The organism is Flavobacterium sp. KBS0721 (genome assembly GCF_002007065.3).
Classification (GTDB): domain Bacteria; phylum Bacteroidota; class Bacteroidia; order Flavobacteriales; family Flavobacteriaceae; genus Flavobacterium; species Flavobacterium piscis.
Genome location: NZ_CP042170.1, coordinates 2,133,685 through 2,595,057 on the forward strand (window position 1 = coordinate 2,133,685; position 461,373 = coordinate 2,595,057).

Annotated in this window: 380 protein-coding genes, 13 tRNA genes and 3 rRNA genes (2 of these 396 cut by a window edge); 180 read left to right on the plus strand and 216 right to left on the minus strand. The window is 33.9% G+C overall.

The features are described 5' to 3' along the window. The 3 genes from B0M43_RS09425 to miaB form a co-directional block, all read right to left on the minus strand. Positions 1–730: the 5' portion of a sigma-54-dependent Fis family transcriptional regulator gene (locus B0M43_RS09425; RefSeq protein ID WP_078008566.1), read on the minus strand. It extends 527 nt beyond the left edge of the window; the window shows 730 of its 1,257 coding nt (coding positions 1–730); its start codon is at positions 728–730; its stop codon lies beyond the left edge, outside the window. Positions 731–898: 168 nt separating this feature from the next. Continuing rightward, positions 899–1,288 (minus strand): GxxExxY protein, encoded by a 390-nt coding sequence (locus tag B0M43_RS09430; protein WP_078008565.1) that lies wholly within the window; start codon positions 1,286–1,288, stop codon positions 899–901. A 46-nt stretch (positions 1,289–1,334) separates the two neighbouring features. Continuing rightward, positions 1,335–2,780, minus strand: a complete 1,446-nt coding sequence (gene miaB / locus B0M43_RS09435; RefSeq protein WP_065452209.1) for a tRNA (N6-isopentenyl adenosine(37)-C2)-methylthiotransferase MiaB — start codon at positions 2,778–2,780, stop codon at positions 1,335–1,337. 512 nt (positions 2,781–3,292) lie between these two features. Between miaB and topA the strand changes: the two genes are divergently transcribed. From topA to B0M43_RS09475, 8 genes are all read left to right on the plus strand, one after another. After that, positions 3,293–5,809 carry a type I DNA topoisomerase gene (gene topA / locus B0M43_RS09440; RefSeq protein ID WP_078008564.1) on the plus strand — a complete coding sequence of 839 codons (2,517 nt, stop codon included), beginning with the start codon at positions 3,293–3,295 and terminating at the stop codon, positions 5,807–5,809. Between the two features lie 3 nt (positions 5,810–5,812). Next, positions 5,813–6,964: a formimidoylglutamase gene (locus tag B0M43_RS09445; protein ID WP_065452223.1), complete on the plus strand. Its 1,152-nt coding sequence runs from the start codon at positions 5,813–5,815 to the stop codon at positions 6,962–6,964. A gap of 262 nt (positions 6,965–7,226) precedes the next feature. Beyond that, entirely contained in the window at positions 7,227–8,624 is a 1,398-nt protein-coding gene (gene gldK, locus B0M43_RS09450) for a gliding motility lipoprotein GldK (protein ID WP_078008563.1), read from the plus strand. 65 nt (positions 8,625–8,689) lie between these two features. Then, positions 8,690–9,325: a gliding motility protein GldL gene (gene gldL / locus B0M43_RS09455; RefSeq protein WP_078008562.1), complete on the plus strand. Its 636-nt coding sequence runs from the start codon at positions 8,690–8,692 to the stop codon at positions 9,323–9,325. A gap of 52 nt (positions 9,326–9,377) precedes the next feature. Continuing rightward, positions 9,378–10,919 carry a gliding motility protein GldM gene (gldM, locus tag B0M43_RS09460; protein WP_078008561.1) on the plus strand — a complete coding sequence of 514 codons (1,542 nt, stop codon included), beginning with the start codon at positions 9,378–9,380 and terminating at the stop codon, positions 10,917–10,919. A 45-nt stretch (positions 10,920–10,964) separates the two neighbouring features. After that, positions 10,965–11,954, plus strand: a complete 990-nt coding sequence (gene gldN / locus B0M43_RS09465) for a gliding motility protein GldN (protein WP_078008560.1) — start codon at positions 10,965–10,967, stop codon at positions 11,952–11,954. Positions 11,955–12,261: 307 nt separating this feature from the next. Continuing rightward, positions 12,262–13,251: a gliding motility protein GldN gene (gene gldN / locus B0M43_RS09470; protein WP_078008559.1), complete on the plus strand. Its 990-nt coding sequence runs from the start codon at positions 12,262–12,264 to the stop codon at positions 13,249–13,251. A 75-nt stretch (positions 13,252–13,326) separates the two neighbouring features. Then, positions 13,327–14,400, plus strand: a complete 1,074-nt coding sequence (locus B0M43_RS09475) for an FAD-binding oxidoreductase (RefSeq protein WP_078008558.1) — start codon at positions 13,327–13,329, stop codon at positions 14,398–14,400. Here the strand turns inward: B0M43_RS09475 and B0M43_RS09480 are convergent. Continuing rightward, positions 14,381–14,764, minus strand: a complete 384-nt coding sequence (locus tag B0M43_RS09480; protein WP_065449500.1) for a DUF983 domain-containing protein — start codon at positions 14,762–14,764, stop codon at positions 14,381–14,383. The genes B0M43_RS09475 and B0M43_RS09480 overlap by 20 nt on opposite strands. 75 nt (positions 14,765–14,839) lie before the next feature. On the opposite strand from B0M43_RS09480, the gene B0M43_RS09485 reads away from it, so the two are divergent. Beyond that, entirely contained in the window at positions 14,840–16,753 is a 1,914-nt protein-coding gene (locus tag B0M43_RS09485; protein ID WP_078008557.1) for an ABC-F family ATP-binding cassette domain-containing protein, read from the plus strand. Between the two features lie 535 nt (positions 16,754–17,288). On the opposite strand, the gene B0M43_RS09490 is transcribed toward B0M43_RS09485, so the two are convergent. After that, positions 17,289–18,251 (minus strand): App1 family protein, encoded by a 963-nt coding sequence (locus tag B0M43_RS09490; protein WP_078008556.1) that lies wholly within the window; start codon positions 18,249–18,251, stop codon positions 17,289–17,291. A gap of 66 nt (positions 18,252–18,317) precedes the next feature. On the opposite strand from B0M43_RS09490, the gene B0M43_RS09495 reads away from it, so the two are divergent. Next, positions 18,318–19,187, plus strand: a complete 870-nt coding sequence (locus B0M43_RS09495; RefSeq protein ID WP_065449336.1) for a diacylglycerol kinase family protein — start codon at positions 18,318–18,320, stop codon at positions 19,185–19,187. A 246-nt stretch (positions 19,188–19,433) separates the two neighbouring features. Here B0M43_RS09495 and B0M43_RS09500 read toward each other — a convergent pair whose 3' ends face one another. Together B0M43_RS09500 and B0M43_RS09505 are read right to left on the minus strand one after the other, a co-directional pair. Beyond that, on the minus strand, positions 19,434–20,579 hold the full coding sequence (locus tag B0M43_RS09500; RefSeq protein ID WP_078008555.1) for a peptidogalycan biosysnthesis protein: 1,146 nt from the start codon (positions 20,577–20,579) through the stop codon (positions 19,434–19,436). A gap of 118 nt (positions 20,580–20,697) precedes the next feature. Continuing rightward, a complete protein-coding gene (locus B0M43_RS09505) occupies positions 20,698–21,186 on the minus strand; it encodes a DUF1761 domain-containing protein (RefSeq protein WP_078008554.1) in 489 nt (162 codons plus the stop codon). A 344-nt stretch (positions 21,187–21,530) separates the two neighbouring features. On the opposite strand from B0M43_RS09505, the gene B0M43_RS09510 reads away from it, so the two are divergent. Continuing rightward, positions 21,531–21,836, plus strand: a complete 306-nt coding sequence (locus B0M43_RS09510; protein WP_065449339.1) for a hypothetical protein — start codon at positions 21,531–21,533, stop codon at positions 21,834–21,836. Between the two features lie 144 nt (positions 21,837–21,980). Here the strand turns inward: B0M43_RS09510 and B0M43_RS09515 are convergent, their stop codons facing one another. Next, positions 21,981–23,075, minus strand: a complete 1,095-nt coding sequence (locus B0M43_RS09515; RefSeq protein ID WP_078008553.1) for an exopolyphosphatase — start codon at positions 23,073–23,075, stop codon at positions 21,981–21,983. Between the two features lie 767 nt (positions 23,076–23,842). On the opposite strand from B0M43_RS09515, the gene B0M43_RS09520 reads away from it, so the two are divergent. Further along, positions 23,843–25,855: a M13 family metallopeptidase gene (locus B0M43_RS09520; protein ID WP_078008552.1), complete on the plus strand. Its 2,013-nt coding sequence runs from the start codon at positions 23,843–23,845 to the stop codon at positions 25,853–25,855. Positions 25,856–25,959: 104 nt separating this feature from the next. Here B0M43_RS09520 and B0M43_RS09525 read toward each other — a convergent pair whose 3' ends face one another. From B0M43_RS09525 to B0M43_RS09555, 7 genes are all read right to left on the minus strand, one after another. Further along, positions 25,960–26,655, minus strand: a complete 696-nt coding sequence (locus tag B0M43_RS09525) for a pseudouridine synthase (RefSeq protein ID WP_078008551.1) — start codon at positions 26,653–26,655, stop codon at positions 25,960–25,962. Between the two features lie 243 nt (positions 26,656–26,898). Beyond that, a complete protein-coding gene (locus B0M43_RS09530) occupies positions 26,899–27,909 on the minus strand; it encodes an OmpA family protein (protein ID WP_078008550.1) in 1,011 nt (336 codons plus the stop codon). A gap of 510 nt (positions 27,910–28,419) precedes the next feature. After that, a tRNA-Met gene (locus tag B0M43_RS09535) sits at positions 28,420–28,492 on the minus strand. A gap of 127 nt (positions 28,493–28,619) precedes the next feature. Beyond that, positions 28,620–29,144: a DUF4269 domain-containing protein gene (locus tag B0M43_RS09540; protein WP_078008549.1), complete on the minus strand. Its 525-nt coding sequence runs from the start codon at positions 29,142–29,144 to the stop codon at positions 28,620–28,622. A 40-nt stretch (positions 29,145–29,184) separates the two neighbouring features. Then, a complete protein-coding gene (locus tag B0M43_RS09545) occupies positions 29,185–30,714 on the minus strand; it encodes a glycosyltransferase family 39 protein (protein ID WP_078008548.1) in 1,530 nt (509 codons plus the stop codon). Between the two features lie 202 nt (positions 30,715–30,916). Further along, positions 30,917–31,459: a DUF4494 domain-containing protein gene (locus tag B0M43_RS09550; RefSeq protein ID WP_078008547.1), complete on the minus strand. Its 543-nt coding sequence runs from the start codon at positions 31,457–31,459 to the stop codon at positions 30,917–30,919. 135 nt (positions 31,460–31,594) lie between these two features. Continuing rightward, positions 31,595–31,807, minus strand: a complete 213-nt coding sequence (locus B0M43_RS09555) for a helix-turn-helix domain-containing protein (RefSeq protein WP_078008546.1) — start codon at positions 31,805–31,807, stop codon at positions 31,595–31,597. 87 nt (positions 31,808–31,894) lie between these two features. Between B0M43_RS09555 and B0M43_RS09560 the strand changes: the two genes are divergently transcribed. Beyond that, on the plus strand, positions 31,895–32,221 hold the full coding sequence (locus B0M43_RS09560) for a hypothetical protein (RefSeq protein WP_078008545.1): 327 nt from the start codon (positions 31,895–31,897) through the stop codon (positions 32,219–32,221). Between the two features lie 50 nt (positions 32,222–32,271). On the opposite strand, the gene B0M43_RS09565 is transcribed toward B0M43_RS09560, so the two are convergent. From B0M43_RS09565 to B0M43_RS09590, 6 genes are all read right to left on the minus strand, one after another. After that, positions 32,272–34,032: an STN and carboxypeptidase regulatory-like domain-containing protein gene (locus B0M43_RS09565; RefSeq protein WP_078008544.1), complete on the minus strand. Its 1,761-nt coding sequence runs from the start codon at positions 34,030–34,032 to the stop codon at positions 32,272–32,274. 10 nt (positions 34,033–34,042) lie between these two features. Then, positions 34,043–35,005, minus strand: a complete 963-nt coding sequence (locus B0M43_RS09570; protein WP_168199932.1) for a FecR family protein — start codon at positions 35,003–35,005, stop codon at positions 34,043–34,045. Between the two features lie 20 nt (positions 35,006–35,025). Further along, a complete protein-coding gene (locus B0M43_RS09575; protein WP_246860214.1) occupies positions 35,026–35,628 on the minus strand; it encodes an RNA polymerase sigma-70 factor in 603 nt (200 codons plus the stop codon). 259 nt (positions 35,629–35,887) lie between these two features. Further along, on the minus strand, positions 35,888–36,073 hold the full coding sequence (locus tag B0M43_RS09580; protein ID WP_078008542.1) for a hypothetical protein: 186 nt from the start codon (positions 36,071–36,073) through the stop codon (positions 35,888–35,890). Positions 36,074–36,090: 17 nt separating this feature from the next. After that, positions 36,091–37,119 carry a sterol desaturase family protein gene (locus tag B0M43_RS09585; RefSeq protein WP_078008694.1) on the minus strand — a complete coding sequence of 343 codons (1,029 nt, stop codon included), beginning with the start codon at positions 37,117–37,119 and terminating at the stop codon, positions 36,091–36,093. 32 nt (positions 37,120–37,151) lie between these two features. Further along, positions 37,152–37,829: a DUF6134 family protein gene (locus tag B0M43_RS09590; protein ID WP_078008541.1), complete on the minus strand. Its 678-nt coding sequence runs from the start codon at positions 37,827–37,829 to the stop codon at positions 37,152–37,154. 378 nt (positions 37,830–38,207) lie between these two features. On the opposite strand from B0M43_RS09590, the gene B0M43_RS09595 reads away from it, so the two are divergent. Continuing rightward, positions 38,208–39,962, plus strand: coding sequence for a hypothetical protein (locus tag B0M43_RS09595; RefSeq protein ID WP_246860215.1), 1,755 nt, complete (start codon positions 38,208–38,210; stop codon positions 39,960–39,962). A 122-nt stretch (positions 39,963–40,084) separates the two neighbouring features. Here the strand turns inward: B0M43_RS09595 and B0M43_RS09600 are convergent, their stop codons facing one another. From B0M43_RS09600 to B0M43_RS09615, 4 genes are all read right to left on the minus strand, one after another. Then, positions 40,085–40,588 carry a GNAT family N-acetyltransferase gene (locus B0M43_RS09600; protein WP_078008540.1) on the minus strand — a complete coding sequence of 168 codons (504 nt, stop codon included), beginning with the start codon at positions 40,586–40,588 and terminating at the stop codon, positions 40,085–40,087. A gap of 239 nt (positions 40,589–40,827) precedes the next feature. Continuing rightward, positions 40,828–40,899, minus strand: a tRNA-Glu gene (locus tag B0M43_RS09605). Between the two features lie 570 nt (positions 40,900–41,469). Continuing rightward, entirely contained in the window at positions 41,470–42,024 is a 555-nt protein-coding gene (locus B0M43_RS09610; RefSeq protein WP_078008539.1) for a porin family protein, read from the minus strand. Positions 42,025–42,112: 88 nt separating this feature from the next. After that, entirely contained in the window at positions 42,113–42,955 is an 843-nt protein-coding gene (locus B0M43_RS09615; protein WP_246860216.1) for an AraC family transcriptional regulator, read from the minus strand. An 862-nt stretch (positions 42,956–43,817) separates the two neighbouring features. On the opposite strand from B0M43_RS09615, the gene B0M43_RS09620 reads away from it, so the two are divergent. Continuing rightward, positions 43,818–44,297 (plus strand): hypothetical protein, encoded by a 480-nt coding sequence (locus B0M43_RS09620; RefSeq protein WP_078008537.1) that lies wholly within the window; start codon positions 43,818–43,820, stop codon positions 44,295–44,297. Positions 44,298–44,391: 94 nt separating this feature from the next. On the opposite strand, the gene B0M43_RS09625 is transcribed toward B0M43_RS09620, so the two are convergent. Further along, complete coding sequence (locus tag B0M43_RS09625; protein ID WP_078008536.1) at positions 44,392–44,619, minus strand: helix-turn-helix domain-containing protein; 228 nt, start codon at positions 44,617–44,619, stop codon at positions 44,392–44,394. A gap of 149 nt (positions 44,620–44,768) precedes the next feature. Here B0M43_RS09625 and B0M43_RS09630 point away from each other — a divergent pair, with 149 nt between their 5' ends. Continuing rightward, positions 44,769–45,101 carry a hypothetical protein gene (locus tag B0M43_RS09630; RefSeq protein WP_078008535.1) on the plus strand — a complete coding sequence of 111 codons (333 nt, stop codon included), beginning with the start codon at positions 44,769–44,771 and terminating at the stop codon, positions 45,099–45,101. 175 nt (positions 45,102–45,276) lie between these two features. Here B0M43_RS09630 and B0M43_RS09635 read toward each other — a convergent pair whose 3' ends face one another. Then, a complete protein-coding gene (locus B0M43_RS09635; protein WP_078008534.1) occupies positions 45,277–45,480 on the minus strand; it encodes a YodC family protein in 204 nt (67 codons plus the stop codon). Positions 45,481–45,826: 346 nt separating this feature from the next. Here B0M43_RS09635 and B0M43_RS09640 point away from each other — a divergent pair, with 346 nt between their 5' ends. The 3 genes from B0M43_RS09640 to B0M43_RS09650 are packed head-to-tail and all read left to right on the plus strand — an operon-like array spanning position 45,827 to position 48,144. Beyond that, positions 45,827–46,483, plus strand: coding sequence for a hypothetical protein (locus B0M43_RS09640; protein ID WP_078008533.1), 657 nt, complete (start codon positions 45,827–45,829; stop codon positions 46,481–46,483). Next, a complete protein-coding gene (locus tag B0M43_RS09645; RefSeq protein WP_078008532.1) occupies positions 46,462–47,043 on the plus strand; it encodes a hypothetical protein in 582 nt (193 codons plus the stop codon). Before B0M43_RS09640 ends, B0M43_RS09645 begins: the two co-directional genes overlap by 22 nt. Before the next feature lie 3 nt (positions 47,044–47,046). Then, positions 47,047–48,144 (plus strand): MBL fold metallo-hydrolase, encoded by a 1,098-nt coding sequence (locus B0M43_RS09650; protein ID WP_078008531.1) that lies wholly within the window; start codon positions 47,047–47,049, stop codon positions 48,142–48,144. Between the two features lie 133 nt (positions 48,145–48,277). On the opposite strand, the gene B0M43_RS09655 is transcribed toward B0M43_RS09650, so the two are convergent. Beyond that, positions 48,278–48,350 (minus strand) — tRNA-Met (locus B0M43_RS09655). A 116-nt stretch (positions 48,351–48,466) separates the two neighbouring features. Here B0M43_RS09655 and era point away from each other — a divergent pair. From era to B0M43_RS09675, 4 genes are all read left to right on the plus strand, one after another. After that, a complete protein-coding gene (era, locus tag B0M43_RS09660) occupies positions 48,467–49,348 on the plus strand; it encodes a GTPase Era (RefSeq protein WP_078008530.1) in 882 nt (293 codons plus the stop codon). Between the two features lie 27 nt (positions 49,349–49,375). After that, on the plus strand, positions 49,376–50,374 hold the full coding sequence (locus B0M43_RS09665; RefSeq protein ID WP_078008529.1) for a hypothetical protein: 999 nt from the start codon (positions 49,376–49,378) through the stop codon (positions 50,372–50,374). Positions 50,375–50,754: 380 nt separating this feature from the next. Further along, positions 50,755–52,065: a ribosome biogenesis GTPase Der gene (der, locus tag B0M43_RS09670; protein WP_065448301.1), complete on the plus strand. Its 1,311-nt coding sequence runs from the start codon at positions 50,755–50,757 to the stop codon at positions 52,063–52,065. Positions 52,066–52,221: 156 nt separating this feature from the next. Further along, positions 52,222–54,984 carry an outer membrane beta-barrel protein gene (locus tag B0M43_RS09675; RefSeq protein ID WP_078008528.1) on the plus strand — a complete coding sequence of 921 codons (2,763 nt, stop codon included), beginning with the start codon at positions 52,222–52,224 and terminating at the stop codon, positions 54,982–54,984. Between the two features lie 140 nt (positions 54,985–55,124). Here B0M43_RS09675 and B0M43_RS09680 read toward each other — a convergent pair whose 3' ends face one another. The 8 genes from B0M43_RS09680 to B0M43_RS09715 all read right to left on the minus strand — a co-directional run bounded on the left by B0M43_RS09680 (position 55,125) and on the right by B0M43_RS09715 (position 62,639). Then, the gene (locus B0M43_RS09680; RefSeq protein ID WP_078008527.1) at positions 55,125–55,868 is read right to left on the minus strand and encodes a DUF2490 domain-containing protein; all 744 of its coding nucleotides are present in this window, start codon (positions 55,866–55,868) and stop codon (positions 55,125–55,127) included. Between the two features lie 161 nt (positions 55,869–56,029). Continuing rightward, entirely contained in the window at positions 56,030–58,576 is a 2,547-nt protein-coding gene (locus tag B0M43_RS09685) for a TonB-dependent receptor (RefSeq protein WP_078008526.1), read from the minus strand. A 246-nt stretch (positions 58,577–58,822) separates the two neighbouring features. Then, positions 58,823–59,236 (minus strand): Rrf2 family transcriptional regulator, encoded by a 414-nt coding sequence (locus B0M43_RS09690; protein WP_065448305.1) that lies wholly within the window; start codon positions 59,234–59,236, stop codon positions 58,823–58,825. 75 nt (positions 59,237–59,311) lie between these two features. After that, on the minus strand, positions 59,312–60,133 hold the full coding sequence (locus B0M43_RS09695) for a YgcG family protein (RefSeq protein WP_078008525.1): 822 nt from the start codon (positions 60,131–60,133) through the stop codon (positions 59,312–59,314). 3 nt (positions 60,134–60,136) lie between these two features. Next, on the minus strand, positions 60,137–60,574 hold the full coding sequence (locus B0M43_RS09700; protein ID WP_078008524.1) for a TPM domain-containing protein: 438 nt from the start codon (positions 60,572–60,574) through the stop codon (positions 60,137–60,139). An 89-nt stretch (positions 60,575–60,663) separates the two neighbouring features. Then, entirely contained in the window at positions 60,664–61,245 is a 582-nt protein-coding gene (locus B0M43_RS09705; RefSeq protein ID WP_078008523.1) for a LemA family protein, read from the minus strand. 34 nt (positions 61,246–61,279) lie between these two features. Next, positions 61,280–61,612, minus strand: a complete 333-nt coding sequence (locus B0M43_RS09710; RefSeq protein ID WP_055094707.1) for a MerR family transcriptional regulator — start codon at positions 61,610–61,612, stop codon at positions 61,280–61,282. Positions 61,613–61,661: 49 nt separating this feature from the next. Then, positions 61,662–62,639 (minus strand): peptidoglycan DD-metalloendopeptidase family protein, encoded by a 978-nt coding sequence (locus B0M43_RS09715; RefSeq protein ID WP_078008522.1) that lies wholly within the window; start codon positions 62,637–62,639, stop codon positions 61,662–61,664. A gap of 262 nt (positions 62,640–62,901) precedes the next feature. On the opposite strand from B0M43_RS09715, the gene alaS reads away from it, so the two are divergent. Beyond that, positions 62,902–65,538 (plus strand): alanine--tRNA ligase, encoded by a 2,637-nt coding sequence (gene alaS, locus B0M43_RS09720; protein WP_078008521.1) that lies wholly within the window; start codon positions 62,902–62,904, stop codon positions 65,536–65,538. A gap of 310 nt (positions 65,539–65,848) precedes the next feature. Here the strand turns inward: alaS and B0M43_RS09725 are convergent, their stop codons facing one another. Further along, positions 65,849–67,594, minus strand: a complete 1,746-nt coding sequence (locus tag B0M43_RS09725) for an ABC transporter ATP-binding protein (RefSeq protein ID WP_065448311.1) — start codon at positions 67,592–67,594, stop codon at positions 65,849–65,851. Positions 67,595–67,832: 238 nt separating this feature from the next. Next, complete coding sequence (locus tag B0M43_RS09730) at positions 67,833–68,990, minus strand: M12 family metallopeptidase (RefSeq protein ID WP_078008520.1); 1,158 nt, start codon at positions 68,988–68,990, stop codon at positions 67,833–67,835. A gap of 1,017 nt (positions 68,991–70,007) precedes the next feature. Here B0M43_RS09730 and B0M43_RS09735 point away from each other — a divergent pair. From B0M43_RS09735 to B0M43_RS09750, 4 genes are all read left to right on the plus strand, one after another. Continuing rightward, the gene (locus B0M43_RS09735) at positions 70,008–70,967 is read left to right on the plus strand and encodes a GSCFA domain-containing protein (RefSeq protein ID WP_078008519.1); all 960 of its coding nucleotides are present in this window, start codon (positions 70,008–70,010) and stop codon (positions 70,965–70,967) included. Between the two features lie 194 nt (positions 70,968–71,161). After that, a complete protein-coding gene (locus tag B0M43_RS09740; RefSeq protein ID WP_078008518.1) occupies positions 71,162–76,261 on the plus strand; it encodes a translocation/assembly module TamB in 5,100 nt (1,699 codons plus the stop codon). After that, entirely contained in the window at positions 76,245–78,563 is a 2,319-nt protein-coding gene (locus B0M43_RS09745) for a BamA/TamA family outer membrane protein (RefSeq protein ID WP_078008517.1), read from the plus strand. The genes B0M43_RS09740 and B0M43_RS09745 overlap by 17 nt, the downstream gene beginning before the upstream one ends. Positions 78,564–78,785: 222 nt before the next feature. Beyond that, a complete protein-coding gene (locus B0M43_RS09750; protein ID WP_065448316.1) occupies positions 78,786–79,415 on the plus strand; it encodes a DUF4230 domain-containing protein in 630 nt (209 codons plus the stop codon). A 243-nt stretch (positions 79,416–79,658) separates the two neighbouring features. Here the strand turns inward: B0M43_RS09750 and B0M43_RS09755 are convergent, their stop codons facing one another. The 3 genes from B0M43_RS09755 to B0M43_RS09765 all read right to left on the minus strand — a co-directional run bounded on the left by B0M43_RS09755 (position 79,659) and on the right by B0M43_RS09765 (position 82,661). Further along, positions 79,659–81,413, minus strand: coding sequence for an aromatic amino acid hydroxylase (locus B0M43_RS09755; protein ID WP_078008516.1), 1,755 nt, complete (start codon positions 81,411–81,413; stop codon positions 79,659–79,661). Positions 81,414–81,720: 307 nt separating this feature from the next. Beyond that, on the minus strand, positions 81,721–82,167 hold the full coding sequence (locus B0M43_RS09760; RefSeq protein ID WP_065448381.1) for a hypothetical protein: 447 nt from the start codon (positions 82,165–82,167) through the stop codon (positions 81,721–81,723). 83 nt (positions 82,168–82,250) lie between these two features. After that, positions 82,251–82,661: a group III truncated hemoglobin gene (locus B0M43_RS09765; protein WP_065448318.1), complete on the minus strand. Its 411-nt coding sequence runs from the start codon at positions 82,659–82,661 to the stop codon at positions 82,251–82,253. Between the two features lie 385 nt (positions 82,662–83,046). On the opposite strand from B0M43_RS09765, the gene B0M43_RS09770 reads away from it, so the two are divergent. Beyond that, positions 83,047–85,197: an RICIN domain-containing protein gene (locus tag B0M43_RS09770; RefSeq protein WP_078008515.1), complete on the plus strand. Its 2,151-nt coding sequence runs from the start codon at positions 83,047–83,049 to the stop codon at positions 85,195–85,197. A 63-nt stretch (positions 85,198–85,260) separates the two neighbouring features. Here the strand turns inward: B0M43_RS09770 and ilvA are convergent, their stop codons facing one another. The 5 genes from ilvA to B0M43_RS09795 form a co-directional block, all read right to left on the minus strand. After that, complete coding sequence (gene ilvA, locus B0M43_RS09775; protein WP_078008514.1) at positions 85,261–86,505, minus strand: threonine ammonia-lyase IlvA; 1,245 nt, start codon at positions 86,503–86,505, stop codon at positions 85,261–85,263. 418 nt (positions 86,506–86,923) lie between these two features. Continuing rightward, positions 86,924–87,463, minus strand: coding sequence for a DUF4136 domain-containing protein (locus tag B0M43_RS09780; RefSeq protein WP_078008513.1), 540 nt, complete (start codon positions 87,461–87,463; stop codon positions 86,924–86,926). A gap of 65 nt (positions 87,464–87,528) precedes the next feature. After that, positions 87,529–89,505: a urocanate hydratase gene (locus B0M43_RS09785; protein WP_078008512.1), complete on the minus strand. Its 1,977-nt coding sequence runs from the start codon at positions 89,503–89,505 to the stop codon at positions 87,529–87,531. Between the two features lie 569 nt (positions 89,506–90,074). Beyond that, the gene (locus B0M43_RS09790; protein WP_078008692.1) at positions 90,075–91,049 is read right to left on the minus strand and encodes a D-glycerate dehydrogenase; all 975 of its coding nucleotides are present in this window, start codon (positions 91,047–91,049) and stop codon (positions 90,075–90,077) included. Positions 91,050–91,242: 193 nt separating this feature from the next. Continuing rightward, positions 91,243–91,425 carry a DUF5522 domain-containing protein gene (locus B0M43_RS09795; RefSeq protein WP_059115986.1) on the minus strand — a complete coding sequence of 61 codons (183 nt, stop codon included), beginning with the start codon at positions 91,423–91,425 and terminating at the stop codon, positions 91,243–91,245. 110 nt (positions 91,426–91,535) lie between these two features. Here B0M43_RS09795 and B0M43_RS09800 point away from each other — a divergent pair, with 110 nt between their 5' ends. The 5 genes from B0M43_RS09800 (at position 91,536) to B0M43_RS09820 (ending at position 97,725) form a co-directional block, all read left to right on the plus strand. Further along, positions 91,536–91,871 carry a hypothetical protein gene (locus tag B0M43_RS09800; protein ID WP_065448324.1) on the plus strand — a complete coding sequence of 112 codons (336 nt, stop codon included), beginning with the start codon at positions 91,536–91,538 and terminating at the stop codon, positions 91,869–91,871. Positions 91,872–91,879: 8 nt separating this feature from the next. Continuing rightward, positions 91,880–92,776: a 1-aminocyclopropane-1-carboxylate deaminase/D-cysteine desulfhydrase gene (locus B0M43_RS09805; protein WP_123921841.1), complete on the plus strand. Its 897-nt coding sequence runs from the start codon at positions 91,880–91,882 to the stop codon at positions 92,774–92,776. Next, complete coding sequence (locus B0M43_RS09810) at positions 92,769–93,662, plus strand: glucosaminidase domain-containing protein (RefSeq protein WP_078008510.1); 894 nt, start codon at positions 92,769–92,771, stop codon at positions 93,660–93,662. The genes B0M43_RS09805 and B0M43_RS09810 overlap by 8 nt, the downstream gene beginning before the upstream one ends. A 127-nt stretch (positions 93,663–93,789) precedes the next feature. After that, on the plus strand, positions 93,790–95,076 hold the full coding sequence (gene hemL, locus B0M43_RS09815) for a glutamate-1-semialdehyde 2,1-aminomutase (protein WP_078008509.1): 1,287 nt from the start codon (positions 93,790–93,792) through the stop codon (positions 95,074–95,076). A 174-nt stretch (positions 95,077–95,250) separates the two neighbouring features. Beyond that, complete coding sequence (locus B0M43_RS09820; protein WP_078008508.1) at positions 95,251–97,725, plus strand: zinc-dependent metalloprotease; 2,475 nt, start codon at positions 95,251–95,253, stop codon at positions 97,723–97,725. Positions 97,726–97,790: 65 nt separating this feature from the next. Here the strand turns inward: B0M43_RS09820 and B0M43_RS09825 are convergent, their stop codons facing one another. The 4 genes from B0M43_RS09825 to B0M43_RS09840 form a co-directional block, all read right to left on the minus strand. Next, entirely contained in the window at positions 97,791–98,624 is an 834-nt protein-coding gene (locus B0M43_RS09825; RefSeq protein ID WP_078005729.1) for an IS3 family transposase, read from the minus strand. Then, on the minus strand, positions 98,624–99,157 hold the full coding sequence (locus tag B0M43_RS09830) for a helix-turn-helix domain-containing protein (protein WP_078005728.1): 534 nt from the start codon (positions 99,155–99,157) through the stop codon (positions 98,624–98,626). The genes B0M43_RS09825 and B0M43_RS09830 overlap by 1 nt, the downstream gene beginning before the upstream one ends. Positions 99,158–99,226: 69 nt before the next feature. Beyond that, the gene (locus B0M43_RS24730) at positions 99,227–99,967 is read right to left on the minus strand and encodes a hypothetical protein (RefSeq protein WP_243397538.1); all 741 of its coding nucleotides are present in this window, start codon (positions 99,965–99,967) and stop codon (positions 99,227–99,229) included. Positions 99,968–100,132: 165 nt separating this feature from the next. Continuing rightward, entirely contained in the window at positions 100,133–100,564 is a 432-nt protein-coding gene (locus B0M43_RS09840; protein WP_078008507.1) for a hypothetical protein, read from the minus strand. Positions 100,565–100,798: 234 nt separating this feature from the next. On the opposite strand from B0M43_RS09840, the gene B0M43_RS09845 reads away from it, so the two are divergent. The 4 genes from B0M43_RS09845 (at position 100,799) to B0M43_RS09860 (ending at position 103,888) form a co-directional block, all read left to right on the plus strand. After that, positions 100,799–101,722, plus strand: coding sequence for a DUF4274 domain-containing protein (locus B0M43_RS09845; protein WP_078008506.1), 924 nt, complete (start codon positions 100,799–100,801; stop codon positions 101,720–101,722). A gap of 6 nt (positions 101,723–101,728) precedes the next feature. Further along, positions 101,729–102,145 carry a hypothetical protein gene (locus tag B0M43_RS09850; RefSeq protein WP_078008505.1) on the plus strand — a complete coding sequence of 139 codons (417 nt, stop codon included), beginning with the start codon at positions 101,729–101,731 and terminating at the stop codon, positions 102,143–102,145. 85 nt (positions 102,146–102,230) lie between these two features. After that, on the plus strand, positions 102,231–103,256 hold the full coding sequence (locus tag B0M43_RS09855; RefSeq protein ID WP_078008504.1) for a 2-hydroxyacid dehydrogenase: 1,026 nt from the start codon (positions 102,231–102,233) through the stop codon (positions 103,254–103,256). A 29-nt stretch (positions 103,257–103,285) separates the two neighbouring features. Beyond that, positions 103,286–103,888, plus strand: coding sequence for a hypothetical protein (locus B0M43_RS09860; RefSeq protein WP_078008503.1), 603 nt, complete (start codon positions 103,286–103,288; stop codon positions 103,886–103,888). Positions 103,889–104,260: 372 nt separating this feature from the next. On the opposite strand, the gene lysS is transcribed toward B0M43_RS09860, so the two are convergent. Next, positions 104,261–105,964, minus strand: coding sequence for a lysine--tRNA ligase (gene lysS, locus B0M43_RS09865; RefSeq protein ID WP_078008502.1), 1,704 nt, complete (start codon positions 105,962–105,964; stop codon positions 104,261–104,263). Between the two features lie 372 nt (positions 105,965–106,336). Between lysS and B0M43_RS09870 the strand changes: the two genes are divergently transcribed. The 6 genes from B0M43_RS09870 to B0M43_RS09895 all read left to right on the plus strand — a co-directional run bounded on the left by B0M43_RS09870 (position 106,337) and on the right by B0M43_RS09895 (position 111,394). Further along, entirely contained in the window at positions 106,337–107,068 is a 732-nt protein-coding gene (locus tag B0M43_RS09870; RefSeq protein ID WP_078008501.1) for a hypothetical protein, read from the plus strand. Positions 107,069–107,154: 86 nt separating this feature from the next. Beyond that, the gene (locus tag B0M43_RS09875) at positions 107,155–107,898 is read left to right on the plus strand and encodes a hypothetical protein (protein ID WP_078008500.1); all 744 of its coding nucleotides are present in this window, start codon (positions 107,155–107,157) and stop codon (positions 107,896–107,898) included. 5 nt (positions 107,899–107,903) lie between these two features. Beyond that, positions 107,904–108,602 (plus strand): lipoyl(octanoyl) transferase LipB, encoded by a 699-nt coding sequence (lipB, locus tag B0M43_RS09880; protein ID WP_065448338.1) that lies wholly within the window; start codon positions 107,904–107,906, stop codon positions 108,600–108,602. 271 nt (positions 108,603–108,873) lie between these two features. Next, entirely contained in the window at positions 108,874–109,692 is an 819-nt protein-coding gene (locus B0M43_RS09885; protein ID WP_078008499.1) for a DUF6597 domain-containing transcriptional factor, read from the plus strand. 78 nt (positions 109,693–109,770) lie between these two features. Continuing rightward, entirely contained in the window at positions 109,771–110,382 is a 612-nt protein-coding gene (locus tag B0M43_RS09890; protein ID WP_078008498.1) for an NAD(P)H-dependent oxidoreductase, read from the plus strand. Positions 110,383–110,542: 160 nt separating this feature from the next. Continuing rightward, positions 110,543–111,394 (plus strand): nuclear transport factor 2 family protein, encoded by an 852-nt coding sequence (locus B0M43_RS09895; RefSeq protein ID WP_078008497.1) that lies wholly within the window; start codon positions 110,543–110,545, stop codon positions 111,392–111,394. A 63-nt stretch (positions 111,395–111,457) separates the two neighbouring features. Here the strand turns inward: B0M43_RS09895 and B0M43_RS09900 are convergent, their stop codons facing one another. After that, positions 111,458–112,120 (minus strand): ribonuclease HII, encoded by a 663-nt coding sequence (locus B0M43_RS09900; protein WP_065448342.1) that lies wholly within the window; start codon positions 112,118–112,120, stop codon positions 111,458–111,460. 172 nt (positions 112,121–112,292) lie between these two features. Here B0M43_RS09900 and B0M43_RS09905 point away from each other — a divergent pair, with 172 nt between their 5' ends. The 5 genes from B0M43_RS09905 (at position 112,293) to B0M43_RS09925 (ending at position 117,913) form a co-directional block, all read left to right on the plus strand. Further along, positions 112,293–114,260, plus strand: coding sequence for a putative porin (locus B0M43_RS09905; RefSeq protein ID WP_078008496.1), 1,968 nt, complete (start codon positions 112,293–112,295; stop codon positions 114,258–114,260). 46 nt (positions 114,261–114,306) lie between these two features. Further along, positions 114,307–115,668, plus strand: a complete 1,362-nt coding sequence (locus B0M43_RS09910) for a pyridoxal-phosphate dependent enzyme (RefSeq protein WP_065448344.1) — start codon at positions 114,307–114,309, stop codon at positions 115,666–115,668. 80 nt (positions 115,669–115,748) lie between these two features. Next, positions 115,749–116,231, plus strand: coding sequence for a 3'-5' exonuclease (locus B0M43_RS09915; protein WP_078008495.1), 483 nt, complete (start codon positions 115,749–115,751; stop codon positions 116,229–116,231). A 78-nt stretch (positions 116,232–116,309) separates the two neighbouring features. Then, on the plus strand, positions 116,310–117,587 hold the full coding sequence (locus B0M43_RS09920; protein ID WP_078008494.1) for a DUF2851 family protein: 1,278 nt from the start codon (positions 116,310–116,312) through the stop codon (positions 117,585–117,587). Between the two features lie 98 nt (positions 117,588–117,685). Beyond that, a complete protein-coding gene (locus B0M43_RS09925; RefSeq protein WP_007810860.1) occupies positions 117,686–117,913 on the plus strand; it encodes a PspC family transcriptional regulator in 228 nt (75 codons plus the stop codon). A 72-nt stretch (positions 117,914–117,985) separates the two neighbouring features. Here the strand turns inward: B0M43_RS09925 and B0M43_RS09930 are convergent, their stop codons facing one another. Continuing rightward, complete coding sequence (locus B0M43_RS09930; protein ID WP_078008493.1) at positions 117,986–119,437, minus strand: amino acid permease; 1,452 nt, start codon at positions 119,435–119,437, stop codon at positions 117,986–117,988. 274 nt (positions 119,438–119,711) lie between these two features. On the opposite strand from B0M43_RS09930, the gene B0M43_RS09935 reads away from it, so the two are divergent. From B0M43_RS09935 to B0M43_RS10030, 20 genes are all read left to right on the plus strand, one after another. After that, positions 119,712–120,614, plus strand: coding sequence for a helix-hairpin-helix domain-containing protein (locus tag B0M43_RS09935; RefSeq protein WP_078008492.1), 903 nt, complete (start codon positions 119,712–119,714; stop codon positions 120,612–120,614). Positions 120,615–120,630: 16 nt separating this feature from the next. Then, positions 120,631–121,773, plus strand: coding sequence for an acyl-CoA dehydrogenase family protein (locus tag B0M43_RS09940; protein WP_078008491.1), 1,143 nt, complete (start codon positions 120,631–120,633; stop codon positions 121,771–121,773). A gap of 244 nt (positions 121,774–122,017) precedes the next feature. Then, positions 122,018–122,212: a 30S ribosomal protein S21 gene (gene rpsU / locus B0M43_RS09945; RefSeq protein ID WP_026985791.1), complete on the plus strand. Its 195-nt coding sequence runs from the start codon at positions 122,018–122,020 to the stop codon at positions 122,210–122,212. 136 nt (positions 122,213–122,348) lie between these two features. Continuing rightward, complete coding sequence (locus B0M43_RS09950; protein WP_078008490.1) at positions 122,349–123,242, plus strand: tyrosine-type recombinase/integrase; 894 nt, start codon at positions 122,349–122,351, stop codon at positions 123,240–123,242. Between the two features lie 34 nt (positions 123,243–123,276). Continuing rightward, positions 123,277–123,579, plus strand: coding sequence for a ribosome hibernation-promoting factor, HPF/YfiA family (gene hpf, locus B0M43_RS09955; RefSeq protein WP_065448350.1), 303 nt, complete (start codon positions 123,277–123,279; stop codon positions 123,577–123,579). A gap of 91 nt (positions 123,580–123,670) precedes the next feature. Continuing rightward, positions 123,671–123,744 (plus strand) — tRNA-Thr (locus B0M43_RS09960). Between the two features lie 121 nt (positions 123,745–123,865). Further along, positions 123,866–123,946 (plus strand) — tRNA-Tyr (locus B0M43_RS09965). 74 nt (positions 123,947–124,020) lie between these two features. Next, positions 124,021–124,092, plus strand: a tRNA-Thr gene (locus B0M43_RS09970). 55 nt (positions 124,093–124,147) lie between these two features. After that, positions 124,148–125,335 carry an elongation factor Tu gene (gene tuf, locus B0M43_RS09975; protein ID WP_031456758.1) on the plus strand — a complete coding sequence of 396 codons (1,188 nt, stop codon included), beginning with the start codon at positions 124,148–124,150 and terminating at the stop codon, positions 125,333–125,335. A gap of 66 nt (positions 125,336–125,401) precedes the next feature. Then, positions 125,402–125,472 (plus strand) — tRNA-Trp (locus tag B0M43_RS09980). A gap of 18 nt (positions 125,473–125,490) precedes the next feature. Beyond that, the gene (gene secE / locus B0M43_RS09985) at positions 125,491–125,688 is read left to right on the plus strand and encodes a preprotein translocase subunit SecE (protein ID WP_041517377.1); all 198 of its coding nucleotides are present in this window, start codon (positions 125,491–125,493) and stop codon (positions 125,686–125,688) included. A 10-nt stretch (positions 125,689–125,698) separates the two neighbouring features. Beyond that, on the plus strand, positions 125,699–126,250 hold the full coding sequence (nusG, locus tag B0M43_RS09990; protein WP_029273444.1) for a transcription termination/antitermination protein NusG: 552 nt from the start codon (positions 125,699–125,701) through the stop codon (positions 126,248–126,250). Positions 126,251–126,317: 67 nt separating this feature from the next. Further along, on the plus strand, positions 126,318–126,755 hold the full coding sequence (gene rplK / locus B0M43_RS09995; RefSeq protein ID WP_007807442.1) for a 50S ribosomal protein L11: 438 nt from the start codon (positions 126,318–126,320) through the stop codon (positions 126,753–126,755). 13 nt (positions 126,756–126,768) lie between these two features. Further along, positions 126,769–127,458, plus strand: a complete 690-nt coding sequence (gene rplA, locus B0M43_RS10000) for a 50S ribosomal protein L1 (protein ID WP_007807440.1) — start codon at positions 126,769–126,771, stop codon at positions 127,456–127,458. Positions 127,459–127,480: 22 nt separating this feature from the next. Further along, positions 127,481–127,984 (plus strand): 50S ribosomal protein L10, encoded by a 504-nt coding sequence (gene rplJ / locus B0M43_RS10005; protein WP_056195154.1) that lies wholly within the window; start codon positions 127,481–127,483, stop codon positions 127,982–127,984. Between the two features lie 87 nt (positions 127,985–128,071). Next, positions 128,072–128,443, plus strand: a complete 372-nt coding sequence (rplL, locus tag B0M43_RS10010; RefSeq protein ID WP_078008489.1) for a 50S ribosomal protein L7/L12 — start codon at positions 128,072–128,074, stop codon at positions 128,441–128,443. A 260-nt stretch (positions 128,444–128,703) separates the two neighbouring features. Beyond that, complete coding sequence (rpoB, locus tag B0M43_RS10015; RefSeq protein ID WP_065448351.1) at positions 128,704–132,516, plus strand: DNA-directed RNA polymerase subunit beta; 3,813 nt, start codon at positions 128,704–128,706, stop codon at positions 132,514–132,516. Positions 132,517–132,782: 266 nt separating this feature from the next. Continuing rightward, positions 132,783–137,093, plus strand: a complete 4,311-nt coding sequence (gene rpoC, locus B0M43_RS10020; RefSeq protein ID WP_065448352.1) for a DNA-directed RNA polymerase subunit beta' — start codon at positions 132,783–132,785, stop codon at positions 137,091–137,093. 11 nt (positions 137,094–137,104) lie between these two features. Further along, positions 137,105–137,413 (plus strand): DUF3467 domain-containing protein, encoded by a 309-nt coding sequence (locus B0M43_RS10025; protein ID WP_065448353.1) that lies wholly within the window; start codon positions 137,105–137,107, stop codon positions 137,411–137,413. A gap of 375 nt (positions 137,414–137,788) precedes the next feature. Continuing rightward, positions 137,789–138,520 (plus strand): hypothetical protein, encoded by a 732-nt coding sequence (locus B0M43_RS10030; protein ID WP_078008488.1) that lies wholly within the window; start codon positions 137,789–137,791, stop codon positions 138,518–138,520. 80 nt (positions 138,521–138,600) lie between these two features. Here B0M43_RS10030 and B0M43_RS10035 read toward each other — a convergent pair whose 3' ends face one another. Both B0M43_RS10035 and B0M43_RS10040 read right to left on the minus strand, forming a co-directional pair. Beyond that, positions 138,601–140,190, minus strand: a complete 1,590-nt coding sequence (locus B0M43_RS10035; protein WP_065448355.1) for a peptide chain release factor 3 — start codon at positions 140,188–140,190, stop codon at positions 138,601–138,603. A gap of 156 nt (positions 140,191–140,346) precedes the next feature. Further along, the gene (locus tag B0M43_RS10040; protein WP_078008487.1) at positions 140,347–141,786 is read right to left on the minus strand and encodes an alpha-amylase; all 1,440 of its coding nucleotides are present in this window, start codon (positions 141,784–141,786) and stop codon (positions 140,347–140,349) included. Between the two features lie 540 nt (positions 141,787–142,326). Between B0M43_RS10040 and B0M43_RS10045 the strand changes: the two genes are divergently transcribed. Next, complete coding sequence (locus tag B0M43_RS10045) at positions 142,327–143,757, plus strand: peptidylprolyl isomerase (RefSeq protein ID WP_078008486.1); 1,431 nt, start codon at positions 142,327–142,329, stop codon at positions 143,755–143,757. Between the two features lie 78 nt (positions 143,758–143,835). Continuing rightward, complete coding sequence (locus tag B0M43_RS10050) at positions 143,836–144,789, plus strand: MoxR family ATPase (RefSeq protein WP_078008485.1); 954 nt, start codon at positions 143,836–143,838, stop codon at positions 144,787–144,789. Between the two features lie 43 nt (positions 144,790–144,832). Here the strand turns inward: B0M43_RS10050 and xrtN are convergent, their stop codons facing one another. Both xrtN and B0M43_RS10060 read right to left on the minus strand, forming a co-directional pair. Then, positions 144,833–146,068, minus strand: coding sequence for an exosortase N (gene xrtN / locus B0M43_RS10055; protein WP_168199933.1), 1,236 nt, complete (start codon positions 146,066–146,068; stop codon positions 144,833–144,835). Then, positions 146,068–148,674 (minus strand): XrtN system VIT domain-containing protein, encoded by a 2,607-nt coding sequence (locus B0M43_RS10060; RefSeq protein WP_078008483.1) that lies wholly within the window; start codon positions 148,672–148,674, stop codon positions 146,068–146,070. Before B0M43_RS10060 ends, xrtN begins: the two co-directional genes overlap by 1 nt. 444 nt (positions 148,675–149,118) lie before the next feature. Here B0M43_RS10060 and B0M43_RS10065 point away from each other — a divergent pair, with 444 nt between their 5' ends. From B0M43_RS10065 to B0M43_RS10075, 3 genes are all read left to right on the plus strand, one after another. Continuing rightward, complete coding sequence (locus B0M43_RS10065) at positions 149,119–151,890, plus strand: bifunctional aconitate hydratase 2/2-methylisocitrate dehydratase (RefSeq protein ID WP_078008691.1); 2,772 nt, start codon at positions 149,119–149,121, stop codon at positions 151,888–151,890. 128 nt (positions 151,891–152,018) lie between these two features. Then, positions 152,019–154,283 carry an aconitate hydratase gene (locus B0M43_RS10070; protein WP_078008482.1) on the plus strand — a complete coding sequence of 755 codons (2,265 nt, stop codon included), beginning with the start codon at positions 152,019–152,021 and terminating at the stop codon, positions 154,281–154,283. Between the two features lie 495 nt (positions 154,284–154,778). Beyond that, complete coding sequence (locus B0M43_RS10075) at positions 154,779–156,209, plus strand: LysM peptidoglycan-binding domain-containing protein (RefSeq protein ID WP_078008481.1); 1,431 nt, start codon at positions 154,779–154,781, stop codon at positions 156,207–156,209. 131 nt (positions 156,210–156,340) lie between these two features. Here the strand turns inward: B0M43_RS10075 and B0M43_RS10080 are convergent, their stop codons facing one another. Next, positions 156,341–156,751: a DUF5958 family protein gene (locus B0M43_RS10080; protein ID WP_078008480.1), complete on the minus strand. Its 411-nt coding sequence runs from the start codon at positions 156,749–156,751 to the stop codon at positions 156,341–156,343. Between the two features lie 311 nt (positions 156,752–157,062). On the opposite strand from B0M43_RS10080, the gene B0M43_RS10085 reads away from it, so the two are divergent. After that, entirely contained in the window at positions 157,063–158,475 is a 1,413-nt protein-coding gene (locus tag B0M43_RS10085) for an APC family permease (protein ID WP_078008479.1), read from the plus strand. 293 nt (positions 158,476–158,768) lie between these two features. Here the strand turns inward: B0M43_RS10085 and B0M43_RS10090 are convergent, their stop codons facing one another. The 6 genes from B0M43_RS10090 to dinB form a co-directional block, all read right to left on the minus strand. Beyond that, positions 158,769–159,230, minus strand: coding sequence for a DUF1810 domain-containing protein (locus B0M43_RS10090; RefSeq protein ID WP_065448365.1), 462 nt, complete (start codon positions 159,228–159,230; stop codon positions 158,769–158,771). A gap of 155 nt (positions 159,231–159,385) precedes the next feature. After that, complete coding sequence (locus B0M43_RS10095) at positions 159,386–160,012, minus strand: alpha-ketoglutarate-dependent dioxygenase AlkB (RefSeq protein WP_065448366.1); 627 nt, start codon at positions 160,010–160,012, stop codon at positions 159,386–159,388. 7 nt (positions 160,013–160,019) lie between these two features. Beyond that, on the minus strand, positions 160,020–160,796 hold the full coding sequence (gene xth / locus B0M43_RS10100) for an exodeoxyribonuclease III (RefSeq protein WP_078008478.1): 777 nt from the start codon (positions 160,794–160,796) through the stop codon (positions 160,020–160,022). A gap of 72 nt (positions 160,797–160,868) precedes the next feature. Next, the gene (locus tag B0M43_RS10105; RefSeq protein WP_078008477.1) at positions 160,869–162,248 is read right to left on the minus strand and encodes an exonuclease domain-containing protein; all 1,380 of its coding nucleotides are present in this window, start codon (positions 162,246–162,248) and stop codon (positions 160,869–160,871) included. A 49-nt stretch (positions 162,249–162,297) separates the two neighbouring features. After that, positions 162,298–165,360 carry a DNA polymerase III subunit alpha gene (locus tag B0M43_RS10110; RefSeq protein WP_078008476.1) on the minus strand — a complete coding sequence of 1,021 codons (3,063 nt, stop codon included), beginning with the start codon at positions 165,358–165,360 and terminating at the stop codon, positions 162,298–162,300. Between the two features lie 3 nt (positions 165,361–165,363). After that, complete coding sequence (dinB, locus tag B0M43_RS10115; RefSeq protein WP_078008475.1) at positions 165,364–166,545, minus strand: DNA polymerase IV; 1,182 nt, start codon at positions 166,543–166,545, stop codon at positions 165,364–165,366. A gap of 84 nt (positions 166,546–166,629) precedes the next feature. On the opposite strand from dinB, the gene B0M43_RS10120 reads away from it, so the two are divergent. Further along, the gene (locus B0M43_RS10120; protein WP_078008690.1) at positions 166,630–167,403 is read left to right on the plus strand and encodes a LexA family transcriptional regulator; all 774 of its coding nucleotides are present in this window, start codon (positions 166,630–166,632) and stop codon (positions 167,401–167,403) included. 188 nt (positions 167,404–167,591) lie between these two features. On the opposite strand, the gene B0M43_RS10125 is transcribed toward B0M43_RS10120, so the two are convergent. The 9 genes from B0M43_RS10125 to B0M43_RS10165 all read right to left on the minus strand — a co-directional run bounded on the left by B0M43_RS10125 (position 167,592) and on the right by B0M43_RS10165 (position 179,199). Beyond that, positions 167,592–169,310, minus strand: coding sequence for an ATP-binding protein (locus tag B0M43_RS10125; RefSeq protein WP_078008474.1), 1,719 nt, complete (start codon positions 169,308–169,310; stop codon positions 167,592–167,594). Positions 169,311–169,521: 211 nt separating this feature from the next. After that, entirely contained in the window at positions 169,522–170,649 is a 1,128-nt protein-coding gene (locus tag B0M43_RS10130; RefSeq protein WP_078008473.1) for a histidine kinase, read from the minus strand. Positions 170,650–170,852: 203 nt separating this feature from the next. Beyond that, the gene (locus B0M43_RS10135) at positions 170,853–171,929 is read right to left on the minus strand and encodes a porin (RefSeq protein WP_078008472.1); all 1,077 of its coding nucleotides are present in this window, start codon (positions 171,927–171,929) and stop codon (positions 170,853–170,855) included. A gap of 457 nt (positions 171,930–172,386) precedes the next feature. Next, positions 172,387–172,965 (minus strand): K(+)-transporting ATPase subunit C, encoded by a 579-nt coding sequence (locus tag B0M43_RS10140; RefSeq protein ID WP_078008471.1) that lies wholly within the window; start codon positions 172,963–172,965, stop codon positions 172,387–172,389. Between the two features lie 93 nt (positions 172,966–173,058). Continuing rightward, a complete protein-coding gene (gene kdpB, locus B0M43_RS10145; RefSeq protein WP_078008470.1) occupies positions 173,059–175,092 on the minus strand; it encodes a potassium-transporting ATPase subunit KdpB in 2,034 nt (677 codons plus the stop codon). A gap of 7 nt (positions 175,093–175,099) precedes the next feature. Next, complete coding sequence (kdpA, locus tag B0M43_RS10150; RefSeq protein WP_078008469.1) at positions 175,100–176,821, minus strand: potassium-transporting ATPase subunit KdpA; 1,722 nt, start codon at positions 176,819–176,821, stop codon at positions 175,100–175,102. A gap of 130 nt (positions 176,822–176,951) precedes the next feature. After that, positions 176,952–177,029, minus strand: coding sequence for a K(+)-transporting ATPase subunit F (gene kdpF, locus B0M43_RS10155; RefSeq protein WP_072975519.1), 78 nt, complete (start codon positions 177,027–177,029; stop codon positions 176,952–176,954). A 158-nt stretch (positions 177,030–177,187) separates the two neighbouring features. Further along, positions 177,188–177,469, minus strand: a complete 282-nt coding sequence (locus tag B0M43_RS10160; RefSeq protein WP_078008468.1) for a hypothetical protein — start codon at positions 177,467–177,469, stop codon at positions 177,188–177,190. Between the two features lie 386 nt (positions 177,470–177,855). After that, positions 177,856–179,199 (minus strand): sigma-54 dependent transcriptional regulator, encoded by a 1,344-nt coding sequence (locus tag B0M43_RS10165; RefSeq protein WP_078008467.1) that lies wholly within the window; start codon positions 179,197–179,199, stop codon positions 177,856–177,858. Positions 179,200–179,400: 201 nt separating this feature from the next. On the opposite strand from B0M43_RS10165, the gene B0M43_RS10170 reads away from it, so the two are divergent. From B0M43_RS10170 to B0M43_RS10205, 8 genes are all read left to right on the plus strand, one after another. Continuing rightward, positions 179,401–180,408: an LLM class flavin-dependent oxidoreductase gene (locus B0M43_RS10170; protein WP_078008466.1), complete on the plus strand. Its 1,008-nt coding sequence runs from the start codon at positions 179,401–179,403 to the stop codon at positions 180,406–180,408. A 1,050-nt stretch (positions 180,409–181,458) separates the two neighbouring features. Then, a 16S ribosomal RNA gene (locus B0M43_RS10175) occupies positions 181,459–182,972 on the plus strand. Positions 182,973–183,095: 123 nt separating this feature from the next. Then, positions 183,096–183,169, plus strand: a tRNA-Ile gene (locus B0M43_RS10180). 145 nt (positions 183,170–183,314) lie between these two features. After that, positions 183,315–183,388 (plus strand) — tRNA-Ala (locus B0M43_RS10185). A 148-nt stretch (positions 183,389–183,536) separates the two neighbouring features. Further along, positions 183,537–186,420 (plus strand): 23S ribosomal RNA (locus tag B0M43_RS10190). A 129-nt stretch (positions 186,421–186,549) separates the two neighbouring features. After that, positions 186,550–186,659 (plus strand): 5S ribosomal RNA (rrf, locus tag B0M43_RS10195). The 16S, 23S and 5S rRNA genes sit together here with 4 tRNA genes alongside, the layout of an rRNA operon. Before the next feature lie 72 nt (positions 186,660–186,731). Next, positions 186,732–186,804, plus strand: a tRNA-Phe gene (locus B0M43_RS10200). Between the two features lie 7 nt (positions 186,805–186,811). After that, positions 186,812–186,897: transfer RNA gene (locus B0M43_RS10205), tRNA-Leu, on the plus strand. Positions 186,898–186,982: 85 nt separating this feature from the next. Here the strand turns inward: B0M43_RS10205 and B0M43_RS10210 are convergent. Beyond that, complete coding sequence (locus tag B0M43_RS10210) at positions 186,983–187,420, minus strand: PepSY-like domain-containing protein (protein WP_078008440.1); 438 nt, start codon at positions 187,418–187,420, stop codon at positions 186,983–186,985. A gap of 137 nt (positions 187,421–187,557) precedes the next feature. On the opposite strand from B0M43_RS10210, the gene B0M43_RS10215 reads away from it, so the two are divergent. The 11 genes from B0M43_RS10215 to B0M43_RS10265 all read left to right on the plus strand — a co-directional run bounded on the left by B0M43_RS10215 (position 187,558) and on the right by B0M43_RS10265 (position 196,876). Continuing rightward, complete coding sequence (locus B0M43_RS10215; RefSeq protein WP_078008439.1) at positions 187,558–188,094, plus strand: GNAT family N-acetyltransferase; 537 nt, start codon at positions 187,558–187,560, stop codon at positions 188,092–188,094. A gap of 32 nt (positions 188,095–188,126) precedes the next feature. Then, positions 188,127–189,146, plus strand: coding sequence for a proline iminopeptidase-family hydrolase (locus B0M43_RS10220; RefSeq protein WP_078008438.1), 1,020 nt, complete (start codon positions 188,127–188,129; stop codon positions 189,144–189,146). Between the two features lie 224 nt (positions 189,147–189,370). Beyond that, the gene (tpx, locus tag B0M43_RS10225; RefSeq protein WP_078008437.1) at positions 189,371–189,868 is read left to right on the plus strand and encodes a thiol peroxidase; all 498 of its coding nucleotides are present in this window, start codon (positions 189,371–189,373) and stop codon (positions 189,866–189,868) included. A 9-nt stretch (positions 189,869–189,877) separates the two neighbouring features. Beyond that, positions 189,878–190,252, plus strand: coding sequence for a diacylglycerol kinase (locus B0M43_RS10230; RefSeq protein ID WP_065450768.1), 375 nt, complete (start codon positions 189,878–189,880; stop codon positions 190,250–190,252). 18 nt (positions 190,253–190,270) lie between these two features. After that, on the plus strand, positions 190,271–192,718 hold the full coding sequence (locus B0M43_RS10235) for a DNA translocase FtsK (protein ID WP_078008436.1): 2,448 nt from the start codon (positions 190,271–190,273) through the stop codon (positions 192,716–192,718). 7 nt (positions 192,719–192,725) lie between these two features. After that, positions 192,726–193,418, plus strand: coding sequence for an outer membrane lipoprotein carrier protein LolA (locus B0M43_RS10240; RefSeq protein ID WP_078008465.1), 693 nt, complete (start codon positions 192,726–192,728; stop codon positions 193,416–193,418). An 8-nt stretch (positions 193,419–193,426) separates the two neighbouring features. Further along, positions 193,427–194,884, plus strand: a complete 1,458-nt coding sequence (locus B0M43_RS10245) for an LptF/LptG family permease (protein ID WP_065450766.1) — start codon at positions 193,427–193,429, stop codon at positions 194,882–194,884. A gap of 2 nt (positions 194,885–194,886) precedes the next feature. After that, complete coding sequence (ribB, locus tag B0M43_RS10250) at positions 194,887–196,020, plus strand: 3,4-dihydroxy-2-butanone-4-phosphate synthase (protein ID WP_065450765.1); 1,134 nt, start codon at positions 194,887–194,889, stop codon at positions 196,018–196,020. A 1-nt stretch (position 196,021) separates the two neighbouring features. Next, positions 196,022–196,420, plus strand: a complete 399-nt coding sequence (locus B0M43_RS10255; protein ID WP_065450764.1) for an acyl-CoA thioesterase — start codon at positions 196,022–196,024, stop codon at positions 196,418–196,420. A gap of 140 nt (positions 196,421–196,560) precedes the next feature. Next, positions 196,561–196,645, plus strand: a tRNA-Ser gene (locus tag B0M43_RS10260). A gap of 143 nt (positions 196,646–196,788) precedes the next feature. Next, positions 196,789–196,876 (plus strand) — tRNA-Ser (locus tag B0M43_RS10265). Positions 196,877–197,378: 502 nt separating this feature from the next. On the opposite strand, the gene B0M43_RS10270 is transcribed toward B0M43_RS10265, so the two are convergent. The 8 genes from B0M43_RS10270 to B0M43_RS10305 all read right to left on the minus strand — a co-directional run bounded on the left by B0M43_RS10270 (position 197,379) and on the right by B0M43_RS10305 (position 204,504). Then, positions 197,379–197,636, minus strand: coding sequence for a hypothetical protein (locus B0M43_RS10270; protein ID WP_017495510.1), 258 nt, complete (start codon positions 197,634–197,636; stop codon positions 197,379–197,381). 106 nt (positions 197,637–197,742) lie between these two features. Beyond that, positions 197,743–198,051: a co-chaperone YbbN gene (locus tag B0M43_RS10275; RefSeq protein WP_041519142.1), complete on the minus strand. Its 309-nt coding sequence runs from the start codon at positions 198,049–198,051 to the stop codon at positions 197,743–197,745. A gap of 256 nt (positions 198,052–198,307) precedes the next feature. Beyond that, the gene (locus B0M43_RS10280) at positions 198,308–198,946 is read right to left on the minus strand and encodes a peroxiredoxin (RefSeq protein ID WP_065450690.1); all 639 of its coding nucleotides are present in this window, start codon (positions 198,944–198,946) and stop codon (positions 198,308–198,310) included. A 125-nt stretch (positions 198,947–199,071) separates the two neighbouring features. After that, on the minus strand, positions 199,072–200,679 hold the full coding sequence (locus B0M43_RS10285) for a glycoside hydrolase family 3 protein (protein ID WP_371295994.1): 1,608 nt from the start codon (positions 200,677–200,679) through the stop codon (positions 199,072–199,074). A gap of 8 nt (positions 200,680–200,687) precedes the next feature. Next, positions 200,688–201,137, minus strand: a complete 450-nt coding sequence (locus B0M43_RS10290) for a GNAT family N-acetyltransferase (protein ID WP_078008434.1) — start codon at positions 201,135–201,137, stop codon at positions 200,688–200,690. Positions 201,138–201,315: 178 nt separating this feature from the next. Beyond that, positions 201,316–201,657, minus strand: coding sequence for a hypothetical protein (locus B0M43_RS10295; RefSeq protein WP_078008433.1), 342 nt, complete (start codon positions 201,655–201,657; stop codon positions 201,316–201,318). 20 nt (positions 201,658–201,677) lie between these two features. After that, a complete protein-coding gene (locus B0M43_RS10300; RefSeq protein WP_078008432.1) occupies positions 201,678–202,946 on the minus strand; it encodes an MFS transporter in 1,269 nt (422 codons plus the stop codon). Continuing rightward, positions 202,933–204,504: a glycoside hydrolase family 10 protein gene (locus B0M43_RS10305; protein ID WP_078008431.1), complete on the minus strand. Its 1,572-nt coding sequence runs from the start codon at positions 204,502–204,504 to the stop codon at positions 202,933–202,935. Before B0M43_RS10305 ends, B0M43_RS10300 begins: the two co-directional genes overlap by 14 nt. Positions 204,505–204,876: 372 nt before the next feature. Between B0M43_RS10305 and B0M43_RS10310 the strand changes: the two genes are divergently transcribed. From B0M43_RS10310 to B0M43_RS10330, 5 genes are all read left to right on the plus strand, one after another. Then, the gene (locus B0M43_RS10310; protein ID WP_078008430.1) at positions 204,877–205,434 is read left to right on the plus strand and encodes a LemA family protein; all 558 of its coding nucleotides are present in this window, start codon (positions 204,877–204,879) and stop codon (positions 205,432–205,434) included. Further along, positions 205,434–206,390 (plus strand): DUF3137 domain-containing protein, encoded by a 957-nt coding sequence (locus B0M43_RS10315; RefSeq protein WP_078008429.1) that lies wholly within the window; start codon positions 205,434–205,436, stop codon positions 206,388–206,390. The genes B0M43_RS10310 and B0M43_RS10315 overlap by 1 nt, the downstream gene beginning before the upstream one ends. Before the next feature lie 250 nt (positions 206,391–206,640). Next, a complete protein-coding gene (locus B0M43_RS10320) occupies positions 206,641–207,324 on the plus strand; it encodes a hypothetical protein (protein WP_078008428.1) in 684 nt (227 codons plus the stop codon). Between the two features lie 28 nt (positions 207,325–207,352). Next, complete coding sequence (locus B0M43_RS10325) at positions 207,353–208,849, plus strand: SIR2 family protein (protein WP_078008427.1); 1,497 nt, start codon at positions 207,353–207,355, stop codon at positions 208,847–208,849. Positions 208,850–209,064: 215 nt separating this feature from the next. Further along, complete coding sequence (locus B0M43_RS10330) at positions 209,065–209,577, plus strand: hypothetical protein (RefSeq protein WP_078008426.1); 513 nt, start codon at positions 209,065–209,067, stop codon at positions 209,575–209,577. Between the two features lie 505 nt (positions 209,578–210,082). On the opposite strand, the gene B0M43_RS10335 is transcribed toward B0M43_RS10330, so the two are convergent. Then, positions 210,083–210,655, minus strand: a complete 573-nt coding sequence (locus tag B0M43_RS10335) for a mechanosensitive ion channel family protein (protein WP_246860218.1) — start codon at positions 210,653–210,655, stop codon at positions 210,083–210,085. A gap of 69 nt (positions 210,656–210,724) precedes the next feature. Between B0M43_RS10335 and B0M43_RS24800 the strand changes: the two genes are divergently transcribed. Beyond that, a complete protein-coding gene (locus B0M43_RS24800) occupies positions 210,725–210,859 on the plus strand; it encodes a hypothetical protein (protein WP_256370425.1) in 135 nt (44 codons plus the stop codon). 233 nt (positions 210,860–211,092) lie between these two features. Further along, positions 211,093–213,999, plus strand: a complete 2,907-nt coding sequence (locus tag B0M43_RS10340) for an FAD-binding and (Fe-S)-binding domain-containing protein (protein ID WP_078008424.1) — start codon at positions 211,093–211,095, stop codon at positions 213,997–213,999. Positions 214,000–214,153: 154 nt separating this feature from the next. Here the strand turns inward: B0M43_RS10340 and B0M43_RS10345 are convergent, their stop codons facing one another. Continuing rightward, positions 214,154–215,308 (minus strand): Gfo/Idh/MocA family protein, encoded by a 1,155-nt coding sequence (locus tag B0M43_RS10345; protein ID WP_078008423.1) that lies wholly within the window; start codon positions 215,306–215,308, stop codon positions 214,154–214,156. Positions 215,309–215,956: 648 nt separating this feature from the next. Here B0M43_RS10345 and B0M43_RS10350 point away from each other — a divergent pair. Continuing rightward, positions 215,957–217,891 (plus strand): amino acid permease, encoded by a 1,935-nt coding sequence (locus tag B0M43_RS10350; RefSeq protein ID WP_078008422.1) that lies wholly within the window; start codon positions 215,957–215,959, stop codon positions 217,889–217,891. Between the two features lie 245 nt (positions 217,892–218,136). On the opposite strand, the gene B0M43_RS10355 is transcribed toward B0M43_RS10350, so the two are convergent. Then, positions 218,137–219,339 (minus strand): aminotransferase class I/II-fold pyridoxal phosphate-dependent enzyme, encoded by a 1,203-nt coding sequence (locus tag B0M43_RS10355; protein WP_078008421.1) that lies wholly within the window; start codon positions 219,337–219,339, stop codon positions 218,137–218,139. Positions 219,340–219,747: 408 nt separating this feature from the next. On the opposite strand from B0M43_RS10355, the gene B0M43_RS10360 reads away from it, so the two are divergent. The 3 genes from B0M43_RS10360 to B0M43_RS10370 all read left to right on the plus strand — a co-directional run bounded on the left by B0M43_RS10360 (position 219,748) and on the right by B0M43_RS10370 (position 223,182). Next, positions 219,748–220,203: an Lrp/AsnC family transcriptional regulator gene (locus B0M43_RS10360; protein ID WP_078008420.1), complete on the plus strand. Its 456-nt coding sequence runs from the start codon at positions 219,748–219,750 to the stop codon at positions 220,201–220,203. 443 nt (positions 220,204–220,646) lie between these two features. Beyond that, a complete protein-coding gene (lpdA, locus tag B0M43_RS10365) occupies positions 220,647–222,050 on the plus strand; it encodes a dihydrolipoyl dehydrogenase (RefSeq protein ID WP_078008419.1) in 1,404 nt (467 codons plus the stop codon). Positions 222,051–222,639: 589 nt separating this feature from the next. Then, on the plus strand, positions 222,640–223,182 hold the full coding sequence (locus tag B0M43_RS10370; protein WP_078008418.1) for a lipocalin family protein: 543 nt from the start codon (positions 222,640–222,642) through the stop codon (positions 223,180–223,182). An 86-nt stretch (positions 223,183–223,268) separates the two neighbouring features. On the opposite strand, the gene B0M43_RS10375 is transcribed toward B0M43_RS10370, so the two are convergent. Both B0M43_RS10375 and B0M43_RS10380 read right to left on the minus strand, forming a co-directional pair. Next, on the minus strand, positions 223,269–223,643 hold the full coding sequence (locus tag B0M43_RS10375) for a DoxX family membrane protein (RefSeq protein ID WP_078008417.1): 375 nt from the start codon (positions 223,641–223,643) through the stop codon (positions 223,269–223,271). 207 nt (positions 223,644–223,850) lie between these two features. Then, positions 223,851–224,747 carry a DUF4349 domain-containing protein gene (locus tag B0M43_RS10380; protein ID WP_078008416.1) on the minus strand — a complete coding sequence of 299 codons (897 nt, stop codon included), beginning with the start codon at positions 224,745–224,747 and terminating at the stop codon, positions 223,851–223,853. Positions 224,748–224,931: 184 nt separating this feature from the next. Here B0M43_RS10380 and B0M43_RS10385 point away from each other — a divergent pair, with 184 nt between their 5' ends. The 3 genes from B0M43_RS10385 to B0M43_RS10395 all read left to right on the plus strand — a co-directional run bounded on the left by B0M43_RS10385 (position 224,932) and on the right by B0M43_RS10395 (position 229,829). Further along, on the plus strand, positions 224,932–226,218 hold the full coding sequence (locus B0M43_RS10385; RefSeq protein ID WP_078008464.1) for an anthranilate synthase component I family protein: 1,287 nt from the start codon (positions 224,932–224,934) through the stop codon (positions 226,216–226,218). A 208-nt stretch (positions 226,219–226,426) separates the two neighbouring features. Then, entirely contained in the window at positions 226,427–227,746 is a 1,320-nt protein-coding gene (gene tilS / locus B0M43_RS10390; RefSeq protein WP_078008415.1) for a tRNA lysidine(34) synthetase TilS, read from the plus strand. Next, entirely contained in the window at positions 227,736–229,829 is a 2,094-nt protein-coding gene (locus B0M43_RS10395) for a thioredoxin family protein (protein ID WP_078008414.1), read from the plus strand. The genes tilS and B0M43_RS10395 overlap by 11 nt, the downstream gene beginning before the upstream one ends. Positions 229,830–230,250: 421 nt before the next feature. On the opposite strand, the gene B0M43_RS10400 is transcribed toward B0M43_RS10395, so the two are convergent. From B0M43_RS10400 to B0M43_RS10410, 3 genes are all read right to left on the minus strand, one after another. Further along, positions 230,251–231,567 carry an ammonium transporter gene (locus tag B0M43_RS10400; RefSeq protein WP_065448139.1) on the minus strand — a complete coding sequence of 439 codons (1,317 nt, stop codon included), beginning with the start codon at positions 231,565–231,567 and terminating at the stop codon, positions 230,251–230,253. A 340-nt stretch (positions 231,568–231,907) separates the two neighbouring features. Then, on the minus strand, positions 231,908–233,215 hold the full coding sequence (locus B0M43_RS10405) for an amidohydrolase family protein (RefSeq protein ID WP_078008413.1): 1,308 nt from the start codon (positions 233,213–233,215) through the stop codon (positions 231,908–231,910). A gap of 40 nt (positions 233,216–233,255) precedes the next feature. Beyond that, complete coding sequence (locus B0M43_RS10410; protein WP_078008412.1) at positions 233,256–236,246, minus strand: amidohydrolase family protein; 2,991 nt, start codon at positions 236,244–236,246, stop codon at positions 233,256–233,258. Between the two features lie 129 nt (positions 236,247–236,375). On the opposite strand from B0M43_RS10410, the gene B0M43_RS10415 reads away from it, so the two are divergent. Further along, positions 236,376–237,353, plus strand: coding sequence for a Gfo/Idh/MocA family protein (locus tag B0M43_RS10415; RefSeq protein ID WP_078008411.1), 978 nt, complete (start codon positions 236,376–236,378; stop codon positions 237,351–237,353). A gap of 413 nt (positions 237,354–237,766) precedes the next feature. After that, a complete protein-coding gene (locus B0M43_RS10420) occupies positions 237,767–239,302 on the plus strand; it encodes a YifB family Mg chelatase-like AAA ATPase (protein ID WP_078008410.1) in 1,536 nt (511 codons plus the stop codon). Between the two features lie 299 nt (positions 239,303–239,601). Here B0M43_RS10420 and B0M43_RS10425 read toward each other — a convergent pair whose 3' ends face one another. Further along, complete coding sequence (locus B0M43_RS10425) at positions 239,602–239,970, minus strand: nuclear transport factor 2 family protein (RefSeq protein WP_078008409.1); 369 nt, start codon at positions 239,968–239,970, stop codon at positions 239,602–239,604. A gap of 345 nt (positions 239,971–240,315) precedes the next feature. On the opposite strand from B0M43_RS10425, the gene nrfH reads away from it, so the two are divergent. The 4 genes from nrfH to ccsA all read left to right on the plus strand — a co-directional run bounded on the left by nrfH (position 240,316) and on the right by ccsA (position 244,675). Further along, positions 240,316–240,936, plus strand: coding sequence for a cytochrome c nitrite reductase small subunit (gene nrfH / locus B0M43_RS10430; RefSeq protein WP_078008408.1), 621 nt, complete (start codon positions 240,316–240,318; stop codon positions 240,934–240,936). A 55-nt stretch (positions 240,937–240,991) separates the two neighbouring features. Then, entirely contained in the window at positions 240,992–242,458 is a 1,467-nt protein-coding gene (gene nrfA, locus B0M43_RS10435) for an ammonia-forming cytochrome c nitrite reductase (protein WP_210418058.1), read from the plus strand. Between the two features lie 110 nt (positions 242,459–242,568). Next, complete coding sequence (locus B0M43_RS10440) at positions 242,569–243,816, plus strand: cytochrome c biogenesis protein ResB (RefSeq protein ID WP_078008406.1); 1,248 nt, start codon at positions 242,569–242,571, stop codon at positions 243,814–243,816. Positions 243,817–243,871: 55 nt separating this feature from the next. After that, complete coding sequence (gene ccsA, locus B0M43_RS10445) at positions 243,872–244,675, plus strand: cytochrome c biogenesis protein CcsA (RefSeq protein WP_078008405.1); 804 nt, start codon at positions 243,872–243,874, stop codon at positions 244,673–244,675. Positions 244,676–244,735: 60 nt separating this feature from the next. Here the strand turns inward: ccsA and B0M43_RS10450 are convergent, their stop codons facing one another. The 19 genes from B0M43_RS10450 to gltB all read right to left on the minus strand — a co-directional run bounded on the left by B0M43_RS10450 (position 244,736) and on the right by gltB (position 264,922). After that, the gene (locus B0M43_RS10450; protein ID WP_078008404.1) at positions 244,736–245,422 is read right to left on the minus strand and encodes a GNAT family N-acetyltransferase; all 687 of its coding nucleotides are present in this window, start codon (positions 245,420–245,422) and stop codon (positions 244,736–244,738) included. 42 nt (positions 245,423–245,464) lie between these two features. Next, positions 245,465–246,337 carry an alpha/beta hydrolase gene (locus B0M43_RS10455; protein WP_078008463.1) on the minus strand — a complete coding sequence of 291 codons (873 nt, stop codon included), beginning with the start codon at positions 246,335–246,337 and terminating at the stop codon, positions 245,465–245,467. Between the two features lie 102 nt (positions 246,338–246,439). Next, complete coding sequence (locus tag B0M43_RS10460) at positions 246,440–246,997, minus strand: HD domain-containing protein (protein WP_078008403.1); 558 nt, start codon at positions 246,995–246,997, stop codon at positions 246,440–246,442. Between the two features lie 206 nt (positions 246,998–247,203). Further along, positions 247,204–247,704 (minus strand): SRPBCC domain-containing protein, encoded by a 501-nt coding sequence (locus B0M43_RS10465; RefSeq protein ID WP_078008402.1) that lies wholly within the window; start codon positions 247,702–247,704, stop codon positions 247,204–247,206. 50 nt (positions 247,705–247,754) lie between these two features. Next, the gene (locus tag B0M43_RS10470) at positions 247,755–248,255 is read right to left on the minus strand and encodes an SRPBCC domain-containing protein (RefSeq protein WP_078008401.1); all 501 of its coding nucleotides are present in this window, start codon (positions 248,253–248,255) and stop codon (positions 247,755–247,757) included. Next, positions 248,245–248,571 carry a helix-turn-helix transcriptional regulator gene (locus B0M43_RS10475; RefSeq protein ID WP_078008400.1) on the minus strand — a complete coding sequence of 109 codons (327 nt, stop codon included), beginning with the start codon at positions 248,569–248,571 and terminating at the stop codon, positions 248,245–248,247. The genes B0M43_RS10470 and B0M43_RS10475 overlap by 11 nt, the downstream gene beginning before the upstream one ends. Positions 248,572–248,784: 213 nt before the next feature. Further along, a complete protein-coding gene (locus tag B0M43_RS10480) occupies positions 248,785–249,498 on the minus strand; it encodes a M949_RS01915 family surface polysaccharide biosynthesis protein (RefSeq protein ID WP_078008399.1) in 714 nt (237 codons plus the stop codon). 22 nt (positions 249,499–249,520) lie between these two features. Then, positions 249,521–250,066, minus strand: a complete 546-nt coding sequence (locus tag B0M43_RS10485) for a hypothetical protein (RefSeq protein WP_078008398.1) — start codon at positions 250,064–250,066, stop codon at positions 249,521–249,523. Between the two features lie 58 nt (positions 250,067–250,124). Then, positions 250,125–250,892, minus strand: a complete 768-nt coding sequence (locus tag B0M43_RS10490) for an ankyrin repeat domain-containing protein (protein WP_078008397.1) — start codon at positions 250,890–250,892, stop codon at positions 250,125–250,127. Positions 250,893–250,967: 75 nt separating this feature from the next. After that, positions 250,968–252,155 carry a hypothetical protein gene (locus tag B0M43_RS10495; RefSeq protein ID WP_078008396.1) on the minus strand — a complete coding sequence of 396 codons (1,188 nt, stop codon included), beginning with the start codon at positions 252,153–252,155 and terminating at the stop codon, positions 250,968–250,970. 197 nt (positions 252,156–252,352) lie between these two features. Beyond that, complete coding sequence (locus tag B0M43_RS10500) at positions 252,353–252,847, minus strand: DUF3592 domain-containing protein (protein WP_078008395.1); 495 nt, start codon at positions 252,845–252,847, stop codon at positions 252,353–252,355. A 3-nt stretch (positions 252,848–252,850) separates the two neighbouring features. Further along, positions 252,851–253,339, minus strand: coding sequence for a DUF2947 family protein (locus B0M43_RS10505; RefSeq protein WP_078008394.1), 489 nt, complete (start codon positions 253,337–253,339; stop codon positions 252,851–252,853). Continuing rightward, positions 253,320–254,039, minus strand: coding sequence for a hypothetical protein (locus B0M43_RS10510; protein ID WP_123921839.1), 720 nt, complete (start codon positions 254,037–254,039; stop codon positions 253,320–253,322). Before B0M43_RS10510 ends, B0M43_RS10505 begins: the two co-directional genes overlap by 20 nt. A 40-nt stretch (positions 254,040–254,079) precedes the next feature. Further along, positions 254,080–254,469, minus strand: a complete 390-nt coding sequence (locus B0M43_RS10515; protein ID WP_065448288.1) for a VOC family protein — start codon at positions 254,467–254,469, stop codon at positions 254,080–254,082. A gap of 171 nt (positions 254,470–254,640) precedes the next feature. Continuing rightward, positions 254,641–255,003, minus strand: coding sequence for a hypothetical protein (locus tag B0M43_RS10520; RefSeq protein WP_078008392.1), 363 nt, complete (start codon positions 255,001–255,003; stop codon positions 254,641–254,643). Between the two features lie 548 nt (positions 255,004–255,551). Next, complete coding sequence (locus tag B0M43_RS10525; RefSeq protein WP_078008390.1) at positions 255,552–256,001, minus strand: hypothetical protein; 450 nt, start codon at positions 255,999–256,001, stop codon at positions 255,552–255,554. 981 nt (positions 256,002–256,982) lie between these two features. After that, positions 256,983–258,206, minus strand: a complete 1,224-nt coding sequence (gene lysA, locus B0M43_RS10530) for a diaminopimelate decarboxylase (protein WP_065448164.1) — start codon at positions 258,204–258,206, stop codon at positions 256,983–256,985. A gap of 640 nt (positions 258,207–258,846) precedes the next feature. Next, the gene (locus B0M43_RS10535; protein WP_065448165.1) at positions 258,847–260,301 is read right to left on the minus strand and encodes a glutamate synthase subunit beta; all 1,455 of its coding nucleotides are present in this window, start codon (positions 260,299–260,301) and stop codon (positions 258,847–258,849) included. A gap of 106 nt (positions 260,302–260,407) precedes the next feature. After that, the gene (gltB, locus tag B0M43_RS10540; protein WP_065448166.1) at positions 260,408–264,922 is read right to left on the minus strand and encodes a glutamate synthase large subunit; all 4,515 of its coding nucleotides are present in this window, start codon (positions 264,920–264,922) and stop codon (positions 260,408–260,410) included. A gap of 415 nt (positions 264,923–265,337) precedes the next feature. Here gltB and sucC point away from each other — a divergent pair, with 415 nt between their 5' ends. Beyond that, positions 265,338–266,531 (plus strand): ADP-forming succinate--CoA ligase subunit beta, encoded by a 1,194-nt coding sequence (gene sucC, locus B0M43_RS10545; RefSeq protein WP_065448167.1) that lies wholly within the window; start codon positions 265,338–265,340, stop codon positions 266,529–266,531. A gap of 206 nt (positions 266,532–266,737) precedes the next feature. Here the strand turns inward: sucC and B0M43_RS10550 are convergent, their stop codons facing one another. After that, the gene (locus B0M43_RS10550) at positions 266,738–267,541 is read right to left on the minus strand and encodes a DUF5694 domain-containing protein (protein ID WP_078008462.1); all 804 of its coding nucleotides are present in this window, start codon (positions 267,539–267,541) and stop codon (positions 266,738–266,740) included. Positions 267,542–267,977: 436 nt separating this feature from the next. Between B0M43_RS10550 and B0M43_RS10555 the strand changes: the two genes are divergently transcribed. Together B0M43_RS10555 and B0M43_RS10560 are read left to right on the plus strand one after the other, a co-directional pair. After that, complete coding sequence (locus B0M43_RS10555; protein ID WP_246860219.1) at positions 267,978–268,802, plus strand: sensor histidine kinase; 825 nt, start codon at positions 267,978–267,980, stop codon at positions 268,800–268,802. Between the two features lie 4 nt (positions 268,803–268,806). Continuing rightward, positions 268,807–269,511, plus strand: coding sequence for a LytTR family DNA-binding domain-containing protein (locus B0M43_RS10560; protein ID WP_078008388.1), 705 nt, complete (start codon positions 268,807–268,809; stop codon positions 269,509–269,511). 237 nt (positions 269,512–269,748) lie between these two features. Here the strand turns inward: B0M43_RS10560 and B0M43_RS10565 are convergent, their stop codons facing one another. The 4 genes from B0M43_RS10565 to B0M43_RS10580 all read right to left on the minus strand — a co-directional run bounded on the left by B0M43_RS10565 (position 269,749) and on the right by B0M43_RS10580 (position 273,251). Further along, complete coding sequence (locus tag B0M43_RS10565) at positions 269,749–270,213, minus strand: DUF1456 family protein (protein WP_065448172.1); 465 nt, start codon at positions 270,211–270,213, stop codon at positions 269,749–269,751. A gap of 163 nt (positions 270,214–270,376) precedes the next feature. Beyond that, a complete protein-coding gene (locus B0M43_RS10570) occupies positions 270,377–271,411 on the minus strand; it encodes an aminotransferase class I/II-fold pyridoxal phosphate-dependent enzyme (protein ID WP_078008387.1) in 1,035 nt (344 codons plus the stop codon). A gap of 5 nt (positions 271,412–271,416) precedes the next feature. After that, positions 271,417–272,427 carry a dipeptide epimerase gene (locus tag B0M43_RS10575; RefSeq protein WP_078008461.1) on the minus strand — a complete coding sequence of 337 codons (1,011 nt, stop codon included), beginning with the start codon at positions 272,425–272,427 and terminating at the stop codon, positions 271,417–271,419. A gap of 23 nt (positions 272,428–272,450) precedes the next feature. Further along, complete coding sequence (locus B0M43_RS10580; RefSeq protein ID WP_078008386.1) at positions 272,451–273,251, minus strand: alpha/beta hydrolase; 801 nt, start codon at positions 273,249–273,251, stop codon at positions 272,451–272,453. Between the two features lie 55 nt (positions 273,252–273,306). Between B0M43_RS10580 and B0M43_RS10585 the strand changes: the two genes are divergently transcribed. After that, complete coding sequence (locus B0M43_RS10585) at positions 273,307–273,708, plus strand: excinuclease ABC subunit B (RefSeq protein ID WP_078008460.1); 402 nt, start codon at positions 273,307–273,309, stop codon at positions 273,706–273,708. Here B0M43_RS10585 and uvrB read toward each other — a convergent pair. From uvrB to trmD, 13 genes are all read right to left on the minus strand, one after another. Further along, positions 273,705–275,696, minus strand: a complete 1,992-nt coding sequence (gene uvrB, locus B0M43_RS10590) for an excinuclease ABC subunit UvrB (RefSeq protein ID WP_078008385.1) — start codon at positions 275,694–275,696, stop codon at positions 273,705–273,707. The two genes, B0M43_RS10585 and uvrB, sit on opposite strands and share 4 nt — an antisense overlap. 234 nt (positions 275,697–275,930) lie before the next feature. Beyond that, complete coding sequence (locus B0M43_RS10595; protein WP_078008384.1) at positions 275,931–276,869, minus strand: alpha/beta fold hydrolase; 939 nt, start codon at positions 276,867–276,869, stop codon at positions 275,931–275,933. Between the two features lie 91 nt (positions 276,870–276,960). After that, positions 276,961–277,188, minus strand: coding sequence for a uroporphyrinogen decarboxylase (locus B0M43_RS10600; RefSeq protein ID WP_065448178.1), 228 nt, complete (start codon positions 277,186–277,188; stop codon positions 276,961–276,963). Positions 277,189–277,268: 80 nt separating this feature from the next. Further along, positions 277,269–278,216, minus strand: a complete 948-nt coding sequence (rlmF, locus tag B0M43_RS10605; protein WP_078008383.1) for a 23S rRNA (adenine(1618)-N(6))-methyltransferase RlmF — start codon at positions 278,214–278,216, stop codon at positions 277,269–277,271. Positions 278,217–278,510: 294 nt separating this feature from the next. Continuing rightward, positions 278,511–279,173, minus strand: a complete 663-nt coding sequence (locus tag B0M43_RS10610) for a thiamine diphosphokinase (protein ID WP_078008382.1) — start codon at positions 279,171–279,173, stop codon at positions 278,511–278,513. 331 nt (positions 279,174–279,504) lie between these two features. Continuing rightward, positions 279,505–279,960: a RidA family protein gene (locus tag B0M43_RS10615; RefSeq protein ID WP_078008381.1), complete on the minus strand. Its 456-nt coding sequence runs from the start codon at positions 279,958–279,960 to the stop codon at positions 279,505–279,507. A 201-nt stretch (positions 279,961–280,161) separates the two neighbouring features. Further along, positions 280,162–280,602, minus strand: coding sequence for a DinB family protein (locus B0M43_RS10620; RefSeq protein ID WP_078008380.1), 441 nt, complete (start codon positions 280,600–280,602; stop codon positions 280,162–280,164). Continuing rightward, complete coding sequence (locus tag B0M43_RS10625) at positions 280,592–281,089, minus strand: GyrI-like domain-containing protein (protein WP_078008379.1); 498 nt, start codon at positions 281,087–281,089, stop codon at positions 280,592–280,594. The genes B0M43_RS10620 and B0M43_RS10625 overlap by 11 nt, the downstream gene beginning before the upstream one ends. A gap of 8 nt (positions 281,090–281,097) precedes the next feature. Continuing rightward, entirely contained in the window at positions 281,098–281,919 is an 822-nt protein-coding gene (locus B0M43_RS10630; RefSeq protein WP_078008378.1) for a DUF4249 domain-containing protein, read from the minus strand. 37 nt (positions 281,920–281,956) lie between these two features. Continuing rightward, a complete protein-coding gene (locus B0M43_RS10635) occupies positions 281,957–284,338 on the minus strand; it encodes a TonB-dependent receptor (protein ID WP_078008377.1) in 2,382 nt (793 codons plus the stop codon). A 280-nt stretch (positions 284,339–284,618) separates the two neighbouring features. Further along, positions 284,619–286,841 carry an NADP-dependent isocitrate dehydrogenase gene (locus B0M43_RS10640; protein WP_078008376.1) on the minus strand — a complete coding sequence of 741 codons (2,223 nt, stop codon included), beginning with the start codon at positions 286,839–286,841 and terminating at the stop codon, positions 284,619–284,621. A gap of 283 nt (positions 286,842–287,124) precedes the next feature. Beyond that, positions 287,125–287,475: a 50S ribosomal protein L19 gene (gene rplS, locus B0M43_RS10645; protein WP_055098496.1), complete on the minus strand. Its 351-nt coding sequence runs from the start codon at positions 287,473–287,475 to the stop codon at positions 287,125–287,127. Between the two features lie 222 nt (positions 287,476–287,697). Continuing rightward, complete coding sequence (gene trmD, locus B0M43_RS10650; protein ID WP_065448186.1) at positions 287,698–288,375, minus strand: tRNA (guanosine(37)-N1)-methyltransferase TrmD; 678 nt, start codon at positions 288,373–288,375, stop codon at positions 287,698–287,700. 260 nt (positions 288,376–288,635) lie between these two features. On the opposite strand from trmD, the gene B0M43_RS10655 reads away from it, so the two are divergent. The 10 genes from B0M43_RS10655 (at position 288,636) to B0M43_RS10700 (ending at position 295,748) form a co-directional block, all read left to right on the plus strand. Further along, positions 288,636–288,968, plus strand: coding sequence for a hypothetical protein (locus tag B0M43_RS10655; RefSeq protein ID WP_243397498.1), 333 nt, complete (start codon positions 288,636–288,638; stop codon positions 288,966–288,968). Between the two features lie 118 nt (positions 288,969–289,086). Next, positions 289,087–289,539 carry a nuclear transport factor 2 family protein gene (locus tag B0M43_RS10660; RefSeq protein ID WP_078008375.1) on the plus strand — a complete coding sequence of 151 codons (453 nt, stop codon included), beginning with the start codon at positions 289,087–289,089 and terminating at the stop codon, positions 289,537–289,539. 272 nt (positions 289,540–289,811) lie between these two features. Next, the gene (tnpA, locus tag B0M43_RS10665) at positions 289,812–290,273 is read left to right on the plus strand and encodes an IS200/IS605 family transposase (protein ID WP_078008374.1); all 462 of its coding nucleotides are present in this window, start codon (positions 289,812–289,814) and stop codon (positions 290,271–290,273) included. A gap of 35 nt (positions 290,274–290,308) precedes the next feature. Further along, on the plus strand, positions 290,309–291,214 hold the full coding sequence (locus tag B0M43_RS10670; RefSeq protein WP_078008373.1) for a Zn-dependent protease: 906 nt from the start codon (positions 290,309–290,311) through the stop codon (positions 291,212–291,214). A gap of 7 nt (positions 291,215–291,221) precedes the next feature. Beyond that, the gene (locus tag B0M43_RS10675; RefSeq protein WP_078008372.1) at positions 291,222–291,758 is read left to right on the plus strand and encodes an NADPH-dependent FMN reductase; all 537 of its coding nucleotides are present in this window, start codon (positions 291,222–291,224) and stop codon (positions 291,756–291,758) included. A gap of 45 nt (positions 291,759–291,803) precedes the next feature. Next, positions 291,804–292,667 carry a sugar phosphate isomerase/epimerase gene (locus tag B0M43_RS10680; protein ID WP_078008371.1) on the plus strand — a complete coding sequence of 288 codons (864 nt, stop codon included), beginning with the start codon at positions 291,804–291,806 and terminating at the stop codon, positions 292,665–292,667. Between the two features lie 49 nt (positions 292,668–292,716). Beyond that, a complete protein-coding gene (locus tag B0M43_RS10685) occupies positions 292,717–293,067 on the plus strand; it encodes a cupin domain-containing protein (RefSeq protein ID WP_078008370.1) in 351 nt (116 codons plus the stop codon). A 141-nt stretch (positions 293,068–293,208) separates the two neighbouring features. Next, entirely contained in the window at positions 293,209–294,345 is a 1,137-nt protein-coding gene (locus B0M43_RS10690; RefSeq protein WP_246860220.1) for an MFS transporter, read from the plus strand. A 59-nt stretch (positions 294,346–294,404) separates the two neighbouring features. Beyond that, on the plus strand, positions 294,405–295,337 hold the full coding sequence (locus B0M43_RS10695; RefSeq protein ID WP_078008368.1) for a peptidylprolyl isomerase: 933 nt from the start codon (positions 294,405–294,407) through the stop codon (positions 295,335–295,337). 96 nt (positions 295,338–295,433) lie between these two features. Next, complete coding sequence (locus B0M43_RS10700) at positions 295,434–295,748, plus strand: cytochrome C (RefSeq protein ID WP_065448194.1); 315 nt, start codon at positions 295,434–295,436, stop codon at positions 295,746–295,748. 114 nt (positions 295,749–295,862) lie between these two features. Here the strand turns inward: B0M43_RS10700 and B0M43_RS10705 are convergent, their stop codons facing one another. The 3 genes from B0M43_RS10705 to B0M43_RS10715 form a co-directional block, all read right to left on the minus strand. Beyond that, a complete protein-coding gene (locus B0M43_RS10705) occupies positions 295,863–296,258 on the minus strand; it encodes a GreA/GreB family elongation factor (protein ID WP_065448195.1) in 396 nt (131 codons plus the stop codon). Between the two features lie 431 nt (positions 296,259–296,689). Continuing rightward, complete coding sequence (locus B0M43_RS10710) at positions 296,690–297,244, minus strand: thioredoxin family protein (RefSeq protein WP_078008367.1); 555 nt, start codon at positions 297,242–297,244, stop codon at positions 296,690–296,692. Positions 297,245–297,374: 130 nt separating this feature from the next. Next, the gene (locus B0M43_RS10715) at positions 297,375–298,268 is read right to left on the minus strand and encodes an alpha/beta fold hydrolase (protein WP_078008459.1); all 894 of its coding nucleotides are present in this window, start codon (positions 298,266–298,268) and stop codon (positions 297,375–297,377) included. 135 nt (positions 298,269–298,403) lie between these two features. Between B0M43_RS10715 and B0M43_RS10720 the strand changes: the two genes are divergently transcribed. Then, positions 298,404–298,739, plus strand: a complete 336-nt coding sequence (locus B0M43_RS10720) for a tRNA-binding protein (RefSeq protein ID WP_078008366.1) — start codon at positions 298,404–298,406, stop codon at positions 298,737–298,739. A 233-nt stretch (positions 298,740–298,972) separates the two neighbouring features. On the opposite strand, the gene B0M43_RS10725 is transcribed toward B0M43_RS10720, so the two are convergent. The 4 genes from B0M43_RS10725 to B0M43_RS10740 all read right to left on the minus strand — a co-directional run bounded on the left by B0M43_RS10725 (position 298,973) and on the right by B0M43_RS10740 (position 302,729). After that, entirely contained in the window at positions 298,973–299,515 is a 543-nt protein-coding gene (locus B0M43_RS10725) for an alpha/beta hydrolase (protein WP_078008365.1), read from the minus strand. A gap of 21 nt (positions 299,516–299,536) precedes the next feature. Next, a complete protein-coding gene (locus B0M43_RS10730) occupies positions 299,537–300,361 on the minus strand; it encodes an alpha/beta hydrolase (RefSeq protein ID WP_078008364.1) in 825 nt (274 codons plus the stop codon). Between the two features lie 152 nt (positions 300,362–300,513). After that, on the minus strand, positions 300,514–300,882 hold the full coding sequence (locus tag B0M43_RS10735; RefSeq protein WP_017495419.1) for a PUR family DNA/RNA-binding protein: 369 nt from the start codon (positions 300,880–300,882) through the stop codon (positions 300,514–300,516). Positions 300,883–300,950: 68 nt separating this feature from the next. Then, positions 300,951–302,729 carry an ABC transporter ATP-binding protein gene (locus B0M43_RS10740; protein WP_078008363.1) on the minus strand — a complete coding sequence of 593 codons (1,779 nt, stop codon included), beginning with the start codon at positions 302,727–302,729 and terminating at the stop codon, positions 300,951–300,953. 203 nt (positions 302,730–302,932) lie between these two features. Here B0M43_RS10740 and B0M43_RS10745 point away from each other — a divergent pair, with 203 nt between their 5' ends. The 3 genes from B0M43_RS10745 (at position 302,933) to yajC (ending at position 305,607) form a co-directional block, all read left to right on the plus strand. Next, positions 302,933–304,042, plus strand: a complete 1,110-nt coding sequence (locus tag B0M43_RS10745; protein WP_078008362.1) for a Glu/Leu/Phe/Val dehydrogenase — start codon at positions 302,933–302,935, stop codon at positions 304,040–304,042. A gap of 256 nt (positions 304,043–304,298) precedes the next feature. Then, complete coding sequence (nusB, locus tag B0M43_RS10750; RefSeq protein ID WP_065448293.1) at positions 304,299–305,210, plus strand: transcription antitermination factor NusB; 912 nt, start codon at positions 304,299–304,301, stop codon at positions 305,208–305,210. Between the two features lie 124 nt (positions 305,211–305,334). Continuing rightward, on the plus strand, positions 305,335–305,607 hold the full coding sequence (gene yajC, locus B0M43_RS10755) for a preprotein translocase subunit YajC (protein ID WP_065448202.1): 273 nt from the start codon (positions 305,335–305,337) through the stop codon (positions 305,605–305,607). A gap of 343 nt (positions 305,608–305,950) precedes the next feature. Here yajC and pepT read toward each other — a convergent pair whose 3' ends face one another. The 4 genes from pepT to B0M43_RS10775 all read right to left on the minus strand — a co-directional run bounded on the left by pepT (position 305,951) and on the right by B0M43_RS10775 (position 310,905). Then, positions 305,951–307,228: a peptidase T gene (pepT, locus tag B0M43_RS10760; protein ID WP_078008361.1), complete on the minus strand. Its 1,278-nt coding sequence runs from the start codon at positions 307,226–307,228 to the stop codon at positions 305,951–305,953. Between the two features lie 257 nt (positions 307,229–307,485). Continuing rightward, positions 307,486–308,616: a formylglycine-generating enzyme family protein gene (locus tag B0M43_RS10765; RefSeq protein WP_078008360.1), complete on the minus strand. Its 1,131-nt coding sequence runs from the start codon at positions 308,614–308,616 to the stop codon at positions 307,486–307,488. 83 nt (positions 308,617–308,699) lie between these two features. Beyond that, positions 308,700–309,638, minus strand: a complete 939-nt coding sequence (locus tag B0M43_RS10770) for a DUF6515 family protein (protein ID WP_078008359.1) — start codon at positions 309,636–309,638, stop codon at positions 308,700–308,702. An 85-nt stretch (positions 309,639–309,723) separates the two neighbouring features. Beyond that, entirely contained in the window at positions 309,724–310,905 is a 1,182-nt protein-coding gene (locus B0M43_RS10775; RefSeq protein ID WP_371296008.1) for an OprO/OprP family phosphate-selective porin, read from the minus strand. Between the two features lie 813 nt (positions 310,906–311,718). Here B0M43_RS10775 and B0M43_RS10780 point away from each other — a divergent pair. Continuing rightward, entirely contained in the window at positions 311,719–312,753 is a 1,035-nt protein-coding gene (locus B0M43_RS10780) for a quinone-dependent dihydroorotate dehydrogenase (protein WP_078008356.1), read from the plus strand. Here B0M43_RS10780 and B0M43_RS10785 read toward each other — a convergent pair. Both B0M43_RS10785 and B0M43_RS10790 read right to left on the minus strand, forming a co-directional pair. Further along, positions 312,739–313,455 carry a DUF3307 domain-containing protein gene (locus tag B0M43_RS10785; protein ID WP_078008355.1) on the minus strand — a complete coding sequence of 239 codons (717 nt, stop codon included), beginning with the start codon at positions 313,453–313,455 and terminating at the stop codon, positions 312,739–312,741. The genes B0M43_RS10780 and B0M43_RS10785 overlap by 15 nt on opposite strands. Beyond that, positions 313,452–314,066 carry a SatD family protein gene (locus B0M43_RS10790; protein ID WP_078008354.1) on the minus strand — a complete coding sequence of 205 codons (615 nt, stop codon included), beginning with the start codon at positions 314,064–314,066 and terminating at the stop codon, positions 313,452–313,454. The genes B0M43_RS10785 and B0M43_RS10790 overlap by 4 nt, the downstream gene beginning before the upstream one ends. Before the next feature lie 294 nt (positions 314,067–314,360). Here B0M43_RS10790 and B0M43_RS10795 point away from each other — a divergent pair, with 294 nt between their 5' ends. The 4 genes from B0M43_RS10795 (at position 314,361) to guaB (ending at position 319,097) form a co-directional block, all read left to right on the plus strand. Further along, entirely contained in the window at positions 314,361–315,227 is an 867-nt protein-coding gene (locus tag B0M43_RS10795) for a hydroxymethylglutaryl-CoA lyase (RefSeq protein ID WP_078008353.1), read from the plus strand. A 73-nt stretch (positions 315,228–315,300) separates the two neighbouring features. After that, positions 315,301–315,852, plus strand: coding sequence for a hypothetical protein (locus B0M43_RS10800; RefSeq protein ID WP_078008352.1), 552 nt, complete (start codon positions 315,301–315,303; stop codon positions 315,850–315,852). After that, the gene (locus B0M43_RS10805; RefSeq protein WP_078008351.1) at positions 315,849–317,249 is read left to right on the plus strand and encodes a DUF5723 family protein; all 1,401 of its coding nucleotides are present in this window, start codon (positions 315,849–315,851) and stop codon (positions 317,247–317,249) included. The genes B0M43_RS10800 and B0M43_RS10805 overlap by 4 nt, the downstream gene beginning before the upstream one ends. 375 nt (positions 317,250–317,624) lie before the next feature. Continuing rightward, the gene (gene guaB, locus B0M43_RS10810) at positions 317,625–319,097 is read left to right on the plus strand and encodes an IMP dehydrogenase (protein WP_065448215.1); all 1,473 of its coding nucleotides are present in this window, start codon (positions 317,625–317,627) and stop codon (positions 319,095–319,097) included. Positions 319,098–319,216: 119 nt separating this feature from the next. On the opposite strand, the gene B0M43_RS10815 is transcribed toward guaB, so the two are convergent. The 21 genes from B0M43_RS10815 to B0M43_RS10915 form a co-directional block, all read right to left on the minus strand. Beyond that, the gene (locus B0M43_RS10815) at positions 319,217–320,362 is read right to left on the minus strand and encodes an NAD(P)/FAD-dependent oxidoreductase (RefSeq protein ID WP_078008350.1); all 1,146 of its coding nucleotides are present in this window, start codon (positions 320,360–320,362) and stop codon (positions 319,217–319,219) included. 107 nt (positions 320,363–320,469) lie between these two features. Further along, a complete protein-coding gene (locus B0M43_RS10820; RefSeq protein WP_078008349.1) occupies positions 320,470–321,060 on the minus strand; it encodes a TetR/AcrR family transcriptional regulator in 591 nt (196 codons plus the stop codon). A gap of 360 nt (positions 321,061–321,420) precedes the next feature. Continuing rightward, complete coding sequence (locus tag B0M43_RS10825; protein WP_078008348.1) at positions 321,421–322,302, minus strand: L,D-transpeptidase; 882 nt, start codon at positions 322,300–322,302, stop codon at positions 321,421–321,423. Positions 322,303–322,388: 86 nt separating this feature from the next. After that, a complete protein-coding gene (locus tag B0M43_RS10830) occupies positions 322,389–322,940 on the minus strand; it encodes a DUF3137 domain-containing protein (RefSeq protein ID WP_078008347.1) in 552 nt (183 codons plus the stop codon). 1 nt (position 322,941) lies between these two features. After that, complete coding sequence (locus B0M43_RS10835; RefSeq protein ID WP_078008346.1) at positions 322,942–324,435, minus strand: S41 family peptidase; 1,494 nt, start codon at positions 324,433–324,435, stop codon at positions 322,942–322,944. 40 nt (positions 324,436–324,475) lie between these two features. Continuing rightward, the gene (locus tag B0M43_RS10840; RefSeq protein ID WP_199727160.1) at positions 324,476–325,057 is read right to left on the minus strand and encodes an NUDIX domain-containing protein; all 582 of its coding nucleotides are present in this window, start codon (positions 325,055–325,057) and stop codon (positions 324,476–324,478) included. Positions 325,058–325,112: 55 nt separating this feature from the next. Further along, positions 325,113–326,384, minus strand: coding sequence for an adenylosuccinate synthase (locus B0M43_RS10845; RefSeq protein ID WP_078008344.1), 1,272 nt, complete (start codon positions 326,382–326,384; stop codon positions 325,113–325,115). Positions 326,385–326,479: 95 nt separating this feature from the next. Next, positions 326,480–326,938 (minus strand): Fur family transcriptional regulator, encoded by a 459-nt coding sequence (locus B0M43_RS10850; protein WP_026981862.1) that lies wholly within the window; start codon positions 326,936–326,938, stop codon positions 326,480–326,482. A gap of 90 nt (positions 326,939–327,028) precedes the next feature. After that, positions 327,029–329,251: a bifunctional (p)ppGpp synthetase/guanosine-3',5'-bis(diphosphate) 3'-pyrophosphohydrolase gene (locus tag B0M43_RS10855; protein ID WP_065448224.1), complete on the minus strand. Its 2,223-nt coding sequence runs from the start codon at positions 329,249–329,251 to the stop codon at positions 327,029–327,031. A gap of 382 nt (positions 329,252–329,633) precedes the next feature. Then, positions 329,634–331,172 carry a serine hydrolase gene (locus B0M43_RS10860; RefSeq protein WP_078008458.1) on the minus strand — a complete coding sequence of 513 codons (1,539 nt, stop codon included), beginning with the start codon at positions 331,170–331,172 and terminating at the stop codon, positions 329,634–329,636. Positions 331,173–331,188: 16 nt separating this feature from the next. Continuing rightward, the gene (locus tag B0M43_RS10865; protein WP_078008343.1) at positions 331,189–331,980 is read right to left on the minus strand and encodes an RNA methyltransferase; all 792 of its coding nucleotides are present in this window, start codon (positions 331,978–331,980) and stop codon (positions 331,189–331,191) included. Positions 331,981–332,203: 223 nt separating this feature from the next. Beyond that, entirely contained in the window at positions 332,204–333,136 is a 933-nt protein-coding gene (locus tag B0M43_RS10870; protein ID WP_078008342.1) for a DUF2167 domain-containing protein, read from the minus strand. 45 nt (positions 333,137–333,181) lie between these two features. Further along, the gene (locus B0M43_RS10875) at positions 333,182–334,267 is read right to left on the minus strand and encodes a phosphoglyceromutase (RefSeq protein WP_078008341.1); all 1,086 of its coding nucleotides are present in this window, start codon (positions 334,265–334,267) and stop codon (positions 333,182–333,184) included. Positions 334,268–334,348: 81 nt separating this feature from the next. Then, positions 334,349–335,443 (minus strand): hypothetical protein, encoded by a 1,095-nt coding sequence (locus tag B0M43_RS10880; RefSeq protein WP_078008340.1) that lies wholly within the window; start codon positions 335,441–335,443, stop codon positions 334,349–334,351. A gap of 73 nt (positions 335,444–335,516) precedes the next feature. Further along, positions 335,517–336,803, minus strand: coding sequence for a DUF58 domain-containing protein (locus tag B0M43_RS10885; protein ID WP_078008339.1), 1,287 nt, complete (start codon positions 336,801–336,803; stop codon positions 335,517–335,519). A gap of 77 nt (positions 336,804–336,880) precedes the next feature. Next, entirely contained in the window at positions 336,881–337,495 is a 615-nt protein-coding gene (locus tag B0M43_RS10890; protein ID WP_078008338.1) for a hypothetical protein, read from the minus strand. A gap of 62 nt (positions 337,496–337,557) precedes the next feature. After that, entirely contained in the window at positions 337,558–338,571 is a 1,014-nt protein-coding gene (locus B0M43_RS10895; protein WP_078008337.1) for a MoxR family ATPase, read from the minus strand. 221 nt (positions 338,572–338,792) lie between these two features. Continuing rightward, positions 338,793–340,001 (minus strand): DUF4350 domain-containing protein, encoded by a 1,209-nt coding sequence (locus B0M43_RS10900; RefSeq protein WP_078008336.1) that lies wholly within the window; start codon positions 339,999–340,001, stop codon positions 338,793–338,795. Continuing rightward, positions 339,994–340,767, minus strand: coding sequence for a DUF4129 domain-containing protein (locus B0M43_RS10905; RefSeq protein WP_078008335.1), 774 nt, complete (start codon positions 340,765–340,767; stop codon positions 339,994–339,996). Before B0M43_RS10905 ends, B0M43_RS10900 begins: the two co-directional genes overlap by 8 nt. Further along, the gene (locus B0M43_RS10910) at positions 340,760–341,707 is read right to left on the minus strand and encodes a hypothetical protein (RefSeq protein WP_078008334.1); all 948 of its coding nucleotides are present in this window, start codon (positions 341,705–341,707) and stop codon (positions 340,760–340,762) included. The genes B0M43_RS10905 and B0M43_RS10910 overlap by 8 nt, the downstream gene beginning before the upstream one ends. Further along, entirely contained in the window at positions 341,707–342,672 is a 966-nt protein-coding gene (locus tag B0M43_RS10915; RefSeq protein ID WP_065448234.1) for a stage II sporulation protein M, read from the minus strand. The genes B0M43_RS10910 and B0M43_RS10915 overlap by 1 nt, the downstream gene beginning before the upstream one ends. Positions 342,673–342,692: 20 nt before the next feature. On the opposite strand from B0M43_RS10915, the gene B0M43_RS10920 reads away from it, so the two are divergent. From B0M43_RS10920 to B0M43_RS10950, 7 genes are all read left to right on the plus strand, one after another. Beyond that, entirely contained in the window at positions 342,693–343,436 is a 744-nt protein-coding gene (locus B0M43_RS10920; protein ID WP_078008333.1) for an RDD family protein, read from the plus strand. Positions 343,437–343,709: 273 nt separating this feature from the next. Beyond that, positions 343,710–344,555 carry a hypothetical protein gene (locus B0M43_RS10925; RefSeq protein WP_078008332.1) on the plus strand — a complete coding sequence of 282 codons (846 nt, stop codon included), beginning with the start codon at positions 343,710–343,712 and terminating at the stop codon, positions 344,553–344,555. 7 nt (positions 344,556–344,562) lie between these two features. Beyond that, the gene (locus tag B0M43_RS10930) at positions 344,563–344,985 is read left to right on the plus strand and encodes a PH domain-containing protein (protein WP_078008331.1); all 423 of its coding nucleotides are present in this window, start codon (positions 344,563–344,565) and stop codon (positions 344,983–344,985) included. A gap of 71 nt (positions 344,986–345,056) precedes the next feature. Next, positions 345,057–345,659: a trimeric intracellular cation channel family protein gene (locus B0M43_RS10935; RefSeq protein WP_065448238.1), complete on the plus strand. Its 603-nt coding sequence runs from the start codon at positions 345,057–345,059 to the stop codon at positions 345,657–345,659. A gap of 140 nt (positions 345,660–345,799) precedes the next feature. After that, positions 345,800–346,750 (plus strand): GNAT family N-acetyltransferase, encoded by a 951-nt coding sequence (locus B0M43_RS10940; protein WP_078008330.1) that lies wholly within the window; start codon positions 345,800–345,802, stop codon positions 346,748–346,750. Next, a complete protein-coding gene (locus tag B0M43_RS10945; protein WP_078008329.1) occupies positions 346,747–347,898 on the plus strand; it encodes a DegT/DnrJ/EryC1/StrS aminotransferase family protein in 1,152 nt (383 codons plus the stop codon). The genes B0M43_RS10940 and B0M43_RS10945 overlap by 4 nt, the downstream gene beginning before the upstream one ends. Position 347,899: 1 nt before the next feature. After that, positions 347,900–349,174 carry an O-antigen translocase gene (locus tag B0M43_RS10950; protein WP_246860221.1) on the plus strand — a complete coding sequence of 425 codons (1,275 nt, stop codon included), beginning with the start codon at positions 347,900–347,902 and terminating at the stop codon, positions 349,172–349,174. A gap of 17 nt (positions 349,175–349,191) precedes the next feature. Here B0M43_RS10950 and B0M43_RS10955 read toward each other — a convergent pair whose 3' ends face one another. Further along, the gene (locus tag B0M43_RS10955) at positions 349,192–350,073 is read right to left on the minus strand and encodes a glycosyltransferase (protein ID WP_078008456.1); all 882 of its coding nucleotides are present in this window, start codon (positions 350,071–350,073) and stop codon (positions 349,192–349,194) included. Between the two features lie 152 nt (positions 350,074–350,225). Between B0M43_RS10955 and B0M43_RS10960 the strand changes: the two genes are divergently transcribed. Both B0M43_RS10960 and B0M43_RS10965 read left to right on the plus strand, forming a co-directional pair. Then, the gene (locus B0M43_RS10960; RefSeq protein WP_078008328.1) at positions 350,226–351,074 is read left to right on the plus strand and encodes a glycosyltransferase family 2 protein; all 849 of its coding nucleotides are present in this window, start codon (positions 350,226–350,228) and stop codon (positions 351,072–351,074) included. Continuing rightward, positions 351,058–351,480 (plus strand): FdtA/QdtA family cupin domain-containing protein, encoded by a 423-nt coding sequence (locus tag B0M43_RS10965; RefSeq protein WP_078008327.1) that lies wholly within the window; start codon positions 351,058–351,060, stop codon positions 351,478–351,480. Before B0M43_RS10960 ends, B0M43_RS10965 begins: the two co-directional genes overlap by 17 nt. Here B0M43_RS10965 and B0M43_RS10970 read toward each other — a convergent pair. From B0M43_RS10970 to B0M43_RS10980, 3 genes are read right to left on the minus strand one after another with little or no spacing between them, the layout of a single operon-like run. Continuing rightward, positions 351,458–352,393, minus strand: coding sequence for a glycosyltransferase family 2 protein (locus tag B0M43_RS10970; protein ID WP_078008326.1), 936 nt, complete (start codon positions 352,391–352,393; stop codon positions 351,458–351,460). The two genes, B0M43_RS10965 and B0M43_RS10970, sit on opposite strands and share 23 nt — an antisense overlap. Before the next feature lie 6 nt (positions 352,394–352,399). Beyond that, positions 352,400–353,287, minus strand: coding sequence for a glycosyltransferase (locus tag B0M43_RS10975; protein WP_078008325.1), 888 nt, complete (start codon positions 353,285–353,287; stop codon positions 352,400–352,402). Further along, entirely contained in the window at positions 353,287–353,970 is a 684-nt protein-coding gene (locus B0M43_RS10980) for a cell division ATP-binding protein FtsE (RefSeq protein ID WP_065448246.1), read from the minus strand. Before B0M43_RS10980 ends, B0M43_RS10975 begins: the two co-directional genes overlap by 1 nt. 363 nt (positions 353,971–354,333) lie before the next feature. On the opposite strand from B0M43_RS10980, the gene B0M43_RS10985 reads away from it, so the two are divergent. The 11 genes from B0M43_RS10985 (at position 354,334) to B0M43_RS11035 (ending at position 375,368) form a co-directional block, all read left to right on the plus strand. Then, the gene (locus B0M43_RS10985) at positions 354,334–357,348 is read left to right on the plus strand and encodes a tetratricopeptide repeat protein (protein ID WP_078008324.1); all 3,015 of its coding nucleotides are present in this window, start codon (positions 354,334–354,336) and stop codon (positions 357,346–357,348) included. A 150-nt stretch (positions 357,349–357,498) separates the two neighbouring features. Then, positions 357,499–358,362, plus strand: a complete 864-nt coding sequence (locus B0M43_RS10990) for a PhzF family phenazine biosynthesis protein (protein WP_078008323.1) — start codon at positions 357,499–357,501, stop codon at positions 358,360–358,362. A gap of 145 nt (positions 358,363–358,507) precedes the next feature. Then, positions 358,508–360,262 (plus strand): TonB-dependent receptor, encoded by a 1,755-nt coding sequence (locus B0M43_RS10995; protein ID WP_078008322.1) that lies wholly within the window; start codon positions 358,508–358,510, stop codon positions 360,260–360,262. Positions 360,263–360,411: 149 nt separating this feature from the next. After that, on the plus strand, positions 360,412–360,861 hold the full coding sequence (locus B0M43_RS11000) for a hypothetical protein (RefSeq protein ID WP_078008321.1): 450 nt from the start codon (positions 360,412–360,414) through the stop codon (positions 360,859–360,861). A 577-nt stretch (positions 360,862–361,438) separates the two neighbouring features. Then, complete coding sequence (asnB, locus tag B0M43_RS11005) at positions 361,439–363,115, plus strand: asparagine synthase B (protein ID WP_055098428.1); 1,677 nt, start codon at positions 361,439–361,441, stop codon at positions 363,113–363,115. A gap of 323 nt (positions 363,116–363,438) precedes the next feature. Then, positions 363,439–365,055: an asparagine synthase B gene (gene asnB, locus B0M43_RS11010; RefSeq protein WP_078008320.1), complete on the plus strand. Its 1,617-nt coding sequence runs from the start codon at positions 363,439–363,441 to the stop codon at positions 365,053–365,055. 302 nt (positions 365,056–365,357) lie between these two features. Next, positions 365,358–368,096, plus strand: a complete 2,739-nt coding sequence (locus B0M43_RS11015) for a pitrilysin family protein (RefSeq protein ID WP_078008319.1) — start codon at positions 365,358–365,360, stop codon at positions 368,094–368,096. Positions 368,097–368,466: 370 nt separating this feature from the next. After that, positions 368,467–370,407 (plus strand): DNA topoisomerase (ATP-hydrolyzing) subunit B, encoded by a 1,941-nt coding sequence (gene gyrB, locus B0M43_RS11020; protein ID WP_055098425.1) that lies wholly within the window; start codon positions 368,467–368,469, stop codon positions 370,405–370,407. Between the two features lie 109 nt (positions 370,408–370,516). After that, the gene (gene mdh, locus B0M43_RS11025) at positions 370,517–371,452 is read left to right on the plus strand and encodes a malate dehydrogenase (protein WP_065448253.1); all 936 of its coding nucleotides are present in this window, start codon (positions 370,517–370,519) and stop codon (positions 371,450–371,452) included. A gap of 227 nt (positions 371,453–371,679) precedes the next feature. Further along, positions 371,680–374,670, plus strand: coding sequence for a protein translocase subunit SecDF (gene secDF, locus B0M43_RS11030; RefSeq protein ID WP_078008317.1), 2,991 nt, complete (start codon positions 371,680–371,682; stop codon positions 374,668–374,670). A gap of 83 nt (positions 374,671–374,753) precedes the next feature. Next, the gene (locus B0M43_RS11035) at positions 374,754–375,368 is read left to right on the plus strand and encodes an acyloxyacyl hydrolase (protein WP_078008316.1); all 615 of its coding nucleotides are present in this window, start codon (positions 374,754–374,756) and stop codon (positions 375,366–375,368) included. A gap of 55 nt (positions 375,369–375,423) precedes the next feature. Here B0M43_RS11035 and lgt read toward each other — a convergent pair whose 3' ends face one another. The 6 genes from lgt to B0M43_RS11065 form a co-directional block, all read right to left on the minus strand. Then, the gene (gene lgt / locus B0M43_RS11040) at positions 375,424–376,356 is read right to left on the minus strand and encodes a prolipoprotein diacylglyceryl transferase (RefSeq protein ID WP_065448256.1); all 933 of its coding nucleotides are present in this window, start codon (positions 376,354–376,356) and stop codon (positions 375,424–375,426) included. A 63-nt stretch (positions 376,357–376,419) separates the two neighbouring features. After that, on the minus strand, positions 376,420–376,659 hold the full coding sequence (gene yidD / locus B0M43_RS11045) for a membrane protein insertion efficiency factor YidD (protein ID WP_078008315.1): 240 nt from the start codon (positions 376,657–376,659) through the stop codon (positions 376,420–376,422). Between the two features lie 22 nt (positions 376,660–376,681). Then, positions 376,682–378,160 (minus strand): cysteine--tRNA ligase, encoded by a 1,479-nt coding sequence (gene cysS, locus B0M43_RS11050; protein ID WP_078008314.1) that lies wholly within the window; start codon positions 378,158–378,160, stop codon positions 376,682–376,684. A gap of 82 nt (positions 378,161–378,242) precedes the next feature. After that, complete coding sequence (locus tag B0M43_RS11055; RefSeq protein WP_078008313.1) at positions 378,243–378,608, minus strand: four helix bundle protein; 366 nt, start codon at positions 378,606–378,608, stop codon at positions 378,243–378,245. Between the two features lie 96 nt (positions 378,609–378,704). Further along, the gene (gene folE / locus B0M43_RS11060) at positions 378,705–379,376 is read right to left on the minus strand and encodes a GTP cyclohydrolase I FolE (protein ID WP_065448260.1); all 672 of its coding nucleotides are present in this window, start codon (positions 379,374–379,376) and stop codon (positions 378,705–378,707) included. 202 nt (positions 379,377–379,578) lie between these two features. Beyond that, entirely contained in the window at positions 379,579–380,775 is a 1,197-nt protein-coding gene (locus B0M43_RS11065; RefSeq protein WP_078008312.1) for a pyridoxal phosphate-dependent aminotransferase, read from the minus strand. A gap of 122 nt (positions 380,776–380,897) precedes the next feature. On the opposite strand from B0M43_RS11065, the gene B0M43_RS11070 reads away from it, so the two are divergent. From B0M43_RS11070 to B0M43_RS11090, 5 genes are all read left to right on the plus strand, one after another. Continuing rightward, entirely contained in the window at positions 380,898–382,223 is a 1,326-nt protein-coding gene (locus tag B0M43_RS11070) for a PDZ domain-containing protein (protein WP_078008311.1), read from the plus strand. Between the two features lie 158 nt (positions 382,224–382,381). Beyond that, complete coding sequence (locus tag B0M43_RS11075; protein ID WP_078008310.1) at positions 382,382–385,030, plus strand: gliding motility-associated C-terminal domain-containing protein; 2,649 nt, start codon at positions 382,382–382,384, stop codon at positions 385,028–385,030. 32 nt (positions 385,031–385,062) lie between these two features. Further along, entirely contained in the window at positions 385,063–385,992 is a 930-nt protein-coding gene (locus B0M43_RS11080) for a type IX secretion system membrane protein PorP/SprF (RefSeq protein ID WP_078008309.1), read from the plus strand. 10 nt (positions 385,993–386,002) lie between these two features. Beyond that, the gene (locus tag B0M43_RS11085; protein WP_078008455.1) at positions 386,003–388,174 is read left to right on the plus strand and encodes an OmpA family protein; all 2,172 of its coding nucleotides are present in this window, start codon (positions 386,003–386,005) and stop codon (positions 388,172–388,174) included. A gap of 138 nt (positions 388,175–388,312) precedes the next feature. Next, complete coding sequence (locus B0M43_RS11090; protein WP_078008308.1) at positions 388,313–388,795, plus strand: hypothetical protein; 483 nt, start codon at positions 388,313–388,315, stop codon at positions 388,793–388,795. Positions 388,796–389,190: 395 nt separating this feature from the next. Here B0M43_RS11090 and B0M43_RS11095 read toward each other — a convergent pair whose 3' ends face one another. Then, positions 389,191–389,571 (minus strand): DUF1573 domain-containing protein, encoded by a 381-nt coding sequence (locus tag B0M43_RS11095; protein WP_078008454.1) that lies wholly within the window; start codon positions 389,569–389,571, stop codon positions 389,191–389,193. A 267-nt stretch (positions 389,572–389,838) separates the two neighbouring features. On the opposite strand from B0M43_RS11095, the gene B0M43_RS11100 reads away from it, so the two are divergent. The 3 genes from B0M43_RS11100 (at position 389,839) to B0M43_RS11110 (ending at position 395,988) form a co-directional block, all read left to right on the plus strand. Further along, a complete protein-coding gene (locus B0M43_RS11100) occupies positions 389,839–392,475 on the plus strand; it encodes a valine--tRNA ligase (protein ID WP_078008307.1) in 2,637 nt (878 codons plus the stop codon). 221 nt (positions 392,476–392,696) lie between these two features. After that, entirely contained in the window at positions 392,697–393,752 is a 1,056-nt protein-coding gene (locus tag B0M43_RS11105) for a hypothetical protein (RefSeq protein WP_078008306.1), read from the plus strand. Continuing rightward, positions 393,712–395,988 carry a hypothetical protein gene (locus tag B0M43_RS11110; RefSeq protein WP_123921838.1) on the plus strand — a complete coding sequence of 759 codons (2,277 nt, stop codon included), beginning with the start codon at positions 393,712–393,714 and terminating at the stop codon, positions 395,986–395,988. Before B0M43_RS11105 ends, B0M43_RS11110 begins: the two co-directional genes overlap by 41 nt. Positions 395,989–396,167: 179 nt before the next feature. Here the strand turns inward: B0M43_RS11110 and B0M43_RS11115 are convergent, their stop codons facing one another. The 6 genes from B0M43_RS11115 to B0M43_RS11140 form a co-directional block, all read right to left on the minus strand. Beyond that, a complete protein-coding gene (locus B0M43_RS11115; protein ID WP_078008304.1) occupies positions 396,168–397,484 on the minus strand; it encodes an APC family permease in 1,317 nt (438 codons plus the stop codon). 149 nt (positions 397,485–397,633) lie between these two features. After that, positions 397,634–398,059, minus strand: a complete 426-nt coding sequence (locus B0M43_RS11120; RefSeq protein ID WP_078008303.1) for an HIT family protein — start codon at positions 398,057–398,059, stop codon at positions 397,634–397,636. A gap of 154 nt (positions 398,060–398,213) precedes the next feature. Continuing rightward, positions 398,214–400,520 (minus strand): TonB-dependent siderophore receptor, encoded by a 2,307-nt coding sequence (locus B0M43_RS11125; RefSeq protein WP_078008302.1) that lies wholly within the window; start codon positions 400,518–400,520, stop codon positions 398,214–398,216. Between the two features lie 268 nt (positions 400,521–400,788). Then, positions 400,789–401,514: a DUF4198 domain-containing protein gene (locus tag B0M43_RS11130; protein ID WP_078008301.1), complete on the minus strand. Its 726-nt coding sequence runs from the start codon at positions 401,512–401,514 to the stop codon at positions 400,789–400,791. 110 nt (positions 401,515–401,624) lie between these two features. Beyond that, positions 401,625–402,770, minus strand: coding sequence for a PepSY domain-containing protein (locus B0M43_RS11135; protein WP_078008300.1), 1,146 nt, complete (start codon positions 402,768–402,770; stop codon positions 401,625–401,627). Positions 402,771–402,851: 81 nt separating this feature from the next. Continuing rightward, positions 402,852–405,173, minus strand: a complete 2,322-nt coding sequence (locus B0M43_RS11140; protein WP_078008299.1) for a TonB-dependent receptor — start codon at positions 405,171–405,173, stop codon at positions 402,852–402,854. A gap of 279 nt (positions 405,174–405,452) precedes the next feature. Here B0M43_RS11140 and B0M43_RS11145 point away from each other — a divergent pair, with 279 nt between their 5' ends. Beyond that, positions 405,453–406,613, plus strand: a complete 1,161-nt coding sequence (locus B0M43_RS11145; RefSeq protein ID WP_078008298.1) for an MFS transporter — start codon at positions 405,453–405,455, stop codon at positions 406,611–406,613. Positions 406,614–407,416: 803 nt separating this feature from the next. Here the strand turns inward: B0M43_RS11145 and B0M43_RS11150 are convergent. From B0M43_RS11150 to B0M43_RS11170, 5 genes are all read right to left on the minus strand, one after another. After that, positions 407,417–407,893 carry a DUF6265 family protein gene (locus tag B0M43_RS11150; RefSeq protein ID WP_078008297.1) on the minus strand — a complete coding sequence of 159 codons (477 nt, stop codon included), beginning with the start codon at positions 407,891–407,893 and terminating at the stop codon, positions 407,417–407,419. A gap of 310 nt (positions 407,894–408,203) precedes the next feature. After that, the gene (locus B0M43_RS11155) at positions 408,204–410,513 is read right to left on the minus strand and encodes a type IA DNA topoisomerase (RefSeq protein ID WP_078008296.1); all 2,310 of its coding nucleotides are present in this window, start codon (positions 410,511–410,513) and stop codon (positions 408,204–408,206) included. Between the two features lie 400 nt (positions 410,514–410,913). Further along, complete coding sequence (locus B0M43_RS11160; protein ID WP_246860222.1) at positions 410,914–412,422, minus strand: acyltransferase; 1,509 nt, start codon at positions 412,420–412,422, stop codon at positions 410,914–410,916. 110 nt (positions 412,423–412,532) lie between these two features. Further along, positions 412,533–412,961 (minus strand): copper resistance protein NlpE N-terminal domain-containing protein, encoded by a 429-nt coding sequence (locus B0M43_RS11165; RefSeq protein ID WP_078008295.1) that lies wholly within the window; start codon positions 412,959–412,961, stop codon positions 412,533–412,535. A gap of 272 nt (positions 412,962–413,233) precedes the next feature. Continuing rightward, a complete protein-coding gene (locus B0M43_RS11170; protein WP_078008293.1) occupies positions 413,234–413,470 on the minus strand; it encodes a helix-turn-helix domain-containing protein in 237 nt (78 codons plus the stop codon). Positions 413,471–413,583: 113 nt separating this feature from the next. Between B0M43_RS11170 and B0M43_RS11175 the strand changes: the two genes are divergently transcribed. Next, a complete protein-coding gene (locus B0M43_RS11175; protein WP_078008292.1) occupies positions 413,584–413,922 on the plus strand; it encodes a hypothetical protein in 339 nt (112 codons plus the stop codon). Between the two features lie 433 nt (positions 413,923–414,355). Here B0M43_RS11175 and B0M43_RS11180 read toward each other — a convergent pair whose 3' ends face one another. From B0M43_RS11180 to B0M43_RS11200, 5 genes are all read right to left on the minus strand, one after another. Next, positions 414,356–414,754, minus strand: coding sequence for a hypothetical protein (locus tag B0M43_RS11180; protein WP_078008291.1), 399 nt, complete (start codon positions 414,752–414,754; stop codon positions 414,356–414,358). An 80-nt stretch (positions 414,755–414,834) separates the two neighbouring features. Beyond that, positions 414,835–415,539, minus strand: coding sequence for a hypothetical protein (locus B0M43_RS11185; protein WP_078008290.1), 705 nt, complete (start codon positions 415,537–415,539; stop codon positions 414,835–414,837). Positions 415,540–415,768: 229 nt separating this feature from the next. Beyond that, entirely contained in the window at positions 415,769–416,662 is an 894-nt protein-coding gene (locus B0M43_RS11190) for a hypothetical protein (RefSeq protein ID WP_078008289.1), read from the minus strand. A gap of 292 nt (positions 416,663–416,954) precedes the next feature. After that, positions 416,955–417,596: a hypothetical protein gene (locus B0M43_RS11195; protein WP_078008288.1), complete on the minus strand. Its 642-nt coding sequence runs from the start codon at positions 417,594–417,596 to the stop codon at positions 416,955–416,957. Positions 417,597–417,707: 111 nt separating this feature from the next. Beyond that, positions 417,708–418,550 (minus strand): DUF3825 domain-containing protein, encoded by an 843-nt coding sequence (locus tag B0M43_RS11200; protein WP_078008287.1) that lies wholly within the window; start codon positions 418,548–418,550, stop codon positions 417,708–417,710. 241 nt (positions 418,551–418,791) lie between these two features. Here B0M43_RS11200 and B0M43_RS11205 point away from each other — a divergent pair, with 241 nt between their 5' ends. Together B0M43_RS11205 and prfA are read left to right on the plus strand one after the other, a co-directional pair. Further along, on the plus strand, positions 418,792–419,202 hold the full coding sequence (locus B0M43_RS11205) for a type II toxin-antitoxin system HicB family antitoxin (protein WP_078008286.1): 411 nt from the start codon (positions 418,792–418,794) through the stop codon (positions 419,200–419,202). A 296-nt stretch (positions 419,203–419,498) separates the two neighbouring features. Next, positions 419,499–420,575 (plus strand): peptide chain release factor 1, encoded by a 1,077-nt coding sequence (prfA, locus tag B0M43_RS11210; protein ID WP_065449322.1) that lies wholly within the window; start codon positions 419,499–419,501, stop codon positions 420,573–420,575. A gap of 700 nt (positions 420,576–421,275) precedes the next feature. Here the strand turns inward: prfA and B0M43_RS11215 are convergent. The 11 genes from B0M43_RS11215 to B0M43_RS11265 all read right to left on the minus strand — a co-directional run bounded on the left by B0M43_RS11215 (position 421,276) and on the right by B0M43_RS11265 (position 428,065). Further along, the gene (locus tag B0M43_RS11215) at positions 421,276–421,647 is read right to left on the minus strand and encodes a hypothetical protein (protein WP_065449323.1); all 372 of its coding nucleotides are present in this window, start codon (positions 421,645–421,647) and stop codon (positions 421,276–421,278) included. Between the two features lie 22 nt (positions 421,648–421,669). Next, the gene (locus B0M43_RS11220; RefSeq protein WP_065449324.1) at positions 421,670–422,053 is read right to left on the minus strand and encodes a hypothetical protein; all 384 of its coding nucleotides are present in this window, start codon (positions 422,051–422,053) and stop codon (positions 421,670–421,672) included. Between the two features lie 35 nt (positions 422,054–422,088). Beyond that, positions 422,089–422,373 carry a YtxH domain-containing protein gene (locus tag B0M43_RS11225; RefSeq protein WP_065449325.1) on the minus strand — a complete coding sequence of 95 codons (285 nt, stop codon included), beginning with the start codon at positions 422,371–422,373 and terminating at the stop codon, positions 422,089–422,091. A gap of 45 nt (positions 422,374–422,418) precedes the next feature. Beyond that, complete coding sequence (locus tag B0M43_RS11230) at positions 422,419–422,571, minus strand: lmo0937 family membrane protein (RefSeq protein WP_109746162.1); 153 nt, start codon at positions 422,569–422,571, stop codon at positions 422,419–422,421. 36 nt (positions 422,572–422,607) lie between these two features. After that, positions 422,608–423,255 carry a porin family protein gene (locus tag B0M43_RS11235; protein WP_078008285.1) on the minus strand — a complete coding sequence of 216 codons (648 nt, stop codon included), beginning with the start codon at positions 423,253–423,255 and terminating at the stop codon, positions 422,608–422,610. Positions 423,256–423,325: 70 nt separating this feature from the next. After that, a complete protein-coding gene (locus tag B0M43_RS11240; RefSeq protein WP_065449327.1) occupies positions 423,326–423,898 on the minus strand; it encodes a DUF4142 domain-containing protein in 573 nt (190 codons plus the stop codon). 425 nt (positions 423,899–424,323) lie between these two features. Then, positions 424,324–426,108, minus strand: a complete 1,785-nt coding sequence (locus B0M43_RS11245; protein WP_065449328.1) for a sensor histidine kinase — start codon at positions 426,106–426,108, stop codon at positions 424,324–424,326. A 10-nt stretch (positions 426,109–426,118) separates the two neighbouring features. Beyond that, positions 426,119–426,568, minus strand: a complete 450-nt coding sequence (locus tag B0M43_RS11250) for a response regulator (RefSeq protein ID WP_055098384.1) — start codon at positions 426,566–426,568, stop codon at positions 426,119–426,121. A 21-nt stretch (positions 426,569–426,589) separates the two neighbouring features. Next, the gene (locus tag B0M43_RS11255; RefSeq protein ID WP_065449329.1) at positions 426,590–427,141 is read right to left on the minus strand and encodes an AraC family transcriptional regulator; all 552 of its coding nucleotides are present in this window, start codon (positions 427,139–427,141) and stop codon (positions 426,590–426,592) included. Positions 427,142–427,298: 157 nt separating this feature from the next. After that, complete coding sequence (locus B0M43_RS11260) at positions 427,299–427,484, minus strand: CsbD family protein (protein ID WP_055098382.1); 186 nt, start codon at positions 427,482–427,484, stop codon at positions 427,299–427,301. Positions 427,485–427,591: 107 nt separating this feature from the next. Beyond that, positions 427,592–428,065 (minus strand): Dps family protein, encoded by a 474-nt coding sequence (locus B0M43_RS11265; RefSeq protein ID WP_078008284.1) that lies wholly within the window; start codon positions 428,063–428,065, stop codon positions 427,592–427,594. 366 nt (positions 428,066–428,431) lie between these two features. Between B0M43_RS11265 and pyrF the strand changes: the two genes are divergently transcribed. Beyond that, positions 428,432–429,259: an orotidine-5'-phosphate decarboxylase gene (gene pyrF / locus B0M43_RS11270; protein ID WP_078008283.1), complete on the plus strand. Its 828-nt coding sequence runs from the start codon at positions 428,432–428,434 to the stop codon at positions 429,257–429,259. Positions 429,260–429,524: 265 nt separating this feature from the next. Then, entirely contained in the window at positions 429,525–430,325 is an 801-nt protein-coding gene (locus B0M43_RS11275) for an ABC transporter substrate-binding protein (protein WP_078008282.1), read from the plus strand. Between the two features lie 171 nt (positions 430,326–430,496). Here the strand turns inward: B0M43_RS11275 and B0M43_RS11280 are convergent, their stop codons facing one another. Continuing rightward, entirely contained in the window at positions 430,497–431,417 is a 921-nt protein-coding gene (locus B0M43_RS11280; protein ID WP_078008281.1) for an AraC family transcriptional regulator, read from the minus strand. Between the two features lie 92 nt (positions 431,418–431,509). Further along, positions 431,510–432,517 carry an aldo/keto reductase gene (locus B0M43_RS11285; protein ID WP_078008280.1) on the minus strand — a complete coding sequence of 336 codons (1,008 nt, stop codon included), beginning with the start codon at positions 432,515–432,517 and terminating at the stop codon, positions 431,510–431,512. Between the two features lie 763 nt (positions 432,518–433,280). Here B0M43_RS11285 and B0M43_RS11290 point away from each other — a divergent pair. Continuing rightward, on the plus strand, positions 433,281–434,774 hold the full coding sequence (locus B0M43_RS11290) for a catalase (protein ID WP_065447696.1): 1,494 nt from the start codon (positions 433,281–433,283) through the stop codon (positions 434,772–434,774). Between the two features lie 421 nt (positions 434,775–435,195). Here the strand turns inward: B0M43_RS11290 and purU are convergent, their stop codons facing one another. The 8 genes from purU to B0M43_RS11330 all read right to left on the minus strand — a co-directional run bounded on the left by purU (position 435,196) and on the right by B0M43_RS11330 (position 442,725). Beyond that, entirely contained in the window at positions 435,196–436,050 is an 855-nt protein-coding gene (purU, locus tag B0M43_RS11295; protein WP_078008279.1) for a formyltetrahydrofolate deformylase, read from the minus strand. A gap of 131 nt (positions 436,051–436,181) precedes the next feature. Continuing rightward, a complete protein-coding gene (locus B0M43_RS11300; protein ID WP_065447698.1) occupies positions 436,182–436,910 on the minus strand; it encodes a DUF4197 domain-containing protein in 729 nt (242 codons plus the stop codon). A gap of 279 nt (positions 436,911–437,189) precedes the next feature. Continuing rightward, on the minus strand, positions 437,190–438,449 hold the full coding sequence (locus B0M43_RS11305; RefSeq protein WP_078008278.1) for a hypothetical protein: 1,260 nt from the start codon (positions 438,447–438,449) through the stop codon (positions 437,190–437,192). Between the two features lie 205 nt (positions 438,450–438,654). Further along, the gene (locus B0M43_RS11310) at positions 438,655–439,251 is read right to left on the minus strand and encodes a hypothetical protein (protein ID WP_246860223.1); all 597 of its coding nucleotides are present in this window, start codon (positions 439,249–439,251) and stop codon (positions 438,655–438,657) included. Next, on the minus strand, positions 439,238–439,858 hold the full coding sequence (locus B0M43_RS11315) for a hypothetical protein (protein WP_078008277.1): 621 nt from the start codon (positions 439,856–439,858) through the stop codon (positions 439,238–439,240). The genes B0M43_RS11310 and B0M43_RS11315 overlap by 14 nt, the downstream gene beginning before the upstream one ends. 112 nt (positions 439,859–439,970) lie before the next feature. Continuing rightward, complete coding sequence (locus tag B0M43_RS11320; protein ID WP_078008276.1) at positions 439,971–440,390, minus strand: cytochrome c oxidase assembly factor Coa1 family protein; 420 nt, start codon at positions 440,388–440,390, stop codon at positions 439,971–439,973. 218 nt (positions 440,391–440,608) lie between these two features. Continuing rightward, positions 440,609–440,950, minus strand: a complete 342-nt coding sequence (locus B0M43_RS11325) for a hypothetical protein (protein ID WP_078008275.1) — start codon at positions 440,948–440,950, stop codon at positions 440,609–440,611. Between the two features lie 206 nt (positions 440,951–441,156). Further along, positions 441,157–442,725: a L,D-transpeptidase family protein gene (locus tag B0M43_RS11330; protein ID WP_078008274.1), complete on the minus strand. Its 1,569-nt coding sequence runs from the start codon at positions 442,723–442,725 to the stop codon at positions 441,157–441,159. A 319-nt stretch (positions 442,726–443,044) separates the two neighbouring features. Between B0M43_RS11330 and B0M43_RS11335 the strand changes: the two genes are divergently transcribed. The 3 genes from B0M43_RS11335 to B0M43_RS11345 all read left to right on the plus strand — a co-directional run bounded on the left by B0M43_RS11335 (position 443,045) and on the right by B0M43_RS11345 (position 449,928). Further along, positions 443,045–446,485 carry a methylmalonyl-CoA mutase family protein gene (locus B0M43_RS11335; RefSeq protein WP_078008273.1) on the plus strand — a complete coding sequence of 1,147 codons (3,441 nt, stop codon included), beginning with the start codon at positions 443,045–443,047 and terminating at the stop codon, positions 446,483–446,485. A 217-nt stretch (positions 446,486–446,702) separates the two neighbouring features. Then, a complete protein-coding gene (locus B0M43_RS11340; RefSeq protein ID WP_078008272.1) occupies positions 446,703–448,946 on the plus strand; it encodes an AAA family ATPase in 2,244 nt (747 codons plus the stop codon). Then, on the plus strand, positions 448,927–449,928 hold the full coding sequence (locus tag B0M43_RS11345) for a hypothetical protein (protein WP_078008271.1): 1,002 nt from the start codon (positions 448,927–448,929) through the stop codon (positions 449,926–449,928). Before B0M43_RS11340 ends, B0M43_RS11345 begins: the two co-directional genes overlap by 20 nt. A gap of 95 nt (positions 449,929–450,023) precedes the next feature. Here B0M43_RS11345 and B0M43_RS11350 read toward each other — a convergent pair whose 3' ends face one another. The 4 genes from B0M43_RS11350 to B0M43_RS11370 form a co-directional block, all read right to left on the minus strand. Beyond that, positions 450,024–450,365, minus strand: a complete 342-nt coding sequence (locus tag B0M43_RS11350) for a hypothetical protein (RefSeq protein WP_078008270.1) — start codon at positions 450,363–450,365, stop codon at positions 450,024–450,026. A gap of 478 nt (positions 450,366–450,843) precedes the next feature. After that, positions 450,844–451,230 carry a secretion protein gene (locus B0M43_RS11360; RefSeq protein WP_078008269.1) on the minus strand — a complete coding sequence of 129 codons (387 nt, stop codon included), beginning with the start codon at positions 451,228–451,230 and terminating at the stop codon, positions 450,844–450,846. Positions 451,231–451,606: 376 nt separating this feature from the next. Next, positions 451,607–452,014 (minus strand): T9SS type A sorting domain-containing protein, encoded by a 408-nt coding sequence (locus B0M43_RS11365; protein ID WP_078008268.1) that lies wholly within the window; start codon positions 452,012–452,014, stop codon positions 451,607–451,609. A gap of 925 nt (positions 452,015–452,939) precedes the next feature. Beyond that, positions 452,940–453,359 carry a DUF3244 domain-containing protein gene (locus B0M43_RS11370; RefSeq protein WP_065447711.1) on the minus strand — a complete coding sequence of 140 codons (420 nt, stop codon included), beginning with the start codon at positions 453,357–453,359 and terminating at the stop codon, positions 452,940–452,942. 448 nt (positions 453,360–453,807) lie between these two features. On the opposite strand from B0M43_RS11370, the gene B0M43_RS11375 reads away from it, so the two are divergent. From B0M43_RS11375 to B0M43_RS11390, 4 genes are all read left to right on the plus strand, one after another. Continuing rightward, the gene (locus B0M43_RS11375) at positions 453,808–454,680 is read left to right on the plus strand and encodes an AraC family transcriptional regulator (RefSeq protein ID WP_078008267.1); all 873 of its coding nucleotides are present in this window, start codon (positions 453,808–453,810) and stop codon (positions 454,678–454,680) included. A 275-nt stretch (positions 454,681–454,955) separates the two neighbouring features. Then, the gene (locus tag B0M43_RS11380) at positions 454,956–456,989 is read left to right on the plus strand and encodes a M13 family metallopeptidase (RefSeq protein ID WP_078008266.1); all 2,034 of its coding nucleotides are present in this window, start codon (positions 454,956–454,958) and stop codon (positions 456,987–456,989) included. Between the two features lie 603 nt (positions 456,990–457,592). After that, positions 457,593–458,462, plus strand: coding sequence for an alpha/beta hydrolase family protein (locus B0M43_RS11385; RefSeq protein WP_065447715.1), 870 nt, complete (start codon positions 457,593–457,595; stop codon positions 458,460–458,462). Between the two features lie 88 nt (positions 458,463–458,550). Then, positions 458,551–459,069, plus strand: coding sequence for a hypothetical protein (locus tag B0M43_RS11390; RefSeq protein WP_078008265.1), 519 nt, complete (start codon positions 458,551–458,553; stop codon positions 459,067–459,069). Positions 459,070–459,131: 62 nt separating this feature from the next. On the opposite strand, the gene B0M43_RS11395 is transcribed toward B0M43_RS11390, so the two are convergent. Both B0M43_RS11395 and B0M43_RS11400 read right to left on the minus strand, forming a co-directional pair. Continuing rightward, complete coding sequence (locus B0M43_RS11395) at positions 459,132–460,778, minus strand: T9SS type A sorting domain-containing protein (protein ID WP_078008264.1); 1,647 nt, start codon at positions 460,776–460,778, stop codon at positions 459,132–459,134. Positions 460,779–460,945: 167 nt separating this feature from the next. After that, positions 460,946–461,373 carry the end of a TerC family protein gene (locus B0M43_RS11400; protein ID WP_078008263.1) on the minus strand. Its footprint extends 547 nt past the window's final position, so 428 of the gene's 975 nt are visible here — the last part of the coding sequence; its start codon lies beyond the right edge, outside the window — the gene reads right to left on this strand; it ends in the stop codon at positions 460,946–460,948.

Consider the following 461,373-nt stretch of genomic DNA (forward strand, 5'->3'; position numbering starts at 1 on the left):
CCAGAACAGATATTTGTTCGGCTACATTTCGCAACTGACGAATGTTTCCGTTCCATCTGAATTTTTGCAAAAGCTGAACCGCATCATCATCTAATTTCAACGGCGGCATTTTGTATTTATGTGCAAAATCAGCAACAAATTTTCTGAACAATAAATGAATGTCTTCGTTTCTTTCACGTAAAGGAGGTAGAGTAATTTCGACCGTAGTCAAACGATAATATAAATCCTCACGGAATTTTCCTTTTTCAATAGCATTGAATAAGTTTACGTTTGTTGCCGCAACAATTCTCACATTTGTTTTTTGAACCTGAGATGAACCTACTTTTATGAATTCGCCGTTTTCCAAAACACGAAGTAAACGAACCTGAGTTGTTAAAGGCAATTCGCCCACTTCATCCAGAAAAATAGTTCCGCCGTCAGCTACTTCAAAATAACCTTCACGCGTGCTTGTTGCTCCGGTAAAAGCTCCTTTTTCGTGTCCAAAAAGTTCACTGTCAATGGTTCCTTCCGGAATTGCACCACAGTTTACAGCAATATATTTTCCATGCTTTCTGTGCGAAAGCGAATGGATTATTCTTGGAATATTTTCTTTACCAACACCACTTTCCCCAGTTACCATTACCGAAATATCAGTAGGAGCAACCTGAATGGCTTTTTCGATGGCACGATTTAATTTAGGATCATTTCCAATAATCTCAAATCGTTGTTTTATTGCTTGAACTGTTTCCATGTATGTTTTTGTTTCAAGTTTTATTTGTTTCAGGTTTCAAGTTACGCAATGTATACGAGTCCTAAAAACCACAAATAATATTTTTTTCGTTTGCCACAGATTAAAATGATTTCTTAAATCGGACGAATAAAATTAACCACAAATTACGCAAATTAGCACAAATTTGTTTTATGAATTTATTAATCGCTTGTGTATTAATGATTTGTTCTGAAAATTTGCAATTATTCCAACAGGAGTGTCTGCCAGTTTCATATAATTTAATGTCTGTGCAAGATGTTCATTACATATTTCTTTTACAGATTTTACTTCTAGTATTATATCATCATAGACTATGAAATCGGCATAAAATTTATGTGGCAAAATAACTCCTTTATATTCAATTGAAAATTCCTTTTCTCGTTGATAAGGAATTCTATTATTCTTGAACTCGACTTCTAATGCGTCCTTATATACAATTTCAAGTAAACCAGGGCCTAATAATCGATGCACTTCCATACAGATTCCAACAATCTTGTAATTTTCGTTTTTCTTATAATAATATTCGTTCGAGTCAGACATGAAGAATTAATTTGTGAAAATTTGTGAAATTAGCGGTTAAAAAAAACTAATTCATTTCACTCAATCCAACCGCTTCACCTTTTAAAGTTCCACTAGTACAACTTGTAATTTTTACATTTACAAAATCCCCAATTTTATAATTCTCTTTAGGAAAAACAACCGTAATACTTTGAGAATTTCTTCCTGAGAATTCTTCAGTCGATTTTTTAGACACTTTTTCAACCAAAACTTCAACAACTTGTCCAACGAATTCTTCACTGCGAAACCAGGCGTGTTTTTGTTGTAAATCAACAATTTCCTGCAATCTTCTTGCTTTAGTTTCTTCCGGAACATCATCTTCCATTTTTCTTCCTGCCAAAGTTCCCGGTCGTTCAGAATACGAATACATATAACCAAAATTATATTTCACATATTCCATCAAGCTCATCGTGTCCTGATGATCTTGTTCTGTTTCTGTTGGGAAACCTGCAATCATATCCTGCGAAATCGAAGCATCGGGAATAATCGCCTTAATTTTATCAATCAAAGTCATATATTCCTCACGAGTATGCAAACGATTCATTTCTTTTAAAATTCGGTCACTTCCAGACTGAACCGGTAAATGAATATGTTTACAGATATTAGGATATTTAGCAATAACATGTAAAATGCTCTCATGCATATCCTGCGGATTAGAAGTTGAGAATCGAATACGCATTTTAGGAAAACCAACAGCAACCATTTCAAGCAATTGATCAAAATCAACCGCTGTCGCTTTTTGCATATCAGATGCGTTTACGAAATCTTTTTTCAAACCACCGCCGTACCAAAGGTAACTGTCAACGTTTTGACCTAAAAGTGTAATTTCCTTAAAGCCTTTGTCCCAAAGATCCTGAATTTCCTTCATGATACTCTGAGGTTCACGGCTACGCTCACGACCACGCGTAAAGGGCACAACACAAAACGTACACATGTTATCGCAACCACGAGTGATCGAAACCAAAGCAGTGATTCCGTTGCTCATCAAACGAACCGGCGAAATATCTCCGTACGTTTCCTCTTTCGATAAAATTACATTAATAGCGTCGCGGCCTTCCTCAACCTCTGCCAATAAATTCGGCAAATCTTTGTAAGCATCAGGGCCCACAACAAGGTCAACAATTTTTTCTTCTTCCAAAAATTGACTTTTCAAACGCTCGGCCATACAGCCCAAAACGCCCACTTTCATTTTCGGGTTAATACGTTTTACCGCATTATATTTCTCCAAACGCTTACGAATAGTCTGTTCTGCCTTGTCCCGAATCGAGCAGGTATTTACCAGAACCAAATCAGCGTCTTCAAGAGTTTGTGTAGTGTTATATCCGTTTATCGATAAAATAGAAGCTACGACTTCACTGTCCGAAAAATTCATCGCACAACCGTAACTTTCAATAAAAAGTTTTTTTGTATTCTCAGGTTTATTCTCCAAAACAAGACTTTCGCCCTGTTTGCTTTCCTCAATAATCTTTTCCATTGTATAATTTCAAAGTGCAAAGATAACGTAAATGTGATCAATATGACAAGATGGCAGAGAAAAGATTTTAGATTTTAAAGATTACTATTTTAGATTTTAGAATTCAGATTTTAGATTTTAGATTGTTGGAACCGATCAAAGGGAATCTAAAATCAACAATCTAAAATCTAAAATATTTTGTAGCTGTTTCCAGCTTTCCGCTACAAGTCCTCATAAAAAAAGCAAAGTTTCTAATGTTTTAAAAAGAGCTTCCGTTGGTCGCTTTTTTAAAACAAGAAACTTTTGCATTTTTTACTCCGGGCTTTTCACTACAATCTGGGCTAGGTATTTGGGGTTACAAGAACAACATTTCTCGTACATAAATCATTAAAAGTTATACCTATATATATTATAGGTAGGAATACAGATAAATCTGCAATTTTAGGAAACATAACATTAAAATACCTCAAAAATCAATTAGCAAGGCTGATATTTAAAAAAAATAGATACTTTTGTTGCAGAAAAATAGAGCAATGGCAAAGAATTTAGTAATAGTGGAGTCACCTGCAAAGGCGAAAACGATCGAGAAATTTCTGGGAAGTGATTTTCAGGTAGAGTCAAGTTACGGACATATAGCTGACCTACCATCAAAAGAAATAGGAGTAGATGTTGAAAATGGATTTAAACCTAAATACGAAGTTTCTCCCGATAAAAAAGCGCTGGTAAGCAAGTTAAAAACACTATCTAAGAATGCCGAAATGGTTTGGTTAGCAAGCGATGAGGACCGCGAGGGTGAGGCTATTTCATGGCACCTGGCGGAAGAATTAAAACTAGATGTTAAAAAAACAAAGCGAATTGTTTTTCATGAGATTACAAAATCTGCGATTCTTAAAGCAATCGAGAATCCAAGAGAAATTGATTATAATTTAGTAAACGCACAACAAGCGCGTCGTGTTTTAGACCGTTTAGTAGGATATGAATTATCTCCGGTTTTATGGAGAAAAATTAAAGGAGGTTTATCAGCGGGACGTGTACAGTCAGTTTCAGTACGTTTGATTGTTGAGAGAGAACGCGAAATTCAAAACTTTAATGCAGTTGCGAGTTATTCTATCGTAGCAGAATTTGTAAATGAGGCAGGAAAATCTTTCAAAGCCAAATTACCAAAGAACTTCAATACAAAAAAAGAAGCCGAAGATTTTTTAAATAAAAATATCGGATCACAATATAAGGTAGCTGATTTAGAAACTAAACCTACCAAAAAATCTCCAACAGCACCTTTTACAACTTCTACCCTGCAACAAGAGGCAGCAAGAAAATTGTATTTGCCAGTTGGAATCACCATGCAGCTTGCACAACGTTTATATGAGGCCGGACTTATTACCTATATGAGAACCGATAGTGTAAACCTTTCTAAAGATGCAATGGATGCTGCAGAAGCTGAAATCATAAAATCATACGGAAAAGAGTTTTCAAAACCGAGAACGTTTGCCAACAAAAGCAAAGGAGCACAAGAAGCGCACGAAGCCATTCGTCCGACTGATATGTCGCGCCACACAGTAAATATCGACCGTGATCAGGCTCGTTTGTACGATTTGATCTGGAAAAGAACATTGGCTTCTCAAATGAGCGATGCGCAACTTGAAAGAACAAACGTAAAAATTGAAGCCAATAATCACAGCGAAATTTTTACAGCCTCAGGAGAAGTTTTGCTTTTTGAAGGTTTCCTTAAAGTATATCTTGAAGGACATGATGATGATGAGGAAGAACAAGAAGGAATGTTGCCGGCTTTAAAAGTAAACGAAAAGCTAGTTAACAATTATATTACAGCAACCGAAAGATATTCAAGACCACCGGCTCGTTATACAGAAGCTTCTTTGGTGAAAAAATTAGAAGAATTAGGAATCGGTCGCCCGTCTACGTATGCTCCAACTATTTCTACTATCATCAACAGAAATTATGTAGAGAAAGGAACTCTTGAAGGTCAGGAGCGTAATTATACACAACTTACTTTACAAGCCAATAAAGTAGGGGAGAAGCTTTTGAAAGAAAATACAGGATCTGATAAAGGAAAATTAGTTCCTACCGATATTGGTACAATTGTAACAGATTTCTTAGTGAAGAACTTCGGAAACATTCTGGATTATAATTTTACTGCAAAAGTAGAACAGGATTTTGATGAAATTGCCGAAGGAAATATCGACTGGGCAATCATGATGCAGGAATTCTATAATAAATTTCACCCAAATGTAAAAGAGGTTGAAGCCAATGCAGAACGCGAAAGCGGAGAAAGAATTCTGGGGAAAGATGCTGACGGAAGACAAGTTTCTGTTCGTTTAGGAAAATTTGGACCAATGGCTCAAATTGGAGAAGCGGATGACGAAGATAAAAAATTCGCCAGTTTAATGTCTGATCAAAATATTGGAAACATTACTCTTGAGGAAGCTTTGAATTTATTTTTATTGCCTAAAAATTTAGGAGAATATAAAGGAGAAGAAGTTGAAGTAAGTAATGGTCGTTACGGTCCTTATGTGCGTCACGGAAGTGTATTTATTTCTTTGCCAAAAGGAGAAGATCCGTTAAGTCTTTCTAAAGAAAGAGCGCAGGAATTAATCGATGAAAAAGCAATCGCCGATGCACCAATCGCCGTTTACAAAGGCGAAGGAGTTCAGAAAGGTGTAGGACGTTTTGGTCCGTTCATCAAATGGAACAGTATTTTTATCAACGTAAGTAAAAAATACAATTTTGATAATTTATCACAACAGGAAATCGAAGAGTTGATTGAAGATAAATTACAGAAAAATATAGATAAAGTGCTTCACAATTGGGAAGACGAAGGAATTTTGGTCGAAAAAGCTCGTTGGGGTAGATCGGTAATTACAAAAGGTAAAATCAAAATTGAATTAAGTAAAGATGTTGATGCAACAAAATTAACATTGGCTCAGGTTCAGGAAATGATTGCCGCCAAAACACCGGCAAAAAAAACACCGGCAAAAAAAGCAACAACCGCAAAAAAAGCTCCAGCTAAAAAAACAGCTGTTAAAAAGAAGTAATAAATGGAATTTGATTTTCTAGAACCAGTTAATGACGGAATTTTAAAATTCATTAATTCATTGTCTTCACAAGAATTGGGAAGCAAAATTGTTTTCCATACTCGGGATCAGTTTCCTGATATTAGTAAAATTACAATTGCAATCGTTGGTGTTTTAGAAGACCGTCGTAATAGTAATGTAATTAACGAAGTTAATTTGAATGCAGTTCGTAAGAAATTGTATCATATGTTTCCCGGTAATTGGGATGCATCGATTGCAGATTTAGGAGATATCCTTGCAGGGGATTCTGTAGAGGATACTTATTTTGCTTTAAAAAAAGTAACGGCTACCTTAATTAAAAATAAAGTGATTCCTATAGTTATAGGAGGTTCACAGGATTTGACCTATGCACTATATCGTGCTTATGATGATTTAGAGCAAATGGTAAACATGGTTGCTGTAGATAATAAATTTGATTTTGGTAAAGAGAATGAAACAGTTTCGGCTAACTCATATCTGACTAAAATTATTATCGATGAGCCTAATAATCTGTTTAATTACTGTAACATAGGATATCAAACCTATTATAATTCGCAGGAAGAAATCGATTTGATCGAGAAATTGTTTTTTGATGCCTACCGTTTAGGAGAAATTTCGAATAAAATCGCATTGGCAGAGCCGGTTTTTAGAGATGCTGATTTGGTTAGTATTGATCTTAATTCCGTAAAGTCATCTGCATCAGCTAATATGGTTTCTTTTGAGCCAAACGGATTCAACGGAAAAGAAATCTGCTCATTGGCCAGATATGCCGGAATTAGTGATAAAGTTTCCTGCTTTGGAGTTTTTAATCATAATAGTACTGCACCTGAAGCTGGTATTATAGCTCAAATTGTCTGGTATTTTATCGAAGGTTATCATTATCGTTCAAAAGAATATCCGTTTGGTAGTCGGGCAACGTATTTAAAATATATAGTGCCGCTTGAAGATGAAGAATTGGTTTTTTATAAGAGTGACAAAACAGACCGTTGGTGGATCGAAATTCCGTTCGAATCAAATGGGCACAATAAATTGAAAAGAAATACGTTATTACCGTGTTCCTACGAAGAATATTTGAGCGCTTGTAATCAAGAATTGCCAGAAAGATGGTGGAAAGCACAACGAAAAAACGCTTTATAAAATAAAATTTTATAGAAAATTGTGTTTTTTTTTGAGTTTAAAAAAAATGTTAAAATATATTAGTAAGAAAATAAATATAAAGTATAAAATTTAACGTTTTACGTCGATTTTTTCTAGTAGTTTATCGATGAAATATTTTTTTTTTATTTTATTTAACATTATTTTTGAACGGTAAAATAAATTTCGCAACTAGTATTGTTTTTTAGATAAATAATAAATACGTTTACGGACTTATAATAATGAATAGAAATCCCAAATTTATATGAAGAAGTTTATTGCATTTGCAGCAATGTTAACACTGGTAATTGGCTGTGGTAAGTCAGGAGACAAAGGTGAGTTAGTTGGTGTTACAGGAGGGAAATGGCATCCTGAAAAACCTTATGGAATGACATTAGTTCCAGGTGGATCTTTTATTATGGGTAAATCAGATGCTGATTTAGCTAATGTTGAAGATGCTCCGACTAAAACAGTAACGGTTCGTTCATTTTATATGGATGAAACAGAAATTACTAATAGCGAGTACCGTCAATTTGTAGAATGGGTAAAAGATTCTACAATGAGAGTTCGCTTAGCAATCTTAGCTGATGAAACCGGACAAAAATCTACAGGTGACAAAGGTAAAAAAGGTGGAAGTATTGCAGATTATGCATTTAATGATTCAGAGCCGGACAAAATGACGGCATATGATAAATACATGTATGATAACTACTATAGTGTAGGAACAAAAGACGATCCTTATGCTGGTAGAAAATTAAATAAAAAAGTTAAGTTAATTAAAGATACTAAAGCTTATCCAGATGAGTATTATGCTGAGGTAATGGACTCTATGTATTTGCCAATTGAAGAATCATATAACGGATTAAGATCAATTGATGTAAATAAATTGAAATTCCGTTATTCTTGGATGGATATTCAGGCTGCTGCAAAAGCCAAAGTTGGAAAAAGAAAAGATTTTGTTAAAACAGAACAAGTAAGCGTTTATCCTGATACAACAGTTTGGATCAAAGATTTTGCTTACTCTTATAATGAGCCAATGCACAATGACTATTTCTGGCACAAAGCTTACGGGGATTATCCTGTAGTTGGTGTAACATGGAAACAAGCAAAAGCATTTTGTGCCTGGAGAACTTTAAACAAAAACAGCTACATCAAATCTAAGAAAAAAGGACGTGATTTAGTAAATGCATTCAGATTGCCAACAGAGGCAGAATGGGAGTATGCTGCAAGAGGAGGTCTGGAATCTGCTACTTATCCTTGGGGAGGTCCTTATACTAAGAGTGACAGAGGTTGTTTCTTGGCAAACTTTAAACCTAGTAGAGGAGATTATGCTGCCGATGAAGCTTTATATACAGTTGAAGCAAAATCATACGAAGTAAACGGATACGGATTGTATAATATGGCAGGAAATGTTTCAGAGTGGACAGATTCAGCTTATAATCCAAATGCTTACGAATATGTTTCTACAATGAATCCTAACGTAATTGACGGAAACAACCAAAGAAAAGTAGTTCGTGGTGGTTCTTGGAAAGATGTTGCTTATTTCCTACAGGTAAGTACTCGTGACCACGAATATGCAGATTCTGCAAGAAGTTATATTGGTTTCAGAACTGTACAAGATTACATGGGAACTCAAACGACTGGAAGCGGAAAGAAAAAGTAAATTATAATTAAATTCAAATAACCAAATCAAATCTATTTTAAAATTAAAACCTAAAAAAAAGTATTATGGCATTATTAAGTAAAAAAACAATGAATTTCGCTTATGGTATGGGAGCGGCAGTAGTAATCATCGGTGCACTTTTCAAGTTGCAACACTGGCAAGGTGCTAGTATCATGTTGATTGTTGGTCTTGGTGTAGAAGCGTTTATTTTTGCATTGTCTGCTTTTGATCCTGTTGATGATGAATTAGACTGGACTCTTGTTTACCCGGAATTAGCTAACGGTCAGGCTAGAAAAAAATCGGATAAAGTTGAAGCTCCTGTTGATGCTCAGGGATTATTGTCACAAAAACTTGATGTAATGTTGAAAGAAGCTAAAATTGACGGTGAGTTAATGGCAAGCTTAGGAAACAGCATCAAAAATTTCGAAGGAGCTGCAAAAGCTATTTCTCCAACAGTAGATTCTATTGCAGGACAAAAGAAATATGCTGAAGAAATGTCTATGGCTGCTGCACAAATGGAATCATTGAACAGTTTATATAAAGTACAATTAGAAAGTGCTTCAAGAAACGCACAAGCAAATAGCGAAATTGCTGAAAATGCTTCTAAATTAAAAGAACAAATGCAATCTATGACTGCAAACATTGCTTCTTTGAACAATGTTTATGGTGGTATGCTTTCTGCAATGAGTAACAAAGGATAATTAGTTTTTAACTATTATATTAAATTTATTAATAAAGAACTAATTAGAAAAAATGGCAGGAGGAAAATTAACCCCTAGACAGAAGATGGTGAACCTGATGTATCTGGTTTTCATCGCAATGTTAGCAATGAATATGTCAAAAGAAGTTTTATCTGCTTTTGGCTTAATGAATGAAAAATTCGAAAGCGCAAATAAATCATCAGAAGAAAGTAACGCTTCAATGCTTACTTCTTTAGACCAAAAAGCTGCTGAAGCAAAAGGAGAATTTGTTAAAGCTTCTGAGACAGCACATAAAGTTGAAGGAATTACTAAAGATTTTTACGCTTACATTGGTACTTTAAAAACAGATGTTGTTAAAGGATTTGAAGTAGATAAAGAGACTGGTAAATTACCTTACGAAGCTATGGATAAAGGAGACAATATCGATAGTTGGTTTAAAGGAGAAGGATATAGCGCTAAAGGGACTGAAATTATCTCAAAAATTGAAAAGTATAAAGCTGATATTAAAGCTGCTTTAGGAACTGACAAAAAATATTCTGCAATTGTTGCGGAGGTTGAGAAAAAATTTGATGTTTCTGATGTAAAAAATAAAGATGGAGTAAAAGATAAATATTTATCTTACCACTTTAAAGGATTTCCTGCTGTTGCTTCAGTTGCAAAACTTTCAGCTTGGCAAAATGACGTTAAAAAAGTAGAATCAGATGTTTACAATAGTGCTTTAGGAAAAGCTGCAGTTGCTGCTGCTTCTTATAGCAATTATCAGGCAATTGTTGTTTTAGATAAAAACGCTTACTTCCAAGGAGAAAAAGTAACTGGTAAAGTAGTTTTAGGTCGTTATGACGAAAACACAAAACCAACTTCTTTCCAAGGTCCTGGGCAAATTGTAAACGGACAAGCTGTTATCTCTTTAACTGCTGGTGGAGTAGGTGAGCAAACTATTAATGGACAATTTACATTCTTAGAAGATGGTAAAAACATTCCACTTAAATTTGCTGGAAATTACGTTGTAGTTCCTAGACCAAACTCTGCTACTATTTCTGCTGATAAAATGAATGTTGTTTATAGAGGTGTAGTTAACCCAATCTCTGTATCATTCGCTGGTGTTGCTGACAACAAAGTTGTTGCAAGTGCTCCGGGATTATCTTCTGCTGGTAAACCAGGGAAATATAACATGAATCCGGGTTCTGGTAATGAAGCTACAATCGCTGTTACTGGTACATTACCAAACGGAGATAAAGTTACAGACAAGAAAACATTTAGAATTAAAGGTATTCCTGGACCAGCTGGTACAATTAGAGGAGAGCAAGGTGTTGTTAAAGGACCTAAATCTAACTTAGAAGTTGCTACTATTGGCGCTAAATTAAATGACTTTGATTTTGAAGTTGGTTTAGATGTTGTTGGATTTAATATGAAAATTGCAGGACAGCCTACTGTTGTTGTTTCTGGTAACAGATTAAATGCACAATGTAAACAAGTACTTTCAAGAGCAGGAAAAGGAGACCAGGTTACTATTTCTGAAATTAAAACTAAACTTGTTGGAGCTGGTAGTTATTTATTGCCAAGAACTGCTCCGGTAATTTTCGAAATACAATAATAAAAGTAGGTAAAACTACACTCAATATCTTATAACGATACCACGATGAAAGTAAGAAATTTTTTAATAGCTATTGTTTCTATCGCTGGAGGTTTTTCTTCTTATGCGCAATCTAATTTGCTAAATGCGAAAACACCTGCTCAGATAGGACTTAAAACTCCTGCGCAACTTATCTCTGATAATGATAAACCTTTGGCTTATGGTTATGTAGATGATAGAGATATCTTGATGGGAAAAACTACTTGGGAAATCATTGATTTAAATGAAAAAATCAATTTTCCAATGTACTTTCCGGTAGATACGGCTAATATTGGTTCTGACAGACGCTCTCTTTACGACGTTTTGACGAAAGCTGTTAAAAACGGCAAAATAACTGAAGTATATAGCGACAGTTATTTCAATACTAAAAAATCTTTGAAAGACATTCAAGGTGCATTATCTCGTATTGATACAACAGATGCTGGTAGAGAGTTAATCAACCAATATCCGGATGACTACAAATCACGTGTTGTGAAGAAAAAAGTAGTTACCGGTACTGGTAAAAAGAAAGTTGTTTCTTATGTTGAAGAAAATGTTGGCCCAACAAGATCTGTTCCGGCTGAATATATTCTGAAACAAGACTTAACAGCAGCTGATGTTACACAATATAAAATAAAAGGATACTGGTATTTTGACAAACGTCAGAGTGAACTGAAATATCGTTTATTAGGAATTTGTCCTGTAACTCCGGATGTTTATACGATGAATAGTGACGAGAAAGATTATATCGAGTTATTTTGGGTTTTCTTCCCTAATGCCAGAGAAGCATTACATGAAGCAAAAGCATTTAACGACAGTAACTCAGCACTTCCAATTTCATTCGATCAGATATTAAATTCAAGACGTTTTAATGCAGTTGTTTATAAAGAAGAAAACTTGTACGGAGATCGTGAGATCAAAGATTACATGAAAGATAACGCACAAAACCAATTGTTGGAATCTGAAAGAGTAAAAGAAAAGATTCGTAACTTCGAACAAGACATGTGGAACTACTAAGTATCTAAACATTACATAAAATAAAAAAAAGCTCTTACTGCCAGGCAGTAAGAGCTTTTTTTTATTTTATGATAATTTTGCAATTAAAATATTTTTCATGAATGATTGTGTTTCTTTGATAAAATAAAAACATTAAATACTTGGTAATCATTGATTTATTTTATAGCTTTAATTGGTTTTACTTATGATGATGTTCGTTGTTAAAAGTCAATGTTTATGTTTGAAAGAAAAAATTTGCGTTAATTGTAGGAAAATAACAATAAAACGGTAATTATTTCGTTAGCTTTGTTTACTAAAAAGTGTTATGATGAAAGGGAAAATTTTTTTAATGTTTATGGTTTTTGTTACAGCAGGTTTTGTTTCAAATGCACAATCAAATCTACTTAATGCAAAAACGGCTGACCAAATTGGAATAAAGAGTGCAGCACAGAGAATTTCGGATAATGATAAGCCTCTCTCTTATGGTTATGTAGATGACAGGGATGTTCTCATGGGGAAAACGGTATGGGAAATTATTGATTTAAACGAAAAAATCAATTTTCCTTTATACTTTCCTGTAGACACTGCTAATATTGGTTCTGACAGACGTTCGCTTTATGATGTTCTAACCAGAGGAATTCGAAGTGGCAGAATAACCGAAGTTTACAGCGACAGTTATTTCAATACTAAAAAATCATTGAAAGACATTCAGGGTGCATTATCGCGAGTAGATACTACAGATGCTGGTAGAGAATTAATCAATCAATATCCGGATGATTATAGAACGCGTGTTGTAAAGAAAAAAGTGGTTACCGGCACTGGTAAAAAGAAATCTGTTACTTATGTTGATGAAACAGTTGGACCTACAAGATCAGTCCCTGCGGAATACATTTTAAAACAAGATTTAACAGCTGCCGATGTTACACAATATAAAATAAAAGGATATTGGTATTTTGACAAACGACAAAGCGAGTTAAAATACAGGCTACTTGGCATTTGTCCTGTTACTCCAGATGTGTATACCATGAACGCTGATGAGAAGGATTACATAGAGTTATTCTGGGTTTTCTTTCCTGACGCCAGGGAAGTATTGCACGAAGGAAAAGCTTTTAATGATAAGAATTCTGCCATTCCAATTTCATTTGATCAGATTTTAAATTTAAGACGTTTTAATGCTATTATCTATAAAGAAGAAAATATGTACGGAGACCGTGAAATTAAAGATTACATGAAAGATAATGCACAGAACCAATTGTTAGAATCTGAAAGAGTGAAAGAGAAGATTCGTAATTTCGAGGAAGATATGTGGAACTACTAAGTATCTAAATAACATTAAAACAAAAACTCTTAGTACCTTTGTATTAAGAGTTTTTTTATATTTTATCCTTTACACATGTTAGATTATTTAATTGTCGGATCCGGATTGGCCGGAATTTCTTTTGCAGAAATTGCCCTAAAAAACAATAAATCTATTTTAATAGTAGATAATATGTCTCAGGTATCTTCAAGAGTTGCCGGAGGTTTTTATAATCCGGTTATATTAAAGAGATTTAGCGAAGTTTGGAATGCACAGGAACAATTGGTTATCATGAATGATTTTTATGATCATATAGAATCAAAACTACAAACCAAGTTTAATTTTAAGCTTCCTATACTTAGGAAATTTTTTTCTATAGAAGAACAAAACAATTGGTTTGCGGCTTCGGATAAAATAAATCTGGCACCATTTTTATCTACAAAAATAATATCAAAAAAATATAAAGGAATCGATTCTCCTTATGATTATGGTGAAGTACTGCATACCGGTTATGTAGATACAATGCTTCTTTTGGATACGTACAGAGAATATTTGCAAGAGAATGATTTGCTTTTAAATCAGTTTTTTGATTATGGTTATATTGAGTTCTTCGATGATGGAATTCAATATAAAAATATTAAGGCGCGCAATATTGTTTTTGCAGAAGGATTCGGATTGCATAAAAATCCTTTTTTTAATTATTTACCACTTGATGGTACAAAAGGTGAGATGTTTGTAATAAAAGCTCCCGATTTAGATCTGGATGTTATTATGAACACAAGCGTCTTTATATTGCCAATGGGTAATGATTTGTTTAAAGTAGGGGCAACTTATAACTGGGAAGATAAGACCGATTTACCTACCGAAGCAGGAAAACAGGAATTAATAGATCGAATTAAAGAAATTGTTAATTGCGATTTTGAAATTGTAGAGCATTATGGCGGAGTTCGTCCTACAGTAAAAGACAGAAGACCTTTGATAGGATCACATGAGGAGTTTAAATCACTCCATATTCTGAACGGATTAGGAACACGAGGAGTAATGCTTGGGCCATCAATGGCAAAAGTATTATATGATTACATCGAAAATGGAATTCCTTTAACTCGTGAAATTGATATTAAAAGATTTCATAAGAGATATCTAAAAAGTCTTATTTCTGACCGGCCTTAGGATCATAAGAAACGAACATATTAATGTAAAGATTTCTTGAAAGTCGTAAAACAAAAGGAAACAATACGATCAGGGCAATTACTATTGCGATAAATGATTCTTCGATTGTAGCTTTAAAAAAAACAAACGAAATAATAAAAGCAGCAATTCCTACGGCAACATTCAATCCGTAACTTACATACATCGCACCATAAAAAAACGATGGTTCAATTTGATATTTAAATCCACAATGACTGCAATGGTCGTTCATTTTTAGAACTTTAGTCAGGTGAAGCGGATTTTTGTCTGAATACATGCTTTCTTTTTGGCATTTTGGACAACTTCCTGTTAAAATACTATTTAGTTTCGATCCTTTTTTTAACATTTGCAAAAAATTAAAATTACCCATTGATTTGGGAGTGTAAATTTACACAATCAATTAGTTATAAAATAACATTACATGCTTAATATACACAATTTATCGGTTTCTTTTGGTGGTACTTATTTATTCGAAGAAGTTACTTTTCGTTTAGGTGCCGGAGACCGAGTTGGTCTTGTTGGTAAAAACGGTGCGGGAAAATCAACTATGCTTAAAATGCTGGCAGGAGATTTTGCACCAGATTCAGGAGTTATTTCTCAGGAGAAAGATATCAGAATGGGGTTTTTACGTCAGGATATCGATTTTGAGCAAGGACGAACTGTTCTTGAAGAAGCTTATGAAGCTTTTACAGAGATAAAAATTGTTGAAAAAAAACTAGAACAAATCAATCATCAATTGGTTACCAGAACCGATTATGAAAGTGAAGAATACAGCCAGATCATCGAAGACTTATCTGATTATACACATCGTTTTGAACTTCTTGGAGGTTACAATTATGTAGGTGATACAGAGAAAATTCTTTTAGGATTGGGTTTCAAAAGAGAAGTTTTTAATAACCAAACCGAAACATTTTCAGGAGGTTGGAGAATGCGTATCGAGTTGGCGAAACTATTATTACAATCCAATGATGTTTTGCTTCTGGATGAGCCTACGAATCACTTGGATATAGAAAGTATTATTTGGTTAGAGGGTTTTCTTCGTAATTATCCCGGAGTTGTAGTAATCGTTTCGCACGATAAAATGTTCCTTGATAATGTTACGAATCGTACCATCGAGATTTCATTAGGAAAAGCGTACGATTTCAATAAACCATATTCTCAATATTTAGAATTACGTCATGAAATTCGCGAGAAGCAATTGGCAACTCAAAAAAATCAGGCAAAGAAAATTGAAGAAACAGAAAAGTTAATTGAGAAATTCCGTGCAAAAGCCTCAAAAGCTTCAATGGCGCAATCATTGATTAAAAAATTAGACAAAGTAGAACGAATTGAAGTTGATGAAGACGACAATTCGGTTATGAATATTTCTTTCCCCGTTTCAAAAGAACCAGGAAGAGTAGTGGTAGAAGCTGAACATGTTACAAAAGCTTACGGCGATAAAGTTATTTTAAAAGATATTGATTTACTGGTAGAACGCGGAAGTAAAATTGCTTTTGTGGGTCAGAACGGACAAGGAAAGTCAACCTTTATCAAAGCTATTGTAAACGAATTCGAATATCAGGGAAATATCAAATTAGGTCATAACGTTCAGTTGGGTTACTTTGCTCAAAATCAGGCCGAATATCTTGATGGTGAAATTACTTTGCTTCAAACCATGGAAGATGCGGCAATGGACACCAACCGATCTAAAGTTCGTGATATGTTAGGATCATTTTTATTCCGTGGCGATGATGTCGAGAAAAAAGTAAAAGTACTTTCAGGAGGCGAGCGTAACCGTTTGGCACTTTGTAAGTTGTTGTTACAGCCTATCAATGTTTTGCTTATGGATGAGCCTACTAATCACTTAGATATTAAATCTAAGAACGTTCTAAAAGCCGCGCTTCAAAAATTTGGTGGAACTTTATTATTGGTTTCTCATGATAGAGATTTCCTTCAGGGAATGTCGAATATCGTTTACGAATTCAAAGATCAAAAAATAAAAGAATATTTAGGAGACATCAATTATTTCTTAGAACAACGCAATCTCGAAAACATGCGTGAAGTCGAGAAAAAAGATGTGGCGAAAGCCGCTGCTCCTAAAGAAAGTAATAAAACTTCTTACGAAGATCAGAAAAAAGGTAAAGCATTACAAAACAAATTAAGTAAGGTCGAAAGTCAGATCAAACAATTAGAGAAAGACATTCAACACGACGATAAATTGTTGCTTTCTAATTATGATAAACATATTGAAGATGCTTCCTTCTTTACCGCATACAACAAAAAGAAAAAAGATTTAGATCAACTCCTTTTGGACTGGGAAGTTGTTCAGGAAGAAATTGATAATCTTAATGCTTAATTAGTTTTCAGTCTCAGTGGCAGTCACCGTTTTTATAGAACCTTTGTTAAAGTTTTTAAGCTTTGACAAAGGTTTTTTAGTTTTTAGGAGCTAATCCAGCTTTCCGTTTCATCCCGATAGCTATCGGGACACAAAAAAAGCATTTCTAATGTTGCAGAAAGAGGTTCTTTCAGTCGCTTTTTTTTAACAAGAAATCCATTTTTTTTTGCTCCGGGCTTTCCTCTTCAATCTGGGCTAGGAGGTATAGTTTTCAGTCGCAGTTTTCAGTTTCAGTCAACAGTTTACACAAAGTTTGTCATCTCGACCGAAGGGAGAGATCACACTAGAAATGCCGCATACAAAATCGCCAATCTTTGTAGAGTTTCGTGTGTGATCTCTCCCTTCGGTCGAGATGACAAAAACACGATAACTTACGTCGTCCGTTTACTATTCCTCTAGTTTCTGAGAAAATACAAAAAAACCTGCGAAAATCAGTTAAAACCCGTATCATCCGCGTGCCATAAACGAAATACTATTCGCATTTCACTAAAAAGCACTACTGAATAAGCCCAATGCTTTTAGAATGCATAATAGCTTCACTGCTATTTTTATAATAGCAAACAGAAACCTCTAAAGCCTCTAGATTTTTCATGATTTTTTTCGTCGCTTCTTTTTGACGTTTGCCAGTTTGCCTAATATAAACTGCTTTTACTGTAACAGGAAATATTTTGCAGATTCGTTCGTACAAAACAGGATCGTGTTGCGAATCATCACCTAATAAAACATATTTAAGATTGGGATAAAACTCCAGAACGTGTTTTATTTTATCAAACTTATGGTCGTGATTTCCGCGTCCGCTCATAAAAAAGTCGGTGATGCCTCTTCTAATATCTTTCAATAAAATTACAGCTCTGGGTAGTTTGTGTATTTTAGTAAATTTTACAATAAAACGATATAAATTCCATTCGCTGCTTGAAACATAAAAAAAAGCATTTTCTTCTTCTTTATTGTTTCTTCCTGCCGAACTCAAAGCCTGATAATGCGGTACAACATCTGTAAAAACCTTGCGGTCGTTTACATTTTTAAATAAAAGAATATAGATTTTTTTAAAGAAATTCTGCGTATGCGAAATCAAAAAAGTATCATCGATATCAGATATAATTCCCAGTTTTCCTTTATGAGGTCTAATGAAACTGCCTTTTTCGGTTATAGTCTCATTTTCATCTTTAAGGCTCACTTCATATTCCATCCATCCAAAATCAGTTTCGGTATCAAGCGGAATACAAAACTTAAAATAACCATCGTCTAACGTTTTGGTATGAATTTCGTGATTACCGCACTTTAGATAAATATCAAAATTTTCAAGCGTTTTTATCCTGAACTGATTGATAATTGAACGTGCATTTTTTAGGTTTTTCTTCTGAAAATCATAGTCATACGTTCTTTTAAAAACGTGGCCCATTACAATTAATTCTTGTTCATTGGCATAACCTCGATATAATTGTAAAATTGGTTTCATTAATTGCGTATATTTATAGATAGATGCTGTAAATTAATTATTTTAATTGACTTTAAAAATAAAACTTTGAAAAAGAATATCATATTTGTTGTAAACCCTATTTCCGGAGACCTTGATAAATCAGATTTGATTGAGGCTGTAGAAGAATTTGCAACTACGAATAATTTTGACCTGAAAGTTTACGAAACTACGGGCAAAAGTGACCAAAAAGAAATACAATCACTTTATAATCAATTGCAACCTGAGCGTATTATAGTAGCAGGCGGAGACGGAACTATAAAAATGGTTGCCGAAGCCGTAGAGCAGTTTGATGTTATTATTGGTATTTTGCCTGCTGGCTCGGCAAATGGTTTATCTGTAGATCTTAATTTACCTAGTACAATTGAAGAGAACCTTAAAATTGCCTTTCTAAGCCGTTATATCGAAATGGACATGATTTGCATCAACGGTAAAAAAAGTATCCATTTAAGCGATATTGGTCTTAATGCCGATTTGGTTAAAAACTACGAACAAAGTAATCTGAGAGGAATTTGGGGATACGCTTTGCAGGCTTACAATACTCTTGCTGATTCGAACGAACCTTTTGTTGCCACAATTACAGCAAATAAAGAAACGGTTGAGCATACGGCAAGAATGATTGTAATAGCCAATTCTAAAAAGTACGGAACCGGCGTGACAATTAATCCAAATGGCGCGATGAACGATGGAAGATTTGAATTAGTGATTCTAAAAAGCCTTGATATATTATTACTTGGAAAAATCATTACCGGAAATATGCCCATTGACTCTGATGATATTGTGATTATTTCGACAGATAAAGCGACTATAAAAACAAATTACCCTGTGAATTTTCAGATTGATGGAGAATATTGTGGCGCACAGACTTCGTTAGACATTCATATTCTGCACAAACAAATGAAAATTGCGATTCCTTAAAAAGTAAAGCTGCATACTTTTGTCATTCCAAGAAACGAGGGATCTTGGCAAGTAACTGGAAAATTTAATATGTCGCCCAGATGGGGCTAAAGATTTAACACTTATATGTAGCTATAAATATGACGCTCCTATAGAGCTATTTTTAGAATTAGCCCTGTAAGGGCGTAATATTTATAGAAAATTAGATAACAATATTACAATAGCTCCATGGGAGCGACATTGAGTTTAGTTATTTGTAAAGGCTATTTATTTAAAAGGATTTCTTTCCTGCCAGTCTGTTTTAGGCTCAAGATAATTAAACAATTTGGCAATATTATGATTGATCAAAGCATTGCTGTGCGTAATTAATCCGTACATTTTTAAGGGTTTTGCACCTACAGAACTTTTAATTTCAAGTGCAGTACGAGCAAAGACAATGTCAGAGAAACCCTGATTGATTGAATAGGCGATCATGTCGTACAGCATATTGAGATACAACATTTTTTCACGCTGAATGGTTTCATCATAACCTAAAAAGTAGGTGTCTATTGTATTTCCGTTTTTAATTAGTGTATTGAAACCTATTAGTTTTTCGTCTAAAAAATATCCATAAAACAAAAAGTTATCCTGCATGATTTCTTTAAAAAAACTAAAATGATTTCGGGCTAAGAAAAAAGTGTTGAAAGGAGCATTTTTGGCCACATGAAAGTACAAATCGTAAATAACATCTTCGTATTTTTTAATATCTTCAAGAGACATTTTCTGCTTTCTTATTCCGTCAGCTTTTTTGCGGGCACGTTTGTACTGATCGCGATATTTTTTTGATAAAGCATCAATATAATCCTGCTCAGTTGTCCAGTTTTTATTGATTTCAAAAATCATATTGGGCTGGGTCGAAAAGGTATAATTATTCTTGAATTCCGCTTGTAAGGGTTCAATTTCTGCTACGGTAAAATCTTTTATACTCGTAATGTGTACCTTTTTTCCGCTCGCTTTCAGGTCTTTTTTAAGCTGGTTAATTGCTTTATGAAGTGCTTTAATTGCTTTTGACTGCTTTGTAGCGCTATCAAAAGCAAAAGCATTTTGTCCCGTAAGCATATTGTTGCCGACGAATAATACATGCGATGCGAAGTTTTTGAAAGCAAAATTACGCACAGAAGTTTTTAGGCACTGATCGCGTTCTCCAAAAGAATCGAGTTTTTCTGCAAATAAAAACTGGGTCAGGGCAATTCCTGCGAGTTTATCTTCATTGAAAATCCCAATAAAATGACAAATCATATTTACCGGAGAAGAATTTTCCAGTACTTCGAGATATTCTCTGGTCAAAAAAATATTATTTACAGCCAGCGAATTCCATTCTAAAGGCAATGATGATGTGCTGTTGTAAATCTTAAAAGAATATGTTGTATTCAAAAGTGTAAGCTAATTTTTTCAAAATTAGGTAATATTTATAATAACTCGTCCGGTTTAAGTTATTATTAAGAAAAACCCGTTTGAATGGTAAATTTCAAACGGGTTGTTGTTTTTGGTATTATGCATACGCACATATAATTCCGCCCATTAATGTTAGGGTTAAAATCCAGTATCCGGAATTGATAAAAATATATTTCCAGGATTTTCTTTCGAATAAACCATTAATAGCCAGCATTGGAAAAGCAAAAAATAAACCCGATATAAAACCATGAAGAGCTCCATGTTTAAAAGTACGATATGCAGTTCCGTAATCGGCCATAAAAGCAGCGAATGAAGGTTTTGCGGTTTCTATCAAAGGAGGTCCGCCAACCATTCCTACTGCTCCGGACTGGTGAATTGTTAATGCTGAGATAATCATAGTCATCATTAAAGAAAAGATGTAAGTGAGTCCGAAAATTTTAATCATATTTCCGTTTTTCAGAGCTTCTGATGTTAGCCCGGCCTCTCTCATCCAGACCGTTCCGAAGACTTTAGGATTATACCAGATAAAACCGGTAATAAGAGTAGTTAATGCCGAAATAAAAAATGGTAAGAAATTCATTTCCATGAGATTAGGGTTTTTAGATTAGTTGTTCAAATTTAAACAAAAAAGTAAAGATAAAAGTATTTTAGTTGATGCAATATTATAAGGTTACTATGTTGATTGCCATTATTTTGTATTTGTTAATCTATAATTCTATTCTTGAAAATGTGTTTTAAATTGTATGCAATAATTCGTACAGCATTTTTCTTTAAATAGGGATGGAAAAACCTTATTTCTTCGGATAAAAAAATAATATATAATTAAGAGCTTATTTTTTAAGAATTTGCTTTTTTTTTATAACTTTAATTCATCAATTTGCATAATAAAATTGAACGAAAAAATAATCTAACCTTTTTAATTATAAAATTATGGTAGTACAATATCAAGGTGAGCAATACGGTAAATCAACTACATTTACGATCAGAATAATAGGTAATAACTTGTCTAAAAGTAGTTCTAATTACCAAATCGATTTGTTGGTAGGCGATAAGCAATTACCGATTTTTACCACAGCAATTCATCAAAGTTTGTCGAATTGCCTAAAAGAGATTTATTTGTTTAGAAAACATAACGGAATCGTATTTAAAGCTTCATCAGAAAAAGTAGCAACAACTTTAGTTCCTTATGACCAAGTCTTGTATAATTATAATAAGTATGCTTTGTTTATGGCTTAAGTCAATGCTTATGATTATAAAAAAAAGACTGTTCTAAATTTTAGAGCAGTCTTTTTTTGTTTGAGCTTTTAATATCTTTTTATTCTACTATTCTGGATTATACATTTTGTGTGTAAAAAACAAATACGGTTTATAAGTGAGATCTTAAAAATTAGTATTTACTTTCTTAGAACGGTCTGCAATGTATGACATCAGCCAGGTTACTTGTCCGTCTTTTACAAAGTATATTTTCTTTGTTGCCAAATTAGGCATACTTTCCAGGAAATTTGCTAAGATGTTGTTGGCAGAAATAAGGTATTTCTGGTCGTATGTTTTCAAAACTCTTTCTATTTCTGTATTCGTCTTAGCAAGGTTATTGTACTTGGTGAAATTATTCTTCAGGATTGCATCGTAATTAATAACGTCTTCTAAGGTTAAAGCAACATAATGATCTTTAACGTTTTCATTATAATACAGCGTTGAAAAAGCCCATACTGCTCCTCCTGATAAATAAATTTTTTCTTTCTTTAATAAAAGAGGATTTGCATCAAGCATTTCTTTGATTTTCTTACGTAAAACGGTATTAAAATCAAAAGACTTTTCCTGATATGTCGACATATCATTGGCTTGGCTTGGATTTACAACAGTCTTTTTTACAGCATCTGTAAGTGTCATTGTACCAAAATCAAGTTCTAAAGGAATAAACTCTAATTTGTTATCTTCAAGTTCATCAATATATCCGCCCTTAGTAGTTTGGGCACCAATGTCCAGCAATATGGCATTAGCGTAATCAACAGGCGGTATAGCACCTTTAACTAGTATTTTAGCTTCTTCGTCAACGTTGATTATGTCAAAACTTTTGCTGGTAAGAGTTGTAATTTTATTTCTTAAAACATCAATGTTACGGGCAGATGAAAAAACGGGAGAAGCTACTATAAATATATTTGCTTCAGTAATTTTAAAGTCGGCTCTTACTTTCCTCAATTGATCAGCCACTATAATACTGGTTTTGTTGATGTCTTCCTGAGGTAGTTCGCCAAAACTGGCAATATGTTCTGCAAGACTAATTCTTTCATTCGAAAAATAAAGAATTTTATAGTCTGCTTTCTTGATGTTATTGATCTCAAGGACTGAAGTTTTTATTGCTCTGCGTCCGATTTCAATTCCAACATAAACATTTTTTTGAGAAAATGAGTTAATGGAAAAAAATAAATTTAAAAGAATAAAAAATAAAATCTGGGGCTTGTTTGTTTTAAACATTGGATTTAATTATGGTTATACTATAATTTTGAATAACTGACTTTAAAATAATTATATGTGGTATTTATATGAAAGTCATAATTTTATATTGAAAATAACAGGTTTCAATATGAGATCGCAAATTTATAAAAACATTTACTAACATAAATGCAGTTATTAGAAAATATGGCATTTAATTATTATAAGGATATTTTTGAATTAAGGAAAGATGATTTTATATTTCTAATGTGCTGAAAAAGAATGATATTCACGGATAATTTGTAAATAATGAATATTGTTTTTGCTTTGTTGTAAGAAGCGTTTTTGTTGAAATCGTTTTGAATTCTTTGATTTTCTGTATTTTTTTGAAACTAGCTTATATTTTTTAAATAAAAAAAAGCTCCAGATTTCTCTGAAGCTTTGTCTTAGTTGCGCCAATAGTATAATTTTGGAACTGTCTTGTAGATGATAAAATATCACAAAAGTTATTTTATTCCAAGATTTCCGTCGTTGATTTTGTACTTGGAATGATTCTAGCAAATCCGAATAACGGGATTAATTTAGTTTTAAATCGAATATAGTCCTAAAACGTTATACCTGATTACACTATATTAGTGATAAATAATTACTTATAATTCTGACTTTTATAAGTAGTAATTCTACAAAAACTTTAGAATTAAAAACTGAATTCGTATATTGTTCTGCTAAATTAACTATACCAGGCATATATTTTAATATAGCTGCTTTAAAACCTTTTTCAGTTCATTTTAATAGAAACCATCCAGATTATGAAAAAAATCCTATTGCTCTCCCTTGTACTCTTAGCTTTTACAGCGTGCTCAAAACATGAAACAAAAAAAAATATTGCGATCACCGGAATAGATTCTACATTGCGACCCGGTAATGATTTTTTTAGATATGTAAATGGTAAATGGTATGATTCTGTAGCAATACCTGCATCTCAAGCCGGCGTTGGCGCCTATATGTTTATGAATTATCCGCAGCGAATGCGCCTGCAAGGAATATTAGACAGTATTTCGCAAAGCAAAAATCCGGAGGGAAGTATAGCACAAAAGGTAGGAGATTTTTATGCATCAGGTATGGATACTGTAACGATTGATAAACGCGGTTATGAACCTATTAAACCGCTACTTGCTAAAATTGAAGCAATTAGCGATTTACCGTCCTTAATGAACTTTGTAGTTAATCAGGCAAAGGTTAACAATCCTTCTATTATAGCTTTTGGAGTGTCACCCGATCAGAAAAACAGCAGTATGAACATTGCTGAAATCTATCAAACGGGTATTGGTTTGCCGGACAGAGATTATTATTTTAAATCAGATGCTTCAACTGTTGCTATACAGAAATCGTACAAGAAATACCTTGCTACATTATTTCAACAAACCGGCAGCAATGCCAAAGAGGCTGAAAAGAATGCTGATTTGGTTTACGATATTGACAAACAACTCGCCATTTCGCATAAAACAAAAGTTGAACTTCGTGATGTGCAGGCAAATTATAATAAAATAGCTGTGACAGATCTTGTAAAAAGACATCCGAACATCGACTGGACTACTTTTTTAAATAATTTAGGTGCTAAAACCGATTTCATTAATGTTGGTCAGCCTGCCTATTATGATGCCGTAAATAAGCTCTTAAAAACAATCCCAATTAATAATTGGAAAATTTATCTGAAAGCAAATTCTTTAGAAAGATATGCAGATGATTTAAGTAAGCCTTTTGCAGATGCCTCATTTGAGTATACCAAAGTGCTTTCTGGTCAGGCTGTTCAAAAAACACGTGGCGAAAAAATGGCAAATGTCCTTGACAATAACTTAGGCGAAGCATTGGCTGAATTGTATGTAAAAAAATATTTTTCAGAAGATGCTAAAAAACGAATGTTAGTTCTGGTGAATAATCTGCAAAAAGCCTACGCAAAAAGAATTGATAATCTGGAATGGATGAGTCAGGCTACGAAACAAAAAGCAAAAGAAAAATTGGCAGCCATGACTAAGAAAATAGGATATCCGGATAAATGGAAAGACTATAGTAAGGTAGACATAGCAAGGAATACGTATTTTGAGAATATGGTTTCGGCCGCTACAGCTGCATATCAATTTCAATTGGCAAAATTGGGCAAACCAGTCGATAAATCAGAATGGTATACTACGCCTCCAACGGTAACGGCATATAATAACCCTACTGCAAATGAAATTGTTTTTCCTGCAGGTATTTTACAAGCCCCATATTTTGATAATAATGCAGATGATGCCCTTAACTATGGAGGTATCGGAATGGTTATAGGTCACGAAATAACGCACACTTTTGATGATCAGGGGGCTCAATATGATAAAGATGGAAACCTAAAAGACTGGTGGACAAAAGAGGATTATGCGCAGTTTAAATCAAGAATACAACAGGTTATTGATTTGTACAGTACCTATACGGTTTTAGGCGATTTACATATTAATGGCGCCATGACAGTTGGCGAAAATACAGCAGATATTGCCGGAATAGCAGTTGCTTATGATGCTTTTAAAATGACCGAACAAGGAAAAGGAAATACAAAAATTGATGGTTTTACTCCAGACCAGCGCTTCTTTATTTCTATAGCCAAAATATGGAGAGTAAAAATGAAAGACGAATTCCTGCGTTTGTGGATTAACAATAATCCGCATTCTCCACCAAATTGGCGTGTTAATGGTCCGCTAATGAATACCACGCCTTTTTATAATGCATTTAATGTGCAACCGGGAGATAAAATGTTTTTACCGAAGAAAGACAGAATAACAATTTGGTAATAATCCAACTTTCTGAAGTATTTCCATGAAAAAATGCGCAAATCTCACAGAGAAATTTGCGCATTTTTTTTGTTTCTTCGAAATTATAAATTTTATAAAATCTCCTATTTATACTTACTCAAATCCAGATTAAGAACAGTACCAACTCTGCTGAACTCTTCATTAATCTTTGCATTCAGGATTAGTTGTTCATTCTTTATTGGATGATTAAAAACTAACTGATGCGCATGAAGCATCATTCCGGTCAGATTATAATTCTCCAGCCATAACTTATTTTGTTTGTTACAACCATGCGGACGACTTCCTAAAATAGGATGAAAAATATGCTTGAAATGTTTTCGTAATTGATGCATACGTCCCGTTTCAGGAATCGCTTCTACCAAACAATATCGTGACGTTGGTTTATTGTTAAATTCTAGCTCAACTTCGGCATTTTGCAAACGATGAAAGTAGGTTATGGCATTTTGTGTAATGTCATCATCATTGGTTAAGTCATAATCAATCGTTAGTTCTTCGGGTGACCAGCCACGTAAAATGGCCAAATATTTTTTTTCGACTTCGCGTGTAGCAAAACGATCATTCATAATTTTCAAAACATCCTTATCCAAGGCAAATAATAAGACACCAGATGTTTTGCGATCTAACCGATGAACGGGGTAAACGTGTTGTCCTATTTGATTTCTCAATTCCTGAATAGCATACACCTTTGCATCTCGCGCATAAAATGATTTGTGAACCAGCAACCCGCTTGGTTTGTTAATTGCGACAATATATTCGTCTTGGTAAAGAATTTCTAACATTCGGCAAAAGTAAAAGAGATTTCGAGTAAAATCGCTTTTATTGCTTATTTTAATTCTATGCTTTTCCTTTTTTATTTTAGATTGGAAAATAAAAAAGAGACTCGAAAGTCTCTTTGTAGCAGTAATGTATTTTATGAAATATTCAACATAAGGCAAAAATTAAAAAAAGCTGCAGATTTCTCTGAAGCTTTTGTTTTGGCAACGGGTTATATTTTCTCGGAATAATTCTGATATTTCTACCTATTAGATTTTAACTAATTCTACTCTTCGATTTTCTGCTTTATTTTCTTCTGAATTATTAGTTTTTAAAGGTTTTTCAGCACCAAATCCAGATGCTTTTAGTCGCTTTATATCAATCCCTTTTCCTGCCAAAGCGTACATTACAGTGTTGGCTCTTTCAGTTGAAAGCTTTTTGTTTCGTTCAGCGGTGCCAGAATTATCAGTGTGGCCTTCTATTGATAGTTTTAGTTTTGGATCGGTATCCAGTAATGCAAAAATTTCATCAATAGCTTTTTGTCCATCTGCTTGTAAAGAGGCTTTATCGGTATCAAAGTTGATATGCAAAACAGCTTTCCCGGTTTTGTCAATATCGGTTTTCATTTGTGCTGCAGAGTACTTTTCTATGGTTTGCACAAAATCCTTAAGTTCCATTATAAAAACATTCCCTTGTGCCGAATTGGATTGAATGTTTACCATATATTTTTTTCCATTGTTTTTAAAGGCATATACAGCAAATGGAGAATCACTTTCTCTCAAAAGTCCGCTAGTACCGTGTTTTCCACTCCACATGTTTTTTTCTAATTTTGCCTTGTCGTTTTCATCCTGTGGAAAATCACCTTGATATATTTTTTTTACACCAATTTTGTCCATATAGTCGTAAACACTTTTATCAAAAAGTTTTTGATTAAAATCTTTACCTCCCTTACCTTCAAAAGCTAAAATTCCTAATTTACCCTCGGTTGTATAAACAGAACCTCCGATATAGTTTTGCATTGTTTCATAATCAAAAAATTCTGAAACACCATCTTTCTCATTCGCTATTGCTAGCCCTGATGGAGCAGTGATAAACGGAAAGTTTCCAATATTTTTTAAGTCGGGCATTTCGTCCCAATTTATTTCAGTCGATGTTGTTTTCTTATCTATAGCTGCTGTTTTAGTTGTATCCGCATTTTGTTCAACTGTTTCGACTTTTTTTTCATTTTTACAAGCAAATAATACTATTCCTAATAGTGCAACGAGGGCTGTTTTTTTCATTTTTTATATTTTCTGTTTACATTTTTCGATTTTAAAATATACTTTACAAATTCGGTAACTTGATGTTTTGTAAGTACTAAGGTATAATTATTTTCTATAATATGGTTTTTTTGTTGCAGCTTAATTAGGCAGAAATTTGATTAATTTATGCAGAAAAGAGTTTGATAATATTTTACTTGAAGGTGTTTCTGCTATTCGTTTGTATCGTCTTATCCGCAAAGAACCGGCTAAAAAGGATAGCGCTTTTATTAGAGTATAGAAAAACAGCTCTCCGAAGAGTTCTTCTGAAAAGATATGCGAATGTTTTCTGACTTCGCACCTGAAATCTGAATCTGCTTGCTGGCGCGAGCATACCGTTCGTGAACGCAAAGTAAAGTTGACAAAGGAATCATTTTAGTAGTTCGCCGCGGCGAAGACTCGAACCTGTGTCCGCCGCGGCGGATATGAGCCCGACGAGCTAAATTTATTCCATAAAAAAAGCTCCAGATTTCTCTGAAGCTTTTGTCTTAGTAGCGGGAACAGGACTCGAACCTGTGACCTTCGGGTTATGAGCCCGACGAGCTGCCTACTGCTCTATCCCGCGATGTTTCGGGTGCAAAGATAAGCACTAAATACGGTTATGCAAAGAAAATTATGAATTATTTTTAAATTGAGATGTTTTTGTGGTAAATGCTTAAATTATAGTCTTTTAAATGTGTAGAATGTAAAGCTTACATTTTATAGTCTAATAATTCTACATAAGGATCTCCTTTTAAACCTAATAAAAAAGCAAAAGCAGGCTCGGTTTTGTAGCCATTTTGTTTGAGCTTGATGATCTCTAATCTAAAATTTTTGCCTTTCGATTGTAGAATTTCATGTTCGATGATCATGTGTTTGTATCCGTTTTGATCTTTAGTCGGAATGTTTTGTCCAAAGACTTCAATTTCAAAATTATCTATTTTGAAGTTGGCAATAATAGATTCCTTATTATCAATGATTGCCTCTCTGATGCTGAAATTATTTTCTTTTTCGAAAACTGAATTTAGTTTTTCTATAAAATTGGTTTTGTCTTTCCAATAGCAAATAATATCCAAATCACTGTTTTCAATATCAATGTCGATAGGAATTGTTCCGACCAAAATGGGATCAAATTCAGCAAGATTCAATAAAATCTTATTTCGGGTTAAGATTTCAAATGCCTGTAGTTGTTTTTGATTTCCGTTTTTTAAATATTCAATAGTGCCAAAGTCTATCATTGCTGTAATTTTAATCAAAAATCTAAAATAGAATTTTTACTTATTCCTTGATATAATTCTTTTCTTCTTTAATCTCAGCCTCAATTCTTTTATTAATATTGATTTTAGCTTTTGTAAAAACAAAAATAGTGGTTTTGTACTCGCGTGCGTATTTATTGGTTATTTCGCCTGCAATAGTAGCTGTTTGAAAATACGGGCTTGTTTCTTTAAATTCAGTGCTGTTTTCTTCGTGATTTTTAATTCGGATGAGGTTTTTATACTGAATGTTAAGATCAAACCAATTGACATAATCAGCATTAAAAGAAACCGCTTTTATTCCTTTTTTAGAATAATAATTGATGGCACCGGCTTGTCCGTAATTATCGCAAAGCACTAAGGTTTCTTTTTTGTTTGGCATTAGGGCATAAACCGAATCTGTTTTTCGGGCGAGCTCTTTCCATCCCAGCATGTCGGCAAAATCTTGTGGTAAATCGTGATCTTTTCCGTCTTCCCATCGAAGCATTCCTAGTTTTTTATATTTTTCAGGATTTTTTATAAAATATTCCGGGCTTTTATTGGGAAAAGACAGATTGTACATCAGAATAAAAAATAATAACGGGATGATAATAAATACTGGTTTTAAGTAACGTTTCCAGCCTGCTTGCAGTATTTGCGAAAGAAAAACAGCACCAAAAGCAATATAAACAGGATATAAGCCAACTGCATAATAGGCTTTGGCCTTAAAATACATAAAGATGACAAGCGTAAAAATTAGCGATGCAAAAAAGAATTTGAATCTGGCAAAAGGTTTGTAAAACAGCAAAGCATACAAAGCCGCAATGATAACAAAGAAAGAACCTATAAAAAACAATACTTGTTCTTTTAGAAATCCCGTTCGATCTACATTCACCAATTGTGTTGCTGACAATTCTTTCATATGATGCACAATAGGAAAATGATTGTTGTATTGCCATAAAATGTTTGGAAGTATTAAAAGCAATCCCGTAATCAGCGCCAAATAAAGTTTTTTCTCTGTGAATACTTTTCTCTGACTTGATAGCAATAGGGCAGGTAAGAGGCCAATGAGTAAAAACAGAATGTTGTATTTATTTAAAAAACCTAAAGCAAATACGATAGCGCTTATAAAAAGCCATTTAGGTTTTTCTGTTGAAAAGTATTGAATCATAGTATAATAAAATCCCGTCCAGCACAATACATCTAAAGAGTTGGGTTGATACAGCATATTAATTCGTAATAATGATGAAAATACAATACAGCTTGCGCCTAAAACAAGCGCATATAAATTGCCTTTTAAAACCTCGATAGATTTCCAGACTATTAAAAGTGTTACAGCACCAAAAAGGGCAGGGAAGAACCGGACCCAAAAAACACCATTACCCAATGAAAATATAATATAAGAAATCCAGGACGTTACGGGCGGAACCGATAAATAACCCCAGGCCAAATGATGCGCCTGATCGAGATGTAAATATTCATCGCGCTGCAAATCATATTCAGGACTTATTAGTACATATTGCAAAATAAATTTTAGAAGGATAAACCCAATCAGGATTATTGTTTTTTTGGTCATGAAGATTTGGTTTGTAGTTGGTTAATGGTAAAGCTAATATATAATTTATTTTGAATTCTGAATAAGACAGTTTATTCTCTTATATGTTACATAATAAAAAAGCCCCAGATTTCTCTGAAGCTATTATCAAAAATTCAATATCGTGAATTGAAGTTCCTTTTGGAATTTGGAATTTTATTCTTTTTTGGAATTTTAGAAAAATTTATTCCTCTGATGCCTCTTCAAATTCCATGTGGTCGATTTTTTCAACTTCAATAGGTCTTGAAGCTTTTAGTTTATTGAATCTTTCTAATTGTTCTGTTTCTCCTTCTTCACCGCTGAAATAAGGGAAAACATCCATAATTGGAGATTCTGAAACTGCCGGGATCGAATATTCTCCCATCGTGCTTTGCATTACATGAAGCGTATTGTCGTAAGCTTCTCTTACATCATTTGCCTGCACTAACAAATACATATTCGATTTTCGTTCTTTACCGCTTTCTTCATCATAAGCCATTAATGAAACTTTCGATTTAAACCAACGATCTGCATTTTCAAAAGGATGAATTTCGGCATAATTGGCCACTTTTATATTTGTGATTTTAAATTCTTCACTAATATAAGCCGCCATCTCTTCATTGATTCTTTTTTCGGCTTCGGTATAGGATAAAGCATCAACCAAATAAGGTTCGGTTAAAACTTTTTGTCCTCCGGTTTCGTCAGTCTTTCTATATTTTACTTTGCATTCGTACCAAGTTGCGCTCATCTCTATTAATTTTTAAGGATGCCAAAGATAGATTTTACAGGAAAATAAACCCTTATTTCCTGAAATAGATATTCACAATTTTAGTTACTTTTTGGTAATGTTTTGAATGTCTGTTGATTGTGATTTAGGAAGATTTTAAAACTTAAATAATTCTACATAATCTATTTGTAAGGCATCGCATACTTTTTCTAAAGTTGAAAGAGTTGCATTGGCGTTTCCTTTTTCCAATCGGGACATATTACTTTTCTCAAAATTGCATTTTGCAGCTAAATCCTGTTGCGTAATATTCTTCTCAATTCTAATTTCTTGAATTCGTTTTCCGACTTTTTGCTGTATGGTCTTTTTCAAATTAATTATCTTTTATGATAATTCAAATTTTGTTATATATTTGTGCAAATAGGTTATCTTTTATGATAACTAGGTAAATTGCTTATCATGGAAACAATTGAAATTAAAAAGCTAGAAAATCTGAAACAATTAATTGCCAGACATCACAATATTAATAATAAGGCTACTGCCGAAAAAGAGATGTGTACAACTCATATTAATCTACTCAATTATTATGAGCTGGGCTGTATTATTACCGAGATGCTAAAATTATGTGTTTTGGCATTGGATCAGGACGCACATCAAATTTCGGAGACCCGAAAAAATCCTGCTATTAATGTGAGTCTTATTTTAGAAACTGTGCTCGGGATGTTTCCTCTTGGTGAATTGGAACTGTTAAGTGAAATTACTGAAATGATGAACTCAGATTCTTAAATTAATAAAAAGGATTAAAAAGAAATGGAAAAGCCTTTTTTAGAACATTATTAAAATAAGGTTAAACCAAAACTCCATCCAACCCATCCTGTTATTCCGTTGCCATTGTCTTTTATTACATTATAACGTTTTGTTCGATTTTGAACAAAAGTAGAATTATTGATTTCCGGGCTGTTTTTATCTCTTCTTTCGGAGGAATAAAGATTAAAAGAAGGTCCTGCAGATAATGCTACACCTTTGAATACACGAAAGGTAAGCGGAGAATCGAATTTATATACAAAATTATATCGGTCCCAATTTCCTAAATAAAGATATTGAATGCTGATTTCGGGATTATAAGTAAGACGATTTCCTAACAGGATATTTTTCCCTAACCCAAACCCAAAAGAAGTTAATTTCTCTTCGTTAGTTCTTTCGCTTTTTCCTGCCATCAAAATAGTGTACAGTTTATTATCTCCCGTTTTTATGGCTAAATTAATATCCGAAATTTCATTGCGTGTAACACTAAATTTTTGATAACCACCTTTTTTAAAGTTTAATAATCCAAAACTATAACCTGATGGTGACCCCGTAATATTAATTAATCCAATCTGGAGTCCGTCTAATTCTTTGGCATAATTTAATCCCGCGATTTGCATCCCGCGGACTTGTTGATGTCCTGCATTATAAATACCTGAAATTTGCAATCCGTTTTGAGAGCCGTTTACATTATTATAAATAGCTGCGATTTGAATGCCTTTAGCATCCAGCTGAACATGGTTGTAGATGCCGGATATTTGCAAGCCTATCTGCGAACCTTTTACACTGTTATGAATGCCGCTCATTTGCAAACCGTTAAGATCTCCAAATACATTATTATAGATTCCGGCCAACTGAACCCCTTTTACAGATCCTCCCACAGTATTAAATAAACCTGCCATTTGTAAGGCATGAACATTCATACGGTTGATATTGTACAGTCCGGCCATTTCGACCCCGCGAACCCCGCCGGTATATCCGCCTAATAAGTTTAAGGAGAAACTACTGTTAATTTGCGAATTCATCATACCGCGCGTACTCAAACTGGGAATTAAAGAAGCTTGTACGGGAACTTCGGATATAAGGCCTCCAAGGTTTAGGGATTGTATTTTTTGTCTCGAAGAAATAAAGAAACGCCCAATTCCCGTTCGTTCAACTGCAGAAAAATCGCCATCGACATAATCTTCATTTGATTTTCTGGCACCCATCTGGATCTTAATTTCCGAAAGAAAAATAGTGGTTATGGTTTTATAATTTTCTTTTACAACAGTCAGCTCGATGGTTTGGGGGATATTTTTTAGTTTTAATTCAAAAAAACCTTCCTTATCTGTTAGCGTAGATTGTAAAGCATTCCGTTCGTAAACACTGGCATTTTCTATACGTTTGTTGGTTTTTACATCCGTAATGTAACCATTTACAACCTGATAATCGCCCACAACGCTGTTTTTTTCTAATACAAGCGCCAATTCTAAGGGAGCGTAACGCAGAATAATAAATCCTTTTGATTCTTTATATTCATATTTGTTTTTTAATAATTGATCAAGAACTTCTTTTACGGTCGATTGATCAGCATGAATGCTTACAAGGCTGTCTTTTGCGACTAACTTACTGTAATAAGCAAAGCGAAAATTTCCTTTTTGTTCCATTATTTCCAGAATCTTGCCTAATGGTTTTTTATCTGCCTGAACAGAGATTGGAGTATCCAGCATAGATTGGGCACGAGCACTAAAAAAAGGAGCTGAAAAAAGTATAAATAAAATCGATATAAGAGTAAACCTTGAATTACTAAGCATATAAAGGGAATTAATCTAAAAGAATTTGATTGTTTTTACGTTCAATTTCGATCATAAACGTCTCCTGAATTACTTCTAATATCTGATCTAATGACTGGTCTTTAAATACTGTTGTTATTGGTTTTTTCTGTAATTCGGTTTTCTTTATAATGATATTTGCATCGTATATTTCGTTGAGCGCATCCACCAATTCCTGCAGTGGTGTGTCGTCGCAAACAAGTTCTTTATTACGGTAATAATTGTAGAGTTTGCCTTTGCTGACACTTTTTAGTAATTGTGATTGCAAATTGGCAATGATTACTTTCTCGCCATGTCTTAATTCTACCTGATCTTTGTTTTTGCTCACTTTTACAATTCCAGTTTCGACATCTACAGTTGTTTTTCCGTTTTTGTTTTTGACATTAAAAGAAGTTCCTACCACTTGTACCGTAACATCATTAATAGTAATAATAAAAGGTTTTGTTTTATCTGGCGCAACATTAAAAAAAGCTTCACCTTTTAAGACAACTTGACGTGTCCTGCCCCTAAATTTACTGCTATAAGACAATGATGAGTTTTTGTTTAAAGTAACCGTTGTGCCATCTGGTAAAGTATCATTTAAAGTAGTATTTGTAGCCTGTATCTCAAGTGTTGTATTTGCTGATTTATTTTCGAAATAAGAATACCCCAACCATCCTAAAGTGCTGATAAGCAAGATAGAGGCGGCAATGCGTAGCCACTGGAAAGAAGATTTTTTCAGCGTATGCTCGGGAACATCTTTTTCATGCATGCGATTATGCAGCCGTTTCCAGGCAGCATCTTCATCGATGTGGGTGTTTTTGGCAGCAATTACAAGGCTGTCTTCCCATATTTTCTTAAAACCGTTGTAATAGTTTTGGTTTTTTCTATCGGCTTTAAGCCAAATTTCTACTGTTGCATTTTCTTCTGCATCAGTTTCGCCAACTAGATATTTCACTAGTAAATCATCGCTCATATTCATATTGTTTTGGCTCATCATCTTCGGATTAAATGTAAAAAGGACAGGAGAAAAGGAAGATATTCAACCAGTTTAGATCGTAATACTTTCAGGGCTTTTCCCATTTGATTTTCGACTGTTTTGACCGAAATATTCAATTGATCGGCAATTTGCTGATATTTAAGCTGCTCAAAACGACTCATTTGAAAAATAGTCCGGCATTGCTGCGGCAATTCGTTTATTGCTTTGTGAATATCATTTTCGAGTTCAGATGCGATCATTTGGTTGGATGCATCTTGATTGGAGGATTCCATATTACCTGAATACTGAAGTTGAAAGGAGTTTTTTATTTTTAGGTGTTTAAGATGATTCAGACTTTCATTGTGAACCGCTCTGTAGAGATACGCCTTTAATGAATCATCAATTTGTAATTGATCTCTTTTTTCCCAAATCTTAAAAAATACATTTTGTACAATCTCTTCTGCAATGCTATCATCTTTCATAAAAGTGTAGGCAAAGGCATGAAGGTTTCTAAAATACATTTTAAAAACCTTTTCAAAAGCAGCTTCATTTCCGTTCTTTATAAATCTGACAGGATCGCTATTGCTATATTCCACTAATACGTTTTGATATTCAATCAAAGATAGATACTTTTTATATTTAATAACTCACTGGGTTAATTACTTCGTTTGTTCTCTTTACTCGACGCATAAAAAATTAAACACATAGAAACATAGATTTTTTTGTGCTGAAAAGGAAACAAAAAGAAATACATTTCTTTCACATAGAGAGTTATGTGTATTTTAAATAAGTGAAACGCCTTTTTACGTAAAGAAAAGCTATGTTTCTATGTGTTGAAAATATTTGCATTTGGAGGATTATTTAATGTTATTTTTTTGATTAATTGTAGGATGGATTAGGCTGATAATGCACCCTGTTGTGACTGGCCAATAACGCAATAAAAGCATCAATTGTAGTGTTCATATCAATGTCAGTATTTAAACTGAATTCGTAACTATGAACAATACAGCTATGATCTGAGAGATAAGTAAAAGATACTCCTTTATCTGTTTCTGTCGCGACCATTTTGTTGTTTATGGTTTTTATACAATTATCTTTTCGGCTAAAGTATTCGAAAAGCTGTTGCTGAAATTGTTGGTGTTTTTTTTGACTTCTTCGCATGATACTGGTAATTGAGGTTGAGTAGTTTCTTTTTGTAGTTTCTTTTTGGCAATAGCATCTGGACTGGCAAAAATGTAATACATCTTTTTTCGAAAACCAGTTGCCTTTCTCACATCTCTAATAATGTCCTGAAACTCATGAATGTTGAGGTATAACGGATTGAGTTTGCTTTTAAGTGGACTCGTAATGCCATAGCGGGGTTTTTCTTCTTCGTACTGAAAGGAATTGAATAAGTGGTCCCAAATCATAAAAGTGGCTCCAAAGTTTTTATCGAGATATTTTTCCTGGCTTCCGTGATGTACACGATGATTAGATGGCGTTCCAAAATGTTTTTCGATAAAAGGATGCAGCTTTCCAATGGCTTCTGTATGTACCCAAAACTGGTATAATACACTTAACTGATTGGCAATAAAAAACACTACAGGATGAAAACCGGCAAAAATCAAAGGGATAAAAAATACAATTTTAGCATACTGAAACCAGCTTTGCCTAAAACTTACCGTAAGATTATACTGTTCAGCCGAATGATGCACAACATGGGTTGCCCAGAAAAAACGGCAATAGTGAGAAATTCTGTGCGTCCAGTAAGAACTAAAATCATAGAGTATAAAACACGGGATCAGGCTCCACCAATTAAATTCTATACGATAAGGCACTAGATTATAAATGCCAACAACAGCATAAAGCAAACCGGTTTTCATTAATAAATTGACCGTTAGATTACCCAAACCAATTAGTACAGATCCTAAAGTCTCTTTTTTGTCGTATTCTTTTTTTTCTAAGAAATAAAAAACAACAAATTCGAGCACGGTAAAAAATAATACAACCGGCAGCGCATATACAATTAAGTTTGGGGCACTTTTTTCTATTTCGAGAATTTTCCCCATTGCAATAGGTTCTGCACCAAAGAAAGTAAGTTTAGCAAACAGGTGATTGATGATTTTGATCATGATGATTGTTTTTTGATTGTTTTTTGATTGAATTATGCGATTTGAATATTGATTGTAAATAAGGAATGATGCAGCTCGACTTTCTGGCATACACCATTCAGGAAATGATAATCATTATAATTTCCGTCAGGTAATACGATGCGATAGGAGTGAGTGTTTGTTTTTTTGATGACCAGAAATTGCTGAAAACTATCAGAGTAAACCTGATTTTCGCTTACAGGTTCTTTACTGTAGAGTAGCATCAGGTTGTAATCGATATAGTTTTGTTTAATTTGCCCCTTTTTATTTTCAGCTAAAGTTTTGTAACCCGAATCTATAAGTTGGGTTGTTTTATTGGCTTTTTCTTTTCCGTTTACGTGGCGCTTTACGTAAGAAGATATTAGTTTCCCATTTTTAAAATGCGAACCTTCTTCGGTTTTGATATCAATACCAAAAATCAACCGGGTTTTTACTTCCGATGAAATTTTCAAAAAAACATCATTATTATTAGTCTTTTGAGAAAACTGCATTTGTCCAATCACAGTGCCATTACGAAGCACATTATAGTTCACTGTTTTTTCCTGTGCCTGAGAATTTATTGTAAAAAGAAAAAAGAGAACAGCCAATTTTGCTTGTTCAGAAATTATTAGAAAACTAAATTTTCCGGCTTCAATAGCGGTGATTTTTTGTAAAAACCAAAATAACAATTCGACAGTGATAATGAGTATCATAAGGCAATTTGAGATTAAGAGCTCATAATTGTGCTCTTGTTATTGTAGTAATACAATTGAATCTCATTTTACCCCTACGTCGTTTTTTATTTTTTTTTGAATGATTTTTAAAATTCTTAAATAGGAAAATTTTTTCAGAAAAACGCAGGTGTTTTTGGAATAAAATAATTTTTAATTTTATAAAGTTCTTCTTGATAGTTTTGCAGCTGTCTTTGAGTAAGTTGCAGCGTAAATATGAAACAGTTTATTATCTTTTAGAAGGCAAAATTCTAAGGATCAAAATCAAAAATAAAATACCCTATTATTGCATAAGATAATTTTTATAAAGTAAATAACTTAGTTTTTTTATTCAGCCACTATTTAAAAAGCACTACTATTTTGAAAAAAACATGTATAATTTCCTTAATTATTTTAATGAATATTGTGTTTACCCATCAGGCATTGGGACAAAAACAGATACAATATAAAACCTTTAATCAAAATGATTTTGAAAAAAATGTCGTGTTTAATAACGTATACAATATCTGGGAGAATAATAGAAGTAATTGGTTTTCAGTATCAAAAGATAGTGCTACAACTGCTTATTTTGTAGACAGCAGGAAGTACAAAGGAATTATTAATTACGGGATAACATTCAAGAGTAAAAAATTTAGGACTTTTAGTTTTGTCGAACATTTATCGATGTGTTTTTTAAAAATAGAAATAAATAAGTGTAATTATAACCCAAAAGATAGTATTGCAGAAATAGAGGGCTTTGTGAGCGCAAATAATGATTGGGGGAATAATACCTTCATAAAAACAAAAAAAATAAGAAGCTATGTCGATCTATTTCTGGGGGAAAAAACAGATACGATAAGAGTTTGTTATTTGGGTAAAACAATCAACAAAGATAGCGTAGAGGTAAAGCTGGGTAATAAAGAGGCAAATGAGTTTACTGTTCTGGATACGTTTCCTGCTTTTTATTTTAAAAATCATCAGTACTACAAAACAAATTTGGGAGACAAACAATCTTTTAAAATAAGAGGAAAGGTGACTAAAAATTCGCTTCTTGCTTTTGGTTCATTTGCAACATATTCGGCTATTTTTGATGTAGGTGCAATGATTTTTGATCCTGAGAAAAATAAACGAAAAAAAATAATACAAAAAGAGAATTTTGATTGCATTCCCTTAATTAGCAATAATAAACTGATTGCAGATATTGAAAAAGAAAAAACACAAAAAGAAGAAATCAATTATTATAACTATACAAAAAGTGCCGAAAATTATATCCTGAACAGACAGTATGGTAAAGCAAAAGAACAATATAATTTGCTTGCCCAAAATTATCCAACACTATTTGCAAGAGATATTCATAACGCCGTTCGTTGTGCGGTTTTATCAAGGGATTTTAAGAATGCCTTTACGTGGGGCGAACAACTGGCCTTGAAAGGAATCGAACTGCCTTATTTTAATTCTAAAATTTTTACCAGTCTTCGAAAAAATCCGGAATGGAAAAGTTTTAGTATCAAATACGACTCGGTTTGTAAAAATGCGCAACGTAAATTCAATCTAAATCTAAAAAAAGAAATAACAAATTTACTCAACGAAGACCAGGCTGATTATGGATTGGAAAATCGAAAGAACCGAAAAACATTATATGAAACCACCGAAAGACTTACCGCTAAACTGATCGATTTATTAAAAAAAGAAGGTTATCCATCCGAAGAAAAAATAGGCAGTTTTACGGTCAAGGATACTGTTTTGGTTTCTTTTCCAGATTTTAATGTTTTAATTATTCACGCTTTGCAACAAAAGCCAGACAACCTTTCTGCTTTAAATGAACTTCTTGCTAAAAGCAGTAATGCTCTGGAATATGATGGTAAAAGGCAAATTAATAATACAATGGGCGAGGGTTCTTGCTTTCGTATTTATAAAGGTAATTTGTATAGTTCGAAAGGGTGTGGAAGAAATGAACTGGAGATTAGAAGAATAAGTTTTAAATTCAGTAATCCTAACGGATTTATTATGGAATACGGCAATTTTGTAGTCGAAGCACACGACTCAAAATTTCCGGATGAGGTAGATAATGACTATAAACAGAGATACAATTTAATTATGAAACTTACCGATGACTGGGAGTTTTATGAAAAATAAAAACAGGATATAAAAGGCACCAAATAAAAAGAATCGCAAACAAGACTGATTTTAAAAAATACTGGAACATTGCAAAAGAGATAAAATCGGTACTTCCGGATTGGTAAAAACAGGGTTAGATTTTATGATTGTCTTGCTATCTTAAAATAGGCCATTTCATCTTGATCCCGGATCAAATTATTCAATCGTTCGAATCCTGATTTTTGCAGCACATTTTGCGATCCGGTATTGTCAATATCAGTTATAGCGACAACTTCTTTCGTATTTGTATTGGCAAAACTATATTGAGTGAGAGCCTTGCATACTTCTGTGGCAATACCTTTTCCCCAATATGCCTTGCTAAGTACATACCCAATTTCTATTTGGTTCGTATTGTGTACAAAAATACGGGCAACACACATTCCTATAAAATTATTATTTGTGGTATCGAATATTGCCCAACGACTAAGATTTTTCTTTTCGTAATTTTCAAGTAATTCATTAAACATTTCCGAATATCTTTCTGGTGAAGTGACAGGAAGGTATTGAGTAACCTGATTGTCTTTAAAAAGATCTAAAAATGTTTGTTGTTCCTGAGGTAAAAATTCTCGAATGGTTATTCTAGGGCTTTGATAAAGAGTAGACATGGCTGGCAGTTATTAGGTAAATAATTCAGAACTTTTTGCTAAAATAGTAGCAGAATTCTGTTTCGTAATTACAGCCAAATTTACAGAAAATAAATAAGTAGAATAATTTTCTGCTCTCTAAAATATTCCATGATTTTTTATAAAAAGAAAATATTTGGTTGCTTCTATTTCATGAAAGATGAAAAAGCAAATCGATTTAAAAACAAAAAAGCTCCAGATTTCTCTGAAGCTTTTTTTAGTAGCCCGTAGCGGAATCGAACCGCTCTTACATGGATGAAAACCATGCGTCCTAACCGATAGACGAACGGGCCTACTTTGCTATTGCGGGTGCAAAAATACAATCAATTTTAAAATACACAATGATTTTTTCAAAAAACTTTTTTCGATTATTCTGGAACTAGTACAGTTCCAACTCATCAATCTCAAACAGAATTGAGTTAACTTAAATGTATTTGTTTGATTAATAATTGGTTGTTTAGCAGAAATAAAAGGAAGAAAGAAGATTTGGTTCTTCTTTTAATAAAAGAAAAATTTTGAATAAAATTGAAAATGCTATTGTGAATTGTATTGCATGAAAGAATATTCTTCCTTTTTAAGGGTGAGTTTTTTAAAAGCAGCACAAAAAAACATTGTTATCCTAAAAAGTTTCTATTAAAATAAAGTATAAATAAAGCTTAGGGAAATGATAATTGGGTTTAAATAGTATAAACTAAAAACACCATCTTTTTCAAGTGGTGTTTTTGTTTTAATAGCAGAGCTGTACAATCCTTAAACCCTTTTTTTGTGAATTTTAAATGATTAATTCAAAATTTTAGATTCCAGAAAATGATGAGTTAATACACTTATAATACAACTGTAGAACGTTATAGAATTGTTGATTTTTAGAAAAAGAAATAACCAACAGATACCTGAAATACGCTGTTTTTATTTTTAGCAGAAGAATTATCCACATTATTAATATCAGTTAATCCCAGATTATATCTTACACCAAAATTAAGTCCGTTGTCAAGTTTATAACCTAAGCCAAAATTAACACCAAAGTCAAAAGTGTTAAACGAATCTTTTACATTCGTCTTTTCATTTTTTGCAGCAAGTAAAAAACCTATTTGTGGTCCGGCTTCAACGCTCAATCCTTTTGTTAGATAATATTTTCCCATCAAAGGAATGTTCAGGTAACTTAATTCAATTGTATTATCATTGAAACTATATCCCTGACCAGAATACATTAATTCAGGTTGAAAAGAAAATTTTTCAGAAACTGGAATTTCTGATACAACACCAAAATTAAATGAGGTTACAACATCAATACCTTTGGTATTATCTCCGGTAACAGTTGCAAAGTTTAAACCTCCTTTAGCGCCAAATTTAATTTCCTGGGCATTAACATTTGCGAATCCTAAAACTGTAACAACAGCTAGTAATAAAAATTTTTTCATAAAATTTGTTTTGAATTATTTGAATCCAAAATTCGCATAAGAAAAGCTGTAAGAGGTTTCAAAACCTTAAAACTGTATAAATTGGTACCTATTTACGGGTATTTTTATATTCATTTGGTGTTTGAGCCGTAACTTTTTTAAAAGCTTTATAAAAAGTCGTTTTTGAAGTAAATCCCGATTCTAATCCCATTGTCAACAAATTGTAGTTTTCGTATTCAGAATTTAAGATCATTTCCTTTACAGCTTCAACCCGATATTGATTGATGTAGTTGGCAAAGTTATCTCCTGTTATTGTGTTTATAATTTGTGAAAGATATCCAGCGCTTATCCCTAGTTTTTCAGCAACTTTTTCTCTGTTTAATGTACTATCGGTATAAATGTGCTGCTCTTTGCACAGTATTTCCAGTTTTTGAAAATAAAGATTATCTGCAGTGATAGATTCCTTATATTCTTCGGGCCTGCTATTTTCTACAATTTGCAGATTGGTATAAGAATTAGCTAAATCTTCATTTAAAAAATTGGAGATAGCATCTTTGTTTTTGGCCAGTTTATATTTGTAAATACCTATATAAGCTGTCCAGTGAATGATGAATGTTGCAAATAAAGCCAAAACATTCATACTAGAAGAAATGTCGTAGTCAAGAATTAAGCCGACTAGAGCAGTAATAAGCCAAACAATTAGCAGTATAGAAACAATTGTCAATAAGGTGATGATCCATTTTTTTTCTTGTGGATCTTTTAAATGTCTTATCAAAAAATAAGAGTAAAGCGGAAGAAATGGGATGAATGTAACGGCTAATGCAAGTTGGATCAGACCAAGTATTTGGATGATAGCCATGCCTGACTCAGGAATAGTATAAATTCGTGCAACATGATCAAGATCGTTTATGATGTTAAGCACAGCAGAATAAACAAATGGAATAAAAAGCAAATAATTTTTTTGTTTATTTTTTCCAGTATTATCAGTCCTGTTTTTAATAAATAGAAATATAAAAGCAGGTATTAGAAATACCCACTCGATGTCGTCTATAAAACGCAGAAGAGGATAGGAGGTAAATACCTGTTGAATATCAAAAACATGAGTCAGTAATTTAATTGAAAGCGTAAATATTAAGAATGCAAGATATTTATTTGAATTACTATTGAATAAGGAAGACTTTAAAATAATCAAACCTAAGACTATTCCCTGGAAAATCGCAATATTTAAAAGTGTTGTATAAATCAATTCTTTAGTATAAAGTTGTTTTTAAATTTTCTTTTAGGATATAGTGGTAATGAATATTTTTAAGACCTATTTATTTCATATGAATTGACGACGAATTTATAGTAATACTAATAACTTTTTTGATGGGTTAAGAAATGATTAACTAAAATATGTTATTCGGTTGTATAAAAAAGAACAGAACAAATTTTTTAAGAGTAGGATTTGTAAAGGCTGATCTAAAATATTTTTGCATTTCTACCTTTTGCAATACTAATCTAAAAGTGGAACTGAAGATATATTCAAGAATTATTAAGTCATCAAAGTAGCAAGATCGCCGTAATTTACCCGCGTTTTAGTACGAAAAGTATTCAATAAATAAAAAGTCCATTGGATGATTTATGAAATAATTATTCTATTTTTGAGAATAAATAAATACTTATATTTGTTAGAGATAGGTGCTAATTTAGGGTAGTTAAGGCTTGCTTTGCCAGGGATATACAAGTTGGCGGTAGTTTTTCAAAATTGGATAAAAATTGGGATAAAATCACCTATATTAAAGAGTTTCTTAATAAAAATGAAAATCGAGTAAATGAATATTTTAAGAAAAAAAGATGAAATTTTAGCTGCTCTTGGAAATATTAGAGCAATGGAAAGATTACACGTTGATACTCATACTGAAGAGAAGATTAAAAATATTTCAGGTATTAAAATTGCAGAATCAAAACAAGGTCAATTTTGGTTAAACTTTCAGGAATTAAATGGATTTTTATTTATGAATTCTACTATTCTGAGTCATATAAATTTAAAAACATCTCGTGGAGCTAAAATAATTTTACTGACCAAAGAGTATGAAATTGAAATTGACTCAGATGAAATTGAAATTGAATCTGACTTTTCAAATGTTTCCAATACTTGGATAACTAAAGTAAGTTTTGTTATTGACATCAAAGAAAAAGAAATAATTGAAAACAGGAATTTTGAGGAAATTGAATATCAATTTAAAAAAGAAAAACTGAGATTCTTTGCTAAAAATAAAACCCCGATCGCTCCGATATGTAGACAACGATAGCGCAGATTTGTAATCTGTGCCCGCAAAGAGAATAAGAATGGTATAAACAAAAAAAGCTCCAGATTTGTCTGGAGCTTTTTGTCTTAGTAGCTGGCTATATTTCTCGGAATAATTCTGATATCTCTACATTTAGAGCTTTACTGATTCGAATAAGCTTGTCGATTCCCATAATTTGTTTGCCTAACATATATCGTCTTAACGCTTCAATATCTAAATCTGAATCGTGAGCAATGTGTCTTACTTTAAGTTTTTTTTCTTTTATAATTTCCTTTATATTATTTCCAACAATCTTAACAGATTCAGGGACTTCAGTTTTTCTCATTTCCTACTTATTATGAAGTTTGAAAATTATAAGAAAGTAGTCAAAAAAACAGGAATATATATATCCAGTTAAATATGACTGTTTTTTTATTTATATTTGTAAAAAGATATAAGGATCTTTTGGTAAATAAAAAAAAGGAGAGGTAAATTATGGAAACTATTGAGATTAAAAAATTGGAGAATCTTAGAAAAATAATTCAGAAGTATTTCAATAACCCAAAGTCAGAGAATAAATCAGAATTCTATACTGCCCAAATCAAGATTAATTATTATGAGCTTGGTTGTGTGATTACAAATATGTTAAAAATGTGTATTTTAACAATAGATAATGAAGGACATATAATATCAAGTACAAACAACAATGCTGTAAATGTTTCACTTATTTTGGAAATGATACTTGTGATGTTTCCTTTAAATGAATTTGAATTGTTAGGTGAAATTAGCGAGATAGTTATTGGAGATTCGCAAATTATTGGGGAATGAAGAAAATAGATTATGATGAAGTAGGGAGATAAATTCTTCAGCTGGCGCGAGCGTCCAGCTCGTGAACGCAAAGTAATGTAGACAAAAAAAGCTCCAGATTTCTCTGAAGCTTTTTGTCTTAGTAGTTCTGCAAAAATAAAGGATTAAAAAATATAATTTTTAATAATGAATTTATTTAATCTAAATTTTCTAGTTCTAATGAATCTTGAGGGAAGTTTGCCTTCTTTAATTCGTGATCAAAAAACCATGAACATTCAACTGTTCCAGTATATTGGCTAGGCCCACTAAATGGGACAGTACCAATATGCTTTGTTACTGTCATTGTAGGTCCACCACTTTTTAATTCTACACTATCACCAATTGCAAATTTTTTTTCCATTGTTATTTATAATTATTTTGAGTTAATAATTACAAAGTTCTTTTTTAAATTTGGTTCCCCATTATTTTTAAAAATTACTTATTAACATTTCTCGTTCCAGATTTGTATTTGCTATAATTTATAGAGATAATAAAAAATGTATTTAAATCTTACATTTTGTAAAAGCAATATTAATTGATTATTCAGTGAGAAATTCGTCTTTATTACTTAAAACTCCTAATTTAATTTTTTTGATTTTTTCCAAATCTTTTTTATATATTTACACACCTTACTAAAAGTCAGTTATGACTTACATTATTTGACATGAGTCAATTTGTGTATTTTTGAGTTACTTAAAAAAAGAATTATGAGACGACCTGAACCTGAGGTTTTAAATCTATCAGTAGTAATTATAGGAAATTTCAATCCTGCAATATTTCAACCTGAGTGGTTAAAAAATAAAGGTTTAATAAGAGAAAATGAGGCTTCTCCGGATAATTTAAAAGTTATCCATCCCGAACTGACAGTTATAGAAACTGAAGATTTTTCTTTGGAAGTTCGTCCATCAAGATTTCAATTCAAAACATCCCAAGAGCCTTTTCGTGAGCCTCTAAAAGATTTAATTGTAAATATTTTTAAACTGCTAGGGGAAACACCTGTTTCTTCATTTGGAATAAATTTTACACGCCATTTTAAATTTATAGATAATAAAGACTATGTAAATTTCGGTTATTTTCTTTCACCTATTCAAAAAATATTTGACTTTATGGAGCAGCCAAAATTATTAGAATTTACCGTGACAGATAGGGAAAAAACAAAAGCTGAATTTGATCCAGCTATAAATATTAGAATTTTTCCCTCAGACATTCTAACAAACAATTCTGTTGCAATAAATGTAAATTCTCATTTCTCACAATCAATGAATGGTAAGCATTTTTCGAAATTTTTCGAAGAAGTTTGGGATAAAACTTTAATTACGTCAGATTCTTATTTAAATAATATATGGGACAAGTACACGATTTAAGCATTAGCAGAGATCATTGGGTATTGGATAATGCATATTCTTCTCTAGATATACAGGATCAATTTTCATCTGATAGGGATGTTGATTTAGTTAATCAGCAAGTTCGTTTTGAAGATAATTTTTCAGGGACAAATATACCTAAATTCACCAAGTCTAAATCTGAATTTGATTACTTGCGAAGGGGAGATATTCAAATAGAAGCGTTAATACCTGTTTATAAAAAATTTAAAATTTATACAAAAAATACTAAAACATGGAAAGGTGTTATAACAAAGATAACTAATTTATCTTTTGCATGTCGATTGTATGATTTGGATGACAGAAGTGAGGTATATGAAACTGCTGAATTTATTATTGATTCAATTATTTCAGATGAAGATAAACCTTTGTTAGAAGTTGGGGCGATTTTTTATTGGTCTGTTGGTTCAATAATTAGAAATGGTACAAAAAAAAATCAATCAGAAATAAGATTGCGAAGAATAGCTGCGATGGATGTTGAGGAATTTAATGATTTCTATGATAAATCTCAATCTAATTATTCAGATTTAAAATGGGATTAATTTATGGATTTACCACATAATGATGAAGTAGAGATAACTATAATTGGTACAGGTGGAGGCTACGGAGAATCAATTATTATTAAACTTGCTAAGAGCTCTTGGATTGTTGTTGATTGTTGTATTAATCCAAATACTAGAGAGCCATTACCACTAGAATATTTAAAAAGTATTGGCGTAGATTATGCTAATGATGTTGTAAAGGTAATTTGTACACACTGGCATGATGATCATATTAGGGGAATATCAAAGCTTCTAGAAGCTTGTGAAAAAGCTCAGTTTTCCCCAACTCGAATTAACGATACAAAAAAATTCATGGCATTCGTTGATATTGACGAGAAAATTCATGCTGAAGGCGGTGTTAGATCTACAAAAGAATTTAAAGAATGTACTGAAATATTAAAAAAAAGAAAGATTCCAGCAAATAGATTGAATTCTAATATGGTTGTTTACAAGGAGTCTTATCTTGGTGTAGAGTTTGAATTATTTGCATTGTCTCCATCTGATTTTGTAATAGAACAATTTGATCATGAACTTTCAAATATTATAAAAAGAGTGTTTGAAAGAAAACTCTCGGTAATAAACGAAACTCCAAATGATAAATGCGTTGTGTTACTTTTGAAATTTAGAAATCAAAGGGTTTTATTAGGTGCTGACTTAGAAGTAGGGGATAATCCTAATCAAGGCTGGACAGATATATTAGATAATTCATTAGTTACAGATGGAGTAAAAGCTCAATTATTTAAAATTCCACATCACGGTTCTGAAAATGGATATCATGAAAGAATTTTTAAAGAATTAGTTGCGACGGAATCAACTTTAAAATTAACTCCTTGGAATTTGAATGAAAAACTTCCAACTGGTGAGATGATTGATTGTTATCAAGGACATTCTAAAGAAATTTACATCACATCTCCAATTATTTCTTCAAAACGTCCGAAAGCAAAAAAAAGAGAAAGAGAAATCGAACGAATTATAGAGTCTTTTAATAAAACACTTGCTGAAGTTAAATATGACGAAGGAGTAATAAGATCAAGGATTAATTATATTAAATGTGAAGGATGGGATACAAAAATATTTAAAAGTGCATTTAAGATAGTTTAATTTGGTAATATTTAAAAGTGAATGATATAGTTTGTCTTTCTACTTTCTCCAGCTGACGCGAGCGTTCCGCTCGTGAACGAAAAGTAGTATAAACAAAAAAAGCTCCAGATTTCTCTGAAGCTTTTTCTCTTAGTAGCGGGAACAGGACTCGAACCTGTGACCTTCGGGTTATGAGCCCGACGAGCTGCCTACTGCTCTATCCCGCGATGTTTCGGGTGCAAAGATACGTCGTTTTTTGAGAAATCCAACGAAAACTTTAAAAAATGTTTTATTTTCTGTATTGAGTTGATATGATTACCTTTGCAAAATAAATATTACACAAATGTCACATAAAGCAGGTTTTGTAAACATCATCGGGAATCCAAACGTTGGAAAATCAACATTGATGAACGCCTTTGTTGGAGAAAGATTATCCATCATTACATCAAAAGCACAAACAACTCGTCATCGTATTCTTGGAATCGTGAATGGCGAGGATTTTCAACTTATATTATCGGATACTCCCGGAATCATCAAACCCGCTTATGAAATGCAGGAATCGATGATGAACTTTGTAAAATCGGCTTTTGAAGATGCTGATATACTGGTTTATATGGTCGAAATAGGAGAGCAGGACTTAAAAGACGAGGCTTTCTTTAATAAAATCATTCATGCTAAAATTCCGGTTTTATTATTGTTGAATAAAATCGACAACTCAAACCAGGAACAATTAGAAGAGCAAGTAGCATTTTGGACAGGAAAAGTGCCAAATGCTGAAATTTTCCCAATCTCGGCTTTACAGAATTTTAATGTTCCGGAAGTTTTTGGAAGAATCATCGAATTGTTGCCGGAATCACCGGCATATTACCCAAAAGATCAATTAACAGACAAACCGGAACGTTTTTTCGTAAACGAAACCATCCGTGAAAAAATCTTGTTGAATTACAGCAAAGAGATTCCGTATGCAGTTGAAATCGTTACTGAGGAATTTTTTGAAGATGAAAAAATTATCAGAATCCGTTCGATCATTATGGTAGAACGCGAAACTCAAAAAGGAATCATTATTGGACATAAAGGTGCGGCTTTGAAAAAAGTAGGAACCGATGCTCGTGCTGATTTAGAAAAGTTCTTCGGGAAACAAATACATATTGAACTGGTTGTAAAAGTGAATAAAAACTGGAGAAGCAATGCCAATATGCTGAAACGTTTTGGATATAATCAATAATTTTTTCTAAACGCCAGATCATAATTTATGCAAGTTTCAACGAAGTATTCAATACCAATATGTTTGGGACTTATAGTGATTGTGGGTTTGGCTCGTCTTTTTGGTACGGAAGAGAAAGCAATTCCCTCTAAACCTGTAATCAAAAAAACGGAAACTATTGTAGAGAAAGATTCTGTAGCTTTAGATACAACGGCTTGTTCTGATAAAGAGGTGAGATTGTTTTTAAGCGAATTTATAAAGCAATTCCAGACCAATAAAGCTTCGAATATTAATAAGTTCATTGATAAATCTAACGGATTGGCCATATTTGTGAAAGATGGCTATTATCCTATTTTGAGCTTTCCTAATAAAATTGATGACTGGATCGAATGGTTTGATTTTAAAATCTATGAGAATATAGAATTCGGAAAATTTCCTGAATATCTGGGAGATGGCGAATTTAAAAAGACAGGTTTTTATTATGTGAAATACCAAAATAAATTCCGTTTGGATGATTTTGAAGATACTTATAGTAATCGGTCAGATGAAGATAAAAAGCCATTTCGAAAGCTCGAAAAGTTGTGCAATTACAGAGCCGATGTAATGTCGATAGATAAAAGCAGGGTTTTGACATTGTATTTTAGTATTTCTAAAAATAATAAATATTTGGTTGGAATTACTCAGGATGCTGTAGATGATGTTTTGTATACCGCTCCGGAAAAAGAGTTTGTGCCAATAGATACAGAAAAGCAAGTCGAGGCATTTTTATCAAATAACAGAAGGTTTTGTGATGTAGAGAATAAGGCATATGTTGATTTTGATAAAAAAGAGCTTGTGTATTGGGATTTTGGTGATGAGCCTTTTCCTTTTAGTCATTATAAAATAGGTCCTTTAAAAGTTATTTCGGCAAAAATTAAAATTCGCGATATTACATTTTTTAATGTAAAGGAAGACGATGGACTAACTTTAAAATTATCAAATAAAGGTGATTTTAGTTCTTACAGAATGGGAGCAAGGCCGCAATATATTTATGAAAAGTGTAAATAATTTCAGAAATACTTGGTTGAAAATTAACAAATTAAAGTCTTTTTTAGAGGTTGTAAAATAGAATGTTAATACAAAACAATTATTAATTTTTGATGTTGACTGAATTTCTTAATCCCCGAAACCCTAGCCCTGATAGAAGTGGAAATCCTCTTTCTGGCTGCTGCCAGCCAGGAAAAGATTGAAACGGATAGCAGGAAACAGCTCCCGAAAATAACAAGAATAACAATAAAAATCTTAGGTACTTAGAAACTTAGCGACTTAGTCACTTTTTTAACTACCTTTGCAAAAAATTAAAATTAAGCATTTTGGATTACAAGGGATTAGGTTTTTAGGGAACTAAAAATCTGAAGTCTAAAATCTAAAATCTAAAATTCAAAGAAATGAATAACATTGTTGCGATAGTAGGAAGACCTAATGTAGGGAAATCAACCCTTTTTAATAGGCTGATACAAAGAAGAGAAGCTATTGTAGATTCTGTATCTGGGGTTACCCGTGATAGAAACTATGGTAAAAGCGAGTGGAACGGAAAAGAGTTTTCTGTAATTGATACCGGTGGATACGTTCGCGGATCTGATGACGTATTTGAAGGTGAAATTCGTAAACAAGTGGAGCTTGCTATCGACGAAGCTGATGTTATTATTTTTGTAGTTGATGTTGAGGAAGGAATTACACCAATGGATGATGTTGTTGCGCGTTTATTGCGTAAAGTGACAAAACCAGTTTTATTGGCTGTGAATAAGGTAGATAACGCAATGCGTGAGAAAGATGCAATTGAGTTTTATAACCTTGGTTTAGGTGAATATTTTACATTTGCGAGTATTTCAGGAAGTGGAACAGGAGATTTATTAGATGCTTTAATTGACTCTTTTCCAGAAAAACCGGAACCAGTTCAGGAAGAAGTAGTTTTACCTCGTTTTGCTGTTGTAGGACGCCCGAATGCTGGTAAATCAAGCTTTATCAATGCACTTATTGGTAAAGAACGTTTTATGGTAACGGATATTGCAGGAACAACTCGTGATGCAATTGATACAAAATTTGACCGTTTTGGTTTCGAATTTAACTTGGTTGATACTGCGGGAATCCGTCGTAAAGCTAAAGTAAAAGAAGATTTGGAGTTTTATTCTGTAATGCGTTCTGTACGTGCGATTGAGCATGCTGATATTTGTATTTTGGTTATTGATGCAACCCGTGGATTTGAAGGTCAGGATCAAAGTATTTTTTGGCTGGCAGAGAAAAACCGTAAAGGTGTTGTAATCTTAGTGAACAAATGGGATTTGGTTGAAAAAGATACCATGTCGACTCGTGATTACGAAGAGAAAATCAAAAAAGAATTAATGCCTTTTACCGATGTGCCAATTTTGTTCGTTTCGGCTTTAACCAAACAACGTTTATTGAAAGCATTAGAAGCTACGGTTACAGTTTTTGAAAACAGAAAGCAAAGAATCCCAACTTCTAAATTCAACGAATTTATGTTGAAGGTAATCGAAGCTTATCCGCCACCAGCAACAAAAGGTAAATATGTAAAAATTAAATATTGTATGCAGTTGCCAACTTTAACACCTCAGTTTGTGTTTTTTGCCAATATGCCACAATACGTTAAAGAACCGTATAAAAGATATCTTGAAAATAAAATTAGAGAAAATTGGGACTTTTCTGGAGTGCCGATCGATATTTATATTAGAGAAAAATAAAAGTAAAAGTCCTCAGAAATGGGGACTTTTTTTATGTATTTATATTACTCCTATTATTTTTATTAGGTTTAATGGCATACTGTTTGCGTAAATGTTGAACTTACAATTAAACCTTTTGACTCTATTTGGGTCTTACTATTTCTAACCAACCATTTTATGACCAAAATTTATTATTTTCTAATTTTCTCTCTTTTTTGTTATTCGGCAAGTGCCCAGAATGAAATTGTCCTTAAAGGAACCGTTGTTGATATTAATACGCAATTGCCGCTGGAATTAGCAACCGTTTATTTTACAACCGTAAAAGATTCTACTGTAATCGAATATGCTACAACCGATAAAAATGGAGCTTTTAGTATCAAAACTAAAAAATACGATAAGCCTATTTTTCTAAAGGTAAATTATATGGGTTATCAACCCTATTTTGAGGAAGAAAAAGGGCTTCTTGAGAGCAAAGACTTTGGTAAATTGTATTTATTGGAAGCTGCAAATGCTTTAGATAATGTGGTTATAAAAAGTGAAGCTCCGCCCATTACGATTAAAAAAGATACGCTGGAGTTTAATGCCGCTTCTTATAAAGTAAGACCGGATTCGAATGTAGAAACTTTACTGAAACAATTGCCTGGTTTTGATGTAGGTACAGATGGTAAGGTTACTGTAAACGGTCGCGAAGTAAATCAGGTTTTGGTAAACGGAAAAACATTTTTTGATAAAGATGGTGCCATTGCGTTGAAGAATTTACCTGCGGAAATTATCAAAAAAATTCAGGTTTCGGATTTTAAAACCAAGAAAGAAGAACTTTCTAAACAAGAATCAACTTCGGATTATTCGAGTATAAATATCACAATTGACGAAAAGAAAAATAAAGGTTATTTCGGGAAAATTCTTGGTGGATATGGCTCTGATGATCGTTATGAAAGCAGTCTTTTATTGAATTATTTCAATAATAAACAAAAAATAAGTGTTCTCGCTTCGTCAAATAATATCAACTCTACTGGATTTGCGCAAGATGAGGTATTTGATAATATGGGAGGCGGCCGAAATGCGAAAGGCAACAGTGGAGGCGGTGGCAGTTCAGGAAGTGGTAAAGGTATCACGCAGTCGAATTTAGTTGGACTTAATTATTCTGATGACTGGTCAGAAAAATTGATGGCAATGGGAAGTTATAATTTTTCGAATTCGATTAACAATAACGATAGTAAATCTGATCAGGTTAGTTTTTTACCAACCGGAAATATTGCCACTTCATCTGATTCTAAAACAAGAAATGAAAATACAGGAAATAACGTCAATTTTGAATTAGAATATAAAATTGATCCCACAACGAGATTGGTTGTAGTACCAAAATTCAATCAATCCCGTTCGAATAGTAATTCGGCTTCGTCTAGTTTTTCTGAGGATGAAAACGGAGAAGCTTTGAATGAAAGTACCGCTAAATCATATTCAGAAAGTGATAATACTACTTTTGGCAACACGATCAACTTCAATAAAGCTTTTAAGAAAAAGGCCCGTAATTTTAGTGTTGTTTTTGATAATAATAATGCCAAAACAGATGCTGAGGCTTTGAATCTTTCTCAGACTATTTTTTATAAGGATGCTAAGCCAAATGATGATCGTAATCAGAAAAGTAATAACAAAAATACTACTGATAATTATTCTCTTGAACTTGAATATACAGAGCCTGTAACAGATTCATTAAGAATAAGGTTTGGGTCTGATTTTGACTGGAATAAAGATATGAAAGACGTAAAAACATTCGATTTTGATGCTGCATCGCAATCTTATTCTGCTCTAAATGATTCCTTGACGAATTATACGACTTCAAAGCAAAATTCTTTTAGTCCGAAAGTTGGAATTACCTGGCAAAAAAGTAAATATACGGTTAATTTGAATTCGAGAACTTCCATTGTAGAGTTTGATAATCATTCCTTATATCTTAATAACGCAACCGATTTAAACAAGAGATATGCATTGCCATACGGAGATTTTCAGGTTAGGTATAAGTTTAGCCGTTCAAAGAATTTGTCATTCAAATACGATTATTCAAATGCACTTCCTTCAGCGGTTCAATTAATGCCGGTTTTAAATTTAACCAATCCATTAAATACCATTACTGGAAATCCTGATTTAAAGCCTATCGAAAAAAACAGCGCTAATTTTAGTTTTAGAAATTACGATTTCCGTACGCGTTCCGGTTACAGTTTGTATGTAAAAGGAGATTATTATAATAACGATGTGGTTTCGACTTCCATTTATGATGATAGCGGAAAAAGAACTACTACTTATGTAAATATTTCGGGAACTTATATGGCTTCGATTGGCGGAAACTGGAATCAATCAATAAAAAGAGACGCCCATGTTTTACGATATGGTTTTGGGTTAAACGGGAGTTATTCTTTTGATAAAGGTTTTACCAATGCTATTTTATATAATGCAAAATCTACCGCAATAACGCCAAAAGTAAACCTTACTTATGAATACGGAGAACTTCTTATTATTTCGCCATCATATAGTTTGTCGTACAATCAGACTGATTATGAGAATTCTTCAAGAGATGCCAGTTCGAATGTAGTGCACAGAATCAATTTACAAACAACAAGTTACTGGCCGGAAAATTTAATTTTCGGAAATGACTTCGGATATACTTACAATTCCAGTATTTCGAGCAACTTCAAAAAAGATTTTTATTTATGGAACACCAGTTTGTCTTATGGATTTTTTGATAAAAAAGTCTATGCTAAAGTAAAAGTTTACGATGTTTTAAATCAAAACCAAAGTGCTACCAGAACGATTTCGGCAACCTCTATCCGTGATGAAGAGAATACTGTACTGAAACGTTATGTAATGTTCTCTGTAAGTTATAAAATAGGAAATTTTGCAGGTGCTGAAAAAGGAGGGAAGAGAAGACAGAGAATGGATTAATAAAGGTTCAAAGTTATAAAGTGACAGAGGTTCAAAGGTTTTAACGTAGACGCACAGCAGTGCGTCTTTTTTTGCCCAAAGATTTGCTTCGTCTGAGTTTTTTATTGGAATTTGGAATTTTTAGATTGAAATTTTATTTTCTAGATCCTCGGTTTCCTATTTATTCTATGATAAACGGTAAATCTGATAATATCACGATCATAAAAATCAACACCACTGGAACGTCTTTGAAAACTTTTAAGATAGCCTACTTCCAAGCCAATATTTGGATCGAATTGATAACGTAATGCAGCATAAATTCGGTTTTGATCGAAAGTGTTTCTTTTATTGTCTTTTCCAAAATTGAACATCACTTCATCAGAAATGGTTCCTTTTAAGCTTTGTTTTTCTTTTTTCCAAAGATCAAATGTTGCTTGTAATCTGTATCTAAATCGATATGCAAAAGAAAAATCATCCAGTAATTCGGTTTTGTTGGCTTTCTGAATAAAACGTTCTTCGAGCTGGAAACGGTTATGAAAAGTGATTTTGGCAATATCATTGATGAAAGTAGCATCTTGCTGAATTCGGTATTCAGGAACAGAATAATCAGGATCAATGTGAGGGTCTTGTGTGTTCACATTAAAATAAGCAAAACCGCCGCCTAAATCTATGTTTTTATGAATGTGATATCTTCCCTGAATTCTTAGAACAAATAAATTTTCATGAACAGGATTCAAAAAACTCCTGTTGTCAATCTCAGAATGTATGGCCCATTTTTCAGTAACAGGCAAAATATTGTAATATCTTATCCACGTTAAGGTTTGCTGATCTGTCTTTTTCAGACTTTGTGCTGATAAAAGAGGGTTTATTAATCCTGCTAAAAGTAGTAATTTTAGAACTTTCATTCAATCTATATAATTCGAGGTTGCGAATATATACAAATCAGAATAGATGTGTAGAAGAATAAAACTTGTTTTAAATGCAATTTTGTGATTTCATTTCATAAAAAAACGAGATAGATTTAAAAACCTATCTCGTTTCGTGTATGTAAAATTAACTAATTGTGTTACAATGAATATTTCAATGTTACGCCGTAAGTTCTTTGATCACCAATTACACCAGCATATTGTCCTGTGTTTCCACCCGCAGGTAATAATTGTTCGTAGTAATCTTTATTTAAAAGGTTACGTCCCCAGAATTGAACAGATAAACCTTGCGACGCACGGAAACCAATACGTGCATTAAAAATAGCATAACCTGGAACTACTAAAAATTTTGAAGCTGAAGGGCTTGATGAAAATTCAGAACGAGCGTAAGAATCTAAAGCGATGAAAGCTTTTCCTGCGTTTCCGAAGAATTTTGCTTGGTTAGAAAATTCACCACCCAAAGATCCTGCCCATCTTGAAGCACCAGGTAAATCAGTTCCTGAAACATCTTTGAAGGCTACAGGAGCTCCTGTTTCTTCTAAAGGAAGTGGTGCGTTTGTAAATTTAACATATGTACCTTCTGTATACGTAGCAGCACCATTTATAGTCCAATGTTGGTTGATAACAAAGCTTGCATCCAATTCAGCACCTCTTACACGTACTTTATCAGCATTGGCAAGGTATCCACGGTTTACTCCCAATTCAGCTGCCTGAACGTTGGTTTGAAAATCTTTGATCTCTGTATTAAAGAAAGCAAGGTTAAATACTGAATTTCTAAACGGTGAAGTTTTTACACCTATTTCGTAATGGTTTACTTTTTCCGGTTTAATCACGGCAAGATCTAATAAAGGATCACCTTTTGAATCAGTAGGAAGTCCCGCTACGTTTACACCAACCGGTTTATAACTTTTTGCATAAGTAGCGTAAGCATTGATTTTGTCCGAAGCTTTAAAAGTCAATGTTATGTTTCCTGAAAAGTCAGTGTTGTCAGTACTAGAGTCAAATGCCTGATCAGAATAAACTAATTTTTTCAAAGCTAATAATGCCGGATCAGTAGTTTGCAAACCTCCGTATGTTGTACGGGAATAATGAGCGTCTTTTTTGTCAAAATTATATCTCAAACCTGGTAAAACATGCAGGCGATCTGTAATAGCCCAGTCAATTTGGCCAAATACTGCTGCACTTGATGCTCTTATGTTTGCATCAGTTTTAATTCCGTATCCTTCAAAAAGTCCCGGAGTTTTCCATAAAGCGCTGGTTGTACTTTGCGCAAATCTCCACTGTGCATTACCGGATTCTTCGGTACCATCTGTTTGAGAGGTTTGATCGATAAAAAACACCCCTACAACACCGCTAATTTTTTCTGTAAGCTGACCTGCGTAACGAACTTCTTGTGTAAATTGTGTTTGTCTTGTTGGATTTTGAGATAATGCCAATACTTGTAATCCTGTAAAATCCCTGTCATTTGATGGATCCCAGTTCCAAAATCTCCACGCTGTTGTTGAAGTAAGTGTTCCTGAACCAATTTTGGTATCGATGTTAAGGGAAATACCTCCCATATCCTGTCCTGAACGCCATGGCGTATCATGATCTATTTTACGGTCAAAAGCATTTAAGCTTGGCAATTGGTAATTTAAATCTTTAATAATGGCATCAAACTGGCGATAAGCAGCTCTTTGAGTAGGCGCAACACCTGCAACAACTTGTGCGTATCCATCAGGACGTTGCGTTGTAATATCTGCAGCCAATATAATATTAGTATTTACTGTTGGAGTCCAAAGTAACTGACCTCTAATTCCCTGATTGTTTAAAGTGTTTGTAGGTCTTCCTGTAGCAACATTATCAATAAGACCATCACGTTGGGTACCGGAGAAAGATAAACGACCTGCGACTTTTTTTCCTAAAGCTCCTGTAACAGACGCTTTAGCTTGAAGGAAATTATAGTTTCCGTAGCTCACTTCAAAATCAGCTCCTGAAGTAAAACTTGGTTTACGGGTTGTGATGTTAAATGCCCCTGATGTTGTATTTTTTCCAAACAAAGATCCTTGTGGTCCACGTAATACTTCAATTTGTTCTACATCAATAAAATCAAGAGTTGTCGCAGCCGGACGTGCATAATAAACACCGTCTACATAAAAACCAACTCCAGGATCAATTCCGTCATTGGTAAGTCCAAAAGGAGAACCAAGGCTACGAATGTTAATTCCGGTATTTCTAGGGTTAGAAGAATACAATTGTACTGAAGGAACCAATTCTTTAATACGGTTCACGTTAAAAGCGCCTGTTTGTTCTGCTTGTTTACCGGTGATAACAGAGATGGCAATGGGCACATCCTGAACTTTTTCTATTCTGCGTCGTGAAGAAACTACAACTTCTATAAGTTCATTTTCTTCTTTAAGTGTGATTTGTAATGGAGCAGTTGGTAAATCAGTAAGTTCTATTTCGGTAGTTTTGTAACCTACATACTGAACTAAAATTGTTATAGGAAGTTTTCCTTTGCTGTTGATTGTAAATCTTCCTTCGCTGTCTGTAGTGGTATTGGTTGTTGTTCCTTTAACAACAATATTAACAGCTTCAAGTGGTGTGTTTTCGCTGGTTTTAACTACACCTTCAATGTTTTGTGCAAATGATATTGAGAAAATTAAAAAGGATAATAGGGTAAGTATATTTTTTATAGAATTTTTCATTTTATATTAAGTATATGTGATTAGTAGAATTTAAATTAAATTTTTTTTATCAGCACATACACATCATAGATGAATTGTTTTTCACGTTAGTGAATTGAATATTCTGGTTTCTTTGCAAAAGAATTTTTGATACACCTGATCGATTGTAATTTACTTTCATAGGGTTTAAAATTTGTAAATGGTTGTCGGTTTTTTTGCAAATATATGTAAATTCTATAGATTTACTAGGAATTAGAAAATATTTTTTTATTTCTTTACAAGTGAGGCGATTGTTATGCCTTGCATTGCCTTAAGAGTTTCATCCCGAATGATCATTAGACCATGTCTTAGACTGCATTCTTCCTCAGTTTTACAATCTGAGCATGGTTCGTAAAAGTTTAACGAAGCACATGGTAAGAGCGCAATTGCACCATCAAATAAACGGTGAATTTCTGCCAAAGTAATATCGTATTTGGAGCGTATCAAATAATATCCGCCAAATTTCCCTTGCTTACTACTCACAAAACGTCCTCGTTTTAGATCCAATAAAATTTGTTCTAAAAACTTTTTAGGAATATTGGCGCCATCAGCAATTTCTATTGTTCTGGAAATGTGATTTTCGTCTTGTTCTGCTAAATAAAGTAAGGCCTTAAGGGCGTATTTTGCTTTATGTGATAACATCTATATTGAATTATTAATTGTAAATTATAAATTTTTAAAACTGAAAACTGTCACTGCAAACTGTGACTTTGTTTTCTACCAGCCTCCGCTAGAACCTCCTCCGGAGAATCCGCCGCCGCCAAAACCTCCGCCAAAGCCGCCACCGCCGCCAGATGAACCTCCTCCAAAGCCTCCAAAACCGCCTCCGCCACTTCTTCCAAGACTGCTTAAAAGAATTACATCCATCAGACTAGGGCCTCCGCCGCTATTATTGCCTGAATTTCCTCCACCGCCTTTATTTCGTGCCAGTAAAATTAATACAATTACAACAATAACAATGAATGGTAATATCGGAAAATCATTTCCTTTGGCTTGCTTACGTTCGCCTTTAAATTTTCCTTTAAAAACATCAATTATGGCATCTGTTCCTTTGTCAAGACCATTATAAAAACTTCCGGCTTTAAATTCCGGGATAATAATATTTCTGATTATGGTTCCGCCAATTCCTGCAGTCAAACGATCTTCAACTCCGTATCCGGGATTAATGGCAATTTTTCTTTCGGCTTTAGCCAATAAAATAATGACACCATTATCATCTTGCTTTGTTCCTCCAATTCCCCAGGTTTGTCCCCATTTTGTAGCCAGCTGACTCACATCTTCGCCTTTTAAGCTTTCGATTGTAATGACTACGATTTGAGTTGTGGTAGAATCTGAGTAGCGAATTAACTTTTCTTCCAGTTGTGTTTTTTCAGAAGCGCTTAAAATATTCGCATAATCATAAACTGAAGTCTGCAAAGTTGGTTTTTCCGGAATTGTAAATTGTGCAAAAATACAATTGGTGGTAAAAAAAGCGATGAACAAAAAGGTAAACTGAAAAAGTCCTTTTGAATGAGATATTTTGTTTTTGGAAAATTTCATTATTTATCCTTTTGAGATTTCGTTTGATAATTCATTACTGTCGCCTTCAACCCAAGGAAAGTGTTTTTTTAATTGTTCACCGGCATTCAAAATACCATCAACAATACCTTGTTTAAAGTTTCCTAACTTAAATTGGCTAATCATGGCATCTTTGGTACAATCCCAAAAATCTGCTGCAACAAGATCGTTTATGCCTTTGTCTCCGCAAATAGCAAATGTTTTATCTGCTACGGCAAAGTAAAATAAAACCCCGTTTTGTTGCTGGGTTTCATTCATTTTTAATTCATGAAAAACTTCCAAAGCCCTGTCAAAAGGCACTTTGGAAGTTGTTTGTTCTATATGTACTCTAATTTCGCCAGAAGTATTTTTTTCAGCCACGCGAATAGCTTCAACAATGTTTAATTCTTCTTCTTTGGATAAAAAATCTTCTACTTTTGACATGGGAGTATTTTAGAGTTTAGATTGTTGATTTTAGATTTTTTGACTAAACCTTAGTTTCTAAGAAGTCTATTAATCTTATAATCTGGTTTTTAGAATTTTACTTCAACTGGTTTCTCAGCTCCTGCAACAGCTTCAAAATATGGTTTCTCTTTGTAGCTTAAGAACCAGCTGTTTGGAATTGCAAGTACATAACCATTGTAATCTTGAACAGCTTCGTTAAAACGAGTTCTTGCTGTTAAAATTTGGTTTTCTGTACTAGCCAGTTCATCCTGTAATTTTAGGAAATTTTCATTTGCTTTTAGTGTTGGATATTGTTCAACAGAAACCAATAATCTTGATAATGATGAAGATACTCCACTTTGAGCCTGATTGTATTGAGCCAATTGCTCAGGAGTTACGTTGCTTGGATCAATAGTTACCGAAGTAGCTTTTGCACGAGCTTCGATTACAGCTGTCAAAGTTGATTTTTCAAAATCTGCTGCACCTTTTACCGTGTTCACTAAATTTCCAATAAGATCATTTCTTCTTTGGTAAGTTGTACTCACATTTCCCCATTCTTTATTAACGGCCTGATTTTTTTGCAAACCAGTATTTTTTATTCCAATTGACCAAAAAGCAATAATAGCAATTAGTACTACTATAATTCCTACGGGGATTAACCATTTTTTCATATTCGTTTTAATTTAAGTTTATTTCTATTTTTAATTACAATTCGTTTTTGATTTCGTTCAATTGTGTTTTTATGGTCTCTAATTTACGTATTATTTCGAATTTATCTAATGTTTTCTTTTGACCCTCTTTCAGGTGTGTTCTGGCGCCATCTAAGGTAAAACCTCTTTCTTTAACCAAATGATAAATCAGTTGCAGGTTGGTAATATCTTCAGGCGTAAACATTCTATTGCCTTTAGCGTTCTTTTTAGGTTTTAAAATATCGAATTCGCTATCCCAAAACCGTATCAATGATGCATTGACATTAAAGGCTTTGGCCACTTCGCCAATGCTATAATACCTTTTATCTTTTGAAAGCTCAATATGCATGTTTGTTTAATTTTCTATTTTAATTTCAAAAATACTACTTTTTCAAGGATTAATCTAATGACTGATTTTCCTGATTGGCCATTTGCGAAATTGCAACGTATTCTGCAGCCGAAATATTTCCGTAATAAAAATTCAAAGGGTTCACGACTTTTCCGTCTTTATGCACTTCATAGTGACAATGTGGCCCTTCAGATCTTCCTGTACTTCCTACATATCCAATAACATCTCCACGTTTGACATGTTGTCCGGCTCTGCAATTGTATTTGCTTAAATGCGCATACAAACTTTCATATCCAAAACCATGCCTGATCACAACATGATTTCCAAACCCCGAAGCAGAGGCATCAGCTCTTTCCACAACGCCGTCGCCTGTGGCATAAACGGGTGAGCCTGTATTGGCGGTGAAATCCATTCCGTTATGCATTTTTCGCACTTTCGTGAAAGGGTCAGTTCTGTAACCAAAACCGGAAGCCATTCGTTTTAAATTTTCATTCCTGACAGGCTGAATGGCAGGAATTGCCAATAATAAATTTCCTTTTGTACTCGCCAATTTCAAAATTTCATCTAATGATTTCGACTGAATAGCCAATTCTTTTGATAATCTGTCAATTCTTTTTGTGGTGTTTAATACCAGTTGCGAATTGTTGTAACCTTCTAAATCTCTGTAACGTTTAGGATCTCTAAAACCTGCTTTCCTGATAGAATCCGGAATTTCGGTTTTATTAAAATAAACCCTGTATATATTGTTGTCCCTGTTTTCTAATGCCTCAGTTACATCATCAATTTCATCCATTTTTTTGTTTAAAATCGCATATTGCAATTTCAAATTCTCGATTTCACGTGCTTGTAAACGATCTTTTGGGGTTTCAAAATAAGGGGTATTAATTAATAGTACAAAAACTAAAAAACCAAATAACGCGGAAGCCAGCAAAAACAGTAATGCGTAACCGATTTTGATTCTTTTTCTGGTTTTTATTTTCGTATAAGCCAGATTTTCTGAGTCGTAATAATATTTTACTTTCGCCATATTTTAAAATACCCTATTTTTGCAGCTTGTAAAATAAGTTAGTCGAACAAATTTAATAAATGTTTCATTTGTTCCCAGCTTTTTTTCAAGAATAAAATAGAATTAGATAATGTGTCAATTTGATAATTAGATAATGTTTTTAGCGCGGAATTTATTGTTTTGAGCGGTAAATTTCTAATTAAAAAACAACATTAACATATTTTCAGACGAAGTAAATTATCTAATTGACACATTATCAAATTATCACATTTCTAATTATAACATGAAATCACAAGACGTACGTAAACAATTTCTAGACTTTTTTAAAAGCAACGGGCACTTAATCGTTCCTTCTGCTCCAATCGTTCTTAAGGACGATCCAACTCTTATGTTCAATAACTCGGGAATGGCCCAGTTTAAAGAATATTTTTTAGGAAACGGAACGCCAAAAAGTAAAAGAATAGCCGATACGCAAAAATGTCTTCGTGTTTCAGGAAAACATAATGATCTTGAAGATGTAGGTTTTGATACTTATCATCATACTATGTTTGAGATGTTGGGTAACTGGTCTTTTGGAGATTATTTCAAAAAAGAGGCCATCAACTGGGCATGGCAATTATTGACAGAAGTGTATAAAATTCCAAAAGAAAATCTTTATGTTTCTGTTTTTGAAGGAAGCAAAGAAGATAATGTTCCTTTCGATCAGGAAGCGTGGGATATCTGGAAAACTTTAATCGACGAAGACCGAATTATCCTTGGAAACAAGAAAGATAATTTCTGGGAAATGGGAGATCAGGGACCATGCGGACCTTGTTCTGAAATTCACGTTGATTTACGTCCGGAAGCTGAAAAAGCTTTGGTTTCAGGAAAAAGTCTTGTAAATAATGATCACCCGCAAGTTGTTGAAATCTGGAATAATGTATTCATGGAATTCAACCGTAAAGCTGATGGATCTCTTGAAAAACTTCCTGCACAACACGTTGATACCGGAATGGGCTTTGAGCGTTTGTGTATGGCTTTGCAAGGAAAAACATCCAATTACGATACAGATGTTTTTACACCACTTATCGAAAAAGTAGAACAAATTACAGGTTTAAAATATACATCTGATGAAATTAAAAACATCAGTGAAGAACAAAATAAAACGAATATTGCTATTCGAGTAGTGGTAGATCATGTTCGTGCCGTTGCCTTTGCAATTGCTGACGGACAGTTGCCATCAAATACCGGAGCTGGTTATGTAATTCGTAGAATTTTACGTCGTGCCATTCGTTACGGATTTACATTTTTAGGTACAAAAGAACCTTTTATCAATAAATTGGTAGAAGTTCTGGCAAACCAAATGGGAGAATTTTTCCCTGAGATTAAATCACAACAACAATTAGTTACCAATGTAATTCGCGAAGAAGAAGCTTCTTTCTTGAGAACTCTTGATCAGGGATTACAATTGTTGGATAACGTAATTGCACAGACTTCTGGTTCAGAAGTTTCTGGGGCTAAGGTTTTTGAATTGTATGATACATTTGGTTTTCCAAAAGATTTGACAGCTCTAATTCTAAAAGAAAAAGGCTTCTCCTATAATGAAGAAGAATTTGAAGTTGAATTGCAAAAACAAAAAACACGTTCTCGTGCTGCATCTGAAGTTTCTACAGAAGATTGGTCTGTTTTGATTCCTGGAAATGTGGAAACATTCGTTGGTTATGATAAAATAGAAAACGAAGTAAAAATCACCAGAATTAGAAAAGTAGATTCTAAGAAAGACGGAATTCTATACCAAATCGTTTTAGATAATACGCCATTTTATCCTGAAGGCGGAGGACAAGTTGGTGATAAAGGAACTTTGGTTTCTGCAAATGAAACGATCGAGATCATCGACACTAAAAAAGAAAACAATTTGATATTGCATTTTGCAAAGCAATTGCCGGAAAATATTGAAGCCGGTTTTGTAGCAAAAGTAAATAACGATTTAAGAGGTTCAACTTCTAAAAATCACTCGGCTACGCATTTAATGCATTTGGCTTTGAGAAACCTTTTAGGAACTCACGTAGAGCAAAAAGGTTCATTAGTGAATCCGAACTATTTACGTTTTGACTTTTCGCATTTTTCTAAAGTTTCAGAGGATGAATTACGTCAGGTTGAAGCAAGTGTAAATCAGCAAATTGAAGCACAATTGCAATTAGTAGAACACAGAAATATTCCGATTAAAGAAGCATTAGATAAAGGTGCAATGGCTTTATTTGGAGAAAAATATGGCGATAATGTTCGAATGATTGAATTTGGAGAAAGTAAAGAACTTTGCGGTGGAATTCACGTAAAAAACACGGCAGAAATCTGGCATTTCAAAATCATTTCTGAAGGTGCAGTAGCAGCTGGAATTCGTCGTATTGAGGCAATTACAGGTGATGCAGTAAAAGACTTCTATCAAAATCAGGAGAATACTTTATCTGAAATAAAAGAAACATTAAAAAATCCACAGGATATTTTAAAATCAGTAGCTTCTTTACAGGATGATAATGCGAAACTGAAAAAGCAAGTAGAGCAATTACTAAAAGAAAAAATAGGCGCTTTAAAATCTGAATTAGAGAAAGATTTTCAAGAAATAAACGGCGTAAATTTCCTTTCCAAACAAGTAGATTTAAGCATGGCTTCTACGAAAGATTTAGCTTCTGCTTTAGGAAGTTCAAAAGCTGATTCTTTCGTGTTTTTAGCTTCTGTAGAAGATGGTTTGCCAAATATTCATTGTTATATCGCTAAAGAATTGGTTGCTTCGAAAAGCTTAAATGCAAATGCAGTGATCAAAGAATTAGGAAAATATATTGAAGGAAATGGAGGAGGGCAGCCTTTCTTCGCTTCTGGAAAAGGTAAAAATGCAAGTGGAATTGCAGAGGCTTTGTCTCACGCAATTGATTTTGTGAAATAAAGGTGTTAAGATGCTAAGGAACTAAGGTTCTAAGTTTTTATAATATTCAAAAGTAAAGCCGAAAGATTTTTAAGATCTTTCGGCTTTTGTATTTTTTGCCACAGCTAAAGGATTAAAAATGATTCTTTCTCATTGTATGTCATTTCGACGAAGGAGAAATCCTCGCGAGAAGCTCGACAAAGATTGGATTTTGATTGCGGAGTTACTTGTGAGGATTTCTCCTTCGTCGAAATGACAAATATTACGTTTAATCAATTATTCTAATAAAAAAACTTAGCAACTTAGCGGCACAATATCTTAGAATCTTCGTCTACTTACGCTCGCCAATTTGCTGACGCCACATAGCGTAATACAACCCTTTCTCCACGATCAAATCCTCATGTTTACCGGATTCGATAATTTTACCTTGTTCCAGTACAAATATTTTATCAGCGTGCATTACAGTAGATAATCTGTGTGCGATTAAAACCGTGATTCTGTTTTGGTCCGATATATTTCTGATTGTAGCATTAATTTCTTCTTCGGTAATCGAATCCAGAGCAGAAGTAGCTTCATCAAAAATCAATAGATTCGGATTTCTTAAAATAGCTCTTGCGATAGACAAACGCTGTTTTTCACCACCCGAAACTTTAATTCCGCCTTCGCCAATTGTCGTATTCAAACCATCTTCAGCACGATTAAGAAGTTTTTCGCAACTTGCTCTTTTTAAGGCATCATATAGATCTTCGTCTGTTGCATTGGGTCTTACAAACAATAAGTTTTCACGAATCGTTCCCGAGAATAATTGCGCATCCTGAGTTACGAATCCCAATTGTTTTCTTAGATCAAGCAAGTCAATTTCAGTAGAGTCAATTTCGTTATACAATACCTGACCTTCGGCTGGCGTATACAATCCCACTAATAATTTTACCAAAGTGGTTTTTCCGGATCCGGAAGGGCCAACAAAAGCAACAGTTTCCCCTTGTTTAATTTCAAAATTAATATTTTCAACCGCTTTGAATTTCGCCGTTTTATGCTGAAAACTTACATTGCTAAAAAGCAAAGACTGAATCGCTCCAACATGTTTAGGCGTTTTTGGGCGAAATTCTTTTGGAGCACTTAATAAAGTTTTGAAGTTTTCCATCGAAACTTTCGTTTCATTCAAAGCAATAATAAAATTCCCTAATTCCTGCAAAGGTCCAAAGATGAAAAAAGTAAAAAATACCATCGTCAATAAATCACCAACAATTATTTTTTGTCCAAATAAGAAATAATACAAAGTAAAAACAACACAAGTTCTTAAAAAGTGAACCGTTGTGCCCTGAATAAAACTCAAACTTCTGATAAAACGAATTTTCTCCAGTTCAAGTTGCAGGATTTTAAAGGTGTTTAAATTTAAACGTTTTTCTTCCTGATACGTTAATCCAAGACTTTTTACCAATTCGATATTTCGTAAACTTTCAGTTGTAGAACCCGCTAAAGCATTGGTTTGATTAACAATTTTTCGTGAAACAATCTTTATTTTTTTACCTAAATACGAACTGATTAAAGCGATAATTGGTGCTGTAATCAAAAAGATGATCGAAATACGATAATCAATTCGGGCAACGTAAACAATAACAAATATGAACCCGATAATAGTTTGAAAAATTAAAGAAATCGAAAGCGTAATCAATTTTTCAGAATCAGAACGTACTTTCGTTAATTTACTTAAAGTTTCTCCACTTCGCTGATCTTCGAATTCAGCATACGGCAAATCAAGCGATTTTTTGATTCCATCAGTATACATTTGTGCTCCGGTTCTCTGAATTACAACATTGGTAAAATAATCCTGAAAGTTTTTGGTGATTCTGGAAATCATGGCAGCACCAAGCGATAGTCCCAGCCAAAAGGATAAAGATTTTATAAAACCAATTTCGTTTCCTTCATATTTATGAAGGCCAACTCCGCAGTCCTGCATTAATTTACCGGTAATAATAGAGTCTGACAAGCTGAAACAGATGTTTATAGAGGCCATAATCAAAGCAAAAAGCAACAGCATTTTGTGTTTGATTATATAAGAATATAATAATTTCATGTGTGAGTTTAAATTTATTGAAGATGCAAAAGTAATGAATAGTTTGGCTTTGTAGGGATGATTAATAGTTTAAAAAACTATTAAATATATTAAGTTCTTACTCTTTAATTTAATTTTGAAATAATATTTATTATTTATAATTGTGAAATATTCGATTAATTAGGGATTTTGAAATTAAAAAGCCAACTAAAAAATTTATAGTTGGCTTTTTTGTAGTTCGCATTTATTTATTATATTCTTATAACTTACCTGATTTGGAAGACCATTTTGCAGTTCCATTGTATATTAATACAAGATTACCATCATCTTGTAATTCCAATTCTGCTCCCGGAAATTCTGAAGTATTACTGGTCCAAGTGGTATGTTCTGGTGCCATAGAAGAAGACCTCCTGCCTTTTATTATAATGTTTCCATTTTTTTCTAAATAGCAAGAGGATTTATTGCTGTAGGCTTGATTTCCAACTTCCCATATTGAAGTATTATTTGTAAGATCGATAATTATAAGAGTGCCATGACTAAAATTTACTAAGTATCTACCATTGGGAGATTTTATAGGTTTTGTCCAAGGAATGAAATCAATTCTCTCTCCGGATTCTACAATTGATCTTATCGGAAATGGATACCATTTATTTATAGAGACCATGTCTGTCATTGATAACTGGGTATTCTCCTTTACACCGATGCCATTAATTGTAAGGGAAGCGGGTATATAATAATGCATAATTGAAAGAGGATCATATTCGCTATAGTTAGTATAACTTGCTTTATTGATTACATTTCGGTCGGTATCTTCTTTTGACCAACCCATTATATCGTCATAATATTTATATACCTTTGGAAAATCCCACTTAATATTTGCACTAGGATTTTTTGTCTCATGATGCAGACCTAGCGCATGTCCAAATTCATGTAGTATAGTTCCTCGATGGCTGGCATCATCAATAACAGGGCCTAAGCGCATCGATGGTGTCTTCTGATAAGTACTATAAAGAGGGCTTCCAAGCAGTAATTGCGCTCCTAATTCAGACCACGCTCCTGGCTTGCCCATAATAATGGCAATTCTAATATGGGCATCTTGATCTTTAGGGACATATTCAAAATTTAGATTTGCATAATTTGTCCATTCAGCTACGCACTTTTTTACGATTTCATGTTCAGCATCACTACCGTCTAGGAATTTAATTTTTATGGTTTGGCCGGTTTTCCAACGTGGCGAATCGAGAATTACCGATCCTGGTTTTGAGGTTGAAAAAGGATAATTGTTTATGAGGTCAAAAGTACACATGTTTATTTCTTCTTCAAGAGGCAATAATTGTGGTTGAATTTTTTCATCATTATTATCACACGATAATAAAATTAGTGTAAGACAAGTTAATAATAATTTAAGTTTTTTCATGGTTTGTTTATTAATTAAATTAATTTGTAATTTAATAATTAAATTATTACAATTCTAGTTTGGAAGTTTAATGTGTCTTATACTAATATAAATAAGACTTTTAGTAGTACATATTTTTTGTCAATGGTTCTCTTTGTATGATGATTTTAAATAAAATATTATGAAAAGATTTTTAGTTATTTTTTTTATCTTCTTTATTTAATATTTTATCATGCTGATATTTAAGATGATAGTTTGATTTTACAAAAAAAGATAATACTAAAAAAATATTAAAAATCGATTGCAAGGAGTTATCACAACTATAAATTATGACAGGAATAAAATTGTAAAGGTGTTAAATAAAAATCTTAAGATTAATTATGAATGTAATAAAATAACAAAGAAATAAGACAATATTTAACCGGAGGAAAGGAGTCAAAATACTACGAAGCCAAGTATAATTATCTAAATGATAAGTTGCACAAGGTTGACTTATTTAATAATGATGTAGAAAGTAAATATAATAATGGTACAATTAAAAAGCAAATTTAGTGTCTTAATAAATGATATTGGATCAAAAAAAATGCTGAATATATACTTATTGTAGTGAATAGTAATATTGTTAAAGTAGAACATAATTGGGAGGAGATAAAAGTGATCTTGTTACTACTTCTGTTTATGAATATGATTTAAATAATAATATGTTTAAAAATATTAGATGTTTAAATTTACTGTTAGATCAGGCTGATTTTCTTAATGAATTAAATATTCTTCAAGTAGTAATCTAACTTTTCATAAAGCTATTATAAAGCAGGGATCGTCATCAAATATTCAATTTGAGCCCTACTCTAATATGAATACAAAAAAAAGTTACCCGTTTAAAAAATAACTTACAATTAGACTGGAGCAATAATAGAGATTTTGGAATATACGTACTAATTTACAAATACATTTGTACTTGAATAAAAACCAAATACTTTCTGTATTTGGTTTTTTTATTGCTGAAAATTCGTGAAATTCGTGTTTAAATAAAAAGCCATGCAATTTAGAACCCAAATACCCATTTCTAAAGCCAACAATCCAATCGATTATAATTCGAAGATCATTTCTATTGGTTCCTGTTTTGCGGAAAATATGGCAGAGAAATTCGATTATTTTAAATTTCAAAACGAAACCAATCCGTTTGGGATTATTTTTAATTCTGTTTCGATCGAAAAAATAATCAGCAGAATCATTAAGAAAGAATTTTATACAGAAAAAGATATTTTCTTTTATAACGAGCGCTGGCATAGTTATGAAGTACATTCGGATCTAAGTAATTCAGACCGACAAGAATTATTGGAAACGTTGAATAAAGCGATTTCGGAAACCTATAAAAACTTAAAAGAAGCCACCCATATTATCATAACTTACGGGACTTCCTGGATTTACAGAAACACAGAAAGCGATCAAATTGTAGCCAATTGTCATAAAGTACCTCAAAAACAATTCTCAAAAGAATTATTATCGGTTGAAGTAATTCAAAAAAGCATTCAAAATACGATAGATTTAATTCAGGTTTTAAATCCAGACATCAACTTCATTTTTACGGTTTCGCCTGTACGACATATGAAAGATGGTTTTGCAGAAAATCAATTGAGCAAATCGCATCTGTTTGCGGGACTTCATCAAGTTTTAAAAACTCATAACTCAGAATTCATAACTCATAACTATTTCCCTTCTTACGAAATCATGATGGATGAACTTCGTGATTATCGTTTTTATGCTGAGGATATGTTGCATCCTAATCAGGTAGCAATCGATTATATCTGGCATAAATTCAGTGAAAACTATATTTCAGAAGATAGTATTTCGACCATGCAGGAAGTTTCAGAAATACAAAAAAGCCTTCGCCATCGCAGCTTCAATCCAGACTCAGAACAACATCAGAAATTCTTAGCTAAACTACAACAGAAGATAAGTAGTATTCAGGAAAAATGGGCGCACATTAAATTTTAAAGTTAATTTTTCTTTGTGTCTTAGCGCCTTCGTGGCATATTCAAAAGTAAGAAAATAATTATTTGTGTGTAAAATTTTAGAATAATTGCGTGTAATTATGTAAATTGTTAAAGTTTAAAATTCTCATTTTTGTAAACTGTATAAATACAGCTTTATAATAACGCAACTTTAATCTAATCGTGTTTTATTGACGTATGAATAAGAAACCCATTCATTTTCTTAAAAAAACACTACGTATACTTTTATGGTGCGTGGTTACTATCATTGCACTTTTATTACTTTTAATTGTTTTAATTCAGGTTCCTTCTATCCAAAATTATGCGAAGGACAAAGCGATTACCTATCTTCATAATAAAATTAAAACCAAAGTTTCATTAGATCATATTTCGATTAAATTCCCGAAAGATGTAGTTCTTGAAGGTTTTTATTTTGAAGATCAAAAAAAAGATACTTTACTGGCAGGTAAACGTTTAGAAGTCGATGTTGATTTATTTAAATTAGTAAGCAGCGAATTAGAAATCAATTCAGTTTCGCTTGAAAATGTCACGGCCAATATTTCAAGAAATAAAGCCGGCGTTTTTAATTTCGATTACATCATAAAAGCATTTGAATCTAAAGAACCGAAAGTAGAAGATCCGGATGCTAAACCATTCAAAATATCAGTTGTAAAAGTGAATCTGGATAATGTCAAATTCAATTTTAAAGATGATTTTTCTAAGAATGATGTCAAGGTCAATCTAACCCATTTTGATACCAAATTCCAGGAATTCGATTTAGATAAAATGAATTTTGATATTCCGAACATTAAATTAGACGGATTAAAATTGGTTTTAGATCAGGATGCTGTAGAAAAAATTGCAGAAGTTTCTGTAGAAACCGTTGATACTATTTCGAAAAGAAAAGATTTTAATTTGAAATTAGGCAAAATCAGTTTGTCTAAAATTGATATTGCGTACGATAATAAAGATTCAAAATTAGATTCAGGGATAAAACTCGGTAATCTTGATTTATCGGTAAACAAAATAGATCTGAACAATCAGCTTTTAGATTTCGATACTTTCGAACTTAAAAATTTAAAAGGAAACCTAAGATTAGGAACAAAAGACAAACAAATTAAAACGCCCAGTTTAGATTCAACTGCTATTAAACAAGCAGGATGGAAGGTAAAACTGAACGATATCGATATACAGGATGTTGCTTTCAAATTTGATGATATGCAATCGAAACCAGTCTTAAAAGGAATTGATTACAGTCATTTGGATTTGAATAAACTAAATCTTAAAGCAGAAAAATTATATTACGGAAACGATACTATCTCCGGAAATATAAAAGCTTTAACTGCAAATGATAAAAGCGGATTACAGATTCAGTCTTTAAAAACCAATTTCTTTTACGGACCTAAAAATGCGTATTTGAATGATTTGTATTTAAAAACGCCTCAAACTTTACTTCAAAATAAAGTTAAAGTGCAGTATTCTTCGATTGCCACGATTTCTAAAGATTTAGGAAATCTTTCTCTGGATGCAAATCTAAATCAGTCGAAAATTGGATTCAAAGATATTTTACTTTTCGTTCCGGATTTACAAAAGACAAATCCGTTTAAAAGCAATCCAAATGCAATTTTGTATGTGAATACACGCTTAAACGGAAAAATAAAAGACCTGAATATCCCGCAATTCGAAATGAGCGGAATAGGATCTACAAAAGTTTCCCTTTCGGGGAAAATAAAAGGATTGCCGGATGCTCAAAAAGCTTATTACGATCTGGATATCAAGAAAGTATCAAGTACTTCTAAAGATATTTATTCGTTTGTGCCAACAGGAACAATTCCTAAGAATATTCAGCTGCCTTCACAATTGAATTTACAGGGAAAATTTAAAGGTTCTGTTCAAAATTTCAAAACCAATCTGGCTTTAAACAGTAGTTTCGGAAATGCGAAAGTCGATGGTTTATTTGATCAGCGCGTTAAGAAAAAAGAGAAATACGACGCAACGGTTTATTTATTGAATTTCGATGTAGGAAGATTAATCAAAAACGATTCAATTGGGAAAATTACGCTTAAAGCGAAAGTTAAAGGAAATGGTTTAGACCCAAAAACCGCTCGTGCACAATTTGACGGATTGGTTCAGAAAGCTGTTTTCAATAGATATACTTATAAAGATTTAGCATTAAAAGGAAATATTGCCAATGGATCATTTGCTGTAAAATCAGGAATGAAAGATCCTAATTTGCATTTTGATCTGGTAGCAAACGGAGATACAAAAGATAAATATCCGTCGATAAAATTAAAATTAAATCTGGATATCGCCGATTTAGAGAAACTGAATCTTCATGCCGGACCAATGAAACTGCGTGGTAATATCGATGCAGATATTGCCAACAGTAATCCTGATTTTCTGAACGGAAAAGTGTTTCTCTCAAACGTTCAGGTTTTGCAAGCCGCAGAACCAATTGTTCTGGATTCTATGCGCATAATTGCTTTTGCTGATAATACGCGAAATAATATTAAGATATCTTCTCAGTTCTTAAAAGCCGAAGTAGATGGAAAATACAAACTGACGACATTAGCATCTGCCATAAAAAAATCATTATCGAAATACATCGATTTAAAAAATCCGAAAGTAAACGGAGAATCAGATGAGCAGCGTTTGGCCTTTACTTTAAAAATAGATAATGATCCGATACTTTTTAAACTGGTTCCCAAATTGACAGGTTTAGAACCTATCAACATTACAGGGAAATACAATAACGTAACAGATTCATTAGAAGTAAAAGGAACCATCCCAAGAATTGTATATGCGGATAATACTATTGCTGACGGAAAAATAAATATAGAAGCCAAAGAAAATGCTTTGGAATATATGGTTTCTGTAGCAACAATTGAAAGTGGTTCTTTAAAAATTCCGTTTACGAGTTTATCAGGAAAAGTAGAAAATAATCTTCTGACGTATGCCCTTGAAGTAAAAGATGTAAAAGACAAACAACAGTATTTTATCGCCGGAGAATTTAAAACAGAAGATTCTAAAAATATTTTTAAAATCGATGCAGAAAATTTTATACTGAATTACGATAAATGGAATATTGATCCTGAAAATGTCATTGAATTTGGAGGCAAAAGATTGTATATCAATAAATTTTATTTAGCCAATTCAGGTAATGAATTAAAAATACAATCTCAGGGAGAGCAGGATAATGCGCCATTAAAAGTTGAATTTGTAAATTTCAAAATTGAGACGATTATGAACATCGTCAAAAAAGATGAAATTTTGATGCAAGGTTTGATTAATGGAAATGCAGTGGTCGAAAATGTAATGACCAAACCTACTTTTACATCAGATTTAAAAGTAGATCAGTTTGCTTTTAGAGGAGAACCTGTTGGTGATATTACGATAAAAGTAGATAACAAAACGAATAATTTACTGGCAGCAAATGTTACGGTTACCGGACAGGATAATGATGTAAACCTGAACGGAAATTATAAAATTGATGACGGAAATCTTGATTTTGACCTGAATTTAAAGAAACTGAATATCAAAAGTATTCAGGGTTTCAGTATGGGTAATATAAAGGAAGGCACAGGATATTTAGCAGGAAATTTCAAAATTACCGGAAATGCAAGTGCGCCAAAAGTAAATGGAGAACTGAATTTTAAAGAAACAGGTTTCAGAGTGACGAAACTGAATTCATTCTTTAAAACCCAAAACGAAAAAATCACGCTTCAGAATGATGTAATTACGTTTGATAAATTTACTTTTCATGATGAAAATGACAATGAATTAACGATCAACGGAACTATAAAATCAGCGGATTATACTAACTTCGATTTCGGATTAACAGTTGTTGCAGATGATTTTAGAGCGATACATTCTAAAGAAGTGGATAACGATTTGTTTTACGGAGATTTGATTTTAGATACGAAACTAAATATTAAAGGAACCCTTGCAAATCCGGTTATTGGCGGAAACATCAACATCAACAAAGACACTAAATTTACGGTTGTTTTACCACAATCAGATCCTTCGATTGCAGATCGTGAGGGTATTGTAGAGTTTGTTGATGAAGATAATATGTATCTGAAACAAACTATCGCAATGGAAAATCAGTTAAATCAATCTCAGCTGATTGGTATGGATGTGAGCGTTGAAATTGCAATCGACAAGGAAGCCGAACTGACATTGGTGATCGACAAAGGAAACGGGGATTACCTGAACCTAAAAGGCGAGGCACAGTTAACTGGAGGAATTGATCCTTCAGGTAAAACAACCTTAACCGGTAAATACGAGTTTTCTGAAGGAGCATACGAAATGAATTTCAACATGATCCGACGAAAATTTGATATTCAAAAAGGAAGTTCGATTACCTGGAACGGAGAACCAACCATGGCTAGTCTGAATATTACAGCTATTTATAAAGTAGAAACAGCGCCTATAGATTTACTTGGGAATCAATTGCCTACAGACAATCCGACGGTTAGAAACACTTACAAGCAAAAAATTCCGTTTCAGACATTATTGAAAATGAATGGCGAACTTTTAAAACCGGAAATTACTTTTGATATCGTACTTCCGGACGGAAATTATGATGTTTCTACAGATGTGGTATCGCTTACGCAAACAAAACTAGAGCAATTACGACAAGAACCGGCAGAATTAAACAAACAGGTTTTTGCGTTATTATTATTGAATAGATTCATAGGAGAGAATCCGTTTGCAAGCGAAAGCGGCGGAACCAGTGCAGAATCCTTAGCGAGACAAAGTGTGAGTAAAATACTTTCGCAACAATTAAATGATCTGGCAGGAGAATTAATTACCGGAGTGCAGCTTGAATTTGACTTAGAATCAACAGATGATTATACCACAGGAACGAGAGAAAACAGAACCGACTTAAATGTTGGGGTTTCTAAAAAACTGTTAAACGACAGGTTAAAAGTAACCGTAGGAAGCAGTTTTGCAGTTGAAGGACAGGAACGCGCCAATGAAGAAAGCACTAACATTGCGGGCGATGTAGCTTTAGATTATCAGCTTACAAAGGACGGACGTTATATGGTTCGTGCTTATCGAAAAAATGAATATCAGGTTGCGGTAGAAGGGCAGGTGGTTGAGACCGGAGTTGCTTTTATCATTACCATGAGCTACAATAAATTCAGAGAGCTTTTTCATCGTAGTGCAGCAGAAAAGGAAATGATAAAAGAAGAAAAATTGCGCAACGAAAAAAGAAAACAGAAAGAAAAAGAAGAGAAGAAAAAAGAAGAAAACGAAGAAAATAAAATTGAAGGAAATGAGCAAAAGACATAGCAATATGAACATTCGATATGTAAAGTATTTTATAGCGCTATCCTTATTTTTTGTTTTTGGATGCAGCAATACAAAATATTTGCCCGAAGGAGATTTATTGTACACAGGAGGTTCTGTTACAGTAAAAGATTCTATTATAAAAAAGAAAGACAGAAAAGCACTGGAGAATGAACTGGAAGACTTATTACGTCCAAAACCCAACAAACAATTTTTAGGATTACGCCCTAAATTATGGATTTACAATATTGCCGGTCAACCCAAAAAACAAAAAGGAATTCGATATTGGCTGCGTACTAAAGTTGGCGAACCGCCTGTACTTTTTAGTAAAGTCGATTTAGATTATAATGCATCGGTTTTACGAAATTTTACTGAAAATCGCGGTTATTTTAAAACCCGTGTCAGTGCAGATTCGACTGTAAGTAACAAAAGAGTAACAGCAGAATATACCGTTACGCCCAAAAAACAATACATTATAAAAAGTGTAATTTTTCCGGATGATTCTCTGGCGATGTCAAGAATAATAGGAAGATCGAGCCGAAGAAGTTTATTGAAAGTTGGAAAGCCCTATGATCTGGATATTATAAAAGCAGAAAGAGAAAGAATAGATGCAAGGCTTAAAGAAAAAGGATACTATTACTTTAATCCCGATTATATTCTGGCTCAGGTAGACAGCAGTAAAGGCGATCATGAAGTAAAGATAAGACTGGTAATAAAAGCCGATGCACCGCCAAAAGCCTTGACCGCGTATAAGATTAATAAAATTGTAGTATATCCTAATTTTACAGTTTCAAAAGACAGTGTAAAGTACACTCAGAAAGATATTCTTCAATACAAGGATTTTACCATTATTGATACGGCAAATACGTTTAAGCCCAGAGTTTTTGACAGGGCCATTTATTTCAAAAAAGGAGATTTGTACAACAGGAAAGATCATAATCTTACTTTGAACCGTTTCGTAAATCTGGGGACTTTTAGCTTTGTGAAAAATGAATTTAAACCATCAGACAGTATAAAAAATGCGTTAGATTCTTATTATTACTTAACGCTTTTGCCTAAGAAATTTATTCGTGTAGAAGTTTTAGGAAAAACAAATTCAGCAAGTTATACAGGAACAGAAGTGAATGTAAACTGGAACAACCGAAACTTGTTTCGTGGTGCAGAATTGCTTACAGTATCTGTTTTTGGAGGAGCTGATTTTCAGCTTTCAGGAACCAATAACGGAAAAAATATATACAAACTGGGAACAGAAACCAGTTTGACATGGCCTAGATTTATTGTTCCGTTTTTTCATGTCGAAGGCAATAGCGAATATGTACCTAGAACCAAAGCAACGGTGCGATACGAATATCAAAACCGAACGCAATTGTACGCGTTGAATTCCTTTAAAACCTCTTTTGGTTATCAATGGAAAGAGAATGTTAGAAAAGAGCATCAATTGAATATCATTGATGTTACGTATGTAAGCCCAAATAATGTAACTGCAGAATATCGCCAGGATATTGAAGAAGATGCATCTTTAGGAAGAGTTATCGAGAAGCAATTGATTTTTGGTCCAACGTATTCGTATACATATACCAATACGATGCAAAAACGTAAAAAAAATACTTTCTATTTTAATGGAGAATTAGATTTGGCAGGAAACATTACAGGCTTGGCAACGGGTGCAAATGTCAGAAAGAACGATACGATAAAAATCTTCGATGTTCCGTTCAGTCAGTTTGTAAAATTGAAAGCTGATTTCAGGCATTATTTAAAATTAAGCAAGGAAAGTGAATGGGCGAGCAGGATCATTATTGGTGCCGGACTTCCGTACGGAAATTCGGGTGTATTACCAACATCAAAGCAATTTGTAGTAGGAGGAACCAATAGTATTCGTGCCTTTAGAGCCAGATCTCTTGGACCGGGAAGTTATGTAAATACGATAACAGACAATTCATATTTGCCGGATCAGTCCGGAGATTTAAAACTGGAATTTAGTACAGAATATAGAGCAAAACTTTTTAGTATCGTTCGCGGAGCCTTGTTTGTAGACGCAGGAAATGTTTGGTTGCTAAACGCTGATCCAAATAAGCCTGGCGGACAAATTACCAAAGATTTTATGAAAGATATTGCCGTTGGTGCCGGAGCCGGATTGCGTTTTGATTTATCTTTCCTGGTATTAAGAACCGATTTAGCTTTTCCATTGCGAAGACCTGATTTACCAGATGGTCAAAGATGGGTTATCGATGATATTAATTTTGGAAGCGGGCCGTGGAGAAAAGACAATCTAATTTTAAATATCGCAATTGGATATCCGTTCTAAATTTTTTTGGTGCGATCTTTTTTTTTGCCACGAATTTCACGAATTTACACTAATACTTTGCGTATACTATTCAATTTCACGAATTTTAAAGTAACTTCATTAATAAATTTTAGACAAAGCATTAGTGAAAATTTGTGAAATTCGTGGCGAAAAAACTTAGTAAGAAAAAAAACTTTTAGCCTCTTAGAAAAAAGAAGTAAATTGGTCTAATAAAATAATAGAATGCAAAATTTAATAAAGAGAATAATAGTTTTAGCTGCGCTCGTACTTATAATAGTATTGGGTTTCAAATATTGCGAATTCAAAAAAGACGACGATTCTAGCATTGATTATAATACCAATCTTATTCAGCAGCAAATCCTTAATGTTGGTAAACTGGTCGTTACCGAAGGACATTTTTCAGAAGTGATCACCTATAAAAATCAACAGAAGTATTTGATGGATATGGTTTCGTTTGAGAAGAAAGCGCTTGTTGTCGTAAATGCAAATGTTACCGTAGCCTACGATTTGCATAAAATGAAATACGATATTGATGAAAAAAATAAAACGATCACCATTCTTAATATCCCAAAAGAAGAAATAACCATAAATCCTGATATTCAGTTTTATGATGTTGAACAAAGCAAACTGAATCCTTTTACCGGAGAAGATTACAATAAAATCAACAAGTCGGTAAAAGCGAATCTCGCCAAAAAAATCGAGAAATCGACCCTGAAAACCAACGCTCAAAATCGTTTAATAAGTGAATTGTCTAAGATTTTAATCCTAACCAATTCAATGGGTTGGAAATTGCAATACGAAGGAAAAACAATCGAATCTGATAAAGATTTTAATGAAGATTTGAAGTTGTGATTTGCCGCATTTGCCACAAGGCACTAAGACACTAAGTTTATTAAAGTAATGACTAATCGTATTGTTTGTCATTTCGAGGAACGAGAAATCTCCACAAGTGACTCCGCAACGAGAATCTAATCTTTGTCGAGCTTCTCGCGGGGATTTCTCGTGCCTCGAAATGAAAAGATTGTAGAAAAACTTCTGACGTTAAAAAAAATCTGCGTTCATAAGTCTAAATCTCTAAAATTCGCGAGCAATAAATTAAACTGCTTTTTTATCGAAAATTAAATCCAATCCACCTGAAATTAAATGTGCCACTTCTGGCCGTCTTTCTTTCAATTGAGATAAATAAACTATTACTTCATGTAAAAGAGGTGTTAAAGCATCTGTTAAAAGTTCTGCAATCTCAACAGCCAAAAGCCAATCATTTGGGTGATTATTTTTTAATTGATTAAATATTAATTGAAGTTCTGTTTTATTGCTATCGTTATTTCGGATATTTCGAACTGTAGCATATAAAACCTCAAGATCATCACGTTCGTCTGTATGTTTGGCTTTAATGGTGGTTGTTTTTGGAACAGAATTAATCAAATCAAAACTATTCACATCGGCTGGACCGGAAAAAGCAGAAACCACTTTTTTACCAATTGCCATATCGTAATTTCCCCACTCAGGCTGAAACAAAATCGTTTCGCCATGCGTCACGGTACAATTTTTAAAACTAATCAGGATAATTTCTCCATGTAAGTTTCTTGATCCGGTTATGATTTCTCCTTCAACTATAATATTGCCTTCAAATTCCAGTTTTACAGTTTCATTTTCAACAATAGAATAAGCCTGCAAATCCTTCGGACTCATATCTTCAATTGCTAAATTAAATCCTTTCAGTTTTCCAATCGGACTTCCAAAACCTTCCGGATGTGTCAAAGTTCCGTGGCCAACTAGTTCCTTTTCACGGTATGATAAAGCTGTTTTTCCCGTGGTTTGAATGTAAACCGGCTTTCCTTCCTCTTCCAGAACATTGGTAAAGACGCCGGAAATTTGTAAACCCGTGCTCAATTCAATTGTTCCTAACGCATTCGAATGAATCAGTTTCTGAATCCCCGAAAGACCTCCCGTACGTAAAGCCATTTTATTCGCAAACTCTTCTAAGATCAAACTTAAATAAGAGAAATTTGGCGTTACATACAGTTGAGGTTGTAACTGCGTAATATCAAAATTTTGATTCGCAGCCGAGATATCATAAGGAATTTTCTTTACGTTATCCGTCATACACCAGGCACTTTCTCCGATAGAAGATAATAATCCCGCCCCATATATTTTTGGGTTTTCAACAGTTCCAATCAAACCGTATTCAACTGTCCACCAATGCAGGTTTCGAATTTGGGCCATTTCAGACAATTCCCCCATATTATTTTGCAAATCAGAAACCGCTTTTTCGGCTTCATCTATTTTTTCTTGCGGCGTATCTTCAGCTTCCTTCAAAATCGAAAGCAATCTGATCGCTTCATACATTTGATAATCTTTATGAGAAGAAATTGCTTTACAGCCAATTTCGCCAAAACGTCTCAAATATTCAGCATATTCAGGATTGGCAATAATAGGAGCGTGGCCGGCACCTTCGTGAATAATATCCGGTGCAGGCGTATATTCAATATGTTCAAGCTGACGAATGTCTGAAGCAATAACCAAAACATTATAAGCCTGAAACTCCATAAATGCATTAGGCGGAATAAACCCATCAACGGCAACAGCAGCCCAGCCAATTTCGGTAAGGATTCGGTTCATGCCGTACATACTTGGGATAGCGTCAATTTCGATGCCCGTTTTTCGCAATCCGTTTAGATAAGAACTATGCGCAACTTTCGATAAATAATCTACATTTTTACGCATTACGTAGCGCCAAACCGCTTGATTTATAGGAGTGTAATCGCTATAATCCTGAGGTTTAATAAATTGCTTTAAATGTTTAGGCAGTCGCTCTAATAACGGGTTTGTTTCAATACTTGCATTCATTTCGAAAACGTTGTAGTTTAGAATGTAAAATTACGAATTATGACCGCTATTTTTTGTTATTTGTTACAATTTTTTTATGCGAAATGATTTATTATTGCATTTTTCGTGAAGTTTGTCTAAAGAGCTTTTGTAGGTTTTAGGAGCTATTTCCTGCTATCCGCTATATCTTTTCCTGGCTAAAGAAGCCAGAAAAAGGATGCCGCTTCTATCAGGGCTAGGGCTTTAGTTTTCAAAAGATATTATTTTTTTACGCTAGAGTCCTTTTGATTTTACAGATTTTGGAGCATTAATAAAAAAAATGAAAATTTTAGCAGTCGTTATTGTCAAAACTCACTTTTTCCATTGTTTTTTTGTAGTTTTCAATCTCTTTTTTTGTCATTGAAGCTTCTTTTAGATCTACTTTTAACTGCTTTTTAGTATCGGGGCTGATCCATAAACCGGAAAAAGTATTCCCTGTCTTCTTTACAAGCAAAACGCCGCTGAAGCCATGTTCCACCATTACAAATTCATTTTCAGCTTTTGTATTCTGCGTAGGATATATTTGAATCCATTTGTTTGATTTATCATATCGATACATTGAGGCAAACATTAAATCTGCCGTACAAGGATTTTCTTCTGTTTGAATATAGAGCGTTATGGGAATTTTTCCATCAATAGTTCCTTTATATAAATTAGAAACCGGAGCTTGAGACTGTGCGTTTAAATGATTAAAAAAAGAGAAACAAATCAGAAAGAATAGGATAACTTTTTTCATTTTAATTAAATTGTTTTTGATAGTATTTGGATCAATCAAAATTATTTAATTTAAAATAGTATCCAATTTTATTCGTAATATTTTTAAGATTTACCCGATGAATTTCTCAGTTCGTTTTCAGCATTTCTGAAATAGTCAATTTTGTGGCTGAACATATAGGCCATATTTGCGGCACGCATTTTAGCTTCTTCGGTTATTGGTCCGGCAAATTGTGCATCGATTGTGGTATTAAAAATTGCAATCCAGCGATCAAAATGCGTTTTATCTACAGGTAATTGTTTGTGTGGCGGAAAAGGAGTTCCCGAATAAGCTCTTACATCAAATAAAATAGTCTGCCAGAATCCGTACATTTTTTGCAGATGAGGTTCCCAGCGATCTAGCAGTTTATCATTAAAGATAGGACCAATCAGTTCGTCTTTTCTAACATTTGCATAAAAGCTGTTCACCATTTGTTTAATGTCTTCTAAATTCGAAATATCTTTAAGCGTCTCCATATTTTTAGTAATTATATAAACCGCAAAAATAAGCTATAACCCTAAGTTTATTCTATAAGATTTATCATTTGTGAAAATTTTATAACAGGATAGAATATTTAGAAGATGATCCAAAAGCTTGATTTTAAAATGTTTATTTATGTAGTAAAAAGTAAAATTAATGTTTTGTGGCTTTTTTAGGTTTTAAATAACTGATATTTAAGTGTTTGATAAAATAAAAGATAAGTTTTTGTTAAGGCAATTTTTACAAATGATGTGTATTTGTAAAGTCTTAATTATATCGATTTCGTGAAAGATTGATGTAATTTAGATGCGTTTTAATAAAAATAATCATAATAAAATGACAGAAAATTAACTATCTAAAAACCACAAAACTTTAAAAAAAATGCACAAAACTACTCACAAACCTACAAATCGGGTAAAAGCAATTCTGACTCAGGTCATTATTATAATGCTTTTCGTTATTATCAAAACAAATGCTCAAACAGTGACACCTTTTATCACATCAGGTGATCAGACAAGATTATTACAGCAGCAATCTACAGTAAGTTTCGGGACAAATTCAGGAACTAATCCTTCTACAATTACAATAAATGCCGGAACAACCTACCAAACCATGGACGGATTTGGCTATACCCTTACCGAAGGAAGCTGCGAAGTAATAAGCGCAATGGCAGCGACTCAGCAAAACCAATTATTAAACGATTTATACAATCCTGTTACAGGCTTAAACGCCAGTGTAGTTCGTATTAGTATAGCGGCTTCTGATTTAAGCAGTTCTTCTTATAGTTATAACGAAACTTCAGGAGATGTGAATATGAATAATTTCAGTCTCAACGGGCCAGATTTAAACTATTTAATACCCATTATAAAAAAGATTAAGCTTATCAATCCAAACATAAAAATATTAGCTACTCCGTGGTCAGCGCCACGCTGGATGAAAACTAATAATTCCTGGATTGGCGGAAGTTTGCAAACACAATATTACGCCGCCTACGCAAGATATTTTGTAAAGTATTTTGCAGCAATGCAAGCGCAGGGAATTTCTATTTGGGGAATCACACCTCAAAACGAACCTGAGAATCCGCATAATGAACCAAGTATGTTAATGAATTCTACAGAACAAAAGAATTTTATTAATCAGCAACTTGGGCCTCAAATGGCAGCTGCTGGTTACGGAAACATCAAAATCATCGCTTTTGATCACAATTGCGACAATACAGCTTATCCTATCGATGTTTTAAATAACAGCAGTTATGTTGATGGTGCAGCGTTTCATTTGTATTTAGGAAACATTTCGGCCATGTCAACTGTGCGAAATGCCACAAACAAAAACGTTTATTTTACAGAACAATATACAGGTTCAGGCGGAAGCTTTAGCGGAGATTTTGGCTGGCATATGCAAAACGTCGTGATTGGAAGTACCAATAACTGGTCAAAAACAGTTCTGGAATGGAATGCCGCCAATAATCCAAGTTTAGGGCCGCGTACTCCCGGAGGATGCAATACTTGTTTAGGAGCTGTTACAGTAAATAATAGTACAAGTTATACTAAAAATGTGGCTTATTATATTATTGGTCAAATCTCGAAATTTGTAAAACCGGGCGCTGTAAGGATTTCATCTTCAAGTAGTAGCGGTACAATTCAAACAGTTGGATTTAGAAATCCTGACGGATCGATTGCACTTGTGGTTTACAATTCAGGATCAGCCAATACCATAAAAGTGGTTTCAGGATCATCAGCTTTTAATTATACAGTTCCGGCATCATCAGCTGTTACTTTTAATTGGTCTGCAGGATCGCCGCCATCATCTTCTTTTCCGGGATATTACAACATTATTTCAAGAAACAGCAATAAAGGATTAGACGTTGCAGATAATTCGACTACAAGCGGAGGCCGTATTCAGCAATATGATATTACCGGTGGAGGAGGAAGTAACCAACGTTGGAAGTTTGTTCCTGACGGAAGCGGCAATTATTATATCATTGTAAAATCGACAGGATTGTATTTGGCGCCGGAAAGTAATAGTACTGCCGATGGAATAAAAGTACAGCAAAGAGCATTTTCGTCTTCAAATGAATTTAAATGGACAGTAAACAATCTTGGCGGAGGTTACTATAGTATTATTAATGTAAATAGCGGAAAATCATTGGATGTCGAAAGTGTTTCTACTGCGAATGGAGCCAATATTCAGGTTTGGGCATACACAGGAGGATTGAATCAGCAATGGCAATTGGTACAGGTTGAAGCTTCTGCAGCCAGGAAAGCTGCCGTAGAAGAAGAGGCCAGTCTCGTATCTGATTTTTCTCTTTATATCAATGTAACAAACAACTATTTAAAAATTAATACGCCAAATTCAGGTTCAGGACAAGTTGAAGTTTACAATGCTTCCGGTCAAAATGTTTTAAAAAGAAGCGTTGATTTTACAACTGGTACTGAAGCCGAAATAGAAATTTCGCAATTACCAAAAGGGATTTATGTAGTTAAAGTTAATGATAGTAAAAGCACGTATTCTAAAAAAGTGATAAAGAAATAATTACCAATTTTATTTTGGTTTGAAAAAGGCTGTCTGATTTTTAAATTCAGACAGCCTTTTGTTTTATCCAATCAGTTGTGTAAACAAATCCTGATTGTCATTTAAGTATTGAAATTCGAAACCATTTTTGGTCATATTCATTTTAATTGCCTTAATATCTTTTTTGTTTTTTAATTCTAAACCAACAACAACAGAACCCATTTCGCGACTTGTTTTTTTTGCAAACTGAAAATAAGTGATGTCATCATCAGGTCCCAGAATATTATTCACAAATTCTTTTAAAGCGCCCGGACGCTGCGGAAACTGAATCATAAAATAATGCATTAAACCTTCATATAATAAAGAACGCTCTTTTATTTCGGCAGTTCTTTCGATATCATTATTGCTTCCGCTTACTACACAAACAACTGTTTTGCCTTTTATTTGATCCTTGTAAAAATCCAAAGCAGCAATTGTTAATGCACCAGCAGGTTCAACAACCATTGCTTCTTCGTTATACAAACGCAAAATTGTCGTACATACTTTTCCTTCGGGAACCAAAATAATATCTTCCAGATTATAACGGCAGATTTCAAATGTTTTATCACCAACTTGTTTTACAGCGGCACCATCAACAAATTTATCAATAGTTTTTAAAGCTGTATTTTTATTTTCTTCAATAGAAGTTTTCATCGAAGGAGCTCCTTTTGGTTCAACTCCAATGATTTTGGTATTTGGACTTAAATGTCTAAAAACTTCAGATAAACCAGAAGCCAGCCCGCCACCACCAATTGGAACAAAAATATAATCGATGGGTTCTTTATAACTTTCCAGAATTTCTAATCCTACAGTTCCCTGGCCGGCAATTACTTTTTCATCATCAAAAGGATGAATAAATATTTTATGGTTTTTGATAGCGTCTGCCATTGCAGAAGCATAGGCATCATCAAAAGTGTCTCCGGTTAACACAATTTCTACAAAAGATTTTCCAAACAATTGTACTTGTTTTACCTTTTGTTTTGGGGTTGTTTTTGGCATGTAAATTTTGCCCTTTATTTGCAAAAGATGGCAGGAATAAGCGACACCCTGCGCATGATTTCCGGCACTCGCACAAACAATTCCGGTTGCTTTTTCTTTTTCATTCAACGACGAAATTTTGTTATAAGCGCCTCTAATTTTGTACGACCGCACTATTTGTAAATCTTCCCGTTTCAATAAAATAGTCGATTGAAACTCGTCTGACAGATTCAAATTTTGAGTGAGTGGAGTAGCGGCAACTACATTTTCGAGTTGCTTTTTTGCAGCAAGTACTTCGTTAAATAAATTCATTTTGTTTGTTTTTTAATTTTTGCCACAGATTAAATGATTTAAAAAGATTTTTAATCTGCGGCTAGAAAAATATAGCTTTTGTTTTTACCACAAATTGCACAAATTTCCGCTAATTTATTTACTAAACACAGGAAAATAATTTGTGAAAATATGTGTAATTTGTGGTTGTTTTTTAATTGATAAAATAAAAAAACCTCCCGATTTGGGAGGTTTAATAAATTGTATTTTGTTTACTTATTTATATAATACCTCACCATTAATGCTGAATAGCAATAATGTTAATAGAGATAATAATGATATTTAAGTTTTTCATTTCAGATAATTGAATCGCAAATGTATTAATATTTTGCGAAGTACTCATCAACTTTATTTAGTTTTTATAAAAAACTGAAAACGGTCACTTGAAAACTGCGACTAATTATTTCTTAACCGGAGGATATTGCGCTAAAACCTTAGATACAATTTCTTTTACTCTAGCATCTTTTTTGTCGATGTTTTTGGTTAAAGTTCCAATTCCTTCACCTTGCCAGATCATTTCTTTCTTTTTAGCATCGATTAAGTCAATGAATAAAGTTCCTTCTGTAGAAGTTGATACCGTAGTTTGGTTTCCTCCGTACATCATGTAAGGATTCCATCCCCAACCCCAACCGTAACCCCATCCGGCGCTAAATTGGTTTACGTTTACTTGTTCTCTCGATTTAGTAAAAATGTTTACTAATAAATCAGGATTTTCGCTTTTTGTAAAACCTTTGGCCTGCATTTCTTCTTCTATGGCATGTAGGATACGTCTTTTATCCAAATCAGAAATTTCAACCTTATCAATTCCGGGCTTAAAAAAAGCGTACGTCTTATATGGCGCGAAATCTACGTTTTTATCGTAATCAGAATATACACTTACCGTGCTGCATGAGGCTAGTATCAAAAGCAAAAAAACGGGTACTAATTTGAATGTTTTCATATGTTTAAAAATTTTAATGTTCTTGTTCATTTTGTCAGGCTGAGCGGAGTCGAAGCCCTCTTTGTCTAAAATAGATTTTCATCTACAATATTAGGTAAAGTTACCTTTAATAACGGCTCAACTTCCATTGCTCTTTTTATGGCAAAAACAGCACCTTCATTTCGAGCCCAGCTTCGTCTTGAAATTCCGTTATTCACATCCCAGAAAAGCATTGAAGCTAAACGCTTTGAAGCCTCTTTAGAACCATCAAGAACCATACCAAATCCGCCGTTTATAACCTCTCCCCATCCAACTCCGCCGCCATTATGAATAGACACCCAGGTTGCACCTCTAAAGCTGTCACCAATCACGTTTTGAATGGCCATATCGGCTGTAAAACGGGACCCGTCATAAATGTTTGAAGTTTCTCTGTAAGGAGAATCTGTTCCCGAAACGTCATGATGATCACGACCCAAAACAACAGTGCCAATTTCGCCTTTTGCAATGGCTTGGTTAAAAGCTTCGGCAATCTTAACTCGTCCTTCAGCATCAGCATAAAGAATTCTGGCTTGAGAACCAACCACCAATTTATTTTCTTGCGCACCCTTAATCCATTTAATATTATCCTGCATTTGCTGCTGAATTTCATTTGGAGCCGTTTTTGCCAATTCTTCCAAAACCTGACTGGCGATGTTATCTGTTTTTTGTAAATCTTCTGGTTTTCCTGAAGTACAAACCCAACGGAAAGGACCAAAACCGTAATCAAAACACATTGGTCCCATAATGTCCTGAACGTAACTTGGATATTTAAAATCGATATTATTTTCAGCCATTACATCAGCTCCCGCACGAGAAGCTTCCAATAAAAAAGCATTTCCGTAATCAAAAAAATACATTCCTTTTGCGGTGTGTTTGTTGATTGCTCTTGCTTGTCGGCGTAAAGATTCCTGTACTTTTTCTTTGAATAATTCAGGATTATTCGCCATCATTTCATTCGCTTCTTCAAAGGAAATTCCAGCTGGATAATAACCGCCCGCCCACGGATTATGCAATGAAGTCTGGTCTGAACCTAAATCAATTTTGATGTTTTCTTTATCGAAACATTCCCAAACATCCACCACATTTCCTAAATAGGCAATCGAAACCACTTCTTTATTGGCTTTCGCCGAATTGACTCTCTTAACCAATTCTTCTGTCGAAGTTACGATTTCATTTATCCACCCTTGTTCGTGGCGAATTTTGGTAATCTTCGGATTCACTTCGGCGCAAACCGTAATACAACCCGCAATATTTCCTGCTTTTGGCTGCGCGCCAGACATTCCGCCAAGTCCTGAAGTTACGAATAAATTTCCTTCAGGATTTAGTTTTATTTTTCTGAAACCGTTCAAAACCGTAATCGTAGTTCCGTGTACAATTCCCTGCGGGCCAATATACATATAACTTCCCGCCGTCATTTGTCCGTATTGTGAAACGCCCAAAGCATTCATTTTTTCCCAATCGTCAGGTTTGGAGTAATTCGGGATTACCATTCCGTTGGTAACGACAACTCTTGGTGCTTCTTTGTGCGAAGGAAATAATCCCATTGGATGTCCGGAATACATTGTTAAAGTCTGCTCATCCGTCATTTCAGACAAATATTGCATCGTCAATAAATACTGTGCCCAGTTTTGAAAAACAGCTCCGTTTCCGCCGTACGTAATCAATTCATGAGGATGCTGCGCCACAGCGTAATCAAGATTGTTTTGAATCATGTGCATAATTGCTTTTGCCTGCAATGATTTTCCTGGATATTCGTCAATTGGTCTTGCGTACATTTTGTAATCTGGACGTAAACGATACATATATATACGACCGTACTTTTCTAATTCTTCTGAAAATTCAGCAATTAATTCAGCGTGATGTTTTGGTTCAAAATAGCGCAATGCATTTTTTAAAGCCAGTTTTTTTTCTTCGGCCGAAAGAATTTCTTTTCGTTTTGGAGCGTGGTTAATCGCTAAATCGTAAGTTGCCTTTGGCGGTAATATTGACGGAATTCCTTGTTGTATTTGTTCTTGAAAAGTCATTTTTTTAGAGATGCTAAGTTGCTAAGATTCTAAGACGCTAAGGTATTTTAGTTAGATTAACAACAGATTAATTTTTTGTTTTTTTATTATGTCGCTCCGCTGGAGATCAAATTTTAGATTGTTGATTTTAGATTTTTGTAAACGTAAAATTCAACATCTGAAATTATTATGTTTAATTATATCGCTCCGCCGGAGCTCAAAGTCGCGAGAATGTTTTATTCTATACATATGCCACTCCTAATGCAGTTTTCCTAGCCTTGGAAAGGCGTAATATTTATAGAAAACAATATGCGTCATTTCATAAAAGCTCCAGAGGAGCGGAATATTAATTGATGCAATTGGAATTTGGAATTTAAAATTTGGAATTTATTTAAATTATCTAATTTCCATATTGCCACATTTTCTAATTAAACTAGGGATAACGAATATCCGACCTGTGATACGATTTGTGGATTTTAATCCTAAATTTTCGCAAGAGAATATCCATATAAATATTTAGATTTTAGAATTCAGATTTTAGAAATTGTTTGATTTTATAGGCAACGAAAAGATTTAATAGTCTAAGAAGTCTAAATATAAACCTCTTCATTAACACAAAATGGCATTTTTTTATTTTCAGAAAGCGCTATTATATTTTGTGCGGCACAAATAGCCATTGCATTTCGGGCTTCATATGTTGCAGAACCAATATGCGGTAAAATACAACAATTTGGCAATGATAATAACGGATTGTCTTTTTTCATAGGTTCCGGATTGGTAACGTCAAGTCCGGCGCCCCAGATAATATTATTTGTCAGGGCATCAAACAAATCGTCTTCGTTATGAAATTTTCCTCTTGCTGTATTGATGAAAATAGCATTGGATTTCATTTTAGCAAAAGTATCTTTATTAAAGAGTTTGTTGTTTTCTTCGCTATAATTCGAATGAACGCTCAAAACATCACTTTGTGAAAGTAAAGTTTCAAAATCTACATATTTAGCATCAAGTTCTTTTTCGGCATTTTCATTATGAGAACGATTGTGATAAATGATTTTCATTCCAAATGCAGCTTTACATTTCTGAGCCATTTCAAAACCAATTCTTCCCAAACCAAATATTCCTAATGTTTTGCCGTAGAGTTCCTGTCCTAAATTTTCTAAAGCATTAAAGCCTTCCCATTTTCCGTTTATAATTTTTTTGTGATTGTAAAATGATTTTCGGGCAACACTTTGCATCAATAAAAAAGCAATATCTGATGTGGCTCTGCTTAAAACATCAGGCGTGTTGCCAACAGGAATTTTTCTTTTATTAGCCGATGGAATATTGACAGCATCAAATCCGACAGAAAATAAAGCGATTCCTTTTAAATTAGGACATTGCTGAAAAAAATCTTCATCCAGATTATTGGCTCCAACGTTTAGTAAAACATCATTTTCCTGACAGATTTTTATAAACTCATTTTTTGACAATACATTTTCTGTTGGATTTACGGTAATGCTAATGCCTTTTTCCTGAAGTAATAAAATGCCTGCTTCTGGTATATTTTTATTTATAAAAACCTTCATTTTGTATTGTTTTTTGATCTGTTGGGTAATTTGTAAAAAAATTAAACACATAGAAACATAGGTTTTTTATGCTTTAAAAGATTGCAAAAAAGAACTAGTTTCTTTCACATAGCTATGTGTATTTTGATAAAGTGAAACGCCTTTTTACATTTCTATTGGCTATGTTTCTATGTGTTAAAATAATTGCGTAATGTTATAACGGTTTATTTATTCGTCCTGTTTTTTTATCAAATCCATACGGACAATGACGGCAACCACTTTTGCAGCAATAACCGCGTTTTAAATGGTGTTTTTCGGTAAAACATTTATAACCTTCGGGCGTATAGTAAAAATCTTCGCCTTCGATTAGTTTATTTTCATTACTTTGCTCTTTCATAAATCTGCATAGGGTTCATGTTTCTTTTCTAAAATCAAATAAACGAATTTGATTGTGATTTTAATGAAATCGAACATTTTTTATCTACAAATTTATAAATTTTACAGCGAATGTTTCTAATTGTTGCTAAATATTTAATCCCGAAAGGATATCGCGGAATGGCTGTATTTCCGTTTGTAATTTTAAAATATGATTTTGATAAAGATAATCCTGTTTTTGTCAATCATGAAAAAATTCATTTGAGACAACAATTAGAATTATTGATTTTACCTTTTTATATCTTTTATATTTTAGAATATGCCATCAGGTTACTGCAATATAAAAATAAAGATTTGGCTTATAGAAATATAAGTTTTGAAAGAGAAGCGTATGCAAATGAAACGGATTTAAATTATTTGAAAAACCGATCTTTTTTTGGTTTTTTGAATTACATAACTTTAAAATAAAATAGATTTTGAATCAGGAAATTCCTATCAGTTTTCCTAATCATATTTCACTGACTATAAAAAGAGATGATCTCAACCATCCCTTTATTTCAGGGAATAAATTAAGAAAATTAAAATACAATTTACTTCAGGCGAAAGCCGAAAATAAAGCAACATTGCTAACTTTTGGCGGAGCTTTTTCGAACCACATTGCCGCGGTGGCTTATGCGGGGAAGGAACAGGGCTTTAGAACAATTGGTGTTATTCGCGGCGATGAACTTTTTGATAAAATTGAAGAAAATCCAACTCTGAAATTCGCTCAGGAAAACGGAATGCAATTTGAATTTGTAACCCGGGAAGAATATAGGTATAAAACGGAAATTTCCTTTATCGAAAAACTAAAAGAGAAGTTTGGCGATTTTTATTTGGTACCGGAAGGCGGTACAAATGAACTCGCTGTAAAAGGCTGTGAAGAGATTTTAACAGGTCAAGATACCAACTTTAATTACGTTTGCTGTGCAGTTGGTACAGGCGGAACAATCTCCGGTTTGATCAATAGTGCCTTGCCAAATCAGAAAGTTTTAGGGTTTCCGGCGTTAAAAGGTGACTTTTTAACCAATGAAATTCGTATTTTTGCCAAACAAGATAACTGGAATTTAATTTCTGACTATCATTTTGGAGGTTATGGCAAGATAAATTTAGAATTAGTTGAATTTATTAATGCTTTTTTGAAAGAAACAAAAGTGCCCTTAGATCCAATTTATACAGGAAAGATGGTTTTTGGCGTTATAGATTTAATCAGCAAAAATTATTTTCCTGACCATTCAAAAATTTTACTCATTCACACCGGCGGATTGCAGGGAATTGACGGAATGAATATAAAGTTGAAGCAGAAAAAATTACCAATACTCAAGAACAATGATTAAAAAAATTGTATTACTTCTCGTAATATTAGCTTTAGCAAGCTGCTCATCTAGTAAGCCTGCCATCGCGACGACCAAAAAAGCTGCAGCAGTTCAAACTAGGACAGCGGCAGCCAAAAGAAGTACTCCTGTTAAACCAACAGTTAAAAATTACCCTTCGACAAATAATACAACTGAGGTTATTCAATCTACTTCAAAAACTGTTGTCACCAGCGATTTAATCAATAATTATGTTTTGCAATACAAGGATATTGCAATGGGAAACATGAAAACGTACGGAATTCCGGCGAGTATTATTTTAGCTCAGGGAATTTTAGAATCGGGCGCAGGAAAAGGAGATTTAGCTGTTGATGCGAATAATCATTTCGGAATTAAATGTCATAAAGAGTGGCTGGGCGAAAGTGTGCGTCATGACGATGATTCGGCTCAGGAATGTTTTAGAAAATATCCGCAAGCAGCAGATTCTTACAGAGATCATGCTTTATTTTTGGTTGGGAAAAAGCGATATGAAAAGCTGTTTACTTACGAAAAAGACGATTATAAATCCTGGGCAAAAGGATTAAGAGCTGCAGGTTACGCTACAGATCCTAATTATCCTGATAAATTAATCAGTTATATTGAGCGTTATAATCTGCATCAATATGATTGTTTGATTACCGGAAGAAATTATGTTCCAATAAGTAAAACAGTCGCTGCCTCGACTAAAAGTTCGACAAAACCGGTTTCTTCAAATTCAAATTCGAACGATCCAAATTTATACGAAGTTCAAAAAGGAGATACCTTGTATTCTATTTCAAAAAAATTCAACGTATTGGTTGACGATTTAAAGCAAAAAAATAATCTTTCAGACAATGCAATTTCTATTGGGCAGCGATTGAAAGTGAAATAAGTTTTTAGTTTTCATTGTCGGTTTTCAGTCTCAGTTTGAAAGTATTCAAAAATCTAAAATTCAAATTTTAAAATAGAGTTCGCAGTTTATAATCTAAAATCAGAACTCTAAAATCTAAAATATAAAAATGTTATATAAAAGAAGTAGTCAGCTTTTTGCTGAAGCAGAAAAAGTAATTCCGGGAGGAGTAAATTCACCAGTTAGAGCCTTTAAAGCGGTTGGGGGAACTCCTATTTTTGTAAAAAGTGCCAAAGGTGCTTATTTGTATGATGAGGACGGAAATAAATTAATAGATTACATCAACTCATGGGGACCAATGGTTTTAGGCCATGCATATCAGCCAGTTGTTGATGCTGTGATTGAAAAAGCAAAGTTGGGAACTTCATTTGGAATGCCAACTGAATTAGAAACTCAAATTGCTGCCTTGGCGGTTTCTATGGTTCCGAATATTGATAAAATAAGATTTGTAAATTCAGGTACAGAAGCTTGTATGAGCGCGATTCGTCTGGCTCGCGGATTTACGAAAAGAGATAAAATCATCAAATTTGCAGGTTGCTACCACGGACATTCGGATTCATTTTTGATTCAGGCCGGAAGTGGTGCCGTAACTTTTGGTTCGCCTAATAGTCCGGGAGTTACAGCAGGAACTGCAAAAGATACTTTGTTAGCAAAATATAATGATTTAGAGAATGTAAAGACCTTAATCGAAGCGAATAAAGGAGAAATAGCTGCCATTATTATCGAAGCCGTTGCCGGAAATATGGGTTGTATTCCACCTCAAAAAGGTTTCTTAGAAGGATTAAGAGAATTGTGTACAGCAAACGGAATTTTACTAATTTTTGATGAGGTAATGACAGGTTTCCGTTTGGCTCGTGGTGGCGTTCAGGAATTGTACAATATCAATGCTGATATTGTAACTTTCGGGAAAGTAATTGGTGGAGGTTTACCTGTTGGTGCTTTTGCAGCCCGCGAAGAAATCATGAATTATTTGGCACCTCTTGGTCCGGTTTATCAGGCAGGGACATTATCGGGAAATCCGTTAGCAATGGCTGCAGGATTGGTAATGTTACAGGCACTTGATAATGATCGTGAAATTTTTACCCGTTTAGAAGAAAAAACAGCTTATCTTGAAGCAGGTGTTGATAAAGTTTTAAAAGCGAATAATGTTGCTTTTACCATCAATAGAGTAGGTTCTATGATTTCGGTACATTTTGATGCTAATCCTGTGGTTGATTTTCAAACAGCTGCAAAGGGAGATAACGATACATTTAAGAAATTTTTTCACGGTTTGTTAAACGAAGGTGTATACATTGCACCATCTGCATATGAAACCTGGTTTATTACAGATGCATTAACGTATGAAGATTTAGATTTTACCATTAATGCAATTGATAAAGTTTCAAAGACATTTTAAATCTTAAAAACTAAAAGACATTTTTCAGTTAAGGTTCAGCTTTTTAATTAAAGTTGAACCTTTTTTATTATCGTTTTATAATTAGTTAATGAAAAGTTAATAAGCATGTTTTCCTGCATATATTTAGAATAAAAATTATTTTTGTTTATCAAATAAATACTAAATCTACAATAAATGAAGAAATTTTTCATTTTAATTACAATGACAGTTTTTATACTGTTTTCTACTAAACAATTTGCACAATCTAAAAAGAAAGAAACTAAAAAAGGAGAGTCTGCAGTTGCCCCGCCAGAGAAAAAATCAGAATCTGCAATTAAAGAATATGGTAAAGTTATTACTAAAGATGCTGTTTCTGATCCTGGACTTTTTACTGTTCATAAAGTCGATAAAAAATACTACTTCGAGATTCCAAATAAGTATTTAGATAAAGACATGCTTTTAGTAAGCAGACTTTCAAAATTGCCTTCCAATTTAGGTGGGGGATATGTAAACGCCGGTTCTGAAACTAACGAACAATTAATAGTCTGGCAGCGTTTTCAGGATAAAATTCTCATCAAATCAAAATCTTATAATGCGGTTGCCAGTGATACTTTGCCTATTAGTATTTCGGTTAAATCAAATAATTATGAGCCAACATTGTTTGCTTTTGATATTGTAGCTTTTAGTAAAGACTCAGCGAACACAGTTATTGATGTTACTAAATTTTACAGTTCAGATGTAAAAGCCATTAGCGGAATATCGGCAGAAATGCGCGAAACATACAAAGTAAAAGGATTGGATGATTCCAGAAGTTTTATCAATACCATTAAAAGTTTCCCGATGAATATCGAAGTAATTCAGGATATGACTTATAATGCTTCGAAACCATCAATGTTAGAAGGTACAGAGTCAATTAGTATTCAGATGAATCAATCGATGGTTTTATTGCCCGAAGTGCCAATGAAACCAAGATTAGCAGATTCCAGAGTAGGATGGTTTACTGTAAGTCAATACGATTACGGAAGTAATGAGTTAAAATCTGACCTTAAAACATACATTCGTCGCTGGAGATTAGAACCTAAAGATCCCGAAGCTTATAACAGAGGAGAGTTGGTGGAACCTTTAAAACCAATTGTTTATTATTTAGATCCTGCAACGCCTGAAAAATTAAAAAAATATATTAAACAAGGAATCGAAGAATGGCAAAAACCTTTTGAAACAGCCGGTTTTAAAAATGCCATTATTGCCAAAGATGCTCCAACAAAAGAGGAAGATCCTGATTTTAGTCCGGAAGATATTCGCTATTCTGTAATTCGTTATGTAGCGAGTACAACCCGCAATGCCGTTGGTCCAAGTGTGTCTGACCCAAGAACCGGAGAAATTATCGAAAGTGATGTTATCTGGTATCACAATCATTTGCGTTCGTACAGGAACCGCTACTTGCTCGAAACCGGAGCAGCAAATCCTTCCGCCAGAACTTTACAAACCAGTGATGAAGAAATGGGAGAAATGATGCGAATGGTAATTGCTCATGAAGTAGGTCACGCTTTAGGATTTCCTCATAATATGGGTGCAAGTTGTGCTTATGATGTTGAGAGTTACAGAAATGGAGATTTTACGCAAGAAAACGGAATCTCGGCCAGTATTATGGATTATGCCCGTTTTAATTATATCGCTCAGCCAGATGATAAAAATATTCGATTTATTCGTAAAATGGGAGCGTACGATCATTATGCTTTGAATTGGGGATACAGAGTAATTCTGAATGCTAAGTCTCCTGAAGATGAAGTTTCGGTTTTAGACAAATGGATTGTAGAGAAAGCCGGAAATCCTGTTTTTAAGTTTGGGAAACAAAGCAGTGCTTTTGACCCAACTTCGCAAACAGAAGATATTGGGAATAATTCGATGAAAGCAAGTTCGTACGGAATGAAAAATCTGGAATATGTTGCAGCACATTTAAACGAATGGACAAGCAATGTGACCAATAATTACGGAGATTTAGATGAATTGTATAAAGAAATGCTGGATGTCTGGAGCCGATATGTAGGTCACGTTGTAACGAATGTTGGCGGAGTTTATGAAAATACTAAAAAGCCAAATCAATCCGGAAACATTTATGAAGTGGTTCCAAAAGCAAAACAAATAGAGGCAATGAACTGGCTACAAAACAATGCTTTTGCTTCGCCAACCTGGATTGTAAACCTAACTACTTTAAAGAATACAGATGTTGCCGGTTACACAGAAAGATTTAGAGCTTTGCAGGTGAGACATTTAAATAATTTATTGAGTATTGGCCATATTGGTAGATTAATAGATAATGAAATCCTGGGTACAGATACGTATAAAGCTTTGGATTTATTAAAAGATACCCGAAAAGGAATCTGGAAAGAAGCGGCCACGCCAGCGAATGTAACAATATACAGAAGAAATTTGCAAAGAGGTTATATTGATAGAATGGGTGCATTAATGACCGAAGAAATTAAACCAACAGACAGATCTGCAATTTATTTTAATGTAGCACAATCTGATGTAAGGGCTTTGGTTCGCGGCGAATTGACTGCATTAAAAACTACACTTTTAGCAGCAAAATCAAGACCCGTAAATACAGAAACAAAATACCATTATGAAGATTGTATCAAGCGAATCGATTTGATTTTAAATCCGAAATAAAAATGTATAAAATCAAAAAAGAGGCTATAAATAGACTGCACCCAAAAGTTTAGACAAATTAATAATTAAGTTTTATAATAATGAGCTCGATATTGTATCGGGCTCATTCCTTTTAGATTAAGTTTAATTCTGTCATTATTATAATAATTTATATACTCAACAATCTCTTGTTTCAATTGATTAATGGAAGTGTATTTTTTAAGATAAAACAACTCTGATTTTAATATTCCAAAGAAGTTTTCAATTATCGCATTATCAAGACAATTACCTTTTCTGGACATACTTTGTTTAATTCCTTTTTTCTTTAATAAATGGTGGTATTGTTTCATTTGATACTGCCAGCCTTGGTCAGAATGCAGAGTCAGATTAGTATTATCGGGTATTTTTTTAAATGCTTTTTCAAGCATATTTAAAACTTGATTAAACACTGGTCTTTGTGATAATTCATAGCTAATTATCTCTCCATTAAACAGATCAATTATCGGCGATAAGTACAATTTATTGCCAGAAACATTAAATTCAGTCACATCGGTTGCCCATTTCTGGTTAGGTCTATCAGCTTTAAAATTGCGCTGTAGTAGATTAGGAGCTATCTTTCCCTGCTCTCCTTTATACGATCTGTACTTCTTGATTCTGATTAAACTTTTTAATCCTAAAAATTTCATCAATCGAAGCACTGTTTTGTGATTAATTAAAATCCCCTCTTTTTTGATTAATAGAGTAATACGTCTATATCCTAATCTACCTTTATGATAATTGTAAATCTGTTTAATTAAATCTTTTATCTCTTGATATTTATCGATTGCCTGACCTTTCTTTTCATAATAATAATACGTACTTCTAACCATGTTCATACAATTTAGTAAAAGATCTAAATCATACTTATGCCTTAATTCCATTATGGTTTGAGCTTTTTGTTTTGATTGGCTTGCTCGGCTTGAACTAAGGCGTTGAACTTTTTTAGAATTTCATTCTCAGCGCGCAGGTACTCTAACTCCTTTAAGAGTTCCTCTTCCCTGGTTAGAGGTTTGTCTGTTTTTCGTTGCTTTCTCTTAAAATTCATAACTGCTGGTCTACCACGTGATTTAAGTTCTAAACCTGCCAAATCATCTTTTGCATATTTTCTTTGCCAGCTTATTATGGTTGACTGCGCTGGAATTTTGAAAATCAAGCAGGCTTCATCCAAAGATAAAGACTTATTTTCAATGGTTTGTATCACTTTTAATTTAAAGTCTGCAGTATAAACTTTATTTTTTTGCCTTGGAAAAAGACCTTCAATTCCAAATTCATTATAGCGGCTAATCCAGCACGTAAGGTTGCTTTCAGCTATCTTGTTTGCTCTAGCTGTGCCTTTAACCGAATTATGTCTTTTCAAAACTTCTTCTACACAACGAAGTTTAAATTCACAATTGTACTTGACTTTTCTTTCCATAAAAATGCCCCCAAATAGTGTCTAACTTTTTGGGGGCAGTTCAAAAAGCCTCTTTTTTTTTGATCTCAATTACATTTTATCTTTTCTGTGATCTTTCATTTTATCTTTGTGTTCTTTTTGAATCGCTGTCCATTTTTTATATTGATCAGCATTCAAAATAGATTTCATTTTGGCATCAGTCGCTTTGTGATCTTCTTCCATTTGTTTTTTCATGGCTTTTTTCTCTGCGTCAGTTGGTGCTGCAGCGTTTTCTCCACGGCTTTTTTTCAGCATTTCCATTTTAGTACTTCTGTCAGATAAAAGTTGACCAACTTGTTTTTGCTGATCTGCGTTTAGGTTTAACTCAGTTGTTAATTTTTGCAAATGTGCCTGATCACGTTCTTGCGGAGATTTCATATCTCTATGACCTTTGTGATCTCTTTTGCCTTTGTGATCTTTTTTCAAAGCGGTCCATTTTGTGTATTGATCCGCATTTAAAATAGCTTTCATTTTAGCATCGTTTGCAGCTTTTTCAGTTTCCATTTGCTTTTTAAAGGCTTCTCTTTCTGTCGCAGTTGGTTTTGTTTTGCGATCTTTATTGGCTTCTCTGAACTTTTCTCCTTTAGCAGATCTTTCGGCTAATAATTGTTTTACTTGCGCTTGTTGTTTTGTATCTAAATTCAATTCAGAAGTTAGCTTTTGCAAATGTTTCTCATTACGTTGTTCCGGAGTTAATTTTTCTCTTTGATCACGTGTAGCTTTCTGATTGATGTCTTGTGCAAAACTTACCATTCCAACGAACAATAAAGCTGCGATAAATAATTTTTTCATAATTCGTTTTTTTTAAAAGGTTTATATCGATTAGACTTCAAGAAGTTTGCTAGGTTTAATCAGATTGTAAGATTTGTCTTTTAATTAACAGAAACTATTAATGAAAGCATAAAATAGCATGTAAAATAAAAAAGAGGCCATTCAAGCCTCTTTTTGTAACCGTTATTAGTTGTTTTCTTTTTGGTATTCTTTCATTTTTTCTTTTGCCTTATCTCTTTTTTCTTCCTGAATAGAAGTCCATTTTTTGTATTGGTCTGCATTTAGGATCGCTTTCATTTTTGCATCATTTGCGTCTTTTTCAGCTTTTAATTCATTTTTAAAAGCTTCTCTTTCCGCTGCAGTAGGTTTTTCTTTTCGGTCTTTTCGTTCTGCTCTCAATTTTTCGGCTTTAGCACTTCGGTCCGCTAAAAGTTGTTTTACCTGAGCTTGTTGATTCGCATCTAAATTTAATTCGGTAGTTATTTTTTTTAACTGTTTCTCATTACGTTGTTCCGGAGTTTGTCTTTCTCTTGGTTCACGATTAGGTGCCTGATCTGCTTCTTGTGCAAAACTTACTACTCCAACGAATAGTAAAGCTGCGATAAATAATTTTTTCATGATGTACGTTTTTAATTGTTATAGTAATTAGACTTTATCAAATTGAATAGGTTTAATCTGATAATCAGAATTGTAGTTAATTTAACAAACGAAAAAGCGATTAGCAATATTGTATCCTGATTTGCAATGGTTTTTTTAATTACTTTAATGATCCAGGATATGCTATTTTACACGAATAGGTTTTAAATTTGTTAGTGTATTAAAAATTTCAAAATAGAATTACCAGAATACAATATGGAAGAATTATTTAATAAGAAAAATAAAAACCGAGTTCTTAAAGCTGTAAACGGAGAAATGTCGTATCAAAAATTAAATGCTGCCGAATTGCATCAATTTGTACAGCATTGGAATTATGATGACGGAATCGAGCCTTTTCTATGGATCAGCAAACAAAAACATCTGGATAAAGGAACAGCGCTTTGTTTGTATTGGATGTTGCAGCCGGATTATTTCTGTAAATTCAAAAGCGAAGAAGACATAAAAAAAGACATCAATTATGAAAGTTATCCATTAATAAAAGAAATTGAAGAAAGATATATTTCCGGGTTTTATGAAGAGGATAATTTTTCTTTTGATCCTAAAGAAGAGTTTTTAGATGAAAATTCTAATACAACATGTATTCCGGCAGAAATGCTGAAAAAATCACCAGGAACTGTTTTCGAAAGACAAGATATCGAGTTTGCTTTTTTAAGAAATCCCAACGAAAAGGAGTTGAAAACGATTAATACGAAGATTGTAGATGCTGTAAAAATCATTCAAATTTCAAATCCTGATTTTGTTTATGATAAAATGCATGACACCATTAACGCTATAATTGAAAGTGTTGAATATTGGAAAACAAAAGAATTAGGGAAGGTAAAAATTAAGAATCTCTCTTATTTATGGATGGATTGCGTTCATAAAAAACACAACTGGGATTGGATAATTTGGGATTGGGAAACCGGAAATAATCTAGGAGTTACAAACGCTACAAAAGAATTAACGTGTTTGGCAGATACTATTATAAACCATACAATAGATGGATTTCAGCAATCTTCGATAATTTCAGATTTATATCAGGATTTGTCAGGAGTCAATAATTTTTATGATTTGAAAAAAGATCCTTACAGCGGTATTGGTTTGCTTTTTAGTACAGATCATTTAAAATTTAGAATATAATAACTGATGGCATTAAGAAAAATTACTGTCGAAGAAAATGTATATCTGTATAAATCCGTCACAGGATTTGGAGGTAGTATAGAGATAGCAACATTTAAAATAACGGTATTCTTAGAAAATTTTAAGCAAACTCCATTGCAAATTAATTTTATTACATGGGAAGATACATATGCAGGAAATCCTTTAAGTACGGGTATGAAATTGAGCAAATTATCTACAAAAGATGAGGAAGTTGTCAATTTAAACAGGCCTAAATATATTAGAGAATTTATTTTATATGGTTTAAAAATGGGCTGGAATGGTCAAAACAAAGTAGAGCCTATTGATGGTTTAAAAATATTGACGAGTTTAGATTATGATGTTTCTTGTCTGCATCCAAAAGACGGAATTATTATAGCGCATGGTAAAGAATATCCAAAATAAGTTGATTTTTCATGATCAGAAAATTACTTCAGAATTAATTGCTTACTTTAGTAATACAAGAAGTTAAAACCAAAAACAAACGATTATGAGTTTAGATGCCACACCAAATAATACTAAAATTGCCTTTTTTTCAACACAGCCTTATGATAAATCTTTCTTTAATAAGTACAATGAAGATTTTGGTTTTGAATTGGATTTTTTCGAAACACAACTAAATCCTCAAACGGTAATTTTGATCGAAAAAGCTACTATAGTTTGTGTTTTTGTAAACGATATTGTCAATGAAGCCGTGATTAAACAATTGGCAGAAAAAGGTGTAAAAATCATTGCATTGCGTTGTGCCGGTTTTAATAATGTCGATTTAGAATCCGCTAAAAAATACAATATAAAAGTATGTCGCGTTCCGGCATATTCGCCTCAGGCAGTTGCAGAACATGCGATTGCGATGATTCTGACTTTAAACAGAAAAACGCATAAAGCTTACAACCGAGTTAGAGAGCAAAATTTTTCCCTAAACGGATTATTAGGTTTTGATTTATTCGGAAAAACAATCGGAATTATTGGGACGGGAAATATCGGAAAAGCTTTTGCGAAAATCGCTTTAGGTTTTGGATGCAAAGTGCTCGCGTATGATATTGTCACCAATGATGAAATGATAAAAGACGGAGTTAAATTTGTTTCTCTTGAAGAAATCTTTAAATCGAGCGACATTATTTCTTTGCATTGCCCATTAAACGAGCAAACTAAGCATATCATTAATAAGAAGTCTATCGACGAAATGAAAGACAGCGTTATGATTATCAATACAAGTCGTGGCGGATTAATAGAAACAGCTTGTGTTATTGAAGGTTTAAAAGAGGGTAAAATTGGATATCTTGGAATCGATGTTTACGAGCAGGAAGAAAAACTATTCTTTAGAGATCTTTCTGCAGATATTATTCAGGACGATGCGATTCAGCGTTTAATGAGTTTTCCTAATGTTTTGGTTACGGCGCATCAGGCTTTTTTTACCAATGAAGCTTTAACTCAGATTGCTTTGGTTACTTTCAGTAATATAAAATCTTTGCTAACCCATAATGATATTGAAAATAAAGCAGCTTTGCTGGTTTAAATGAATCTTAAACTTTAAAAAGAAAAATTATGAAAAATAAACTTTTACTGGCAGTTATGATTCTGGGAATGATGTCATGCCAAAACAAAGATAAAACCGACTCAAAAAGTATCATCAAAACAATTGCTGAAGATACCTTATCCAAAACCGTTGCGGGAACGGCAGATGTAAGCGATGCTCCTGCAAAAGATGATAAAGCAGTCGAATTGATTCGAAAACAATTGAATATTCTATTAAAGACAGATCTTCCTGCAATGACAAAAGAAGACAGATTTTTTTACTACGAAGCTTTCGATTTGAATAACGATAAAAAAGACGAATATTTTGTTGGTTTCTCTAATCCTTATTTCTGCGGAAGCGGAGGTTGTTCGGGTTACATCCTAAATAATGACGGAAGTTTAATCAATAAGTTTACCGTAACCGATTTCCCGATTCTCGTTACCACTTCAGCATCTGAAAAGTTTTACGATCTTATATTCGAAACCGGTGGAAAATTTCATCTCATAAAAATGAAAAACGGCAAATACCCGTCAAACCCATCCGTTCAGGAAATTTGGAAAGGAGAAACTCCTAAAGAAAATACCAAGGTTTTAGATATTCAGGGAAAGAAATTAGAGAAGTATTCGTTTTAATCAGATTATTATAAAAAAATCATTCCGTAGGAATGTGTGCTCGGTAGAATTAAAATTGAAATATGGTTATACGTTCCGTAGGAACGTTTGATTAACGAAGCAGATGTTTTATTTCTGTAAAAAAACAGGTGTCCCTACAGGACACACCATACAAAAACAATATTTTTTTCTACCGATGAGATATTCCTAACGGAATATTTCTATTCGTTCTGAATCAATTCGACTTTTTTAAAGCAAGGTATATAAAATAAAAACCCGACAAATTTTTAAGAATCTGTCGGGTTTGAATATTATTAGGTAACAATTTTTGGAATTTGGACCCCAGCGTTAGCGAACATGCAAAGCAATTTTAAAAATTTGGAATTTTAAAATTTACTCCACCAATTCCACAAATTTAAACTCACCCTCAACAGCAACTTTAGTCAAACCGTGTTTAGATAAGTTTTTCATAGAAGCATCCCATTTTTTACCGCTTAAATTAGCAGTAATTTTTAGTTGCTGAAGATCCATTTTATTTTCATTTCCTTTCAATAAATCTACGATGAATTTTTCTTCATCAGACAATTCAATCTGAGCTTGTTTTTTCTCCGGACGCATTTGCGGGAACAATAAAACTTCCTGAATCGATGCGTTGTTTGTTAAGTACATAATCAAACGGTCCATACCAATTCCCATTCCGGATGTTGGCGGCATACCATATTCTAATGCTCTTAAGAAATCTTCATCAATAACACCGTTTGCTTCATCATCACCTTTTTCAGCCAAACGCATTTGGTCTTCAAAACGCTCACGCTGATCAATTGGGTCATTTAGTTCAGAATAAGCATTTGCAATTTCTTTACCACAAACCATCAATTCAAAACGTTCAGTAAGATCTGGATTATCGCGGTGCTCTTTACAAAGAGGCGACATTTCTTTAGGATAATCAGTAATAAAAGTTGGCTGAATATAATTCCCTTCGCATTTAGCGCCAAAAATCTCATCAATCAGTTTTCCTTTCCCCATTGTTTTATCAACGTCAATTCCCATACCTCTGGCAGCTTCGAACAATTCTTCTTCGCTTTTTCCAGAGATATCAAAACCGGTAAAATGTTTGATAGAATCTGTCATTGTAACACGAGCATACGGCGCTTTAAAGTTAATTTGGTGTTCACCAAAAGTAACTTCGCTGGTTCCGTTTACAGCGATGGCACAATGCTCAAGCAAACCTTCAGCAAATTCCATCATCCAGTTGTAGTCTTTGTAGGCTACATATATTTCCATAGCGGTAAATTCAGGATTATGCGTTCTGTCCATACCTTCATTTCTAAAGTTTTTCGAGAATTCATAAACACCATCAAATCCACCAACAATTAATCTTTTCAAATACAATTCGTTTGCAATACGCATATAAAGCGGAATGTCAAGCGAATTATGGTGCGTGATAAAAGGTCTCGCCGCAGCTCCACCAGGAATCGATTGTAAAACCGGAGTTTCAACTTCAAGATATCCTGCATCGTTAAAATAACCACGCATTGCAGTATACAACTTTGTACGTTTGATAAAGTTTTCCTTTACTTGTGGATTCACAGTTAAATCTACATAACGCATTCTGTAACGTAATTCAGGATCATTAAAAGCATCGTGTACGTTTCCTTCTTCATCTACTTTTGGCAAAGGCAACGGACGTAAAGTTTTGCTCAAGAAAGTAAATCCGTCAACACGAATACATTGCGCGCCTACTTTTGTAGTAAACAATTCACCTTCAACACCAATAAAGTCACCTAAATCAGTTAGTTTTTTAAATACCGTATTGTATAAAGTTTTATCATCACCTTCACACAAAACATCGCGATTCACATACAATTGTATACGACCTTCGCTATCCTGCAATTCAGCAAAACAAGCTTTCCCCTGATCACGAACACTCATTAAACGTCCGGCAACGATCACCTTCTTACCCTCTTCAAAAGATTCCTTCACCTGCTTCGAAGTATGATTTACAGGAAAAAGATTAGCCGGATAAGGATTGATTCCTAAGTTGCGTAAGTTTTGAAGTTTTTCTCTTCGGATGATTTCTTGTTCTGATAATGCCATTTTGTGCTCTTTTTTAAGTGCGCAAAGATAAAGAAAAGAATGTAGATTTCAGAATGCAGGTTTTAGATTTTTTGAAGCAGTAATTTAATGCATTTCAAAGACCTTTTGTCCCGCTATTCACTTGTATCTTTTTTGCCGAAAAAGCAAAAAAGGATACCGCTTCTATCGGGGCTAAATTAGAAATTTCAGTTTTCAAAAGATGTATTAGTTGGGGTGTTTGTCATTGCGAGGAACGAAGCAATCACACGATCTAAATCAAATTGAGGTAAAAAAGAAATAGACAATCAAAATGAGATTGCTTCGTTCCTCGCAATGACAAACAAAAAAACCTCAGTATCTTAGCAATTCAGAACCTCAGAAACTTTCAAGAAAATGAAAATCATAAAAGCCTTTCTGCTCTTAATTTTAGTCTCAAGCTGTCAGATCACAGAAACTATAAAAATAAACCCAGACGGAAGCGGAACTATTGAAATTTTTCAATTACGTGACGAAAATAGTTATTTGCAATTAGGACGTCCTTATGCTAATTCTGAGAAATTTACAGATACCTTATTTGTTTTTCAGGATTACATAACAAAATATGCCACCACATTTGTGAAATTTAATAAAGCAGATCAGGCATTGTTTCAGGAACATGCCAACGTAAAAATGCATATTAAAGTAGATCCCGTTCAAATGGAAAATTTTAATATAATTTCTTCTGACTTTAAAAAAATAGAAGAAATACCTAATCTTTACGAGAGTATTAGTTTGGCAAGTTCTTTAAAAGAAAATTATCCGGTTTCAAAAGAATCCTTTAGAATAAAATATACTTTCGATGGATTTACTTTCAAAAGAAATCTGGTAATTGTTGATCAGCAAAAGTTTGACAAGGATCGAAAAATGCTGGAAGAAAGAAAAAAAATGTATGCTAAGTATAAATTAGCGCAGTCGTATACTTTAAAATATCATTTTCCAAGAGAAATAAAATCGGTTTCAAACGAAAAAGCAGTTATCAGTGCCGATAAAAAAACAATGACATTAGAATTTCAACTTTCAGATTGTTTACAAAATCATGAAATAACGAATCTCGAAGTGGTCTTAGAGCAAAAAGACCTTGAATAGTGTTGTCTTAGTATCTTAGAACCTTAGTTTCTTAGAATCTTAAAAAATAAAATAGTCTTCGTATCTTTGATAAAAAATTAGCCATTATGAAATTATACAAGTTACTTAGTTTTTGTTTTGTATTAGCAACATTAACGAGCTGCACATTAACTGAAAATATATATGTAAACGATAACGGAACCGGAAAGTTTTCTGTAGATATGGATGGTTCGTCTTTAATGGCGATGGCCGGTGACCAGCTGGGACCTGATGCCAAAAAGAATATAGATTCTACTTTTACCTTCAAGCAATTGTTTGAAGAAAAAAAAGACAGTATTGCAAAACTGTCTCCGGAAGCCCAGAAAGAACTTAAAAAACTCGAAAATTTTGTAGTAAACACCAAAATGAATGGCGAGAAAAAAGAGTTTTTAATGACCATTTCGACTGACTTTAAAAACGTAAATGAGTTGCAGGATGCATTGCAATCTTTGAGCGCGCTTCAAAAATTAGAAGGCGGAGCAAATGCTTCGACACCTTTTGGGAAAGGCTTAGGAGATAATAATAGTAAATTAAGCTATACCTACGACGGAAAGAAATTTACCCGTAAAGCTGTTATCGATAAACAAAAAGTGGCTGAAAAAGCAAAAGATTCTACGGCAGATATGTCTAAAATGATTTTTGCATCTTCAAACTATATTATAAAATACCATTTTCCTAAGAAAATAAAAAAAGTATCGAACCCAAATGCTTTGTTTAGCGAGGATCGAAAATCAATTACAATTCAATACCCTTTTACGGATTATATGGAGAATCCTGACAAACTTAACTTTGATGTAGAGTTTGAAAAATAATTAAAATGAATAAAAAAATTCAACTTCAGGATTTAGGAAGTAAAGACTATAAATCGACCTGGGAATATCAGGAAGAAATTTTTAAAGACATAGTCGACTTAAAAATCAAAAACCGAAGAGAAGAACTTGATTTGCCAACGCCTAATTATTTACTTTTTGTAGAACATCCGCATGTGTATACTTTGGGTAAAAGCGGAGATCTTGAAAATCTTTTATTAAACGAAAAACAGCTCGAAGCAAAAGGAGCCACTTTTTATAAAATCAATCGTGGCGGCGATATTACGTATCACGGCCCGGGACAAATTGTAGGTTATCCCATTCTGGATTTAGAAAATTTCTTTACAGACATTCATAAATACTTACGTTTTCTGGAAGAAGCTATCATCCTGACTTTAGAAGAATACGGCTTAAAATGCGGACGAAGCGAAGGCGAAACCGGAGTTTGGCTCGATGCTGGAACTCCCTTTGCACGAAAGATTTGTGCGCTTGGAGTACGCGCTTCACGCTGGGTAACCATGCACGGATTTGCCTTAAATGTAAATGTTGATTTAGGATATTTTGACAACATTATTCCGTGTGGTATTCGCGGTAAAGGCGTTACTTCTCTACAAGTAGAACTTGGCGTAGAAAAAGTCGATGAAGCCGAAGTAAAGGCTAAAATAGTAAAACATTTGACCCATTTGTTTGAGGCAGAATTCGTTTGATGAACTTTTAATTGAATAGATTTTTATTTGTGAGAGTACGAGAGAAATACATTTTTTTACATAACTAGTAAGAATAATGGAGCATAAGATTTAACCACAAAGTCCGCAAAGGTTTCACAAAGTTTAGAAAGAGTTTTTAGTGAAGTTTAAAAAAAAAAACAAGTTCGCAAAGCTTTGTGCTCTTTGTGTTTTTACAAAATTTTACGGGTAAAAAACTTTGTGTCCTCTGTGTTAATAATTACACCCAACTAGTCTTTTAAATATAAATAGTATGAAAAATGCTGAAGAAAATAACAATTATAGAATTGCCGTTCCTTCAGCATTTGAAACTGTTTTTTCTCATTTTTACTTTGCCGAAAATAAAACATCATTACCTATAACAAAAACCTTATTGCCAAGTTTTCAAACCATTTTGGTTTTTAACTTTGGAACAAAATCATTTTTAAAATCGCAGCAGAATACTTTTTTAGAAGTTGAAAAATGTATGGTTCTCGGTCCAATAAAACAAGCTTTCGATTATACGTTAGAACCCAATTCAGAGATTTTGGTAGCCAATTTTAAAGAAGACGCTTTTTACAGATTCTTCGGGACTGCACTTTTTGATTCGTTGCCCATTCATCCCGATGCTTTAATTGATGAAAACTGTTTTACTCTTTTGTGGGAAGAACTTCAAAAACTTTCTGATACAAAAGACCGTGTCGATTATATTTTAGATTTCTGTAAACCTTATTTAAGGGAACAAAAGGAGATAACAACGCTTTTAACCGATTTTCAAAACCAAAATCTGAATCCCATAAAAGCAATTGCTTCGCAGATCAATCAAACCGAAAGAAATATTCAGCTCAATCAAAAGAAATTTTTTGGTTATACTATAAAAGAAGCCAATCGGTATGAAAGGTTTTTAAAAGCTGTAAATCAAATTCAGGAAAATATAATAAACGAGTCAAAAACAGATTGGCTAACGATTGTTGACCAATGCGGTTATTACGATCAGAGTCAGCTCATTCATGACTTTAAATATTATATGAATATTTCGCCCACAAAATTCCTGAAATTTCAAAACGATATCTGCAGCTCAAAGCCAGGATAAATCAGATTTCGTTTTCTTACAATTGTACTCAAACCTTGCGTTCTACATTTGTCATGTTAATCTTTAAAAACAGAAAACATGAAAAATTTAATTGTTTATGCGCATCCCAATTCAGGCAGTTTAAATCATTTCTTCAAACAAACTGTACTCGAAATCCTTCAGGAATTCGGAGAAGAAATTGCTGTTCGAGATTTGAATGAGATCAATTTTAATCCTGTACTTTCTTTAGACGATATGAATGGGCAAAGAATGGGAACGGTTGCTGATGATGTTAAAACAGAACAAGACTTTATAACATGGGCAGATCGTATTATTTTTATTTACCCAATTTGGTGGACAGGAATGCCGGCAATTATGAAAGGTTATATTGATCGTGTTTTTAGTTACGGGTTTGCTTACCGATACGATCAGGGCGTTCAAAAAGGTTTACTGACTGGAAAGAAAACAATCATTATCAATTCGCACGGAAAATCAAATGCAGAATATGAAGCAATGGGAATGGATAAAGCTTTGATATTAACCTCAGATACCGGGATTTTTACCTATTCAGGATTAGAAATTCAACAGCATTTTTATTTTGATAAGGCAGACAGAGCTTCCGCAGATAATATTTCGGATTGGGAAAGTCAGATCCAAACTATTTTTAAGTCTGTCGGTAAAGAATCAGTTTTGGATAAAAAAATGATTTAATATTAAAAATAATTGTAAAAACCATAAAAAAGAGCCTTTAATTGTCGAGATTTTGAATGGTCGGTAAATTATCTGAGGGTAGTAGTAGTATGGGTTTTTTATCCTAAATTTGGTTGCGTACTTTATAATAAAAGCTTTGTCGAATCTAACTTACTGACTTATGAGAAAAATCTACTTTATCTGTTTTATTTTTATGATTAATGGGCTATCTGCTCAAAAGAAAGATAAACTAAATCCAATCGAAGTGTATGAAAAAGCCTGGTCAGAACGTAAAAGTGAGGCAAGGTTAAAAATAATTAAAACCATTTGGCTGGAGGAAAGTACATTTGAAGATCCTTCTGCCTCTATAAAAGGAACAGCGGCCCTAAACAATGTTATAAATGAATTTTATAAAAAGTTTCCCGATGCTGTATTTAATTCTGGTCCAAAAGTGGTAAAAGACAATTATGTAAGTTGGGATTGGAAAATTTTAGATGCAAAAAATAAACTTATAATGGCCGGACGTGATTTTGCCCGACTCAACGGAAAAGGTCAGGTGAGTAAAATTATTGGTTTTTGGAATCCGGAAGCTACTTTGTCTGAGGCTGAAATTTTGAGTAATCTTGAAGCAGATAATTTTAAGATTATAGCTCAATATTACGAAAGTGTTTTTAAAACCAGGGATTTTACTGCAATGGCACATTTAATAGAAGAAGGTGCAGTTTATAATCAGGCTGAAGGATTGCCTTACGGAGGGAAATTTACAGGTTTTAATGAATGGGTAAAAATGTATGCGAAATCTGCTGAATTTTTTGATTTAGAAATAGAAAAAGAGCCTGTTTATTTTAGCGATGCTACAAAAAACGAAGTAATTATTTATTTTACCATAAAGGCGAAAGCAAAAAAATCAGGTAAAACACTTTCGGTACCAATCTCAGAACATTTTGATTTGAAAAATGGAAAAATTACGGCCATCAGACCTTTTTATTTTGATACCAAGCTATTTGCAGAATTTCTGAAAAGTAAAAAATAATAGAAATCTAAATCTTTCAATAACAAAAAAAGGCTTATCAATTGCGATAAGTCTTTTTTATTGTTATTCAAAATTCAATTCGAGTTGATCCGGCAAAAGCCTAAAACTCATTCGGTGATATTTTGTAGTTCCATATTTTTTTATGGCTTCCCTATGTTCTTTGGTAGGATAACCTTTGTTTTGTTTCCAGTTGTACATCGGGAATTCTTCATGAATCTGATCCATGTATTCATCGCGATACGTTTTGGCCAGGACAGAAGCCGCGGCAATACTTAAAAATTTACCATCACCTTTTATGATACTTTGGTTGGGAATCGATTTTAGTAATTCAATTTCAGTTAAAGAAAATTGTTTGCCAAAAGTATTTTTCATACCCAATTTGGCATTCAAAGAACGATTACCATCTACAATAATAAATTCAGGTATATGATGCAGTTTCAGGATACATTCCTGCATGCCTTTCATTGAAGCGTTTAGGATATTGATCTCATCAATTTCGTTGGGATGCAGATGCGTAACAGCAAAACAAAGCGCATGCTGCTCGATTATTGGTTTTAGAAAAACTCTCATCTTTTCAGACAATTGTTTACTGTCGTTTAAAAATTCATGCTCAAAATGATTCGGTAAAATTACTGCAGCAGCCGTTACCGGACCAGCCAAACAACCTCTTCCAGCTTCGTCGGTTCCGGTTTCTAAATTAAATCCTGAGAAATTTTTTTCAAGCATTTCTTTTTTTGTTTTAATTCGCAAATATTATAAAATTTTCTTTAAAAACATTCGTTCTCTTACTATTTGCCAAAGCAGTCGTATAAATTCAAGTGTTTTTTTATTTATACGTTTTTATCTTTTACCTTTGCCAGACAAATTTTGCCAAAATAATTCCATATAAAGCGATCAAATGAGAATATTCTTTTTTCTATACCTATTAGTTGTACCCACTTTATTGTTTTCTCAGGAAAAAACTACTTCTAAAAATAGTTTAGATATGAATACTAAATATTCAAGTATAACTGATACTATAAAAAAGAAAAAGGCAAAAATTGCAACAATAGATCAATATCAGATAATTACTCTGGAGCATGATACAACATATGTTGACACTTCGCTAACCATAAAAGGTGCTTATAAACAAAACAATCTTCGTAAGGATGATTTCGGACTTTTGTCTTTTGCAAATATCGGACAGACTTACAATACTTTGCAATATAGCCTGACTAGTTTTTCGCCTTATCCGGAAATTGGTTTTAACGGAAAACACTTTAATTATATGCAGGCAGATCAAATCAATTATTATTCTGCAGCAACACCTCTGACCGAATTGTTTTTTAATACTACAATAAATAAAGGTCAGAACGTAGATTCATTTATTACATTAAATACTTCAAAAAATCTCAACTTTTCTATTGCATACAGAGGTTTACGTTCAGAAGGAGATTATATAAATCAATTGGTTAGTGCGGGAAATTTCAGACTTACAACAAGTTACACTACAACCGACAGGAGATATGCGATTAATGCACATTATACTTATCAGGATGTTTTGAACGAAGAGAACGGAGGAATTACTACTCCGGCAGATTTTGAAAGTGATAATCCGGATTATAAAAACCGTCAAAGATTGCAAGTATATCTTACAGATGCTGAATCATTTTTAAAAGGCAGACGTTTGTTTTTTGATCATGCTTTTAGAATAAATCCAACCGAAGGGAATAATAATTTGTATGTAACGCACCAGTTTAATTACGAAAATAAATTTTTCGAATACAATCAGGCAACCGTTCTTTCGGCTGTTGGTACCAGATCAGTAAAACGATTTGGAGAATCATATGTAACAAGCGGTATCAACGACCAGACCCATTATGAAAGACTGTATAATAAGGTAGGAGTAGCTTATGAAAATTCTCTTTTAGGAAAATTCAATTTTTTTGTTGACGATTACAGATCGAATTATAAATACGGAAGAGTCTTAGTAAATACTGCAGGAGTTGTTATTCCTGATAATTTGTATCTGCAAATTAATAATGTAGGAGGACAATTTGAATATCAAAAAAACAAATGGAACGGACGTTTTTTATATTCAAGATCAATTACAGACCAGTCTCTTTCTGATTTAGATGCTAAATTAAAATATGATTTTAATGATAAAATCCAGTTTGATTTTAGATATCGTAATATCAACAAATTACCAAATAATAACTACAATTTGTATCAAAGTAGTTATGTGCAGTATAACTGGTCGAATAATTTTAAAAACGAAAAAATCAATTCGCTTAGTGCTGCTGTTAGCACGCCTTGGTTAAATGCAGAGGTTCAGTATACAGTTTTAAATGATCATTTGTACTTTGCAGATGTTTCTACGGCAGCACAGGTTGCAGTAAATACACAAATTATAAATCCGGCCCAATACGGAAATGCAATAAATTACCTGGAGATAAAAGCAAGCCGCGAATTTAAATTTGGCCCTTTTGCCCTTGATAACACACTTTTATATCAAAAAGTAGATCAGTCAGATTTAATTTTAAATGTGCCTGATTTCGTAACAAGAAATACATTTTATTATTCAGGTCACTTTTTTAAGAAAGCACTGTATATGCAAACCGGAATCGTTTTTAATTATTTTACAAAGTATTACGGAAATGGTTACAACCCGGTTGTTGGAGAATTTTATGTTCAGAAAGAAAAAGAAATTGGAGGTTATCCGTTATTTGATGTTTTTTTAAATGCCAGAATTCGCCAAACCCGATTCTACGTAAAGGCAGAGCACATCAATGCACTTTTTTCTAAAAGCGACTATTATTCGGCACCTAATAATCCTTATCGTGACTTTGTTATTCGATTTGGTTTAGTTTGGAATTTCTTCCAATAAAATTAGGATTATAGTATATTAAAAATCAATATTAAATTAAATAGAAATGGACTTTTCAAATAACATTTTAGAAACAATTGGTAATACACCATTGGTAAAACTCAACAAAATTGTTGCTGAAATTGATGCTTTAGTATTGGCAAAAGTCGAAACTTTTAATCCTGGAAATTCTGTAAAAGACAGAATGGCCGTAAAAATGGTTGAAGATGCTGAGGCAGATGGCCGATTAAAACCCGGAGGAACTATTATTGAAGGAACTTCTGGAAATACCGGAATGGGATTGGCGCTTGTAGCGATCATTAAAGGATATAAACTAATTTGTGTAATATCAGACAAGCAGTCAAAAGAAAAAATGGATATTTTGCGCGCTGTAGGTGCCAAGGTAGTAGTTTGCCCTACAGATGTTGAGCCAACAGATCCAAGATCCTATTATTCTGTTTCAAAACGTCTGGCTGAAGAAACGCCAAATTCATGGTATGTAAATCAGTACGATAATATGTCTAATTCTTTGGCGCATTACGAACAAACCGGACCGGAAATCTGGAAACAGACTGATGGAAAAATCACGCATTTTGTAGTAGGAGTAGGAACAGGCGGAACTATTTCAGGTGTTGGAAAATACTTAAAAGAAAAAAATCCAAATATTAAAATTTGGGGAATCGATACTTACGGTTCTGTTTTTAAAAAATACCATGAAACCGGAATTTTTGACGAAAACGAAATTTACTCTTACATTACGGAAGGAATTGGAGAAGACATTTTGCCTAAAAATGTTGACTTTTCTTTAATAGACGGATTCACAAAAGTAACCGATAAAGATGCAGCCGTTTATACCAGAAAAATTGCTCTTGAAGAAGCTATTTTTGTTGGTAATTCTGCCGGAGCTTGTATAAAAGGACTTTTACAGCTTAAAGAGCATTTTAAGCCAGAAGATGTTGTTGTGGTATTGTTTCATGATTCAGGAAGCCGCTACGTAGGTAAAATGTTTAATGACGACTGGATGCGCGAACGTGGTTTCTTAGAAGAAAATATTACGAAGGCCGAAGACGTAATTAAAGATCATATTGATAAAGAATTAATCGTGGTTCGTACAGAAGAATTGGTTTCTCACGCGATCGAACGTATGCGTAAATACAAAATCTCGCAGATTCCTGTTGTAGATATTACTGGTTTTGTTGGTTCTGTTGATGAAACAGATTTGTTTAGAAGTTATGTTGCTGATAAAAACGTAGCCGAAAAACCAATTAAAGAAGTAATGGGAAAACCTTTCCCGATTGTAAAATTAGGAACACCAATTGAGGAAGTTTCTAAATTATTTACCAAAGAAAATGATGCCGTTTTGGTTGATTTAGGAAATGGTAATCATCATATTATTACGAAATATGATATCATTGGATCTATAAAATAATACAATTGTAATAATTCATAAATCCATAAATCTAGTTGTGAAATTAGGTTTATGGATTTTTTAGCTTAATATATTCGAAAATGACTTTTACCGCGATAGATTTTGAAACTGCAACAGGACATCATCCGTGCTCTGTTGGTATCGTTACCGTAGAGAACGGAATAATTGTAGATGAGTTTGTTACTTTGATTAAGCCTCCCAAAAATGAGTATAATCCGTTTACGATTCGTGTACACGGAATTTATCCAAGAGATACTGTAAATGCAAAAACTTTTGTGCAGGTTTATCCTGAAATCGAAAAAAGATTGAAAAACAGAGTAGTGGTGGCACACAACGAAAGTTTTGACCGCAATGTTTTAATGAAATCAATGGCGCTGTATGGTTTGCTTTACGAAGATTTAAATATAGCCGAAAAGTGGGAATGTACCGTTAAGATCTACAAATCAAAAGGCTTTAAACCAACTAAATTAAGTGATTGCTGTCGCGAAATGAAAATTCAGCTCAATCATCACGAAGCGTTATCTGATGCGAGAGCTTGTGCTAAATTGTATATGTTGAGATAAAAAAGTAATATATTTTTGTAGGATTAGTATTATTTTAATTAATTTTAGACTTTTTATCAATTAAAGTAAAAGTCTAAAATGAAAGAAGATTTTCTTCATTATCTCTGGAAATTCAAAAAGTTCGACACTTTGAATTTGAAAACTGCCCAGGACGAACAAATCACGATTATTAAGACCGGAGATTATTTAGAACTTGCCGGACCAGATTTTTTTAATGCCCAAATCACCATAGGAAATCAAAAATGGGCAGGCAATGTCGAAATTCATTTAAAATCTTCAGATTGGTATGTTCATGGTCATGAAAAAGATGCTGCTTACGAAAATGTAATTTTGCACGTAGTTTGGGAACATGATACAGAAATATTTAGCAGAGACAATAATGAGATTCCTGTTTTAATCCTGAAAGATTATGTTGCTTCAGAAATTTTATCCAATTATAACTCCTTAGTAATGCCCAAATCCTGGATATTTTGCGAAAAAGATATCGGGAAAATTGACGATTTTATAATAAAAAATTGGCAGGAAAGATTGTTCTTTGACCGATTAGAGCGCAAATCGAAATTTATTTATGATTTATTAGAAGAAACAAATCAGGATTGGGAAGGAGTTTTGTTCGTTTTACTAGCAAAGAATTTTGGTTTAAATACAAACGGTAATTCCTTTTTGCAAATAGCGAAATCTATTCCTTTTTCAATTGTTCGTAAAGAAAGCTTTGAAATTGAAAATCTCGAGGCATTACTTTTAGGCACTTCTGGCTTGCTGGATGACGATAAAGAAGATATTTATTTTACCGATTTAAAATTGCGATATTATTATTTACTTAATAAATACCAATTAGAAAAACGTCATATCGATTCAGTACAATTTTTTAAGCATCGACCGGATAATTTTCCAACGATCCGACTTTCGCAATTGGCTAATTTGTATCACAAACATCAAAACTTATTTTCGAAAATAACAGTTCTAAAATCAGTAAAAAGTGTCTATGAATTATTAAATGTTTCGGCAAGTGTATATTGGAGTAATCATTATCAGTTTGATAAAGAAAGTTTAAGAAAACCGAAATCTTTATCGAAATCATTTATGGATTTGATCATTATAAATACCATAATCCCAATTCAGTTTGCTTATTCCAATATAAGGGGCGAATCTATTGCCGAAGAATTAATAGCATTCATGAATGAAGTTACACCTGAGAAAAATGCTATAATTGATAAGTTTCAATCTTTTGGAGTTTCTGCTAAAAACGCTTTCGAAACGCAAACATTATTAGAACTTAAAAATGAATATTGCAATCAAAAAGCATGTCTAAAATGTGTTCTAGGAGTGGAGTTGCTGAAGAATAAGCAGAATTAGAGAATTAGAAAATGTCTCAATGAGATAATTTTGTACTTTTGTTTTTATTAGCAAATATTAATATCATCCTGAGCGAAGACGAAGGATAAAATCTAACTATGTCAGCAATTTTAAAACTTAAATTCTTTTTTGAAAAATATGGTTTTCATGTTTCTTCAAGATTGGCCGATAAATTGGGTATGCGCGTAACGAGTGTGAGATTGTTTTTTATCTATATTTCGTTTGTTACGGCCGGTTTAGGATTTGGTGTCTATCTCACTTTGGCATTCTGGATTCGCCTCAAAGATTTAATTCGTGCAAAACGTACCTCGGTTTTCGATTTATAAAATATTTAAAACATAAAAAAAGGATCATAAAGTAATTTACTCTATGATCCTTTTTTATATCTCTTTAGAAAATTATTTCCCGGGATTGTTTAATTTACTGTTTTTCTTACCATAAACAAAGTAAATTACTACTCCTAATGCCATCCATACTACAAGTCTAATCCAGCTTTCGTTAGGTAATGAATACATTAAGGCCAAACAAATAATAATCCCTGCAATTGGTACAAATGGTACTAAAGGCGTTCTGAAAGATCTTGGAGCATCTGGCATTTTCTTACGCATTACCATTACACCAATACAAACTAGTACAAAAGCCAGTAAAGTTCCAATACTTACCATATGTCCTAAATCACTTACCGGAACTAAACCAGCAAATAAACTTACGAATACCAGGAAGAAAAGATTAGTTTTCCACGGAGTACGAAATTTAGAGTGAATAGAACTGAAGAATGGAGGCAATAAACCATCTTTACTCATAGTGTAAAACACGCGGCTTTGTCCCATAAGCATTACTAACATTACAGAAGTATAACCGGCTAAAATAGCCACTATTAGACCTGTTTGTAAAAAGTCATAACCTGTTTTTGCAAATGCAGTTGCAGCTGGTTTAGCATCTCCTGCAAATTCTCTGTAATTAACAAGACCTGTCATTACGTGAGCGAAAAATACATATAATAAAGTACATATAATCAAAGATCCTAAAATACCAATTGGCATTCCTTTTTGCGGATTTTTAGCTTCCTGCGCAGCAGTAGATACAGCATCAAAACCAATAAAGGCAAAAAACACAGTTCCGGCTCCTGCAGCAATTCCTGACCATCCAAATTCACCAAAAACACCTGTGTTTTCTGGAATATAAGGCGTATAATTTGCAGTATCAATAAAGCTCCATCCTAAAACAATGAAAACAATTACTACTGCTACTTTTACAACCACTAAAAAGTTGTTTAATGATGCAGATTCTTTAGTTCCTCTAATTAATAATAAAGATAACATTGAGACAATAAATATAGCAGGTAAATTTACAATACCGCCTTCGATTACTGTACCGTCACTAAGTTTTAGAGTTTCCCAGGGCGAACATATAAATTCGTGAGGGAGATGAATTCCATATTTGTTTAATAATTCTAATAAGTAGCGGGACCAGCTAACGCCAACCGTTGCGGCTCCCAAAGCGTATTCTAAAACTAAATCCCAACCAATAATCCAAGCCATAAATTCTCCCATTGTGGCATAAGAGTAAGTATATGCACTACCAGCAACTGGAATCATAGAAGCAAATTCTGCATAACAAAGTCCGGCAAAAGCACATCCAACGGCTGCTAAAATAAAAGAAAGAGTAACTGCTGGTCCTGCATGTTCTGCTGCAGCAATTCCTGTTAACGAGAATAATCCGGCTCCAATAATGGCTCCAACTCCAAGTGCAACGAGTGACCGTGAAGATAGAGTTCTTTTTAAGCCTTTTTCAGATTCGGAAGCTTCGTCAAGCAATACCGAAAGTGGTTTAGTTTTCCAAATTGACATACTATAATATTGGTTTATTGTTATTAAGCTCCAAATGTATCGTTTTTTGTAAAAAATAAAAACAATTATCTCTTTTTAAGTTACAAAATATTAAAATTTTTGACAAAACCTCCGTTGATTATTCTTTAACTGCTGAGATTCATTAAATTAATTGGGCTTTAGTAATGAAAAATGCAATTTTAAAAATAATATTATTTTTAGTATAAGTCTTGTTAAATTTATTGTTTTTTCCTTAATTTACGGGATTTATTAGAAATGAATAATTTTACTTGGAATGAACTTTACCCCATTTGCCAAATATTTTAGGTTTACAAAACAGCAACGTACAGGAATTTTTTTACTTTTTGCGCTTATAATTATCTTACAGGCCATTTATTTTTTTGTCGATTTTACTTTACCTGAAAAAGCTTTTCCCGAAAAAGAAGAATGGATGTCTTTACAAACAGAAATTGATTCTATGAAACTTGCTAAATTCAGTGAGAAACCAAAAGTATATTCTTTCAATCCAAACTTCATTACAGACTATAAAGGATATAAATTAGGAATGTCGGTTGAGGAGATAGATCGTTTGTTGGCTTTTCGAAAAGAGAACAAATATGTTAGTTCAGCAAAAGAGTTTCAGGATGTAACAAAAGTTTCTGACTCTTTATTAAGTAGCATGGCTCCGCTTTTTAAATTTCCGGATTGGGTTCAGAAGAAAACTGATTTTAAAACTGAAAAAAAAGAATTTGTTCAAAAGGAGAATTTCAAAAAAGAAAATTTCAAAAAAGAAAAAATTATACTTTTAGATATCAATCAGGCAACACAAGAAGATTTAGTTAAAATTTATGGCATTGGCGAAGCTTTATCAGCAAGGATACTCAAACAAAAAGAAATTTTAGGATGTTTTGTTTCTATGGAGCAAATGAATGATGTGTGGGGGCTATCGCCAGAAGTTATAAGTGAACTCAATAGCCACTTTAAGGTTGTAATACCTTCTTCATTAAAAAAAATAGCCATAAACGACGCGTCTTTAAAAGAATTATCGCAGTTCTCTTATTTTAAATATACCCTTGCAAAACAAATTGTAACTTATAGAAGCATGAACGGAAATATTAATAATATTGAGGATTTATCAAAAATTAAAGGTTTTCCTGTTGAAAAAGCAAAAATAATTAGTTTATATTTGGAGTTCTAAAACAAATCAGCTTACAATGAATTTTGAATATAACGAAACGCAATTGATGATTGCTCAATCTATAAAAGATTTTGCCGAAAAAAATATCAGACCAAATATTATGGAATGGGATGAGGCTCAAATTTTTCCGGTGGACCTATTTAAAAAATTAGGTGAAATGGGATTTATGGGAGTTTTGGTTCCAGAAGAATATGGAGGATCAGGATTAGGCTATCATGAATATATTACAGTTGTAGAAGAAATTTCAAAAGTAGATCCTTCAATTGGTTTATCGGTTGCGGCGCACAATTCGTTATGTACCAATCATATTTTGACTTTTGGAAATGAAGAACAAAAGAAAAAATGGTTGCCAAAACTGGCTACCGCCGAATATATAGGAGCCTGGGGATTAACAGAGCACAATACAGGTTCAGATGCCGGCGGAATGAATACAACAGCGGTTAAGGACGGTGATGAGTGGATTGTAAACGGAGCTAAAAACTTTATTACACATGCAATCTCTGGAGATATTGCAGTTGTAATTGTGCGTACCGGAGAAAAAGGAGATTCAAAAGGAATGACCGCTTTTGTTTTCGAGAAAGGAATGAAAGGATTCACTTCAGGAAAAAAAGAAAATAAATTAGGAATGCGTGCCAGCGAAACTGCAGAATTGGTTTTTGATGGTTGCCGTGTTCCTGATGCCAATAGATTGGGAGAAGTAGGGCAGGGCTTTGTTCAGGCCATGAAAATATTAGATGGAGGTCGTATTTCGATCGGAGCTTTATCGTTAGGAATCGCAAAAGGCGCTTACGAAGCAGCGCTCAAATACTCTAAAGAAAGACATCAGTTTGGGCAGCCTATTAGCAGTTTTCAGGGAATTTCCTTTAAATTGGCTGATATGGCAACTGAGATTGAAGCTTCAGAATTATTATTACATAAAGCGGCATTCTTAAAACAACAGCATAAACCTGTTACGACACTAGGTGCAATGGCAAAAATGTATGCCTCAGAAGCCTGTGTGAGAATTGCAAACGAAGCCGTTCAAATTCATGGAGGTTACGGGTACACAAAAGATTATCCTGTAGAGAAATTCTATCGTGATTCAAAATTATGTACCATAGGAGAAGGAACTACCGAAATTCAAAAGTTAGTTATTTCGAGAAATTTGCTAAAAGAATAAAGAATAAAGAATAAAGAATAAAGAATAAAGAATAAAGAATAAAGAATAAAGAATAAAGAATAAAGAATAAAGAATAAAGAATAAAGAGTATTATTATTGGCTCTTTTCTAGGGATCGATTTTTGGAGAAATCTATTCTCTTTTTTCTATGTTCTATTTTCTTTTAAAATAATTCATAATTCATAACTCATAATTCATAATTAATATATACTTTTGCACCCTTAACGAGAGGAGGTGTCAATATTATGTTAATTATACCAATTAAAGACGGAGAAAATATCGATAGAGCATTAAAGCGCTATAAAAGAAAATTTGATAAAACAGGAACTGTTCGTCAGTTAAGAGCACGTACTGCTTTTATTAAGCCTTCTGTTATCAAAAGAGCACAAATTCAAAAAGCTGCTTACATCCAAAACATGAGAGATGGTTTAGAGAGTTAGTATTAGCTTTTCAAAAATAATTACCGTTAGTTATCAAGATTTTGATACTAACGGTTTTTTTATGCTTAATTTTGAGATAAATAATATTCTTTATAAGTAGAATATGTATTTGTGTAAATGAAAAGTGTGTATTGCTATGAAATCAAATAAAGAAGCATTTCGCGATTATCTTAAATTAGAAAAAAAATATTCTCCACATACAGTCAATGCTTATTTGAATGACATTTTGTTTTTCGAAACATTCAATAAGGAGCGCTTTGAGCAAGAGAATATCGAACAGGTAAATTATAATCAAATCAGGAGTTGGATTGTTTCACTTGTGGATGATGATATTTCTAATGTTTCTGTAAATAGAAAAATGTCTTCCCTGAAAGCTTTTTACAAGTTTCTTTTAAAGACAAAGCAAATAGAGGTAAGTCCAATGCTGAAGCATAAGGCTCTCAAAACTCCTAAAATTGTTCAGATTCCATTTTCGGAAAAAGAATTAAAAGATTTGATGCAGCAATTTGGCGAACCTTCCGGATTTGAGGAAGTGAGAGATAAACTTATTGTAGATCTTTTTTATACCACAGGAATGCGTAGGGCAGAACTAATATATTTAATGAAGCACAATGTCGATTTGTCTTCAAGTGTGGTTAAAGTTTTAGGAAAGCGTAATAAAGAACGTATTATTCCCGTTTTGCCAATAATTACAGAGCAGTTTAATTTGTATTTACAAGAAAGAGCGTTAGTTGAGAAGATAGTCGATGAGGATTATTTTTTTATTTCTGCAAAAGGGTTAAAATTGAGTGAATCTTTTGTGTATCGATTAATAAATTCATACTTTAGTAAAGTCTCTGAAAAGGTAAAAAAGAGTCCGCATGTGCTAAGGCATACTTTTGCAACTCACTTATTAAATAACGGAGCAGATTTAAATTCAGTTAAAGAGTTATTAGGACATTCGAGTTTGGCATCTACACAAGTTTATACTCATAATAGTTTAGCAGAGCTTAAAAAGGTGTATAGTGATGCACATCCGAGAAACAAGTAATGATTCTTAAATGTTTAACCCTAAAATTTGTATTATGAAGGTAGATGTTCATGCAGTTAACTTTACTGTTGACAGAAAATTAGTGGATTTTATTCAGGAAAGAATGGATAAATTAGAAAAATATTACGATCGTGTTGTTTCGGCTGACATTTTTTTAAAAGTCGAAAGAACGAGTGATAAGGAGAATAAGGCAGTAGAGATTAAGGTTAATGTCCCGGGAGATGATTTTTTGGTTAAAAAACAATGCAAGACATTCGAAGAAGCGATTGAGCTTTCTGCAGAATCTCTGGAGCGTGTATTGGTAAAAAGGAAAGAAAAAATAAGAACACACATATAATTGAAAATTTTTTTTAAAAAATGTTTTGATTAAAAGATAAAATAGCTACATTTGCAGTCCGTTAGAAATAGCGGACTTTTTTATTGATATTGCCAGCGTAGCTCAGTTGGCTAGAGCAGCTGATTTGTAATCAGCAGGTCGTGGGTTCGAGTCCCTCCGCCGGCTCTAAAATATTTCAAATGCGATTTGAAATTTGTTCTTTAAAATTATGGAATAAAACAAATTTAGGTTCTTAATTTGGTTTTAGAATAATCTAAAATCTTAAGTCAGAAATCTAAGATTGTCCGGGGAGATACTCAAGCGGCCAACGAGGGCAGACTGTAAATCTGCTGTGTGAACTTCGCAGGTTCGAATCCTGCTCTCCCCACAAAAAGAAGTTAAGATTCAGAGCGAAGATTTTAAATTTAAAATCTATAAATACAATCTAAATCAGAACTCTCTGCCGACTTAGCTCAGAGGTAGAGTGCTTCCTTGGTAAGGAAGAGGTCACGGGTTCAATTCCCGTAGTTGGCTCAAGTAAGTAGGAAATTGAAAATTAATATATAACTAAGATTAAAAATTAAGTAAAATGGCAAAGGAGAATTTTAATCGTTCCAAACCGCACTTAAACATAGGTACAATTGGACACGTGGATCACGGAAAAACTACATTAACTGCAGCAATTACAAAAGTATTGTCTGATGCTGGTTACTGTCAAGCAAAATCGTTTGATCAAATCGATAACGCTCCAGAGGAGAAAGAAAGAGGTATTACTATTAATACATCACACGTAGAGTATGAAACAGCTAACCGTCACTACGCTCACGTTGACTGTCCAGGTCACGCGGATTACGTAAAGAACATGGTTACTGGTGCTGCTCAAATGGACGGAGCTATCTTAGTAGTTGCTGCTACAGATGGTCCAATGCCACAAACTCGTGAGCACATCCTTTTAGGTCGTCAGGTAGGTATTCCAAGAATCGTTGTTTTTATGAACAAAGTGGATATGGTTGACGATGCTGAATTGTTAGAGCTTGTTGAAATGGAAATTAGAGATTTATTATCTTTCTACGAATATGATGGAGATAATGGTCCTGTAGTTCAAGGTTCTGCTTTAGGAGGATTGAATAATGATCCTGCTTGGGTACCAAAAATCATTGAATTAATGGAAGCTGTTGATGCTTGGATCGAAGAGCCAGTGCGTGACGTAGCTAAACCATTCTTGATGCCGGTTGAAGATGTATTTACAATTACTGGTCGTGGAACTGTTGCTACAGGTCGTATCGAAACAGGTATTGCTAATACAGGAGATCCAGTTGAAATCATTGGTATGGGAGCTGATAAATTAACTTCTACTATTACAGGAGTTGAGATGTTCCGTAAAATCCTTGACAGAGGAGAAGCTGGAGATAACGTAGGTTTATTGTTAAGAGGTATTGATAAAGAATCTATCAAAAGAGGAATGGTTATCATTAAGCCAGGATCAGTAAAACCACACGCTACTTTCAAAGCTGAGGTTTATATCTTGAAAAAAGAAGAAGGTGGACGTCATACTCCATTCCATAATAACTACCGTCCACAGTTCTACGTACGTACAACTGACGTAACAGGAGTTATTACTTTACCAGAAGGAGTAGAGATGGTAATGCCAGGAGATAACTTGACTATCAATGTTGCTTTATTAAGCCCAATCGCAATGAGCGTAGGTTTACGTTTTGCTATCCGTGAAGGTGGTAGAACTGTAGGTGCAGGTCAGGTAACTGAAATCGTAGGATAATCCTATAAACAATTATAAAAAGCCAGTTGATTTTCTTAACTGAGATCACTGGCTTTTAATTTAATTACGGGCGTAGTTCAAGGGTAGAATAGCGGTCTCCAAAACCGTTGATGGGGGTTCGAATCCCTCCGCCCGTGCAATAAAAAATATATCAAATGACAAAAGTTACGAATTACTTATCAGAGGCTTTCGAAGAGTTAAAGTCAAATGTTACTTGGCCTGCTTGGGCTGAGGTTCAAAAATTGACAATTGTTGTGGCTGTATTTTCGGTTTTATTCGCTTTGGCAACATGGGGAGTAGACGAATTTTTTGCAAAAGCTTTGGCTGGATTTTTTAACTGGTTAAAAGGATAATTTTTTTGTGATGGCAGATAATAATGTGAAAAAATGGTACGTAGTAAGAGCTGTAAGCGGACAAGAAAATAAAGTCAAAGCTTACATCGAAACTGAGATTGCCAGATTAGGTATGGGTGATTATGTTTCCCAAGTTTTAGTGCCTACAGAAAAAGTAGTTACTGTAAAAGAAGGAAAGAAAATGTCTAAGGATAAAGTTTATTTCCCTGGATATGTTATGATCGAAGCCAACTTGGTTGGTGAGATACCTCATATTATTAAGTCTATTACTAGTGTAATTGGATTTTTAGGTGAGATCAAAGGAGGAGAACCTGTTCCTTTGAGACTTTCTGAAGTAAATAGAATGTTAGGTAAAGTAGATGAGTTGGCTGTAAATACAGATACCCGTGCTATTCCTTTCAACTTAGGTGAAACTGTAAAAGTGATCGATGGTCCTTTTAATGGCTTCAACGGAACAGTTGAAAAAATCAATGAAGAAAAGCGTAAACTTGAAGTAATGGTGAAAATTTTCGGAAGAAAAACTCCATTAGAATTGAGCTTTATGCAAGTTGAAAAAGTATAATTTTTGTTACATCTATAATAACCACCGTAATCGCTTCCAATGATTAAGGTGTTAAATTTTTTAAAAAATGGCTAAAGAAATTAGTAAGGTAGTTAAACTACAAGTTAAGGGAGGTGCTGCGAATCCGTCGCCACCGGTTGGACCTGCTTTAGGAGCTGCTGGGGTTAATATCATGGAGTTCTGTAAGCAGTTCAATGCTAGAACACAAGATAAACCTGGCAAAATATGCCCAGTACAAATTACTGTGTATAAAGACAAATCATTTGATTTTGTTGTTAAGACTCCTCCAGCTGCTGTCCAATTATTGGAAGCTGCAAAGCTAAAGTCTGGATCAGGTGAACCAAATCGTAAAAAAGTAGCTAGCGTTACTTGGGACGTTATCAAAGCAATTGCTGAAGATAAAATGGTAGATTTAAATGCATTCACAATCGAATCTGCAATGAGCATGATCGCTGGAACTGCTAGATCTATGGGTATAACTGTATCAGGAGATGCTCCTTTTTAATTAAGAGAAAGAAATGGCAAAATTAACAAAAAAGCAAAAAGAGGCTGCTTCAAAAATTGAAAAGAACAAACTATACTCTTTAAAAGATGCAGCTGCATTAATTAAAGTTATAGCTTCTGCAAAATTTGATGAGTCTGTTGATATCGCAGTTCGTTTGGGTGTAGATCCAAGAAAAGCGAATCAAATGGTTAGAGGTGTGGTTACATTACCTCACGGAACAGGTAAAGACGTTAAAGTATTAGCATTGGTTACTCCAGATAAAGAAGCGGAAGCTAAAGAAGCTGGAGCTGATTATGTAGGTCTTGACGATTATTTACAAAAAATTAAAGATGGTTGGACAGATGTTGATGTTATCATCACTATGCCAGCTGTTATGGGTAAATTAGGTCCATTAGGTCGTATTTTAGGACCTAGAGGTTTAATGCCAAACCCTAAAACAGGTACTGTAACTATGGATGTTGCAAAAGCTGTTGCAGAGGTTAAAGCTGGTAAAATTGACTTTAAAGTTGATAAAACTGGTATCGTACATGCAGGAATTGGTAAAGTTTCTTTTGGAGCTGAGCAAATTTATGACAATGCACACGAAATTATTCAAACATTAATCAAACTTAAACCAACTGCTGCTAAAGGTACCTATATTAAAGGTATTCACCTTACAAGCACTATGAGTCCTGCAATTGCATTGGACCCTAAAGCAGTATAATTGGTAGTTAATAATTTTTAGTATGACTAGAGAAGAAAAATCAATCGCGATTGAAGATTTAACTGCACAGTTAGCTGGTACAAATATTATTTATGTATCTGATATTTCTGGATTAAACGCAGAAACTACTTCAAGCTTGAGAAGAGCTTGCTTTAAAGCAGGTATAAAATTAGAGGTTGTAAAAAACACTTTGCTTGCAAAAGCAATGGAAGCTTCTGCTAATGACTATGGTGATTTACCTTCAGTATTGACTGGTAATAGTGCTATCTTCATTTCGGATGTTGCAAATGCACCTGGAAAAATAATTAAAGATTTCAGAAAAAAATCAGCAAAACCTGTATTAAAAGGGGCTTATATTAATTCTGAAATTTATATTGGAGATGATCAATTAGATGCATTAGCAACTATCAAATCTAAAGAAGAACTTCTTGGAGAACTTATTGGATTATTGCAATCACCAGCACAAAGAATTATTTCTGCTTTACAAAACAAATTCGCTGGTAGCGAAGAAGAAGCTGAAGCATAATAATTCAAACAGGGATTATTCCTTGTTGCTTAATTAGCGCACAATAAATAAATTATATTTTACAAATCATTTTAAACGATAGAAAAAATGGCAGATTTGAAACAATTCGCAGAACAATTAGTTAACTTAACAGTTAAAGAAGTTAACGAATTAGCAACAATATTAAAAGACGAGTATGGTATCGAGCCTGCTGCTGCAGCTGTAGTAGTTGCTGCTGGTGGTGGAGAAGGTACTGCTGAAGAAGCACAAACTGAATTTACAGTTGTATTAAAAGAAGCTGGTGCTTCTAAATTAGCAGTTGTAAAATTAGTAAAAGAACTTACAGGTTTAGGTTTGAAAGAAGCTAAAGATGTAGTTGACGGTGCTCCAAGCAACGTTAAAGAAGGTGTTTCTAAAGAAGAGGCTGAAGGTCTTAAAAAATCATTAGAAGAAGCTGGAGCTGTAGTTGAGCTTAAATAATTCAACTCAGTTTTAAGAACTAGGTTTAGGTCTTGAGTTAACTCAATGGCCTAAACCATTTTTCGTATAATAAAATATATCAATTTTATTATTCAATATTAGTTTAAAATACGAAAAAGTTTTTGATCAATACGAAGAAAAAAAATTAAGCTTTACTGGTTTATTTTTAAAGATGTATTGATTATAATAAGAAAGTATAGATTAAACAGTGTGTGTTTACACAAAAAATTACTTTTTTTTAATCAAAATTTTGTCCATTGATGATAACAAATCAGACTGAAAGATTGAATTTTGCCTCTACAAAAAATATCCCTGACTATCCAGATTTCCTAGATGTTCAGGTTAAATCTTTTAAAGATTTCTTTCAATTAGAAACGAAATCTGACGAAAGAGGCAACGAAGGGTTATACAACACCTTCATGGAAAACTTTCCAATCACAGATACAAGAAACAACTTTGTATTGGAGTTCCTAGATTATTTTGTTGATCCACCACGTTATACAATTCAAGAATGTATAGAGAGAGGTCTTACGTATAGTGTGCCTTTAAAAGCCAGGTTAAAACTATACTGTACAGATCCAGAACACGAAGATTTTGAAACTATTGTACAAGATGTTTATCTTGGAACAATACCTTATATGACTCCAAGCGGTACTTTTGTTATCAATGGTGCTGAGCGTGTAGTAGTATCTCAACTACACCGTTCTCCTGGTGTTTTCTTTGGTCAATCATTCCATGCAAATGGTACAAAACTTTATTCTGCCAGAGTAATTCCTTTTAAAGGTTCTTGGATAGAATTTTCTACAGATATCAACAGCGTTATGTACGCTTATATCGATAGAAAGAAAAAATTACCAGTTACAACTTTATTCCGTGCAATCGGGTTCGAAAGAGATAAGGATATCCTTGAAATTTTCGACTTAGCTGAAGAAATTAAAGTTTCTAAAACAGGTATTAAAAAATATATTGGAAGAAGACTTGCTGCACGTGTATTGAACACTTGGCACGAGGATTTCGTTGATGAAGATACCGGTGAGGTAGTTTCTATCGAACGTAACGAAATTATCCTTGATAGAGATACTATTATCGACAAAGATAATGTTGAAGAAATCATCGATTCTAATGTAAAATCTATTTTGTTACACAAAGAGGATAATAATCAAGCTGATTATGCTATTATCCACAACACGTTACAAAAAGATCCAACAAACTCTGAAAAAGAAGCTGTTGAGCATATCTACAGACAATTGCGTAATGCAGAACCGCCTGATGAAGAAACTGCTCGTGGTATTATCGATAAATTGTTCTTCTCTGATCAACGTTATAACTTAGGTGAAGTTGGTCGTTACAGAATGAATAAAAAACTTGGTTTGGATATTCCAATGGAAAAGCAAGTGCTTACCAAAGAAGATATCATTACCATTGTAAAATATTTGATCGAATTGATCAACTCTAAAGCAGAGATTGATGATATTGATCACTTATCAAACCGTCGTGTAAGAACAGTTGGAGAACAATTGTCTCAACAATTCGGTGTTGGTTTAGCGCGTATGGCCAGAACTATTCGTGAGAGAATGAACGTTAGAGATAACGAGGTGTTTACACCAATTGATTTGATTAATGCTAAAACATTATCATCAGTTATCAACTCTTTCTTTGGTACTAACCAGTTGTCTCAATTTATGGATCAAACGAATCCATTAGCTGAGATTACGCACAAAAGAAGATTATCTGCACTTGGACCTGGTGGACTTTCGAGAGAGAGAGCTGGTTTTGAGGTTCGTGACGTTCACTATACACACTATGGTCGTTTATGTCCGATTGAAACTCCAGAGGGACCAAACATTGGTTTGATTTCATCTCTTGGTGTTTATGCAAAAGTTAACGGAATGGGATTCATCGAAACTCCATACCGTAAAGTAACTGATGGTGTAGTTGATTTAGAAAGTACACCTATCTATTTAAGTGCTGAAGAAGAAGAAGGAAAAATGATTGCGCAGGCAAACATTGAAATGGATGCTTCAGGTAAAATTACAGCTAGCAATGTTATTGCTCGTGAGGAAGGTGACTTCCCGGTTGTTGAGCCATCTGCAGTACATTATACAGACGTTGCTCCTAACCAGATTGCTTCGATTTCAGCTTCATTAATTCCTTTCCTGGAACATGATGATGCGAATAGAGCCTTGATGGGATCTAACATGATGCGTCAGGCGGTTCCTTTGATCCGTCCGGAAGCACCAATTGTTGGAACAGGTTTAGAGCGTCAAGTGGCTTCAGATTCTAGAGTATTAATTAATGCTGAGGGAGATGGAACTGTAGAATATGTTGATGCAAACATCATTACTATCAAATACGACCGTACTGAAGAAGAAAGAATGGTAAGTTTTGATGCTGATGAAAAAACATACAACTTAATTAAATTTAGAAAAACCAATCAAGGTACAAGTATCAACTTGAAACCAATCGTAAGAAAAGGTGACAGAGTTATTCTTGGACAAGTATTGTCTGAAGGGTATGCTACTCAAAATGGAGAATTAGCTTTAGGTAGAAACCTAAAAGTTGCGTTCATGCCATGGAAAGGATACAACTTCGAGGATGCGATTGTAATTTCTGAAAAAGTAGTTCGTGATGATATTTTTACTTCTATCCACGTTGATGATTATTCATTAGAGGTTAGAGATACTAAGTTAGGAAATGAAGAGTTAACAAACGATATTCCTAACGTTTCTGAAGAAGCTACTAAAGATTTAGATGAAAACGGTATGATCAGAATTGGAGCAGAGGTTAAACCTGGCGACATTTTGATTGGAAAAATTACACCAAAAGGAGAATCAGATCCTACTCCGGAAGAGAAATTGCTTCGTGCAATCTTCGGGGATAAAGCAGGTGATGTAAAAGATGCTTCATTAAAAGCTTCTCCATCTTTACATGGTGTAGTTCTTGACAAAAAATTATTTGCAAGAGCCGTAAAAGATAAACGTAAACGTACTCAGGATAAAGATGCTTTAGGCGCTTTAGAAATGGAATTCGAAACTAAATTTGTTGAATTAAAAGACAGATTGGTTGAAAAATTATTCCTGATAGTTAACGGAAAAACATCTCAAGGTGTAATGAATGATTTGGGTGAAGAAGTTTTACCAAAAGGTAAAAAATATACTCAAAAAATGCTTTATGCAGTAGAAGATTTTGCTCACTTAAGCAAAGGTCAATGGGTTGCTGATGATGCTACAAATAAAATGGTTAATGATTTGATTCATAACTATAAAATTAAGCTGAACGACTTACAAGGATCTTTAAGAAGAGAAAAATTCACTATTACAGTTGGTGATGAATTACCATCTGGAATCTTGAAATTGGCGAAAATTTATATCGCTAAGAAACGTAAGCTGAAAGTAGGGGATAAAATGGCAGGACGTCACGGTAACAAAGGTATTGTTGCAAGAATCGTTCGTCATGAAGATATGCCTTTCCTTGAAGACGGAACACCGGTAGATATCGTATTGAATCCACTTGGGGTACCTTCACGTATGAACATTGGTCAGATTTATGAAACTGTTCTTGGATGGGCTGGTCAAAATTTAGGTAGAAAATTTGCTACTCCAATTTTTGATGGTGCTTCTTTAGATCAAATCAATGAATTAACTGATGAAGCTGGAGTACCACGTTTCGGACATACACATCTTTATGATGGTGGTACTGGAGAGCGTTTCCATCAAGCAGCAACTGTGGGTGTAATTTACATGCTTAAATTAGGACACATGGTTGATGATAAGATGCACGCACGTTCTATCGGTCCATACTCGTTGATTACTCAACAGCCACTTGGAGGTAAAGCTCAATTTGGAGGTCAGCGTTTTGGAGAGATGGAGGTTTGGGCACTTGAAGCTTATGGAGCATCAAGTACGCTACGTGAAATCTTAACAGTTAAATCGGATGACGTTATTGGTAGAGCTAAAACTTACGAAGCTATCGTTAAGGGTGAGTCTATGCCAGAACCAGGATTACCTGAATCATTCAATGTATTAATGCATGAATTGAAAGGTCTTGGACTTGACATTCGTTTAGAAGAATAAATAAAGTTTTCAGTTACAGTCTCAGTATTCAGATCAATCTGAAAGCTGAGACTGAAGCTGTTTATAAAATACAAGTTTTTAGGATTTATACCCGTAACCCGTTCCGATTTTTTATTTAAACTCTAAAAGTTTTATAATTAGCGCTTCAAGAATAAGTTTTGAAGTTTAGAGAAGTAACCCGAGGTAGTGACTTAATGAATGCCTATTCTAGGTAGTTGTAGGTTAAAATCAATTTTTTAATTGCAAATAAATCAATAGTAAAAACTATGATGAATAACAGAAACAATAATAAGGATAAAAATCCAGTTAAAAGATTTAATAAAATCTCTATTGGATTAGCTTCACCAGAATCTATCTTGAAAGAATCAAGAGGAGAGGTGTTGAAACCAGAAACAATCAACTACAGAACTCACAAACCAGAGCGTGACGGACTTTTCTGCGAAAGAATCTTCGGACCTGTAAAGGATTTTGAATGTGCTTGTGGTAAATATAAAAGAATTCGTTACAAAGGTATCATCTGTGACCGTTGTGGTGTTGAAGTTACTGAGAAAAAAGTACGTCGTGACAGAGTAGGACACATCAATCTTGTTGTGCCAATTGCTCATATCTGGTACTTCCGTTCTCTTCCAAACAAAATTGGTTATATCCTTGGTCTTCCATCTAAGAAATTAGATATGATCATTTACTACGAAAGATATGTAGTAATTCAGGCTGGTATTGCTAAAAATGCAGATGGAGAATCATTACAAAGATTAGATTTCTTAACTGAAGAAGAATATTTGAATATTTTAGATACTCTTCCACAGGAAAATCAATATTTAGATGACATGGATCCTAATAAATTTGTTGCCAAAATGGGAGCAGAATGTATTATGGATTTATTAGCACGTATCGACCTAGATGAGTTGTCTTACCAATTGAGACACAGTGCTAATAACGAAACATCTAAACAACGTAAAACTGAAGCTTTAAAAAGATTACAAGTTGTTGAGTCTTTCCGTGAGTCTAACTTAAACCGCGAAAACCGTCCTGAATGGATGATTATGAAAGTGGTTCCAGTTATTCCACCAGAATTACGTCCGCTTGTACCACTTGATGGAGGTCGTTTTGCAACTTCAGATTTAAATGATTTATACCGTCGTGTAATCATTCGTAACAACCGTTTGAAAAGATTAATGGAGATTAAAGCTCCTGAAGTTATCTTAAGAAACGAAAAACGTATGTTACAAGAATCTGTAGATTCATTATTTGATAACACTCGTAAAGCTTCTGCTGTTAAAACAGAATCTAACAGACCATTAAAATCATTATCTGATTCCTTAAAAGGTAAGCAAGGACGTTTCCGTCAAAACTTACTTGGAAAACGTGTGGATTATTCTGCTCGTTCGGTAATTGTTGTTGGTCCTGAATTAAAATTATTCGAATGCGGATTGCCAAAAGATATGGCATCTGAATTATACAAACCTTTCGTGATCCGTAAATTGATTGAAAGAGGTATTGTTAAAACAGTAAAATCTGCTAAGAAAATCATAGACAAAAAAGAGCCAGTAGTTTGGGATATCCTTGAAAATGTAATTAAAGGTCACCCGGTATTACTTAACCGTGCTCCTACATTGCACAGACTTGGTATTCAAGCTTTCCAACCAAAATTAATTGAAGGAAAAGCGATCCAATTGCACCCATTAGTATGTACGGCTTTCAACGCCGATTTTGATGGGGATCAGATGGCAGTTCACTTGCCATTAGGACCAGAGGCTATTTTAGAGGCACAATTGTTAATGTTGGCTTCTCACAATATCTTGAACCCTGCAAATGGTGCTCCAATTACTGTACCTTCTCAGGATATGGTCTTGGGTCTATATTATATGACCAAAGAACGTATCTCGACTCCAGAACATGTAATTTTAGGTCAAGACTTAACTTTCTATTCTGCTGAAGAAGTAAATATTGCATTAAACGAAGGAAGATTAGAATTGAATGCTCGTGTAAGAATCAGAGCGAAAGATTTTAATGACGCTGGAGAATTAGTGTATAAAATTATTCAAACAACTGCAGGACGTGTATTATTTAATGAAGTAGTACCTGAAAAAGCAGGATATATCAATGATGTATTGACTAAGAAAAACCTTAGAGATATTATCGGACACATTTTAAGTGTGACTGATGTACCTACTACGGCAGCTTTCTTGGACAATATGAAAGATATGGGGTATAAATTCGCATTTAGAGGAGGTTTATCATTCTCTTTAGGTGATATTAGAATTCCAGAACAAAAAACAAAATTAATTGCAGATGCCAGAGAGCAAGTTGAAGGTATTTCTGTGAATTATAATATGGGTCTTATTACCAATAACGAGCGTTACAACCAAGTTATTGACGTGTGGACTTCAGCAAATGCTCAGTTGACAGAATTAGCAATGAAAAATATTAGAGAAGACCAACAAGGTTTCAACTCTGTATATATGATGCTTGACTCTGGTGCGAGGGGTTCTAAGGAACAGATTCGTCAGTTAACTGGTATGCGTGGTTTGATGGCTAAGCCTAAAAAATCTACTGCCGGTGGTGGAGAGATTATTGAAAACCCGATTCTTTCTAACTTTAAGGAAGGTCTATCGATCCTTGAGTATTTCATTTCTACTCACGGTGCTCGTAAAGGACTTGCGGATACGGCTCTTAAAACTGCCGATGCTGGATACTTGACAAGAAGACTTCATGACGTTTCACAAGATGTTATTGTAAACATCGAAGATTGTGGTACTTTAAGAGGTGTTGAAGTTTCTGCTTTGAAGAAAAATGAGGAAATTGTTGAATCATTAGGGGAAAGAATTTTAGGGCGTGTTGCATTGCAAGATGTTATTAATCCTCTTACTAATGAAGTTCTGGTTGAGTCCGGACAACAAATTACTGAAGCAATCATGAGAGTTATCGAAGCTTCTCCGATTGAAAGAGTAGAAGTTAGATCTCCATTAACTTGTGAGGCTTTAAAAGGTATTTGTGCTAAATGTTACGGTAGAAACTTAGCTACTGGTAAGATGACACAAAGAGGTGAAGCTGTCGGAGTTATTGCTGCTCAGTCTATTGGAGAGCCAGGTACACAGTTAACACTTCGTACGTTCCACGTTGGAGGGGTTGCTGGAGGTATTTCTGAAGAATCTAGTATTGTTACAAGATTCAACGGTAGACTTGAGATTGAAGATTTAAAAACTGTAAAAGGTGAAGACAGTGAAGGTAATGCGGTAGATATCGTAGTATCACGTTCAACTGAATTAAAATTAGTTGATGAGAAAACTGGAATCGTTTTAAATACACACAATATTCCTTACGGATCTAGTATTTTCGTTAAGGATGGTGAAGTAGTTACTAAAGGATCTGTGATCTGTAAGTGGGATCCATATAATGGTGTAATTGTTTCTGAATTTACTGGTAAGATTGCTTACGAGGATTTAGAGCAAGGACAATCGTTCATGGTGGAGATCGATGAGCAAACAGGATTCCAGGAAAAAGTAATTTCTGAAGCTAGAAATAAAAAATTAATCCCAACTTTATTGGTTTACGGTAAAGAAGGTGAATTGATTCGTTCGTATAACTTACCAGTAGGAGCCCACCTTATGGTTGAGAATGGAGAGAAAATTAAAGCAGGTAAAGTATTGGTTAAAATTCCACGTCGTTCTTCTAAAGCGGGAGATATTACAGGAGGTTTACCAAGAATTACTGAGTTGCTTGAGGCTCGTAACCCTTCAAACCCAGCGGTTGTTTCTGAAATCGACGGTGTTGTATCTTTTGGAAAAATCAAAAGAGGTAACCGTGAAATTGTTATCGAATCTAAATTTGGTGAGATTAAGAAGTATTTAGTTAAACTTTCAAGCCAGATTTTAGTACAGGAAAATGACTTCGTAAGAGCGGGAGTACCATTGTCTGACGGTGCAATTACACCAGATGATATTTTAAGAATTCAAGGTCCGGCTGCTGTTCAACAGTATTTGGTGAATGAAATTCAAGAGGTATACCGTTTACAAGGGGTAAAAATTAATGACAAGCACTTTGAGGTAGTTATTCGTCAAATGATGCGTAAAGTAAGAGTTCAGGACCCAGGAGATACATTATTCCTAGAAGATCAATTAATTCACACTAAAGATTTCATCGTTCAAAACGATAAATTATACGGTATGAAAGTAGTTGAAGATTCTGGAGACTCTGCGGTATTGAAACCAGGTCAGATTATTTCTCCTCGTGATTTACGTGATGAAAATTCATTGTTGAAACGAAATGATAAAAATCTTGTTGTAGCAAGAGACGTAATTACTGCAACTGCAACGCCAGTTTTACAAGGTATTACAAGAGCTTCGCTACAAACTAAATCATTCATCTCTGCTGCTTCATTCCAGGAAACAACAAAAGTACTTAACGAAGCTGCTGTAGCTGGTAAAGTAGATGATTTAGAAGGATTAAAAGAAAATGTAATTGTTGGACACAGAATTCCTGCGGGAACTGGTATGAGAGAATACGATAACACTATCGTAGGATCTAAAGACGATTACAATGAAATGATGGCTAATAAAGAAGAGTATATCTATTAAATTAGGAAACTATGAGTAATTCGAACCAACAAGAACAAATTAATATTGAGTTAGACGAAACTATCGCAGAGGGAATTTATTCTAATCTGGCGATTATCAACCACTCATCATCAGAATTTGTTTTAGATTTTGTGAGTATTATGCCTGGTATTCCTAAAGCCAAAGTAAAGTCAAGAATTGTCTTGACACCACAACATGCTAAAAGATTATTAAAAGCAATTGGAGAAAATATCCATCGATTTGAAAACGCTCATGGCGAAATCAAAGAGACAGAACAAGCACCAATACCGCTTAATTTTGGTCCGGCAGGACAAGCATAAAGTACTAAAGCCCCATTTTTTTAAATGGGGCTTTTTTATTTCAGATAATATTAGAATAGATGTATTTCAACCGATTTAGTTTACTTTCATCGACTAAATTTCTTGTTTGCGATTTATTATCCTAAATTGGTTTCTCCTAATAAAATGGGATTAATTTGTTGGATATAATAAACTATTAAGGTTGCATTAATTCAAATTAAAAAAAAGCGCTAATGATCATTTAGCGCTTTTTTTATGCTTTTTTGTGTCGTTTTTATTGAACAATAATTCAGGATTGAAAATTAATTAACCCTCTTTCCAACCTTTTTACGGAAAATGTACTCTATATAAGTAAATAAGCATCTTCGAATAGAACTTAACTTAACAAAGTACGATATGAAAAAGAAATTCACCTTAGAGATATCAAGCCCCTGCTCTGAAAATTTTAATAAAATGATTCCCAATACAATTGGCTCATTTTGTAGTTCATGTGCGAAAAATGTAATCGATTTAAGTAAGAAATCGAATACTGAAGTGGCTAAATTTATTGCAGAAACTAAAGATCAAAATATTTGTGCCCGTTTGAAAGTAACACAATTAGATCACGAGTTTGAATACAATGAGACTTCTAAAATTAATAATCTGAAATATGCAGCAGTAGCCGCGTCACTTTTACTAGCTTCAAATGTTTCCGGACAAGAAAAAACACCGATTAAAACTGAAGTAAATTGCCCAAAACCTAGTAATTATTTACTGGGGAAAGTTGCTTCTAATAATACTGTTAGACAGGAATTAGTAATAACAGTTAAAGGGAAATTATTGGATGCTACAACAAATAAACCCTTTTCCTGTAAAATGTATCCAAATCTCGAACTTAGAATTAATGATTCTGAAAATGCATTTAGAATAAATGCTAAAACGGGAGAATTTTCTATTCCTGTAAAAGTTTTAAAAAGCAACAAAAGTCTAGTTGTTACGATTACTGGAGATGATTATTATCTTTCAAAAGAAATACCTTTTGCATTACAGGCTGTTAAGAATAATGTTTTAGTACAAGATATAATTGTAGAAGAAGGAGAACTTACTAAAATTATGATTGCCGGAGGATTAGGGATCAACTATAAGTAACATCTTAAATTGTATCGAAATAAAAAAGGCTGTCTAAAGTAATTTAGACAGCCTTTAAATGTTTTTCTTTAAAAAAAAAATTAATCAAATTCTGAAGTAAAGAATAACTTAACACTTGGATATTTATTTTGAGTCATTTGAATTGTAAAGTCAGAATCAGCTAAGAAAACTAATTGACCGTATTTATCATGAGCTAAGAATTTCTGTTTAATACGTTTGAATTCTTTAAACTCATCATTTTTAGCATCATCAGGTTTTACCCAACACGCTTTATGAACAGGGAAGTTTTCGTAAGTACATTTTGCGCCATATTCATGCTCTAAACGATACTGAATAACCTCGTATTGAAGTGCTCCAACAGTTCCGATCACTTTACGGTTGTTCATTTCTAATGTAAACAATTGCGCCACACCTTCATCCATCAACTGATCTACTCCTTTTTCTAATTGCTTAGCTTTCATTGGATCAGCATTATTGATGTATCTAAAGTGTTCCGGAGAGAAGCTAGGGATTCCTTTGAAACTCATTATTTCACCTTCAGTCAAAGTATCACCAATTTTAAAGTTTCCTGTATCGTGTAAACCTACGATGTCTCCTGGATACGAAATATCAACGATTTCTTTTTTCTCAGCGAAAAAGGCATTCGGACTGGAGAATTTTAAATTTTTCTTTTGGCGAACGTGATAATAAGGTTTGTTTCTTTCGAAAGTTCCTGAAACAATTTTTATAAAAGCCAAACGGTCTCTGTGCTTTGGATCCATATTCGCATGGATTTTAAAAACAAAACCGGTCATTTTTTCTTCAGTAGGATCTACTAAACGAGTTTCAGAATCTTTTGGTCTTGGAGACGGAGCGATCGTAACGAAACAATCTAACAATTCGCGAACTCCAAAGTTGTTTAAAGCTGAACCAAAAAATACAGGTTGCAATTTCCCATCTAAATAATCCTGACGATCAAATTTTGGATATACTTCGTCAATAAGTTCCAATTCTTCACGTAATCTGTCAGCTGGTTTAGCACCAATGATTTTTTCTAATTCAGGGCTTTGAACATCAGAGAAAGCAATAGTTTCTTCGATATTTTTACGGCTGTCTCCACTAAAAAGATTGATGTTTTGCTCCCATAAATTATAAATCCCCTGAAAGTCATAACCCATACCAATAGGAAAACTTAAAGGAGTAACCGTAAGTCCAAGTTTTTGTTCTACTTCATCCATTAAGTCAAAAGCATCTTTTCCTTCACGGTCTAATTTATTGATGAAAACAATCATCGGGATATTCCTCATTCTACAAACTGCGACTAATTTTTCAGTTTGTTCCTCAACCCCTTTTGCAACGTCGATTACAACAATAACACTGTCAACAGCAGTTAAAGTTCTAAAAGTATCTTCGGCAAAATCCTTGTGTCCCGGAGTATCAAGAATGTTGATTTTTTTTTCTTTATAATTAAAAGCAAGTACAGATGTTGAAACCGAAATACCTCTTTGGCGTTCGATTTCCATGAAATCACTCGTTGCTCCTTTTTTAATTTTATTGTTTTTTACAGCTCCTGCTTCCTGAATAGCCCCTCCAAATAACAATAACTTCTCTGTTAAAGTTGTTTTACCGGCATCGGGATGCGATATAATTCCAAATGTTCTTCTGCGTTGTATTTCTTTTAAAAAGCTCATATTTCGTATAAATAGGTTGCAAAAGTACTATTAATTACGGCTTAATAAAAATATTCACTTCTTAAATTAGGAAGTCTTTCGTTTTATTAGAGAGAAGTTGTAAGCAAAAAATAAGGCTGTCTTTTTAGAACAGCCTTGGAATTATTCATTTTAAAATTATTGGTTAAGCGACCAAACAGAATATCCTTTTGGCGGACATTGAATTTTTACCCATTTATCAGCTTGTGTTGTTGGATACCAGGTTGATGCTCCGGTAAAATCTTTGATCTGTGCATTTGCCCAATTGGTCTGAATCCATCTTTCTTGCCACGAGTTAGAGTTATTGATGTAAACAACTAATCCAGGATTTCCGTTGTATCCATTTCTTCTGGCAATATATTCATCATCATCAGCATATAAAATCGAAGTTGTACCTGTAGCTTTGTTGTTATGAATCCAGATCAGATTGTTTAATTTGTTTTTATCAAGCCATTCTTCATAATCTCTGTAAAATATTGTTGGATATCCTTCGTGAGTCAGGATATAAGAATAGGCTAGTAATTTGTTCGAAATTTCATCAGTATCATGATTCGTTACAAATGTTACTGCTTTGTATGGATTTCTTTTCCACATCATGTCGTCGTTTAATAACGCAAGATTATTTCCGTCGAATGCATCATTCATTTTATAATAACATGCAAAATCAAAAACAGAACTATTGGCATTATTGGCCCAGTCATTTAATACGTTTACATTCGAATCCCATAATTCTCCCACCGAAAAGCCACCTACATTAGCATTCCAGGAGTTAACAACCCAGGCACCAAACCCTTTTACATAGTCAAATCTCCAGCCGTCAAATTTCATTGTATTTTTATAGTATTTACCAACACCGTCGGCTCTTAACCACAACCAATTTTGAACATTTGGAGCCGCATGGCATAAATCGGGAAAACCTCCAAAAGAGCCCTCGTCGTTATTACCGTAGCTATTTTTGTAAAAATCATTGTAAGTACGTGGGAATTTTCCAGAAGCAACTCCGTTAAAGTTGGTCCAGGTATTCGTTCCTGTAAACGGATTCGCTTCAGATTGTCCGCCACTATTATGATTAATCACAATATCGGCGTAAACTTTCATGTTTTCGGCATGTGCATTAGTGATTAAACTTACCAATTCGGTTTTTGAACCAAAACGGGTTTCTAAAGAACCATTTTGGTTGTAATCTCCAAAATCAAAATAATCAGTTGGATCGTATCCCATAGAAAAAGCTCCATTTTGAGCCTTAGAAGCTGGCGGAAGCCAAATAGATCCAATTCCTGCATTTCCCCATGCGGCTACTTTACCACTTACAGTATTCCACCAGTTTCCTCCCGCAGGTACATCCCAATAAAAAGCCTGCATCATAACACCGCCGCCGGGATTGTCAACATACTTTCCGGTTGATGAATTAGAAGTTCCTGTACTAAACGGTTTTCCGTCGTGATGCGTAACATTAATGATTTCAAACTGTTGACTTTCAGCTCTTGCGTCTGCGTCGTTGGTTTCATTTTGCGAACAGGAATAAAAGAATGCAGTTGTTATTGCAAGCAAATAAATCTTTAGAATAGGTTTTTTCATAATAAGATTTTGGTTTAGGTTAGATAATAAAGTTTGTAATTTGATATTTATTAAAGGGTTTGTTGTGACTATTCGTAATTTTAGCCCTTCAGAATTATCAATTACTCATCTAAAGTATATGTTTTTTGATTTGGTTTATTTTTATAAGAAAATAGTTATACAGCGAAAACGTTGTAGTATTGATAACTTTTTATTTTATAGAGAAGTTAGATCTTTTTTGAATCTGTAAAATATTTCACTAAATTGATGATTTTGGGTGCTGTAGAAAGGATTTGTGCCATTTTTTAAAGTAATTAATCTCATATAAACAGTTGCTCAATATGAAATTAAGCTATCATCCATATAATTTTTTGTTAATAGTATAGCCGATAGTTGTATTATGTAATTGAATTGTTATTTTTGTTCGTTATAAGTTAAAAAGAACTAGATCTTAATTATTTAGTATTTTCAATACAATATCCGGGAAATACATTTAAAGTGATTGTGGTTTAAAACGAAATTCTAAAGCAAGATCTTTACATTCAAATTAAATTTAAAATAATGTTATTAAAAAAATTACAGTTAAAAACAATTGATTACAAATTAGTGTTGACAATGTGTTTTTTATTTTTTTTCAACTCAATCATTTCGGCTCAGGAAATTATTAAAGATACTGTGATCCAGAAACCAGTTCAACTACAACCTGGACAAAAACAAAAAATTGATGGTATTATAGCCAATGTGGGAGATTACATTGTTTTAGATTCAGATATTGATAAAGGATATTTAGAGATTACTGCTCAGGGAGGTTCTGTAAAAGATATTACAAGATGCCAGATGCTTGGTAAGCTTTTAGAAGATAAATTGTACGCACACCAGGCGATTCAGGATAGTATCGTAGTAAGTGATGCAGAAATAAGAGGTATGATGGATGACCGATTGAATTATATGGTTCAGCAGGTAGGAGATATCAATAAAGTAGTTGCTTATTACAAGAAAAATTCGGTAGAAGAGTTTAAAACTTATTTTTCTGATATCTTAAAGGAGCAAAAACTAGCTTCTGAAATGACAAAGAAAATTGTTGATGCCGTAGAGATTACACCAGAAGAAGTTCGTAATTTCTTTAAGAAAATACCAAAAGAGGAATTGCCAACTTTTGGAGCTGAGATGGAAGTAGCACAAATCGTGGTAGAGCCAAAAGTTTCTGCAGAAGACGAGCAAAAGGTAAAAGACAGATTAAATGCCATCAGAAAAGATGTTCTTGAAGGATCTAGTTTTGCAACAAAAGCAGTTTTGTATTCGCAAGATCCGGGATCTTCACCAAATGGAGGGTTTTATAAAATGACCAGAAAAACTCCATTTGTAAAAGAGTTTAAAGATGTTGCTTTTAGTTTAGGAGAAGGAGAAATTTCAGAGCCTTTTAAAACTACTTTTGGATATCATATTATTATGGTAGACAAAATAAAAGGACAAGAAGTTGAATTACGTCATATTTTAATTGCACCTACAGTTTCTGAGACAGCTTTGAAAGATGCTAAGGAAAGAATTGCGAACATCAGAGCTAAAATAGAAAACAAAGAAATTACTTTTGCTGAAGCTGCCAGAACAGAATCTGACGAAAAAGAAACAAGAGCAAACGGTGGAACATTGATAAACCCTAATACTCAGGATACACGTTTTGAGTTGACTAAAATGGATCCAACTTTATACAGCCAGGTTTCTAACCTGAAGGATAATGAAATTTCTCAGCCAATTTTAAATACAGATGATAAAGGTAAGAAGACATACAAATTAATTACTATCACTAATAGAATTGACGCACACACTGCTGATTATGCTAAAGATTATACTAAGATTAAAGAATTGGCATTGAAAGAAAAACAAATCACAACAATTTCAAAGTGGTTTGATACTAAAATAAAAGATACTTATATCAAAATTATTGGAGAGTACAGAGATTGTAACTTTGTATACAACTGGTTGAAAAAATAATTTTTATTAAATAAATAAAAAGAGTTAGTTTTATGAATTCATAGAGCTAACTCTTTTCAATTTTAAAAATATATCTAAATGTCTGACGTAGCAGCAATTCATAATTTAGTTCAAAAAAGAAATGAATTAAAAACCGAAATAGCAAAAATCATTGTAGGCCAGGATGAAGTTGTAGATCAAATTTTACTTTGTATATTTTCCGGCGGACACGCGCTTTTAATAGGTGTTCCGGGATTGGCAAAAACGTTAATGATAAATACTTTGGCGCAAGCCTTAGGATTAGATTTTAAAAGAATTCAGTTTACTCCGGATTTAATGCCGTCAGATATTTTAGGAAGTGAAATTCTGGATGAAAACAGGCATTTTAAATTTATAAAAGGGCCTATTTTTTCGAACATCATTTTGGCCGATGAGATCAACAGAACTCCGCCAAAAACACAGGCAGCTTTGCTTGAAGCTATGCAGGAACGTTCGGTTACTATTGCTGGACAAAATTATAAGTTAGATTTACCTTATTTTGTATTAGCAACGCAAAACCCAATTGAGCAGGAAGGAACATATCCGTTGCCGGAAGCGCAATTAGACCGTTTTATGTTTGCTATTAAATTAGAATATCCAACTTTTGAGGAAGAAGTTCAGGTTGTAAAACGTACAACTTCTGATGCTAAAACGACTATTAATCCGTTGTTTACGGCTCAGGAAATTATCGATTTCCAACATTTGATTCGTCGAATTCCTGTAGCTGATAATGTGATTGAATATGCTGTAACGTTAGTAAGCAAAACACGTCCGGATAATGCATTGTCGAATGATTTTGTAAAGAATTACCTGGATTGGGGAGCAGGACCAAGAGCATCTCAAAACTTGATTTTGGCTGCAAAAGCCCATGCAGCGTTTAATGGGAAATTCTCACCGGATATTGAAGATGTAAAAGCAGTTGCAACCGGAATTTTACGACACAGAATTATTAAAAACTACAAAGCAGATGCGGAAGGAATAACCGAAGAAGTTATCATCCAGAAGTTGATGTAAATATATAAAAGCCTGATATTAAAAATATCAGGCTTTTTTTTGTCTATTTTGAAATGCTGGTTTCGTTGATTAATCGAACAGATTTATTTTGAAAAAGTTTTATTAGAAGCACTTCTGCAAGTGAAGTATATTTTTTATTGTCGCACTCGTACCACCAATAAGAGTGATATTGAATGTTATTTTTCTCCATTCGAACAAAACATATTTCTTCATTGTTTTTTTGAATCACTTTCGATTCGATAATTTTATACCCGGTTCCTGTCCAGCACACCAAAGGATTGTGTGACGGAGTTTTAATATAGATAAGTTTTTCAGGAGTTACAATTTTAAAAACTTCAGGACTTATCCAGATTCCTTTTTTAAGATTATAAGTTGTATTTAAGTTTTCGAGCAAATTATGTTTCAATTCTTTTTTGATTTCTAAACTGGTTACGAGTACAATTGAAAATGCTATTGTAATAAGAAAGAAGGCAGATTTATTAGAATTTGAATGAAGTATCTCTTCCTGATTAGGTTTGAAAAAACGAATGAAGAATAACATTGGTATAATTTGATAAAATGCAAAACAAAGTAAACCAATCGTGTAATGTAAAGTGTTTTCTTCTGTGCAATTAAATAAAATTAAAGTTACGATTCTGAAATAATTCGAAATGATATTGAATAAAATCACCATAAAACAAAACAGAAAGATTTGTTTGACATTGAAATATTTATGTTGTTTTCGTTCTTCCAGAGTCAGTAAAAATGCTCCAACAAGCAAACCGGTTTTAAACATCGACAATCCCATACATGCCGTATCTATAGTGATTTTCGCATTGTTGATATAAAAATTAACACCTTCGATCTTTGTTATTGGGATGAAATCTTTTAAAGTGAGATATACGCCATAACAAAGAGTTTGTTTGATTTCTACTGTCAAATAATCAAAAAAAGTGCTAAAAACAGATGAGAATAATAAGATACAGATAAAGGCTATGAATGAAAATTTTCTGGTAAGACTATAATATAAAAAGCAGGCTAGCACTGCTAAAGCTAAAAAATGCAAAGATTTGGTATGCAAGCGAAAGCTTATAAATTCTAATACAAAAATTAAAACTAAAAGAGGGTAGTTCATATTGAATGAAGCTTTTCTACCCCCAATTAGAAACAATACGATGGAAAATACAATTCCGAAGAGATTACTATCAAGCCCCGACATCACTATATTGGAGTTGATAGCCAGCAAACAAGCCAGAATCAATAGGGTAATTGCGTTTTTGTATTGAAATATAAAATTCATTAGATAATTTGCTTTTTGTTTTTTCTGTAATAGAAGAAAAGTATTGTAGATCCCAGAATAATTAATAACCATTCGTGTGGTTCAGGAACAGCGCCATCGTTGTTTATAGAGGCATTTCCTAAAGTGTCGACATTTTTTTCAATTCCGTTATTTTTGTAATCTGCATCAGTTTCAAGAACGATTAAAGAAGATATTGGTGTTACAATATTGGCATCTTTTGCTAAATTCACATATTTATTATAAAAAAGGGAATCATTTTTAATTTTGATTTCTTCTTCGCGCAATTCGTCAACCGAAACCACTGTAACGCTAGCAGTATCTTGAGAAATAGGCTCATTTTTATAATGTGACAAATAACTATTTTGAATCTTTACTTGCTCCTCCAAAACTTTTCCAAAAGCATACATTCTGTAAATATGATTTGGTCCATTGCTTTTAGTAGCGCTGGTTTGCGGAATTTCTTGAATCGCAATATTTGCAGGTTCTATATTGACCGTGTTAGTTGCTGTTTGAAATAAAATAAATTGCTTTTTATTAATGAGTTCTACGCTGTTTTTTAAACTAGTCTGAAAGTAATCTACATATTTTTGCTCCTTAACAGTCTGCCAAAACGGATTAATATCAGATGAAATATTAATTACTTTTAAATTTCTCTCTTTCGTTCCGGTTCTTATTTTCTTTAAATAACGGGAATCTTCAAGTTCTTCAAAATTAGCAGAAAACGTACCGCATTTTGTAATGATTAAGCTGTTCGGAGTCATTTTATAAAGAGGTAACAAGGAATAGTGCAGATCTTCAAATTCTAATTCGATAGCTTTAAAATTGTCTTTATCGATTGCTTTCTTTTCTCCATTTATAATAACAAACAAATTCTTTTTATTTAAGTCCACAAAAGATTCTATCTGTTTGGTCGTCCAGCTGCTGTTTAGGTCTAATATAATTTCTGAAGGTGTAAACGGAATAGCTGTTTTCTGAATTTCTTTGACTTCATACACTTTATTTTTCCATGCAAATGAATTTGATTGCAAAGGTTGGGTCAAAGGCATAGTAGCTTCCCAATCGTCTAATCCTTTCGATTGATTGATGTAGTAGTTCTTATTCAGTTCAAAATCTTTACTGGTTTCTATTTTTGTATTGCCAACGGTCTGGATTCTTGATATCGTTTCGGCGTTCGAAATGTTCGGGCCTTTTATAGAAATACTCTGATATTTCATTTGATTGTCTTCAACTTTTAAAGGAGTTGTAAAACCACATTTAAAGGTTCGTGGCGTTTTATAATTGATTGGGAAAACCCTGACAACCACTTTATTTCCTTCTTTCCATTGCATTAAGGAAGGATCACGGTATTCTACACCAACAATTTGTTTATATGCTGCTTTCGCTTTTTCTTTCGTAGTCAAAACTCCTTTTCTTTCGATTCCGTTTACCCATAATGATAACGATGTTGCAACAGAACCTTCCGGTAATTGAAAAGAATAAATAGCCTCCTTGTTGTTTCTCCCGGATTCTTTCTCGCAGGCAATTTTCATTGTGATTTCAGTATAAGCCAAGCGGGTTTCCGGATAAATTTTCACATCTTCTTTAATGCTTTTGGTAAATAAATCGTCGCCACTCCATAATTGTTCTTCGGTTTCTAATCGTTTGTCAAAGTTTGATTTTAGAATATTTATTTTATCGTCGTTATCCAGAGTTAGGTCTTCACAAAACAAATAGGCAATAGATATAAACGGATTATTAATTTTACGCTCATTAAATTGTTTGCTGCCAAAGGAATTAAAAGAGCTAAAAGAAAAAATATCGTGAAGCGGAATATATACAATGTCTTTTTTTAATAGAATTTCGTTAAAAAAATTAGGTTTTAAATTCTGTGAAACTGAGATGTAATAAGGCAGTTCATTATTTTGATCAAATGAAGTGATTCTGGCCAATTGGGTTATTTTTCTGCTTTCAATATTTAATCCTACAGTAAAGACGATCATGCTAATTAATACCACTAAAAAACCTCCGCTAAAAGAAACAGCATAAATTTTATTGTTACGGAGATATCGAATAATTGTGATTGTATGGATAATAATAACAAGCGCCGGTACCAAGCCATAGAAACCTACTCCTAAAGCTATAAGTCCCATAAAAGAGAATGGCATAATTGGAATGAGGTAAAGCGCAAAATATAAGATGATAGAAAACGATACACCATTTATGAAAAAGGCGATAGATGTATTTCCCTTTTCATCTGAATTTCTGTAAATAAAAAAATTAGACAGGCAAAAAGCCAGAGTGGCTAAATAAACCCATACAGGGAGATCCTGAAAAACAGGAATAAATGTATTTAAGCTAAAACAGCCAATAAACCAGTTTAGGATCAGGAAAGGAGCTAAGTGAATGTACGTTTCCCTTTTTCTAAGAATTAAGAAGGAAACTCCAACTCCATATACAAATTCGAATATGAGACTTAGTAAATCAATGGATTCATAATTACGCCAATAATGTTCTTTAGAGAGAAGAGCGATAATCAGGAAAATGCTGCTAAACAGTGTTACAATTAAACTAATTACTACTCCGGTTTTTTGAGTGTAAGATTCTAAAATATCTAATTTGTGTTTCATAGTTATATCTATTTAAAAGTACTTTGAGTTGCAAAGCTATTAAATAATTTGAATTACAAGTTTTTTTATTAGGTTTTTTTTTGAAAGTGGAGGAAAGTTTAATCTTAGAATTGATTTTTTAAAATGCAGAAGAAAAAGTGATGTAAAAGAGTAACTATAACGTTATAATTCCTTATTTAGAACCGTTCTTTGCTAAAACAGAGGTAAAATCTGACTTCATTTATAACAGCAAATTCCGACTTTGTTAAAGAAAAGATTTTAAAATATCAATAATTTATTTTTTCCATTCAAAATTGATATTTTGACAGAAACAAGCAGTCAAAATCGTTTTTTAGCAATAATAATTTTTGAAAAGGCTACTTCTATTATATTTTTTTTAATTGTCGGCTTTAATACCTAAATTTGCGTACAAAAAAAATAAAATACCTAGAAAAGACTTTTATTATGAATATTTATCAGGATTACATCCAAGAAATTGAAGAACGAAAAGGTCAAGGGCTTAACCCGAAACCAATTGATGGCGCTGAATTATTAGGCGAAATCATTGAACAAATTAAAGATTTGAATAACGAGTACAGACAAGATTCTCTGAACTTTTTTATTTATAATGTTGTACCAGGTACTACTAGTGCAGCCGGTACGAAAGCTAAGTTTTTGAAGGAAATTATTTTGGGTCAATCCGAAGTAAAAGAAATAACACCTGCTTTTGCTTTTGAGTTATTATCACACATGAAAGGCGGACCTTCGATTGAAGTGTTGTTGGATTTAGCGCTTGGTGATCATACTTCTATTGCAAAACAAGCAGGCGATGTTCTTAAGACACAAGTTTACCTTTATGAGGCAGACACAGACCGTCTTAAAGAAGCATTTAAAAATGGTAATCCAATTGCTATTGAAATTCTTAAAAGTTACGCACAGGCAGAGTTTTTTACTTCACTGCCAGAAGTAGTAGAAGAAATTAAAGTAGTTACTTATATCGCTGGTGAAGGAGATATCTCGACAGATTTACTTTCTCCGGGTAACCAGGCGCACTCACGTTCTGACCGTGAACTTCATGGTAAATGTATGATTACGCCTCAGGCACAAGAAGAAATCAAAGCATTACAGGCAAAACATCCTGACGCAAGCGTTATGTTGATTGCTGAAAAAGGTACAATGGGTGTAGGTTCATCAAGAATGTCAGGTGTAAACAACGTGGCACTTTGGACAGGTAAACAAGCAAGTCCTTATGTTCCGTTTATTAATATTGCTCCAATCGTTGCAGGAACAAATGGTATTTCTCCAATTTTCCTAACAACTGTAGACGTTACTGGTGGTATTGGTTTAGATCTTAAAAACTGGGTAAAAAAGCTTGATGCAGAAGGTAATATTATTCGAAATGAGAATAATGAGCCAATTCTTGAAGAAGCATACTCTGTTGCTACAGGAACTGTACTTACAATAAATACAAAAACAAAAAAACTATACAGCGGTGATCAGGAATTGATAGACATTTCTAAGGCATTTACGCCTCAGAAAATGGAATTTATCAAAGCTGGAGGATCATACGCAATTGTTTTTGGTAAAAAACTCCAAACATTAGCAGCAAAAGTTTTAGATATCGAAGCTCCTCTTGTATTTGCTCCATCAAAAGAAATTTCAGTTGAAGGGCAAGGACTTACAGCAGTTGAGAAAATCTTCAACAGAAATGCTGTTGGTATCACTGCGGGTAAAGTATTACACGCTGGATCAGATGTTCGTGTAGAAGTTAATATCGTAGGTTCTCAGGATACGACTGGTCTTATGACTGCTCAGGAATTAGAGTCTATGGCTGCTACAGTAATTTCTCCAATTGTTGATGGTGCATACCAATCAGGTTGTCATACAGCTTCGGTTTGGGATAAAAAAGCGCAGGCAAACATTCCAAAATTGATGAAATTCATGAACGATTTTGGTTTAATCACAGCTCGTGATCCAAAAGGTGTTTATCATGCAATGACAGATGTAATTCATAAAGTACTTAACGATATTACAATAGACGAGTGGGCTATCATTATTGGTGGTGACTCTCATACAAGAATGTCAAAAGGTGTTGCTTTTGGTGCTGATTCAGGAACAGTTGCTCTTGCATTGGCGACCGGAGAAGCTTCCATGCCAATTCCGGAATCTGTAAAGGTGACGTTTGTTGGAGAAATGAAAGACTACATGGACTTCCGTGATGTGGTGCATTCAACACAAGCTCAAATGCTTAAGAAATTTGGTGGTGAAAATGTTTTCCAGGGTAGAATTATCGAGGTTCATCTTGGAACTCTTACAGCTGACCAGGCCTTTACATTTACAGACTGGACAGCAGAGATGAAGGCAAAAGCTTCTATCTGTATTTCTGAAGATGATACCTTAATTGAATCATTGGAGATTGCAAAAAGCAGAATCCAGATTATGATCGACAAAGGAATGGACAATCAGAAACAAGTTCTTCAGGGATTGATTAACAAAGCAGATAAGAGAATTTCAGAGATCAAATCAGCTGAAAAACCAGCGTTGACTCCAGATGCAAATGCGAAATATTATGCTGAAGTTGTTGTAGATCTTGACCAGATTATCGAGCCAATGATTGCAGATCCAGACGTAAATAACGTTGATGTATCTAAAAGATATACGCACGATACGATCAGACCTTTATCTTTCTATGGCGGAGAGAAAAAAGTAGATCTAGGATTTATCGGTTCTTGTATGGTTCATAAAGGAGATATGAAGATTTTAGCTCAAATGCTTAAAAATATAGAAGATTTACACGGTAAAGTGGAGTTCAAAGCGCCTCTTGTAGTAGCGCCCCCTACTTACAACATTGTAGATGAACTTAAAGCCGAAGGTGACTGGGAAGTTTTACAAAAATATTCTGGTTTCGAATTCAACGATAATGCACCTAAAGGAGCAGCACGTACTGAGTATGAGAACATGTTATATTTAGAGCGTCCGGGATGTAACCTTTGTATGGGTAACCAGGAAAAAGCGGCGAAAGGAGATACTGTAATGGCAACTTCAACACGTCTTTTCCAGGGAAGAGTAGTAGAAGATACTGAAGGTAAAAAAGGAGAGTCATTACTTTCTTCTACACCAGTAGTAGTTTTATCTACAATTTTAGGTAGAACTCCTACACTTGCTGAATATACAGCAGCAGTAGATGGTATTAGCCTAACAAGATTTGCACCTTCTCATAAATTGCTTGTAATGTAATTTACGATTAGTTATAATCATTATATATAAAAAGCCCGAGTTGATAAACTCGGGCTTTTTCTTTTCTGGCTCCTCTATTTTTTGTAACTTGTCATGTTCAAATTAAAAAAACAAAAACAATTATACTTATGGCTTTTGATATTGAAATGATAAAAAAAGTGTATGAGAACATGCCGGATCGTGTTGATAAAGCACGCGAGATTGTTGGTCGTCCACTTACATTAACAGAGAAAATTTTATACAATCACCTTTGGGACGGAAATCCAACCAAGGCTTTTGGAAGAGGAGTTGATTATGTTGATTTTGCGCCCGATCGTGTAGCATGTCAGGATGCAACTGCTCAAATGGCATTATTGCAATTTATGCACGCCGGTAAGCCTAAAGTAGCAGTGCCTACAACAGTGCATTGTGATCACTTGATTCAGGCAAAAGTAGATGCAGCAACCGATTTGGCCAGAGCAAAAACACAAAGCAACGAAGTTTTTGACTTCTTGTCGTCAGTTTCTAATAAATACGGAATTGGTTTCTGGAAACCGGGAGCAGGGATTATTCACCAGGTGGTACTTGAAAATTATGCTTTCCCTGGCGGAATGATGATTGGTACCGATTCTCACACTGTAAATGCAGGTGGTTTAGGAATGGTAGCTATTGGTGTTGGTGGAGCCGATGCTGTAGACGTCATGTCCGGTATGGCTTGGGAACTTAAATTCCCTAAATTAATTGGAGTAAAACTAACCGGTAAATTATCAGGTTGGACAGCTCCTAAAGATGTTATCCTAAAAGTTGCCGGTATTCTTACTGTAAAAGGTGGTACTGGTGCAATCGTTGAATATTTTGGAGAAGGAGCAACTTCTATGTCTTGTACCGGAAAAGGTACTATTTGTAACATGGGTGCCGAAATTGGAGCAACAACTTCAACTTTTGGATATGATGATTCAATGAGTCGTTACCTGCGTTCTACAAACAGAGCAGATGTTGCAGATGCTGCAGATAAAATAGCTCCGTACTTAACAGGAGATCCGGAAGTATATGCTAATCCGGAACAATATTTTGATCAGGTTATCGAAATCAACTTAACTGAATTAGAGCCACACCTAAACGGTCCTTTTACACCGGATTTAGCGACTCCAATTTCTAAAATGAAAGAAACAGCAATCAAAAATAACTGGCCATTACAAATTCAGGTAGGTTTAATTGGTTCTTGTACCAACTCTTCTTACGAAGATATCTCACGTGCAGCTTCTCTGGCAAGACAAGTAAGCGCTAAAAACTTAAAAACGAAATCTCAATTCACCATTACTCCAGGTTCTGAAGTAGTTCGTTATACCATCGAAAGAGACGGATTTATCGATACTTTCGAAAAAATTGGAGCAACTGTTTTTGCCAATGCCTGCGGACCATGTATTGGTATGTGGGACAGAGACGGAGCAGAGAAAGAAGAAAGAAACACTATTGTGCACTCTTTCAACCGTAACTTCTCAAAACGTGCAGATGGTAACCCAAACACTTTAGCATTCGTAGGTTCTCCGGAATTGGTAACTGCTATGGCGATTGCAGGTGATTTAGGTTTCAATCCGTTAACTGATACTTTAATCAACGAAGATGGAGAAGAAGTAATGCTTGAGGCTCCAACAGGAGACGAATTGCCTCCAAGAGGATTTGATGTTAAAGATCCGGGATTTCAGGTTCCGGCAGAAGATGGTTCAGGAGTTCAGGTTGTGGTAAGCCCAACATCTGAGCGTTTACAATTATTAGCTCCCTTTGATGCCTGGGATGGTAAAAACATTACAGGTGCAAAATTATTAATCAAAGCATTCGGAAAATGTACTACAGATCATATCTCTATGGCTGGACCATGGTTACGTTTCCGCGGACACTTAGATAATATTTCAAACAATATGCTGATTGGTGCGGTAAATGCATTCAACCAAAAAACAAACTCTGTTAAAAATCAATTAACAGGTACTTACGATGCAGTTCCTGCTGTAGCTCGTGCATACAAAGCCGCTGGAGTTCCGTCTATCGTTGTGGGAGATCACAATTATGGCGAAGGTTCATCTCGTGAGCATGCTGCAATGGAGCCACGTTTCTTAGGAGTTAAAGCGGTATTGGTGAAATCTTTTGCCCGTATCCACGAAACAAACCTTAAAAAACAAGGACTTTTAGGATTAACATTTGCAAACGAAGCTGACTATGATAAAATTCAGGAAGACGATACTATCAATTTTACTGATTTAACGGAGTTTGCTCCGGGAAAACCATTAACATTAGAGTTCGTTCATGCTAATGGTACAAAAGATATCATCCTGGCAAACCATACTTATAACGCAGGTCAGATTGGCTGGTTCGTTGCAGGTTCAGCATTAAACCTAATCGCTGCAGGAAAAGCTTAATCATTAAGATTCCATTATACTAAAAACGCTCTGTTTAAACAGGGCGTTTTTTTTTATTTGTAGCTAATCCAGCTGTCTGCCATAAAGTATGCCGCTCCCATCTGGGCTAAGGAAGTCGTTTTTATAACAAAAATTAATTCATGAAGATTTTCTGCGATTTAAAAAACAAATATTTAATAAGATAAAGTATCATTTATAGTTTTATCGATTGATAACAAATGGTAAAAACAGAAGAGTATTTTTTAGATAATTAAAGCTTATTTTGTTTAAAAAAAGCGGGTTCTTATAAGACGCCTATTTTCAAAGAGTTGAGACTGTTTTTACTTGGGGACAATTAATTCAGGGTAAATTTGTTGTTAAAAAACGTGTATATTTTACATTAAAAGGGTAAATTCGCTTTTTACATAATATATTTACATTTTTCTAGTTTATATTATTCAAGCGAAAAGTTATATTATTTAAACTTAAAGAAGTATTCATTAAACTTTAATAGGTATGGTTGTTAGATTAATTATAGTGTTGTTTTTTTTCAGTGTTGGTGTATTTTCTCAGGAAAAGTTTATCAAGCACAAAATATCAAAGGGAGAAAACCTATCTGTAATTGCTAAAAAATATGGTGTAAAAACCAAAGACATTCAAGATGCCAATCCCGACGCTCCTAAAGTTTTAAAATTAAATTCGGTGCTCTTAATTCCGAATACCAATAAAAAGGTTACTACAAAAAAAACTGAAATAGTTGCCAATACAACTCCCGCAACATCTTCAAATTCAGGTGTACACGAAGTACAGCAAAAAGAAAATCTTTGGGCAATTTCAAAAAAATACAATGTTTCTGTTGATGATTTAAAAAAAGTAAATCCGTCGCTGGAAAGTGAAGATCTGAAAATAGGACAGAAACTTACTATTCCGTCTAATGCTATTGCAGCGACTGAAAAGAATACAAAGAAAAATCAGAATATAGAAAAACCGGAAATAATTCCTTCAACAGATGTAGAAGTTGTAGTTGAAGTAAAGCCAAAAGAAACAAAATATCTAATTGCGAAAAAATACGGGATAACGGTTGCAGAACTAGAGAGGCAAAATCCATCTATTAAAAGAAAGCTGCCGGTTGGTTATCTTTTAAAAATTAGAACTTCAAAAGAAAAAGCAAATCAGGATATTACTAGCGCATCTCAAACTCAGGTTGCCGAAGCTGTTGCAACTTCAGAAAATAACGGTAAAAACGATGAAATAAGGCCGGAAATTATACCTGCAAAAAACGTTGAAGTAGTAGTTGAGGTACAGCCAAAAGAAACAAAATATGCCATTGCAAAGAAATACGGAATCACTGTTGCAGAATTAGAGCGACAGAATCCATTTATTAAAGGGAAATTGCCTGTTGGTTATGTGCTCAAAATTAATACATCAAAAGAAAAGGCCGATGCAGCCGCATTAGCAACAACTCCACAAACTAACGACGGCTTATCAGACACTTCGCAAGTGGCAGATAATTCAAAAGTTGAGAAAGATACCACTACAATATTTAGAGTGAGTAATCATTCAGAATTAGTGAATCAATTGATCGATAATGCAACTGAAAATATTGGAACTCGTTACAGATCAGGCGGAACCACAAAAGCAGGTTTTGACTGTTCAGGATTGATGATTTGTACGTTTAATAATTTCGATATTAAATTGCCAAGAAGTTCTATAGAACAATCCAGAGTGGGTACCAAAGTCGGTACAGAAGAAGCTCAAAAAGGAGATTTGATTTTCTTTAAAACAAACGGAAGACGCCATATCAATCACGTAGGAATGGTCGTTGAGGTTGTTGATGGAGAAATTAAGTTTGTTCATTCTTCTACTCACGGAGGTGTCATGATCTCTTCTACCAAAGAACCGTATTACCAAAGAACCTTCTCTCAGGTAAATCGTATTTTGCAATAATAAACTGTATCAATCAGTTTTCTTTTTTAATTCTCACTAATATGAAAAGTGACGTTTTGTTTCACAACTTTTCAATGTGATTAAAAAGAAATTCATCTCACTTTTTGAATTCTACATTAAGTTTCTCCTTTTTATTCGAATTCATGCCAAAAATGCCCGCAGCCATTTTTACATTCTGTATTTTTTCTTTGAGTGTCGGTTACTTTAAAAATCCACAGTAATGAGGTTACAACTTTTATATTTTCGTTTTCAGGAAGTTCTGCTAATTTATAAAAAGCAATTTTTGTTGGAAAAGTTTTTAAAATCACAATAGGAGTATAGGTTGATTTTAAAGGAATTGTATTCAGCGCATTTTGATATGTTTCTGTATTGTAATGAGTTTTCTCCGGAATAGCATTAAATATATAATTTTTTAAAGTTGTAAAAAGTACTTCGAAATCATATTCAGGATCTTCTAATAAAAGCTGTACGCCAAGATTAAAGTCTATTTTATCTTGGGCGACTTTGTTTATTATTAGTTCTTTTTGAGACATTTGATGCATAAAAAGTAATTCAATTTTATTTAAATTGTTGTCTTACATTCCTCGACAGTATTGCGAAAGTATAGAATATCTTTTTGAGTTTTAGAATTAATTTCTTTCTTATGAAATCAGGATTTGCGTGAGGGATAGAGGCGGTATAAATTGTTGGATTTTGGATTTTGATATTTTAGATTTTTCAATATTAAAAGCTTCTCTCATTAGAAATATGATATTTTAGACAGAGGCTTTTAATAAGAATCTAAAATCAACAATCTAAAATCTAAAATTTCAGAAAAAAGTATATCTTTAACCAACCCAAAAAAACAAAACCAATGCAAGAAAACGACCAGGAACATTTTAAAAGAGAACTCGGATTATTAGACGGAACTATGCTTGTGGTAGGTTCTATGATAGGATCCGGGATATTTATCGTGAGTGCTGACATCGCCAGACAAGTAGGTTCTGCAGGATGGCTGACTCTGATTTGGCTCATTTCAGGCTTGATTACTATTATTGCCGCAGTGAGTTATGGCGAATTAAGCGCGATGTTCCCCAAAGCTGGAGGACAATATGTTTATTTAAAAGAAGCCTATAATAAGCTAATTGCTTTTTTGTACGGCTGGAGTTTTTTTGCTGTAATTCAAACGGGAACGATTGCTGCCGTAGGTGTGGCTTTCTCTAAGTTTGCATCTTATCTTTATGAACCTTTTAGTGATGAAAATATTTTGTTCGAATTGGGTTCTTTTAAACTTAATGCCGCTCAGATTGTTTCGATCTTAACGATTGTTTTGCTAACTTTTATTAATAGCCGTGGTGTTAAAAACGGAAAAATTTTGCAAACGGTTCTAACAATTATCAAAATTTTATCGTTGTTGGGGTTGATCGTTTTCGGATTAACATTGGCCGCAAAAGCTTCGGTTTGGGATGCCAACTGGGCAGATGCCTGGACAACACGTTCGTTTAATAAAGATACTGGTTCGTGGCTGCCAATTAGCGGAACGGCTTTGATTAGCGGAATTTCGGCTGCGATGGTTGGATCTTTATTTTCTAGTGATGCCTGGAATGGTGTAACGTTTATTGCAGGAGAAATTAAAAACCCGAAGCGTAACGTTGGTTTCAGTTTGTTTTTAGGAACTTTTATTGTGACTATTATTTATGTTTTGACCAATTTGATGTATTTGGCAGTGATTCCGTTAGACGAAATTGCAACTGCAAAATCTGATAGAGTAGCGGTTGTGGCTTCACAATATATCTTTGGTAATATTGGAACACTGATTATTGCCATTATGATTATGATTTCGACTTTTGCGTGTAACAACGGATTAATCATGGCGGGTGCAAGAGTATATTATACAATGGCAACGGATGGTTTGTTCTTTAAAAAAGCAGCTGTTCTAAATAAATTTAGTGTCCCTTCATGGGCTCTATGGGCGCAATGTATTTGGGCTTCGGCTTTGTGTCTAACAGGGAAATACGGAGATTTATTAGATTTCGTAATTATCATTGTTTTGATTTTTTACATCCTGACTATCTACGGAATCTTTATTTTGCGTAAAAAAATGCCAAATGTAGAAAGACCTTACAAAGCTTTTGGATATCCGTTTTTGCCATTACTGTATATCGTGATTGCAGCGGCAATTTGTATTTCGTTATTAATCACCAAATTCTCGACTTGTGGTTGGGGCGTTTTGATTATGCTAACTGGAATTCCGGTATATTACTTGACGAAATCAAAAGGAGAATAGTAAAAAAGATACTAAGGTTCTGAGGTACTAAGTTTCTGAGCTTTTAAAAATAAAGAAAAATGCCTTGTTTTTAGCAAGGCATTTTTTGTGCTCTATTTTTGAATAATAAAAAATCGGTGTTAACCCGTTTAATCTGCCAAATCTGCGGGCTAAAAAATCTCGTACGGAAAATTAAACTTAGAGTCTTTGTGCCTTAGTGGCAAAAATAACAGGGCCAAAAAAAACACTACAATTTGCCAAAGCAAAAAATGTAGTGTCTTAAATGTAAATAATCTAATGAATGTTAGTGACAATTATGCCATTTCAGTCTCAAGAGAAGATTTTATAGATGAATTAATAATAGACAAAGTAAGCGGATCTGATTCTCCGGAGAAAAAAGCTTCTAATACCTCCTGAAATACAGGATTGGTGTTTTCTACCAAAGAGAAAAGTGTCATAGAAGAACGTAATTTACGCGCATCCAGATCTCCTAAAATTCCGTCAGCTGATTTTCTTCTAAAAGTTAAAAATAGCTCAGAAATTTCTATAAGATGTTTTCCAAGAATGGGATGTTCAAGGAATTCGGTAGCTTCTTTCAGATCGTTAATGGCGTAATAATTCGCAGTATCGCTCTTACCCAATCCTTTAATCTGAGGAAAGATGAACCACATCCAGTGAGTCTCTTTTTTTCCTTTTTTGATTTCAGAAAGAGCAGTAAGATAAAGTTTGTTTTGCGCATCTAAGAAACGCAATAAATCATTGTTTGAGTGAGCCATTGTGGTAATGTATATATAAAAAAAGGTTGCAAAAGTAGTAAAAAAGATAGGTTCTGCCTAATAAAAGGTTCATGTACTGAGTATTTTAACTTTTAGAGGAGGAATTTTCCTCGTCGTTTTCTAAGGAAAAAAAACTCATTTTGAGGGATTTATAATCATTCACTTCGATTAGTTCTTCTAAAGGTTAAATTAATTCTGGGCAATACATTTTTGGCTGTTTTAGGGACATGATGCTGCCAAAAACTATTGGTTGTTCCTGCCATTAATAAAAAGGATCCGTGATGCAAAGGAATCTCTATTTGCGGAATCTCTTTTCTAAATTTATGACGGAGTTTGAACATTCTGGTTTCGCCAAAAGTGACCGAAGCAATAACCGGGTTTGGTCCTGTATTGTGCTCTTTGTCGCTGTGCCAGCCAACGCCATCATTTCCGTCTCGGTATAAATTTAGGAGAAGACTATTGAAATCAAGCTGTGTTTCTTTTTCGACCCTTCCTCTGATAGTCAATAATTCATAAGTCCAGTCAGGTCCGTTTTGGTCTGCACCGGGATTATCCTTGTCTTCATACCAGGAAATCATTCGGGGAACTGTATAGGTTTTATCATAAATTTCCATTTCATATTCTCTCCATTTGGTCTTGTGGAGTATTCTTTCGTAAAAGCGATCAGATTCTTCTTTAGTGAAGAAATTATCAATCAAAATAAGTTCTGCGTCAGGCAGGTCAAATACTTTTTTTCCTGCTAAACCTGTGGCAAATAATTCGGTATCGCTAAATAGTGTCATTGTTTGATTATTTTGTGTCAATTTCAATCCATACCGGAGCATGGTCGCTTGTTTTTTCCCATCCCCGCACATGGCGGTCAACTCCTCCTGAAATTAGTTTTTTTGCTAATTGCGGACTTAATAAAAAATGATCAATTCTAAGTCCTGCGTCCCGCTCGTAAGCTTTTCTGAAATAATCCCAAAAAGTATAAATTTTCTCATTAGGATATAAAGTTCGAATCGCGTCTGTCCATCCCTGAGAAACAATAGCTGCAAAAGCTTTTCTAACTTCGGGTAGAAAAAGAGCATCGTTTACCCATTTTTCCGGTTTATAAACATCCAGTTCTGTTGGCATCACATTATAATCTCCAATCAATATTACCGGAACTTTTAAACTCAAAAGCGTTGCTGCACGATCAGCCAGACGACCAAACCATTTGAGTTTATATTCTAATTTTGGCCCCGGGGCAGGATTTCCGTTTGGGAGATAAAGACATGCAATTACAATTCCGTTTATCAAAGCTTCGATATAACGACTTTGAACATCTTCTTCATCTCCCGGAAGCACGCGCGTTACTTCCTCAATCTCCATATTACGCGCCAGAATCGCAACGCCATTCCATTGTTTTTGTCCGTGCCAAATCGCGTTGTAACCGGCATCATTAATTGCTTTAACAGGGAAATTGTCCTGTTGCGCTTTTAATTCCTGAAGGCATACAATATCCGGAGTGGTTTCTTCAAGCCATTTCAATAAAACATTCAATCGTCCGTTGACTCCGTTTACGTTATAAGTTGCTATTTTCATAGTAGATTTAATTAATTTGTATCATTAAATTTACAGCTTTTTGCGCCTTTATATTTACACAACTTCATATTCTTATTTCAGAAACTGTTTGTTAAAGAATACTTTACGCGGATTTTTTTCTGCGTAAGCAAAAATCAATTGCACAATGTATTGATTGCTTTTATAAGGCGTAGCATAATTTTTTACTTCTAAAGGATCTGTAATTGCAACATCTAACGGAATATATCCCATACCATAAAAATGACCATTTTCGATCCAGATACAACTGCGTTCTTGAGATGTTCTTCCTTTTTCTATAATCGCAAAAGTGGGTCTGTTACCCAATAAAAATTCAATAGCATTATCGACTTGCTCATTGTGAATTGAAACTTCCGGCAAATCTGTTATATCACTGTTTTTAAATATTTCTCCGTCTTCAGGTCTTAAATATTTGCAAAATCGATAATCAATTTCAAATTGTTCTGCCAGGCTTCGCAATGTATTTGTTCCTTCATGTATACTGCTGAAATGCTCAATGCACGACTGAAATTTATTGAGTTTCCCGATTGCCAGATATTTATATCCGTTGCGGGCTTCATATTGATACAATCCGTATTTCGGTTCAAAACGTTTTAATGCTCTGTTGTAAGTGGGCCAAAGGTGCTTGATTTCGGTACATTCTAAAAGTAGCGCCATTAATTCGTTCCCACAGACTTCAAAAGAAATGGAATGTATATCTCTTAAGAAATGCTGTCTTTGCGGATTGATCTTATGACCGCTAAAATGAGAGGCAACGCGTTTTTTTAAGTTGATGGCTTTTCCAACATAAATTACCTTTTTGACTTCATTATAAAAATAATAGACACCTGGTTTTTCCGGTAAATTATTAAAATCTTCTGGCGGAAGGTTAGGCGGTAAACGCTGATCCTGTGAGGTGTTTTTGATCATTTTTTCGATATGACCTTCATCATCCCATTCGAGTAATCGCGAAAATAATATAGCTGTAGCTGCTGCATCACCACCGGCACGATGCTGGTTTTCTAAAGGTATATCTAATGAATTGCAAAGTTTTCCCAAACTGTATGATGCAAAACCGGGTCTGATTTTTCGTGCCGCACGAACGGTACAGAGTTTTCTCGCTGTCCATTTAAAACCTGCTTGTTCGAGTTGATGGCGAACGAACGAATAATCAAAGTTGACATTATGGGCAACGAAAACACGATCAGTAAGCATTTCCAACACTTTATCTGAAATATCATCAAAGATGGGCGCATTAGCCACCATTTCATTATTGATTCCTGTTAGGGCAAAAATCGCAATTGGAATTTCTTTTTCCGGATTCACAAGCGTTTCATAACGTTCGATCACGTTTTCTCCGTCATGAATGATGATCGCAATTTCTGTAATGCGGCTGCCACTGGCGTTTCCTCCGGTGGTTTCGATATCTACTATGGCGTATTCTTGCTTTTTCATCTTATTTATATAACGTAAAACAGATTGTTATTCTTGTCAAATCTTTCAATTATGTGTTTTGAAATTTCATTCGATGTCTCGGTAAATTAATTTCATGTCCTTGCGGATAGGGTTCCCGATGCGTAGGGCTCACATCTTCTTTGATTAAACGTTGTGTTTTATATTGATCTTTGGCATCCATATAACGCGGATCGGGAATAAAAGGCATCTTGGCCATTTTGGTAATCGTGATCGTCGGGAAATGATAATCGACCTCGACAGTTCCTAAAAGCAGGTAACAACCTCCGCCCTGAAAAGGAAATTGTGCCAGACAATCCGGAAAATGTGCTGTATCAAAATAAGTACCTTCATGATCGATCCAGGTTCCGAAATACATATTGCCTTTTTTGGTGGGAACTTGTTTTCTGGAAATCAAATACGCCAGCATACGCACTTGTTTTTTATGATGAACTACTAAATCTTTGGCCATAATATCGCCACGATGTTTGGTTTGAAGCAAATCAAAAACGGTACAGGATACGGGGAAACTTAAAAGTTCGATTTCATCAAAAGCATCTTCATATAAAGAACGTTCTAAAGTGGGCAGCTTATATTCTTTAACGGGTTCCTGCAGCAGCATCAAACTTCTGTTTTCGGGTTTGAAATTATTTAAGAGCAAACTCGCAATAACCAAAAGCTGATTTTTGGTTTTTCCTGTAAAACGAAAAGCATCTATAAAAATCAGGATTTTCATGCTCTCAATTCCAATCGGAATTCGGTTAATGAAATCTTCCAAAGAAAGAAAATCTCCATTTTTCTCCCGATCTGATTCGATTAAATGAGCTGTTTTAGATTCTAAACTCTGTAAATGCATAAACCCCAGATAAATATCAGTTCCATACACCGTAGTTTGAAATTCGCTTTTATTCACACACGGGTTATGAATTGTTCCGCCAGACATTCGGGCTTCGTGTATATACACTTCGGTTCTGTAAAAACCGCCCTGATTATTGATTACCGCTGTCATAAATTCTACAGGATAATTGATCTTGAGATATAAACTCTGATAACTTTCGACAGCATAAGAAGCAGAATGTGCTTTGCAAAACGAAAACCCGGCAAAAGATTCAATCTGGCGGTAAATTTCCTGACTAAGCGTTTCAGGATGTCCTTTTCTGGCGCAAGACGTAAAGAAATTATCTTTTACTTTTTGTAAAGCTTCTAAAGAACGTCCTTTTCCAGACATGGCACGACGCAATATGTCGCCATCGGCGGCGGGAACGCCTCCGTAATGCTGAGCAATTTTAATAACATCTTCCTGATACACCATAATCCCGTAAGTTTCGCCAAGATGCTCCTTAAAAACCTCATGAAAATACTCGAATTGATCCGGATAATTATGTCGAAAAATATATTCTTTCATCATTCCGGATTGAGCAACTCCGGGACGAATGATGGAAGACGCGGCAACTAAAATTTTATAATTATCGCAATTCAATCGGCGTAATAATCCGCGCATCGCCGGGCTTTCGATATAAAAACAGCCAATCGTTTTGCCTTGTGCCAAATGAACATTGCATACTGCTTCATCTTTAGAAATGGAAGTATCACGAATATTTAATTTAATTCCACGGTTTTTTTCGATCAATTTTACACTATCATCGATATGTCCAATCCCGCGTTGGCTCAAAATATCGAATTTATCAAAACCAATTTCTTCCGCAATGTGCATGTCAAAAAGCACAATTGGAAAACCTTTTGGAGGCATTTCAAGTGGCGTGTAATTGGTAATGGGTTCTTCAGAAATAATGATTCCACAAGCGTGCATACTTCGCTGATTCGGATATTTATGCATCATTTTGCTATATTCCTGAACCAGTTTTACAATAGAATTGGTTTCGTGTAACTCCTCAGGGTTTTTAGCCAGCATGTCTAATTCTTCTTTTGGAAGACCAAAAACTTTTCCGACTTCCCTAAAAATAGAGCGGTGTTTGAACTCGACATTGGTTCCACAGAAAGCAACATGATCACGACCGTATTTTTCGAAGATATATTCTAAAATTGTGTTACGTTCTTTCCAGCTCCAATCGATATCAAAATCGGGAGGGCTTTTTCGATTTAAATTTAAAAAACGCTCAAAATACAGATCAAGTTCAATTGGACAGATATCGGTAATTCCGAGACAATAAGCTATAATACTGTTGGCTCCGCTTCCGCGCCCGATGTGCATAAATCCCTGACTGTTGCTGTATCGGACAATATCCCAGGTAATTAAAAAATACCCACTGAATTCTAATTCTTCAATCACTTTTAATTCTTTTTCTACGCGTTTTTTTGCTACTTCATGATTTTTACCATAACGCAACAATAAACCTTCATGAGCTAATTCAGTCAGTTTTGCAATATCAGTCTGACGGTTTTCGGTATAAAATTTCTTGTTTTTTTTCGTTTTAAAATCATATTGAAAATTACACGAATCAATTATTTTTTGCGTGTTGGCAATGATTTTAGGATAACTTTCATAAAATGGTAAAAGCGATTCTAGCGGGAGCATTTTCTCAGAAGTTTTACAATAATCAGTTTCTGTAAGCCTCGAAAGAATAATATTAGTGTCAATGGCGCGTAGAATTTTATGCAGATTAAATTCTTTTTTATTGCTAAAAGTTACGGATTGCAGCACAACCATTTTCGAAATATTATTTCTATGTTCTGATGTTAAAAGCTTTAAAACTTCATCCGGACGAATTCCGATAAATTCGTTTTCACGAAGAAATTCCGGAGCATTTTCTAAAGTATAAATCACAAAAACCGACTCAAATTCCGGTGCAATCAAAGGCAAGGATTCTCCGCTGAAATTATGATTCGTCAAAAAACGATTCATTTCGCCAAGTCCGCTGGCATTTTTGGCTAAGCCAATGTATCGAAATTCATGATTAGATCGAAATTCCATTCCCACAAGAGGTTTAATTCCTTTGGATTCGCAAGCTCTTATAAAATCGTAAATTCCGGTAACGGTATTAATATCGGTAAGTGCCATAGCTTTTATACCATACAAAACGGCTTGCTCAACGAGTTTATCGAGAGGAATTGTGCCGTAACGCAGAGAATGAAAAGAATGACAATTGAGATACATGATTTATTTGATACGTTTTAAAATTTCATCTTTATTATTAGGCTTAAAAGAAGCTCCGGCACAACGCATTACGGCATCAAAACCATAACGGCTTTTCATTTTATCCATCGCGGCATAAAGTGAAAGCATTTCCTCAGTATCTTCAAAAAGATCAATTTGATACGTTCCGCGAACCAATCCGCTAAAGCGAATACCAATCAGGCGCAATCGCATACGGCGTTGGTACACTTTTTCAAATAACTCCATTACATTTTTGGTCAAAATATGATCTGCTGAAGTATAAGCTATTTTGCATTGTTTGGTTTCGGTATCAAAATTGGCGTAACGAATTTTAACCGTAATGGTCGAGGTTAGCCATTGCTCAGATCGCAATTGAAAAGCTAGTTTTTCCACCATTCCAATCAATATCGATTTTAGCATGATAATATCGATTGTGTCCTGAGAAAATGTATGTTCGGTAGAAATTGATTTTCTTTCGGTATAAGGTTCTACAGGCGTATGATCTATTCCGTTAGCTTTTTTCCAGATATCCAGACCATTTTTACCAATCATTTGCTGTAAAACTTCGGGAGGCATTTCAGATAAAGTCTGAATTTTTCGGACGCCGATTCGGGATAAAAGCTGAAAAGTAACCGCTCCCACCATAGGAATTTTTTGAATCGATAACGGATTCAAAAAGCCTTGTACCTCGTTTTCCGCAATTTGTAAATTTCCTACTGGTTTTCCCTCGCCGGTAGCAATTTTAGAAACAGTTTTATTGACAGATAACGAAAAACTAATGGGTAATCCGGTTTCTTTAATAACAGATTGAGCCAGTTCATTCGTCCATTTATAACTTCCGTGAAATTTGTCCATTCCGGTAATGTCAAGATAGAATTCGTCGATGCTCGCTTTTTCTAACACTGGCGCTTTTTCCTGAAGAACATTAGTAACATCATGCGATAATTTTGAATATAATTCCATATCGCCTTTCATAACTTTGGCTTGGGGACAAAGTTTCAACGCCATATGAATAGGCATCGCAGAACGCACTCCAAAGACGCGAGCTTCATATGAACAAGACGCTACAACACCGCGATCACCACCACCAATAATTAGAGGTTTGCCTCTTAATTCTGAGTTTGTTAGCCTTTCGCAGGATACAAAAAAGGTATCCAAATCCATGTGTACAATCGCCCTTGCCATTTCCTTTGTTTTTGTACAACAAAATTAGTACAGATGATAACATTTTTTTGTATATTTGATGTTCCAAATTATAACAAATTAATTATGTCCTTATTTTCAGACAATATCAGAGCATTGAGGGTTAAGCATAAAATATCACAAGAGAAATTAGCTGAAAACCTTAGAATTACCCGAGGAAGATACGTTAAATACGAAGATGGAACCTCCGAAGCACCGTATGATATTTTAAAGCAGATTGCTTTATATTTTCATATGAGTATTGATTTATTATTGTCTGTCGACATACGTAAAATCAATATAGAAAACTTGATAAAACTGGAGGGTAACAGACTTATTTTACCCATACAAGTAGATAGTTTTGGAGAGAATTATATTGAAATTGTATCTCAAAAAGCAAAAGCAGGTTATCTAAATGGCTATGCCGATCCGGAATATATTGAAAGTTTACAGCAGGTTTCACTTCCATTTTTAGGCCCAGGAAAACATCGCGGATTTCCTGTAGAAGGCGATTCGATGCCGCCACACGAAGACGGTTCTATTATTATTGGTCGCTATGTTGAAAGGTTAGGAGAGGTTATGGATGGAAAAACCTATATACTGATTACTAAAAATGAAGGTATGGTCTATAAACGTCTCAATAAGAACAAAAAGAATGCTTTGGTTCTGGAATCAGATAATCGTTTTTATCCCAATTATGAAGTGAAAGCCTCAGATATTTTAGAAATCTGGGAATACGAATGTAATATAGGAAGAAGCGATAGACGTCATGAACAGACAGAATCGCAAAGTATGAAAGATTTGCTTTTGGAAGTGAAAAGAGAGGTTATGGAGATTAAGAATAATACTTCGAATACGTAATTTTTTCGCCACGAATTCACGAATTTTGATTTAAAATAATTCGTGAATTCGTGGCGAAAAATCTCGATGAAGTTATTCAAAAATCTTTTTAATCCTTTCAATCTGTGGCAAAAAACTAAAACCTTCACATGCTTTGTGAACTGGACTAAAGTCCAGCCCTACAATATAATTTGAGCCTTTGGCTCTTTTTACACTTTTAGCGCAAACCAAAACGTACTTCCTAATCCTAAATTGCTTTCTACGCCAACATTCCCATTCTGCGCTTCAATAAATTCTTTGCTGATCGCTAATCCCAATCCAGTTCCAGATTTTTGACTTCCCGGAACCTGGAAATATTTATCAAAAACCTTGTCTTTATATCTTGCGTCAATTCCTTTTCCGGTGTCGATAACCTGAAATACGATCTGGTTGTTCTCTTTTTTTAATTGAATGACAATCGTACTTTTTTCTGAAGAATATCGAATTGCATTCGACAAATAATTAATCAGAACCCAGCCTGTTTTTTCGCTGTCGGCTTTTACATCTTCCAGGTTTTCCTCAGCATTAATAATCAATTTAATCTGCTTTTGATCGGACTGAACTTTTACAGCTTCTACAGCATAATTTACAATTTCGTGTGGATTGCTTTTTTCGATATTCAACTGAATATTTCCGGTTTCTAATTGTGATAAATTCAGCAATTCGCCAGTGATTTTTAGTAAACGCTGACTATCATCTTTTATACTTTCAACCAATTGTTTTTGATCGTCGTTCATGTCGCCGGTTTTGGTATTTTCAAGCAATTGTAGACTTAGTTTTATAGACGCAATAGGCGTTTTTAATTCGTGTGAAACTGTGGCAATAAAATTGGTTTTGGCAAAATCAAGTTCTTTAAAAAGTGTAATATTTCGCAGAATAATCACATCGCCAATATTGATTTCTTTTTCTTCGCCTGTTGGAATTATCGTAATATTGAGAATTTCTTTTTCAAAATAACTTTCCTTTCCGTGTGCGTAAATTTTAAGCGGTTGCTTTTTAGGAGAATCATTTTCTTCTTTTACAATCAAAGAACGAATTAAATCATTAGACAAGGCTAGAGTAGAGGCCGATTTCCCAACAACATCTTCCAATTTCATTCCGATAATCTTCAGTGCTTCATCATTCACAAACAAAATAATTCCGTCATTATCCAATCCAATAATAGGATCATTCATATTATTGATAAGCGTTTCAAGTCGTTTCTTTTCGAAAAACAACTTATACAAATTACTATCATTGTATTCTTGAAGTTTTTGCGCCATCGTATTAAACGATTTTGCCAAATCACCATATTCGCTGTGACTGGTAAAATGGACGCGTTCTGAATAATTCTTGTTTGCAATTTCCCTAATACTTTGCGTTAATTCCTTAATAGGGTTTGCAATGTTATTCGGCAGATTAACCAATAAGTTAAACGCAATCAAAAAGCATAAACTTCCCACAATGGCAATCCATAAATTGGCATTTTCGGCGGTATGTTTCGCAATATCGCTTTTCTGTTTTATAGCATCCAGATTAAGTTTCATAATCGCAAAAATATCCTGTCTGATTTGCGTTTTTATGGTTTCATCGGAACTGTTTTTTTCTAAAAGTGAAAAATCATTTTCAAGTTTAGCCGTTGCTTCTTTTTCTCCTGGTTCCGTAACATTTTGCGTTTGTTTTTCAAGATATTCCTTGAAAACAGGAATCTTATTATCGGGACTTTCTTTGATTTCATCCAAAGACAAAATCATATTTCGCGAATATTCCAGCGTATTATAATTCGCTTTCAGAATATTCTCCGTGTCTGCTTTTATCAAAAAAACAGAATAGCCACTCACTAACGAAAGTATGATGATCATCAAAAATAACAATCCAACACCCAGATTCAATTTGGTTTTAATTCTCATTTTATAAAACATTTATTTTTTTTCACCATATAAGTGATATAAGGAAATATAACAATGCGCAATAGTGGCAAAGAATAGAAAATATAAGAAAGTTTGTGACCTTGCTACAAGCAAAAACTTATATGAACTTTGCGTAAACCTTTGCGAACTTTGCGGTTAAATTCAACGCCCCTAATTAAAATGAACTTATATAACTTATATGGTTTAAAATTTAAGACAGAATAACAAGGTCCACGTTAGATAAAGACAAGCGATTTAATAAACGTCTGAAAATCGTTGTAGACAAAATTACTTTAAATAAATTCAAATGCGGTTTCCCGATGCATACAGTTGTAATTTGTTTTTCTTCTACCGCTATTAAAATCGCATCGGCAATATTTTTATTTTCTAATTTGATAACTTCTGCGCCGAGTTGTACGGCCAGTTTAAAGTTATTAATTAAATGTCTTTGTTTGTCTAATGCAATTTTGGTACTGCTTTCTTTTGGTGTTTCTACATACAAAACATACCAGCTTCCATTATAATAACTCGCAAGACGCGCCGCTTTTCGAATCACAATTTTAGCTGTTTTATCGTTACTGCTAATACAGGCCAAAAGTTTCTCATGACGTAAAGCGTGCAGTTGAGGTACTTCATTTTCGACTTTTCGAACCACTTGGCTTGCCACTTCTTTCAGAGCCAATTCCCGCAATTGTAAAATTTGTTCAGATTTAAAAAAGTTCGTTAAAGCCGTCTGAATTTTATCAGCCGTATAAATTTTACCTTCCTTCAAACGTGCAATCAAATCTTCCGATGTCAAATCGATATTTACCACTTCATCCGCCAGACGCAAAACATTATCCGGAATTCGTTCCTGAACGTCAATATTGGTAATCCGTTTTACATCTTCATTTAAACTCTCAATATGCTGAATATTAACCGCCGAAATTACATTGATTCCCGCATCTAAAATTTCTAAAACATCTTGCCAACGTTTTTCATTTTTGCTTCCTTCAACATTCGTGTGTGCCAATTCATCAACAATTACAACTTCAGGTCTGAGGTTAATAATTGCCTGTACATCGAGTTCTTCCAGCTGTTTTCCTTTATAGAAAATGGTTCGCCGTGGAATCACAGGCAAACCAGCTAAAAGCTCATGCGTTTCCTTCCGCATATGTGTTTCGATGTAACCAATTTTTACATCAATTCCATTCTTCAACAACGAATGCGCTTCCTGAAGCATACGAAAAGTCTTCCCCACACCGGCACTCATCCCAATGTAGATTTTAAACTTTCCTTTCCGTGATTTCTGAATTAAATCGAGAAAGTGCTGTGCGTTATTTTCTTTTTTCTGTTCCATATGGTTTTGCCACGAAGGCACTAAGACACTAAGTTTTTTTAGCCACAGATTTCACAGATTCAATTGATTTTTTTTCGCCACGAATTCACGAATTTTTATTTAGAAATGGGATAAATTATAATTCGTGAATTCGTGGCGAATAAATCAACACAAAGAGATGTAAAAATCATTTTAATCTGTGCAATCTGTGGCAAAATAATTTTTTAGAAAGAAATCGCCAGCGAAGTCGTTACAAACGTATTCGTATCCGTTGGAAGATTATCTTTTGTAAATATTTCATCTTTACTTGAAAGATTTCTGGCTTCAATTCTAAACATAACATTATCAGTAACTAAGTAATCAAAGTTAGCTGAAAATCCGTAAGTTTTAAAACCATTTGGCGTTTCTGTTGCGATGATTACGCCTTTTTCATCACTATAATATTCGCCTCTTACTGCAAGCTGAATTTTGTCAACTGGTTTGTATTGTAGAATCAAGACAGGCGAAAACCAAGTGTTGTATTTGCTACTGTTTTTAGCCGATTGTTGCGAACCAACATCAAAACCAGCCGTAATATTTGTTTTTTCGGTTACTTTAAATTGTCCGTAAAAGTTGTTGAAATAACGCCACTTTTTATCGATATCCGGTTGTTCATTTCCAACGTAAGTACTCCAGTTCAAAACCACTTTATCCGTTGGCTTATAGGTAATTTGCGTTCCAAAAGCAGGCGTATGATTTCCGTCAACTTTCTGGATACGTTGCCAGCCGTTTAAATACATTCCGGCCAAATACCATTCTCCAGATTCAGAGGTGTAGCCAATTTTTACTCCCGCTTCATAATAAGGAGAATTCTCAGCCAAAATGCTTCGGGTCAAAGTTGGACAATCTTTTCCGATCGCACTTTCAAAACCAATATGTGCCGGCATAATTCCTGCATCAATCCACAAATTATGGTTTTGCGAAATCTTCACACCAACATTGGCTTCATAAACATTTTTCAATAAATCCTGCTCAGCCGACATATTGTATTGCGCATAAGTTCCGGCCATCAAAGCAAAATTTCCACGAATATTATCTCTCGTATAATTCACTTTTGCCATACCTAAATTCAGGTTTACTTCGTTGCTTCGATTATAATTGTAAAAAAATCCCGGGCGTGTATGATTGTCTGGTTTTCCAAAATCATAACTGTAATATGTTTCTACGTAACCTGAAAATGTTAAAGGACTTTTCGATTCTTCCTGTGCGTGTAAATTGCTAAAACCGAAAGCGATTAAAGCAGTAAGTATTATTTTTTTCATTTTTGTTTGTCATTGCGAGGAACGAAGCACTCGAGCGCCAGCGAACTGAGCGTAAGCTAATCTCATCCTCATTAATTTATTTAATAGATTTTTGGGGTAAAAAAGGCGTATTAATTTTTATTAGTAGTTTTTTAAGGAGCTATTTCCTGCTGTTCCTTCCAATCTTTTGTGCCGAACCCCGGCACAAAAGGATTTTCCCTCCCATCAGGGCTAGGGCACTCAGGGTAAAAGGACGTTTTTCGCTCTAATTCCCATCTAGTTGTCATTCCGACGGAGGAGGACACGAACGATAGTGAACTGGCGAAGCAATCCCCGCAAGAAACTCCTCAAAAAAACTCGCCAATCTTTGTCGAGCTACTCGTGGAGATTCCTCCTCCGTCGGAATGACAAAATGGACGAAAATCTTTATCATACCTACAAGGTTTTCAAAACCTTGCAGGAGAAAAACCTTAGAACCTTAGCGACTCAGCACCTCAGAACCTTTTCCAGAAAGTTCATCAAGCGCCATATTCAATTCCAAAACATTAACCGTTTCAGGACCAACAACAGCCGTATTAATTTTAGATTCAACCAAAGCTTTTACTTTAGCTTCAGCTAATTTTCGTTCTTTGGCAACACGTTTTACCTGAATCAAAGCACCTTGCGGAGAAATATTCGGATCCAATCCACTTCCTGAAGCCGTCACCATCTCTGAAGGGATCTCAGATTTTTTCAAATAAGGATGAACAAGTAAAAGTGTATCAATTCTTTTCTGAACCAAAGCCAAATAATCAGCATTGCTTGGGCCTTTGTTACTTCCGGCACTTCCGGCGGCATTATAATCTACAGCTGAAGGTCTTCCCCAGAAATAATTTGATTTATCGAATTTTTGACCAATTTTTTGATAGCCAACCACTTTTCCGTTAACAGAAATGGTTTCTCCTTTTCCGTGATTCGGAGCCATTTGTGCAATTCCATAAATTGCAAGAGGATAAATAACTGCAAACAAAATTAAAGTAAGCAGTGTCAATTTTAATAGTGAGAATATATTTTTCATTTTTTTCTTTTTAGAGGTTCTAAGGGACTAAGGTTCTGAGGGACTAAGAAAAAACTTAGCACCTTAGCACCTCAGAACCTTAGCAACTTTTATTTACATAAATAAGGCAACAAGTAAATCAATCAATTTAATCCCGATAAATGGAATAATCAATCCGCCTAAACCATAGATCAAAAGATTTCTTTTTAGGATTGCACTCGCTCCGATTGGTTTGTAATCAACACCTCTCAATGCTAATGGAATCAAGATCGGAATGATAATCGCGTTAAAAATTACCGCTGATAAAATGGCACTTTCCGGACTATGCAAATGCATAATATTCAAACCTTGAAGCGCAGGAATCGCAGTAATAAAAAGAGCAGGAACAATAGCAAAATATTTCGCAACGTCATTTGCAATAGAAAAAGTAGTTAAAGTTCCACGAGTCATTAAAAGCTGTTTTCCAATTTCAATAATCTCGATTAATTTCGTTGGATCATTATCAAGATCGACCATGTTTCCGGCTTCTTTGGCCGCTTGCGTTCCACTATTCATGGCGACACCCACATTCGCTTGCGCAAGGGCAGGAGCGTCATTCGTTCCGTCTCCCATCATGGCAACTAGTTTACCAAGATTTTGTTCATTTTTGATGTAATTCATTTTATCCTCCGGTTTTGCTTCGGCAATAAAATCATCAACACCGGCAGCTTCGGCAATAAACTTAGCCGTAAGCGGATTATCTCCAGTAACCATTACCGTTTTTACACCCATTTTTCGCAATCGGTCAAAACGTTCTTTCATTCCGGGTTTAATAATATCCTGCAATTCGATAACGCCCTGAACCTGATTGTTTTTTATGACAACCAACGGCGTTCCTCCATTGGTAGAAATAGCAATTACTTTTTGTGCAGTATCTTCTGGGAAACTATTTCCTGCCTGAGCAGCAATGTTTTTTGCAGCATCCTGAGCACCTTTTCGAATATTAGTTCCGTCTTTTAAAACAACTCCGGAAGTTCTGGTTTCTGCGGTAAATTTGATTAAAGTAGCACCTTCAATTGATAATTTATTGGCAGTTTCGGCTCCTGCCAGTTCCACGATACTTTTCCCTTCCGGAGTGTCATCTGCTAATGAACTTAACACAGCAGATTTTATAAAATCTTCTTCTGAAACGCCTTTAGTTGGATAAAAACTGGTTGCTTTTCTGTTTCCGATAGTGATGGTTCCGGTTTTATCCAAAAGCAATACGTCAATATCACCGGCAGTTTCAACGGCTTTTCCAGATTTTGTAATTACGTTGGCACGCAATGCTCTGTCCATTCCGGCAATACCGATAGCAGAAAGTAACCCACCAATTGTTGTTGGAATCAAGCAAACAAAAAGAGCAATAAAAGCCGCAATCGTGATGGGTGCATTTGCATAGTCGGCAAACGGTTTTAGCGTAACGCACACAATCACGAAGATTAAGGTAAATGCGGCTAATAAAATGGTTAAGGCAATTTCGTTTGGAGTTTTCTGACGGCTTGCACCTTCAACCAAAGCAATCATTTTATCTAAAAAGCTTTCGCCAGGTTCAGAAGTTACAATTACTTTAATTTTATCAGATAATACTTTTGTCCCTCCAGTTACAGATGATTTATCGCCTCCGGCTTCCCGAATTACAGGAGCACTTTCTCCCGTAATGGCACTTTCATCAATAGTTGCCAAACCTTCGATAATTTCACCATCGGTGGCAATTAAATCGCCAGATTCACAAACGAAAATATCTCCTTTTTTTAATTCAGACGAACTGATATTTCTGATTTCTCCGTTAGGTAAAATTTGTCTTGCCGGAGTTTCTTCGCGTGTTTTTCTTAAACTATCGGCTTGTGCTTTTCCTCTGGCTTCAGCAATAGCTTCGGCGAAATTGGCAAACAAAAGCGTTGCTAATAAAATGAAGAACACAATTAAATTATAAGTAAAACTGCCCTGATCTGTAGCTCCCATTAAAATGGAAACACAAACAGCAAACATAATAGCAGTTCCTATTTCTACGGTAAACATTACCGGATTTTTGATCATCAATTTTGGATTCAACTTGACAAAAGATTGCACTAGGGCTTCTTTTACCTGTTTGCTTTCAAACAATGATGCGGATTTATTAGTTGTCATTTTTAGATTATTTTAAAGTAAAGTACTCCGCTAAAGGACCAAGTGCCAAAGCTGGAAAGAATGATAAGGCAGCAATAATTGCGATTACGGCAAAAACCATAATTCCGAAAATCGTAGTATCAGTTTTTAAAGTTCCTGCACTCTCCGGAATGTATTTTTTGTTAGCTAATAATCCGGCAATTGCCAATGGTCCAATAATCGGAATGAAACGGCTTAACAGCAACACAATTCCTGTAGTGATATTCCAGAAGGGGTTATTATCTCCTAAACCTTCAAAACCAGAACCGTTGTTGGCAGCGCTCGAAGTATATTCGTATAACATTTCCGAGAATCCATGATTACCAGGATTGTTTAGCCAGCCTGTTGCGTTGCCACTAAACCAATAACCCATTGCAGTATCATGTGCAGCAAAATAAGAAGCTATGGCTGTTCCTGCTAAAATCAATAATGGATGAAGAATCGCAATAAAAGCAGCAATTTTAACTTCCCGTGCCTCGATTTTCTTTCCAAAAAATTCAGGAGTTCTACCTACCATTAATCCGGAAATAAATACTGCCAGAATAATGAAAATATAGAAGTTCAGGATCCCAACACCACAACCTCCGTAAAAGGCATTAACCATCATAGCTAGCAATTGCATAGCTCCGGAAATCGGCATAGAACTATCGTGCATGCTGTTTACAGAACCGGTAGAAATTACAGTTGTAGCAATACTCCAGAATCCTGAAATCGCTGGACCAAACCGAACTTCTTTTCCTTCCATCGCTCCGGTTGCCTGAGCAATTCCCATTTTTTCTATGGCTGGATTTCCGTTAAGCTCACTGACAACAGTTGGAATGACAAGGAGTAAAAAACCAATTGTCATTACTCCGAAGATTACGTAGGATAGTTTTCTTTTCTTTAGATAAAAACCTAAAGCAAAAATCATAGCAAATGGAACAATCAATTGTGCCCATAATTCAACCGCATTAGTAAAATAAGTAGGGTTTTCTAATGGATGTGCTGAATTGGCTCCAAAAAAACCACCTCCGTTTGTACCAATATGTTTGATAGCAATAAACGCTGCGGCAGGACCGCGTGAAACTTGTACTGAATCACCCTGTAAAGTGGTAATGGTATCTTTTCCTTCAAACGTCATAGGAGTTCCGCTAAATAATAGAGCAACTGCTACAATAGCTGAAAGCGGTAACAAAATACGAGTACAACTTTTGATGAAATAATTATAAAAGTTACCCAGTTTATCTGTGGTTCTTTCTTTCATTGCTGTAAAAATCATTGCAGCAGCGGCCATTCCGACACCAGCAGAAACAAATTGCAGGAACATCAAAACCATTTGAGATAAATAAGAAACGCCGGTTTCGCCGGAATAATGCTGTAGATTACAGTTTACTACGAATGAAATAGCCGTATTAAATGCTAAATCGGGTGTCATTGACGGATTGTTATCGGGATTTAAAAACAACGATCCCTGAAAAAGCAAGACAAAAAAGCAAAGAAAGAACCAAATCATGTTCACACTCAAAAGTGCTTTTAAATGTTGTTTCCAGTTCATTTCTTCAGTAGAATTGATACCACTAATTTTAAAAATAAATTTTTCAATTGGATTGAAAATCGGGTCAAAAAGGGTTTTATCTCCTAAATAAACTTTAGCAATATATTTTCCTATTGGAATGGCTAAAACTATCGAAATGATAAAAATGCTAATGACACCAAATAACTCTGTGTTCATATTTTGTTTGTTAGAAATTAAATAAAATTTGGGCTTTTATAAAAGCGCGATAAGCGTTACAAAGGCTAATGTCCAAGCCACAAAAACATATAATAGTAGCTTTTTTCCTGACTGTGACTTTTTCATTTTTTTAGAATTTTTCAGGTTTGATTAATACATAAACCAAATAACCAAAAACAGCGATAGAAATAATAAATAGTGCAGTCATGATTTAGATTTTTTCAAAGAATTCAACTGATTTAAAACAAATGGCAAAAAGCACAACGGCCAATGCGAGTAAAAGAAAAGTGATCATAATTATTTTAGATTTTAGAGTTCAGATTTTAGATTTTGTTTATGCGATTAAACAATTAACCGATTAAACTTTTACACGCCTGAAGCATTAATCTGCTTGATATATTCTGCTTTAAGCGTTTGTGGGAAAAGATGTGAAATGTTGCAGTGACGAACTTCCATAAAAGAAGAAACGGAGAAAACATACACATTAGAAATAGCATTTTTAGTTTCAATGCTTCCGCTAATGAATAGACGTTCGGCAAGTGCCAGACATTTTTTGGCACGAACAATATTTCCAGAAATGATTGATTTTTTGGTTATCTCGGCAAAGCGTTCGGCTTGTTTGTAGATTGAGTTTACTTGATTTTTCATGAGAATGAATTTTTATGTTCTTCCTCCTTATGCCAAAATATGTTCCGAAAAAGTTGAGGTATAGCTAAAGTGCTGTCAATAAAAGGAATGTAGTTTTGTGCCAAAAAAGATGCATAAAAAAAGCCTATCATAATGATAAGCTTTTATTGAAATGATATGATATTTAATTTTAAAATTTAAGTCCCAGCGGGACGTCATGTTTATAGAAAATTACAACGTTCGATAATAAAGCCCCATCGGGGCGGCATGTTTTAGATTGAAACAAACGTTAGAATGTCGCTCCGCTGGAGCTTCAATCAAATCCAATTATATTTGCTATAAAGATTTTGCTCCGCTGGAGCTTTAAATTGGAATTTGGAATTTTTCCTGATTGGAATTTAAATTTATTATTGAATTCCGTATTCTTCCAATTTCCTATATAAAGTTGCAATTCCAATCTCAAGCAAACGTGCAGTTTCTGCCTTATTCCCTTTAGTATAATTCAAAACCTTTTGTATATGCAATTTTTCAATACTCTGCATCGAAAAAGCCGACATCGATTTTGTTGCTTTCTCAGGCTGATGTTGCATTTCATAAGGCAAGACATCTGAGGTTAAAGTATCGCCATTACTCAAAATAACAGATCTTTCAATAATGTTTTTAAGTTCCCGAATATTTCCCGGCCAGGAATAATTTTCTAATTTCTGAAGAAAATCATCGGCAATATTTAAAGTTTTTTTGTTTGTTTTTTCAGAAAATTGCTTCACGAAATAATGGGCCAATACCGAAACATCTTTGATTCTTTCTCGCAAAGACGGTAATTTAATTTCGAAAATATTCAATCTAAAATATAAGTCTGAACGAAAACGGTGTTCATCACTTTCTGTTTTTAAATCACGATTGGTTGCCGCAATTAATCTGAAATTTGATTTTTTTGGAGTGGTATCACCAACCGGAATATATTCGCTGGTTTCTAAAACACGTAACAATTTGGCCTGAAGGTCGATTGGCATTTCGCCAATTTCATCTAGAAATAAGGTTCCACCGTTTGCTTCTTCAATAAAACCTTTTTTATCTTTTAATGCACCAGTAAAAGCACCTTGTTTATGTCCAAAAAGTTCACTTTCAAGAATTTCTTTACTGAAAGTACTGCAGTTTAGTGCTACAAAAGATTTTCCAACACGATTACTGTTTTCGTGAATCGCTTGTGCAAAAACCTCTTTTCCGGTCCCGGTTTCTCCAGTTAATAAAACAGTCGAATCGGTTTTGGCAACTTTTTGTGCTAAATCAATAACTTGTTCGATTCCTTTAGATTTTCCAATAATGGTATTAAAAGAATATTTATCGCCAATTCGTTTTTCGAGTTGTTGTACTTTTTTCTGTAACTGTACTTTTTCTACAGCTTTATAAAGAAGCGGAATAATTTTATCATTATCATCGCCTTTTACGATATAATCGAAAGCACCATTTTTCATGGCCTGAACGCCATCTGGAATATTCCCAAAAGCGGTTAACAAAATAACTTCTACTAAAGGAAAACTTCCTTTTATGTTCTGAAGAAAATCAACGCCATTTCCGTCAGGCAATTTTACATCACATAATACAACATCAATTTCAGTTTGTTCTAATTTTTTAAAACCTGATTTTAAATCCTTGGCTTCAAAAACTTCAAATCCTTCCGATTTTATAATGCGTGCCAGTAGACTTCTAAGTTTTTCTTCGTCGTCTATAATTAAAATTTTGTGTGTCATTTGAGGGAAAGGCTAAAATCGAAAGTTTTTTTTTGAATACAAATTTAGGGTTTAAATCATTCAACTTTTTTGATCGATATATTTAATTTAAATATAACAGTATTAAAATATTTAACACTGATAAATTTATAATTCTATTAACATGAAAAAAATTAAGATTTATAACAAATGAATTAATTTTGCATAAAAGCTACATTATATATGAAAGACCCAATTTCAATCTCAATATTAGAATTAGCTATCATTACACAAGATAGCAACGCAAAAGAAACATTTCAAAAAACAAAAGAAATAGCGCAACTAGCAGATCAATTAGATTATAAACGTTTTTGGCTGGCCGAACATCACAATATGGCACATGTAGCAAGTACCGCCACAGTAGTTTTAATTGGTTTTATTGCAGGTAACACTAAAAATATTCGTGTAGGTTCTGGCGGAATTATGTTGCCAAATCATTCTCCTTTAATAGTAGCAGAACAATTCGGAACATTAGAAACGCTTTATCCTAACCGAATCGATTTAGGATTAGGGAGAGCCCCTGGAACAGATCAGCCAACTGCCGAAGCCATTAGAAAAGACTTTTTTGAGCAGGCGCAGCGTTTTCCGGCAAATGTAAGCAAGCTTCAGGATTACTTTTCAGTTGAAAATGCTACAGCAAAAGTTCGTGCATTTCCCGCTGAAGGCACTAATGTTCCCATCTGGATTTTAGGATCAAGTATGGAAAGTGCTGCTCTAGCCGCTGCATATGGCTTACCTTATGCCTTTGCAGGACATTTTGCACCACGCCAAATGATACAGGCGTTTGAGTTTTACAGAGAAAATTTTCAGGCTTCAGCAACTTTAGACAAGCCCAAAACTATGGCCTGTGTTAATATAATCGCCGCAGACACAAATGAAGAAGCTGAATTTCTATCAACAAGTCTATATCAAATGTTTTTGAATCTAATTCGCGGCGATCGCAAAGGACTTCAGCCGCCAGTGCCTTCTTTAGATGATATCATGAGCGAAGAAGAACGTTTTCATGTCGATCAAATGACAGCATGTACATTCACTGGAAATAAAGAACAACTTATAATAGATCTTAAAAAGTTCATCGACTATGCACGCGTAGACGAGCTAATGGCAACGGGTCCAATTTTCGATCATCAAGCCAAGCTCAAAAGCATCCATATTACAAAAGAAGTAATAGATAGTATAAACACTATATAGGACACTTTTTCCTCCTATATATAAGGTAAGATTTCATTCACACAACCCGACAGTTTTTAAAGCTGTCGGGTTTATTTTTTTTGCACCTATATATAAAGAGAAGCAAATTTGTCCTGCTGAGCGAGTCGAAGCAACCAAAGCTTGGAATTTGGAATTTTTCAAGATTTGGAATTTTAATTTAATCAGGAGCTATTTCCCGCTGTCCTTCCAATCTTTTGCTTTTTAAAGAAAAAAGTAAAAGGATTTTCCCTCCCATCGGGGCTAGGGCAGTAGTTTTCAAAAGAAACATTATTAATAAGTAGAGAGAAACAGCCCCAAAAGAATAAACTTTGCGACTTAGCTCCCGATAACTATCGGGATTGCGCGATTAAAAAAAAACAGTAAAACCCCCAACTTTGCGACTTTTTCAAAACAAAGCCAACAAAAAAAGAAACCTTCGCGCCTTCGCGCCTTCGTGGCAAAACTCATTAAAACCACCCAAAACAGGCAAAAGCCAACAAAAGCAGCCAAAGATCAAAAAAACTTCGCCTTGTAAAAACCATCCAACCAGTTACTTATAAAAAACATTGAAAATATATAATAAAAAGGCTTGTAAATGTAAATAAAGGGTCTACTTTTGCACCCGCAACAGCGACAGACGTTCTTTAAAATACTGACAAGCATTACGAATCAAGATGAAAATTTATTTTCAAAAAAAGATTAAGAAAAGCTTGTGAGATTTAAAAACAGAAGTTACATTTGCACCCCGCAAAACACGGAAAGTTCATTGAGAGATTGGTAAGGTTTAGGAAGGAAAAAGGAAAGTAAATTTTCTTAAAAAAAACTTCAAAAAACATTTGCCGGTTTGAAATAAGTTTTCTACTTTTGCACCCGCTTTGAGAAACAAGCGATAATGAAAAAGAAACACGTTCGTAGACATATTGAATTGACAGCCGTTTTAACAGAGATGTTAGAACAAAAGAATAAGAGTAATGGAATCGAGAGATTTGAAAAACCGATAGAGAAAACGTCGAATAATAATTAGTCTTAAGTAATTAAGACAAACAATATACGATGAAGAGTTTGATCCTGGCTCAGGATGAACGCTAGCGGCAGGCTTAACACATGCAAGTCGAGGGGTATAGTTCTTCGGAACTAGAGACCGGCGCACGGGTGCGTAACGCGTATGCAATCTACCTTTTACAGAGGGATAGCCCAGAGAAATTTGGATTAATACCTCATAGTATATAGCCCTGGCATCAGGATTATATTAAAGTCACAACGGTAAAAGATGAGCATGCGTCCCATTAGCTAGTTGGTAAGGTAACGGCTTACCAAGGCTACGATGGGTAGGGGTCCTGAGAGGGAGATCCCCCACACTGGTACTGAGACACGGACCAGACTCCTACGGGAGGCAGCAGTGAGGAATATTGGACAATGGGCGCAAGCCTGATCCAGCCATGCCGCGTGCAGGATGACGGTCCTATGGATTGTAAACTGCTTTTATACGAGAAGAAACACTCCTTCGTGAAGGAGCTTGACGGTATCGTAAGAATAAGGATCGGCTAACTCCGTGCCAGCAGCCGCGGTAATACGGAGGATCCAAGCGTTATCCGGAATCATTGGGTTTAAAGGGTCCGTAGGCGGTTTAATAAGTCAGTGGTGAAAGCCCATCGCTCAACGGTGGAACGGCCATTGATACTGTTAGACTTGAATTATTAGGAAGTAACTAGAATATGTAGTGTAGCGGTGAAATGCTTAGAGATTACATGGAATACCAATTGCGAAGGCAGGTTACTACTAATTGATTGACGCTGATGGACGAAAGCGTGGGTAGCGAACAGGATTAGATACCCTGGTAGTCCACGCCGTAAACGATGGATACTAGCTGTTGGAAGCAATTTCAGTGGCTAAGCGAAAGTGATAAGTATCCCACCTGGGGAGTACGTTCGCAAGAATGAAACTCAAAGGAATTGACGGGGGCCCGCACAAGCGGTGGAGCATGTGGTTTAATTCGATGATACGCGAGGAACCTTACCAAGGCTTAAATGTAGATTGACCGGTTTGGAAACAGATCTTTCGCAAGACAATTTACAAGGTGCTGCATGGTTGTCGTCAGCTCGTGCCGTGAGGTGTCAGGTTAAGTCCTATAACGAGCGCAACCCCTGTTGTTAGTTGCCAGCGAGTCAAGTCGGGAACTCTAACAAGACTGCCAGTGCAAACTGTGAGGAAGGTGGGGATGACGTCAAATCATCACGGCCCTTACGCCTTGGGCTACACACGTGCTACAATGGCCGGTACAGAGAGCAGCCACTGGGCGACCAGGAGCGAATCTATAAAACCGGTCACAGTTCGGATCGGAGTCTGCAACTCGACTCCGTGAAGCTGGAATCGCTAGTAATCGGATATCAGCCATGATCCGGTGAATACGTTCCCGGGCCTTGTACACACCGCCCGTCAAGCCATGGAAGCTGGGGGTGCCTGAAGTCGGTGACCGCAAGGAGCTGCCTAGGGTAAAACTGGTAACTAGGGCTAAGTCGTAACAAGGTAGCCGTACCGGAAGGTGCGGCTGGAACACCTCCTTTCTAGAGCCCCAATTGTTAGTAGTAATACACGATGGGGAAAAAAGATGTTTATCTAAAGGATCTGAATTTTAAAGTTCAATTACTCTTGCTGTTAGTTCAAATAATAAATTTTAAGTAAAACAGAGTCTCGTAGCTCAGCTGGTTAGAGTACTACACTGATAATGTAGGGGTCGGCAGTTCGAGTCTGCCCGGGACTACTTTTTAAATTGTTAATTATAAATTATGAATTGTAAATTATAAAAAGACAAAATAAAGAGACTGTAAACTTGAAAAGGAAATTCTAGAGTTGAGGCGTTATGAATAATAATTCATAATTCATAATTCACAATTCATAATTAGATTGGGGGATTAGCTCAGCTGGCTAGAGCGCCTGCCTTGCACGCAGGAGGTCAACGGTTCGACTCCGTTATTCTCCACTGGTTTACTATAAAGATAGTAAATAAAAGTTCATTGACATATTGAGATAAGAAAATAATAAAAAGTAGAAAGCGTTTTTTGTTATAAGTAGCAATACAAATAATAAAAGACAAAAAAAAACGGTCATAATTGATTTTATGATTGGTACAATAAGCAAAATAAGGGCGTATGGGGGATGCCTTGGCTCTCAGAGGCGATGAAAGGCGTGATAAGCTGCGAAAAGCTGCGGGGACGGGCACACACCGATTGATCCGCAGATACCTGAATGGGGCAACCCACTATGTTGAAGACATAGTACACCGATAGGTGGGCAAACCCGCTGAACTGAAACATCTAAGTAGGCGGAGGAGAAGAAAACAAAAGTGATTCCGTAAGTAGTGGCGAGCGAACGCGGATTAGCCCAAACCAATGTTGTTACGGCAAGATTGGGGTTGTAGGACCACGAGATTTTATGCACAAGGAACCGGAAGTTACTGGAAAGTGACGCCAAAGAGGGTGATAGCCCCGTATGGGTAACGAGTGTAATAGATAGTGGTATCCTGAGTAGGGCGGGGCACGTGAAACCCTGTCTGAATTTGGCGGGACCATCCGCTAAGGCTAAATACTCCTGAGAGACCGATAGTGAACCAGTACCGTGAGGGAAAGGTGAAAAGAACCGTGAATAACGGAGTGAAATAGATCCTGAAACCATACGCTTACAAGCGGTCGGAGCCCTTTCGTGGGGTGACGGCGTGCCTTTTGCATAATGAGCCTACGAGTTAACGTTGCTGGCAAGGTTAAGTGGTTAAGCCACGGATCCGTAGCGAAAGCGAGTCTGAATAGGGCGCTTTAGTCAGTAGTGTTAGACGCGAAACCGTGTGATCTACCCATGGGCAGGATGAAGCTGTGGTAACACACAGTGGAGGTCCGAACCGGTTGACGTTGAAAAGTCTTCGGATGACCTGTGGGTAGGGGTGAAAGGCCAATCAAACTCGGAAATAGCTCGTACTCCCCGAAATGCATTTAGGTGCAGCGTTAGTTATAAAGTTATATAGAGGTAGAGCTACTGATTGGATGCGGGGGCTTCACCGCCTACCAATTCCTGACAAACTCCGAATGCTATATAATGTTCACTAACAGTGAGGGCTTGGGTGCTAAGGTCCAAGTCCGAGAGGGAAAGAACCCAGACCATCAGCTAAGGTCCCCAAATATACACTAAGTTGAAAGAACGAGGTTTGTCTGCCCAGACAGCTAGGATGTTGGCTTGGAAGCAGCCATTCATTTAAAGAGTGCGTAACAGCTCACTAGTCGAGCGGACGAGCATGGATAATAATCGGGCATAAGTGTATTACCGAAGCTATGGATTTAGAGTTTACTCTAAGTGGTAGGGGAGCATTCCAGCAGGGTTGAAGGTGTATCGTAAGGTATGCTGGACTGGCTGGAAAAGAAAATGTAGGCATAAGTAACGATAATGCGGGCGAGAAACCCGCACACCGAAAAACTAAGGTTTCCACAGCTATGCTAATCAGCTGTGGGTTAGTCTGGTCCTAAGGCGAACCCGAAAGGGACAGTCGATGGCTAACGGGTTAATATTCCCGTACTACTAATTACTGTGATGGGGTGACGGAGTGATGAAAGCGCCGCGAACTGACGGAATAGTTCGTTGAAGTACCTACCTATAAGCTGCGCAGGCAAATCCACGCGGCTTGGGGAAATACGATAGTACTCGGAGTCTTCGGACAAAGAGATAGTGCGCCTAAGGGCTTCCAAGAAAAACCTCTAAACTTCAGGTAATTAGTACCAGTACCGTAAACCGACACAGGTAGTTGAGGAGAGAATCCTAAGGTGCTCGAGAGATTCATGGCTAAGGAATTAGGCAAAATAGACCTGTAACTTCGGGAGAAAGGTCGCCCCCAGCAATGGGGGCCGCAGTGAAGAGGTCCAGGCGACTGTTTATCAAAAACACAGGGCTCTGCAAAATCGTAAGATGAAGTATAGGGCCTGACACCTGCCCGGTGCTGGAAGGTTAAGAGGAGATGTTATCTTCGGAGAAGCATTGAATTGAAGCCCCAGTAAACGGCGGCCGTAACTATAACGGTCCTAAGGTAGCGAAATTCCTTGTCGGGTAAGTTCCGACCTGCACGAATGGTGTAACGATCTGGACACTGTCTCAGCCATGAGCTCGGTGAAATTGTAGTAACGGTGAAGATGCCGTTTACCCGCAGTGGGACGAAAAGACCCTGTGCACCTTTACTATAGCTTAGTATTGACCTTGGATAAATGATGTGTAGGATAGGTTGGAGACTATGAAGCGGCGTCGCCAGGCGTTGTGGAGTCATTGTTGAAATACAACCCTTTGTTTATCTGAGGCCTAACCCCGTTTTGCGGGGGACATTGCTTGGTGGGTAGTTTGACTGGGGTGGTCGCCTCCAAAAGAGTAACGGAGGCTTCTAAAGGTTCCCTCAGTACGCTTGGTAACCGTGCGTAGAGTGCAATGGCATAAGGGAGCTTGACTGAGAGACATACAGGTCGATCAGGTACGAAAGTAGAGCATAGTGATCCGGTGGTTCCGCATGGAAGGGCCATCGCTCAAAGGATAAAAGGTACGCCGGGGATAACAGGCTGATCTCCCCCAAGAGCTCATATCGACGGGGGGGTTTGGCACCTCGATGTCGGCTCGTCACATCCTGGGGCTGGAGAAGGTCCCAAGGGTTGGGCTGTTCGCCCATTAAAGTGGCACGCGAGCTGGGTTCAGAACGTCGTGAGACAGTTCGGTCTCTATCTACTGTGGGCGTTAGAAATTTGAGTGGATCTGATTCTAGTACGAGAGGACCGAATTGGACAAACCTCTAGTGTATCTGTTGTCCCGCCAGGGGCACCGCAGAGTAGCTACGTTTGGAAGGGATAAGCGCTGAAAGCATATAAGCGCGAAACCCACCACAAGATGAGATTTCTTTTAAGGATCGTGGAAGATGACCACGTTGATAGGCTATAGATGTAAAGGCAGTAATGTCATAGTCGAGTAGTACTAATAATCCGTAAGCTTATGTACACCCTTTTCCCTCGACTCCGGTCGGGGGGAGAAACTTTCTAAAACTAAAATACTTTTCTTTATCTCAGTATGTTAAGATATTGTGTAATGTTGACTAGCTAAGGCTAATCACCCATTGCAAAACGGCCTTAAGGTGGTTATTGCGGCGGGGCTCACCTCTTCCCATCCCGAACAGAGTAGTTAAGCCCGCCTGCGCAGATGGTACTGCAGTTATGTGGGAGAGTATGTCGTCGCCTTTCTTTGAAAAACCCTGTTTCTAACGAACCAGGGTTTTTTATTCTAAATTTTGCTTATTTAATTATAAGTAATATGGTACCTTAGCTCAGATGGTAGAGCAATGGACTGAAAATCCATGTGTCCCTGGTTCGATCCCTGGAGGTACCACAAAAATGCTCGGATGGTGAAATTGGTAGACACGCTGGACTTAAAATCCAGTGAACAGCAATGTTCGTGCGGGTTCAAGTCCCGCTCTGAGTACTATAAGCTTCAATTAGTTAATCTAATTGAAGCTTTTTTTTTAGAAGTAAGGTAAAATTTTTTCTACGATTTATTTGGAAATCTTTTATTTGTCCTTTTTATCTTTTAAAATTTTACCCTCTTTGGTAAATTCCAAATCTATATTGTTTGTTAAATCCACGTCAAGATCCTTGTGTCCATAATCGATATGGGTAATTTTTTCATTTGGATGATTTTTTGATACATAATCTTTTACTGATGCGGGAATAAATGTAGTTGGAATAGGTTTTTTACCTCCGTCTACTTCACGATAAGAACCGTCTTTCCAGAACTCTATTTCCGTTCCGTCTTTTAACTTCACTTCATATCCTTTTTCACCGTGTTCAGCATCTTTTTTTACAACGTCTATTTCTCGATTGCTAAAGTGTTTTTTTAAAAAATCCTGTGCCGGTTTTGGCAATTCAGTAACTTCAATTTTCTTCTGCGCATTAGCCGATATTGTAAAACCAAGGAACATTACGGCAATTATGATTATCTTTTTCATGATTTTAATATTTAAAATTATTAATTTTCTTTCACTAATTTACAACAAGCATTAATACATTCAAATCAATTTAAGAAACCTTTATTATTTTAAAAACAGGATTTCTTATATTGTAACTTATTATAATTAAAAACGTTATGGGAAATTCTATTGTAATAAAAGTGGCTACTATTTATGATTTAGATGGGATAATAAAACTGCAAACGGCCAATCAGACTTTTCGAGGCGGAACATTATCAGGAGAATTAACAGCATATCAAATCAAGGAAATGATGACTGATATGCCACAAATTATAGCTAAGTTTGACAATGAAATTGTCGGTTTTTTATTGACAACATCAAAATCTGTACACAATAAACGTGAATTTCCCATTGTGGATGCTATGTTAGCGTCTTATTTGGGTTCTCCAAATTCCTATATTTATGGGCCTATTTGTGTGAGTCAAAATCAACGCGGAAACGGATTGGCGCAACTTATGTTTCAGGAACTCTTAAAATTAGAACCTAATCGCGAAGGAATTTTATTTATTAAAAGTGATAACCTCACGTCCTTGAGGGCACATGAAAAAATGCGAATGAAAAAAGTAAGCAGCTTTTATTTTAATAATGCTGATTTTGATGTGTATGCTTATTTCTTTCCTATTAAAAAAGATAATAATTTAATAATGAAATAAAAAACGTTATAAATAACTCTAAATAAAAACACATGCGTTATCTAGTAATTCTGATTATCACTTTTGTAATTATTTCCTGTAAAAATGAAACCAAATCGACATCACTTTCCAATTATTTCAATTATCAAGAAAGTAGTGGTGTAGAATCGGCAGGAATAAAAATGATTCCAATAAAAACTGCTGTAGGAGAATTTAAAGTTTGGACAAAACGTTTTGGTAGCAATCCTAAAATTAAAGTACTGTTATTACATGGTGGTCCGGCAATGACACATGAATACATGGAATGTTTTGAGACTTTCTTTCAGCGAGAAGGATTTGAATTTTATGAATATGATCAATTGGGTTCCTATTATAGTGATCAGCCAAAAGACAGCAGTTTATGGACAACGGAACGCTTTGTTGACGAAGTTGAACAAGTACGCAAAGCAATCGGAGCTGATAAAAATAACTTTTATATTTTAGGGAATTCTTGGGGCGGAATTCTTGCGATGGAATATGCGTTGAAATACCAGCAAAATATGAAAGGGTTATTGGTTGCTAACATGATGGCCAGTGCACCGGATTATGGAAAATACGCTGATAAAGTACTATCCAAACAAATGAAGCCTAATGTATTAGCAGAAATTAGATCACTTGAAGCTAAAAAGGACTTTAATAATCCGCGTTATATGGAATTACTTATTCCCAATTATTATCAACAACATTTATGTCGTTTAAAAGATTGGCCAGACGGATTAAACCGCGCCAGTAAACATGTTAATAATGAGATTTATACTATGATGCAAGGTCCGAGTGAATTTGGCATTAGCGGTCGATTAGCAAAATGGGACATTAAAAAGCGTTTACCCGAAATTACAATTCCTACCTTAATGATCGGTGCGAAATACGATACTATGGATCCAAAAGCAATGGAAGAACAAAGTAAATTAGTAAAAAAAGGGCGTTATTTATATTGTCCAAATGGAAGCCACCTTGCTATGTGGGACGATCAAAAAGTTTTTATGAATGGAGTAATTGAATTTATAAACGATGTTGATTTAGAAAAAATATAATCTTTCATAATAAGACAATATAGCTATAGGCTCAGATTAAAAGTAGTATATATTTCGTTATAATGGGTATTAATTAACTTTAATCATATGCCTTAGGGGAACAAACCGGCACATAGTTCCTTGTGTCAAATTCTACTCTTAATCTATACTTAAACGCATAACAAATACTTTTAGTTTCAAATATTAATCCTTACTTTTGAGCCTCATTAATTTAAACAAACATCATGGCTTCAATAACATTAGGAGGAAATCCAGTACATACTTCAGGCGAATTACCAACGGTAGGTTCACAACTAGCTGATTTCAAATTGGTACAAAATGATTTGTCTGTTGCTTCATTAAGTAACTTCGCGGGAAAAAAATTAGTTTTAAACATTTTTCCAAGTGTTGATACCGGAACTTGTGCGACATCTGTTAGAAAATTCAACGAAAGCGCGAGCGGTTTAGAAAACACAACTGTTTTATGTATCTCAAGAGATTTGCCATTTGCCCAAAAACGTTTTTGTGGTGCTGAAGGATTGGAGAATGTAGTAAACTTATCTGATTTTCAAGCTGGAACTTTTGGTAAAACAAATGGTTTAGAAATCGTTGACGGACCTTTAGCGGGTTTACATTCAAGAGCTATAATTGTTGTTGATGAAAACGGAAAAATTACCCATACGGAACAAGTTGCTGAAATCGCAAATGAGCCAAATTACGAAGCAGCTTTAGCAGCACTATAATACCTATAAATGGAATTTCAAAAAGATAATACTTTTGTTACTGGTCGTTTAAAAAGCATGACATATGCTTTTAACGGAGCTGTAAAACTTATAAAAACAGAACATAGCATTATGGTTCAATTCTCATTGGGAATTGTTATGACCATTGCCGGGTTTTATTTTCACATTTCACAAACCGAATGGCTTTGTCAAACCTTAGCCATAGGTTTAGTCTTAAGTGTTGAAGGATTGAATACAGCAGTAGAAAAAATTGCTGATTTTATTCATCCTGATTACAGTAAACGAATCGGGTTTATTAAAGATATTGCTGCAGGAGCGGTATTTTTTGCCGCAATGACAGCAATTGCAATCGGCTTGATCATTTATATCCCAAAATTTATCTAGGCAACAGGAAACGCAAGAATGGCAAAAACAACAAAAAAAGAAACAGTAGACAAAAAAAACGCACCAAAAACTGAGAACTTAAAATCTTGGAGACCGAACAAACAGCAACGTTTTGTTTTGGGTTGCCTTTTGGTACTATTTTCTATTGCACTATTAGTTGCATTTATCTCTTTTTACGTCAACGGACAATGGCAAACAGATCAAAGCGCCGTAAGTGAGCTTGGCGATCGCTCTGAGGTGGTACAAAACTGGCTCGGAAAATTTGGTGCTTACATGGCCGATTTGATTGTTTACAGAGGTTTTGGACTTGCTTCTTTTGTATTGGTTCGCTTATTTTTCTTAACCGGATTATTTCTGGCATTAGAAATGTCTACCAAAAGACTCAAAAGTATTTGGTTCTGGGATTTATTTGCCATAATTGTTGTTTCTGTTTTATTTGGATTTTTCGCCACATCGGCACCTGAATTAGGCGGAACAATTGGGTATGAGCTAAATTTATTCCTTCAGGATTACATTGGAAAAACAGGTACTTTACTGACCTTGCTTTTTGGATTGATCATCTATTTGATTTTTAAAATTAAATTATCTCCTGAGAAAATACAGTCTTATTTTGATTCTACTAAAAAAGAATTCAAATCAGAACTGGGTTCACTGAAACCGCAACAGGCAGAAAGCGCTTATAATCTTGAAGAATTTGCAATCGAGGAAGATCCTGAATTAGATAATATTCATCTTAAAACAGAAGATACGCAATTTGAAATCAACAAAGAAGCTTTAAAACCTACCATAAACCATTCATCAGAAATTGATTTGAATCCGGTTGTAAAACCTCTTCAAATGGATATAAAACCAGCAACAGTTGCTCCTGTGGTTCACACAGAAGAATTTGTTGTTGAAAAACCGGAAGAAGAAGATATTATCGAAGAAAACCTGGCTTCGCGCCTTGTGGCTGATTTTGGATTATTCGATCCAACTTTAGATCTATCGAATTATAAATTCCCAACAATTGATTTATTGAAAGAATATTCGACCGGGGGAATTACGATCAATCAGGAAGAATTAGAAGAAAATAAAAACAAAATTGTAGACACACTTCGTAACTACAAAATAGAAATTGCCCAGATTAAAGCAACAGTTGGTCCATCGGTAACTTTATACGAAATTGTACCTGAAGCCGGAATCAGAATTTCTAAAATTAAGAGTTTAGAGGATGATATTGCTTTGTCACTTTCGGCATTAGGAATTCGTATCATTGCACCAATTCCGGGTAAAGGAACAATTGGTATTGAGGTGCCTAATAAGAACCCAACAATGGTTTCGATGAAAAGTGTTATTGGATCTGCGAAGTTCCAGGAAGCTGAAATGGAATTACCAATTGCTTTAGGAAAAACAATTTCGAACGAAACTTTTGTTGTTGATTTAGCCAAAATGCCTCACTTATTGATGGCGGGTGCTACAGGACAAGGAAAATCTGTTGGATTGAATGCTGTTTTAACGTCGCTTTTATACAAAAAGCATCCTGCGGAAGTAAAATTCGTTTTGGTCGATCCTAAAAAAGTAGAGCTTACCTTATTCAATAAAATTGAAAGACATTATTTAGCCAAACTTCCGGATACTGAAGATGCTATTATTACCGACAATGCAAAAGTGGTGAATACTTTAAATTCGCTTTGTGTTGAAATGGATAATCGTTATTCATTACTGAAAGATGCAATGGTTCGTAATATTAAAGAATACAACGAAAAATTTCGAGCCAGAAAATTAAATCCAGAAGCCGGACATAGATTCTTACCTTATATTATATTAGTTGTCGATGAGTTCGCCGATTTGATTATGACTGCTGGTAAAGAAGTCGAAATTCCGATTGCGCGTTTGGCTCAGTTAGCGCGTGCTATTGGTATTCACTTGATTATTGCCACACAAAGACCTTCTGTAAACGTTATTACAGGTCTAATTAAAGCGAATTTCCCTGCGAGGATAGCTTTTAGGGTAACATCAAAAATTGACTCAAGAACGATTCTTGATACACAAGGAGCCGATCAGTTAATTGGTCGTGGAGATTTATTATATACCAACGGGAATGATGTGGTTCGTGTGCAATGTGCATTTATCGATACTCCTGAGGTAGAAAAAATTACGGATTTTATTGGTTCGCAAAAAGCTTATGCCACAGCTTATTTGCTTCCTGAGTTTGTTGGAGAAGAAACTGGCATTAATCTTGATATGGATATTTCCGAAAGAGATACTTTATTTAGAGAAGCTGCTGAGATTATTGTCAATGCGCAACAAGGTTCAGCTTCATTATTGCAAAGAAAATTAAAATTAGGTTACAACAGAGCCGGTCGTTTGATCGATCAGCTGGAAGCAGCAGGAATTGTTGGACCGTTTGAAGGCAGTAAAGCAAGAAGTGTGAACATATCTGACTTAAGTGCTCTTGATCAATTTTTTAATAATGAACAAAATTAATCCAATCATGAAAACAAAAATTCAGGAAATCCAAAACAATTCTATTACTAAGATGACTAAAAAGTGCTTTCAAATGGCAGTTATATTGCTTTTGAGTTTCACTTCTATTCAGGCTCAGGATAAAAAAGCCAAAGATTTATTGAACGAAGTAACTGCCAAAATAAAGAGTTACGACAATATTGTTATTGATTTTAAATATTCTTTGAATAACGCTAAAGAAAACATCAACCAGGACAGCAAAGGAAATGTAACCATGAAAGGCAATCAATATGTATTGAATTTTATGGGCGTGACTAAAATATTTGATGGTCAAAAAACATATACAATTGTTCCTGAAGATGAAGAGGTTACTGTTTCTAAAGTAAACGAAAAAGACGATGCAGCTATTACACCTTCAAAAATGCTTACGTTTTTTAATTCCGGATACAAATATAACATGGATATTGTGCAAAATGTAAAAGGAAGAAAAATTCAATACATTAAATTAGCGCCTACAAGTGCAAAAGATCAAAGAAAAGAAATTCTTTTAGGTATTGATGTTCAGACAAAACACATCTACAATTTAATCGAAACGGGTAAAAATGGAACAAAAACCACTTTAACCGTTAATTCTTTTAAAACCAATCAGCCTTTATCAAAAAATCAATTTACATTTGTAGCGAGCAAATATCCAAAATACTACATCAACAAATTAGATTAATTACAAGGTTGAAAATTTTAGACAAATACTTACTAAAAACATTTCTGATTACGTTTACTACGGTATTCGTAATCCTTTTTTTTATATTCATACTTCAAACCGTCTGGCTTTTTATATCTGAACTTGCAGGTAAAGATCTGGATTTGATTTTGGTTGTAAAATTCCTGTTGTTCTCGATGCCGCGAATCATTCCGCTGGTTTTACCATTATCGGTTTTACTGGCTTCGATTATGACTTTTGGAAATTTAGCCGAAAACTATGAGTTTGCTGCGATGAAATCTTCCGGGATATCACTTCAGAGAGCAATGAGAGGCTTGATTGTCTTTATTTTTGTTTTAAGTATTGTCGCATTTTGGTTTGCCAACAATGTGATTCCATACGCTGAATATAAATTTATGAATTTCCGGAAAAACATCGCTCAGGCCAAGCCCGCAATGGCCATTGCAGAAGGCCAGTTTAGTGATGTAGGCTTTTATAATATAAAAGTCAATAAAAAATCAGGTGAAAACGGAAATATCCTAACTGGTGTTACTATTCATGAAAAGCCAAATAACGTTGGAGAAAACAAAACTGTTATTAAAGCAAAAGACGGTAAATTAATAAGTAACGAAAAGTCCAGTATCTTAAAACTGGTTTTAAATGATGGATATTACTATCAGGATGTTACTCCTACAAAATATGAAGATCGGGCTAAATTGCCTTTTGTAAAAGCAGCTTTTAAAAAACAGGTAATCAATATTGATTTATCGGAATTAAATAAAGTTGATGAAGACAAGGAAAGTGTTGGTAGTACAAACGCAATGTTAAATGTAAATGAATTGCGGTACACTTTAGATTCATTAAATAAAAATCTGGATAACGAAATTCTTTCTTTTTCAGAGAATATCAATCAGCGCGTTGGTATTAGAAAAGCTCCGGTAGCAGCAATTAATGTAAATAAAAAGAAAAAGCCATTGCCTGATAATCTTTTGTCTTTATATACGACAAAACAAAAATCAGATATCCTTAAAATGGCGGGAAGTAATGTTGTCAGTAACATTTACTCTATTGAAACTACGCAAAAAGACCTAAAAGATAAACAGCGCGACATCAATAAACACTTAACAGCTTTATATGAAAAGTTTGTAATTGCTTTTGCATGTTTTTTAATGTTTTTTATTGGGGCTCCATTAGGCGCTATTATCCGAAAAGGGGGACTTGGTTTGCCAATTGTATTTGCAGTTTTAATTTTTATTACTTTCCACTTTATCAATACTTTTGGAAAAAGACTCTCGCAAGAAGGCGGAATGTCTCCTTTTATGGGATCATGGATGTCTTCATTTGTGCTATCACCATTGGCTGTGTTGTTAACCTATCGTGCAACAAACGACAACGGATTAATCAACTTTGATGCGATTACCACTCCAATTTCACAACTATTTCAAAAAATTTCCGAGCGGTTTTTTCCTGCTCAAAATCAAAAATAATTATGTCAACAACAAAAATACAACTGAATACCATTGAAGAAGCTATAGAAGATATTCGTCAAGGTAAAGTAATCATTGTGGTCGATGATGAAGATCGTGAAAACGAAGGTGATTTTTTGGCTGCAGCCGAAAAAGTAACCCCGGAAATGATCAATTTTATGGCTACTCACGGACGTGGATTAATTTGTGCTCCATTAACTGAAAGCCGTTGTAAAGAATTGGATTTAAGACCAATGGTTACCAATAATACAGATCATATGGAAACTGCTTTTACGGTTTCGGTAGATTTAAAAGGACATGGAGTAACGACCGGAATTTCTGCTGCTGACAGGTCTAAAACAGTATTGGCACTAACAGATTCAAATGTAAAACCACACGAACTAGCGAGACCGGGACATATTTTTCCTTTGGTGGCAAAACAAGGTGGTGTATTAAGAAGAACTGGCCACACAGAAGCGGCTATTGATTTTGCAAGATTGGCCGGATTTAAATCGGCTGGTGTGATTTGCGAAATTCTAAATGAAGACGGAACGATGTCGCGTTTACCTGAATTGGTGAAAGTAGCTAAGAAATTTGATTTAAAATTAGTTTCGATTGAAGATTTAGTGGCGTACAGAATGCAACACGATAGTCTTATTGTTAAAAAAGAAGATTTTGATATCGAAACCCGTTTTGGAACTTTTAGATTAAGAGCTTACGAGCAAACAACCAACAAACAAATTCATATTGCCCTAACAAAAGGAACCTGGAATCTTGGAGAACCTATCTTAACCAGAATTCACTCTTCGCAAGTAAATAATGATTTATTAGGAACTTTAACAAACAATGCTGAACAACAATTAGACGGTATGTTTAAAGTTATTAATGAAAACGGGAAAGGGGCTGTAATCTTTATTAATCAGGATATGCAGGCAGTAAATTTATTAAGTAGAATCTCTGAACTTAAAGCTTTACAGGCAGAAGGAACAATGAAAGCACCAAAAGTAGTCATTGATAGCAAAGACTACGGAATTGGAGCTCAAATTCTGCATGATATTGATATTTCTAAAATTAGATTGGTATCAAACACAGAGCAAACAAAACGTGTAGGAATGATTGGATATGGTCTTGAAATCACAGAATACGTAAGTTACTAATATGGGGACATTAGAAGAAAGAATTAAAAAATCTGAGACGCGTATATTTAAAGCCGTTTTTCCAAGTACTACCAACCATTATGATACCTTATTTGGTGGAACTGCTTTACATCTTATGGATGAAGTTGCTTTTATTTGTGCTACTCGTTTTAGCCGTAAAAAAGTAGTGACGATATCCACTGGACAAATTGACTTTAAAAAGGCGATTCCGGCAGGAACTTTAATTGAATTAGTAGCAAAAGTAGATAGCGTTGGAAGAACCAGTTGTAAAATTCATGTTGATATTTTTATGGAACAAATGTATTCTGAACTTCGCGAAACGGTAGTTTCAGGAACTTTTTCATTTGTTGCTGTAGATGAAAACAAAAAACCAACGCCAATTTTAGACGATTTGGATTAATTTATTAAGAAAAATTATTTTTAGGAATACTGATAATTAAGTACTTAAAAATTAACTTAAAAAAATAGCTGAAAAAGTTTTTATAATCGGAAAAGCGCACTATATTTGCACTCGCAATCACAAAATGATCGCGACATAATGGAGAAATGGCAGAGCGGTCGAATGCGGCAGTCTTGAAAACTGTTGACTGTAACAGGTCCGGGGGTTCGAATCCCTCTTTCTCCGCTGAACTTGAAACCCTTAACGTTTGTTAAGGGTTTTCTTTTTTTATTATATTATTTTCTTTGTAAATAGTTCCAAAAAAGTTTTGAGAACCGAAAAAGCGTCTTATATTTGCACTCGCAATCAGTAAATGATTGCAACATACTGGAGAAATGGCAGAGCGGTCGAATGCGGCAGTCTTGAAAACTGTTGACTGTAACAGGTCCGGGGGTTCGAATCCCTCTTTCTCCGCCAGTAGAAGTTTCAAAAGAAACTTTAAAAATCAATAGCCTTCAAACATTATAGTTTGAAGGCTATTCTGTTTTCTGGCGATTTCAAAAACACATATTATTTTAACCGATCAATAGAGAAACAGATCGATACAAAAAGCTATGTGGGAGAAAAAAAATATCGCAGACAGCACAAAGTTTTGTATTAATTTAACTTTGCGTTTTCTTTGTTTTCTAAAGCGTTATTGGATAAAATCTTCCTGTTTTCTGCGGTAAAACATAATTAGGGATTATGCTTTTATATTTAAGCTAAAGTTCGCAATCTTTATGTGAATGCAGCTTTGCTAATTCTATGCTTTTTAAGGCGTTTTTAGATAAAAATATTGGTTAAGTGTAACTTCATTTCGTCGCAATCAAAAGCATGTAAAAACTGCCACTGAAATAATAAAATAAAAAAAACGCTTTCTTGGAAGGAAAGCGTTTCTTACGTCATGTTTTTTTGTTTTTTCTTTGAAAAAGAGGTCGATTTATTTATCGATAGAACCTAAAACACGTTTCATAAACGCATTAAGAGCTTCTTTCTTATCGGTGCCCTGAACAACCATTTTGTGTACTTCAAGCGCGCCATACATATTAGAAATTAATTCACCAATTACATCTAATTCTTCATCTTTTAGGGACGGAATTTCGGTCATTGCTTCCAGAACTTCGATTGTTTCAATAATATAATCCTGATCGTTTTCTTCGATAAATTGGGTCAACTGCTTTATTACAGGTAATTTCATATTTATACTTTAGATTTTTAGACATTCTTAGACTCTTAGACTTTTTTAAAAATTAAGACAACATCTAAGAAGTCTAAAAATCTAAGCCAGTCTAACTAATCTAAATTTAAGCAATTGCGTTTACCAAGTCGATTAAAACTTCTTGTTTGTTGGTTTGAGTTTCTCCAACTAATTTTCCATTTACAAAAGTGGCGAATGTTGGCAGGTTGCTTACATTAGCTAATTTTCGTGATTCAGGAGAATTTTCTGCATCAACCAAAACAAAAGTGATAGCTTCATTTTCTGTCGCTAATTTTTTGAATTTTGGTTTCATAATACGGCAATTTCCACACCATGAAGCTGAATATTGTACTACTACTTTTTCATTTTTAGCAACTAAATCTGCTAATGTATCTTCGTTTAAGTCGATTAACATAATTTTTAAATTTTCAATGTCAATTTCAATAACAAAAATCAATTTTAGTTGAAGTCAATTTAAATGCCCATAGTAGATTTGAAAAATATTAGAACGTAGTTAAAAAACTATCCTAAAATTTCCCTGACATTGAAATTGCAATTGATTTTTGACATTGCAATTGAAATTATTGTTATTGATTTTTTGAGAGAAAAACTCCAAATCCTCAAATTGGGATTTGGGATTTGGAATTTTAAAAAATGTGGTATTCTATTTCTTAGTTTGCGCTTAAGTATTCAGCTGTACTGATTCTGTCTGCGCTCATTGCTTCTTTTCCAGCTTCCCAGTTTGCAGGACAAACTTCTCCTTTTTCCTGGATATGAGTATAAGCATCAACCATACGTAAGTATTCGTTTACGTTACGGCCTAATGGCATATCGTTTACACTTTCGTGGAAGATTTTTCCAGTTTCGTCGATAAGGTAAGTAGCTCTGTAAGTTACGTTTGAACCTTCGATGATTACCGAATCAGTTTCTTCGCTGTATTCTGTAGAATCGATATCTAAAATTCCTAAAATGTTAGATAAGTTACGGTTTGTATCTGCCAAAATTGGGTAAGTTACACCTTCGATTCCACCATTGTTTTTTGGAGTGTTTAACCAAGCAAAGTGTACTTCGTTTGTGTCGCATGAAGCTCCGATTACGATAGTATTTCTTTTCTCAAATTCTGGTAATGCAGCTTGAAAGGCGTGTAATTCAGTTGGACATACAAAAGTGAAATCTTTTGGGTACCAAAACAATAATACTTTTTTGTTGTTGTTTACTGCTTCTTCAAAAATGTTGATTTTTAAATTATCACCCATTTCTGAGATAGCATCTACTGCAATACTTGGGAATTTTTTTCCTACTAAAGACATATTTTTCGTTTTACGTTAAAAATTTATTTCTGATGCAAAAATAGGGTATAACTATACCTTCTTACAATAAGAAGTGATTATAAATATTTATAAGTTGATAGTTTTTGGCTATGTATAATTGTAAGTTATTGGATGTCAATATTTACGGGAAGAATTCCGTTGCAAGGAATATTTTCTAAAAATTGAATTCCTGCATTTTTTTGGAATTCATTAAAATCCTGATAGACCTGAATTAATCCTGAAGCCTTTGTTAAATAAGGAATAATAGGTAATACGTAAGGATTTCCGAAAACGTAAACAATACTTTTTTTGGTTTGCAGTAAGTTCGAAAGCAATTCTAAAACTTCGTCGTCGATTTCGAAATTGTTCATTGGTTTTGCTTTTGGAACAAATAATGAAATAATAATAGTTTCGAAATTCTCTAAACTCGATGCAATTGATTTAATATCTGAAACTTCTAAGTTTTCGAAAGCAAATTCGGGAGATTGTAATTTTGAATTTAAGGTTTGAAAGAAAGTATTCTCTACACCTTTATATAAACTCAATTTTGCTAATTGATTGTTTTTTTGTGCTTCAAAAGCTAATTCAGTATTTGAGTTGTCGATAATTTTTGTAATCGAATGTTGCGCAACTTCAAAATTTAATACCGAAGCTTTTTCGAAGTCGAGTTCTCCTGAAGTAAAAGTATTATCAGACAGGATTCCCACTTTTTCTTTGGCTTTCATGATTCTGTTGAAACTTTCTTCGATACGTTCCGGTGATGCATTTTTAAGGATGGCTTCAATTCCCTCAGGAACATTTTCGGCGAAGCATAAAACGTCGTTTCCCGCGTTGAAGGCTTCCCATTCCAGTTCTCCTTTGGTTTCGTAGAGTTTAGAAACACTGTGCATGTTTAGTGCATCAGAAATTACCAAACCGTCATAACCCAATTGCTTGCGTAAAAGCGTTTTGATAATAGGTTTTGATAAAGTTGCCGATGTATTTTTTCCGTCATTCAAACTCGGAACGGCCAAATGACCAATCATAATCGAGTCTACATTATTTTCGATTCCTTTAATGAAAGGATATAATTCGTTTTCTAATAATTCTTCAAGCGTTTCATTTAAAACCGGTAATCCCAAATGCGAATCGACATTGGTGTTTCCGTGTCCGGGAAAGTGCTTCAGGCAGCCCAAAACACCAACTTCCGACATTCCATTAAGATATTCAATCGAAAAATTAGCTACTTTTTCTTTGTTTTCACCAAAAGAACGATACCCAATAACAGGATTGTTCGGGTTATTATTAATGTCTGCCAAAGGCGATAAATTATAATGAATCCCGGCAGCTTTTAAGTCTAAACCAATTTGTTTGCCCACTTCGTAAACCAAACTCGATTTACTTTCTGGCAATGCACCAAGTGTAATGGCATACGGATATTGCGGTGTTTTTTCGATACGCATCGCCAAACCCCATTCGGCATCAATACTAATTAAAAGTGGAGTAGAAGCGGCTTTTTGGTAACGAACAATCAGATCTTTTATTTTTTGATAGCTATCATCATTAAAAACGATTTTTTTCTTGCTTTCGTAATTTGTTGCAGCACTCGCACGGCTGTGAAAAAACGTCAGTCCGCCAATGTTATGTTCTTTTATTAAACGTTCAGTTTCCTGAATGTTTTCTTCGGTATCGTTTATAAAAACTGCGGGAAAAAAGAATTGTCCCACTTTTTGTCTTAATGCTTGAGCTGTCATTTTCATTATTATAAAGTGTTTTTCATGCAAACGCTATTATCCATTGTTTCGTACGGCGGATAATTGGGCGTAATATGATAGTGTTGTTTTTGGTAGAGATGAATTGCTTCGGGTTGATTTTTTCCTGTTTCCAGAATTGTGTTTTTGTAGCCAACTTCTTTTGCCCAGATTTCTAATGCGGCTAAAACAGAAGATGCGATTCCTTTTTTGCGATAATCAGGATGTACAAACATGCGTTTGATTTCGACGGTATCTTCTTTTTTTTCGCGAAAAGCGCCGCAACCCACAGCAATATCATTTTCATAAAAAACGATAACATGTTTTATTGCATCGGTTTTATTAAATTGATTGTAAAAGGCGTGATCTTCTCCGTCTCTGATTTTTAAATCCTGGTCTAATAAAACTACCAGATTTTTAAAATCGATATCGTCAGAGTTGGTTCTTTTTAAGGTAATCATGATTCAATAAAAATATTTTAATAGAAGTCTTATTTTTTTACCATTAAGATATTAGGTCATAAAGCTTGGCTTAAATTACTTAATATCTTAATGGTAAAAGAAAATTAAGTTTAATTTTTTTTAAAAAATCAGTTACGCTCTCTTTAAATATTTAGAAATATTATTTTAAGGCATTTACTTATTTCAGTTTTGCTTTCTTTTGTTTGGCTAATTGTTTTTTAGTTTCAATTGCTTTTTCTAACCGGTTTTTAAAACGGAAAAGTTTCGGTAAACCTTCTAAACGGTCTTCGAGAGTGATTTCCTCATAAACAATAATGGCTTTTTCTAAAACCCTAATCTCATTGTCGAGATCGATTTGGTTTTTGTAGAGAGTTGCCAATCGGTCATAAGGATGATTTCCTTTAAAACCTTCGCTAATATTTTCTTCGTATAACGCAATTGCTTTCTCAATTTCTCCTGCTTTCTCCAATTCAATTGCTTTCAGGTTTCGTTCAACCTGGATGTTTTCATTGATTTCCATGGGCGTTATATGTATAGCTGTTATGCTGTTTTTTTACCGAAATCTTTTGGGAATTCTAAAAAACGGGATAGAATTAAACCCGGAATTGTAGCCAGAAGAACCCAAATAAAGAAGTTATCATAGCCTAAATATTTCTGAATATAACCACTTAACATTCCCGGAAGCATCATTCCTAATGCCATAAAACCAGTTGCAATTGCATAATGCGATGTTTTTGATTCGCCTTCGGCCACATGAATTAAATACATCATAAAAGCTGTAAAGCCAAAACCGTAACCAAATTGTTCTAAAATCACTACGGCATAAATATAATAAATGGATGTGGGATGGAAAAAAGCCAGTAAAATAAAACCAACAATAGGTAAATGCATCGTCAGGAACATCGGAAGCATCCATTTCGTAAGACCTTGTTTCGATATCGCGATTCCGCCTAAAATTCCGCCCAGAGTCAGAGCTCCAACGCCAAAAGTTCCGTAGATTATTCCAACAGCTTCGGTGTCTAATCCCATACCGCCTATTTCTTTTCCATCTAATAAAAACGGACTCAGCATTTTAAGCAACTGAGATTCTCCTAATCTGAAAACCAGAATAAAAGCTAAAATTAATCCGATTCGTTTTTTCTTGAAGAAACTGATAAATACAGTAGCGAAGTTTTGATTTTGATGTGCTTCTTTATTATTCGCTAAGGCATTGATTTCATTTTTTGGTGTAAAAATAAAATTATAAACTGTTATAAAAGTCATTAATAAACCAACAGCAATCATCGTGTACGACCAGGCTTTGGTATTATCTCCGTATTTGTGTTCCAGATAACCGGCAAAAAGTACAATTAGTCCGTTTCCTGCAAGTAATGAAAGTCTGTAAAAAGTACTTCTGATACCCAGGAAAAAAGATTGTTTGTCTTCGGGTAAAACCAACAAATAAAAACCGTCACTCGCAATATCATTAGAAGCCGAAGCAAAAGCAGCAACCCAAAAAATGGCCAGAGTCATGATAAAAAAGCCACTCGCCGGAATCGTAAATCCGACCAATAAAAAAGCAATCGAAATAAGCAATTGCATCGATAAAAACCATTTTCTTTTGGTTCCGTGTAATTCTATAAACGGACTCCAAAGTGGTTTTATAACCCATGGCAGGTATAATAAACTGGTGTAGACGCCAATATCTTCATTTGAAATTCCCAAATTTTTGTACATAATGACAGAAACTGAGATGATTACGGCATAAGGTAAACCAGATGCAAAATTAAGAAGCGGAATCCAAAACCAGGGTTTATTATCTATTTTCATTAGGCTGAGCAGGTGAATAAAGTTTAAATGTCTTTTTTAAGTCGATCGTAGTTGGGGTACTTTCGTTTGCAAAATAATCAATAAATGTCACAGCGCAAGCTTTATACTGATTCATTTTTTCAGCCGGGATCGAAAACTGAATAGTCCCGTTGTTTTCGTAAACGGTAATCTTCTCAATTATTTTTGAAGGATCATTAATGTCTATTTTCGATGTACTTTCTCCTCCGTAAACCACCATATAACGAACCTTTGTATTCAAAGGAGATTTGATGTTGAAAGCAAAATGAACACTGTCTTTTTGATATTCATTTACTACCGGAATATCAATTACAATATGTTTTAAATTAGGAACCGCAGCAGGAAGCGCAGGATATTTATATTGATTTTCTTCTAAAACCCTTACCACATCAAAGTTTTTGTTCATGAACCATTTCGAACTAAAATACGCACTTCCGCTTACTTTTTTGAAACTTCTTGCAAAATCAATCTGAGTTGGAATTTCATTTACAAAGTTCCAGCTTTTGTCACTGTCACCTCTAATTTTATACGAAGCGTGGCCAATATACAAAGCAGTATTATTAGAGTTTTCAGACCACCATTTTACCAATTTCGAGTAAGAAGCCCTTGGGTTGTTCATACTCCAATACAATTGAGGCAGGATATAATCGATCCATTTTTGGTCCATCCATAAAACAGGATCTGCATATAAATCATCGTAATTGGAGGTCGATTGTGTCTCAGAACCTTTTGGATCCATCGATTTATTGCGCCAAACCCCAAACGGACTGATTCCGAATTGTACCCATGGTTTACTGGCTTTTATCGTAGTCGAAATCGTGTGTACAAAGCTGCTCACATTCGCACGACGCCAGTCTGAAAGACTTAAACCCGCACCATATTTTCTATAAGATGCCGTGTCGTTAAACGTCTTTCCCGGAACGGTATAAGGATAAAAATAATCATCAAAATGAATCGCGTCGATATCGTATTTATCAACCACTTCTTTTACGACTTTGGTCAAATGTTGCTGAACTTCAGGCAATGCAGGGTCGTAATAGTATTTTCCGGCATATTCTATCATCCATTCAGGATGTTTAAAAATGTCGTGATTTGGGCTTAAAAGATTTTTGTTTAAATCGAAAGTTGCACGGTATGGATTCAGCCAGGCGTGAAATTCGAAGCCTCTTTTATGCGCTTCCTCAATCATCCACGCCAATGTATCGTAATAAGGATTGGGAGCCACACCTTCTTTACCGGTTAAAAAACGCGACCACGGCGCAAATTCTGATGGATAGAAAGAGTCACCAACACTTCTAATCTGAACGATTACCGCATTATAATTGATCTTTTTGTAAGCTTCTAAAATCTCAAGATAATCAGCTTTTTCTTTTTCGACACCGTCAATAGCTGTTTTGGGCCAGTCGATATTGACAACGGTTGCAATCCAGACACCTCTAAATTCGTTTTTAGGGTAAATTATTTTTTCCTGTGCATTAGAAATTAATCCAACGAAAAATAAAAATATAATAGAGAAAAGTACTTGCTGATTTTTATGCATTTCAATCTTTTTTAACAGAAACCAAAAATAGTTTTTTTAGCGGACTATAATAAATAATTAATAAATTATAATTTCAACGGTATTTATTGGGTTTTCATATAATAGCTTGTGTTTTTTATGATTTAGGCTGTACTGAAAAATAGTGATTGGGTTTACAAACGAAAATTGTACCATGGATTTCACTATTTGGATTTCAGTATTTTATGCGATAAACGGAATAAACAGCAAGCAAATCTGATGCCGAAAAGTTTTTTAAATTTTGGAGAAGTGATTTTTCTTGCTTTACTAAATTTGATCGCGACGCATAAAAAATAACAAAGAATCATTTTGTTTTTTATTTATATTTGAACCCAACCAATTAAAACTAAATTCATGTTTGTTATTTTACCCATCATTATCATCTTCATATTTTTATGGATATTCTATTATAATTCCCTTATCGGAAAAAGAAATCAGGTAACGAATGCTTTTTCGGCTATTGATGTGATGCTCAAAAAACGTTTTGATTTGATTCCGAATCTGGTTGAAATTGTAAAACAATATACAGATTACGAACAAAGTACTTTAACAAAAATAGTAGAGCTTCGTGCCAAAGCGACTTCTGGTTCGGTTACTGATACCGAAAAAGCGAGTCTTGATGCTGAATTGAGCACTACCGTAAGAGGTTTAATGGTAAATGTAGAAAATTATCCTGACTTAAAAGCAAACGCAAGTTTTACTAATTTGCAAACCACCTGGACAGAAAGCGAAGAGCAAATTGCCGCTGCCAGAAGAACTTATAATGCTGTAGTAACAGATTTTAATAACGCGATCATGATGTTTCCGGGTAATTTATTTGCCGGAATGTTGAGTTATACCCCAATTGAAGTTTTGGCAACAGCCGAAGAAGAGCGTAAAAATATTAGTGCAAAAGAGCTTTTTAATCGCTAATGGATTCAGAAATTAGTAATAATCCCGCCTTGCAGGAGGTTTTGAATACATTAGAAGTCGACCGTAAAAAAATTGCGTCGACTTATACCGTTTGCTATACCGTATTTGGTATTGCGGCATTGCTTATCGTGGGCGGTTTGATTATAGGAGCTGCAACGGTGGCTGTTATATTAAGTTTGATTCCGATAATTGTGGGTGGTGTAATGCTTTTTCAGATCGATGGTGATGCCCAAAAATACAAAGTAGCTTATAAAATGAATGTTGTAGCAACGGCATTAAAAAAGATCAACGAAAGTCTCACTTTTGTTCCTCAAAGCGGACTTACCGAAGGTGAATTTATAAATTCGGATCTTTTTACAACAGAACCGGATCGCTATAAAACGCAGGATTTAATAACCGGAACTGTCGATAAAACTTCTTTCTCGTTTGCCGAAGTTCACGCCGAATATAAAACCGAAACGCAGACCAAAAACGGAACGCGTACCGAATGGCATACTATTTTTAAAGGAATTATTTTTGTAGCCGACTTTAATAAAAACTTCACGGTTTCGACAGTTGTCAGACCAAAAAGCTTTGGAAATACGGTTGGCGCATGGTTTTCTAAAAATATTTTCAGTTTTGGAAATACCGAAATTGTTCAGTTAGAAAACACCAATTTCGACAATCAGTTTGTTACCTATTCCAGAAATCAAATCGAGGCGAGATATATCTTAACGCCCGCCATGATGGAAAGAATTTTGGACTTAAACAATAAATCCGACGAAACGATTTCGCTTTCGTTCATAAGTTCAAAAATGTATATTGCTTTCCCGCTAAGCAACAATTACTTCGAAGCGCCTATACATTCGTCGCTTCTAGTACCTGATTTACTTACCGATGATCTTTCGATTGTTCAGTTTATGCAGGATATTGTTCATGAACTGGATTTGAATACCAGGATTTGGGGGAAGGGGTGATTTTTTTTGATAAATCATATTTTTTAAGCCGTTTGATAGATTTTGATTTGTTCGAGATTTATGAAGCGGTTTTTTTTATTACAATACAAAACAGGTATTACTACTTGCTTGTTTTCTTTTATTTATTACTAATCTTGTTTTCAGTGAATTATTGATACAATATGGTTTTCCGTAAAAAAGATATTACTTGAGTATTGATATTTGTTTTTAGTATAAAAAATATTCTATCAATATTAAAAGATTTCTAGCTATGGAAAAAATTACAGTAAAACAATTAATTAAATTCAGAGGAAAAAGTGAAAGAACTAAGATCACTTTTGTTAAAAATCTTGATAAAGAGAAAATAAAGTCGCCGGATGATTCTGGAGGTGATTACTGGATTAGTTGTTTGAGTGCTATTAGAAATACTTTTAAGTTTGACAATGCAGATTTGTTAGATGAGAAGATTAATCTATTGGTTGATAAAATTAATATTGAAGAAGATGGAAGAATAAAAGATCAATTTCAAAGAAATCTCGACGTTGTAAATAATTTTAAGGATTATGATTTTAAACATTTAAAACCAGATTTTGATTTGATTTTTCTTACGCAACCAAAAGATCATGCTATACTTAATATAAAAGGATTTCCAATTGAAGCCAAACCTTGTCACATTTTTACATTTTCAAATAAAAAAAGTGAAGAAATAGCAGGAGTTTGGTTTGTAGCTCAAATAAATGGTTTCAAAAAAAGTGAACTAGGAATGTTTGCAGATATGATTTATAGATATTTAGATAAACACCATTCAAAAGATTTTTATGTAAATCCGGACTATTGTATTGCAGTTGACCTTTATAATGGACAAGAAGTGAGTTACTCGGAAATTCAAAATGGTAAAGTTCCGATTTTAATTGATTCAACATTGGAAGATTTAAAAGAAGTAGATAGAGACTAGTTAAAACATCATTTGAAATTGAAACATTATGGAAATTCAAGAATTTATTTCTCAGTATAGAAATCACCCAATTCTTTTTATAGGGACAGGTATAAGTTTAAGATATTTAAAAAATTCTTACACATGGGATGGTTTATTAAGTAAAATCGCTTTAGAACTAACTGGAAATCCTGAATATTATTTAGATGTAAAGTCTCACTGTCATACAAATTCTACTTTTGATTATTTAAAAATTGCTAATATTATTGAAGAAAAATTTAATTCTACTTTACAAGAAGATAGAAATGGAAAATTTAAACATATCAATGATGTTTTTTATGAAAAGATGAAAAATTCAATAAGCATAAGTAGGTTTAAAATTTATATTGCAGAGCTATTTTCTAAAATAGAATTTAGAGATGAAATGCTTGAAGAATTAAAAGATCTTAAAAAGATTAGGAAAAATATAGGTTCTGTTATTACTACAAATTATGATGGCTTAATTGAAAATATTTTCGAGTTTACAAAATTGATTGGTAATAATATTTTATTAAGTAATCCTTATGGCTCAGTTTATAAAATTCATGGATGTTTTGAGAATCCTGAAAAAATTATTATAACAAATAATGATTATGAGGCTTTTGATAATAAATTTGAATTGATAAGAGCGCAGTTGCTATCATTATTTATTCATAATCCGATTGTTTTTCTAGGTTATAGTGTTGGAGATGAAAATATAAAGAAAATTTTAAAAACAATTTTTTCTTATGTAGAGCCAAATTCTGAATTAGCTACAAAAATAAAAAATAACTTTTTGCTTGTTGAATATGGAAAAGATATTGATGATCTAACTATAAGTGAGCATGATATAGTTTTAGAAGGAGATTTAACAATTCGTATTAATAAAATTAAAACTGATGATTTCTCTTCAATATATAATTCAATTTCAGATCTTCAATTACCAGTAAGTGCCCTAGATATTAGAAAAGTTCAAAACATAGTCAAGGAAATGTATGCAGGAGGAGATATAAAAGTTAGTATTACGGAAGATTTAGACACCTTAAAAAATGGAGAAAAAATTCTAGCAATCGGCTCACAAAAAACAATAAGTTATCATTTTGAAACAGGAGCTGAACTTTTATCAAATTACTTTAATGTTATTGACGAGTCTAATATTCAAATTTTAAATTTAATTGACAAATTTAAAATTCAAGCAACTCAATATTTTCCAGTTTTTGGTTTCCACAAAATTAATAGTGGATTTGAGACTGCAGATAAATTAAAAAAACAACAGGTAAATAATATAAATTTATGCATGAAAAATATGCCAGTATCATGTAAGGTTAAGCATGGATCTATTGATGGTATTATGGAAGATGAACATATTCCTCCATCGAGTAAAATGAATGCATTAATGTGGAGTACTTTCCAAGATAATATTAATCTGGATGAAATAGAGCAATTTTTAAGGGAGAAAATGTCAACAACATCAACTGATTATAGAAAACTATTAAGTGTCTATGATTTAAAAAAGTATAACAATTGAAAATTTATTTAATCAAGTTAATAATAAATAAAAATAAATTTGAAGTATTCGCCGCTGGCGCGAGCTTCTCGCTCTTGCCCAAATAGAATATCAATTATTATCACTTTCTAAAATAGTCTGGTCATTGTTCTCGTAGTTTTTTCCAGAACTGTCTTTCTAATCTACTGTATTTGTATCAAAGACGATACTAATGATTCTTAATAAAAATTAAATCTATGAATTACCTAATTACATTTCGTGATAATAAAACAACTGAACAATTTGTTGATGAGATAAATCGTATTGAAGGAATAGCATTAAAAGATTTGAAAGTCAGAGATTTGCTTTATTATAAAGGAGAACCAATTCGTTCAGGAATTGGAGTATATATATTTAAATCAAAGGATAAATGTTATTATGTAGGTAATTGTGTAGCAAGATGTTTTGCTGAACGTATTCCTGCTCATTTCGACTTACGGAAGGTAGGGTGGTTTAATACTTTATTAAAAACGATTATTAAAAATGAATTTGTCGATAAAGAGATAACAGATGATTCATTACATATAGCTGCTAAATTTGCTTTTGATAATATAAATTTGGTTTTAATAAATTTTGAATATCACAAGCATTATATTAATCAAAAAATAAAAATAAACAATTTAGAAAGAGATCTAGGTAAGGCTTTAAGTTCTTATAATAAAAACTTTAGAAAAAATCAATCATTACAAATTGAAAATGATGTTCTTTAGCTTTTATACATTAGGAAAAAATAAACAAAGAAATCCCGATAGCGCGGATTTGCAATCCGTGCCCATAACGAAATCAAACAAAAAACCTCGATCATTTTAAAACCTAGGTTTAGAAATGAGTACCATGACTAAAGTACGCAGCTGGAAAGTTTATAGTATTGCAGGGATTGGAATTACTGTGATGTTGTTTGAAATTTTTAAAAGATTATATATAATGATATTTTACTAATTTTATTATTTCTTAATTTCCATAAAATCTTCTTATGAAACCAATTGCCCTAGCCCTTATAGAAGTGGAATCCTTTTGCTTTTTTCTTTAAAAAGCAAAAGATTGGAACGGATAGCAGGAAATAGCTCCTAATTAAAATTCCAAATTCCAATTTTGTGTTTTCGGTAATGTTTGAGTTTTGTTTTCAAAAGCCATCGACTTCGCTCAGGATGACAATCGTGTAGAAGAAACCTCTGTCCTTTGTAGCTATGAACCTTTGTCCCTTCAAAAAAAAAACTATTTCAAGACAAATCCATTTTCTTTTAAAGCATTCAGCACTTCAGAAATAATTTTGGAGCGGTTTTCGGCTTTGTTGGTTGCCGTGCCGGTTTGCACCCAGTAGCGAATGTTGAGTTGAGCGACGCCGGCGGTGACATCGGTAATTATTGCCGAATCGTTATGATCTTTGTCGGTTACTTCGTCGTTGCGTTCCAGGACTTCTTTTACGAGTGCGATGGCATGATTGTAATCCGAACCAAATTCAAGTCCTACGGTAAAAGTCTGGAGGAGAAATCCAGCGCTGTTGTAATTGATGAGCGTATTTTTTATTAAAAGTGCGTTGGGAATATAAATGATTTTCGAGTCGCTTTTGACTTCGGTATCACGAAGATTCAGGTTGATGACTTCGCCTTTTACACCGTTGCTTTCGATAATATCGCCAATAGAAAACGGACGTTTGAAAGCGAGCAGAATTCCGGCAAGGAAGTTTTCGCCAATATCTTTAAGCGCAAAACCAATTACGAATGCCGAGATTCCGGCACCGGCAAGCATGCTTTGTGCGATTCCGTCAAGACCAATAATCTTGAACATGATGAGAACGCCAATAATAATAAGGACAGATTTTATGAGGCGCGCAATAAAAGTCGCCAAAAGACGGTCGTGCATTCTTACTTTGAGTCGGTTTCCGGCAAAAATACCTACGCGGGTTGCGATAAACCAGGAGACGAGAATTACGACGACGGCGAGAATAAACTTTGGTGTAAGATCGACAATGCTGTAATAATAGGTTTCTAAGTGTTTGAAGACATCTTGCAGAAAATTTTCCATAATTGTAAAAGGCGTAAAAATGTAAAATCTTAAAATTAGCGATTTCGAATTTTCGACGTTTTACAGAATTTGGCTTTTATTTTATAAAATAAGAGGGAGACGATTACATAAATTGCCAATTAGTAACATTTTACCATGCTATATATTTATATTTGTTGTCTCAGTTTTTGAGGAATTTTTTTTTAAAACGCACCATTTACATGTTGACCCAATCTCAGTTAGAGCAATTCGCCGGAACGCTCGAAGGCACACTTTTATACGATGATCTTCATAAAACGCTTTATTCGACCGATGCTTCGGTGTACCGGATTAAACCAAAAGCGGTTGCGGTGCCTAAAACGATCGAGGATATTAGTAAACTGATTCGGTTTGCGGGGGAGCATCAAATTTCGATTACGCCAAGAACGGCGGGAACTTCGCTGGCCGGACAAACGGTAGGCGACGGAATTGTGGTCGATGTTTCAAAGAATTTTACCAAAATCCTGAATTTCGACCCGATTAAAAAAACAGTTACGGTTGAGCCCGGCGTGATTCGCGATGAACTGAATTTGTTTCTGAAACCTCATAGCGTGTTTTTCGGCCCGAATACTTCGACTTCCAACCGCTGTATGATTGGCGGAATGGTGGGAAATAATTCTTCGGGAACAACTTCGATTCGCTATGGCGTGACGCGCGATAAAATTGTGGAGATCAAAGCGATTTTGAGCGATGGATCTGAAGTGATTTTTAAGGAACTGACTTCGGCTGAATTTATCGAAAAAACCAAAGGCGATACCTTAGAAAATAAAATATACAAAAGCGTTTACGACGAACTTTCGGTAAAAGCAACGCAGGATGAAATTATAAAAGAATTTCCGAAACCGGAGATTCACAGAAGAAATACGGGTTATGCGGTTGATATTTTACTGAAATCGGATTTGTTTGGCGGAACCGAACCGACCATAAACCTCGGGAAATTACTCTGCGGAAGCGAAGGAACTTTGTCCTTTACGTATGAGATTACCTTAAAAGTTGACGATTTACCGCCAGCCAATAATATTATGGTGGTGGCGCATTATCATAGCATTCAGGAATCGCTGGAATCTGTTGTGGTGGCGATGAAACATCATTTGTACACAGCAGAAATGATCGATGATACGATTTTGGATTGTACGAAAACAAGCAGGGAACATGTAAAAAATAGATTCTTTTTGGTTGGAGAACCAAAAGCAATTATGATGTTTGAAGTGGCTTCGCACGATCCTGAAGATGCAGAAAGACAAGCTAATGCTTTGGTAGCCGATTTAGAAAAAAACAACTTTGGTTACGCACTCGTAAAAATTTACGGTGCCGATATCGAGAAAGTAAACGAATTGAGGAAAGCAGGCCTCGGACTTTTAGGAAGTATTGTTGGAGACGACAAAGCAGCCGATTCTATTGAAGATACAGCGGTTGAGTTGAGCGATTTACCCGCTTATATTGCGGAGTTTTCGGCGATGATGCTGCGTCACGGACAAGGTGCGATTTATTATGCGCATGCAGGTGCGGGCGAACTGCATTTGCGTCCGGTTTTGAATTTGAAGAAAACATCTGATTTAAAACTCTTTAGAACTATCGCGACCGATGTGGCGATTTTGGTAAAGAAATACAGAGGTTCGCTAAGCGGCGAACACGGCGACGGAATTGTGCGCGGAGAGTTTATTCCGTTTATGATTGGCGAGACGAATTATGAATTGCTGAAACGAATTAAACTGGCTTTCGATCCGAATTCGGTTTTGAATATCGGGAAGATTGTAAACGCTTTAAAGATGGATGAAAACCATCGTGTGGTTTCGGGCAGGGTAGAACCGGATATTAAAACGTTTCAGGATTTCTCAGACAGTTTAGGAATTTTGCGTGCAGCCGAAAAATGCAACGGTTCCGGTGATTGCCGAAAATTGCCATCGGCAGGCGGAGCAATGTGTCCGAGTTATCGTGCAACCAAAAACGAAAAAGAAACAACACGTGCAAGAGCAAATGCATTGCGTGAATATTTGACGTATTCTGAGAAAGAAAATAAATTCGACCAGAAAGAATTATACGAAGTTTTTGAGTTGTGTGTGAGCTGTAAAGCCTGCGCGAGCGAATGTCCGAGTAATGTGGATGTTGCCACTTTAAAAGCTGAATTTTTATACCAATACCAAAAAGCAAACGGTTTTTCAACCCGAAATAAGATTTTTGCACACAACGCAAAACTGAATAAAATGGGAAGTTTGTTTCCGTCAATTACCAACTTTATTTCGAATCAGTCGCTTGTTAAAAAAAGTATGGGAATCGCGCCTGAAAGACAAGTTCCGCTTTTAGCGAAAAAGACGTTTAGAAAATGGCACGAAAATCATAAGCCTAAAGTTACGGATTTTCCGAACGGAAGATTGTATCTGTTTGTAGATGAATTTACCAATTATTATGATGTAAATATAGGAATCGATGCTTTCGAATTATTAACTAAATTAGGGTATCAGGTTCTGGTTATCGACCATGAAGAAAGTGGAAGAGCCTATTTATCGAAAGGTTTTTTGGAGGAAGCAAAAAAAATAGCCAATCACAATGTCAACATTTTTAAAGATTTGGTTTTAGGCAATGCGCCTTTGGTTGGTATTGAACCTTCTGCCATTTTAACTTTCCGAGATGAATATCTTCGCCTGGCAGATGATAAGGAAGAAGCAGAAAAGTTATCCCGAAATGCTTTTACCATTGAAGAATTCTTTAAAAAAGAAATTATAGATGGTAAAATTAAACCTGATTCTTTTTCTGATGAAAAAAAGGAAATTAAAATTCACGGACATTGTCATCAGAAATCATTAAGTTCTGTTGAAGCGACTTTTGCGATGCTGAATTTACCAACCAATAATACGGTTACGATTTACAATTCGGGCTGTTGCGGAATGGCGGGATCTTTCGGTTACGAGAAAGAACATTATCAGGTAAGTATGCAAATGGGAGAGGATACTTTATTCCCAAAAGTGCGCGCCACCGCTGAGAATGTAAAAATCGCCGCTGCAGGAACCAGCTGTCGCCATCAAATTTATGATGGAACGAGTAGGGAAGCGCAGCATCCGGTTAGTATTTTGAGAGCTTGTTTGAAGTGAAAAAATGTTTGCCGCAAATTACACAAATTTTCACTAATTATTTTCTCACGCAGATTGAGCAGATTTTTTATCAAAGATTAGAAACAAAAAATTCGTGAAAATTTGTGAAATTCGTGGCAAAAAAACTTTGTGTCCTAGAGCCTTTGTGGCAAAACTACTTTAGTGAGACTTTCTTCCCAGTTTCAGCAGCTTTGTAAATGGCGTTTATGACTTTAATGTCTTTTAAACCTTCTTCGCCGGTGATGTGGCTTGGGAGTTTTTTGTTTTCTAAGAGCACTTTCGCGATTTCATCCATTTGTGTTTGCTGTTGATTGATTTCAGGGAATTTTAGCGGGCCTTTTGAAGTTTTTCCTTCGTACGGGCCATAACTTAAAGAGGGACTTAATTGAAAATTACCCTCATCTGCAGTGGCATAAATTCGGTCAATATAATACCCAACAGAAGAATTGCAATTAGCCATTGCACCGCTTGGAAATTCCATTTGCCAGGAAATACTTTCTTCCGTTTCTGAGAACCTGTTTTTATCATTTACTGTTCCGAATTGAGCGGTAACAGCAATAGGTTCTTCGCCTAAAATATAGCGGCTTGCCTGGATACAATAAATTCCCAAATCCATTAAGGGACCACCGCCGGACAACTTTTTATTTAACCTCCATACACTTGGATCATTTATGTCGACAGGTTTTTTGGCAATGGTATCATAAGTTTTATAGCCAAGGGATGTTTCTATATAGCGTACTTTTCCGAAAACTTTCTCTTGCCCCAGTCGTTTAATTTCCATGTGTGTTGGTTCATAATGCAAACGGTAACCAACGGCCAGTTGTACTTTATTATCGTTGCAGGCTTTAATCATTTCCTCACATTCTGCGACCGTAATTGCCATGGGTTTTTCGGTAATGACATGTTTGCCGGCTTTGGCAGAACGAATAACAAAATCTTTGTGCATACTGTTTGGTAATATCACGTAAACCAAGTCAATATCCTTGTTGTTGACGATCTCATCAAAATTTTGATAGTTATAGATGTTCTTGTCGGGGATATTGTACTTCGCTTTCCATTTGGTCGCTTTTGCAGGAGTACCGGTAACTATTCCGGCAAGCGTACAGTATTCGGAAACCTGAAGACCTTTCGCTACCAGATCAGCATAAACTCCCAATCCGCAGAGCGCGACATTTAATTTTTTTCCGCTATAAGGTATTTTGTCAGGATCGGGTGCAGTTAAAAAAGAAGGTAGTGTCGTTATAATGACGGAGGCTCCAACGCCAGCCCCAAATTTATTTACAAACGATCGTCTTGAAATTTTTTCCATGTGGTTTGGTTTTTATAGTAGTAATAGTGGTTTAGTAATAAGTGTTTTTTTGAGAAATATTACATTGGTGGTTTTTGTAAAATGCTCATTCAAAAATAATTATAAATTATAGTGTGTGATTTACATTTGTCATAATGTAACAAATGTAAAAAAAGATGAAAGATTTTTATTAAGGTTTGCGGTAAAAAAATGTGAGAATTTTTCTAATTTGTGAAAAAAAAATAGGAATACATTTGAAATGAGACATGGCACGCGGATGACACGGATTTAGGCGGATTTGCGCTGAAATTTTGTTTCCCGCAGATTTAGCAGATTTGACACATTTAATTTGATATGAAATAAATCTGTAGAAATCTATTTAATCAGTGAAATAGAAATCTGTGCAATCTGCGAGAGAAATAATTCCTACTAAGCTTGGTTACAAAAAAAACTTTGTGACTTAGAGTCTTAGTGGCAAAAAAACAATTCGTGGAAATTAGTGAAATTCGTGGCTAAAAAAACTTAGTGCCTTACCGCCTTAGTGGCAAAAAATAATTCCAATTAAAACAAAATGGTTTTATATATTTGAAATCAGGATATTTTTTGCATTATTTGCAAAATAAAACCGCAAAGACCTACATAAATTAATTTATAAAAGCAAAATCATATATGGCATTATCAGGTTTATTCCGAAAAAAAACGATACAAGATATTCTCAAACAAGTTGCGAAAAACGAAGCAGATGGTCATAATGCATTAGGAAAACATTTAACGACCAGAGATTTAACTGCATTTGGAATCGCAGCGATTGTTGGAGCAGGTATTTTTAGTACTATCGGAAAAGCAAGTGCTGATGGTGGACCAGCCGTTATTTTCTTGTTTTTATTTACGGCATTGGCTTGTAGTTTTGCTGCTTTTGCTTACGCCGAGTTTGCCTCAATGGTTCCGGTTTCAGGAAGTGCATATACGTATTCTTATGTAGCTTTTGGAGAACTTATTGCTTGGATTATCGGTTGGGCTTTAATTATGGAATATGCCGTGGGAAATATTACCGTGGCGATATCGTGGAGTGATTATTTCACCGGACTGCTCCAGAGTGGCGGGATAAATTTACCGCAATGGGTTCAGATGGATTATCTAACAGCCTCAAACGGATTTAAAGATGCCACAGCTTTAATGCAGGGCGGAAAAACATACGAAAACTTAGGTGCTGGATTACAGGCAGCTTATACGGCCTGGACAACAGCACCAACTATTGGTTCTTTTCATTTTGTGGCTGATTTACCGGCTTTATTCATCATTGTTTTAATTACCGCTTTGGTTTACCGCGGAATGAAAGAATCCCGTAATGCGAGTAATGCAATGGTGGTTGTAAAACTTTGTATCGTTCTTTTGGTTATCGCAGTGGGTGTGTTTTATGTAGATACAGCAAACTGGGATCCGTTTGCTCCAAATGGCGTTAGTGGCGTTTTAAAAGGAGTTTCTGCCGTATTCTTTGCTTATATTGGTTTTGACGCGATTTCTACAACGGCCGAAGAATGTAAAAATCCGCAACGCGATTTGCCACGCGGCATGATGTGGGCGATTATTATTTGTACGATTTTATATATTGCCATTGCATTGGTTTTGACTGGAATGGTGCGTTACAATGAATTGAATGTTGGAGATCCTCTTGCATTTGTTTTCGATAAATTAAACTTAAAATGGATGTCGGGAATTATTGCCGTAAGTGCTGTAATTGCGATGGCGAGCGTTCTTTTGGTTTTCCAAATGGGACAGCCTCGTATCTGGATGAGTATGAGCCGTGACGGTTTATTGCCAAAGAAATTTTCTACAGTACATCCAAAATTCAAAACACCATCTTTTGCGACAATTGTAACTGGTTTTGTGGTTGCAGTTCCTGCTTTATTTTTGAATCTTACAATGGTAACGGATTTATGCAGTATCGGAACTTTATTTGCCTTTGTATTAGTTTGCGCCGGAGTTTTGGTTTTACAAAACAAACCTGAAATTCCGAGAGGAAAATTTAAAACACCTTATGTAAATTCGAAGTATATTTTACCGGTTTTAATGATTGCCGGGTTGTATTATGCGTTTGCTTTCAATAATAAAGCAACAATGGCTTTCATTAATAATGAATCACAAACAAACGATGCAACGACGATTATTACCTCTTTAGATAAAGAACAATCGGCTAAAGTTTTCAATTATTTGGAAAGCATCGACATTAAAAATAAAACAGCAGAAACTTCAGATTTAGAGCATTTATTAAGCCAATACCAGGACGATGACGCTAAATACGCTGAAGTTGTAAAAGGTTTGCCAATCAATGATTCTTTAAAATACGAATCAGGTTTCAGCTTATTCAAACACAAAATCCCAATGTGGATTTTCCTTTTCGTTTTAGTTGGATTAGCCGTTTGGTCATTCAGACAAAACTTGTCTTTAATTCCACTTTTGGGATTAATCTGTTGTTTGTACATGATGGCCGAATTAAGCGTTTGGAACTGGATTTACTTTACGATCTGGTTGTTAATCGGGTTGTTTATTTACTTTACTTATAGTAGAAAGAATAGTAAGCTTAACTTCCCTGCAGAAGCATAGATAATTATTAATTGTGAATTATAAATTATAAATGAAAAGCCGTTCTGATCGATTCAGAACGGCTTTTTATTTTTTGCCACAGATTAAAAGATTAAAAAGATTTTTCCTCACGCAGATTCAGCAGATTTGGCAGATCTTTTCTAAAAAAAAAATAATCTGCATGATCTGCTAAATATGCGAGAGCAAACAAAAAAATCTTTGTGATTCTCTGCGGAAACGCTCCGTGAATCTCTGTGAAATAAAAATTACAAAATCCCTAATTCCACCATACAAGTTTTCATCATCTCATAAGTACGCTGAATATCATTATCCAGTCCAATAGAAAAACGAATCAAGCCATCTGTCAATCCCATTTCTGCTTGTTCCTCTAACGGAATTTCACTAGAAGTTGAGGTTCCCGGCGCGCTGAAAAGTGTTTTATAAAACCCTAAACTTACTGCCAAATAACCTAAGTTTCTAGCCTGCATCAATTCCATTAATTCATTGGCTTTCTCTAGAGTTCCAACGTCAATCGTCATCATTCCGCCAAAACCATATTCCGGATTAATCATCGTTTTGTAAAGCTCATGACTTGGGTGGCTTTTCAATCCCGGATAAACCGTTTTCAAACCGTCAGCTTCAAATTGATCTGCCAGAAAATGCGCATTATGGCTGTGTTGTTTGATACGGATATGAAGCGTACGTAGATTTTTCATAACCGAAGCTGATCGCAAACTATCCATCGTTGGCCCTAAAAGCATACTTGCTCCAGAGTTTACGTTTTTCAGCGAATTGATAAATTCCTTAGAGGCACAAGTCACACCGCCAACGGTATCACTGCTTCCGTTAATGTATTTTGTCAAACTGTGAATCACGATATCAGCACCTAATTTTGCAGGCGAAACAGATAATGGCGAGAAGGTATTATCAACAACCAATTTCAAATTATGCTTTTTAGCAATTTTCGCCAAGCCTGCAATATCAGCCACTTCCAATAATGGATTACTTACGGTTTCACAATAAATAACTTTCGTTTTTGGAGTAATCGCTGCTTCTACAATGTCCAATTTTGTAACGTCAACAAAGCTCGTTTCAATTCCGAATCGAGGTGTAAAATTCTTCAAAAACGCATACGTTCCGCCATAAATAGTTCGGCTTGACACAATGTGGTCGCCCGCACCACAAAGTTGCAATAGAGTAGGTGTAATAGCGCCCATTCCTGAAGCTGATACGTTTGCCGTTTCCGTTCCTTCCATCGCCGCCAAAGCCTGATCCAAATACAAATTACTTGGCGAAGAATGGCGCGAATACAAATAACAGCCTTCCATGTTGCCTTCAAAGGTATCAAACATAGTTTTCGCCGAAAGAAATGTATAAGTAGAAGAATCAGAAATCGAAGGATTCACTCCCCCAAATTCCCCAAAGTATTGCAAATCCTGAATTTTGTCTGCTGGGTTAAAGTCTTTCATATGTTTTTAGTTTATGGTTTGTTGTTTATAGTTTGTTGTACATTGAAATTGATTTTTGATATTGTCATTGGAATTTTAATAAGGAGCTATTTCCAGCTTTCCGTTTCAAGTCCTCATAAAAAAGGCAAAGTTTCTAATGGTCTAAAAAGAGCTTCCGCTGGTCGCTTTTTTAGACCAAGAAACTTTTGCCTTTTTTACTCCGGGCTTTACTCTTCAATCTGGGCTAGTACATTCGTTTTCAAAAGAAAATCAGTTCAAAATAACATCTATTAAGAAAATTAATCAATGATTGGTTTAGTAATTAGATTTTAAATCTATAAAATGTGATTATAAAAGATTTTTAATTTAAATTTGTTTAATAAAACCCAAACCAATAGATTTTTTTTCATCATACAATAAACAACAGACATGACCTTAGATGCCACCGATAAAAAGCTTCTTGTTTTATTACAAACTGACAGTAAAAAAACAACCAAAGAATTATCCTTAAAACTGAACCTTTCGGTAACAGCAGTTTACGAAAGAATCAAAAAACTGGAACGCGAAGGAATTATCAAAAACTACGTTGCACTTGTAGAAAAAACCAAAATTGAAAAAGGATTTGTAGTTTTCTGTCATTTAAAACTCATCCAGCACACCAAAGAATTCCTAACCAAATTCGAAAGTGAAGTCATCAAACTCAACGAAGTTTTAGAATGCCACCACGTAAGCGGCGATTACGATTACATTCTAAAAGTTCTGGTAAAAGATATGGAAGCCTACAGAGAATTTCTAGTAACCAAACTTACAACGTTACAACATATAGGAAGTACTCAAAGTACCTTTATGATTAGTGAGGTAAAGAATTCAACAGTAATTTTTTAAAGGTTCTGAGGCACTAAGTTGCTGAGGTTCTAAGTTTGGGTTCAGAGTTTCAGAGGAACAAAGGAACAAAGGTTTTTATTCTCATTTTATGTCATTTCGACGAAGGAGAAATCCTCGCAAGTGACTCCGCAACGAGAACCCAATCTTTGTCGAGCTTCTCGCGAGGATTTCTCCTTCGTCGAAATGACAAACAGAACGATAAAACCATTCGCTTAAAAAAAACTTTGCGACTTCGCGACATTAAAAAACAAAAACTTAGCGAACCTTGCGTAACTCTTAGCGTACTTTGCGGTTAAACCCACAATCCAAAAAAACTTCGTGTCTTCGAGCCTTTGTGGCAGAAAACCTTCACCTCAAATTTCACACAAAAAACATTGAGATTTAAACTTTAAACAAAACTTTATTCCTTAATTTTGTATCGCTAAAAATAAAATAGACAAACTATGAGTTCATTTGACGTAGTCATTATAGGTTCAGGACCGGGCGGATATGTATCAGCAATTCGTTGCGCACAATTAGGTTTCAAAACAGCCATTGTAGAAAAGTATAACGCACTAGGCGGTACCTGCCTTAACGTAGGTTGTATTCCTTCAAAAGCATTACTTTCTTCTTCTCATCACTATTCAGAAATTGCTCATTTTGCAGATCACGGAATCGAGGTTTCCGGAGATGTGAAAATCAATTTAGAGAAAATGATTGCACGCAAACAAGCAGTTGTAGATCAAACCGTAGGTGGAATCAACTACTTAATGGAAAAAAATAAAATCACTGTTTTCAATGGTTTAGGTTCTTTTGTAGACGCAACACACATTGCAGTTGCAAAAGCAGACGGAACATCAGAAACGATCGAAACTAAATATGCTGTAATTGCTACAGGTTCAAAACCATCTTCTTTGCCTTTTATCAAAATTGATAAAGAAAGAATCATCACTTCTACTGAAGCGTTGGCTTTAAAAGAAGTTCCAAAACACTTAGTAATTATTGGTGGTGGCGTTATCGGAATCGAGCTTGGACAAGTTTACCTTCGTTTAGGAGCTCAGGTTTCTGTAGTAGAATTCATGGACAGAATCATTCCGGGAATGGATAGTTCATTGTCTAAAGAATTGACTAAAGTATTGAAAAAACAAGGAATGAAATTCTATGTTTCTCACAAAGTAAAATCAGTTGAAAGAAACGGCGATGCTGTTGTTGTTCAGGCTGAAAACGCAAAAGGAGAAACGATTACTCTTGAAGGAGATTATTCATTAGTTTCTGTTGGTCGTCGTCCTTACACAGACGGATTAAACGCTGACAAAGCAGGAGTGAAAATTTCAGACAGAGGACAAGTGGAAGTAAACGATCATTTACAAACTAATGTTCCTAATATTTACGCAATTGGTGATGTTGTTCGTGGAGCAATGTTGGCGCACAAAGCAGAGGAAGAAGGAACTATGGTTGCTGAAATCTTAGCGGGTCAAAAACCACATATCGATTATAACTTAATTCCTGGTGTAGTTTACACTTGGCCGGAAGTTGCTGCAGTTGGACAAACTGAAGAGCAGGTAAAAGCTTTAGGAACAGAATATAAAGTGGGAAGTTTCCCTTTCAAAGCTTTAGGTCGTGCAAGAGCAAGTGGAGATCTTGACGGATTTGTAAAAATCATTGCTGATGCTAAAACAGATGAAGTTTTAGGAGTTCACATGATTGGAGCCCGTACTGCTGATTTAATTGCTGAGGCAGTTACGGCAATGGAATTCAAAGCTTCTGCTGAAGATATTTCAAGAATGAGCCATGCGCATCCAACTTTCGCGGAAGCGGTAAAAGAAGCAGCATTGGCCGCTACAGATAATAGAGCGTTACACGTATAAATTACAGATCTCAATAATTTTAAAGCCGCCATTCCAATATTTTTGGGATTGGCGGTTTTTTTATTTTTGCAGTCCCTACGGATAATGTCATTAAATTAAGATATTTTAGATTGTGTTTCATCGGAACACCTCATTGGTAGAAAAAAAATTGCATCGTGAGAAACATCGTCCCATTGGGACGTTTGAGAAATTGCATCTGTAATCTGCATATGTTTTTACCAATTATTATTTATAAAATCAAACGTTTCTACGGAACGTGAAAAAACGCCGTATATATTGGGCTACCAACGAAATGTTCCGATGGAACAAAAATAAAGTGACCAGATATTGTCTTTAGCAAATTGTTTCATTGAATTTTCGTTAACTTAATGACATTACCCCTAAGTGATACTTTTTACCAACTCGGTTATTTTGTTTTTACCGACATTAAACTCCTAACGGAGTTGAATGAACTTAAAGCATAACATATAAATTTTAGATCTCGGAGAGATTATATATTGGTAGCAGAAAAAATATAAAATCAGATAGAAATGTTGTAAATTAAATTTAGGTTTCTCAGGTTATCTTTACAAGTCTAAAAGATAATATTATGAAAAATAGATATATGGCTCCAGTTCTTATTGGGGCAGGAGTTGCACTTGCGCTTTATTCCTGTGGAACGACAATTCCGGATAAAGCAAAAGCTGTCACTAATTTTGATAAAGCGAAATATTTAGGAAAATGGTACGAAATTGCCAGACTGGATTTTAAGTATGAAAAAGGTCTGAACAATGTCACAGCCGAATATTCTTTAAACGAAAACGGAACGATAAGAGTTGATAATAAGGGCTACAATGTCAAAAAAGACAAATGGGAAGAAAGCATAGGGAAAGCCAAATTTGTCAAAAAAGACAATATTGGAATGCTTAAAGTCTCATTTTTTGGTCCTTTTTATGCCGGATATAACGTAATTGCTATTGATGAAAATTACAAGTACGCACTTGTTGCCGGTGAAAACTTAAAATACATGTGGTTACTTTCAAGAGAAACTACAATGCCGGAAAGTATAAAAGCAGACTACCTTATAAAAGCTCAGGATATTGGTTATAAAGTAACAGATCTGGTTTGGACAGAACACAATAAGGCAAATTAATAGAGATTATTAACGTTGAGTCTTTATTAAATAAGAAACCCGATGCTCAAAAAGTATCGGGTTTCTGTATTTTAAGTAAAAATAGATTATCTGGTAAAAACTGATTTATAATTGTCCCAATATCTGTAAATCAAAAATAAATTAGCTAAGAACAATAAAACCGCAATTGGTAAACCCTGGGGAGCTAAAAAATAATTGATAAACAAAATGTTTACCGTAATAGGTAAGATCAAAATATTAGCCAATGTTACATAACGCCCGGTTACAAAAGCAATTCCGCAAAGTAATTCGATCGACTTTGCTAAAGGCATAATATATGTAGAGGCCATTAAACCAACATTAAAAGCTTTAAAATTCCCTGTTGTTTCTTGTTCAGGTGCCAGGTGAAAAAAATAACTGATAGAAGCAAAAAGCAACAAGAGACCAATTAAAACGCGGACAATAACGGTAGCAATTTTCATAATACTAGATTTAATAAGGTTAAAAAATATATTTATTTGCTGATAAACATCTTAAATCTGAATTCCCTAATAAAATGAAAATCTGTTTTTATCGTTATTTTATTGAGGATTCGATAATCATTATAACTGTAAATTGTATTTAATTTAATGCTATATCAAATATAATGATTTTTTGATTATGAAATTGCTAATTTATTAACACTTTTCTTATTTCTTCATGTATTTTTTATAAAGGAAAAATCCACTTCCTCCAATTAAAATGAAAGGCCACAGATTGATTAAGAAAACAAAAATAGTTTCAAGAATGTACCAGCCATTTTTAAGCGAATCAAGAATTTGCAAACCTAAATTTGGTTTGTAAGCATTGCTGTTTTTCTCGCTTGCCATGGTTTCTTGTCTGATGGTTTCGTTTTGATAAAGCTGCAAGGTAATAGTGCTAAAATTAATCTGATCTTTTAATGATAAATTATCAATAGTACGATTATCATTGGCTTCTTTTTGGTTGGCCAAAGTATTTTCGGCTTCAATAACATCATTTAGTTTTTTGCCTTTAGCATCAATTGCATTTTCAACTCTTTTTTCGTTCGTTGTACTTCTTTTCTGCGAAAGCTGATTCGATAATAATTTTAAGGAAACATCATCGGCTTTGATGACTCTAAAATCAAGGAAATCAATTTGTTTGGCAATAGTTTTTATAACAGTATCAAGTTGTGTGTTTGGAACTCGAATCGTAATACTGTTTTCTACCGTATATTTAGTAGTTTCAAGCGTACTATCCTGACTGATTTTTGTTTTAATCTGATCGTGAATATTACTTTGCAAATTAGTGTAAGTAACATAACCTCCAAATTTTTGAGTAGCGTTTTCAATTGCGTAGGTAGACTTGACGACATTCTTGACCTTGAATTTAATATCGGCAGTTCGAATAAATTTTTGTTTACTGTTTTTGTCGACTACCGCTGCCGATGATGAAACAGCTGTGCTATCTGCTGAAACTTTCATATCTGCCGATTCTTCGTACGAAGAATTGTCGGCTTTTTTACAAGAAAATAGTAATGCGATGATTACTACACAAGTCAATCCTAATTTTGCAATTGTTTTCATAAAGGTTTTTAAAGTTGATTAATAAATGATTTTTTTTGGAGTTATTACCAATACTTTTTGTTAAAAGCAGATGTATGAATAAGTCTTAATTCGGTATACTAAAAAGTGTGCCAATAATTTTTGAGTATTATTTTATCGAAGGATTTTTTTTGTCGTAATTTTGAAATCTAAAAATTATACTTTTTTGAGAGTTTCTATTCATAAACATATTTCAAATCCAGAGCACTTTAAACAACAACTTTTAAGCTGGTCGCAACAATTTCGCGAGATTATTTTTTTGGATAGCAATTCCTATCCGCAAGAATATTCCAGTTTTGATTGTGTGTTAGCTGTGGATGCTTTTACATCTTTAAAAACAGATTTTCACAACGCTTTCGAGGACCTAAAACAATATCAGCAAACGACCAAAGACTGGCTTTTTGGCTATCTTACGTATGATTTAAAAAATGATATTGAACCGTTAAAATCTTCTAATTTTGATGGTTTAGATTTTCCGGATTTGTTTTTCTTTCAACCTAAAAAAATATTTTTATTGAAAGGAAATCAACTCGAAGTACAGTATTTATTGCTTTGTGATGATGAGGTTGAAGATGATTTTGACGAGATCGTTACAAGTAATTATGAGCCGTTTGTCACACTGAGCGGAATCGAAGTGGAACAACGGATTTCAAAAGAATTTTATATCGAAAAAGTGACAAAAATGCTGCATCACATTCACGTAGGTGATATGTATGAAGCCAATTTTTGTATGGAATTTTATGCTGAAAATGCAGTTATAAATCCGTTAGAGAAATTTCAGAAATTAAATAGTATTTCGCAAGCGCCGTTTTCGGTTTTCTTTAAAAATAATAAACAATTTTTACTTTCTGCCTCGCCTGAACGATATTTAAAAAGAGTAGGAGAGACTTTGATTTCGCAACCTATAAAAGGAACTTCAAAACGATTTACAGATCCTGTTGAAGATGAAAAATCAAAACAATTTTTGGAATCCGACTCAAAAGAACGTGCAGAGAATATCATGATAACCGATTTGGTACGGAATGATTTATCACACACAGCGCAAAAAGGCTCGGTTGAGGTTGTAGAACTTTGCAAAATTTATTCGTTTTTGCAGGTACATCAAATGATTTCTACCATAACTTCAAAATTAGACCCGCAATATTCGCCAATAGATGTTTTAAAAACCACTTTCCCAATGGGAAGCATGACGGGAGCTCCAAAGATTTCAGTAATGAAGATCATCGAAAATCTCGAAGAAACCAAACGCGGTTTGTATAGCGGATCAATAGGTTATTTTACACCCGAAGGTGATTTTGATTTTAATGTTGTAATCAGAAGTATTTTGTACAATCAGGAAAATCAATATGTTTCATTTTCTGTGGGAAGTGCGATTACGGCACAATCAATTCCGGAAAATGAATACGAAGAATGTTTGTTGAAGGCAAAGGCGATGCATGAAGTTTTAAGATAAAAAAGGTTTGCCACGAATTATTTTTGCCGCAAAGACACTAAGACGCAAAGTTTTTTAATCTTTTTAATCCTTTAATCTATGGCAAAATAAATCTGCACAATCTGCGTGAAAATAATTAGCGAAAATTCGTGTAATTCGTGGCAAAAAAATATTCACGCTTAACAATTCATTTAAAAATAGATCGAATTTAATTTTTTACATTTATCGAATGTTTTCAAAATTTCAAAATCACATTATTTCAAGGTTTCCATTTCTGGAAGATAAAAAACTATTTCTCGCTGTTAGCGGAGGATTGGACAGTATGGTTTTATTGCATTTATTAAATCAATTGCCTTATGAAATTGCGGTTTTGCATTGCAATTTTCAGCTTCGCGGACTGGAAAGTTTTGGCGATCAAAATTTCATTCAGGAGTATTGCGATCAGCATAATATTCCCAGTTACACCACACAATTCGATACAGAAGCGTTTGCGAAAGATTATAAATTATCGACACAAGTTGCAGCACGTGAATTGCGTTACAGTTGGTTTTATGAACTTTTAGAACAGGAGAATTTCGATTATATCCTAACAGCACATCATGCTGATGATAATCTGGAAACTTTTATTATCAACTTAACCAGAGGAACAGGACTAGAAGGTTTAACAGGAATTCCGGAGCAAAACGATCGAATTATTCGTCCGCTTTTGCCATTTTCACGAGAAGAAATCCTTAAATATGCCGAAGAAAATTATATCGAATGGCGGGAAGACAGCAGTAATGCATCGAATAAATATCTTCGAAATAAAATCCGTCATGATTTAGTTCCGATACTGAAAGAAATTAATCCTAATTTTTTAAACGCTTTCCAAAAAACACAATCGTATTTGCAGGAATCACAGGAAATGGTCGAAGATGCATCGATTATGATTTACCAGCAAGTGGCAAAAGAAGAAGGCGATGACATTCATTTTGATTTGAATCAACTTAAAAAATTACCCAATTATAAATCGTATTTGTACCAATGGCTGAATGAATTTGGCTTTTTGGCATGGAATGATATTTATGATTTGGTTGATGGACAATCTGGAAAACAAGTACTCTCTGCAGAATTTCGTTTGTTAAAAAACAGAGATACTTTGATTTTGAGCCCAATTTCTGAAATGTCAGAAAAGGAAGAATTTGAGATTACTGCAAACGATACAGAAGTTAATTTTCCCTTAAAATTGAGGCTTTGTAATGTAAGTCACATAACAATAGATTCAAATAAGGCTATCTTTGTGGACGCTGAAAAAATCCAGTTTCCATTGGTTTTACGTAAATGGAATGAGGGGGATGTTTTTCAGCCTTTTGGGATGAACGGAAAGTCAAAGAAAGTAAGTAAACTTTTTAAAGATGAAAAATTATCGCTGATTGAAAAAGAAAAAACATGGATTTTGTCATCAGACAATCAGATTGTCTGGGTTGTTGGAATCAGGCAGGACGAACGTTTTAAAATTGAAAATACCACAAATAAAATACTTAAAATAGAATTACATAATGAACTTTAATCAATACCATCAAACGATAATGTCGAAAAGTGTTTGGAATAAAATCATCATATTTTTCCTGTTTTTTGCTTTTGCAAAAGGAAATGCACAAATCCTGGAACCGGTAAAATGGACTTCTAAGATTGAAAAAAAATCAGGGAATAATGCTGTTTTAATTTTTGATGGAACAATTGAAAAAGACTGGCATATGTATTCGCAATTCACGCCGGATGGCGGACCGCTTGCGCTGGAAATTGCATTTAAAAATCAAAAAGGGAATTATACTTTAGTTGGAAAAGCCAAAGAAGGAAAAACAAGAACTGCTTTTAATGACGTTTTTGGAGTAAATGAAACTTTTTTTGAAGGCAAAGCACATATCGAACAGGAAATTACCATCATAAATCCGAACTTAAAAACGGTTGATGTTGAGTTTGATTTTCAGGTTTGTAAAGAAGTTTGTATCAATTCGAATAAGAAATTCTCCATTGCAATTCCGTCAACATTTAAGATGGATGCAGTTGCAAGTGTTTCAGAAGTAAAGAAAGATGAAACTAAAGTAGAAGGCTTGGCTGTTGATACCGTAAAACCAACAATTGAACCGGTTAAAACTGAAACTGCAAAAGCAGCTGTTCCTGATGCTTCTGCCGAAGAAGATATTCCTGGACCAGCTCCTGCAAGAAGTTTATGGTCGATCTTTTTTATTGCTTTTATATCAGGATTTGCGGCGTTGTTGACGCCTTGTGTTTTCCCGATGATTCCAATGACCGTGAGTTTTTTTACGAAACAAAGTAAAAGCAGGGCAAAAGGAATTAGAAATGCTATAATTTACGGTTTTTCTATTATTGCTATTTATGTTATTTTAGGATTAATTGTAACTAAAATATTTGGTGCAGATGCATTAAATGCTTTGTCTACAGATGTTTGGTTTAACTTAATCTTCTTTATTATATTGATTATTTTTGCTACTTCGTTTTTGGGAGCTTTCGAAATTATGCTGCCAAATTCATGGGGAAATAAAGTAGATCAACAAGCAGACAGAGGCGGGATAATAGGTATATTATTTATGGCTTTGGCGTTGGCAATTGTATCCTTTTCTTGTACTGGACCTATTGTAGGGACTTTATTAGTTGAAGCAGCTTCAAACGGGGGAATTGCTCCGGTTGTGGGAATGTTAGGTTTTTCTTTAGCTTTGGCTTTGCCATTTATGTTGTTTGCAATGTTCCCGGGTTGGTTGAATTCATTACCAAAATCTGGCGGATGGCTGAATACTGTAAAAGTAGTTTTAGGATTTTTAGAATTGGCTTTAGCATTTAAATTTTTATCAAATGCCGATTTAGTTTTACAATTGCATTTATTAGAAAGAGAAGTGTTTATCGCAATCTGGATTGCCATTTTTGCCGCGTTGACTTTATATTTATTCGGAAAAATTTCATTACCGCACGATAGTCCGCTACAGCATATTTCAGTTGGAAGATTGTATTTAGGATTGCTGACATTAGTATTTACGGTGTATTTAATTCCTGGTCTTTGGGGAGCACCTTTAAAATTAATCAGCGCTTTCCCTCCGCCGCCACAATATAGTGAAAGTCCGTTTGGAGTAGGAAGTTCTGCTAATTCAGGCGGAAGTACCGAATCTGTAAAAGGATTGCCCGACGGAGCAGAATTAGGACCACATGGTATTATGGTTTTTCATGATTACGAAGATGGAGTAGCTTATGCAAAATCTATCAACAAACCAATCATGCTTGATTTTACAGGTTATGCTTGTGTGAATTGCAGAAAAATGGAAAACAATGTTTGGTCTGAACCAACGATTTTGCCCATCCTCAAAAACGATGTTGTCTTGATTTCTCTTTATGTAGATGATAAACGCGAGTTGCCAAAAGAGGAGCAATTTGTAACAACATCCGGAGATAAAATCATTACCGTTGGTGATAAATGGACCGATTTTATGATTTCAAAATATAAAACCAATACACAGCCATTATACATTATCACTGATTTAGAAGGCAAGAATTTAAATGCTTCAAAACCAACCATTAGTTATGTAAGTGCAGACGAATATTTGCATTGGCTGAAAGAAGGAATTGGAAATTTTAAATAATCTTTTTTTAAAGAAGATAGAATATAGACAATAGAATAAAGAAGTTAGGGAATCTAAAATCTGAATTCTAAAATCTAAAATTATAATAATAAGGTTGAAATTAATTCAAAATAAAAAGCACTCTAAGTAAGAAACTCAGAGTGCTTTTTTTGTTTTTAGGAGATAATCCCGCTATCCGTTCCAATCTTTTGTGCCGAACACCGGCACAAAAGGATTTCCACTACTATCGGGGCTAGGACAAACAGTAGGGATAATTGATATTTATAAAAGAGAAATGAAATTTTTTTGTCATTTTTGAGTCTATCTTCTATTCTCTTTATTCTATCCTCTATAATCTAAAATCTAAGAAAAGCAAAAAGCACTCTAAGTGAGACTCAGAGTGCTTTTTTAATTTTGGTTTAGTTTGGTTTTGGTTTGTTTTTTATAAAAATTCTCCGTGTTGAGAGATATCTAATCCTAATTCCTCTTTTTCTTCAGTAACTCTTAGTGGTGTAATTTTATTTACAACAAAGAATAAGATATAAGAACCTACAAAAGCGAAGATTGAAACGATTACTAAAGCGGTTAATTGGTTGATGAATAAAGTTGGAGTCCCAAAGATCAAACCTTGATTGTCTCCAACAGCAGGGTTAATTGCTTTAGAAGCAAAAACTCCAGTTAATAGCATTCCTACCATACCACCAACACCGTGACAAGCAAAAACGTCTAATGCATCATCAATTTTACCTTTAGGGAATTTACTTACTACAAGGTTACTAACAATTGCAGAGAAAGCTCCGATAAAAATAGCGTGAGGAATACTAACGAAACCTGCGGCAGGTGTAATAGCAACAAGGCCTACCACAGCTCCGATACATGCACCAAGTGCAGATAATTTGTGTCCTATGATTTTGTCAAGGAAAACCCAGGCCATAGCAGCTGCAGCAGCTGCAACAGTTGTAGTTCCTAAAGCCTGAACAGCTAAACCGTTTGCTCCAAGTGCAGAACCTGCGTTGAAACCAAACCATCCGAACCAAAGTAAACCTGTACCTAATAATACATAAGTAATTCTGGCAGGATTTACTTTTTGAATTTTTCTTTTTCCTAAGAAGATTGCTCCGGCCAATGCAGCCCAACCAGCACTCATATGCACAACTGTTCCTCCGGCGAAGTCTAATACTCCCATTTTAAAGAAAACTCCATCAGGATGCCACGTCATGTGTGCTAAAGGAGCATATATAAGTAATATAAATAAGACCATGAATAATAAGTATGCCCAGAAACGTACACGCTCAGCAAATGCACCAGTGATTAGTGCAGGTGTAATGATGGCAAATTTTGCCTGAAACAATGCGAATAACATAAACGGAATAGTTGGGGCAAGACTCCATGCAGTGTTAGTACCAACACCCTCAAAGAATAAATTAGTAGATGGATTTCCGATGATTCCTCCAATAGTAGGACCAAAAGCCAATCCAAAAGCAACAACAACCCATAAAATAGTAACAATTACCATTGCCATGAAACTTTGAAGCATTGTACTGATAACGTTTTTCTTACCTACCATTCCTCCGTAGAAAAATCCTAGTCCTGGTGTCATAAGCAATACAAATGCAGTTGCTACGATCATCCAAGCTGTATCTCCTGTGTCAAACTTTACAGCCTCTGCCGGAATAGGATTATCAGACAGGATAAAGTTGGATATAAAGGTTAGTACCAAAATAGTGATAAGGATCACACTTAAAATAATTTTTCGCATAGTTATTTAGTTTTAAATTTTTTATAAAAGTATAAAATCAATCGACACCCCTATGAAAAATAGAGTCAGATGTTTAATTTTTGTTAATTTTAGAATTTAACCCCCTGTATTTTGCGTGTATTTGTTAAAATCAACTTAAAATTTATAATTTATTAATCAGAAACATCAAAATTTGCCTCTGAGAAGCATTTGTTAACAGAAAAATGAAAGAATAATTTTAAATTTAAGAGTAATTATGTTCAACTATTTAAAGATTTGATCAGAACGATGATAATTTTAAATAAAAAAGGCATCAAATGAATTGCTCAAATGATGCCTTTTTTAATAGAAAAGAATTTACTTATTTCTGGTTGTACTTTGCTTTGAATTTATCATTTAATTTGGTTTGAAAAGTTTCTAAATTAATTGATCTTCCCTGAATAAAAGCTGTTGTTAATTTGTTGGTTCTCATATCAAGTGCATCACCTTCAGAGATAAATAACGTTGCATCTTTGCCGTTTTCTAATGTACCGCAAGTCGCATCGATACCTAATAATTTTGCTGTATTTAAAGTAATAAGCTGTAATGCTTTTTCTTTGTCAAGACCAAAAGCAGCACAGGTTCCTGCAAGGAACGGAAGGTTTCTTGCGTTCATACGTTCGTTATCGCCGCTGTTTTCAAGGCCCACTACAATACCTTTATCAGTAAGTATTTTAGCCATTTTGTACGGAAGATTTACATCTTGATCAACACTTGTTGGCATACCGTGAACTCGTCTCAGGAAAACACCCACATTGTATTTTTGTAATACATCAGCTGATTTGTACGCTTCGAATCCTCCAACAATAACAATTTTTTTGATCTCATTGTCAACTGCTAATTGTATGGCATCTACGATTTGTTTTTCTTCGTCGGCATTGATATAAAGCGTTTGAGTTCCGTCAAAAAGCCCTTTCGTAGCTTCAAGAACTACATTTCTTTCTTTCGAAGGCGCTTGGTTGTATGCTCGTGAGTTGATTAAGAATGCAGCGATTTCTTCAACCTGTTTAGGGTAATCTTTGTTGGCCTCTATTATTCCCGGTTCAAACCACGATCCTGATTTTTTAAAGTTGGACGGAAAATTAAGATGAATTCCGTCATTCTCTTTTAAAATAGCATCTTGCCAGCTCCAGGCATCTAATTGTACTACAGAAGAAGTCCCGGAAATCCTGCCTCCACGAGGTGTAATCTGAGCCATTAAAATACCATTTGGACGCACAGTTTCTACTACTTTCGATTCTGAGTTATAAGCAATAATACTTCTCACATTGGGGTTAAAACTACCAATTTCTTCCTGATCGTCTGATGATTTTACAGCATCAATTTCTACTAAACCCAGTGTTGCATTCGGAACAATAAACCCAGGGTAAACGTGTTTTCCGGCGGCGTCAATAGTAGTATCATAGGCATTCGCAGCAATTCTTATGGTTGTAGCATCGGCTACTAAGGTAATTTTACCGTCTTTAAAACCAATCGCACTATTTTGAATAACAGTTCCGTTACCTAAATGTGCAGTGGCATTTAAAATTAAAACCGATTTAGTTTGTTTTGGTGCCGGTATTTGTTGTGCTTTTATTTGTACCGAAGCACAAACTGCGAGCAGCATTATATATAGATTCTTATGTATCATATTGTCTTTTTTTAATCTTTTCTAATTTATAACACCTTAATTATTGTTCTAAAGTATCACAGTGATATTCTGTTTTTTCTTTCTTTGTAGGTTGCTGTGTGCTCATTCCTTTGTTTTTTTCTTGCAGCATTTGCCCAATCAACAAGCTTCTTTCTTTGGTAATGGCCAATTGTTTTTCGGCATCTTTTTCAATGTCAAAATACACAACACCTTCAATAATTGTTTTTTCGGCTTTAGCATAAATCGATAAAGGATTTTCGCTCCACAATACAACATCAGCATCTTTACCTACTTTAAGGCTTCCCACTTTATCATCAATATGTAATAATTTGGCAGGATTCAGGGTTACAAATTTCCAGGCATCTTCCTCAGAAATGTTTCCGTATTTTACTGCTTTTGCAGCTTCCTGATTCAGTCTTCTGGACATTTCGGCATCATCAGAGTTATACGCTACAACCAATCCTGCGTTGTGCATAATTGGCCCGTTGAAAGGAATTGCATCATTTACTTCAAATTTATACGCCCACCAGTCAGAGAAAGTCGAAGCACCAACGCCATGTTCTTTCATTTTATCTGCCACTTTATAACCTTCAAGAATATGCGTGAAAGTGTTTACCCTGAAATTAAATTTCTCGGTAACATTCATCAACATTAAAATCTCAGATTCTACATAAGAGTGACAGGTAATAAAACGTTCTTTATTGATAATTTCCGCAATAGTCTGTAATTCTAAATCAACTCTTGGCGCTTTTCCTTTTTTCGAACCAGCGTTGAATTTTTTCCAGCTTTCGTCATATTCTTTTGCACGCTGAAAATAATCGGTAAAAACCTGTTCAACACCCATTCTGGTTTGCGGAAAACGAGTAGGATTGTCGATACCCCAATTGGCTTGTTTCACATTTTCTCCCAAAGCAAATTTGATAAACTTAGGTTGGTTTTTGTATAACATATCATCCGGTGCAGCTCCCCATTTCCATTTTACAATTGCAGAACGCCCGCCAATAGGATTTGCAGATCCGTGTAATAACTGAGAGATGGTGACACCTCCGGCAAGATCTCTGTAAATATTAATGTCTTCAGAATTCACAACATCCTGAATCGTAACTTCGGCAGTAGAGTTGTGCCCCATTTCGTTTACACCTTTAGAAATCGCGATATGCGAGTGTTCATCGATAATTCCGCTGGTGATATGTTTGCCTTTAGCATCAATAACAGTAGCAGCTGCATCTGAAAGATTTTTACCAACGGCAGCGATTTTTCCATTTTTAATTAAAACATCACTTTCTGTTAGAATACCTTCTTTTTCATTTGTCCAAACCGTAGCATTTTTAAATAATAAAGTTTGAGCCGTTAGTTTTTTAGTATCACCAAAAGCCACGTTAGGATAAGTTGTAGGTAGAACAGGATTTGGTTTTTCTGCCTTTACTGTATCTTGTACAGCAACAAATGCACTTGTTTTTAAAGCCGTCCAAACCAATTCGTCTCCGTTTGCAAAAACGGCTTTTCCGGATAAACTTTCCGGTTTTTCTATAAATCCTGTTAAGCGCGTAAAGTTAGATTTGATCGTATCTGCAGATTTTATTAAAAGGGAAATCCAATTTTTAGAAACCGCAAAAGTGCTGTTTACTTTTTTATCATCAGTTGTTGTTATTTCAGATTTTGGAGCATTAGGAGTTCCTTCAATTTTCCATTTGTAGGTATCTTTTCCAACCGTTAGATTGTAGTTGCCGCGAATGTCTTTTGAGTTAATATCGTTTACGACATATTTAGTTCCCTGAACCCAGTTTTCATATAAAACTGTTTTTTCGTCAAATATTTCACCTGAAGTAATCACAAAATTGGCATAACTTCCGGTTTTTAAACTTCCAATTTCGTTGCTTTTTCCAAGAATTGCAGCTGGAATTGTCGTCAGTGCTTCTAAAGCTTTTGTTTTATCAAAACCGTATTTAATGGCTTTTAATAAATTAGGTTTAAAGTCTTCGGTCTTTTTTAATTTGTCTGTCGTCAGGGCAAAAACAACACCATTATCAGATAATACTTTTAGGTTTGACGGTGCCTGATTCCAGAAACGCATATCGGTCAATTCGATTTGGTTTGATAAATACGGATTTGAAACATCATAGGCTTCCGGAAAACTTACCGGGATGATAAATCTAGCATTCGTATTTTTGATTTCGTCGATGCGTTCAAACTCATTTCCGCTTCCTTTTAGAATATAATTTAAACCAAACTCCTTAGCAATTTTAGCCGCTCTCAAACTGTTTAATTTATCTTCTGTCGTAAAAATTTGAACTAGTTTTTCATTATTTGCCAAAGCTTCTAATGATAAATCTTTAGTATCAGAATTTCCTTTTTTGTACCAATCAAGATCCAAATACATCTGGCGCAACAAAGCCATCATACCCATTAATGAACTTGGATAAGCCTGATTTGTTAGAGCGCTTCTCGAAAAAGCAAGGTGATTGGTAATCTTATTAGCAATAATTTGTTTACTGTTTTCAGTATTATTCAGGGCAACCAAAATTCCGGTTCCCTGAGCAATTCCGTCAGGAATATGAGTTCCAACAACTCCAAAACCAGCTTTTAATAATTCTTCTGCTTTAGGCTGATCATATTTAAAAGTTTCATAAGTGTTTATTTCTGGTCTAACGCTTTCGTTCCAGTAATAACCCACTCTCTTTGTATCGTACATAGGATCGCGGTAACGGCCTAAATTGCTTTTTGGTTTTTCAATTCCAAAACTCGTGTAGATATCAATAAACGAAGGGTAAATTGTTTTTCCTTCAAGATCGATCGTAATACTGTTTTTAGGAATGGTAACACTATTGCCAACTGCAACAACTTTACCATCCTGAACAAGTAAAGTACCTTTTTCGATTTTTTGAGTTGGAGTAACATAAATAGTGGCATTTGTAAAAACAGTGTAATTTTTGTTTTTGTTATGCACACTTTCATTAATAGGAAAATAATCCTGAGCATATGTTTTTGTTAAAAATACGCTCAAAAAGAGTAGGAGTAGGGCTTTTTTCATAGGTAATTTGCAAATTTGTTGCTAAAAATATGAAATATATGTTATCTAAAATTTATTTTTATAAATGTTTTTTCTTTATTTAGATGATAATTTAATTAAACCATTGATAAGTAGCGCTTATAGAATAATATGAAAAATGACAATAAAATAAAGTGGGGAATCATTGGCTTAGGCAATATTGCAAATCAGTTCGCGGTCGATTTATTATTATTGCCAGATGCAGAATTATTTGCAGTGGCTTCCAGAGACCATAATAAAGCAGTGGAGTTTGCCAAAAAGTACAATTGCTCAAAAACATACGATTCTTACGATGCGCTTTTTCAGGACGATGAGGTTGATATAATTTATATTGCGACGCCACATGATTCTCATGCCGAATTATCTATAAAAGCATTAGAAAATGGTAAACATGTTTTATGCGAAAAACCACTTGCGCTGTCTTATAAAGATGCCGAACGAATGATCGAAGCATCAAGAAAGAATAATAAATTTTTTATGGAAGCTTTCTGGACACGTTTTATACCATCTGTCAAAGAAATTCTCGAAAAAGTAAATCAAGGGATAATTGGTGATATAAAATATATAAAAGCCGATTTTGCTTTTTATGCCAATGATGCTGAAGGAGGAAGATTGTTTGATAAAAAACTGGGAGGAGGTGCCTTATTTGATATTGGCGTATATCCCCTATTTCTTTCCTATATATTACTCGGAATTCCAAAAGAAATAATAGCAAAATCTATTTATCATAAAAACGGAATCGATTTACAAACTTCAATGATTTTGCAGTATGAAAATTCTCAGTCAGTTTTGCATGCTTCAATAACTTCAGAATCAGATATGAAAGCAACGATAAGTGGAACTCAGGGACATATTCAGCTCAATTCTCCTTGGTATATTGCTGATGGATATTCTGTTTTTAAAGAACAAAAAGAAACCGTTTTTAGTTTGCCAAATTTAGGAATAGGCTATACGCATGAAGCAATCGAATGTCATAATTGCATTAGAAACAACCAAATCGAAAGTAAGCTTTGGTCGCATCAGAATAGTCTGGATTTGAGTAAGATTGTGCAGGATATTAAAAATCAAATTGGGTTGAATTTTTCTTAATCCGCTTGTATTCAAAAAAGAATAAATTTCTCCAGAATAATAAATAATACATTTACAAGTAAACTTTAAATAGATATAATTGGGCGTTACAATTCTAAAAATTGCTGATTTAAGTATTGCGGATTTAAAAGCTGCTTATGATTTAATGAGATGAAAATAAAAAGTTTCAAGAAATCACTTAAAGCGAATGGTACAGCCGATTATAAAAAAAGCAAAGGTTATCACGACTTATTAGTATATAAAGAAAATCTTTATAAAGAATTAGAAGAGAGAGTTAATTGTATTGAAGTAATATGGCAATTATTTTTTAGTGTAAAATCTTAATTTATTAAAATATTAAGTAATAAATTATTTACAAATAAGTTATTTTTTCTACTTAATTAAATACTTTTACATTTTGATAAAGATTAATTATGTTAGTAAAAGTTTACGGAAGCGCTGTTTTTGGAGTAGAAGCCACAACCATTACGATGGAAGTGCATATGGATAAAGGTATTGGTTATCATTTAGTTGGATTGCCGGACAGTGCCATAAAAGAAAGCAGTTTTCGAATTGCGGCTGCCTTAAAAAACAACGGATTAAGCTTGCCGGGAAAAAGAATTACCATCAATATGGCGCCCGCCGATCTTCGAAAAGAAGGTTCTGCATACGATTTACCGCTTGCAATGGGAATTTTAGTGGGCTCAGATCAAATAAAAGCACCCGGAATCGAAGAATATATTATCATGGGCGAACTTTCACTTGATGGAAGTTTACAACCCATTCGGGGCGCTTTGCCCATTGCCATAAAAGCAAAAGAAGAAGGGTATAAAGGCTTTTTTCTTCCCATTCAAAACGTAAAAGAAGCCGCAATTGTTGCCGGACTTGATGTCTACGGAGTTTCGAATTTGCAGGAAGTACTTGACTTCTTTGCAGGAAAAGGCACGCTTCAGCCAACAGTAATCGATACAAGAGCCGAGTTTTATAAGACTTTAGATTTTCCTGAACATGATTTCTCAGACGTCCGTGGGCAGGAAAGTATAAAACGCTGTATGGAAATCGCTGCAGCCGGAGGGCATAATATTATTTTAATAGGTCCGCCCGGAGCAGGAAAAACAATGCTTGCCAAGCGCGTTCCCAGTATTTTACCGCCAATGACTTTGCGCGAAGCTCTGGAAACTACTAAAATTCATAGCGTTGCCGGAAAATTAAAAGAAGTAGGATTAATGAACCAACGGCCGTTTCGCAGTCCGCATCACACCATTTCCAATGTAGCACTTGTTGGTGGCGGAAGCTACCCACAGCCGGGCGAAATCTCGATGGCGCACAATGGCGTTTTGTTTCTGGACGAATTGCCAGAATTCAAGCGGGATGTTTTAGAAGTAATGCGCCAGCCGCTTGAAGATCGCGAAGTCACCATTTCACGTGCCAAATTTACGGTGACCTATCCGTCATCTTTTATGTTAGTGGCGAGTATGAACCCAAGTCCGAGTGGCTTTTTTAATGATCCCAGCCAGCCCAATACCTCATCGCCACACGAAATGCAGCGATATCTAAGCAAGATTTCCGGGCCTTTATTAGATCGAATCGACATTCACATAGAAGTTACTCCCGTTCCTTTCGAGAAATTAGCCGATGATCGAAAAGCCGAAAGCAGCGTCGAAATTAGAAAAAGAGTAACAGCCGCGCGCGAAATTCAAACTAAGCGATTTGAAGCATTGGAAAACATACATTATAATGCACAAATGAGCAGTAAACTAATTCGCGAATATTGCGCACTTGACGATCAGTCAAAAGAATTGCTCAAAACCGCTATGGAACGTTTGAATCTTTCGGCGCGAGCATACGACAGAATCCTAAAAGTGGCCCGCACCATAGCCGACTTAGATAACGCACCAACTGTAGTTTCGCAGCACATCTCCGAAGCTATTCAATACAGAAGCCTGGATAGAGAAGGGTGGCTTGGTTAGTTTTAGATTTTTGGATTTGGAACTTCAAAAATTTTGGAATTTAATTTTTCCGGAGCAAAAAAATCAATTTTCATAAGAACCTCCAGTCCCGCTGTCCACTTTATCTTTTATGGCAAACCCTGCCATAAAAGGATATCGCTTCCATCGGGGCTAGGCCAGAGGTTTATCATTTATAAGAGAACCAGTCAAACCTTTATGTAAATAAAAAGTACAATAATGTATTCTTCCATAGCTTGGTGAGCTTCGTGTTTGCATATATGATCTATTATAAAAAACTTGCGCACTTTTTGGTAAAAATATCATTCAAATTTTAAATTCGCATTTCTCGACATCAAATATGAAGTTAACTTCTTAATTTTTCCGTTTTCCATTTCAAAAACATCACAAAAAACAGCGTCCAATATATTTCCGTTTTTCATATTACCCTGTACGGTACCTTCTGCAATAACAATATCATTTTCCTCTATCAATTTTATAATCTGAATAGTCGGACTGCCAACAAAATTATCATTCTCAATTTCCTTATCAAACGCTTCTTTACCATTGTGTTGGTAGATGCCAGGCATTTCCCAAATAACATCTTCAGTAAGACACGCAAGTATTCTTTCATGATCACTTACTCTAAAAGCGGCCATGTATTCGTTTACGGTTTGTTTATTAGCTGTCATTCTCTAAAAAATTGTGATTATGTATTCTATTTCAGTTCCTATAAATTTAAAAATTATTCTAATTATAAAATACTAAAGAAATCCTTTTAGATTTTTTTGCGAAAAAATTAACACCCTCATTCTTCTTTTTATTTATTCACTGTAATGATTTTATATTTCTTATTATCATGTGTTTAAGTGTTTAGGTGTGAATTTGACAATCTCAATACTAAAAAACAAATTGATGCATAATAGAAGAAAATTCATTTTGTGCTTTTTTTAACACAAACCTCATTATCTGATAAATGTCATTTCATTGTAGGAATTACACATGTAATTTTGATTGTAAAATTAAGGGAAATTATTATGATAAAGATTTTAAATTATTTATTGCCTCCACGTAAATGGGTACCCTTTGTTATAGTGGCAGTTGGAATAGGAACGGGATTATTTGCTTATTTATTATATGTATCCAATGCAGTTTCTTATCTGTCAGACGATCCTAAAACATGTGTCAACTGCCATGTAATGACTCCCTTTTATGCTACCTGGCAGCATAGCTCGCATGGGCGTGTAACTACTTGTAATGATTGTCACGTGCCCCATAACAATGTTTTTAATAAATATTTTTTTAAAGCAAAAGACGGTATTTATCACGCAACTGTATTTACCTGGCGTGCAGAGCCTCAGGTAATTCATATTAAGAAAGCAGGAACAGACGTGGTTCAAAAAAACTGTCAGCGCTGTCACGGAGATCTTAATGCAAATGTAAAAACAACAGGAGTTACGCTTGAGAGCAAAAGTCATGGCGAAGGAAAACTATGCTGGGATTGTCATCGCGAAGTCCCACACGGCAAAGTAAATAGCCTGTCATCTGTACCTAATGCACGAGTTCCTTTACTAGAATCTCCAATTCCGGAATGGCTGCAAAAACAAACCGATAGTACAGCAACTCAAAAAAAGAAAGAAACAAAACAAACTAAATAAAAAGACTAAAAATTAATTAAATACAGATATAATTATGGCACCACTAAAAGAAACTATAAAACGCAAACCGTGGTTAGGATGGGTAATGTTTGGCGTTACAATGCTAGTTGTATTTATGCTGGGATTACTGGTAAATAGTGTAATGGAACGCCGCACAGAAGCTTTATTTGTAAATAGAGTGTTAGCTCCTGTTGGTCAGTTCGAATCTAAAAATGAAGTTTGGGGAGCAAATTATCCTCGTGAGTTTCAAACCTATTATGAAACGGCAGATACTACTTTTTCAAGTAAATACGGAGGCGGAAAAATGAAAGACATGTTACATGAGGATCCTCGTATGGTGGTACTTTGGGCAGGATATGCTTTTTCTAAAGATTATAATCAGGGAAGAGGACATTTTTATGCACTGGAAGACATTTACAATACTTTAAGAACAGGAGCTCCAAAAGGACCTCAGGACGGGCCACAACCTGCCAGCTGTTGGGTATGTAAGTCACCAGATGTGCCACGTATGATGGATAAATTGGGTATCGATGAGTTCTACAAACAAACATGGGCTGCTTTAGGGCCAGAAATTGTAAACCCTATTGGATGTGCAGATTGCCATGATTCTAAAACAATGAATTTAAAAATTACACGCCCGGCATTAATCGAAGCTTTTAAAGAGCAGGGAAAAGATATTACAAAAGCGACTCATAACGAAATGCGTTCATTAGTTTGTGCACAATGTCATGTTGAGTATTACTTTGATAAAAAATCTGTAGAAGGTGCTGCAAAAGTAAAATTCCCTTGGAAAAATGGTATGACGGTAGAGGATATGGAAAAATATTATGATGGTATTGAGTTTTCAGATTTTACACATGCATTGAGTAAAGCACCAATCCTTAAAGCGCAGCACCCTGATTACGAAATTCATCAAATGGGTATTCACGGACAAAGAGGTGTTTCTTGTGCAGATTGTCATATGCCATATAAAAGCGAAGGCGGACAGAAATTTACAGATCATAAAATACAATCGCCTCTTAATAACGTAGCAAATTCTTGTCAGGTTTGTCACCGTGAAGAAGAAAAAACATTGATAGCAAACGTAAACGAACGTCAGGATAAAATTTATCAAATACGTATTGAGCTTGAAGATCAATTGGTAAAAGCACATATAGAAGCAAAATTAGCATGGGATAAAGGAGCAACAGAAGCTCAGATGAAAAATATTCTGCAGTTAATTCGTCAGTCACAATGGCGTTGGGATTTTACTGCAGCATCGCACGGAGGATCATTCCATGCTCCATTAGAAACTGCCAGAGTAATTACAAATGGTTTGAATAAAGCAGCTGAGGCAAGAATTGCTTTAGGTAAAGTATTAGCTTCTTTAGGACAAACAGGACCAGTACAATATCCGGATATTTCGACCAAAGCAAAGGCACAGCAGTTTATTGGTCTGGATATGGCTAAAGAAAGAGCGAATAAAGCAGAATTCAAAAAAACTCTTTTACCGCAATGGCTGGAACAGGCAAAGAAAAAATAATTGCTTTAGTCAGTTAATAAATATAAAAACACTTTGGAGAGGGTTCGTATAAATTTTGATAATTTGTATGAAACCCTTTTCAGGTTAAATGTTTCAAATTCAAAATAAGAATGAGAATAGTTAATTTAGAAAATCAGAAAGTTGCTAAAAAGAAACTTTGGCAATTTCCGTGGGATTATAAAGAATCTTTTATAATTGCCGCTGGATTGCTGATAACCGGATACCTTTTACAAATTACTACAAGAACAAGTATAAAAGCTGTAAGTGCGCCTGTAAATTATATAATTGGAGCCTTGTTTATAGCAATGCTGCTCTTGCTGCATTTTACGAGTAGAACGCATCCGTGGGTAAAATGGCTAAGATCTGTTCCTGCATCTGTAAGTGCTATTGTTTTAGTTTTGATACAGGCAATTATTATGGGAACGCTTCCTCAACAAAATTTTGTTGAGGGCGTAAAACCGGATGTATTTGGTTTTTCTTTTGTACTAACAAGCTGGCCGTTTATTATAGCCCAATTGTATTTTCTTACTACGCTGGGTCTTGCAACTCTTAATAGAATGACACCATGGCAATGGAAAAATTGGGGTTTTATACTAAATCACTTAGGGCTCTTTATTGCAATGACGGCCGGTATTCTGGGAAGTGGCGATTTACAGCGGTACACGATGAAATTGTACGAAAATCAATTGGTGTGGGGAGCCCAAAATGAAGAAGGTGTAATGGTACCAATGCCAATTGCTTTTGAACTTACCAGTTTTGATATGGAAACCTTTACTCCAAAATTGGCTTTAGCTGATATTACAAACAACAGTATTGAGACAAAAGGAGTCAATGCGCTACGAATGATTAGCAAAGGAGATAGCTACGATTACAAAGGCTATAAAATTAAGATTGTTAATTATATTGAAGACAGCAAGTTTACAGGAAACGGTTATTTTCCCGTTAATGAAGAAGGTGCAACGCCGGCAGCTCTGGTCGAAGTAAAATCTGCAACGATAGACACTACTGCATGGATCAGTTGCGGTAGTTTTGCAACCGAATATTCTTATTTGCAATTGAATGATAAAGAGGCCATTGTAATGTTGCAGCCAGAGGCCAAAAAATACAGTTCGCATGTAAATGTATATGTAAAAGATGGTAAAAACGACAAAACTGTAATCGAAGTCAACAAACCTTATAAAGTTGGAGGATGGAAAGTATACCAGTTAAGTTATGACGAAAAGTTTGGAAAATGGTCTAAATTAAGTGTCGTAGAATTGGTACGTGATCCTTGGTTGCCCGCTGTCTATTCCGGTATTTTTATGATGATTATTGGGGCGGCTTATTTGATATTTAAAGGAAGAGGAACTGTGATTTAGCTCGATTATGAGTATGAATTGATGTTTGAATTATATATAAATAAAGATTTTTTAAATGAATTACTGGATCTATTTTTCTCATTATGCTTTTATCGCCATTATTTGCTGGCTAATTTGCATGCTGCTTCAGGTTATAAAACTGAAGCGCAATAAAATGTTACTTATTCTACTTTTCGCAGTATTGGGAGGTTTGGGTATAGTGGTGTTTACTTATAACCTATGGCAAAATTTAGGACGTCCGCCCATGCGTACTCTGGGCGAAACAAGACTTTGGTATGCTGTCTTTTTACCTGTTATTGGAATAATAACTTATATCAGGTGGCAATATAAATGGCTGCTCAATTATAGCTTAGTAATGGCAACCGTATTTCTAACCATCAATTACTTTAATCCGGATACGTATAACAAAGCCTTAATGCCGGCTTTGCAAAGTGTTTGGTTTGTGCCTCATGTTTTAGTGTACATATTTTCGTATGCCTTACTCGCGGCATCATCAATTGTGGCGTGTTACGGATTATTCGAATTTTATAGGGGCAAGTATAAAAGCAATATTCTTCATTTGGCCAATAATTTAGTTTATGTAGGTTTTGGTTTTCTTTCGTTAGGTTTATTGTTTGGAGCTTTATGGGCAAAAGAAGCCTGGGGACATTACTGGACTTGGGACCCAAAAGAAACATGGGCAATGCTTACCTGGTTAGGCTATTTAATTTACATACACATGCATTACCGTTATCCGGATAGTGTTAAACCAGTTTTGATAACCTTGGCGCTGGCGTTTGTGGTATTGTTGCTTTGCTGGTTTGGGGTGAATTATATGCCGTCTTCTGCACAAAGTGTTCACACTTACACAAATGGATAAACTAAAAGGAGCAGAAATCTACAATAAATTTCTGCTCTCTTTTTATTGAATCTATGGTTTTTACTTATTCGTAGAAATATTCCAAAAACTCATTTTTCTTCTTGTTACAAAACCTAACTTTTCATATAGCCCAATTGCTCCAATATTACTTTCGACTACGTGTAAATACGGAATTTTATTTTCGCTAAAAATGTTATTGACGCAGTGAGCAATTAATTGTTTTGCGTAGCCTTTTCCAATATGGTCAGGATGGCTAATAATAGCGCTGACTTCTGTATAATTATCCATTTTCATACGCTCGCCTGTTATGGCAACTAATTGATTTTCTTTAAAAATCCCGTAATAATTGCCTAATTCAGCTGTTTTGTTTTTAAAATATCCCGGTTGCACTAAGTTCACCAAATGCACCAATTTGTCATTATGTTCTTCGGTAAGTTTTACAATGTCTTCAGTTATTGATACTTCTATTTTATTGTAAATAATCATTTGCAGGCAAACTAATTCTTTTACAATTTTTAATGATTTCGATATTTCAGGTTTTTCTCCAACAATAAAGAAATTTTCTGCTAATGTCAAATATTGATCTGATGCATCTAAAGTACTTTCGGGATTTATAAAACCTCCAAAAGGACAATAATCAGGATTGTAAAATTTGGTGTTTCCATAATCCAAAACAAAACCTCCATGAGTTTCTGAAAGTGAATTCCAAACCGGATTGTCAAGTTTGTTTTCTTGTATAATTTTCATTCTTGTAAATTTTATCTTTTGATAAATCTTAAAAATACTTTTTTACTCTTTGTCTTTTATTGGATAAAAGAATTTGAAAGAATTTGAAACTGCGGGATGCAAAATAGTGCCATGATTTTCGAGAGGGAAATAATCAAAATAAACTTTTATATTTTTACATTTTGATGCCTTAATTTTTTCACTTATTAAGTTAGCATCTACTTCCATCACTCGTGGAATTTCGGTAGGGGTAAGGCCCTCTTTGCCTACCGCGATATAAATATCAGTGTTTTGATTAAAATTTTCCTGAAAAATGACGCTATCCTGATTTAGTATAGAACCATTATTCCACCAAATACTTGGGCTGACAATGACATATTTATTAAAAAGAGATGGTTTTTTTAGCAAGATTTCAGTTTCTAATAATCCTCCTAACGATTGTCCGATGATAGTTTTGGAATCGGTTGTTTTGTATTTTTTATCTATAAAAGGCTGTAATTCTTTTTCGATAAAAGCAATAAACTTATCGGAATGTCCTGAAGTTGCAAAACGTTTTTGATCTTTTTCTATAGTTGTCGGGAAAGTAAAATCTCTTCTTCTGTCAACCGTTGCAATTCCCACCACAATTGATTTCGGAACCTGATTGACCCATTCGAAACTATTAAATTGTACCAAACCAGCAATATGAATAAAATCTTCATCGGCCGAGCCATCTAATAAATAAATTACAGGATATTTAGTTGAATCATCAGCTTTATAACCTTCAGGAAGATAAATGTTCAGGATTCTTTTTTCGCCAAGTTCTTTCGATTGTATCTCATCTATAACACCTAATACAAAAGGCTTACTAGTATCTGTTGCTTTAGATTTATTGGTTTGACTAAATGATATTGTTGAGGTAAAAAGGAGAAAAGCAATGGCAATAATTTTATTCATTTTATGGTGTTTTATAGCTAACATGATTTCTCATAATAGACTTAAAATATTGTTTAAGCAGTAGTAACAGCTTCTATTTCTTTATTTATTGGTTGTCTAATTTTAGTTATGAGAGCTAATGCAGTATTCTAAATAATCGACAATTTTTTCCTGAAGTCTTTTTTCTAAAAAATCGTTACTGCCTTTTAAAGCATCACCTATCTGAATCGCTTCTTTTTGATATTCACTAATTTTTTCTATGCCCCAAAGTTGTGGTGGAGTTTGTAGATTTGTTATTCTGTCCGCCAGTTTTACAGCCCAAACTTCTTTTGTTAGTTGTTTGATACGATGTAGACTATCGCTCATTCTGTCTTCTTTTGGAATTGTGGTATTCTTTGTCAATGCTAAAACAGCCTGAGCAATTTCTGGACTAAATTCTTGAGAAAGTTCATCAAATGTGACATTGGTATCTTCTAAAATATCATGAAGTAATGCCACCTGAACAGCAAATTCAGTATTAAACTCTTTTGTGTTTTGTGAAGCAATCAAAATTTCCATAGCTACATTGCTTAAATGAACAACATATGGTAAGTTCGTTCCCGGAATTAATTGATTGATATCTGCGTGTCTTTTTGCTGCAAATTTTATTGCTTTTTGATAAAGCGTTTGTATGTTGATCATATTGTTTTTTCAAAGGGTAAATATTTTGCAGTTTGCGAGCCTCGCAGTTTGATAGAATATTTCTGCTACACGAAAATACAAATTAAATTTAGGATTATCTAAAATGATTGATTTTACTGAGTTTTAATCAGAATACAACTTTAATAGCCTGAATAAAAAATCCCGTTTCAATCGAAAAGGGATTTCATAAATACAAAATAAAATGATTAAGCTTTAGCAGCAAAAACTTTGTCTAAACCTTCCAAAGCAATGGTAAAACCTTCTTTGAATCCCATTTCGATAATTTTCTCTAAATCAGATAGTTTTTCGTGTTTAATAGCAATGTCTACAAAAGTAGTATCGCCTTGTTCTGAAAAATTAACATCCCAATCAGAACGCGAAAAATCATTGTTCAAATTCCCTTCGTTATCGCAAAAAGCATCCAGATATTTAAAATTTGTCTTTGGAGTTATCGAAGTAAAATCAGCCAAAGCCCAATGTTCTTCGCCTTTAGGGCCAATCATTGCGTAAAGCCTCTGTCCGCCTTCTTTAAATTCCATTCTTTTTGTTTTTGATTTCCATGGAGCAGGAGCCCACCATTGATCTAAAATTTCAGGTTCTGTCCAAGCCGACCAAACGTTGGCAAGTGATGCATTGAACTCACGTTTTACATTTACCGTACTGGTTTCTTTGTTTACAGTAAAATTCATTAATAAGTTAGATTTCATTTTCTTAAGATTTTAAATTCATTACTATTTTACCTGGCTTATTGCACTGTTTACTTTTGTGCTTCAAGGATTTTATCCAAAGTTTCCAAAGTGCTTGTAAAGCCTTCTTTAAAGCCCATTTCGATTATTTTTTCTAAATCAGATAAGCTATCTCGTTTGATTTCAATATCAACAATTACGGAATCTCCTTGCTCAGAGAAATTGACACTCCAATAAGAACTTCCAAAAATTGAATCCGGAATGCCTTCAGCATCACAAAAGGTAGAAGCATATTTAAAATTGGTTTTTGGAGAAATCGAAGTATAATCTAGAATACCCCATCGTTCCTGATTTTCTGGCCCAACCATGGCGTACAATCTATGTCCGCCTTCTGTAAAATCCATACGTTTTGTTTTAGATGTAAATGGGGCAGGAGCCCACCATTGATCTAAAATTTCAGCTACTGTCCAGGCCGACCAAACATTGGCAAGCGATGCATTGAACTCCCGTTTTATATTTACCGTGATAGTCTCTTTATTCACGGAAAAATTCATTAAAAGATTAGATTTCATTTTCTTTAGATTTTAAATTCATTAATACCTGATCGAGCTGGCTGAAACGATTTTCCCAAATTGCTTTAAAATGTTCGAGCCATTTGTCAACTTCTTTCATTTTGTCTATTTTGAGTTGATAATATATCTCACGGCCTATTTTTTTCTCGGCTAATAAGTCGCATTCATTAAGGATTTTGATGTGTTTAGAAACGGCCTGTCTTGTGGTATTAAATTGCTCTGCAATCGCGTTGGGTGTTAGTGCATTTGTAGCCACCAATACTAAAATAGCCCTGCGGGTTGGGTCAGCAATAGCCTGAAAAATATCTCGTTTCATTTTTTGATGTGTTTTAATTAGCAACCAATCAGTTGCAAATATACATAATCTATTGATTTTGAGTGATATTTTTTTGTTTTTTTTGAAATAGATTGGTCGAAACAAAAAAAAGACGCAATGCTGCGTCTTTAATAGTATTTGAAATTTTAAAATAATCGAATGAAAAAGCGAATAACAACTCGGATTTGTGTGTCAGGACTTACCCAATATATTTTAGTTATCCCATTTTTCCATGAGATTTTCTTTCCACAAATTTTGAGCATATTCTTTGAGTACTTTCGGGCCATTTTTAAAGTTGACATCCAATTTATATTCACCGCCAATAAAGGATGACTTATCGTTTACATCACTACCAACCTGAACTTTGTTTTCTCCGCGCATGGCATATTTATTATTTCCTTCGTACATGATTATTTTCATGTTAGACGGACTCACATCACCATGGCAAACGGTTTTATACATGAGCCATACTTCGGCAATGCCGTTTTTATTTAAGTCGGTGATTTTAAAAGTATTTTTAACAAAAGAAGCAGTAATGTCAACCGGACAATCGGCAATAAAATCCTTCACTCTCCAAGTTTGCGTTGCTTTATCATTTGATAGTATAAAATGATAGGCATATAATTCAGCATCACTGCTATCTTCAAATTCATGTTTCAGTTTTTCATTTCTGTAGATTCCGGTTTCGGTTGTAATGACAATATTATCACCGGATTTATCTTTCCAGCGAACAGCATTTTTAATAAAACCTTCGTATTTTATAGAAGCCGGAAACTGAGTAGAATCAATTTTGTTTACAACTAAAGAATAATCTTTAACTTCTTCTTTTAATGATGAGGTTTCAGCTTCTTTTAAAGGCTCTTTTTGATCTGATTTACAGCTGGAAAAAGAAATAAGTAAGAGGCATAAAAAAACAATATTTTTCATAGAAAAGTTTTTTAAAAATGATTTATTCCTGCTGAATCCATTCGTATTTCCCGTCTTTCATATAAATCACGCCGCCTCCGCAACTTTCTTCGGCATGAATAAATATTCCGTCATTCAGGAGTTTTATTTTATCTTCTTCCTTGATTTCTTCGTCGCCCATTATTTCGCCATCATCATTTACATTATTCCAGTAAAGCTCATTTTTAGGTGCTTTTTTGAATATTCCTGCCCAGTCAATTTCATCAAAACCCTGTTTCAGAACATTATTTCCTAATCCTAAATAATCGGTTTTTTTACTGTTACCAAATGTTATTCTTAAACCGCTTTTTCTGCTATTTGTACTTCGTACAATTTCGACAGTTTCATTGATATTATCTCCGTCAAGATCACAGGTAATTTTATTTACTTTATGCTTTGTCGAAATAACAATGGTGTCAGTATTATTTACATTTTCAACGGGCTTTTTTATACTATCCGTTTTTACAGTTTTTATTGCTGTTTGTTGTTTCTCTTCTTTTTTGCAGGAAATGAAAAGAACCACAATAAAGATCAAAATTCTAAATTTCATAATTTGTTTCTTTTTTGAATGGAATAGTATTTTTAAAGAAGTCACTCTAAAGAAAAACTTATTTCAGCACGTTAACAATCTCTGTTAATTTCAATTTTGTAGCGATTTGAATTGGTTTTTCTCCGTACGAAATGTCATCTCCGGCATCAAAAGTTTCAGGTTTGTTTTTATCTGCACCTTTTTTCAAAAGGTATTTCACCATTTCCAGATTATTCTTTTTTACAGCAATTATCAATGCCGTTTCTCCGTCGTAATTATGATAATCTATATCGCCTTTATTGAATTTTAAAGCATTCAAAACCTCATAATCAGACCTTCTTACAGCTTCTTCAAATACATGAAATTTTCCTCGAATATCTCCTTTTTCCTGATTGGCACCTTTTAATAAAAGCAGTTTTGCACAGTCGTAAAAATTACCAAAACCGGCCGTGTTAAAAGCATCAGAGTTGGTTATATTTCCTCCTTTTTGTATTAGGTATTTCAAGATTTCCAAAGTTCCTTTATCAGCAGCGGTTTCAATGTACGATTCGTCGCTTTTAGGTTTGTTAATAACCGCTCCGCTTTCTACAAGAGCCTTAACCACCGCGAGATTATTTTGCCAGATGGCTGCCTGAAGAGGTGCTATTTTATTCTTTGGTTCATAATTGGCAGGGAATTTTGCACCAATCATTTTTAGTGCTTTTTGAGTATTATTTGCAAAAACAGCATCATAAAATTCATCCACAACTTCTGGTGAAGGAACAACTTGTTTTGGTTTTGATTCTGAAAAACAGCTACTCAAAGAAAAGACCAGGAGGGATAAAGCAATCAGTTTTATTTTTTTCATAACTAAGCTTATATTTTTATTTTTTAGCATGCCGAAAATATTCTAAAATTCATATCGAAATTTTGGATAATGATTTTATCCCCTAAATTTATTGCTGACAATAATATTTTTAAGTCTCGCTTTTAAATCTTCTCCCGTATCAAAAACCATTTGCTCATTGTTTGGGAATGGCACCGCGCGTTTATTAAAATATGACATATAATTCTCCTCGCAAGCACTTCTGTCTCCTTTGTAAGTCGAATAAATATTCTCAAAAATAAATTCGCTCGTCACCGGAAAAGATTCCAGTAACTGATTTGTCTTCACATCGATATAGTCTACTTGTGCCATTATCTGACAAGATTTAAATTGTCTAAACTCATACACATTTGCACGAAGCATTCTGTAGTTATCTACTTTTATTTCTTTGCCTAAACTGTCCTTTACAGGTCTTCCTCTACTGTCTAATAGTGTTTTTACACCATCTTTAACCTGTCTTTCTTTAATAAATTCTTTCTCCTTAATTTGTTCCGGCGAAATATTAATTTGCCTGAAATTGATCACAAGGCTATAATCATACGTAACGTTTTTTTGTCTTAAGTTGTGGTAAACCGTCCATTTATCATTTAATCCGTAGGTTTTAAAATCCAGTAAATCATCCTGAAGCACCTTCGGAATCACCATATTGGTCTCGTTTTTGGCGTAAACATCCACAAAATCAGTTCCTCTAAACTGTGCATCCTCCATCAATTTTCTGGTATTTTTATAATTTGGACTCAGGCTTTCCAAATACAAAAAATCATCATATGCTTTTCTAAAATCCAGTTTGTTTTTTGATTTTAAAAGCGTCGAAGCACTTTCGTACAAATATTTCGTAAGCGCAATTTTGCTGCTCACAATCTGATCTGAATAATTATCAAATACAAACGAAGCATTTTTTCCCTGTTTTAGTAAAGGCAATGGTAGTAACGGTCTAATTTTTTCCTGACGATTATTCAATTGCAAATAAGTATTGTAAACTCGTTCTGCGTTAGCTGGAGTAGCTTCTTTTATCATCAAATCAAGATTGCGCAAATCCCGGTCCTTTGCTTTTGCAAAAGCTTCTTCGAGCAAAAACACATAATCTTGTTTTCCTTTCGAGTCCTTTTTGGTTTTTAGGGCATCAACTGCGCGATCTATTGCAGCATCATAATTTCCGTCGCTTAATAAGGACTGAGTAGTTTTTACACCACATGACGAAAGTGCTAAAAATAATATAGAAAGCAGTAAAGTAATTTTTTGCATAGTATTTTTTTGAAGGTGTAAATATATCTTTTTTAACATTCAACAACTATGCCTTTTTTTGATTAATTTTCAGGAGCATAATTTTCAGTTTTCATAAAAACCACCCGTCCCGCTTTCGCCTTTATCTCTTCTCCCGATAGCCATCGGGATGCGAGGATACCGGCTCTATCGGGGCTAGATTAAAAGTTTAGTTTTCATTAGTCGAAAACCTTTTCAGAAAAAACCAATGATAATTTTTTTTCTATCTCATTATAAAAGCTATCGAATTCCATATTATGCGTACGTAAATAATAGATACCTAAACAGAGGAAAAATAAGCCAATAAAAAAGAATAAAAATTTGCCTAAAAAATCTTTTTTAGGCAAATAATATTCAGTTTCAGGTTTTGTTGGATTGTAGTAAATCGGCGTTGTTTCGTACATCGTGCAAATAGAGTTGCTTTTTCCTTGTATATTTATCTGTTTATTTGAGCTATCATAAAATATAAAAAGTGGTATTTTGAGAGATGTTTCATTTTCTGATAAAGACTTTTCAGTGCTAAAACCGATAACTGTTGCTGTTGTTTTTATGCCGTTTTTTATAATTTTATCTTCTTTTAGTAAAGTTCTAAAAGCCATAAATAATAATGCTAAGCCTATAATAATAAGTAAAATGTCCCAAGCTGATTTCCAGATCAATGATGCGGTTTCCATTATTTATATACGATCAGCAATTGACAAATTTCCATTTGTACTTAAAATAATCACTTTTTTACTTTTAGGATTGATGATAATATTGGCCTCATCTTCATATAAAAACGAAATCCAGTATTTGTAAATCAAAGCCCATTTAGTTTCTATTCCTGAAGATTTATTCCAAAAGAAAATAACTGAATCTTCTTCTTTCCAATCAATAAGATTTTTTACATTTTTGTCGAATGCGTCTATATTAGATTCATTCCAATCGTTTTGCCAATTGTACTCTTTTTTAACCTCATTTTTTATTTTCAATTCTTCCGGATGATTGATAAGCATCAAATGTCTTTTATTTTCCGAAACATATTCAGTCCAAAGCGCAGCACAATAATCATCAGTCAAAGCCTTTATTTCAGGTTGATCAACATCGGTTAATTGAGGTTCACAATAATCATTTTCAAAATAATAGAATTTTTCCAAAGCCTCATATTTATTTATATTCTTTTCCATTAAAAATTAATTTTGATGTCACCTTCTTAGTGGTTTCCTTAGACACACAATCATCATTTGTAGGAGTGCTGATGCTTTTTACAGTTGTGGTCTTCACTATGATATTGTTGTAATTATTGGTTTGAGTTTTGTCTATATCAAAAGTCGAATTACGATCCTCAAATTCTCCTGCACAATTGGTATCCCATTCTCCGCCAGATCGCGAAATAGAATAATTTTTAAGTACCGGTTTGAAAGAATTTTTGTCTATAATGTATAATGATAAGTGAGTTTCACTAAAAGGATTAGGCCTGCTGCTGCCGTTATAAGATACTCTAACACCAAACGCTCTGGTAGTTGTATTAAGATGATATAATCCGGTATCGATCGAAATACTGCTTAACACTAATGCATCAGATGTCCATGCATTGGGTTCAATAAATTGAGAGATTATTTTTCCTGTCGCATTATCGATCACAATGATATAAGCATCCAACACAAAATAATCATGACCTTCATTATCCTGCTCGTTTATATCATACTTAGGAATCACTAAGACGCTTTTGCTTTTATCATACGGCAAGATTTTTTGAGTAAAAAGTTCCTGATGTATTTCGCTTTTTTTAATTTTAAGCTGTTTCAAAACAGTATTTAAGTGATCTGTACTTTGTGAAAACGAAAATTGAGAACAAAGTATAAAGGCAAATAGATATTTTTTCATGGATACATATTCTGTTTTTATTTAAGGAAGGCTTTGTGATTTACTGTGGCCAATACAAAACATTAAATTTATGCCCATCCGGATCAGCAAAACCAAAGAAATATCCTTTTTCAAAACTTTGAGGTTCAGCAAATATTCTTCCACCGGCATTTTTAACAGCCAACAGCCATTGATGTACTTCGTCTACACTTTCGGCCGAGAGAGAAAATATAATTTCACTTCCTAGTTTCAAATCGGCTACCTCATCATTGACCGCCCATTTAAATCGCTCTTTGATAAAAAAATGAATGATAAAATCATCCTCGCCAAACATAAAACTGGTTAGTTCTGTATTTGTTCCGTTGGGTTTAAAACCTAATTCGCTATAAAATTTTGTTGTTCGTTGCAGATCTTCTACGCCTAAATTGGCCCATATTTTATTAGTTTTCATAAGATTCATTTTAGAGTAAAACTATATAAATTTATGAAATTTAAAATTAAGAGAGGCTCGGGGATGTGCGGTAGTACATTTTTATAGATTGAAATTGACGATCTAATGATAAATTATACGCCAATTTTAATCGTAGAGACACACAGCAGTGCGTCTAACATTCGGTATGTTTTATGATTTTCTACTTTTTACCTGATACACAATTTCCCAAAAGAGTATTGATAAAACAGCATTTGTAAATATTGCTGTTTTAACCAAATACGGATCGTATTTTGCCAACAAATGCAAATTGGCAAATTGTACCGCTAAAAATAAAGATGCTGCTGCAATTGCGATAGAACAAATGATATTCAGTAAAGGTGTCCACTTGAGAGCGAAGAAAGTGTAAATGAGATTTAAAACGGCAAAACCACAGCCTAAAGTAATGTAGGGATCTGTTTTTAATAATTTTCCTAGCGAAAGTAAAGGTGAAGTTGTAGATAGGTATAAAAAAAATAGGATCGAATAAATTAGAATTCTTATTTGTGGTTTCATTTGAAAATTATTTTGCTTTGGCGAAATTACGAATTAAAAATGAAGCTGTAATTAGGATAGATTTAAAAAACGGTTTTTTAATAATCTTCAAATGACTTTTTTTCGTCCCAATTTTCTTTACTTAAAAAATTTCCACAAGAATTATAACGTTTTATTATTGCCTTTTCGGGATCTCTGTTATATTGAAATATCCATATTTCATTTTTTATAATTTTTATACGTCGAAATCTTCTAGTGTCGCAAGCATCTAGAGAACAAATATGAATGGAACGTGTCCTTATTATTAATTTTTGATCTGTAGTAATCACCCGATCAGTAATAATTATCTTTTTATGACGCAATTTCCAAAAAACAAATTTTCGTTTTTTTTCAACTCTTTCCGTTTTTAGTTCTATGTTCTCATTTGAACATTTCTTTTCATTCTGAATTGTGTCTTTTGATGATTTGGACATATTCATACTAAATATTGAAAGCGAAAAGAAACTAAATAGAATTAACGTTATAAATTTTATTATCATTCAATTTTGATTATTAGTGTATACGCTTATTTATTGCAAAATCCCTTCTATTTTAGTTTCAGATTTTTCCTTTAAAGCGCTGTCCGGACGAAAACTCCAGATTACGAGAAATTTTCCTTTTGCAAAATACTCTTCAGGACGTTCGTCAGTTGGCTGACCTTCTTTTCCCCAAAGTAATCCTTGCAGAAACCGGTCGCCTTTGAAAGTGTGTTCAAATTCAAAATACATGATAGATCCGCGATCTGTTTTATTTTTAAAACTTTGAATCGATTTACTCTTTAAGGTTCCAACAATGTTGCTGTAGGTTTCGATATCATTATAAAACGTGCAGGCCTGAGGTGTAACACAAATATTGCCGTCACTTAGAGTGTAGGTTTTTGGGATTTCCTTAGGTTTTAGTTTTAAATCAGTAATAGTTTGGCTGAATATATTGGTAGTAAGTAAAAGGAATAATAGCGATAGGGGAATCGTAATTTTCATTGGTTTTTGGGGTTAGGTTTGTCGAGCTAAAATAGTTTTTTTATTTGAGTTTGGATTTTTTGTTGAGAAAAAAATATTAGCATGCTACCGCGAGCGTCTTGCTATAAGTGCTCAAACCTTGTTGCTCTGAAAGAGCCTTAGCAATAGCATGGTGCGAAGTACTATGAGGGAAAAACGATTATAATTTTAAGCCCTGTAAGGGCGAAAGCATAATTTCAAAAAGCACGTTTCCCATATTTTGCATGATATTCTCTAAAAAAAAAACTCTTTTTCTTTAAATCTTTATTCTAACTTTCTTTTGCCCTTTCAGGGCAATTCCCACTTTTAATTTAATTCATAGTGCGTTGCACTACGCTATTGCTTTTTAGGGCTTTCAGCCCATTTTTAAAAGTTTCGCACACTCATGCGTCTAGCCTATAACTGCAAGTTGTTTAATTTTATTATTTGACAGGATTATGTTCACGAGCGACGTTTTCGTTCATAAAAAAAGCACAAAGTTGAAAACTTGTGCTTTTGTAAAATTTATATTTCAAGTCTCAGTATCCATAATTTTGTGGTTTTATGAGAAAGTCTGTGGTTACTTTGGGTGAATTCTTATTAAACCAATTTTGCATCAGGGATAGAGGCGGTATCCTTTTGTGAAGTGAAACGGCACAAAAGATATAGCCGAAAGCCCGGCCCGAAGGGAGATGCCCAAAAAATGAAATTTCAGATTTAAAGTCCCAATTATCCGAAGCTTCGACTTCGCTCAGCCTGACAAAATTGAGTTTAGAATATTGTCATAAAAAATCCGTTTTAATCCGTGTTTTTGCAAAGTAAATCCGCGTCATCCGCGTTCTATTATTGGTAATTCAACTTTGTATGAGCTTCGACTTCGCTCAGTCTGACAAATGTTTACCAATCTAAAATCTAAAATCTGCAATAAAAAAATCCCGCCTCAATTAAGAAACGGGATTAAATAGATATTCTTTTTTTTTATTTTTAAACTGTTGCAGCAATTTCTTGTGGCAACGGAATTTGATTTTTAAGCAAATCCTCGAAAGTTTCGTGTTGACGAATTAAGATTCCTTTTCCGTCTTTCCATAAAACTTCAGCTGGTTTGTATCTTGAATTGTAGTTCGAAGACATTGAGAAACAGTAAGCTCCGGCGTTTCTGAAAGCTAAAATATCACCTTCAGTAATTTCCGAAATTCTGCGGTTGTTGGCAAAAGTATCGGTTTCGCAAATGTATCCTACAACAGAATAGAATCGCTCTTTTCCTTTTGGATTTGAGATGTTTTCGATATGGTGTGAAGATCCGTACAACATCGGACGAATTAAGTGATTGAAACCACTATCAACTCCGGCAAAAACTGTTGAAGTTGTTTGTTTTACTACGTTTACTTTTACTAAGAAATGACCTGCTTCGCTCACCAAAAATTTTCCTGGTTCGAAAATCAACGTTAAATCTCTGCCATATTCTGCACAGAATGCATTGAATCTTTTTGATAATTTTTTACCTAATTCTTCAATATCTGTTTCGATATCGTCTTTTTTGTAAGGCACTTTAAATCCGCTTCCGAAATCTAAAAATTCAAGATCTTTGAAGTGTTTTGCCGTATCAAACAAGATTTCGGCAGCATACAAGAATACTTCGATATCAAGGATATCAGATCCTGTGTGCATGTGAATTCCCACGATGCTCATTTTTGTATTCTCTACAATTCGCAAAATGTGCGGTATTTGATGTACCGAGATTCCGAATTTACTATCGATATGTCCCACAGAAATATTTGCATTTCCTCCCGCCATTACGTGCGGATTGATACGAATACATACCGGAATTTGTGGATATTTTGTTCCGAATTGCTCCAGAATAGATAAGTTGTCAATATTGATTTGTACACCCATTGCGGCAACCTCTTCGATTTCTTCAAGAGAAACTCCGTTTGGTGTAAAGAAAATTTTGTCAGGATCATAGCCAGCATGAAGTCCTAATAAAACTTCCTGAATAGATACAGTATCTAAGCCAGACCCCATGTTCTTTAATAACTGAAGAATCGCAACGTTTGACAATGCCTTCATGGCGTAATTAACTCTTAAGTTTTCTACCTTAGAGAAAGCTTTAGTTAATCTGTTGTACTGTGATTGGATTTTTTCGGCATCATAAACATATAATGGACTTCCAAATTGGTCTGCTAACTGCAGTAAATCTTTTGCTTGCATTTTTATAAACTATTTTAGGCAAAGTTATTACACTTTTGAGTAACGACAAATTTTTTGCAGAAAAATAACAAATTGTAACAAATTGTTTGTTTTTGAACAAAAAGTGCTTTATTTCGAATTTTTATAAATTCTTTTAAGATTCTAAGGAGTTAAGATTCTAAGGTACTAAGTTTTTGCCACAGATTAAAGGATTAGCGCAGATTTTTTTATTTTTTTCTGCCACGAATTTGCTTCGCCTGTCGCTATCGCTCAAGTCACGAATTTTTACCAATTTTTATTTTGGATTTCCGCTAAATGCATAAAACATAGCCCGTGGTTTCAACCACGGGGAGACGTTGTGATTAGACGTAACCATATATTTTGTTTCCGTGTTTGAAACCTCGCTATGTCTGAAGATTAGATTTTTTAACATAGCCGGTGATTTCAATCACGGCAAACGTTGGCAATTGCGTAATCATCTATTGTGTCTCCGTGGTTGAAACCACGGGCTATGTTTAATTTTAGAAACGAGCAAAAAAGAAATTAGTGGAAATTAGTGTAATTATTGGCAAACAAAAAATCCTTTTAATCTGTGAAATCTGTGGCAAAAAAAAAGCCTCTGAATTATTCAGAGGCTTTTGTTAGTTGTGTGTTATAAGGTTTAAAGACTTGGTAAATCTCCGTTTCCTTTGGTTGGCAAGTTAGTAGAGCCCATTAAGAACAAATCTACTTCTCTTGCTGCTTCGCGACCTTCTGAAATAGCCCATACAATTAACGATTGTCCTCTGCGCATATCACCAGCAGTGAAAATGTGCGGTACATTCGTTTGATAATTTTTTGCTTTATAGTTGCTTCTCATATCCACTTCAAGACCCAATTGCTCGCTTAAAGTTTTCTCAGGACCTGTAAATCCTAAAGCCAATAAAGCCAAATCGCAAGGCCAGATTTTCTCTGAACCTTCTTTTTCGATCAATTCAGGACGCTGACCCGGAGTCATTTTCCATTGAACTTCAACTGTTTTTAATCCGGTTAATTCTCCGTTGCTATTAGAAATGAATTCTTTAGTATTAATCAACCAGTTTCTGTCGCAACCTTCTTCGTGAGAAGATGACGTTTTCAACTGCAACGGCCAGAAAGGCCAAGGTGTTGATTCGCTTCTTCCAACTGGAGGTTTTGGTAAAATCTCAAAGTTAGTTACTGATTTTGCTCCGTGACGGTTTGATGTTCCAACGCAGTCGGAACCTGTATCACCACCACCAATTACGATAACATCTTTTCCTGTAGCTTTCACCTGATCAGGAATTGATTCTCCGTATAAAACTTTCGTTTGTTGAGTCAAGAAATCCATTGCCTGAACAACGCCTTTGCTTTCGATTCCTTTCGTTGGTAAACTTCTTCTTTCCGTTGCTCCTCCGCATAATACGATAGAATCAAAAGCATTTAGTTCTTCAACGCTAAAGTTCACTCCAACATTTACGTTTGTTTTGAAAGTGATTCCTTCCGCTTCAAGGATTAATACACGTCTGTCGATAATTCCTTTTTCTAATTTGAAATTCGGAATTCCGTAACGTAATAAACCTCCAATAGCATTGTCTCTTTCAAAAACAGTTACAGTGTGACCCGCTCTGTTTAATTGTTGAGCCGCAGCCAAACCTGCAGGACCTGAACCAATAACGGCAACCGTTTTTCCGGTTCTTGTTTTTGGCGGCTGTGGTTTAATCCATCCTTCATCAAAACCTCTTTCGATGATATTTTTCTCTATGTTTTCGATCGCAACCGGTTCTTTGATGATTCCTAATACACATGATTTCTCACATGGAGCCGGGCATAAGCGACCTGTAAATTCCGGAAAGTTATTAGTAGATTGTAAAATCTCCAATGCACCTTGCCATTCTTCCTGATGCACCATATCGTTGAAGTCAGGAATTAAATTTCCTAACGGACAAGCGCTGTGGCAAAAAGGAATACCACAATCCATACATCTTGAACCTTGTTCTTTTTTCTTTTCTTCAGATAACGGAATAGTAAATTCGTTGTAGTTCGAAACACGTTCTGCAACTGCTAAATTACTTTCGTCGGCTCTGTTATATTCTTTAAATCCGCCTATTTTACCCATGACATTTTAATTAAAATTCCAATTTCTTTAAATTCCAAATTCCAATTGTTATTGACATTGTATTTTGTCATTGCCATTGAAATTTGATTTTTGAAATTGATTTTTATTAAGCAATTAATTCTTCTATTTTTTTCTCTTCTGCAATTCGTTGTAATGCTTTTTTGTAATCAGTTGGCATTACTTTTACGAAATTGTTTTGTTCATTTTCCCAGTCTGCTAAAATTCTTTTTGCTAATGGACTGTTGGTGTACAAAGAGTGATTTTTGATTAGTTTTCTCAATTTAGTCACATCTTCTTGTTCGATAGGATCAAAAGCAACCATTTCCATGTTGCATAATGTTGCATCAAATTGTTGTTTAGGATCATAAACATAAGCAACACCACCGCTCATACCAGCTGCGAAGTTTCTTCCTGTTTTTCCTAAAACAATTACAGTACCACCGGTCATGTACTCGCATCCGTGATCTCCAATTCCTTCAACAACCGCAGTTGCTCCGGAATTTCTCACACAAAAACGCTCTCCGGCCATTCCATTAATATAAGCCTCTCCGGTAATAGCTCCGTAAAGGGCAACGTTTCCAATAATGATATTGTCTTCAGGTTTGAAAGTTGCAGTAGGAGGTACTTTTACAATTAGTTTTCCTCCAGAAAGACCTTTTCCTAAGTAATCATTACAGTTTCCGTGAATTTTAAACGACAATCCATTTGTTGCAAAAGCACCAAAACTTTGTCCGGCAGAACCTTCAAAATCAACTAAAATAGTGTCTTCAGGTAAACCTTGTGCGCCATAGATTTTTGAGATTTCATTACTCAAAATGGCACCTACAGAACGGTCTGTGTTTTTAATTTTAAAGGTAACTCTTGTTTTTTCTTTTCTGTAAATAGAAGGAATAGCTTCTTTAATGATATCAAAATCCAATACATTTTCAAGCTGGTGATCTTGTGTAGTTGTATTATGATTTGGCTCTGTTTTCGCTTTTTCCGGTTTGTATAGAATTGATGACAAGTCTAATCCATTTGCTTTATAATGTTTGATCGCTTTGTTCACATTTAATTTTTGTGACTGACCGACCATTTCTTTTAAGGTTCTGAAACCTAATTGCGCCATGATTTCTCTTAATTCTTCAGCAATGAAATACATGAAGTTGATGACATGCTCCGGAGTTCCTTTGAAATTTTTTCTCAATTCAGGATCCTGAGTGGCAATACCAACCGGACAAGTATTCAAGTGACAAGCTCTCATCATAATACATCCTGAAGCAACAAGCGGAGCAGTGGCGAAACCAAATTCTTCAGCTCCTAATAATGCAGCGATAGCTACGTCACGACCTGTTTTCAATTGTCCGTCACATTCTAAAACGACACGGCTTCTTAAATCATTTAAGATCAAAGTTTGTTGAGCTTCAGCTAAACCAAGTTCCCACGGAATTCCGGTGTGTTGTAATGAAGTTAATGGTGCAGCACCAGTTCCTCCGTCATAACCTGAAATCAGGATAACATCAGCTTTTGCTTTGGCAACACCGGCAGCAATTGTTCCAACTCCCACTTCAGAAACTAATTTTACGTTTACACGTGCTTCACGATTCGCATTTTTTAAGTCGAAAATCAACTGAGATAAATCCTCAATAGAGTAAATATCGTGGTGTGGTGGAGGTGAAATTAAACCTACATAAGGAGTAGAATTTCTTGTTTCAGCGATCCAAGGCACTACTTTTTCTCCAGGAAGCTGACCACCTTCGCCAGGTTTTGCTCCTTGGGCCATTTTAATCTGAATCTCTTTAGCATTTGTCAAATAGTTGATCGAAACACCAAAACGTCCCGAAGCAACTTGTTTGATCGCACTGTTTCTTGAATCTCCGTTGATTTCTTTCTGGAAACGTTTAGGATCTTCTCCACCTTCTCCAGAATTACTTTTTCCGCCAATTCTGTTCATAGCAATCGCTAAATTCTCATGCGCTTCTCTACTGATAGATCCGTAAGACATCGCACCCGTTTTGAATTTCTTTACAATTTCTGTCCATGGCTCTACTTCATCAATAGAAATTGGATCTAAATTGTTGAATTCGAATAAACCTCTAATAGTCATTAAGTTTGAGCTTTGCTCATTGACCATATTAGAATATTCTTTATAACTTTCAGGACTATTCAAACGAACTGCCTGTTGTAATTTTGCAATTGTTGTTGGATTGAACATGTGTTTTTCTCCACCGCGTCTCCATCTGTAAATACCTCCAATTTCTAAAGATAATAAACTTGCAATTTTAGAATTTGGAAATGCTTTTTGAAAACGTTTCTTCACTTCTTTTTCTACTTCCATCAAACCAATTCCTTCTATTCTTGAAGGAGTGAATGGGAAATATTTATTAGTGAAAGTTTTATTTAAACCTAAAATCTCGAAAATTTGAGCCGCTCTGTACGAATGTAAAGTAGAGATTCCAATTTTGTTCATGATTTTAAGGATACCTTTTGCAATCGCTTTGTTATAATTTACAATAGCATAATCAGCTTTTACTCCTGTAATGAATCCTTGGTTTACCTGATCGTGAATGATCTCGTTTACCATGTAAGGGTTGATTGCACTTGCGCCATATCCAAACAATAAAGCAAAATGATGCGGCTCACGTGGTTCAGCAGATTCGATGATAATTCCGAATTTAGAACGAACCTGTAAAATGTTCAACGAGTGGTGAATGTAAGAACAAGCCAATAACATTGGTATTGGAGCCAATTCTTCGCTTACGCCTCTGTCTGATAAAATGATGATATTGCATCCTTCAGAAACCGCTTTAAAAGTAGCCTGAACACATTTTTCTAATGCTCTTTCTAAACCGTTAACTCCTTTTTCTATTTTATATAAAGTAGAAATAGTAGCCGATTTGAAATCTGCGTGATCAATGTTTCTTATTTTATCCAAATCCTCATTAGAAATAACAGGATTCTGGATTTTTAATTTTTTACATTGTTTAGATTCAATTTCGAAAATATTAAAATCGCCACCAATTGCTAAACTAATATCGGTAATGATTTCTTCACGAATACCATCCAAAGGCGGGTTGGTAACCTGAGCAAATAATTGTTTGAAATAGTTGTACAACAATTGTGGTTGCTCTGATAATACAGCCAATGGCGTATCGTTACCCATAGAACTAATGGCTTCAGCGCCCTGAGCTCCCATTGGGTTAATGATTGTTTTTAAATCTTCGATAGTATAACCAAATAATTTTTGTCTTGTTAAAAAATCAAGTTTTTCAACAGGAGTAGGATTATTGGTATAAGGTATTTGAGATAATTGTAACAAGTTAGCATCGATCCATTCCTGATAAGGACGTTTGGTTACAATTGCTTTTTTTATTTCATCATCTTCAATAATACGACCTTCGTTCATATCAACAAGGAACATTTTTCCTGGTTCTAAACGACCGTGTTGTACTACATCTTCCGGCTCAACATCAAGTACACCAATTTCTGATGACATGATTACGAAACCGCTTTTTGTTAAAGTATAACGGGAAGGACGTAATCCGTTACGGTCTAGTAAGGCACCAATTACGTTACCATCTGTAAACGGAATAGAAGCAGGACCATCCCAAGGTTCCATGATACAAGAGTTGAATTCGTAGAATGCTCTTTTTTCAGGAGACATTGTCTGGTGTTTTTCCCAAGCTTCAGGAACCACCATCATCATCGCTTCCGGCAATGAACGACCTGTCATTAATAAAAGTTCAACCACCATATCCATAGAAGCAGAATCTGATTTTCCTTCTAAGATAATAGGGAATAATTTTTTGATATCATTACCAAAAACTTTGCTTTCCATCAATTCTTCACGAGCACGCATACGGCTTACGTTTCCACGCAATGTATTGATTTCACCATTATGACACATGTATCTAAATGGCTGCGCTAACTCCCATGAAGGGAAAGTATTAGTAGAGAAACGCTGGTGCACTAACGCCAAGCGAGTCACTAAATCTGGATCTTTTAAGTCAACATAATAACGGCTGATGTCTTCCGGCATCAATAGACCTTTATATATTATGGTAGTTGTCGATAAACTAGAGAAATAAAACATATGGCTTTCAGAGGTTTTAGATCCTCTTACGGCATGTTCTGCAATTTTTCTAGCTGCAAAAAGTTTTGCATTAAATTCGTTTTCAGTTAAATCCTGACCGTTCTTGCTAACAAAAACCTGTTTAACTGTTGGTTCTTTTTCTGCGGCAATCTGCCCTAAATTTTCTACTTCAACAGGTACATCTCTCCAACCCAGGATCTTTAAGTTCTGATCCTTAATAGTCGATTCGAAAGCGTTGATACAAAAAGAAACCTGGTTTTTGCTTTTTGGTAAAAAAACCATTCCTACTGCATACTCACGTGTTTCAGGGATTTCAAAGTCACATACTTTTTTAAAAAAATCATGCGGGATATCGAATAAAATTCCAGCCCCGTCTCCAGTTCTTCCATCAGAACTAACGGCACCACGATGTTCCAATTTTATTAAGATATCCAATGCTTTGTGAATAATATCGTTTGATTTAATACCATTCAAATTACAAATAAATCCTGCACCACAATTGTCGTGTTCAAATTCAGGCAAATAAAGCCCTTGTTCTTTAACTTTCATTCTTGATATTTTTTCTACAAAAATAAAGATTTCGTTAAATATAATGTATCGGAATTGTAATTTGGCTTACATTTTTATTGTAATATTAGAAAAACGCTTCTTAATTGATAATAATATTATATTAACCATTGCGAATTGATAAAATGATAACGGCTCTTAAAATATATTAAGAAAAATCACCTTAAGGCTAGTAAATACAGTGAAGTTTTTGTTAAATATCAAACGTTTTAGTGGTTTTGAGTTAATATTAACAAATTGTTTAGTTAACTATTTCTTTGCATTGAAAAATAATAAGCGTTTTATAAATATCTAACACATTTTTTAATTGAAAAAGATTTTACTATTCAGCTGAATTTTGCTACTTTTGTCGCACTTTTATTCTGAAATAAATTCAGAACCAGACAAATTCTATATTATGAACATACACGAATATCAAGGAAAAGAAATTTTAGCAAGTTACGGAGTACGCATTCAACGCGGAATTGTGGCTAACAATGCAGTCGAAGCTGTGGCTGCTGCAAAACAATTAACTGCCGAGACTGGTACAGGATGGCACGTAATAAAAGCACAAATTCACGCAGGTGGTCGTGGAAAAGGTGGTGGAGTTAAGTTGGCAAAAAACTTGCAACAAGTGGAAGAAATTGCTGGACAAATTATCGGAATGCAATTGATTACACCTCAAACTTCTGCAGAAGGTAAAAAAGTAAACAAAATATTAGTTGCAGAAGATGTTTACTATCCTGGTGAAAGTGAAACTTCTGAATTTTATGTTTCTGTTTTATTGAATAGAGCTACTGGTCGTAACATGATTATGTATTCTACTGAAGGTGGAATGGATATTGAAGAAGTTGCTGAGCACACTCCTCATTTAATTTTTACTGAAGAAGTTGATCCTTCTGTTGGATTACAAGGTTTTCAAGCAAGAAGAATTGCTTTTAACTTAGGTCTTTCTGGAAATGCTTTCAAAGAAATGGTGAAATTCATCGATTCTTTATACAATGCTTACATTGGTTCTGATGCTTCTATGTTTGAAATCAACCCGGTTTTGAAAACTTCAGATAATAAAATTATGGCTGTTGATGCTAAAGTAAATATCGATGATAATGCTTTATACAGACAACCAAAATATGCTGAAATGAGAGATATCCGTGAGGAGAATCCAATCGAAGTTGAAGCTAAAGAAGTAGGATTGAACTATGTAGATCTTGACGGTACTGTAGGATGTATGGTAAACGGAGCAGGTCTTGCAATGGCAACTATGGATTTAATTAAATATGCTGGTTTTGAGCCTGCTAACTTCTTAGACGTTGGTGGAACTGCTGATGCAAAACGTGTTGAAACTGCTTTTAGAATTATCTTAAAAGATCCTAACGTAAAAGCTATTTTAATTAATATTTTTGGAGGAATCGTTCGTTGTGACCGTGTGGCGCAAGGAGTTGTTGACGCTTACAAAAATATGGGTGATGCTATCAATGTGCCAATTATCGTTCGTTTGCAAGGAACAAATGCTGAAATTGCAAAAGAATTAATTGACAATTCAGGTATGCCAATCTTATCAGCTACTCAATTTCAAGAAGCTGCTGACCAAGTTAAAGCTGCACTTTCTTAATCAAATAAGAAATCAATTATATAGAAAATCCTTCCGGTTATCGGAAGGATTTTTTTTTGGAGTTTATTTAACCGCAAAGAGCGCAAGATTTTATTTTTGTAGTATGTATACAAACGTAAAAGTTCGCAAAGCTTTATCAATAAAACTTTGCGAACTTTGCGTAAATCTTAGCGTTCTTTGCGGTTAAATTCTTCGTGGTTAGAAAATTACTTAAGCACAGTACCTAATTCAACAATTTCAAATTCAGGATTATGCTCAACGAATTCTCTAATCATTGCCGTATGGCCGGCGCCTAATAAAACCATTATTTTGTCATCTTTACTTTCGGTTAGTTTTTGAATTAAAGCATACATATAAAGATTTCTTCTGTACCATTCTGAAACTAAAAAAGCACCCACAAAATTATCAGTTTTCCCACCTTTGATGGCAGTTTGCAGATACCACTGGAGATTGTCACCATTTGATGCTTTTGTATTAATGTCTAAAAGAAGTTCTGTTAAAGAATACTTTGTGATTTTTGTATTGAAATCTGTTTCATACTGCTTCATAGTCTCGTCATTCTTTTTGATTAAATCAAGCTGACCAGCTTCCTTCATTCCTTTTACCAAACTATCATATGGAAAATCAGCACCATTATAATCAATTCCGTATAGCTTTTTATGGCCTAATTTTTTAGCAGATCTTAAAGCTATTTGTACTATTTCATCTGAATCGTTCTTAAGTAAACTATCAGTGTTCTTAGCGTAAAATTTATCTAATTTGGCTTGCTTTTGATAATTCCATTCAATGAAGATTTTATCGGGACCAAACTTTTTAATTTTATCGGTGATGTTTTCAAGCTCTTTCTGGCTTTTGTCTGACATGACATTAAAAGTGTTTACTTTAGCAACGTCAAGTCCCGGATTTTCAAAATGGAAACTTCCGAATAATAATATTTGTTTCTTTTTTGTTTGAGCAGAACCTGCATTAAATGCCATTGTAAAAACGAGTAATAAAGCGATTTTTTTCATGATGATTTGTTTTAAATTCAAGGCAAATGTATCGTAGCTTTTCTCATGATATTTTAGTTTTTGATGAACATCAGATTTCAAATCACAAACACTAAAAATAAGCTGTCAAAAAATTTCGTGTATCGTTTTTGATAGTTCGTCACAGAAAATAGCTATTTTATATAAACATAGTATTCATGTAATTGCATAGTTGTATTTTTGAAATAACAACAACATTATTATGAAGCTGAAAATTCCTTTTTATTACCATATTCTTCTTTTCTTAGGATTATTTATAACCTTTTATCTTTGGGATATTGGCGTGAGTAATCGAAAATTGGAGTCTGTTTTCAGTATTATGTATTTCTTTTTTAATTCAGGTTTTTTACTTTCTATTTTCATTGTTTATCTTCTGAATTTTTATACATTTTGCGACTGGTTTTTAAATAAAAAAAGGATGTTATGGTACTTTTTAAGTATTCCGGTTTCATTATTAATTTTTGCAGGAGTCCGTTATTTTTTGCAGGAAGTAGTTGTGTTCGAAATTACCGGAATTCACAATTACGGAGAAGAAACACGTAAAATAGGATATTATATTCGGGATAATTTTTTCTTCGGATTACCGTCTGTAATTTTAAGTGCTCTTAATTATTTGTTTTGGCAATTTCAGGATGCTAATAAGCAAAATCAGGAATTGCTATTAGAAAATAAAAAGGCTCAGCTTCAAATGCTTAAATCTCAGGTAAGTCCGCATTTTTTGTTTAATACGCTTAATTCGTTTTATAGTCAGTTGATTTTGAAAGACGATATAATGGCTTCGGATATTTTAGTGTTATCAGATTTGTTGCGCTACGTGATTACAGAAACAGAGAAAGATGAGGTGTTACTTTCTAATGAAATTCAGTTTGTGCAAAACTACATTCATTTGCAGCAAAAACGATTTGAAGATCAGCTTTGTCTGGACTTTGAAATTGAAGGAAATTATGCAACCGAAAAAATCCTGTCATCGGCTTTAATTCATTTTATAGAAAATGTTTTTAAACACGCCAAACTCAATAATCCGGATGAAAAAGCAATTATTTCGATCAAAATAAAAGGAAACTTTTTAGAACTATCAACATTTAATTATAATGTAGGAGGAGAGAATTATTCCTCGACCGGAATTGGTTTTGAGAACCTGACCAAACGATTAGAATATACGTATAAAGATCAATTTATACTGGAGAAAACAGCAGAAAATAATACCTTTAAAACCTATTTAAAAATACCACTAAAAAAATAATTCCATGAATTTTAAATGTATCATTGTTGATGATGAACCGCCAGCAACGCGAATACTCGAAAATTATATCGAAAAAGTATCTTTTCTCGAAAAAGTAGGCGTTTTTAATGATTCATTAAAAGCATTAGAATTTCTGAATACACAAAGCGTCGATGTTATTTTTTTGGATATTCAGATGCCGCAACTCACAGGTTTGCAGATTTCGAGGATAATTTCAAAGGATATAAAAGTTATTTTTACAACGGCATATCCTGATTTTGCATTAGAAGGATTTGAACTTAATGCGATTGATTATCTATTGAAACCAATTGCTTTTGAACGTTTTTATCAGGCCGTTTCTAAACTAAATGCGGAGCCAAAAGCAGAAGTTGTAACAAGTACTTCATCTGACTTTATTTTTGTGAAAACAGATGGTAAAAATAAATTCCAGAAATTGTTTTTAGAGGAAATTTTATATGTCGAAAGTCTTCAGAACTATGTTTGTATTCATACTCAAAAACAGCAGTTAATTACGCATTCTTCTTTAAAAAATGTACTTGAATCATTGCCTGAAAAAGATTTTATCCAAATACATAAATCCTTTGTAATTGCATTAAAACAAATAGAATCTACAGATAGTTTTTCGGTTTTTATTAATAGCAAAGAATTGCCAATAGGGGCAACGTATAAAGATGCTTTTTTTGAACGAATTGATCAGAATAAAATCTAGGTTTGGTGATGATTTAACCGCAAAGCGCGCAAAGATTTTTACTAAATCTGTGACATTATAAACGCAAAGTTCGCAAAGCTTTATCGATACAGCTTTGCGAACTTTTCGGGTTTAAAATAATAGCCACGAATTCACGAATTTTTATTTTCAAAGATTATGAAAAATGATTCGTGAATTCGTGGCTAAAAAAACTTTGCGAACTCTGCGTAAATCTTAGCGTCCTTTGGGTTAAAAAGCTTATTTCTTATTCTTCCCGTTTTTGTACACTACTTTTTCTACAACCTGTACTTTAGGAGCAGTTTTAGTATTATTTTTCTTGAAAGGCTTTTTAGCAGCAGGTCCTGATTTAGATGGAGCTTTATCACCTCTTCCTTTTTCAGCATCTTTTGCACTTGCTTTAAATTCAGGTCTTTCTTTAGTGCTGTCTTTTTTAGGGATTTCAGCTTTATGTTTCGCTAAAACGTCATTCGGGTTTTTAGGATTTTCTTTTGTACCTCTTAAATGAATTACCAATCCGTTTAAGAAATTACGCAAAACCTGATCACCACATTCCATATAGTTTTCGTGATCTTCGGCTCTGAAAAAAGCTCCCAATTCTGATTTTGTAATTCTAAAATCTACTAACTCTAAAATTTCAACTATTTGGTCGTCACGGAGCATCAAAGCCACGCGAAGTTTTTTTAAGATATCGTTGTTTGTCATCGTTTAATTTTTTACAAAGGTACGTTTTAAAAGTAATTTGATTACAATTTTAGTTTAAGAACTAGAAGTGCTTTTACTGTTTTTTCGCCACGAATTCACGAATTTTGGCTAATAGTATCAATTTTAAAATTTAATTCGTGAATTCGTGGCTAACTTTTTTATCTTAATTTAGAGAATTGTAATCGTTTAAGATATTTACTAATTTATCTAAATCTTCATGAAGATGATTGGCGGTAATTACAATTCGATTGAGATTACTGGCATTTTCCTGATATTTAAAATTGGCAATAATGATTTTATTAGCGATTAATACGTCGATCAGATTTTCGTTTTCTAAATAAATAAGAGGATAAGTTTTGTCAAATTTGATGTGTTGATTTTTGATTAACTTTCGATCGATATAGTTCAGATTATCTAATAACTTGTGATGCTGAATTTTATACAGATTTGCTGCATCCGCCAAAGTCTGAACAAAGGCAGGATTCATTCCCGCAGCAGAAATAAAAATATCCAGATTTTTTATCTGACGGATGAAAGAAGCATCGCTTGCAATAACACCACCGTTTAAACCAAATGCTTTTCCTAAAGACGAAATCATGATTTTTCGTTTGACCGGAAGATCAATTTCAGAATAAATTCCACAGCCACCTTCGCCTAAAATTCCAAACGAATGCGATTCATCAATAACTAAAGTAATCTCTTTATGATCCGGAATTGCTGCCAAAACAGATAAATCAATTGACTTGGTCTGAAATCCGGAAACGCTATCGGTTAAAATCGTGATTTTTTCTGGTTTGGAATCCAGTAAACGTGAATTTAGTTCTCCATTTAAGAAGATGGGCAAACTGTCCTTAAAATGAATTGCAGGATGATGGTTGGTAAAATGAAAAAAAGAATCTGTTTGTTTTTGCAACAAATCGAGGACTAATTTTCCCGCCAGCATTCCGGAAGAAACCGTAACAGCACTTTCTGCTTTGATATGATGGGCTAAAAAATTTTCCCCATTTTCGTACGCCGTAAGTTGTATGTTGGCACTTCTGGAACTTCCGTAAGTTGTTCCCCAATTCCGAATATTTTTAATCACCAATTCCTGAAACTCTTTATTGGTGGGTAATCCCAAATAAGCCGTTCCTCCAAAATACAAATAATGTTCCTGGTCGATTTCGATTATTCTATCCGGAAATTGATTGACATTCATAGGCTTTATAGTAAAGTAACTCCGGTTCCGTTAAGATCAGAATAGTGAATTACGCCATTTTTTATCGTTACTCCGGTTGCAATGTCTTGTGCCAAAAGTAATGCTCCGTCCATATCTACATAATCCAATTGAGGTAATAAATGTGCAATTGCCGAAATACCCACAGTAGATTCGGTCATGCAGCCTACCATGGTTTTTAATCCCAGTTTTTTTGCTTCTTCGATCATGCGTTTTCCAGGGGTTAATCCACCGCATTTTACCAATTTTACATTTACACCATGAAAATGGTTGAAACATTTGGCAACATCTTCTTCTATAATACAGCTTTCATCGGCAATTACAGGCAGAACAGAATGTTTGAAAACTTCTTTATGCGCTTCCCAATTATCGGCTTTCATAGGCTGTTCCAGAAATTCTACGCCTAATTTTTTGAGCTCAACAGCGTTATTTATCGTTTCGTCAACGCCCCAACCGCAATTGGCATCGATTCTAAAAATGGCATTCGTATGTTTCCTGAGTTCCTTTACAATTGCAATATCCTCTTTGGTACCTAATTTTATTTTATAAATTGGCCACGGAAGTTCCTGCATCTTTGAAACCATTTTTTCTATCGAAGCAATTCCAATGGTATAATCTGTAAGCGGATTTTTTTCGATTGAATAATTCCACAGTTCATACAATTTCTTTCCTTTCTTGCGTGCGTACAAGTCGTTATACGCCAAGTCTAAAGCGCACAAAGCAAACATATCACCTTTTAAATACGGATAGATTTTTGCCCAAAATACTTCAGGAGTTTCATTTTCAGTTGTTTCAATAATACCTCTGATTTTTTCTAAATCCTGCATCATTATCGGAACCGTAGTTTTGTAGTACGGATTTGAAGTAGCTTCTCCAAAACCCGAGAAACCATCACTTTTTAGTTCGACAATTAACGACGGCTGAAAATCAATCGATTCTCTTGATATGGTGAAAGTATGTTTTAGTTTTAGATTGTATTCTCTTAAAATTAATTCCATAATATTTTTTGATTGTTTTTTATTTAATAACCCAGCCACAGCACTGCTTTTACAAAACCATCTCGCCATAGTTTCTCATTATGCTCGCCGCCTTTTACAATTTTAGACTTAGTAAGATGTAAGCAATAGCAACGTTTTGTATCTAACAAACGTTCCATTTTGGTCATATCTTTTACCATGTCGTCACTTTCTTTATCTCCACATAAAAAATAAATTTTAGTTTTGATTTTGGGAGCTTTCTCCGTTAAAGTATAAATGTCATTCGAAAACCAAAAGGAAGGTGAGAAAACACCTGCTTTGCCAAATGTTTCGGGATATTTTAGAATGGCATAATAAGAAACCAATCCACCAAGAGAACTTCCCATAATAATAGTGTTTTTGGCTTTTGGTTTGGTTCTGTAATTTTTGTCGATATATGGTTTTAATGTTTTTACAATAAAATCAAGATAATTATCGGCATTTCCGCCACCATATTTTTCATTTTTAAATGGTGTTAATTCATCTATTCTTTTATCGTTTCCGTGTTCGATTCCTACCACAATTACGGGAGCTTTCAGACTATCCAGTTTTTCATCGACATTCCATTCTCCGGAATAAGCGGTTTTAAAATCGAATAGATTTTGGGCATCGTGTATATAAATCACGCTGTATTTTTTGGCTGTAGCCGAATAATCTTCAGGAAGGTAAATCCAGATTTTTTTAGTGGTTTTCAGTTGAGGCGCTTCAATAGTAAAAGTAGATACGTTTTTTGAAGCAGAACTTTCTTGCGCGCTTGTGACAGAGGTTATCCAAAGCATTATAAAAAAGAAAAATCCTCTAATCATGAGTTCTTTGCATTTTAGATTTAAAAACAATATTTTAGCTAAAAATAATAAATTGATGAATACCGAAACAGAAAAGAGAAGTTTACTTTTAGAAATGATTGCTTTTTCTACTGTTGATGGGCATTTGCACAAAAGAGAGTATGATTTTTTGTGGCTTGTTGCTCAGGAATTAAGCATTGATTTAGCTGTTTTTCATGACTTATTTCATCAGGAAAATAACAGTTCGATTATAAAATCAGAATTTCAGCGCATTCAGCAATTCTACAGACTGGCGTTGATTATGTACTGCGACGGTATTTTGCACGAAAAAGAAGCCACAGCCATTCAGCAAATTGCGATCGAAATGGGTTTGAACCCCAATGCCACCAAACGTGTTTTGGATTTGATGAAAAACGCGCCAAATGCTATTATTGATCCTAATGTATTATTGAAAGTTTTTCAGGAACAACACAATTAAGCCAATTGTTCCTGTAGTTTTTTGATATCATCACGCAACTTCGCTGCTTGTAAAAAGTCTAATTCTTTGGCTGCTTTCTCCATTGATTTACGTTTTTCCCGAATCATTTTTTCTAATTCTGTTTTCGATAAATAAGCCGTCTCAGGTTCTGCAGCAGCAGATAATGTATGACCCAATTCGTATTCTACCAAAGGATTTTTTGTAAACGCACTTTCGATTTTTTTATTTAAAGCCTGTGGCGTAATGCCGTGTTCTGTATTATAATTAATCTGTTTGGTTCTACGATATTCTGTTTCATCGATTGTTCGCTGCATACTTGCCGTAATTTTATCGGCATACAAAATTGCCTTTCCATTCAGGTTTCTTGCCGCACGACCAATAGTTTGTGTTAAAGATCTGTGATTACGAAGAAAACCTTCCTTATCAGCATCTAAAATAGCAACTAATGAAACCTCTGGTAAATCAAGACCTTCACGAAGTAAGTTTACTCCAATCAAAACATCAAAAATACCTTTTCGTAAATCCTGCATAATTTCGATACGCTCCAACGTATCCACTTCAGAATGTATATAACGACAGCGAATGTTTACTTTAGTCAAATATTTTGCCAGTTCTTCGGCCATTCTTTTCGTCAGCGTAGTCACTAAAACTCTTTCGTCTAATTCGCAGCGCACCTGAATTTCTTCGATCAGATCATCAATTTGATTCAAACTTGGTCTTACTTCGATAACAGGATCTAATAATCCCGTTGGGCGAATAATTTGTTCTACATAAACACCATCTGTTTTTTGTAATTCGTAATCTGCAGGTGTTGCAGATACGTAAATTACCTGATTTTGTATGGCCTCAAACTCTTCAAATTTCAAAGGTCTGTTGTCCATTGCGGCAGGTAAACGAAAACCGTATTCCACCAGATTCTCTTTACGGCTTCTGTCGCCTCCGTACATGGCGTGAACCTGAGAAACAGTTACGTGACTTTCGTCTACAATCATCAAATAATCACTTGGGAAATAATCTAATAAACAGAACGGTCTTGTTCCGGCTTGTCTTCCGTCAAGGTATCTTGAATAATTTTCGATTCCCGAACAATAACCTAATTCCCGAATCATTTCTAAGTCGAAATTGGTACGTTCTTCCAAACGTTTGGCTTCGAGATGTTTTCCTATTTCTTTAAAATAATCGACTTGTTTTACCAAATCCTGCTGAATTTCCCAAATGGCACCTTGCAGTACATCCGGAGAAGTCACAAACATATTAGCGGGATAAATAGTAAGTCTTTTAAATTTTTCTATCACTTGTGAAGTCTTCACATCAAAGGATTCTATTTCTTCGATTTCGTCACCAAAAAAGTGAATTCTATAAGCATCATCGGCATAACTTGGATATACTTCGACCGTATCGCCTTTAATCCTAAAAGTTCCCGGATTAAAATCGGCTTCAGTTCTGGCATATAAACTCTGAACCAGGCTATGAAGTAATTTAGTTCTCGAAATAACCTGATCTCGGGTTATTTCAATTACATTTTTTTTAAATTCAACCGGATTCCCAATACCATATAAACACGAAACAGAAGCGACAACCAAAACATCCCGACGCCCTGAAAGGAGCGAGGAAGTGGTGCTTAAACGCATCTTTTCAAGCTCTTCGTTAATAGATAAATCTTTTTCGATAAAAACCCCTGTTACCGGCATAAAAGCTTCGGGTTGGTAATAATCGTAGTAAGAAACGAAATATTCTACCGCATTATTAGGGAAGAATTGTTTGAATTCAGAATATAATTGCGCTGCCAACGTTTTATTGTGGGCCAAAACCAAAGTAGGTCTTTGCACTTCCTGAATAACATTCGCCACTGTAAATGTTTTTCCGGATCCTGTAACGCCTAATAATGTCTGGTACTTTTCGCCATCGATTACACCTTGCGAAAGTTTTTCGATTGCTTGTGGCTGATCACCTTTTGGACTATATTCTGAGGATACTTGGAAATTCATTTTTGAAGGATGAAAAAATTAGTTTTGTAAAGATACAAAGTTTGAATTCTATAAAAAAGCTAAAAAAATACTGCCGTAAATTATACGAATTATTAATCAGTAAATGTGTTGTATTCTATTTGTTTGTCATATTTTTTATGAAAAAGACAAGAAAAAAACAGCCACGAATTCACGAATTTATATTAGCTTAATATAGATATGATTCGTGAATTCGTGGCGAATAATTTTAGAAGCTTACTCTAAAAAATCAATCATCGCATTATTTACAATTTTTGACTGATCGATGGATAAAAAATGTCCTGCGTCTTTTATGATTTGTGTTTTGGCTTTCATTAAATATTTATTGGCTCTTTCCAGACTTTCTTCGGAATTAATGACGTCATGATCGCCAATTAAAACCAAAACCGGATTGGTGATTGATTTTAATTCATCATCAGAAAAAGGATGCATTTTGAGCATACTCGAATTTGATTTTGCATATTTATTGGCCAGATAAAATTGTCGTTTATAAACAGGGCTGATTTTTTCAGGATGAGTAGAAAACGTATTTAAGGTTTTGCCGAATTTTTTCTCGCTAGGAAAAAGTTTTAGCATTAATGCCGAAGTTGTTTTGCCCACCTTATCGATAAATTTAAAGGTTTGCGCTGGGCTTAATAATACTATTTTATCAATCTTATTTCCTTTTTGAGTAGCTAATAAAGTAGCAATCCAGCCACCTCGCGAAGCGCCCACAATATCGAATTTCTTTAATTTATAATGATCGAAAATTTCGTTGTACAAAATCATGATTTCTTCTGAAGAAAGTGGTTTTGAATTTAATGTAGATTTTCCGGGTTCCATCATAAAATCGATAGCGTATATGCGATGATTTTTGGTTAAAGATTTAATGTTTGGATACCACATTGTAGAACTGGCGTCCATTCCGTGAAGTAAAACCAGATCTTTTCCGTTTTTAGGACCCGCCATTATAACGTGGGCAGTTCCGTAAGTGGTTTTGATATTTTCTTCAGAATAAGGAATATTCCAAAGTTTTAAAGCTTTGTCATAAGAACTGATATAAGCTTGTTTTTCGCTTTTGGTTTTGAAAATATAATCGTCAAATTTTGCTTTTTTAGTCGAAGAACAACCGGTAATTAGAACTAATAACAGTATTCTAAAGTATATTTTTGGCATAGTAATAAAATTCAATTTACTACTAAAGGTAAGGAAATTGCTTATCGAAAAAGTATCAGAATTTTATTTTAAAGTATTATAATTATAATGTTTAGTTTTTTCTGGTAAGATGATATACTTGTACTAATGCTAAAATGGCATTTGGAATAATAACAGGTAAAAGCCATTGATTAAGATCTTTATAATCTTTAAAAAAGATACCGTAAACTACGAAACAAATACATCCAAACATATTAATGAATCGGATTGTTTTGAGGTCTTTGAGTAAAAAACCTCCAACAATAAAAAAGGATGCGAGATAGCCAATATATTCTGCCATGATTTTGTGTGAATTGCTTTACGGTAAATTTACCAAAAAACAAATAATAAAATCATTACTTTATATTGAAAGTCCGTATTTTAAAATTTCCACGCTTTTTGCTGGCTTTCACTTAAAAAAGTCCAGGCTACAATACGGCTTGTTTTTTGGCCTTGAGCCATATCAATAGTTTTGATTGAAGATGCGTTTACTTTATTAAGGGTTTTGTAAATGCTCGAAAGATTTTCTCTTTTTGAAACCAAAGTAGTGAACCACAGGGTTTGCATGGCAAATTTTGCACTTTCGTAAATCATTTGGGTTACAAAACCAATTTCTCCACCATCGCACCATAATTCGGCATTGTGGCCTCCGAAGTTTAAAACCGGATTTGTTTTTTTTCTTTCTTTAGTTAAATTCGAAACTTTACGAACAGTACTTTGATTCGCATCTTCGGCAGAAGAATGAAAAGGTGGATTACACATCGTGAAGGTAAAACGATCTTCCGGAGTAATTATATTTTTGAAAATAAAGCGTGATTCGGTTTGTTGCTGTAAGCTTATAGCGTCAATCAATTTAGGATTTGCCTCGATGATTTTGCTGCAATTTTCGATTGCTTTTTCGTCGATATCAGTTCCTACAAAACTCCAGTCGTAAATAGCATTTCCTAAAATAGGGTAGATGCAATTGGCTCCGGTTCCTATATCTAAACCTAAAACTGAAGATCCTTGCGGAATGATTCCGTTATTGGTTTCGGCCAGTAAATCAGCTAAATAATGAATATAGTCTGTTCTTCCGGGAATGGGCGGGCAAAGATAATTTTTAGGAATATCCCAGTTTTGTATGTCGTAATAAGTTTGTAGTAATGCTTTGTTAAGCGCTTTTACAGCCAATGGATTACTGAAATCGATTGTTTCAATTCCGTGGACGTTGATCGCAACGTATGCTTTTAGTTCAGGACAATTCGCGATAAGAAGTTCGAAATCATAACGGGAACGATGAAGATTTCGAGGATGTAAATTGTTTTTTTCGGAATTGTCTATTTCTTTCATTTTTCTGAATTTCCGTGCAAAGATAGTCATTCCTTTCTTAGTGTCTGTGTGTTTAAAATTCCAATTTTTGAAATTCCAAATTCCAATTAGGAAAACCCAAATTCCAAATTGAATTTAAACGCATAGAAACATAGATTTTCTGTTGTTATTTTTTAGGATACAAAAAAAGCTCGCTTTCTCACATAGCTTGCTATTGTGAATTAAAGTTAGAGTGAAACGACTTTTTTATAGATTTTAAACTATGTTTCTATGTGTTTAAATGAAATTTTTGAGCCTTTTATTCGAATGAAATAATTAATCCATACACTCCATTAACAACAAATCACCATCGGTATGGGTGATGCTGATCAAACCATCCTGAAGAACAGAATTGCTGCTGCCTGTTCGATAACCAATTGTTAAGGTATCGTTTTTTAGAGGATATAATAAATTGGTAGAATTAATTCCGTTTACAACTCCAATTGGGATCAATGAAATAGGCGTTTTTGCCGTATACCATTTCTCGAATTTACTAGGCAATAAGAATATTTTTGAATGATCGTCGAGTATCACAATTTTAAGCAAATTGCGGTAACGAACAATATTGGTAAGGTTTGTAATGGTGTGATCAGCACGTTTTCCCGTTGCCCAAACTACGTTTACAGCAGGAATTTTTCTGGCGATAAGGTAATCAAATGCTTTTTCTAAATCGGTTTTATCCTGATCCGGAGTATGTACAATTTCGATAGGATATTGTGATGTTTTATATATTTCGGGATCAAAGCCATGATCGAAATCACCCAAAAGCACATCGACTTTTATGCCTAAATCAATCACTCTTTCGATGGCAGAATCGAGCACGATAACCAGTGGCGACCATTCGAGCAATTGCCCTAATAATTCAGGATTACATGCTGCTCCGTTGGCAATAATTAAGGCAGGTTCCTGGTCGTCGCGTACGATATGGTGTGAAGACATTTAGTTTTTGATTTGAAATGTGGTGCAAATGTACGAAAGGAAAGGATTTTAGAGGTTAGATTTTAGATTTTAGATTTTTTTATCGTTGTGATGTTTTGTTTTACCATTAAGATATTAAGAAAGTTAAGTTGGCGGGCTGAATATTTTAATGGTTAATTTTTTTTGCCACAGATTATTAAGATTAAAAAGATTCTCAATGTTCTTTTACCATTAAGATATTAAGAAAGTTAAGTTTTACCTTCTTAATCTAACTTAATGCCTTAATGGTTAATTTTTTTGCATTTAAGGTATTTTAGCTTAATTGTCTTAATATCTTAATGGTGAAAAAAAATTACTTTGCTTTAAAAGCGATAGCATCAACTTCGATTAGCATCCCGTCTATAGCTAGTTTGGGAACGGGAATTAGGGTACTTGCCGGAAATGGTTTGTTTTTCCAGACTTTTCTAATTTCTTCGTTCCATATTTTTAATTTTTCGGGTGAATGATCTACGATTAGAATGGTAATTTTCATGATGTTCTCCGGTTTGAGATTATAATTATCTAAAACGGTTACGATGTTTTTTAGTGTCACTTGTGTTTGCTCTCTAAAATCCTTGCTTAAGGTATGTTCTTTTCCTAAACCTCCGCTTTGCCCGGAAATATAAACAAATTCTCCAGGTGTTGAAACGGATGATGCGTGACTGAAGCCATAAGGAGTTGGGTCGAATAACGGTTCAGGATTTTTGAAAGTTTGTGCTTTTGTGGTAATTGCACCAAGAAAAAATAGTGTAAACAGTAAATGTTTCATGTTTTTGAAATTTTGAATTAATTATTTGCAAATTTTGCTTAATTCTAGTTCCTAAACCTTTACATATGTTGAGGGGTTTTTAGTTTTCAGTCTCAGTCTCAGTCTCAGTCTCAGTTTACAGTTTACAGTTTACAGTCTCAGTGTTTAGCGCAAACTGTAAACTGTAAACTGCGACTGCGACTGAATACTGAATACTGTAAACTAAAGCAACCTTCGGTGGTAATTGATTTGTCCTAAATGATAAGCCAAGTGTGTAGAGAGATGAACCAAAAAGAAACCTGTTGTCATTTCTTTCTCGAATACAATTTGCGGGTAAATAGCTTCAAGATCATCTTCTGTTAAAGTATCGAAAGCATTATTTACTACTATAATAGTATCTTCTATTTTGGTTATAAGTTCTGATTTTGGAATGTTTTTTAAAGAAAACTCCAGAGGACGATTTCTGACATAAGCTGTTTTGCCAATTTCAGCTCCGATATAAGTATTGATGTTTCCGATAAGATGTAAACAGAGATTTCCTGCTGAATTGGAAATGTTTTTGTCAATTGCCCAAATCTGATTTTCGTTTTGATAGGATTCAATTTCAACTTTTAATTTGTTGAGATCACGATTGAAAAGGGATTTTAGGGTTTCAATTAGCATGACTTTGAATTTTAGATGTTATCGGAATCCAGATTTCTTCTTCAGAATCCGGATCTTCTTTTTTGTATTGGTCGCCCATTACGGCAAAATGAGGTCTTTCGTCTACTGTATATTCTGAATTTGGAAGCCACTCTACAAAAATAGAGTGATAGGTTTTATGTCCTTCGCTTTGCGGGCCTTTATGTACAAAAACAGCGTATAATCCGGTTGGAATTATTAAGGTTTCCATTTCTGAAGGAATTGTTTCAAAATCAGAAACTTCAACTGCTGCCCATTTCTGAAAGCTATTATTAGGATCAAAATTATCAAAATGACCATTAGGAAAAACTTCAAGCGAATATAAATTGGAATCAATTGAGTTCTTGATTTCTTTTCGTTTTGGCATGAAGGAACTCCATAATTGAAACGTTTTATTTTCGATAAACGACATGTCAATGTGTTTACCAATTAGTTTTTTCTCGGATAAAATTTCAATTCTGGCTTCCATTTTATTAATTATTGAATTTTATATTTTTTTATGTCGATTTCGCTAAGTGAAAAATAGCCCAACGGATAATTGGCTTTATCTGTACTATTGATGATGTTTCCTTTTACGGTTGCTGGTGGTGTCTGAAAAGGTCCGCCAACATTACTTCCGGCAATGCTCACCAAAATACTCATATAGTTATAATATTGTTTTGAAATTCCGTAATGAGTCATTTCGATTTCATCTCCTGCTTTTAAATCTTCGTCATCTGATGAACTGAAAAATTCATTTCCCTGAAAAAACTTGTCCTCACTAACATAATAAGTCGATGTAACTTTGTTCGAATATACATATTTAAACAAATAAAAATTATCTGCATCGGCAGGATCATTAAAGAAAGCTTTGGTTTCGATATCCTTTCCTGTAAAACCACCTTCGTTATTTTGTTCTATTCTGGTAATGGGCGCAACTGATTTCATTGTTTCGGTTGCTGTATAAGTCGTGCCGCTACTGATTACGGTTAAAGTATAATTCTCGTTGATTACCGGAATAAAGTTTGTGCACACATATCTACCTGTTTTATTGACTTCATAAAAGTTGAACAGGTCGTTTTTGCTATTCTTGATAAAAATAGTTGCGCCGGAAACTGTTGGAATTACGTTTTCGAAATAGCCCGTTGTGGTTGATAATTTTACCGTTTGCTGTCTTCCTGTTGTTCCTTTTTGCCAGTTGATGGCCGCTTCGATTACTAATTTTGGAGGGGCAGTATCGAGATCAACATCAACAACTTCCTCGCAACTTGCGAAGAAAATCGAAATAAAAAGTGCTAGTAATAATGTTGCTTTTTTCATGATATATCTTTTCTTTTCCTTTTACAGAAAATGGTTTTTAAAATTTAAAATTATAACTAACAGCAGGAACAATCCCAAAAATAGAGGTTTGTACGGCTTCATTAGCTCCGGTATCTACATTTTGGCGAAAGTTGATTGACGCGGCATTATGACGGTTGTATAGATTATAAATGCTAAAAACCCATTCGCCTTTCCAGTTTCGGTCTTTATTTTTTCTTGGTGTCAAAGTTGCCGAAACATCTAAATGGTGATAAGCGGGCAAACGATTTTCATTTCTTTGTCCGTAACTAGGAATCGTAATTCCTAAATATTCGTATTGACCATTTGGATACGAAACTGGCTGACCGGATTGCAAAGCAAAGTTAGCGCCAAATGACCATTTTTCGTTTAATGTATAAGCCGATGTCACTGCTAAATTGTGTGTTTTGTCGTAAGCAGAATTGTACCATTGTCCATTGTTGATTCCGGTTTCTTCAGGAGTTCTTCCCGGAGTTTGTTGTTGCGATTTTGATAGTGTATAGGAAATCCATCCATTTAGTTTGCCTTCGTTTTTCTTTACCATAAATTCTACTCCATAAGAGCGCATTCTTCCGTTAAGGATTACTTGTTCGATGGCATCATTGGCAATCAAATCGGCACCATCGATATAATCCAGTCTGTTTTGAATTTTCTTGTAATAGGTTTCAACTTCTAAAGAATAGGCACCATCATTTATATTTCTAAAATAACCCAACGCAACCTGATCTGCAATTTGTGGTTTGATGTAATTATCACTTGGCATCCAGACATCAAGCGGAGTAGGCGATGAGGTATTCGAGATCAATTGAAGATATTGCGCCATTCTGTTGTAACTTGCTTTTATGGATTGGTCATCGTTTAATTGATAAGAAGCAGAGAAGCGTGGTTCTAAATTGTTGTAACTCTGAATTTGCTTGTTTTTGCCAAAATACTGAGTGGATGTTGGTGTCGCTTTTTCATAAATCTGCATATTAGTATTGAAAATAACGGGTTCATTATTATCGTAATAATTGATTGTCGAAGCCCCTAAACGATAAAACAGACTATAGCGTAATCCGTAAGAAATTGTAATTTTTTTCGAAAGCTGATTTTCTGCTTCAATATAAACAGAGGGTTCAAAAGCATATTTTTTATCTAACTGATCCGGATTAATTCCTGAAGCATCATTACTCGGTTTAATTGTTCCGGGATTGAATTCATAGTAAATTCCGTTTACACCATAGTTTAGTTTAAATTTATCAGAGATGTAATTCTTGAAATCGTACTTAATATTATAATTTTTAATTCCCGAATCCCATTTAAAACCTACAAAATCCAAATCAAGACCATAATAGTAATCGCTGTAAATCAAAGATAAATTCGCAAATAATTTATCCGAATATAAATGATTCCAGCGGAGGTTTAAAGTGGCGTTTCCGTACGTATTGGTAAAACTTTTATTCAGGCTAAAAACGTCACGGCCAAAATAACCGGATAAATATAAACTGTTATTATCGTTTAATTTATAACTCAATTTTGTGTTTAAATCATAAAAATAAGCCGAGTTGTCTTTTTGATCTTCGGATAATTTTAAAAATAAATGCGCATACGAAGCTCTTCCGCCAATTAAAAAAGATCCTTTGTCTTTTACAATGGGACCTTCTGCCAAAATTCTACTCGAAATTAAACCGATTCCTCCATTTACATGAAATTCCTTACTGTTTCCATCCTTTTGATAAATATCCAGAACAGAAGAAGCTCTTCCGCCATAGCGAGCAGGGATTCCGCCTTTATATAGCTTTAAATCTTTGATGGCATCAGGATTAAAAACAGAGAAAAACCCGAACACGTGAGAAGAGTTAAAAATTGTAGCCTCGTCTAATAAAATCAAATTCTGATCAGCGCCCCCACCGCGTACATTAAATCCCGAAGCACCTTCGCCAGCATTGGTAACACCCGGCAGCAGTAAAATCGATTTTAGAACATCGACTTCACCCATTACAACAGGCATTTTTTTTATAGTGGCAATAGAAAGTTTATTGGCACTCATTTCTGGCGTTTTGATATTGATTTTACCTCTGTTGTCTTTTATTACGACTTCCTGAAGTTCTTCGCCACTTTCATGAACCGCAAAATTATTTTTAGTATTTTGATTTAAAGTAATTGTTTTTTGAATGGTTTGATAGCCAACGTAACTAATCTCGATTTCATGTTCGCCTTTTGGAACAGTAAGCGAATAGAAACCATATTCATTAGTTGTAGTTCCAATTTTTAAAACAGGGATATAAACATTCACTCCAATTAAAGTTTCGTTATTTTTAAAGTCAGTGATCGTTCCGCTTAAAGTAAATTTTTCCTGAGAAAATGAAGTAAAAGTCGTTATAAGGAGGATAAAAATAAGGCCAATTTTTTTTGAAATCATTGTCTTGTGTTTGAAGCACATAGTTAATAATTCTTACTAAATATTGGGGTACAACTTTTGTTAAACATTAGTTAAGAATATTTCTTTTTTGCAGGTTTTCAACGCTTTATTGTTTTTCAATATAAAAAACACTTTGCAGTCGATTTTAGCAAAAATAAGATGGAAGTTGAAAAATATTCATATGCTTGGCAATTATTCAAAAAAAAAGACAACCGTTTAAAGTTGTCTTTTTTTCTATTTATAAAAGAGATGCACTATTGTACTCTCATTTTGTATTCTATTATTTTATTTCTGCAATAATTGCATTGAATGTTGCGCTAGGGCGCATTGCTTTGCTCACTAACTCAGGAGTTGGCTGGTAGTAACCACCAAGAGTTTGAGGTTTTCCTTGTGCACCAATTAATTCAGCATCGATTTTAGTTTCGTTAGCTTCAAATTGAGCAGCAATAGGAGTAAAGATCGCTTTTAATTCAGCATCTTTATTTTGAGCTGCTAATGCTTGTGCCCAGTAATAAGCAAGGTAAAAATGAGAACCACGGTTGTCAATTTGTCCTACTTTACGAGCTGGAGATTTATCATTGGCTAAGAATTTGTCGTTAGCTTCGTCAAGAGTTTCAGATAAGACAATGGCTTTAGAATTGTCTAAAGTTTGTCCTAAATGCTCTAAAGATGCACCAAGAGCTAAAAATTCTCCTAATGAATCCCAACGTAAGTAACCTTCTTCAGTAAATTGCTCAACGTGTTTAGGAGCAGAACCTCCGGCACCAGTTTCGAACAATCCACCACCATTCATTAAAGGAACGATAGATAACATTTTAGCTGAAGTTCCTAATTCTAAAATTGGGAATAAATCAGTTAAGTAATCACGTAAAACGTTTCCTGTTACAGAGATGGTATCTAATCCTTTGATGATTCTGTCTAAAGTAAATTCAGTTGCAGCAATCGGATTTAAAATACGGATATCTAAGTTTACAGTATTGTGATCTTTTAAATATTTTTGAACTTTTGCAATCAATTCTCTGTCATGTGCTCTGTTTTCGTCTAACCAGAAAACAGCAGGAGTATCAGATAAACGAGCTCTGTTTACAGCCAGTTTAACCCAGTCCTGAATAGGAGCGTCTTTTGCCTGACACATTCTGAAAATGTCATTAGCTTCAACGTTTTGCTCCATTAAAACAGTTCCTTTATTGTCTACTACTCGAACAACGCCGTCTCCTTTTATTTGGAAAGTTTTGTCGTGAGATCCGTATTCTTCCGCTTTTTGAGCCATTAAACCTACGTTAGGAACGCTTCCCATTGTTTTAGGATCAAAAGCACCGTGTTTTTTACAGAAATCGATAGTTGCAGTATAAATTCCGGAATAAGCGCGATCTGGAATAACAGCAAGTGTATCTTGTTGCTTACCATTTTTATTGTACATCTGTCCCGAAGTACGGATCATTGCCGGCATAGAAGCATCAACAATAACATCAGACGGAACGTGTAAGTTTGTAATTCCTTTATCAGAATTTACCATTGCAAGAGCTGGTCCGTTTTCGATAGCTTTTGTGATGTCAGCTTCTACTTCGGCTTGTTCAGGTCTTCCTGCAATTTTTGCATAGATATCACCTAAACCATTTCTTGTGTCAATGTTTAATTCAGCAAATAAAGTTTCATATTTTTTGAAAAGATCAGCAAAATATACTTCAACGATAGCGCCAAAGATAATTGGATCTGAAACTTTCATCATAGTAGCTTTTAAATGCACAGAAAGTAAGATACCTTCTTTTTTTGCATCTGCAATCGCATCTGCAACAAAGCTTTTTAAAGCTTTTAAGTGCAATACAGAACTGTCGATTATTTCACCGGCTTTAAGAGGTGTACTTGCTTTAAGGACAGTTGTTGTACCGTCTTTTGCAACAAATTCGATTTTTACATCATTGGCTTCTGCAACAGTAAGTGATTTTTCACTTCCGTAGAAATCACCATCAGGCATAGAAGCAACTTTGGTTTTTGAATCAGCAGACCAAGCACCCATTGAGTGTGGATTTGCTTTTGCAAAATTCTTAACTGCTCTTGGAGCTCTACGATCAGAGTTACCTTCACGTAAAACAGGATTTACAGCAGAACCTAAAACTTTAGCATATTTAGCTTTGATTTCTTTTTCAGCATCATTTTGAGGATCTTCCGGAAAATCAGGGATTTTATAACCGTGAGATTGTAATTCAGCAATTGCCGCTTTTAATTGAGGTACTGATGCAGAAATGTTTGGTAATTTGATGATGTTAGCTTCAGGTTGTGTCGCTAGCTGACCCAATTCTGCCAAAGCATCTCCGGTTTTTTGAGCATCTGTTAAAACTTCAGGAAAATTAGATAAAATTCTACCTGCCAAAGAGATGTCTCTTGTTTCAATTGCGATACCAGCAGTAGCAGTAAATGCTTGAACAATAGGTAAAAAAGAATAAGTCGCTAACAATGGCGCCTCATCAGTCAAGGTGTAATAAATTTTTGAATTCTGTGTCATTTTTTTTTTTTTTTTTTTATAATCGTATCGCCAAGGGGAGCGATGTAAAAGGTATATTCGGCTCAGAATGAGCGGAGCAAATATAATAAAAACAGTCCGAAAACGGTGTAGTTTTCCTGAGAAATACCGAAATTATCAGATTGTTATTTCGAGGTCGTTAAATTGTCAAATCGATTATTTTGCTATTAAAAAATTACAGTTTTGACATTGTAGAAAATTAGGCACAAAAAAAACTCGTTTCAAATGATATGAAACGAGTTTTTTATAACAAATAGATAAATGATTATCTTCTTTTATCTTTAATCTTAGCTTTTTTACCAGTAAGTTCTCTGAAGTAGAAAATTCTAGCTCTACGAACAGCTCCTTTTTTGTTGATTTCAATTTTCTGTAAAGCTGGTAAGTTTACTGGGAAGATACGCTCAACTCCAATAGCTCCAGACATTTTACGGATAGTAAAAGTTTCTGTGTTACCAGAACCTCTTCTTTGAATAACAACTCCTTTAAAAAACTGAGTTCTTGTTTTTTCACCCTCTTTAATTTCGTAGTAAACTGTGATAGTATCTCCAGCTCCGAAAACAGGGAAATCTTTTTTAGCAACTAATTCGGTTTGAACGAATTTCATTAAATCTGCCATGATATCTTGTAATTATGGTTTTTTATATAGAGCAACATTCACGGATCTCGCCAGAGGTTAGTCTAATTCGGGTGCAAATGTAGAAAATAATTATGAATTATAAATTATGAATTGTGAATTATTTTAACTTGCTGGTAAAAAGAATGTTAGTCGCAGTTTTCAGTCGCAGTCTCAGTATTAGCCGCAATCAAATTCACTGAAAACTGAGACTGCGACTGAAAACTATTCCTGAAGCAAATCCGGTCTTCTGTTCTTCGTATGTTCGTACGCCATATCTTCACGCCATTTGTCAATTTTGGCAAAATGTCCGCTGGTTAAAACCTCAGGAACTTTCCATCCTTTATAATCTGCCGGTCTTGTATAAATAGGTCCTGAAAGTAAATTATCCTGAAAACTATCAGTCAATGCCGAAGTTTCATCGCTTAAAACACCAGGAATTAATCTTATTAAAGCATCAGATAAAACCAGGGCGCCTAATTCTCCTCCTGACAAAACATAATCTCCAATTGATATTTCTTTGGTAATAAAATGATCACGTACACGCTGATCTACACCTTTATAATGTCCGCATAAAATGATAATGTTTTCATACATAGACATGGTATTGGCCATTTTCTGGTTCAGCGTTTCACCGTCAGGTGACATATATATGATTTCGTCGTATTCACGTTCGCTTTTTAAATGTGTAATGCAGGCATCAATTGGCTGAACTGTCATTACCATTCCTGCGCCTCCTCCAAACGGATAATCATCGACACTTTTTTGTTTGTTGGTAGTATAATCACGTAAGTTATGAAAGTGTACTTCGACCAAACCTTTGTCTATGGCACGTTTCATAATCGAAGCCTCAAACGGACTTCTTAATAATTCAGGCAAAATCGTTATAATGTCAATTCGCATTTTTTTTCTTCAAATAGTTCTAGGCGGCAAAGATACAAAGTTAATTTTTGGGAATTTTAAAGATTTGAAAAATGAGATTTCTGCAAACGCGATAGAAAAAGGTAAATCTATTTTTAAAATAGTGCAAAATATGGCTTAACAATTTGTTAAACAGTTAAATGTATAGTGATTATGTAAGAAGAAAGTTTTTTTGTGTAATTTTAGCATGCCTCTTTTCGTCTAATATTATACTGTAAATCATTTACCTAAAAATAATTATTATGATACGAAAGCTACTTCTGTTACTTACAATTTTAATTTTGCATTCCTGTTCGTCCTCAAAAAACGCGAATGACAAGTGGGTTGGCCAATCTAAAAAAAATCTGATAAAAAGTTGGGGAACGCCAATTAGGAGCATAGATAATGCTGAACAAGGAGAAATCCTTATTTACGGAGAACAAGTTTATGCTAATGTTAATAATCAGGAAGGTTCAAGAATAGCAGGTCCAAATCATTGGAATTACACTTATGTGTATGTAAATAAGGAAGGAAAAATTTATTCTTATAAAAAGGATAAGCAACAACATACGCCTCAGGAAATAGCTGTGAAATAATCACGTATAATTTTATTTATTTTAGAGATTGCAGTTTTATTAATGCAATCTCTATTTTTTTTATCTATATTTAAAAACATTATAAGTTGATTTATATTGATTTAAGAAAAAGTACGTGATGAAAAAAGTAATAATCCTTATTGTAGTTTTTATCATTATTTCCTGCAATAATAAAAACCAATCAAAACCAATGGATACTTCAAAAAACGAGAAATTAGTCAAACAGTATTTTGAGTATTTTAATAATCATGACTGGAAAAAGATGGCAGAAATGTATTCCGAAACTGCTGATTTTAAAGATCCTTCTTTAGGGCAGGGAATTGTAAAACAAACACGCCAGGAAATACAAAGTAAATATGCAGAATTGAATAAAGTGTTTCCTGATTTGCATGATAAAGTCGTTCAAATTTATCCATCGGGAGAAAATCATATTATTGTGGAGTTTATTTCGACAGGAACGGCGCCTGATAATTCAAAATTCGAATTGCCTATTTGTACCATATTTACAATTGAAAACGGATTAATTACCAAAGATTTTACTTATTTCGATAATTTTGAGGAAGGTGAGTAATGGATTAATGGATTTTTAATTTATGTAGTCCCTACGGGACAAATGGGTGTGGTTAAAATTTTTGCTACCAATATTTTGTTCCTAACGGAACATTTTAAAATGATGTTTTTTTGATTATAAAAGGATATTTTAAATAATAATAATTGTAGTTTTATTCTTTCATTTTTAAATATATTTGCTTTAAAAAAATCTGCCTATATTCCTTTAGGAATTAAATATTGGTAGAAAAAACAATTATAAATTTAAAAATGTCCCGTAGGGACTACACATTTATGGCAAATACATATACTCAAATACATATTCATTTTGTTTTTGCAGTAAAATTTAGACAAGCAATAATAAACAATGACTGGAAAGAGGAATTGTACAAATATATAGCTGGAATTATTAAAAATAGTAATCACAAACTTTTAGCTATCAATGGTGTTTCAGATCATGTCCATATTTTAATTGGGATACGGCCCGCTCAATCCATTTCTGATTTAATGAAAAACATTAAACAAGATTCTTCAAAATGGATCAATAAAAATAAATTTCTAAACACTCATTTTGAATGGCAGGAAGGTTATGGAGCTTTTTCATATAGCAAATCACAATTAAATGCTGTAATCAATTATATAGAGAATCAGGAAGTACAGCATAAAAAGAAAACTTTTAGAGAAGAATATCTTGACTTTCTGGAAAAATTTGAAGTGGATTATGAGGAAAAGTTTATTTTTAAAGAATTAATTTAAAATTGGTTTTTAAAAAATAAACACACCAAACATAAATGAAAAAACTAATCCTCTTCCTTCTTATTTCATTATGTTCCTGTAATAAAGAAAAAGTAAAAGAAACTAGAAAAGAGATCCCAAAAGAAATTCCAAAAGAAGCGTCTTATTTTAAACAAATCAAAAGTAATGACGTTAAGTTGAGAGAGCCGGTTTATGGCGATTGGTTGTATTCCCGCAAAGAAAAAGGACAAACTTTTGAGCAATATTTCAGATCTAAACATATTGTTCCAACAAAAGAGGCGAATATTATTTACATACGGCCTATCGGGAATTTTAATTCTTTACAAAAGAAACAGATTCAGTTGCTCAATGAATATTTGGAAATTTACTTTCAATTAAAGGCAAAAACGTTAGAGCCAATTTCTAATGATATAGTGCCAAATTCTGCCAGAAGAACAGTTTATGGTCATGAACAGTTATTGGCTGGTTACCTTTTAAATGATGTTTTAAAAGAAGAAAAACCTTTGAACAGGATTGCTTTAATGGGGCTTTCAGAACTGGATTTGTACCCTAAACCAGAATGGAATTATGTTTTTGGTTTGGCATCTTATCATGATAAAGTAGGTGTGAGTTCCATTTACAGACTGCAGGATGGCGAATTAACTGCTGAAAATTTTAATCTTTGTTTATCGAGATTGCTTAAAATAAGCTCTCATGAAATAGGGCATATGTTTGGTCTTCATCATTGTATAAATGCCAATTGTGTCATGAATGGTACCAATAGTATGGAAGAAACCGACAGGCATTCGATCAGGTTATGCTCTGTTTGTCAAAGAAAACTGAATTCCTGTATAGCATATGATAATGAAAAGAGATTAACTGATTTAGAAAAATATTTTAAAAAGAATAACTTAACCGACGAATTTGGTTTAATGAAAAAAGATCTGGAAGTTATTCGATAAATTAGAAATGAAAAAGATAAAAATAGTTGCGATAACAGGCAGCACCCGAAATAACTCAAGCAATTACAAAATTTTGAAGTTCATTTCAGAACAAATTAAAGATTTATTTGAGGTTGAAATATTTGAAAATATAGATAAACTTCCTCATTTTAATCCTGATTTAGATTCTGAAACTCCTCCGCAGGAAGTTGTTTCTTTTAGAAATAAAATTGAAAACGCTGATGGAGTTATCATTTGCACTCCGGAATATGTTTTCAGTTTGCCTGGAAGTTTAAAAAATGCTTTAGAATGGTGTGTTTCTACTACTGTGTTTTCAAATAAAAGAACAGGTTTAATTACTGCTTCGGCTTCCGGAGAAATGGGACACGAGCAACTGATTTTAATAATGAAAACGCTGGAAGCTAACCTAAAAGAGGATACTCAATTATTAATATCTGGCATTCGGGGAAAAATTAATGAAAAGGGAGAAATTACAAATGTAGAAACCAGAGCGGCGCTAAAAAATTTTATACATCATTACGAAAAACAATTTTCAGGATCTTAACAATCAATTAATTGATTAGTTTTACTTTTCATCTTTTTAAACAAAATGATCACAAGAAGAAACTTTATAATAAACACAAGTCTGGCTGCAGCAACAGTTTTGGCTTTACCATCATTAGCTTTTACTATGGATAAAAAAGAAATAGGTTTGCAATTATATACCCTGCGTGATGAACTTCCAAATGATGTAAAATCAACTTTAGAGAAAGTCGCAAAAGCGGGATATAAAACAGTCGAAACGTATGGTTTTTCTATAAAAGATCAATTTTGGGGATTATCTCCAATTGAGGTTAAAAAAATCTTAGATGCAAATAATTTGAAAGCTCCAAGCGGCCATTATAATTTAGGAAGCTTTTTGTATGATGGAAATTTAGAAGAAGTTAAAGCTGCGATTGAAGCGGCTCAAATTTTAAAAAACGAATATTTAACCGTTCCATGGGTTGATGAACCTTTTAGAAATGATTTTCACAAGATTGCTGTTCGTTTAAATGAAGCCGGAAAAATGTGCGCAGCTGCAGGTTTAAAATTAGCGTACCATAATCATGATTTTGAATTTCAGAAACACAACGGAATTACGGGATATGAAATTTTATTGAAGGAAACAGATCGTAATTTAGTTTCTTTTGAATTGGATTTATATTGGGTGGTTCGCTCAGGAAATGATCCCATTAAATTATTCAAAGAAAATCCGGGGCGTTTTAAATTGTGGCATGTAAAAGATATGGATAAAGTAAATTCTGCTTTGAATACAGAAATAGGTTCAGGATCTATTGATTTTAAAACTATTTTTAAAGAAGTAAAACAATCCGGAATGAAACATTTTTTTGTAGAACAAGAGAATAATTATAATCCAAATGCTTTTGAAGCGATCAAAACGAGCTGTGATTTTATTTTAAAAGAATTGATTTAGGTTGAAATAATTTAAAAATGTATTTTTGTAGGAATAAAATTAGAAAGACATGCAAAGTTTTGGAACAAGTAAAGAGTTTATAAAAGGAGATGAAATAGAGTGGGAAGTAGTAGGCGAAGGTATCAAACGCAAAATCCTGGCGTATGATGACAGAGTAATGCTGGTGAATGTTCATTTCGAAAAAGGCGGAGTTGGTACTTTACACGAACATTATCATACTCAGGTTACTTATGTTTCAAGCGGAAAATTTGATGTAACAATCAACGGAGTTACGCAAACCTTAAAAGAAGGCGATAGTTTTTATATTCCGCCTCATGCAATTCATGGTGTAGTTTGTTTAGAAAGCGGACTTTTGACAGATGTTTTTAGCCCGATTCGTGAAGATTTTATGCAGCCATAAGTTTTAAAAATCAATATTTTCACGGGAATAATCTTCTGGTTTCTTTCAGGATTTGAAAAATTTATAGATTTTTTAAAGTTGTGATAAAGATTAGATTGGTATTTTTGCAAAATGAATTTATCCAAAACGAATGTCTTATTTATGGCAGCTTGCACTGGACTTATAGTTGCAAATCTGTATTACTGCCAACCCTTAATTGTATTAATTGCCAACGAATTTAAAATTCCTGAAGCCAGCGCGGGAACAATAACATATCTAACTCAGGCCGGTTACGCTATCGGATTGTTTTTTATGGTTCCGTTGGGTGATAAACTGGAGCGAAAAAAGCAAATCCTGATTACCACTTTTGCCTCGGTAATTGCTTTAATTCTAGCTGCAACGGCAAAAAGTTTCTTTCTGTTGCAGGTAGCTTCTTTGTTAATCGGAATCACTTCGATTGTGCCACAGCTTATTTTACCTTTGGCTGCGTCATTAAGTGCGCCTGAACAAAGAGGTAAAGTTGTAGGAACCATCATGAGCGGATTACTTGTAGGGATTTTATTATCAAGAACTTTAAGCGGATTTATTGGTCAGGTTTTGGGCTGGAGATCGATGTTTTATATCGCATCCGGAATTTGTCTTTTGATCTTTTTTGTAATCCAGAATAAATTTCCCGTTAATAAACCTCAGTTTCAGGGAACTTACGGTCAATTAATTAAATCTCTTTTTACACTTATAAAAACAGAGCCTGTTTTGCGTGAAGCCACGATGATTAATGTGTTTAGCTTTGCTCAGTTTGGGGCATTCTGGACCACAATGGTTTTATTGCTTTCAGGAGAACCTTTTGGTTTTAATAGTGCCACAATTGGTTTGTTCGGAATTGTAGGTGCTTCAGGAGCTTTAGCAGCGCCTTTAGTGGGGAAAATGGGAGATAAAGGAGGTTCGAGAGTGGCTGTTGGCTACGGTTGTTTATTGATTTTAATTAGCTTTTTGGTTTTTTATTTTTCAATAGAAAGTGTGATCGGAATCGCGATTGGAATCGTTTTTATCGACATAGGAATTCAGGGAGTTCATATCTCAAACCAAACCCGAGTATATTCATTGCTTCCCGAAGCCAGAAACAGATTAAACACTGTATTTATGTCCTTTAGCTTTTTAGGAACAGCAGCAGGATCAGCTTACGGATTATTATTATGGAAATTGGGCGGATGGCATGCCGTAACTATTGGGTGTGTTGGCTTATCAGCTTTAGCATTTACAGTTTACGGTCTTACTTATAAATCAAAGTCTAAAAAATAGAAAGCACAAATTGATATAAAATTAATTTGTAAATTTGCATTTAAATTAAAAATAACAACATGGAAAACGGAATATACGCTAAATTCAACACTAGTAAAGGTTCGATTTTAGTAAAACTAACTCACGATTTAACACCGGGAACTGTAGGGAATTTTGTAGCTCTTGCAGAAGGAAATATGGAAAATAAAGTAAAACCTCAAGGACAAAAGTTCTATGACGGATTAACTTTTCACAGAGTAATTCCTGATTTCATGATTCAGGGTGGATGCCCAAAAGGAACTGGAACTGGAGATCCTGGATATAAATTTGATGATGAATTTCACCCAAGTTTAAAACACGATCGTCCGGGAGTTTTGGCAATGGCAAATTCAGGACCTGCAAGTAACGGTTCTCAATTTTATATCACTCACGTTCCAACTTCTTGGTTAGACGGAAAACATACTGTTTTTGGTCACGTAATCGAAGGTCAGGATATCGTTGATGCTGTAGCTCAAGGCGATGCCCTTGAAAGTGTAGAGATTATTAGAGTTGGAGAAGAAGCTGAAAAATTTAATGCTATTGAAGCTTTTGTAGGTTTAAAAGGTGCTCGTCTAAAAAGAGATGCAGCTTTAAAAGCAGAATCTGAAGCAAAAATGGAGCAATTGGCTGCCGGATTTGATAAAACAGATAGCGGTTTACGTTATAAAATGATTAATAAAGGTGAAGGTAAAAAAGCTGAAGCAGGAAAAACTGTTGCAGTTCATTACGAAGGATCTTTAGAAAACGGAAAAGTTTTTGATTCATCTTATCCACGTAAAAAACCAATCGAATTTAGATTAGGTCAGGGTCAGGTTATCGAAGGATGGGACGAAGGTATCGCTTTACTGCAAGTTGGTGATAAAGCTCGTTTTGTAATCCCGTCTGATTTAGCTTACGGTGCTGCAGGTGCAGGAGGAGTTATTCCACCAAACGCTACTTTAATTTTTGACGTTGAATTAATGGACGTAAAATAAGAAAACAACATACAATTTAGTATTGTTTTAAATAATTATCCCATAGGCTTCGGCGTATGGGATTTTTTTATATTTACTTAAAAATATAGATAAACAATGAAATTAAAAATCTTAATCCTTGCAGCTGTAACGTTACTTTTAGCTTCATGCGGAACTCAGAAGACAGCTCCAGTTGCAACGACAGAACCTGCGCTGGTATTTGATACTACAAAAGCCGTAGCATTAACTCCAGAATTAGAAGCAGGCAAAAACCTGTACGAGAATAGTTGTGCAAGATGTCATAAATTATATGACGCAAAGCAATTTAGTAAAGAAGAGTGGAAACCTATTTTGACAAGAATGCAGAAAAAAGCGAAGTTAGATGATACTCAGATAGCTTCGATTTCAAATTATATCAGCTCTCAATTGTAAGAAGTTTATAATTGTAGATTCATAAAACTATTCAGTAAATTATTTATTGGATAGTTTTTTTATTTAAGATAGAACATAAAAAAAACACCTTCACGAGTGAGGTGTTTAAAAAAATTAAGCGTTTTCTTCGGCGATATTATTAACTGCAACTATTTTTAATGTTTTTATTCCAGCAGGCAATTCCCAATCAACTTCGTCATTTTCTTTAAATCCAATAATAGCAACACTTAAAGGTGCGAGTATCGAAATTTTACTTTGTTTTAAATCTGCATATGAGGGCAAAACGATCTGAATTTTCATTTGTTTATTTGCTTTTACATCTTCGATAGTGACATAAGAATTGATTCTTACAATCGAGTTGTCTAGTTCGCTTTCTTTGCTAATTACCGCTCGGTCTAATTCTTGCGAAAGCTGATTCGCTTCTTTAGCATTTGTTGAATTTTTACTTTTTGAGATCAATTCTCTTAAAAAGTGATAATCTGTTTTGCAGAAAGTGGGTGTTGGTTTCATAACTATGTTTTATTTTATTATTATTAATTTATTTTGAATTTCAGAGTTTTGTTTAATTTCTTCTGCAGGCTTATAAATGCATAATTTTTATTTCAAAATGCGTAATGCAAATCGAAATTTTAAAAGAATGATGTTTTGGAAATTTTTGATTGAAAGAACCAAAAAATTACTTGAGAGAGTATTTACTCTTTCAAATAAAATAAATGATTAAATCGTGGTATAAATCCTCCGCCTGAAAGAAGAAATTTGAAATAGACGGAGGCCTAATTAATAAAGGCCTTACTATGACTAATAAATACAGCAGCAAGCGGTTTTCTCCTTAAAGAAAACAGCAATGTTAAGGCCGTAAATATATTTATAGTGCTCACAATGAGAATAATTAATTTTGATCTGTAAAGATAGGGAAACTTTTTGAAATAGTTATAATTGTTTTATTTCCATTTAATATTGCATCCAATACTTGGCTTTTGTGGTTCTTTTAAGCTCCTGTTATAAATGAGAGCATCAATAGCGCTTCGAAGGTCAGTTCCGCTTAACGGGATTCCGTTTCCGGGTCTTGAATCATCCAGCTGACCACGGTAAAACAATTTGTTCTGATCGTCGAATAAATAGAAATCAGGAGTGCATGCAGCATCAAAAGCTTTAGCAACTTCTTGACTTTCATCATATAAATAAGGGAAATCTATTTTATTCTGAAAAGCAAACTCAGTCATTAATTCAGGCGAATCCTGAGGATATTTTTCAACATCGTTACTGGAAATAGCTACAACACCAAGTCCTTGTACGCGATAATCATTGGCAATCATCACGATTTCGTTGATGACATGAAGTACAAACGGACAGTGGTTGCAAATAAAAATGACTAATGTTCCCTTTGATCCTTTTAAATCTTCAAATGAATATTGATTATTAGAATTAGTATCTTTTAATATAAATCCCGGAGCAATGGTGCCTAGTGGTAACATATTCGAAGGAGTTCGTGCCATTTTATACAAAAATTAGTTATTCAAAAATAACCTTAATATTCTGTAAAAGAAAGAGCATGGAAACAAAAAAAAATATCCAAAGAAGATTTTATAAAAGTTCTTTGGATATTCTTTGACTATCAATGCTGATTTACGAATTCAAAAAGTTCAGTAAATCATTATTTAATTTATCTTTATCTGTGTAAAATAATCCGTGTGGTGCGCCTTCATAAACAATATAAGTGTTTTCACGAATGGCTTTGGCTGCTTTTTTTGATGTTAGCTCAATTGGAACAATTTTGTCATCATCACCGTGAATAATTAAAGTTGGAACTTTAATAAAATCCAATTCTTCTCTAAAATCAGTATACGAAAAAGATTCAGCACATTTTAGAGTGGCACGAGGAGAAGCAAAGGAACACAATGTTCTGTAGTATTCTAATAATGGTGTGCTTAAAGGTTTGTTGATAATGTTGATTCCAAAGAAAGTTTTTCCAAAATTATCTACAAAACCAATTCTGTCTTCTTTGATGGCACTTGCTGTAGTTTCGCTTTTTTCTTTTGGATGCCCATCAGGATTATCACTTGTTTGTAATAAAAACGGAACTACCGAAGAGATTAAAGCTGCTTTTGTAACTCCTTTTCCGCCATAACGGCTAAAATAACGAACTACTTCACCTCCGCCCATTGAGAAACCTACAAGAGTTGCATTTTCTAATTTAAGCTGCTCGATAATTTCTTTTAAATCATCAGTTAACGTATCGTAATCATAACCATCATAAGGTTGAGATGATTTACCAAATCCTCTGCGATCATAAGCAATAACTCTGTAATTGTTCTGAACTAAAAAATCAATCTGATATTCCCACATTTCATTAGAAAGTGGCCAGCCGTGAATTAAAATTACAGGTTTTCCTCTTCCATAATCCTTTACATATAAACGTACATTTTTAGCAGTTTCAATGTATTTGTCTGTATTTAGTTCCTGAATATCAAAATCAAAATCTCTTAGAGATTGGTCGGCGTTAAGGAGGGTTTTTTCCATCATATATTTTTTTAGTTTGAGCTTAATAAGTGTTAAGTAAAATTAGCAGTAGTACTAAAAAAAACGGTTATAGAATTAGTAGTAATAATTACAAAATTAATAGGTTTGTAATACTGTATACTCAAAAATATAAAAATGGATTTAACCTGGAGTGAATTTGAAAGAACCGATATGCGTGTCGGAACCATTATAGAAGTAAATGATTTTCCTGAAGCAAGAAAACCGGCTTATCAGCTCACAATCGATTTTGGTGCTGAAATTGGTATTCGAAAATCATCAGCACAAATTACCAAGCGCTACCAAAAAGAAGATTTAGTCAACCGACAGATTGTGGCTGTTGTAAACTTCCCAAGAAAACAAATCGGGAAATTTATGAGCGAATGTTTGGTTCTTGGTGCTGTAGGAGAGGAGGGAGATGTAATTTTACTTGCTCCTGATTTTAAAATAGAAAACGGTCTTAGGATTGGGTAGATTAGTTTTTAGTCTCAGTCTCAGTCTCAGTCTCAGTCTCAGTTTTCAGTCTCAGTTTTCAGTCTGAACCGGAATTAACCGCAAAGTTCGCAAAGGTTTTAAGCAAGGTTCGCAAAGTTTTATACAAAGCTTTGCGAACTTTTGAGTTTTTATAAAATGCTTTATGATAAAAAACCTTGCGAACTTTGCGGTTAAATTCTGCTCAAACTGAGACTGAAAACTGAGACTGAAAACTAAATTTTATCTATTAACTGTTGCAATATCAACTGACCTTCTTCCCAATATTTTAAATCAGACTCAGAATTGATGTGTCCTTTTTGTCCAACGTTTACAAATTCACTTCCCCACTTTTCAGCAAAATATTGTTTTCTTTCGAAAGAAGCATAAGGATCATTTTCACTTGCCACAAGAATAGAAGGAAAAGGCAATTTATAAATAGGCATTGGTGAAAAATTACGAATAATGTCAGGAGTGTGCTGAGGTGAATCAACATCGGCAGGAGCCACTAAAAAAGCACCAGCAATATTAGAATTGCTATTTTCTTTTGCCCAATGTAAAACTAAAGAAACAGCCAAACTATGGGCTACTAAAACAGTTGGTTTATCTAGTTTTGAAACTTCTTCGTTTAATCTTTCGAGCCATTCTTCCCGAATAGGTTCGTCCCAATTGTCCTGAACTAAGCGTATAGAATTTTCAAATTTTTTATGCCAAAAAGTCTGCCAGTGTTTTTCGCCGGAATTTCCGAGTCCGGGTAATATTAATAATTGCGTTTCCATTGCCGTGGATTTATTTAGTGATTATTTTTTCTTTTCTTTTATAATTCGGTTGATTTCATTAATAAGTAATGGAAATGCAGGTTCTGTCATTCCGTGTCCGTAACCGTCGAGTTCATAAAGTTTAGTTTGTTTGTGGCCAACCAGTTTCATCATTCTGGCCATATAAGCGTTTTCTTCATATCGGCCCAACATCTCTAATTCGCGATCTCCGGTAATTAATAAAAGCGGCGGAGCATCAGCACGCACAAAGAATAAAGGTGCATAAGTATCTATAGTAGGAGTGGTTTCCGGAATTCCATTTTCTCTCCTAATTTCAAAATGGGTAATACATTGCCCGCTAAACGGAATTAATCCTGCAATCTTATTGGCATCGATTCCTTCCTTCTTTAAATATTCTTTGTTTAAGCCAATCATCGAAGCTAAATAACCTCCTGCAGAATGTCCTGAAACAAAAATCAGAGAAGTATCTCCGCCATAACTGGCAATATTATTAAATGCCCAAGCGACAGCTGCCGCAGCATCATCTATAGCTTTTGCTGCCTTTGCCTTTGGTGATAATCTATAGTTTACTCCAATAATGGCAAAACCTTTATTTTTTAAGGCTTCCGGAATCTCTTTGCTTCCGCCGGTTAATCCTCCACCATGAAACCAGACAATTGTTGCGAAATTTTTTGTGTTTTTAGGATAATAAATATCCAGGACGCATCTTTCATTTATATAACTATCAGATTTATTGGTTGCTGCGTTGTAATATTGAATGTTTGATTTCGTTTCGTACTCTAATTTCTGTGAGAAAGAAGTCGTATAGATAAAGAAGAAAGTAAGTAAAAGGATTAATTTTTTCATTTTAAAAATATTGAATTGTTGTTGTTGAGTTTTTAATCAGTTTGAAAGTCTAAAATCTAAAAATCTAAACTCTAAAATAATAAATTAATATATAAAAAAAGTCCAAAATGCAGAACATATTGGACTCGTACTTTTTAAAAAGTTATTTTCGACTAAATATCGTCAAAATCAATATCGGTAAAACTGGTTCTTTGTCCTTCAGGTTTATCAGAACCATATTCTTTTTTAAAATCTTTTTGGTGTCTTTCAGAAATTACTTCTTCGCCTTTGTGGTTCAAGACATATGAAGTCATTTCTTCTAGTATTTCAGCGAAAGCACTAAAATCTTCTTTGTACAAGTAAATTTTGTGTTTTTTAAAATGAAAAGAGCCATCTTCTTCGGTAAATTTTTTGCTTTCTGTAATAGTGATATAATAATCATCAGCTTTAGTAGCTCTCACATCAAAGAAATAAGTTCTTCTTCCTGCTCGTAATACTTTAGAAAAAATCTCTTCTTTTTCTAACATGTCATTTTCTCTCATAATACGTTCTATCATTTTTGGAATTAATAGTACTCAAAAATCATAAAAAATTATCTATTACGCAACATTTAAAGTAATTCTTTTTCCGAAAGTTGTTTTAAATATAACGATGCATAATATCCTTCCTGATTTATTAATTGATTATGAGAGCCTTGTTGAATGATCCTTCCGTCTTCTAAAATGATTATCTTATCAGCATTCTTTGCAGAGGATACTCTGTGGCTTACAATTATTGTAGTTTTATCTTTACAGATTTCGAATAAATTATTCAAAATTGTTTCTTCGGTTTCGGTGTCCACTGCCGATAAACAATCGTCAAAAAGGAGTATTGCCGGGTTTTTAATAATAGCACGTGCTATAGATACACGCTGCTTTTGTCCGCCCGAAAGTGTGATACCTCTTTCTCCTAAAATAGTATCGTATTGTTTGTTGAAAGCGGCAATATTATCGTGAACTACAGCATTTTTGGCAGCTTCAATTACTTCTTCGTCTGTAGCGTTTTGATTACCAAATTTGATATTGTTCTTAATAGTATCAGAGAACAGAAATGCATCCTGAGGCACAATTCCGATATTGTTTCTTAAATCATTTAGGTTTAAAGTGCTTATTTCTTGCTGATCAATGGTAATTTTTCCATCGGTAACATCATATAAACGCGAAATCAGGGATAAAATAGTCGATTTTCCGGAACCAGTTTTTCCTAAAATAGCCAGTGTTTCTCCTTTTTTTACTGTAAATGTTACATTTTTCAAAGCTTCGATATTGGTATCTTCATAAGTGTAACTTACATCTTCAAAAGAGATAGAACCTTGAATGTCAGAATGGTTTTCGTTTTTATTTTTAATTTCCGGTTCAAGTTTCAAAAACTCATTCAAACGTTTCTGAGAAGCTTCTGCTTCCTGAACCATTGATGAAACCCATCCTAACGAAGCAACGGGCCAGGTCAGCATATTTACATATAAAATAAACTCAGCGATTGTACCAATGTTAGGGATCGTTCCGTTGATGTACATAACACCTCCAAAATAAATCACCACCAGATTACTAATCCCGATTAAGGCAATCATTAAAGGGCCAAATAGTGATTGCACTTTAGCTAAATCTAAACTCTTCTTTTTGCTTTCATCGGCAAGAGCCACCATATTATTCTGATGCTGATTTTCTAATGAGTTTGCTTTAATAACTCTAATTCCGGAAAAAATTTCCTGAGAGAAGCTCGATACTTTCGATAAATATTGCTGAAAAGTCGTGCTTCGTTTATTGATTTCAGAACTTAATTTAAAAATACAGTAAGAAAGAATCGGTAAAGGCAAAATAGTATATAATGTCAGTAATGGCGAAACATTATACATATATATAATAACAATCGCAAAACGTATAAAAGTATTGATCGTATACATTACGGCCGGACCAACATACATACGCACTTTTGAAACATCTTCGCTAATACGATTCATTAAATCTCCCGTACGGTTTTGTTTGTAAAAGTTCTGCGAAAGATTCTCGTACTGTCTGAAAACCTCATTTTTTAAATCAAACTCAATATGACGTGACATTACGATCAAAGTCTGGCGCATTAAAAAAGTTAAAAAACCCGCAACAATCGTAGTGGCGATGATTAGCAGTACGTTATGAATTAATCCATCGCGATAGGAGTCAATAATTACTTGCGATGTCTGATCAGTTTCTGGCAGCTTATCAAACTTTTCGATAGCGTTTAAAGATTTACTAATAAGCTTAGGAGTAAATAAAGAGAATATTTGTGCGATTATGGTGATTAAAATTCCTAAAGAGAAACTATATTTATATTTTATGAAATATTTGTTTAAATAGCTTAATTCTTTCATTTTTTTAAGAGATTCAATGTTGAATTGTGTTGATTTTATAAAATTTTATGAATTAAAATTAACGGAAAGTATAATTTAATCAAAACAAAACGATTGTTATATTGTTATTTTAAAGATAAAAAATTAGCACAATTGTATTTTTTATATAAATTTGAGAAGTCTTTTTAACAAATTCATAATTTAATCTAATAAATACTAGCGCTATGGATGCAACTTTCGCAACTGGAAAGGAACTTCAAAAAATGGATCCTGTTTTTGGTCAACTGTCTTTTGATGATCACGAACAAATTGTTTTTTGCAATGACAAAGATACAGGTTTAAAAGCAATTATTGGTATTCATAATTCAGTTATGGGGCCAGCTTTAGGAGGAACCAGAATGTGGAACTATAATACTGAATGGGAAGCATTAAACGATGTTTTGCGTCTTTCAAGAGGTATGACATATAAATCTGCCATCACAGGATTAAACATTGGTGGAGGTAAAGCAGTAATTATTGGTGATGCTAAAACGCAAAAAACACCAGAATTAATGCGCAAGTTTGGAGAGTTTGTACACTCTTTGGGCGGAAGATATATTACAGCAGAAGATGTTGGAATGGAAACTAAGGATATGGACACTGTAAGAGATGTTACGCCTTATGTTACAGGCATCTCTGAAGAAAGAGGTGGCTCAGGAAATCCTTCTCCAATAACCGCTTATGGTGTTTATTTAGGAATGAAAGCTGCTGCTAAAAGTCAGTTTGGTACTGATGTTTTAGAGGGGAAAAAAGTTTTGGTTCAGGGAATTGGTCATGTTGGTGAAGCTTTAGTAGAATATTTAACTAAAGAAGGAGCAATCGTTACTATTACTGATATCAATGAAGAAAAATTATTTCAGGTAGCTACAAAATATAACGCAACAGTTTACACTGGTGAAGATTTATATACTGCAGATGTTGATATTTATGCACCATGTGCAATGGGAGCCATCATTAATGATGATACAGTAAATAAAATTAAAGCTAAAGTAATTGCTGGTGCTGCCAACAATCAATTAGCAGATGAAAATATTCACGGAGCAAGATTACAGGAAAGAGGTATTTTATATGCTCCTGATTTTCTGATCAATGCCGGTGGAATTATCAATGTGTATGCTGAATTAGAGCACTACGGTAAAGCCGAAATCATGACAAAAACCGAAAATATCTACAATACTACTTTAGAAATTATCGACTATGCTGTGAAAAACGGAATGACAACACATAAAGCTGCACTAACAATTGCTCAAAATCGTATTGATTTAAGAAAAATTGAAAACGCCGCTAAGAAGTAATTTTTAGTTTAAAGTTTACAGTCTCAGTATTCCGTCTCAGTTTTGCAATGTAAACTGTGACTGAATACTGAGACTTTTTTTATTCTGTAAACTGCGACTTTTCAACACATTTTGAATAATAGTGAAAACTGCGACCGAAAACTGTGACTTTTTTACGAATTAATTTTAATATCAGGTCTTAAATACTTATTTTTGCAGACTAATTTTTAAATGTTCTTACAAGGTGGTAAATAGAAGACACATACGCGTTAAAGTAATGCAATCCATTTATGCAATGCATCAAAGCGGTTCTGATAATCTGGAAAAAGAGGAAAAATTTCTTTTTTATAGCATTGATAACATTCAGGACTTATATCTTATAATGCTTTCTTCATTGATTGAAATTTGCAAAAAAGAATCTGTTTTCTTGCATTTATCAAGTAAAAAACATCTTGCAACTGCTGCAGAACGTAATCCGAACGAAAAGTTCATCAACAACAAAATTTTCCAACTTCTTGCCGAAAGTAATTCTTTGAGTATTGCTTTAGAAAATCGTAAAATCAACAACTGGTCGTTGAATGATGATTATATCATTTTGCTTTTAAATGATATTAAAGCCAGCGAATTGTATGCAAAATACATGAGCACTACAGTTAATACATTTGAAGAAGACAGACAATTTGTAATCGATTTATTTGCAGATGTAATAGTTCCTAACGAAAAATTATATGAGTATTTAGAAGATGATAAATTAACCTGGGTTGATGATATTCCGGTTGTAAATACACATATCGTTAAGCAATTAAAAGCAATTAAAACGCAGGATCCTGATGATTTTAGAGTGCCGAAATTGTATAAAGATGTTGAAGACAAAGATTTTGCTAAAGATTTATTCAGAAGAACAGTTTTAAACGAATCAATCTTAGCCAAAGAATATGATGATAAAACTCCAAACTGGGACAGTGAAAGAATAGCTGAAATTGATACTATTATTTTGAAAATGGCAATTTGCGAATTTTTAAAATTCCCTTCGATTCCAGTAAAAGTAACTCTTAACGAATATTTAGAAATTGCAAAAGAGTATTCTACACCAAAAAGTAGTATTTTTATCAACGGAATTTTAGATAATCTTGTTAAAGAGCTTACGGCTAATAAAAAGATGATTAAAGTTGGTAGAGGTTTGATGTAAGATTGAAAGAAATTCCAATTTAATAAAATTCCAAATACCAATTGAGATGTCACTCTGAGCATAGCGAAAAGCCAAATCCCAAATAAAACATAAATATTAATAACAAAAATAAAAACTGAATACTATGCAAGATTTAATGAAATTTGCTCCTTATTTACTAATGTTTGTAGTGTTATATTTCTTCATGATCAGACCACAACAAAAAAGAGCAAAAAACGAAAAAGAATTTGAAAGCAGCCTAAAAGTAGGTGATAAAATAATTACAAAAAGTGGTTTTCACGGTAAAATCGTTGAACTTGCTGAAACAAGTGCAATAATCGAAACAATGTCTGGAAAATTAAAAATCGAGCGTTCAGCAATTTCTATGGAAATGAGTGCTGCTTTGAAAAAAGCTTAATACTTTTTAGAAATTCCAATAAAAAATCCCAAATTCCAATTTTACGATTGGAGTTTGGGATTTTTTTTGTTTGAAGTTAAGCGCATTGTGTGTCATCCCGAGGAACGAGGGATCTTCGCAAGTAGCTCGACAAAGATTGGAGAGTTACTGTGTAGAGTTTCTTGCGAAGATCCCTCGTTCCTCGGGATGACAAGATTGAGGTTAAGCTCTGTAAATATGCTAATTGTTATTGCTTTGTTCCTTGTAAAGATTTAATTTGCGCATAAAAAAACCTTTGTCAAAGTTTTAAACTTTGACAAAGGTCTGTGTTTTGGAATTTTGGTTTTCTAAACCTTATCTGTATTTATCTCTTCCTTTTGGTTTTTTCAGTTACATCAAAAGCACCGGGAATTGCAGTTAATTCTGCAATCTTCACAATCACATCAGTTGCTTTCTGAATACTTTCTGCAGGAACATATTCGTATTTTCCATGAAAGTTATGTCCACCCGCAAATATATTTGGGCAAGGTAATCCCATGAATGATAATTGCGATCCGTCAGTTCCGCCACGAATGGGTTTGATGATCGGTTTGATGCCTAATTCTCTCATTGCTTTTTCGGCAATGTCAACAATGTGTTTTACCGGAAGTACTTTTTCTTTCATATTGTAGTACTGATCTTTAACTTCGGCAGTTACAATATCTTCGCCAAATTGTTTCGCAAATTTCTTGTTGATTTTCTTGGCAATTTTTCCAATTAAATCTTTTCTTTTTTCGAATTTCAACTTGTTATGATCACGAATAATCAATTCTAAAACTGTTTCTTCGATACTTCCTGTTATGTGGTGAACGTGAAAGAATCCTTCGTAACCTTTTGTTTCCTGTGGCGTTTCTCCTTTTGGCAGTTCGTTGATGAAATCATTTGCAATCAACATCGAATTGATCATTTTTCCTTTGGCATAACCAGGGTGAACGCTTTTTCCTTTAAAAGTAATTTTAGCACCGGCAGCATTAAAATTTTCATATTCTAATTCACCAATCTGACTTCCATCCATGGTATAAGCCCATTGTGCGCCGAATTTTTCGACATCAAAATGGTGAGCGCCACGACCAATTTCTTCATCAGGCGTAAAGCCAATTCTGATTTTTCCGTGTTTAATTTCGGGATGCTGTATTAGGTATTCCATTGCCGAAACAATCTCGGTAATTCCGGCTTTATCATCGGCGCCTAATAGAGTAGTTCCGTCAGTAGTGATGATTGTTTGTCCTTTATATTGTAATAAATCTTTAAAGTAATTTGGAGATAAAACAATGTTTTTCTCAGCGTTTAAGATGATATCTTTCCCGTCGTAGTTCTCTATAATTTGAGGTTTTACATTAGCTCCACTAAAATCAGGAGAAGTATCAAAATGCGAAACAAATCCAATTGTAGGTACTTCATGATCTACATTACTTGGTAAAGTTGCCATGATATAAGCTTTGTCATCTATGGTAACATCTGCAAGACCAATTGATTTTAGTTCTTCGACTAGTTTATTGGCAAGATTCCATTGTTTTTCTGTACTTGGAGTGGTATTTGAATTTGGGTCTGACTCAGTATCAATAGTTACGTAACTGATAAAACGATCTATAATATGTTGCATTTGTTTAATTTTTAGCAAATATAAGCAAATAATTAGGCGTTGAGAAGCTCTAAATTATGAAAAATGAAAAAACGGATTGGAAAAAGTTAGCCACGAATTCACGAATTTTTGCTAATGGGTATCTCTTCATGCAAAAATATAAAATCCGATTTCACGAATTACAATTCATGAAATCGGATTTTATATTTAAATTAATTCGTGAAGATTCGTGAAATTGCTTCACCTGTTCCCTTCGGTCGCGTCGGGACAAAAAAAAATTATTGTACACATCTAAAACCAATATGATTTGCCGGTGATTTATAGTCGCCTTTTCCTCTGGTGCCTACCATATAACGTGTGCAATACTGATCTGTACATAAAAATGATCCTCCTCGTTGTACTTTTTTAGGTAAATTAGGTTCTCCCGGATCGTAAGATGATTCGGGGCCTTGCGGATTTTTGGCCACTTTACCACTTTGTTTTAAAATATCATAATAATCTGCGGTATACCAATCGTTTGTCCATTCCCATACATTTCCTCCAATATCGTAAAGTCCATACGAATTTGGTTCAAATTGAGCAGTGGGAGCAATGCCAATATAACCATCTTCACCCGTATCGCCTTTTTCTATTGGGAAATGGCCCTGATAGATATTGGCTTGAAATTTTCCTTTTGGTTTTAAAGTATTTCCCCAAGCGTACAATTGTCCTGATTTTCCACCGCGAGCTGCAAATTCCCATTCGGCTTCAGTGGGTAATCTTTTGCCTGCCCATTTGGCGTATGCTGCCGCATCATCATATGAAATTTGAACAACAGGATAGTTGCCTCTTCCTTTGATAGAGCTTCCGGCTCCTTCCGGATGTCTCCAGTCTGCTCCCTTAGCGTAACTCCACCATTGCATATAATTGTTTAAATCTACTGTAGCAGGAGTAGGAGTAAAAACGGCTGATCCGGCTACTAAATTTTCAAGTGGTGCATCGGGATATTCTTCATGAGTTGGTTTTATTTCGGCTAGTGTTACATAACCTGTAGCTTTTACAAAAGCTTCAAATTGGTCGTTGGTCACTTCGGTTTGATCCATATAAAAACCATCTACATAAACCTGATGTATAGGTGCTGCATCTTTTGTAACCCCTTTTATACTGCATAAACTTTCGTCTTCGACATTGCTTCCCATAGAAAACTCTCCGCCTGGAATCCAAACCATCCCTTTAGGTGCTTTATTTTGAGGTGGTTTGTTCTTGTTCTCGATTGTAGGTTTAAACAAAGATACATCCGAAACAGGGGTTTCGGCACAATCCATTGCAGCTAATTTTTGTTTTGGAACAAGAATTTTATTGTAGCCATAAGCAATCGAAATGATAGAAATTGTGAGAATTGCTAAAATCCAATAAGTTTTGTTTTTCATTCTGGTTTGATTTTGTAGTGATCAGTATAATAGAGGATAAAGTTAAAAAATAACTTTTAATTATATTTATCCTATAGAATTAATTATTCTTTTTCAACATCTACAACTTCATATTTGTTTTTACCATCAACCTGAACGGGTTGGTAATAGGTTTCTCCAAATTTGACATATTTTACCTCTCCAATTGTAACTTCTTGACCACCTTCAGGTAAGTTGTCTACAACTGTTCCTGCTGTTGGTGGGACAACTTTATAATTGCTGCCCTCTTTTTCATAATACGTTCCTCCATAGTAATAATTATTGACGGTTCCGGTATTGACTGTTTCAGCACCGCTGGGTATATTATTAACCGTTCCTCCTACAGGGGCTGGAACGGCTGTATAGCCTCCGCTAGTTGGAGTGTACCAAACACCCTGATCATAGTGATATTGAGTGCTTTCAACACTTACCACAATTGCTGTAACAGCCAGAGTAGCTACAAAAAATCCCCAAGGGTGCCAAACTGGACCCCAATAAAAGGGAGTATAAGGATGAAAATAATAAGGATGGTAAGCACGATATCGATAACCGCCATATACATACGGCGGACGGACATAAGGTCTGACACCGGGTCTTACTACTGTGTTACGATTGTTGCGAACATGAACACTGTTGTTAACATTGATGTTTACATTATTTCTGTTTCTGTTGACGGTATTACCGCTAATATTGGTGTTTCTATTTCTATTATTAGTAACGTTATTGCCTCTATTAGTGGCATTATTACCCCCAATTTTAGAATTTGAGTTAGTAGGTCTTGTGATTTTAGTTCCAGAATTGTTTGCTCCTGGTCTTGTGGTATTAGCAGGTCTTTTTATGGCTGGCCTCGGCTGATTTGCAGGTCTAGCCTGAGTTGCTGCTCCGCCTCTGTGTGCACCACCCCCGCCATGACGTTGCGCAATACTATCAATTGAAATCAAAAAAAATGATCCCAGTAAGCATATAGTTGCTGTATTTCGAAGTGATTTTTTTATGTTTTTCATTTTCAGTGTTTTAGATTAGTTAAAGTTATTAAAAATAATAATTGCTATACGAAAATAGAGACGAAATTTTATGTGATATTATAATTTATAATGAAATATCCCATTGAATTCTGAAACGCCATCCTTGTTCAAGAGGCAGACTTTTATCCTGAAAACTAAAATAACTAAACTCAGATGTAAGTTTGTTTTTATGTCCTTTAAAAAACCAGTTGAAAGCAATTGTTGTTTCATCTTGCAAGTTCTGTCTTATGGTGTTATCAGGTCTGAAGGCAGCATGTCTTGCAGCCATTTCCAGGTGTTGTGGCCACCATTTAAAAGCATTATGAAAAAAATATCCTGCCTGCACATAATACCCTTTTAGAGTTGTTGTGTCATCATCATTTAGTTTATCTATGATTTTTTTGGTGTGCCATTCGCTTTGCCAGGAAAAACCACGGTACATAAAGGCAGTTTCAACGTTCCACTGATTCACACGATACTCACCGGGAAGTCCGTTTTCGTAACCATCCAAAGAGCCTCCGCCTGATTGCGAAAATCGTGTATACGGACTCCGATTTGTTAGTCCTGAAAAGGCAATAATTGGAGTTGGCTTTTCATGAAATTCCAGATCGCTTCCTTCAAAATCAAGAAATCTTCCTGAAAAATTCCATTGAGCCCTGCCAAAATACATTAAATTATTGTCGTCATTAGCAGTATTTCCACGCCCTGTTCCTGTTAGCGCCGCAACCCAATAATTAAAATCAGCAATACCACGACCTTTTAAATGCCCGTAAACTTCAACTCCCATTTGTCTGTCTACAGTAAATTCCCTGTTGATGAAGGATCGATCTACAGTTTGTTGCTCACCACTACTTATAAAGCGTTCGCGCGTATATTCAACTTTCCACTGACCGACCTTAAAACTCATCCATTTCCATTTTTCGATCATGATTCTAAAATCCAGTAAATTAGACTGGCTCAATTCATACTCCCAATAATATTGTAACCAGGGTTCAAATGCGTGGCCGCCAACTTTTAATCTGGCACGATTAATTTTGAAAGTCGTTTGTTTGTCCTGGCTATAATCATCATAAGTAAGCGGATCCTGATCGTTAGGAGTTGAAAATCGAAACTGTAAACGGCTTTGTAACTGAAAAAGAAATTTATTGTCTTTGGTACGTAATTCAATTCCTTTATCTCCATATCTAAAAGTAATAATCTTGCTTGTGTCTTTTTCGAACTGTGCCTGAACAGAAATGCTTAGAAAAAATAATAGGATTAAGAGCAATTTTTTTTGGAGATATATTATTTTATCTGGATGATACATAAGCATGATTTGGTTACACAATTTGATACTGATTTATATTAGTTAGTTCGTCCAAAATTCTTTGCAATTCCTAATTCTATTCCCCCGCTATCATAAGCATTCCGTTTAATATCATAGCTAAAAATTCCAAAAATTCCAATAAGTGCAGCAGCAATAGGATAACTTCTTTCTACAGTTTATTTGTCTTCGCCGCTTTCGAGATTTTTTTCGACTTCAAATTTTTCGATTATAAAATCAGTATGTAAACCAATAGCCTATTTTTTGCTTATATAATAGGTATAAGCAACCCTGTTTCCTTCGTCATCTCTTCCTTCAAAAATATGAACATGATTTATTGGTATTCCAATTGATGATGTGGCGTAAAAGGTGCTGTAATTTCGCTTTCCTGCGCATAGCTTATTTCATAGCAAAACAGCACAAGAATGAATACTAAATTTTTTGTAAGTATTATATTTAAATAAAAAGAACTACTTATTTATAAAAAAGAGCATTTATAAAAAAAAAATAAAATTGAAAGTAAAGGATTCACATTGTACTAATAATTTGAGCAAAACATGAATTTTATATTTGTAACTATTTGTAATAAAGGCTTGTAGTACGAAGTTAGTAAAATTCTGTTAATGATTTTATTTTTCGTGTAAAAAATAATTAGCGCTTTTCTTTCAAATTTAATTCCTGAAAAATGAAAGAATGCAAACAGATTGATATAAATCATATTCACATTCAAGTATTATAATTAAATTTGCAATCGAAAAACACACACACAACACTCTTATGTATAAATTGATAATTCGCCCGATACTTTTTTGGTTTGATCCGGAAGAAGTACATTATTTTACTTTTTCATTTGTTAAATTTATTTCAAAAATCCCAGGAGTTTCATCAATCATAAAATCAATATATGAAGTAAAAGATACTCGTTTAGAACGTGAAGTTTTCGGAATTAAATTCAAAAATCCGGTAGGTCTTGCAGCAGGATTCGACAAAGATGCCAAGCTGTACAAAGAGTTTTCTGATTTTGGATTTGGATTTATAGAAATAGGAACTGTAACACCGGTTGGTCAGGAAGGAAATCCTAAAAAACGTTTGTTTAGATTGAAAGCAGATCAGGCGATTATTAACCGAATGGGTTTTAATAACGGAGGTGTTCTAGAAGCCGTAGAACGTTTAAAAAAGAATTCAGGAGTTTTGATAGGAGGAAACATCGGAAAAAATAAAGTTACTCCAAACGAAAATGCCGTAGACGATTATATCATTTGTTTTGACGCACTGTTTGATCATGTAGACTATTTTGTTGTGAATGTGAGTTCTCCGAACACTCCAAATTTAAGAGCTTTACAAGATAAAGAACCTTTAACGGCTTTGTTACAAACGCTGCAAAACAGAAATGTAGAAAAGCAAAAAACAAGTACTCAAAAAATAAAACCAATACTTTTAAAAATTGCTCCGGATCTTACAGACGAACAATTATTAGATATTATTGATATTGTAAAAACTACTCAAATTGCAGGCGTAATTGCTACCAATACTACGATTTCAAGAGAAGGTTTGCAATCTGAAAATCAAACTGAAATGGGAGGTTTATCCGGAAAACCATTAGCGAAACGTTCTACCGAAGTAATTCGTTTTTTATCTGAAAAAAGTAATAAAGCGTTTCCAATTATCGGGGTAGGAGGAATACATTCTGCAGATGATGCCATCGAGAAACTAAACGCAGGAGCAAGTCTGGTGCAATTGTACACTGGATTTATTTACGAAGGCCCGGCTTTGGTAAAAGCGATCAATAAAAAGGTTTTAGAGCAATTGTAAAAGCAACGACTGAACAACTAATCCGGTAAGAATAGCGGCTCCAAAACTGATCAAAGTACCAATTAAAACATATTCTGTAAGTTTTCTGTCTTTGGCTTCTTTTAAATCACCAAATCTAAAAATAGACTTTGCAGCCAGTAAAAATCCAATGGCTTCAAAATGTCCGGTTAAGATAAAGCAGAATACAAATAAACGCTCTAATATGCCAATGTAGTTTCCTGCTTTGGCGAGTGAATTGTCATGCTGGCTATTTTCGCTTTCCGGATTCCAGATGGAAATAATCGTTTTAATGATAATTGAAGTTGGTTTTGTAATAAATAAAACTCCGGTAATAAGTATCCAAAACTGATTATTAAACCAGAGAAAATTAATTGTTTCGCCTTTATAAAGAACTACAACGGCAAGTAAAACTAAAATATGAGCAATTTGGTCTAAAACAAACCAGCTGCGTTTTGTTTTCTTTTTTTGGAAATTAAGTTTGATCAGATCAATAATTCCGTGAGTGACAGCAATTAAAATCGCATAAGGTAGGAATCGAATTTCCCCAACCAAAATTGCAGCAAGGATTCCGTGTAAAAAAACATGAAGATATAAGTAAATACTTTTATGTTTTTTAGCTTCTTTATCGGCTACCCATGAGTTGGGCTGCCATATAAAATCGCCTAATAAATGTGCTAAAAGTAGTTTTATAAATAAAATCATGGTGTTGTAAGTTGTTTTATCTGTATTCTAAAATAACGATCTAATTGTAATACCAAATCAAACTGAGCACGCTTTTGCCTTCTGCTTACTGCAGCCTGATTAATACCTAATTTTTGGCCTAGCTCTTCTTGCAACAACGTGGGATTTTCTATTGCGGCGGCTACAAATTCAGCTTGCTGTGCAAGCCAGTGGTCCATAAAGGTCAAAGCCAGCTGAATCATGAGATTTATCTTTTCATCAAAAACCATATCACCTGTGCGCATGGCTAAAGTTACTTTTTGTTTTTTTAAAGTTTCAAAAAGTTCTCCCGAATGTATAAAGGCGCTACCATTACTTTCGGATATTTTTTCGGCATTATGCGTTTTATCTCCAAAACCGATACTCATTCTGGCATCTAATTTTATAGCCTTTAAATGCGCTTTGATTAAAATAGCAGAAAACAATGCTTCTTCGGGATTTTTGATCTCGATCTGGAACTCGTCACCCCGGTAAACTTCCCATTGGCTTGGTGTTGCTCCAAACCGGGACAGGATTGTTTTCAAATCCTCTACCCAATGTTTAGAGGTTTGTTGTCTTGAACCGATAATATCTCCCGTAATAACGCTTGTCATAATTCAAATATAATTAAAAATAAATAAATCTTAATATTACAAATATAAGTAATAAAATTAATTATTACATTTTTATGTAATAATTACAAAAATTGCTTTTTAAAGTAATACTAAACATTATTACAATTTTAAAGAGTACTATATGATAATTTAAGCCTATGTGATTTTATTTCAAGGATTCATGTGTGACAGCTAAATGAACTTATATAACTTATATGGTAAAAAAATAACACCGACAGATTTTTTTATTTCTTTAAAAAAGAAACTAACTTAGCCTTCACTAAAGAATAAGCTTTGAATAAAGAAATCAAGATTATCGAATGTCCGCGTGATGCTATGCAAGGTATCAAAACTTTTATACCTACTAAAAACAAGGTTTCTTATATACAAGCTTTACTTCGTGTAGGCTTTGATACGATTGACTTTGGGAGTTTTGTGTCGCCAAAAGCGATTCCGCAAATGCAGGACACGGCCGAGGTTTTAGCACAACTTGATTTATCGCAAACGACAAGTAAATTGCTGGCTATAATTGCCAATACGCAAGGTGCGGCATCGGCGGCAGAACATGAACCTATTCAATACTTAGGATTTCCTTTTTCGATTTCTGAAAACTTTCAGATGCGAAATACCCATAAAACCATTGCTGAATCTTTAGTAACATTAGAAGAAATTCTTGAAATCGCCGATAAAAAAAATAAAGAAGTAGTAACCTATCTTTCAATGGGTTTTGGAAATCCGTACGGAGATCCGTGGAATGTTGAGATCGTTGGTGAATGGACAGAAAAGCTAGCCGGAATGGGTGTGAAAATTTTATCACTTTCAGATACTGTTGGAAGTTCTACGCCAGAAGTAATTACCTATCTTTTTTCGAACCTGATTCCAAAATATCCTGAAATAGAATTCGGCGCTCATTTGCATACCACTCCAACTACTTGGTTCGAAAAAATCGATGCAGCATCAAAAGCAGGCTGTACCCGTTTTGACGGCGCTATTCAGGGTTTTGGCGGATGCCCGATGGCTACAGATAAACTAACAGGAAATATGCCTACAGAAAAACTGATCTCTTATTTTACATCTAATAAAAAAAATACGGGTTTAAATTCTTTAAGTTTTGAAAGTGCTTATAACGAAGCTTCTAAATTATTTGGCAAATTTCATTAAGAAATTTAGTATATTTACTTATAGCAGATAATAAGTAATAACATTCTGTGTTATTTAGAAATATAACCTACACATGAAAGCAACATTTATAAAGAGAATCTCGAGGATATTATTTTTATCATGCTTGTTTTTATCATGCTCAAGCGATTTAGATTTTGACCAGGCCAAAGATTTAAAACTAGAACCTGTTTTTGTCACAAATCTGGCTTATTTTGATGTTCCTGCCACTCAGCTTATAAACGATGGAAGTTTAGCACTCTATCCTGATGTAACTGCATTTGGTGCTTTTAAAGATGAATATTTTACAGATCATCTGGTAAAAACAGAACTTAATTTTGAAATTGAAAATACCATAATTAGAGCGTTTAGAATTGATCTCATCCTTCTCGATGCCAGTAATCAGGTGCTTGAAACGGATTCCTATAATGTTCCGGCATTTTCAGGAACCTCAAATGTTATTAAATTTCCAACTGAAGTATTTGAAGGTCAGAGATTAGAACTTTTAAAAAGAACTGCTAAATTGGGTTTCCTTGTGACAATGGCGCCCGGACCTCCATTAGATCAAAATAGTACAGGTAATCTAAAATTCAGATCAGGCGCAACCGTTTATATGAAAGTCGAATGAGAAAAATTTATCTGATTTTAATCGTCATTTTTCAACTTTCAGGTTTTGCTCAAAACAAAGAAGTGTTGTATAATTTTACCTCTATTCCGCAGGCATCACTCGTAAATCCAGGAGCCGATGTTTCGTATAAATTTTACTTTGGTATTCCGGTTTTGTCCGGCGTTTCGGCCAATTTAGGTTCCAGTAGTTTCTCTGCCTATGATTTATTTGCCAATAACGGAGTGGATTTTAACGATAAAGTGCGGAACGTGATCAATAATTCTTCGAGTAAAGATAAAACCCATGTCAACCAGCAACTCGAATTATTTTCAGGAGGATTTAGAGTAGGAGGAAGAGATAGTCGGTCCTATATTTCATTTGGAGCCTATCAGGAATTTGATTTCTTAATGTATGTGCCTAAAGATCTTGCGATATTGGCTATAGACGGAAATCGCGACTATATTGGCAAATCATTCAATCTGGCCGATTTAAATGTAAGGGCCGAAGTGCTTTCTGTATTTCATGTAGGATTTCACAAAAAGCTAAGTGAGAAACTGGTTTTAGGAGGTCGTGCAAAATTGTATTCAAGTGGAGCAAATGCAACTTCAACTAAAAATTCCGGATTTATTTATACAGGGCAAAGTGTGGGAACACCAAATATTTACGAACAGGTAATAGCTTCACATTTAGAACTTAAAACCTCTGGTATTGCTACTTTTACAAAAGATGAGTACGAAGGAAATATTCCGGAAGATATTGCTCATAATACCTTCTTTAACGGAAGTTTGGGCTTTGGTATCGATGCCGGAATGACCTATTATTTTAAAGAGAACCTTCAGTTCACCGCAAGTGTTGTCGATCTTGGTTTTATAAATCACACTAAAGATATCGAAACATTAAGTTATAAGGGAACTTACAATTATAAAGGGGCAAACCCTAGTTTTGATCCTGCAAACAAACCCAAAGATATTTTTGATGAATTTGATAAAGCAATACCACGTGATACGCTTTATAATAAGTACACCACTTGGCGTCCGACCAAATTTTACTCATCAATTCAATATTCATTTGGCGAATCACGCTCTAATGAAGATTGTAATTGCAAAGGAAAAACAACCACAAATTATGCGAACGCTGTAGGGGGGCAATTGTTTATCATGTCAATGCCAGTCGAACCTTTTGTAGCGCTAACTGCTTTCTATAAACGAAGTATTTTTGAGAAACTAGACTTTAAAGCCACTTATACATTCGATCCTTATTCAGATAAAAACATTGGTTTAGGACTTTCAGGAACATTGGGAAAACTCAATATGTATCTTCTCGTCGATAATGTTTTGGAATATAAAGATGTCTCGAAGGCCAATAGCATTGCATTTCAGTTCGGTTTCAATTTTGTTTTCCAAAACTCTGAGGATTAATTTTTTGATCCTATAAATCAATTTAATCCTATTGTCAGTTCGAGCGTCCCGAGACTGCGGGAGAGAAACTTCGACAATATAATTGCTCTTATTACTAATCGGATTTAAAATTAAAATAAGAAGCTATTCCTGCTGTCCATTACAAGCACTCGGGCAAAATAACATTTTTTCAAGGCCTTAAAAGAGCTTCCGCTGGTCGCTTTTTAAGACCAGAAAAAAATGTTATTTTGCTCCTCGTGGCTTTCCATTTCCATCAGGGCTAAGACTCTCGTATTTGTAAGACCTTTCGTGTAAAGTTAAATTTATGAATAAGTTAGTAATCAAGTTTCCAATTTATTCACTATATTTGCACGCAATTCAACTAGAAATTGCAACATGATAGCACACAACTCCAAGATTATCGGCGAAGGTTTAACTTACGACGATGTATTATTAGTACCTAACTACTCGAATGTGCTTCCTCGCGAAGTGAGTATCAAATCAAAATTTTCACGAAATATTACACTAAACGTTCCAATAGTATCAGCTGCTATGGATACCGTTACCGAGAGTTCTATGGCAATTGCTATGGCGCAAGAAGGCGGAATAGGTGTTTTGCATAAAAACATGACAATCGAGCAACAAGCTGCGAAGGTTAGAAGAGTAAAACGTGCTGAGTCAGGAATGATTATCGATCCGGTAACTTTACCTACCAATTCGACCATTGCAGATGCAAAAAATGCCATGAAGGAATACGGAATTGGCGGAATCCCAATCGTTGACGAAAACAAAATCCTTAAAGGAATCGTTACCAACCGTGATTTACGTTTCGAAAAAAACGGAGCAAGACCAATCGCTGAGGTAATGACCAGTACCAACTTAGTTACTGTAGCCGAAGGAACTTCACTAGAACAAGCCGAAGTAGTTTTACAAGGACATAAAATCGAGAAATTACCAGTAGTAAACGCTAACTATGAATTAGTTGGTTTAATTACTTTTAGAGATATTACAAAACTGACTCAAAAACCAATCGCTAACAAAGATGTTTTTGGTCGTTTAAGAGTTGCTGCTGCTATTGGTGTTACCGGTGACGCAGTGCAAAGAGCAGAAGCTTTAGTTGCTGCCGGAGTAGACGCTATCATTATTGATACCGCTCACGGACATACTGAAGGTGTCGTAAATACATTGAAAGAAATAAAATCAAAATTCCCAAATATCGACGTAATTGTAGGGAACATTGCAACTCCGGAAGCGGCTAAATACTTAGTTGCAAATGGAGCAGACGGTGTAAAAGTAGGAATCGGACCTGGTTCTATTTGTACAACACGTATCGTTGCAGGTGTTGGTTTTCCCCAATTTTCAGCAGTTCTTGAAGTAGCTGCAGCTATCAAAGGAACTGGAGTTCCGGTTATTGCAGATGGTGGAATTCGTTATACAGGTGATATCCCGAAAGCAATCGCTGCCGGTGCCGACTGTGTAATGTTAGGATCTTTATTAGCAGGAACAAAAGAATCTCCGGGAGAAACAATTATCTTCGAAGGAAGAAAATTCAAATCGTACCGCGGAATGGGTTCTGTTGAAGCCATGCAAACGGGTTCGAAAGACCGTTATTTTCAGGATGTTGAAGACGATGTTAAAAAATTAGTTCCCGAAGGAATTGTTGGTCGCGTTCCTTACAAAGGAGAATTAAACGAAAGTATGCTTCAGTTTGTTGGAGGTCTTCGTGCGGGAATGGGATACTGTGGTTCAAAAGATATTCCTACGTTGCAGGAAACTGGACGTTTTGTTAGAATCACGTCAAGCGGAATTACAGAAAGTCATCCACATAACGTTACTATTACTAAAGAAGCTCCAAATTATTCAAGATAATTTTTAGTTTTCATTATAAAACAAAAGGCATAAGAGTTTGATTCTTATGCCTTTTTTGTTTTCTAACTTATTAGATTTAGCGCAATCTAGTCATTTCGAAGGATATATGGTAAAAAACATTAAACCCCACCGCGGCTATTCAATATTTTCTCAGTCGTAACATCAGAATGTAATAATTCCTCCATTTGATAGGTGGTGCGTTGCGCTTCGAGAGCATAACCAAACATTTTTTGCTCATAATCATCAATAGCATCCTGAAGAGATGAGAATTCTCCGTTAGTTAAATTCTCTGTTAACTGATAAGCGTCCATTAAACCCATATTTACACCTTCTCCGGCAAATGGTGGCATCAAGTGTGCCGCATCACCAACAAGTGTAATATTTGAATGTTTTTTCCAGGATTCTTCTAAGGAGAACAAACGTAATGGCAATCCCCAAAAATCTGTAGAAGCGTTAAAGAATTTTTTATAATCTTCATTCCAGTTCTCGAATTTTTTATTCAGAAAAGCAATTACGGAAGCATTGTCTTCAAAGTCAATTCCGTTATTTAAAACCCAATTTTCATCTGCTTTAAAAGAAACTCCAAAATGTATAGAACCATCGCGTAAAGTGTGGGTATAAAACATTTTTTTCTCTCCCATTGCCATTACATTTCCGTCACCGTATTTAGGTTTGAATTCAGGATAATCGCGATCCGGATTTTCAATTTCTCCCTGAATAATATAAGTTCCGGAAAGTTGAGGCTCTTTATCCGTAACAAATTTTCGGGCATTCGATCTTCCGCCATTCGCCACAATAACAAAATCAGCAGTTGTTTTAGTACCGTTTTTAAATTCTAAATGATATTGTTCGTCAATTTTTTGAATTTCCGTTAGCTGACTGTCCCAAACTACGGTATTTTCCTCTAGATTTTCCAGCATGATTTTTCTCAGATCATTTCGGTCGATTTCAGGTCTTGAATAAGCATTTTCCTCAGTAGGCATTTCTTCCGAAGTAATATTCCCGTGCATATCTGCGATTTTTTCTCCTGTTGGCCTCGCATAGCGATAAAACTCCTCCATCAAGTCTGCTTTTATGATCGCTTTTTGTCCTGAATCAGAGTGGATGTCAAGAGTGCCGCCCGAAGTTCTCGCCTGAGCATTTAGATCTCTTTCGTAAACCGTTACATCAGCACCATTAATTTGCAAAATTCTCGCTGTTGTCAATCCAACAGGTCCACCACCAATAATGGCGATTTTTTTGTTTTTTATAAGTGAAGTACTCATTTTATTTTTTATTTAATTGATATTGTATTAAGTGATTTTTTACTTTGAATTTGATATTAACATTGCAATTGACATTGATTTTTGATATTGCTATTGCAATTGGTTTATCACGGAGTCAAAGCTTTAATAACCAAATTAAAAGCTTCATTCCTAATTTTATCAGTAAATACAAAAGCTTTTCCTGACATTGATTTACCTTCTCTGTGAAGTTCTAATAGAGAATAAAGCGATCCATAAGCAATACTCCAGAAAACTTCAAATGTGATAGGAAGAAGTTCTTTATTTTCAATTGCCTTTGTGATAAATTTTGACATTTGTTCCTTAAAGTCTGTTGTGATTTCTGCCAAAATTGCGTCGCCATAAGTAGAATGTTTTAGGAGTTCAAGACAAGTAGTCTGCAAAGAAAAGTTGATAGCAAACTTAGAACGGTTGTCCCATTGTTGACGTAAACCATCAACAAAAGACATTTCAGGTGAAAATCCGACTAACATTTCTTCAAAGAAATTTTTACCAATTTCAATTCCAATTTTTCTGATAAGATCTTCTTTATCCGAATAATAAATATAAAGTGTCGCCACAGAAACTCCACATTCTTTAGCTAGTCGATTCATTCCAAAACCTTCTACACCTTGTGAAACCAGCATTTCGATGGCTTTTTGCTTGACAATTTCTTCTTTATTTGTATCTCTGGTTCTCATAATTTTAATTCATTATGGTACAAAGATATTAATAATAAATGAACGTTCGCTTATTTAACGTAAAAAAGTTTCAAAGACCCAAAGGCGACAGAGGGACAGAGGTTCAAAGGCTTGGTAGACACGCGCAGCAATGCGTCTATTGAGGTTTTAATTGAATAGCCTCCAGCTTTAGCTGGGGGATGAAAGAGGGTGAGAAAAATAGGCTTTAGCCGAATTTAATTGATGATAATAAATGTTTTAAAAAAAAACTTTGTGTCTTCGTGCCTTCGCGGCATAAAAAAAGCATAAAAAAAGCATAAAAAAACTGCTACCATAATTCGTCAAAATTACAATAGCAGCTTTCCCTTGGATAACATATTCTTATGGAGTAGCGGTTTGTTCTGCTTCTCTAACTTTTTGATTTTCTAAAATCTTTTGAATAAACGGTTTTGCCTGAGTTTCTATTTCTGCTTCAGAAATATCCAATGCTTTTGGATCTTTTACTAATGAAAGCCATGGTTTAGGTTCTCCAAAAGGATAACTTCCAAAAACAATTACCGGCGTTCCTTTTACTTTTACGTTTTCCTTATCTTTTAGGATCCATTCATCGGCAAATTTGTAAAGGAATTTAGCATCAGTTTCTTGTAATCGTAAACAAGAGTGCGATGCCGGATAACCAGGTAATTCATATTCGTGAAAACCAACGCCTAATTTATTTTCTATATTAAAGTTCCATTTCAAATCCCATTCGTCATTAAACGTACTGGTTGTTTTTTCAGCTTTCCAATTGGTAAAAAATAATCCTGTTGGAGTAGGATCTTTTTTTCTCCCCATATTAGTTGGACCTGTATATACTAATTCGCCATTCTCGTAAGCTGCAAATGCCTGAGCCGGATAAGAGAAAATGATTACTTTCGAAACTTCTTCTAAAGCTGCAACATGTAAAGGAAACGGAAGATAATACACAAGATCACCTGTGAAATCTGCAGGAATCACAACTGAATCCATTTTTGCAAAATTGGCTTTATCAGTTCTGTTTAAGGCATATGCGATATGAAGTTTTGTACTGTCAGAACCATTTGTTTTTAACCATTCTTTCGTTTTTTCGAAATGATAAGAAGTGGTTTTTGGTTTTGTATGCTCAATTGTTTTTTTAGGTTTTGCTTTTTCCTTAGTTTCAGTTGATTCGCTTTTTTTGCATGAACCTAATAAAACTAATACTAATACAAGTAGGATATTGGATGTGTAATATAACTTTTTCATAAACTGGTTTTTATTTATGTAAAGTTATTTTAATCATCGCGAAAATGGCTTACACAATTTTTTGAATTGTTTGCTTGATTTTCATTTTAGTTTATTAATTCCAATGAAGACATTTCATCTAATAAGGCTTTAAAGAGTTCAAGTAGTGAATTTAAGGTTTCAAGATTATCTATTTCCCCATCTATATAATAAGATAATTCGAATTCATTTTCAGGAAGCTTTTGTTCCCATATTCCTTTCTGATCACAAATCTGGATATTTACTTCCTTCTGCATCGCAATTATATTTCTAAGCTCTTTATTTCGAAGTAATGTCTTTGTTTTAAGTTTATTGTTACTTTTAATTGTAAAAGCTTTGTCAAAATCAGGGTAACCAATTTCTATATCTTGCGCTCCAAATAGTCTTTCAATTTTTCGAACAAAGCCTTCGTTGTAAATTTCAAGTTTAAAATTATCCCTTAAAGTAATAGGAGCAATAATTCGCGTCATTTGAGTACTATATTTTCCAGACCAAAGCCTATGATTATCAAAAACAATTTTCCAGTTTTTGTATTCAATTTCAGTTGAATCTGATTGCCAGGAATAACCTTCTTTAAAAGTGCCTTTGGTTTGTTTTGCAAATTCTCGCCATGTATTCATTTTACTTTTTCTCAATTAATTTCAAAACATATTCCATCTGAGCATCTCTATTCTCTATAAAATCATCCAAAGTTTGACTCACTTTATAATCAGGAATTACACCTCGTCCAAAAATCTGATTGGACTTTTTGGGAACATCCTGTTCTAAATTTACGATAGAAAATTGTGTTTTTATTTTTGTGTTAGGTAATTCGTATTCGATAGGAGTATGGCCATTATGACCGTAATAACCACCCATGGTTTCTTCGCCAATAACGATAGCACTTGTTTTTCCGGCAACTAATGATGCAAAAAGAGAGCCGGCCGAAGCTATTCTCGGGCTTATCAGCAAATAAATCTGACCTTTGAAAGTATTTTTATCCGGCTGTAATACGAGATTAAATTTTGGATCCTGGGGATATATTTTGCCTTTCAGGATTGGATATTCTTCCTTTAACTCAGCTTCAAAATCATTCTTTTCTTCTAGCTTTTTTTCAGTCTCAGTTTCTTCGTAAACAAAATAGGGAAGAAACGGAATTTTCTGAAAATTAATATAAGCGTTTTTATTTTCGCGATATGTTTTTTGTGTTAAGTATGAAAAAGTTACCAAATCGTTAGGATCTGAACCTCCGCCATTATTTCGTACATCTACAATTAAATTTTTTATTTCAGGATCCACAGCAAGCATTTGAAAACAGCTGTCGAGATATTTTTTATAAATTAAATGTTCTTTGGCCTGAGCGTTTCCTCCAATTGCAAAAGAATGTACCGCCAGTAAGGCGGTATTTTGCGAAATAATCTTAAACGAATATTTGTTTTTAATTTTGTTGTAGAACAAGCTGTCAGAAGGAAAAGAATGACGCTTTTTAAAATTTTCTTTTCTTTCGTCATTAGAAATACCGGCAATAGTTTTAGAAAGTTTTTCAGTTTGTTTTGGAAGGGAATATTCAACTAAAAACGTTTCTTTTGGCCCATATTCCAATTCAAAATATCTTGAAAAAGAACCATTTATTCCAATCGATTTTCCCGATATATTAAAGCCGTCTGTGGTGTAATATTTATAAAAAGAGCGTATTATTTTATTTATTTCAATTCCGTTAATACTATGAATTTGTGAGCCTAACGGAATTTCATCATTTTTAAAATTGATGATTGTTTTGTTCGCGATCAATTTTATCGGAAAAGGGAAAAAAACTTTTTCTGATGTATATCTGTTTTTAAATACATCAGGAAGAGTTGTATTATTATGTACACTGCCTTCGAAGTCAGTTATTTGTAGAATAATTTTGTGAAAATCCAGTAATTGCAGCGGACTTTTTAATTGTAAAAATGCCCAATTGTAAATACTGTCAATTTGCTTTTTAGTCCGATACTTGTAAATGCCTGAATTTGCTTTTTCTCTGATTTCTCTAAAAGTAGTAAGATCTTGTTTGAGTTTTTCTGAAGTGAACTTATCATTTTGAGAGCATACTATAAGTGGAAAAATCAGAAAAAAAGCTATTTTAAATTTGAGCATCAGATTGGTTTTGTTTAGAACTTAAAAATACTCAAAAAAATTAAATCAAATTTTTAATTTTAGCATGTTGTAATAACATAATTGTTTTAGCATCAGTAATCTCACCGGATTCGATCATGTTGTAAGCTTCTTCAAAAGTATATTCCAGTACTTCAATGTTTTCTTGTTCGGCATCTAGTCCGCCACCATCATTTACTTTCATGGTTTCATCATATTCTCCAACAAAAAGATATAAAATCTCTGTAACAGAACCTGGTGACATATAAGTTTCAATAACTTTCTGAACTTTATTTAAACGATATCCAGTTTCTTCTTCGGTTTCACGAATTACAGCTTGTTCAGCATTATCCTGATCAAGAAGTCCGGCACAAACCTCGATCATCATTCCGGTTTTATTTCCGTTAAGATAAGTAGGCAAACGAAACTGACGGGTTAAGATCACTGTTTTTTTAGATGAATTGTACAATAAAATAGCGGCTCCGTTTCCGCGATCATACACTTCACGAATATGTGATTCTACTTTACCGTCTTTCTTTTGGTAATCAAAAGTTACTTTGTTTAGTATGTACCAATTGTCTGATAGTAACTTAGTTTCGGTAACTTTAATTTCTGGATTTTTCATAATAAGAAATCTTTTGTATAAAAAAACGCTCTGGTTATCAGAGCGTTTAGATGTATTATTTTGTTATTGTTTGCTTTCTGTCAGGTCCAACAGATACAATTTTAATTGGCACTCCAACTTCTTCTTCAATAAACTCAATATATTCTTTTAGCTCAATTGGTAATTGATCGTAAGTCGTCAATCCTGTTAAGTCAGCTTTCCATCCTTTAAATTCTTTATAAACAGGAGTTACGTTTTCCGGCTCGATGTTGTAAGGAAAGTGAGAAATGTTTTGTCCTTTATAGTTGTATTCTGTACAAACTTTCAAAGTTTCGAATCCTGAAAGAACATCGCCTTTCATCATCATTAACTGAGTAACTCCGTTTACCTGAACAGCATATTTTAAAGCTACAAGGTCTAACCATCCGCAACGTCTTTGTCTTCCTGTAACAGATCCAAATTCGTTACCCACTTTTGCCATAGTAGCACCAACTTCGTCAAAAAGTTCAGTTGGGAATGGTCCGCTACCAACACGTGTTACGTAAGCTTTAAAAATTCCGTATACTTCTTTGATTTTGTTAGGCGCAATTCCTAAACCAGTACAAGCTCCTGCAGCAGTAGTATTTGACGAAGTTACGAAAGGATAAGTTCCAAAATCAACATCTAATAAAGATCCCTGAGCTCCTTCGCATAAAATAGATTTACCTGCTTTTTGAGCCTGGTAGATATATTCTTCACTGTCGATAAAATCTAATTTTTTTAATTCTTCGATAGCTTCAAAAAACTCTTTTTCAAGTTCAGCTAAGTTGTATTGAATTGCTACATCATAAAAAGCAATCATTGCTTCATGTTTGTCAGCCAATGCTCTGTAACGTTCTTTAAAATCTTCTAATTCAATATCTCCAACACGTAATCCGTTTCTTCCGGTTTTGTCCATGTAAGTTGGTCCAATTCCTTTAAGAGTAGAACCAATTTTAGCTTTTCCTTTAGACGCTTCAGAAGCTGCATCAAGCAAACGGTGCGTTGGTAAAATTAAATGTGCTTTTCTTGAAATGATCAATTTGTTTTTGATATCAAGGTTGAATTTCTCCAAACCTTCAATTTCTTTTTGAAAAACTACCGGATCTATTACAACACCATTACCAATGATATTTATTGAATTTTTATGAAAAATTCCAGAAGGAATGGTTCTTAATACATGTTTAATTCCGTCAAATTCTAATGTATGTCCTGCATTTGGTCCTCCCTGAAAACGTGCAATAATATCATAATTTGAGGTAAGAACGTCAACAATTTTCCCTTTACCTTCATCTCCCCATTGTAATCCTAGTAATAAATCTACGGTCATTCTGTTTTAATTTGCGTTGAGGCAATTTGAGTTGCCCTACTGATTAATGTAGTTAATTTTCTTTTTTTTATTTTTTAAAATAATGCGTTTCCGGACTATTGTTTTTGCTTTTTGTTTCCGTAGAAATACAATGAATGATTCGTAATTTCGATATCAAATATTTCTTCGATTGTTTTTTTGATGGTTTGAATTCTTGGATCGCAAAATTCGATTACCTCACCAGAATCAGTCATGATGATATGGTCATGCTGTTTATCAAAATATGATTTTTCGTAGTAAGCCTGATTTTGCCCAAATTGATGTTTTCTAACCAAAGCGCAGTCTAACAATAACTCGATCGTGTTGTATAATGTAGCTCTACTCACACGATAGTTCTTGTTTTTCATCTTGATATATAAGTTTTCTATATCAAAATGCTCTTCGCTATCGTAAATTTCCTGAAGTATAGCATAACGCTCAGGAGTTTTGCGATGCCCTTTTTGCTCAAGATACATTGTAAATACATTTTTTACAATTTCTTGATTCTTAGTGTTGTCAGTTGAAATGAGTGTCATATCCGGCAAAGATAATTTTTTATTTTTAATGAATAAAAGTTTCGGGTTTAAAGTTTAGTTATAAAACCCTTATAGATAGGTTAAAAAAGTTTAAGTTCTGTACTCTCTCGTCACTTTATCAACCCCATCAATTTTTTTAATCGCATTAATCATTTTCTTTAAAATGGTATTGTTTTGAACAATTACAGCAATCTGACCATGAAAAATTCCGGCATCTGTGCTTAACGAAATGCTTTGAATATTCACGCTCATATTGTTCGAGATCACTCTGGTTAACTGATTGGTAAGTCCTAAAACATCCATTCCCGTAATATTTATAATAGCCTTGAATTCTTCTTGAGATGAATCGATCCATTTGGCACTCATGATTCGATAAGCATAATTAGACTGCATGCCAATCGCATTAGGGCAGTCTTTTTTGTGTACTTTAATTCCTTCGTTTATCGTTACAAATCCAAAAACATCATCTCCAGGAATTGGATTGCAGCATGGCGAAAGTTTATAATCGAGTTTATCATGTTCAGTACCAAAAACCAGCATATCATAATTACTGCTGATTACTTGTTTATGAATATCATCGGCAGCAGTTGTATCTTTATTTCTTTTAATTTTATTTTTGAAGAAATTGATAAACGTATTGCTTTTTTGAGCGGCATAATCTTTTAATTGCTGATTCTCGATTGCTCCAATTCCAACTCTGTAAAATAAATCTAAACTCGTTTTGAGTTTAAAAAAGTTTACCAGTTCATTAATAACCTGCTCGTTGATCGTTATCTTTAAATGTCTTAGTTTTCGGGTAAGTAATTCTTTTCCTTCTTCAGCAATTTTTTTAGTGTTCTCGTTAAGAACGTTTTTTATTTTCGTTTTGGCTCTTGATGTGGTTACATATTCTAACCAGTTTACAGTTGGTTTTTGGTTGGCAGAAGTAATTACTTCCACCTGATCACCACTTTTTAACTCGTGATTTAACGGAACTAAACGTCCATTTACACGGGTTCCTCTGGTTTTTATTCCAATTTCTGAGTGAATACTAAACGCAAAATCCAGCGAAGTAGCACCTTTTGGCAGTGATTTAATTTCTCCTTTTGGCGTAAAGACAAAGATTTCTTTCGAATATAAATTCATTTTAAAATCTTCAACAAAATCAACCGCATTCGTTTCCTGATTTTCCAACGCTTCACGAAGCAAATTCAACCAAACATCCAGACCGCTTTCTTCCGTAGCGCCATTTTTATATTTGTAATGCGCTGCATAACCTTTCTCTGCAATTTCATCCATACGCTCGCTTCGAACCTGCACTTCGACCCAACGGCCTTTTGGTCCCATTACGGTAATGTGCAAAGCCTCGTAACCAGTTGATTTTGGAGATGAAATCCAGTCACGCAAACGACTCGGGCTTGGTCTGTAGTGGTCTGTTACGATCGAGTAGATTTTCCAGGCCACAAATTTTTCGTCGTGCTGATCTGATTTATAGACAATTCTAAGAGCAAATTTGTCGTACACTTCATCAAAACTTACATTTTGAGCACGCATTTTACGACGGATCGAATAAATAGATTTCGGACGTCCCTTAATTACATAATCGATACTTTCATTGTCGAGAGATTTCTTTAAAACATCCGAAATATCTTTGATATAAGCGTCCTGTTCTTCTTTTGTCTCCCTTATTTTGCTTACAATATCATTGTAAACAGCCGGTTCTGTATATTTTAAACCTAAATCTTCTAATTTGGTTTTTATATTATAAAGCCCTAAACGATGGGCAAGAGGGGCATAAATATAAAGCGTTTCCGAAGCAATTTTGGTTTGCTTGTATTCTGCCATCGAATCCATAGTTTGCATATTATGCAAACGATCGGCGAGTTTTATCAAAATTACACGAACGTCATCGTTCAGTGTAAGGATCATTTTTCTGAAATTTTCTGCCTGCATCGAGGCATTCAGATCTTTTTGAACTAACGAAATTTTGGTTAAACCTTCTACAAGTTGAGCCACTTTTGGGTTAAATAAACGTTCAATATCCTCGACTGTCATAGGAGTATCTTCGACAACGTCGTGCAATAAAGCCGCAGCAATAGAGGTTGCTCCTAAACCAATTTCAGAAGCCACAATTTTCGCAACTGCAATAGGATGAAAGATATACGCTTCGCCAGATTTACGTCTTTGTTCTTTATGTGCATCTACTGCGACATCAAATGCTTTTCGGATTAATTTTTTGTCGGTTGGACTTAAAGTCTGATAACTGATTCGAAGTAATTCTTTATACTCTTGGGCAATTGCTTTATTTTCTTTCTCAATATCTATTTCTATCATAACGGCATAGTTCAAGTACTAAAAATAAGAATAAGTTTGAATATACGCAAGGGAATGAAGGGTTGATTTCTGATTTCTGATTTTAGATTTTAGAGGGTAGATTTTGGCTTGTCAAATCGAGCCGAGTCGAGATTTTTTGTGATAGAAAGGACTTCGACTTCGCTCAGTCTGACAATAGAATATGTCATTTGTGATGTTAAATAAAAATTGATTTATCAATTTTTATTTTAACAAATCTAAAATCTAAAATCTAAAATCTAAAATCTAAAATCTAAAATCTAAAATCTAAAATCTAAAATCTAAAATCTAAAATCTAAAATCTAAAATCTAAAATCTAAAATCTAAAATCTAAAATCTAAAATCTAAAATCTAAAATCTAAAACTACTCTTTCATAAAATCCAAATCCTGAAAATCATAACTAAAATCAGTTAGTTCAGAGATGGGAAGCATTTTTAAGTTGATTACTTTTCCGGTTTCACCGTATTTGAAAAGTAGATGTGCATCGGCATGAAAAAAGGCGTTGTTCCATTTTACGACATAATTTCCATCTTTATAAAAGAAAACTTCACCAACAAGTTGTGGCGAACGTTTTGATGCAAAATAGGCTTTTCCTTTTTTCTCTGTTATGATAACTTCTCCAAACCAATTGTCTTTGTAGGTCCCGGTTATTTTAGAGAAATCAATTTTTAGTTTGTCCTTTTTATTTTTTGCAACGGCTGCCCAAACTTCGTCAGTCACTTTATCTGCTGATTCTTCGCTGGCTTTCGCACGGTTGCTGTAAGTGGTTACATAATCTTCGGGTTTAATTCCCAAATAACTGTCCTTTATCGTATTTGTTATGGCAGTAAATGCCGCTCCGGATTGTTGATTGGTCAGGACAATAATTCCTAAACCTATCTCCGGAATCAAGGTAGTTTGTGTCACATTTCCTTCTAATCCGCCGGTATGCGAAACTTGTTTGTATCCTTTTACATCACTCAAAAACCAACCTAAACCATATCCTGAAAAATGAGTATTGTAAGGTAGTTTTGTTTTTGCCGGAATAATGGTTTGCAATTGCCACATTTCGTCGTGTTCTTTCTCTGAAAATAATTGCTTATTGTCTCCGTATTTCCCATTGTTGATTTGTAAAATCGCCCATTTACTCAAATCATTTACGCTTGAATAAATTCCGGCAGCTCCGTCAAAAAGCTGATTTTCATAACGTTTTATCGTTTTCAGTTTTCCGTCAACAGGAACATGTGGCGTAATAACGTTTGTAGTGTCTTTTAAACGTTTTACAGAGGCTACGCTATTGTTCATTTCCAAAGGTTTCATGATGCGTTCCTCAACAAAATCTGCCCAGGTTTTTCCGCTTATAACATGTACAATTTCGCCTGCGATAATGTACATCAAATTGTCGTAATCGTATTTGGTTCTAAAACTCGAAACCGGTTTTAAGTATCTTAAATTATGAACGATATCCTGCGCTTTAAAATCACTTCCGTCAGGCCAGATCATCAAATCTCCCGCTCCAAGTCCGAGGCCGCTTCTGTGAGTTAAAAGATCACGAATTGTAAATTCGCGAGTCACATAATCATCGTACATTTTAAAATCCGGAAGATATTTCAGGACTTTATCATCCCATTTTATTTTACCCTCATCTACCAGCATAGCAAGTGCTGCCGTTGTAAATGCTTTACTATTTGAGGCAATCCCAAAAAGGGTATTGGCGTCTACTTTTTGTTGTGTCAAAACCGATTTTACTCCATATCCTTTTGCCAGCACTACTTTTCCGTCTTTTACAATTGCAACCGCAATTCCGGGAACATCAAAAGCTTTTATGGTACGATTCACCAATTCATCTACTTCCTGATTCGTAATTTGAGCCGAAACTGAAAAAGAAAATAATAAGGCTAAAAGTGATAATTTATAACTCATAATTTTGAATTTGTAATTAATTAAATCCTCTTTGGCGTTTGGCTTCAAAAATTAAAATAGCCGCCGCAACAGAGACGTTCATGCTGTCGATTTCGCCCTGCATTGGAATTATAATATTCTGAGTTGCGGCATCACGCCAATCCTGTGTTAATCCTGTGGCTTCCGTACCCACAACCAAAGCGGTTGGAGTAGTAAAATCCTGTGTATGATAAGAGGTTGAATTTTGTAGTGTAGCGCAGTAAAAATCGATCTTTTTTTCTTTCAAAAAAGCAATAATTTCGGCTGTTGTTCCTGTGGCAATCTGGTTGGTAAACAAACAACCAACGCTTGAACGAACAATATTTGGGTTGTACAAATCGCTTTTTGGGTTGGCAATCAAAACGGCATCCAGATTTGCAGCATCGGCAGTACGTAAAAGTGCGCCAATATTTCCTGGTTTTTCAGGTGCTTCAGCGACAATTATCAACGGATTATCAGATAATTTTAAATCAGATAATGACATCGATTTGGTTTTGGCTATAGCCAAAATTCCTTCGGTGGTATCGCGATAGGCTAATTTCTGATAGACTTCTTTATTGATTTCGATTAATGAAACTGGCGTATTTACCAATTTATTAATCTGACTTTCAGTTACCAATTCCGGTAAAAACAAAACAGTTTCTATTTCGTAACCGCCTTTTATGGCAAGTGAAATTTCGCGTAATCCTTCAATCAAAAATGTTCCGGTTTGTTTTCGGGCTTTTGCCTTTTCTTGTAATAAAACGAGCGATTTTATAAACGGATTTTGTATTGAAGTGATTTGTTTCATTTTTTTTAAAGGTACTTAGGTTCTGAGGCGCTAAGGTACTGAGATTTTTTTTAAAAGTTGCAAAGGTTCAGATTTGCAAAGGTTCAGAGGTTTAAGGCGAAATAAAAAAAGTTAGCCACAGATTAAAGGATTAAAATGATTCCTATAGTTTTTTAATCATTTTAATCCTTTAATCTGTGGCTAATAAATTAGCGCAAATTGGTGAAATTCGTGGCAAAAAAAATTATTCTTCTTTAGAATTGTTTTCTTCTAATAATGCAATTTCTTCTTCTTGTGGTTTTGATACCACCTGATCTTTTTTACCAAAAAGAAACTTCTTAAGGCCTGCAAATGCTGCAATAATCCCGATCACGATGATTTTTCCAAATTTAGCCAAAATAGCAAAAAAGCCTACTTTTGCTAAAACTTTTCCGGCAACTAAACCACCAATTGTCCAAGCGGCAACGGTATCTGTGTCGGCATCAAAGTCAAGGTATTTGTGTCCCTGATTGAATTCTACACTTTTTAAGATTCCAGGAATACTTGCTTTTACTTCTGCAAGTTCGCTCATACCAGCAACGGCCGAAATATTGTACATTCCTTTTCTTCCTAAAACTCTTAAATCATAGTTTAAAGTATTGGCTTCATCTGTCCCGAATTTTAATTCTTTTGCCCAATGCAACACTTTTAAATTATTGTCATAGTAAGGTTTTGATGCCCAGCCTACTAATTGTACTTCGGGATAACCACCTTTTTTACGTTCTTCATTTTCTGCCTGAACATCTTCTTTCATGGTTTTCAGTAAATCGTCATAATCGATATCTCCGGCGTCATCGTCTTTTACAAAACCATCTCCCTGATAGCTAATTACGAACATCCAGCTATTGCTATGTGTAACACCTTTTCCGTCAGGAACAAGAGATCCTAAAATGCTTTTGTCTTCGGGATTTCCCCATAAATTGCTTAAAACATCCTGAGTTTGCGCTGCATTTAAAAATTTAAATCCTTTAGGAACATTAAGAGTTCCTTCTCCTTCTGATAAAGTGATTTTTCCGGATTCATATTTAAAAGATTTTTCGATCTTATCATAATACGCTGCAAGTGTATCGTTTGTTTGTGCTAATAATTTTGGACTGAATACAGTCATTAAAAAAAGAAATACTAAAGTTTTTTTCATTTTGGTCAATTGGTTTTGGTTGGTTGTTATTTTTGGTTTAATTTATTATTCGTGAAATATTTCTTTAATTTCATCGGCCACAGGATGCGAAGTTGTAAAAGTGTATCCCATAACTTTGGCGATGGTTTGTGCGGTTTGTTTTTGATACAATTGAGATTGGGTTTTGACTTCGCCTTTTGGTGCGATTTCTGGTCCCATTGCAGCAAACCAAATCTCAGATGCTCCTGCAACGTCAGATCCGTGATCTGTCCATTCTTTCTTCTTTTTATCACCACGGCCATGATCGACAGTGATTAGTAAAGTCGTTTTGTTTTTGTACTGAGGATCATTTTGTAAAAATTCCCAGATTTCCTTAATCCATTTATCTACCTGATTGGCAGCATCAAGATACGATCTGTATTGTCCTGAATGCGCCCATTCATCAGTTTCGCCGTAAGCAATATAAAGCACTTTTGGTTTCTTTGTTTTAAGTTCGTCCATAGCCTGATAATGGGTAAAAACATCCAGACATTCATCTTCATGAAAAGGCTTATAAGAGTTATCACGCATTGCATTGAGCAGTTTCTGGGTTTCGGTTGGATTATTTCCTCCAATGCTGTCAAAGGCAGAAATTACAGGAAAACCACTTCTTTTTTCGTTTAAGATTCGATCAAAGGCATTCCATGCACCAAAAGCATTCACTTTACCGTTTAGATTAGGCTGTTGGTTTAAAAACTCCAACACATTTACATTCGGATTGTCTTTATAATGATTAGAATTCACCGCATTATCTGCGTTTCCGGTCATCATTTCGCTATATCCGGGATAGCTAATCCAGTATTTATTGGTAACATCTACTTTATTACCCAAATCACGATTGCCATAAATTTGCCCTTTCGAAGCAATTTCAGACCATAAAAAAGGCATTATTTTTTGGCGGGCTTCTGCAATATCAGCACTTCCGTATTTTTTGTAAATGTACTTTCTGTCTCCCTGATTAAATCTTTTATTATCGGCAATTTCTTTGTCCATTCCCTTAAAAACTTCCTGCCATCTAAAACCATCTGTGGTTATGATGATGATGTTTTCTGTTTTTTGTGCGTGGGATAAAAGGCTTGTGAAGGCGAATATAGTTAAAATTAGTTTTTTCATATTTTTCGGAGTTAAACAATTTTGATGAAACAAAGGTTTGAAGAATTTTTTTAAACAGATTTACAGAATGATATTAAAATGTTATTTTATTTGCTCATCATTTTTGAATATTTCTAGTTTAAAATAATTTAAATCTTCTGTTATCAAATAGTCCACAATTAGATTCATATCCTCCATTAATTTGAGATATGAAAAAACGGTTTTTAAATGTTCACTTTCTTTTGTCAGATTTTCCCATTTTTCTATAAAGATTGTAATTCTCTTTTCTTTTACTTTAATTATTTCAAAATAAATTCCAATATGTAAATGTTCAACCTTTTTTATATGAATTTCCTGTGAAGTATAATTATCCTTATAATTTTCAATTTTAATATAATCTTTTTGTAAAATATTTATAAATTTTTTAGTTGCTGCTAAATACAAATTCAAATCTTTGGAAGCTAAAAATTCAAATACTTTACGATAATGTATATTTGAGTTTGAGTCTTTAGATTTTAAATGAATAATTTCATTTCTAATTTGTTCAATTTCCAGTATTTGCCCAATAATATTTCTATTTGTTTCTACATTAAATTCAATACCAGGTATTTTTGGAAGTATGATTTCTATTTTTTCTTTAAAGCTTATCCACCTCTCAATGTTTTCTTTATTAAGTTTAGTGATTTGCTCTTGAAATTTATTTGAATTTGATATCTCAATTTTTGAATAAATAAAATCCTCGGGAATAATGAAATTGATAAAAGCCTCTACTGAAAGATGAATAAATATAATTGCACTTATTCTATATTGTATAAAACGATTAAATATTGGCGTATCAATAAGTTTTATACGTTCGAATTTATCTGATGCGATGTAATGAAAAGTTTCAGCATATTTTTCTGTGATTTGTACTTGCTGATAAGCTAAATCAAAATATGCTTGAATTAAATTAGGGGCAATACCTGCAAAAACTATTTTTTTATTTGTAAATGTGGTTGCCTGAAAAAAATCTCCCTCTTTATTAGCAAGTAATAAATTAGATTTATTTTGTTTTAGCTCCTTTTCCCAAATTTTCAATGGTTTTTCAATTAGAGCTTGTTTGACTATTCTTTTTGTTTTTTCAGATTTATCATGTAAAATCTCTGTAGGTACCTTAAAGATTTTCATTCCTTCAATTCGAGTTTTCTTTAAGTTCATACTTTTTTAGTTTTAATTTAAATTGAATATTTGTTATTTCACATTATAAAACCTGAATATTTTGTATGAAGACTTACAAAATTCCTCTCGCCTTAATCTCTAAATATTTATTAATCGTATCCAAAGTCAGATTTTCAGGTTGTGTTAAAACCGAATGTATGCCGTATTTTTTCAGTTCGTTTGCGATTAGTCGTTTTTCGAACATGAATTTTTCAGCGATTACTTTATCGTAAACTTCCTGAATAGTATCGGTTTTTTTATTGATGATGGAATTCAGTTCTGTATTGCTAAAAAAGACAACAACTAATAAATGGCTTTTTGCAATTCCTTTTAAATAAGGTAACTGTCGATTTAAACCGTCCATGGTTTCAAAATTCGTATACAAAATAATCAAACTTCGCTGATTGATGTTTTTCTTGATGTCGACATACAAACGGCTGTAATCACTTTCGAAAAAGTCAGTCTTGATATTGTATAAAGTTTCGAGGATTTTCTGCATTTGCGAAGCTCTTTTCTCGGCAAAAACTCTATTTTCTACTTTTTTAGAAAAGGCAAAAATCCCGGCTTTATCTTGTTTTTTCAGAATTACATTAGCTAAAACCAAAGTCGAATTAATAGCATAATCCAATAAACTCAATCCGTCAAAAGGCATTTGCATGACGCGGCCTTTATCGATCGCCATATAAACCGATTGTGATTTTTCGTCCTGAAACTGGTTCACCATTAACGAATTTTTCTTTGCCGTGGCTTTCCAGTTTAGCGTTCTTAAATCGTCGCCCTGAACATATTCCTTGATTTGTTCGAATTCCATTGTATGACCAATTCGGCGTATTTTTTTGATTCCGTATTGGTATAAATTATTCGAAAAAGCGAGTAAATCATATTTTCTTAACTGAATGTAAGAGGGATATGTAGGCACCATTTTATCTTTATCGAAAGAAAATCTTCTGGAAACTAATTTTAGAGGAGAAGAAACATAGATGTTTAAATATCCAAAGAAATATTCCCCACGTTCAGTTGGGCGCAGATCATAACCAAATTCTTTATGTTCAGAGGCTTTAATCGTTTTTACAATTTTGAAATCACGTACCTGAAACTGAAACGGAATTTCGTCTATAATCTTAACGGAAATTTTAAAAGTATAACGGTTTTTGATACTGACAGTTACAGGATTTAAATCACCGTTCGAAAGTTTTTCTGGTGTTATTCTTTCGGCTTCGATTCCTGTTTTGGTGATGTATAAAATTAAAATGTCAAGCCCTAAAAAAGTGACTAAAACCAAAACCACAAACCAAACAGCATTGTATAAGTTTGGAAAAATAAAAGCACAAACAAATAATCCAATAATGCCCAAAAGCATATAAAAGAAGAAGTTATTGAGGTAAAGGCTTTTTATGAATTTCAATTTTTATAAAATTAGGGTTAAAGATCTTTGTACTATATTTTAGTAAAGCTTTGATAATTAAAACCATCTAAAACGGCAATTTTCCAGATTCCATTTTCTTTTACTGCAGTTACTTTATATTTAGGAGTTTCTTTCCATTCTGTCCAGGTCCAGTAAAAAGTAGCTTTATTATTCTGAATCTTTAAATCGTTTACTTTTAGTGTTTTCCAGTACAATTCAGGATTGTCCTGACAATCGCACCATGGATTACTATCAGAGCCGTATGGAGGTAATTCTCCAACAAAATATTCGATCTTATTGGTTTTAAGATTCTTACCAATTTTCAATGCAATTTTGTTATAATGATCAATAAATTGTTGTGAAAAAAAATTAGAGTTTTTAAGTTCGGTCAATATTTTATTGTGGGTTTTTGTATTTAGTGCAACATATTTATCTCCTTTTTTATTTTCGACAACATCAAAATCAGCCTGCGTTTTTTTGGTTTCGATCCATTCATAAGTTTTCCTGATCAATGTTTCGAGTTGTTGTTTATCACTAGCAAAATAAATTGAGGTAGTTGTATGCTTTGCCTGTTTCGTATTTATTGGCTTAAAACTCACCAGCGAAATACAAATAAGAGATAGAAAAAATAATGTAGAAAATTTCATTAAAAAAGGTTTATTATTAGCATAACGACTGAAAAACTGAAAACTGCCACTGCGACTGAAAACTATCTCGGAATTTCAACAGTTTCGATAATTTGTTTTATAATTTCAGAGCTTGTAATACCTTCCATTTCGCGTTCAGGCGCTACAATTACACGATGTTGTAAAACCGGAATTGTAGCTTCTTTAATATCTTCAGGAGTTACAAAATCGCGTCCGCGAATGGCTGCGAAACCTTTGGCAGCATTTAAAATCGCGATCGAAGCACGAGGCGAAGCTCCCAGATATAAAAAGGCATTTTCGCGGGTGTTTACTACAATTCTTGCAATATATTCCAGCAGGTTTTGTTCTACTCTTATTTGTTTTACTAAAGCCTGGTATTCTTTTATTTCAGCGGCAGAAAGTATCGTTTTTATAGCTTCGAGTTTTCCGTGATCCTGCAATAAATGTTCTCTTTGGATGATCAGGATTTCTTCGTTTAATTTTGGATAATCAATTGTGATCTTGAATAGAAAACGGTCTAATTGCGCTTCCGGCAAACGATAGGTTCCTTCCTGCTCGATTGGGTTTTGAGTTGCAATAACCAAAAAAGGCGTTTCAAGCTGATAAGCAGATCCGTCAATGGTAATTTGGCGTTCTTCCATAACTTCAAAAAGTGCCGCTTGTGTTTTGGCCGGCGCACGATTGATCTCATCAATTAAAATTAAATTAGAGAAAATAGGGCCTTTTTTAAACTCAAATTCCGAATTTTTTAAATTAAAAATCGAAGTTCCTAAAATATCAGAAGGCATTAAATCCGGCGTAAACTGAATTCGGCTAAAGCCAATATTCAACGTTTTCGATAATAATTTTGCTGTGATGGTTTTAGCAACTCCGGGAACACCTTCGAGCAAAACGTGACCGTTTGATAAAATCGCCACCAAGAGCTGATCGATCATTTTGTGCTGTCCTACAATGACGGTTTCAAGCTCTTTTTTGATACTGTTTACGTGATCTAAAAGTGGCGTTAGATTTATTCTGGTTTCAAAATTCACATTTTCGTTTGTGATTTCATTTTCTGTTGTATTGATATCGTCCATGTTGGTCTGTTTTCTGGTTGTTTTTTTTTGCCACAGATTAAAGGATAAAATGATTTTTATTAAAATTTATTAATTTTTTCTAATCTGTGTAATTCTTTAATCTGTGGTAAATATTTTTATTTAATTCTCTATTAATTATGTTTTTTTGCCACAGATTAGAATGATTCTCACAGATTTAAATATCATTTTAATCTTTTAATCAGTGGCAAATATTTTTTTATCTAATGTATAATCTTTTCTATTGCATTATTTATTCTAATTAAATCTTCCTCAAGACTTCCGTGATAGCTATTTCGATGTTCGTTGATCAAAAATACAAGTTCCTGAATATCTGTTTCACTTTTTCCTGTTTTATGATGCAGTTTTTGAATAAAAGTATCGTCCAGTTTTGTGGTATCGATCAAATATTCGGTTCGCACTTTTTCTAAAAAGTAAATAATCTTTTTATCGATGATATTGCGGTGATCGCCTTCCTGATAATATAAATTCCCTATGGTTTTGGTAAAATCAACCGTAGAATTCGCCAAAGGTTTAAGTATAGGCACCACGCGTTGTTTGCGTTTGGCATTAAAAATAATAAAAATCAACATCCCGAATAAAAAGAAATACCATGCCCATTTTAGTCCCGGCTGAGACATAATATAACGCAAGGGCGATTGAGAAATGTTTTCATTATGCTGCCCTTTGGTATACCAGAAAATATCGCCTTTTGGTAAGTAAGATAAAACACTTTCGGCGTATTGATAATGATCTGCTTTTAATAAATTAAAATTGGTAAAAGCAACAGGTTGAGTGTGTAAATAAAAATAACCTTGTCTGTAAGGTATTTTTATAAAATTGATATGCTTTTTAGGGCTTGATTGACTGCCTTGGTATCCAAGAACGGTAGTATTTAAAGTATCAATTTTAGAAAAATAATCTTCCAGTTGTTGTGCAAAAATATATTTTTTAGGTTTGACCTTTTTGTTCGCCAGCCATAACTGAGTTTTATTGGCATTCAAAAAATCTGAATTGACTTCCAGTTTCAGCGTGTCCAACAAATATTTTGGAAAACTTTTCATGCTTAAAAAAGCATTGTTTCCGTGCGAAACAAAATAAAAAATCTCCTTAATTGATTGTTCATCAATTGTATTGGATTCTGATATATTGATGAAGGTTCCTTTGATTTTATAATTTTCTACCAGCGTGTCTTCATCATATTTAGAATCTAAAAATTCGTAAGGCGTAACCGTGGCCACTCTTTCGACTTTATGATTCTTAAAAAAGTTATTAATTTCCTTGTCAAAAACATACAATCCGTAAGGGATTTTGTCATTGACAGCATACGTTGGTCTCCACTCAATAGGCTTTGGCTGGTCACGATCTATTATTAGAATCACGGCTAAAATAAAAACCAGAACAGCAATGTAAATTTTGATGCTTTTATCCATTACTAAAGGTTTTTATGGCGTTCTTAAATCGGTTTTCGGCTTTTATAAATGAGGCTTCATCAATGGCAAATTCGCCATACCAGATATAATTATACAAGTACGACAAATACGTAAATTCTTCTTTGTGCGAAGGTCGTTGCAGTTCGTATAAATAATCAGAATTGGTTTTTTCGATATCCCATTCGATATAATGATTTTGCGCCATTACCTTTAGCAGCCATAAATAATAATAACGAATCGCAATTCTTTTCTCTCCGGTCAAAAGACTTTCTTTTATTAATTTTTCGAAATCCAGAAGATGAATATTCTTTTCGATATCAGAGTAATAAACATTTCTTTTATTCGAGTTTTTACCAAATATCCATTGACCTTCTTTATTGATTACGGCTTTTGCTATTAAGTAAATCACAAAAATAATAAGTAAGACTGCCATTGTTCTTAAAAAGATCGTTACAAAATTGACAGAAGATTGGGTATCTGACTCGCTAAAAATGCTACGGTATATTCGGGCTAGCCATTCTATAAAACTTTGCCATAAACCTTTTTCAGGGGCTTTTTGTTCGTATACGAAATCAGGATCTGTATATTTTTTTTTGAAATTTTTAGAGAAGGTTTTGGCCTCTACAGTACTGGTATCAACTTGAATATCTTTCTCGGTATATTTTACAGTATTAATTTTTGGAGGTTCGGCTGTAGCCAAAGAATCCTGGGCATGCGAAATACCTGAAAAAAAGAGAAAAGATAAAAGGAGAATTATTTTATTCATTATGGCTTCCAATTGATTCAATTTCAGTAGCCGAAAATCTATCTTCTGCTCCCAAACTATAATAAATAATTCCCTGATTGACCACCAAAACATTATTAAAGATATTACTCAATGCCATTATTAAAACAAATGCTATAGTGATCAGGATTAAAAAAAAAGGTGAAGGTTCAAAAGGCATTTTCTCAAAGTCAGGATTGGCTATTGCAAAGAAAATAAACGCAAATATTCCAACAAAATAAAAAAACATAGTTATTGAAGCCTGCACCATCTGAATCATAATCATGGCAATAAAACTCGCGCCAATTGTAGACCAAAAATCTTCTTTTAGCAATAGATGTGCATGATTTAAAGATTCAAAAAAACTTTTATCCTCTGTTAGATACGTATAAAAACTCAAATGTACCCAAGTAAATAAAGTAGGTATTGCAATGATCAATAATGGTATACCCACTAAGACAAAACAAAGAAAAAACAATACAATGATAATCATACATAAAACAGGAAATATAATGAATACAGCTCCAAGGCCAAACTTAATTATTTTCCAAAGGCTTTTTCTAAAAGCTGTTAATATGTCTTGAGTAGTAAAATTATTAGTACTTTTTTCTGCTATCAATTTTAAATACAAAATGGGATAGGAAGCGTTAAAAAGGGACAAAAGTAGTATTACTATAGAAAAAATTATTACAAAACCTGTGATTACCGGATCACGGTCAAAGTAATTTAAAAGTTCATTTGGTGTTGTTTTTTCTAAACTATTATCGACCAAAGATGTAAAGTTAAATTTTAAAAACCAATACATTAATGCACCGGAAATCAATAGCAGACCAGCATTTATGGCGAAAAAAATCTTAAAAAATTGTTTTCCAAAATTTTTAAAAAAGGTAAACGAATCTACTATATAGTCGCCAAGTTGTCGTTTTTTGTAAAGTTCAAACATTATAATGAAGTTGTTTTTTTGTGAACAATGAAAGGATAAACCAAATAGTAAAATGAAATTATTCCTAATGTAAATAAGATGATAAAACTACTCAGCCAATTGGGCATATCGATAGAATATCGTGTTATAAAACCTTCAAGAAATCCTGCACTTATGGTAAAAGGAAAGGTACTGAGAAATATTTTGAAACTGTTTTTAAAACCTATTTTAAGCGAATTTAATCTCGAGAAAGTTTTCGGAAATAGTATAGAAGCTCCCAGAATAAATCCAGCTGCACTTTCGATGACAATGGCAAAAATTTCCATCGAACCATGAATCCAGATACCTCGGACACTTTTCCAGAAAACGCCCTGATCGTAGAAAAAGTACTGAAATGATCCTAGCATCAATGAGTTTTGAAGAAAAATATAAAAAGTTCCCAAGCCGCCAAATATGCCGTAAATGTAACATCTTGCGCCTACATAAAGGTTATTCATGGTAATGCCTATAAAACTTCCCCAGTTGCTGCCGGAGCCGTAAACCGCCATTGGATTTCCTTTTTTGATGTTGTCGAGCGTCATGTTGACATAATTATCGCCCAATATTAAACGAACAAAATTTTGATCGTATCGGGCCGAAACCACTCCCATTGCGACCGTAACAAAGAACAAAATAAACGCATAGAGCAAATATCTGCGGTATTCGTAAAGCAGTAAAGGAACCTCGGTTTTAAAGAATTCAAGAAATCTGTTTTTTTCGGTTCTTTTGGTTTTATAAATCTTTTGATAAATCTGCGAAGCAAGATGGTTTAAATAAACAACTGTCTTACTTTTTGGGTAATACGTTTGGGCATACGACAAGTCATTCATCATTTGAATGTACAAATTAGCTAACTCATCAGGATTTTTTTTAGCTTTACCAAAAATAGCGAGCTCAAACTCCAGCCATTTTTCTTTATTTTGTTTTATGAAGGCAACTTCTCTCATTGTAGGCTAAAATATAAAATATGTCAGAATTATCTATTAATACAACCCAAAATGTTAAAATAAATTTTATTGCCGCTTCACCAGGCGAGCGAATAGGTTCTTATTTCATTGATCTGGCGATTAAAATGGCCTATGTAACCGTGATTTCGCTTGTGTTTTTTTATTGGTTAAATCTCGGTAAATTATTCGACAGATTGGATAATTGGTCAAAAATTTCGATCATTTTAATTCTGTATTTTCCATTTTTTATTTATTCGCTAACCTTAGAAAGCATTTTTGAAGGTCAAACCATTGGCAAAAAACTGGTAAAAATAAAAGTAGTTAAAATAGATGGTTATCAGGCTGGATTTGGAGATTACTTAATGCGCTGGTTTTTTAGACTGGTAGATATTACCCTGCTATACGGAATTGTCGCAATTGTAAGTGTGGTTTCGAGTAAAAAAGCACAAAGATTGGGCGATATGGTAGCCGGAACTGCCGTAATCACGTTGAAAAATAAAATCGATATTAGTCACACCATTCTTGAGGAAATAGGTGAGGCTTATGTTCCTACATATCCGTTGGTCATTAAATTATCTGATAATGATATGCGTATTATTAAAGAGACTTTTAAAAATGCCGAAGCGAGAAATGATCATGAGGTTATTTATAAATTGGTAGCAAAGATTGAAAGTGTGACAGGAATTAAAAACCAATCCGGTAACAGCAGTGACTTTTTGAGAGTTATTTTGAAAGACTACAATTTTTACACCCAAAATATGTAAAGTGTATTTGCGGGAGAAATATTCTTTTTTTTGAATGTTTCTTAGAATAACTATTTACCTGGCCCCGATAGTAGTCGGTCCCGATAGCTATAGGGAGGCATAAAAGATTGGAACGGATAGCGGGATTAGCTCCTCAAAAAAAATATTGATCTACAAATGAAATAAGATGAATTAGTGACTTTATTTTTAATTTAATTTTATAAATTTAACAAGCCTTTTTTTTATAAAAGAGCAACTGGAAAGTTTAGGAGTAAGAAAATTAAATTAAATACCATGAATCATAAACAAATCATTACCGCAATATTGATGTTCATTACTGTTTTTTCTTATGCTCAGGGCGGGAAAAAATTAGATAAAATAATAAAAAGAGATTATCAGATTATTGAATGTACGATTGCAAAAATGTCTGATAAAACGGTTGAATATTCTTTGCCGGGCGAAACAATGCAAATAGAGTTGGATATATCTAAAATTGCCAGAATAGATTTTGCGAGCGGACGCTCTCAAACTTTTGATGTTTCTGGCGGGGATGTTCCTGCAAATAATTCAGGTCAGGCTGTCGTTGCTGCGGAAATGAAACCTAATACGATTGCTGTATTACCCGTTCCGTATGTGAATTCAGACAATCAGCAGGGATCTGAAGATATGGCAAAATTTGCTCAAAATGATCTTTACAATAAATTACTGGATAAATCGGCTAACATTTTTCCTTTGACGGTTCAGGATTTAAGAACAACAAATAGTTTGTTGCACAAAGCCGGAATTGACCATAATAATATTGATGAAACACCAATTCAGGATCTTCAGAAAATTCTTGGAGTTGATAATATTGTTGCAGCCAAAGTTTCGTACACAATGTCATCGAGCTCAACAGCTTCGACTTACGGAAGCGGAAGCACAACTGTAAGCAACAATGATAAAAAGGTTAAATCAAGTGATTATTCTACAACAACGGCCAATACGCAAATGTATTATTACTACATGGTCTATTTTGATATGTACAAAAACGGTACAAAAATTTATTCGCAAACGCGTAAACCATTCCTGAACCTAAAAGATAGTTGGATGGATTCTGTTACTTATTTATTGAAAAGAAGTCCGATTTACGTAAAAAAATAAGAAGTAAATGGAAAAATTTGAATCTAAAATTGACCTGTGGTTTATACTATTTTTGACTTTGATTTTTGGAGGAATCCTTGTAAGATCGGCCTATGATCAAAATTGGATTAGTTTTTCCATTATACTTTTGGTAGTGATTTTTATTGCCTATATGTTTTCGACTACTTTTTATATAGTTGAGAACAAAAAACTTTGGATAAAATGTGGATTTTTTTTTAATCTTTCGATCGAAATTAAAGGCATTAAGAGAATTTCAGAAAGTTACAATATCATAAGTTCTCCAGCGCTTTCTTTTGACAGACTAGAAATTTTATACAATAAATTTGATACAGTTTTGATTTCGCCAAAAGATAAAATAAGATTTATTGAAGCTATTCAAAAAATTAATCCCGAGACCGAAATTAAAATTAAAGAAAAAATTTACAAATGAGTTAAAATAATTTAACCTTTTGTGTCTTTGTACCTCCTGACCTTTGTACCTTTGCACCTAAAAAAAGTAAAATGTTTCATTTATTAGACATTATTGGTACAATGGCTTTTGCAATGTCCGGAGCACTAACGGCAATGCACAAAAAACTAGATCCGTTTGGTGTTTTTATCATTGCTTTTGTAACGGCAGTGGGTGGCGGAACGCTTCGTGATGTTTTAATAGGCAGAACTCCGGTGGGCTGGATGCAGGATTTAAAATATGTTTATGTCATTATTTTAGGTTTTGGATTGGCAATTCTATTTAGAAAAAAATTTGATAAATTAAGAACTTCCCTGTTTTTGTTTGATACAATTGGGTTAGGTGTTTTTACTTTAATAGGCCTTGAAAGGGGTATTATGACGGGTTTACATCCTGTAATTTGTATTGCTTTAGGCACCATGACAGCTTGTTTTGGCGGTGTAACCCGTGATATTTTGTGTACCGAAATCCCAACAATCTTTAGAAGGGAAATTTATGCGACCATCTGTATTTTTGGCGGAATTGTATTTTTTGCCCTAAAAAAGCTGAATCTTGAAGACGATGTCTTGTACTTAGTAACTTCTCTTGTCATTATTACTGCTCGATTATTGGCCGTGAAATTCAAATGGTATTTACCGGCATTTGATCACAAATAAGATTTGTTCGCGAACAATTTTACTAATTTTCACGAATCATGGTGAATTCTAGAAATATGCACATATTTGTTTTGTATTTTATGCAGAGAAAAATTAGTGTAAATTCGTTCGATTCGTGGCAAAAGAAGCAACAACAATAAATGACAAAATTCACTGTAAAAAAATACGATCAGAACGATTATAAAATCTGGAATGACTTTATAGCTCAGGCTAAAAATGCTACATTTTTATTTCATCGTGATTTTATGGAATATCACAAAGATCGTTTTGAAGATTTTTCGCTTTTAGTTTATCAAGACGAAAAACTAATAAGTATTTTGCCCGCTAATAAAGTCGCAAATGCGATTTATTCGCATCTGGGACTTACTTACGGCGGATTTGTGTATGCCAGTAAATTAAAAGCTGAGAAAGTAGAAGTTGTTTTAGATGCTGTTTTACTTTTTTTGAAAGAGAATTTATTTGAGACCTTTTATTACAAACCAATCCCAAATTTTTATTTTCCTGAAGGAAATAATGAAATTGATTTTTTCTTGTTTAAAAGAGGTGCAGTTTTAGACCGAAAAGAAATGAATCTGGCCGTTAATCTCGAATTGCCTTTGCAAATTTCTAAAAGTAAGCTTAAGCACTTTAGAAGAATTGAAGATCTTGATTTGGATATAATTGAAGATGATGATTTTAATCCTTTTTGGTCGACAATTTTGGAACCACGATTATTAGAAAAATTCAATGTAAAACCTGTTCATGCAAAAGAAGAAATTTTACTTTTGAAACAGAAATTTCCTGAAAACATCAGGCAATATTCGGTTTATCAAAACGACGAAATTATTGCCGGAATTACCATTTTTGAAACCGAAAATGTTGTAAAATCGCAATATGGAGCCACATCAAAAAAAGGCGAGGAATTTAGGGCGCTTGATTTTTTATTCATTAATTTGATCGAAAAGTACAAGCGAAATGGAAAACGTTTTTTTGATATGGGAATTGTAAATGAAGAAAACGAAAGCGGTTATCATTCCGGACTTTTAAAACAAAAAGAAGAATTGGGCTGTACGGTTTACAATCAGGATTTTTATAAAATTGAGATAAAATGATACCATTTCTGGACCTAAAAAAAATAAACGAACCTTATGAAACTGCTTTTCAGGAAAAACTGAAATTGGTTTTAGATAACGGCTGGTATATTTTAGGAAAAGAAGTAGAAACATTCGAGAAGGCTTTCGCCGAATATTGCCAAACTCAATATTGCATAGGAGTAGGGAATGGTTTTGATGCTTTGGTCCTGATTTTTAAAGGCTATATTCAGCTGGGGAAATTGCAGAAAGGCGATGAAGTTATTGTTCCTGCCAATACTTACATCGCTAGTATTCTGGCCATTTTGCAGGCAGATTTAATTCCGGTTTTGGTTGAACCAAAATTGGAAACGTATAATATAGATCCTGATTTAATTCAACAGCAAATCACCTCAAAAACTAAAGCGATTTTAGCTGTTCATTTATACGGTCAATTGGCTGAAATGGATAAAATAAATGAAATAGCGTTTGATAATGATTTGATCATTGTTGAAGATGCTGCACAATCGCAGGGAGCTTTTGGAAATTACAATAATTTTAAATCCCAAATTCCAAATAAGGATGTTCGGGAAAATAATCTAAAATCTAAAATCAACAATCTAAAATCAGCAATCGCACATAGTTTTTATCCGGGTAAAAATTTAGGTTGTCTGGGCGATGGCGGTGCCGTAACTACAAACGATGCTGAATTGGCAAAAGCGCTTTTTTCGCTTCGTAATTATGGTTCTGAAAAAAAATATTACAACGAATATATTGGCGTTAATTCCAGATTAGATGAACTTCAGGCAGCGTTTCTAAATGTAAAGTTACCTAATTTAAATTTGGATAATGATAAGCGCCGTGCAATTGCAAAACGTTATTTATCAGAAATTAAAAACGATAAAATAATGCTGCCGTTTTGGGATTTATCCAATAATCATGTTTTTCATTTATTCGTGATTCGGACTTCAAACAGAGAAGATTTACAAGCTTATTTAAATCAAAATAATATTCACACAGTGATTCATTATCCGGTTCCTCCGCATCATCAAAAAGCACTTAAGGATTTTAATAATTTGTCTTTTCCAATAACAGAGAAAATTCATAATGAAGTTTTGAGTTTGCCAATAAGTCCTGTTTTAACGGATGAAGAAGTTAGTTTTATTGTTGGTGTTTTAAATCGATATTAGTTTGCATTTCCTGAAAAAAATAACGCAAACGACTTTGTTTAAGATTACTTCTTTAAACAGTCTGAGTATTGCAATTAAAATCGTAATTGGGCTGATAACCTCTAAAATATTAGCCCTATTTGTTGGTCCCGGCGGAATGGCTTTGGTTGGAAATTTGCGTAATTTTTTGACTTCTTTAGAAAGTATTTCAACTCTTGGTTTTCAAAGCGGAATAATAAAATATGTAGCCGAAAACCAAAAAAATAAAGAAGTTTTACAAAAAATAATAGCGACTGTTTTTATAAGTCTGGTTTTTATTGCTCTTGTATTAAGTGGCGTTTTATATTTTTTTGCGTCTTTCTGGAACGATACTATTTTAAATTCAGCTTTTGATTATATTTTAGTTTTTAAAATTCTGGCATTGGCCTTGCCTTGGTATGCCGTATCGGTTTTTTTATTGGCGGTTCTTAATGGTTTAAGTCATTTCAAGAAGGTAATTTGGGTAAATATCATCGGGAATACTTTGGGATTACTGGTTTCTCTTTTTATGATTTTACAATTTCAAACATTAGGAGCTTTACTCGCAATTGCTATTACGCCTTCTTTACTGTTTTTTGTTACTTTTTATTTCGTCCAAAAAGAACTCAATTTTTTAGACGCTATAAAGTGGCATTTGTATGATTTTAAAGTTATAAAAGATTTATTGCCTTTCTCTTTAATGGCAATCGTTTCATCGGTTTTAGGACCAATGGTTTATTTGGCTATGAGGAATAGTGTTATTGAAAAATTAGGTATTGATCAGGCAGGATTTTGGGAAAGCATGACCCGAATTTCAACTTATTATATGCTTTTTGTAAGTACGATTCTTTCTGTTTATTTTTTGCCCAAATTAGCAATAGCACAGGATAATAAAGAAACAAAAAGTATTTTCTGGCAATATTATAAATCTATTTTACCGGTTTTTATACTGGGTTTGATAGTCGTTTATTTTGCTCGTTTCTTCATTGTTCAGTTATTATTTACCAAAGAATTTTTACCGGTTACGGAACTTTTCTTTTGGCAGCTTTTGGGAGATGTTTTTAAAGTCGCTTTCCTTATTTTAGGCTATCAGTTTTTTGCTAAAAAATTAACCAAAGCTTTTATTATTGCCGAAATAGCTTCTCTTGCTTTATTGTATTTTTCGAATTTGGTTTTTATGCATTACTTCGGAATCCAAGGTGTTGTAATGGCTCAGACTTTTGATAATTTCGTTTATCTTTTAGTTCTGTGTGTGTATTTTAGAAAAAGTTTATTTTGAAAAATACGTCATTTGTATCAAAACCTTAATTTCAATTCCAACGGAATATATTTAATAAACAACCCAATATCGTAAGTTTTTTGCGCCTTTACCATTTCCTGATGCACTCTTTTTAGAACCGCTTTATTTTCTGCTTTTGTTTTATTTAGGGCAATCGCTTTTTTAATAATCAGATAAGTCGAATGATTTATTTTTCGGGTTCGGGAATTGAATTTTTTATAAAACTGACTTCCCAATGAGTTCCCCAGTTCTCTTTTTTGGATTAAAACCGAATCAATAAATTCAAAATTATAGTTTCTGGCCGTTCTGATCCAAAGATCCAGATCTTCGTACGCCAGATTTTCATCGTAACCCTTTAGTTCATCCAAAACTTCTCGTTTTACCATCGAGGCAACGGAACAAATCATACTGCTCTGACTTAAAATCGATGAATAAATATCTCCAGTAGCAGGTTTTTTTAGTACTTTCTTTTCATGATTTACTTCATAATAATAACGAAGATGTTGCTTGTTTTCAGAGATTATTTCGGCATTTCCGTAAACGATGGCTAGCTTTTCCTGGTCAGAATTTATAAAAGTGTCAATTTGTTTTTCCACACAATTTGGCAATAAAACATCATCAGCCGCCAGATCAATTACATAATCTCCTTTTGCGATCTTCAATGCTTTATTAAACGTTTTGGTATTTCCTAAGTTCGTTTCGTTGGAGATAAACTGTATATCAGGATAATTTTCGAGCCAGTTTTTAATGGTTTTTTCAGAAGAATCTGTACTGCAATCGTCCGCAATGATGAGTTCAATATTTTTATAAGATTGATTTAGAACTGAATTCAAAGATTCAACTACAAATTGCTCATGATTGTAGCACAAACAAATGATGGTAACTAATGGTTTTTGCATAAAAGTTGAATATGAAATCGCTTTTTGAAGCATTCAAAAATAAGAAATATTATGCCTGATTGCGTTAAGATTTCCCGAATAGAAAAACAAAACTAAAGAGCAGGTTTTAAATTGTATTCTTTTCGTTTACTATTTTTTACATTTGCTTTAAGATGGAAAATAAATTAGAAAGCTTTTTTACGGAAACTGATGTTGAAATTTTGATTTCAACAATGAATCAGAATTCATTAGATTTCTTAGTTCAAATGTTTCCGTTTCTTCATTTTTCTAATTTGCAAATTTTAATCGTTAATCAAACCCAAACCGGAAAAGAGTTACTGTCAATTTATCCTAACGTGCGAATTATAAATTCATTTGAAAAAGGTTTGACTAAAAGCCGAAATGTGGCGTTTGAAAATGCTGTTGGAAAAATTCTTCTAATTGCTGATGATGATGTAATATATCAACAAGGATTTATTATCAAAATAATCAACGCCTATAATCACTTTCCGGATGCAGCAACAATCAATTTTTGTGCTGTAAAGAAAGATGGAAGTTTGATGAAAAAGTATCCCAAGCATTCTAAAAAGAATCTGAATGCGTTTGATGTTTTTAATACAAGTTCGATAGAAATGACATTGAATAAGGCAATTTTAGATAAAACCAAAATTCGTTTTGATGAAAATTTCGGGTTAGGAGCGATGTTCGAAATGGGAGAAGAAGCCATTTTTTTATTTGATTTAAAGTCTAAAAAACAGCAACTGGTTTTTGAACCGGAAGTAATTGTACAACATCCGGAGTTGACATCTTCCGCCAAAAAAAGCATCGAAGAAAAATATTATATTCATGGCGCTTTATGTACCAGAATTTTTAAAAACCATTATATTTATTGGATATTTGTCAAGTTGTTTTTTGATTTGAAACAAAATAAATTAGGATTTGGCGAACTTAAAGCAGCACTTAAAAATTCAAAAAAAGGACATCAAAAATTTGAAAAATTACAGCATGACAACAAAAAATAACGGAATACAAATTTTATCGATTCCAAAGATAGAAGATCGAAGAGGTAATCTTTCTGTGATTGAAAATGACATCGTTCCTTTTGATATTAAGCGGGTTTACTATTTGTATGATGTGCCAAGTGGTTCTGAACGTGGCGGACACGCACACAAAGAACTTAAGGAGTTTCTGGTTGCTTTAAGCGGTAGTTTTGATGTGGTTCTGAAAGATGGAGAAGAACAAGAAATTGTAACCTTAAACAAGCCTTATGAAGGTTTACTAATTAATCCCGGAATTTGGCGGGAACTTCAAAATTTTTCTTCAGGATCTGTTTGTTTGGTAGTGGCTTCAGAAGTTTATATTGAAGAGGATTACATCAGAGATTTTGATGAATTTTTAAATTATTCTAATGATAAACAGAAAAATTAATTCCCCATTTTTTTAAAAGGCGATTTGATTTAAAAAGAAAACGCAAACAAAAAGGCGGCATCTTCAGTAAAAACCGAATCTTTGAACTGATATTTTGTTGGTCTACATCTTTAAAATAGAATGAACTTTTCTCTTTATAGCCGGAAACATAATATTTAAAACCATATTCAATTCGGTACAAATCCAGAAATTTTTTGAGCGAAGGAATTTCTTGTTCCGCAATTTTAAATTGTTCAAAATCAATTAAGGCCATCGATCCAATATTTTTCTTAGCGAGACTTTCGGAAATATCATTATTATAAATAGCCGTAACATTATTGGTTATCGCAACAGGATATTTAATGCCAATTTTAGTCCATAATTCTAAATCCTGACCATTTGTTACACCCGGAGTAAATCCTCCTAAAGTTTCGAGAATTTGTTTGCGTATCGCCAAAGACGAAGTCCAGGTCAGTCTAAAAGGCATGTTTGAAGCGAAATAATCTTTTACAATTCCACTAAAAGATTGGTCTACGCCATAATAATATGCAGTTTGAAAGTGGTTTTTGGCGGTTTTGATTTTATAGCGAGAACAGTAAATTCCACAATCAGGAAAATTATGATATAGCTTAGCTAATTCTTCGAGATGATTCGGAAACCAATAATCGTCAGCATCCAGAAAAGCGATCAGTTTCCCTTTTGATTTTTCTATTCCAAGATTTCGGGCAACGGAAACGCCTTGATTTTTTTGATTAAAGATCTGAATTCTGTTGTCATTTAGTTTACGAACTACGGCTTCACTTTCATCAATAGATGCATCATTAATTACAATGATTTCATAATCTGTAAAAGTTTGACTGAGAAGACTTTTTATAGTGTTTTCAATATATGTAGCTTTATTGTATAACGGAATGACAACAGAAAAAAATACCATAATCAATTATTTTTTTAGATTACAATAATAGCCTAATTTATAAAAATCCAATAAATATAAATTCGGATTTTCTGAAGTTAAATTAGTGAGGATTTGTTTCTTTGTTTTTAGATAGGTTCCTTTTACAATTCTGGTAAGATGTAGTTTTTTTAAAATTGTATAAAGATTGCTCAATCTGATTTTTTTAGCATCAATTTTATTAAAGTGAATTAAGTCGTGTAAATTGTTGACGGCTCTTTCGGATTTCTTTATAAAATCAATATTACTTTCGGAGTTGTGGTGAATTAAGCAATTTTCGATATGAGTAACCGGAACTGAATTGAAGCGCAGATTTTCTATAAAAACAAAATCTTCATATCCATATTCATGAATAAATTCAGGGAAAGGAAATTGCAAAAGAATTTCTTTTTTTAAAAGTAAATTCCATGTAAAAACAAAATCGTACTGATGTTTCAGTCTGTGATCTAAAGATTTAATTTCTCTATTTATTCCGTATTTCCATCGAAGTAATTTTTCTTTAGAAGGAACAGTTTCAGGATATTTAACGCCACCAAAAATCACATTAGGATTCGATTTTGATAGTAATTCAATATAGTTTTTAAGATAAGATTCATTCTCGGGCAAAGCATCAGCTTCCATAATCAAAACATGATAATATCTTGATTTAAAGCATAATACGTTGATGTTCTTTCCTCTGCCTAAATTTTCTGCGTTAATAGAAAAAGAACAATCTTCTAATGAATTTATCTGAGAATTTTCAGGAATAAATTCCTGACTAACATCATCTTGTACAAGAATTTCATATATAATTCCTAATTCATCAGCTTGTTTTTTAAGCTCTGAAACAAGCGGAAAAACATTATAATTATAAACAGGAATTACTATAGAAAGCATTACACGCTGCGTTGCACTACTTCAAAAATTCTTTCGTCTTCGCATTTTAATGTTTTAGACGGGAATTTCAGCAATAAAGCATAATCGTGAGTCGCCATGATAACCGTTTTACCATTAGCATTGATTTTTTTCAATACTTCAAGAACCTCAGAACTTGTTTGCGGATCAAGGTTTCCGGTTGGTTCATCGGCAAGGATAAATTCAGGATCGTTAAGCAAAGCTCTTGCAATCGCAACACGTTGCTGCTCACCACCAGAAAGCTGATGCGGCATTTTGTTCACGTATTCTTTCATGCCCACTTTGTCCAGAACTTCATCAATTTTACGTTCCATTCCTTCTTTGTCAACCCAACCTGTGGCTCTTAAAACAAAAAGCATATTGTCTTTTATCGAACGGTCCGGAAGTAGTTTAAAATCCTGAAATACGATTCCAATTTTACGTCTCAAATACGGAATGTCTTGTTCTTTTAGAGTAGCCAAATCAAACTCAACTATGTGACCTTCACCTTCAGATAATGGTAAATCTGCATATAAAGTTTTTAGGAAACTACTTTTCCCGGATCCTGTTTTTCCAATGATGTAGATAAATTCACCATGGTTAACATCTAAATTTATATGAGATAAAATTTTTCTTCCTTCCTGATATATAGTGACTTCTTTAAGAGATAGTACGGTTTGTGACATAATAAATTGATTTGATTGGTAAAAGTAATAAGATAACGCTTCGATTCAAAATAAATTTGAATCATTTCAGTAAGAAAATTTTAAAAGTTGCCACAGATTAAAAGGATTAGAATGATTTTGCTGTTTTTTTTAAAGAAAATTTTAATTTAATCTGTGCGAATATGTGAAATCTGTAGTAATAAAAATAAACAGAATTTTAATATTGGTAAAACAATTATAGCTCAGAAAGTTTGAGAACCAATATTTTGGAGTCTAATAAGCTGTTTTATAACAACCATTAAAATATTTGTTCATAATAAAAGCCTGAAACGTTTCGTTATAAACGTTATAAAATGATACATTTGAATACTAAATATAATTAAAATGCGTAAACTTTCCTGGTTCTTTTTATTACCAATTATCCTTTTTTCGACCATAGTTTCGGCACAAAAATCAGCTATTTACACTTACGATTTAAAGGAATTTGACAAAGCACTGGCTTTATATAATGATAAACAATATGCTTCGGCACAACTTATTTTCGAACATGTAAAAAACAATGCTACGACTGAGGAAGTGCAGTCAGATTGTGCTTATTATATCGCCAATTGCGCCATTAGAACCAATAAAGCAAATGCTGATGCTTTGATGGAAAAATTCGTAACCGATTATCCCACAAGTACCAAACAAAATCAGGCTTATATTGAGGTTGCTCAGTTTTTTTTCGAACAGGGAAATTATCCAAAAGCATTGCAATGGTTTGATAAAGTAGATGAAAGTTACATGAGCAAATCTGATTCGGATAAATTTAATTTCCAGAAAGGATATGCTTATTTCAATGCCAAAAAGAAAAAAGAAGCCACAACTTATTTTAACAAAGTCGTGAATTCTCCTGAATTTGGTTCGCAGGCCAAATACTACTTAGGTTTTATGGCCTATGAAGGTGATGATTATAAAGAAGCAACCAAATATTTTGATGAAGTTTCAGGCGAAGAAAAATACAAAGAGAAGCTTTCGTATTATCAGGCCGACATGAATTTCAAGTTAGGAAACTTCCAGAAAGCAATCGATTTGGGACAAAAAGCAATGTCGAAATCAAATGAGCTTGAAAAATCGGAATTGAATAAAATCATCGGAGAAAGTTATTTCAATCTAAAACAATACGACAAAGCGATTCCGTTTTTAGAGCAATATGCGGGTAAAAAAGGAAAATGGAGTAATACTGATTTCTACCAGTTAGGTTATGCGTATTATGAGAAAAAAGAGTACGAAAAAGCGATTTCTCAATTCAATAAAATCATTGAAGGAAAAGATTTTGTAGCTCAAAATGCATATTATCATTTAGGTTTGGCTTATTTGAATACGGGTAAAAAACAAGAAGCCTTAAATGCTTTTAAAAATGCTTCTGAAATGGATTTTAATGCACAAATTCAGGAAGATGCCGCTTTAAATTATGCTAAAGTGAGTTATGATATCGGAAATGCATATCAGACTGTTCCGGCAATTTTACTTGATTTCCTGAAAAAATATCCAAACAATTCAAGCCGATCTGAAGTAGAAAAATTATTGGTTGATTCTTATATTTCGACTAAAAACTACAAAGAAGCGTTGACTTTATTAGAGAAAAACAGATCAGCAGAAAATAAAGCAGCGTATCAAAAAGTTCTTTTTTACAGAGGTTTAGAATTGTATAATGAATCGAATTATCAGGAAGCCGGAAAAATGTTTAAAAGTGCTATCAGTGAACAAAAAACGCCTGAGTTTACAGCACGCGCCACTTTCTGGAAAGCAGAAACAGAATACGTTACTGCCGATTTTCAGAATGCTTTATTAAGCTACAAACAGTTTGCAGGATTGGCTGCTGCCAAAGGAACTGACGAATACAAAAACATCAATTATAACATTGGATATACTTATTTTAAACTGAAAGAATACGATCAGGCAGGAAATTCATTTCAGGCACAAATCGACAATTCAAAAGAAGATAAAGTTCGTTTGAATGATTCGTATTTGCGTTTAGGAGATTGCCGTTTCGTAACTTCAAAATATACTGCAGCAAATGAAGCTTACGCCAAAGCAATCGAAGCAAGAGGCGTTGATGCAGATTATGCACAGTTTCAAAAAGCGATTTCTTACGGCTTTATGTCTAAAAATGATAAGAAAATCGATGAGCTGAACAATTTCCTTTTGATGTATAAAAAATCAGAATACCGTGATGATGCTTTGTATGAATTAGGAAATACGTATGTCGCTCAAAAAAAGAACGATCAGGCGCTTAAAACCTATGATCAGTTGATTTCTGAATACAAAAACGGAGCTTTTACTTCAAAATCAATTTTGAAACAAGGATTAATTTATTATAACTCAGATCGTGATGCTCTGGCTTTGACTAAATTCAAAAAAGTAGCAGCAGAATTTCCAAAAACTCCCGAAGCTTTAGAAGCTGTTTCTACAGCGAGATTGATTTATGTAGATTCAGGAAAAGTGGATGAATATGCAACCTGGGTTCGTACATTAGATTTTGTGGCCGTTACAGATGCTGAACTGGATAATGATACTTATGATGCTGCTTTTAAACAGTACAGTCAAAATAACAGCAAACTGGCGATTACCGGATTTGCGGGTTATATCAATAAATTTCAAACGGGACTTCATTCATTAGAAGCAAATTATTATTTGGCACAATTGTATTACGCAGAAGGCTCTGAGACGAAATCGGTTGCTAATTATCAATATGTAATCGATCAGCCAAGAAGTGAATTTACAGAGCAATCCTTGATGAAATTAGCTCAGATTTACTTGAAAGCAAAAGATTGCGATAAATCGATTCCGGTATTGAAACGTTTAGATGACGAAGCTGATGCGGTACAAAACAAAAGTTTCGCACAAGCTAATCTGATGAAATGTTACTACGACAAAAAAGATTACGATAATTCGGTGACGTATGCTGACAAAGTGTTGCAAAATCCTAAAGCGGATACAAACGTAAAAGCCGATGCGCAAATTATTGTAGCGCGTGCAGCAATGCAAACAGGAGATGAGGACAAAGCGAAAACAGCTTACGCAAAATTATCGACAACATCGAAAGGTGAATTAGCCGCAGAAGCATTGTATTATGATGCTTATTTTAAAACAAAAGAAGGCAAGTTTGACGCATCGAATGTATCGGTTCAGAAATTAGCCAAAAATTATTCGGCTTATAAATATTACGGAGCGAAGAGTTTGGTGCTGATGGCAAAAAACTTCTACGGATTAAAAGACAGTTATCAGGCCACTTATATTTTAGATAACGTAATCAACAATTTTACCGATTATCCGGATGTTGTTGAAGAAGCTAAAAAAGAGTTGGCTGCTATAAAAGCAGAAGAAGCTAAAACGAATTCGTCTATTAATAAGTAAGAATATAGAATATAGAGTTTAGAATATAGAGTTTAGAAAATAGAATAAAGAAAATAGAATAAAGAAAATGGAATAAAGAAAATAGATATAAGAGCAAAGATTGGAAAGTCTATTCTCTATATTCTATTCTCTTAAAATCTTTTAAGAAAAATGAGTTTACCTTTTTATATAGTTGATGTTTTTGCTGATAAAAAATATGCCGGTAATCAATTGGCAGTTTTTATGGATGCAGGAAATTTAAGTTCGGCAGAAATGCAGCAAATTGCGCGTGAAATTAATTTTGCCGAAAGCACTTTTGTAACCAAACTTGACAAAGAAAATAATAAAGCCGAGATAAAAATATTTACACCATCTCAGGAAATGCAATTTGCGGGACATCCAATAATTGGAACTTCATGGGTTTTGATGAATAAAATATTTGATAATGCTCCGGAGCAGATAAAATTAAACGTTCCAATTGGACCCATTTCAATTCATCAGTCTGAAGGTTTGATTTGGTTAAAAGCAGCTCAGCCGAAATTTTGGGATATTTTTTCGAAAGAAGATATTACAGTATTTAGTAATCTGGAAAATCATGATTTTGAAAATCAATTTCCCATTCAGGAAGTAACCACCGGAAGCGCTTTTGTAATGGTTGGATTAAGCAGCAAAAGAGCTTTGGAAAATTTAGTTTTAGAAAAAAATAAAACGGAAGACTGGCTCAAAAAGAATTGCAAAACAAGTCATAGAGCTTTATATTTTTATTATTTAGAAGGTTCAAAATTGTTTAGCCGAATGTTGTGTATCGAACACAATCAGTTGGTAGAAGATGCCGCAACTGGAAGCGCGAGTACTTGTTTACAGGCTTTTCTATTAAAATACCACAAACCTGAAATTGATTTGATTAATTATCAGGGAGATTACATCAATCGTCCGTCGCAGATTTACTTTCACGGAAGTGTAAAAGAAAATGATTTTGATATTCAAATAGGAGGAAAGGCTCAGTTTGTCGCAAAAGGAGATTGGGAAGCTTAGTTTTAGAGAATAGAATAAAGAGAATAGAATAAAGAGAATAGAATATAGATTTTAGAATAAAGAACAAAGAGTTTGAGCAGAATAAAGAGGATTTATCATAGTCTCTTTCTATATTCTTTTCTCTATACTCTTAAAAAGAAGAAATATGAAAATTAATTGCCATAATAAAATCATCATTTTACTAGTGTTATTTGTTGTCCAGATTTCGTTTGCTCAGGTTAAAAAAGAGGAGACTATAGGAACGGAAACTGTAAACGTGGTAAAGCCTTATTCGCCAACAATTTCGGATGCCTTTAAAGTAAAGGAAACTCCTTCGCTTGATGATAGCGGAAACCAGCCTAAAGAAACTATTAAATATAGTATTTTGTCGGTTCCTGTAGCATCTACATTTACGCCATCAAAAGGAAAAGCAGAAGGTGTTGAGAAATCAAAAAGAGAAAAATTGTTCAATAATTATGCGACTTTAGGACTTGGAAATTACGGAACTTTAAATGCTGAATTATTTGTGAATCAGCATTTAGGAAACAATGATTATGTGGCAGGAATGTTCCGTCATCATTCTTCGCAAGGCGGAATAAAAGATGTTGATCTTAATGATGAGTTTTATGATACGGCACTAAACATAGCTTACGGCGTAAACAATCGTGATATGGCCTGGAATATTGATTTAGGATATCAAAATCAGGTGTATAACTGGTATGGTCTACCGGCTGAATTTGGTGCAACTTTAGCAGGACAAACTCGTGATGATTTAATTAGAGGAATTAATCCAAATCACTCTTACAATACTATTTCGTTGGGAGGAAATATCGAATTTAACGAGGGGATTTTTAGTAAGATCTCAACTAAATTTACACACTTTTCAGATAGTTTTTCGTCTTCAGAAAATCGCTTTTATGTAAAACCTTCTTTCAAGGTTGAAGTGATGGATCAGTCTATTAATACCAATATTATTGTGGATCACGTGAGTGGATCTTTCGAACATAATTATGCACGCGATAATACAAGCCCTTTAAAATACAGTTTAACAAATTTTGGAATTGAGCCAAGTTTTGTAATTCTTGAAAACGACTGGACACTTGAATTAGGAGCTGGATTGTTCTATGGTTTAGATTCTGAAAACAGCGGCAACAAATTTTATATTTATCCAAAGGTAAACGCTTCGTACAAACTTGTTGGTGATTTGATGATTTTTTATACAGGAGTAAATGGTGGTTTAGAACAAAACTCTTACGCCGATTTTGTAAATGATAATCCGTTTTTATCGCCAACATTAAATATGCGACCAACAAACAATCAATATACAGTTTTTGCAGGTTTAAAAGGTAAATTGGCCAACAATATCAATTATAATGTAACGGGTTCTTATCTAAATGAAAAAGACAAAGCATTATACAAAGGCAACGATTATACAGAAGATTTTTCGAATCAGAATTATTCTTTCGGAAACTCTTTTGGAGTGGTTTATGACGACATAAGAACCTTCCGTTTTTATGGAGAATTAAAAGCTGATTTTTCAAGAAATGTTTCTTTCGGAATCAACGGAACTTTTAATAGTTACAAATATGACGGAATCGAAGCCTGGAATTTACCATCAATGAAACTGAGCTCGAATCTTGATGTAAACATTACTAAACAATGGTACGCTGGTTTGAATGTTTTTTATGTGGGAGAACGTAAAGACATGCAATCGAACCTGGATTTAGGAACTGATCCGGTGATTACAACACTAAAAAGTTATTTTGATGCCAATGCCCATTTAGGATACAAATACAACGAACGTTTAACGTGTTTCTTAAAATTGAATAATATTGGAAACCAGGCTTATGAAAAATGGCTGAATTACCCTGTGCAAGGATTTCAGGTGCTAGTTGGAGCAAATTATAAATTCGATTTTTAAATTATTGCCACGAAGGCGCTAAGACGCTAAGATTTTTTGTAAAGGTTTAAGCCACGAATTCACGAATTAATTTTAACTAAATTCGTGAATTCGTGGCTTAATTTTTTTTTACGATCTTTGCGCTTTAGCGCCTTTGTGGCAAACAATCTATGGAATTCAAACAAAAAATACATTCTCATTACCTGCAAATGGTTCAGGACCGAATTGATGTTTTTAAGGACATGATTTCGGCTTTGACCGAAGATTCTAAAAATGATGCGAAAGGTTCCGCCGGTGACAAACACGAAACGGCTTTGTCGATGATGCATATCGAGCAGGAAAAACTCACCAATAAACTCAAAGAAGCCATTGCTCAAAAAGCGATTTTGGATAAAATTGATGCATCGAAAACAACGGAAAATATTATTTCAGGCAGTTTGGTAAAAGCAAACGGAATATACTTGTATGTAAGTGTTGCGCTTCCTAAAATTGCTATTGATGGTATCAATGTTATTGCGCTTTCTCCGCAATCTCCGCTAGGTTCTCATTTGATGGGGAATAAAGTGGGGTTTACTTTCGAAATTAATAAGACGCATTATACTATTGAGAGTGTTTTGTAAAAGTTATTTCACGCAGATTTCACAGATTTAAGCAGATTAAAAAGGATATTATTCGCACTCTTCAACGGATTAAAATCCGTTGCTACAAAATAAGCCGTTCCTCCGGAACTTTGTATAAAGAGCCTTAGGCTCGATTAATATTGTAGGGATGGATTTTAATCCATTCATCACACACGGTACCCGACAATCATTATCGATTTACCGCGCGGAGTTTCTAGTGTGATCTTTCCTTCGTCAACAAGACAAAACAAGATGCGCATTTGTTTAATTTCGATGAAAATCACAATTTTAAACCAACTTCTATTCTTCTCTTTGTGAATCTTTTATTGTTTTTGAAATATCATAAAATTTAATTCAAAGATCTCTTGAAAATGTTGCTTTTTTAGTTCTGATTAAGCTTAAAATTGAAATTTATAAGTTTGAGGCTTTTTTTAGTGTTAAAATTTTACATTTTATATGTAAAAACAATTTTATGCTTTTAAATTATAACTGAAATGAATGTTTGTGTTTTTCAATTGTAACCATTAATGCATCTTTGCCCTATCAAAATAAAATTTACAAATAAAAATATAGAATTATGTGTGGAATCGTATGTGCCTTTGATCTAAAACAAAAAGCCGAAACCTTAAGACCTCAAGTATTAGAAATGTCTAAAATCATTCGTCACCGCGGACCGGACTGGAGCGGAATTTACAGCAATGATAAAGCAATTCTTTCTCATGAGCGCTTGGCGATTGTAGATCCAGCTTCAGGAAAACAACCTTTATTTACAGAAGATAAAAAATTGGTTTTAGCTGCAAATGGTGAGATTTACAACCACAGAGAATTGCGTAAACAATTTGAAGGAAAATATAACTTTCAAACAGAAAGTGATTGTGAAGTTATTTTAGCACTGTACAAAGAAAAAGGACCTCACTTTGTAGATGAAATGAACGGAATCTTTGGATTTGCGATTTATGATGTTGAGAAAGATGAGTATTTTATCGCTCGTGACCATATGGGAATTATTCCATTATATATTGGTTGGGATCAACACGGAACTTTTTATGTAGCTTCTGAATTGAAAGCTTTAGAAGGATATTGCACAAAAATTCAATTATTCCCTCCGGGACATTATATGACAAGTAAAGACGGTGAATTTGTACAATGGTACAAAAGAGACTGGACAGATTATGATGCAGTAAAAGACAACGAAACAAGTATTCCTGCAATTAAGGAAGCACTTGAAGCAGCGGTTCACAGACAATTAATGAGTGATGTTCCTTACGGTGTTTTGCTTTCTGGTGGTTTAGATTCGTCTATTACTTCGGCTGTAGCCAAAAAATTTGCACAAAAGCGTATTGAATCTGATGATACTACAGATGCCTGGTATCCGCAATTACACTCTTTTTCAGTTGGTTTGGATGGTTCTCCGGATTTAGCTGCTGCTCAAATTGTTGCAAAACATATCGGAACAATTCACCACGAAATTAAATTCACCATTCAGGAAGGGTTAGATGCAGTTCGCGATGTGATTTACAACTTGGAAACTTATGATGTAACTACAGTTAGAGCTTCAACTCCAATGTGGTTAATGGCGAGAGTTATTAAATCAATGGGAATCAAAATGGTGCTATCAGGAGAAGGTGCAGATGAATTGTTTGGAGGTTATTTATACTTCCACAAAGCACCAAATGCAAGAGAATTTCACGAAGAAAACGTTCGTAAATTAGGAAAATTACATATGTACGATTGTTTGCGTGCAAACAAAAGCTTGGCTGCCTGGGGAATCGAAGGTCGTGTTCCATTCTTAGATAAAGAATTTATGGATGTTGCAATGCGCATCAACCCACAAGATAAAATGATTAACAAAGAGCATCCCATGGAAAAATGGGTAGTTCGTAAAGCTTTTGAAGACATGTTGCCAGAAAGTGTAGCATGGAGACAAAAAGAGCAATTTTCTGATGGAGTAGGATACAGCTGGATTGATACTTTGAAAGAAGTGGTAGCCAAAGAAGTTTCGGATGAGCAACTGGCAAATGCGAAATATAAATTCCCATTGCAAACACCAACTTCTAAAGAGGAGTATTACTATCGTTCGATCTTTGCAGAACATTTTCCAAGTGATGCAGCAGCTTTATGTGTGCCTCAGGAAGCAAGTGTGGCTTGTAGTACAAAAATTGCTTTGGAGTGGGATGAAGCATTCAAAAACATGAACGATCCATCTGGAAGAGCTGTAGCAAGTGTTCATGATGACGCTTACGCGAAAGCATAAAAACAAGAATTTTTAGAATTAGTATATATTATATTTCCGAAAGACGTTCTCAATCCTGAGAGCGTTTTTCTTGTCTTATAATGTTAAATTCTGTTATTTCAGTGACTTAAAATTATTTTTCAATAATTATTTAAGTTTCTTTTTTATATTTGGCATTCGCCGAAATAATAGTAAGTGGCTTGAATTGTAGCGATATAATTATATAAAAGTTGTAAATAATATTTGGTTTTAGCTGAATATTAAAGGATTATAAGAAAGTTTAGTAGTAGGCTTACCCTTTTAGTTGTGAGTAAAAATTAAAAGAAATAAAAAAATAGAATAGTATGTCTGGATTATTGGCTGTTATTGGTAAAGGAAAAGACCCGCAACTTGTAAAAGAGCTTTCTTCAAGAATGTCGCATCGTGGTCCTGATGAAAGTGATTTGCATATTATGGAAAATGGCAGTATTATTTGTCATGAAAGCCTATCGATTATTGATCTTAAATCAGGTAAACAGCCTATTCAGGGAACGAATAAAGCCTGGATGGTGCATGATGGAGAAATTTACAACTACCAGGAATTAAAAGATACGGTTTTAAAAGAGCATACCTTTAGAACAAAATCAGATTCGGAAGTAATCGTGCATTTGTACGAAGAATTTGGATATAAGTTTTGTAATATGCTTGATGGTGATTTTGCTTTTGTGATTATCGATGGTGATAATTATATCGCGGCAAGAGATGCTGTTGGTGTTAAGCCTTTGTATTACGGACTAGACGAAAGAGGAAGAATTTATTTTTCTTCAGAAATGAAATCAATTGCAGATCAGTGTAAGTCATTTTCGACTTTTCCTCCCGGACATTATTATACCGGTAAAACTGGCTTTGTAAAATATTATAATCCGGATTACGAAGATCATGCAAATGCGAATAAATCTTTAGACCTTGATTTGGTTCGTGAATCATTAATTCAGGCGACGCGTAAACGTTTAATGAGCGAAGTTCCTGTTGGTGTATTGCTTTCAGGAGGGTTAGATTCATCCTTAACATCAGCAATTGCATCCCGAATATTAAAAGATAACGGACAAAAACTACATTCGTTTTCTATTGGTTTAGATGCGGATTCGCCTGATAATATCGTAGCAAGAAAAGCAGCTGAATTTTTAGGTACAGAACATCACGAAATACATTTTACGGTAGAGGAAGGTGTTTCTATTTTAGAAAAAGTAATTTATCATATTGAGACTTACGATATCATATCAGTACGATCCGGAGTTCCGATGTATTTATTATCGAAAGCCATAGCCGATCAGGGAATAAAGGTAATCCTTTCCGGTGAAGGTGCCGATGAGGTTTTTGGAGGTCATTTGTATTTTAGAAATGCACCATCAGCAGAAGAATTTCAGGATGAAACCATCGAAAGAGTGCAGAAGTTATTTACTGCCGATTTATTGCGTGCCGATAAAACAACTATGGCGCACGGACTAGAAGCCAGAATTCCGTTTTTAGACAAAGATTTTTTAGATGTTGCTATTCGAATTAAAACCGAAGAAAAGCAGCCAAAAACATACGATGGCATCGAGAAATACATTTTGAGAAAAGCATTCGATACAACTGAAAATCCATATTTACCGGCTGAAGTTTTATGGAGACAAAAAGAACAGTTTTCTGATGGAGTAGGTTACAATTGGATAGATGAATTAATAGAATATTGTGCAACACAAGTTACGGACGAGCAATTGGCCGGAGCAGCTGCCGAATTTCCGTATAATTCACCAACGACAAAAGAAGCTTATCTTTACAGATCCATTTTTCATAAATTTTATCCACAGGTTAGCGCCGCGCAAACCGTTCGAAAATGGATTCCGAAATGGCAGGAAAATCAGGATCCAAGCGGAAGAGCAAATGCCGCTCACGTAAAAGCAGATGTTGAAATTTCGAAAGCCGGAGTAGCGGTTTAGTATTTAAATTCCAATAAATAAATTCCAAATTCCAAACTCCAATTTGGAATCGAATAAGAGAAATACGAAGCAATAGTCTAATTATAAAATTTCAAAAAAAATAAATTCTAAATTCCAGTTTTGGAAAGAAATAAAGAATCCGAAAGAGCATGTAAAATGTTTATTTCGGATTTTTTTTTTGGAGTTAATTTTAGCTTTACGGTTTGCCGTAAATTACTAAAAGTAAGTTAATGTTAATTCCTTACTTAGGAAAAAAGCTATATTTGATTACCAAAAATTAACTAATACTTTAACTGTAATCTATGAGAAACTTACTACTAAGCAGCGTTTTATGCTGTTCGCTTGTTTCATTGTCTCCTGTTTATGCGCAGAAAAAGACAGAAGCTCCAAAATACATTAAAAATGTCGAAGGTGTAAAAGAATATTCGTTGAATAACGGATTGAAAGTTCTTTTAATTCCGGATGCTTCGCAGAGCAATATGGTTGTAAATATTGTTTACAATGTGGGTTCCAGAAATGAAGGTTATGGCGAAAAAGGGATGGCGCATTTGTTAGAGCACATGCTTTTTAAGAGTACCAAAAATTTGGGAGACATTAAAAAAATGCTTTCGGATAAAGGGGGAAATGCCAACGGAACGACTTGGTTAGACAGAACGAATTACTACGAAGTTTTTCCTTCAAGTGATGAAAACTTAAAATGGAGTATCGAAATGGAAGCGGATCGAATGATCAACGCGACTATTCTGCAGGCAGATTTATCTAAAGAATTTTCGGTTGTAAGAAATGAATTTGAAATAGGAGAGAATAATCCGGATCGTGTTTTACAGGAAAGAATACTTTCCACTGCTTATTTGTGGCACAATTACGGAAATAGTACGATAGGAAGTAAAGAAGATATAGAAAGAGTAAAAGCAACTACGCTTAGGGCCTTTTACGAAAAGTATTATCAGCCTGACAATTCTACTTTAATAATTGCCGGTAAGTTTGATGAGCAAAAAGCGTTACAATATGTAGGGCAATATTTTGGAGCTATTCCAAAACCAAAAAGAGTTTTGGATAAGACGTATACGGTTGAACCTGCACAAGATGGTGAAAAATTTGTAGAGCTTAACAGAGCAGGAGATAGTAAAAATATTGGAGCCGTGTATCATACGGCAGCTTATGTAGACAAGGATTATGCTGCAATTGATGCATTAGGCGAAATTTTAACTTCGGACCCATCCGGATATTTGTATAAATCATTAATAGAGACGCAAAAAGTGTCTAGTGTTTATTATTGGCAGCCAACCACCAGAGATGCAAGTTATGTATATTTTGGCGTAGCGGTTCCTAATGATAAAGATATCAAAGCGACTAAAGAATTAGTAAGAACAGAGTTGGATAAAATTGCAACGACTAAATATACTGATGAGGATGTAGCCAGAGCAAAAGCAAAAATTATAAAACAACTTGACGGTATAAAAAACAATACTATTTCGTTTGCCATAAATCTTACTGAAATTGTTGGAGCAGGAGATTACAGATTAGGGTTTTTATACCGAGATGTTGTTGAAAATTTAACCAAAGAAGATATACAAAGAGTTGCTGAGAAATATTTTAGAAGCAACAATAGAACAGTTGGCGTATTTATTCCTTCAAAAGATGAGCAAAGATTAAAGCCGGTCGAATATACAGATGAGCAAATAGTAGCTGTAACAAAAGATTATAAAGGTAAGGCTTTAGAAAAAGAAGCTGCTGCATTTGAAGCTTCGATCAAAAATTTGAAACAAAACTTTGTAGAAGGAAAACTTAGTAATGGAGTGAAATATGGCTTAATTAAAAAAGAAATAAAAGGCGGAAAAGTTCAGGCTAGTTTTAAATTTCCGGTGAGTAACGAAAAAGATTTAGAGAGTAAAGGAGATATAGGATCTATTCTTGCTCAATTAATGAAAACAGGTACAAAAACCAGAACCAAAGAACAAATTAGTGATCAGTTAGATCAATTAAAATCAAGTTTGTACTTTGATTATTCAGGTCAGACTTTGTCGATTAATATAAGTACTTACAAAGAAAGCTTTAAGGGAGTAATGGAGATTTTGGGCGATCTGTTAGTGAATGCTACTTTTCCTGAAAATGAGTTAACGAAAACAATCAATGAGTACAATACTTATCTGGAGTCAAACCTTAATGATCCTCAGTCGATTGCTTTTATCGAAGTTTCAAGATTAACATCGAATTATCCAAAAGGAAGTATTTTTTATACCTCGACAGTTCAGGAGCAAATTGATGCTTACAAAAAAATAAAACAATCTGAAATCGTTGATTTTTATACTAATATCTTTGGAGGAAATAACGGATTGGGAACTGTTGTTGGAGATTTAGATGCTAAAGAAACGGGACAAATTCTTGAAAATACTTTTGGAAAATGGAATTCTAAGTCAAAATATGTTCTTGCATTGCCAACGTATTCAGAGACTAAAAAGATAGATAAAGATTATATCACTCCAGACAAAGAAAATGCAGTTGCAATAGGTAAAATTGCTTTTAAAATGAATTTGAAAAGCCCGGATTATCCTGCATTTGTAATGGCGAATGAAATTCTTGGAAGTGGTGGTTTTTTAAGCGCCAGAATTCCAATGAGATTAAGAGAAAAAGAAGGAATTAGTTATGGTGCAGGTTCGTTTATTAATGTGCCGGTTACAAACGATGTTGCTTTCTGGCAATATTATGCATTTTTGAATCCAACAAAAAAAGGCGCAGTTGAAGCTGCTACAAAAGAAGAAATTGCAAAAGCATTAAAAGATGGATTTACGGCTGAAGAAGTGAAATCAAATTTAGTGAGCTGGCTTAACGAAAGAAAAACAAGATTAGGAAATGATATGATGTTGATTAGTTTAACGAATAGCTATCTTCAATACGGAATTCCTTTAGAAGATTATGATGATCTTGAAACTAAAGTTAAAGCGTTGAAAGTAGAAGACGTGAATGCTGTTTTAAGAAAGTATTTAAGCTTAGAAAAAATGACTTCGATTTATGCTGGGGATTTTAATAAGAAATCATAAAGAGTAAAATTCCAATAAAATAAATTCCAAATTCCAATTTTTGAAATTCCAAATTCCAATTTGGTTGTAAATTTTAAAATCCGAAATGACATTAAAAATGTTGTTTCGGATTTTGTTTTTGCATCATTTAAAGTTTTGGAATTTGGAATTTATTTATTGGAATTTCCTTTAAGTTTTGGAATTTGGGATTTAAAAATTGGAATTTATTTAATAAAGAGGATATTTTTTGGAATTTGGAATTTATTTTTTGGTTTTTCAGCTAATTGTGTTAATAACTTAAGTGCTTTATATGGTATTTTAACGGATATATAATTTGCGTTTTTATATATTTGCGTGTTAGACAATAATTACATTTTTTAGAATAAATTATATGAGCGAAGAAATCAAGAAGAACAATTATTCAGCAGATAGTATTCAGGCATTAGAAGGAATGGAGCACGTAAGAATGCGTCCATCGATGTATATTGGAGATGTGGGGGTTCGAGGGCTACATCATTTGGTTTATGAGGTTGTTGATAACTCTATTGATGAGGCGATGGGAGGACATTGTGATACTATTGGTGTTGCAATTAACGAAGATGGTTCAGTAACAGTTGAAGATAACGGTCGTGGTATTCCAGTTGATTTACATAAAAAAGAAGGTGTTTCGGCACTTGAAGTAGTAATGACCAAGATTGGTGCCGGAGGTAAATTCGATAAGGATTCTTACAAAGTTTCCGGAGGTTTACACGGTGTTGGGGTTTCGGTTGTAAATGCACTTTCAGTTCATATGAAATCTACTGTTTTTAGAGACGGTAAAATATACGAACAAGAATACGAAAGAGGTAAAGCAATTTATCCTGTTAAACAAATTGGAGAAACAGATAAAAGAGGTACACGTCAGACTTTCTATCCTGATGATACTATTTTTACTCAAACAATTGAGTTTTCTTATGATACTTTATCAGCTCGTATGCGTGAGCTTTCTTTCCTGAACAAAGGAATTACAATCACGTTTACAGACAAAAGAGAAGTAGATGAAAAAGGCGAATTTAAAGTAGAGGTTTTTCACTCAGATGAAGGTCTTAAAGAATACATTCGTTACTTAGATGGTAACCGTGAGCCAATTATTTCTCACGTAATCAGCATGGATCACGAAAAAGGTGAAATTCCGGTTGAGGTTGCCTTGATTTACAATACAAGTTACACAGAGAATATTTTCTCCTATGTAAATAATATCAATACGCACGAAGGAGGAACGCATTTACAAGGTTTTAGAAGTGGTTTGACAAGAACCCTTAAAAAATACGCAGATGCATCCGGAATGCTGGATAAACTGAAATTCGAAATTGCGGGAGATGACTTCCGTGAAGGATTAACAGCTATTATTTCGGTAAAAGTTGCAGAACCACAATTCGAAGGACAAACCAAAACTAAACTTGGAAACAGAGAAGTAGTTTCTCCGGTTTCTCAGGCAGTTGGAGAAATGCTGGAAAATTATTTGGAAGAAAATCCAAATGATGCCCGTATCATTATTCAAAAAGTAATTTTGGCTGCACAAGCCCGTCACGCTGCTAAAAAAGCGCGTGAAATGGTACAGCGTAAAACCGTAATGGGTGGTGGTGGATTACCAGGAAAACTTTCAGATTGTTCTGAGCAGGATCCTGCAAGATGTGAGGTTTACCTTGTCGAGGGAGATTCGGCTGGTGGAACAGCCAAACAAGGTCGTGACCGTAACTTTCAGGCGATTTTGCCTTTACGTGGTAAGATTTTGAATGTTGAGAAAGCGATGCATCATAAAGTATTCGAAAACGAAGAGATTCGTAACATCTTTACCGCTCTTGGAGTTACCGTTGGTACTGCAGAAGACAGTAAAGCTTTAAATCTTGAAAAACTAAGATATCATAAAGTAATCATCATGTGTGATGCCGATGTCGATGGTAGTCACATTTCTACCTTAATATTAACGTTCTTCTTCCGTTTCATGAAAGAACTGATCGAAGAAGGTCACGTTTACATTGCAGCTCCACCTTTGTACTTAGTTAAAAAAGGAAACAAAAAAGAATACGCCTGGAACGATGTTCAACGTGATCAGGCGAACGAAAGAATGGGAGGAAGTGCAGCTATTCAACGTTATAAAGGTCTTGGAGAGATGAACGCGGAGCAATTATGGGAAACTACAATGGATCCGAGTTTTAGAACTTTACGTCAGGTAACTATTGATAGTTTAGCCGAAGCGGATAGGGTTTTCTCTATGTTAATGGGAGATGAAGTTCCGCCACGTAGAGAATTTATCGAGAAAAATGCAGTTTACGCTAATATCGATGCATAATAAATTTTAATCATCAATTCGTTTAATTGTTTAAATTTACTTAGACGATTAAACGAATTGTCGATTTATCAAATAAACAAATTAATTAATAACCGATAAAGTATAAAATATGAAAGTTACCATTGTAGGAGCAGGAAATGTTGGAGCTACGTGTGCAGATGTTATTTCTTATAGAGGAATTGCAAGCGAAGTAGTGTTGTTGGATATTAAAGAAGGTTTTGCCGAAGGGAAAGCATTGGATATTATGCAATGTGCAACAAATACAGGTTTTAATACCAAAGTATCTGGTGTAACCAATGATTATTCTAAAACTGCCGGAAGTGATGTAGTAGTGATTACATCAGGAATTCCAAGAAAACCAGGAATGACGCGTGAAGAATTGATTGGTATAAACGCAGGAATTGTAAAAACAGTTGCTGAAAATGTATTGAAATTTTCTCCGGATACTATAATTGTCGTAGTTTCTAATCCAATGGATACTATGACTTATTTAGCTTTAAAAGCTACAGGATTACCAAAAAACAGAATTATTGGTATGGGTGGAGCGTTAGATAGTTCTCGTTTCAGAACATATCTTTCTTTGGCTCTTGATAAACCTGCCAATGATATCTCGGCAATGGTTATAGGAGGTCATGGTGATACTACTATGATTCCTTTAACACGTTTGGCTTCTTATAACGGAATTCCGGTAACAGAATTTCTTTCAGAAGAGGTGTTGCAAAAAGTAGCTGCAGACACAATGGTGGGCGGAGCGACACTTACAGGTCTTTTAGGAACATCAGCCTGGTATGCGCCGGGAGCTTCTGTTGCTTTTCTTGTAGATAGTATTTTAAACGATCAGAAAAAAATGATTGCATGTTCTGTTTTTGTTGAAGGCGAATATGGTCAAAACGATATATGTATAGGAGTGCCTTGTATAATAGGTAAAAACGGAGTAGAAGAAATTTTAGACATCAAATTAAACGAGCAGGAGAAAGCTTTATTTGCTAAAAGTGCAGATGCAGTTCGTGGAATGAATGATGCTTTAAAATCGATTTTAGTATAACGATTTTCGAAAAAAAAGGAGAAGACTGCACTTTTGCAGTCTTTTTTTTAAGATTAATTAATAAATAAATTGGTTAATCATTTCGAGAATTATATATTTGCTCGGTTTAAAAAAAATGTTGTAATTCGTGATCTCGATTTTTTAGTTTTAAAAACTCATGTCAGGGCTTATTTTTAGGGAATTTAAAACCAAAACAAACAATAAAACATAATTAATTTTTAGTAATAATGCAGAATAAAGGACTTATTAAATTTTTCGCAATTCTATTTGCATTGGTAAGTATTTACCAACTTTCTTTCACTTTTGTGGCAAATAATGTCAAAAGTGAGGCTAAAGCCTTTGCAGGAGATAATCCTGATAAAGAATTAAAATATTTGGATTCTATTGGTAAAGAAAAAGTATTGAACCTTGGTTTTTCGGATTTTACTTATAACGAAGTAAAAAACAAACAACTTAATAAAGGTCTTGACTTAGAAGGAGGAATCAACGTGATTCTTCAAATTTCTATTAAAGATGTTTTGAAAGGTTTAGCTAACAATTCTAAAAATCCTGTATTTAATAAATCATTAGCTGATGCAAGTGCAAATTTAGAAGGAAACAAAACCTATTTAAATAAGTTTTTTGAAGCTTTTGAAGCGAATTCAAACGGAACAGTAAGATTAGCTTCACCTGATATTTTTGCAAACAGAAGTTTACAAGGAGAAGGTGGAATCGATTTTCAAATGTCTGATTCGCAAGTTCAAAAAGTAATTAAAAGAAAAGTTGATGAGTCTGTTGAAAGTGCTTACAAAGTATTAAGAGAGCGTATCGACAAATTTGGTGTTACACAGCCAAACATCCAAAAATTAGGAGAAACAGGAAGAATCTTAGTAGAGCTTCCAGGTGCTAAGGATGTTGATAGAATTAAAAAATTATTAGGTGGAAAAGCTCAATTAGAGTTTTGGGAAACTTATAAAATTGAAGAGATTGGAAACTTCTTAGTTGCTGCTAATGAAGCTTTAAAAAAGACTGAAATCAAAAAAACAGAAACTAAAACTGTTGCTAAAGATTCATTGAACGCTTTATTAACTGATACTAAAGATTCAGTTGATACTAAAAAAGGAAACAACCCATTATTTGATAAGATTGTAGGTCAGGGTGGTGGACCAGTTTTAGGTTACTTCGCACCAAAAGATACTGCTGCTGTAAATAGCTTTTTCAAAAGAGCTGATATCAGAGTTTTATTAGGCGCTGATCAACACAATGCAAAATTTGTATGGAGTAAACCAACTACTATAAAAGATCCGCAATCGAAAGATGTAAAAACGGCTAAAGATATTGAAGTAGTTGAATTATATGCTTTAAAAGGAAACAGAGATAACGTTCCAGCCATGAGTGGTGGTGTTGTTACTGATGCAAAAGATACTTTTGACCAATTAGGAAAACCAGCTGTTTCTATGCAAATGAACAGCCAGGGTGCTAAAGTTTGGGAAGAATTAACAGGTAGAGCTTTCTCTCAAAAAGGATATATCGCTATTGTTTTAGATAACATCGTATATTCTGCTCCTGGCGTTACCAGCGGACCAATTGCCGGAGGTAGATCTGAAATTACAGGTTCTTTTGATGTTGCTGAAACTAAAGATTTAGCTAACGTATTAAATGCAGGTAAATTACCAGCTTCTGCTGATATCGTTCAGTCAACTGTTGTAGGACCATCTTTAGGTCAGGCTGCAATTGACGCAGGTACAATTTCATCTGTATTAGGATTTTTATTAGTTTGTTTATGGATGGTATTCTATTATGGTAAAGCAGGTTGGTATGCTAACTTAGCATTATTATTGAACTTACTTTTCTTATTCGGAATTATGGCAAGTTTTGGTTTTGTATTGACATTACCAGGTATTGCAGGTATCGTACTTACATTAGGTACAGCGGTAGATGCGAACATTATTATCTACGAAAGAGCAAAAGAAGAATTACGTGAAGGTAAATCATTGTCTGAGGCAGTTGCTGCTTCGTACGGATGGCACGGAGCAATGCGTTCTATTATTGATGCAAACGTAACACACGTTTTAACTGGGGCTATCTTGTTTATTTTTGGAACAGGACCAATTAAAGGTTTTGCTTTGACTTTACTTATTGGTATCGTAACTTCAATGTTTACGTCAATCTTTATCGCTAGAATTTTTATCGACAGAAATATTGCTGGAAAAGGTGATTTAACTTTCTCTACAAACATTACTAAAAACTGGTTTACAAACTTCCACTTTGACTTTATTAAAATCAAAAAATTCACTTATATTTTCTCTTCTATTGTAGTTGTAGTAAGTTTAACTTCTATCTTCTTCGTTAACGGATTAGATGAAGGTGTTGATTTCGTTGGAGGAAGAACATTCCAGGTGAAATTTGAAAAACCAATTGATGCTACAACAGTTTCAGATGAGTTATCTGCAGCTTTTGGAACTCCTGTTGAGGCTAAAATTTTAGGTGATGATGATCAGTTAAAAATCACAACAAAATATAAAATTAAAGAAGATGGTGTTGCTATCGACGAAGAAGTGAATCAAAAATTATACAATGCATTGCAAAAGTATTACCCAAACACTTCTTACGATAAATTCATCAACTCATTTGAGGGTAAAAAAATCGGAGTATTGCAAGCTTCTAAAGTTGGAGCTTCTATCTCTGAAGATATCAAAACTAACTCATACTGGGCAGTTCTTGGTGCAATGGCAGCAATCTTCTTATACTTAATGGTTTCTTTCCGTAAATGGCAATATTCATTAGGAGCGATCGCAGCTGTAGCGCATGACGTTATCTTTGTATTAGGTATCTACTCTTTATGTTATAAATTCATGCCTTTCCACATGGAAATGGATCAGCACTTTATCGCTGCAATTCTTACCGTTATTGGTTATTCTATGAATGATACTGTAATTGTATTCGACAGGGTGAGAGAATTTATCATCGGAAACCGTAAAGGTAGCTTCGAAGATATCGTAAACGCTTCTATTAATACTACATTATCAAGAACGTTGAATACGTCATTAATGATGATCATTGTATTATTAACGATGTTTATCTTTGGTGGAGAATCTATCAGAGGATTTATCTTCGCGATGTTAGTAGGTATTGTGGTAGGAACTTACTCTTCATTATTTATCGCTACACCAGTATTGGTAGACACGATTTCAAGTGATGAGAAACACACAATTGAAGAAAAACACAAACAAGCATAATTTCAGGTTTATATAAATTAAAAGGATCCAACGAAAGTTGGATCTTTTTTTTGTGCTATATTTAGATTTGTAAAAGCTTATTTATGAGTAGAAAAATACCGTTTATTGTATTGTTCCTGTACGCTGTATTTTGTGCTTCTGCGCAAGATAAAAAGGGTAAAATTGCGATTGGCCTTAATTACGGTTTTGGAAGTGAATTCAATAACGGCAACTACACTTTTACCAATCACTTTTATAAAGCCCAATTGTATTATCGAATTAAAGAAACGAAACACTTTCAGTATGAAATTTTGGTGCAGCCAGAAATTAATCTTGCCACACATCAATTGCTTAATTTTTATTTTGTAAAGCCTGAAACGCCTGATTATATCGAAAAAAGAGAAGAATATACAAAGTTGAAGGATATTCATGAATACGTTTTAAATTTTGGATTTCTGATGAGAAAGCCAATAGGTAAAATCTTTTCACTTTATGTTTTAGCAAGTATAGGACCCATGATTACAGATACTGAAACCGAAAGAATGTCTGAAGGGTTTGCTTTTGCTGATGTTTTAGCTTTTGGAGTATCTGCTAAAGTAGATCAGTTTAGGTTTGATATTCGACCGAGTATCCGGCACGTATCTAATGCAGGTCTAAATAGCGAAAATGCGGGTTATAATACGAAGAATGTTGAAATAGGTGTTTCATATTGCTTATAAATAAAAATGCCCAATATTTTGAAATATTGGGCATTTTTTATTTTGAATGAAATTTTTAAGATGCTGCTAAAGGATTTCTTTGTGCTCTAATGATAAAGAACAGACCGATTATAATAAAAGGAATGCTTAACCACTGTCCTGTAGAGAAAATGCCTAATTCTTCTTCAATTCCTCCCTGGCTTTCTTTTACAAATTCTACTATAAAACGAACTACAAATAAGAGAACTAAAAATAATCCGAACAATAATCCTGATTTAAGTCTTGCATTTGTTTTCCAGTACAAGAAATATAAAGTAGCAAAAACAAATATGTACGCAATACCTTCATATAATTGCGTTGGGTGTTTTGCCGGAACCTGAGCCAATAAGCTGGCAAATTTAGGATCTGTTGCAATTGCAGTGTAAGCAGCTTTAGGATCAGCGATATTCGTAGCGTTTACAGCTTCAGATTTACTAAATTGATCATGTAAAAAACGAATCCCAAATGCAGAATCGGTTTCTTTTCCGATGATTTCAGAGTTAAAAAAGTTTCCTAAACGAACAAATATAGCACCACTCGCAACCGGAATTACTACACGGTCTAAAATCCATAACAAAGAACGTTTTAAGATTTTTTTGCTGTAATAGTACATCGCGATTATAATAGCGATCGCTGCACCATGGCTTGCTAAACCTTGAAAACCGGTGAACTCAAACTTTGGTTCGAATCTAACGGGTAAGAAAATTTCAAGTAGATGATTTCTAAAATACTCCCAGTCGTAAAACAAAACATGTCCTAATCTTGCGCCTATTAAGGTGGCTAAAACAGTCCATACGAATAGCGAATCTAATTTTTCAAGAGATTCATTTTCGCGTTCAAAAATCTTTTTCATTATGAACCAGCCTAAACCAAAAGCGATTACGAACATTAAACTGTAGTAACGAATCATAAAAAATCCTAAGTCGATTCCTTCTGAAGGATTCCAAATGATATTTGAGGAAAGTGTCATATATTAAAGTGTTTTTTTTGTTGTAAAAATATGTATTTAAAGTAAAGCGGCCCTTATAAAAAGTTAATGTTTATGTGAACATTTCTTTTCGGGAACAGGATCGTAACCGGTTCTTCCCCATGGATTACAGCTTAAAATTCGTTTTATTCCCAGATATCCGCCATAAAATAATCCGTGAGTTTGCAAAGCCTGAATCATATAACTCGAACATGTAGGTTCAAACCTGCAGCTCGCCGGTGTAAAAGGCGAAATGGCAGTTTGATAAAAGCGAACTAATAAAACAAACGGAGTGATTACTTTCATGATTTATTAGAAAATAAATTGATTATATAGAAAAGCTTGTGCCTTCTTTTCCGTCTTTTAACTGAATGCCCAAAGCAATCAACTGATCGCGAATTTGGTCAGAAAGTGCAAAGTTTTTATCCGCTCTGGCCTGATTTCTCATTCCGATAAGCATATTTACAACACCTTCTAATTTATCATTATTAGCATCAGCACCTTTGTCATCACTTAAGCCTAAAACATCAAAAACAAAAGCATTAATAGCAGTTGAAAATGAAATTAAATCTTCTGTGGAAATCGTTTCTTTTCCTTCTTTCAATAAATTGATATAACGAACTGCCTCAAATAATTGTGCAATTAAAATAGGGGTGTTAAAATCGTCATTCATAGCATCGTAAGATAATTGCTTCCATGAAGCGATATCTATAGAACTAGTGGCACTTGCTGAAATACCGGGTAAGGAATCAACAGCTTCCATTAATCTTTTATATCCCTTTTCAGCTGCAACAATAGCATCGTCAGAAAAATCCAGAATACTTCTGTAATGCGCCTGTAACATGAAAAAACGAGTTACAGATGCAGAGAAAGCTTTACTTAAAATAGTGTTATCTCCACTTAAAATTTCGCCTGGTAAAATATTATTCCCAGTAGATTTGGCCATTTTTTTACCGTTAAGGGTCAGCATATTAGCATGCATCCAGTAATTTACCGGAGACTGACCTGTACAAGCTTCGTTTTGAGCAATTTCGCATTCGTGGTGTGGAAACTTTAAATCCATTCCACCTCCGTGAATATCAAAATGATTACCTAAATATTTGGTACTCATTGCAGTACATTCAAGATGCCAGCCAGGAAAACCATCACTCCACGGCGAAGGCCATCTCATAATATGTTCCGGTTCGGCCTTTTTCCAAAGTGCAAAATCCTGCGGATTTCTTTTGTCAGACTGACCATCAAGATCACGCGTATTGGCTAACATATCTTCGATATTTCGGCCGCTTAAAACTCCGTAATTATGATTTTCGTTATATTTTACAACATCAAAATAAACAGATCCGTTGGCTTCATAGCCAATTCCGGTATCGATGATTTTTTTGATGATTTCGATTTGTTCAATAATATGTCCGGTAGCAGTAGGTTCGATACTTGGTGGTAAAAAGTTGAAAGATTTCAGAATATCATGAAAATCTACTGTATAGCGCTGCACCACCTCCATAGGTTCTAACTGCTCTAAACGTGCTTTTTTGGCAATTTTGTCTTCGCCTTCATCAACATCATCAACAATATGGCCAACATCTGTAATATTACGTACATAGCGAACCTTATAGTCAAGGTGTAAAAAATACCTGAAAATAACGTCAAACGACATAAATGTTCTCACATTTCCTAAGTGTACATTGCTATAAACCGTAGGTCCGCAAACATACATTCCAACATTTCCTTCATGGATTGGTTTGAAATTTTCTTTTTCACCCGAAAGTGAATTGTATATTTTTAGAGGTTGTGATGTGTATAATGGCATATTTTTGTTTTGCTGTTTAATCGTTTAATAGTTGATTTGTTTAATCGTGTAAACGTTTTTTTGTTTTTTAATTTGTCACGTATTATTCTTTTGAAAGATAATACTTTTTTAAACTATTTATCTGATTACAGATTTTTTCAATTTTCTCACGAGATTCGACATATTCTGTTTCAGACACATAATTTAAATCTTTTGAAATAATTAAGTGATTCAAAGTTTCCATTGCCGATGAATATGAGATCGTTAAAAAATGAGCTTTGTCTTTGTTTGTATTTCTTGAAGTTCCTTCCGCAATATTAGTAGCAATTGATGATGAACTTCTTTTTATTTGAGATGTTATTCCGAACAACTCATTTGAGGGAAATTTACTAGTTAATTTGTAAATATCCAAAATAAACATTCTTGCATTTTGCCAGACTTCTAGCTTTTCAAATGAAAAAACATACATCTTTTTCTATTTAATTGTTGATTTGTTTAATCGTTTAATCAAAAATTAAGATCTAGTGATAAAGCGATTAAACAAATTGACGATTTACCGATTAAACTAAAACTGAGTGTCTAATTTAATATAATCCAGGAATTCTCTTTTTGTTTGAGGATCTTTGAATTTTCCACCAAATTCAGATGTTACAGTGCTGCTTTCGATATCTTTAATTCCTCTCGAATTTACGCAAAGGTGTTTAGCATCGATAACGCAGGCAACGTCCTCGGTACCTAAAGCTTTTTGTAATTCTTGTACAATTTGCATGGTAAGACGCTCCTGAACCTGAGGTCTTTTTGCATAATATTCTACAATTCGGTTCATTTTTGATAAACCAATCACTCTTCCGCTTGAGATATATGCAACGTGAGCACGTCCTATAATTGGTAATAAATGGTGTTCACAGGTAGAATAAACGGTAATGTTTTTCTCTACTAACATTTCACCGTATTTGTAATTATTGTCAAAAGTTGACGCTTTTGGCTGTTTTGAAGGATTAAGACCACCAAAAATTTCTTTTACAAACATTTTTGCTACTCTGTTTGGAGTACCTTTTATGCTGTCATCCGTTAAATCCATCCCTAAAGTCTGTAGGATATTTTCAACATCTTTTTTTATTCTTTCTATTTTTTCATCATCGCTTAAATCAAAAGCATCCTGTCTTACAGGGTTTTGTGCGTTGCTGCTAAAATGATTGTCTCCTATTTCGTCTAAAAAATCTTCGTTATTTATCATTAAAAACTACTATTATGATGGGTATATCTTTTTAAGGCGGTAAAGATAATTAATAAATAGGAAACCTTTTCTATCGTTTTTACTATTTAATCGTTCCTTTTTGGATATAATTTAAATTAAAACCAAAATGGTATTTTTTTAAAACACAAAAGACAATAACATAAGGTGTTATTGTCTTTTGAAGGTTTTTGTTTTTTGTTATTTATTTTTTGTTGTAAACCAAAAGTGCTTCTTTTAAAATGTTTACAGCAGTAACTAAATCTTTTTTGTTTAATACATAAGCAATTCTTACCTGATTCAATCCCATTCCGGGAGTCGAATAAAATCCTGCGGCAGGAGCAACCATAACAGTTTCGCCATTAAGATCGTAAGTTTCAAGAAGCCATTGCGCAAAATCTTCAGAGTTTTCTATTGGCAATTGTGCAATGCAATAAAAAGCACCTTTTGGTTTTGTAACAATGACACCTTCAATTTTATTCAATTCGGTAATTAGAGTGTCACGACGGCCTTTATATTCTGCAATTACTTCGTCAAAATAACTTTGTGGAGTATCTATAGCGGCCTCACAAGCAATTTGCTCAATAGTTGGAGGACTCAAACGCGCCTGTGCAAACTTCATTACGGTCGAAAGGACCTCTTTATTTTTAGTAACCAGACAACCAATTCTTGCACCACACATACTGTAGCGTTTTGATACAGAATCGACCATGATTACATTTTGTTGTACATCCTCAAGATTCATTACAGAATAATGAACATCATCTCCATCGTATAAAAACTCACGGTAAACCTCGTCAGCAATTAAATATAGATCATGTTTTTTAATTAAACCGGCTAATTGTTTTATTTCGGCTTCTGAATATAAATAACCAGTAGGATTACCCGGATTACAAATTAAAATCGCTTTGGTTTTTGGTGTAATTAGTTTTTCAACATCTTCAATACTTGGCAATGCAAATCCAGTTTCAATAGTAGAAATAACAGGAATTACATCTGCACTCGTAGATGATGCAAATGCATGATAGTTGGCATAAAAAGGTTCCGGAATAATAATTTCATCTCCCGGATCTGTAATTGTGGCCAATGCAAACAATAAGGCTTCAGAGCCACCAGTCGTAATAATGATGTCTTCTGAGTTAACATTTACGTTTTGACGTTGGTAAAATTGAGCTAATTTTTTTCTATAACTTTCATATCCGGCAGACGGACTGTATTCTATTAGAGTTAAATCAATATTTTTTACCGCCTCGATGGCCACTTCGGGTGTCTTTATATCCGGTTGACCAATGTTTAAGTGATACACTTTTTTGCCTTTTTGTTTTGCAAGATCTGCAAAAGGAGCAAGTTTACGTATCGGTGATTCGGGCATGTTTCTGCCTTTGTGTGAAATTGTTGGCATGAGTTTTATTATTGAAGTGCAAATTTGCATTTTTTTTTCGAATTTAACGTAAACATTACAGGTACTTATTAAAATGTAACAATTATCAATATTTTTAGTAATTTTATCATAAAATATTATCAATGAAAAAATATTTCATGTTGTTTTTTGGGCTTTTGACATCTTTGTCAGTTGTGGCACAAGGTGATTTTTTGATTGAGAAGCATAGTAATAAGGTGACCATTCCCTTTAAACTGATAAATAACCTCATTTTTATACCTATAAAAGTAAACGGCATCGAACTCAATTTCCTGCTGGATTCCGGAGTCGAGGAAACTATTTTGTTTAGTATGGAAGAAAAACAAGAAGTGAGTTTTAATAATATTCAGAAAATAAAATTGCGCGGCTTAGGAAGTGAAGCTGAAATAGAAGGATTAAAATCTACAAACAATGTGTTGGAAACGCATGGATTGAAATCAGGTAATCATTTGGTTTATATTATTTTAGATCAGAGTTTTAATTTGTCTTCGCATATAGGGATTCCGGTAAACGGTATTATAGGATATAAATTTTTTAAAAATAATATCGTAGAAATCAATTATCAAAAAAAGAGGATAGTTGTGCATTTAAACAACGAACAAACCAAACAAAAACTAGAAAAAAAATTCAAAACAGTTCCTATAACTATAGAAAGGTCTAAACCTTATATTTATGCCACAGCTACTGTTGATAGTAAAAAAGTACCAGCAAAATTACTAATCGATATAGGAAATAGTGATGCTTTTTGGATTTTTGAAAATAATAAAATCAAATTGCCTAAGAAGAATTTTCCTGACTTTTTAGGAAAAGGTTTTAGTGGTGATATTGAAGGGCATCGGGCTAAAATTGATAATTTTTTAATTGATGATTTTAATTTTAAAAAGCCAATAGTTTCATTTCCTGATTCAAGCTCAATTAAGAATGTAAAAATGGTTCCGGATCGAATAGGATCTGTAGGCGGCGAAATTTTAAAACGATTTACCGTTGTGCTGGATTATGCAGATAAGAAAATGTACCTAAAAAAAAACAATAAATTTTCTGAACCTTTTACTTATAATAAAAGCGGAATTACAGTGCAGCATAATGGCCTTCAGTGGGTTCAGGAAACAGTTCATTTAGAAATGGTAAAAGTAGCCTCAACATTAGATGAAGTAACAAGTAATGAAAAAAAGGATGGTAATTTTAGATATAAATTTTCATTAAAACCTGTTTATGAAATTGTAAATATCCGTAAAAATTCAGCCGCCGAAAAATCCGGATTGCAAAAGGGTGATATTATTGTGAGTATAAACAAAAATGCACCTTATAAATATACACTTCAGCAAATAAATACATTACTAAAATCAGAACAAGATGTTTGGGTAAATCTTGAAGTAGAAAGAAATAGCCTTATTCTTAAATTTAGATTTAAACTTGAAGATGAGTTATAAGAGCCTAAAAAATAATGAATTAAATAATTAAAAATTGAAATACTGCTAGTATTTATTTGTGGGTTTATTTTAAATTTTGTGAAAATTTAACTGTTAAATCGTGTTTTTTGTTTAAGAAACGTTAATAATTTATTAAGTTTATACAAAAATAACTCTTTATGGTTAAAAACTACTCTAATTTCTTACAATTTATATTGTTTTTTATTTTTTTATCGATTTTTCCCTCACAAATATATGCACAATGTGCTGGCGATGATGCACAAAAAATAATTTGTGACATTCAGAATTCGGCTAATCAAAACCTTTCTTTATTTTCATTATTAGGAGGTTCTCCAACTTCTGGTGGAAAATGGACAGACGATAATAATTTTAGAGGTCTGGATTCTATTACCGGAAATCTAAATGCGCAACTTATTAAAGAAGGTGGTGTTTACCATTACACCTATACTGCTCCTGATGTTGCAGGATGTACAGATAATACAGCAACAATAACACTTACTATTGGTGCTTATGTAGGAGTGGGATCAAAAGCAACGGTATGTAGTCTTGCCGGCAGCTTTAATCTTTTTACGGCATTTGATAGTACCGTTATGGGACCTCATGAAAACGGAATCTGGCGCGATGCTGCAGGCGCGATTCTGGGGTCGCCTTCCATTAATATTAGATATATTACAACCCCAACAGAAACACGTCAATTTACGTATGAGGTACCGCTCGTGCCCGATTGCCCGTCTACGCCGCTAATTACAACTGTATATGTCACCATCGTAAGGACGCCTGAAGAGGGAAATCCACAAGAACTTACATTATGCGGAACTACAGATTTAGACAGTTACACCAATTATGATATGTTTGAATCACTTAAAGATGAAGATCCTGGTGGTGTTTGGAAAGGTCCTGATATCACTTCGCGATCAGATCATAATATTAATCTTAAGGAATTGTTTGATAAGTATGGAGCGGGTGATTTGAACTATACGTACACCGTTCTTGCGGTTCCTAACCAAAATATCTGTACCGACAGAACTGCATTTGTAACCATTACACTCGAAAAAAGAATTGATTTTACAGGTACAACACTTGTTGTGCTTAAAGATATTTGCGAAAGTGAGATGGCTACCGCTACTTATTCGGCAAAAATTACAGAAGGTCCTGATGGTATTCCTGACGGAGAATATAAAATTACTTTTAATGTCGCAGGTCCAACAGGAGGATCAGAAACGGTAACGGTAAATTTCCTAAACGGAGTAGTTAATTTTCCAATTAAATCTGCCTATTTTCAAAGGGTTGGTAAGTTTACTGTCAACGTTACAAGTATTATTCCAACGGCCGGCCCAAAAAAGTGTGTCACTATATTTAGTCCTTTTTCTTATGATATAAATATTTCTCCCTTGCCGCGTTTAGATAATGCTGTAATAACTGCCAACGCAGTTTGTCAGAACGATATTGCAACAGTTCAAATTTCGAATGCCACTTTATTAGCCGATGGTAAGTATCGTATCGTGTACAAGATCAATGGCGATAATGTAGCGACAGCGCAAACTGCTACTATAACAGCTGTAGGAGGAAAAGCCAGTTTTGAAATCCCGGGAAGCTTAAACGTAAAAAGCGGATTATCTGTAATTACAATTACTAATATCACCAATATTACAAATCCAACTCCGCAATGTAGTAATACAGCAAATGTTATAGGCAACCTGACAATTAATCCTTTGCCTGTTGTTACAAATGTAAAAGTAGTGGTTAACGATGATTGTTTAAACGGAGTTTTTACAGCTAGTGTTTCAGGCTTAGGAACCTTAACAAAAGTAAAACTTTCTTATGTACTTTTAGATAGTAATACTTCGACAGCACAAACTGTCGATTTAACGGTTGTAAACGGAAATGCCAGTTTTGTAATTCCGTCAGCTTTACTTGCAAATACAGGCTCTACTGTAATTTCGGCTACTTATTTAACGAATGATATTACAGGTTGTGGCAGTATTTTGATCAATATATTAGATAGCTTTTTAGTAAATCCTATTCCGTTGGCGCCAGTTGCAGTTAATCCGCCTGATTTTTGTAAAGTAGACAGAGCAACAATTGCGAATTTAACACCGCGTGGTCCGCAATATAAATGGTATAATTCTGCAGCTTTAACCACGCCGCTTGCAGATACTTATCTTTTAAAATCTGAAGACCTATATGTTACCGAAACTTCTGCGGCAAATTGTACATCGCCAGCCAGTATGATTTCGGTAGTAGTAAAAGATACGCCGGCACCAACTTTGAATCCTGACGGACAAAATTTTTGCGGACTAAAAAATCCAGCAATTTCAGATCTTTCAAAGGCGACAAATGTACCTTCGACGGTTTCGTGGTATGATGCTCAAAATAATGGTAATTTATTGGCTTCGACTACTTTGCTTGTTGATAAAGCTACTTATTACGGATACGATCTTTCGAGCGTGACCGATTGTATTTCGGATAGCGTCTTGGAGGTTACAGTTTCATTAACCGAATGTGATCCTGCAGAATATGCCTTTTTTATTCCTGACGGATTTTCGCCAAATGGAGATAATGTTAATGATACGTTCAGAATTCCTGATATTGAATATTTATACCCGGATTATACGCTTGAAATTTTCAATAGATATGGAAATGTAATGTTTAAAGGAAATGCAAATAAACCCAATTGGGACGGAAGAAATTCTGAAGCTGCAGGTTTTGGAGACGGAATAGCGCCAAACGGAGTCTATTTTTATATTGTCAATTTTAACAAAGACAATAGAAAAGCGCAGCAAGGCCGACTTTACCTCAATAGATAATTCCTTTTTATATTATTTAATATAATTTTCAAATGAAAAAAATACCACTTTTTATACTTTTTCTCTTTTATATAACATCAGCCTCAGCCCAGCAAGATCCGGAATACACACATTATATGTACAATATGAGTGTGGTAAATCCTGCGTACGCAACCGGAGTTCCTGCCATGCTAAATCTTGGAGGATTATACAGAACACAATGGGTTGGAGCCGTAGGAGCGCCAAAAACATTTACCTTTTTTGGTCATACTGCTGTTACAGATAAAGTCGAAGTAGGTCTTTCCTTAGTATCTGATGATATTGGTGATGGGGCAAAAAAAGAAAACAACTTTTATGCTGATTTTGCCTATGTTCTGAATCTGGGAGGAAAAAACAAACTTTCTTTAGGATTAAAAGCGGGTTTTACTTCACTGCAAACTAATTTTAACGGATTCAAATTTACTGATTCGCAAACAGATTTGGCTTTCGCCGAAAATATAAACGTAACCAGACCCAACATTGGAGTAGGCGCCTATTATTTTAGAGATAATTTCTACGTTGGTTTGTCGGCACCAAATTTACTGAGTTCTAAACACATCGAAGAAAAGTCAGGAATCAATGCGTACGGATCAGAAGCTATTCATACTTTTTTAACGGCCGGATATGTATTTCAGATCAATGATATGATAAAACTTAAACCGGCATTTATGTCAAAGTTTGTACCCGGCTCACCAGTTACTGTAGACTTGACCGCCAATGTTTTGTATAATAATAAATTCGAATTAGGTGCAGCTTACAGAGTAAATGATGCAGTAAGTGCTTTAATGAATATCAATGTTACGCCATCTCTTAGAGTGGGTTATGCATATGATCATACGCTTACGAACATGGGACAGTTTAATTCAGGTACGCATGAAATCATGCTGCTTTTTGATTTGGATTTATTAGGAAAAGGATATGATAAATCACCAAGATTCTTCTAAAATGAAAAATATGAAAAAACTACTCGTTATTATATTCGTATTTTCAATACAGTTTATAAATGCCCAGGATCTCGAATTGGCAAGAGCCAAACGATTTTTTGACAAGACCTATTACAGCGAAGCCATTGTTTTGTATGAAAAATTAGCTCAGGAAAAACCTTCGCAGGAAATCATCAAAAATTTGGCGGACTCTTATTTTTATACCAATGATTTAATAAAAGCTCAACGCTATTATAGACTTTTAATTCATAATTACAGCAACAATTTAGATAGAAATTATTATTTCAGATACGCTCAAACCTTAAAAGCGAGTAATAGTAATGATGATGCCAATGCTGCGTTAAAAGAATATTATGCAAAATCTGCCAATGCAGATGATATGGTCAATTTTGAAAAAGATCTCAAAACCTTAGAAAATGTTTCGGCAATTGGAAAAAGATTTGAGATTAAAAACCTTGCAATAAACACACCTAATTCAGAATTTGGAGCGGTAAAATACAATGATAATCTGGTTTTTGCCGGAGTAAAACTAAAGCCGGGATTGTTTGATAAAAAGTTCAAATGGGACAATGAAACGTATTTGAATTTAGTCGAAATTCCACTAAAAAACATTAATTCTGCAGACTCTACTACGCATTATTTTGCTAAAGAATTAAAAACCGGAATGCATGAATCGAATGCTGTTTTTACTAAAGATGGAAAGACAATTTATTTTACAAGAAATAATTCTAAAAAGGGAAGCAAAAAAACCGACGATAAAAAAATATCCAACCTTCAGATTTTTAAAGCTGAACTGGTTGACGGAAAATGGAAGAATATAACGTCACTTCCGTTTAACAGTCCTAATTATTCAGTAGAACATCCTGCGTTGAGTGCTGATGAAAAAGTATTGTATTTCGCTTCTGATATGCCGGGAACATTAGGCTCTTTTGATATTTATTCGGTAAACATTAATAAAGGAGCATTTGATACACCTAAAAATTTAGGACCAGTTATTAATACTGATAAAAGAGAGCAATTTCCTTTTGCAGCAATAGATAATAAACTTTATTTTTCTTCAGACGGGCATTTAGGATACGGATCTCTGGATGTATTTGTTTCAGAAATTAACGGAAACGAGTATTCTAAACCTGTAAATGTTGGTTTGCCATTAAACTCCAATTTAGATGATTTTTCCTTTACTATAGATTCAAATACAAAAGAAGGTTTTTTTGCATCGAATAGAGAAGGCGGAAAAGGAAGTGATGATATTTACTGGTTCAAAGAAACAAAAGAATTAATTGTAGAAGATTGCAAGCAGTTTATTGCAGGAACTATTACAGATATTGATACGAAATTAGCTTTAGAGAATGCCATTGTAATATTACAGGATTCAGATAAAAAGATTTTGAATACGATTATTACAGGAGCAGACGGAAAATTCAGTTTTACTGTGGCGTGCGAAAGTTCGTTTACAGTTTTGGCTTCAAAAGAAAAATATACCAATGACTCGAGATCATTAGCTTCAGGAAAAACAAGAGATGCGAGCAATGATGCTTCGATGGCGCTAAAATCTTTGGAAGCGATAAAACGTGAAGAACAGCAAATTGCCGAAACGAAAAAGAAAGAAGAAGAAATCGAAAATGCCCGTAAAAAAGAAAGAGAAGCTTTGGCAGTTATTGCTTTAAAAGAAGCACAGAAAAAAGCAAAAGCAGATCAAATTGTGGCGGCAGAAATTAAGAAGAAAGAAAAAGCGGAGGAAATTGCAGCAACGGAAATTAAGAAAAAGGAAAAAATAAAACAGATCTTAATTGATGAAAAAGATGTTGTAAAAGACAAAGACAGATTGATCATCAAAACAGACCCTATTTATTTTGACTATAATTTGTGGTACATTCGTAAAGAATCTAAAGTTATTTTAGGTCGTGTTGTAGCATTAATGAAGAAATATCCTGACATGGTTATTGAAATAGGTTCTCACACAGATTCAAGAGGAAATGAAAAATTTAATGAAAATTTGTCCCAAAAAAGAGCCAATTCAACTAGGGATTTTATCATAGAATCAGGGATTAATGCCAAAAGAGTTCAGGCAAAAGGTTACGGAGAATCGGTGCCGATAATCAAATGTAAAACTGATGATGCTTGTTCTGAAGAAGAGCACGAATTGAACAGAAGATCTGAATTCGTGATTAAGAATTTATAGAATTTATTTACGTACAGTAAGTTAACCTAACAGGTTTTTAAAACCTGTTAGGTTTTTTTATTTTTAATTCAGAAGCCTTTTTTTTGGCTTCTTTTTTATTTAACTTTATAAAATAACATTAACCTAAAGATTTGATTTATGAAAAAACTAGCGATATCTTGTTTGCTTTTGTCTTGCATTGGATTTCAAAGCTGTAAAAATGATGAAAAACAAAAAGAAGCCGAAGCTGCTCAGGCCGAAGCTGAAAAAACGGTAAGTTCAGAATGCTATAAAGCAGTATATGAAAAAGATACTATTCATCTAAAATTGAACACGCTGAAAAACGGAAAAATTGGCGGAGATATGGTGATGAAGGTGGCAAATGCACCAGAAAAAACCGGAGAAATCAAGGGAGAATTTCGTGGTGATACTTTATTTGTAGATTATACTTTTAAAGAGGTAACAAGTAAAGATAGAACATTCAAAAATCCGATGGCGTTTTTAAAGAAAGACAAACAACTTATTTTAGGTAACGGAACAATGCAAACCACGATGGGAGTTACTTATTTAGTAAAAGATAAACCAATTGATTTTGATCGCGTAAAATATAAATTTGACAGCGTTGAATGTTCTGAAAAATAAAAATATACAATATTTGTAATGGTACGCGGATGACACGGATTTGCTTTGCAAAAACACGGATTTAAACGGATTTTTTTATTGTTTGAAAGTAACATAAACAGCTCTGAATAAAATAAGTAACCACAATCTTGTCATCCCGAGGAACGAGGGATCTCCGCAAGTAACTCATCCTGCAAAATCGCCAATCTTTGTAGAGCTTCTTGCGGAGATCCCTCGTTCCTCGGGATGACAAAAATGAGGAAAACTGCGATCGTGACTGAAAACTGAGACTGAAAACCGCGACTAATTACCACGTCCGTTCGCTTGTCTCGCCCAAAGTATTTAAAAAAAAGTGCATAAAAAAAAGCCGTTCCTTATTAAGAAACGGCTTTTACTATTTTTGGATTTTTATTTTTTTATAGAACTTCTCCCTTGATTTTAAGGGCAACTCTACCATCAGGGTAGTTTACAGCATTCGTTTCAACGGTAATTGTTTTACGAATTGGACCTGAAACCATGTTGTATTTTACATCAATTTTACCTTTTTTACCAGGCATAACTGCTGTTGCGGGTTTTGTAACAACGATAGAACTTACGGTAGATTCTGCGCCGGTAATTAATAGTGGTGCATCGCCGGTGTTTGTAAATTCAAAAGAGCGGAGTCCGTTGTCGCTTTTCGAAATTTTTCCGTAATCAATCGTGTTGTCTTGGGCTGCAAATTCAATTTTTGGGCCATTTTGTGCATAACCTATTGCGCTAAACAATACGACTGCAATAAAAGAGGCTACATTTTTCATTTTGAAATTGTTTTTAAGTTGTAAGTAAATATACATTCTTTTAATTAACACACAAATTATTAATTCTCTTTTTATAGTGTACTTAATTATTTACTTTTGCTGTCAGTTATAATTACAAAAATTGAACCACTTTTTTTGTTTAATTGTTTAATCGTTAATTCGTTTAATCAATTGATGGTCTGCAAGCGGGATTCGCAAAGCAAAAACAGTTAAACAATAAAACGATTCAGCAATTAAACAAATTAACGATTAAACAAACCTATTTAAATGACAATTCCAGCACAATTTGACGCTAAGACGATTGAGAACAAATGGTATGATTACTGGATGAAAAACAACTATTTTCATTCAGAACCAGATCATAGAACGCCGTATACTATTGTAATTCCGCCTCCAAACGTCACTGGTGTCTTGCATATGGGACATATGTTAAATAATACAATTCAGGATGTTTTAATTCGTAGAGCACGTCTTAAAGGTTTCAATGCTTGTTGGGTTCCGGGAACGGATCACGCATCGATTGCAACTGAGGCAAAGGTTGTAGCGAAATTAAAAGCAGAAGGAATCAATAAAAATGATTTAACACGCGAAGAATTTTTAGCACATGCCTGGGAATGGACAGATAAATATGGTGGAGTAATCTTAGATCAGCTTAAAAAACTAGGTGCTTCATGCGATTGGGAAAGAACCAAATTTACAATGGATCCTGACATGTCGGCATCTGTAATTAAGTCATTTGTAGATTTATACAACAAAGGATTAATTTACAGAGGTTACCGTATGGTAAACTGGGATCCTGAAGCAAAAACAACTTTATCTGACGAAGAAGTTATTTATGAAGAACAACAAGGAAAATTATTTTTCCTGAACTATAAAATTGAAGGAACTGAGGAATTTTTGACCATTGCTACAACACGCCCCGAAACTATCTTCGGAGATACTGCCATTTGCATCAACCCAAATGATGAGCGTTTTACACATTTAAAAGGTAAGAGCGCCATCGTTCCTATTTGTGGCAGAGTAATTCCGATTATCGAAGATGAATATGTAGATGTTGAATTCGGAACCGGATGTTTGAAAGTAACTCCGGCGCACGACATGAACGATAAAACGTTAGGAGAAAAACATAATCTTGAAATCGTTGATATTTTTAATGAAGATGCTACATTAAATAGTTTCGGATTACATTATCAAGGGAAAGACCGTTTTGTGGTTCGAACTGAAATTGCGAAAGAATTAGAAGAAATTGGAGCTTTGGCGAAGACCGAAATCCATTTGAATAAAGTGGGAACATCAGAAAGAACCAAAGCCGTAATCGAACCAAGATTATCAGATCAATGGTTTTTGAAAATGGAAGATTTAGTAAAACCGGCGATTAAATCGGTTTTAGAAACGGGAGAGATCAAATTGCATCCAAAACGTTTCGAAAACACTTATGCGCATTGGTTAAATAATATCCGTGACTGGAATATCTCGCGTCAATTATGGTGGGGACAACAAATTCCGGCGTATTATTACGGAGACGGAAAAGAAGATTTCGTAGTTGCTGAAAATATTGAAGACGCTTTAGAATTAGCAAAAGAAAGAACCAACAACCAACAACTAACAACAGACAACCTTAAGCAAGATGTTGATGCATTAGATACCTGGTTTTCTTCTTGGCTTTGGCCAATGTCTGTTTTCGGTGGAATAATGGATCCTGAAAGTGCAGATTATAAATATTACTATCCAACAAATGACTTGGTGACAGGTCCGGATATCTTGTTTTTCTGGGTTGCCAGAATGATCATTGCAGGTTACGAATATGCGGGTGAAAAACCATTTACAAATGTGTATTTGACTGGTTTAGTTCGAGATAAACAACGTCGTAAAATGTCTAAATCGTTAGGGAATTCTCCTGATCCTTTAGACCTGATCGAAAAATTCGGTGCTGATGGTGTTCGTGTAGGATTGCTTTTAAGCGCTTCTGCAGGAAACGATATTATGTTTGATGAAGAATTATGTAATCAAGGAAAAGCATTTTCAAACAAGATTTGGAATGCCTTTAAATTGATTAAAGGATGGGAAGTTTCAGAAACTATTCCACAGCCGGAATCATCAAAAGTAGCGATCGAATGGTACGAAGCGAAGTTGCAGCAAACTTTAGTTGACATTGAAGATAATTTCGAGAAATACAGAATTTCAGATTCATTAATGGCCATTTATAAATTGGTTTGGGATGATTTCTGTTCCTGGTTTTTAGAGATGATCAAACCGGCTTACCAACAACCAATTGATAAAGCTACGTTTGACAAAGCAATCGAAATGTTAGAAAGCAACTTGAAGTTACTTCATCCGTTTATGCCTTTCTTAACTGAGGAAATTTGGCATTTAATTGCTGACAGAACTCCGGAAGAAGCTTTAATCGTTTCAACATGGCCGGAATTAAAACCTTTTAATGCAGGTTTAATTACTGATTTTGAAAGTACAATCGAGGTAATTTCAGGAATCAGAACCATTAGAAAAGATAAAAATATTCCGTTTAAAGATGCTATCGAATTGAAAGCAATCAACAGCGAGAATCTTTCGACTTATTTTGATACCATAGTAACGAAATTAGGTAATATTTCAGCTTTCGAATATGTTTCGGCTAAAGTTGATGGAGCTTTATCTTTCCGTGTAAAATCAAATGAATATTTCATTCCGATTTCAGGAGGAAATATTGATGTTGAAGCTGAAATTGCAAAACTGACTGCAGAGTTGGTTTATACACAAGGTTTCTTAAAATCGGTTCAGGCGAAATTATCAAACGAGAAATTCGTTGGCGGAGCACCGGAAAAAGTTTTGGCTAACGAAAGACAAAAAGAAGCAGATGCTTTGGCTAAGATTGCGACAATCGAGCAGAGTATTGCTGGTTTGAAATAAGGAAATAAGCCAGATTAAATAATAAGTTATGATCCTAACAGGTTTCGAAACCTGTCAGGTACTAAGATAAAAACCCGATAAATTTTTAAAATTTGTCGGGTTTTGTTTTACAATAAATACTCTGTTTTTTTATAAAAAAAAATGTCTTATTTTTTGATTTTCATATCTTAAAATGATATAATTTTAATACGATTTTACGTTAAAACAAAAATCACTTCACAATGAAAAAAATTCTATTATTTCTGTTTGTTTCTTGTCTTTTTTTGGGATGTTCCAATAAAGAAAACAAAGTTAAAAATGTCGAAAGAGCTTTCTATTACTGGAAGAATGGATCTTCTTTTAGTGAAGAAACGACTCAGGAACTTAATAAATTACAAGTCAGGAAGATCTACTATAAATTTTTTGAAATAGATTATAATGAAGCGATGGGAAACTTTCCATATCAAAAAAATAGTCCAAATGAGTATACGCTCAGAAAACTGGATTCTGTAAGCATCGTTCCTACTATTTTTATCAAGAATGAAATCTTTCAGTATAATAATGAGAAGTCATTGGATAAATTGGCTGATAATATTGTTTTTCTAATCAACAAATATCGTAAAGGCCGTTATCAATATAATGATAAAGTGAATTTCGACTATTCTGAAATTCAAATTGATTGTGACTGGACAAAGTCAACCAAAGACAAATATTTCTATTTATTGAAGAGAATAAAAGAGCTGTCAAAAAAAGAAATCAGCTGTACGCTTCGCCTTTATCCGTATAAATATCCGGAAATTATGGGTGTGCCACCAGTCGATAAAGTCACCTTAATGTGTTACAACTTAATAAAACCATTATCACAAAAAGATAAAAACTCTATTTTAGACATTGACGAATTAAAATCGTATTTAGATAAAAAGAGAAGTTATCCTGTACACATAGATATAGCATTGCCTGTTTTTTATTGGACAATATGGTATCAAAATAATCGTTTTGCGGGATTGGTCAATTTTAATTCCGCAGATATTAGCGGGATTGCCAAACAGACCAAACCAATGTGGTATGAAATGACGGAAGATTATACTTTTGAATATGAATATTATCTAAAAAAAGGAGATCAGTTAAAAATCGAAGAGGTCGATTCAAAAACACTTAACGAGGCGATTTCGATTATTAAAAAAAATGTCGAATTAGACGAAACAACAACAATTTCATTATTCCATTTAGATGACAGTACTTTTAAAAAATACAATCATGAAGAAGTTTCTGGTTTTTACAGCTCTTTTAGTAAGTAGTTTTTACCAAAGTTTTGCCTGTGGATATTCTCCGTATGGCGAAGATGTAAGGTATTGTATCTTTAGCCCCAATTACTTTAATTATGCTCAATATAAATCATTCTTTTACAATGCAGATTTATGGGGATTTGATTATAGTAGCAATCCGGAGGATTACAAGTTAAATGTAGATTCTAATATAGCAGACTGGTATAATTACACGAACAAAAAAGTTGCTATCGATGCTATTGAAGACTTTAATTTTAATTTGTCTTATACAGATATTCATGCTGATAGCAATAATAAGTTTGTAAAATATCTTTATCAAAACAATAAAATTGCCGCTATTAATTATTTGAAAACGGCAAAAAATTGTGAATTGGCAAATGACTCTGATGATGTATGGGAAAGAAATGAAGCAGTAAATACGGATAGAAGGCTTGAATTATTGAAGAAAATATCTCAGATTATAGAGAAAGAGAAGGATCGGTATTTTAAAAGAAAATATGCTTTTTTAGCGATGCGGCTTGCTTATTATTCAGGGAAAAATGATATTATTAAAACTGTTTTTGAGGCTAATTTTAATAAAAGCAATAAAGATTATTTGTATTACTGGAGCTTGTTCTTTTACACTTTTACAAAATCAAACCCTGGCTATATGGTTGATGTTGCGAATTTAATGGCAAATTCACCCGAAAAGAGTTATGCGAGCTATTACTATTTTCATCATGATTTTAAAATTGAGCAAGCTTTAAAGTATGCTGCAAATAATGAGGAAAGAGCAAATGTTTATGCTTATGCATCTGTTCAGAAAGTAGATAAAAACCTGGATTATCTGAAAGAGATTTATAAAAATAACCCAAACTCTCAAATATTAGGATTTTTACTTTTGCGCGAAATAAATAAAATTGAGGATTGGGTTTATACGCCCTATTATTCAAACTATACTCCGACAACAGATTTTACTGATTTTTGGAATGAAAAAATAAAAGTTACAACAGAAACATTACGTAATCGGTCTGAAAAAGATAGATTGTATGCACAGGAAGTATTAGATTTTATAAATACAATTGAGGTTAATAAAACACAAAAACCGATTGTTTGGGAAGCTTCAAAAATCAATTTGCAATTTATTACAAGAAATTATGCTGACTGTTTAAAAAATATTTCCCTGTTTGAAAAAAAGCATACGTCTGAAAAAGTAACTGAGGAAATAGAAAAAATAAAAGTACTTTGTATTACTGCAGATCAGGAAAAAGGAAAAGCGATTATTAAACCCGAAACAGAATCTGTTATTTTAAAATATAAAAATGATTCTCGCTTTATTTTTGCTTTAGGAAGAGAACTGGAATTTAGGGGAAACATTATTGATGGCTTGGCTTTGTTGTCACTCATTGAACAAAATACAAAGAGATCTTATAATTTGGATGATGTAGAATGGAGAGGCAATCGAATAAGAACATCAGGTAATTTACAAGAGTTTAATCGTTATTTTGACTATTTGGATTTTGTTTATTCGGCTGCAGATTTACAAGCAATCGTGAATAGGATCGACAAAGGTTTTAATACTGAATTTCAAAAGACAATTTATAGTAAACTATTGAAAGACAAAGATTATCTTAAAGATTTATTAGGAACAAAATACCTCAGAGAAAATCAATTAAGCGATGCTTTAAAAACGTTTAGATCATTGGATAAAAAGTATTGGGATGATAATTATAATGCATGGGAAAGAGGAGAGTACGATGAATATTATGCTTTTGATCAGAACCCCTTTTATGACTTTAAGCACACGCCAAGTTTTATTGAACATAAAGAAAAATATATTGTCACTAAACTTTCAGTAACAGAACATCTTATAAAATATACAAATCTGGCAAATAATCCAAAAACAGCAGATAAGGCATATTACTTTTTCCTGATTGCAAATTGTTACTATAATATGTCAGATTATGGAAATTCCTGGATGATGCGCCGTTATTCAAGCAGCAGTTCGTATTATGGTCAAAAAAATGAAAATGAATCTTATATAGATGAGATTGAATACCGAAACAAAATAAAAGCTGTAGACAATTATGAATTAGCTTATAAAAATGCCAAAACAGCTAAATTCAAAGCATTATGTTTAAGAATGATGGACTATGCTGAGAAGAATCAGTATACTGTTTCAAAAAGAGTTGATAGCCAATTTCCTGAGTTTAGTTCAGATTTGTCTGGTTGCGAAAGCTTAGAAGAATACTTTAAAGCCAGGAGATAATTAAGATTTGACAAACCTAACAGGTTTTTAAAGCCTGTTAGGTTTTTTTTATATGAAAGATTTTCCGCCACGAATTCACTAATTATTTTAACACATGCTGAAGAATTATTTGTGAATTGCTTCGCCTATTCCCTTTGGTCGGGTCGTGGCTATTTTAAATTAGTATTTTTTTCTAATTATTATTTTTTCTTTCGATTTAAAACCAAAAACAACGGATAAGAAATTGCCGTAATGACAACAATAATGATAAAACTTTTAGGGTCGCTGTAAACAAAACCAATTAACAAAGCCAGCGAAGCAGCAATAGCGATAATCGTTGTCCAGGGATACCAGATCGAGCGATATGGCCTTGGTAAATCTGGTTCGGATTTTCTTAATTTTATCAAAGAACAATACGCCAATCCCCAAACGATAATAGAGGTAAAGGCTGCAAATGAAAACAAGACTTCGAATGAACCAATACATATTAAAAATAAACTAAATACAGAAGAAACCAAAAGAGCCACAATTGGAGTTCCGCCTTTATTAACGGTTGTTCCTTTTTCGATAAAAAAACCGTCACGACTTAATCCGTAGAGGATTCTTGGCGGAATCATCATAAAAGCATTCAGGATACTGATCAACGAAAAAATAGAAATAACGGTAACTATTATAGCGCCGTTTTTTCCAAAAATAATGTTTGCTACATCGGCAGCAGGCAGATTCGATTTGGCTACATTTTCAACGGGCATAATATATAAAAAGGCGGCATTTATTAAAACATAAATAGCCATTACAAGCAAAACACCGCTGTATAATGATTTCGGAATATTCTTGCTCGGATCTTCATTTTCTTCAGCAAAAAAGCAAACGCCATTCCAACCGTTATAGGTTCCGATAATAAGCTGAAGTGATTTAAAAAAACCGAATAATAAACCAATCTGGACTACAGTATTGTCTTTTGGAATAGGAGCAAGCTTAACACCTGAATACATAAAACAAGCGACAACCAAAGCAAAAAAACAAATCACCTTTAATAAACTGGTAATTTGCTGAATTACACTTCCGTTTTTTACTCCGCTTAAATGTAAGAACACAAAAGCAATCAATAATGAAATAGCCATTTCGGTAGCGTAATTTCGAAGGCCGGGAAATAAAATTATAATATATTCACTGATTACAATGCAGTAAAAAGCGGGCGGAATAGCATTGGTAATATAATCAAACCAACCCGAAAGAAAACCGGCATAATTGCCAAATGCCCTTTTGATATAATTATACGATCCTCCGGCTTTTGGAAGCATTGTAGCAAGTTCTGCGTAGGAAGTAGCGCCAATAAGCACAAATAATCCGCCAAAGAGCCAGGACGCTATAATAAGCCAGTAATTGTCTAATAATGCTGCAATCGTACCTGGAGTTCTTAAAATTCCAACTCCAATTGTTCCACCAATTAATACGGCAATATTAAAACTTAATCCGAGCGTTTTTTTTAATTGGTTCTTTGTGGAATCTGGCATATGTAGCGTTTTTTTGTTTTAATGGGATAAAAAATATCCACCGGGCAAAAGTAATACAATTAGAACACTTTTTTATCTAAACAAAAAACCTCATTTAAGATTAAATGAGGTTTAAGGAAGCTTTAAAGTGGTTTTAGATATTGTTGCTACTATAAATTTGCTTTTATTTTTTCGATAACAGATTCATATTCTGTATCAGACAAATAAGTTTTTTGAGGATTCATTTCAAAAACGCCTCCAAATCCGTAGCCTTCTTTATATTTTGGAACAATATGAAAGTGTAAGTGTGATAAAGTGTCACTATATGCACCATAATTAATTTTGGTTGGACTGAAAGCTTTTGCAATTGCTTTTGCAACAGCAGCAACATCCTCCATATATAAATTGCGCTGTTCATCACTCAGTTCATAAAGCTCAGCTGCGTGATTATTATAAACAACATTACAGCGTCCTGTATAGGATTGTTCCTTGAAAAGAAAAAGTTGGGAAACTTTTAGATCTCCGATTTTGATCATCAATTGGTGTAAGGTGTCATTGTTTTGACAGTACAAACATTCTGAAACTGGACTAGGCATATACTCTATTTGTATTTTTATTAGTAAAAATTTTTTTACAATTCTAATTGTTTCAGCAAAAATACTTTTTTATTTTAAAAACCAAAACTTCTTCTGGATTTCAAAAAATGAAATACAGAAAAAGCTTTGGAAACTAAAATCTAATTCAAAAATTTTAGAACTTATATCTCAGACTTGTCATAACCTGACGAGGCGCAATCGGATTTACACTATAATTTTCGTGTACCGTATAATTTAATTCGTTTGTGATGTTTGATAATCGGCATAAAATTGAGAATTTTCTCCATTCATAACCTAGAGAGGCATCGACAGTTGTATAACCTTTTAGAGGAATATCTCTGTCTCTAACTGTTATAGTGTATGCTGGATCCGGTTTTGGATTTGCAGGAGTTGGTTTAACTTCTGTCCATAAATAATCATCATTCCAACCTCCGGTGCGGTCACCTACATAATTTGCAATAGCTCCAAAAGTTAATCCTTTTAATAAGCCCTCTGGCAATTTGTAGAAAAAGCTCAAATTGGCCGTATTTTTAGGAGTTCTTGCTAATACATCACCTACTACAAGGCTTCCGCTTGTTCCGGACGATTTCGATACTTTAGTTTCATTAAAACTGTAACCCGCCATAATATTCAAACCTTCAACAGGATTTGCAGTGATATCTATTTCGACACCTTTTCCTTTTGTAGCACCTACTAATTCTTTGAAATTGCTGTTGGCATTTTGTGTTACACCATCTGCTAAAAATTGCGCAGTTTGTGCCAGATTGTTATTTGATATTTGATAAACAGTAACGTTTGTACTCAAAAGACCTTTCCAGAAATCTTTTTTGATACCCACTTCATATTGGTCAATAATGGAAGGATCCAACGGTTTTGAATCTACTGTTGTTCCGGTATTTGGTGTAAAAGAGTTCGAATAACTTGCAAAAAGAGATAAATCGGTAGTTGGCTGAATAACTAATCCTGCTTTAGGCGAAAAAGCTCTGTTTAAGGTTTTGGCTCCGGTAACCGGAAGCGCATTTTCGTAAGCAGTTGTAATGACATTTACATTGTTCTTCTTCTCAATTACTTCTTTTGTAGTTGTAGCTTCGCCTTGTTGCCAGGACCAACGTAATCCTGCTAAAACTTTTACATATTGATTGATCGAAACTAAATCCTGAAAATAAGCTCCAAAACGTTGTGTTTCTGTACTTGTTAATTGAGTAGTTCTTGTAGGATACGGAATAACATTACTTTGCGTGCTGTAATCGTACGTATATAAGTTTATAGCTGTAGCTTCTGTTGTTAAGAGGTCTGCAGGTTTTGCCGGATCATAGAATCCAAAAGTATAACTTGGCGCTAGAGAATTTTCGTAATCAACTCCCGTAAATATCTGGTGTTTAATGCTACCGGTATTAAAAGTTCCCTGTAAGCTTAATTGGTCACCAAATATTTGTTCGGCACCATCAGCTTTTGTTAATCCGCGTTTCCAGTTTCCGTTGGCATCAATTGTACTTAATTGAGCTGTTGAAGTCTGAGTTCTGCGGTAAGATTGATAAGAAGAATTAAAATTTAATTTCCAGTTTTTATTAAAATCATGATTAAACAACATCGAAGCACTGGCAGATTTGGTGTTTGCTGTTGACCAAAGTGACCCGAAAAATTCGTTACGAGGTAAGTCTAAAATTGTTTTTCCGTAAATTCCTGTACCAAAATCAGGAGTCCAGTCGGCACTTAAATAATCTCCTTGTACTGTAATTTGTGTTTTGTCTGAAAGATGAAATAAGAAAGAAGGGTTAACATAAATACGTTCGTTTTTTACATAATCCCTAAAGCTTTCTGAATTTTCGTATGAAGCAATAAATCTGTAGGCAATAGATTTGTTTAATGGGCCGTAAATATCTAAAGTTGGTTTATAAAAAGAATAGCTTCCCATTTGCATGGATAGTTCACCACCTTGCGTAAATTTTGGTGTTTTAGTCACTAAATTCATAATTCCGCCAGGTGCCACATTTCCGTATAATAGGGCAGAACCTCCCTTTAAAAATTCTACTTTTTCTAAAGATGAAACTTCAGGTATAGAACCGGCATTATAGCGAAAACCATTTTTAAACATATTATTGGCAGACATATCATAACCTCTTGAGAAAAAAGATTCTTGTGCGCCACCACGAGCAGATCCTACATAAACTCCGTTAAGGTTTTTTACCACTTCACTTAATCTGATAGCTTGTTGTTCTTGTATTATTGCACTGCCAATTATTTGAACACTCTGTGGTAAATCCATTACTTTGATTCCTGAACGGGCAGCTTCGATTGGTTTCTTGGGTTTATTTGCTGTAATTAAAACTTCATTAAGAATTTCTCCTTTTTTGTTTTTTACAGTATCATTTGCTGTTGTCGTATTTTCGGCCTTTGCATAATCCTGACTGTAAGCTGCAAAACCTATAAAAGATAAAACGAATAGTAAATTATATTTCATGGTATTTATTTAGATTGAATAAAAATAAGTTTTGCAAATATAAGTGCACTGCGATGTTTTAACAAAATTTATTAAGAGATTTTCTTACTTAAAACTTCATTAGTTTTGTCTTAAGATTTGCTTAAGATTTTGTTTTGAAAGGTTTAATTATTTATAATAAAAAAATTTTTCTGACTCTTTCCGTCCTTATTTATTAAATTAAAAACAAAAAAAAGCCTTACTCAAAAGAGCAAGGCTTATACTATTATAATAAGTTGTACTAAATAAACTATTTAACCGTAATTAAGTAGGTCGCCATTTTCCAGATTTCATCATATTTTTTTCCATTGTGTTCTCCGGCAGCTTTTTCAGTATAAGCAAATTCTACCATATAGTTTCCAGGCCAGATTGGTGTAAAAGAGATTTCTCCTTTATCATTGCTCCATAATTCTTTTTCCCAGCCATTTGGAGCAATTACTTTCATTTTTTGCTCTTTGGCTTCTTTGCCTTCATATAAAGCGTTTATGTTGATTTTTGTTTTTTGTTTAGCAGCAGTTACATCTTTAGCAAATACGCTAATAATGTTTGTGTTTGCAGTTGCTTCATTTCCTTTTATAGCGTTGCCAACAGTAACGGTAGCACTGGAGTTATAATCTAAAACCATAGTTCCGTAAACATCTTTTACTTTATGGTGCATTACAATAGTATAAACTCCATCTTCATCCGGTGTAAAAAATGCCTGGTATTTATTGTCTAAAGCTTTCGCTGTAAGTTTAGTTTCTTTTTTTGATGGACTAATAACAACTAGAGTAAAATCTTTTAAATCTGAAAACCATTTATCAGCTTTTGTAATGTCATTATCTGAAAATTCTCCAAAATAAACTGAAATTTCCTGAGCTTTTCCTTTTGTACCGGTTGCTTTAGTCTCGATCCAAAGGGCGTGGGCAAATAATTTTGGCGAAGCAACTAACATTAAAAATAAAAATGCTAATGTTTTAAAAGTATTTGATTTCATAAGATGAAGGTTAAATTGTAATTAATAATTTTTTACAAACTTAAGTCTTATTTAGAATAATTAAAAATAAATCTAAAGAAAAACACTATTTTTAAAATAAGGGCATAACATTAAGATGCCTTTTTCTTATTTTTATTATTTCTTCCCCACCAGATTAAGAAACCTGTAATAGGCAAACTTGCTGCAATAAGACTGGCAAAAAAAGCCAATACTTTTCCTGGAAATCCAAGGATACTGCCTACATGCAGATCGTAATTTAAGAAGCGGAATATTTCTCCATTATTTTTGTCTTCATATCTTATTGTTCTAAGTGGCTTAGCGGTATAACGGTCAAAGTCTATGGCTGTATCATCAAAACGGCTTTTATAACGAATGAAAGTATTATAAGTCGCCAGCGAATCGTTTTCTTCTGGAATAAACAAATAGTAACTTTTTGCCTCCGGATGCGATTGCTTTACGGAGGCGTAAATTTTATCAATCGAATTGTTTGTTGTGTAATGAGTAGTATCAGAAACTATTCTTTCTTTTTTATATGTTTTTCCTCCATTAAACAGCCATTGCAATCCTTTATCATAGCAATCAAATGCCCAGACTAATCCCGTAAGCGCAATTATCAAAGCGAAAATCATCGAATAATATCCCAGAATATTATGCAGATCATAGTTTTTACGTTTCCATTTTGTGGAGTCTTTCCATTTAAACCAAAAACGCTGTTTGGCTGCTTGTTTGTTTTTAGGCCACCAAAGTATAAGTCCGGTAATTAAGGAGATTATAAATATAATGGTTGCAGTTCCAGTAATAGGATCTCCAATTTTACTGTTAAAGCAAAGTGTTTGATGCAGCATTCGAATAAAAACAAAAAATTCTAAATTAAAATCTTCGTGTTTTTTTACTGCTCCATTATACGGATCTACGTAGATATAAGTAGTATGATATTGGTTCCAGTACCAAAATGCGTCCGGATTTAATTCTTCAAAAAACCAGACAATTACAGTACGGTCATCCTCATTAATTATTTGGCATCCCGAGAGTGATTGTTTCTGATTCTTGTTGGCTTTTTTCGCAATTTCAATTATACGGCTTATCGGCAGTTTCTTTTCTATTACCTGATCGGTGTAATAATAGTCGTGAACCACAGGTCGTAATTCTTCTTCAAAAACATACAAACAGCCTGTAATGCCCAATATAATGACAATTAAGCCCGAAGATAATCCCAGCCACAGGTGAATTTTGAGAATAAGTTTTTTAAATGTCATATGAGTACCTTTAAAAAAGATTTATAATTAAAAGCGCCTCAATTCATAAAATTGAGGCGTCAGTTTAAAGATTATTAGGTTTTAAAATTTCATTGTTAAATTAGCCAAGATGCTGGTCGGCGCCTGCGATGTGCCCCAGAAATCCCAGTATCTTTCATTAGTTAAATTATTAAATTTTAAACCTAATCTCCATGTAGGTTTTTCGTAATATACTGTGGCATTGTAAACAGTATATGATGGCATGTAAAAAGTATTATCTGCTGTAAAATAATTTTTGTCTACAAAATTGGCGCCGGCACCAATTCCTAAACCTTTTAATTTGTTTTGGAAAGTATAAGTCGACCAGAAATTTACTACATTTTCTGGCGATGAGGTCGCTTTGTTTCCTTCAATTGCAGCTACAGATGCTTTTACAATTCGATTGTCATTATAAGCATAACCCGAAATAATGCTTAATCCTGTAAACGGAGTTGCCATTAATTCAAAATCTACACCTTTGCTCACTTGTTTACCATCTTGTATTGTAAATCCTGCAGCATCAATTCTGGTAGCGTTATCAATTGTAATATTGTAATAACTTACAGATCCGCTTAATTTTTTGTTGAAAGCATCTGCCTTAATTCCTCCTTCATACTGAACAGCATAAATTGGGTCTAAAACCAATTGCGTCGCATCTGGCTGTGTTACAGGCTGCATGTTCTGGAAACCGTTCATGTAATTTCCAAAAACAGAAACCTGATCTTTTACCACTTCATACACTAATCCTAATTTTGGAGAAAGAGCTGTTTGGCTATAACCTTCTGTTGTTCCCACTTTTGCACGTTCAAAATTGTCAAGACGTAAACTTAACATAGCAGAAAATCGGTCTGTAAAATTTACTACATCACAAGCATAGACACTAAAAGTTTTTTGGTCAGCAATAGGTGAAGTTGTCAATACAAGTCCGGCGTCAACCGCTTTTCTTCTAATTGGCGCAAAAGGAGCTGTAACATCTATGTTATCAAGTGTAAAGGTTGTTCCACCAGAAAAAGCAGAGCTGTAAAGTCTGTAATTGACACCGGTAAGAAATTTATGTTTTATGCTTCCTGTAGAAAATGTTCCGTTAATGTTTTCCTGAATGTTGGTATAGTTGTTGAAAATTGGACCCCAAAGACCAACTCTTCTGGCGGTCTGTGTAGGAGAACTCCAAACGGCATAACTTTGATAACTGCGTTCTACATCTTCACCTACAAATGAAAATACGGTGGTAGATCTCCAATTTTCTGAAATTTCATATTCTGCCTGAGCAAAAACTTTTGTAGCTGTTGATTTTGCATCGTTATCATCATGAAACATTGATTTTTTATAATCGATTTTCAAATCGTTCGGATTTGTAATTCCGGAAGTCGCAGCATACGTGTTGTAAGTTCGTCTTGTGTTATTCACGTTATAAAGCTCTGCATCGAAGTTAAAAGTAAGTTTGTCAGATGCTTTGTAAGTAAGACTTGGCGCCACAAGAAGTGTATTGTTAAAGCCATAATCAAGGAAACTTTTTTCTCTGTTTACGGCAAGATTTACTCTAAATAAAACTGTTTTTTCCTGATTTAAAGGCGTGTTTATATCTGCTGTAAGACGGTTTAGGTTGAAACTTCCCGTTGTGTATGATATTTCGGCAGCAGTAGTTTCAAAAGGTTTTTTGGTGACCAAATTTACAACACCTCCAAATGAAGAAACAGAAGAACCAAATAAAGTTCCCGACGGTCCTTTCATTATTTCGATACGTTCTACGTTTCCAAGATCAACAGAAGAACGTCCCGAAGCTGTTTCCATTCCGTTTCTTGCATTAACACCTGTAGAAAAACCTCTAAAAATTACACCAACTCCTCCAGAAGGATAGCTAATAGAAACTACACCAGGAGAGTTTTGTACGGCACCTCTAATATCTACGGCTACTTGTTCCATTAAAAGTTCTTTCTGAATCACACTGTAAACCTGAGGGTTTTCCAGATTTGTTAATGGCATTCTCGCAACGTAATCTGTTTTTTTAGATAAAATGCTTTTTTTGCTGTTTACCACAACTTCCTTTAGTTCTTTATTAGAAACCTTCAATTGTAAATTAACAGTTGCTGTTTCGCTTTCACTAACCATAACTTCGCTTTCTGAAGTTTCATAACCTGTTAGGGAAACTTGTAAACTATAGGTGCCTGGCTTTACTCTGCTGAATTCAAAGTTTCCGTTTTCATCAGAAATAGCCCAGTATTTTGAGTTTTTTAAGATAACATTGACTCCGGCTGCCTGTTCGCCATCTGAAGTAGTGATGGTACCTTTAATTTTTCCATTTTGTTGTGCAAAAGAACAAAAAGCAGAAAGTAACAAACTAATTGTAAATAGAAAACGAATCGTTTTCAAACTCGAATATTTCATTTTATTTAATGGGTTTAGTTATTGTATTTATTTAGAATGAATAAAAACAGTGCAAATGTAAAAATTAATCTTTCTTTAACAAGTTTTATTTATTGGGAATGAAATGTTTTTTTGTGATTTTTAAAGTGAATTTGAAATTCTATTACAAATTATAAGATTTATAGTACTCTTATTGCCTCATTTTTAAATTAAATCATGTAATTGTTTTTAACTGAAGAAAGTTAAAAATGAAAGATTTGGATTAAAAAACCTTAATTTTGCAATCTGAAAAATGACCTGATGATTTTACCTTTCTTTAAAAAAATTCAAAATACACCGCAAGGATTTAGAATAGCCAATACTGTATTTTTTTTCATCTCCGGTTTTGGATATTCCTCATGGGTTTCCAGAATTCCGCATATTCAAGCACAATTAAATTTATCTGAAGCTCAATTTGGAGCCGTTTTATTCGCATTTCCGATTGGCTTAATGCTTACCATGCCTTTTACCGGCATGTTGTTAAACAAATACAGCAGCCGTTATATCATGCTTTTGGGAGCAATCATGTTTAATATTGCCTTGTCATTGCCGGGCTTAGCTGCTTTTGTATGGCAATTGGTTATGATACTCCTGATCTTTGGAGCTTCTCGTAATATTTTTAATTTATCTATTAATGCACAATCACTTGAAGTTCAGAAATTATATCCTAAGTCAATTATAACTCGATTTCATGCCGTTTGGAGTATTGCTGTTTTTTCAGGAGCTGGTTTGGGTTATGTCATGGTAACACAAAATATTGCACCCTCATATCACTTATTGGGAGTTAGTATTTTTATGATGGGACTTACGGCTTGTTTTTATCCCATGAGTATTCATAATCAGCCTGTTCCGGTAAAAAAGAAATTCTTTTCGATGCCGGAAAAAAACCTGGTAAAATTTGCCTTGATTTGTTTTGTTTCCATGGCTTGCGAAAATACAATGTACGATTGGAGCGGAATTTATTTCGAAAATATTTTGAAAGCTTCTCCAAAACTTACCAGCGCTGCATTTGTATTTTTTGCATCGGCGGTAACTTTAGGACGTTTGTTTGGAGATTACGGTGTAATGAAATTTGGAACCAAAAAAATTCTGCTTTACAGCGGCATTCTGATCACTTTAGGTTTTGGAATTTGTTTTATCCTGCCCTATGTTTACCCCACTATTTTCGGTTATGTTTTAATCGGATTTGGGGTTTCCTGCGTAGTTCCGCTAGTATTTAGTATCGCCGGAAGATCCTCAAAACTAAGCAGCGGTTCTGCTTTAACTTCTATATCTACAATTGGTTATCTGGGATTTTTATTGGTTCCGCCAATGGTTGGTTTTATCTCTGAATATCTTAGTATGAAATGGGCATTTTTAATAATGGCACTTTTAGGGATACTGATGATTTTTATGGTGAATAAAATCGGGGAGAATGAGTAGGTTTTTTTTTTGAAAGTGCTAAGATTCTGAGTTGCTGAGGTTCTAAGTTTTTTTTGCCACGAAGGCGCTAAGACACCAAGTTTTTTTTTTGCCAGATTTTGCCGTTAAGTCGCTAAATTTTTTGTCACTGAAGCTCGAAGAAGGAAAGTTTTTTTTGAAAGATTTTGCCGCTAAGTCGCTAATTTTTTGTCACTAAGTCTTGAAGATAATATTTTTTTGAAAGATTTATAACTAAGGCGCTAAAGTTTTTCTTTCTGACTTGCTAAGTTGTGATAAGCATTCTAAAATTTTGCTCTGAAAGAGCTTTAGGAATAGCATAGTGCGAAGCACTATGATGAAAAAAGACTATCGTTTTGCCCTGTAAGGGCAAAAGCGTGATTCCAAAGAAAATACTAATCGTAGGTTATATGGTATTTTCTACTATTGTTACGTTATCTATTCTATGAATCTATAGATGTGTTTACTTTTGCCCTTTCAGGGCAATATTCGTTTTTGCTTTAGCTCGTAGTGTTGCGCACTATGCTTATGATTTTGGGTTTTTAGCCCATTTTTAAGAGTTTCGAAAACTACAGTGACCTGCTCGTGAATATTTTTTAAACTGGACTGAAGTCCAGCTCTACAAAATGAATCGAACCGAAGGTTCTTTAAATACCAGCGTTCACTCTAAAGGAATTTCTAAAATAATCCCAAAAAAAGAACCGTAGGTTCGAAGTATATTGTAGGGCTGGACTTTAGTCCAGTTTTAAACGTTAAATTCGATTACGATTATACCCGCTAAAAAAAAATAAGAATTCACAAGATCATTATTTCTTCACCATAATAAAACGCTCCGTTGTCATTTTTCCTTGTAAATTTCCGGTAGCTTCAGCAGTTATCGTATTATCTGCGCCTTTTGTATAAGTAATCTTTTGCGGATAATCGTGTTTAGCATTTTCAAAAACCAATTGTTTATCAGATTCCGCAGTTGAAGGAAATGCAACCGATTTATCATCATTCTGACCTTCTACAGTAGCAAAATAAGTTAATGTTTCTGCTTTTTGAGCTAAGACAATGCTTTCAAAATGTAAAGTGTCTTTTCCTTTTATAAAGTAAGAAGTGGCACTAAAAGTACTGTCGTTAAGTTTGGTCCAGTTTTCTGTTAAAACACCATCAGGAGATTTATTTTCCCAGTTTCCAATAAGCCAGTCTGCTATTTTGATTTTATCTTTTTCTACAGATTCCTTTTTCTGGCAGGAAACAACGGCAACTAAAAGAATTAAAAGAGTAATTTTCTGAAACATATTTATGGTTTTTGATGTTAAATTGAAAAGCTAAGATATTAAAAAAATGGTTGCCACTAATTCACAAATTGGCACGAATTATTATTCAAATGCTAAATGGAAATTTGCCACAGATTACATGATTACAATGTTTTTTGTTTCACGCAGATTCTGCAGATTGAGGCAGATTTAATTTTGATTCTGAATGATGTAAATCTGCGAGTATCTGCTTAAATCTTTTCAAATCTGCGTGAAAAAAATTAGCGCTAATTTGTGGTTAGAAAACTTTGTAAAAAATCATTTTAATCCTTTAATCTGTGGCAAAAAAAAATTAAACACTTTCGCCTAAAATAGCATACACCAGTTCTTTAGTCGGTTTTTGATCTTTTAGTTTTGCTCTGACATCATCAAAAGTTACTTTAAAATCACAGCCCAGTTTATAATCGCCACAACCATAAGCGGTTTTTCCTTTCATGATGGTTCCTTTTTTGCATTTTGGGCAAGTCAAGGCATCAGAATCAGCTGTTGATGTTGGTTTTGCTTTTGGTGCCGTTTTTTTGACTTCCAATTTTAGTTTGTAATTTTCTTCAAAACGTATCAAACCTTCAACTGTACCTTCCTCAGTTTTAAAGCCTTTTATGTTTACGGTTGATCCTTTTTGAACCAATCTTAAATATTGATTTTCGGATATTTTTTTCTCTGCAAAAACATTAGGCAATAAAAAATCACAACCTGCTTTATAATTCCCGCATCCGTAAGCCGATTTTCCTTTTATTAAAGTCGCTTTCTGACATTTCGGACACGTTTCTGCCAAAATTCCGGCGGCTTTCTTTTTCTCGACTTTCACCACTTCTTTTTGAGTTGCAGTTGCATGCGAAATATTGGCGTGTCGGGTCTCACTTCGAACTTCGGTAACCAAAGCCTCGACCATTCGTTTCATATTTTTGATGAATGCTCCGGCCGTATAAGTGCCTTTTTCGATATCTTTCAACTGCTTTTCCCAGGAACCTGTAAGTTCTGCCGATTTGATCAATTCATTCTGAATCGTATCAATAAGCTGAATCCCCGTAGGAGTTGGTAAAACTTGTTTTTTGTTTCGAACAATATATTGACGTTTAAAAAGCGTTTCGATAATATTCGCCCGTGTAGACGGACGGCCAATACCATTTTCTTTCATCAGTTCTCGTAAATCCTCGTCATCGACTTGTTTTCCTGCCGTCTCCATCGCACGCAGTAAAGTTGCCTCGGTAAACTGATTGGGTGGTTTGGTTTCCTTTTCTAAAAACGACGGTTCATGCGGGCCTTTTTCGCCCACAACAAAATTTGGTAATAAATCAGCTTCTTTTTCTTTTGCATTCGGGTCTTCAAAAACAACTCGAAAACCTTTTTTTAAGATCACTTTTCCGGTTGTTTTAAACATCACTTCGGCTGCTTTTCCAATTACTGTGGTATTGGCAACGAGACAATCATCATAAAAAACCGCAATAAAACGTCTTGTAATAATATCATAGACTTGCTGCTGATTGTATTGCAAATTGCTTTCTATTCCGGTTGGAATAATCGCGTGGTGATCCGTAACTTTTTTATCGTTGAAAACCTTAGGCGATTTTTTTATTTTTTTGCCTAAAAGTGGTTGCGTTAATTCGGCGTATTTTGATAATTTTTGCAGAATTCCCGGTACTTTCGGGTATATATCATTGGGTAAAAATGTGGTATCAACTCTGGGATAAGTGACTACTTTTTGTTCGTACAATGTTTGAACAATTTTAAGCGTTTCATCTGCCGAAAATCCAAACTTGGTATTGCAATATACTTGTAAACCCGTTAAATCAAATAGTTTAGGAGCAAACTCGTTTCCGTTCTTTTTATCGACAGAAACAATTTCGAAATCACTTTCTTTGACTTTATTGGCCAAAAGCTCTCCGTCTTCTTTTTTCAGGAAACGGCCTTCTTCATAACTAAAAAGGGTTTCTCTGTATAAAGTCTGTAATTCCCAATAGGGTTGAGGTTTAAAGTTTTCGATTTCTTTCCAACGGTCTACAACCATTGCCAATGTTGGCGTTTGTACGCGTCCAATAGACAAGACTTGTTTGTATCCGCCATGTTTTACGGTGTACAAACGTGTCGCATTCATACCCAATAACCAGTCACCAATGGCTCTGGAGAATCCGGCGTAGAATAAATTATCGTAGTTTTCAGAGGGTTTTAAGTTTTCGAAACCTTCTTTTATTGCTTCGGTTGTTAAGGACGAAATCCATAAACGTTGTACTTCGCCTTTGTAGTTGGCTTCGTTCATGACCCAACGCTGAATCAGTTCTCCTTCCTGCCCGGCATCCCCGCAGTTGATGACCAACTCGGCTTTGTCGAATAAGCTTTTTACAATTTTAAACTGTTTTTGAATTCCTGAATTCTCGACAACTTTGGTTTCGAATTTCTCCGGAAGCATAGGTAAGTTGTTCAAATCCCAGCTTTTCCAGTGTGGTTTGTAATCGTTGGGTTCTTTTAAAGTACATAAATGCCCAAAAGTGTAGGTTACGGCATAACCGTTTCCTTCAAAATATCCATCGTGCTTGGTATTGGCTCCCAAAACGGATGCGATTTCGCGTGCTACACTTGGTTTTTCTGCAATGCATACCTTCATTTTTCTCCTTCCTTGTTTAAAAAGCGAAATTAGGGATTTAGAATTTGGTATCGAAATTTTTTGCCACTAAGACGCTAAGGCTCGAAGTTTTTTATTTTTTAATTTCACAATCCCAATAACTATCAGGAGCAGAATTATAAAGTTTTTTCTGCTAAATTTTGGAACTTTGCGTTTTTACGCGAGATTCTTAGCGTTAAGATTAACAATACCTAAATTAAATCACGCAAAGACGCAGAGTCGCAAAGTTTTTTGTTTCACGCAGATTTATAAAGATTTAAGCAGATGGTCGCAGATTATATAATCAAAATAAATCTGCGTGAAATAAAAAAATCATTTCAATCCTTTTAATCAGTGGCTATAAATAAAATTTTTACTTCCGATAGCGATCAGGATTGCGAGATTATTTCTTTCTCCTATCCGTAAGATATTTTCTAATTGGAATATCATAAAAAACCATCGTTAAATAAGCGATACTAACTAGAAAAATTGTTCCTGTAATGATAATAACCGTCAATTGAGGTGTTTCGGGTTTGTATTTGGTGTAATAGTTCGCGAATATCCACATGGCTGCATAATGCGTCATGTATAGGGGATAAGATATTTTTCCGAAGAAGATACACAGTTTTTTGAATCCCGGTTTTAGTGTTGCTCCGGCTCCTAATACAATCAATAAAGGGAAATACAATAAAACTACCAAAGGTTCTGTAAGCCAATTGAAATCTGAAAAAGGCAATACGAAGGCTAAAAGCAGTAATACTGATAAGGCAATAAATCCTAATTTCGATTTAATAATCCAGTTCGAGCGGTAAATGAGCATTCCTGCTAAAAACGAATACGAAATACGACCAAAACCATCCCAAAAAGTTTCTCCGTTCCATCCGCCCATTAAAGAGCCTCCCGCACGCTGACTGACGAAACAAATTCCCGCTCCAGCCAAAATGGTTAATACAAATAGAGAACGACGGCTGAGTTTGTAAAGGAATAGCGCATAGAGAATATTTGCCACATATTCCCAAAACAAGGACCAGCCCGGCGCATTTAAACCAAATATATTGAAGTAACGATCTGCCATAACCGGAAAAGGAATCAGAAAAACCGAAGCTAAAAAAATCAGAATTAGTTGGCCGGTTTCGTAGGTTTCAGGATGACCGCCAAACGGATCAAAAAGAAAAGCCACTAAACCCAAAACAGAACCAAAAACAACCAAAGGATGCAATCTGATTAATCTTAATTTAAAAAAGTCAGTCAGTTTCATTTTGGTAATTCGGTCATGGTAGGCGTAGGCAATAACAAATCCCGATAGACAGAAGAAAAAGTCAACCGCAAGAAAACCATGCGCAATAAAATTCTCGCTGGGCGGATGAACAATTTCCATAAAATGAAAAATCACAATAGCCACAGCGGCTATTCCTCTTAATCCATCGAGGATTTCAAAATGTTGTTTGGGTTTTGAAGATTCGATTTTAAATTTTTCTCCTGTTAACTTAATTTCAATATTTTCTTTTGTGTTCAATTTTTTCAGTTCGGCCAGAATAGAATCTACCAGCAGTTCCGTTTCCTTTTTTATTTTTTCTTGATTCTCACGAAATTTATCATCAACAATAATCGTATTAACGTAATTCTGAGTTTCCATATTGGATCCGTTGATGGGATAATTTTCCGGCATTTCTTGTTTGTAATCTTTTAAATTCCAGAATTTGTTATCGTAAATCTTGTCAGATAGTTTAGTAACATCAATTTCAATTTCAACTTGAAGTGTTTTATTTCTTTTAAAATAGTTGTCAATTCTGTCTTCAAAATCTAATAAACAGTTTTTGTTATAATCAAATAAATTTAATGCTTTCAAAAGACTAATTCTAAAATTGTCAAAGTTTTCGTCTGGCTGAATTTTTAACTTTCTAATATTCATTTAATCTTACAATTTGAGTTATCCGTTTCCACAAAGATTGATTTTTTCTAATTATAAAAAAAGCCACAAAAATATTTTCTTGTGGCTTTTTTATATTTAAGTCTTCTATTTTATACTTTAAAAATATCAATTCTTTCCATCCAGAAAATTCCTGATTCTAAAAATTGAAGTTTAGTCTTCACGATTTTGTCACTTTTATCTCTTGGATTTTTGGTTATGAATCTCGCTGTTGACTTATTAAAATCTAAAGTGTATTTCTCGTCAAAATCTTCACTTTTTTTAGAAGAAAAAGTAATTATATTGTCTTTTGCGCTCCATTTTCCTTTTCCGTATTTATTAACTTCCGGTGGACTTCCGCCCTGCATTTTCGAATACGAATGAAATTCGAATGTTCCGTCCTGATTTAAGGTCAGTTTATATTCTATGATATGTTTTCCTTTTTCACCAAGTGAACGTGTATAATCGCCAGCAAAATTGTTCGATTGTGCGAATAGAGTTATGTTGAAAATTAAAAGTAAAGTGGTAAGTATTTGTTTCATTGGTTTGAAAATAGATTAGAAGTTTTAGTAGAAGATCTTAAATTTTTCTTTGAATTAATAAAATAACCCAAATTATGATTCCGAAGATTATTGAGAATACAAAATTAGCTTTATCAAAATTGCGAGAGTTAAATAAGTAACTAATTAGCACAACACCACTACAACTTACTAAGAGTTTTAAAAACTTATTTTTTAAATTTTTGTCTTGGTATTTCCAGTTCAGTTTCTTTATCATGTTTTTCATTTACCCGATTGATAATTAAAGATTGAGTTTATAAATCTTTAATTAAATCACCAGGATTTATTTTTAAAGATTTAGCAATTTTGAACAAAGTACTTATTTTCATTTCCTGAGTACCCTTGATGTATTTTCGTAAATTTTCTACATCCAATTCTGCATCATGAGCAACCTCTCTTTGTTTGAGTTGATTTGCTTCGATTGTCTCTTTTATCTTAATTCCTAATTGTATTACAACTTCTGGAATTTCACTTTTTCTTGTTTTATTCATGGAGATGAAATTACAAGTAATAGATTGTTTTTGTATGATTGAATATAATCGGTTGTTTATAACCGATTATTTCTTATTTTTGTTTTTTAATTATAAAAAAGTCCAATTCAATCATGGAAAGACAACATACAAAACAAGTCAAGGAATTTTTAGAATCAATGAATAGAATTAATAAATTCGACAAGCTAAAATCAGAAAATAGAAGTGATAATTCGTTTAGTGTAACGGTAAAGGTTTCCGGTTATAACGAACTTAATCTAATGGTTTCTGATCTTCTGAAATCAAGTATCGTTTTAATGAATAAGGAAGCCCGAAGTTTGGCCGTTTTTGAGTCAGATACAGATATTAATGTAGTGACTTTGCTTGAAATTGCATTGCAACTTTTACCTGATCAGGAAATGGAATTGTTGGATGATTTGCATAAGATTTGTTTGGAGTCTGATGCATTATAAGATTTTCCATTGCTATCAATCTTACGTATTAAAAATAATTAAGAGAAGTATAAGTGCTCCCAAGAATATAACTCCAATCATATGATTTAAAGAGCTGTTTCCTTCCTTCTTTTTGTTACTGCCCGTTGGTGACCATATACCTGAAAATGTTGTAAAGTCATCGTCGTTTAGTAAACATCTTAAGTTTACATACAGAAACCTAACTGATGCTCCTAAATACTCTAATAAAATTCGACCCACTATTATTTGTAAAAAATCCATTTGTATGAATTCTTGTTTAGGATTAGCGTAATGATTGAGTTTTTTGTTTTGTGTTCTTCGGCTAGCGCGAGCGTCCCGCTCGTGCACTTATAGTTTTTATAGTTTTGTTATTTGCATGGCTTGTGTTCACGAGCGGGACACTCGCGCCAGCGGGGTAGCAGGCAATTAGATTTTATTTTAAACTTAATAATTTATTTCGTATCTGATCTAATTTCATTGTCCCATGTCCAATAGTTTCGTGACGCATATAAACTTCATTTTCATCATACTTAATTCCCATAGACATTTTCTCAAAATTTTGTAGATCTTCAAATTCTTTATTTAACTCACTCATTTTGATGTCTATGAAGCTGATAAAACTATTAATGAATTCTTCTCTATCTTTAAATTTTAAAATTTCTTTCTCACTTTCAAATAGAATGACATAATTTTCATTCCCTAAAACAACATTTTTTATTTGTAAAAAATTTTTAAAAAATATTGGACTATTCTGTAATTGTGCTTTAAATTTTATATTAAAAAGAGAAGATAATTTTTCGTAAATTTCTTCATGAGTTGGTGTATTTTTCAATTGATCATTTAGTTTGAAACTATTTATTAAACTGTTTTATGTTAACCTCTCGACTGTGTACTCACATCTATTTTTTTGTTCTAAAATGTATATTTTATTGGATTTTGACTTCCTTTCTTAATGTAATTATCAAGAGATTGATTAATATATTTTTCTCGAATTTCAGATTCTGCAATTGAGCCAGTAAATTCCCAACGGTTTTCGTCGACTTTTAAATTCCAACTTTCAATCTTATAAACTTCTCTAACAATTCCTTTATAAGAAGCAATTGCGTATTTTACTTTTAATCTTCTGTGATTTGCAACTTTCCAGGCAGAGCGAGTTATTTTATATAATTTTTCTGAAGACATAAATCTTTCATAATAACGATTTACAGTTATTATGATTGTTGGCTCTAATATTGTAATAGTTTTAGCATCATATAGTTGATTTATTTCAGCTATAGATTTTAAACCACGTTCCCAAGTATTGTGACCTTTAACAATGTTTGCCAAATTTTCAAGTCCAAGTAAATCTATACATGCACTTTCAATTTCTAATGCTTGCGTTTCTGTTAAATCATGTCGTAAAATATAGTGTTCAACTTTATTGCCTGAATCATGAATATCTCTTATGATATTTAATTTATCATTGATTTGCGGACTTACTAAAGCACCTGCAACATGTTGGAAAACTCTATTTCCTAATCCTTTTCCAATATAAAAAGTGTTTGATGTTCTGGGATCTTTTAATATATATACGTAATATCTAATTTTTTCACAAACTGCATTAGAGAATTCATTCATTGTTTCTTTTTATTATAAAATTTATTTAACTCAAAAGATTGATTTTCTGTTTGAATATTTGTATTATTTCTTAATGTTGCGGGCACGGATTGCAAATCCGCGCTATCGAACGTGAAGATATATCTGCGCCATATGGGTTTTTGTTATTTGCATGGCTTGCGTTCACGAGCGGCACGCTCGCGCCAGCAGGGGCGACATTTAAGTAAATTATTTGTTGTGCTTGTCTATTTTAGTATTCGATTCTATTTTCACCTTCTATTGATGCTTTTACTTTTTCCACCGTTGTATTAGTGACTATTACATTCCCATCTTGATTAATCTTTCTTTCCTGACTCATTTCAACTTCTATTGAATATCGATTTGAAAAATGTATATGACCGTTTAATACTTTATTATTAAAATCGAAATCATTCATAAGGAAATTAATAATATTGTTATCATAAAATCCTTTCCATCGGAACTTACCGCGTTTAATAGCAGGAGAAATTACGTCAATTTTAGCATTTTCTATTTCAAGTTTAGGAAGCTCATCACTTTGTAAAATGAATTTATAAAATTCATTCTTTAATACTGTTCTTGAACTACCAACAGGTTTTTTATCTTGATATCTTAGAACTTCAATAGAATCTACTTTTTGATAATTATTTAATTTTTTATAGAGATTTGATTTACGCCATGAAACTTTGTAATTTTTATTTACAAGCTCAACAGAATCTTTGATAGTTTCTTGACTTATTTCATTATTATCCTGTAGAAAATCTAAATTTAGTTTTTCAAGTTCTTTTCTTTTTAATTCATTATCTAATTTTAGATTTTCAATTTGAAGCTTAGTTAGTTCCTTATTTTCAACTGGAAATCTTGATATGATTATTGCTGAAATTGCTACAATTAAACTGATTTGAGCTGAGTTTTTGCCTAAAAACTTCCAAGTTTCCTTAAAACCTCCTTCTTCGGTAGGTAGTGTTTCTAATTCAAGTTCAAGTCCTAGAGTTTCTGAAATTTCTTTGAAGATATATATTATTTCTTTTTCGCATTCATTTCTTACAATAGAATTGATAGAGTGGCTATCGTCTTTGAAAAAATAGTGAAACTGTAAATTATCGGATTTTTCTATTGACTCCATATTTTCGTTAATTAAACACAACTAGTTTTTGTATGATAATCATAAATAGTCTTAGATTCTTTGGTAGATATATGAAAGATGTATGGATTTGTTTTAATCAAATATATAAATTAATACCGAAAAAACTGATTAAAAATAATCATTTCAAAAATAAGTCCGATACATCGGATTAACAATCTATGCCAACAAAGATTGGATTGTATTTTTCTAGTTTCAATGTTAGATCATTTCTAATCTTTGCGAGTAAAGATTGTAAATCCGTGATATGGAATTTCAATCGTAATACTAAAGTTTATTTAATATTTTTAATTGAACTTTGAATTGCTTCGTATTGATTTTTTTCAATTTCAACTTTTTGCGTAGGTTTATCTTTTATATTTATAATTAAGTTAAATATTAATGCAAAAATTGCAACACCAAGTGCTATTTGTGTAATTAAAATTTGTCTTTTAAATCTTTGTTCATCTCGCGGTACATATCCATTTTCACAAAAGCGTTTAAACTCCTCTGTTGAATAAATTTCCTTATTGGTGTATTCACAAAGTAAATCGATTACATTTTGGTCATTAAAATTATAGCCAACAGATGGTAAATTTGATACACAACTTCCAAATTTATTTGATACCATGCCATTAGAACCTCTTTCTAATAATAAAATATATCCATCTTTTTCAAGCATTTTAATGAGATTAACAACTTGTAGAATGAATAAAGATAATTCCTCCGTTTTATTTATAATGTATTCGCTTTCAGAAGGTGTTGGTGCCTGATTTCTAATTGTAAAATCTAAAGAAGCACTTCTGGGACTTCTATTTACTATTATACAAACTCCTTTTAAGTCGCTATCTATAATATTAGCTAAAAAGTTATTTGATCCACTATTTTTTAATATTCTATCGCAAATGTTTGTTTCTAATTTACTTAAAAGTCTCATTTATTGTTTTTTTGGGGTTATAGGCTATGTGTGATGTAGAAGATATTTATATAAATATGTTTTTTAATACTAAATAATATAATATCCCCAAACTACGATATAATATATCTTTTATGGAGTTAACCAGTCGTCATCTGGTTTTGTGATTAATCTAGCGTCTATGTATGCCATATCCATAGTCAAAATTGTCTTACCCCTATAAATATTACGTTGTTTGTCTTTATCTATGACGAAAGCAAGTTCTGCTAAGTCTTCCTCATTTGTCAATACAAGTGGTAATAATAATTGTATTTTTCCCTCATACCAATGAGGTATAGCAATTTTATAATTTCGTTTGACTTTTTCTTTCAAGGCTTGAATTGAGCCAAGTATAATGTTCTCCGCCATCTTTGCATTTCCTTGTAGAATTGATGGAAACCTGTTAATATTTTGTTCAACTATATGTGTCAAATTTGTATCAATTTCTAGCTTTGTATCAAAAACCAAATCATTTGCGTCATCAATATATGTTGCTATTTCAGGTGTAGGAGAATAAAACTGCATTTTTTCTGAATAGCTATCGATAAATGCATAAAATGTCCAATCGCATTGATTTCTACCTTTTGCTTGACCATTTTTGAAAAAAGTTGCGAAAATATCTTTACCCCTTTTAGTTTGGAGTCCAGTGTTAAAGCAACACTTGTCTTTTTCTTTTGAATAAATAATTTTATTTTGTTCTACAACTCTTAAAAATGTATAATTCAAATAGTTTGTAAGAATAGGATAATTTTGATTTGGATATTTATTTCTAAATTCTTCTGTCTTAAAATTCCATTCTTCGTGATTTCTTGTCATTTTTGATAAGTAAGAAAATGGTGTTTCCCAAGTTTGTCCTTCTTCTCCATTAAATGGAAAATGTGCAAAGTATTTCCTAGGACTTTGATCTTTGTATTTTTTTGTTAAACTTTCGTACATATTATTTTTTAAAATTAGTTCGATAATTAAATTTTTGTAAAAACAAACATCGTCTTTAATTTAAATTAATCACCAAGTAAAAACACCTGATTTTTTTATAAAAGTAAATCCCCTTAATTGAATGATTTTACGGAAAACCATAAAGAGCTAAATAAACTTGGTTTGTAACGATTTTGTTATATAACAAAATTGTTATAAATTTATACTAACATTCATTTTTAATGCAAAAATTCAGAAGATTATGAATACAGAACAAAGGGTAATTTCGGTTATTATTGAAAAAACTGCTACAGGTTTTTCAGCTTATGCAAAAGAAATTGATGGATTGGCTACAGTCGGGAATAATATATCCGACATAAAAGCAAATTTTAATGAAGTTCTTCAATATCATGTAGAATATCTGCAAGAACAAGGAGAAAAGGTAAAAATTGCTGATTTTAATATTAGTTATCAAATAGATCTGGAGCAGGTTTTTGATTATTTTAGTGTCATCAATAAGTCAGCTTTTGCAGAACATTATGCAGAAATAAATCAAAGTTTATTCCGCCAATATACGAAAGGATTAGCCACTTTATCCAGCGACAAAATGCTGCAGATTTCTAAAGGTCTGCACAAACTGGCAGATGAATTAAGTGATCTTACTTTGGTCTAAATCATTAAGAGGGTAATTTATAGTAGAAGAAACTATAATTCTCTTATGAAACCAAAACCCCTAGCCCTGATAGTAGTGAAAATCCTTTTGTGCCGGGGTTCGGCACAAAAGATTGTAACGGATAGCAGGAAATAGCTCCTAAAAAGATATAACGAATAGACAGTCCCGATAGTTATCGGGATCCAAAAAACCAATATAATCCCACCAAATTTTCCCTTCAAAAAACACAAAAAATCAATACTAGAATTTTCAACAAAAATTTCGTAAATTTGCACTCCAATAAAAGGAATTAGAAAATGTTAGATAGACTTCAAATAGTAAAACAACGTTTCGACGAGATTTCGGATTTGATTATCCAGCCGGATGTTATTTCTGATCAGAAACGTTATGTGCAATTGAATCAGGAGTACAAAAACCTGAAAGCATTGGCTGAAAAGCGTGATGAATATGTACTTGTGATGGCTAATATAGATGAGGCAAACGAAATTATTGCTGATGGAAGTGATGCAGATATGGTTGAAATGGCCAAAATGCAACTAGATGAAGCAAAAGAAAGATTGCCTGAACTTGAGGAAGAAATCAAGTTTATGTTGATCCCTAAAGATCCTGAAGATGCTAAAAACGTGATGGTCGAGATTCGTGCCGGAACGGGTGGGGATGAAGCGAGTATTTTTGCAGGTGATTTGTTCAGAATGTATACTAAATATTGTGAGAACCAGGGTTGGAGAACTTCTGTAGTAGATATGAACGAAGGAACTTCGGGTGGTTTCAAAGAGGTTATTTTTGAGGTATCAGGAGAAGATGTGTACGGAACTTTGAAGTTTGAAGCCGGAGTACACCGTGTACAACGTGTTCCTCAGACAGAAACGCAAGGTCGTGTGCATACATCTGCTGCAACAGTGATGGTTTTACCGGAAGCAGAAGAATTTGATGTACAAATTGATATGAACGATGTTCGTGTGGATTTCTTCTGTTCATCTGGACCTGGAGGACAATCGGTTAATACAACGAAATCTGCGGTACGTTTAACGCACATTCCAACAGGATTGGTGGCGCAATGTCAGGATCAGAAATCACAGCATAAAAACAAGGATAAAGCGCTAAACGTTTTACGTTCTCGTTTGTACGAACAAGAATTGGCTAAGAAAGAAGCTGAAGATGCTACAAAACGTACTTCTCAGGTGAGTTCTGGTGACAGATCTGCTAAGATTCGTACTTACAACTATGCACAAGGTCGTGTAACAGATCACAGAGTTGGTTTGACTTTATACGATTTAGGAAATATCATGAATGGTGACATTCAGAAAATTGTTGCCGAGTTACAATTGGTAAACAATATGGAGAAACTGAAAGAAGCTTCGGAGGTTTTCTAAGCTGCTAATATTCTGAAGTGCTGAGGTTCTTAGTTTTTAGGTGCAAAGGCTCAGAGGTGCAAAGGGACAAAGGTTTTTGTCATTCTATAGCAATATAAAAAAATCCTGTTTCACAAGTAGTGAAACAGGATTTTTTTTTGACCATAAGATAAAATATAGCCAGTGGTTTCAACCACTGGAACGCAATAGATGTAATCGCAATGATTGTAGCAATAAATTATCATGATTATATTCTGCATTCCTTTCAAGGATAACCTCGCAATTAGTTGAAATATAGTAAAAACAAAAAGCCCCAGTTGTACTAATGTGAAACAGGGGCTTTTTTGGTTCAGAATTAAGTCTTATCATAAGTTTGCAAAGAAAACCTTAGCAACTTAGAGACTTAGACCCGCAGAACCTAAAAAAAAGAGACTGTCTCATGTTTGAGACAGTCTCTTTTTGGATTCAGAATTAAGTCTTATCATAAACTTGCAAAGAAAACCTTAGTAGCTTAGAGACTTAGTCCCTCAGAACCTTAAAATATATAGTGAAGGATATTAACTGTTTAACCGTTTGTTTATAAAACGTATAAAGCAAGTTAGATACCTAGAAATACTCTTGTATATTCAAAACATTTATATAGATTTGAGTAAACGTACACACCATTTTTTAATACTATTTCGCTTAACTTTTCCATAATACATAAATTTGAGTTAGACAATTACTCTCTTGATGATTCTTGTTGTGATGATTCCTCGTTTGGAGAATCATGATGTGGTTTTGAAACTAAATTAGTTACGACCAGTTGTAATAATGATCCCATAATGCCTTTGAACATCGAAGTGCTTTTACCTACTACAAAACGTTTTGCCAGATAACCTATCCCGATGCTTATGGCAGATTGAGCCAGATTGCTTTTGAAACCTACCGTTTCGTTAATTTCCTCTACGGTATTCCTGATTAGATTAAGCGGTTTTAAATTGTGCTTAATTTCTTCTATTTCATCTTTAATAGAACACCACTCGGCGTCCTGTCGAATTTCTAATTCCTGGATCGTCTGATTTAATCCATCAATAGTATAAATAGTTTCCATAACAGTCTTTTTTAGTTATTAATTAATTAAAATCAGCTTTTGTATCATCCTTTTTAGTTTCTTTTAAAATACTGGAAATAATCATATTTCCAATAGGTGTTTTTATGATCTTATGCTGTAAAGTATGCATCAGGATCGCTACAATAAGGTAAAAAAGGGCTACGATAAAAAAACCGTAATAATACTCCCCAAGTACTTTACCAAGCCATAAACTAATCCCTATATTCAGGAACAAGGTAAAAAATGCAACAACAGCTCCAACTGCTATTCTTGATGTTAATGTCGATAAAACATCTGCTACCGCTGCTACCGTTTTAAGCTTAATTAATTCTAAGCTTGTTTTGGTATAGTTTTCAGCTTTTTCATAAAGATTTAAGTTCTCCTCTGTTGTTGCATTTGATTCCATGATATAGGGTATTTATGGTTTAAAAATTTCACTCTTTAGTAGTTCGTTTTTACACTTTTTGCTTCATCTTTGATAGTGTTGAAGTCTTCTTTTGCCTGGTTGAATTTTGCTTTTCCTTCTTCGATAATATCTTTACCGTTTGAAGTAATAGTGCTTACAACTCCGTCAAATTTTGTTTTTAAATTATCTCCGTAATCTTTCGATTTATCTTTGATTTTTTTTCTTGTGTTAGACCCTTTGTCCGGTGCAAATAATACACCTATAAATGCTCCTGCAGCTGCAGCTCCTAAAATTCCTAATAATGTGTTACTCGTTTTCATAATGTTTGATTTAGTGATTAAAATAATTTTTTATAATGTTGATTTTTAAACTTCACGACCTTTGATAAGTCTGAATAGTATTGCGATAATGGCAATTACCAATAATATATGGATGATACTTCCTAAGCTATAAACAAAGAACCCTAGAGCCCAAAGAATAACCAGAATTACCGCGATTGTATATAATAAATTTGACATGGTTTTTATATTAAGGGGTTAATAAATGTTTTTTTTCTAGTTTAATTTATACGATAAGTATAATGAAAAGTTGCTGTTTTTAGCGTCTGGGAATGTATAAGTTTGTCCTAAAACAGTTCTTTCTTTACCAATAGTTGTTAAACCATAGTTGTAACGAAGACCAATACTTACTGGACTAAAGTCAACTCCAACACCTGCTACAATACCTGCATCAAATTTGTTTAAGTCATCTGTGTCAATATCCTGATCAAATTCAGCAGATCCATCTCCTGTTAATTTCGAACTTACTAAGTAAGAAGCATATCCACCTGCCTGAAGGTTAAAGTTTTTAGTAATATTTACTCTTACTAATAAAGGAACTTCGATATAGTTCAATTTAAATTTTGCATCTCCTGAAGCTATATCACTGTTGTATTCTAATTTTGAACCTCTTGTAGTAAACAAGATCTCTGGTTGAATAGCGACAAAATCAGATATTGGTAATGTTGCATAAACTCCGGCGTTAAAACCGTACAATATATTTTCGTCTGTTGCTTCATCATTATCTGATAAAAAGTTAGACATGTTGAATCCTCCCTTTACACCAAACTCGGTAGTTACATTAGTGTCCTGAGCATGTAGCATTCCAAAAGAAGCTGTTAAAAAAAGTGTTAAGGCGCATAAAAAATTTGATTGCATTTTCATAGTTAAAATAATTTAGTTGTAAAATAATTTAGGTCTCAATTTTTAATAATAATAATAGATATATAGGCATTTAATTAATCTCATTGTTGATCCTCTGCATTTCGCGTAGGATTTGATATTGTTCAGGTAAATATTGCAGTACTAATTTTAATATCGCTTTGTCATTTGTTTGCTTCGAAATAGATTCAAACAATCCAATTTGCTCTTTTAATGATTCTGAAACAGAATTGATATAAGCTTTATTAAAATTGGTATTACTGGCATCAATCAGTTCGTATAAATCTAATTTATTGTGTGTGGCATTAATTTCTGTAATAATAATGAGCTTTTTATTGGCCATTTTAGAAACATCCTGCAACAATTGATTCTGATTAATTTCTATTTTTCTACTCCACTCCTGTAAGGTAGAATCTGAACTTTTTTGTTGTGCAATTTGACTTTTTGAAATAATTGATTTTGTTACATTGGCAGTCGCAATAAAAAAAAAGGCTTCAATTTCTTCTTTTTCTGTTTTACTAAAAGTTTCATTTTTCAGTGAAGTTTCTATCGGATTATTTTTCTTGCATGACGTGATGCAAATTATAATTGTCAATAAAAATATTAGTCTAAAAATTGTAGCTTTTAGTTGGTGCGCTGCTTTCATTATTACTTCATAAAGTATTACATTACAAAGATGCTAACGAAACAAACATTTTGCTTTACAGCATAAAAAAGAATCTTTATATAATTCCCATAATCGGTTTTTACGGGTGTTTTATCCTTTAATTTTCAGGGGTTTATTAATTAAAGTTTACCGCAAAAAAAAAGAAACCACAGTTATTTTGTGGTTTCTTTTTTTTATTTAGGTATGTGATTGATGTAATTTGTTTTCTTACAGATTTCGTCTCAGTTTACAGTCTCAGTCTCAGTCTCAGTCTCAGTCTCATTGTTCAGTCTAATTGTTCAGTCTCATTCTCAGTCTTGGTCTTCAGTCTTAGTATTCTCATTCTGATTAATTATGTTTAGTTTTCAGTTGTATATTAACTGTAAACTGTTACTGCGACTGTAAACTTTTTTAAAAGCTGCAAATTATTCAGGAAGAAATACCGTGAAAACAGAACCTTTATTAGGAGTACTGTCGGCTATGATGTGGCCTTTGTGATTGTCGACAATTTTTTTGCATATGGCTAAACCAATTCCGGTTCCGGGATAATCTGTTTTAGAATGCAGACGCTGAAATAAAACAAAAATCGTTTCTTTGAACTGAGGGTCAAATCCCATTCCGTTATCTGTAAAAGTAATTTTATAGAACTTCTTAATATTAGGTTCTAATAAATCAGGATAATCGCTTGAGTTTACTTTCTCGCTTTCAATCTTGATTTCGGGAACAGTATCGGGCTGACTGTATTTTAATGAATTTCCGATCAGGTTTATAAAAAGCTGCTCAATCTGATAGGGGATAACAGCGAGTTTAGGCAATTTCGAAACTGTAATAACAGCATTTTTTTCCTCGATGATTTCGGCTAATTCGGATTCGGCATTTTCAAGCAGTTCGTTTAAACTTAATTTTATGAATTCTTTTTTAGTCGTATTCGTTCTCGAAAATAAAAGTAAATCATCAATTAGTACACGCATTCTTTTAGCGGAAACTTCAATTTTAGAAATATAAGCTTTTGCACTATCGGACATTAAGGCTTTATCTGATTCCGGAATGCGCGAAACAAAAGTCTGAATTTTTCTTAAAGGTTCCTGTAAATCATGACTCGCAACGTGGTTAAAAGAGGCCAACTCTTTATTGCTTTTTTCTAATTCTCTGTTACGTTCCTGAAGTTCTATATTTAATAGGTGTTCGTCGGTAATGTCAAAATTAATTCCCAGTAAAATTTTGCTTCCCTGTTTATCGGTCAGTAATTTTCCGGTAGATTTAAAATAACGTATTTCGTAATCCGGTCTTGTGATTTTGTAGTATACAAAAGGCAATTGTTTTTTCTCGACAATTCCGTCCATCGATTTTGCTACAGTAGCTTTATCATCAGGATGTACAAACTCAAGAAAAGTTTCTCTTTCGGGAACAAATGCATTGGGTTCAAAACCCAGTAAACGAAACTGATTGTCAGAGTAATCTATTTTATTAGAATCCAGATCCCATTGCCAGGTGCTAAATTTACCAATACTTTCAGATTCGGCCATTAATCCGCTTGAGATCAGAAGTTTTTTATTGTAAATTTTCAATCGCTCAAAATCACGACTAATTTGTCTGTAAGCTAATAAGATAAAAATTAGCGCTACTAAAAATAAAGAAATAGAAAATAGTGGACTTAAGGAGATTTCGGCAGCATAAATTTTGAGTCTTTTTGCCAGATAATTTTTCTCGATGTCGTTCATTTCGTCTACCTGAAAACGAATGTTCTCCATCAGGATTCGACCACCAAACATATGATTGTCGAGTTTTCTCTTATCATATGTTTTGGGATCGCTGTATTTTAAGCAATTTTCGAAAGAAACAAAACGCTGAATAATTAGTTTGAATAATTTTTCAAGATTTTTTTGCTGCTTCGGATTGTCGGCAGTAAGCTTTTTTAAGGTAATAAACGATGTATTAACTTTATCTCGCGAATAAATATAAGGTGTTAGAAAACGTGCATTTCGTGTTATGATATAGCCACGCTGTCCCGTTTCGGCATCCTTAATTGCCGACATTAATCGCTCTAATTGAATGTTTATTTCATACGTATGCATTACCACTTTACTGGATTCGTCTAAATCCCGATTGTGTTTGTAAGCAATAGAAGAAAGAAATAACAGAATGAAAACCGCGATTACAAAAATAACTCTCAATGAGTTTGAAGAATTAAAATTTGGTATCCATTTCATTGGTATGCTATTATTTTAGTCGAAGCAGGAAATTATCACGGTTTAAACCTGATGTATGGTAATGCCAGTTTACTGTCACGACTTCATTGATTATTTTTTTAAGTGTATTAAAATCACTTGGTTTTTTGATGTAAATATTAGCTCCCTGAATAAAGGTGTCTTCTATATCTTCTTCAGATGAAGAAGTAGAATAAATGGCAATAATAATATTTTTAAGATGTTCTGTTTTTTTGATTTCAATCAAACATTCTTTACCTGTTTTTTTAGGCATGTTCAAATCCAGAAATAAAATATCCGGCAACTTGGTTTCTGGATCCATTAAGTGGTCCATCAATTGCATTCCGTCATGAACAAAATCCACTTTTGTCTGAATTTTTATTTCTTCAAAAGCATCCTTAAAAAAAAGACGATCATCTTCATCATCATCAGCCAATAAAATGTATAATGCGTTTTTTTGCATTTTAGTATGGTATTATGGGTTTTATTTTAAATTTTCTCTACGTTTCTTAATTATTCTCTGAAAAGCCGATGGCGTAATTCCGGTTGTGTTTTTAAACTGTGTACTCAAATGGGCAACACTGGAGTAGTTGAGTAAAAAAGCAATTTCGGTTAAACTCATTTCGTTTATAATAATCAATTGTTTTGCTCTTTCAATTTTTTGTAAAATGATAAAGTTTTCAATAGAAGAGTATGTTACTTCTGAGAAAACATTAGACAAATAACCGTAGCTGTGATTTAATTTCTCAGCTAAAAACACAGAACTTTTATAATTATTGCTGTCTTCCATAAAAACAAGCTCAATTATAGCGTCCTTTATTTTTTGAACAAGAACACTTTTCTGATTTTCTACAACTTCAAAACCACACGGCAACAAATTATTTTTTAAAGATTCGAGCGCATCAGCATCAAGATTGTCCGCAATTTCAATTTCGCCAAATCCCAAAGTTGTAAAATTTACATTTTGTTTTTCCAGGTTTTGTTTCAAAAAAAGTGAGCAAATGGTGTTAATATCGAACTTTATAAATAGTTTCATTTTATAAAAATTTGGTTAAAGATAATTAATTTATTTTTGGTTATAGAGTTTAATGCTTGATAGCGATTTCGAACAGTGAAAAATTTAAATAAAATTCTCAAAAAAATACCGTCTAATATGTTTTACTAGACGGTATTTATACTTGATTTAGAAGATCTTACAAATCAGCAATGATTTTTCTAACCTCATCTTTTGTTTTACCTAATTTTTGTTGAAGTTTTCCGTACATTTCGTCTTCTTTTCCTTCATCATACAATAAATCATCATCTGTTAGATCTGCATATTGTTGTTTCAATTTACCTTTCAACTCGTTCCAGTTTCCTTTTATCTCTGTAGTATTCATGATATTTTTTTTTTGTATTTATAATATTGTAAATTTCCTGATTTTGTTTTGCTTTTTTGTTATATCAATTTTGCAAAGCGTTTCATAATTCACATTTTTGTATTTTTCTATACTTGATAACGGCGTAAAACCCATGCCATTTTTTCGTGTTGTTGCAGCAAACCTGTAACAAAATCAGCAGATCCGATATCATTACTGTCTTCTTCAAAAGCCGGAATATAATCTCTAAACTCCGTTACCAACTGTTCGTGGTTTTCTAACAGTTCCTCAAGCATATGTTTTTGTGAAGCATATTCTTTTGGGGATTCTTTAAGTGTCGAGTTATCGATAAACTCTTTCATTGTACCAATCGTTTTTTCTCCCAGCTGGCTAATGCGCTCTGCAACTTCATCGATATTAGCTTCTAAAATTCGGTACTGATCCTCAAACAATTTATGAAGTTCCATAAAACTATTCCCTGAAATGTTCCAATGAAACTTTCTGGTTTTTACATATAATGTCATTTCGTTAGATAAAATCGTGGCTAATATAGAAGTACTTTTCTTTAAGTTTTTTGGCGTTATTCCGATATGTGGGATCATAATTGTTTGATTTATTGTTGTTTATCAAAAATAGATAAGAAGCTTTTGGTTTTTCTTACATAATTTGTTCAAGATGTTACATGAATTCAATGTTGTGTCAATTATATTTAGTTTTGCTTCCATCGTGCTAATAAAATAATTTTAATTTTTAAGATCGCAGGGATTTGGTACTACAAAAACTGTTGACAAATAAACAGCCTGAAAGAGCATAAACATAAAAACACACATTGTATTACTTAGTTAATTAATACCCCTAAACTGAATATAAAACCAAAAAGACATTCGTAATTGAATGGCTTTTTTTATTTTTGCGTACTTCTAAAAAAGAATCACTTTTGATGTCTTAGAAGAAATAAAAAAACAAGAATGACAACACAACAACTACACGAACAAATTCTTTTAAAAAAATCATTTTTATGCGTGGGGCTAGATCCTGATCTAACCAAAATTCCGCCGCATTTATTAGAAACCGAAGATCCTATTTTCGAATTTAATAAAGCCATAATCGATGCTACACATGATTTGGCTGTGGGATACAAACCCAATACTGCTTTTTTTGAAGCATACGGAATAAAAGGATGGCTTTCATTACAAAAAACAATCAATTATATCAATGAGAATTTTCCTGAAATCTTCACTATTGCCGATGCAAAACGTGGCGATATTGGGAATACTTCAAGCATGTATGCGAAAGCTTTTTTTGAAGATTTGAATTTTGATAGTGTAACCGTTGCACCTTATATGGGGAAAGATTCGGTGGAGCCGTTTTTGGCTTTCGAAAACAAACATACAATCATGTTAGCATTGACTTCAAATGAGGGTGCTTTCGATTTCCAGACTTTAACTACCAACGGAAAAGAATTATACAAACAAGTTTTAGAGACTTCTATAACATGGAAAAAAAGTCATAATTTAATGTATGTTGTGGGTGCGACAAAAGCAGAATATTTTGCCGATATCAGAAAAATTGTTCCGGATAGTTTTTTATTAGTTCCGGGAATTGGCGCTCAGGGCGGAAGTTTGTCTGAAGTATGCAAATACGGAATGAACGATAAAGTGGGATTACTGGTAAATTCTGCAAGAGCGATTATCTACGCCTCGAAAGGAACTGACTTTGCTGAAAAGGCCAGGGAAGAAGCATTATCAGTACAAAAAGAAATGGAAGAGATTTTAAGCTTGAAGTTTCGGGTTTAAAGTTTCAGGTTGCTTTACTTTGAGAATAATTTTACCACAGAGTTACACGGAGTTTTTCACAGAGTTTCGCAAAGAAGTTTTACCGCAAAGGGCGCAAAGTTTTTTTCGCAAAGTTTCGCAAAGATTTTTTAATTGCTGTCTAATAAGTAGTCAAAGTTCAAAGAATATAAACTTTATTTACTTTGCGAAACTCTGTGAAAAACTTTGTGTAACTCTGTGGTAGAAAAACACAATCCAACAACTTGAAACAAAAATAACCTGAAACATGAAAGAATTCCTCGATCAGCTAGGTACTTTACATTCTTTTGAGAAAACTCCAAAAAGAATCATTTCGTTAGTACCTTCTCAAACCGAATTGCTATACGATCTGGGTTTAGAAGAAAAGATCATCGGCATCACGAAGTTTTGTGTACATCCGTATCATTTAAAATCGACTAAAAAGATTGTTGGCGGCACGAAGAAAATTCATTTCGAGAAAATAAAATTATTGCAGCCTGATATTATTATTTGCAATAAAGAAGAAAACACACCTGAAATTGTCGAACAATTAAGTACTATTTGTCCGGTTTGGGTAACGAATATTATTACTGTAGAAGATAATTTTCAGATGATTTCAGATTTCGGACAACTCTTTAATTGCCGAACCGAATCTCAAAAATGGAATGATAAACTGGCTTTCGCTTTAAGCGATTTCAAAAAATATACTGCAGATCTTCCGATACAAAAAGCCGCCTATTTTATTTGGAAGAACCCTTTTATGGTGGCCGGAAAAGATACGTACATCAATGAATTATTAAAACTGAATCATTTTTCGAATATCTACGAAGACAAAGGACGTTATCCTGAAATCGAGCTTAAAAAAATGCGTATAGAAGGCGATCCCGATATTGTTTTCCTTTCATCTGAACCGTATCCTTTTAAAGAAGAAGATGCTTTCGAAATTGGACGCTTTACACATCACGCCAAAACAATCTTTGTCGATGGAGAAATGTTCTCCTGGCATGGAAGTAGATTATTAAAGGCATTTCCATATTTTAAAATACTTCACGAAAGATTGAAAAATTAGTTTCAGATTTATTTGATTTAGATTTTACCACAGAGATTCACAAAGTTTTTTCACAGAGATTCACAAAGTAATTTTTTTTCCTTTGTGAAACTTTGCGTAACCTTTGTGAATCTCTGTGGTAGAAAATTAAGTTCACCATTCACACAACAGTAAACTTGAAACCTTAAATCTTTAGTTAAATGAACTTCTGAATTCCAAAGGCGAAACATTGGTTTTACTTTTGAATAATTTATTAAAAGACTGTGGATACTCAAAACCCAATTGAAAAGCCGTTTCGCTCACACTTAAGGAAGTTGTTGTCAGTAATTCTTTTGCCTTTTCGATAATTTTATTGTGAATATGATGCTGTGTACTTTGTCCTGTTAACGAACGCAGCATATCACTTAAATAATTTGGAGAAACATGCAGTTCGTCTGAAAGATAAGCAACTGTTGGTAATCCGAATTTCTGAACTTTGTCACCTTCAAAATAATCAGATAACAACGTTTCTAATTTACTTAAAAGAGTATTGTTGACACTTTTTCGGGTAATGAATTGGCGGTTATAAAAACGGTTACAATAATTAAGCAGCAGTTCGATGTGTGAAACCATTACATCCTGACTAAAAGCATCGATAGAAGAACAATATTCCTGTTCGATATTTTTCATGATTCCGGTAATCATAATTTGCTCTTTATCAGAAAGATGCAAAGCTTCGCTAACAGCATATGAAAAATAGCCGTAACCTTTTATGTTTTTGGCCAAAGCATAGTTTTGAATAAAATCAGGATGAATCACCAGCATTGCCCCATAAACGGCAGTATCAACACTAACTTCTGTAGAAATTACTTGTCCCGGTGACATAAAAGTCATGACACCTTCATCAAAGTCATAGGTATTCTGTCCGTATTTCATTTTTCCGGTAAAACCTTTTTTGATGCAAACGGTATAAAAACTGTAAATAACACTTTTTAGATTGTCATCAAAATGGCAGGTTATTTTACTTAAATCTACAAAACTTACTAATGGATGTTCTGGTTTTGGAATTTTAAGTAAAGAATGTAATTCTGATATGGATTGAATTGTATAAGGAATATGAACTTCTTTTTTCATAGCAAAGTATTTAAAGCAATATATTAAAACAATATAAAACAGGAAAAGCTACCGTAAAGATAACTTTTTCTAAAGTGATTTGTTTAAGTCAATTATTGGTCAATTCCAGCCATATTAGCAGCATCATACCTGTCGCCGGTTGGTGTACCAAGCGGAATAATCGTTTCTAAACGATTCATTTCGTCTGCAGAAAGAACCATTTGTGCAGCGGCGATATTTTGTTCTACATATTTTACTCTTTTCGTTCCCGGAATGGCTAAAATATTTTTTGATGCAATCCATGAAAGTGCCAATTGAGAAGCTGTAATTTGTTTTTCGATTGCCATTTTCTGAATTTCATTTACCAATTCAATATTTTTATAAAATTGTTCTCCCTGAAAACGCGGAATTGTTTTTCTGAAATCACTATCATCAAAATCATCCGGACTTTTTATATCTCCCGAAATAAAACCTCTTCCGAGTGGCGAATAGGCAACAAAACCAATTTCCAGTTCGTTTAACGTATCTAAAATACCGGTTTCCTCAGCAGTTCTTTCAAATAAAGAATATTCTGTTTGTACAGCAGTCAAAGGATGAATTTGATGCGCTCTTTTAATGGTGTCCGAAGAAACTTCAGATAACCCAATGTAACCTACTTTTCCTTCTTTTACCAAATCGGCCATTGCCTGTACAGTTTCTTCAATTGGGGTATTTGGGTCAAGTCTGTGCAAATAATACAAATCGATATAATCAGTTCCGAGGTTTTTTAGAGAACGTTCTACCGCTTTTTTCACATAGTCTTTTTTACCATTAAATTTCCAGGTAAGCTGCTCGTTATCGTCAATTTCATAACCAAATTTTGTAGCAATACTATAATCATTACGTTTGTTTCTTATGGCTTTTGCTACTAATCTTTCATTCAATAAAGGCCCATATAAATCCGCTGTGTCCAGAAAATTTCCGCCTAACTCAAGTGATCTGTGAATGGTTGCAATGGCTTCTTTTTCATCGGCTTTGCCATAAATATCCATTCCTGCAATTTGAGTCATTCCCATGCAGCCTAAACCAATATTTGGAACAATAAGTCCTTGATTTCCTAATTTAATTGTATTGATACTCATAACTTGTCTTTTAAATTTTTAGTTTGAAAATTATAAGGCAAAGATCCGCGAGTAATAGTGATATAAAGTATCTAAATCTCGTGTAGTTGTATCCAAAATGAGGGAAGAGTTTTTAGTTTATTACTTTGAGCTTAGTTTTACCACAGAGTTTCACAGAGATTTTTCACAGAGATTCGCAAAGTTTTTTATTATTTTATAAGAAGCCACAGTTCACATAGCTTTGCGTTGATTGAGCTTTGAGAACTTTGCCTACTTATTATAATATGAAATAAAACTTTGCGAAAGATCTTTGTGTGCTTTGCGGTAAAAATTATGTTCAAAGTATTGAACAATTTACAATATAATTTCGTGGTTAAAAAAACCTTTGTGAACCTCTGTGAAAAAACTTTGTGGATCTCTGTGGTAAAATTTATGTTCAAAGCATGGCAACTTAAAACCTGAAACAAAGAAAACCTGAAACTAAAATTGATATAAAAAAAGAATGCCGGCATCTCGAAGACGCCGGCATCATTTAACTAACCAAAACCAAAATAATAAATAACCAGTTTATTACACTACAAAGATCTAACATATATGAATGTTTTGCTGTTAAGGTTTTGTTATTACTTTGTTGGACATAAGTTAAGATTTTTTAATACTGGTTTCTGAGCTTTCTGTAGCGTTAAATAACTTTTGGTTATTAAAATATAATAACAATCAATTTTGTTTATCAATATCCTAAAGATATCTTCGTATATTTGATAAAACATTAAATATCAGCATTATGGATTCGAACAAAAAATTAACAACTGCAACAGGAACTCCCGTTCCAGATAATCAAAACATACAAACTGCAGGCCCTCGTGGACCCGTTTTATTACAAGATTTTTGGTTTTTAGAAAAAATGGCTCATTTTGACCGTGAGGTAATTCCGGAAAGAAGAATGCACGCCAAAGGTTCTGGAGCTTATGGGACTTTTACTGTTACTCATGATATTTCAAAATATACAAGAGCAGATTTGTTTTCGGAAATTGGTAAAAAAACAGAAATGTTTGTACGTTTTTCAACCGTTGCAGGTGAAAGAGGTGCTGCTGATGCCGAAAGAGACATTCGTGGTTTTGCCATGAAATTTTATACCAATGAAGGAAATTGGGATTTGGTAGGAAATAATACACCGGTTTTCTTTTTCCGCGACCCAATGAAATTTCCGGATTTAAATCACGCTGTAAAACGTGATCCAAAAACCAATTTAAGAAGTGCTGATAACAATTGGGATTTTTGGACTTTATTACCGGAAGCTTTACATCAGGTTACCATAGTAATGAGTGACCGCGGAATTCCGAGATCATACAGACAAATGCACGGATTTGGAAGTCATACTTTTAGCTTCTTAAATGCTCAAAACGAAAGACATTATGTGAAGTTTCACTTTGTATCACAACAAGGAATTGAAAATTTATCTGATGAAGAAGCAGCACTATTAGTGGGTAACGACAGAGAAAGCCATCAAAGAGATTTATTTGATGCTATTGAAGAAGGAAACTTCCCAAAATGGAAAATGTTCGTTCAGATCATGACCGAAGATCAGGCGGCTAATTATCGTTTTCATCCTTTCGATTTGACTAAAGTTTGGTTAAAAGGAGATTTTCCTCTAATCCCGGTTGGAGAATTTGAATTAAACAAAAACCCTGAAAACTATTTTGCGGAAGTGGAGCAAGCTGCTTTTAATCCGGCGCACGTACCACCCGGAATTAGTTTTTCACCAGATAAAATGTTACAAGCCCGTTTATTTTCTTATGGAGATGCACACCGTTACCGTTTAGGAGTAAACAACTACCAAATTCCGGTAAACTCGTCAAGATGTCCTTATAATACTTTCCACAGAGACGGAGCAATGCGTGTTGATGGAAATAACGGAGGACGTAAACATTACGAACCAAACAGCTTTGGAGAATGGCAGGAACAACCAGAATTCAAAGAGCCGCCATTAAAACTTCATGGTGATGCGTATGCACATAATTTCAGAGACGATGATAACGATTACTTTACCCAGCCAGGTTTATTATTCCGTTTATTAACCGATGAGAAAAAACAATTATTATTCAAAAATACTGCTGGACAGGTAGGAGGAGCACAAAGATTTATTCAGGTGCGCCACATTAGAAATTGTTACAAAGCTGATCCTGCATACGGAGAAGGTGTTGCAAACGCTCTAGGTTTAACAATGGACGAAGTAAATAATTTTTCTGATCCAAGATTGTTAATCGAAGTGAGATAGGTTTTTAAGGTACTGAGATTCTAAGGAGCTAAGGTTCTAAGGTTAATCTTTCGAATTTAAATAGCAAACCCGACAAGTTTTTAAAAAAGCTGTCGGGTTTTGTTATTTGATATTAATACAAATCTTTAAATTATAATTTCTTTATGTAAACTGGACTGAAGTCCAGCTTTACAATATAATTCGTTCCTTCGGAGCTATAAAAAAGCCTTTGGCTTGATGGATATTGTAGGGCTGGACTTCAGTCCGGTTTAAGAAAAAAACAGTGAAAACCTGTTTCAATCCGTATAATCCGTGGGCCAATTATTACGACAAAGCTTTGGGATCTTCGTATCCTTTTACATTGCAAGAATAAAACTTAGCGACTGCGTAACCCTTTGCGCACTTTGCGGTAAAAAAAATTAGAACCTTAGAATCTTAGTCACTAAGAGAAAACAACCGTCTTATTACTATAAACCATTGTCTTACGTTCTGCATGCAGCTTTATAGCACGAGCCAAAACAATACGTTCTAAATCTCGTCCTTTCATAATAAAATCATCAACCGAATGTATGTGCGAAACCCTCGCAATATCCTGTTCGATAATTGGTCCTTCATCCAACTCAGCCGTAACATAATGACTTGTTGCCCCAATAATTTTTACACCACGTTTAAAAGCCGAATGGTAAGGCTTTGCTCCCGGAAAAGCTGGTAAAAACGAATGGTGAATGTTAATGATTTTGTTCTCGTAAAGCGCAATCAAATTGGGCGTGATGATTTGCATGTAGCGCGCCAGAACAATAAAATTAATCTGGTAGCGCTGTAATAATTCAATTTGTTTAGCCTCGCCTTCTTCCTTATTGTCTTTTGTAAAAGGCACACAATGAAACGGAATATCAAATCGTTCCGCAATAGACCTTAAATCATTGTGATTACTTATAATTACAGGAATTTCAACATTCAGTTCCCCAGCGCTGTAACGGCCTAAAATATCGAAAAGGCAATGATCGTATTTAGAGACAAATAATGCCATTTTTGGTTTTTGTTCCTGATTGTACAAATCCCACGACATATTAAAATCAGTTGCAATTGTTTTGTCAAAATCAGCTTTCAGGCTTTCTATAGTAATAGTAGGATTGGTCAGTTCACATTCTAATCGCATAAAAAACACATTTTGTTCCACATCAACATGCTGATCGATGTAAGTAATGTTTCCTTCTACTTTAGCAATAAAAGTAGTCACGGCGGCGATAATTCCTTTTTGATCTTTACAATGAATCAGAATGGTAATTTTTTGCATTTCAAGGTGATTTATAGTTTGGTTTTATAGTTTGGTTTAAAGCTTAACCGCAAAGTTTACAATCCCGATAACTATCGGGATACGCAAAGTTCGCAAAGAAAAAATGTCTCATTCTTTGCGGTTAAACATTTTTATTTTCCGTCCTGCATAGCAAACACTTTTTGCAGTAAAGGTGTTGTTCTTGCACTAATATTGTTGCGGATGTCTTTTTCTTCAACAGCAATCATTTTAAAAACACCAGCCAAAGCCTGATTCGTTGTGTAATCAGTCAAATCCGGATTTACTTTTTTTACTAATGGGATGGTGTTGTACTTATTGATGATATTTTTCCAGATCACATCGGCACCCACTTTTGCGAAAGAATTTTTAATAACGGGATTAAATTTTCCGTACAAAGCCGTTGTCGTTGTTCCTTGCAAATAGCTGGTCGCAGCACTGTCATTTCCCAGTAAAATGTTTTTAGCATCTGTAAAGGACATGTTTTTTACCGCCGAAACAAATATCGGAGTAGCCTCTTTCACTGCATCTTCGGCAGCACGATTTAATACTTTAATCCCTTCATCTGCAAGAGACGATAGTCCTATTTTGCGTAAAGTAGCATCCACTTTTTGCAATTCTGCCGGCATTAAAATTTTTACGGCCTCATTTTTATAAAAACCATCAACAGCAGTCAATTTACTCACTTGCTGTGTAATTCCTTTGTTTAGAGCCTCTTTTAGTCCAGATGCAATATCAACGCCGCCAACGCCGCCAACTCCGGGAATTTGTGACGAAATTTGAGGTAATTGATTTAAAGTTTGTTGTACCTGAGCACAAGAACTTAGAGAAAATACAAGCGATAAAATTAAAATCTTTTTCATTATTAGTTTTTATATAAGGTTCAAAAATACTACTTATTCAAAAACAAAGCCACAATTTTCTTTCAGGAGCAGCAACAATTTGTTTCATAATTAACATTCGTCCCGCTGTCCGTTGCAATCTTTTGTGCCTCCCGATAGTTATCGGGACGGACACAAAAGGATTTCCACTCCATCGGGGCTATATTAGAGCATTTTGTTCTTTTATGAAATGACGGTATCAAGCATAAAAAAAGAGATTCAGCCTAAGCTAAATCTCTTTTTAAAGTCTTTAATAAGAATTTATTTTTTCAATTCAAATTTACCATCTTTCTCGCAGTAAATGTCATTCGAACCAGATTCATATTTTTTATAACATGAATCAGCTGTTTTTTCAACCAGAATAAAACCGTTATCGTATTTAATAAATTTCAATTCCTGTCCTTTATCAGTTGTAATGGTAGTTTTATCATTTACAACAACAAAATCAACATCGCCATTATCTTTATATGCCCAAACTTTTGCCTGAGTAGGATCATTTGCTTGTAAAATACTTCCTTCTGCACGATTTGCAAATCGATCAGTTTTTAGTTTTCCTGTAAGTGTTTTTCCGTCTTGAGATACAGTTCCGTTAAGATAGATATAATATACCGAGTCAAAAGTTGGGTTTGCAACCTTAGTCCCAATATTCTTTTGGTTTACGGCCATCAAACTTTTAATGTTTGCTGTAGCTTCGTCTGGCCACATACTCATCATTCCTGCACCTTGTTTTGCAGTTTCAAGATATTCAAGAGCTTTGTCAAAATTTAAAAGAAATACCTGAGTCAATGATAAATTCAGATAAATTACTTTGTTGTAATCTTTTGGTTTTAGTTTTTTGTATTCTTTACCCACATAACCCAAATAGAATTTTTCAAGATCTGCAAGGTAAGATTGATCTAAAGAATTAGTGGCAATTTTGTTCAGGAACTCATCCGTTTTAGTGTTAAATTCAACAAGTTCAGGAAATTCCTCAACTTTTTCGAATAAGCCGTAATTCAATGAAAATTCTTTTTCAGTTGCAAGAATGTTATTGTCTGTAAGATACTTATAGCCTAAATTGTTCAAATCACTGGCTAAACTCTGGTTGGGTTTGCCGTTTACATAAGTTGCAGAATACATTTTAGCATTTGAACCTTTTTCGTATAATATTTCATTGTTTTTTCCTAAAACCAAATATTTAAAATCACCATCTAAAACATAAGTACCATTATCTGCTTTTTTATAGGTAGCACCTTTATATCCCATTAAAACACGAACATCAGGATTGGCTACATCTTTTTTAGTGTAGTCCTCAATCGTGTTTTTAGGCACATTATGCTCATAAGTTTTAGAAGTTTTGTCTGCATAATCAGCATTCCATGTATCATCTCCCTGCACGATAATGCTGTAGGTTTTAATATCTTTAAAAAGTTCCGATTTTGGTATTGTAATCTTAACTTTTTTCTTGTTTGTATCTGCTTTTTGAGCATAAGAAGTACTGCCAATTAAAGTTAGCAATAAGAATAATGTAGTTTTTTTCATGGGGTAAATTTTTGCCAAATATAGCAATATAACGATCAAAACGACTCGTAAGGCAAATCTTTTAATTGAAAAAAAACAATTGCTTAATGTCTGTTGCTGAATTCCGTATATGCCTGTGCTTGGTTTAGATTAAGTGCAAATTAGAATTCTTTAATATTACTTAGCATCTTAGTAATTTAGTATCTCAGTAACTTAGCATCTTCCTCTATGGCCAATACATTCTTATGTTATAATTCCAGTAGGTTTTACTTGAGATATAAGTAGGTTGAAATTCCGGTATTGGCATATTATTTTCGTCGTATAACTGGACTCTGATAATTTTTTCGTTGCTGTCATCTTTTAAGTCAATGTTTCCTTCGGCGGCATCAATGAGTTTCTTTTTCTTCAGATATAAGTTGGGTTTTTCGATAATAAACACCACACCAGATTCATTTTTAGATGCTGCTTCTCCGGCTAGATTGCCATTAACATCAAAGGTTTGAATTTTTTCTAAATAATTATTTCTGTAATAGAAAAGCTGATACCCAATCCCGCCATGCTGTACCTGAAGTTGGTGATGTTGTAAACGAAAACGCAACACTTGCTTTTTTGCATTTGTAAATTCAACCGAACCATTTCCGGTTGCATCAATGTGTTTGCTTAAAATTTTGGTTGGTTTCGAAAACTGTTTTATCTTATCGATAATAGTCTGGTAATTGCTGTCAGATTGCGCTTTTACAGTAATGCATTGCAGAAAACAAAAAAATAAAAAGAATAATGGGATTCGTTTTCTTTTTGTGCTGATAATTCTAATTGTATTCACCGTTGATATTTTTTCGGTTGGTTTGTTTTATTCCGGTTTTGGTAAAAGAATAAGTTGATTCTTCTTGCCAGCTCCATGATTTTTGTTTGTCAAGATCTTCGCCCACTGCACTGTAAAGAATTTTGATGCTGTCTTTTGTGGTAATCATTTTTACTTCAACAAAATGATCCTGAATTCTTGCCGAAGATTCTGTTTTATTACAATATTGCAATCTTTCTAAAACCTTTGTATCTTCTTTGAACCACTTTTTCAAAAAAGATAAATGGGTTTCAGAACATTGATATCCCAGATTTAGTGCCGAAAGAAATTTACATTTTAAATTGCTATCATCTGCTTTTTTTGCACCATCCCAATGACATTCATTACTCACATCAGTTGCGATATAACCTAATGCGGCGCGTTGCTGGTCTGTTAATGTTTTAATATAGCTTGTATTGAGTTGTAGCGCACCATTGGTGTCCAGCCACAATATTTTAATGTAAATATCCTGATTTGCATTTTCTGCAGAGGGTTTATTTATTGTTGTTGAAGCTGTTGTATTGTTTTGAGAAAATACTGAAGTAGAAAAACTGAAAAGGAATAATAGCGTAAATAGGCGAATAGTCATAATCGAAAAATGAGAAAAATTGTTCCTGATAAAGATACTGTATCTAACATTGTTTTTTCAATAAAAAAAGGCAGAAATCTAATTAAAGAAATCTGCCTCTGTTTATAAACCATTACTTTTTTAGTAAATCGATCTCTTCTTTTGTTGCTTTTATAAAAACAGTCATTTCGCTGTATTTCCAGGTGCCTCTTTTTTCGGCAACCACAAATACAGTTGCTTTTCCTTTAGGGCCTTTTATGGGAATTTGTAGATTACAATTTCCGCTGTCATTGTTCGTACTGATACTGCCGGAAGTCATGCCGTCATCTTCTATTGGTGTTCCCAGTTTTTCAATAACCAGTTTGTTTTGCTGTACCTGGATCATAGCGCCTTTATAAGCATCAGAATTTGTCATCATAGATGTAACTCCAAAAAATATACTGGCTATAAACACCACAAAAATCAGTAAAATACTCACACATCCTGTTGGTACAAACCATTTCCAGTTTCTTTCCCACCAGCTTTTTCTAACTTCAACGTAATCGTCGTCCATAATAGCTTTTATTTTGATGTTGAAAGATACTATTATTCTTTTTGAAATTAAAAAAATGATATTCCGAATAACTTTAATTATTTTTTGCTGGCATAATTATTCTCCACTAGACAACTTTTTCTCTTGAAATTGAGGTGTTTTTTTAGAATCTCTCTAATTTTAATAACCTGAAATTAGCGTATTAAATTTAATAGTTTGATTTATAGCTGCTACTAAAGTTACACATATTGCAAGCAGTATAAATTAGGATTATAAATAGGATTAATCGTTTTTAAGTCTGCCAGCATATTTTGAGTATAATCTTTTCCGCCAATCGCCAAATAAAATAAAGATTTTGAGACATAAAATGGTCTTAAAGGAAAGTTGCGCCAACTATTTAATATGTTCTTAAAAAAATGTTTGATGGCATATTTGAATATTTTTTCTTCAGGGCGAACAAAATAAATAGTTGAGCTTTTTAATTGGCTCATTAAATTTGGAAACATTACAAATCTTCCTCCTTGTTGAATTAGTAAATTTATTTCAAAAAGTGTTAATCCGTCAATATTTTCTGTTTTCATGATAAATTGATTTTGTAAAATAATAGTACAAAGATCGATCCGTTTTTATTGTTTTCTATACTGTAAAAGTTTTATTATTAACGGTTTAGGGTTTTTGTATTGAATTGTGTTTTTTATTAATTCATAAAAAAAGCTTCTTATTCATCAGATATTAAATTATGATCTGAATGAATAAAAAGCTGATACTATATTCTGATTTTTAAATATTAATTTGAAGAAAGAGCTTGTGTAGCTAATACGTTATTTAGTTCACTATCTTTTTCGTAAACGTCCTGATAAAAACCAATTTCACCATTTTCATTTACCAACGAAGTAAAATAAGTAATGTAAATAGGTACTTTTTTAGCTAATTTGAAACTGTTTTCTGTTTTACCTGCCATAGCTTTATCGATTTTATCCGGAGTCCATTCAGGATAATCTTTTAGCATTGCTGCAGCTAATTCTTTTGCCATTTTTACATTGATACAGCCGTGGCTGAAAGTTCTTTTTTCAAAATCGAATAAAGTTTTAGATGGCGTATCGTGCATATAGATATCATCAGGGTTTGGAAACATAAATTTTACCAATCCTAAAGAATTATCCGGTCCTGGTTTTTGTCTTACCTGACCATTTACAATTTCCATGTTTTTTTCGGCAAGATAATTTTTATTTGCTGCTATTTTACCTTTTAATTCATTGTTTACAATACTTTGTGGCACTGTCCAGTAAGGGCTAAAAACGATTCTTTCAATTTCACTGTTAAAAATAGTAGTTTTAGTCAAAGGCGCACCAACAAATACACTCGAAGTCAATTGAATTTTTCCGTTTTTAACATAAATTAATTCATACGAAGGAACGTTTACCAAAACATATTCATCATTGCTGGCAATCTGGGCCGAAATCGCACGACATCTTTCCATATTAAGTTGTAAGGTTTCCATTTTATCAGAAAGTGGTACATTCATTTCATTTATATGTTCTTCTGCTAAAATGTAGTTGGGTTTAAAACCGTTACGAACTTTGTATTTCATTACAGCATCCATCAATTCACGATCGTAAAAATTGCTTTTCGAATCGATTTTTAAATCTCCTAATAAATACAAGCGGGTTCTAACTTGCTCAATAGTGCTAGAAACAGCATCCGGACGTAATTCTTTATAAGGTGTTTCTTCTGGAACAATAGGTTTCCATTTGTTTGATCGGTCTAATTTTTTATATTTTTTTAGAACATCTTGTAATTTATAATATTGATCATATGCTACTTTTGCATCTACCGTAGCTGTTGTGCCATTTGCCTCTTCGATAGTACTATAATTTAGAAAATCTTTCAGCATCGCATCATAAGACACTTTTTTCTTAGTATCCGAAATGCTTTTTGCATAAGCAATATATAAAGAGCTTATTAGCATGTCTGCATCTGTTTTAGAAAGTTTTGATTCTGATGAAGAAAAAAGATCATCAATTTCTTTTTGGTAAGGAATTACTAAATCATTGGTTTTTTTTGCTTTTTCGTACAGTACAGTTCCAAAATCATTAATATCATTTTCATCAAACCAGATACTTCCTAAAGTTCTGTTTTTGTATAATGACATCACATCAGATTTATATTTTTTCAAATCAGAATATCTTTTAAAGAAATCATTTGAAAGTTCGTCTACATCATCAGTATTTGAGTTGTAAACAGCGGCAACAGTTGAAGTTTTTTTATAGGATAGAATGTCGTTTTCTGTTCTGTTAAAAGAAGATACAAAGAAACTCAAACTTAAAATTGCGGTGATTGGAAATAATGTTTTCATTTTTTAAATTTTTACGTTTACTACTAATACGTGTATTACTTAAGAGTAAAAGTTTTGGGTAAAAATTTGGGGCTTTTCTACCATGCTAAATTACTTTAGGTGTCTGGAAAACAAGTTGTTGTATTTAATTTAAATTTTTCAAGATTACCATGTTGTTAACATTTCTATAAGACTTATATAAAATAAATACGATAACGATATAGATTGTTACCCCTCGAGATAAAAAAAGATTATTTATTTTGTTAACAAAAAGATATAAGGAGAATCAAATATTATAATATTTTGTAAATTGCTCCCTTAAAATTATCATATTCATAAAATGGAACAACAAATACCATATATTCCTAAAAATAAAGTAAGAATTGTCACCGCTGCTTCTCTTTTCGACGGACACGATGCCGCGATCAATATTATGCGTCGTATTATCCAGTCAACTGGTGTAGAAGTAATTCATTTAGGTCACGATCGTAGTGTCGAAGAAGTAGTAAATACTGCTATTCAGGAAGATGCAAATGCTATCGCGATGACATCTTATCAAGGTGGCCATAATGAATATTTTAAATATATGTATGATTTGCTTCATGAAAAAGGCGCAGGACATATCAAGATTTTTGGCGGAGGCGGAGGAGTAATTCTGCCAAGTGAAATTTCAGAATTGCATGAATATGGAATTACCAGAATTTATTCTCCGGATGATGGCCGATCTTTGGGTTTACAAGGAATGATTAATGATTTGGTTGAACGTTCTGATTATCCTATTGGAGATAAACTAAATGGAGAAATCGATCATATCGAAAATAAAACGCCAACCGCAATTGCACGTTTGATTTCGGCTGCAGAAAATTTCCCTGAAATTGCAAAAACGGTTTTTGATCAGATTCATAAAAATAATACCGATTCTAAAATTCCTGTTTTGGGAATTACGGGAACGGGTGGAGCAGGAAAATCATCTTTGGTTGATGAATTGGTTCGTCGTTTTTTAATTGATTTTCCAGAAAAAACAATCGGATTAATTTCTGTTGATCCTTCGAAAAGAAAAACAGGAGGCGCTTTATTAGGAGACAGAATCCGAATGAATGCCATTAATAATCCTCGTGTTTATATGCGTTCGCTGGCAACACGTCAATCCAATTTGGCTTTGTCTAAATATGTTGCAGAAGCGATTCAGGTTTTAAAAGCTGCAAAATACGATTTGATTATTCTTGAAACTTCAGGAATCGGGCAGTCTGATACAGAGATTATGGATCATTCTGATGTATCCTTATATGTAATGACACCTGAGTTTGGAGCTGCAACACAATTAGAGAAAATCGACATGCTTGATTTTGCTGATTTGGTAGCTTTAAACAAGTTCGATAAAAGAGGCGCACTTGACGCGATTCGTGACGTTAAAAAACAATATCAAAGAAACCATAATCTTTGGGATAAAAATCCTGATGATATGCCGGTTTTCGGGACCATTGCTTCGCAGTTTAACGATCCGGGAATGAACACGCTGTATAAAGCTATTATGGATAAAATTGTCGAAAAAACAGATTCAGATTTAAAATCGACTTTTGAGATTACGCGTGAAATGAGCGAGAAAATCTTCGTGATTCCGCCACACAGAACACGTTATTTATCTGAAATTGCAGAGAATAACAGAAGCTATGATGAAAGCGCGCTTTCGCAGCAAAAAGTAGCACAGAAATTATACGGAATCTTTAAAACGATAGAATCGGTTTCTGGAAAAATTCCAGAAATCAATAAAGCCGGAATTGATGATGCAACTGTTTTACCAAGCGGTATTCAGGAACATGACGAAAACAGAATTTTCTTAAACCTTTTACTAAATCAGTTTGATAAAGTAAAAATGGATTTAGATCCGTACAATTGGGAAATTATCCTGAATTGGGATGAGAAAGTAAACAAATACAAAAATCCGGTTTATACCTTTAAAGTTCGTGATAAAGAAATCAAAATCGCGACGCATACCGAAAGTTTGTCACACATTCAGATTCCGAAAATTGCTTTACCTAAATACGAAGCCTGGGGCGATATTTTACGTTGGAATTTACAGGAAAATGTTCCGGGAGAATTTCCTTTTGCTTCAGGATTGTATCCTTTCAAGCGTGAAGGCGAAGATCCGTCAAGAATGTTTGCCGGAGAAGGCGGACCAGAAAGAACCAACAAACGTTTTCATTATGTGAGCGCAGGATTGCCGGCAAAACGACTTTCGACTGCTTTTGATAGTGTGACTTTATACGGAAATGATCCTGATATTCGTCCTGATATTTACGGAAAAATTGGAAATGCAGGAGTTTCAATCTGTTGTTTAGATGATGCTAAAAAACTGTATTCCGGTTTTGATTTGGTTCATGCTTTAACCTCTGTAAGTATGACCATCAACGGACCAGCGCCAATGTTGTTAGGTTTCTTTATGAATGCCGCAATCGATCAGCAATGCGAGTACTATATTAAGGAGAACGATTTAGAAAAAGAAGTTGAGGCGAAAATCAACAAAATATATAAGGAAAGCGGATTAGAACGACCAAAATACCAAGGCGATTTACCGGAAGGAAACAATGGCTTAGGATTAATGCTTTTGGGTGTTACCGGAGATCAGGTTTTACCTTTAGAAGTTTATAATGAAATAAAAGTAAAAACCTTATCACAAGTTCGTGGTACGGTTCAGGCTGATATTTTAAAAGAAGATCAGGCACAAAACACTTGTATTTTCTCAACTGAATTTGCACTTAGATTAATGGGTGACGTTCAGGAATACTTTATTACCAAAAACGTTCGTAATTTCTATTCGGTTTCGATTTCAGGATATCATATTGCTGAGGCAGGGGCGAACCCAATTACGCAGTTGGCTTTCACGCTTTCAAATGGTTTCACTTACGTGGAATATTACCTAAGCCGTGGCATGAGCATCAACGATTTCGGACCTAATTTATCGTTCTTCTTCTCCAACGGAGTAGATCCTGAATATTCGGTTATTGGTCGTGTGGCGCGTAAAATTTGGGCAAAAGCCATGAAAAACAAATATGGAGCCAACGAAAGAGCCCAAATGCTGAAATATCATATTCAGACTTCTGGGCGTTCTTTGCACGCGCAGGAAATTGATTTTAATGATATCAGAACGACTCTGCAGGCTTTGTATGCGATTTACGACAACTGTAATTCACTACATACAAATGCTTACGATGAAGCCATTACAACACCAACAGAAGAATCGGTGCGCAGAGCAATGGCGATTCAGTTGATTATCAATAAGGAATTAGGTTTAGCGAAAAACGAAAACCCAATTCAGGGATCGTTTATCATCGAAGAATTAACAGATTTAGTTGAAGCAGCGGTTTTACAAGAATTCGACAGAATCACGGAACGTGGCGGAGTTTTGGGTGCAATGGAAACAATGTACCAAAGATCTAAAATTCAGGAAGAAAGTTTGTATTACGAAACCTTAAAACACAACGGTGATTTCCCAATTGTGGGTGTAAATACTTTTCTAAGTTCAAAAGGTTCTCCAACGGTAATTCCGGCAGAAGTAATTCGCGCCACCGAAGAAGAAAAACAATATCAAATTACGATGCTGGATAACTTACACCAATTCCACGAAGCAAAAGTAAACGAGCACTTAAACAAACTGCAGGAAGCAGCTATTAAAAACGAAAACTTATTCGACCATTTAATGGAAGCTACAAAGGTTTGTTCTTTAGGTCAGATCACTTCGGCATTGTTTGAAGTGGGTGGGCAGTATAGAAGGAATATGTAATTTTATTGATTTATAGATTAGAAAACCTCTCAGAAATGGGAGGTTTTTTTGTTTTCATTATTGTTTATTATTTGAAATTACAATGTTTACGTTTTTCCTCAATTTTATAGGAATACATTTCTATATATTAGCAAGAACATTTGTCAATAAATTATTAGCTAGTTCTTATTGCTATTTTTGGATTGTTTAAATGCTTAGAATAATTAAATTATAATATATGGATGGATTTAAATTAATAGCGATAAGACCTCTTGTTGGTTGTGATAAAAAGTTTTTAAAAAATTTACAAGTTGGATGTATTTATCAATTTTATAATGAATATCAATTTTACGATATTAATAAATTTGAAATAAATGATCTAAATTCTATAGAATTAATCAATGAGAAAGCTATTAGTACGGATGTTTATAACATTATTTATAATTCACAGATACCTCATGATTTATATTCTATAGAATCTGTAAGTAAGAATATTATTAATGTATCTGCGATTGTCGGTAAAAATGGAAGTGGAAAAAGTACAATTGTAGAACTTTTTAATTTATTCATATTCTGTTTGTCAAATAGATTGGATTTAATAAACGTAGACATTTTTAAAAGAGATCATTCGCTAAATGATGAAGATCAAAAAAGGTTAAAAGAAGAATTAAACAGTTTTGACTTATTTAACTGCGAAATGTATTATTTGATCGAAAATGTAATTTATTGTATTGTTAAGAAAGGAAAAAGTTTTTACCAAATGTTTTTTGAAGCAAACGATAATAGTTTTGATAATATTTTCAGCTTAAATGAGAAAAAAACGGTAGAAATATCATTAGATTTTCCGAAAAAAAATAAAATAGATTTTTTGAGAAATACTTTTTTTTATTCAATCTCAGCAAATTACTCTTTGTATGGACTTAATACCAATGAAACAGGTATTTGGTTGAAATCTATATTCCATAAAAATGATGGATATCAGGCACCAATTGTTATTGATCCAATGAGAACTAAAGGTAAAATTGATATAAATAGTTTGACATATCTATCAAAATCAAGATTGTTATCAAATATATTTCGAAAATTAGAACCTAATCAGAAAATAGAGAATAGTTTGAGAAATTTGGTAAATAACAAAATAGTACAAAATATTGATATAAAGCTAGATTTAAATAAATTTAGGGTGATTGATAATAATTCAATTAACAATTATGACCAAAATTTTATAATTAAGATTGACGACAAGAACATTTATCTAAGATATACATTTAAATATAACAATAGATTTGACACTATAATTAAGACTTTTAATCCAGATTTCAAAGGGAAGGAAAATGAAGGTATTTTAGATAAGCTTACAAGAGAATATATTTTGAAAAAGACTTTCACAGTACTTAAAAAATATCCTGAATATGAAATTTTTTCTAAAAATGTATTTAAAGAAGTTTTAAAAGACGAGAACGTAAAATATGAAAAACACGTTTTTGAGAAACTTGCTTTAGAAGATTTTAGTCATAGTACTTTTAAACTTAGACAAGCAATTAATTTTTATGTATATGATTTTTATAAATTAAATGATCAAACAAATAAAAGTTATGTCATATCTACTTCAAAAGATGATGGGATTTCTGACATTATTAATAATATGATCGAGGAAATTAAATCAGAAAAAATAATTGAATTGCAAAGGGATGGAGGTGCAGAAATAGATTTAGAATCTTCATTTGAACTTGTACATAATAAATATAATTTGGTTTATTATATTCCTCCTTCGTTTTTTGAAGTTGATATTCAATTTCAAGAAAAAGGAAGTTTTAATAGCTTGAGTTCTGGTGAAAAACAAATGATTTTTAGTATTTCTTCAATTATATATCATTTAACAAATTTAAAATCAATTGATTCAGAAGAAAGGATCTCTTATAAATATTTTAATATTATTTTAGATGAAATAGAACTGTATTTTCATCCTGAATTTCAGCGAAAATATATTTATGAATTATTGAGGTCTATTAAGTCAATGAATTTTCATTTATACGGAATAAATATTATGTTTTTGACTCATTCCCCATTTATTTTATCTGACATTCCTAATCAAAATATTTTAAGGCTTATAGATGGTTTTCAAGATCAATATGATGAAAATGGTAAAACCTTTGGAGCTAATATTCATGAACTTTTAGCAAATGATTTTTATTTAGCAGAAGGATTCATGGGGGAGTTTGCCAAAGAGAAAATTCTAGATCTCATATTATATTTAAAATTCGATGAGGAAGATAGTAATTCTATTAAATCAAAATTATCTTGGTCAGAGGCAAGCGCTAAAGGAATAATAGATATTGTAGGTGAGCCAATTATTAAGGAAAGATTAGAATCTTTGTTTGAAAAAAAATTTTATAAAAATGACAAAGACTACTATTTAAATAAGATAAAAGAATATGAATTAAAACTAAAAAAGATAGATTATGAGAAAAATAGTAATTGATTCATTATTTGAAAAAAAAGCTAAAGTTTTTTGTGATAATCTTTTTAAAAAGAAATCAGCTAATTTTAGTAAACCAATAGATGGCTTAAAAAAACTTTATAATGATTTACGGCCAATTAAGCATAAAGTTCATCGAAAATATCTTAAAAAAATCATTGATGAATATGATGAAATAATTTCTGCAGATCCAACAAAAATTGAAGAACTTAAGATTGAATTTAATTCTCTTGATAATGGTATAATACTTAATCAATTTGTTCCATATAAAAAAATAAGATTTCATGAAGCAATTGTAAATGTCATGAGATACGATGCTTTAAGAAATACGGAGTTTAATTCATTTTTAAATGTAGCGGGTATTAGATCATGTATATATTGTAATGCACAATCTACGCTTGTAATCGATTATAATTATTATAATAAAAAAACACAGAAAAAAGTAAAAGATTCTAAAGCAAGATTAGAACTAGATCATTTTTATCCAAAATCATTATACCCATATTTATGTACAAGTTTTTATAATCTGTATCCAGTTTGTGGCAATTGTAATAGAGCTAAAAGTAAAAGTGAGATTAATTTTAAATTATACACTAGAAATGCAAATGAATCAGATGTATTTAAATTTTGGATTGATGATGAGTCGGTATTGGACTATTGGCTATCATTAAAAAATGAAGATTTAAAAGTGTTTTTCCAAACTGTTGATGGAGATTTTGGCTTTCTAAATGAATATAATAAAATTTTCGGAATTCAAGGAATCTATGATACTCAAAAAGATATTGCGGAAGAACTTGTCCATAAAGCTAAAGTGTATTCAAATGCATATAAAGATAATTTAATAGATAATTTTAAAGAACTTTTTCCAGATAAATCTTTAATAAATAGATTGATAGTTGGTACATATGTTAACTCAGAAGAAATTCACAAAAGACCAATGACAAAATATATGCAAGATATTGCAAAGGATCTTGGTTTAATTTAAAAAATCAGCTCTTCAAAGAGCTGATTTTAAATTTAAAATAATTAAGACAAAAAGGAGGTTTTTTATTTATTCCCCCGCTCGCGCCAGCAGAAGAGTTATACTAATAAACTTTTAGCTTCTTCTATATTAGGTTCTCTTGCTAATTTCAATGCACTTGCCATTACCTCTAACCAATGTCCTTCATTATGAGTGTTATGAAATGAAGCCCCATAAAATGAAGCCGTTGGTGGGTAAGAAACAATATTTTTCTCTTTTGCTATTTTAGAAAATAGTAGTGCTAATTTTTCTTTAGTAATAATTGCTTTTTCAAACCTTTCGGGTAAAATACTACAGGTACAAAATAATGTTAAGCATAAATTTGATAACTCTCTATAACTTACATTATTTGATATTGATTTATTTAAATAATAAAAAAGTTCTTTGGTACTATAATCCATAGCTTTTGTATTTAGTTTTAAGTTTTACGAGCGGTACCAGCAAAAGCTTTCGACTTTAAAATTAAAAAAATATTTAAGACTTTTTACCAACCATCTCCCCAACACAACCCAAAAACTCCATTTCATCCAAAGGAAACAGCTGCAAGACAGTTTCTAAAATCAAACTTACATTAATAGATTGTTTTTTCTTTTCTGCAACATTATGCATATCGTGATCGAGTGCGAGAATGCATAATTTTAATCATATCGCTGATAACGCAACCCAACTCAAAATAATTTAAAACCTTAATTTGGGCGGTATAGGTTTTAGATTCGTCATAGGCCTCAGCTAGTGCGAGGGTCCAGCTCATGCACACAAAGTGATTTTTTAGATTTTACTAGTAGAAAAACCTCTCAAGATATGATAGGTTTTATTATATTAGAGTAAAAAAAAAGCATCAGCCACAGCTGATGCTTTTCAATTTCAAGTAAAAAACAATTAACGACGGAAACCAGGACTTTCGTTTACTGATTCGTCAAGCTTAATAGTTTTTGATTTTTTAGCAGAAACAGCAATTTCGTGTTTCGCAACTTTACCATTTTCGGTTACTTCTAAAGTGTAAGTTCCGGCAGGAAACGCCTCTAAACTTAAAGTTTTCGAAATCTCTAATTTATCTGTCGCAGATGCTCCTGTGTACACTAAATTATGGTTTTCGTCGTAGATAGAAAAAACTGATTTCTCAGCGTTGTTCAAAGTAAAACTAATTACTTTTCCGTTTCCGGTTTTTATATTCAAAATATAATCCCCTTTTCCATGCATTGCGTAAGTAAAGATTGTTGTTAAAAATACGGCAACAACTAAGCCCATTTTGGTAAAATTTGTCATGTTTTTTTTAATTGTTAATTACTGTTTGTGGAACGCTCAAAACTACAAATTGAAATTTAATTTTATGCAAAAAAATCACTTTTTTATATGTGTAAATTGCTGAATTAAAGATGTTTCTGTGCTTTGGCTGAACTATGTACGTAATTACTGGGCTCTTGGATGTTTTTTAGTTCCTGTTTTTTAATGGTTTAAATATCACAGTTTTATATTTATTAAGAATAGTTTTCGAAAAATAAACCCGCAATAAATTTCAGTTAAAAATTGGGCATAAAAAAACAGCTCAATAACCACAAAGAGCTGTTCTGAAAACGAATTTCTCGTTTTAAACTTTACTAACTATCTAACCTCATTTTTATACTGTATGCAGTATAACTTTTTAGCGTACTGCTACGCCTGTATTTTTAGCAGCAATACCTGCTTTGTAAACTGATGAAACTGCTTTTTTTGATAATACAGTTGTATCATCTGTTATTGTAATTTCGTGTCTCACTTTTTTTACATTATCTTCAATTTCAAGGAAGTAAGTTCCCGCAGGAAATTCTTCTAAGCTAAAAGTTCTCAAAATTCCATCTTTACCTGAAGCACTTTCAGAGTAAATTAAAGTTCCTTCTTGATCATAGATCGCTAAGTGGGCTTTTTTTACCTGATTAAGGGCAAACGTAATTAGTTTTCCATTATTCTTTAATACGTGAAGATTAAAATCTTCATTCCCGTCAATTGCATAAGTACTCATTCCAGTAAAAAGTACCGCACATACTAAACTTAATTTTAAAATCTTTTTCATGGTATTTAGTTTTAAATTAATAGTTCTAATTCTCTGATGCTAAATTACTTCGGATGTATGTGTTTTTTCACAACTCTGTTTTCCAATTTCGATGCTATATTCTCATTTACGAAACCGTTATAGGTTAAAGTTTGAATTATTTTTATCGTTTCTGTTAATTTGGTTATTATTTTTTAATGTTTTGTTTAAAATGAGATAACATTAACTGATCTGCTTTTCTTACAAAATTTTTGTGGATTAATGTTGAGATGGTAGGCGGATGACACGGATTCGCTAAAGCGAAAACGCAGATAAAAAACGGATTTTTTATGCTCATTTTTGTCATTTCAATCTATGAAAAAAGCAAATCTTTTTTTCAGGAGCTAATCCCGCTATCCGTTTCAATCTTTTGTGTCCGCCGCGGCGGACACAAAAGGATTTTCTCCCGAAGCTTCGGGACTATCGGGGGCTAGGGTCATCTTTTTCATAATAATATTTCGTTTATTTTGTGAGTGATTTTCAAACGCGGTATCTTCGGAACTTAAGCTTTATATTGACAAAGCTTTGTGAGCTCCGTGTTTTTGAGCGCGATCACAGATGAAATTCTTATTGTCCTTTGTGTTTAATTCTCATTTCAACATGTAGCAAGTTTTTTTACCACAGAGAACACAAAGATTATATGTAAAGGATTTTATAAAAAACACAAAGTTCGCAAAGCTTTGTAAATGTAAAACTTTGCGAACTTTGCGTATATCCTTGCGCTCTTTGCGGTTAAATAAAAAAAAAACAAACTTTGCGTCTTAGTGCCTTTGTGGCAAATCAAAAAAAAGTATGGCACAAAAAAAACAGCTCAATAACCACAAAGAGCTGTTTCAAAACAATCATGTTTTTAACTTTACTAACTATCTAACCTCATTTTTATACTTTATGAGAAGTATAAACTTTTTTAGCGTGTTGCTACGCTTGAATTTTGAGCAATTGTATTTGCTTTATATGCTGACGAAACTGCTTTTGTAGACAATACAGATGTATTATCATTAATTGTAATTTCGTGTCTTACTTTTTTAACACTGTCTTCAATTTCTAAGAAGTAAGTTCCTGCTGGAAGTTCTTCTAAACTAAAAGTTCTTAAAATTCCGTCTTTACCAGAAGCATTTTCAGAATAGATTAAACTATTGTTTTTATCATAAATACTTATGCTTGCTTTTTTAACCTGGTTTAAAGCAAATGTAATTAGCTTTCCATTGGCCTTTAATACATGAAGGTTAAAATCAACTGCACCATTATCATTACCATCAATTGCATAAGTGTTCATTCCTGTAAAAAGTACTGCGATCACTAAACTTAATTTTAATATCTTTTTCATATCTATTCGTTTTAATTGTTTGTTCTAATTTTCTGATGCTAAATTACTCCGGGCATTGCTTTTTTTTCACAACTGTGTTTTCCAATTTATGTGCTATATTCTCATTTACGAAACCGTTATAGGTTAAATTTTGAATTATATTTGGTGTTTTTGTTAATTAGGCTATTATTTTTCAATTATTCAATAAAATTAACATTTCGTTAAAAGTTCTATTATTCTTACAAATATCAGGTATGCGCATTAAATCACACTACTAAATACGATTTATGAAAAAAAAACACCAAAAAAATACGGATCGTTAAAAAAAATCATCTTATGCGATAATTTGATGATTTAACTTTTAATGATTATTATGCAAAATTCTCATTTACGAAACCGTTATAGGTTAATTTTTAAATTATATTAGGTCTTTTTGTTAAATTTGCTATTATTTTTTAAAGGAATTATCATGAAGACAATTGCCCCAGCTCTTGAAGTGATATCAAACTCATACGGAAGTTCTTTTACTTACACAAAACACGCCGAAAAGACCAATAGTAAAGCTCATTTATGGCATTATCATCCAGAAATTGAGTTGGTTTATATAAATGGTGGGGCAGGGAAAAGACAAATAGGAAGCCATGTTTCTTATTATACGAATGGTAGTTTGATACTTATAGGTGCTAATTTGCCACATTGTGGTTTTACGAATGAACAAACGGGAAACATTAATGAAACCGTTATTCATATCAAACCTGAGTTTTTAGGGAATGATTTTTTTGTTGCTCCCGAAATGAAAAAGATTCAGAATCTTTTCAGTCAGGCAAAAGCCGGAATTGCTTTTGGAGGAGAAACTAAAAAAAGAATAGGTAAGAAAATCGAGATGATGGAAAATCAGCTTCCGTTTGAACGCTTACTAACGCTTTTGAGTGTTTTAGACGAATTAGATTCTTCTGACGAATATACTGTGCTGAATGCTGATGGTTTTTCGTTAGAATTACAAACACAGGATAATGATCGTATTAATGTTGTTTTTAATTACGTAAAAGATCATTTTCAGGAATCGATCGCTATAGACGAAGTTTCGAGTTTGGTAAGTATGACGACACCATCTTTTTGCCGTTATTTTAAGAAGATTTCGAATAAAACCTTTACAGAGTTTGTAAACGAATATCGTTTGGTACATGCATCAAAATTATTGGCCGAGAAACCAATAAGCATAAACGAAGTGTGTTACGAAAGCGGTTTTAATAACTTTAGTCATTTCAGTAAATCATTCAAACAATATACCGGTAAAAGCGCTTCGCAATACCGTCACGAACACAAAATAATTATTAGCTAATTCCATAGGAGGAAGCTTTAGATTTTTTGCCACGAATTCCACAAATTAGCACTAATTTTTTCTAAGTAAAATGAAAATATTAATTCGTGTTAATTTGTGAAATTCGTGGCAAACTTTTTTATTATGTCTAGCTGAGCGTAGTCGAAGCTTTTTTTTGGATTTTAAAATTCGAATTTTTTTTACGATCTGTTGTTATAAAAATTATATTTACATACTTGTTATGCTTAAATTATAACAAGTAAATAATTAATCCATCAACCAAAATTTATAACTGAATGAATTTATTTAAACCTGCTACATTCCTTCTTATCGGAATGACTTTTTTTAGCTGTAATAAAAAAGAAGTCGCATTTTCAGATCCTTTGATTACCAATCGCGACACCACCATTAATCCGGCAGATGATTTTTTTAATTATGCCAATAATGGCTGGTTCAAAAAAAATCCTATTGCGAAAACAGACAGCAGTAACGGAATCATGAGAACTGTGGTGGATACGATTAACGGGCAAATTAAAAATATCTGCGAAAACGCTGCCAAAGATGAAGCGGCACCAAAAGGAAGCAACAAACAAAAAATAGGTGATTTTTATGCTTCGGGAATGGACACCATTGCGATTGAAAAAGCAGGTTTGTCTCCGTTAAATGCTGAGATCAAAAAAATCAACGAAATTAAAGATGTTTCTGGATTAATCAATACCATTGCGCATTTGCAAACTGTAGGAGCAGATCCGGCGTTTACATTTTATGTTTCTCAAGATGATAAAATCAGTACAAAATATGCGCTGTTTTTTGGGCAAGGCGGTTTAGGAATGAGACAGCGGGATTACTATCTCGATGCCGACAAGCGAAATGTAGAAATTCGTGCGGCTTATGTAGCACATCTTAAAACGATGATGCGATTTACGGGAGAAGAAGAATCAGTTGCGGTGAAAAATGCTGCAACGATTATGAAACTCGAAACCGAATTGGCAAAATCATCCCGAAAATTAGAAGCACTTCGTGATCCTATAAAAAATTACAACAAACTTTCGGTAGAAAAATTCAATTCACTTACACCAGACATCGACTGGAAAAAAGTATTGCCAATTTTAGGTATTGCAAAAGCAGATACTGTAATAGTAGGACAGCCGGAATTCTTTACAGCTCTAAATACTACGATTAAAAAATATTCGATCGAAGATTGGAAAACGTATTTGAAATGGAATCTTGTAAGTTCATACGCTCCATATCTGAATGCCGCTATCGAAAAAGAAAATTTCAAGTTTTATGCCACAACATTAAATGGTGTAACAACTCAAAAACCACGTTGGAAAAGAGTAGTAGAACAGACAGATTCTTCTTTAGGAGAATTAATAGGTCAGGTGTATGTGAGTGATTATATGCCAAAAGGAGTTAAAGAAAAATTATTGGAGGTTGGAAACAACATTCGTGATGTATTTGCTTCGCATATTAAAAAACTGGATTGGATGAGCGAACCTACCAAGCAAAAAGCATTATTCAAGTTAAGCAAAATGGTCATGAAATTGGGATATCCTGATAAATGGAAAGATATGAGTGCACTTTCTATAGATCGAAAATCATATTGTGGGAATGTTATGAGTGCCAATATTTGGGATTATAAATACATGATCAATAAATACGGGAAACCGGTAGACAGAAACGAATGGGTGATGCAGCCACAAACTTACAATGCCTACTATAACCCAAGTAATAACGAAATTGTAATTCCGGCTTGTAATATTATTGTTCCGGGTTATGAAGGACGTATGCCGGACGATGCTATTTTGTACGGAATTATTGGAGGTTCTTTCTTTGGGCATGAAATTACGCATGGTTTTGATGATCAGGGAAGTCAATATGACGAAAAAGGAAACCTAAACAATTGGTGGACAGCCGAAGATTTGAAAAAATTTAAAGCAAAAACCAAATTAATAGTAGATCAGTACAATGCATATACAATATTGGGCAAAAATGTAAACGGAGATGCCACTCAAGGTGAAAACATTGCTGATTTAGGCGGCGTAATTATGGGTTATGAGGCATTCCAGAAAACAGCGCAATTTAAAAACAAAGAAAAAATTAGCGGATTAACTCCGGAGCAGCGTTATTTCCTTGCCTATGCGTATTCCTGGATGATCAACAGAAGAGACGAATCAAAAATTAACCAAATTATGACTGATGTACATTCGCCGGAACAATTTAGGGTGAATGGGCCTTTGAGTAATATTCCTGAATTTCATAAAGCATTTAATGTCAAAAAAGGAGATAAAATGTATCAGCCAGATAGTTTGCGAGTAGTAATCTGGTAAGAAATAATCTAATTTATGTTTATAAAACCATTCGTTGCGGCGAATGGTTTTTTTGTTTTAGAATTTAATGGGCCACGGGTTAAGCGGGTTGAACTGGTTATCGCTGATTTTTTTTTTTTTTTGCCACAGATTAAATGATTAAAATGATTTTTTAATCTGTGTCTATTTTTTTGTCACGAATTTCACGAATTTCCACGAATTAAGTGGATGCTGATATTTTTTTTGCCACAGATTAAAATGATTTTTTAATTTGTGTCTTTTTTTTTACAACAAATTATCCGTAATACAATTCGTGAAAATTCATGTAATTGCTTCGCTTGTTTCCTTAGGTCGGGTTTTGGTAGCCTTTTGGTAGCTAAAAAAAATCATTTTAATCATTTAATCTGTGGCTGTTTTTTCCGCAACAAATTATCCATAATCCTATTCGTGAAAATTCGAGCAATTTGTGGCAAACATTTTAAATAATCCATAAAATAATTTTATCTGTGGTAAAAAAAATATAACAAATAGATAATTAAGTTGCTGAAAAACCAGTCGGATTTTTCATATAATTTACTCGGAAAAAGCTATATTTACAATCCCAAAATTGAAAAAAATATAAATATGAAAAACTTTAGAATTCTAGTATTTACAGTTCTTTTATGCGCTTCTTCAATGAGTTACGCCGCAAAAGTAGATACTTTACAAGTTGCCAGTACAGCCATGAGCAAAACCTACAAAGCGGCGGTTGTGCTACCTAATTCGTATGCAAAAAGCAAATCAGCATTTCCGGTGATGTACTTGTTGCATGGTGCTTACGGACATTTTAGTGATTGGCTGAAAAGTACACCAAATAAAAAACTAGTTCAAAATTTATCTGATCAGTATAATATTATTATTGTAATGCCTGAAGGTGAAACTTTTAGCTTTTATTTGGACAGTCCTGTAAATAAAGAAAGTCAGTTTGAGACTTTTATCACGCAGGAAGTGGTTCAAAAAGTAGATAAAACCTATAGAACGATAAGCAACAGAAACGGAAGAGTAATAACAGGACTTTCTATGGGAGGTCATGGCGCATTATACTTATCTGCCAAACACCCTGAATTGTTTTGCGCTGCCGGAAGTATGAGCGGTGCGGTAGATATGAGTACGATGCTCAATCGTGAATCTTCGGCACAGGTAGTAAAATTGATGCAGCCTGTTTTTGGAGATAAAAGCGATAGTTCAGAAATGTATGCAAAATATGCCGTAATGGGAATGTTGGATAAAATAAAAGCCAATAAACTACCATTGATTATCGATTGCGGAGTGGATGATTTTTTGATAGAACCCAACAGAGAATTACACCGAAGATTAGTATATAATAAAGTAGATCACGATTATACGGAACGTCCCGGAGCACATACTTGGGATTATTGGGAAAACTCACTACCTTATCATGTGTTGTTTTTTAATAAAATCTTGCTTAAAAATCAGGTCGTTGCAAAAAAATAATACAACTTTTAGTAAGGAATCATTCAAAAAGCTTTTTTTGGTTTGATTTTTGGAATACCTTTATGTATAACTTAAAAAATAAAAAATTATGAAAAAGATACTTACCTTATTCGCAGTTGTTGGACTTTTCAGCTTTTCGGGATGTTCAAATAATGATGATGATGTAGATTACGATACAATTAGTGAAGTTTTTCAACTTAACGATATTAGTTTTGATTATAATGCTCAAGATGGATTTAATATTAATAAAGTACTAGATCCTGCAATTTATAAAGACGATGTTATTTTAATTTACAGACAAATTGGTTTTCTTACCGCAACAAATGCTCCAATATGGGAGCAAATACCCAAAACTATCTATACATCGCAAGGAAGATTAAGTTATGATTTTGAATTTAGTCAACAACATTTTATAATTTATGCCGAAGGTAATTATGATTTGGAATTGACTCCAGATTTTTTAGATCATCAGACATTTAGAATTGTTATTGTTCCTGGTTCTGCGACAGGTACTTCAAAATCAGTTAACAAAGAAGATTATTCAGATTATAATGCCGTAATTAAGAAATATAATATTGATGACAGTAAGGTTAAAAATTTAAATTAATTATTTAGAGAAAATATAAAAAAAAGGAAATCGTAAGATTTCCTTTTTTTTATGGTATATATTTATTGTTTTATTAAGGTAGCTTGAGAATAAGTATTCCTTGATTTTACAGTTAAAAAATAAGTTCCAGGGACTAAGTTTGAAATATCTACACTAATTAAATTTGAATTTATTAGCGAAAATTTATTTGAATTTACTTCAGTTCCTGTAAAGTTAACAATGCTTACAACGGTTTGATCTAAAAGGAATGCGCGTTGACTGTCTTCAATATTTATAATTGATGTTGAGGGATTAGGAAATATTTTTATAGATTGAGTTGTTGTGCTTGATCTAGGTTCAAAATTAATTTGTACAGTATTGCTTGTATAATTTATACTTTTCTCATAATCTAGTAAGATTCTTCTGTAATATTGTATCTGGAAACTAGGAGTTCTGCGTGTATCTTCCATTAGTGGTGTTGGGGTATAATTTTGGGTAGTTCCATTTTGAATAGGATCCCAATTTACATTGTCTTGAGAGACAAGCCATTGGTAATATGAGAAGTTATGAAAATCACCATTTAATGGACTTGCAAGATTATCTGAACTTACTGTTTGATCACAACATACTGTATTCTTTGTAGCATTAGTTATTAAAGGTATTATTTCAATAACATTGCTTGCTGCACATCTTCTATAGCTCGATTTATCATTTGGGTCTTCTAATATTAACCGTCTATATTCCATTCCTGTATTTGTCTGAGGAGGTAAGTAATTCATTTGTGTAGCTCCTGAAATATCTCTCCAGCCATACATTGAGAAAAAAACAGCACTCATATTGGTCCAGGTAGAAGGGTATTTAATTCTCGATTGCCATTGGATGTTATAGCTTTTTAACGAGTTTCTAACGGATTGATCTCGTTGGCGTCCGCCCCCTGTTGCTTTTATAGTGTGACTTTCCGTAGGTTCATTGCCTACAATCATCTCAGGGACTTGTCCAGTTGTTAAATATTGGTTACCCGTGATTGTATTATTTACATATAGATTATCGAATTGTGGTAAGAAGTTAACTATATTGTAATTTATTTTTCCACTGTATGTAATACTACCATCATTAAAAGTCGTTTTTTCTCTTAAATCAACGCCCTGGTAAAACGGTGATCCTAATTGTATTATTTGGTCGTCATTATTTACCCATTCTTGAGATGCGACATAAGAGTATTCATGGAATAAAGGTAAAATAGGAGTTCCTCCATAAGGGACTATTTCAATATACTTGTAAGGTAATGGAGGTGGAGGTGGAGATGTGCCATCTTTTATGACAGCGATATTGGAACTTTTGTAAGTTGCTCCAGCATAATTTTTGTATTCGGCATATATATTACCTCCTGAAGTATTAAAGTCTGCGCTATCTAGATAGATAACGAAGTTAATAATTCCAATTTTTCCTCCGCCAAAATTTAAAAATACTCCGTTACCACCTCTAGCTATGTTAGCACCCAAAGCAGGACTTTTTTCATAATAGATACTAATAGTTCCATTATCTGGACTATTTGTGGGGGTTTCTACTTTAACATTTAAAGATATTGTTGAAGAAGTTGAACCACCTAAGTTAATAGGTCCATTGTTAACGTTTGATCCATTTACAACTGTTGGCGTTAAAGTGACTTTCTGTCCAAACATTATTGTGCTAAATAATAATAAAACGAGATACAGGTAATTTTTTCTCATGATAAGGCTTTTAAAAATTTATAATGAGCTAAATGTATTGAATATAAAAGTATTATCTTATTTTTAATTGTTAAATTGTAGTATAATATTTATTTTTATTAGTTCAAGGAGTAAAAAAAAGGAAATCGAAAGATTTCCTTTTTTTATAAATATATGTTTCGGGAATATTATTCCTGTTCTAAATCAGTATCAGTAAGTTCTTTTTCTTTTCCGAATTTAAGAGAAACCAGAATCCCCACTAAAAGGGAAAGTGCAATAAATCCTAATGAAGCCCATTCTGGAACATGAATCCATTCGTGAAGTAACATTTTTAATCCAACAAAGGCTAAAATGGCTACCAGACTATATTCTAAATAACTGAATTTTGCCAGCATATTTGCCAGGAAGAAATACATAGAACGTAGTCCAAGAATAGCAAAAATATTAGAACTGAATACTAAAAATGGATCTGATGTAATCGCTAAGATAGCAGGAACGCTGTCTACGGCAAAAAGAACGTCCATAACTTCAATAACAATCAGGGCTACAAATAATGGAGTTGCAGCTCTTTTGGCAGTTTTTGTTGAAATGAAAAACTTTTCACCATCCATTTCGG

Coding starts and splice junctions, on each gene's coding strand:
- B0M43_RS09430 (WP_078008565.1), bottom strand. CDS start 1,288: ATGTCTGACTCGAACGAATATTATTATAAGAAAAACGAAAATTACAAG.
- miaB (WP_065452209.1), bottom strand. CDS start 2,780: ATGGAAAAGATTATTGAGGAAAGCAAACAGGGCGAAAGTCTTGTTTTG.
- topA (WP_078008564.1), top strand. CDS start 3,293: ATGGCAAAGAATTTAGTAATAGTGGAGTCACCTGCAAAGGCGAAAACG.
- B0M43_RS09445 (WP_065452223.1), top strand. CDS start 5,813: ATGGAATTTGATTTTCTAGAACCAGTTAATGACGGAATTTTAAAATTC.
- gldK (WP_078008563.1), top strand. CDS start 7,227: ATGAAGAAGTTTATTGCATTTGCAGCAATGTTAACACTGGTAATTGGC.
- gldL (WP_078008562.1), top strand. CDS start 8,690: ATGGCATTATTAAGTAAAAAAACAATGAATTTCGCTTATGGTATGGGA.
- gldM (WP_078008561.1), top strand. CDS start 9,378: ATGGCAGGAGGAAAATTAACCCCTAGACAGAAGATGGTGAACCTGATG.
- gldN (WP_078008560.1), top strand. CDS start 10,965: ATGAAAGTAAGAAATTTTTTAATAGCTATTGTTTCTATCGCTGGAGGT.
- gldN (WP_078008559.1), top strand. CDS start 12,262: ATGAAAGGGAAAATTTTTTTAATGTTTATGGTTTTTGTTACAGCAGGT.
- B0M43_RS09475 (WP_078008558.1), top strand. CDS start 13,327: ATGTTAGATTATTTAATTGTCGGATCCGGATTGGCCGGAATTTCTTTT.
- B0M43_RS09480 (WP_065449500.1), bottom strand. CDS start 14,764: ATGTTAAAAAAAGGATCGAAACTAAATAGTATTTTAACAGGAAGTTGT.
- B0M43_RS09485 (WP_078008557.1), top strand. CDS start 14,840: ATGCTTAATATACACAATTTATCGGTTTCTTTTGGTGGTACTTATTTA.
- B0M43_RS09490 (WP_078008556.1), bottom strand. CDS start 18,251: ATGAAACCAATTTTACAATTATATCGAGGTTATGCCAATGAACAAGAA.
- B0M43_RS09505 (WP_078008554.1), bottom strand. CDS start 21,186: ATGGAAATGAATTTCTTACCATTTTTTATTTCGGCATTAACTACTCTT.
- B0M43_RS09510 (WP_065449339.1), top strand. CDS start 21,531: ATGGTAGTACAATATCAAGGTGAGCAATACGGTAAATCAACTACATTT.
- B0M43_RS09515 (WP_078008553.1), bottom strand. CDS start 23,075: ATGTTTAAAACAAACAAGCCCCAGATTTTATTTTTTATTCTTTTAAAT.
- B0M43_RS09520 (WP_078008552.1), top strand. CDS start 23,843: ATGAAAAAAATCCTATTGCTCTCCCTTGTACTCTTAGCTTTTACAGCG.
- B0M43_RS09525 (WP_078008551.1), bottom strand. CDS start 26,655: ATGTTAGAAATTCTTTACCAAGACGAATATATTGTCGCAATTAACAAA.
- B0M43_RS09530 (WP_078008550.1), bottom strand. CDS start 27,909: ATGAAAAAAACAGCCCTCGTTGCACTATTAGGAATAGTATTATTTGCT.
- B0M43_RS09540 (WP_078008549.1), bottom strand. CDS start 29,144: ATGATAGACTTTGGCACTATTGAATATTTAAAAAACGGAAATCAAAAA.
- B0M43_RS09545 (WP_078008548.1), bottom strand. CDS start 30,714: ATGACCAAAAAAACAATAATCCTGATTGGGTTTATCCTTCTAAAATTT.
- B0M43_RS09550 (WP_078008547.1), bottom strand. CDS start 31,459: ATGAGCGCAACTTGGTACGAATGCAAAGTAAAATATAGAAAGACTGAC.
- B0M43_RS09560 (WP_078008545.1), top strand. CDS start 31,895: ATGGAAACAATTGAAATTAAAAAGCTAGAAAATCTGAAACAATTAATT.
- B0M43_RS09565 (WP_078008544.1), bottom strand. CDS start 34,032: ATGCTTAGTAATTCAAGGTTTACTCTTATATCGATTTTATTTATACTT.
- B0M43_RS09570 (WP_168199932.1), bottom strand. CDS start 35,005: ATGAGCGATGATTTACTAGTGAAATATCTAGTTGGCGAAACTGATGCA.
- B0M43_RS09580 (WP_078008542.1), bottom strand. CDS start 36,073: ATGGTCGCGACAGAAACAGATAAAGGAGTATCTTTTACTTATCTCTCA.
- B0M43_RS09585 (WP_078008694.1), bottom strand. CDS start 37,119: ATGATCAAAATCATCAATCACCTGTTTGCTAAACTTACTTTCTTTGGT.
- B0M43_RS09590 (WP_078008541.1), bottom strand. CDS start 37,829: ATGATACTCATTATCACTGTCGAATTGTTATTTTGGTTTTTACAAAAA.
- B0M43_RS09600 (WP_078008540.1), bottom strand. CDS start 40,588: ATGTCTACTCTTTATCAAAGCCCTAGAATAACCATTCGAGAATTTTTA.
- B0M43_RS09610 (WP_078008539.1), bottom strand. CDS start 42,024: ATGAAAAAATTTTTATTACTAGCTGTTGTTACAGTTTTAGGATTCGCA.
- B0M43_RS09620 (WP_078008537.1), top strand. CDS start 43,818: ATGAATATTTTAAGAAAAAAAGATGAAATTTTAGCTGCTCTTGGAAAT.
- B0M43_RS09625 (WP_078008536.1), bottom strand. CDS start 44,619: ATGAGAAAAACTGAAGTCCCTGAATCTGTTAAGATTGTTGGAAATAAT.
- B0M43_RS09630 (WP_078008535.1), top strand. CDS start 44,769: ATGGAAACTATTGAGATTAAAAAATTGGAGAATCTTAGAAAAATAATT.
- B0M43_RS09635 (WP_078008534.1), bottom strand. CDS start 45,480: ATGGAAAAAAAATTTGCAATTGGTGATAGTGTAGAATTAAAAAGTGGT.
- B0M43_RS09640 (WP_078008533.1), top strand. CDS start 45,827: ATGAGACGACCTGAACCTGAGGTTTTAAATCTATCAGTAGTAATTATA.
- B0M43_RS09645 (WP_078008532.1), top strand. CDS start 46,462: ATGGGACAAGTACACGATTTAAGCATTAGCAGAGATCATTGGGTATTG.
- B0M43_RS09650 (WP_078008531.1), top strand. CDS start 47,047: ATGGATTTACCACATAATGATGAAGTAGAGATAACTATAATTGGTACA.
- era (WP_078008530.1), top strand. CDS start 48,467: ATGTCACATAAAGCAGGTTTTGTAAACATCATCGGGAATCCAAACGTT.
- B0M43_RS09665 (WP_078008529.1), top strand. CDS start 49,376: ATGCAAGTTTCAACGAAGTATTCAATACCAATATGTTTGGGACTTATA.
- der (WP_065448301.1), top strand. CDS start 50,755: ATGAATAACATTGTTGCGATAGTAGGAAGACCTAATGTAGGGAAATCA.
- B0M43_RS09675 (WP_078008528.1), top strand. CDS start 52,222: ATGACCAAAATTTATTATTTTCTAATTTTCTCTCTTTTTTGTTATTCG.
- B0M43_RS09680 (WP_078008527.1), bottom strand. CDS start 55,868: ATGAAAGTTCTAAAATTACTACTTTTAGCAGGATTAATAAACCCTCTT.
- B0M43_RS09685 (WP_078008526.1), bottom strand. CDS start 58,576: ATGAAAAATTCTATAAAAAATATACTTACCCTATTATCCTTTTTAATT.
- B0M43_RS09690 (WP_065448305.1), bottom strand. CDS start 59,236: ATGTTATCACATAAAGCAAAATACGCCCTTAAGGCCTTACTTTATTTA.
- B0M43_RS09695 (WP_078008525.1), bottom strand. CDS start 60,133: ATGAAATTTTCCAAAAACAAAATATCTCATTCAAAAGGACTTTTTCAG.
- B0M43_RS09700 (WP_078008524.1), bottom strand. CDS start 60,574: ATGTCAAAAGTAGAAGATTTTTTATCCAAAGAAGAAGAATTAAACATT.
- B0M43_RS09705 (WP_078008523.1), bottom strand. CDS start 61,245: ATGAAAAAATGGTTAATCCCCGTAGGAATTATAGTAGTACTAATTGCT.
- B0M43_RS09710 (WP_055094707.1), bottom strand. CDS start 61,612: ATGCATATTGAGCTTTCAAAAGATAAAAGGTATTATAGCATTGGCGAA.
- B0M43_RS09715 (WP_078008522.1), bottom strand. CDS start 62,639: ATGGCGAAAGTAAAATATTATTACGACTCAGAAAATCTGGCTTATACG.
- alaS (WP_078008521.1), top strand. CDS start 62,902: ATGAAATCACAAGACGTACGTAAACAATTTCTAGACTTTTTTAAAAGC.
- B0M43_RS09725 (WP_065448311.1), bottom strand. CDS start 67,594: ATGAAATTATTATATTCTTATATAATCAAACACAAAATGCTGTTGCTT.
- B0M43_RS09730 (WP_078008520.1), bottom strand. CDS start 68,990: ATGAAAAAACTTAAATTATTATTAACTTGTCTTACACTAATTTTATTA.
- B0M43_RS09735 (WP_078008519.1), top strand. CDS start 70,008: ATGCAATTTAGAACCCAAATACCCATTTCTAAAGCCAACAATCCAATC.
- B0M43_RS09740 (WP_078008518.1), top strand. CDS start 71,162: ATGAATAAGAAACCCATTCATTTTCTTAAAAAAACACTACGTATACTT.
- B0M43_RS09745 (WP_078008517.1), top strand. CDS start 76,245: ATGAGCAAAAGACATAGCAATATGAACATTCGATATGTAAAGTATTTT.
- B0M43_RS09750 (WP_065448316.1), top strand. CDS start 78,786: ATGCAAAATTTAATAAAGAGAATAATAGTTTTAGCTGCGCTCGTACTT.
- B0M43_RS09755 (WP_078008516.1), bottom strand. CDS start 81,413: ATGAATGCAAGTATTGAAACAAACCCGTTATTAGAGCGACTGCCTAAA.
- B0M43_RS09760 (WP_065448381.1), bottom strand. CDS start 82,167: ATGAAAAAAGTTATCCTATTCTTTCTGATTTGTTTCTCTTTTTTTAAT.
- B0M43_RS09765 (WP_065448318.1), bottom strand. CDS start 82,661: ATGGAGACGCTTAAAGATATTTCGAATTTAGAAGACATTAAACAAATG.
- B0M43_RS09770 (WP_078008515.1), top strand. CDS start 83,047: ATGCACAAAACTACTCACAAACCTACAAATCGGGTAAAAGCAATTCTG.
- ilvA (WP_078008514.1), bottom strand. CDS start 86,505: ATGAATTTATTTAACGAAGTACTTGCTGCAAAAAAGCAACTCGAAAAT.
- B0M43_RS09780 (WP_078008513.1), bottom strand. CDS start 87,463: ATGAAAACATTCAAATTAGTACCCGTTTTTTTGCTTTTGATACTAGCC.
- B0M43_RS09785 (WP_078008512.1), bottom strand. CDS start 89,505: ATGACTTTTCAAGAACAAATACAACAAGGAATTCCGTCAATATTACCG.
- B0M43_RS09790 (WP_078008692.1), bottom strand. CDS start 91,049: ATGAAGGTTTTTATAAATAAAAATATACCAGAAGCAGGCATTTTATTA.
- B0M43_RS09795 (WP_059115986.1), bottom strand. CDS start 91,425: ATGAAAGAGCAAAGTAATGAAAATAAACTAATCGAAGGCGAAGATTTT.
- B0M43_RS09800 (WP_065448324.1), top strand. CDS start 91,536: ATGTTTCTAATTGTTGCTAAATATTTAATCCCGAAAGGATATCGCGGA.
- B0M43_RS09810 (WP_078008510.1), top strand. CDS start 92,769: ATGATTAAAAAAATTGTATTACTTCTCGTAATATTAGCTTTAGCAAGC.
- hemL (WP_078008509.1), top strand. CDS start 93,790: ATGTTATATAAAAGAAGTAGTCAGCTTTTTGCTGAAGCAGAAAAAGTA.
- B0M43_RS09820 (WP_078008508.1), top strand. CDS start 95,251: ATGAAGAAATTTTTCATTTTAATTACAATGACAGTTTTTATACTGTTT.
- B0M43_RS09825 (WP_078005729.1), bottom strand. CDS start 98,624: ATGGAATTAAGGCATAAGTATGATTTAGATCTTTTACTAAATTGTATG.
- B0M43_RS09830 (WP_078005728.1), bottom strand. CDS start 99,157: ATGGAAAGAAAAGTCAAGTACAATTGTGAATTTAAACTTCGTTGTGTA.
- B0M43_RS24730 (WP_243397538.1), bottom strand. CDS start 99,967: ATGAAAAAATTATTTATCGCAGCTTTATTGTTCGTTGGAATGGTAAGT.
- B0M43_RS09840 (WP_078008507.1), bottom strand. CDS start 100,564: ATGAAAAAATTATTTATCGCAGCTTTACTATTCGTTGGAGTAGTAAGT.
- B0M43_RS09845 (WP_078008506.1), top strand. CDS start 100,799: ATGGAAGAATTATTTAATAAGAAAAATAAAAACCGAGTTCTTAAAGCT.
- B0M43_RS09850 (WP_078008505.1), top strand. CDS start 101,729: ATGGCATTAAGAAAAATTACTGTCGAAGAAAATGTATATCTGTATAAA.
- B0M43_RS09855 (WP_078008504.1), top strand. CDS start 102,231: ATGAGTTTAGATGCCACACCAAATAATACTAAAATTGCCTTTTTTTCA.
- B0M43_RS09860 (WP_078008503.1), top strand. CDS start 103,286: ATGAAAAATAAACTTTTACTGGCAGTTATGATTCTGGGAATGATGTCA.
- lysS (WP_078008502.1), bottom strand. CDS start 105,964: ATGGCATTATCAGAACAAGAAATCATCCGAAGAGAAAAACTTCAAAAC.
- B0M43_RS09870 (WP_078008501.1), top strand. CDS start 106,337: ATGAAAATCATAAAAGCCTTTCTGCTCTTAATTTTAGTCTCAAGCTGT.
- B0M43_RS09875 (WP_078008500.1), top strand. CDS start 107,155: ATGAAATTATACAAGTTACTTAGTTTTTGTTTTGTATTAGCAACATTA.
- lipB (WP_065448338.1), top strand. CDS start 107,904: ATGAATAAAAAAATTCAACTTCAGGATTTAGGAAGTAAAGACTATAAA.
- B0M43_RS09885 (WP_078008499.1), top strand. CDS start 108,874: ATGAAAAATGCTGAAGAAAATAACAATTATAGAATTGCCGTTCCTTCA.
- B0M43_RS09890 (WP_078008498.1), top strand. CDS start 109,771: ATGAAAAATTTAATTGTTTATGCGCATCCCAATTCAGGCAGTTTAAAT.
- B0M43_RS09895 (WP_078008497.1), top strand. CDS start 110,543: ATGAGAAAAATCTACTTTATCTGTTTTATTTTTATGATTAATGGGCTA.
- B0M43_RS09900 (WP_065448342.1), bottom strand. CDS start 112,120: ATGCTTGAAAAAAATTTCTCAGGATTTAATTTAGAAACCGGAACCGAC.
- B0M43_RS09905 (WP_078008496.1), top strand. CDS start 112,293: ATGAGAATATTCTTTTTTCTATACCTATTAGTTGTACCCACTTTATTG.
- B0M43_RS09910 (WP_065448344.1), top strand. CDS start 114,307: ATGGACTTTTCAAATAACATTTTAGAAACAATTGGTAATACACCATTG.
- B0M43_RS09915 (WP_078008495.1), top strand. CDS start 115,749: ATGACTTTTACCGCGATAGATTTTGAAACTGCAACAGGACATCATCCG.
- B0M43_RS09920 (WP_078008494.1), top strand. CDS start 116,310: ATGAAAGAAGATTTTCTTCATTATCTCTGGAAATTCAAAAAGTTCGAC.
- B0M43_RS09925 (WP_007810860.1), top strand. CDS start 117,686: ATGTCAGCAATTTTAAAACTTAAATTCTTTTTTGAAAAATATGGTTTT.
- B0M43_RS09930 (WP_078008493.1), bottom strand. CDS start 119,437: ATGTCAATTTGGAAAACTAAACCACTTTCGGTATTGCTTGACGAAGCT.
- B0M43_RS09935 (WP_078008492.1), top strand. CDS start 119,712: ATGAACTTTACCCCATTTGCCAAATATTTTAGGTTTACAAAACAGCAA.
- B0M43_RS09940 (WP_078008491.1), top strand. CDS start 120,631: ATGAATTTTGAATATAACGAAACGCAATTGATGATTGCTCAATCTATA.
- rpsU (WP_026985791.1), top strand. CDS start 122,018: ATGTTAATTATACCAATTAAAGACGGAGAAAATATCGATAGAGCATTA.
- B0M43_RS09950 (WP_078008490.1), top strand. CDS start 122,349: ATGAAATCAAATAAAGAAGCATTTCGCGATTATCTTAAATTAGAAAAA.
- hpf (WP_065448350.1), top strand. CDS start 123,277: ATGAAGGTAGATGTTCATGCAGTTAACTTTACTGTTGACAGAAAATTA.
- tuf (WP_031456758.1), top strand. CDS start 124,148: ATGGCAAAGGAGAATTTTAATCGTTCCAAACCGCACTTAAACATAGGT.
- secE (WP_041517377.1), top strand. CDS start 125,491: ATGACAAAAGTTACGAATTACTTATCAGAGGCTTTCGAAGAGTTAAAG.
- nusG (WP_029273444.1), top strand. CDS start 125,699: ATGGCAGATAATAATGTGAAAAAATGGTACGTAGTAAGAGCTGTAAGC.
- rplK (WP_007807442.1), top strand. CDS start 126,318: ATGGCTAAAGAAATTAGTAAGGTAGTTAAACTACAAGTTAAGGGAGGT.
- rplA (WP_007807440.1), top strand. CDS start 126,769: ATGGCAAAATTAACAAAAAAGCAAAAAGAGGCTGCTTCAAAAATTGAA.
- rplJ (WP_056195154.1), top strand. CDS start 127,481: ATGACTAGAGAAGAAAAATCAATCGCGATTGAAGATTTAACTGCACAG.
- rplL (WP_078008489.1), top strand. CDS start 128,072: ATGGCAGATTTGAAACAATTCGCAGAACAATTAGTTAACTTAACAGTT.
- rpoB (WP_065448351.1), top strand. CDS start 128,704: ATGATAACAAATCAGACTGAAAGATTGAATTTTGCCTCTACAAAAAAT.
- rpoC (WP_065448352.1), top strand. CDS start 132,783: ATGATGAATAACAGAAACAATAATAAGGATAAAAATCCAGTTAAAAGA.
- B0M43_RS10025 (WP_065448353.1), top strand. CDS start 137,105: ATGAGTAATTCGAACCAACAAGAACAAATTAATATTGAGTTAGACGAA.
- B0M43_RS10030 (WP_078008488.1), top strand. CDS start 137,789: ATGAAAAAGAAATTCACCTTAGAGATATCAAGCCCCTGCTCTGAAAAT.
- B0M43_RS10035 (WP_065448355.1), bottom strand. CDS start 140,190: ATGAGCTTTTTAAAAGAAATACAACGCAGAAGAACATTTGGAATTATA.
- B0M43_RS10040 (WP_078008487.1), bottom strand. CDS start 141,786: ATGAAAAAACCTATTCTAAAGATTTATTTGCTTGCAATAACAACTGCA.
- B0M43_RS10045 (WP_078008486.1), top strand. CDS start 142,327: ATGTTATTAAAAAAATTACAGTTAAAAACAATTGATTACAAATTAGTG.
- B0M43_RS10050 (WP_078008485.1), top strand. CDS start 143,836: ATGTCTGACGTAGCAGCAATTCATAATTTAGTTCAAAAAAGAAATGAA.
- xrtN (WP_168199933.1), bottom strand. CDS start 146,068: ATGAATTTTATATTTCAATACAAAAACGCAATTACCCTATTGATTCTG.
- B0M43_RS10060 (WP_078008483.1), bottom strand. CDS start 148,674: ATGAAACACAAATTAGATATTTTAGAATCTTACACTCAAAAAACCGGA.
- B0M43_RS10065 (WP_078008691.1), top strand. CDS start 149,119: ATGAATATTTATCAGGATTACATCCAAGAAATTGAAGAACGAAAAGGT.
- B0M43_RS10070 (WP_078008482.1), top strand. CDS start 152,019: ATGGCTTTTGATATTGAAATGATAAAAAAAGTGTATGAGAACATGCCG.
- B0M43_RS10075 (WP_078008481.1), top strand. CDS start 154,779: ATGGTTGTTAGATTAATTATAGTGTTGTTTTTTTTCAGTGTTGGTGTA.
- B0M43_RS10080 (WP_078008480.1), bottom strand. CDS start 156,751: ATGCATCAAATGTCTCAAAAAGAACTAATAATAAACAAAGTCGCCCAA.
- B0M43_RS10085 (WP_078008479.1), top strand. CDS start 157,063: ATGCAAGAAAACGACCAGGAACATTTTAAAAGAGAACTCGGATTATTA.
- B0M43_RS10090 (WP_065448365.1), bottom strand. CDS start 159,230: ATGGCTCACTCAAACAATGATTTATTGCGTTTCTTAGATGCGCAAAAC.
- B0M43_RS10095 (WP_065448366.1), bottom strand. CDS start 160,012: ATGACACTATTTAGCGATACCGAATTATTTGCCACAGGTTTAGCAGGA.
- xth (WP_078008478.1), bottom strand. CDS start 160,796: ATGAAAATAGCAACTTATAACGTAAACGGAGTCAACGGACGATTGAAT.
- B0M43_RS10105 (WP_078008477.1), bottom strand. CDS start 162,248: ATGAAAAAGCAAGAATACGCCATAGTAGATATCGAAACCACCGGAGGA.
- B0M43_RS10110 (WP_078008476.1), bottom strand. CDS start 165,360: ATGTATCTCAATTGTCATTCTTTTCATTCTCTGCGTTACGGCACAATT.
- dinB (WP_078008475.1), bottom strand. CDS start 166,545: ATGGCAAGGGCGATTGTACACATGGATTTGGATACCTTTTTTGTATCC.
- B0M43_RS10120 (WP_078008690.1), top strand. CDS start 166,630: ATGTCCTTATTTTCAGACAATATCAGAGCATTGAGGGTTAAGCATAAA.
- B0M43_RS10125 (WP_078008474.1), bottom strand. CDS start 169,310: ATGAGAATTAAAACCAAATTGAATCTGGGTGTTGGATTGTTATTTTTG.
- B0M43_RS10130 (WP_078008473.1), bottom strand. CDS start 170,649: ATGGAACAGAAAAAAGAAAATAACGCACAGCACTTTCTCGATTTAATT.
- B0M43_RS10135 (WP_078008472.1), bottom strand. CDS start 171,929: ATGAAAAAAATAATACTTACTGCTTTAATCGCTTTCGGTTTTAGCAAT.
- B0M43_RS10140 (WP_078008471.1), bottom strand. CDS start 172,965: ATGAAAAATATATTCTCACTATTAAAATTGACACTGCTTACTTTAATT.
- kdpB (WP_078008470.1), bottom strand. CDS start 175,092: ATGACAACTAATAAATCCGCATCATTGTTTGAAAGCAAACAGGTAAAA.
- kdpA (WP_078008469.1), bottom strand. CDS start 176,821: ATGAACACAGAGTTATTTGGTGTCATTAGCATTTTTATCATTTCGATA.
- kdpF (WP_072975519.1), bottom strand. CDS start 177,029: ATGACTGCACTATTTATTATTTCTATCGCTGTTTTTGGTTATTTGGTT.
- B0M43_RS10160 (WP_078008468.1), bottom strand. CDS start 177,469: ATGAAAAATCAAGTAAACTCAATCTACAAACAAGCCGAACGCTTTGCC.
- B0M43_RS10165 (WP_078008467.1), bottom strand. CDS start 179,199: ATGACACACAAAATTTTAATTATAGACGACGAAGAAAAACTTAGAAGT.
- B0M43_RS10170 (WP_078008466.1), top strand. CDS start 179,401: ATGAAAGACCCAATTTCAATCTCAATATTAGAATTAGCTATCATTACA.
- B0M43_RS10210 (WP_078008440.1), bottom strand. CDS start 187,420: ATGAAAAAGATAATCATAATTGCCGTAATGTTCCTTGGTTTTACAATA.
- B0M43_RS10215 (WP_078008439.1), top strand. CDS start 187,558: ATGGGAAATTCTATTGTAATAAAAGTGGCTACTATTTATGATTTAGAT.
- B0M43_RS10220 (WP_078008438.1), top strand. CDS start 188,127: ATGCGTTATCTAGTAATTCTGATTATCACTTTTGTAATTATTTCCTGT.
- tpx (WP_078008437.1), top strand. CDS start 189,371: ATGGCTTCAATAACATTAGGAGGAAATCCAGTACATACTTCAGGCGAA.
- B0M43_RS10230 (WP_065450768.1), top strand. CDS start 189,878: ATGGAATTTCAAAAAGATAATACTTTTGTTACTGGTCGTTTAAAAAGC.
- B0M43_RS10235 (WP_078008436.1), top strand. CDS start 190,271: ATGGCAAAAACAACAAAAAAAGAAACAGTAGACAAAAAAAACGCACCA.
- B0M43_RS10240 (WP_078008465.1), top strand. CDS start 192,726: ATGAAAACAAAAATTCAGGAAATCCAAAACAATTCTATTACTAAGATG.
- ribB (WP_065450765.1), top strand. CDS start 194,887: ATGTCAACAACAAAAATACAACTGAATACCATTGAAGAAGCTATAGAA.
- B0M43_RS10255 (WP_065450764.1), top strand. CDS start 196,022: ATGGGGACATTAGAAGAAAGAATTAAAAAATCTGAGACGCGTATATTT.
- B0M43_RS10270 (WP_017495510.1), bottom strand. CDS start 197,636: ATGAAATTACCTGTAATAAAGCAGTTGACCCAATTTATCGAAGAAAAC.
- B0M43_RS10275 (WP_041519142.1), bottom strand. CDS start 198,051: ATGTTAATCGACTTAAACGAAGATACATTAGCAGATTTAGTTGCTAAA.
- B0M43_RS10280 (WP_065450690.1), bottom strand. CDS start 198,946: ATGTCTTTAGTAGGAAAAAAATTCCCAAGTATTGCAGTAGATGCTATC.
- B0M43_RS10285 (WP_371295994.1), bottom strand. CDS start 200,679: ATGACAGCTCAAGCATTAAGACAAAAAGTGGGACAATTCTTTTTTCCC.
- B0M43_RS10290 (WP_078008434.1), bottom strand. CDS start 201,137: ATGATTACCTTAAAAAGAACCAACTCTGACGATATCGATTTTAAAAAT.
- B0M43_RS10295 (WP_078008433.1), bottom strand. CDS start 201,657: ATGGAAATCAATGAAAACATCCAGGTTGAACGAAACCTGAAAGCAATT.
- B0M43_RS10300 (WP_078008432.1), bottom strand. CDS start 202,946: ATGAAAATAGATAATAAACCCTGGTTTTGGATTCCGCTTCTTAATTTT.
- B0M43_RS10305 (WP_078008431.1), bottom strand. CDS start 204,504: ATGCATAAAAATCAGCAAGTACTTTTCTCTATTATATTTTTATTTTTC.
- B0M43_RS10310 (WP_078008430.1), top strand. CDS start 204,877: ATGTTTGTTATTTTACCCATCATTATCATCTTCATATTTTTATGGATA.
- B0M43_RS10315 (WP_078008429.1), top strand. CDS start 205,434: ATGGATTCAGAAATTAGTAATAATCCCGCCTTGCAGGAGGTTTTGAAT.
- B0M43_RS10320 (WP_078008428.1), top strand. CDS start 206,641: ATGGAAAAAATTACAGTAAAACAATTAATTAAATTCAGAGGAAAAAGT.
- B0M43_RS10325 (WP_078008427.1), top strand. CDS start 207,353: ATGGAAATTCAAGAATTTATTTCTCAGTATAGAAATCACCCAATTCTT.
- B0M43_RS10330 (WP_078008426.1), top strand. CDS start 209,065: ATGAATTACCTAATTACATTTCGTGATAATAAAACAACTGAACAATTT.
- B0M43_RS10335 (WP_246860218.1), bottom strand. CDS start 210,655: ATGTTCAAGATTATTGGTCTTGACGGAATCGCACAAAGCATGCTTGCC.
- B0M43_RS10340 (WP_078008424.1), top strand. CDS start 211,093: ATGTTGACCCAATCTCAGTTAGAGCAATTCGCCGGAACGCTCGAAGGC.
- B0M43_RS10345 (WP_078008423.1), bottom strand. CDS start 215,308: ATGGAAAAAATTTCAAGACGATCGTTTGTAAATAAATTTGGGGCTGGC.
- B0M43_RS10350 (WP_078008422.1), top strand. CDS start 215,957: ATGGCATTATCAGGTTTATTCCGAAAAAAAACGATACAAGATATTCTC.
- B0M43_RS10355 (WP_078008421.1), bottom strand. CDS start 219,339: ATGAAAGACTTTAACCCAGCAGACAAAATTCAGGATTTGCAATACTTT.
- B0M43_RS10360 (WP_078008420.1), top strand. CDS start 219,748: ATGACCTTAGATGCCACCGATAAAAAGCTTCTTGTTTTATTACAAACT.
- lpdA (WP_078008419.1), top strand. CDS start 220,647: ATGAGTTCATTTGACGTAGTCATTATAGGTTCAGGACCGGGCGGATAT.
- B0M43_RS10370 (WP_078008418.1), top strand. CDS start 222,640: ATGAAAAATAGATATATGGCTCCAGTTCTTATTGGGGCAGGAGTTGCA.
- B0M43_RS10375 (WP_078008417.1), bottom strand. CDS start 223,643: ATGAAAATTGCTACCGTTATTGTCCGCGTTTTAATTGGTCTCTTGTTG.
- B0M43_RS10380 (WP_078008416.1), bottom strand. CDS start 224,747: ATGAAAACAATTGCAAAATTAGGATTGACTTGTGTAGTAATCATCGCA.
- tilS (WP_078008415.1), top strand. CDS start 226,427: ATGTTTTCAAAATTTCAAAATCACATTATTTCAAGGTTTCCATTTCTG.
- B0M43_RS10395 (WP_078008414.1), top strand. CDS start 227,736: ATGAACTTTAATCAATACCATCAAACGATAATGTCGAAAAGTGTTTGG.
- B0M43_RS10400 (WP_065448139.1), bottom strand. CDS start 231,567: ATGCGAAAAATTATTTTAAGTGTGATCCTTATCACTATTTTGGTACTA.
- B0M43_RS10405 (WP_078008413.1), bottom strand. CDS start 233,215: ATGATACATAAGAATCTATATATAATGCTGCTCGCAGTTTGTGCTTCG.
- B0M43_RS10410 (WP_078008412.1), bottom strand. CDS start 236,246: ATGAAAAAAGCCCTACTCCTACTCTTTTTGAGCGTATTTTTAACAAAA.
- B0M43_RS10415 (WP_078008411.1), top strand. CDS start 236,376: ATGAAAAATGACAATAAAATAAAGTGGGGAATCATTGGCTTAGGCAAT.
- B0M43_RS10420 (WP_078008410.1), top strand. CDS start 237,767: ATGTTAGTAAAAGTTTACGGAAGCGCTGTTTTTGGAGTAGAAGCCACA.
- B0M43_RS10425 (WP_078008409.1), bottom strand. CDS start 239,970: ATGACAGCTAATAAACAAACCGTAAACGAATACATGGCCGCTTTTAGA.
- nrfH (WP_078008408.1), top strand. CDS start 240,316: ATGATAAAGATTTTAAATTATTTATTGCCTCCACGTAAATGGGTACCC.
- B0M43_RS10440 (WP_078008406.1), top strand. CDS start 242,569: ATGAGAATAGTTAATTTAGAAAATCAGAAAGTTGCTAAAAAGAAACTT.
- ccsA (WP_078008405.1), top strand. CDS start 243,872: ATGAATTACTGGATCTATTTTTCTCATTATGCTTTTATCGCCATTATT.
- B0M43_RS10450 (WP_078008404.1), bottom strand. CDS start 245,422: ATGAAAATTATACAAGAAAACAAACTTGACAATCCGGTTTGGAATTCA.
- B0M43_RS10455 (WP_078008463.1), bottom strand. CDS start 246,337: ATGAATAAAATTATTGCCATTGCTTTTCTCCTTTTTACCTCAACAATA.
- B0M43_RS10460 (WP_078008403.1), bottom strand. CDS start 246,997: ATGATCAACATACAAACGCTTTATCAAAAAGCAATAAAATTTGCAGCA.
- B0M43_RS10465 (WP_078008402.1), bottom strand. CDS start 247,704: ATGAAATCTAACTTATTAATGAATTTTACTGTAAACAAAGAAACCAGT.
- B0M43_RS10470 (WP_078008401.1), bottom strand. CDS start 248,255: ATGAAATCTAATCTTTTAATGAATTTTTCCGTGAATAAAGAGACTATC.
- B0M43_RS10475 (WP_078008400.1), bottom strand. CDS start 248,571: ATGAAACGAGATATTTTTCAGGCTATTGCTGACCCAACCCGCAGGGCT.
- B0M43_RS10480 (WP_078008399.1), bottom strand. CDS start 249,498: ATGAAAAATATTGTTTTTTTATGCCTCTTACTTATTTCTTTTTCCAGC.
- B0M43_RS10485 (WP_078008398.1), bottom strand. CDS start 250,066: ATGAAATTTAGAATTTTGATCTTTATTGTGGTTCTTTTCATTTCCTGC.
- B0M43_RS10490 (WP_078008397.1), bottom strand. CDS start 250,892: ATGAAAAAAATAAAACTGATTGCTTTATCCCTCCTGGTCTTTTCTTTG.
- B0M43_RS10495 (WP_078008396.1), bottom strand. CDS start 252,155: ATGCAAAAAATTACTTTACTGCTTTCTATATTATTTTTAGCACTTTCG.
- B0M43_RS10500 (WP_078008395.1), bottom strand. CDS start 252,847: ATGGAAACCGCATCATTGATCTGGAAATCAGCTTGGGACATTTTACTT.
- B0M43_RS10505 (WP_078008394.1), bottom strand. CDS start 253,339: ATGGAAAAGAATATAAATAAATATGAGGCTTTGGAAAAATTCTATTAT.
- B0M43_RS10510 (WP_123921839.1), bottom strand. CDS start 254,039: ATGAAAAAATATCTATTTGCCTTTATACTTTGTTCTCAATTTTCGTTT.
- B0M43_RS10515 (WP_065448288.1), bottom strand. CDS start 254,469: ATGAAAACTAATAAAATATGGGCCAATTTAGGCGTAGAAGATCTGCAA.
- B0M43_RS10520 (WP_078008392.1), bottom strand. CDS start 255,003: ATGAAACCACAAATAAGAATTCTAATTTATTCGATCCTATTTTTTTTA.
- B0M43_RS10525 (WP_078008390.1), bottom strand. CDS start 256,001: ATGAAAATTACGATTCCCCTATCGCTATTATTCCTTTTACTTACTACC.
- lysA (WP_065448164.1), bottom strand. CDS start 258,206: ATGCAAGCAAAAGATTTACTGCAGTTAGCAGACCAATTTGGAAGTCCA.
- B0M43_RS10535 (WP_065448165.1), bottom strand. CDS start 260,301: ATGGGTAAAATAGGCGGATTTAAAGAATATAACAGAGCCGACGAAAGT.
- gltB (WP_065448166.1), bottom strand. CDS start 264,922: ATGAAAGTTAAAGAACAAGGGCTTTATTTGCCTGAATTTGAACACGAC.
- sucC (WP_065448167.1), top strand. CDS start 265,338: ATGAACATACACGAATATCAAGGAAAAGAAATTTTAGCAAGTTACGGA.
- B0M43_RS10550 (WP_078008462.1), bottom strand. CDS start 267,541: ATGAAAAAAATCGCTTTATTACTCGTTTTTACAATGGCATTTAATGCA.
- B0M43_RS10555 (WP_246860219.1), top strand. CDS start 267,978: ATGTTATGGTACTTTTTAAGTATTCCGGTTTCATTATTAATTTTTGCA.
- B0M43_RS10560 (WP_078008388.1), top strand. CDS start 268,807: ATGAATTTTAAATGTATCATTGTTGATGATGAACCGCCAGCAACGCGA.
- B0M43_RS10565 (WP_065448172.1), bottom strand. CDS start 270,213: ATGACAAACAACGATATCTTAAAAAAACTTCGCGTGGCTTTGATGCTC.
- B0M43_RS10570 (WP_078008387.1), bottom strand. CDS start 271,411: ATGAATGTCAATCAATTTCCGGATAGAATAATCGAAATCGACCAGGAA.
- B0M43_RS10575 (WP_078008461.1), bottom strand. CDS start 272,427: ATGGAATTAATTTTAAGAGAATACAATCTAAAACTAAAACATACTTTC.
- B0M43_RS10580 (WP_078008386.1), bottom strand. CDS start 273,251: ATGATTAGAGGATTTTTCTTTTTTATAATGCTTTGGATAACCTCTGTC.
- B0M43_RS10585 (WP_078008460.1), top strand. CDS start 273,307: ATGAATACCGAAACAGAAAAGAGAAGTTTACTTTTAGAAATGATTGCT.
- uvrB (WP_078008385.1), bottom strand. CDS start 275,696: ATGAATTTCCAAGTATCCTCAGAATATAGTCCAAAAGGTGATCAGCCA.
- B0M43_RS10595 (WP_078008384.1), bottom strand. CDS start 276,869: ATGCCAAAAATATACTTTAGAATACTGTTATTAGTTCTAATTACCGGT.
- B0M43_RS10600 (WP_065448178.1), bottom strand. CDS start 277,188: ATGGCAGAATATATTGGCTATCTCGCATCCTTTTTTATTGTTGGAGGT.
- rlmF (WP_078008383.1), bottom strand. CDS start 278,216: ATGAAAGAAATAGACAATTCCGAAAAAAACAATTTACATCCTCGAAAT.
- B0M43_RS10610 (WP_078008382.1), bottom strand. CDS start 279,173: ATGTCTTCACACCATATCGTACGCGACGACCAGGAACCTGCCTTAATT.
- B0M43_RS10615 (WP_078008381.1), bottom strand. CDS start 279,960: ATGAAACATTTACTGTTTACACTATTTTTTCTTGGTGCAATTACCACA.
- B0M43_RS10620 (WP_078008380.1), bottom strand. CDS start 280,602: ATGCTAATTGAAACCCTAAAATCCCTTTTCAATCGTGATCTCAACAAA.
- B0M43_RS10625 (WP_078008379.1), bottom strand. CDS start 281,089: ATGGAAGCCAGAATTGAAATTTTATCCGAGAAAAAACTAATTGGTAAA.
- B0M43_RS10630 (WP_078008378.1), bottom strand. CDS start 281,919: ATGAAAAAAGCAACATTATTACTAGCACTTTTTATTTCGATTTTCTTC.
- B0M43_RS10635 (WP_078008377.1), bottom strand. CDS start 284,338: ATGATTTCAAAAAAAATTGGCCTTATTTTTATCCTCCTTATAACGACT.
- B0M43_RS10640 (WP_078008376.1), bottom strand. CDS start 286,841: ATGACACAGAATTCAAAAATTTATTACACCTTGACTGATGAGGCGCCA.
- rplS (WP_055098496.1), bottom strand. CDS start 287,475: ATGGCAGATTTAATGAAATTCGTTCAAACCGAATTAGTTGCTAAAAAA.
- trmD (WP_065448186.1), bottom strand. CDS start 288,375: ATGCGAATTGACATTATAACGATTTTGCCTGAATTATTAAGAAGTCCG.
- B0M43_RS10655 (WP_243397498.1), top strand. CDS start 288,636: ATGATACGAAAGCTACTTCTGTTACTTACAATTTTAATTTTGCATTCC.
- B0M43_RS10660 (WP_078008375.1), top strand. CDS start 289,087: ATGAAAAAAGTAATAATCCTTATTGTAGTTTTTATCATTATTTCCTGC.
- tnpA (WP_078008374.1), top strand. CDS start 289,812: ATGGCAAATACATATACTCAAATACATATTCATTTTGTTTTTGCAGTA.
- B0M43_RS10670 (WP_078008373.1), top strand. CDS start 290,309: ATGAAAAAACTAATCCTCTTCCTTCTTATTTCATTATGTTCCTGTAAT.
- B0M43_RS10675 (WP_078008372.1), top strand. CDS start 291,222: ATGAAAAAGATAAAAATAGTTGCGATAACAGGCAGCACCCGAAATAAC.
- B0M43_RS10680 (WP_078008371.1), top strand. CDS start 291,804: ATGATCACAAGAAGAAACTTTATAATAAACACAAGTCTGGCTGCAGCA.
- B0M43_RS10685 (WP_078008370.1), top strand. CDS start 292,717: ATGCAAAGTTTTGGAACAAGTAAAGAGTTTATAAAAGGAGATGAAATA.
- B0M43_RS10690 (WP_246860220.1), top strand. CDS start 293,209: ATGGCAGCTTGCACTGGACTTATAGTTGCAAATCTGTATTACTGCCAA.
- B0M43_RS10695 (WP_078008368.1), top strand. CDS start 294,405: ATGGAAAACGGAATATACGCTAAATTCAACACTAGTAAAGGTTCGATT.
- B0M43_RS10700 (WP_065448194.1), top strand. CDS start 295,434: ATGAAATTAAAAATCTTAATCCTTGCAGCTGTAACGTTACTTTTAGCT.
- B0M43_RS10705 (WP_065448195.1), bottom strand. CDS start 296,258: ATGAAACCAACACCCACTTTCTGCAAAACAGATTATCACTTTTTAAGA.
- B0M43_RS10710 (WP_078008367.1), bottom strand. CDS start 297,244: ATGGCACGAACTCCTTCGAATATGTTACCACTAGGCACCATTGCTCCG.
- B0M43_RS10715 (WP_078008459.1), bottom strand. CDS start 298,268: ATGGAAAAAACCCTCCTTAACGCCGACCAATCTCTAAGAGATTTTGAT.
- B0M43_RS10720 (WP_078008366.1), top strand. CDS start 298,404: ATGGATTTAACCTGGAGTGAATTTGAAAGAACCGATATGCGTGTCGGA.
- B0M43_RS10725 (WP_078008365.1), bottom strand. CDS start 299,515: ATGGAAACGCAATTATTAATATTACCCGGACTCGGAAATTCCGGCGAA.
- B0M43_RS10730 (WP_078008364.1), bottom strand. CDS start 300,361: ATGAAAAAATTAATCCTTTTACTTACTTTCTTCTTTATCTATACGACT.
- B0M43_RS10735 (WP_017495419.1), bottom strand. CDS start 300,882: ATGAGAGAAAATGACATGTTAGAAAAAGAAGAGATTTTTTCTAAAGTA.
- B0M43_RS10740 (WP_078008363.1), bottom strand. CDS start 302,729: ATGAAAGAATTAAGCTATTTAAACAAATATTTCATAAAATATAAATAT.
- B0M43_RS10745 (WP_078008362.1), top strand. CDS start 302,933: ATGGATGCAACTTTCGCAACTGGAAAGGAACTTCAAAAAATGGATCCT.
- nusB (WP_065448293.1), top strand. CDS start 304,299: ATGCAATCCATTTATGCAATGCATCAAAGCGGTTCTGATAATCTGGAA.
- yajC (WP_065448202.1), top strand. CDS start 305,335: ATGCAAGATTTAATGAAATTTGCTCCTTATTTACTAATGTTTGTAGTG.
- pepT (WP_078008361.1), bottom strand. CDS start 307,228: ATGCAACATATTATAGATCGTTTTATCAGTTACGTAACTATTGATACT.
- B0M43_RS10765 (WP_078008360.1), bottom strand. CDS start 308,616: ATGAAAAACAAAACTTATTGGATTTTAGCAATTCTCACAATTTCTATC.
- B0M43_RS10770 (WP_078008359.1), bottom strand. CDS start 309,638: ATGAAAAACATAAAAAAATCACTTCGAAATACAGCAACTATATGCTTA.
- B0M43_RS10780 (WP_078008356.1), top strand. CDS start 311,719: ATGTATAAATTGATAATTCGCCCGATACTTTTTTGGTTTGATCCGGAA.
- B0M43_RS10785 (WP_078008355.1), bottom strand. CDS start 313,455: ATGATTTTATTTATAAAACTACTTTTAGCACATTTATTAGGCGATTTT.
- B0M43_RS10790 (WP_078008354.1), bottom strand. CDS start 314,066: ATGACAAGCGTTATTACGGGAGATATTATCGGTTCAAGACAACAAACC.
- B0M43_RS10800 (WP_078008352.1), top strand. CDS start 315,301: ATGAAAGCAACATTTATAAAGAGAATCTCGAGGATATTATTTTTATCA.
- B0M43_RS10805 (WP_078008351.1), top strand. CDS start 315,849: ATGAGAAAAATTTATCTGATTTTAATCGTCATTTTTCAACTTTCAGGT.
- guaB (WP_065448215.1), top strand. CDS start 317,625: ATGATAGCACACAACTCCAAGATTATCGGCGAAGGTTTAACTTACGAC.
- B0M43_RS10815 (WP_078008350.1), bottom strand. CDS start 320,362: ATGAGTACTTCACTTATAAAAAACAAAAAAATCGCCATTATTGGTGGT.
- B0M43_RS10820 (WP_078008349.1), bottom strand. CDS start 321,060: ATGAGAACCAGAGATACAAATAAAGAAGAAATTGTCAAGCAAAAAGCC.
- B0M43_RS10825 (WP_078008348.1), bottom strand. CDS start 322,302: ATGAAAAAGTTATATTACACATCCAATATCCTACTTGTATTAGTATTA.
- B0M43_RS10830 (WP_078008347.1), bottom strand. CDS start 322,940: ATGAATACATGGCGAGAATTTGCAAAACAAACCAAAGGCACTTTTAAA.
- B0M43_RS10835 (WP_078008346.1), bottom strand. CDS start 324,435: ATGCTCAAATTTAAAATAGCTTTTTTTCTGATTTTTCCACTTATAGTA.
- B0M43_RS10840 (WP_199727160.1), bottom strand. CDS start 325,057: ATGAAAAATCCAGAAATTAAAGTTACCGAAACTAAGTTACTATCAGAC.
- B0M43_RS10845 (WP_078008344.1), bottom strand. CDS start 326,384: ATGACCGTAGATTTATTACTAGGATTACAATGGGGAGATGAAGGTAAA.
- B0M43_RS10850 (WP_026981862.1), bottom strand. CDS start 326,938: ATGACACTCATTTCAACTGACAACACTAAGAATCAAGAAATTGTAAAA.
- B0M43_RS10855 (WP_065448224.1), bottom strand. CDS start 329,251: ATGATAGAAATAGATATTGAGAAAGAAAATAAAGCAATTGCCCAAGAG.
- B0M43_RS10860 (WP_078008458.1), bottom strand. CDS start 331,172: ATGAGTTATAAATTATCACTTTTAGCCTTATTATTTTCTTTTTCAGTT.
- B0M43_RS10865 (WP_078008343.1), bottom strand. CDS start 331,980: ATGAAACAAATCACTTCAATACAAAATCCGTTTATAAAATCGCTCGTT.
- B0M43_RS10870 (WP_078008342.1), bottom strand. CDS start 333,136: ATGAAAAAAACTTTAGTATTTCTTTTTTTAATGACTGTATTCAGTCCA.
- B0M43_RS10875 (WP_078008341.1), bottom strand. CDS start 334,267: ATGAAAAAACTAATTTTAACTATATTCGCCTTCACAAGCCTTTTATCC.
- B0M43_RS10880 (WP_078008340.1), bottom strand. CDS start 335,443: ATGAACTTAAAGAAAACTCGAATTGAAGGAATGAAAATCTTTAAGGTA.
- B0M43_RS10885 (WP_078008339.1), bottom strand. CDS start 336,803: ATGCTTTTGGGCATTATTGGATTATTTGTTTGTGCTTTTATTTTTCCA.
- B0M43_RS10890 (WP_078008338.1), bottom strand. CDS start 337,495: ATGAAATTTTCTACATTATTTTTTCTATCTCTTATTTGTATTTCGCTG.
- B0M43_RS10895 (WP_078008337.1), bottom strand. CDS start 338,571: ATGGACGATATCAATACAACAGAAAATGAAATCACAAACGAAAATGTG.
- B0M43_RS10900 (WP_078008336.1), bottom strand. CDS start 340,001: ATGGATAAAAGCATCAAAATTTACATTGCTGTTCTGGTTTTTATTTTA.
- B0M43_RS10905 (WP_078008335.1), bottom strand. CDS start 340,767: ATGAATAAAATAATTCTCCTTTTATCTTTTCTCTTTTTTTCAGGTATT.
- B0M43_RS10910 (WP_078008334.1), bottom strand. CDS start 341,707: ATGTTTGAACTTTACAAAAAACGACAACTTGGCGACTATATAGTAGAT.
- B0M43_RS10915 (WP_065448234.1), bottom strand. CDS start 342,672: ATGAGAGAAGTTGCCTTCATAAAACAAAATAAAGAAAAATGGCTGGAG.
- B0M43_RS10920 (WP_078008333.1), top strand. CDS start 342,693: ATGTCAGAATTATCTATTAATACAACCCAAAATGTTAAAATAAATTTT.
- B0M43_RS10925 (WP_078008332.1), top strand. CDS start 343,710: ATGAATCATAAACAAATCATTACCGCAATATTGATGTTCATTACTGTT.
- B0M43_RS10930 (WP_078008331.1), top strand. CDS start 344,563: ATGGAAAAATTTGAATCTAAAATTGACCTGTGGTTTATACTATTTTTG.
- B0M43_RS10935 (WP_065448238.1), top strand. CDS start 345,057: ATGTTTCATTTATTAGACATTATTGGTACAATGGCTTTTGCAATGTCC.
- B0M43_RS10940 (WP_078008330.1), top strand. CDS start 345,800: ATGACAAAATTCACTGTAAAAAAATACGATCAGAACGATTATAAAATC.
- B0M43_RS10945 (WP_078008329.1), top strand. CDS start 346,747: ATGATACCATTTCTGGACCTAAAAAAAATAAACGAACCTTATGAAACT.
- B0M43_RS10955 (WP_078008456.1), bottom strand. CDS start 350,073: ATGCAAAAACCATTAGTTACCATCATTTGTTTGTGCTACAATCATGAG.
- B0M43_RS10960 (WP_078008328.1), top strand. CDS start 350,226: ATGGAAAATAAATTAGAAAGCTTTTTTACGGAAACTGATGTTGAAATT.
- B0M43_RS10965 (WP_078008327.1), top strand. CDS start 351,058: ATGACAACAAAAAATAACGGAATACAAATTTTATCGATTCCAAAGATA.
- B0M43_RS10970 (WP_078008326.1), bottom strand. CDS start 352,393: ATGGTATTTTTTTCTGTTGTCATTCCGTTATACAATAAAGCTACATAT.
- B0M43_RS10975 (WP_078008325.1), bottom strand. CDS start 353,287: ATGCTTTCTATAGTAATTCCTGTTTATAATTATAATGTTTTTCCGCTT.
- B0M43_RS10980 (WP_065448246.1), bottom strand. CDS start 353,970: ATGTCACAAACCGTACTATCTCTTAAAGAAGTCACTATATATCAGGAA.
- B0M43_RS10985 (WP_078008324.1), top strand. CDS start 354,334: ATGCGTAAACTTTCCTGGTTCTTTTTATTACCAATTATCCTTTTTTCG.
- B0M43_RS10990 (WP_078008323.1), top strand. CDS start 357,499: ATGAGTTTACCTTTTTATATAGTTGATGTTTTTGCTGATAAAAAATAT.
- B0M43_RS10995 (WP_078008322.1), top strand. CDS start 358,508: ATGAAAATTAATTGCCATAATAAAATCATCATTTTACTAGTGTTATTT.
- B0M43_RS11000 (WP_078008321.1), top strand. CDS start 360,412: ATGGAATTCAAACAAAAAATACATTCTCATTACCTGCAAATGGTTCAG.
- asnB (WP_055098428.1), top strand. CDS start 361,439: ATGTGTGGAATCGTATGTGCCTTTGATCTAAAACAAAAAGCCGAAACC.
- asnB (WP_078008320.1), top strand. CDS start 363,439: ATGTCTGGATTATTGGCTGTTATTGGTAAAGGAAAAGACCCGCAACTT.
- B0M43_RS11015 (WP_078008319.1), top strand. CDS start 365,358: ATGAGAAACTTACTACTAAGCAGCGTTTTATGCTGTTCGCTTGTTTCA.
- gyrB (WP_055098425.1), top strand. CDS start 368,467: ATGAGCGAAGAAATCAAGAAGAACAATTATTCAGCAGATAGTATTCAG.
- mdh (WP_065448253.1), top strand. CDS start 370,517: ATGAAAGTTACCATTGTAGGAGCAGGAAATGTTGGAGCTACGTGTGCA.
- secDF (WP_078008317.1), top strand. CDS start 371,680: ATGCAGAATAAAGGACTTATTAAATTTTTCGCAATTCTATTTGCATTG.
- B0M43_RS11035 (WP_078008316.1), top strand. CDS start 374,754: ATGAGTAGAAAAATACCGTTTATTGTATTGTTCCTGTACGCTGTATTT.
- lgt (WP_065448256.1), bottom strand. CDS start 376,356: ATGACACTTTCCTCAAATATCATTTGGAATCCTTCAGAAGGAATCGAC.
- yidD (WP_078008315.1), bottom strand. CDS start 376,659: ATGAAAGTAATCACTCCGTTTGTTTTATTAGTTCGCTTTTATCAAACT.
- cysS (WP_078008314.1), bottom strand. CDS start 378,160: ATGCCATTATACACATCACAACCTCTAAAAATATACAATTCACTTTCG.
- B0M43_RS11055 (WP_078008313.1), bottom strand. CDS start 378,608: ATGTATGTTTTTTCATTTGAAAAGCTAGAAGTCTGGCAAAATGCAAGA.
- folE (WP_065448260.1), bottom strand. CDS start 379,376: ATGATAAATAACGAAGATTTTTTAGACGAAATAGGAGACAATCATTTT.
- B0M43_RS11065 (WP_078008312.1), bottom strand. CDS start 380,775: ATGCCAACAATTTCACACAAAGGCAGAAACATGCCCGAATCACCGATA.
- B0M43_RS11070 (WP_078008311.1), top strand. CDS start 380,898: ATGAAAAAATATTTCATGTTGTTTTTTGGGCTTTTGACATCTTTGTCA.
- B0M43_RS11075 (WP_078008310.1), top strand. CDS start 382,382: ATGGTTAAAAACTACTCTAATTTCTTACAATTTATATTGTTTTTTATT.
- B0M43_RS11080 (WP_078008309.1), top strand. CDS start 385,063: ATGAAAAAAATACCACTTTTTATACTTTTTCTCTTTTATATAACATCA.
- B0M43_RS11085 (WP_078008455.1), top strand. CDS start 386,003: ATGAAAAAACTACTCGTTATTATATTCGTATTTTCAATACAGTTTATA.
- B0M43_RS11090 (WP_078008308.1), top strand. CDS start 388,313: ATGAAAAAACTAGCGATATCTTGTTTGCTTTTGTCTTGCATTGGATTT.
- B0M43_RS11095 (WP_078008454.1), bottom strand. CDS start 389,571: ATGAAAAATGTAGCCTCTTTTATTGCAGTCGTATTGTTTAGCGCAATA.
- B0M43_RS11100 (WP_078008307.1), top strand. CDS start 389,839: ATGACAATTCCAGCACAATTTGACGCTAAGACGATTGAGAACAAATGG.
- B0M43_RS11105 (WP_078008306.1), top strand. CDS start 392,697: ATGAAAAAAATTCTATTATTTCTGTTTGTTTCTTGTCTTTTTTTGGGA.
- B0M43_RS11110 (WP_123921838.1), top strand. CDS start 393,712: ATGAAGAAGTTTCTGGTTTTTACAGCTCTTTTAGTAAGTAGTTTTTAC.
- B0M43_RS11115 (WP_078008304.1), bottom strand. CDS start 397,484: ATGCCAGATTCCACAAAGAACCAATTAAAAAAAACGCTCGGATTAAGT.
- B0M43_RS11120 (WP_078008303.1), bottom strand. CDS start 398,059: ATGCCTAGTCCAGTTTCAGAATGTTTGTACTGTCAAAACAATGACACC.
- B0M43_RS11125 (WP_078008302.1), bottom strand. CDS start 400,520: ATGAAATATAATTTACTATTCGTTTTATCTTTTATAGGTTTTGCAGCT.
- B0M43_RS11130 (WP_078008301.1), bottom strand. CDS start 401,514: ATGAAATCAAATACTTTTAAAACATTAGCATTTTTATTTTTAATGTTA.
- B0M43_RS11135 (WP_078008300.1), bottom strand. CDS start 402,770: ATGACATTTAAAAAACTTATTCTCAAAATTCACCTGTGGCTGGGATTA.
- B0M43_RS11140 (WP_078008299.1), bottom strand. CDS start 405,173: ATGAAATATTCGAGTTTGAAAACGATTCGTTTTCTATTTACAATTAGT.
- B0M43_RS11145 (WP_078008298.1), top strand. CDS start 405,453: ATGATTTTACCTTTCTTTAAAAAAATTCAAAATACACCGCAAGGATTT.
- B0M43_RS11150 (WP_078008297.1), bottom strand. CDS start 407,893: ATGTTTCAGAAAATTACTCTTTTAATTCTTTTAGTTGCCGTTGTTTCC.
- B0M43_RS11155 (WP_078008296.1), bottom strand. CDS start 410,513: ATGAAGGTATGCATTGCAGAAAAACCAAGTGTAGCACGCGAAATCGCA.
- B0M43_RS11160 (WP_246860222.1), bottom strand. CDS start 412,422: ATGAATATTAGAAAGTTAAAAATTCAGCCAGACGAAAACTTTGACAAT.
- B0M43_RS11165 (WP_078008295.1), bottom strand. CDS start 412,961: ATGAAACAAATACTTACCACTTTACTTTTAATTTTCAACATAACTCTA.
- B0M43_RS11170 (WP_078008293.1), bottom strand. CDS start 413,470: ATGAATAAAACAAGAAAAAGTGAAATTCCAGAAGTTGTAATACAATTA.
- B0M43_RS11175 (WP_078008292.1), top strand. CDS start 413,584: ATGGAAAGACAACATACAAAACAAGTCAAGGAATTTTTAGAATCAATG.
- B0M43_RS11185 (WP_078008290.1), bottom strand. CDS start 415,539: ATGAATGAATTCTCTAATGCAGTTTGTGAAAAAATTAGATATTACGTA.
- B0M43_RS11190 (WP_078008289.1), bottom strand. CDS start 416,662: ATGGAGTCAATAGAAAAATCCGATAATTTACAGTTTCACTATTTTTTC.
- B0M43_RS11195 (WP_078008288.1), bottom strand. CDS start 417,596: ATGAGACTTTTAAGTAAATTAGAAACAAACATTTGCGATAGAATATTA.
- B0M43_RS11200 (WP_078008287.1), bottom strand. CDS start 418,550: ATGTACGAAAGTTTAACAAAAAAATACAAAGATCAAAGTCCTAGGAAA.
- B0M43_RS11205 (WP_078008286.1), top strand. CDS start 418,792: ATGAATACAGAACAAAGGGTAATTTCGGTTATTATTGAAAAAACTGCT.
- prfA (WP_065449322.1), top strand. CDS start 419,499: ATGTTAGATAGACTTCAAATAGTAAAACAACGTTTCGACGAGATTTCG.
- B0M43_RS11215 (WP_065449323.1), bottom strand. CDS start 421,647: ATGGAAACTATTTATACTATTGATGGATTAAATCAGACGATCCAGGAA.
- B0M43_RS11220 (WP_065449324.1), bottom strand. CDS start 422,053: ATGGAATCAAATGCAACAACAGAGGAGAACTTAAATCTTTATGAAAAA.
- B0M43_RS11225 (WP_065449325.1), bottom strand. CDS start 422,373: ATGAAAACGAGTAACACATTATTAGGAATTTTAGGAGCTGCAGCTGCA.
- B0M43_RS11230 (WP_109746162.1), bottom strand. CDS start 422,571: ATGTCAAATTTATTATATACAATCGCGGTAATTCTGGTTATTCTTTGG.
- B0M43_RS11235 (WP_078008285.1), bottom strand. CDS start 423,255: ATGAAAATGCAATCAAATTTTTTATGCGCCTTAACACTTTTTTTAACA.
- B0M43_RS11240 (WP_065449327.1), bottom strand. CDS start 423,898: ATGAAAGCAGCGCACCAACTAAAAGCTACAATTTTTAGACTAATATTT.
- B0M43_RS11245 (WP_065449328.1), bottom strand. CDS start 426,108: ATGAAATGGATACCAAATTTTAATTCTTCAAACTCATTGAGAGTTATT.
- B0M43_RS11250 (WP_055098384.1), bottom strand. CDS start 426,568: ATGCAAAAAAACGCATTATACATTTTATTGGCTGATGATGATGAAGAT.
- B0M43_RS11255 (WP_065449329.1), bottom strand. CDS start 427,141: ATGAAACTATTTATAAAGTTCGATATTAACACCATTTGCTCACTTTTT.
- B0M43_RS11260 (WP_055098382.1), bottom strand. CDS start 427,484: ATGAATACTACAGAGATAAAAGGAAACTGGAACGAGTTGAAAGGTAAA.
- B0M43_RS11265 (WP_078008284.1), bottom strand. CDS start 428,065: ATGATCCCACATATCGGAATAACGCCAAAAAACTTAAAGAAAAGTACT.
- pyrF (WP_078008283.1), top strand. CDS start 428,432: ATGACAACACAACAACTACACGAACAAATTCTTTTAAAAAAATCATTT.
- B0M43_RS11275 (WP_078008282.1), top strand. CDS start 429,525: ATGAAAGAATTCCTCGATCAGCTAGGTACTTTACATTCTTTTGAGAAA.
- B0M43_RS11280 (WP_078008281.1), bottom strand. CDS start 431,417: ATGAAAAAAGAAGTTCATATTCCTTATACAATTCAATCCATATCAGAA.
- B0M43_RS11285 (WP_078008280.1), bottom strand. CDS start 432,517: ATGAGTATCAATACAATTAAATTAGGAAATCAAGGACTTATTGTTCCA.
- B0M43_RS11290 (WP_065447696.1), top strand. CDS start 433,281: ATGGATTCGAACAAAAAATTAACAACTGCAACAGGAACTCCCGTTCCA.
- purU (WP_078008279.1), bottom strand. CDS start 436,050: ATGCAAAAAATTACCATTCTGATTCATTGTAAAGATCAAAAAGGAATT.
- B0M43_RS11300 (WP_065447698.1), bottom strand. CDS start 436,910: ATGAAAAAGATTTTAATTTTATCGCTTGTATTTTCTCTAAGTTCTTGT.
- B0M43_RS11305 (WP_078008278.1), bottom strand. CDS start 438,449: ATGAAAAAAACTACATTATTCTTATTGCTAACTTTAATTGGCAGTACT.
- B0M43_RS11315 (WP_078008277.1), bottom strand. CDS start 439,858: ATGACTATTCGCCTATTTACGCTATTATTCCTTTTCAGTTTTTCTACT.
- B0M43_RS11320 (WP_078008276.1), bottom strand. CDS start 440,390: ATGGACGACGATTACGTTGAAGTTAGAAAAAGCTGGTGGGAAAGAAAC.
- B0M43_RS11325 (WP_078008275.1), bottom strand. CDS start 440,950: ATGAAAACAGAAAATATTGACGGATTAACACTTTTTGAAATAAATTTA.
- B0M43_RS11330 (WP_078008274.1), bottom strand. CDS start 442,725: ATGAAAACATTATTTCCAATCACCGCAATTTTAAGTTTGAGTTTCTTT.
- B0M43_RS11335 (WP_078008273.1), top strand. CDS start 443,045: ATGGAACAACAAATACCATATATTCCTAAAAATAAAGTAAGAATTGTC.
- B0M43_RS11340 (WP_078008272.1), top strand. CDS start 446,703: ATGGATGGATTTAAATTAATAGCGATAAGACCTCTTGTTGGTTGTGAT.
- B0M43_RS11345 (WP_078008271.1), top strand. CDS start 448,927: ATGAGAAAAATAGTAATTGATTCATTATTTGAAAAAAAAGCTAAAGTT.
- B0M43_RS11350 (WP_078008270.1), bottom strand. CDS start 450,365: ATGGATTATAGTACCAAAGAACTTTTTTATTATTTAAATAAATCAATA.
- B0M43_RS11360 (WP_078008269.1), bottom strand. CDS start 451,230: ATGACAAATTTTACCAAAATGGGCTTAGTTGTTGCCGTATTTTTAACA.
- B0M43_RS11365 (WP_078008268.1), bottom strand. CDS start 452,014: ATGAAAAAGATTTTAAAATTAAGTTTAGTATGTGCGGTACTTTTTACT.
- B0M43_RS11370 (WP_065447711.1), bottom strand. CDS start 453,359: ATGAAAAAGATATTAAAATTAAGTTTAGTGATCGCAGTACTTTTTACA.
- B0M43_RS11375 (WP_078008267.1), top strand. CDS start 453,808: ATGAAGACAATTGCCCCAGCTCTTGAAGTGATATCAAACTCATACGGA.
- B0M43_RS11380 (WP_078008266.1), top strand. CDS start 454,956: ATGAATTTATTTAAACCTGCTACATTCCTTCTTATCGGAATGACTTTT.
- B0M43_RS11385 (WP_065447715.1), top strand. CDS start 457,593: ATGAAAAACTTTAGAATTCTAGTATTTACAGTTCTTTTATGCGCTTCT.
- B0M43_RS11390 (WP_078008265.1), top strand. CDS start 458,551: ATGAAAAAGATACTTACCTTATTCGCAGTTGTTGGACTTTTCAGCTTT.
- B0M43_RS11395 (WP_078008264.1), bottom strand. CDS start 460,778: ATGAGAAAAAATTACCTGTATCTCGTTTTATTATTATTTAGCACAATA.